At 36.0% G+C, this 461,373-nt stretch carries 487 protein-coding genes, 8 pseudogenes, 6 riboswitches and 2 other annotated features (1 of these 503 cut by a window edge); of the genes and pseudogenes, 104 read left to right on the plus strand and 391 right to left on the minus strand.

What is annotated here, in order from left to right; genetic code table 11:
* The 88 genes from mutL to ACUL40_RS11465 form a co-directional block, all read right to left on the minus strand.
* Nucleotides 1-347, minus strand: the start of a protein-coding gene (mutL, locus tag ACUL40_RS11030; protein ID WP_000516465.1) for a DNA mismatch repair endonuclease MutL. The gene continues 1,597 nt to the left of window position 1, outside the view; 347 of the gene's 1,944 nt are visible here — the first part of the coding sequence; the start codon lies at nucleotides 345-347; its stop codon lies off the left edge, out of view.
* Between the two features lie 8 nt (nucleotides 348-355).
* Nucleotides 356-3,028 carry a DNA mismatch repair protein MutS gene (mutS, locus tag ACUL40_RS11035; RefSeq protein WP_000196021.1) on the minus strand — a complete coding sequence of 891 codons (2,673 nt, stop codon included), beginning with the start codon at nucleotides 3,026-3,028 and terminating at the stop codon, nucleotides 356-358.
* A 180-nt stretch (nucleotides 3,029-3,208) separates the two neighbouring features.
* Nucleotides 3,209-3,751 (minus strand): outer spore coat protein CotE, encoded by a 543-nt coding sequence (cotE, locus tag ACUL40_RS11040; protein ID WP_001288799.1) that lies wholly within the window; start codon nucleotides 3,749-3,751, stop codon nucleotides 3,209-3,211.
* A gap of 124 nt (nucleotides 3,752-3,875) precedes the next feature.
* Nucleotides 3,876-4,307, minus strand: coding sequence for a RicAFT regulatory complex protein RicA family protein (locus ACUL40_RS11045; RefSeq protein WP_000870461.1), 432 nt, complete (start codon nucleotides 4,305-4,307; stop codon nucleotides 3,876-3,878).
* 3 nt (nucleotides 4,308-4,310) lie between these two features.
* Entirely contained in the window at nucleotides 4,311-5,840 is a 1,530-nt protein-coding gene (gene miaB / locus ACUL40_RS11050; RefSeq protein ID WP_001005386.1) for a tRNA (N6-isopentenyl adenosine(37)-C2)-methylthiotransferase MiaB, read from the minus strand.
* A gap of 430 nt (nucleotides 5,841-6,270) precedes the next feature.
* Nucleotides 6,271-7,137, minus strand: coding sequence for a 2-oxoacid:ferredoxin oxidoreductase subunit beta (locus ACUL40_RS11055; RefSeq protein ID WP_000190155.1), 867 nt, complete (start codon nucleotides 7,135-7,137; stop codon nucleotides 6,271-6,273).
* Nucleotides 7,124-8,881 carry a 2-oxoacid:acceptor oxidoreductase subunit alpha gene (locus ACUL40_RS11060; protein ID WP_000625418.1) on the minus strand — a complete coding sequence of 586 codons (1,758 nt, stop codon included), beginning with the start codon at nucleotides 8,879-8,881 and terminating at the stop codon, nucleotides 7,124-7,126. The genes ACUL40_RS11055 and ACUL40_RS11060 overlap by 14 nt, the downstream gene beginning before the upstream one ends.
* A gap of 224 nt (nucleotides 8,882-9,105) precedes the next feature.
* Nucleotides 9,106-10,029: a dipeptidase gene (locus tag ACUL40_RS11065; protein WP_000688045.1), complete on the minus strand. Its 924-nt coding sequence runs from the start codon at nucleotides 10,027-10,029 to the stop codon at nucleotides 9,106-9,108.
* Between the two features lie 59 nt (nucleotides 10,030-10,088).
* On the minus strand, nucleotides 10,089-10,349 hold the full coding sequence (gene spoVS / locus ACUL40_RS11070; RefSeq protein ID WP_000404341.1) for a stage V sporulation protein SpoVS: 261 nt from the start codon (nucleotides 10,347-10,349) through the stop codon (nucleotides 10,089-10,091).
* A 149-nt stretch (nucleotides 10,350-10,498) separates the two neighbouring features.
* Nucleotides 10,499-11,293, minus strand: a complete 795-nt coding sequence (locus tag ACUL40_RS11075) for a TIGR00282 family metallophosphoesterase (protein WP_001221095.1) — start codon at nucleotides 11,291-11,293, stop codon at nucleotides 10,499-10,501.
* Nucleotides 11,294-11,455: 162 nt separating this feature from the next.
* Nucleotides 11,456-13,018: a ribonuclease Y gene (gene rny, locus ACUL40_RS11080; RefSeq protein WP_000204911.1), complete on the minus strand. Its 1,563-nt coding sequence runs from the start codon at nucleotides 13,016-13,018 to the stop codon at nucleotides 11,456-11,458.
* 482 nt (nucleotides 13,019-13,500) lie between these two features.
* A complete protein-coding gene (recA, locus tag ACUL40_RS11085) occupies nucleotides 13,501-14,532 on the minus strand; it encodes a recombinase RecA (RefSeq protein ID WP_001283860.1) in 1,032 nt (343 codons plus the stop codon).
* A 143-nt stretch (nucleotides 14,533-14,675) separates the two neighbouring features.
* Nucleotides 14,676-15,914 (minus strand): competence/damage-inducible protein A, encoded by a 1,239-nt coding sequence (locus tag ACUL40_RS11090; protein ID WP_000990691.1) that lies wholly within the window; start codon nucleotides 15,912-15,914, stop codon nucleotides 14,676-14,678.
* Between the two features lie 20 nt (nucleotides 15,915-15,934).
* A complete protein-coding gene (pgsA, locus tag ACUL40_RS11095; protein ID WP_001052967.1) occupies nucleotides 15,935-16,513 on the minus strand; it encodes a CDP-diacylglycerol--glycerol-3-phosphate 3-phosphatidyltransferase in 579 nt (192 codons plus the stop codon).
* A 64-nt stretch (nucleotides 16,514-16,577) separates the two neighbouring features.
* Entirely contained in the window at nucleotides 16,578-17,489 is a 912-nt protein-coding gene (locus tag ACUL40_RS11100; protein ID WP_074047426.1) for a helix-turn-helix domain-containing protein, read from the minus strand.
* Between the two features lie 21 nt (nucleotides 17,490-17,510).
* Entirely contained in the window at nucleotides 17,511-18,296 is a 786-nt protein-coding gene (locus tag ACUL40_RS11105; RefSeq protein ID WP_000574107.1) for a DUF3388 domain-containing protein, read from the minus strand.
* A 138-nt stretch (nucleotides 18,297-18,434) separates the two neighbouring features.
* Nucleotides 18,435-18,683, minus strand: a complete 249-nt coding sequence (locus ACUL40_RS11110) for a DUF3243 domain-containing protein (RefSeq protein WP_000114450.1) — start codon at nucleotides 18,681-18,683, stop codon at nucleotides 18,435-18,437.
* 75 nt (nucleotides 18,684-18,758) lie between these two features.
* A complete protein-coding gene (gene ymfI, locus ACUL40_RS11115) occupies nucleotides 18,759-19,472 on the minus strand; it encodes an elongation factor P 5-aminopentanone reductase (protein WP_000759604.1) in 714 nt (237 codons plus the stop codon).
* 100 nt (nucleotides 19,473-19,572) lie between these two features.
* A complete protein-coding gene (yfmH, locus tag ACUL40_RS11120) occupies nucleotides 19,573-20,859 on the minus strand; it encodes an EF-P 5-aminopentanol modification-associated protein YfmH (protein ID WP_000411976.1) in 1,287 nt (428 codons plus the stop codon).
* A complete protein-coding gene (yfmF, locus tag ACUL40_RS11125; protein WP_000772418.1) occupies nucleotides 20,860-22,134 on the minus strand; it encodes an EF-P 5-aminopentanol modification-associated protein YfmF in 1,275 nt (424 codons plus the stop codon). It abuts the gene before it with no gap.
* 209 nt (nucleotides 22,135-22,343) lie between these two features.
* A complete protein-coding gene (locus ACUL40_RS11130) occupies nucleotides 22,344-23,303 on the minus strand; it encodes an ABC transporter permease (protein WP_000008856.1) in 960 nt (319 codons plus the stop codon).
* Nucleotides 23,304-24,362, minus strand: coding sequence for an ABC transporter permease (locus ACUL40_RS11135; protein WP_001085254.1), 1,059 nt, complete (start codon nucleotides 24,360-24,362; stop codon nucleotides 23,304-23,306). It lies immediately after the preceding gene.
* Nucleotides 24,355-25,887 (minus strand): ABC transporter ATP-binding protein, encoded by a 1,533-nt coding sequence (locus ACUL40_RS11140; protein ID WP_000456914.1) that lies wholly within the window; start codon nucleotides 25,885-25,887, stop codon nucleotides 24,355-24,357. Before ACUL40_RS11140 ends, ACUL40_RS11135 begins: the two co-directional genes overlap by 8 nt.
* Nucleotides 25,888-26,004: 117 nt before the next feature.
* Entirely contained in the window at nucleotides 26,005-27,090 is a 1,086-nt protein-coding gene (locus tag ACUL40_RS11145; protein WP_000725771.1) for a BMP family lipoprotein, read from the minus strand.
* 92 nt (nucleotides 27,091-27,182) lie between these two features.
* Complete coding sequence (locus ACUL40_RS11150) at nucleotides 27,183-27,908, minus strand: GntR family transcriptional regulator (RefSeq protein ID WP_000114182.1); 726 nt, start codon at nucleotides 27,906-27,908, stop codon at nucleotides 27,183-27,185.
* A gap of 232 nt (nucleotides 27,909-28,140) precedes the next feature.
* Nucleotides 28,141-28,242: riboswitch (purine riboswitch) on the minus strand.
* A gap of 203 nt (nucleotides 28,243-28,445) precedes the next feature.
* A complete protein-coding gene (locus ACUL40_RS11155) occupies nucleotides 28,446-30,827 on the minus strand; it encodes a DNA translocase FtsK (RefSeq protein WP_001118782.1) in 2,382 nt (793 codons plus the stop codon).
* A gap of 212 nt (nucleotides 30,828-31,039) precedes the next feature.
* A complete protein-coding gene (locus ACUL40_RS11160) occupies nucleotides 31,040-31,243 on the minus strand; it encodes a YlzJ-like family protein (RefSeq protein WP_000605020.1) in 204 nt (67 codons plus the stop codon).
* Complete coding sequence (gene tepA / locus ACUL40_RS11165; RefSeq protein ID WP_000139806.1) at nucleotides 31,240-31,989, minus strand: translocation-enhancing protein TepA; 750 nt, start codon at nucleotides 31,987-31,989, stop codon at nucleotides 31,240-31,242. The genes ACUL40_RS11160 and tepA overlap by 4 nt, the downstream gene beginning before the upstream one ends.
* 101 nt (nucleotides 31,990-32,090) lie before the next feature.
* Nucleotides 32,091-33,761 (minus strand): ribonuclease J, encoded by a 1,671-nt coding sequence (locus tag ACUL40_RS11170; protein ID WP_000823096.1) that lies wholly within the window; start codon nucleotides 33,759-33,761, stop codon nucleotides 32,091-32,093.
* A gap of 736 nt (nucleotides 33,762-34,497) precedes the next feature.
* Entirely contained in the window at nucleotides 34,498-35,376 is an 879-nt protein-coding gene (dapA, locus tag ACUL40_RS11175; protein ID WP_000564763.1) for a 4-hydroxy-tetrahydrodipicolinate synthase, read from the minus strand.
* 11 nt (nucleotides 35,377-35,387) lie between these two features.
* On the minus strand, nucleotides 35,388-36,620 hold the full coding sequence (dapG, locus tag ACUL40_RS11180; RefSeq protein WP_000692451.1) for an aspartate kinase: 1,233 nt from the start codon (nucleotides 36,618-36,620) through the stop codon (nucleotides 35,388-35,390).
* Between the two features lie 23 nt (nucleotides 36,621-36,643).
* Nucleotides 36,644-37,690 (minus strand): aspartate-semialdehyde dehydrogenase, encoded by a 1,047-nt coding sequence (gene asd, locus ACUL40_RS11185; protein WP_000414846.1) that lies wholly within the window; start codon nucleotides 37,688-37,690, stop codon nucleotides 36,644-36,646.
* A gap of 150 nt (nucleotides 37,691-37,840) precedes the next feature.
* The gene (gene dpaB, locus ACUL40_RS11190) at nucleotides 37,841-38,440 is read right to left on the minus strand and encodes a dipicolinate synthase subunit B (RefSeq protein ID WP_000053596.1); all 600 of its coding nucleotides are present in this window, start codon (nucleotides 38,438-38,440) and stop codon (nucleotides 37,841-37,843) included.
* A complete protein-coding gene (gene dpaA / locus ACUL40_RS11195) occupies nucleotides 38,437-39,339 on the minus strand; it encodes a dipicolinic acid synthetase subunit A (RefSeq protein WP_000954735.1) in 903 nt (300 codons plus the stop codon). The genes dpaB and dpaA overlap by 4 nt, the downstream gene beginning before the upstream one ends.
* Before the next feature lie 170 nt (nucleotides 39,340-39,509).
* Nucleotides 39,510-39,761 (minus strand): YlmC/YmxH family sporulation protein, encoded by a 252-nt coding sequence (locus ACUL40_RS11200; protein ID WP_001239759.1) that lies wholly within the window; start codon nucleotides 39,759-39,761, stop codon nucleotides 39,510-39,512.
* A gap of 133 nt (nucleotides 39,762-39,894) precedes the next feature.
* Entirely contained in the window at nucleotides 39,895-41,136 is a 1,242-nt protein-coding gene (locus ACUL40_RS11205) for a M16 family metallopeptidase (protein WP_000592996.1), read from the minus strand.
* A gap of 86 nt (nucleotides 41,137-41,222) precedes the next feature.
* The gene (locus tag ACUL40_RS11210) at nucleotides 41,223-42,122 is read right to left on the minus strand and encodes a polysaccharide deacetylase family protein (protein WP_000868217.1); all 900 of its coding nucleotides are present in this window, start codon (nucleotides 42,120-42,122) and stop codon (nucleotides 41,223-41,225) included.
* Nucleotides 42,123-42,273: 151 nt separating this feature from the next.
* Nucleotides 42,274-44,412, minus strand: coding sequence for a polyribonucleotide nucleotidyltransferase (gene pnp, locus ACUL40_RS11215; protein ID WP_000076737.1), 2,139 nt, complete (start codon nucleotides 44,410-44,412; stop codon nucleotides 42,274-42,276).
* A 160-nt stretch (nucleotides 44,413-44,572) separates the two neighbouring features.
* Entirely contained in the window at nucleotides 44,573-44,842 is a 270-nt protein-coding gene (gene rpsO / locus ACUL40_RS11220; protein WP_001229392.1) for a 30S ribosomal protein S15, read from the minus strand.
* 100 nt (nucleotides 44,843-44,942) lie between these two features.
* Nucleotides 44,943-45,914: a bifunctional riboflavin kinase/FAD synthetase gene (gene ribF / locus ACUL40_RS11225; protein WP_000766706.1), complete on the minus strand. Its 972-nt coding sequence runs from the start codon at nucleotides 45,912-45,914 to the stop codon at nucleotides 44,943-44,945.
* Between the two features lie 43 nt (nucleotides 45,915-45,957).
* Nucleotides 45,958-46,881 carry a tRNA pseudouridine(55) synthase TruB gene (truB, locus tag ACUL40_RS11230; RefSeq protein ID WP_000399352.1) on the minus strand — a complete coding sequence of 308 codons (924 nt, stop codon included), beginning with the start codon at nucleotides 46,879-46,881 and terminating at the stop codon, nucleotides 45,958-45,960.
* 86 nt (nucleotides 46,882-46,967) lie between these two features.
* Nucleotides 46,968-47,324 (minus strand): 30S ribosome-binding factor RbfA, encoded by a 357-nt coding sequence (gene rbfA / locus ACUL40_RS11235; protein ID WP_000776437.1) that lies wholly within the window; start codon nucleotides 47,322-47,324, stop codon nucleotides 46,968-46,970.
* A 15-nt stretch (nucleotides 47,325-47,339) separates the two neighbouring features.
* A complete protein-coding gene (locus ACUL40_RS11240; protein WP_000582363.1) occupies nucleotides 47,340-47,621 on the minus strand; it encodes a DUF503 domain-containing protein in 282 nt (93 codons plus the stop codon).
* Nucleotides 47,618-49,678, minus strand: coding sequence for a translation initiation factor IF-2 (gene infB, locus ACUL40_RS11245; protein ID WP_000036343.1), 2,061 nt, complete (start codon nucleotides 49,676-49,678; stop codon nucleotides 47,618-47,620). The genes ACUL40_RS11240 and infB overlap by 4 nt, the downstream gene beginning before the upstream one ends.
* A gap of 4 nt (nucleotides 49,679-49,682) precedes the next feature.
* Nucleotides 49,683-49,994, minus strand: a complete 312-nt coding sequence (locus ACUL40_RS11250) for a YlxQ family RNA-binding protein (RefSeq protein ID WP_001286523.1) — start codon at nucleotides 49,992-49,994, stop codon at nucleotides 49,683-49,685.
* Nucleotides 49,995-50,267: an RNase P modulator RnpM gene (rnpM, locus tag ACUL40_RS11255; protein ID WP_000071127.1), complete on the minus strand. Its 273-nt coding sequence runs from the start codon at nucleotides 50,265-50,267 to the stop codon at nucleotides 49,995-49,997.
* An 11-nt stretch (nucleotides 50,268-50,278) separates the two neighbouring features.
* Nucleotides 50,279-51,385 (minus strand): transcription termination factor NusA, encoded by a 1,107-nt coding sequence (gene nusA, locus ACUL40_RS11260; RefSeq protein ID WP_000102604.1) that lies wholly within the window; start codon nucleotides 51,383-51,385, stop codon nucleotides 50,279-50,281.
* A gap of 17 nt (nucleotides 51,386-51,402) precedes the next feature.
* Entirely contained in the window at nucleotides 51,403-51,873 is a 471-nt protein-coding gene (gene rimP / locus ACUL40_RS11265) for a ribosome maturation factor RimP (protein ID WP_000359096.1), read from the minus strand.
* Nucleotides 51,874-52,209: 336 nt separating this feature from the next.
* Nucleotides 52,210-56,511 carry a PolC-type DNA polymerase III gene (locus ACUL40_RS11270; protein ID WP_445422640.1) on the minus strand — a complete coding sequence of 1,434 codons (4,302 nt, stop codon included), beginning with the start codon at nucleotides 56,509-56,511 and terminating at the stop codon, nucleotides 52,210-52,212.
* Nucleotides 56,512-56,635: 124 nt separating this feature from the next.
* Complete coding sequence (locus ACUL40_RS11275) at nucleotides 56,636-58,336, minus strand: proline--tRNA ligase (RefSeq protein ID WP_445422641.1); 1,701 nt, start codon at nucleotides 58,334-58,336, stop codon at nucleotides 56,636-56,638.
* Between the two features lie 109 nt (nucleotides 58,337-58,445).
* A complete protein-coding gene (rseP, locus tag ACUL40_RS11280; RefSeq protein WP_001090244.1) occupies nucleotides 58,446-59,702 on the minus strand; it encodes an RIP metalloprotease RseP in 1,257 nt (418 codons plus the stop codon).
* A gap of 17 nt (nucleotides 59,703-59,719) precedes the next feature.
* Entirely contained in the window at nucleotides 59,720-60,862 is a 1,143-nt protein-coding gene (gene dxr, locus ACUL40_RS11285) for a 1-deoxy-D-xylulose-5-phosphate reductoisomerase (protein WP_000790373.1), read from the minus strand.
* A gap of 23 nt (nucleotides 60,863-60,885) precedes the next feature.
* On the minus strand, nucleotides 60,886-61,677 hold the full coding sequence (gene cdsA / locus ACUL40_RS11290; RefSeq protein WP_000813592.1) for a phosphatidate cytidylyltransferase: 792 nt from the start codon (nucleotides 61,675-61,677) through the stop codon (nucleotides 60,886-60,888).
* A gap of 17 nt (nucleotides 61,678-61,694) precedes the next feature.
* A complete protein-coding gene (uppS, locus tag ACUL40_RS11295; protein WP_445422642.1) occupies nucleotides 61,695-62,471 on the minus strand; it encodes an isoprenyl transferase in 777 nt (258 codons plus the stop codon).
* An 85-nt stretch (nucleotides 62,472-62,556) separates the two neighbouring features.
* The gene (gene frr, locus ACUL40_RS11300; protein WP_000531501.1) at nucleotides 62,557-63,114 is read right to left on the minus strand and encodes a ribosome recycling factor; all 558 of its coding nucleotides are present in this window, start codon (nucleotides 63,112-63,114) and stop codon (nucleotides 62,557-62,559) included.
* 2 nt (nucleotides 63,115-63,116) lie between these two features.
* Nucleotides 63,117-63,839, minus strand: coding sequence for a UMP kinase (pyrH, locus tag ACUL40_RS11305; protein ID WP_000042668.1), 723 nt, complete (start codon nucleotides 63,837-63,839; stop codon nucleotides 63,117-63,119).
* A 66-nt stretch (nucleotides 63,840-63,905) separates the two neighbouring features.
* Nucleotides 63,906-64,793 carry a translation elongation factor Ts gene (gene tsf, locus ACUL40_RS11310; protein WP_001018578.1) on the minus strand — a complete coding sequence of 296 codons (888 nt, stop codon included), beginning with the start codon at nucleotides 64,791-64,793 and terminating at the stop codon, nucleotides 63,906-63,908.
* Nucleotides 64,794-64,896: 103 nt separating this feature from the next.
* Nucleotides 64,897-65,598, minus strand: a complete 702-nt coding sequence (rpsB, locus tag ACUL40_RS11315) for a 30S ribosomal protein S2 (RefSeq protein ID WP_000111485.1) — start codon at nucleotides 65,596-65,598, stop codon at nucleotides 64,897-64,899.
* 348 nt (nucleotides 65,599-65,946) lie between these two features.
* A complete protein-coding gene (codY, locus tag ACUL40_RS11320; RefSeq protein WP_000421290.1) occupies nucleotides 65,947-66,726 on the minus strand; it encodes a GTP-sensing pleiotropic transcriptional regulator CodY in 780 nt (259 codons plus the stop codon).
* Nucleotides 66,727-66,803: 77 nt separating this feature from the next.
* Complete coding sequence (gene hslU / locus ACUL40_RS11325; protein ID WP_000550078.1) at nucleotides 66,804-68,195, minus strand: ATP-dependent protease ATPase subunit HslU; 1,392 nt, start codon at nucleotides 68,193-68,195, stop codon at nucleotides 66,804-66,806.
* Nucleotides 68,196-68,217: 22 nt separating this feature from the next.
* Nucleotides 68,218-68,760, minus strand: a complete 543-nt coding sequence (gene hslV, locus ACUL40_RS11330; protein WP_000526272.1) for an ATP-dependent protease proteolytic subunit HslV — start codon at nucleotides 68,758-68,760, stop codon at nucleotides 68,218-68,220.
* 42 nt (nucleotides 68,761-68,802) lie between these two features.
* Complete coding sequence (xerC, locus tag ACUL40_RS11335; RefSeq protein ID WP_001101243.1) at nucleotides 68,803-69,702, minus strand: tyrosine recombinase XerC; 900 nt, start codon at nucleotides 69,700-69,702, stop codon at nucleotides 68,803-68,805.
* 65 nt (nucleotides 69,703-69,767) lie between these two features.
* Nucleotides 69,768-71,072: an FADH(2)-oxidizing methylenetetrahydrofolate--tRNA-(uracil(54)-C(5))-methyltransferase TrmFO gene (gene trmFO / locus ACUL40_RS11340; RefSeq protein ID WP_000213003.1), complete on the minus strand. Its 1,305-nt coding sequence runs from the start codon at nucleotides 71,070-71,072 to the stop codon at nucleotides 69,768-69,770.
* Nucleotides 71,073-71,120: 48 nt separating this feature from the next.
* On the minus strand, nucleotides 71,121-73,199 hold the full coding sequence (topA, locus tag ACUL40_RS11345) for a type I DNA topoisomerase (protein WP_001286963.1): 2,079 nt from the start codon (nucleotides 73,197-73,199) through the stop codon (nucleotides 71,121-71,123).
* 144 nt (nucleotides 73,200-73,343) lie between these two features.
* Complete coding sequence (dprA, locus tag ACUL40_RS11350) at nucleotides 73,344-74,213, minus strand: DNA-processing protein DprA (protein ID WP_000818060.1); 870 nt, start codon at nucleotides 74,211-74,213, stop codon at nucleotides 73,344-73,346.
* Between the two features lie 88 nt (nucleotides 74,214-74,301).
* Complete coding sequence (sucD, locus tag ACUL40_RS11355; protein ID WP_000115178.1) at nucleotides 74,302-75,204, minus strand: succinate--CoA ligase subunit alpha; 903 nt, start codon at nucleotides 75,202-75,204, stop codon at nucleotides 74,302-74,304.
* A gap of 19 nt (nucleotides 75,205-75,223) precedes the next feature.
* Nucleotides 75,224-76,384: an ADP-forming succinate--CoA ligase subunit beta gene (gene sucC / locus ACUL40_RS11360; protein ID WP_001020791.1), complete on the minus strand. Its 1,161-nt coding sequence runs from the start codon at nucleotides 76,382-76,384 to the stop codon at nucleotides 75,224-75,226.
* Between the two features lie 194 nt (nucleotides 76,385-76,578).
* Nucleotides 76,579-77,352: a ribonuclease HII gene (locus ACUL40_RS11365; protein ID WP_001194265.1), complete on the minus strand. Its 774-nt coding sequence runs from the start codon at nucleotides 77,350-77,352 to the stop codon at nucleotides 76,579-76,581.
* Between the two features lie 56 nt (nucleotides 77,353-77,408).
* Nucleotides 77,409-78,299, minus strand: coding sequence for a ribosome biogenesis GTPase YlqF (gene ylqF, locus ACUL40_RS11370; protein ID WP_000236704.1), 891 nt, complete (start codon nucleotides 78,297-78,299; stop codon nucleotides 77,409-77,411).
* Between the two features lie 20 nt (nucleotides 78,300-78,319).
* Complete coding sequence (gene lepB, locus ACUL40_RS11375) at nucleotides 78,320-78,871, minus strand: signal peptidase I (RefSeq protein ID WP_000711853.1); 552 nt, start codon at nucleotides 78,869-78,871, stop codon at nucleotides 78,320-78,322.
* A 101-nt stretch (nucleotides 78,872-78,972) separates the two neighbouring features.
* Nucleotides 78,973-79,317 carry a 50S ribosomal protein L19 gene (gene rplS / locus ACUL40_RS11380; RefSeq protein ID WP_001186516.1) on the minus strand — a complete coding sequence of 115 codons (345 nt, stop codon included), beginning with the start codon at nucleotides 79,315-79,317 and terminating at the stop codon, nucleotides 78,973-78,975.
* A gap of 146 nt (nucleotides 79,318-79,463) precedes the next feature.
* On the minus strand, nucleotides 79,464-80,198 hold the full coding sequence (gene trmD / locus ACUL40_RS11385) for a tRNA (guanosine(37)-N1)-methyltransferase TrmD (protein WP_000686903.1): 735 nt from the start codon (nucleotides 80,196-80,198) through the stop codon (nucleotides 79,464-79,466).
* The gene (gene rimM / locus ACUL40_RS11390) at nucleotides 80,198-80,713 is read right to left on the minus strand and encodes a ribosome maturation factor RimM (RefSeq protein ID WP_000170278.1); all 516 of its coding nucleotides are present in this window, start codon (nucleotides 80,711-80,713) and stop codon (nucleotides 80,198-80,200) included. The genes trmD and rimM overlap by 1 nt, the downstream gene beginning before the upstream one ends.
* A 121-nt stretch (nucleotides 80,714-80,834) precedes the next feature.
* Complete coding sequence (locus tag ACUL40_RS11395; RefSeq protein WP_000737401.1) at nucleotides 80,835-81,062, minus strand: KH domain-containing protein; 228 nt, start codon at nucleotides 81,060-81,062, stop codon at nucleotides 80,835-80,837.
* Nucleotides 81,063-81,076: 14 nt separating this feature from the next.
* The gene (gene rpsP, locus ACUL40_RS11400; protein ID WP_000268750.1) at nucleotides 81,077-81,349 is read right to left on the minus strand and encodes a 30S ribosomal protein S16; all 273 of its coding nucleotides are present in this window, start codon (nucleotides 81,347-81,349) and stop codon (nucleotides 81,077-81,079) included.
* 101 nt (nucleotides 81,350-81,450) lie between these two features.
* Nucleotides 81,451-82,800: a signal recognition particle protein gene (gene ffh / locus ACUL40_RS11405; RefSeq protein WP_000863460.1), complete on the minus strand. Its 1,350-nt coding sequence runs from the start codon at nucleotides 82,798-82,800 to the stop codon at nucleotides 81,451-81,453.
* Nucleotides 82,801-82,812: 12 nt separating this feature from the next.
* A complete protein-coding gene (locus ACUL40_RS11410) occupies nucleotides 82,813-83,145 on the minus strand; it encodes a putative DNA-binding protein (protein ID WP_000891062.1) in 333 nt (110 codons plus the stop codon).
* A 133-nt stretch (nucleotides 83,146-83,278) separates the two neighbouring features.
* Nucleotides 83,279-84,268 (minus strand): signal recognition particle-docking protein FtsY, encoded by a 990-nt coding sequence (ftsY, locus tag ACUL40_RS11415; protein WP_000007655.1) that lies wholly within the window; start codon nucleotides 84,266-84,268, stop codon nucleotides 83,279-83,281.
* Between the two features lie 15 nt (nucleotides 84,269-84,283).
* Complete coding sequence (smc, locus tag ACUL40_RS11420; RefSeq protein ID WP_445422643.1) at nucleotides 84,284-87,853, minus strand: chromosome segregation protein SMC; 3,570 nt, start codon at nucleotides 87,851-87,853, stop codon at nucleotides 84,284-84,286.
* Nucleotides 87,854-87,999: 146 nt separating this feature from the next.
* On the minus strand, nucleotides 88,000-88,737 hold the full coding sequence (rncS, locus tag ACUL40_RS11425; RefSeq protein WP_001146875.1) for a ribonuclease III: 738 nt from the start codon (nucleotides 88,735-88,737) through the stop codon (nucleotides 88,000-88,002).
* Nucleotides 88,738-88,795: 58 nt separating this feature from the next.
* The gene (acpP, locus tag ACUL40_RS11430; protein ID WP_000786062.1) at nucleotides 88,796-89,029 is read right to left on the minus strand and encodes an acyl carrier protein; all 234 of its coding nucleotides are present in this window, start codon (nucleotides 89,027-89,029) and stop codon (nucleotides 88,796-88,798) included.
* A 69-nt stretch (nucleotides 89,030-89,098) separates the two neighbouring features.
* On the minus strand, nucleotides 89,099-89,839 hold the full coding sequence (fabG, locus tag ACUL40_RS11435; RefSeq protein WP_000911773.1) for a 3-oxoacyl-[acyl-carrier-protein] reductase: 741 nt from the start codon (nucleotides 89,837-89,839) through the stop codon (nucleotides 89,099-89,101).
* A complete protein-coding gene (gene fabD, locus ACUL40_RS11440; protein ID WP_000515899.1) occupies nucleotides 89,839-90,783 on the minus strand; it encodes an ACP S-malonyltransferase in 945 nt (314 codons plus the stop codon). Before fabD ends, fabG begins: the two co-directional genes overlap by 1 nt.
* Nucleotides 90,784-90,797: 14 nt before the next feature.
* A complete protein-coding gene (plsX, locus tag ACUL40_RS11445; protein WP_063220787.1) occupies nucleotides 90,798-91,790 on the minus strand; it encodes a phosphate acyltransferase PlsX in 993 nt (330 codons plus the stop codon).
* Entirely contained in the window at nucleotides 91,787-92,380 is a 594-nt protein-coding gene (gene fapR / locus ACUL40_RS11450) for a transcription factor FapR (protein ID WP_000747348.1), read from the minus strand. Before fapR ends, plsX begins: the two co-directional genes overlap by 4 nt.
* 88 nt (nucleotides 92,381-92,468) lie before the next feature.
* The gene (gene recG, locus ACUL40_RS11455) at nucleotides 92,469-94,517 is read right to left on the minus strand and encodes an ATP-dependent DNA helicase RecG (protein WP_001000816.1); all 2,049 of its coding nucleotides are present in this window, start codon (nucleotides 94,515-94,517) and stop codon (nucleotides 92,469-92,471) included.
* 290 nt (nucleotides 94,518-94,807) lie between these two features.
* Complete coding sequence (locus ACUL40_RS11460) at nucleotides 94,808-96,484, minus strand: DAK2 domain-containing protein (protein WP_000027129.1); 1,677 nt, start codon at nucleotides 96,482-96,484, stop codon at nucleotides 94,808-94,810.
* A 22-nt stretch (nucleotides 96,485-96,506) separates the two neighbouring features.
* The gene (locus ACUL40_RS11465) at nucleotides 96,507-96,869 is read right to left on the minus strand and encodes an Asp23/Gls24 family envelope stress response protein (protein ID WP_000021109.1); all 363 of its coding nucleotides are present in this window, start codon (nucleotides 96,867-96,869) and stop codon (nucleotides 96,507-96,509) included.
* A gap of 376 nt (nucleotides 96,870-97,245) precedes the next feature.
* Between ACUL40_RS11465 and rpmB the strand changes: the two genes are divergently transcribed.
* Nucleotides 97,246-97,434: a 50S ribosomal protein L28 gene (gene rpmB / locus ACUL40_RS11470; protein ID WP_000124776.1), complete on the plus strand. Its 189-nt coding sequence runs from the start codon at nucleotides 97,246-97,248 to the stop codon at nucleotides 97,432-97,434.
* Between the two features lie 73 nt (nucleotides 97,435-97,507).
* Here the strand turns inward: rpmB and spoVM are convergent, their stop codons facing one another.
* From spoVM to ACUL40_RS11555, 17 genes are all read right to left on the minus strand, one after another.
* Nucleotides 97,508-97,588 carry a stage V sporulation protein SpoVM gene (gene spoVM, locus ACUL40_RS11475; protein WP_001213599.1) on the minus strand — a complete coding sequence of 27 codons (81 nt, stop codon included), beginning with the start codon at nucleotides 97,586-97,588 and terminating at the stop codon, nucleotides 97,508-97,510.
* 66 nt (nucleotides 97,589-97,654) lie between these two features.
* Complete coding sequence (locus ACUL40_RS11480) at nucleotides 97,655-98,335, minus strand: thiamine diphosphokinase (protein ID WP_002026234.1); 681 nt, start codon at nucleotides 98,333-98,335, stop codon at nucleotides 97,655-97,657.
* A gap of 68 nt (nucleotides 98,336-98,403) precedes the next feature.
* Nucleotides 98,404-99,048, minus strand: a complete 645-nt coding sequence (gene rpe / locus ACUL40_RS11485) for a ribulose-phosphate 3-epimerase (protein WP_000589974.1) — start codon at nucleotides 99,046-99,048, stop codon at nucleotides 98,404-98,406.
* A 2-nt stretch (nucleotides 99,049-99,050) separates the two neighbouring features.
* Nucleotides 99,051-99,932 carry a ribosome small subunit-dependent GTPase A gene (gene rsgA / locus ACUL40_RS11490; RefSeq protein ID WP_001113932.1) on the minus strand — a complete coding sequence of 294 codons (882 nt, stop codon included), beginning with the start codon at nucleotides 99,930-99,932 and terminating at the stop codon, nucleotides 99,051-99,053.
* Between the two features lie 247 nt (nucleotides 99,933-100,179).
* A complete protein-coding gene (gene pknB / locus ACUL40_RS11495) occupies nucleotides 100,180-102,153 on the minus strand; it encodes a Stk1 family PASTA domain-containing Ser/Thr kinase (protein ID WP_000904747.1) in 1,974 nt (657 codons plus the stop codon).
* 8 nt (nucleotides 102,154-102,161) lie between these two features.
* Nucleotides 102,162-102,914 (minus strand): Stp1/IreP family PP2C-type Ser/Thr phosphatase, encoded by a 753-nt coding sequence (locus ACUL40_RS11500; RefSeq protein WP_000648703.1) that lies wholly within the window; start codon nucleotides 102,912-102,914, stop codon nucleotides 102,162-102,164.
* Nucleotides 102,915-102,918: 4 nt separating this feature from the next.
* Nucleotides 102,919-104,007: a 23S rRNA (adenine(2503)-C(2))-methyltransferase RlmN gene (gene rlmN / locus ACUL40_RS11505; RefSeq protein WP_000450540.1), complete on the minus strand. Its 1,089-nt coding sequence runs from the start codon at nucleotides 104,005-104,007 to the stop codon at nucleotides 102,919-102,921.
* Nucleotides 104,008-104,011: 4 nt separating this feature from the next.
* Entirely contained in the window at nucleotides 104,012-105,346 is a 1,335-nt protein-coding gene (gene rsmB, locus ACUL40_RS11510) for a 16S rRNA (cytosine(967)-C(5))-methyltransferase RsmB (protein ID WP_001249666.1), read from the minus strand.
* Nucleotides 105,343-106,287, minus strand: a complete 945-nt coding sequence (gene fmt / locus ACUL40_RS11515) for a methionyl-tRNA formyltransferase (RefSeq protein ID WP_000598804.1) — start codon at nucleotides 106,285-106,287, stop codon at nucleotides 105,343-105,345. The genes rsmB and fmt overlap by 4 nt, the downstream gene beginning before the upstream one ends.
* Nucleotides 106,288-106,310: 23 nt before the next feature.
* Entirely contained in the window at nucleotides 106,311-106,781 is a 471-nt protein-coding gene (gene def, locus ACUL40_RS11520; protein ID WP_000279455.1) for a peptide deformylase, read from the minus strand.
* Between the two features lie 11 nt (nucleotides 106,782-106,792).
* Nucleotides 106,793-109,198: a primosomal protein N' gene (priA, locus tag ACUL40_RS11525; protein WP_121868058.1), complete on the minus strand. Its 2,406-nt coding sequence runs from the start codon at nucleotides 109,196-109,198 to the stop codon at nucleotides 106,793-106,795.
* Complete coding sequence (gene coaBC, locus ACUL40_RS11530) at nucleotides 109,195-110,400, minus strand: bifunctional phosphopantothenoylcysteine decarboxylase/phosphopantothenate--cysteine ligase CoaBC (RefSeq protein WP_000911750.1); 1,206 nt, start codon at nucleotides 110,398-110,400, stop codon at nucleotides 109,195-109,197. Before coaBC ends, priA begins: the two co-directional genes overlap by 4 nt.
* A 172-nt stretch (nucleotides 110,401-110,572) precedes the next feature.
* A complete protein-coding gene (gene rpoZ / locus ACUL40_RS11535) occupies nucleotides 110,573-110,785 on the minus strand; it encodes a DNA-directed RNA polymerase subunit omega (protein WP_000933960.1) in 213 nt (70 codons plus the stop codon).
* A gap of 2 nt (nucleotides 110,786-110,787) precedes the next feature.
* The gene (gene gmk, locus ACUL40_RS11540; protein ID WP_001257741.1) at nucleotides 110,788-111,405 is read right to left on the minus strand and encodes a guanylate kinase; all 618 of its coding nucleotides are present in this window, start codon (nucleotides 111,403-111,405) and stop codon (nucleotides 110,788-110,790) included.
* A 13-nt stretch (nucleotides 111,406-111,418) separates the two neighbouring features.
* The gene (gene remA, locus ACUL40_RS11545) at nucleotides 111,419-111,682 is read right to left on the minus strand and encodes an extracellular matrix/biofilm regulator RemA (protein WP_001251456.1); all 264 of its coding nucleotides are present in this window, start codon (nucleotides 111,680-111,682) and stop codon (nucleotides 111,419-111,421) included.
* A gap of 67 nt (nucleotides 111,683-111,749) precedes the next feature.
* Nucleotides 111,750-112,625: a YicC/YloC family endoribonuclease gene (locus ACUL40_RS11550; RefSeq protein ID WP_000625869.1), complete on the minus strand. Its 876-nt coding sequence runs from the start codon at nucleotides 112,623-112,625 to the stop codon at nucleotides 111,750-111,752.
* 99 nt (nucleotides 112,626-112,724) lie between these two features.
* A complete protein-coding gene (locus ACUL40_RS11555; RefSeq protein ID WP_001104778.1) occupies nucleotides 112,725-115,448 on the minus strand; it encodes a calcium-translocating P-type ATPase, SERCA-type in 2,724 nt (907 codons plus the stop codon).
* Between the two features lie 105 nt (nucleotides 115,449-115,553).
* On the opposite strand from ACUL40_RS11555, the gene ACUL40_RS11560 reads away from it, so the two are divergent.
* The 3 genes from ACUL40_RS11560 (at nucleotide 115,554) to ACUL40_RS11570 (ending at nucleotide 119,285) form a co-directional block, all read left to right on the plus strand.
* On the plus strand, nucleotides 115,554-117,263 hold the full coding sequence (locus tag ACUL40_RS11560) for an Rqc2 family fibronectin-binding protein (RefSeq protein WP_000863284.1): 1,710 nt from the start codon (nucleotides 115,554-115,556) through the stop codon (nucleotides 117,261-117,263).
* A 342-nt stretch (nucleotides 117,264-117,605) separates the two neighbouring features.
* Entirely contained in the window at nucleotides 117,606-118,676 is a 1,071-nt protein-coding gene (locus ACUL40_RS11565) for a M24 family metallopeptidase (protein ID WP_417052297.1), read from the plus strand.
* Nucleotides 118,677-118,760: 84 nt separating this feature from the next.
* A complete protein-coding gene (locus ACUL40_RS11570) occupies nucleotides 118,761-119,285 on the plus strand; it encodes a DinB family protein (protein ID WP_001012035.1) in 525 nt (174 codons plus the stop codon).
* A 32-nt stretch (nucleotides 119,286-119,317) separates the two neighbouring features.
* Here the strand turns inward: ACUL40_RS11570 and ACUL40_RS11575 are convergent, their stop codons facing one another.
* Together ACUL40_RS11575 and ACUL40_RS11580 are read right to left on the minus strand one after the other, a co-directional pair.
* Nucleotides 119,318-119,686 carry a YoqO family protein gene (locus ACUL40_RS11575; RefSeq protein ID WP_001208250.1) on the minus strand — a complete coding sequence of 123 codons (369 nt, stop codon included), beginning with the start codon at nucleotides 119,684-119,686 and terminating at the stop codon, nucleotides 119,318-119,320.
* 15 nt (nucleotides 119,687-119,701) lie between these two features.
* Nucleotides 119,702-120,065: pseudogene (locus ACUL40_RS11580) on the minus strand (YoqO family protein).
* Between the two features lie 167 nt (nucleotides 120,066-120,232).
* Between ACUL40_RS11580 and ACUL40_RS11585 the strand changes: the two are divergent.
* Both ACUL40_RS11585 and ACUL40_RS11590 read left to right on the plus strand, forming a co-directional pair.
* The gene (locus ACUL40_RS11585; protein WP_000537905.1) at nucleotides 120,233-121,618 is read left to right on the plus strand and encodes a membrane protein; all 1,386 of its coding nucleotides are present in this window, start codon (nucleotides 120,233-120,235) and stop codon (nucleotides 121,616-121,618) included.
* A gap of 167 nt (nucleotides 121,619-121,785) precedes the next feature.
* Nucleotides 121,786-122,040, plus strand: coding sequence for a YbeF family protein (locus tag ACUL40_RS11590; protein ID WP_001003914.1), 255 nt, complete (start codon nucleotides 121,786-121,788; stop codon nucleotides 122,038-122,040).
* A gap of 108 nt (nucleotides 122,041-122,148) precedes the next feature.
* Here the strand turns inward: ACUL40_RS11590 and pyrE are convergent, their stop codons facing one another.
* The 39 genes and pseudogenes from pyrE to panE all read right to left on the minus strand — a co-directional run bounded on the left by pyrE (nucleotide 122,149) and on the right by panE (nucleotide 165,835).
* On the minus strand, nucleotides 122,149-122,781 hold the full coding sequence (pyrE, locus tag ACUL40_RS11595) for an orotate phosphoribosyltransferase (protein ID WP_000711440.1): 633 nt from the start codon (nucleotides 122,779-122,781) through the stop codon (nucleotides 122,149-122,151).
* The gene (pyrF, locus tag ACUL40_RS11600; protein ID WP_000083510.1) at nucleotides 122,778-123,494 is read right to left on the minus strand and encodes an orotidine-5'-phosphate decarboxylase; all 717 of its coding nucleotides are present in this window, start codon (nucleotides 123,492-123,494) and stop codon (nucleotides 122,778-122,780) included. The genes pyrE and pyrF overlap by 4 nt, the downstream gene beginning before the upstream one ends.
* Nucleotides 123,479-124,408, minus strand: coding sequence for a dihydroorotate oxidase B catalytic subunit (gene pyrD, locus ACUL40_RS11605; protein WP_001081049.1), 930 nt, complete (start codon nucleotides 124,406-124,408; stop codon nucleotides 123,479-123,481). The genes pyrF and pyrD overlap by 16 nt, the downstream gene beginning before the upstream one ends.
* A complete protein-coding gene (pyrK, locus tag ACUL40_RS11610; RefSeq protein ID WP_000983359.1) occupies nucleotides 124,405-125,184 on the minus strand; it encodes a dihydroorotate oxidase B electron transfer subunit in 780 nt (259 codons plus the stop codon). The genes pyrD and pyrK overlap by 4 nt, the downstream gene beginning before the upstream one ends.
* Entirely contained in the window at nucleotides 125,181-128,399 is a 3,219-nt protein-coding gene (carB, locus tag ACUL40_RS11615; RefSeq protein ID WP_001126101.1) for a carbamoyl-phosphate synthase large subunit, read from the minus strand. Before carB ends, pyrK begins: the two co-directional genes overlap by 4 nt.
* Nucleotides 128,384-129,481, minus strand: a complete 1,098-nt coding sequence (locus tag ACUL40_RS11620; protein WP_000828680.1) for a carbamoyl phosphate synthase small subunit — start codon at nucleotides 129,479-129,481, stop codon at nucleotides 128,384-128,386. The genes carB and ACUL40_RS11620 overlap by 16 nt, the downstream gene beginning before the upstream one ends.
* Nucleotides 129,478-130,764, minus strand: a complete 1,287-nt coding sequence (pyrC, locus tag ACUL40_RS11625) for a dihydroorotase (RefSeq protein ID WP_001108367.1) — start codon at nucleotides 130,762-130,764, stop codon at nucleotides 129,478-129,480. The genes ACUL40_RS11620 and pyrC overlap by 4 nt, the downstream gene beginning before the upstream one ends.
* Nucleotides 130,748-131,662: an aspartate carbamoyltransferase gene (pyrB, locus tag ACUL40_RS11630; RefSeq protein WP_326038145.1), complete on the minus strand. Its 915-nt coding sequence runs from the start codon at nucleotides 131,660-131,662 to the stop codon at nucleotides 130,748-130,750. The genes pyrC and pyrB overlap by 17 nt, the downstream gene beginning before the upstream one ends.
* A gap of 148 nt (nucleotides 131,663-131,810) precedes the next feature.
* Complete coding sequence (gene uraA / locus ACUL40_RS11635; protein WP_000435928.1) at nucleotides 131,811-133,094, minus strand: uracil permease; 1,284 nt, start codon at nucleotides 133,092-133,094, stop codon at nucleotides 131,811-131,813.
* A gap of 146 nt (nucleotides 133,095-133,240) precedes the next feature.
* Entirely contained in the window at nucleotides 133,241-133,783 is a 543-nt protein-coding gene (gene pyrR / locus ACUL40_RS11640) for a bifunctional pyrimidine operon transcriptional regulator/uracil phosphoribosyltransferase (RefSeq protein WP_001156491.1), read from the minus strand.
* Between the two features lie 203 nt (nucleotides 133,784-133,986).
* On the minus strand, nucleotides 133,987-134,895 hold the full coding sequence (locus ACUL40_RS11645; RefSeq protein ID WP_000005831.1) for an RluA family pseudouridine synthase: 909 nt from the start codon (nucleotides 134,893-134,895) through the stop codon (nucleotides 133,987-133,989).
* A gap of 4 nt (nucleotides 134,896-134,899) precedes the next feature.
* A complete protein-coding gene (lspA, locus tag ACUL40_RS11650; protein ID WP_000642185.1) occupies nucleotides 134,900-135,358 on the minus strand; it encodes a lipoprotein signal peptidase LspA in 459 nt (152 codons plus the stop codon).
* A gap of 124 nt (nucleotides 135,359-135,482) precedes the next feature.
* On the minus strand, nucleotides 135,483-135,812 hold the full coding sequence (locus tag ACUL40_RS11655; protein WP_001002956.1) for a molecular chaperone DnaK: 330 nt from the start codon (nucleotides 135,810-135,812) through the stop codon (nucleotides 135,483-135,485).
* A 157-nt stretch (nucleotides 135,813-135,969) separates the two neighbouring features.
* Nucleotides 135,970-138,735, minus strand: coding sequence for an isoleucine--tRNA ligase (gene ileS2 / locus ACUL40_RS11660; RefSeq protein ID WP_000455951.1), 2,766 nt, complete (start codon nucleotides 138,733-138,735; stop codon nucleotides 135,970-135,972).
* A 71-nt stretch (nucleotides 138,736-138,806) separates the two neighbouring features.
* Nucleotides 138,807-139,030: a binding site (T-box leader), on the minus strand.
* Between the two features lie 51 nt (nucleotides 139,031-139,081).
* On the minus strand, nucleotides 139,082-139,588 hold the full coding sequence (divIVA, locus tag ACUL40_RS11665; RefSeq protein WP_001131611.1) for a septum site-determining protein DivIVA: 507 nt from the start codon (nucleotides 139,586-139,588) through the stop codon (nucleotides 139,082-139,084).
* An 89-nt stretch (nucleotides 139,589-139,677) separates the two neighbouring features.
* Nucleotides 139,678-140,445, minus strand: coding sequence for a YlmH family RNA-binding protein (locus ACUL40_RS11670; RefSeq protein ID WP_002164454.1), 768 nt, complete (start codon nucleotides 140,443-140,445; stop codon nucleotides 139,678-139,680).
* 15 nt (nucleotides 140,446-140,460) lie between these two features.
* On the minus strand, nucleotides 140,461-140,724 hold the full coding sequence (locus tag ACUL40_RS11675) for a YggT family protein (RefSeq protein ID WP_000214233.1): 264 nt from the start codon (nucleotides 140,722-140,724) through the stop codon (nucleotides 140,461-140,463).
* 6 nt (nucleotides 140,725-140,730) lie between these two features.
* On the minus strand, nucleotides 140,731-141,201 hold the full coding sequence (locus ACUL40_RS11680) for a cell division protein SepF (protein WP_000119129.1): 471 nt from the start codon (nucleotides 141,199-141,201) through the stop codon (nucleotides 140,731-140,733).
* 19 nt (nucleotides 141,202-141,220) lie between these two features.
* Nucleotides 141,221-141,895, minus strand: a complete 675-nt coding sequence (locus ACUL40_RS11685) for a YggS family pyridoxal phosphate-dependent enzyme (RefSeq protein WP_000218005.1) — start codon at nucleotides 141,893-141,895, stop codon at nucleotides 141,221-141,223.
* Nucleotides 141,892-142,710 (minus strand): peptidoglycan editing factor PgeF, encoded by an 819-nt coding sequence (pgeF, locus tag ACUL40_RS11690; protein ID WP_001209008.1) that lies wholly within the window; start codon nucleotides 142,708-142,710, stop codon nucleotides 141,892-141,894. Before pgeF ends, ACUL40_RS11685 begins: the two co-directional genes overlap by 4 nt.
* 120 nt (nucleotides 142,711-142,830) lie before the next feature.
* The gene (locus tag ACUL40_RS11695; protein WP_000236745.1) at nucleotides 142,831-143,112 is read right to left on the minus strand and encodes a YlmC/YmxH family sporulation protein; all 282 of its coding nucleotides are present in this window, start codon (nucleotides 143,110-143,112) and stop codon (nucleotides 142,831-142,833) included.
* Nucleotides 143,113-143,275: 163 nt separating this feature from the next.
* Nucleotides 143,276-144,055, minus strand: coding sequence for an RNA polymerase sporulation sigma factor SigG (gene sigG / locus ACUL40_RS11700; protein ID WP_000197755.1), 780 nt, complete (start codon nucleotides 144,053-144,055; stop codon nucleotides 143,276-143,278).
* A 157-nt stretch (nucleotides 144,056-144,212) separates the two neighbouring features.
* Nucleotides 144,213-144,932, minus strand: coding sequence for an RNA polymerase sporulation sigma factor SigE (sigE, locus tag ACUL40_RS11705; RefSeq protein ID WP_000976948.1), 720 nt, complete (start codon nucleotides 144,930-144,932; stop codon nucleotides 144,213-144,215).
* 20 nt (nucleotides 144,933-144,952) lie between these two features.
* The gene (spoIIGA, locus tag ACUL40_RS11710; RefSeq protein ID WP_000261975.1) at nucleotides 144,953-145,870 is read right to left on the minus strand and encodes a sigma-E processing peptidase SpoIIGA; all 918 of its coding nucleotides are present in this window, start codon (nucleotides 145,868-145,870) and stop codon (nucleotides 144,953-144,955) included.
* 257 nt (nucleotides 145,871-146,127) lie between these two features.
* Nucleotides 146,128-147,282, minus strand: a complete 1,155-nt coding sequence (gene ftsZ, locus ACUL40_RS11715) for a cell division protein FtsZ (protein WP_000888984.1) — start codon at nucleotides 147,280-147,282, stop codon at nucleotides 146,128-146,130.
* A 39-nt stretch (nucleotides 147,283-147,321) separates the two neighbouring features.
* Nucleotides 147,322-148,629 (minus strand): cell division protein FtsA, encoded by a 1,308-nt coding sequence (ftsA, locus tag ACUL40_RS11720; protein WP_001087558.1) that lies wholly within the window; start codon nucleotides 148,627-148,629, stop codon nucleotides 147,322-147,324.
* Nucleotides 148,630-149,033: 404 nt separating this feature from the next.
* Nucleotides 149,034-149,798 (minus strand): annotated as a pseudogene (gene divIB / locus ACUL40_RS11725) (cell division protein DivIB); the annotation flags it as partial.
* A 98-nt stretch (nucleotides 149,799-149,896) separates the two neighbouring features.
* Nucleotides 149,897-150,802, minus strand: coding sequence for a UDP-N-acetylmuramate dehydrogenase (murB, locus tag ACUL40_RS11730; RefSeq protein ID WP_000437018.1), 906 nt, complete (start codon nucleotides 150,800-150,802; stop codon nucleotides 149,897-149,899).
* A 212-nt stretch (nucleotides 150,803-151,014) separates the two neighbouring features.
* Nucleotides 151,015-152,109, minus strand: a complete 1,095-nt coding sequence (gene murG, locus ACUL40_RS11735; RefSeq protein ID WP_011110342.1) for an undecaprenyldiphospho-muramoylpentapeptide beta-N-acetylglucosaminyltransferase — start codon at nucleotides 152,107-152,109, stop codon at nucleotides 151,015-151,017.
* 103 nt (nucleotides 152,110-152,212) lie between these two features.
* The gene (gene spoVE / locus ACUL40_RS11740) at nucleotides 152,213-153,304 is read right to left on the minus strand and encodes a stage V sporulation protein E (protein ID WP_000753520.1); all 1,092 of its coding nucleotides are present in this window, start codon (nucleotides 153,302-153,304) and stop codon (nucleotides 152,213-152,215) included.
* Between the two features lie 90 nt (nucleotides 153,305-153,394).
* Nucleotides 153,395-154,747 carry a UDP-N-acetylmuramoyl-L-alanine--D-glutamate ligase gene (murD, locus tag ACUL40_RS11745; protein ID WP_445422644.1) on the minus strand — a complete coding sequence of 451 codons (1,353 nt, stop codon included), beginning with the start codon at nucleotides 154,745-154,747 and terminating at the stop codon, nucleotides 153,395-153,397.
* Entirely contained in the window at nucleotides 154,748-155,722 is a 975-nt protein-coding gene (mraY, locus tag ACUL40_RS11750) for a phospho-N-acetylmuramoyl-pentapeptide-transferase (RefSeq protein WP_000893060.1), read from the minus strand.
* Nucleotides 155,723-155,744: 22 nt separating this feature from the next.
* A complete protein-coding gene (gene murE / locus ACUL40_RS11755; RefSeq protein ID WP_000766313.1) occupies nucleotides 155,745-157,220 on the minus strand; it encodes a UDP-N-acetylmuramoyl-L-alanyl-D-glutamate--2,6-diaminopimelate ligase in 1,476 nt (491 codons plus the stop codon).
* 184 nt (nucleotides 157,221-157,404) lie between these two features.
* Nucleotides 157,405-159,321 (minus strand): stage V sporulation protein D, encoded by a 1,917-nt coding sequence (locus ACUL40_RS11760; RefSeq protein WP_445422645.1) that lies wholly within the window; start codon nucleotides 159,319-159,321, stop codon nucleotides 157,405-157,407.
* 81 nt (nucleotides 159,322-159,402) lie between these two features.
* The gene (locus tag ACUL40_RS11765) at nucleotides 159,403-161,553 is read right to left on the minus strand and encodes a penicillin-binding protein (RefSeq protein WP_000739960.1); all 2,151 of its coding nucleotides are present in this window, start codon (nucleotides 161,551-161,553) and stop codon (nucleotides 159,403-159,405) included.
* A gap of 21 nt (nucleotides 161,554-161,574) precedes the next feature.
* Nucleotides 161,575-161,937, minus strand: coding sequence for a cell division protein FtsL (ftsL, locus tag ACUL40_RS11770; RefSeq protein WP_000182804.1), 363 nt, complete (start codon nucleotides 161,935-161,937; stop codon nucleotides 161,575-161,577).
* Nucleotides 161,938-161,952: 15 nt separating this feature from the next.
* A complete protein-coding gene (rsmH, locus tag ACUL40_RS11775) occupies nucleotides 161,953-162,885 on the minus strand; it encodes a 16S rRNA (cytosine(1402)-N(4))-methyltransferase RsmH (protein WP_000472508.1) in 933 nt (310 codons plus the stop codon).
* Between the two features lie 369 nt (nucleotides 162,886-163,254).
* Entirely contained in the window at nucleotides 163,255-164,871 is a 1,617-nt protein-coding gene (gene bshC / locus ACUL40_RS11780) for a bacillithiol biosynthesis cysteine-adding enzyme BshC (protein ID WP_000403038.1), read from the minus strand.
* A 79-nt stretch (nucleotides 164,872-164,950) separates the two neighbouring features.
* Nucleotides 164,951-165,835, minus strand: coding sequence for a 2-dehydropantoate 2-reductase (panE, locus tag ACUL40_RS11785; RefSeq protein WP_002164452.1), 885 nt, complete (start codon nucleotides 165,833-165,835; stop codon nucleotides 164,951-164,953).
* A gap of 296 nt (nucleotides 165,836-166,131) precedes the next feature.
* Here panE and ACUL40_RS11790 point away from each other — a divergent pair, with 296 nt between their 5' ends.
* Complete coding sequence (locus ACUL40_RS11790) at nucleotides 166,132-166,605, plus strand: N-acetyltransferase (RefSeq protein WP_000506694.1); 474 nt, start codon at nucleotides 166,132-166,134, stop codon at nucleotides 166,603-166,605.
* 33 nt (nucleotides 166,606-166,638) lie between these two features.
* On the opposite strand, the gene ACUL40_RS11795 is transcribed toward ACUL40_RS11790, so the two are convergent.
* The 3 genes from ACUL40_RS11795 to ACUL40_RS11805 form a co-directional block, all read right to left on the minus strand.
* Nucleotides 166,639-167,145 (minus strand): RsfA family transcriptional regulator, encoded by a 507-nt coding sequence (locus tag ACUL40_RS11795; RefSeq protein WP_000246467.1) that lies wholly within the window; start codon nucleotides 167,143-167,145, stop codon nucleotides 166,639-166,641.
* A gap of 130 nt (nucleotides 167,146-167,275) precedes the next feature.
* Nucleotides 167,276-167,449 (minus strand): 50S ribosomal protein L32, encoded by a 174-nt coding sequence (gene rpmF, locus ACUL40_RS11800; protein ID WP_001984764.1) that lies wholly within the window; start codon nucleotides 167,447-167,449, stop codon nucleotides 167,276-167,278.
* Nucleotides 167,450-167,510: 61 nt separating this feature from the next.
* A complete protein-coding gene (locus ACUL40_RS11805; protein ID WP_000872149.1) occupies nucleotides 167,511-168,011 on the minus strand; it encodes a YceD family protein in 501 nt (166 codons plus the stop codon).
* A gap of 213 nt (nucleotides 168,012-168,224) precedes the next feature.
* Here ACUL40_RS11805 and ACUL40_RS11810 point away from each other — a divergent pair, with 213 nt between their 5' ends.
* On the plus strand, nucleotides 168,225-169,406 hold the full coding sequence (locus tag ACUL40_RS11810) for a nucleotidyltransferase (RefSeq protein ID WP_063220783.1): 1,182 nt from the start codon (nucleotides 168,225-168,227) through the stop codon (nucleotides 169,404-169,406).
* Nucleotides 169,407-169,415: 9 nt separating this feature from the next.
* On the opposite strand, the gene ACUL40_RS11815 is transcribed toward ACUL40_RS11810, so the two are convergent.
* Entirely contained in the window at nucleotides 169,416-170,453 is a 1,038-nt protein-coding gene (locus tag ACUL40_RS11815) for a SepM family pheromone-processing serine protease (RefSeq protein ID WP_000476281.1), read from the minus strand.
* Nucleotides 170,446-171,237, minus strand: a complete 792-nt coding sequence (locus tag ACUL40_RS11820) for a patatin-like phospholipase family protein (RefSeq protein WP_000662588.1) — start codon at nucleotides 171,235-171,237, stop codon at nucleotides 170,446-170,448. Before ACUL40_RS11820 ends, ACUL40_RS11815 begins: the two co-directional genes overlap by 8 nt.
* Before the next feature lie 113 nt (nucleotides 171,238-171,350).
* On the opposite strand from ACUL40_RS11820, the gene ylbJ reads away from it, so the two are divergent.
* Entirely contained in the window at nucleotides 171,351-172,580 is a 1,230-nt protein-coding gene (gene ylbJ / locus ACUL40_RS11825) for a sporulation integral membrane protein YlbJ (RefSeq protein WP_000273082.1), read from the plus strand.
* On the opposite strand, the gene coaD is transcribed toward ylbJ, so the two are convergent.
* Nucleotides 172,572-173,063, minus strand: a complete 492-nt coding sequence (gene coaD, locus ACUL40_RS11830) for a pantetheine-phosphate adenylyltransferase (protein WP_000200601.1) — start codon at nucleotides 173,061-173,063, stop codon at nucleotides 172,572-172,574. The two genes, ylbJ and coaD, sit on opposite strands and share 9 nt — an antisense overlap.
* On the minus strand, nucleotides 173,060-173,626 hold the full coding sequence (gene rsmD, locus ACUL40_RS11835) for a 16S rRNA (guanine(966)-N(2))-methyltransferase RsmD (protein WP_001266978.1): 567 nt from the start codon (nucleotides 173,624-173,626) through the stop codon (nucleotides 173,060-173,062). The genes coaD and rsmD overlap by 4 nt, the downstream gene beginning before the upstream one ends.
* Nucleotides 173,627-174,124: 498 nt before the next feature.
* On the opposite strand from rsmD, the gene ACUL40_RS11840 reads away from it, so the two are divergent.
* A complete protein-coding gene (locus tag ACUL40_RS11840; RefSeq protein WP_000616017.1) occupies nucleotides 174,125-174,514 on the plus strand; it encodes a DUF7147 family protein in 390 nt (129 codons plus the stop codon).
* 54 nt (nucleotides 174,515-174,568) lie between these two features.
* On the opposite strand, the gene ACUL40_RS11845 is transcribed toward ACUL40_RS11840, so the two are convergent.
* From ACUL40_RS11845 to ACUL40_RS11870, 6 genes are all read right to left on the minus strand, one after another.
* A complete protein-coding gene (locus tag ACUL40_RS11845) occupies nucleotides 174,569-174,835 on the minus strand; it encodes a YlbG family protein (RefSeq protein WP_002082261.1) in 267 nt (88 codons plus the stop codon).
* Nucleotides 174,836-174,961: 126 nt separating this feature from the next.
* Nucleotides 174,962-175,414 carry a YlbF family regulator gene (locus ACUL40_RS11850; protein WP_000634366.1) on the minus strand — a complete coding sequence of 151 codons (453 nt, stop codon included), beginning with the start codon at nucleotides 175,412-175,414 and terminating at the stop codon, nucleotides 174,962-174,964.
* A 114-nt stretch (nucleotides 175,415-175,528) separates the two neighbouring features.
* A complete protein-coding gene (locus ACUL40_RS11855) occupies nucleotides 175,529-176,101 on the minus strand; it encodes a histidine phosphatase family protein (protein ID WP_000134946.1) in 573 nt (190 codons plus the stop codon).
* 76 nt (nucleotides 176,102-176,177) lie between these two features.
* Nucleotides 176,178-176,423, minus strand: coding sequence for a YlbE-like family protein (locus ACUL40_RS11860; RefSeq protein ID WP_001200990.1), 246 nt, complete (start codon nucleotides 176,421-176,423; stop codon nucleotides 176,178-176,180).
* An 11-nt stretch (nucleotides 176,424-176,434) separates the two neighbouring features.
* Entirely contained in the window at nucleotides 176,435-176,872 is a 438-nt protein-coding gene (locus ACUL40_RS11865; protein WP_001143346.1) for a YlbD family protein, read from the minus strand.
* A 186-nt stretch (nucleotides 176,873-177,058) separates the two neighbouring features.
* Nucleotides 177,059-178,093 (minus strand): CAP domain-containing protein, encoded by a 1,035-nt coding sequence (locus ACUL40_RS11870; RefSeq protein WP_000735378.1) that lies wholly within the window; start codon nucleotides 178,091-178,093, stop codon nucleotides 177,059-177,061.
* 204 nt (nucleotides 178,094-178,297) lie between these two features.
* Between ACUL40_RS11870 and ACUL40_RS11875 the strand changes: the two genes are divergently transcribed.
* A complete protein-coding gene (locus tag ACUL40_RS11875; protein ID WP_001160952.1) occupies nucleotides 178,298-178,663 on the plus strand; it encodes a YugN family protein in 366 nt (121 codons plus the stop codon).
* Between the two features lie 46 nt (nucleotides 178,664-178,709).
* On the opposite strand, the gene ACUL40_RS11880 is transcribed toward ACUL40_RS11875, so the two are convergent.
* From ACUL40_RS11880 to ctaB, 7 genes are all read right to left on the minus strand, one after another.
* Nucleotides 178,710-179,708, minus strand: coding sequence for a formamidase (locus tag ACUL40_RS11880; protein ID WP_000535802.1), 999 nt, complete (start codon nucleotides 179,706-179,708; stop codon nucleotides 178,710-178,712).
* A 234-nt stretch (nucleotides 179,709-179,942) separates the two neighbouring features.
* Nucleotides 179,943-180,848 carry a cytochrome c oxidase assembly factor CtaG gene (gene ctaG, locus ACUL40_RS11885; protein WP_000069023.1) on the minus strand — a complete coding sequence of 302 codons (906 nt, stop codon included), beginning with the start codon at nucleotides 180,846-180,848 and terminating at the stop codon, nucleotides 179,943-179,945.
* Between the two features lie 80 nt (nucleotides 180,849-180,928).
* Nucleotides 180,929-181,261, minus strand: coding sequence for a cytochrome c oxidase subunit IVB (ctaF, locus tag ACUL40_RS11890; RefSeq protein ID WP_000985706.1), 333 nt, complete (start codon nucleotides 181,259-181,261; stop codon nucleotides 180,929-180,931).
* A 3-nt stretch (nucleotides 181,262-181,264) separates the two neighbouring features.
* The gene (ctaE, locus tag ACUL40_RS11895) at nucleotides 181,265-181,888 is read right to left on the minus strand and encodes a cytochrome c oxidase subunit III (protein WP_000557861.1); all 624 of its coding nucleotides are present in this window, start codon (nucleotides 181,886-181,888) and stop codon (nucleotides 181,265-181,267) included.
* Complete coding sequence (gene ctaD / locus ACUL40_RS11900; protein WP_153579316.1) at nucleotides 181,888-183,723, minus strand: cytochrome c oxidase subunit I; 1,836 nt, start codon at nucleotides 183,721-183,723, stop codon at nucleotides 181,888-181,890. Before ctaD ends, ctaE begins: the two co-directional genes overlap by 1 nt.
* Before the next feature lie 60 nt (nucleotides 183,724-183,783).
* The gene (gene coxB, locus ACUL40_RS11905; protein ID WP_000745268.1) at nucleotides 183,784-184,833 is read right to left on the minus strand and encodes a cytochrome c oxidase subunit II; all 1,050 of its coding nucleotides are present in this window, start codon (nucleotides 184,831-184,833) and stop codon (nucleotides 183,784-183,786) included.
* 93 nt (nucleotides 184,834-184,926) lie between these two features.
* Nucleotides 184,927-185,850, minus strand: a complete 924-nt coding sequence (ctaB, locus tag ACUL40_RS11910) for a protoheme IX farnesyltransferase (RefSeq protein ID WP_001015058.1) — start codon at nucleotides 185,848-185,850, stop codon at nucleotides 184,927-184,929.
* Between the two features lie 497 nt (nucleotides 185,851-186,347).
* Between ctaB and ctaA the strand changes: the two genes are divergently transcribed.
* Nucleotides 186,348-187,283, plus strand: a complete 936-nt coding sequence (ctaA, locus tag ACUL40_RS11915; protein WP_445422646.1) for a heme A synthase — start codon at nucleotides 186,348-186,350, stop codon at nucleotides 187,281-187,283.
* An 86-nt stretch (nucleotides 187,284-187,369) separates the two neighbouring features.
* On the opposite strand, the gene pyc is transcribed toward ctaA, so the two are convergent.
* The 3 genes from pyc to ACUL40_RS11930 all read right to left on the minus strand — a co-directional run bounded on the left by pyc (nucleotide 187,370) and on the right by ACUL40_RS11930 (nucleotide 192,739).
* Nucleotides 187,370-190,816 carry a pyruvate carboxylase gene (gene pyc, locus ACUL40_RS11920; protein ID WP_000164087.1) on the minus strand — a complete coding sequence of 1,149 codons (3,447 nt, stop codon included), beginning with the start codon at nucleotides 190,814-190,816 and terminating at the stop codon, nucleotides 187,370-187,372.
* A 331-nt stretch (nucleotides 190,817-191,147) separates the two neighbouring features.
* Nucleotides 191,148-192,326 carry an FtsW/RodA/SpoVE family cell cycle protein gene (locus ACUL40_RS11925; protein WP_000758411.1) on the minus strand — a complete coding sequence of 393 codons (1,179 nt, stop codon included), beginning with the start codon at nucleotides 192,324-192,326 and terminating at the stop codon, nucleotides 191,148-191,150.
* Nucleotides 192,327-192,451: 125 nt separating this feature from the next.
* The gene (locus ACUL40_RS11930) at nucleotides 192,452-192,739 is read right to left on the minus strand and encodes a YlaN family protein (RefSeq protein ID WP_000135694.1); all 288 of its coding nucleotides are present in this window, start codon (nucleotides 192,737-192,739) and stop codon (nucleotides 192,452-192,454) included.
* Between the two features lie 155 nt (nucleotides 192,740-192,894).
* Here ACUL40_RS11930 and ACUL40_RS11935 point away from each other — a divergent pair, with 155 nt between their 5' ends.
* The gene (locus tag ACUL40_RS11935) at nucleotides 192,895-193,392 is read left to right on the plus strand and encodes a hypothetical protein (RefSeq protein WP_001289809.1); all 498 of its coding nucleotides are present in this window, start codon (nucleotides 192,895-192,897) and stop codon (nucleotides 193,390-193,392) included.
* Between the two features lie 31 nt (nucleotides 193,393-193,423).
* On the opposite strand, the gene ACUL40_RS11940 is transcribed toward ACUL40_RS11935, so the two are convergent.
* Both ACUL40_RS11940 and ACUL40_RS11945 read right to left on the minus strand, forming a co-directional pair.
* Entirely contained in the window at nucleotides 193,424-194,752 is a 1,329-nt protein-coding gene (locus ACUL40_RS11940; protein WP_000358083.1) for a PhoH family protein, read from the minus strand.
* Between the two features lie 246 nt (nucleotides 194,753-194,998).
* Complete coding sequence (locus ACUL40_RS11945) at nucleotides 194,999-195,454, minus strand: pyridoxamine 5'-phosphate oxidase family protein (RefSeq protein ID WP_000024593.1); 456 nt, start codon at nucleotides 195,452-195,454, stop codon at nucleotides 194,999-195,001.
* Nucleotides 195,455-195,599: 145 nt separating this feature from the next.
* Here ACUL40_RS11945 and ACUL40_RS11950 point away from each other — a divergent pair, with 145 nt between their 5' ends.
* On the plus strand, nucleotides 195,600-195,800 hold the full coding sequence (locus ACUL40_RS11950) for a YlaI family protein (protein WP_002082250.1): 201 nt from the start codon (nucleotides 195,600-195,602) through the stop codon (nucleotides 195,798-195,800).
* 35 nt (nucleotides 195,801-195,835) lie between these two features.
* Here the strand turns inward: ACUL40_RS11950 and ACUL40_RS11955 are convergent, their stop codons facing one another.
* The 3 genes from ACUL40_RS11955 to typA form a co-directional block, all read right to left on the minus strand.
* Complete coding sequence (locus ACUL40_RS11955) at nucleotides 195,836-196,111, minus strand: hypothetical protein (protein ID WP_001258151.1); 276 nt, start codon at nucleotides 196,109-196,111, stop codon at nucleotides 195,836-195,838.
* Nucleotides 196,112-196,126: 15 nt separating this feature from the next.
* Nucleotides 196,127-196,429 (minus strand): YlaH-like family protein, encoded by a 303-nt coding sequence (locus tag ACUL40_RS11960; RefSeq protein ID WP_000893662.1) that lies wholly within the window; start codon nucleotides 196,427-196,429, stop codon nucleotides 196,127-196,129.
* Nucleotides 196,430-196,587: 158 nt separating this feature from the next.
* Nucleotides 196,588-198,432, minus strand: coding sequence for a translational GTPase TypA (typA, locus tag ACUL40_RS11965; protein ID WP_000914762.1), 1,845 nt, complete (start codon nucleotides 198,430-198,432; stop codon nucleotides 196,588-196,590).
* 140 nt (nucleotides 198,433-198,572) lie between these two features.
* Here typA and ACUL40_RS11970 point away from each other — a divergent pair, with 140 nt between their 5' ends.
* Nucleotides 198,573-198,752 carry a DUF5325 family protein gene (locus ACUL40_RS11970; RefSeq protein WP_000400127.1) on the plus strand — a complete coding sequence of 60 codons (180 nt, stop codon included), beginning with the start codon at nucleotides 198,573-198,575 and terminating at the stop codon, nucleotides 198,750-198,752.
* A gap of 50 nt (nucleotides 198,753-198,802) precedes the next feature.
* Here the strand turns inward: ACUL40_RS11970 and ACUL40_RS11975 are convergent, their stop codons facing one another.
* A complete protein-coding gene (locus ACUL40_RS11975) occupies nucleotides 198,803-199,588 on the minus strand; it encodes an inositol monophosphatase family protein (RefSeq protein WP_001158701.1) in 786 nt (261 codons plus the stop codon).
* Nucleotides 199,589-199,676: 88 nt separating this feature from the next.
* A complete protein-coding gene (locus ACUL40_RS11980; RefSeq protein ID WP_001250165.1) occupies nucleotides 199,677-199,865 on the minus strand; it encodes a hypothetical protein in 189 nt (62 codons plus the stop codon).
* 206 nt (nucleotides 199,866-200,071) lie between these two features.
* Here ACUL40_RS11980 and ACUL40_RS11985 point away from each other — a divergent pair, with 206 nt between their 5' ends.
* Entirely contained in the window at nucleotides 200,072-200,698 is a 627-nt protein-coding gene (locus tag ACUL40_RS11985; RefSeq protein ID WP_000155317.1) for a YktB family protein, read from the plus strand.
* 81 nt (nucleotides 200,699-200,779) lie between these two features.
* On the opposite strand, the gene ACUL40_RS11990 is transcribed toward ACUL40_RS11985, so the two are convergent.
* Complete coding sequence (locus tag ACUL40_RS11990) at nucleotides 200,780-201,049, minus strand: UPF0223 family protein (protein WP_000456562.1); 270 nt, start codon at nucleotides 201,047-201,049, stop codon at nucleotides 200,780-200,782.
* A gap of 367 nt (nucleotides 201,050-201,416) precedes the next feature.
* Between ACUL40_RS11990 and speA the strand changes: the two genes are divergently transcribed.
* Nucleotides 201,417-202,889 carry an arginine decarboxylase gene (gene speA, locus ACUL40_RS11995; protein ID WP_139245354.1) on the plus strand — a complete coding sequence of 491 codons (1,473 nt, stop codon included), beginning with the start codon at nucleotides 201,417-201,419 and terminating at the stop codon, nucleotides 202,887-202,889.
* A 75-nt stretch (nucleotides 202,890-202,964) separates the two neighbouring features.
* Complete coding sequence (locus ACUL40_RS12000) at nucleotides 202,965-203,795, plus strand: protein-glutamine gamma-glutamyltransferase (RefSeq protein ID WP_074047439.1); 831 nt, start codon at nucleotides 202,965-202,967, stop codon at nucleotides 203,793-203,795.
* A 36-nt stretch (nucleotides 203,796-203,831) separates the two neighbouring features.
* On the opposite strand, the gene ACUL40_RS12005 is transcribed toward ACUL40_RS12000, so the two are convergent.
* The 4 genes from ACUL40_RS12005 to ACUL40_RS12020 form a co-directional block, all read right to left on the minus strand.
* Nucleotides 203,832-203,960 (minus strand): GapA-binding peptide SR1P, encoded by a 129-nt coding sequence (locus ACUL40_RS12005; RefSeq protein WP_000536796.1) that lies wholly within the window; start codon nucleotides 203,958-203,960, stop codon nucleotides 203,832-203,834.
* 44 nt (nucleotides 203,961-204,004) lie between these two features.
* A complete protein-coding gene (locus tag ACUL40_RS12010; RefSeq protein ID WP_000536803.1) occupies nucleotides 204,005-204,133 on the minus strand; it encodes a GapA-binding peptide SR1P in 129 nt (42 codons plus the stop codon).
* A 59-nt stretch (nucleotides 204,134-204,192) separates the two neighbouring features.
* Nucleotides 204,193-204,321 (minus strand): GapA-binding peptide SR1P, encoded by a 129-nt coding sequence (locus tag ACUL40_RS12015; RefSeq protein ID WP_000536778.1) that lies wholly within the window; start codon nucleotides 204,319-204,321, stop codon nucleotides 204,193-204,195.
* Between the two features lie 194 nt (nucleotides 204,322-204,515).
* A complete protein-coding gene (locus tag ACUL40_RS12020) occupies nucleotides 204,516-204,812 on the minus strand; it encodes a DUF3055 domain-containing protein (protein ID WP_000462038.1) in 297 nt (98 codons plus the stop codon).
* A gap of 130 nt (nucleotides 204,813-204,942) precedes the next feature.
* On the opposite strand from ACUL40_RS12020, the gene ACUL40_RS12025 reads away from it, so the two are divergent.
* Nucleotides 204,943-205,335, plus strand: a complete 393-nt coding sequence (locus tag ACUL40_RS12025; RefSeq protein ID WP_001163299.1) for a DUF1885 family protein — start codon at nucleotides 204,943-204,945, stop codon at nucleotides 205,333-205,335.
* A gap of 1 nt (nucleotide 205,336) precedes the next feature.
* Here the strand turns inward: ACUL40_RS12025 and ACUL40_RS12030 are convergent, their stop codons facing one another.
* From ACUL40_RS12030 to pdhA, 5 genes are all read right to left on the minus strand, one after another.
* Entirely contained in the window at nucleotides 205,337-205,564 is a 228-nt protein-coding gene (locus ACUL40_RS12030; protein WP_000697469.1) for a hypothetical protein, read from the minus strand.
* A gap of 232 nt (nucleotides 205,565-205,796) precedes the next feature.
* Nucleotides 205,797-207,209, minus strand: coding sequence for a dihydrolipoyl dehydrogenase (gene lpdA, locus ACUL40_RS12035; protein WP_000260104.1), 1,413 nt, complete (start codon nucleotides 207,207-207,209; stop codon nucleotides 205,797-205,799).
* Nucleotides 207,210-207,214: 5 nt separating this feature from the next.
* The gene (pdhC, locus tag ACUL40_RS12040; RefSeq protein WP_000863419.1) at nucleotides 207,215-208,504 is read right to left on the minus strand and encodes a pyruvate dehydrogenase complex dihydrolipoyllysine-residue acetyltransferase; all 1,290 of its coding nucleotides are present in this window, start codon (nucleotides 208,502-208,504) and stop codon (nucleotides 207,215-207,217) included.
* A gap of 93 nt (nucleotides 208,505-208,597) precedes the next feature.
* A complete protein-coding gene (gene pdhB, locus ACUL40_RS12045; protein WP_000068168.1) occupies nucleotides 208,598-209,575 on the minus strand; it encodes a pyruvate dehydrogenase complex E1 component subunit beta in 978 nt (325 codons plus the stop codon).
* 3 nt (nucleotides 209,576-209,578) lie between these two features.
* A complete protein-coding gene (gene pdhA / locus ACUL40_RS12050) occupies nucleotides 209,579-210,694 on the minus strand; it encodes a pyruvate dehydrogenase E1 component subunit alpha (protein WP_000536895.1) in 1,116 nt (371 codons plus the stop codon).
* A 514-nt stretch (nucleotides 210,695-211,208) separates the two neighbouring features.
* Here pdhA and ACUL40_RS12055 point away from each other — a divergent pair.
* Both ACUL40_RS12055 and def (ACUL40_RS12060) read left to right on the plus strand, forming a co-directional pair.
* Entirely contained in the window at nucleotides 211,209-211,355 is a 147-nt protein-coding gene (locus ACUL40_RS12055) for a YjcZ family sporulation protein (RefSeq protein ID WP_000274562.1), read from the plus strand.
* A 169-nt stretch (nucleotides 211,356-211,524) separates the two neighbouring features.
* Nucleotides 211,525-212,079: a peptide deformylase gene (def, locus tag ACUL40_RS12060; protein ID WP_000957048.1), complete on the plus strand. Its 555-nt coding sequence runs from the start codon at nucleotides 211,525-211,527 to the stop codon at nucleotides 212,077-212,079.
* Nucleotides 212,080-212,139: 60 nt separating this feature from the next.
* Here the strand turns inward: def (ACUL40_RS12060) and ACUL40_RS12065 are convergent, their stop codons facing one another.
* Nucleotides 212,140-212,913 carry a Cof-type HAD-IIB family hydrolase gene (locus ACUL40_RS12065; protein ID WP_000998268.1) on the minus strand — a complete coding sequence of 258 codons (774 nt, stop codon included), beginning with the start codon at nucleotides 212,911-212,913 and terminating at the stop codon, nucleotides 212,140-212,142.
* 547 nt (nucleotides 212,914-213,460) lie between these two features.
* Between ACUL40_RS12065 and ACUL40_RS12070 the strand changes: the two genes are divergently transcribed.
* Nucleotides 213,461-213,673 carry a DNA-dependent RNA polymerase subunit epsilon gene (locus ACUL40_RS12070; RefSeq protein ID WP_000576435.1) on the plus strand — a complete coding sequence of 71 codons (213 nt, stop codon included), beginning with the start codon at nucleotides 213,461-213,463 and terminating at the stop codon, nucleotides 213,671-213,673.
* 4 nt (nucleotides 213,674-213,677) lie between these two features.
* A complete protein-coding gene (gene rnjA, locus ACUL40_RS12075) occupies nucleotides 213,678-215,345 on the plus strand; it encodes a ribonuclease J1 (protein ID WP_000670377.1) in 1,668 nt (555 codons plus the stop codon).
* Between the two features lie 43 nt (nucleotides 215,346-215,388).
* On the opposite strand, the gene ACUL40_RS12080 is transcribed toward rnjA, so the two are convergent.
* The 10 genes from ACUL40_RS12080 to ACUL40_RS12125 form a co-directional block, all read right to left on the minus strand.
* Nucleotides 215,389-216,054: a potassium channel family protein gene (locus ACUL40_RS12080; RefSeq protein WP_000504032.1), complete on the minus strand. Its 666-nt coding sequence runs from the start codon at nucleotides 216,052-216,054 to the stop codon at nucleotides 215,389-215,391.
* An 82-nt stretch (nucleotides 216,055-216,136) separates the two neighbouring features.
* Nucleotides 216,137-217,003 (minus strand): cytochrome c oxidase assembly protein, encoded by an 867-nt coding sequence (locus tag ACUL40_RS12085; protein ID WP_001167324.1) that lies wholly within the window; start codon nucleotides 217,001-217,003, stop codon nucleotides 216,137-216,139.
* 246 nt (nucleotides 217,004-217,249) lie between these two features.
* Entirely contained in the window at nucleotides 217,250-218,380 is a 1,131-nt protein-coding gene (locus ACUL40_RS12090) for an N-acetyldiaminopimelate deacetylase (RefSeq protein ID WP_000218672.1), read from the minus strand.
* Nucleotides 218,381-218,443: 63 nt separating this feature from the next.
* Nucleotides 218,444-219,166, minus strand: a complete 723-nt coding sequence (gene dapD / locus ACUL40_RS12095) for a 2,3,4,5-tetrahydropyridine-2,6-dicarboxylate N-acetyltransferase (RefSeq protein ID WP_000783241.1) — start codon at nucleotides 219,164-219,166, stop codon at nucleotides 218,444-218,446.
* Between the two features lie 71 nt (nucleotides 219,167-219,237).
* The gene (locus ACUL40_RS12100; RefSeq protein ID WP_002026259.1) at nucleotides 219,238-220,122 is read right to left on the minus strand and encodes a LysR family transcriptional regulator; all 885 of its coding nucleotides are present in this window, start codon (nucleotides 220,120-220,122) and stop codon (nucleotides 219,238-219,240) included.
* Nucleotides 220,123-220,301: 179 nt separating this feature from the next.
* On the minus strand, nucleotides 220,302-220,745 hold the full coding sequence (gene cbpB / locus ACUL40_RS12105; protein WP_000623579.1) for a cyclic-di-AMP-binding protein CbpB: 444 nt from the start codon (nucleotides 220,743-220,745) through the stop codon (nucleotides 220,302-220,304).
* 168 nt (nucleotides 220,746-220,913) lie between these two features.
* Nucleotides 220,914-221,105, minus strand: a complete 192-nt coding sequence (gene abbA, locus ACUL40_RS12110) for an antirepressor AbbA (RefSeq protein WP_001188692.1) — start codon at nucleotides 221,103-221,105, stop codon at nucleotides 220,914-220,916.
* A 120-nt stretch (nucleotides 221,106-221,225) separates the two neighbouring features.
* The gene (locus tag ACUL40_RS12115; RefSeq protein WP_000348488.1) at nucleotides 221,226-221,744 is read right to left on the minus strand and encodes a ribonuclease H-like YkuK family protein; all 519 of its coding nucleotides are present in this window, start codon (nucleotides 221,742-221,744) and stop codon (nucleotides 221,226-221,228) included.
* Nucleotides 221,745-221,818: 74 nt separating this feature from the next.
* Entirely contained in the window at nucleotides 221,819-221,968 is a 150-nt protein-coding gene (locus ACUL40_RS12120) for a hypothetical protein (RefSeq protein WP_000440540.1), read from the minus strand.
* Nucleotides 221,969-222,209: 241 nt separating this feature from the next.
* Nucleotides 222,210-222,446: a YkuJ family protein gene (locus ACUL40_RS12125; protein ID WP_000055151.1), complete on the minus strand. Its 237-nt coding sequence runs from the start codon at nucleotides 222,444-222,446 to the stop codon at nucleotides 222,210-222,212.
* 233 nt (nucleotides 222,447-222,679) lie between these two features.
* On the opposite strand from ACUL40_RS12125, the gene ACUL40_RS12130 reads away from it, so the two are divergent.
* Complete coding sequence (locus tag ACUL40_RS12130; RefSeq protein ID WP_000717873.1) at nucleotides 222,680-222,916, plus strand: glutaredoxin family protein; 237 nt, start codon at nucleotides 222,680-222,682, stop codon at nucleotides 222,914-222,916.
* Between the two features lie 83 nt (nucleotides 222,917-222,999).
* Here the strand turns inward: ACUL40_RS12130 and ACUL40_RS12135 are convergent, their stop codons facing one another.
* From ACUL40_RS12135 to fadH, 3 genes are all read right to left on the minus strand, one after another.
* Entirely contained in the window at nucleotides 223,000-223,488 is a 489-nt protein-coding gene (locus ACUL40_RS12135; protein WP_001233804.1) for a DUF3993 domain-containing protein, read from the minus strand.
* Nucleotides 223,489-223,670: 182 nt separating this feature from the next.
* Entirely contained in the window at nucleotides 223,671-224,888 is a 1,218-nt protein-coding gene (locus tag ACUL40_RS12140; RefSeq protein ID WP_000564306.1) for an EAL domain-containing protein, read from the minus strand.
* A gap of 255 nt (nucleotides 224,889-225,143) precedes the next feature.
* A complete protein-coding gene (fadH, locus tag ACUL40_RS12145; RefSeq protein ID WP_000660913.1) occupies nucleotides 225,144-225,908 on the minus strand; it encodes a 2,4-dienoyl-CoA reductase in 765 nt (254 codons plus the stop codon).
* Nucleotides 225,909-226,140: 232 nt separating this feature from the next.
* On the opposite strand from fadH, the gene ACUL40_RS12150 reads away from it, so the two are divergent.
* Together ACUL40_RS12150 and ACUL40_RS12155 are read left to right on the plus strand one after the other, a co-directional pair.
* Nucleotides 226,141-226,998: a metallophosphoesterase gene (locus ACUL40_RS12150; RefSeq protein WP_002026257.1), complete on the plus strand. Its 858-nt coding sequence runs from the start codon at nucleotides 226,141-226,143 to the stop codon at nucleotides 226,996-226,998.
* 97 nt (nucleotides 226,999-227,095) lie between these two features.
* A complete protein-coding gene (locus tag ACUL40_RS12155) occupies nucleotides 227,096-227,332 on the plus strand; it encodes a hypothetical protein (RefSeq protein WP_000283738.1) in 237 nt (78 codons plus the stop codon).
* 161 nt (nucleotides 227,333-227,493) lie between these two features.
* On the opposite strand, the gene ACUL40_RS12160 is transcribed toward ACUL40_RS12155, so the two are convergent.
* Both ACUL40_RS12160 and ACUL40_RS12165 read right to left on the minus strand, forming a co-directional pair.
* On the minus strand, nucleotides 227,494-229,602 hold the full coding sequence (locus ACUL40_RS12160; RefSeq protein ID WP_000421680.1) for a polyphosphate kinase: 2,109 nt from the start codon (nucleotides 229,600-229,602) through the stop codon (nucleotides 227,494-227,496).
* A 109-nt stretch (nucleotides 229,603-229,711) separates the two neighbouring features.
* Entirely contained in the window at nucleotides 229,712-231,286 is a 1,575-nt protein-coding gene (locus ACUL40_RS12165) for a Ppx/GppA family phosphatase (protein WP_002198132.1), read from the minus strand.
* A gap of 141 nt (nucleotides 231,287-231,427) precedes the next feature.
* Here ACUL40_RS12165 and ACUL40_RS12170 point away from each other — a divergent pair, with 141 nt between their 5' ends.
* The gene (locus ACUL40_RS12170; protein WP_000804864.1) at nucleotides 231,428-231,886 is read left to right on the plus strand and encodes a YkyB family protein; all 459 of its coding nucleotides are present in this window, start codon (nucleotides 231,428-231,430) and stop codon (nucleotides 231,884-231,886) included.
* Between the two features lie 31 nt (nucleotides 231,887-231,917).
* Here the strand turns inward: ACUL40_RS12170 and ACUL40_RS12175 are convergent, their stop codons facing one another.
* Together ACUL40_RS12175 and ACUL40_RS12180 are read right to left on the minus strand one after the other, a co-directional pair.
* Nucleotides 231,918-232,580 (minus strand): YkyA family protein, encoded by a 663-nt coding sequence (locus ACUL40_RS12175; RefSeq protein ID WP_000922498.1) that lies wholly within the window; start codon nucleotides 232,578-232,580, stop codon nucleotides 231,918-231,920.
* A 614-nt stretch (nucleotides 232,581-233,194) separates the two neighbouring features.
* Complete coding sequence (locus ACUL40_RS12180) at nucleotides 233,195-233,848, minus strand: diguanylate cyclase domain-containing protein (RefSeq protein WP_000680820.1); 654 nt, start codon at nucleotides 233,846-233,848, stop codon at nucleotides 233,195-233,197.
* 163 nt (nucleotides 233,849-234,011) lie between these two features.
* Between ACUL40_RS12180 and ACUL40_RS12185 the strand changes: the two genes are divergently transcribed.
* Nucleotides 234,012-234,245, plus strand: coding sequence for an SPP1 phage holin family protein (locus tag ACUL40_RS12185; RefSeq protein WP_098515972.1), 234 nt, complete (start codon nucleotides 234,012-234,014; stop codon nucleotides 234,243-234,245).
* A gap of 31 nt (nucleotides 234,246-234,276) precedes the next feature.
* Here the strand turns inward: ACUL40_RS12185 and ACUL40_RS12190 are convergent, their stop codons facing one another.
* Complete coding sequence (locus ACUL40_RS12190) at nucleotides 234,277-234,777, minus strand: hypothetical protein (RefSeq protein WP_000708120.1); 501 nt, start codon at nucleotides 234,775-234,777, stop codon at nucleotides 234,277-234,279.
* Between the two features lie 411 nt (nucleotides 234,778-235,188).
* On the opposite strand from ACUL40_RS12190, the gene ACUL40_RS12195 reads away from it, so the two are divergent.
* The 3 genes from ACUL40_RS12195 to metE all read left to right on the plus strand — a co-directional run bounded on the left by ACUL40_RS12195 (nucleotide 235,189) and on the right by metE (nucleotide 240,317).
* Entirely contained in the window at nucleotides 235,189-236,730 is a 1,542-nt protein-coding gene (locus ACUL40_RS12195) for an MDR family MFS transporter (RefSeq protein ID WP_000449911.1), read from the plus strand.
* A gap of 227 nt (nucleotides 236,731-236,957) precedes the next feature.
* Nucleotides 236,958-237,515: a PadR family transcriptional regulator gene (locus ACUL40_RS12200; protein ID WP_000062067.1), complete on the plus strand. Its 558-nt coding sequence runs from the start codon at nucleotides 236,958-236,960 to the stop codon at nucleotides 237,513-237,515.
* A gap of 197 nt (nucleotides 237,516-237,712) precedes the next feature.
* Nucleotides 237,713-237,900, plus strand: a riboswitch (cobalamin riboswitch).
* 128 nt (nucleotides 237,901-238,028) lie between these two features.
* Nucleotides 238,029-240,317, plus strand: coding sequence for a 5-methyltetrahydropteroyltriglutamate--homocysteine S-methyltransferase (gene metE / locus ACUL40_RS12205; protein WP_001007608.1), 2,289 nt, complete (start codon nucleotides 238,029-238,031; stop codon nucleotides 240,315-240,317).
* Between the two features lie 38 nt (nucleotides 240,318-240,355).
* Here the strand turns inward: metE and comJ are convergent, their stop codons facing one another.
* Together comJ and nucA are read right to left on the minus strand one after the other, a co-directional pair.
* Complete coding sequence (comJ, locus tag ACUL40_RS12210; RefSeq protein ID WP_048655569.1) at nucleotides 240,356-240,745, minus strand: competence protein ComJ; 390 nt, start codon at nucleotides 240,743-240,745, stop codon at nucleotides 240,356-240,358.
* Nucleotides 240,746-240,781: 36 nt separating this feature from the next.
* Nucleotides 240,782-241,216: a DNA-entry nuclease gene (nucA, locus tag ACUL40_RS12215; RefSeq protein WP_000811494.1), complete on the minus strand. Its 435-nt coding sequence runs from the start codon at nucleotides 241,214-241,216 to the stop codon at nucleotides 240,782-240,784.
* A 226-nt stretch (nucleotides 241,217-241,442) separates the two neighbouring features.
* Here nucA and ACUL40_RS12220 point away from each other — a divergent pair, with 226 nt between their 5' ends.
* The gene (locus tag ACUL40_RS12220) at nucleotides 241,443-242,192 is read left to right on the plus strand and encodes a DUF3967 domain-containing protein (RefSeq protein WP_000388471.1); all 750 of its coding nucleotides are present in this window, start codon (nucleotides 241,443-241,445) and stop codon (nucleotides 242,190-242,192) included.
* Between the two features lie 38 nt (nucleotides 242,193-242,230).
* Here ACUL40_RS12220 and kinB read toward each other — a convergent pair whose 3' ends face one another.
* Nucleotides 242,231-243,505: a sporulation sensor histidine kinase KinB gene (gene kinB / locus ACUL40_RS12225; protein ID WP_000420370.1), complete on the minus strand. Its 1,275-nt coding sequence runs from the start codon at nucleotides 243,503-243,505 to the stop codon at nucleotides 242,231-242,233.
* A 310-nt stretch (nucleotides 243,506-243,815) separates the two neighbouring features.
* Between kinB and ACUL40_RS12230 the strand changes: the two genes are divergently transcribed.
* Nucleotides 243,816-244,016 carry a hypothetical protein gene (locus tag ACUL40_RS12230; RefSeq protein ID WP_000929278.1) on the plus strand — a complete coding sequence of 67 codons (201 nt, stop codon included), beginning with the start codon at nucleotides 243,816-243,818 and terminating at the stop codon, nucleotides 244,014-244,016.
* 122 nt (nucleotides 244,017-244,138) lie between these two features.
* The gene (locus tag ACUL40_RS12235) at nucleotides 244,139-245,302 is read left to right on the plus strand and encodes an aminotransferase A (protein ID WP_000434582.1); all 1,164 of its coding nucleotides are present in this window, start codon (nucleotides 244,139-244,141) and stop codon (nucleotides 245,300-245,302) included.
* Nucleotides 245,303-245,315: 13 nt separating this feature from the next.
* On the opposite strand, the gene malR is transcribed toward ACUL40_RS12235, so the two are convergent.
* From malR to ACUL40_RS12255, 4 genes are all read right to left on the minus strand, one after another.
* Nucleotides 245,316-246,338 (minus strand): maltose operon transcriptional repressor MalR, encoded by a 1,023-nt coding sequence (malR, locus tag ACUL40_RS12240; protein WP_000219053.1) that lies wholly within the window; start codon nucleotides 246,336-246,338, stop codon nucleotides 245,316-245,318.
* A gap of 269 nt (nucleotides 246,339-246,607) precedes the next feature.
* Nucleotides 246,608-247,450, minus strand: a complete 843-nt coding sequence (malD, locus tag ACUL40_RS12245; protein ID WP_001022608.1) for a maltosaccharide ABC transporter permease MalD — start codon at nucleotides 247,448-247,450, stop codon at nucleotides 246,608-246,610.
* On the minus strand, nucleotides 247,451-248,752 hold the full coding sequence (malC, locus tag ACUL40_RS12250; protein ID WP_001194993.1) for a maltosaccharide ABC transporter permease MalC: 1,302 nt from the start codon (nucleotides 248,750-248,752) through the stop codon (nucleotides 247,451-247,453).
* 76 nt (nucleotides 248,753-248,828) lie between these two features.
* On the minus strand, nucleotides 248,829-250,088 hold the full coding sequence (locus tag ACUL40_RS12255) for an extracellular solute-binding protein (RefSeq protein ID WP_227077847.1): 1,260 nt from the start codon (nucleotides 250,086-250,088) through the stop codon (nucleotides 248,829-248,831).
* Between the two features lie 323 nt (nucleotides 250,089-250,411).
* Between ACUL40_RS12255 and ACUL40_RS12260 the strand changes: the two genes are divergently transcribed.
* Nucleotides 250,412-252,172, plus strand: coding sequence for an alpha-glycosidase (locus ACUL40_RS12260; protein ID WP_445422647.1), 1,761 nt, complete (start codon nucleotides 250,412-250,414; stop codon nucleotides 252,170-252,172).
* A 40-nt stretch (nucleotides 252,173-252,212) separates the two neighbouring features.
* Here the strand turns inward: ACUL40_RS12260 and malL are convergent, their stop codons facing one another.
* Entirely contained in the window at nucleotides 252,213-253,889 is a 1,677-nt protein-coding gene (malL, locus tag ACUL40_RS12265; RefSeq protein WP_445422648.1) for an oligo-1,6-glucosidase, read from the minus strand.
* Nucleotides 253,890-254,150: 261 nt separating this feature from the next.
* Here malL and ACUL40_RS12270 point away from each other — a divergent pair, with 261 nt between their 5' ends.
* Nucleotides 254,151-255,251 (plus strand): ABC transporter ATP-binding protein, encoded by a 1,101-nt coding sequence (locus ACUL40_RS12270; RefSeq protein ID WP_000818931.1) that lies wholly within the window; start codon nucleotides 254,151-254,153, stop codon nucleotides 255,249-255,251.
* A gap of 64 nt (nucleotides 255,252-255,315) precedes the next feature.
* Here ACUL40_RS12270 and ACUL40_RS12275 read toward each other — a convergent pair whose 3' ends face one another.
* From ACUL40_RS12275 to ACUL40_RS12285, 3 genes are all read right to left on the minus strand, one after another.
* Nucleotides 255,316-255,825, minus strand: coding sequence for an SDR family NAD(P)-dependent oxidoreductase (locus tag ACUL40_RS12275; RefSeq protein WP_000218413.1), 510 nt, complete (start codon nucleotides 255,823-255,825; stop codon nucleotides 255,316-255,318).
* A gap of 71 nt (nucleotides 255,826-255,896) precedes the next feature.
* The gene (locus ACUL40_RS12280) at nucleotides 255,897-255,986 is read right to left on the minus strand and encodes a hypothetical protein (RefSeq protein WP_000145638.1); all 90 of its coding nucleotides are present in this window, start codon (nucleotides 255,984-255,986) and stop codon (nucleotides 255,897-255,899) included.
* Between the two features lie 215 nt (nucleotides 255,987-256,201).
* Nucleotides 256,202-256,657: an RDD family protein gene (locus ACUL40_RS12285; RefSeq protein ID WP_000769080.1), complete on the minus strand. Its 456-nt coding sequence runs from the start codon at nucleotides 256,655-256,657 to the stop codon at nucleotides 256,202-256,204.
* Between the two features lie 131 nt (nucleotides 256,658-256,788).
* Here ACUL40_RS12285 and ACUL40_RS12290 point away from each other — a divergent pair, with 131 nt between their 5' ends.
* Nucleotides 256,789-257,220: a DUF3997 domain-containing protein gene (locus tag ACUL40_RS12290; protein ID WP_000758789.1), complete on the plus strand. Its 432-nt coding sequence runs from the start codon at nucleotides 256,789-256,791 to the stop codon at nucleotides 257,218-257,220.
* Nucleotides 257,221-257,249: 29 nt separating this feature from the next.
* On the opposite strand, the gene ACUL40_RS12295 is transcribed toward ACUL40_RS12290, so the two are convergent.
* Nucleotides 257,250-258,011 carry a hypothetical protein gene (locus ACUL40_RS12295; RefSeq protein WP_000973899.1) on the minus strand — a complete coding sequence of 254 codons (762 nt, stop codon included), beginning with the start codon at nucleotides 258,009-258,011 and terminating at the stop codon, nucleotides 257,250-257,252.
* A 37-nt stretch (nucleotides 258,012-258,048) separates the two neighbouring features.
* Nucleotides 258,049-258,777 carry a DUF4184 family protein gene (locus ACUL40_RS12300; RefSeq protein ID WP_001116851.1) on the minus strand — a complete coding sequence of 243 codons (729 nt, stop codon included), beginning with the start codon at nucleotides 258,775-258,777 and terminating at the stop codon, nucleotides 258,049-258,051.
* A gap of 215 nt (nucleotides 258,778-258,992) precedes the next feature.
* Here ACUL40_RS12300 and ACUL40_RS12305 point away from each other — a divergent pair, with 215 nt between their 5' ends.
* A complete protein-coding gene (locus ACUL40_RS12305) occupies nucleotides 258,993-259,745 on the plus strand; it encodes an AAA family ATPase (protein ID WP_000568006.1) in 753 nt (250 codons plus the stop codon).
* A gap of 29 nt (nucleotides 259,746-259,774) precedes the next feature.
* Here the strand turns inward: ACUL40_RS12305 and ACUL40_RS12310 are convergent, their stop codons facing one another.
* The 3 genes from ACUL40_RS12310 to ACUL40_RS12320 all read right to left on the minus strand — a co-directional run bounded on the left by ACUL40_RS12310 (nucleotide 259,775) and on the right by ACUL40_RS12320 (nucleotide 261,940).
* Entirely contained in the window at nucleotides 259,775-260,950 is a 1,176-nt protein-coding gene (locus ACUL40_RS12310; RefSeq protein WP_000552078.1) for an acetyl-CoA C-acetyltransferase, read from the minus strand.
* Nucleotides 260,951-261,089: 139 nt separating this feature from the next.
* Complete coding sequence (locus tag ACUL40_RS12315) at nucleotides 261,090-261,539, minus strand: NUDIX hydrolase (RefSeq protein ID WP_000540529.1); 450 nt, start codon at nucleotides 261,537-261,539, stop codon at nucleotides 261,090-261,092.
* A 107-nt stretch (nucleotides 261,540-261,646) separates the two neighbouring features.
* Nucleotides 261,647-261,940 (minus strand): DUF3928 family protein, encoded by a 294-nt coding sequence (locus ACUL40_RS12320; RefSeq protein ID WP_000288330.1) that lies wholly within the window; start codon nucleotides 261,938-261,940, stop codon nucleotides 261,647-261,649.
* Nucleotides 261,941-262,115: 175 nt separating this feature from the next.
* On the opposite strand from ACUL40_RS12320, the gene ACUL40_RS12325 reads away from it, so the two are divergent.
* Nucleotides 262,116-262,733, plus strand: coding sequence for an ImmA/IrrE family metallo-endopeptidase (locus ACUL40_RS12325; RefSeq protein WP_000371608.1), 618 nt, complete (start codon nucleotides 262,116-262,118; stop codon nucleotides 262,731-262,733).
* Nucleotides 262,734-262,748: 15 nt separating this feature from the next.
* Here the strand turns inward: ACUL40_RS12325 and ACUL40_RS12330 are convergent.
* The 4 genes and pseudogenes from ACUL40_RS12330 to ACUL40_RS12345 form a co-directional block, all read right to left on the minus strand.
* Nucleotides 262,749-262,892, minus strand: a pseudogene (locus ACUL40_RS12330) (DNA-binding protein); the annotation flags it as partial.
* A gap of 12 nt (nucleotides 262,893-262,904) precedes the next feature.
* Nucleotides 262,905-263,666 (minus strand): DUF1129 domain-containing protein, encoded by a 762-nt coding sequence (locus tag ACUL40_RS12335; protein WP_048655576.1) that lies wholly within the window; start codon nucleotides 263,664-263,666, stop codon nucleotides 262,905-262,907.
* 13 nt (nucleotides 263,667-263,679) lie between these two features.
* Nucleotides 263,680-264,447: a DUF1129 domain-containing protein gene (locus tag ACUL40_RS12340; RefSeq protein ID WP_000952886.1), complete on the minus strand. Its 768-nt coding sequence runs from the start codon at nucleotides 264,445-264,447 to the stop codon at nucleotides 263,680-263,682.
* Nucleotides 264,447-264,779 carry a PadR family transcriptional regulator gene (locus ACUL40_RS12345; protein WP_000107982.1) on the minus strand — a complete coding sequence of 111 codons (333 nt, stop codon included), beginning with the start codon at nucleotides 264,777-264,779 and terminating at the stop codon, nucleotides 264,447-264,449. Before ACUL40_RS12345 ends, ACUL40_RS12340 begins: the two co-directional genes overlap by 1 nt.
* A 196-nt stretch (nucleotides 264,780-264,975) precedes the next feature.
* Here ACUL40_RS12345 and ACUL40_RS12350 point away from each other — a divergent pair, with 196 nt between their 5' ends.
* Nucleotides 264,976-265,752, plus strand: coding sequence for a 3-hydroxybutyrate dehydrogenase (locus ACUL40_RS12350; protein ID WP_445422649.1), 777 nt, complete (start codon nucleotides 264,976-264,978; stop codon nucleotides 265,750-265,752).
* A gap of 29 nt (nucleotides 265,753-265,781) precedes the next feature.
* Here the strand turns inward: ACUL40_RS12350 and ACUL40_RS12355 are convergent, their stop codons facing one another.
* The 4 genes from ACUL40_RS12355 to ACUL40_RS12370 form a co-directional block, all read right to left on the minus strand.
* The gene (locus tag ACUL40_RS12355) at nucleotides 265,782-265,943 is read right to left on the minus strand and encodes a YvrJ family protein (RefSeq protein ID WP_000393335.1); all 162 of its coding nucleotides are present in this window, start codon (nucleotides 265,941-265,943) and stop codon (nucleotides 265,782-265,784) included.
* Nucleotides 265,944-266,010: 67 nt separating this feature from the next.
* A complete protein-coding gene (gene mtnA / locus ACUL40_RS12360; RefSeq protein ID WP_000104604.1) occupies nucleotides 266,011-267,072 on the minus strand; it encodes an S-methyl-5-thioribose-1-phosphate isomerase in 1,062 nt (353 codons plus the stop codon).
* Nucleotides 267,069-268,250: an S-methyl-5-thioribose kinase gene (mtnK, locus tag ACUL40_RS12365; RefSeq protein ID WP_445422650.1), complete on the minus strand. Its 1,182-nt coding sequence runs from the start codon at nucleotides 268,248-268,250 to the stop codon at nucleotides 267,069-267,071. Before mtnK ends, mtnA begins: the two co-directional genes overlap by 4 nt.
* Nucleotides 268,251-268,340: 90 nt before the next feature.
* Nucleotides 268,341-268,482, minus strand: a riboswitch (SAM riboswitch).
* A gap of 71 nt (nucleotides 268,483-268,553) precedes the next feature.
* A complete protein-coding gene (locus ACUL40_RS12370) occupies nucleotides 268,554-269,417 on the minus strand; it encodes a carbon-nitrogen family hydrolase (protein WP_002204714.1) in 864 nt (287 codons plus the stop codon).
* A gap of 14 nt (nucleotides 269,418-269,431) precedes the next feature.
* On the opposite strand from ACUL40_RS12370, the gene ACUL40_RS12375 reads away from it, so the two are divergent.
* The 6 genes from ACUL40_RS12375 (at nucleotide 269,432) to ACUL40_RS12400 (ending at nucleotide 274,432) form a co-directional block, all read left to right on the plus strand.
* Nucleotides 269,432-270,610, plus strand: coding sequence for a pyridoxal phosphate-dependent aminotransferase (locus ACUL40_RS12375; protein WP_445422651.1), 1,179 nt, complete (start codon nucleotides 269,432-269,434; stop codon nucleotides 270,608-270,610).
* A gap of 64 nt (nucleotides 270,611-270,674) precedes the next feature.
* Nucleotides 270,675-270,780: riboswitch (SAM riboswitch) on the plus strand.
* Between the two features lie 64 nt (nucleotides 270,781-270,844).
* On the plus strand, nucleotides 270,845-272,089 hold the full coding sequence (mtnW, locus tag ACUL40_RS12380; protein ID WP_000014181.1) for a 2,3-diketo-5-methylthiopentyl-1-phosphate enolase: 1,245 nt from the start codon (nucleotides 270,845-270,847) through the stop codon (nucleotides 272,087-272,089).
* Complete coding sequence (locus tag ACUL40_RS12385; protein ID WP_000027461.1) at nucleotides 272,086-272,745, plus strand: 2-hydroxy-3-keto-5-methylthiopentenyl-1-phosphate phosphatase; 660 nt, start codon at nucleotides 272,086-272,088, stop codon at nucleotides 272,743-272,745. Before mtnW ends, ACUL40_RS12385 begins: the two co-directional genes overlap by 4 nt.
* The gene (locus tag ACUL40_RS12390) at nucleotides 272,742-273,380 is read left to right on the plus strand and encodes a methylthioribulose 1-phosphate dehydratase (protein WP_000811341.1); all 639 of its coding nucleotides are present in this window, start codon (nucleotides 272,742-272,744) and stop codon (nucleotides 273,378-273,380) included. The genes ACUL40_RS12385 and ACUL40_RS12390 overlap by 4 nt, the downstream gene beginning before the upstream one ends.
* On the plus strand, nucleotides 273,358-273,870 hold the full coding sequence (locus tag ACUL40_RS12395; RefSeq protein ID WP_000057314.1) for a 1,2-dihydroxy-3-keto-5-methylthiopentene dioxygenase: 513 nt from the start codon (nucleotides 273,358-273,360) through the stop codon (nucleotides 273,868-273,870). The genes ACUL40_RS12390 and ACUL40_RS12395 overlap by 23 nt, the downstream gene beginning before the upstream one ends.
* 286 nt (nucleotides 273,871-274,156) lie before the next feature.
* A complete protein-coding gene (locus ACUL40_RS12400; protein ID WP_000054659.1) occupies nucleotides 274,157-274,432 on the plus strand; it encodes a hypothetical protein in 276 nt (91 codons plus the stop codon).
* Between the two features lie 51 nt (nucleotides 274,433-274,483).
* On the opposite strand, the gene ACUL40_RS12405 is transcribed toward ACUL40_RS12400, so the two are convergent.
* The 4 genes from ACUL40_RS12405 to ACUL40_RS12420 form a co-directional block, all read right to left on the minus strand.
* Nucleotides 274,484-274,816: a DUF3909 family protein gene (locus ACUL40_RS12405; RefSeq protein WP_000365619.1), complete on the minus strand. Its 333-nt coding sequence runs from the start codon at nucleotides 274,814-274,816 to the stop codon at nucleotides 274,484-274,486.
* Nucleotides 274,817-274,821: 5 nt separating this feature from the next.
* Nucleotides 274,822-275,700 carry an NAD(P)-dependent oxidoreductase gene (locus tag ACUL40_RS12410; RefSeq protein ID WP_000400431.1) on the minus strand — a complete coding sequence of 293 codons (879 nt, stop codon included), beginning with the start codon at nucleotides 275,698-275,700 and terminating at the stop codon, nucleotides 274,822-274,824.
* A gap of 4 nt (nucleotides 275,701-275,704) precedes the next feature.
* Nucleotides 275,705-276,841: a serine hydrolase gene (locus ACUL40_RS12415; RefSeq protein WP_000592910.1), complete on the minus strand. Its 1,137-nt coding sequence runs from the start codon at nucleotides 276,839-276,841 to the stop codon at nucleotides 275,705-275,707.
* Between the two features lie 90 nt (nucleotides 276,842-276,931).
* Complete coding sequence (locus ACUL40_RS12420) at nucleotides 276,932-278,224, minus strand: GGDEF domain-containing protein (protein ID WP_001023185.1); 1,293 nt, start codon at nucleotides 278,222-278,224, stop codon at nucleotides 276,932-276,934.
* Between the two features lie 327 nt (nucleotides 278,225-278,551).
* Between ACUL40_RS12420 and ACUL40_RS12425 the strand changes: the two genes are divergently transcribed.
* The 3 genes from ACUL40_RS12425 (at nucleotide 278,552) to ACUL40_RS12435 (ending at nucleotide 280,180) form a co-directional block, all read left to right on the plus strand.
* On the plus strand, nucleotides 278,552-279,169 hold the full coding sequence (locus ACUL40_RS12425; protein WP_000180387.1) for a nitroreductase family protein: 618 nt from the start codon (nucleotides 278,552-278,554) through the stop codon (nucleotides 279,167-279,169).
* A 233-nt stretch (nucleotides 279,170-279,402) separates the two neighbouring features.
* Nucleotides 279,403-279,621, plus strand: coding sequence for a hypothetical protein (locus ACUL40_RS12430; protein ID WP_000100485.1), 219 nt, complete (start codon nucleotides 279,403-279,405; stop codon nucleotides 279,619-279,621).
* 196 nt (nucleotides 279,622-279,817) lie between these two features.
* Complete coding sequence (locus ACUL40_RS12435; protein ID WP_000468041.1) at nucleotides 279,818-280,180, plus strand: DUF3915 domain-containing protein; 363 nt, start codon at nucleotides 279,818-279,820, stop codon at nucleotides 280,178-280,180.
* 97 nt (nucleotides 280,181-280,277) lie between these two features.
* On the opposite strand, the gene ptsP is transcribed toward ACUL40_RS12435, so the two are convergent.
* The 4 genes from ptsP to glcT all read right to left on the minus strand — a co-directional run bounded on the left by ptsP (nucleotide 280,278) and on the right by glcT (nucleotide 285,640).
* Nucleotides 280,278-281,990: a phosphoenolpyruvate--protein phosphotransferase gene (gene ptsP, locus ACUL40_RS12440; RefSeq protein WP_000174207.1), complete on the minus strand. Its 1,713-nt coding sequence runs from the start codon at nucleotides 281,988-281,990 to the stop codon at nucleotides 280,278-280,280.
* Nucleotides 281,990-282,253: a phosphocarrier protein HPr gene (gene ptsH, locus ACUL40_RS12445; protein ID WP_000411080.1), complete on the minus strand. Its 264-nt coding sequence runs from the start codon at nucleotides 282,251-282,253 to the stop codon at nucleotides 281,990-281,992. Before ptsH ends, ptsP begins: the two co-directional genes overlap by 1 nt.
* Nucleotides 282,254-282,388: 135 nt before the next feature.
* Nucleotides 282,389-284,452, minus strand: a complete 2,064-nt coding sequence (gene ptsG, locus ACUL40_RS12450) for a PTS glucose transporter subunit IIABC (protein ID WP_000473177.1) — start codon at nucleotides 284,450-284,452, stop codon at nucleotides 282,389-282,391.
* A gap of 339 nt (nucleotides 284,453-284,791) precedes the next feature.
* Nucleotides 284,792-285,640 (minus strand): glucose PTS transporter transcription antiterminator GlcT, encoded by an 849-nt coding sequence (glcT, locus tag ACUL40_RS12455; RefSeq protein WP_000073861.1) that lies wholly within the window; start codon nucleotides 285,638-285,640, stop codon nucleotides 284,792-284,794.
* Between the two features lie 165 nt (nucleotides 285,641-285,805).
* On the opposite strand from glcT, the gene ACUL40_RS12460 reads away from it, so the two are divergent.
* Nucleotides 285,806-286,612 carry a Cof-type HAD-IIB family hydrolase gene (locus ACUL40_RS12460; RefSeq protein ID WP_000594243.1) on the plus strand — a complete coding sequence of 269 codons (807 nt, stop codon included), beginning with the start codon at nucleotides 285,806-285,808 and terminating at the stop codon, nucleotides 286,610-286,612.
* Between the two features lie 73 nt (nucleotides 286,613-286,685).
* Here the strand turns inward: ACUL40_RS12460 and ACUL40_RS12465 are convergent, their stop codons facing one another.
* From ACUL40_RS12465 to scpA, 6 genes are all read right to left on the minus strand, one after another.
* Nucleotides 286,686-287,417, minus strand: a complete 732-nt coding sequence (locus ACUL40_RS12465) for a GntR family transcriptional regulator (RefSeq protein ID WP_014894892.1) — start codon at nucleotides 287,415-287,417, stop codon at nucleotides 286,686-286,688.
* Complete coding sequence (gene nagB / locus ACUL40_RS12470) at nucleotides 287,347-288,135, minus strand: glucosamine-6-phosphate deaminase (protein WP_001024210.1); 789 nt, start codon at nucleotides 288,133-288,135, stop codon at nucleotides 287,347-287,349. Before nagB ends, ACUL40_RS12465 begins: the two co-directional genes overlap by 71 nt.
* A 4-nt stretch (nucleotides 288,136-288,139) precedes the next feature.
* Nucleotides 288,140-289,282 carry an N-acetylglucosamine-6-phosphate deacetylase gene (gene nagA / locus ACUL40_RS12475; protein ID WP_002179749.1) on the minus strand — a complete coding sequence of 381 codons (1,143 nt, stop codon included), beginning with the start codon at nucleotides 289,280-289,282 and terminating at the stop codon, nucleotides 288,140-288,142.
* 211 nt (nucleotides 289,283-289,493) lie between these two features.
* On the minus strand, nucleotides 289,494-290,396 hold the full coding sequence (locus ACUL40_RS12480; protein ID WP_001214826.1) for a ComEC/Rec2 family competence protein: 903 nt from the start codon (nucleotides 290,394-290,396) through the stop codon (nucleotides 289,494-289,496).
* Between the two features lie 78 nt (nucleotides 290,397-290,474).
* A complete protein-coding gene (scpB, locus tag ACUL40_RS12485; protein ID WP_000375168.1) occupies nucleotides 290,475-291,047 on the minus strand; it encodes a segregation/condensation protein ScpB in 573 nt (190 codons plus the stop codon).
* A 158-nt stretch (nucleotides 291,048-291,205) separates the two neighbouring features.
* A complete protein-coding gene (scpA, locus tag ACUL40_RS12490; RefSeq protein WP_001199753.1) occupies nucleotides 291,206-291,949 on the minus strand; it encodes a segregation/condensation protein A in 744 nt (247 codons plus the stop codon).
* A 169-nt stretch (nucleotides 291,950-292,118) separates the two neighbouring features.
* Here scpA and ACUL40_RS12495 point away from each other — a divergent pair, with 169 nt between their 5' ends.
* Together ACUL40_RS12495 and ACUL40_RS12500 are read left to right on the plus strand one after the other, a co-directional pair.
* Nucleotides 292,119-292,214 carry a YjcZ family sporulation protein gene (locus ACUL40_RS12495; protein ID WP_000510194.1) on the plus strand — a complete coding sequence of 32 codons (96 nt, stop codon included), beginning with the start codon at nucleotides 292,119-292,121 and terminating at the stop codon, nucleotides 292,212-292,214.
* Nucleotides 292,215-292,313: 99 nt separating this feature from the next.
* Nucleotides 292,314-292,832 (plus strand): DUF309 domain-containing protein, encoded by a 519-nt coding sequence (locus tag ACUL40_RS12500; RefSeq protein ID WP_000283597.1) that lies wholly within the window; start codon nucleotides 292,314-292,316, stop codon nucleotides 292,830-292,832.
* A gap of 20 nt (nucleotides 292,833-292,852) precedes the next feature.
* Here ACUL40_RS12500 and ribT read toward each other — a convergent pair whose 3' ends face one another.
* Entirely contained in the window at nucleotides 292,853-293,221 is a 369-nt protein-coding gene (gene ribT / locus ACUL40_RS12505; protein ID WP_000908401.1) for a GNAT family N-acetyltransferase RibT, read from the minus strand.
* A gap of 460 nt (nucleotides 293,222-293,681) precedes the next feature.
* A complete protein-coding gene (locus ACUL40_RS12510; RefSeq protein ID WP_000853782.1) occupies nucleotides 293,682-294,119 on the minus strand; it encodes a peptidylprolyl isomerase in 438 nt (145 codons plus the stop codon).
* A gap of 187 nt (nucleotides 294,120-294,306) precedes the next feature.
* Here ACUL40_RS12510 and ACUL40_RS12515 point away from each other — a divergent pair, with 187 nt between their 5' ends.
* Nucleotides 294,307-295,173 carry a DUF1002 domain-containing protein gene (locus ACUL40_RS12515; RefSeq protein ID WP_000850515.1) on the plus strand — a complete coding sequence of 289 codons (867 nt, stop codon included), beginning with the start codon at nucleotides 294,307-294,309 and terminating at the stop codon, nucleotides 295,171-295,173.
* 31 nt (nucleotides 295,174-295,204) lie between these two features.
* On the opposite strand, the gene ACUL40_RS12520 is transcribed toward ACUL40_RS12515, so the two are convergent.
* The 14 genes from ACUL40_RS12520 to dacF all read right to left on the minus strand — a co-directional run bounded on the left by ACUL40_RS12520 (nucleotide 295,205) and on the right by dacF (nucleotide 305,823).
* Complete coding sequence (locus ACUL40_RS12520) at nucleotides 295,205-296,008, minus strand: Cof-type HAD-IIB family hydrolase (RefSeq protein ID WP_002026273.1); 804 nt, start codon at nucleotides 296,006-296,008, stop codon at nucleotides 295,205-295,207.
* Between the two features lie 97 nt (nucleotides 296,009-296,105).
* Nucleotides 296,106-297,578 carry a spore germination protein SpoVAF gene (gene spoVAF / locus ACUL40_RS12525; protein ID WP_000165595.1) on the minus strand — a complete coding sequence of 491 codons (1,473 nt, stop codon included), beginning with the start codon at nucleotides 297,576-297,578 and terminating at the stop codon, nucleotides 296,106-296,108.
* Entirely contained in the window at nucleotides 297,565-298,134 is a 570-nt protein-coding gene (locus ACUL40_RS12530; protein WP_001254415.1) for a stage V sporulation protein AE, read from the minus strand. The genes spoVAF and ACUL40_RS12530 overlap by 14 nt, the downstream gene beginning before the upstream one ends.
* Before the next feature lie 5 nt (nucleotides 298,135-298,139).
* Nucleotides 298,140-298,490: a stage V sporulation protein AE gene (gene spoVAE / locus ACUL40_RS12535; protein ID WP_000345916.1), complete on the minus strand. Its 351-nt coding sequence runs from the start codon at nucleotides 298,488-298,490 to the stop codon at nucleotides 298,140-298,142.
* 3 nt (nucleotides 298,491-298,493) lie between these two features.
* Entirely contained in the window at nucleotides 298,494-299,510 is a 1,017-nt protein-coding gene (spoVAD, locus tag ACUL40_RS12540) for a stage V sporulation protein AD (RefSeq protein WP_001241166.1), read from the minus strand.
* Nucleotides 299,511-299,522: 12 nt separating this feature from the next.
* Nucleotides 299,523-299,981, minus strand: a complete 459-nt coding sequence (gene spoVAC / locus ACUL40_RS12545) for a stage V sporulation protein AC (protein WP_000203810.1) — start codon at nucleotides 299,979-299,981, stop codon at nucleotides 299,523-299,525.
* Nucleotides 299,982-299,995: 14 nt separating this feature from the next.
* Nucleotides 299,996-300,412 carry a stage V sporulation protein SpoVAB gene (gene spoVAB, locus ACUL40_RS12550; protein WP_000572936.1) on the minus strand — a complete coding sequence of 139 codons (417 nt, stop codon included), beginning with the start codon at nucleotides 300,410-300,412 and terminating at the stop codon, nucleotides 299,996-299,998.
* Complete coding sequence (locus tag ACUL40_RS12555) at nucleotides 300,405-301,025, minus strand: stage V sporulation protein AA (protein ID WP_000438369.1); 621 nt, start codon at nucleotides 301,023-301,025, stop codon at nucleotides 300,405-300,407. Before ACUL40_RS12555 ends, spoVAB begins: the two co-directional genes overlap by 8 nt.
* A 115-nt stretch (nucleotides 301,026-301,140) precedes the next feature.
* Nucleotides 301,141-301,239, minus strand: coding sequence for a methionine/alanine import family NSS transporter small subunit (locus ACUL40_RS12560; protein WP_000016828.1), 99 nt, complete (start codon nucleotides 301,237-301,239; stop codon nucleotides 301,141-301,143).
* A complete protein-coding gene (locus ACUL40_RS12565; protein ID WP_440605047.1) occupies nucleotides 301,239-302,765 on the minus strand; it encodes a sodium-dependent transporter in 1,527 nt (508 codons plus the stop codon). The genes ACUL40_RS12560 and ACUL40_RS12565 overlap by 1 nt, the downstream gene beginning before the upstream one ends.
* Before the next feature lie 135 nt (nucleotides 302,766-302,900).
* A complete protein-coding gene (sigF, locus tag ACUL40_RS12570) occupies nucleotides 302,901-303,659 on the minus strand; it encodes an RNA polymerase sporulation sigma factor SigF (protein ID WP_000350729.1) in 759 nt (252 codons plus the stop codon).
* Between the two features lie 12 nt (nucleotides 303,660-303,671).
* Nucleotides 303,672-304,112, minus strand: a complete 441-nt coding sequence (gene spoIIAB / locus ACUL40_RS12575) for an anti-sigma F factor (RefSeq protein ID WP_001243398.1) — start codon at nucleotides 304,110-304,112, stop codon at nucleotides 303,672-303,674.
* On the minus strand, nucleotides 304,113-304,463 hold the full coding sequence (gene spoIIAA, locus ACUL40_RS12580) for an anti-sigma F factor antagonist (protein ID WP_000059135.1): 351 nt from the start codon (nucleotides 304,461-304,463) through the stop codon (nucleotides 304,113-304,115).
* Nucleotides 304,464-304,632: 169 nt separating this feature from the next.
* Nucleotides 304,633-305,823 carry a serine-type D-Ala-D-Ala carboxypeptidase DacF gene (gene dacF, locus ACUL40_RS12585; RefSeq protein WP_000831998.1) on the minus strand — a complete coding sequence of 397 codons (1,191 nt, stop codon included), beginning with the start codon at nucleotides 305,821-305,823 and terminating at the stop codon, nucleotides 304,633-304,635.
* Nucleotides 305,824-305,989: 166 nt separating this feature from the next.
* Between dacF and ACUL40_RS12590 the strand changes: the two genes are divergently transcribed.
* Genes ACUL40_RS12590 through ACUL40_RS12605 form a run of 4 tightly spaced genes read left to right on the plus strand, consistent with a single transcriptional unit; the run spans nucleotide 305,990 to nucleotide 309,411 of the window.
* Complete coding sequence (locus tag ACUL40_RS12590) at nucleotides 305,990-306,409, plus strand: GntR family transcriptional regulator (RefSeq protein WP_000548045.1); 420 nt, start codon at nucleotides 305,990-305,992, stop codon at nucleotides 306,407-306,409.
* Entirely contained in the window at nucleotides 306,375-307,256 is an 882-nt protein-coding gene (locus ACUL40_RS12595) for an ABC transporter ATP-binding protein (protein ID WP_000922164.1), read from the plus strand. The genes ACUL40_RS12590 and ACUL40_RS12595 overlap by 35 nt, the downstream gene beginning before the upstream one ends.
* A complete protein-coding gene (locus tag ACUL40_RS12600) occupies nucleotides 307,246-308,313 on the plus strand; it encodes an ABC transporter permease (protein WP_139846716.1) in 1,068 nt (355 codons plus the stop codon). Before ACUL40_RS12595 ends, ACUL40_RS12600 begins: the two co-directional genes overlap by 11 nt.
* Before the next feature lie 12 nt (nucleotides 308,314-308,325).
* The gene (locus ACUL40_RS12605; protein ID WP_000486559.1) at nucleotides 308,326-309,411 is read left to right on the plus strand and encodes a hypothetical protein; all 1,086 of its coding nucleotides are present in this window, start codon (nucleotides 308,326-308,328) and stop codon (nucleotides 309,409-309,411) included.
* 19 nt (nucleotides 309,412-309,430) lie between these two features.
* On the opposite strand, the gene ACUL40_RS12610 is transcribed toward ACUL40_RS12605, so the two are convergent.
* Nucleotides 309,431-309,976, minus strand: a complete 546-nt coding sequence (locus ACUL40_RS12610; protein ID WP_033696439.1) for a hypothetical protein — start codon at nucleotides 309,974-309,976, stop codon at nucleotides 309,431-309,433.
* A gap of 99 nt (nucleotides 309,977-310,075) precedes the next feature.
* Nucleotides 310,076-310,495, minus strand: a complete 420-nt coding sequence (locus ACUL40_RS12615) for a MarR family winged helix-turn-helix transcriptional regulator (RefSeq protein WP_001003307.1) — start codon at nucleotides 310,493-310,495, stop codon at nucleotides 310,076-310,078.
* 159 nt (nucleotides 310,496-310,654) lie between these two features.
* Here ACUL40_RS12615 and ACUL40_RS12620 point away from each other — a divergent pair, with 159 nt between their 5' ends.
* The gene (locus ACUL40_RS12620; protein WP_001161449.1) at nucleotides 310,655-311,326 is read left to right on the plus strand and encodes an SIMPL domain-containing protein; all 672 of its coding nucleotides are present in this window, start codon (nucleotides 310,655-310,657) and stop codon (nucleotides 311,324-311,326) included.
* A gap of 134 nt (nucleotides 311,327-311,460) precedes the next feature.
* Nucleotides 311,461-312,750, plus strand: a complete 1,290-nt coding sequence (locus tag ACUL40_RS12625; RefSeq protein ID WP_000676247.1) for an NCS2 family permease — start codon at nucleotides 311,461-311,463, stop codon at nucleotides 312,748-312,750.
* Between the two features lie 32 nt (nucleotides 312,751-312,782).
* Here the strand turns inward: ACUL40_RS12625 and corA are convergent, their stop codons facing one another.
* From corA to spoIIM, 9 genes are all read right to left on the minus strand, one after another.
* On the minus strand, nucleotides 312,783-313,745 hold the full coding sequence (gene corA, locus ACUL40_RS12630; RefSeq protein WP_002026281.1) for a magnesium/cobalt transporter CorA: 963 nt from the start codon (nucleotides 313,743-313,745) through the stop codon (nucleotides 312,783-312,785).
* Nucleotides 313,746-313,805: 60 nt separating this feature from the next.
* Nucleotides 313,806-315,110, minus strand: a complete 1,305-nt coding sequence (locus ACUL40_RS12635; protein ID WP_001243069.1) for a pyrimidine-nucleoside phosphorylase — start codon at nucleotides 315,108-315,110, stop codon at nucleotides 313,806-313,808.
* 7 nt (nucleotides 315,111-315,117) lie between these two features.
* Nucleotides 315,118-315,939 carry a purine-nucleoside phosphorylase gene (locus ACUL40_RS12640; protein WP_001078446.1) on the minus strand — a complete coding sequence of 274 codons (822 nt, stop codon included), beginning with the start codon at nucleotides 315,937-315,939 and terminating at the stop codon, nucleotides 315,118-315,120.
* Nucleotides 315,940-315,951: 12 nt separating this feature from the next.
* Nucleotides 315,952-317,136, minus strand: a complete 1,185-nt coding sequence (gene deoB / locus ACUL40_RS12645; RefSeq protein WP_001046079.1) for a phosphopentomutase — start codon at nucleotides 317,134-317,136, stop codon at nucleotides 315,952-315,954.
* A gap of 354 nt (nucleotides 317,137-317,490) precedes the next feature.
* Nucleotides 317,491-318,231, minus strand: coding sequence for a FixH family protein (locus ACUL40_RS12650; RefSeq protein ID WP_445422652.1), 741 nt, complete (start codon nucleotides 318,229-318,231; stop codon nucleotides 317,491-317,493).
* 147 nt (nucleotides 318,232-318,378) lie between these two features.
* Nucleotides 318,379-319,269, minus strand: coding sequence for a site-specific tyrosine recombinase XerD (xerD, locus tag ACUL40_RS12655; RefSeq protein ID WP_000390088.1), 891 nt, complete (start codon nucleotides 319,267-319,269; stop codon nucleotides 318,379-318,381).
* A gap of 6 nt (nucleotides 319,270-319,275) precedes the next feature.
* Nucleotides 319,276-319,506, minus strand: a complete 231-nt coding sequence (locus ACUL40_RS12660) for a DUF4227 family protein (RefSeq protein WP_025687577.1) — start codon at nucleotides 319,504-319,506, stop codon at nucleotides 319,276-319,278.
* 103 nt (nucleotides 319,507-319,609) lie between these two features.
* A complete protein-coding gene (gene fur, locus ACUL40_RS12665) occupies nucleotides 319,610-320,065 on the minus strand; it encodes a ferric iron uptake transcriptional regulator (RefSeq protein WP_000392657.1) in 456 nt (151 codons plus the stop codon).
* Nucleotides 320,066-320,172: 107 nt separating this feature from the next.
* On the minus strand, nucleotides 320,173-320,790 hold the full coding sequence (gene spoIIM, locus ACUL40_RS12670) for a stage II sporulation protein M (RefSeq protein WP_013142149.1): 618 nt from the start codon (nucleotides 320,788-320,790) through the stop codon (nucleotides 320,173-320,175).
* 155 nt (nucleotides 320,791-320,945) lie between these two features.
* Between spoIIM and ACUL40_RS12675 the strand changes: the two genes are divergently transcribed.
* The gene (locus ACUL40_RS12675) at nucleotides 320,946-321,497 is read left to right on the plus strand and encodes a GNAT family N-acetyltransferase (protein ID WP_000803479.1); all 552 of its coding nucleotides are present in this window, start codon (nucleotides 320,946-320,948) and stop codon (nucleotides 321,495-321,497) included.
* A gap of 24 nt (nucleotides 321,498-321,521) precedes the next feature.
* Here ACUL40_RS12675 and ACUL40_RS12680 read toward each other — a convergent pair whose 3' ends face one another.
* On the minus strand, nucleotides 321,522-322,061 hold the full coding sequence (locus ACUL40_RS12680; RefSeq protein ID WP_000067042.1) for an NUDIX hydrolase: 540 nt from the start codon (nucleotides 322,059-322,061) through the stop codon (nucleotides 321,522-321,524).
* Nucleotides 322,062-322,135: 74 nt separating this feature from the next.
* On the opposite strand from ACUL40_RS12680, the gene mciZ reads away from it, so the two are divergent.
* Nucleotides 322,136-322,270, plus strand: a complete 135-nt coding sequence (gene mciZ, locus ACUL40_RS12685) for a Z-ring formation inhibitor MciZ (RefSeq protein WP_000870302.1) — start codon at nucleotides 322,136-322,138, stop codon at nucleotides 322,268-322,270.
* Between the two features lie 92 nt (nucleotides 322,271-322,362).
* Complete coding sequence (locus tag ACUL40_RS12690; RefSeq protein ID WP_000747210.1) at nucleotides 322,363-323,277, plus strand: aldo/keto reductase; 915 nt, start codon at nucleotides 322,363-322,365, stop codon at nucleotides 323,275-323,277.
* A 58-nt stretch (nucleotides 323,278-323,335) separates the two neighbouring features.
* Here the strand turns inward: ACUL40_RS12690 and ACUL40_RS12695 are convergent, their stop codons facing one another.
* The 3 genes from ACUL40_RS12695 to ACUL40_RS12705 all read right to left on the minus strand — a co-directional run bounded on the left by ACUL40_RS12695 (nucleotide 323,336) and on the right by ACUL40_RS12705 (nucleotide 325,146).
* Nucleotides 323,336-324,163, minus strand: coding sequence for an aldo/keto reductase (locus tag ACUL40_RS12695; protein ID WP_000547993.1), 828 nt, complete (start codon nucleotides 324,161-324,163; stop codon nucleotides 323,336-323,338).
* 127 nt (nucleotides 324,164-324,290) lie between these two features.
* Nucleotides 324,291-324,815, minus strand: a complete 525-nt coding sequence (locus ACUL40_RS12700) for a GrpB family protein (RefSeq protein ID WP_001227190.1) — start codon at nucleotides 324,813-324,815, stop codon at nucleotides 324,291-324,293.
* A 67-nt stretch (nucleotides 324,816-324,882) separates the two neighbouring features.
* Nucleotides 324,883-325,146 carry a YqkE family protein gene (locus ACUL40_RS12705; protein ID WP_000727561.1) on the minus strand — a complete coding sequence of 88 codons (264 nt, stop codon included), beginning with the start codon at nucleotides 325,144-325,146 and terminating at the stop codon, nucleotides 324,883-324,885.
* A 200-nt stretch (nucleotides 325,147-325,346) separates the two neighbouring features.
* Between ACUL40_RS12705 and ACUL40_RS12710 the strand changes: the two genes are divergently transcribed.
* A complete protein-coding gene (locus tag ACUL40_RS12710) occupies nucleotides 325,347-326,936 on the plus strand; it encodes a bifunctional metallophosphatase/5'-nucleotidase (RefSeq protein WP_000265551.1) in 1,590 nt (529 codons plus the stop codon).
* Between the two features lie 124 nt (nucleotides 326,937-327,060).
* On the opposite strand, the gene ACUL40_RS12715 is transcribed toward ACUL40_RS12710, so the two are convergent.
* Complete coding sequence (locus tag ACUL40_RS12715) at nucleotides 327,061-327,537, minus strand: ribbon-helix-helix domain-containing protein (RefSeq protein WP_000151931.1); 477 nt, start codon at nucleotides 327,535-327,537, stop codon at nucleotides 327,061-327,063.
* A gap of 121 nt (nucleotides 327,538-327,658) precedes the next feature.
* Between ACUL40_RS12715 and ACUL40_RS12720 the strand changes: the two genes are divergently transcribed.
* Complete coding sequence (locus ACUL40_RS12720) at nucleotides 327,659-328,657, plus strand: alpha/beta fold hydrolase (RefSeq protein ID WP_000898969.1); 999 nt, start codon at nucleotides 327,659-327,661, stop codon at nucleotides 328,655-328,657.
* 131 nt (nucleotides 328,658-328,788) lie between these two features.
* On the plus strand, nucleotides 328,789-330,108 hold the full coding sequence (locus ACUL40_RS12725) for a Na+/H+ antiporter family protein (RefSeq protein ID WP_000994817.1): 1,320 nt from the start codon (nucleotides 328,789-328,791) through the stop codon (nucleotides 330,106-330,108).
* Nucleotides 330,109-330,132: 24 nt separating this feature from the next.
* On the opposite strand, the gene ACUL40_RS12730 is transcribed toward ACUL40_RS12725, so the two are convergent.
* Both ACUL40_RS12730 and ACUL40_RS12735 read right to left on the minus strand, forming a co-directional pair.
* Nucleotides 330,133-330,996, minus strand: a complete 864-nt coding sequence (locus ACUL40_RS12730) for a LacI family DNA-binding transcriptional regulator (protein ID WP_445422653.1) — start codon at nucleotides 330,994-330,996, stop codon at nucleotides 330,133-330,135.
* Between the two features lie 99 nt (nucleotides 330,997-331,095).
* Complete coding sequence (locus ACUL40_RS12735) at nucleotides 331,096-331,578, minus strand: GNAT family N-acetyltransferase (protein ID WP_000902429.1); 483 nt, start codon at nucleotides 331,576-331,578, stop codon at nucleotides 331,096-331,098.
* An 81-nt stretch (nucleotides 331,579-331,659) separates the two neighbouring features.
* Between ACUL40_RS12735 and ACUL40_RS12740 the strand changes: the two genes are divergently transcribed.
* Nucleotides 331,660-332,586: an alpha/beta hydrolase gene (locus ACUL40_RS12740; protein WP_000819235.1), complete on the plus strand. Its 927-nt coding sequence runs from the start codon at nucleotides 331,660-331,662 to the stop codon at nucleotides 332,584-332,586.
* Between the two features lie 9 nt (nucleotides 332,587-332,595).
* Here the strand turns inward: ACUL40_RS12740 and ACUL40_RS12745 are convergent, their stop codons facing one another.
* Entirely contained in the window at nucleotides 332,596-332,841 is a 246-nt protein-coding gene (locus ACUL40_RS12745) for a DUF2552 family protein (RefSeq protein WP_000360793.1), read from the minus strand.
* A gap of 139 nt (nucleotides 332,842-332,980) precedes the next feature.
* Between ACUL40_RS12745 and ACUL40_RS12750 the strand changes: the two genes are divergently transcribed.
* The 5 genes from ACUL40_RS12750 to ribH all read left to right on the plus strand — a co-directional run bounded on the left by ACUL40_RS12750 (nucleotide 332,981) and on the right by ribH (nucleotide 337,252).
* Nucleotides 332,981-333,187 (plus strand): CDGSH iron-sulfur domain-containing protein, encoded by a 207-nt coding sequence (locus ACUL40_RS12750; protein ID WP_001151582.1) that lies wholly within the window; start codon nucleotides 332,981-332,983, stop codon nucleotides 333,185-333,187.
* 190 nt (nucleotides 333,188-333,377) lie between these two features.
* A riboswitch (FMN riboswitch) is annotated at nucleotides 333,378-333,521 on the plus strand.
* A 305-nt stretch (nucleotides 333,522-333,826) separates the two neighbouring features.
* The gene (gene ribD, locus ACUL40_RS12755) at nucleotides 333,827-334,939 is read left to right on the plus strand and encodes a bifunctional diaminohydroxyphosphoribosylaminopyrimidine deaminase/5-amino-6-(5-phosphoribosylamino)uracil reductase RibD (RefSeq protein ID WP_445422654.1); all 1,113 of its coding nucleotides are present in this window, start codon (nucleotides 333,827-333,829) and stop codon (nucleotides 334,937-334,939) included.
* Entirely contained in the window at nucleotides 334,921-335,565 is a 645-nt protein-coding gene (gene ribE / locus ACUL40_RS12760) for a riboflavin synthase subunit alpha (RefSeq protein WP_000493908.1), read from the plus strand. The genes ribD and ribE overlap by 19 nt, the downstream gene beginning before the upstream one ends.
* A gap of 12 nt (nucleotides 335,566-335,577) precedes the next feature.
* Nucleotides 335,578-336,771, plus strand: coding sequence for a bifunctional 3,4-dihydroxy-2-butanone 4-phosphate synthase/GTP cyclohydrolase II (gene ribBA / locus ACUL40_RS12765; RefSeq protein WP_000468976.1), 1,194 nt, complete (start codon nucleotides 335,578-335,580; stop codon nucleotides 336,769-336,771).
* A gap of 19 nt (nucleotides 336,772-336,790) precedes the next feature.
* Nucleotides 336,791-337,252, plus strand: a complete 462-nt coding sequence (gene ribH / locus ACUL40_RS12770; protein ID WP_000230895.1) for a 6,7-dimethyl-8-ribityllumazine synthase — start codon at nucleotides 336,791-336,793, stop codon at nucleotides 337,250-337,252.
* 22 nt (nucleotides 337,253-337,274) lie between these two features.
* Here the strand turns inward: ribH and ACUL40_RS12775 are convergent, their stop codons facing one another.
* The 8 genes from ACUL40_RS12775 to ACUL40_RS12810 form a co-directional block, all read right to left on the minus strand.
* Nucleotides 337,275-337,595, minus strand: a complete 321-nt coding sequence (locus tag ACUL40_RS12775; protein ID WP_063220776.1) for a hypothetical protein — start codon at nucleotides 337,593-337,595, stop codon at nucleotides 337,275-337,277.
* Between the two features lie 182 nt (nucleotides 337,596-337,777).
* The gene (gene bioB / locus ACUL40_RS12780; protein WP_000815856.1) at nucleotides 337,778-338,776 is read right to left on the minus strand and encodes a biotin synthase; all 999 of its coding nucleotides are present in this window, start codon (nucleotides 338,774-338,776) and stop codon (nucleotides 337,778-337,780) included.
* A 1-nt stretch (nucleotide 338,777) separates the two neighbouring features.
* Nucleotides 338,778-339,587: a malonyl-ACP O-methyltransferase BioC gene (bioC, locus tag ACUL40_RS12785; protein WP_000608911.1), complete on the minus strand. Its 810-nt coding sequence runs from the start codon at nucleotides 339,585-339,587 to the stop codon at nucleotides 338,778-338,780.
* Complete coding sequence (locus ACUL40_RS12790) at nucleotides 339,553-340,293, minus strand: alpha/beta fold hydrolase (RefSeq protein ID WP_001004172.1); 741 nt, start codon at nucleotides 340,291-340,293, stop codon at nucleotides 339,553-339,555. Before ACUL40_RS12790 ends, bioC begins: the two co-directional genes overlap by 35 nt.
* Nucleotides 340,290-341,477 carry an 8-amino-7-oxononanoate synthase gene (gene bioF, locus ACUL40_RS12795; protein WP_063220775.1) on the minus strand — a complete coding sequence of 396 codons (1,188 nt, stop codon included), beginning with the start codon at nucleotides 341,475-341,477 and terminating at the stop codon, nucleotides 340,290-340,292. Before bioF ends, ACUL40_RS12790 begins: the two co-directional genes overlap by 4 nt.
* Entirely contained in the window at nucleotides 341,443-342,171 is a 729-nt protein-coding gene (bioD, locus tag ACUL40_RS12800; protein WP_000012470.1) for a dethiobiotin synthase, read from the minus strand. The genes bioF and bioD overlap by 35 nt, the downstream gene beginning before the upstream one ends.
* Nucleotides 342,171-343,604, minus strand: a complete 1,434-nt coding sequence (bioA, locus tag ACUL40_RS12805; protein ID WP_002198144.1) for an adenosylmethionine--8-amino-7-oxononanoate transaminase — start codon at nucleotides 343,602-343,604, stop codon at nucleotides 342,171-342,173. Before bioA ends, bioD begins: the two co-directional genes overlap by 1 nt.
* A gap of 77 nt (nucleotides 343,605-343,681) precedes the next feature.
* Nucleotides 343,682-344,038, minus strand: coding sequence for a hypothetical protein (locus ACUL40_RS12810; protein WP_000726905.1), 357 nt, complete (start codon nucleotides 344,036-344,038; stop codon nucleotides 343,682-343,684).
* A 143-nt stretch (nucleotides 344,039-344,181) separates the two neighbouring features.
* Nucleotides 344,182-344,402: a binding site (T-box leader), on the plus strand.
* A gap of 278 nt (nucleotides 344,403-344,680) precedes the next feature.
* Here ACUL40_RS12810 and nhaC point away from each other — a divergent pair.
* Nucleotides 344,681-346,054, plus strand: a complete 1,374-nt coding sequence (gene nhaC, locus ACUL40_RS12815; protein ID WP_445422655.1) for a Na+/H+ antiporter NhaC — start codon at nucleotides 344,681-344,683, stop codon at nucleotides 346,052-346,054.
* A 48-nt stretch (nucleotides 346,055-346,102) separates the two neighbouring features.
* On the opposite strand, the gene cpdB is transcribed toward nhaC, so the two are convergent.
* Nucleotides 346,103-348,427 (minus strand): bifunctional 2',3'-cyclic-nucleotide 2'-phosphodiesterase/3'-nucleotidase, encoded by a 2,325-nt coding sequence (cpdB, locus tag ACUL40_RS12820; protein ID WP_063220774.1) that lies wholly within the window; start codon nucleotides 348,425-348,427, stop codon nucleotides 346,103-346,105.
* Between the two features lie 365 nt (nucleotides 348,428-348,792).
* Between cpdB and ACUL40_RS12825 the strand changes: the two genes are divergently transcribed.
* Together ACUL40_RS12825 and ACUL40_RS12830 are read left to right on the plus strand one after the other, a co-directional pair.
* Nucleotides 348,793-349,572, plus strand: coding sequence for a GDSL-type esterase/lipase family protein (locus ACUL40_RS12825; RefSeq protein WP_445422656.1), 780 nt, complete (start codon nucleotides 348,793-348,795; stop codon nucleotides 349,570-349,572).
* Nucleotides 349,573-349,644: 72 nt separating this feature from the next.
* Entirely contained in the window at nucleotides 349,645-350,091 is a 447-nt protein-coding gene (locus ACUL40_RS12830) for a MarR family winged helix-turn-helix transcriptional regulator (protein ID WP_000445819.1), read from the plus strand.
* 24 nt (nucleotides 350,092-350,115) lie between these two features.
* Here the strand turns inward: ACUL40_RS12830 and ACUL40_RS12835 are convergent, their stop codons facing one another.
* From ACUL40_RS12835 to argC, 7 genes are all read right to left on the minus strand, one after another.
* Nucleotides 350,116-350,331: a hypothetical protein gene (locus ACUL40_RS12835; protein ID WP_000291956.1), complete on the minus strand. Its 216-nt coding sequence runs from the start codon at nucleotides 350,329-350,331 to the stop codon at nucleotides 350,116-350,118.
* Between the two features lie 57 nt (nucleotides 350,332-350,388).
* The gene (locus ACUL40_RS12840) at nucleotides 350,389-350,949 is read right to left on the minus strand and encodes a DUF2062 domain-containing protein (protein ID WP_002005691.1); all 561 of its coding nucleotides are present in this window, start codon (nucleotides 350,947-350,949) and stop codon (nucleotides 350,389-350,391) included.
* 138 nt (nucleotides 350,950-351,087) lie between these two features.
* Nucleotides 351,088-352,038: an ornithine carbamoyltransferase gene (argF, locus tag ACUL40_RS12845; RefSeq protein ID WP_000108865.1), complete on the minus strand. Its 951-nt coding sequence runs from the start codon at nucleotides 352,036-352,038 to the stop codon at nucleotides 351,088-351,090.
* A 12-nt stretch (nucleotides 352,039-352,050) separates the two neighbouring features.
* Nucleotides 352,051-353,211 (minus strand): acetylornithine transaminase, encoded by a 1,161-nt coding sequence (locus ACUL40_RS12850; protein ID WP_000200552.1) that lies wholly within the window; start codon nucleotides 353,209-353,211, stop codon nucleotides 352,051-352,053.
* Nucleotides 353,208-353,975, minus strand: coding sequence for an acetylglutamate kinase (gene argB / locus ACUL40_RS12855; RefSeq protein WP_074047454.1), 768 nt, complete (start codon nucleotides 353,973-353,975; stop codon nucleotides 353,208-353,210). The genes ACUL40_RS12850 and argB overlap by 4 nt, the downstream gene beginning before the upstream one ends.
* Before the next feature lie 11 nt (nucleotides 353,976-353,986).
* A complete protein-coding gene (gene argJ / locus ACUL40_RS12860) occupies nucleotides 353,987-355,210 on the minus strand; it encodes a bifunctional glutamate N-acetyltransferase/amino-acid acetyltransferase ArgJ (RefSeq protein ID WP_000598399.1) in 1,224 nt (407 codons plus the stop codon).
* A 10-nt stretch (nucleotides 355,211-355,220) separates the two neighbouring features.
* Nucleotides 355,221-356,258 (minus strand): N-acetyl-gamma-glutamyl-phosphate reductase, encoded by a 1,038-nt coding sequence (gene argC, locus ACUL40_RS12865; protein ID WP_063220771.1) that lies wholly within the window; start codon nucleotides 356,256-356,258, stop codon nucleotides 355,221-355,223.
* Between the two features lie 224 nt (nucleotides 356,259-356,482).
* Here argC and ACUL40_RS12870 point away from each other — a divergent pair, with 224 nt between their 5' ends.
* Nucleotides 356,483-356,671, plus strand: coding sequence for a YqzH family protein (locus tag ACUL40_RS12870; protein ID WP_001003222.1), 189 nt, complete (start codon nucleotides 356,483-356,485; stop codon nucleotides 356,669-356,671).
* Nucleotides 356,672-356,700: 29 nt separating this feature from the next.
* Here the strand turns inward: ACUL40_RS12870 and ACUL40_RS12875 are convergent, their stop codons facing one another.
* A complete protein-coding gene (locus ACUL40_RS12875) occupies nucleotides 356,701-357,495 on the minus strand; it encodes an SDR family NAD(P)-dependent oxidoreductase (protein WP_000147794.1) in 795 nt (264 codons plus the stop codon).
* Nucleotides 357,496-357,504: 9 nt separating this feature from the next.
* On the minus strand, nucleotides 357,505-358,458 hold the full coding sequence (locus ACUL40_RS12880; RefSeq protein WP_000125119.1) for an MBL fold metallo-hydrolase: 954 nt from the start codon (nucleotides 358,456-358,458) through the stop codon (nucleotides 357,505-357,507).
* Nucleotides 358,459-358,623: 165 nt separating this feature from the next.
* Here ACUL40_RS12880 and proI point away from each other — a divergent pair, with 165 nt between their 5' ends.
* The gene (proI, locus tag ACUL40_RS12885) at nucleotides 358,624-359,463 is read left to right on the plus strand and encodes a pyrroline-5-carboxylate reductase ProI (RefSeq protein WP_000027249.1); all 840 of its coding nucleotides are present in this window, start codon (nucleotides 358,624-358,626) and stop codon (nucleotides 359,461-359,463) included.
* Nucleotides 359,464-359,509: 46 nt separating this feature from the next.
* Here proI and sdaAA read toward each other — a convergent pair whose 3' ends face one another.
* From sdaAA to rnz, 4 genes are all read right to left on the minus strand, one after another.
* Nucleotides 359,510-360,388, minus strand: coding sequence for an L-serine ammonia-lyase, iron-sulfur-dependent, subunit alpha (gene sdaAA / locus ACUL40_RS12890; protein ID WP_000489461.1), 879 nt, complete (start codon nucleotides 360,386-360,388; stop codon nucleotides 359,510-359,512).
* Between the two features lie 18 nt (nucleotides 360,389-360,406).
* Nucleotides 360,407-361,066, minus strand: a complete 660-nt coding sequence (sdaAB, locus tag ACUL40_RS12895) for an L-serine ammonia-lyase, iron-sulfur-dependent subunit beta (protein WP_000877445.1) — start codon at nucleotides 361,064-361,066, stop codon at nucleotides 360,407-360,409.
* 165 nt (nucleotides 361,067-361,231) lie between these two features.
* The gene (locus tag ACUL40_RS12900; protein ID WP_000233385.1) at nucleotides 361,232-361,444 is read right to left on the minus strand and encodes a hypothetical protein; all 213 of its coding nucleotides are present in this window, start codon (nucleotides 361,442-361,444) and stop codon (nucleotides 361,232-361,234) included.
* Nucleotides 361,445-361,946: 502 nt separating this feature from the next.
* Nucleotides 361,947-362,870 (minus strand): ribonuclease Z, encoded by a 924-nt coding sequence (gene rnz, locus ACUL40_RS12905; protein ID WP_000397455.1) that lies wholly within the window; start codon nucleotides 362,868-362,870, stop codon nucleotides 361,947-361,949.
* A 189-nt stretch (nucleotides 362,871-363,059) separates the two neighbouring features.
* Here rnz and ACUL40_RS12910 point away from each other — a divergent pair, with 189 nt between their 5' ends.
* On the plus strand, nucleotides 363,060-363,311 hold the full coding sequence (locus ACUL40_RS12910) for a DUF3932 family protein (RefSeq protein WP_000665709.1): 252 nt from the start codon (nucleotides 363,060-363,062) through the stop codon (nucleotides 363,309-363,311).
* 34 nt (nucleotides 363,312-363,345) lie between these two features.
* On the opposite strand, the gene ACUL40_RS12915 is transcribed toward ACUL40_RS12910, so the two are convergent.
* Nucleotides 363,346-363,885, minus strand: coding sequence for a hypothetical protein (locus ACUL40_RS12915; protein WP_000529166.1), 540 nt, complete (start codon nucleotides 363,883-363,885; stop codon nucleotides 363,346-363,348).
* Nucleotides 363,886-364,053: 168 nt separating this feature from the next.
* A riboswitch (M-box (ykoK) riboswitch) is annotated at nucleotides 364,054-364,221 on the plus strand.
* 331 nt (nucleotides 364,222-364,552) lie between these two features.
* Here ACUL40_RS12915 and mgtA point away from each other — a divergent pair.
* Nucleotides 364,553-367,258: a magnesium-translocating P-type ATPase gene (gene mgtA, locus ACUL40_RS12920; protein WP_445422657.1), complete on the plus strand. Its 2,706-nt coding sequence runs from the start codon at nucleotides 364,553-364,555 to the stop codon at nucleotides 367,256-367,258.
* A 72-nt stretch (nucleotides 367,259-367,330) separates the two neighbouring features.
* Entirely contained in the window at nucleotides 367,331-368,032 is a 702-nt protein-coding gene (locus ACUL40_RS12925) for an MgtC/SapB family protein (protein ID WP_000262342.1), read from the plus strand.
* 40 nt (nucleotides 368,033-368,072) lie between these two features.
* Here the strand turns inward: ACUL40_RS12925 and ACUL40_RS12930 are convergent, their stop codons facing one another.
* The 3 genes from ACUL40_RS12930 to ACUL40_RS12940 all read right to left on the minus strand — a co-directional run bounded on the left by ACUL40_RS12930 (nucleotide 368,073) and on the right by ACUL40_RS12940 (nucleotide 371,550).
* The gene (locus ACUL40_RS12930) at nucleotides 368,073-369,311 is read right to left on the minus strand and encodes a DNA polymerase IV (protein ID WP_001208858.1); all 1,239 of its coding nucleotides are present in this window, start codon (nucleotides 369,309-369,311) and stop codon (nucleotides 368,073-368,075) included.
* A gap of 447 nt (nucleotides 369,312-369,758) precedes the next feature.
* Nucleotides 369,759-370,877 carry a tripeptidase T gene (locus tag ACUL40_RS12935; protein ID WP_000609803.1) on the minus strand — a complete coding sequence of 373 codons (1,119 nt, stop codon included), beginning with the start codon at nucleotides 370,875-370,877 and terminating at the stop codon, nucleotides 369,759-369,761.
* Nucleotides 370,878-371,004: 127 nt separating this feature from the next.
* Nucleotides 371,005-371,550, minus strand: coding sequence for a GNAT family N-acetyltransferase (locus tag ACUL40_RS12940; protein WP_001987197.1), 546 nt, complete (start codon nucleotides 371,548-371,550; stop codon nucleotides 371,005-371,007).
* A gap of 189 nt (nucleotides 371,551-371,739) precedes the next feature.
* On the opposite strand from ACUL40_RS12940, the gene prli42 reads away from it, so the two are divergent.
* Nucleotides 371,740-371,832, plus strand: a complete 93-nt coding sequence (gene prli42 / locus ACUL40_RS12945; RefSeq protein ID WP_000549040.1) for a stressosome-associated protein Prli42 — start codon at nucleotides 371,740-371,742, stop codon at nucleotides 371,830-371,832.
* 72 nt (nucleotides 371,833-371,904) lie between these two features.
* Here prli42 and ACUL40_RS12950 read toward each other — a convergent pair whose 3' ends face one another.
* From ACUL40_RS12950 to ACUL40_RS13040, 19 genes are all read right to left on the minus strand, one after another.
* On the minus strand, nucleotides 371,905-372,144 hold the full coding sequence (locus ACUL40_RS12950; protein ID WP_000281167.1) for a DUF3894 domain-containing protein: 240 nt from the start codon (nucleotides 372,142-372,144) through the stop codon (nucleotides 371,905-371,907).
* A 66-nt stretch (nucleotides 372,145-372,210) separates the two neighbouring features.
* Complete coding sequence (locus ACUL40_RS12955) at nucleotides 372,211-372,771, minus strand: L,D-transpeptidase (RefSeq protein WP_001146566.1); 561 nt, start codon at nucleotides 372,769-372,771, stop codon at nucleotides 372,211-372,213.
* 16 nt (nucleotides 372,772-372,787) lie between these two features.
* Nucleotides 372,788-373,756 (minus strand): aromatic acid exporter family protein, encoded by a 969-nt coding sequence (locus tag ACUL40_RS12960; RefSeq protein WP_000472673.1) that lies wholly within the window; start codon nucleotides 373,754-373,756, stop codon nucleotides 372,788-372,790.
* A 100-nt stretch (nucleotides 373,757-373,856) separates the two neighbouring features.
* Entirely contained in the window at nucleotides 373,857-374,579 is a 723-nt protein-coding gene (locus ACUL40_RS12965; RefSeq protein ID WP_000590206.1) for an amino acid ABC transporter ATP-binding protein, read from the minus strand.
* Nucleotides 374,572-375,231 (minus strand): amino acid ABC transporter permease, encoded by a 660-nt coding sequence (locus ACUL40_RS12970; RefSeq protein WP_001046916.1) that lies wholly within the window; start codon nucleotides 375,229-375,231, stop codon nucleotides 374,572-374,574. Before ACUL40_RS12970 ends, ACUL40_RS12965 begins: the two co-directional genes overlap by 8 nt.
* Before the next feature lie 36 nt (nucleotides 375,232-375,267).
* Complete coding sequence (locus tag ACUL40_RS12975; RefSeq protein ID WP_000737673.1) at nucleotides 375,268-376,047, minus strand: transporter substrate-binding domain-containing protein; 780 nt, start codon at nucleotides 376,045-376,047, stop codon at nucleotides 375,268-375,270.
* A gap of 252 nt (nucleotides 376,048-376,299) precedes the next feature.
* Nucleotides 376,300-376,713 carry a BrxA/BrxB family bacilliredoxin gene (locus ACUL40_RS12980; RefSeq protein ID WP_001979317.1) on the minus strand — a complete coding sequence of 138 codons (414 nt, stop codon included), beginning with the start codon at nucleotides 376,711-376,713 and terminating at the stop codon, nucleotides 376,300-376,302.
* A gap of 144 nt (nucleotides 376,714-376,857) precedes the next feature.
* Complete coding sequence (locus tag ACUL40_RS12985; protein ID WP_000366599.1) at nucleotides 376,858-377,265, minus strand: YjdF family protein; 408 nt, start codon at nucleotides 377,263-377,265, stop codon at nucleotides 376,858-376,860.
* A 121-nt stretch (nucleotides 377,266-377,386) separates the two neighbouring features.
* On the minus strand, nucleotides 377,387-377,851 hold the full coding sequence (locus tag ACUL40_RS12990) for an NUDIX hydrolase (protein WP_000542551.1): 465 nt from the start codon (nucleotides 377,849-377,851) through the stop codon (nucleotides 377,387-377,389).
* Nucleotides 377,852-377,921: 70 nt separating this feature from the next.
* Nucleotides 377,922-378,626, minus strand: coding sequence for a DUF421 domain-containing protein (locus ACUL40_RS12995; protein ID WP_000550974.1), 705 nt, complete (start codon nucleotides 378,624-378,626; stop codon nucleotides 377,922-377,924).
* A 107-nt stretch (nucleotides 378,627-378,733) separates the two neighbouring features.
* Nucleotides 378,734-379,912, minus strand: coding sequence for an FtsW/RodA/SpoVE family cell cycle protein (locus ACUL40_RS13000; protein WP_000831181.1), 1,179 nt, complete (start codon nucleotides 379,910-379,912; stop codon nucleotides 378,734-378,736).
* A 342-nt stretch (nucleotides 379,913-380,254) separates the two neighbouring features.
* Nucleotides 380,255-381,574, minus strand: a complete 1,320-nt coding sequence (locus ACUL40_RS13005; protein WP_000257660.1) for a dihydrolipoamide acetyltransferase family protein — start codon at nucleotides 381,572-381,574, stop codon at nucleotides 380,255-380,257.
* Nucleotides 381,575-381,589: 15 nt separating this feature from the next.
* Nucleotides 381,590-382,573, minus strand: a complete 984-nt coding sequence (gene bfmBAB, locus ACUL40_RS13010) for a 3-methyl-2-oxobutanoate dehydrogenase subunit beta (protein ID WP_000290071.1) — start codon at nucleotides 382,571-382,573, stop codon at nucleotides 381,590-381,592.
* Between the two features lie 13 nt (nucleotides 382,574-382,586).
* The gene (bfmBAA, locus tag ACUL40_RS13015; RefSeq protein WP_000852551.1) at nucleotides 382,587-383,588 is read right to left on the minus strand and encodes a 3-methyl-2-oxobutanoate dehydrogenase subunit alpha; all 1,002 of its coding nucleotides are present in this window, start codon (nucleotides 383,586-383,588) and stop codon (nucleotides 382,587-382,589) included.
* 27 nt (nucleotides 383,589-383,615) lie between these two features.
* Nucleotides 383,616-385,037 carry a dihydrolipoyl dehydrogenase gene (lpdA, locus tag ACUL40_RS13020; RefSeq protein ID WP_001051289.1) on the minus strand — a complete coding sequence of 474 codons (1,422 nt, stop codon included), beginning with the start codon at nucleotides 385,035-385,037 and terminating at the stop codon, nucleotides 383,616-383,618.
* 4 nt (nucleotides 385,038-385,041) lie between these two features.
* Complete coding sequence (gene buk / locus ACUL40_RS13025; protein WP_000115781.1) at nucleotides 385,042-386,145, minus strand: butyrate kinase; 1,104 nt, start codon at nucleotides 386,143-386,145, stop codon at nucleotides 385,042-385,044.
* 87 nt (nucleotides 386,146-386,232) lie between these two features.
* Nucleotides 386,233-387,333, minus strand: coding sequence for a leucine dehydrogenase (locus tag ACUL40_RS13030; protein WP_000171355.1), 1,101 nt, complete (start codon nucleotides 387,331-387,333; stop codon nucleotides 386,233-386,235).
* Nucleotides 387,334-387,367: 34 nt separating this feature from the next.
* On the minus strand, nucleotides 387,368-388,267 hold the full coding sequence (yqiS, locus tag ACUL40_RS13035; RefSeq protein WP_000764677.1) for a phosphate butyryltransferase: 900 nt from the start codon (nucleotides 388,265-388,267) through the stop codon (nucleotides 387,368-387,370).
* A 195-nt stretch (nucleotides 388,268-388,462) separates the two neighbouring features.
* Nucleotides 388,463-390,535: a sigma-54 interaction domain-containing protein gene (locus tag ACUL40_RS13040; protein WP_033666632.1), complete on the minus strand. Its 2,073-nt coding sequence runs from the start codon at nucleotides 390,533-390,535 to the stop codon at nucleotides 388,463-388,465.
* A 137-nt stretch (nucleotides 390,536-390,672) separates the two neighbouring features.
* Here ACUL40_RS13040 and ACUL40_RS13045 point away from each other — a divergent pair, with 137 nt between their 5' ends.
* Complete coding sequence (locus tag ACUL40_RS13045) at nucleotides 390,673-390,906, plus strand: DUF2627 domain-containing protein (RefSeq protein ID WP_001190211.1); 234 nt, start codon at nucleotides 390,673-390,675, stop codon at nucleotides 390,904-390,906.
* A gap of 49 nt (nucleotides 390,907-390,955) precedes the next feature.
* Here the strand turns inward: ACUL40_RS13045 and ACUL40_RS13050 are convergent, their stop codons facing one another.
* On the minus strand, nucleotides 390,956-391,684 hold the full coding sequence (locus ACUL40_RS13050; RefSeq protein ID WP_000172575.1) for a glycerophosphodiester phosphodiesterase: 729 nt from the start codon (nucleotides 391,682-391,684) through the stop codon (nucleotides 390,956-390,958).
* Between the two features lie 50 nt (nucleotides 391,685-391,734).
* On the opposite strand from ACUL40_RS13050, the gene ACUL40_RS13055 reads away from it, so the two are divergent.
* Entirely contained in the window at nucleotides 391,735-391,881 is a 147-nt protein-coding gene (locus ACUL40_RS13055; RefSeq protein WP_001247671.1) for a YycC family protein, read from the plus strand.
* A 241-nt stretch (nucleotides 391,882-392,122) separates the two neighbouring features.
* Here ACUL40_RS13055 and ACUL40_RS13060 read toward each other — a convergent pair whose 3' ends face one another.
* The 15 genes from ACUL40_RS13060 to accB all read right to left on the minus strand — a co-directional run bounded on the left by ACUL40_RS13060 (nucleotide 392,123) and on the right by accB (nucleotide 407,463).
* Complete coding sequence (locus tag ACUL40_RS13060; protein ID WP_065211839.1) at nucleotides 392,123-392,686, minus strand: PRK06770 family protein; 564 nt, start codon at nucleotides 392,684-392,686, stop codon at nucleotides 392,123-392,125.
* A 252-nt stretch (nucleotides 392,687-392,938) separates the two neighbouring features.
* Complete coding sequence (gene spo0A / locus ACUL40_RS13065) at nucleotides 392,939-393,733, minus strand: sporulation transcription factor Spo0A (protein WP_011110369.1); 795 nt, start codon at nucleotides 393,731-393,733, stop codon at nucleotides 392,939-392,941.
* A gap of 290 nt (nucleotides 393,734-394,023) precedes the next feature.
* Nucleotides 394,024-395,322 carry a SpoIVB peptidase gene (gene spoIVB, locus ACUL40_RS13070; protein WP_002000940.1) on the minus strand — a complete coding sequence of 433 codons (1,299 nt, stop codon included), beginning with the start codon at nucleotides 395,320-395,322 and terminating at the stop codon, nucleotides 394,024-394,026.
* Between the two features lie 118 nt (nucleotides 395,323-395,440).
* Entirely contained in the window at nucleotides 395,441-397,180 is a 1,740-nt protein-coding gene (gene recN, locus ACUL40_RS13075) for a DNA repair protein RecN (RefSeq protein ID WP_000947768.1), read from the minus strand.
* Between the two features lie 263 nt (nucleotides 397,181-397,443).
* The gene (gene argR, locus ACUL40_RS13080; protein WP_001032580.1) at nucleotides 397,444-397,893 is read right to left on the minus strand and encodes an arginine repressor ArgR; all 450 of its coding nucleotides are present in this window, start codon (nucleotides 397,891-397,893) and stop codon (nucleotides 397,444-397,446) included.
* Between the two features lie 142 nt (nucleotides 397,894-398,035).
* Entirely contained in the window at nucleotides 398,036-398,875 is an 840-nt protein-coding gene (locus tag ACUL40_RS13085; RefSeq protein WP_000111875.1) for a TlyA family rRNA (cytidine-2'-O)-methyltransferase, read from the minus strand.
* A 3-nt stretch (nucleotides 398,876-398,878) separates the two neighbouring features.
* Nucleotides 398,879-400,771: a 1-deoxy-D-xylulose-5-phosphate synthase gene (dxs, locus tag ACUL40_RS13090; RefSeq protein WP_000366452.1), complete on the minus strand. Its 1,893-nt coding sequence runs from the start codon at nucleotides 400,769-400,771 to the stop codon at nucleotides 398,879-398,881.
* A 301-nt stretch (nucleotides 400,772-401,072) separates the two neighbouring features.
* The gene (gene ispA / locus ACUL40_RS13095; RefSeq protein ID WP_000150380.1) at nucleotides 401,073-401,963 is read right to left on the minus strand and encodes a (2E,6E)-farnesyl diphosphate synthase; all 891 of its coding nucleotides are present in this window, start codon (nucleotides 401,961-401,963) and stop codon (nucleotides 401,073-401,075) included.
* Complete coding sequence (gene xseB, locus ACUL40_RS13100; protein ID WP_000428423.1) at nucleotides 401,963-402,193, minus strand: exodeoxyribonuclease VII small subunit; 231 nt, start codon at nucleotides 402,191-402,193, stop codon at nucleotides 401,963-401,965. Before xseB ends, ispA begins: the two co-directional genes overlap by 1 nt.
* Nucleotides 402,183-403,541 (minus strand): exodeoxyribonuclease VII large subunit, encoded by a 1,359-nt coding sequence (xseA, locus tag ACUL40_RS13105; RefSeq protein ID WP_000415249.1) that lies wholly within the window; start codon nucleotides 403,539-403,541, stop codon nucleotides 402,183-402,185. Before xseA ends, xseB begins: the two co-directional genes overlap by 11 nt.
* Nucleotides 403,542-403,567: 26 nt before the next feature.
* Nucleotides 403,568-404,428, minus strand: coding sequence for a bifunctional methylenetetrahydrofolate dehydrogenase/methenyltetrahydrofolate cyclohydrolase FolD (gene folD, locus ACUL40_RS13110; RefSeq protein ID WP_000226732.1), 861 nt, complete (start codon nucleotides 404,426-404,428; stop codon nucleotides 403,568-403,570).
* A 23-nt stretch (nucleotides 404,429-404,451) separates the two neighbouring features.
* Nucleotides 404,452-404,844: a N utilization substance protein NusB gene (gene nusB / locus ACUL40_RS13115; RefSeq protein ID WP_000830249.1), complete on the minus strand. Its 393-nt coding sequence runs from the start codon at nucleotides 404,842-404,844 to the stop codon at nucleotides 404,452-404,454.
* A 346-nt stretch (nucleotides 404,845-405,190) separates the two neighbouring features.
* A complete protein-coding gene (locus tag ACUL40_RS13120; protein ID WP_000807630.1) occupies nucleotides 405,191-405,583 on the minus strand; it encodes an Asp23/Gls24 family envelope stress response protein in 393 nt (130 codons plus the stop codon).
* 22 nt (nucleotides 405,584-405,605) lie between these two features.
* Nucleotides 405,606-406,958, minus strand: a complete 1,353-nt coding sequence (gene accC / locus ACUL40_RS13125) for an acetyl-CoA carboxylase biotin carboxylase subunit (RefSeq protein WP_000592871.1) — start codon at nucleotides 406,956-406,958, stop codon at nucleotides 405,606-405,608.
* Between the two features lie 16 nt (nucleotides 406,959-406,974).
* Nucleotides 406,975-407,463: an acetyl-CoA carboxylase biotin carboxyl carrier protein gene (gene accB / locus ACUL40_RS13130; protein ID WP_000472866.1), complete on the minus strand. Its 489-nt coding sequence runs from the start codon at nucleotides 407,461-407,463 to the stop codon at nucleotides 406,975-406,977.
* Nucleotides 407,464-407,932: 469 nt separating this feature from the next.
* Here accB and ACUL40_RS13135 point away from each other — a divergent pair, with 469 nt between their 5' ends.
* Nucleotides 407,933-408,127, plus strand: a complete 195-nt coding sequence (locus tag ACUL40_RS13135) for a hypothetical protein (RefSeq protein ID WP_002179810.1) — start codon at nucleotides 407,933-407,935, stop codon at nucleotides 408,125-408,127.
* 113 nt (nucleotides 408,128-408,240) lie between these two features.
* Here ACUL40_RS13135 and ACUL40_RS13140 read toward each other — a convergent pair whose 3' ends face one another.
* From ACUL40_RS13140 to ACUL40_RS13180, 9 genes are read right to left on the minus strand one after another with little or no spacing between them, the layout of a single operon-like run.
* Nucleotides 408,241-408,885, minus strand: a complete 645-nt coding sequence (locus ACUL40_RS13140; protein ID WP_000914710.1) for a SpoIIIAH-like family protein — start codon at nucleotides 408,883-408,885, stop codon at nucleotides 408,241-408,243.
* A gap of 15 nt (nucleotides 408,886-408,900) precedes the next feature.
* Nucleotides 408,901-409,563: a stage III sporulation protein AG gene (gene spoIIIAG, locus ACUL40_RS13145; RefSeq protein ID WP_000368880.1), complete on the minus strand. Its 663-nt coding sequence runs from the start codon at nucleotides 409,561-409,563 to the stop codon at nucleotides 408,901-408,903.
* Complete coding sequence (gene spoIIIAF / locus ACUL40_RS13150; protein WP_001161052.1) at nucleotides 409,553-410,185, minus strand: stage III sporulation protein AF; 633 nt, start codon at nucleotides 410,183-410,185, stop codon at nucleotides 409,553-409,555. The genes spoIIIAG and spoIIIAF overlap by 11 nt, the downstream gene beginning before the upstream one ends.
* 12 nt (nucleotides 410,186-410,197) lie before the next feature.
* Nucleotides 410,198-411,370: a stage III sporulation protein AE gene (gene spoIIIAE, locus ACUL40_RS13155; RefSeq protein WP_000946110.1), complete on the minus strand. Its 1,173-nt coding sequence runs from the start codon at nucleotides 411,368-411,370 to the stop codon at nucleotides 410,198-410,200.
* Between the two features lie 10 nt (nucleotides 411,371-411,380).
* Nucleotides 411,381-411,764 (minus strand): stage III sporulation protein AD, encoded by a 384-nt coding sequence (spoIIIAD, locus tag ACUL40_RS13160; protein WP_077393170.1) that lies wholly within the window; start codon nucleotides 411,762-411,764, stop codon nucleotides 411,381-411,383.
* A 23-nt stretch (nucleotides 411,765-411,787) separates the two neighbouring features.
* Entirely contained in the window at nucleotides 411,788-411,991 is a 204-nt protein-coding gene (gene spoIIIAC, locus ACUL40_RS13165) for a stage III sporulation protein AC (RefSeq protein WP_000020914.1), read from the minus strand.
* 14 nt (nucleotides 411,992-412,005) lie between these two features.
* A complete protein-coding gene (gene spoIIIAB, locus ACUL40_RS13170) occupies nucleotides 412,006-412,521 on the minus strand; it encodes a stage III sporulation protein SpoIIIAB (protein WP_000238702.1) in 516 nt (171 codons plus the stop codon).
* The gene (spoIIIAA, locus tag ACUL40_RS13175; RefSeq protein ID WP_000665905.1) at nucleotides 412,515-413,441 is read right to left on the minus strand and encodes a stage III sporulation protein AA; all 927 of its coding nucleotides are present in this window, start codon (nucleotides 413,439-413,441) and stop codon (nucleotides 412,515-412,517) included. The genes spoIIIAB and spoIIIAA overlap by 7 nt, the downstream gene beginning before the upstream one ends.
* A 27-nt stretch (nucleotides 413,442-413,468) precedes the next feature.
* Nucleotides 413,469-413,750: a YqhV family protein gene (locus ACUL40_RS13180; protein WP_000816050.1), complete on the minus strand. Its 282-nt coding sequence runs from the start codon at nucleotides 413,748-413,750 to the stop codon at nucleotides 413,469-413,471.
* 191 nt (nucleotides 413,751-413,941) lie between these two features.
* On the opposite strand from ACUL40_RS13180, the gene ACUL40_RS13185 reads away from it, so the two are divergent.
* Both ACUL40_RS13185 and ACUL40_RS13190 read left to right on the plus strand, forming a co-directional pair.
* Nucleotides 413,942-414,520 (plus strand): GNAT family N-acetyltransferase, encoded by a 579-nt coding sequence (locus ACUL40_RS13185; RefSeq protein ID WP_001163837.1) that lies wholly within the window; start codon nucleotides 413,942-413,944, stop codon nucleotides 414,518-414,520.
* Nucleotides 414,501-414,821, plus strand: a complete 321-nt coding sequence (locus ACUL40_RS13190) for a hypothetical protein (protein WP_000645572.1) — start codon at nucleotides 414,501-414,503, stop codon at nucleotides 414,819-414,821. The genes ACUL40_RS13185 and ACUL40_RS13190 overlap by 20 nt, the downstream gene beginning before the upstream one ends.
* A 36-nt stretch (nucleotides 414,822-414,857) precedes the next feature.
* Here ACUL40_RS13190 and efp read toward each other — a convergent pair whose 3' ends face one another.
* Genes efp through ACUL40_RS13210 form a run of 4 tightly spaced genes read right to left on the minus strand, consistent with a single transcriptional unit; the run spans nucleotide 414,858 to nucleotide 417,484 of the window.
* The gene (gene efp / locus ACUL40_RS13195) at nucleotides 414,858-415,415 is read right to left on the minus strand and encodes an elongation factor P (protein ID WP_000626516.1); all 558 of its coding nucleotides are present in this window, start codon (nucleotides 415,413-415,415) and stop codon (nucleotides 414,858-414,860) included.
* 21 nt (nucleotides 415,416-415,436) lie between these two features.
* Nucleotides 415,437-416,498, minus strand: coding sequence for a Xaa-Pro dipeptidase (gene pepQ, locus ACUL40_RS13200; protein ID WP_000411040.1), 1,062 nt, complete (start codon nucleotides 416,496-416,498; stop codon nucleotides 415,437-415,439).
* 4 nt (nucleotides 416,499-416,502) lie between these two features.
* Nucleotides 416,503-416,943, minus strand: coding sequence for a type II 3-dehydroquinate dehydratase (aroQ, locus tag ACUL40_RS13205; RefSeq protein WP_000735140.1), 441 nt, complete (start codon nucleotides 416,941-416,943; stop codon nucleotides 416,503-416,505).
* A 52-nt stretch (nucleotides 416,944-416,995) separates the two neighbouring features.
* Nucleotides 416,996-417,484, minus strand: a complete 489-nt coding sequence (locus tag ACUL40_RS13210; protein WP_000076881.1) for a YqhR family membrane protein — start codon at nucleotides 417,482-417,484, stop codon at nucleotides 416,996-416,998.
* 244 nt (nucleotides 417,485-417,728) lie between these two features.
* Here ACUL40_RS13210 and ACUL40_RS13215 point away from each other — a divergent pair, with 244 nt between their 5' ends.
* A complete protein-coding gene (locus ACUL40_RS13215) occupies nucleotides 417,729-418,649 on the plus strand; it encodes a DUF1385 domain-containing protein (RefSeq protein ID WP_000807121.1) in 921 nt (306 codons plus the stop codon).
* Between the two features lie 79 nt (nucleotides 418,650-418,728).
* Complete coding sequence (locus ACUL40_RS13220; protein WP_001014463.1) at nucleotides 418,729-419,130, plus strand: SA1362 family protein; 402 nt, start codon at nucleotides 418,729-418,731, stop codon at nucleotides 419,128-419,130.
* On the opposite strand, the gene ACUL40_RS13225 is transcribed toward ACUL40_RS13220, so the two are convergent.
* From ACUL40_RS13225 to splB, 3 genes are all read right to left on the minus strand, one after another.
* A complete protein-coding gene (locus ACUL40_RS13225) occupies nucleotides 419,127-419,789 on the minus strand; it encodes an HAD family hydrolase (protein WP_025687934.1) in 663 nt (220 codons plus the stop codon). The two genes, ACUL40_RS13220 and ACUL40_RS13225, sit on opposite strands and share 4 nt — an antisense overlap.
* Before the next feature lie 54 nt (nucleotides 419,790-419,843).
* Entirely contained in the window at nucleotides 419,844-420,272 is a 429-nt protein-coding gene (mntR, locus tag ACUL40_RS13230; protein WP_001143085.1) for a transcriptional regulator MntR, read from the minus strand.
* A 144-nt stretch (nucleotides 420,273-420,416) separates the two neighbouring features.
* The gene (gene splB, locus ACUL40_RS13235) at nucleotides 420,417-421,442 is read right to left on the minus strand and encodes a spore photoproduct lyase (protein WP_445422658.1); all 1,026 of its coding nucleotides are present in this window, start codon (nucleotides 421,440-421,442) and stop codon (nucleotides 420,417-420,419) included.
* A gap of 157 nt (nucleotides 421,443-421,599) precedes the next feature.
* Here splB and ACUL40_RS13240 point away from each other — a divergent pair, with 157 nt between their 5' ends.
* From ACUL40_RS13240 to ACUL40_RS13250, 3 genes are all read left to right on the plus strand, one after another.
* Nucleotides 421,600-421,917, plus strand: coding sequence for a PadR family transcriptional regulator (locus ACUL40_RS13240; protein WP_000556078.1), 318 nt, complete (start codon nucleotides 421,600-421,602; stop codon nucleotides 421,915-421,917).
* A gap of 5 nt (nucleotides 421,918-421,922) precedes the next feature.
* Nucleotides 421,923-422,594, plus strand: a complete 672-nt coding sequence (locus ACUL40_RS13245) for a DUF1129 family protein (protein ID WP_000993581.1) — start codon at nucleotides 421,923-421,925, stop codon at nucleotides 422,592-422,594.
* A 201-nt stretch (nucleotides 422,595-422,795) separates the two neighbouring features.
* Nucleotides 422,796-423,638 carry a hypothetical protein gene (locus ACUL40_RS13250; protein WP_000111898.1) on the plus strand — a complete coding sequence of 281 codons (843 nt, stop codon included), beginning with the start codon at nucleotides 422,796-422,798 and terminating at the stop codon, nucleotides 423,636-423,638.
* A 28-nt stretch (nucleotides 423,639-423,666) separates the two neighbouring features.
* Here ACUL40_RS13250 and ACUL40_RS13255 read toward each other — a convergent pair whose 3' ends face one another.
* The gene (locus ACUL40_RS13255; RefSeq protein ID WP_000514081.1) at nucleotides 423,667-424,503 is read right to left on the minus strand and encodes a lipoate--protein ligase family protein; all 837 of its coding nucleotides are present in this window, start codon (nucleotides 424,501-424,503) and stop codon (nucleotides 423,667-423,669) included.
* A gap of 170 nt (nucleotides 424,504-424,673) precedes the next feature.
* Here ACUL40_RS13255 and ACUL40_RS13260 point away from each other — a divergent pair, with 170 nt between their 5' ends.
* Nucleotides 424,674-425,057 (plus strand): rhodanese-like domain-containing protein, encoded by a 384-nt coding sequence (locus tag ACUL40_RS13260; protein ID WP_000108653.1) that lies wholly within the window; start codon nucleotides 424,674-424,676, stop codon nucleotides 425,055-425,057.
* A 40-nt stretch (nucleotides 425,058-425,097) separates the two neighbouring features.
* Here ACUL40_RS13260 and ACUL40_RS13265 read toward each other — a convergent pair whose 3' ends face one another.
* Nucleotides 425,098-425,634 carry a hypothetical protein gene (locus tag ACUL40_RS13265; RefSeq protein ID WP_033666640.1) on the minus strand — a complete coding sequence of 179 codons (537 nt, stop codon included), beginning with the start codon at nucleotides 425,632-425,634 and terminating at the stop codon, nucleotides 425,098-425,100.
* A 314-nt stretch (nucleotides 425,635-425,948) separates the two neighbouring features.
* Between ACUL40_RS13265 and ACUL40_RS13270 the strand changes: the two genes are divergently transcribed.
* The 5 genes from ACUL40_RS13270 (at nucleotide 425,949) to ACUL40_RS13290 (ending at nucleotide 428,597) form a co-directional block, all read left to right on the plus strand.
* Entirely contained in the window at nucleotides 425,949-426,926 is a 978-nt protein-coding gene (locus tag ACUL40_RS13270; RefSeq protein ID WP_001273985.1) for a LacI family DNA-binding transcriptional regulator, read from the plus strand.
* A 96-nt stretch (nucleotides 426,927-427,022) separates the two neighbouring features.
* Nucleotides 427,023-427,604, plus strand: a complete 582-nt coding sequence (locus tag ACUL40_RS13275) for a TetR/AcrR family transcriptional regulator (RefSeq protein WP_002005730.1) — start codon at nucleotides 427,023-427,025, stop codon at nucleotides 427,602-427,604.
* A gap of 71 nt (nucleotides 427,605-427,675) precedes the next feature.
* Nucleotides 427,676-428,008, plus strand: coding sequence for a DMT family transporter (locus ACUL40_RS13280; RefSeq protein WP_000312339.1), 333 nt, complete (start codon nucleotides 427,676-427,678; stop codon nucleotides 428,006-428,008).
* A 1-nt stretch (nucleotide 428,009) separates the two neighbouring features.
* Nucleotides 428,010-428,324 (plus strand): DMT family transporter, encoded by a 315-nt coding sequence (locus tag ACUL40_RS13285; RefSeq protein ID WP_000312623.1) that lies wholly within the window; start codon nucleotides 428,010-428,012, stop codon nucleotides 428,322-428,324.
* Nucleotides 428,325-428,339: 15 nt separating this feature from the next.
* Nucleotides 428,340-428,597: a DUF3975 family protein gene (locus tag ACUL40_RS13290; protein ID WP_000265429.1), complete on the plus strand. Its 258-nt coding sequence runs from the start codon at nucleotides 428,340-428,342 to the stop codon at nucleotides 428,595-428,597.
* Between the two features lie 16 nt (nucleotides 428,598-428,613).
* On the opposite strand, the pseudogene ACUL40_RS13295 reads toward ACUL40_RS13290, so the two are convergent.
* From ACUL40_RS13295 to gcvT, 12 genes and pseudogenes are all read right to left on the minus strand, one after another.
* Nucleotides 428,614-428,801, minus strand: a pseudogene (locus ACUL40_RS13295) (hypothetical protein).
* 246 nt (nucleotides 428,802-429,047) lie between these two features.
* Entirely contained in the window at nucleotides 429,048-429,641 is a 594-nt protein-coding gene (locus ACUL40_RS13300) for an ABC-2 transporter permease (RefSeq protein WP_000811452.1), read from the minus strand.
* A gap of 16 nt (nucleotides 429,642-429,657) precedes the next feature.
* On the minus strand, nucleotides 429,658-430,281 hold the full coding sequence (locus ACUL40_RS13305; protein WP_074047460.1) for an ABC-2 transporter permease: 624 nt from the start codon (nucleotides 430,279-430,281) through the stop codon (nucleotides 429,658-429,660).
* Between the two features lie 70 nt (nucleotides 430,282-430,351).
* The gene (locus ACUL40_RS13310) at nucleotides 430,352-430,984 is read right to left on the minus strand and encodes an ABC-2 transporter permease (protein ID WP_001186580.1); all 633 of its coding nucleotides are present in this window, start codon (nucleotides 430,982-430,984) and stop codon (nucleotides 430,352-430,354) included.
* Nucleotides 430,985-430,998: 14 nt separating this feature from the next.
* Complete coding sequence (locus ACUL40_RS13315) at nucleotides 430,999-431,664, minus strand: ABC-2 transporter permease (RefSeq protein ID WP_326038167.1); 666 nt, start codon at nucleotides 431,662-431,664, stop codon at nucleotides 430,999-431,001.
* Nucleotides 431,645-432,517, minus strand: coding sequence for an ABC transporter ATP-binding protein (locus tag ACUL40_RS13320; protein ID WP_065211834.1), 873 nt, complete (start codon nucleotides 432,515-432,517; stop codon nucleotides 431,645-431,647). The genes ACUL40_RS13315 and ACUL40_RS13320 overlap by 20 nt, the downstream gene beginning before the upstream one ends.
* Nucleotides 432,518-432,520: 3 nt before the next feature.
* Nucleotides 432,521-432,895 (minus strand): GntR family transcriptional regulator, encoded by a 375-nt coding sequence (locus tag ACUL40_RS13325; RefSeq protein WP_001021353.1) that lies wholly within the window; start codon nucleotides 432,893-432,895, stop codon nucleotides 432,521-432,523.
* Between the two features lie 118 nt (nucleotides 432,896-433,013).
* Nucleotides 433,014-433,205, minus strand: coding sequence for a hypothetical protein (locus ACUL40_RS13330; RefSeq protein WP_000535933.1), 192 nt, complete (start codon nucleotides 433,203-433,205; stop codon nucleotides 433,014-433,016).
* Nucleotides 433,206-433,275: 70 nt separating this feature from the next.
* Nucleotides 433,276-433,479 carry a DUF3929 family protein gene (locus tag ACUL40_RS13335; protein WP_000262496.1) on the minus strand — a complete coding sequence of 68 codons (204 nt, stop codon included), beginning with the start codon at nucleotides 433,477-433,479 and terminating at the stop codon, nucleotides 433,276-433,278.
* Between the two features lie 442 nt (nucleotides 433,480-433,921).
* On the minus strand, nucleotides 433,922-435,397 hold the full coding sequence (gene gcvPB / locus ACUL40_RS13340) for an aminomethyl-transferring glycine dehydrogenase subunit 2 (protein WP_074047462.1): 1,476 nt from the start codon (nucleotides 435,395-435,397) through the stop codon (nucleotides 433,922-433,924).
* Nucleotides 435,394-436,737 carry an aminomethyl-transferring glycine dehydrogenase subunit 1 gene (gene gcvPA / locus ACUL40_RS13345; RefSeq protein ID WP_000903228.1) on the minus strand — a complete coding sequence of 448 codons (1,344 nt, stop codon included), beginning with the start codon at nucleotides 436,735-436,737 and terminating at the stop codon, nucleotides 435,394-435,396. The genes gcvPB and gcvPA overlap by 4 nt, the downstream gene beginning before the upstream one ends.
* Nucleotides 436,738-436,757: 20 nt before the next feature.
* Nucleotides 436,758-437,858, minus strand: a complete 1,101-nt coding sequence (gcvT, locus tag ACUL40_RS13350) for a glycine cleavage system aminomethyltransferase GcvT (RefSeq protein WP_000631769.1) — start codon at nucleotides 437,856-437,858, stop codon at nucleotides 436,758-436,760.
* 390 nt (nucleotides 437,859-438,248) lie between these two features.
* On the opposite strand from gcvT, the gene ACUL40_RS13355 reads away from it, so the two are divergent.
* Together ACUL40_RS13355 and ACUL40_RS13360 are read left to right on the plus strand one after the other, a co-directional pair.
* The gene (locus ACUL40_RS13355) at nucleotides 438,249-439,931 is read left to right on the plus strand and encodes a DEAD/DEAH box helicase (protein ID WP_001100040.1); all 1,683 of its coding nucleotides are present in this window, start codon (nucleotides 438,249-438,251) and stop codon (nucleotides 439,929-439,931) included.
* The gene (locus ACUL40_RS13360; protein ID WP_001183964.1) at nucleotides 439,918-440,715 is read left to right on the plus strand and encodes a YqhG family protein; all 798 of its coding nucleotides are present in this window, start codon (nucleotides 439,918-439,920) and stop codon (nucleotides 440,713-440,715) included. The genes ACUL40_RS13355 and ACUL40_RS13360 overlap by 14 nt, the downstream gene beginning before the upstream one ends.
* Before the next feature lie 35 nt (nucleotides 440,716-440,750).
* Here the strand turns inward: ACUL40_RS13360 and ACUL40_RS13365 are convergent, their stop codons facing one another.
* Both ACUL40_RS13365 and ACUL40_RS13370 read right to left on the minus strand, forming a co-directional pair.
* Nucleotides 440,751-440,882: a hypothetical protein gene (locus ACUL40_RS13365; RefSeq protein WP_000064668.1), complete on the minus strand. Its 132-nt coding sequence runs from the start codon at nucleotides 440,880-440,882 to the stop codon at nucleotides 440,751-440,753.
* Nucleotides 440,883-440,979: 97 nt separating this feature from the next.
* Nucleotides 440,980-441,207, minus strand: coding sequence for a hypothetical protein (locus tag ACUL40_RS13370; protein WP_000032702.1), 228 nt, complete (start codon nucleotides 441,205-441,207; stop codon nucleotides 440,980-440,982).
* A 73-nt stretch (nucleotides 441,208-441,280) separates the two neighbouring features.
* Between ACUL40_RS13370 and ACUL40_RS13375 the strand changes: the two genes are divergently transcribed.
* Nucleotides 441,281-441,397, plus strand: coding sequence for a hypothetical protein (locus ACUL40_RS13375; protein ID WP_001987222.1), 117 nt, complete (start codon nucleotides 441,281-441,283; stop codon nucleotides 441,395-441,397).
* A 140-nt stretch (nucleotides 441,398-441,537) separates the two neighbouring features.
* Nucleotides 441,538-442,170, plus strand: coding sequence for a VC0807 family protein (locus ACUL40_RS13380; RefSeq protein WP_001073110.1), 633 nt, complete (start codon nucleotides 441,538-441,540; stop codon nucleotides 442,168-442,170).
* Between the two features lie 438 nt (nucleotides 442,171-442,608).
* Here ACUL40_RS13380 and ACUL40_RS13385 read toward each other — a convergent pair whose 3' ends face one another.
* From ACUL40_RS13385 to ACUL40_RS13400, 4 genes and pseudogenes are all read right to left on the minus strand, one after another.
* On the minus strand, nucleotides 442,609-443,202 hold the full coding sequence (locus ACUL40_RS13385) for a hypothetical protein (RefSeq protein WP_000034918.1): 594 nt from the start codon (nucleotides 443,200-443,202) through the stop codon (nucleotides 442,609-442,611).
* A 5-nt stretch (nucleotides 443,203-443,207) separates the two neighbouring features.
* Nucleotides 443,208-443,480 (minus strand): Ada metal-binding domain-containing protein, encoded by a 273-nt coding sequence (locus ACUL40_RS13390; RefSeq protein ID WP_000335142.1) that lies wholly within the window; start codon nucleotides 443,478-443,480, stop codon nucleotides 443,208-443,210.
* A 139-nt stretch (nucleotides 443,481-443,619) separates the two neighbouring features.
* Nucleotides 443,620-443,724 carry an MGMT family protein gene (locus ACUL40_RS13395; RefSeq protein ID WP_077393201.1) on the minus strand — a complete coding sequence of 35 codons (105 nt, stop codon included), beginning with the start codon at nucleotides 443,722-443,724 and terminating at the stop codon, nucleotides 443,620-443,622.
* Between the two features lie 169 nt (nucleotides 443,725-443,893).
* Nucleotides 443,894-444,067: pseudogene (locus tag ACUL40_RS13400) on the minus strand (Ada metal-binding domain-containing protein); the annotation flags it as partial.
* Between the two features lie 148 nt (nucleotides 444,068-444,215).
* On the opposite strand from ACUL40_RS13400, the pseudogene ACUL40_RS13405 reads away from it, so the two are divergent.
* Nucleotides 444,216-445,317, plus strand: a pseudogene (locus ACUL40_RS13405) (DNA glycosylase).
* Between the two features lie 41 nt (nucleotides 445,318-445,358).
* Nucleotides 445,359-446,051, plus strand: coding sequence for a DNA alkylation repair protein (locus tag ACUL40_RS13410; RefSeq protein ID WP_017560045.1), 693 nt, complete (start codon nucleotides 445,359-445,361; stop codon nucleotides 446,049-446,051).
* Nucleotides 446,052-446,116: 65 nt separating this feature from the next.
* Here the strand turns inward: ACUL40_RS13410 and ACUL40_RS13415 are convergent, their stop codons facing one another.
* From ACUL40_RS13415 to ACUL40_RS13465, 11 genes are all read right to left on the minus strand, one after another.
* Nucleotides 446,117-447,388 (minus strand): ATP-grasp domain-containing protein, encoded by a 1,272-nt coding sequence (locus ACUL40_RS13415; RefSeq protein WP_445422659.1) that lies wholly within the window; start codon nucleotides 447,386-447,388, stop codon nucleotides 446,117-446,119.
* A gap of 14 nt (nucleotides 447,389-447,402) precedes the next feature.
* Nucleotides 447,403-448,647, minus strand: a complete 1,245-nt coding sequence (locus ACUL40_RS13420) for an MFS transporter (RefSeq protein WP_000655288.1) — start codon at nucleotides 448,645-448,647, stop codon at nucleotides 447,403-447,405.
* Nucleotides 448,648-448,765: 118 nt separating this feature from the next.
* Entirely contained in the window at nucleotides 448,766-449,584 is an 819-nt protein-coding gene (locus ACUL40_RS13425; protein WP_000151596.1) for an SPL family radical SAM protein, read from the minus strand.
* A gap of 99 nt (nucleotides 449,585-449,683) precedes the next feature.
* Nucleotides 449,684-450,397, minus strand: a complete 714-nt coding sequence (locus ACUL40_RS13430) for a 2OG-Fe(II) oxygenase (protein ID WP_016125806.1) — start codon at nucleotides 450,395-450,397, stop codon at nucleotides 449,684-449,686.
* Nucleotides 450,390-450,938, minus strand: a complete 549-nt coding sequence (locus ACUL40_RS13435) for a methylated-DNA--[protein]-cysteine S-methyltransferase (protein WP_000157105.1) — start codon at nucleotides 450,936-450,938, stop codon at nucleotides 450,390-450,392. The genes ACUL40_RS13430 and ACUL40_RS13435 overlap by 8 nt, the downstream gene beginning before the upstream one ends.
* Entirely contained in the window at nucleotides 450,928-451,578 is a 651-nt protein-coding gene (locus ACUL40_RS13440) for a bifunctional transcriptional activator/DNA repair enzyme AdaA (RefSeq protein ID WP_077393172.1), read from the minus strand. The genes ACUL40_RS13435 and ACUL40_RS13440 overlap by 11 nt, the downstream gene beginning before the upstream one ends.
* Nucleotides 451,579-451,832: 254 nt before the next feature.
* Nucleotides 451,833-453,080 carry an ATP-grasp domain-containing protein gene (locus ACUL40_RS13445; RefSeq protein WP_000958346.1) on the minus strand — a complete coding sequence of 416 codons (1,248 nt, stop codon included), beginning with the start codon at nucleotides 453,078-453,080 and terminating at the stop codon, nucleotides 451,833-451,835.
* On the minus strand, nucleotides 453,074-454,009 hold the full coding sequence (locus tag ACUL40_RS13450; RefSeq protein WP_000687286.1) for an alpha/beta hydrolase: 936 nt from the start codon (nucleotides 454,007-454,009) through the stop codon (nucleotides 453,074-453,076). Before ACUL40_RS13450 ends, ACUL40_RS13445 begins: the two co-directional genes overlap by 7 nt.
* A 93-nt stretch (nucleotides 454,010-454,102) precedes the next feature.
* Nucleotides 454,103-454,432, minus strand: coding sequence for a Rieske 2Fe-2S domain-containing protein (locus tag ACUL40_RS13455; protein ID WP_017560036.1), 330 nt, complete (start codon nucleotides 454,430-454,432; stop codon nucleotides 454,103-454,105).
* Nucleotides 454,423-455,853, minus strand: coding sequence for an iron-containing redox enzyme family protein (locus tag ACUL40_RS13460; RefSeq protein WP_445422660.1), 1,431 nt, complete (start codon nucleotides 455,851-455,853; stop codon nucleotides 454,423-454,425). Before ACUL40_RS13460 ends, ACUL40_RS13455 begins: the two co-directional genes overlap by 10 nt.
* 10 nt (nucleotides 455,854-455,863) lie before the next feature.
* Nucleotides 455,864-456,739 (minus strand): 50S ribosomal protein L11 methyltransferase, encoded by an 876-nt coding sequence (locus ACUL40_RS13465; protein WP_000562119.1) that lies wholly within the window; start codon nucleotides 456,737-456,739, stop codon nucleotides 455,864-455,866.
* 525 nt (nucleotides 456,740-457,264) lie between these two features.
* On the opposite strand from ACUL40_RS13465, the gene ACUL40_RS13470 reads away from it, so the two are divergent.
* Together ACUL40_RS13470 and ACUL40_RS13475 are read left to right on the plus strand one after the other, a co-directional pair.
* Complete coding sequence (locus ACUL40_RS13470; RefSeq protein WP_001017515.1) at nucleotides 457,265-458,134, plus strand: helix-turn-helix domain-containing protein; 870 nt, start codon at nucleotides 457,265-457,267, stop codon at nucleotides 458,132-458,134.
* 247 nt (nucleotides 458,135-458,381) lie between these two features.
* A pseudogene (locus ACUL40_RS13475) lies at nucleotides 458,382-458,486 on the plus strand (IS3 family transposase); the annotation flags it as partial.
* Between the two features lie 263 nt (nucleotides 458,487-458,749).
* Here the strand turns inward: ACUL40_RS13475 and ACUL40_RS13480 are convergent.
* From ACUL40_RS13480 to ACUL40_RS13500, 5 genes and pseudogenes are all read right to left on the minus strand, one after another.
* Nucleotides 458,750-458,950 (minus strand): YqzE family protein, encoded by a 201-nt coding sequence (locus ACUL40_RS13480; RefSeq protein ID WP_000106083.1) that lies wholly within the window; start codon nucleotides 458,948-458,950, stop codon nucleotides 458,750-458,752.
* A 38-nt stretch (nucleotides 458,951-458,988) separates the two neighbouring features.
* Complete coding sequence (gene aroK, locus ACUL40_RS13485) at nucleotides 458,989-459,486, minus strand: shikimate kinase AroK (RefSeq protein ID WP_000836664.1); 498 nt, start codon at nucleotides 459,484-459,486, stop codon at nucleotides 458,989-458,991.
* Nucleotides 459,487-459,601: 115 nt separating this feature from the next.
* Entirely contained in the window at nucleotides 459,602-460,252 is a 651-nt protein-coding gene (locus tag ACUL40_RS13490; RefSeq protein ID WP_000183861.1) for a 2OG-Fe(II) oxygenase, read from the minus strand.
* Nucleotides 460,253-460,426: 174 nt separating this feature from the next.
* Nucleotides 460,427-460,559: pseudogene (gene comGG / locus ACUL40_RS13495) on the minus strand (competence type IV pilus minor pilin ComGG); the annotation flags it as partial.
* Nucleotides 460,560-460,745: 186 nt separating this feature from the next.
* Nucleotides 460,746-461,336, minus strand: coding sequence for a hypothetical protein (locus ACUL40_RS13500; protein ID WP_445422661.1), 591 nt, complete (start codon nucleotides 461,334-461,336; stop codon nucleotides 460,746-460,748).
* Nucleotides 461,337-461,373 lie beyond the last annotated feature (37 nt).

Here is a 461,373-nt window from a genome sequence, read left to right on the forward strand (position 1 = left end):
CCTGTGCTAGTAATTAATTCTAATTCACTAACAGAGGCAATACTCGGCAATGCCTCACCGCGGAAACCGAGTGTTCTTATGCGAAACAGATCGTTTTCATCTTTAATTTTACTCGTCGCATGGCGTTCAAAAGCGACGATACAGTCTTCTTCTGCAATACCATCACCGTTATCAATGATACGAATTTTCGATAACCCAGCTTCTTCTAAGTGGATTTCAATAGATGTACTATTCGCATCGATAGAATTTTCCACAAGTTCTTTTACGACTGAAGCAGGGCGCTCTACTACTTCCCCTGCCGCAATTAAGTTAGAGAGTTGGTCATCGAGTTTGCGAATTTTCCCCATCTACTTACTCATCCTTTCTTTAACTTTTTCTGTAAGCGATACAATTCGTTCATCGCTTCTAAAGGTGTCATATCAAGTAAATCGATTTTTTTAATTTGCGCCAATACTGCTGTTTCTTTTTGATCTAGCAGAGGTTTGTCTTGTTTCTTCGAAGACTGTTCTCCTCCAAAGAAAGATAGTTGCGATTCTTCTTCAGTCTCTACTTTCGTTTCCTGTATTTCTGCTATTTCCTCTTTTACAACTACAGGTTCTGGAGCAGCTTCTTGTACTTTCACTTCTACTCGTTTTGGAATAATAATTTCTTCCTGTCCTTCTAGCTGTGCTAACACTTCTTTCGCGCGGGCGATTAAGCTATCTGGAAGCTCTGCAAGTTGCGCAACGTGAATTCCGTAACTTTTATCAGCTGCCCCGTCTTGAATTTTATGAAGGAATACTACTTTTCCATTCTCTTCAATTGCTGAAACGTGTACATTTTTCAGTTGATCTAAACTCTCTTCTAACACAGTCAATTCATGATAATGCGTAGAGAATAACGTTTTTGCACCAATTTGGTCATGAATATGTTCAATGATTGCTTGTGCAAGTGCCATACCATCATAGGTAGATGTACCTCGTCCAATTTCATCGAATAAAATTAAACTTCTTTCTGATGCGTTTGCAATTGCATTTTTCGCTTCTAACATTTCGACCATAAATGTACTTTGACCTGATATTAAATCATCCGCTGCACCAATTCTCGTAAAGATTTGATCAAATACAGGTAATACTGCTTCTGTTGCTGGTACGAAACAACCGATTTGCGACATAACAGTTACAAGTGCTAATTGTCTCATATACGTACTTTTACCAGACATGTTCGGTCCTGTAATTAAAAAGACATCCATCTTCTCTGGCATAATACAATCATTCGGTACATACAATTTCCCGTTCAATACTTTTTCAACGACAGGATGACGACCATCTTTAATAAAGATTTCACGCTTCGTTGTTAGTACAGGTTTTACAAACTGTTCTTCTTCACTAACTGTCGCAAAACTTTGCAGTACGTCTAATTCACTAATTACTTTTGCTAAATGTTGTAATTTCGGAATAAATACTTTTACTTCTTCACGAAGCGCTGTAAATAAATCGTATTCTAGTTGTACAATTTTTTCTTCTGCTTCTAAAATTAACGTTTCTTTTTCTTTCAGTTCATCTGTAATGAAACGTTCAGCATTAGCAAGCGTCTGTTTACGTTCATAGCGACCTTCTGGAAGTGCTGCAAGATTCGCTTTCGTTACTTCAATGTAGTAACCGAAAATACGGTTGTATCCGATTTTTAACGATTTAATTCCAGTAATATCACGTTCTCTTTTTTCAAGCTCAGCAATCCACGTTTTCCCGTTTTTACTCACGTAACGATATTGATCAAGCTTGTCATTATAACCATCTTTAATAATATCTCCATCTTTAATTGAAAGCGGTGGGTTTTCTTGAATACTTCTTCCTAGTAATTCTGTTAAGCTTTCACATGGATCTGCACCTTGAATTAATCTCGATGCATAAGCGTTATCTAACAAACTAATTGCTTCTAAAATAGCTGGCACTTGAAGTAATGAACGTCTTAATTGTAATAAGTCTCTTGCATTTACGTTACCAAATGCAACTTTTCCTGCTAAGCGTTCTAAATCATATACTTCTTTTAACTTTTCTTTTAAATCTTCACGTAAGAAGTAATCATTTACAAACGTTTCAACCATTTCTAAACGCTCTTCAATTCTTTCTTTCTGTATAAGTGGACGTTCCATCCACTGTTTTAACATACGACCACCCATAGCTGTTTTCGTCTTGTCCAATAACCATAATAGTGATCCTGTTTTTTCTTTCGTCCGAAGTGTTTCTGTCAGTTCTAAGTTTCGCTTTGAATGTACATCAATTTTCATAAATTGATTCGTATAATAAATTTCTACTGGTTGCAAATGATCTAAAGAACGTTTTTGCGTTCTTATTACATAGTTAAATAAACGTCCAACTGCTTTAATTAATTTTGCTTGTGAAACATTTTTCACAAGATGTTCTAATCCTTCCGGAATTGCCGTTGCATCTTCATACGAAATCGTCATTTTCAATGTTTCAGTTAACTTGTTTAGTTCATCTTTAGAAAATGAAGAATCAACAACAATTTCTTTCGAACCAGTTGCATACACTTCTAATAAAATATCTTCTACTGAACCAGTCAGTAACGTTACTGTATTTTGTCCAGTCGTTAAGTCGTTACAAGCTAATGCATATGATCCATCTTCAAAATGTGTTAATGCGGCTAAGAAGTTGTTTTCTTTCTCATCAATTGTACGCCCTTCCATCATCGTTCCTGGCGTAATTAATTGTACTACTTCACGACGTACTACACCTTTAGCTGTTTTCGGATCTTCTACTTGCTCACAAACAGCTACTTTATATCCTTTTTCAACAAGTTGTTCAATATAGTTTTTAGCCGCATGATATGGTACACCGCACATTGGTATACGTTCACTACTACCACCATCTCGGCTCGTTAATGTAATTTCAAGTTCATGGGCTGCTTTAACAGCATCCTCAAAGAACATTTCATAAAAATCGCCTAAGCGAAAAAATAAAAAGGCATCTTGATAATCTGCCTTAACCTTTAAATATTGCTGTATCATAGGCGTATATTGAGTCATACTTTTCCTCCATAATTCTTACATGATAATCTATTTTCATATATGTCGCATTTCACGGACACTCTTATCTCCTATTTCAGGAGTCTTTCTTCATTATAACATATTTCATAAAGAATCATGTTCATTCAGCGCCACTTATGTAAAGTAAAAAGCTAGGAAGAACTTCTCCCTAGCTTTCTATTACTCTTCTTCTGCATCAACGATAAAGTTCGGATCTAATTCTTCAAATTCATCATCAGCAATTTGGAAATCATCATCTGATTCTACGCAGCCTTCAGGATTTACACTTACACAAATTTTCGTTTCTCCAACTACTTCTGTTACAAATTCACGTTCTACAGTTACAACAATTTTATTACCATTTGGTGATACAAGTGCTTCTAAACAATTTGGCGGCTGAATAACACGAGCAATAATTTCTAAATCGTCACCAGAAAAGTTTTTATCACGATAACCAATACTTACTTCGTCCGTGTAGTTCACACGTTCTGTTACAACTTCAGTCTTTGTATTTCCATCAAATGAATACCAAGTGTTCACATCATAGAAACCTTCAATTTCCACATGTTTTCCATTCTTTCTTGCTTCGTACGAGTGGTTAATTACCCAGCACCCTAAAATACTTGTTGGCTCATTATTCGATTCACATGTATGCGTTGACTTTGTATACTTACGTCCTTTTCCAACCACTGCTTTTGTAATAATCTCTCTAAATTCGGACATTCGTAACCCTCCTCAATCACTATTCACTTAATCATATGCGTGACAATAGCGGAATGTGTCATTCTTTTTTTGAGAAGACCTTACGTTTAATCCACAAAAAAAGAGATGTCAATATGACATCTCTTTAACAACCACAATTTCCTTTTTTACTTTCTACCGCTGCGCCAGTTTCACCCTTTAGTACATCGCCACCAGTTGAAATTAATATTTCATCTGTTACGTTGTTAGAAATTGTACTAGCAACTAACTGTAATAAGTCATTTACGTATGTTTGTGAAGATTTAAATTGTTGTACGACTGGAATACTGTCTAACTTATCTTGCAATGCATCAATTTCAGCTTCTACCTTTTTTAAAGCTTCCCATTTCCCGTAATGTTGCAAGTTTACTGCTTGTTTTTGCAGTGCTTTAATTTCATCGATTGCGCGCTTTACATTTTCATTTTTATGAATTTGCGCCTCTGCTTTCTTAAAAAAATCAACTTCTTCTGTTTCAGAAATCATTTTTGCTAATTCTTTCGCTTGTTCAACAATGTCATCTTTCGAATATACTTTCATCTATTATTTCACCTCAATCGGCTCTTCAACTAATTCCCCGTTAAGAGACCAAGTTTTTGCTTCCGTTATTTTTACTTTCACAAGCTGACCAATTAAAGATTTTGAAGCGACGAAGTTTACAAGTTTATTCGTACGAGTATAACCTGCAAGTACTTCCGGATTATTTTTACTTTCCCCATCAACTAACACTTCTACAATTTGACCTTTGTAACGACTATTCTTTTCAATTGCCAACGTATTTACTAGTGTATTTAAGCGTTGAAGACGTTCTTTCTTTACTTCCATCGGTACATTATCTTTCATTTTTGCAGCTGGTGTACCTTCGCGAGGAGAGTAAATGAATGTAAAGGCAGTATCAAACCCTACTTCACGATATAACGACATCGTTTCTTCAAATTGCTCATCTGTTTCATTTGGAAAACCAACGATAATATCTGTTGTTAATACTGCATCTGGAATTGCTTCTTTAATTTTTCTTACAAGTTCTAAATAATGCTCACGCGAATATTTACGTGCCATAATTTTCAGCATATCCGTACTTCCAGATTGAACTGGTAAATGGATATGTTCTACTAGGTTGCCACCTTTGCCAAGCACTTCAATTAAGTGATCATCGAAATCACGTGGATGGCTCGTTGTAAAACGAATACGGGCAATATCAACTTTACGAAGTTCGTCCATTAAATCGCCAAGACCGTATTCTATATCTTCAAAGTCTTTACCATATGCATTTACGTTTTGACCAAGTAAAGTAATTTCTTTATAACCATTTGCAGCTAAATGACGAATCTCTTGGATAATATCTTCTGGACGTCTACTTCGCTCTTTTCCGCGTGTATACGGTACAATACAATACGTACAGAATTTATCACAGCCATACATAATATTTACCCAAGCTTTAATATCACCACGACGTACTTTCGGAAGGTTTTCAATTACGTCACCTTCTTTTGACCATACTTCAACTACCGTCTCTTTCGAGAACATCGCATCTTTTAGAATGTACGGTAATCTATGAATATTATGCGTTCCAAATACCATATCTACATGCTGATTTTTTTGCATAATTTTATTTACAACAGATTCCTCTTGAGACATACAACCACATACACCAATTAAAAGGTCTGGATTTCTTCGTTTGAGTGACTTTAAATGGCCTAGCTCACCAAACACCTTATTTTCAGCATTTTCACGAATTGCACAAGTGTTTAATAAAACTACATCTGCATCCTCAGTTGAAAAAGTTGGTTCATATCCAAGTGCGGTGAAAATGCCTGCCATTACTTCCGTATCATGCTCATTCATTTGACAACCATATGTACGAATATAGAACTTTCTTCCTGTACCAAAATTGCGAAACTCTTCAGGTAAGCCAAAATCCCGTTCAATTTTAACTTCTTCTTTCCCGCGCTTTTTCGCATCCTTTAAGGAAGGTGGTTGATATACACTTTCAAAGTATTTACTATAATCTTTCTCTTCTTTTTTCGTAGAGGAATTTGCTTGTTGACTTGCTAATCGTTGTTGCTCGTTCATCGGTAATCTCCTTTCACCCTTAACTATACATACTCTATAGTCCATTTTAATGCGCCTAGACTCACCTCAAAAATGGTTAGATAGCTTGAGAGATAACTTGTCCTTTGAAACTTGAGTAATCAATCTAATCATTCATAAGAATGAAGTCTTCCCCACGCAAATAGACATTCCCTTTTTATCATTTCTTGTTGTCCTACCAAAAAGCATATTGCTTTATCCCTATAAACATTACCATAGTATGATGTATTTCGCCAATTTTAACAATAAAGAGGCCCTTTATTATCTTACATTTCATAAGCAATGAACTTGCCATTTTCATACAACGATTTATATATTATTTTATCATTCTGAATTTTCTAAGTAAATAAGACTACCCTATATTTTTGTACATAAAAAAAGGTTACCAAATCGGCAACCTCCTCTTCTTACATTACATAAATTCAGCAACAAGCTCATCAAACATTTTCTGATCCATATTTAAATCAGATTTCACTAAAGGCTCTTCACTATAGCCTTTAACAAGTTCTTGATATGATGGTTGCTTAGTATTTTGATAAATTAACCCTGTTACTAAACCGTTATTTTCCATTAAAGTTTGCATAGCCATCATGCGATTAGATGGATCATATCCCTCTACTGTGCTTAGTTTCGTTAAATTCTCTTTAAACCAATCGTAAGTATTTACTTTATTGTAAGTAACACATGGGCTAAATACGTTAATTAATGAAAATCCTTTATGGTTAATACCAGCTTCAATAATTTGTGTTAATTCTTTTAAATCACTCGAAAAGCTTTGCGCCACAAATGTCGCACCAGCTGTTAAGGCCATTTCCATTACATTTAGTGATGGTTCAATTGAACCTTGTGGTGTGCTTTTCGTTTTAAATCCAGCTTCACTACGTGGTGAAGTTTGCCCTTTTGTTAATCCGTAAATTTGGTTATCCATTACGATGTACGTAATGTCGATATTACGACGAATAGAATGGATTGTATGACCCATACCAATCGCAAATCCATCACCGTCACCACCTGAAGCGATAACTGTTAAATCACGATTTGCCATTTTCACACCTTGCGCAATTGGAAGGGCACGACCATGAATACTATGCACACCATATGAATTAATATAACCTGAAATACGGCCTGAACAGCCGATACCAGAAATAACAGCAAGTTCATCTGGATTTAGGCCAACGTTAGCTGCCGCACGTTGAATTGCAGCTTGCACTGAGAAGTCTCCGCAACCTGGGCACCAGTTTGGCTTTACACTGTTACGAAAGTCCTTAAATGTTGCCATTTAATACAACCCCTTTTTTGCATTCGTTGTAAATCTCTTTCGGCAAGAATGGGTTTCCATCATATTTTAAAAGACTAGAAATTTTCTCACCATTACCAAGATTCATTTTCATAATGTTAGCAAGCTGACCTGTTGCATTGTTTTCTACTACTACAACACGCTTCGCCTTTTTCACAAGTGGATCGATTTCAGCTGTTGGGAACGGGTGAATTAAACGCACATGAGCATGGTTTACTTTCATACCCTCTTGTTCTAAACGCGTCATTGCCTCTTCGATCGCACCACGAGTTGAGTTAAATCCAACAAGCAATACGTCTGCTTCTTCATGCTTAACATTTTTATAAACAGGGGTATTAAACTTCAAGTTCTCCATTTTACGGAAACGTTTGTCCATTTGATCTTTACGGTTTATTGCTGATTCCGATGGTTTTCCAGTTTCATCATGTTCTACACCTGTAACATGGTGAACACCATTTTTCATACCAGGTAAAACACGTGGTGAAACGCCGTCTTCTGTTACTTCATAACGCTTGAAGTATGCTTTATTTTCACGTTCTGGTAATTCTACTTCTAAATCAAGCTTACCACGACGAATTTCCACTTTATCTAATTTAAGTGGTTCTACTGTTTGTTTTCCTAAAGAAAGCTGTAAATCTGTTAAGAAAATAACAGGAACTTGATATTCTTCAGATAAGTTAAATGCTTCTACAATGTCATAGAAAGCTTCTTCAACTGTACTTGGCGCCATTACGATTTTTGGAATTTCACCATGCGTACCGTAAATCATCGCCATTAAGTCAGACTGTTCTTGCTTAGTTGGTAATCCTGTACTTGGGCCGCCACGTTGTGTATCAACAATTACTAATGGAGTTTCTGTAATACCTGCTAAACCGATTGCTTCCATCATTAATGAAAGACCTGGACCAGCAGATGCCGTTAATGTACGAACACCAGCATAGTTTGCACCGATTGCCATTGTACAAGCTGCGATTTCATCCTCAGTTTGGATTACTGTTCCGCCAACTTTCGGTAATTTTTTAATTAAGTATTCCATAATTTCTGATGCAGGTGTGATTGGGTATGCTGACATAAAACGAGCACCACCAGCTACCGCACCAAATGCGATTGCATCGTTCCCAATCATAAACATGCGTTTTTTACCATCAGCTTTTTCAAGCTGCATCATGTTTACTTTCTCACCTAGTAATTCTTTCATATATTGAGAGCCACGTTTAATTGCATCCATATTCTTTTGAACGACTTGCTCTCCTTTACGACCAAAGATTTCTTCAACAACATCTAAATAAGCTGTTTCATCTAATCCTAATACTGCACTTGACGCTCCAACAGCAACCATGTTTTTCATTAATGATGTGCCTAATTCTGAAGCAATATCTGTAAACGGTATCACATATAGATTTACATCCGTATTGTCAGGTATTGTTGGATTAAATTTCGCATCCGCAACTACAATTCCACCTGGACGTAGTTCGTGGAAATTAAAATCAATTGTTTCTTGGTCAAAAGCAATTAAAATATCTAAATCATCTGAGATCGCTCGTACTTCTGTTGTACTTACACGAATTTTATTATTTGTATGGCCGCCTTTTATACGTGATGAGAAGTGGCGGTAACCGTATAGGTAATATCCTAATCGGTTTAATGCAATACAGAAGATTTCTCCTGTACTTTCAATTCCTTCACCTTGTTGGCCTCCAACTTTCCATGAAAGTTGACTAATCATCTCCTACACCCCTTTTGGCTGCATTCATTGTAGTGTATTTTTTTACAGTAATAGTTTAGCATTTTTTATGCAAATAAACTACAACGGACGCAAATTATGCCTCTTCTGATTTCCCTGAATCTTTAGTATAAAGCTATTTTGTTTTTCATTCTAGTATTAGGTCTTAAAAAAAGCAATAAAATCAAATGAATTAATTTTAATTTTTCTGAATTTTAAACCAAAACTTAAAAACTCATATGTTCTACAAAATTATCATATAAAAATCGTTCTACAGTAGATGCAGCATAGTGTTTACAAAGCTCATTCATTACATTTTCATAATCTCGATAAACTGATACATTTACAACTGTTTCTAAAATCCCATCAAAATCTGAACCAAATCCTATATTGTACTCTCCACCTAATGAACAAATATATTCGATATGTCTTACTATATCTGTTATATTTGCTTCATTTTCATTCGTTAGAAACTGCGGTACAAAAGTGACACCGATCATGCCATTTTTCTTTATAAGAGCTTTAAGTTGTTCATCGTTTAAATTACGTGGGTGCTCGCAAAGTTTCATACAATTTGAGTGGGAAGCAATAGGATTTTTTGCAATCTCTATAACATCCCAAAAACTTCTTTCATTCAGATGAGACACATCAGTCCATACATGTAGCGCATTCAGTTCTTGTACAACCTGTTTACCAAAATTCGTTAAACCCGCCCCACGTGTCTCTAGCGCACCATCAGCTAAGAGATTGGCATAATTCCATGTTAGTCCAAAAGAACGTACTCCTAGGCGATACAACAACCGTAATTTCATTGCTTCTTTTCCAATTGCTTCGCATCCTTCTAGTGTTAATATCGCTCCAACCTCGTCCTGTTTTAACATGTTAATATCATCTTTTGTCTGAATAAACTTTACACCTGGTAGGGATAAAATTTCATTATAAAAAATATCTACCATTTGTAATGCTGCTTCAAATCGGTTTTCATATGCCACTGTTTCTGGTACATATATAGCAAAACATTGTATACTTCCTTTTCTTCTCTTTAACTGTTCAAATGTAATATGTAATTGTGAATCATCGTTAAAATTCCTTTTCCCTTGTGCACTCCATAACTGAAGAAGCACGTCACAATGAGCATCAAAAATTTTCATTTTCATTCCTCCATTATAAAAACAACCTGTTTGCATACTGCAAACAGGTTGTTTAAAACTTAACGAGGTTCTACAATTAATTTTATTGCTGTACGCTCTTCGCCATCAATCATAATATCTGTAAACGCTGGGATACAAATCAGGTCCAAACCACTAGGCGCTACAAATCCTCTTGCGATTGCTACTGCCTTTACCGCTTGGTTCAATGCACCTGCACCAATAGCTTGAATTTCTGCTGTTCCGCGTTCGCGAATAACACCTGCAAGTGCACCAGCTACAGAATTAGGGACCGACGTTGCTTTAACTTTTAATATTTCCATTCCGCGTTTCCTCCTCGTTTCTTTAAAAAGTATTAGCAATTATTTCACTTTAACTTATATTCACGAGGAATGGCGCGTATTCCTGCTAAATTTTCGTAATTTTTCTAAAAAATTAAAATATAATAACTTATCTAAAATTTAACGGGAATTTACTCAAAAAATGGTTGATCGTCATTAATTAAAATACGTTCAATTTTCTTTGCTTTTCCTGTATTTGGATCCACATCAATTAACACTGCACTTAATTGCGTTCTACCATTTGTTACTTCAAATCGTACTGGTAAGTTTGTTAAAAACTTCTTCAATACTGCTTCTCTATCCATACCTAATATTCCATCATACGGCCCTGTCATTCCAACATCTGTAATGTATGCCGTTCCGCTTGGTAAAATACGGTTATCTGCTGTAGGGACATGCGTATGCGTACCTACTACTGCTGTAGCACGTCCATCTACATACCAACCTAGCGCTTGTTTTTCACTTGTAGTTTCCGCATGGAAGTCAACAAAGATAATATTCGTACGTTTTTTCGCAATATTAATTAATTCATCCACTTTACGGAATGGACAATCAATCGGAGGAAGGAAAGTACGTCCTTGTAAGTTAATAACTGCAACTTCTGTTCCATTACAGTTCACAAAGATAAGTCCTTTTCCTGGAGTTCCTTCTGGGAAGTTAGCTGGTCTTGCAAGATATTTTGCATCATCGATGAATTCAAATACTTCACGATTATCCCAAGCGTGGTTTCCAAGTGTAACTGCTTGCGCCCCACATTCTAAAAAATTTCGATATATTTTTTCTGTAATCCCACGGCCACCTGCTGCGTTTTCTCCATTAATGATTGTTACTGTAGGTGTATATTTTTTCTTTAATGCCGGTACGTATTGTTGAATCATACCTCTACCAGGAGATCCTACTACATCCCCAACAAATAATATTCTCATATGTCTTACCCTTTCTATGTACTGCATTTTTTATTGCTATAGCATCAAGTAAATTCCTTATAATATGTTTATTATAAGTTTGTTTCACTTTTATACTATATAACTAACTGTCTTTATTTTATCCAATTCCAACACAAAAAAATAAAGTGGTGTTTCACCACTTTATTTTGCGTATTCCACTGCACGTGTTTCACGAATAACAGTTACTTTAATATGTCCTGGGTAATCCAGTTCATTTTCAATACGTTTTCGGATATCACGAGCTAAACGATGAGCTTCTAAGTCATCGATTGTATCTGGTTTTACCAAAATACGAACTTCACGTCCTGCTTGAATTGCAAATGACTTTTCAACGCCTTCATAAGACTCTGAAATCTCTTCTAACTTTTCAAGACGACGAATATAGTTTTCAAGTGTTTCACTACGAGCTCCCGGTCTTGCAGCTGATAAAGCATCTGCTGCTGCAACTAAAACTGCAATGATAGAAGTTGGTTCTGTGTCACCATGGTGAGATGCGATACTGTTTATAACTACAGGATGCTCTTTATATTTCGTTGCAAGTTCAACACCAATTTCAACGTGGCTTCCTTCTACTTCATGGTCAATCGCTTTTCCGATATCATGTAATAGACCTGCACGTCTTGCTAGTTTTTCATCCTCGCCAAGCTCTGCCGCCATAAGTCCAGTTAAATATGCAACTTCCATAGAGTGTTTTAAGACGTTTTGACCATAACTTGTACGGTATTTTAAACGACCTAAAATTTTAATTAAATCTGGATGTAATCCATGAACACCCACTTCAAACGTTGTTTGCTCTCCGACTTCGCGAATATACTCGTCCACTTCACGTCTTGATTTTTCGACCATCTCTTCAATACGCGCTGGGTGAATACGTCCGTCCTGTACTAGTTTATCAAGAGCGATACGAGCTGTTTCACGACGAATTGGGTCGAATCCAGAAAGGATTACTGCCTCTGGTGTATCATCGATAATTAAGTCAATACCCGTTAACGTTTCTAACGTACGAATATTACGACCTTCACGCCCGATAATACGTCCCTTCATTTCGTCATTTGGAAGATTTACAACCGAAACGGTTGTTTCAGCAACATGATCAGCTGCACATCTTTGCATTGCAAGAGATAAAATCTCTTTTGCTTTCTTATCCGCTTCTTCTTTCGCGCGAACTTCACTCTCTTTTACCATAACAGCGATTTCATGAGAAACTTCACTTTCTACTTTACCAAGAATAATTGCTTTCGCTTGTTCGCGTGTCAGATTGGAAATGCGCTCTAATTCTGTTTGTTGCTTTTGAACTAACTCTCCCACTTTGCTTTCCAACTCTTCAATCTGTTGTTGTCTCGCTACAAGAGATTCCTCTTTCTTCTCTAACTGTTGCTCGCGTTTATCGAGCGTTTCGTCTTTACGATCAAGGTTCTCTTCTTTTTGCATTAAACGATTTTCTTGTTTTTGTAATTCGCTTCTACGGTCACGAATTTCTAATTCAGCTTCTGTACGAAGTGTATGAATTTCATCCTTTGCTTCTAAAAGCGCTTCTTTCTTAAGTGCTTCAGCATCACGATTCGCTTCGTCTAAAATACGTCTCGCTTCATTAGCCGCACCATTAATCTTCGCTTCAGCAATAGACTTTCGAACAAAAAAGCCAACAACTGCACCGACTGTTGCAAGCAAAATGGAGATGAGTATCCAAACTGTACTCGTCATGATTTCACCTCCCCTTGCTATGAATGAAAAAAGACTGTCGGCATGTACATTGAATTACAACATACAGCAAAGACCGTCGTCCCGCTTTTTTAAGGGACTTTCTTCATTTCACAATTAAAATGTCATATTATTATTTCGGTAAGATTTAAACCTTACTCCGAATATTACTTCTCTTCTTGAGAAGAGTATATTGTATATAAGAAAAAATATACATTCTCATTGTATCTATCGTAATTTTCATTGTCAAGCGTTGTCTACTTTTACTTTCTTTGCCTTCAGCCTTGAATGTGACCTAAATTTTAAAAGTAAGGAGCCTACTATACTGGAAAACCTTAGTAATTCCCATTTCTTTTACTTAAAATATTTATATATCCCTCTTTACACAACGCATTTGAAGTAAAAAAATATTTTTTATCTATAGTATTATGCTCCTTAATAGTAGATAAAAAAATAAAAGACACGAGGCCGTGTCTTTTATTTTTTTAATCAAGAAGAGTTGAATCTTCTGCGCCCTCAGCACCAGAATCTTCACTAATTCCGTGATGCTCACGAATAAAGAAAGCAATTTCTTCTCTTAAATCTGTATTTTCTTTTAAGAACTGCTTCGAATTTTCACGACCTTGTCCTAGGCGTTCTTCATTATAAGAATACCAAGCACCGCTCTTTTGAACGATATCAAGCTCAGAAGCCATATCCAAGATTTCACCTTCTCTTGAAATACCTTCTCCGTACATAATATCAACTTCAGCAACACGGAATGGTGGTGCTACTTTATTTTTCACTACTTTTACTTTTGTTTTATTACCAACGATGTCGTTACCTTGCTTTAATTGCTCCGCACGACGCACTTCAAGACGAACAGTTGAATAGAATTTCAACGCACGACCACCTGGAGTTGTTTCTGGGTTTCCGAACATAACCCCAACTTTTTCACGAATTTGGTTAATAAAGATTGCAATTGTTTTTGATTTGTTGATTGCTCCTGAAAGCTTACGAAGTGCTTGTGACATTAAACGTGCTTGTAAACCTACGTGTGAGTCACCCATGTCGCCTTCAATCTCTGCTTTCGGTACAAGAGCTGCTACAGAGTCAATTACGATAATGTCAACCGCACCACTTCGTACAAGTGCTTCCGCGATTTCTAATCCTTGCTCCCCTGTATCAGGCTGTGATAATAGTAATTCATCTATGTTAACGCCTAATTTTTGTGCATATACAGGATCCATTGCGTGCTCCGCATCGATGAATGCTGCTTGTCCACCTTGACGTTGTACTTCTGCAATTGCATGTAATGAAACTGTCGTTTTACCTGAACTTTCAGGTCCGTAAATTTCGATAATACGGCCACGTGGATATCCGCCTACCCCTAGTGCCACATCAAGTGCTAAAGAACCACTAGAAACCGTAGAAACTCTACGCTCCGCTTGTTCTCCTAATTTCATAATTGAACCTTTACCGAATTGCTTCTCTATTTGTTTTAACGCCATATCTAACGCTGCTTGACGATCACTCATTCAAAATTCCTCCTTAACTGAATTGCTAATCTTATTATACCTATTTTCAATTCAATTTGCCAACAAAAATCGAACATTTATTCGATTTTTTTATTTTCTATCAAATAATATCTAAATTTAACCGTAAAAAAACTAGAAGAAACTTATATCTCTTCTAGCTTTTTATATAAATGATAAAATCCATATTTTGCTGTTCGTTCTCTAATTTGTTGACGACTTCCGCTTAAATTAAGAGAAAAGACTACAGTTGGTTCATCCTTAATCGAAAGCCCAACAAATACTGTTCCTGGTTCTTTCTGTTCTGAAGCATCTGGCCCTGCTACCCCAGTGAAACTAATTCCAATATCCGCTTTTAGTACATCCTTAACATTTTCAGCAAGATAACGAGCACATTCTTTACTAACTGCACCATCAGTATGCAACACTTCTTCAGGCACACGTAAAACATATTGCTTCACATCATTATGATAACAAATGACACCGCCTTTAAACACAGAAGAAACACCAGCGTTTTCAGTTACTTGATTTCCAAAAAGACCACCTGTTAAACTTTCTGCACACGCTAAAGTTAACCCTTTTCTCTTCAATAACTCGATTGCCTTATAATGCAAAAATTCTTGGTCATATCCGTAGAAAAATTCTCCTACTCTTTCTAAAATCAAATCTTCCACATGTTGAATTAGTTTCTCCGCTTCGCTAACATTTTGATGCTTAGCGGTTAAACGTAATGTCACTTCTCCATCATTTGCTAACGGGGCAATTGTTGGGTTTGTTTGTCCATCAATTAAATCTTGAACTTTCACCTCTAATTGGGACTCCCCAATGCCGAAGAAACGAAGCACACGAGAATAAATGTTTTCTCCTGTTGTAAAATTACGTAAAAAAGGCTCTACGTAACTTACATACATTGGTTTCATTTCTTTTGGCGGCCCTGGTAATAAAATATAAACTTTTCCGTTCTTATTTACCCCCATACCCGGCGCCATACCGTGGTCATTTGCAAATACTGTTGCTCCATTTAAAACGAGCGCTTGCTTTTTATTATTCTCCGTAAATTCACGGCCTGTACGCTTAAAGTAATTACTTATTAAGGCTAATGCCTTTTCATCATACACAAGCTCTTCATCTAAACTAGCAGCTATCGTTTCTTTCGTTAAATCATCTTTTGTCGGTCCTAATCCGCCTGTAAAAATAAGTATATCAGCACGTTCTTCCGCAGCTTCAATCGCCTTTTGCAATCGCTTATTATTATCACCAACAACAGTATGATAGTACACGTTAATTCCGATTGAAGCTAGCTTTTCAGATAAAAACTGGGCATTTGTATTTGCAATTTGTCCAAGTAATAATTCAGTTCCAACCGCAATAATCTCAGCATTCATCCCAATTCCCCCATAAACTTCTATTTTGAGTTTACAAAAGCAGCTCTATTTTTCCAGAAATAATCCCATCCTGAAATAACAGTAAAGATTAATGCAATCCATATGAAGATATCCGCAACTGGAATATGGATTAAATTTAAAGGTACATCGTGTAATAAATATGCTGCAATCGCAATAATTTGTGTCCATGTCTTAATTTTTCCTAGCTGGTTTGCTGCAACTACTTCCCCTGTTCCAGCAAGTACAAGACGTAAACCAGTTACCGCAAACTCACGACTGATAATTACAATAACAATCCAAGCCGGTACATATTGCATCTCTACCAATGTAATAAGTGCTGCCGAAACAAGTAATTTATCAGCTAACGGGTCAAGAAACTTCCCTAAATTCGTTACAAGATTATATTTTCTTGCGTAATGTCCATCAATCCAATCTGTAGCTGAAGCAATGATAAAGATAAGTGCCCCCACTAAATGTTGAATCGGTAAATCAACATCACCAATTTTGTATGAACCCCAATCAAAGGGTGCTAACATAATTACCATAAAAATTGGAATTAAGAAGATTCTAGATATTGTAATTTTATTTGGTAAATTCACAGCTATTCCTCCATCATATCAAAAACATTTGTTCATCGAAAAAAAGTCATCGAAGCGATGACTGTTATTGTGCAGGTTGCTCTATCCCTTGGTTTTTTATCACCAATCTTTGGTGAAGTTCTTTTTCTGGATCCAATGGATAAGCGACCACTTGGCCATTCAGTTTAACTTCAACATTCGTTGCATTTCCAATATTAAGTCGCACTTCTTTTAATGTTGATACATCACGTTTTTCTATTTGGCCCTCTTGTACTGTAGCGTTTAGAATCACATTCCCAGCATCATCTTTAACATCTACATAACTCGCACCTTTACCCGATAATTCCAGTTCTAATGTTTTATTATTATGAATTTCCAAAGTAGATACCTTTCCAGTTGTTCCAACTACTTTCACTTCTTGCTGTCCAGTTGGTTGTGCTGATTGCTCCTCTTTCTTTGGTTCTTCTTTCTTTGGTTCCTCTTTTTTTGGCTCTTCCGCTTTCACTTCATCTTTCTTCGTATCTAACGGAGAATCTTTCGCTTTTTGAACTTCAATTTTCTCACTTTGAGCACTCGGAACTTTTTCATCATCTTTTCCAGTTAACGCTTGAAACACAAACCAGATTACCACTCCAACTGCGATTACTAACAGCGCAACTAAGATTTTCGGCATGTGATCTGCAATTGGCCATGATGAAGATTTTTGCATTGTTTCTTGTGTTTTTTGTCCCGTTGATACTTGTGGAACTTCACGCTTTTCAGATTGTGGTATCGTACTCTGATGTTCTACGAGCAGTTCCTCTCCATTTAATCCAACCGCATCTGCGTATTGTTTAATGAATGCACGCGCATAAAAAGCTCCTGGCAATACATCATAATTGCCTTCTTCAATTGCCACTAAATGGCGTTTTTGAATTTTTGTAATCTCATGCAGCTGATCAATAGACAAGCCTTTCGCTTCTCTTGCTTCTTTCAGCTTTTGTCCCAATTCCGTCACTACTAACACCTCAATATTTCTTTAAAAGTCAAACATAGAGAAATTATTTTGCGTACCTTGCTCAATTTCATCTACTAAATTATATTGAATTTCTTCATCATAATCGTTACGCAACTCGATAATATAATCAAAATCATCCAATGTGTATTCTGACTGACTCACAAATACATCAGGATGTTCCACAACTTTCGTTGCAGGCAATCTCATAATTTCACGAACGAGCTGCCAATGTCTTTCGTTAGCACGCTTCGTTGACACAATTCCATCTAGGATGAAAATATTGTCATCGCTATACTCATCTTCAATTAATTGACTACGAACAGTTTGCTTAATAAGAGTAGATGATACAAATAACCACCTTTTATTTGCACAAACACTTGCAGCAACAATGGATTCTGTTTTTCCGACACGAGGCATTCCGCGTATCCCAATTAGTTTATGGCCTTCTTTTTTCATAATTTCTGCCATAAAGTCTACAAGTAAGCCTAATTCATCACGCACAAATCGAAATGTTTTCTTATCATCCGCATCTCGTTGTATGTACCTACCATGTCTAACCGCTAGCTTATCTCTTAGCTTGGGCGGACGATATTTCGTTACCGTTATGTTATCCATCGTATTTAAAATTGATTCAAGTCTAGAGATTTGCTCTTGATTATCACACATAAGAAGTAACCCACGTCGTGCATTATCTACACCATTAATTGTGACAATATTAATGCCGAGCATACCGATTAACGAAGAAACGTCACCAAGCAAGCCAGGTCGGTTTTTATGTATTTCATATTCAAAATACCATTCAATCATCCAAGATCACTCCCCTTGCTTACTTTACACCTACGTACTATATTATATGATTTCACCTTAATAGGGAAGCTAAATGTATAATCTACCCTGTGTAATTATTATACAAAAAAAGTAGAGAGGAGAATCTCCTCTCTACTTTTACTTATGTTGTACGAACTTAACCATTAAATTTGCAATTGTATGTTGCTCCTGTTCATCAGCAACTTTCCAAAGCTCAGCTAATAATTTCTCTTGGTCATTGCGTCCTTCTACCTCATTAGCAAGATAGTCGCCAACACGAAACGCCATATCTGATACCGCACCGCCATCTAAACCTTTGTCTTGCGCTTGCTCTAAACGTTCTCCTAAAAAGCTCTTCCACTGATCAAAATTATCTAATACTGACATAATTAAGCACCTCACTATTGAGTAATAAAATCATCCTTAATTTGTGCAACTATTCATTTTTTATGTAAGAATTTTTTAGCAGTGCCAACCGCCATTCACTCCGATAATTTGTCCAGTTATGTAAGACGCTCCTGGTGATACGAGGAATGAAACTGTTTTCGCTACTTCTTCTGGTAATCCTATTCTACCTAATGGTATATCTTCAGCAATTCCCATTTTATCTTCTTCAGAAAAAACACTTAACATTTCCGTTTCAATTGCTCCTGGTGCTACTGCATTCACACGTAATCCACTTAAAGAAACTTCTTTCGCTAAAGCTTTCACATATGAATTTTGTGCCCCTTTTACCATTGAATAAAGCACTTCACAAGAAGCCCCTATTTGTCCCCATATAGATGAAACAATTACAATATTACCACTTCTTCTCCCGATCATAGGCGGAAGTGCCATAGAAAGTAATTTATATACGTTCTTCACTTGAAGTTCTACCATATAATCCAATTCATCGTTTGTTACATCTGTTACTAGTCCAAAAATACTCTTCCCAGCTGCGTATACAATAACATCAATAGGATGTTCAATTTGTCCCCACAATTGCTCTGCTCCATCACTAGAAGCTAAATTCGCTTGAACAGGGATAACTTCTCCCCATGCCTTCTGCAATTCCAATACCTTTTCTTCACTGTTATTGTAATGAACATAAACTGTATATCCATCTTGAATTAATTGTTTCGAAATAGCAGAGCCAATTCCTCCGCTCCCTCCAGTTACTAACGCATACTTTTTCATAAAGTCCCTCTCTTATCTCTACAAGTTCAATTTTCACATAACTAAATAATACCCTCATCTTACAATTTTTCAATGATAAGATGAGGGTATCTTTTTAATTTTATTTTTTCGGTAACACCTGACAAATACTCATTTTGTCTTCTGATAACAATAATTTCGCTACTTCTTGTAAGTCTTGAACGGTTAGTCCTTCTAATACAGTCAATGCGTCAAATAGGCTAGATTCATTAAACGCGTATCGTGTAAATTGATTTGCAATATATTCTGGTGAATTCAACGAGCGTAAAAAACCACCAATTTTCTTTTTCTTCACTCGTTCTAATGCCGCCGCATCTAATTGATCATAATCTGTTTTTAATAAAATATCTTTTAAACGATTTGCCAATTCATCAGGTTGTTTCGTATCACCGCCAACCATTGCAAAACCGAAGTTATTTTCTTCTGTATAGTCATACGAGAATGAATCATCAATAAGCCCTTCATTATATAAAGTTTCGTAATGAACAGAACTTTTCCCAAATAAATAATCTAAGAGTAACGTAAGCGCAATTTCTTGTTTTAAAAGCGCTTGCCCCTTTTCCTTTAAATTAGTCGCTTTAATACCAACTAAACATTTCGGTGTTTGCACAGGCATTGAAATAATTTTTTTCTTTTCATTTACCTCATTTGGTTCTTCTTCAAATGAACGCACAATTTCTGGCTGGTTTTTATAATCTTTTTTCGCTTGATTTTCACGTACTAAATCCATTGTTTTCTCTGGATCAATTGCACCCACAACAAATAATAACATATTGCTCGGATGATAAAATGTTTCATAACATTCATACAATAAATCTTTCGTAATTTTACTAATAGATTCGATTGTCCCTGCAATATCAATTTTAATTGGGTGTTTTACAAACAAGCTATCAATTAACCCGAAGTACAAACGCCAATCTGGGTTATCTTGATACATTTGAATTTCTTGCCCAATTATCCCCTTCTCTTTTTCAACCGTTTTTTCAGAGAAATAAGGCTCTTGCACGAAGTTTAGCAATGTATTTAAATTTTGTTCTACGTTTGAAGTACATGAAAAAAGGTAAGCTGTTCGTGTAAAGGATGTAAAAGCATTTGCCGATGCTCCTTGTTTACTAAACAATTGGAAAGCATCGTGATCTTCTTTTTCAAATAATTTATGCTCAAGAAAATGTGCAATTCCATCAGGCACACGAATCATTTCTTCTTTCCCTAATGGTACAAATGTATTATCTACAGAACCATATTTCGTCGTAAACGTCGCAAATGTTTTATTAAATCCTTGTTTCGGTAAAACATATACATCTAATCCATTAGGAAGTTTTTCATAATAGAGTGTTTCTTTTAATTGCTCATAAACAATTTTCTCCATTTACTCTCCCTCCGTTCCTTGTAAAAAGTAAATTGTGTCTAGTTCAATATTTTTAGCAACTTTTACAATTTCTTCTTTCGTCACACTTTCTATACCTGTAAGCCATTCTTCAACTGGACGTGTACGATCTGAAATAATACCATGATATAGCATTTCTACAAAGCCACGTGGTGTATCAATTGCCTCTAATATTTGATTTTGGATGACACTTTTTGTTTGATGTATTTCTTCTTCAGAAAACTCTCCGTTTTGCATCGCAAGCATTTGTTCTTTAATAATCTCAACTGCTTTTTCATAATTTTTCGCTTCGATTCCTGACATAACAAATAATAAACCTTTATGACTTTCAAAGCGCGATGCTGCATAGTACGCTAAACTATTTTTTTCACGCACATTTACGAATAACTTCGAATGAGAAAAGCCACCAAACAATCCATTGAACAATTGCAATGCAAAATAATCTTCATCTTTATATGTGACAAATGTACGATAACCGATGTGTAATTTACTTTGTTTTAATTCTTGTTTTTCAACAACTTCTTTTTCTTCATTATTTCGTCTATGAAGGAGTACATTTCTTTCTCTCACTGGACGAGTTGAAATAGAAAAATACTTACTTACAAGATCAACGGCGTTTTCTGAAATATCACCAATAATATATAGATCCATTTCATCTTCCGCTAACACCTTTTGATAATATTGATACAAACTTTCATTTGTAATAGACATAACACTCTCTTTTTTTCCATTTGCACTTAAACGATACGGTTCTACTTTGCACATTTCTTCAATTAAACGCTCGTTTGCATAACGCATTTTATCATCATAAGTAGCTTCAATTCTCTGTAACAGTGCTCTTTTTTCACTTTCTACGATAGAAGATAGGAAACCGTTCCCCTCCGTTGCTGGATGTAACACAATATCTGACAACATAGAAAGCGCTTTTTCAAATAACGGTGGTGCATCATGTAAATAAACTTCATTTGCAATGTCTACATAAATGGAGATAATATGGTCTTCCCCTTTTTTACTTACATCTACCGCTAAAGAAGATCCGTATAATTCTTCTAAATATTGACGAAGACGAATTACAGAAGGTAATTTTTCTGTCGCACTTTGCAATACGTATGGCAATAGGGCACGCTCTGTCACCGTCTCCTCATTTAAAGGCGCTTTAAAACGAAATACAAAGGTATTCGTTTTATATTTATCAGTCGGAATAATATGTACGCGCAAACCACCTAACTCATGTAGTTGTTGTTCCATTAGTTTCATTTATAGCCCTCCTTTACGTATATAGGAATATTCCTCTTCAATATACAGTTTTTAGAAATAAAAAATCAACTTTTCTCCCTTATTATGCTTACATATGATTCTTTCTAAAAACTTTAATATGTAAGGAACATAGTAAAATTCCGTATTAAATATATTCTATGTAAAAAAGCCCACACTAATGTGCGAGCTTTTTTATACTTATAAAATACTTATCGTTTTCCTTTTTCATAAGGAGTTCCTAAAGCTTTCGGAGCTTCAGAACGACCTACAAAACCGACAAGCGCTAATATTGTGAATATATATGGTAATATCGTTAATAAAACACTTGGAATTTGATCTAATACAGGGATTGTTCCGCCCGTTACACTTAGAGATTGCGCAAAACCAAAGAATAGAGCTGCACCTAGTGCGCCTAGTGGATTCCACTTTCCAAAAATCATAGCAGCTAAAGCTAAGAAACCTTGTCCTGTAATAGTTGCCCCTGAGAAGTTATTAGAAATTGACATTGCAAAAATCGCTCCACCAATTCCAGCAAACACTCCTGAAATACAGACTCCAATATAGCGCATTTTATATACGTTAATCCCCATCGTATCCGCTGCCATTGGGTGTTCACCAACAGCACGTAGACGAAGACCGAACGGTGTTTTATAAATAACATACCAAACAACGAATGCTAAAATAATGGCAATATATGACGTTATTGGTACGTTCGAGAAAAATATTTTCCCTAAAACCGGAATATCCGAAAGGCCTGGAATATCAATCTTTTCAATACGATACTGAATAAAGTCAGTCTGCCCTTTATCAAAAATCTTCTTAATTGCAAATACTGTTAAACCAAGAGATAAGAAGTTAATGGCTACACCACTTACAACTTGATCTGCTCGGAATGTAATAGAAGCTACCGCATGAAGTAATGCAAATAATCCACTACCAATTGCCGCAAATAGTAACGCAATCCACGGAGTCATCGTTCCCCAAGTATCACCCATTAATAAGTTTGTAACGACTCCAATAAATGCACCAAATAGCATTAGTCCTTCTAATCCGATGTTTACAACACCCGATCGTTCACTAAATACACCACCTAGTGCTGTGAAAATGATAGGTGCCGATGTATATAACGTACCCGTCACAAGAATGGCTAATATATCTAAAAAGCTCATTTATTTCCCCTCCTTGCTCATGCGTGTAAGCGCCCATCTTAACACATAACTACATGCAACAAAGAAGATGATACATGCAATAATTACATTAATAAGCTCTGACGGTACATCTGCCTCAAAGTTCATTTGAGGGGAAGCACTTTTCAAACCACCAAATAATAAAGCTGAAAGGATTATACCAAACGGATTATTCCCTCCAAGTAATGCTACGGCAATCCCATCAAATCCTACTCCTGTAAACGAAGACATCGCTGTCATACTCTGGAATGTCCCTAATCCTTCCATCGCTCCACCAATCCCCGCAAATGCACCAGCAATTGTCATGGAGAATACTACATTACGAGAAACTTTCATACCTGCATATTGAGAAGCATGCTGATTAAATCCTACTGACTTTAATTCGTAACCTAAAGTTGTTCGATCTAATAAGAACCACATTAAAATAGCGATTAAAATTGCTACAATAATTCCCCAGTGTAGACGTGAACCATCAGTAATAGAAGCAAGCCAGTCTGAAGATAGTGACGCACTCTCTTTAATATCATACGTTTTGTCATTACCCGCATGTAAGAAACGCTTAATGATGTCATACGTTACATACAAAGCGATATAGTTCATCATAATAGTTACAATAACTTCATTCACTTGAAACTTCCCTTTTAAATATCCCGGAATGAAGCCCCAAATTCCGCCCACCAATGCTGCAAATAAAATAGATAATGGAATATGAAGGAAAGCTGGTAGTGAGACTGCATAACCGAACCAAACCGCTGCAAGCCAACCAACTAACAATTGACCCTCTACCCCGATATTAAATAAACCTGTACGAAATGCAAACGCCACCGATAAGCCAGCAAGAATAAGCGGTATCATTGTACGAAGCGTTTCACCAATCGCACTTGCGCTGCCGAACATTCCTGTCCAAAGTGCACTATAACCAACAATTGGATCATAGCCACTAACTAGCATTACAATCGCTCCTACAAGTAAGCCGAAAATAACGGATAGTACTGGGACTAAAATATTTATCGTTCGTTCTGTTAAAAGCTTTTTAGCCATTTGTACCCACCTGCTCCTTCTTTGTTCCTCCAGCCATTAACAATCCAAGCTGTTGTTCATTCGTTTCTTTCGCATCAACTATTGCTACAATTTCCCCTTCATAAATAACAGCAATTCGATCGCTAACATTTAAGATTTCATCTAATTCTAATGATAAAAGTAATACACCTTTTCCTTTATCCCTTTGCTCTATTAATCTCTTATGAATAAATTCAATTGCTCCTACATCTAAACCACGTGTTGGCTGTGCCGCAATTAATAAATCTGGATTTCGGTCTACTTCACGTGCAATAATTGCTTTTTGTTGATTCCCCCCAGATAGAGCGCGTGCTAACGTTTGCTCACTAGGTGTACGCACATCAAACTGTTCAATAAGAGCCTTTGCTTTTTCTGTAATTTTGCTGAAATTTAAAATCCCTTTCTTTGAAAATGGATTTTTATAATACGTTTGCAGAACTATATTATCTCTAACAGAAAAATCAAGAACGAGTCCGTGTTTATGACGATCTTCTGGAATATGACCAATTCCTTCTTCTGTTATTCTTCTAACAGGCCAATTTGTTATTTCTTTTCCTTTAATTGCAATAGAACCTGACTCAACTTTTCGTAAACCAGTAATTGCTTCTATTAATTCACTTTGTCCGTTTCCATCAATCCCTGCAATCCCAACAATTTCCCCCGCACGAACAGTTAAGTCAAGGCCTTTTACAGCAGGTAGTTGACGTGCATCGTGAACAACAAGGTTTGCAATTGAAAGTACCTCTTCTTTTGGCTTCGCGTCTATTTTTTCTGTTTTAAAATTCACTTGACGTCCGACCATTAATTCTGCAAGTTTATTTTCATCCGTATTTGCAACGTCAACCGTTCCAATCCCTTTTCCTTTACGAATAATCGTACAACGATCGCAAACTTCCATAATTTCTTTCAACTTATGTGTAATAAGAACAATAGATTTTCCTTCTTGCACAAGCTTTTTCATAATTTGAATTAGCTCATGAATTTCTTGCGGTGTTAACACAGCTGTTGGTTCATCAAATATTAAAATTTCTGCACCGCGGTAAAGAGTTTTCAAAATCTCAACACGCTGCTGCATACCAACTGAAATATCCTGTATTTTCGCATATGGATCTACAGATAAACCGTATTGTTCAGACAGTTTTTGAATTTCTTTAGCAGCTTCCTCAACAGCAATTTTCCCTTTTTTCTTCGGTTCATTTCCGAGAATAATATTCTCTGTAACTGTAAAATTATGAACAAGCATAAAGTGTTGATGGACCATTCCAATACCAAGGTCATTTGCTATATTCGGATTTGTGATTTTTACAGGTTTACCTTTAATTTTAATTTCACCCTGCTCTGGTTGGTACAAACCAAATAGTACATTCATCAATGTGGATTTCCCTGCACCATTTTCTCCAAGTAAAGCATGTATCTCACCCTGCTTTACTTGCAGCGTAATATCATCATTCGCTACAATGCCTGGGAATACTTTCGTAATGTTATTCATCTCAATTACGTATTCCATTGTGTTCCTCCTTTTAACAGGGAACATTCCCTATTACACTATTAACTTATTAAGCAATTCGGAAGTTTTATACATACAAAGGTTAGTTCTATGAACTAACCTTTGCTATTTCTCTATTTATTTTTTTAGAGAAGCTTCATATTCTTTATACTCTTTATCTGTAGCTGGCACTTTAATTTCACCGGCTGTAATTTTCTTTTCAAGCTCTTCTACTTTTGTTAAAATTTCAGGGTTAACTTTTTTCACGTTATCAGTTGTTTTTGAAATACCAATACCGTCATCTTTTAAGCCAAACTCTTCAATTTTCCCGCCTTTTAAATTCCCATCTTTTGCTTCTTTAGCTACTTTTTCTACTGCTACATCAACACGTTTAATCATTGAAGTTAATGTTACATTTTCAGGCATACCTTCTTGATGTTGGTCACGGTCAACACCGATTACCCAAACATTTTCACCTTTTTTCTTACGGTTTTTCGCTTCTGTGAACACACCGTTACCTGTACCACCAGCAGCATGATAAATTACGTCTACGCCTTGACCATACATTGCTGAAGCAAGAACTGTACCTTTTTCAGGCTTATCGAATGCTTCTGCATATTCAGATACGATTTCAATGTTTGGATTTACTGCCTTTGCACCAGCTTTAAATCCATTTTCAAATTTACTAATTAAATCACTTTTCATTCCACCAACAAATCCTACTTTATTCGATTTTGTTGACATAGCTGCTACCGCACCTACAAGGAATGATCCTTCATGATCTTTAAACGTAATGCTCGTTACGTTCGGTGCATCTACAACAGTATCTACGATTGCAAATTGTTGTTTTGAAGATTCTTTTGCTACTTCTTTAATTGCACCTTCTAATTTATAACCAATTCCGAATGTTAAATCATATTTATCTTTTGAGAATTTTTTTAAATTCGGAATATAATCAGCTTCTTTTTCAGACTGAAGGTAACGATAATTTGTCTTTTCTTTTAAACCATTATCTTTACCAAACTTTTGTAACCCTTCCCAAGAAGATTGGTTAAATGACTTATCATCAACGCCCCCAACATCCGTTACGAGACCAACCTTGAAGTCTTTATTGTCTTTCGTGTCTTTCTTGTCACTGCTCGCCTTATCCGAGTTACCACATGCACCTAAAACTGTACTTGCTGCTAAAGTTAATGATAATAAAAGGCCTGCTTTTTTCTTCATACTAGAAACCCCTCCAAAAATGATATATATTTATTTATTCTTACGCTGCTGTTCCTTACTTCTTGCTGTCACCTCCCTAAAAAGGAATTTACCTACATACGCTTTCTTAATACGTGGAAGCTAAATTTATCAGCTCTAAAGTAATTGATAGAATATAAGATTGGCTCATCATTTTGATCATAGTGCATTTGTTTTAATACAAGCAGTGCTGTTTCAGGCTCACATTCTAAAATTGGTGAGATTTTAGGGTGATAGCCAATTGGCTCAATGTGAGCAACCGCATATGTTATGCGCTTATGCGTGTTATTATGTATCACCGTTAATAATGATTCCTCATTGTAACCCGATAAGTCTGGCAATATTTCTTTTGCAAGTTTATCGATACAATACACAACAGGTTCCCCATCTGCTGTACGCACGCGTTCAATCATCACTGCATTAAAACCATCTTCACTATTAAACTTCTCTTTTTCCTCTTCTGTTAAAGTTGTAGTAGATGATGATAAAAAGATTGTTCCTGGTGTTTTCCCCACACTAGAAATCATATCTGTAATACTAGAAAGTTGTTCTATTCCAGAAGAAAATAATGGCTTTGCATTTACAAATGTCCCTACACCATGTCTACGAATGACAACATTTTCTTCTTCTAAAATACGCAACGCTTCCCTTAAAGTCGCTCTACTTACGCCAAGTTCTTTCGCTAAATCAAACTCTGATGGTAACTTTTGTCGTTCTTTATAAGCGCCATCTTTAATTTTTTCTTTGATGTGATCAATCACCCGTAGATATAGGTGACGACTATCAGATTTTACTGACATAAGACTCCCCCGCATTTCAATTATTCGACCTCTGATGTAAGACTTCTTTTCTCTTTTTTCAACTTACAACATAGTACAAATGACTAAACACCAAAATAAGTGTAATTGTCGAATAAATAATAATAATTTTTTAAAATAAAATTTTCACTCTTTATTGCATAAAAAAAACTTTGCACCATAAACATTCCTCATTTCGAGAAAAAGTTCGGCACAAAGATCCTTTACATCCTTTGTTACACACTTTTCCCCTCATAGTCTAGCAATTCATGGTTGCCAGGTAGAAACTTATGGACCTTATCTCCAAGATTATATGAGGCAGTGATTCTTTTCGAAGTAATCTTACCACTTGCTCTCATACGTGTCAACAAAATCTAACCTTTTTCTGCATTAAATATCGAACATTTACATAAAACATACTCAAAGTATTCGTATTCTAAAGGGCACCCCTAAATGTAAGCCCTTTCTTTATCGCTGAGTATAGTATATAACAAAAACACTATATAAAAAAGCCTAATTGTAAAAACAATTAGGCTTTTTTTAAGAACTTTTTTCTTGTACATCATTAATGAGTACTTCTCTCGGTTTACTCCCTTCATACGGACCTACTACACCATTCATTTCCATTGCATCAATTAGGCGAGCAGCTCGCGTATAACCTACTCTAAACCTACGTTGTAACATAGAAACAGATGCTGTTTGCATTTCCACTACAAGTTGAACCGCTTCATCATATAATTCATCTTCTACTTCCTGCTTCGTATCAGGAACATCTTGCGGAATCATATCTTCTTGATATTGTGCTTTTTGCTGTCCAATAACATATTCTACGACTCTCTCAACTTCATCATCTGATAAAAATGCGCCTTGTACACGTACAGGTTTCGATGCACCAATTGGTATAAACAGCATGTCTCCACGACCTAGTAGCTTCTCTGCACCACCACCGTCAAGAATTGTACGAGAATCTGTTTGAGAAGATACAGCGAATGCAATACGTGATGGAATATTTGCTTTAATAACACCCGTAATAACGTCAACTGACGGACGTTGCGTTGCAATAATTAAATGAATACCAGCAGCACGAGCCATTTGCGCTAGACGCATAATCGCATCCTCTACATCAGACGAAGCAACCATCATTAAATCTGCTAACTCGTCCACAATTACTACAATATAAGGTAATTCGGGTTGTTTCGCTTCTGATTGACTATTATGCTCTTTTATATAATCGTTGTATCCTTCAATGTTACGTGTACCACTATGAGCAAACAATTCATAACGACGTTCCATTTCACTCACAACTTTTTTCAATGCTTGCGATGCTTTTTTCGGATCAGTTACAACTGGCGTTAACAAATGAGGCACACCGTTATATACATTTAGCTCTACCATTTTCGGGTCAATCATCATTAATTTTACTTCATGTGGTTTTGCACGCATTAAAATACTAACAATAATACCGTTAATACATACACTTTTCCCGCTACCTGTCGCACCAGCTACGAGTAAATGAGGCATTTTATTTAGACGGGCTAATACAGCTTCACCTGTAATATCTCGGCCAAGACCAATTAACAACTTCTCTTCTGGATGATTATTAGCCTTAGAGTCAAGAACTTCCCTCAGCGTTACCATCGAAACTTCTGAGTTTGGAACTTCGATCCCTACAGCTGATTTCCCGGGAATTGGCGCTTCAATACGAATGTCCTTTGCAGCTAAAGCAAGGGCTAAATCATCACTTAAACTGACAATTTTGCTTACCTTTACCCCCATATCAGGATACACTTCATATTTTGTAACTGCAGGACCTCTATGCACTTTTGTTACTTTCGCTTTCACTCCGAAACTTTGGAATGTACGTTCTAATTTACGAGCATTCTCATAAATTTCCGCATTTTCATTTGTAACTTGCTTATTCTTTGGAAATTTTAATATATCAAGTGAAGGAAGCTTGTAATCTTTATTTTCTACATTTGAAAATTGCATAGGAGGTGCTTGCGCTTCACTCTCTAACGATTCAACAATTTTTTCTCCACGCTTTTTCTTTGGTTCTTCAATTGGCGGAGTCTCTTCAATAAACGGTGAAGTGATCAACTCTTCTTGCTCTACTTCGATTCGTTTATCCTCTTCTTCATTTACAGGATAATTCTCAGTGAAATTCGAAATAATCGGAGGATCAATTGAGATTTCTTCCATCGGCTCAATAATTTCTTCTTGTTCTGCAGCACGTTTGCTTCTTGTGCTTCTTGTTGTTTTTTTCTTTTCTGTTTGTTCAGCCGTTCTTTTGGCTCTCCAATCTTTATAATCCCCTTGCATCACTTGAAACTGACTTCTAAGAATTCTACCAACTGGAGCTAACACTTCTCCAATATGCTTATTTGTTATACAAAGTATACCGAGAATAACTAGAATAATACCAATGATATAAGCTCCTACTTCGTCAAATAAGAAGTAACATGTTGCGAACATAAGCGCACCAAACATACCACCACCTAAATGAACGCTATCTGGCCCCTTTTTCATTTCAAGAAAGAAGTTATCTTTCGTACTCACAATAACAGAAGTATTTTGCACTGCTCCATCTTTTGTAAGAAGGTTAAATAATGTAATATGACTAAACATTAATATCGCCAATACAATTAAATAAAATCCAATTAATCGTTTATTTAAAAGGTTCGGCCATCCGCGTTTTATAACAAAGGAAACCGATAAAGCTATTACACCTAACACACCAATTATGTACCACTCACCAAAGAAGAAGCGAAAAAATAACACAAACGATTTCCCTACAACGCCTAGCTGTAAAATCGTAATGATTGAAAGTGCAAAAAGAGTTAAACCGACGATTTCATAATACAAAGTTGGCTTTATCGTACGTCTTGCCTTTGCCTTCGTCCCTCTTTGCTTTTGTTTTGCCATTTCTTCACCTCGTGTTCTACATATAAGTAAAGCTCCCTTCAAAACGCTCTATTTATATGTCTGTTTTCTCTATTTTTCTGGTCTTTATATCTTCTATTTTTACACTTCTTGTAAAATGCTAAATAAACAGAAGAAAGCAGCCTACTCATGGCTGCTCAACCGTCTTGTTTTTTATATTATACCATAGCTTCTAAACAAAATCCTTCTTTTTGCTAAAAGGTTATTTTCTGACCGGGCTCAAACTCTAAATAGTGAAGTGGGTCCGTACTTAGCACACGTACAATAGAATAACATCCATGTTCCTCTTCAGAAACCATTAATTCCACACCATTTATATTTACAACTTTTTGACTTTCACATTGTGAATAATCGGCCGGATACACAAGTTGCTCTGGCATAATTGTATATAAAATCATTGTAGCATTGTCCCTTCTGTACTATCTTCCGCACGAACATCTATTAATTCGTTTAATTTTCGAATCGCATTTCCAATACCGCCGACATCATCTATAAGACCGTACTTTACTGCATCCCCACCAATTACATTCGTCCCAATATCTCGCGTTAAATTTCCTTTCGCAAACATAAGCTCTTTAAAACGATCTTCTGTTACTTTCGAGTGCTTCGTCACAAAACGAATGACTCTTTCTTGCATCTTATCCAAATACTCAAATGTTTGTGGCACACCTATGACAAGACCTGTTAAACGAATTGGATGAATTGTCATCGTCGCAGTTTCCGCAATAAACGAATAGTCAGTAGAAACAGCAATCGGTACACCGATGGAATGTCCCCCACCTAAAACTAGAGATACTGTTGGTTTTGAAAGTGAAGCTACCATTTCAGAAATTGCTAGCCCAGCTTCAACGTCACCTCCAACTGTATTTAATATTAAAAGCAAACCTTCAATTTTCGGATTTTGTTCAATCGCAACAATTTGCGGAATGATATGCTCATATTTTGTTGTTTTATTTTGCGGTGGTAATTGAACATGACCTTCCACTTGTCCGATAATCGTTAAACAATGAATACGTGATTCATTCATCTGTGGTACATTTGTCTGTCCAAGCTGTTGAATTTTTTCAACTATTGAAGCCTCTTTTCCAGCTTCTTTTGGCTCAGCTTCTTTTTCTTCATTTGTATATCGATCACGTTCTGTCATTTCGCATCCCCTTTCACTCGTATATAACTATTATTTCTTAAGTTATAAATTTCATTCGATAGGGTTAAAAAGAAAAAAGATCACCCATAAGGGTGATCTTTTTATACTTCCATAATAATCGGTAAAATCATAGGTTTTCTCTTTGTCTCTTCGTACAAGAACTGTCCTAATAATTCACGAATATTTTGTTTTAACATTGACCATTCAATTGAATATTCTTTAATTGACTGCTCAACAATCATACGTACAATCTCTGTAGATCGTTCAATTAACGCTTCTGATTCACGAACATATACGAAACCACGTGAAATGATTTCTGGGCCAGAGATAATTTTCTTTTCATCTTTACCAAGCGTTACAACAACTACTAGTATTCCATCTTGAGATAACATCTTTCTATCTCGAAGAACGATATTACCAACGTCACCTACACCTAATCCATCAATTAAAACATTACCAGCTTGTACTTTACCGACTAAGTTTGCTTCATCGTCACCAAAAGCAATTACATCGCCTTTTTCTACGATAAAGATATTTTCTCTTGTAATACCTACATCTTCAGCTAAATATGCATGTGCTTTTTGCATACGGAACTCACCATGTACGGGTACAAAGTACTTTGGTTTCATTAAATTTAACATTAATTTTAATTCTTCTTGGCTACCGTGACCTGACACGTGAACTTTTCGTTCGCCGTAATAAACAACTTCAGCTCCAGCTCTAAATAACAAATCAATAATTTTTGATACAGATATTTCATTACCCGGAATTGGCGAAGCAGCAATGATAACAGTATCACCTTTACGAATTGAAATTTGCTTATGCGCTTGTTTTGCCATTCTAGATAGAGCAGCCATCGGTTCACCTTGACTACCTGTCGTTAAAATAGCTACCTTTTTCTCTGGGAAGTTGTCTACTTCTTGTAATGAAATAACCATACCTTCTGGAACATCTAAATAACCAAGACGTCTTGCAATGTCTACTACTTTCACCATACTACGTCCTACTACTGCTACTTTTCGCCCTGTTTCAGCAGCTGCATCAAATACTTGTTGAATACGATGTACATTCGATGCAAATGAAGCAACGATAATGCGACCTTCTGCGCCGTAGAACACTTTAGAGATTTCTACACCAACTTCTTTTTCTGAACCTGTATAGCCTGGGCGCTCTGCGTTTGTACTATCAGATAATAAGCAAAGTACGCCTTCATTTCCGATTTGTGCCATTTTACCAAGGTCTGCTCCACTATTTCCAATTGGAGTTTGATCGAATTTAAAGTCTCCCGTATATACGACTGCACCTTTTGATGTATGGAAACAAACGCCAACAGAATCCGGAATACTATGTGTCGTTCCGAAGAATGACACCGTTGTAGTGTTAAATTCTACTGTTGAATTTGAATCGATTGTTTTTAGGTCTACACGGCCTAACATGCCCGCTTCACCAAGTTTTTCTTGTATAAGTCCTACTGTTAATTTCGTTGCATAGACTGGAATAGATAATTTACGAAGTACATACACAATTCCACCAATATGATCTTCATGACCGTGAGTAATAAATAAACCTTTTACTCGCTCTTGATTTTCCACTAAATATGTAATATCAGGAATAACGATATCAATTCCAAACATTTCATCTCCCGGGAACATTAACCCTGCATCTACGATAAAGATTTCAGAATCAATTTCAACACAGTACATGTTTTTCCCGATTTCACCTACTCCACCAAGAGCAAATACTTTAACAGACTCATTCTCTTTTCTCTTCATGTTGTTGCCTGGTTTAAAAATCTTGCAAACACTGATTTCACTAAAATTGCAGAGACACCAGGGGAAACTCTACAACCACCATATTTTCACCGTCCAAGACGAATGTCCTTACCGTTATGCGATATCATGTCCTTGTTTATTTTTTAAACCAGGTTTCACCTCTCTTTCATTATATAAATCAAATATCTTATTCGATATGATATGAAAATTTAATTAAATTATAATTTTTCCCAATTTTGCTAAGCATACCCGTACTAAGCTACTTAGCCATATTATACCTGATACAAGAAATAGAACACAAGTTAAATCGTGCGAAAGAAAGAGGAAAAGAACGGAATGACAACAAAAGTATCGAACGTATTTCCTTTATATTTACTCCGATTTTATACTCCATATTATTTTGAAGAACTAGCCATACATACGCTAAATTCATTTCATAATAGGGAGTTTCAAGATTTATTTTTCTAGAATCCAACAAAAACACTTACAAAATGGAGTTTTTTTATGAATTACGTCACATTTGAGGGGATTTCTCTAAAAACAGACACCGTAGTTTATTACGTTTATGCCATAATATCTATCATTTTTTGACTCAGTTAAAGGGGTACGATTATTTTCTTATACACATAATGAAGAAGCGATTAATATTCTTATAAGAACACATATAAGTAAGAAAAAGAGGAAAAGATTTGCATATAGTAAAAAATGACCTAGTTCTACACTAGGTCATTTTTTATTAACGAGGGATAGATTGCATTACAGATTGTAACGTTACTCTTTCTTCTTCTGTTAATGGAAGAAGTGGTAAACGTACAGAACCTACATCTAATCCAACCATTTGTAACGCTGTTTTTACTGGAGTTGGACTTGGCGCCATAAATAATGAATCAGTTACTCTTACAAGTAATTGATGTAATTTTTGTGCCTTCTTAAATTCTCCTGCTTGAAATGCTGTAATCATTTCTTGCATTTCGTTTCCGATAACATGAGAGGCTACCGAAACGATACCTTTCGCTCCAACTGCCATAGCTGGTAACGTTAAACCGTCATCACCGCTGTATACCGCAAAGTCGTCCGCTGTTTTTTCAATGATTTCTGTCATTGTTAACACATCGCCGCCGGCATCTTTAATAGCAACAATGTTTTCTATTTCTGATAAACGAACAACTGTATCAACGGAGATTTGTACAATAGATCGTCCTGGAACGTTATATAGCATAACCGGAAGCGGCGTGCTTTCAGCAATTGCTTTAAAATGCTGATACATTCCTTCTTGACTCGGTTTGTTATAATACGGTGCTACTAGCATTACTGCATCCACACCAACTTCTGTTGCCTTTTTAGTTAAGTCAATAGAAGCATGCGTATTATTGCTACCTGTTCCAGCGATTACGGGCACTCTTTTATCGACAACAGATACGACATGGCGATATAACGCTACTTTCTCTTCTGAAGTTAATGTAGGAGATTCTCCTGTCGTTCCTCCTACCACGATTGCTGTTGTACCGTTATCAATTAAATAATTTACCAATTTCGTTGTCTTTGCAAAATCGATATTCCCGTTTATATCAAACGGTGTTACCATCGCGGTTGCAATTGTCCCAAAATCTATCATGGTCTCACTCCTTATTGTTCCAGTTGCTTTTCTTTTGAAAGCTCAAACGCACTATGTAATGCATTTACAGCCTCCACTAAATCAGTTTCTTTTACAAGAACCCAAATTGTTGTATGACTATCTGCCGATTGCAGGATTTGAATACCTTTTTCCGCTAAAGCTGTAACGATTTTCGCAGTAACCCCTGGGTATCCTGCCATTCCAGCCCCAACGATAGATACTTTCGCACAATGTTCTGTCACAATTGGCTCATATCCGAGGTTCTGTAATAATTTAACTGCATGACTTGATACATTATCACTCACCGTATATGCTACGCCAGTAGGTGAAATATTAATTAAATCAACACTTATTCCTTCGTTCGCCATCTCTTTAAACACATGTTGTTGCAAATCATATGCCGTTTCTTTTGCAAGCACTTTAATTTGCGTTACGTTTGATACGTGGGCAATGCCTGTAACAGGACGTTCTTCTACATCACGACCTCTTGTAGCACCGTCATATGCTGAAATAAGCGTACCTTCACTATCAGAATACGTAGAACGTACACGAAGTGGCACTTTTGCATGCATCGCAATTTCAACTGCACGTGGATGAACGACTTTCGCACCTTGATAAGCCATGTTACAAATTTCGTTATACGTTACAGTTTGAAGATGACGTGCATCTTTTACAATACGAGGATCCGCAGTCATAACACCTTCTACATCAGTGAATATATCGATGTATTCAGCATGAAGTGCAACACCTAATGCTGAAGCTGAAGTATCACTACCTCCGCGTCCAAGTGTTGTCGTATCACCTTTTTTCGTTTGTCCCTGGAATCCTGTAACGACGATTACATCTACATTTTCTAACTCTTCATGTATACGATCGCAATTCATTTCAATAATCTTTGCATTCGTAAAGTCATCATTCGTTACAAAACCAGCTTGTGCACCATTTAATGCTGCTGCTTTTATACCGTTCTCATTCAACATATTAGAGAAAACAATTGCAGAGATTAACTCTCCACACGATAATAATAAATCTTGCTCACGCTTAGAAATAGTAGATTCCTCTTGATTTACAAGACTTAATAACGTATCCGTTGCATATGGTTCACCTTTACGGCCCATAGCAGATACGACAGTAACTACTTTATAACCAGCAGCTAATGATTTTTTTATATGATGAAGCGCATGCTTACGTCCATTGTCATCACGTACTGATGTGCCACCAAATTTTTGAACAATTATTTTCATATTTTGCACCTTCTCTTAGCCGTTTACACTAATTGTAATTTTACTAAGCGCTCTGCAATTTGAACAGAATTCCATGCAGCGCCTTTTAATAAGTTATCAGATACGACCCAAAGATGGAATCCTTTATCGTTATTTAAATCTTTACGGATTCTTCCAACGAATACTTCGTTTTTACCTACTGCAGTAGCTGGCATTGGATATAACTGCTCTTCTGGATTATCTTGTAGAACAATACCTTCCGCATTTGCAAGTAAGCTCTTTAATTCTGCTACTGTTACGCCTTCTTTTTCTACTTCGATGTAAACAGACTCAGAGTGTCCTGATACAACTGGTAAACGTACACATGTTGCCGCTACTTCTAATTCAGGCATATGCATAATTTTTTTCGTTTCGTTAATCATTTTCATTTCTTCAAACGTAAATCCATTATCTTGGAATTTATCAATCTGTGGAATCGCATTAAAAGCAATTGGGAAATGCTTCTTATCACCTGATACAGGAAGAACATTTGCCTTAACTTCTTCGCCATTTAAGATTGCTTGTGATTGTTCATGCAGTTCTTCAATAGCTGCCGCACCAGCACCTGATACAGCTTGATATGTGGAAACGATTACTCGTTTTAAACCATATTGCTGACGAACTGGCTCAAGAGCTACTACCATTTGAATTGTAGAACAGTTTGGATTTGCAATAATACCATTATGTTCTTTTAAGTCGTTTTCATTTACTTCAGGTACAACAAGTGGCACGTTTTCTGTCATACGGAATGCACTTGTATTATCAACAACAATCGCACCGCGTTTTGCTGCTTCTGGCGCTAATTGTTTCGATACAGATCCACCAGCACTAAATAGTGCAATATCTACTCCTTCAAAGCTTTCAGGAGTTGCCTCTTGAACTGTAAATTCTTCGCCTTTAAATACAAGTTTCTTACCTGCAGATCGTTTAGATGAAAGTAACGTTAATTTCCCGATTGGAAATTCTCGTTTCTCTAAAGTATTTAACATTTGTTCACCAACTGCGCCGGTTGCTCCAACTACAGCGACATGAAAAGTTTTTTGCTTTTCCATCACTATGCCCCTTTCTAGATACCAATCCTTCTATAACTTAGAATCAGAAGGAGTATACAATACCCCTTCTAATCTTAATAACGTTAATTTTATCATATTCTACAGTAAGAATGATGGTTTCATCAAAAATTGTCCGTTTTTTTTCGTTTTTTAATTCATATATCTGAATTTTTCTACGACAACCGGTTGCAATTGCTTCCCTTGCAGCGCTTCTAACACTGTATCTTCAAGCAACTCCATGCGAGCTACCATTGAGTTCGGTTTTTTCTCTGGTGCATCTTGCCCGAATGGGACGAAGTAGATGTTTTTTGTTGCCATTAGGCGCATGAGATTTACCCCATTTAATCCTAAAGCATCATTCGTCGAAACTGCCAATACGACAGGCTTGCCATTTCTTAGCGTCGCTTTTGCTGCCATTAGTACTGGAGAATCTGTCATTGCATTTGCAAATTTACTCATAGAATTTCCTGTTAAAGGAGCGATTACCATGCAGTCTAATGGAATTTTAGGTCCAAGTGGCTCTGCTCCAACAATTGAATTAATTGCTTTAAAACCTGTTATTTCTTCAATCTTCTTAATCCACTCTGCTCCTTCTCCAAATCTAGTATTTGTTGATTGAACAGTGTATGAAACAACAGGACGTACTTCTGCTCCTTCAGCAATTAATTTTTCTAAGTGCGGCATAACTTCCTCATACGTACAATGTGAACCTGTAAATCCGAAACCAATTCGTTTCCCCTTCAAACTCATTTCTTTTCCTCCTCCTTTGCGATTGCATCTGCTGCTAATAACTGAGAAAGAACATTTGCTAAGATTTGCCCAGCCGTTTTTGGGGCAACAATACCTGGTAATCCAGGTGCTAGCAATGCTTTGACTCCTCTTTTTTCTGCATATCTAAAGTCGGTACCGCCTGGTTTAGAAGCTAAATCAATCACTAACGTATGAGCTGGCATTTTTGCAATAACATTCGCTGTTACAACGAGGTGCGGAATCGTATTAATTACAATATCGATATTTCCTACTTCTTTCTCTATGTCTTGCATATGAAAAGGAGAAAACATCATTTCTGTAATACGTGCAATATGTTCAGATCGTCTTGCTCCAACTTTGACATGGGCTCCTAATGATTGAAATGCTCTCGCAACACTCATTCCTGTTCTACCAAATCCTAGAACCATTACATTGGACCCATGAATTGTATAGTCGGTATGTTGAATTACCATCATTAATGTACCTTCTACCGTTGGAATAGAATTGTATATTGCTACATCATCACGATCAAATAATTTAACAAGTTTTCGGTTCGTAGTAGATACGAGATTTTCCAAGTAAGGTGTACCAATACCTGAATATATAGTAAAGTGTTCTGGTGTATTTTCAATTTGTTCTTTCGTTATTGAAACTTTTTCATTTGAAAAAATAGTATCTACTTCTCCTTTGGCATTTGTACCGGCAACCGGCAAAATAATTGCGTCTACAGAAGTGAAATCTAAATTTTGTATACTTTCTTTTGCTGCCCCTGTGAAACCATGATCTAACTGATCAAAACCTATCAAAGAAAGTTTCGCATCCAATTCAACTAGCTTACGAATTACTTCTAGCTGCCTTGCATCTCCTCCTATGACAGCAATATGCATCTCAGTCAACATTCCCTAATTCACCTTCTTTTTCTGTCATTTATAAGAAAAGTGCCTACTTTTTCTTTTTCCTCCACATCATATGTAATGTACGAGTTTATGGTGATTGAAAATCCAAATGCACATATGATTTATCAGGTTTCTATGTAGATACAAAAAAAGATGACCAAAATGGCCATCCTTCACTCCGAATTTGAACGATCTATACTATCACAAAGAAGCATATCGTGTCCGACTTTCTTTATTTGACTCCATGCCACCCTTACTTCTTGTGGTTCCTTTTTAAAACCTCCCCACTTCCCTACAGGTATTATAAGTGTTTGTATTTGCCCGTCTTTCTCATTAATCTCTAAATCCATATAACCTAAGACTCCCATTTTTTCCGCTTTTTCTATATCTACAACCTCTTTACCACTTAATTCACTTAATCGCATACACACTCCACTCCCCTACTGAATTTTTCATTTGCATTGTCTATAATTAGTACCTATTCTATATGTATAAAAAAAATAACCTTCTCTCATTTAAAAAGAGAGAAGGTTATTTTTTATACATCGTAAAAATTGATTATAGTTTTATTCCTTTTGGAAGTTTTCCGTCTGGACTAATAAGTGCCGCAGAGAACTCGTCAGTAAACATATTGCGAATTAATCCGTCCACATTTTCTTTTGTTACAGTGTTTACACTTTCAATAATCTCATCAAGTGAACGATGTTTACGAAGAAGCAATTCATTTTTACCGTTACGGCTCATACGGCTATTTGTACTTTCTAAACTTAACATTAAGTTTCCTTTTAATTGCTCTTTACTATTCATAAGCTCTTTTTCTGTAATACCTGTATTTTTCAATGTCTCTAATGTTTCTTGCATTGTTTCATACAATGTATCTAATTGTTGGCTACCTGTTCCACCGTAAAGTGTTAACATGCCTGTATCTTCATAAGAAGAGTGGTAAGAAAATACTGAGTAAGCTAATCCACGTTGCTCACGTACTTCTTGGAATAAACGGCTACTCATGCTACCGCCTAAAACATTATTTAATACAATTAAGTTATAAATATCTTCGTGTCCCATTTGTAAGCCTTTATATCCTAGACATAAATGAGCTTGTTCCGTTTCTTTTTTACGGGCTACCTTATTGAAATGGAAAATTGGGCTATGTACTTGTTCACGGTTTGTTGTTCCTTCATAACTACCGAAATATTGCTCCACTGTTTGTAAAAATGCTTCATCAATATTTCCTGCAATTGATACAACTACATTTTCAGGTGTGTAATGATCTTTTATATATTGACGTAACGTATCACCTGTAAACGTATTAAGCGTTTCTTCTGTTCCTAAAATAGGATATCCAAGTGGATGCGTTTCATATGTTGCTTTCGTTAACATATCATGCACAATATCATCTGGAGCATCTTCGTACATTTTAATTTCTTCACATACGACATTCTTCTCTTTTTTCAGTTCTTCCTCATCAAATGTTGAATTAAAGAACATGTCTGCTAAAACATCTAAAGCATATTTAGCATGCTCATCTAATACTTTTGCATAGTAACATGTATATTCTTTTGAAGTAAATGCATTCACTTGACCACCAATGCTATCAAATGATTCTGCAATCTCTCGTGCACTACGTGTTTCTGTCCCTTTAAAGAACATATGCTCTAAAAAGTGAGAAATCCCGTTATTTTTTTCATTTTCATTTCTTGATCCCGCATGGATCCAAATACCAATCGCAACCGATCTTACAGTTGGTATATTCTCCATAACTATTCTTACACCATTTTTACAAGTATATTTTTTAATCAAAAACTTTCCTCCTACTGCCAGTTTCTCTAAATAAGTGCTATTATTTAATGATAACAAGTTTAAGGATGAATGTCATGCAAATGTATTTAATCCACACGTTTTTCATCCAGTAATTCTGTTATATTCCCCACTTTATATCCTTGTTCCTTCAATTTTTTAATCATTGTATCTAATGCTTCTGCCGTTGACGAAGTAGGATGCATTAATACGATAGCACCTGGGTGTATTTTTCTCATTACTCTCTGCAATAGTACATCTGGCTCAGGTCGCTTCCAATCGATTGTATCGACAGTCCACATAATCGTTCCCATTTGGAAATCATCAGCGATTTTCACGACTTCATCCCGAAAACTTCCACTCGGCGGGGCAAACCATCTTACTTTTTGATTCGTTACTACTTCTATCATTCGATTTGTTTTTTGTAACTGCTCTCGTATTTCATCAGACGATAGCGTTTTCATATTAGGGTGCGTATAAGAATGATTTCCGACTTCTTGATTTGCATCGACAATCATTTTTGCAAATCGTAAATTTTCTTTCACCCAACGTCCTTCTAAAAAGAAAGTGGCCTTCACATCATGCTTTTTCAATATCTCTAATATGCGAGGCAAATACTCATTTCCCCATGCCACATTTATTGTTAATCCTACCATCTTTTTATTTGGATGGCCTCTATAAATTGGAGCGGGTGATAAATCTTCTAAATGAACACTCGGTGAGACTTCTTTGAATTCAAGATATTTTTGATCAAATTCCTTTAGCTTCTTCATATTATTATACGATGCTTCAATATCCACTTGTCTTCCATTATATCCAGGTGTTGCCTTCCATATTTTATCAATCATCGCATTTTGAGGTGCAATCTCATACTTTTTTGCATGCTTTTGAATTTCTTCATGCAAGTTATCTTGTGCAAAAACAGAATAAGAGCCTAAACTGACATATAAAGAAAATATACATATGTATGCCAATATACGAACTTTCATATAAACCCTCCCAAATTAACTATATAAAAACATTTTCTTCTTATCTTTGTTAATTTGAGCGTTATAATGAAAACTATACCTATGCTGACATAAAAATATATATAAATCATATTTTTACATAACAAAAAAAGCCAGTTAAACTGGCTTTTACTTATTGCTGCTCTTGTTTGTTTTCTTCTTTAGCAGCTTCTTTTTCTTGCTCTTCTTTTAGCAATACTTTTCTAGATAGATTTACGCGACCTTGCTTGTCAATCTCGATAACTTTAACTGTAATTACATCACCGATTTTTACAACGTCTTCTACTTTACCTACACGCTCAAGTGCAAGTTCAGAAATATGAACTAATCCATCTTTACCGCTGAATAATTCAACGAAAGCACCGAATTTCTCAACACGTTTCACTTTTCCTTCGTAGATTTCACCTACTTGTACTTCGCGAACGATATCTTCGATAATTTTCTTAGCTTTGTCGTTCATTTCTTGGTTTATTGAAGAAATGAATACTGTGCCATCTTGCTCGATGTCAATTTTAACGCCAGTTTCTTCAATAATTTTATTGATTTGTTTACCGCTCGGTCCGATAACGTCACGGATTTTATCTGGATTAATTGTCATTGTAATAATCTTTGGAGCGTACGCTGATAATTCAGTGCGTGGCTCTGGAATAACAGATAACATATGATTTAGAATGTGCACACGACCAACTTTCGCTTGTTGTAATGCCTCTTCTAAAATTTCACGAGATAGACCATCGATTTTAATGTCCATTTGTAGTGCAGTTACACCTTGTGCTGTACCTGCTACTTTAAAGTCCATATCACCTAAATGATCTTCCATACCTTGAATATCAGATAAAATTGTGTAATGCTCACCAGTTTTAACTAGACCCATTGCAATACCTGCAACTGGAGCTTTAAGTGGAACACCAGCATCCATCATTGCTAAAGTACTACCACAAATACTTGCTTGTGAAGTAGAACCATTTGATTCTAAAACTTCAGATACAAGACGTACTGTGTATGGGAAATCTTTTTCAGATGGAATTACAGGCTCAAGTGCGCGTTCTCCTAGTGCACCGTGACCGATTTCACGACGACCTGGTCCACGCATTGGTCTTGTTTCACCAACACTAAATGATGGGAAATTGTAATGGTGCATAAAGCGTTTTGATTCTTCTACACCAAGACCATCTAAAATTTGCACATCGCCTAATGCACCTAATGTACAAATACTTAATGCTTGTGTTTGTCCACGAGTGAACAAACCAGAACCGTGTGTACGAGATAAAATACCAACCTCTGATGCTAATGGACGGATTTCGTCACCTTTACGGCCATCTGGACGGATTTTTTCAACTGTAATAAGACGACGTACTTCTTCTTTTACAATTTTATATAAAATCTCATTTACTTGTCCTAATGTATCAGCGTCAGCTTCCTGCGCTTCGTAATGCTCAATAACACGCTTTTTCACTTCGTTAATTGCATCTTCACGTGCATGTTTCTCATGTACTTGAATTGCTGAATGCATATCTTCTTCAGCCATTTCACGTACAGCTTGGTTAAGATCAGCGTCAACTTCATAAAGTTTCACTTCTGATTTCTCTTTACCTACAGCTTGTACAATCTCTTCTTGGAATGCAATTAGACGTTTAATTTCGTCATGACCAAACATAATTGCTTCTAACATTGTTTCTTCAGGTACTTGATCTGCTCCTGCTTCAACCATGTTAATCGCATCTTTCGTACCAGCTACAACTAAGTGAATATCACTTTGTTCTTGCTGTTCTACTGTTGGGTTAATAACGAATTCGCCATTAATACGGCCAACTGTCGCACCAGCGATTGGACCTTCAAATGGAATATCTGAAATCGATAACGCTAATGAAGAACCAAGCATAGCTGCCATTTCAGAAGAACAATCTTGATCAACACTCATTACAATGCTGACAACTTGTACTTCGTTACGGAAGCCATCTGCGAATAGCGGACGAATTGGACGGTCGATTAAACGACTTGCCAAAATTGCTTTTTCACTTGGACGACCTTCACGCTTAATAAAACCGCCAGGAATTTTTCCGACTGCATATAAACGCTCTTCATAGTTTACTGTAAGTGGGAAGAAATCTACATTTTTTGCTTCTTTTGATGCAGTTGCTGTAGATAGAACCGCTGTATCGCCATATCTTACTAATACTGCTCCGTTCGCTTGTTTTGCAAGCTGACCAGTTTCAACTGTTAGCTGGCGACCAGCTAAATCTATCGAGAAGACTTGCTTTTCTTGACTCATTTAAGTACCCCTCTCAATTTAAAGTATTCAATTCTTCTATGTAAATGGATAGTATATCACAATATTCTACCTCTAGTATTGCCTAAAATTAAGTAAGCTATAAAGCGTAGAAAATATATTTTTACCTAACAAAAAAGCGGGAATATTCCCGCTTCTTTGACTATCGACGTAAGCCAAGCTTTGTGATTAATTCACGGTAACGTGTGATATCGCTATTACGAAGGTAAGTTAGTAAGTTACGACGTTTACCAACCATCTTTAATAGACCACGACGTGAATGATGATCTTTCTTGTGAGTACGTAAGTGCTCGTTTAGAGTGTTAATTTGCTCCGTTAGGACAGCAATTTGAACCTCTGGAGAACCAGTATCAGTCTCATGAGTTCTAAATTGTGCAATGATTTCATTTTTACGTTCTTGTGTTAAAGCCATCCTATTTCACCTCCTATTAATTAAACCCCCAATTACCTAGCAAGCGTCGGTGAGTCGCAATGCCAAGCAATGGTTGTCATAAAGTACATAACATAGAATACTACTTTTCATTTGAAAAAGCAAGTATATTCTTTTCGCTCATAAAATATTCTTGTGCTGTTTTCTTATCTTTTGCGATTTGTTCAACTAACTCATCAATACCGTTGAATTTCTTTTCTGCTCTTATACGCATATGCCACTCTACTGTAACATTTTGATCGTATATATCTTTGTTAAATTCAAATAAGTGCACTTCAATTGATAATTGACGCTCATCTTCTTTAAAAGTCGGTTTATATCCAATATTACATACACCATCGTACCATTCATCGTGAACTTTTAATCTCACTGCATAAACACCTACAGGTGGCAATAAATACTCATCACTTAAACCTACATTAGCTGTCGGGAAACCAATTTGACGCCCACGTTTGTCGCCGTGTATAACTGTTCCCGCTACAGTATAGGCTCTACCTAAAATAGATGGAATTTGCTCCATTTCGCCATTTCGAATTAACTTTCGTAATGCTGTAGAACTTACTTTCTCTTCTTGAAATTCAACTTTTTCAATCACAGTCTGTGTAAACTCCCCTCTTGCATGAAATGGTAAAGTCTCCATCTTTCCTTTTCCTAAACGTCCATATGAATAATCAAACCCTGCTACTACATGCTTTACATTTAAACCAATAATATAATCATCTACAAATTGTTGCGGTAATAACCCTGCAAATGATTCATCAAATTTAATCACATATAATATATCGATTCCTAAGCTTTCGACTATTTTTTCTTTATCACGCATTGGTGTAATATACTCCACATGCGCATCCTTTTTCCCTAAAACAACAGATGGATGAGGATGAAATGTCATAACTGCACTTTTATATCCTCGTTCGTCCGCTATTTTTTTCGCAGTTCGAATTACACATTGATGTCCTAAATGAATGCCATCAAAAAATCCTAATGCCATTACAGTAGGTGGTAATTCTAATTTATTTTGTTCATGTGGATGAGTTAAATGAATAAGTTTCACGCTTGAATTCACCTTTTTCTGTAATAATCCTTCCAATAATTCATTATAGCTTTAGTTCTTGATTATTCACAAGTACTTTCATCGGCTTTAACATGCCAGGATGTTTCGGATGATGTTCATAAATTGCTAAGCAACGATCATTTTTATCAAACACTGTAATAAATGGTGCTGTTATTTCTAATTCATTCTTTAAGAACATACCATTCTTTATTTTCTCTGCTTGCTTTTCATCTACAACCATTTTTGGAAACTTACTTAATGCTTCATCAATTGAAATGAAGATAGACTCTACTGTTCCATTTTGCACGTTTTCTTCAATTTCTTCAAATGATATGCAATCTTCTAATAAAAATTCACCAGATGCCGTTCTTACAAGGTGAGACATATGTGATGGGAAACCAAGTTTCTCCCCGATCATTACAGCTAACGTTCTTACATATGTTCCTTTACTACACGTTACACGGAAACGGAATGAAATATTTTCTCCTTCAAAAACTTCACGATCATCAAGTAATACGAATTCATGAATTGTAATTGTACGAACTGGACGTTCCACCTCTTGTCCTGCTCTTGCATATTCATATAATTTTTTCCCGTTTACTTTTACAGCCGAGAACATTGGTGGCATTTGTTCAATCGTGCCTGTTAATTCCGCAAGGACTTTCTCTACTTCCATACGAGTAATAGTACGATCTACATTTTTCGTTTCAACAACCTCACCAGAAGCGTCTTCAGTTGTCGTTGAAAACCCTAATGTTACTTCACCTTCATATGTTTTCGTTTCACTTGTTAAAAATTGTGCAATTTTCGTTGCTCTTCCAACGCAAATTGGTAATACTCCTGTTACATCTGGATCTAATGTTCCCGTATGACCAATTCTCTTTTCTCGCAATATCTTTCTTAATTTAAATACACAATCATGTGATGTCATGCCTTTTGGCTTATGTAATAATACTACACCTTCCATATATGTTCACCTCATCATAATTCTTTCGTATTAAATATCCAAAACTTATTTTGCATTGAAAAAATGGATAGACAAATGTCTATCCATTATTCTTCACGTTTACCGTCTTTATTAATTTCATGTAAAAGTGTATCAATTCGATGACCATATCCGATAGACTCATCAAACTCAAAGGTAATTTCCGGTGTTTTACGAAGACGAATACGTTGGCCAATTTCTGAACGAATAAAGCCTTTTGCCTTCGCTAAACCTTTTAAAGTATTTTCTTTCTGTTCTTCGTCACCTAAAACAGAAATATATACTTTAGCAATTTGTAAATCACCACTCACTTGTACATCTGTTACTGTAACAAATCCAATACGTGGGTCTTTAATTTTACGACTGATAATATCGCCTAATTCTTTTTTCATTTGCTCGCCCACACGGTTCGCACGTAATTTCATAACTCTTCACCTCATTCAATACCATTCCAAATGTGTTATTGTACGTTCAATTTCAGGAAATGAATCGATGTACTCAAGTACACGATTCATTTCTTTTTCACAGATAACACGATTTGAGGATACGGAAACAATTGCAATTTCTGTACGTTGCCATACATCTTGGTGCCCAACTTCAGAAACAGCTACATTATAGCGCTGTTTCACACGAGTTAACACACGTTGTAAAATTGCACGTTTCTCTTTTAAAGAATGCACATCGTAAATCATACACTCGAATGAGAGTGAAGCGATAATCATCGCTTCACTTCTTCCATAATGTACGCTTCAATGATGTCCCCTTCTTTAAGATCATTATATCTCTCAATTGTAATACCACACTCATAGTTTTGTGCAACTTCTTTTACGTCGTCTTTGAAACGTTTTAACGTATCAAGTTGTCCTTCGAAAATTACTACGCCGTCACGGATAATACGTACGCCACTATCACGCGTAATTTTACCGTCTGTTACATAACAACCTGCGATTGTTCCAACTTTTGTTACTTTAAACGTTTGACGAACTTCTGCTTGACCGATTACTTTTTCTTCGAATTCTGGATCAAGCATACCTTGCATCGCTGCTTCAATCTCTTCGATTACTTTATAAATAATACGGTGTAAACGAATATCAACGTTCTCTAATTCAGCTGTACGCTTCGCGTTCACATCTGGACGTACGTTAAATCCAATTACAATTGCATTAGATGCAGAAGCTAAAATGATATCAGATTCTGTAATCGCACCTACACCAGTGTGAATGATTTTAACTTTTACGCCTTCAACATCAATTTTACGAAGTGATGCTGCCATCGCTTCAACAGAACCTTGTACGTCTGCTTTTACGATTAAGTTAATTTCTTTTACATCGCCCTCTTGGATTTGTTGGAATAAATCTTCAAGGCTTAATTTAGATTTCTCACCACGTTGTGCAACTAACGCTTCTTGTGCACGTGATTCACCAATTTGACGAGCTTTCTTCTCATCAGCGAATGCCATGAAACGATCTCCAGCCTGTGGTACTTCGTTTAAACCAGTAATTTCAACAGGAGTTGATGGACCAGCAACTTTTACACGACGACCAATATCACTTACCATTGCACGAACACGTCCGAATGAAGTTCCAACAACGATTGGATCTCCAACTCGAAGCGTACCGTTTTGAACAAGTAATGTCGCGATAGTTCCTTTACCTTTATCAAGCTGTGCTTCGATTACTGTACCAGTTGCATAGCGGTTTGGATTTGCTTTGTATTCTTCTACTTCACTTACAAGAAGGATCATTTCTAGTAAGTTGTCAATGCCTTCGCCTTGAATTGCAGAAATTGGTACGAAAATAGTATCTCCGCCCCAAGCTTCTGGAACTAATTCATATTCTGTTAGTTCTTGCATTACGCGATCAGGGTTTGCAGCTGGTTTATCCATTTTATTCACAGCAACAATAATTGGTACTCCTGCTGCCTTCGCATGGTTAATTGCTTCAACCGTTTGTGGCATAACACCGTCATCCGCTGCAACAACAAGGATTGTAATATCCGTTACTTGTGCACCACGAGCACGCATCGTTGTAAATGCTGCGTGACCAGGTGTATCTAAGAATGTAATCTTCTTATCGTTTACTTCAACTTGATATGCACCGATATGCTGAGTAATTCCACCCGCTTCGCCTGCAGTTACTTTTGAGTTACGAATAGAATCCAGTAATGTTGTTTTACCGTGGTCAACGTGTCCCATGATTGTAACTACAGCTGGACGTTCTTTTAAGTTCTCTTCATCATCTTGCTCATCAATGAATGTTTCAAACTCAGTCTCGCTCACAATTACTTCTTCTTCTACTTCAATACCGTAGTCGTTAGCAATTAACTCAATTGTATCTTTATCCAAGTCTTGGTTAATTGTTGCCATAATTCCAAGCATGAAGAGCTTCTTAATAATTTCAGATGGCTCTTTGCTTAATTTTTTAGCAAGATCTCCTACTGTAAGGCTTCCAGAGAAAGTAATTTTATCTGGTGTTTCTACAATTTGAGTTTGTTGTCTACCAGCAAAGTTCTCTTGACGTTTGTCTTCGTTTCCTTTGCCTTTTTTCTTTTTCTTATTGCTGTTCTTTTTACTGCGAACAACTTTTTCTTCTACTTCAAACTCATCTGCAACAGAAGGTTTTTCAGTTTGATATTCATTATCTAATTTATTTACTACTTCATCGTCTAACATTGTCATATGATTCGAAACCTCGATATTCATTTCTTTTAGTTTTGTCATAAGATCTTTACTTGAGATATTATGTTTTTTTGCATATTCATGCACTCGAATTTTACTCATACCTTCACCCCCGGTAATTTGTATCGAGCATGCTACGCAGCTTTTTCGCAAAGCCTTCATCTAACACAGCTACAACGACTCGCTCATCTCTCCCAATCGCATGCCCTAATTGTTGTCGATTTTCGACCTTTCTCATTGGTACGTTGTAGTACGTAGTTTTATCTGTGATGCGTTTTGTAGTATTTACTGACGCATCTTCAGATAGCAATACAAGTTTTGCTTTGCCACTTCGTACTTCTTTTAAAACGAGTTCTTCACCCGAAATAATTTTCCGAGCCCGGTTTGCTAGTCCTAAAAACGATTTCCAATCGGACACTTATTTCGACTCCTTCTCAACAAGCTCAAGAAGCTCTTCATATAAAGAACCGTCGATTTTCGCTTTTAGATGATGTTCCAAAACATTTTTCTTTTGAGCTTGAAGAATGCTCTCCTTGTCCTTCGACAAGTAAGCACCTCGTCCTGATTTTTTCCCAGTTAAATCAATGGACACTTCTCCCTCTTTGGAACGAACAATGCGAACGAGCTCTCGTTTTGATTTCATTTCTTGCGTTGCAACACATTTTCGTAACGGAACTTTTCGATTGCTCATACTCATCACCTCTATTCGATTTCGTCTTCCACTGAATCGAATCCAAATGCGATTACGCTATCTTCTTCTGTTACAATACCAAGTTGTTTCGCATCAGACTCACTCTTAATGTCAATTTTCCAGCCTGTTAATTTAGCTGCAAGACGTGCATTTTGTCCACGCTTACCGATAGCTAATGATAGCTGGTGGTCTGGAACAACTACTGTTGTCGCTTTTTCTTCTTCATCTACAAGTACTTTAACAACTTGTGATGGGCTTAATGCATTTGCAACATATTCAACTGGATCATTTGACCAGCGAACGATGTCAATTTTTTCACCTTTTAATTCGTCTACAATGCGTTGTACACGTTGCCCTTTTGGTCCTACACAAGAACCAACTGGATCAACATCAGTGTTCTCTGCATATACAGAGATCTTAGAGCGATCGCCAGCTTCACGTGCTACAGAACGAATTTCTACAGTTCCATCATAGATTTCAGGAACTTCCATTTCGAATAAACGTTTTAAAAGACCAGGATGTGTACGTGATACGTAAATTTGTGGTCCTTTTGTCGTTTTTTCTACTTTCGTAATGAATACGCGAATACGATCATGTGGCTTGTATTGCTCATTAGGCATTTGCTCACTTACAGGTAATAAAGCTTCTACTTTTCCTAAGCTTACATAGATGAAACGAGCATCTTGACGTTGTACAATACCTACCATAATATCTTCTTCACGATCACTAAACTCAGAGTAAATAACACCGCGCTCTGCTTCACGCACTCGTTGTGTTACAACTTGTTTTGCAGTTTGTGCTGCAATACGACCAAAGTCTTTTGGTGTTACTTCAATTTCTAGTACGTCACCATCTTGGTAGTTTGGATTAATTTGTCTTGCTTCCTCTACAGAAATTTCAAGACGTGGATCAAACACATTGTCTACTACGTCTTTACGTGCTAAAACTTGAATTGTTCCCACTTCTGGGTTAAAGCTCACACGAACGTTTTGTGCTTGATTAAAATTGCGCTTATAAGCAGAGATTAAAGCTGCTTCAATCGCATCAATAATAATGTCTTTGCTAATGCCTTTTTCAGATTCTAATACGAGCAAAGCATCTAATAACTCAGTGCTCATGAAGATCCCCCTTCTAACTAAAACGTAACAGCAAGTCGCGCATTTGCGACTTTATCCATCGAAATTTGGATTTCTTTTTTACGTGTTTTAATTGTTAATAATAATGTTATTGTTGTACCATCGTAAGAAAGCAGTTTTCCTTCAAACATCTTTTCACCATCAATCGGCTCATATGTTTTAATTGCCACTTGTTTTCCTACCGCTTGCTGGAAGTCTTTTTCTTTCTTTAATGGGCGTTCCGCTCCAGGAGATGATACATCCAAAAAGTAAAGATGAGGAATTGGATCCTCTTTATCTAAAGCTTCGCTTAAACGTTCACTTACCGCACCGCATTCTTCAATGTCGACTCCCTTTTCAGAATCGATGAATACGCGTAAGAACCAGTCTTGTCCTTCTTTCACATACTCTACATCTACAAGTTCAAGATTTAACTCTTCAACGATCGGCTGCGCAAATGCTTCTACAACTTCTGTGACTTTCTTATCCATAAACAGCCTCCTTCCTGCCGTCATGTACCATTTAAAAGAAGAAGACCCCGCCAATTTAAAAACGGTCTATCTTATTCTTTCTCGTTAGCTAACAAAAGCCCCTGCTGTTCAGCAGGGATTATCTGTCTTAGTATTACCAAATTTAAGAAGTAAAACTTGTAACAAAATATGTATATACGACAGAAATCTTTTACCTATCTACGTAGATAAAACATAGATAGTAACACGAAAGAGTGGGTTTCCCCACTCTTTTCTTTACACAATATACATGACATGGTTATCTCGGTTAATAGTATATCATAGGAAATGTTGATTTGCAAAGACTTTTCCTACCTACTAGAACAGTGATAACTGGTTTTGATCTGGTAAGTCTCCTAAACAACCTTGGCTATCTAAATACTCAATAATTGTTTTCGAAACCTTACTTCGCTGTTGCAAGTCTTCTTTTGATAAGAAGTCTCCATTTTTACGTGCTTCTACAATACTTAAAGCTGCGTTTGTGCCAAGACCAGGTACTGCATTAAATGGAGGGATTAATGTATCTCCATCAATAATAAATTCTGTTGCATGTGAGCGGTATAAATCCACCTTTTGGAATGAGTATCCACGCTCACACATTTCAAGTGTCATTTCTAGTACCGTTAATAAACTCTTCTCTTTCGGCGCAGCATCGAGTCCCTTTTGAGCAATTTCATCAATTCTTGCACGTATAGATGCTGAACCTTTCGCCATTGCCTCTACATCAAAATCATCTGCACGAACTGTAAAATATGCGGCATAGAATAACAGTGCAAAATGTACTTTAAAGTATGCGATACGTACAGCCATAAGTACGTAAGCAGCCGCATGGGCTTTAGGGAACATGTATTTAATCTTCTTACATGAATCAATATACCAACCTGGTACATTATTATTTTTCATGTCTTCTTCCCATTCTTCCGGTACACCTTTACCTTTACGAACCGACTCCATGATTTTGAAGGCTAATGATGGATCTAGACCTTGATAGATTAAATATACCATGATGTCATCACGACAACCGATAACTTCGCTCAGCGTACATGTACCGTTATAAATTAACTCGTTTGCATTACCAAGCCATACGTCGGTACCATGTGATAGTCCAGAAATTTGGACTAACTCTGAGAATGTCGTCGGTTTTGTCTCTTCTAACATCTGTCTTACGAATTTTGTACCAAACTCTGGTATACCAAGTGTACCTGTTTTACAGTTAATTTGTTCTTCCGTTACCCCTAACGATTCTGGACCAGAGAAAATTTTCATTACTTCTGGATCATCCGTTGGGATTGTTTTCGGATCAATACCACTTAAATCTTGTAACATACGAATAACGGTCGGATCATCGTGTCCTAGTATATCAAGTTTCAATAAATTATCATGAATCGAGTGGAAATCAAAATGCGTTGTTCTCCATTCAGCACCAATTGAATCAGCTGGATACTGTATTGGTGAGAAATCAAAGATATCCATGTAATCTGGCACAACGATAATACCGCCTGGATGCTGTCCTGTTGTACGTTTTACACCGGTACACCCTGCTACTAAGCGATCAATCTCTGCATTTCGAATCGTTAAGTTATGATCATTTGCATAACCTTTTACATATCCGTAAGCAGTTTTTTCCGCAACTGTACCAATCGTTCCTGCACGATATACATAGTCTTCACCGAACAGTACTTTCGTATAGTTATGGGCACGTGGTTGGTATTCCCCGGAGAAGTTCAAATCGATATCGGGTACCTTATCTCCTTTAAATCCAAGGAATGTTTCGAACGGAATGTCATGTCCATCTTTTACATATGGAATATTACAAGCAGGACATTCTTTATCTGGTAAGTCAAAACCAGAGCCTACAGAACCATCATTAAAGAATTCTGATTGCTTACACTTCGGACATACATAGTGTGGTGGTAATGGGTTTACTTCTGTAATTTCCATCATCGTTGCAACAAATGATGATCCTACCGATCCACGCGAACCTACTAGATATCCGTCTACTAACGATTTTTTCACAAGCTTATGTGAAATTAAATAAATTACGGCGAATCCATGCCCAATAATACTTTTTAATTCTTTTTCTAAACGTGCTTCTACAATTTCCGGTAGCTCTTCACCATAAATGCTACGCGCCATTTTATAACTCATATCACGCGTTTCATCATCAGCACCTTCAATTTTCGGTGTGTATAGATCGTCTTTTACTGGATGCACATCACCAATTAATGACGCAATCTTTTGTGTATTTGTTACAACAACTTCTTTCGCTTTATCTTCACCTAAGAATGAAAAACATTCTAACATTTCATCAGTTGTACGGAAATGTACTGGCGGTAATGAATGTCGATTTAACGGATTGGCTCCGCCCTGCGAACTGACTAAAATTTTACGATACATTGCATCCTCAGGGTCTAAATAATGCACGTTTCCTGTAGCAACAACTGGTTTATCTAACGTCTCACCTAGTTTTACTAAGTTAGAAATAATTGTTTTTAATTGACCTTCGTCTCGAACAAGTTCACGTTCTACTAAATGACGCAACACCTCTGGAGGCATTACTTCAATGTAATCATAGAACTGGGCAATTTCTTCTACCTCTTCAGGTGCCTTTTGCATCATTGCCTCGAAAACTTCACCTTTATCACAAGCCGTTCCTACTAAAATTCCTTCACGGTATTTTTTTAATAGTGACCTCGGCACACGTGGTACACGGTAAAAGTAATTAAGGTGAGAATATGAAACAAGTTTATATAAATTTTTCAATCCAACATCTGATGTGGCAAGTAACGTCATATGACTTGGACGGCCACGCTTATATGCATCCCCTTGTCCCATGCTATCATTTAATTGATCGTGATATTCAAATCCCTTTTCAATTACGTCTTTCAACATTTTCACAAGTAAATATCCCGTCGCTTCTGTATCATAAATCGCACGGTGATGTTGTGTTAATTCAATATCAAGTTTTTTACACATCGTATTTAATCGATGATTTTTCATTTCTGGGAATAAGAATCGTGCAAGTTCTAACGTATCAATAACGGGGTTATTCGTTTTTTCTAGTCCAGCCTTTTTAAAACCTACGTTAATAAAGCCCATATCAAAGCTCGCGTTATGGGCAACAAGTGTATGGTCGCCCATCCATTCCTCAAACTTTTTAAACACTTCGTCCACTTCAGGTGCATCAGTTAACATATCATCTGTAATACCTGTTAATTCAATGATCGTCGCCGATAATGGTTGATGCGGATTTGCAAAAGATTCAAAGCGGTCAATAATTTCGCCACCCTTTACTTTTACAGCAGCCAACTCAATAACTGTATCGTATACAGCTGATAAACCTGTCGTCTCAACGTCGAAAACAACATACGTTTCCTCTGCAAGTAAACGATGCGCTTCGTTATATGCTATCGGTACACCATCATTAACTAAATTTGCTTCTACACCATATATAACTTTAACTCCAGCCTTCTTCCCCGCAGAATACGCCTCTGGGAAAGACTGAGCCACGGCATGGTCTGTAACCGCAATAGCCTCATGTCCCCATTTACCAGCTTGAGCAACAAGCTTAGAAACTGGAGTGACAGCGTCCATTTGACTCATCGGAGTATGGAGATGCAGCTCTACTCGTTTTTCGCCTTCTGGTGCTTTATCTTTACGAGACGGTCCTGTGATTTCATTAATATCATTTGCAATCATTACTAAATCTCGAACGAATGTATCGTTTTGAACAGAACCACGCGCTTTCACCCACATTCCTTTTTTCAAGGATTGCAGCATTGGAATATCTTCTTTGTCACGCGAGAACATTTTGATCATAATAGAATCCGTATAATCCGTTATTTTTAAAGTTAATAACGTACGTCCACTACGAAGCTCTTTTGTTTCTACATGGAAGACATATCCTTGAACCGTTTTTCTTCTTTCTTCATCTTGAATTTCTCGCATCGGTGTAATCTCTTCATCTGGCTTAATAAGATACCCGAGTGTAATCGGTCCTTCATACACAACGCTGCTTTCTTCAGCTTGCTTCTTCGCCATTTCTTCCATAGCTTGTATAACACGCTCGCGGTCTTCTTGCTGCGTTTGTTCACGAAACTTTTGCATTTCTTCTGTATTTTGCTGTATATGTGTGTCTAACTGAAAACGCGGGAATCCAAAAACTTCGTATTGATCCCCTACTGGTTTCGCAACGTTTTTCTTTAAAGCAGCAGACTCCAACTCGTTATTCACATTTATTAGCAACTTCACTCCATTCACCTGTGGAAGCTGCTTCTTTAAGTATGCGAACATAGGTGAAAATGTAATTCGTTCCGTACAAAGCGGCCAATACGCCCTCACTTCTTCTTCTGTAAATTGTTTATTCTCTGTTTCTAATGCAAATGTTGTTCTTGCAATATGAGAAAATGATTGCTTAAGCTTTGTTTCTAGCAATTCATATAATTCTGTAGGCAAAATACGTGGCACTTGTAAATCAAAATGCCAACTTTTATTCGCTTTATCAATAACGAGCCTTTCAATACCACCGCCTTGTAAATATTGATTTATAAGGTCGTCTGGTATTTGCAACTGCTGGAGCAAAATTTGAAATCGCTCTTGTTGTTCATTTGTTAAAGACATAAGCACTCTCCTTCCATTTGCTATTATAAATTGAAACGTACCACAAAGAAAGATTTCTCACCTCTTCTTTTACAAAATACGTTTACAAAGAAAGAGAAGGTACCCCATTACGAGGTACCTCTTCTTATTTTAAAATATTTGCAATATATGTTTGAAGTTCTTCTACTTTTACTTCTTCAGACTCACCTGTAGCACGTACTTTCACTTCTACAATACCTTCGTCTGCTTTTTTACCAACTGTAACACGAACTGGAAGACCGAATAAATCTGCATCTGCAAATTTAACACCTGCACGTTCTGCACGATCGTCTAATAACACTTCATAGCCTTGTTCTTGTAATGAGTTGTAGATATTTTCACCCATTTCACGTTGTGCATCCGATTTCATATTTACTGGAATTACATGCACATGGAACGGTGCTACAGCTTTTGGCCAAACTAAGCCGTTCTCATCGTTAAACTGCTCTGCAATTGCTGCCACTGTACGAGATACCCCGATACCGTAACAACCCATAATAAGTGGTTGTGTTTTTCCGTTTTCATCCAGGAATGTTGCGTTCATTGCTTCACTATAACGAGTTCCTAATTTGAATACATGACCAACTTCAATTCCACGTGCAAAAAGAATTGTTCCGTTTCCATCTGGAGATTGGTCTCCTTCTTGGATGAAGCGTAAATCTGTATATTGACTTACTTTAAAGTCACGTTCTGGATTTACATTTACATAATGGAATCCTTCTTCATTCGCTCCTGAACATCCGTTAACAATTGATGCTACAGCATGATCAGCAATAATTTCGATATCACCTGTTACATTAATCGGTCCTAATGAACCAACTTCACAATTTAATAATGCTTTTACTTCTTCATGAGAAGCAAGCTCAACAACTGAAGCGCCGTATACATTTTTCACTTTCACATCGTTTACTTCGTGATCACCACGAACAAGTACCACTACTAATTTCTCATCTACTTTAAACACCATAGACTTAATGCACTTGTCAGCTGCAATGTTTAAGAATGCGGATACTTCTTCAATTGCTTTTTGGTCTGGTGTTGCTACTTTTTCAAGTGCTTTTTCTGCTGCGTCACTCTTCGTATACGTAGCTACAACAGGAGCCATTTCGATGTTTGCTGCATAATCAGATGTGTCAGAGTATGCAATTGTATCTTCACCAACATCAGATAATACCATAAATTCATGTGTATCTTTTCCGCCCATTGCTCCAGAATCAGCAATAACTGCACGGAAATTCAAGCCACAGCGAGCAAAAATGTTAGAGTATGCTTTATATAAACGATCGTATACTTCATCTAAGCTCTCTTGTGTAGCATGGAAAGAGTATGCATCTTTCATTAGAAACTCTCTTCCACGTAATAAGCCGAAACGAGGTCTTTGCTCATCACGGAATTTTGTTTGAATTTGGTATAATGTTAACGGTAATTTTTTATATGATTTCACTTCATCACGCACAAGATCCGTAATTACTTCCTCATGTGTCGCTCCTAATGCGAATTCACGAGCATTACGATCTTTCATACGCATTAATTCAGATCCGTAAGAATACCAACGACCTGATTCTTGCCATAATTCCGCAGCTTGCATAGCTGGCATTAATAATTCTACAGCTCCTGCGCGCTCCATTTCTTCTCGAACGATACGTTCTACTTTGTGTAATACTTTTAATCCAAATGGTAGAAAGCTATAAATACCAGAAGCATTTTGACGCATAAAACCTGCACGAAGTAATAGCTGATGACTCTTAATTTCAGCATCAGCTGGAACTTCACGTAATGTAGGACTGAATACCATACTTTGTTTCATTTATTTGCACCTCTTCATTTTACTCTTACACGCAGTAAAACCCCTCACCTCGAGTTAGGTGAGGGATTTTATTCTACGAGCTCTATTTCATTATAAGTTTCACTTTATTTTACAAGAAAAACTTACGAATGTCATTCCAAGTTACAACTAACATAAGTAACATTAATAATGCAAAACCAATAAAGTGAACCATTCCTTCTTTTTGGCGATCAATTGGTTTCCCTCGTAACGCTTCAATTAAGAAGAAGAATAAACGGCCACCATCTAAAGCAGGAACTGGTAATAAATTAAATAAACCAAGATTAATGCTTAGAACTGCAGCTAAACTTAGTACACGCGTAAACCCATAATCTACAACTTGATCTGTTAGATTATAAATTCCTACTGGACCTGATAACTCATTAATAGAAAATTGACCAGTTACTAATTTAACAAGAGATTCAAAAATTAGTTTCGTCCATTGGTACGTTTGTTCAAATCCTGATTTAATAGAACCCATTACTGTTTTCTCTACAGGAGAATACACACCGATTCTACCAACTTCGTCTTTTCCTTCTTTATCGAGTGTTGGCGTTACTTTCACATTAAACTGTTCATTATCACGCTTTACTTGTAACGTAATTTCTTTATTTGGGTTTTCACGTACAATAGTAACAACATCTTTCCATGTACTTGTGTTTTTCCCATCAATAGCTTGAATTGTATCATTCTCTTTCAATCCAGCTTGCTGTGCTGCACTGTTATCCATCACTTTTCCAACCATTGGTTTGTCAACAGGAACCCCTTGTACAAATCCAAGAATCACAAAAATAACAAATGCTAAAATGAAGTTCATTGCAGGACCCGCAAAGATTGTTAAAGCGCGTTGCCCTAGTTTTTTCGAGCCAAATTGTCTATTATACGGAGCAATTTGAATTTCTTCCCCCGCAGTAATAATACGAGCCTTTTCATTCACTCGGAATGTTTGAAGCTCTTCCTCGTACTCTTCATAGCCCGAAATTGTTAAATTATGCTCCAAATCAGCTTGTTCGACTTCAATAACACGAACATTTGGATACTTTTCATATCCATCAAAAACTAATTTTACAACTTCGTCTTTTTCATTTAATACAAGGCCAACCTTTTTCCCAGGCTTTAACTCAACTGTGTCCGCATCCTCGCCGGCCATTCTTACATAGCCACCAAGGGGCAGTAATCGAATCGTATACACCGTTTCATTCTTTTCAAATGAGAATATTTTCGGACCAAAACCAATCGCAAACTCGCGGCATAAAATACCTGCTCTTTTTGCGAAATATAGATGCCCTAGCTCATGGAAAAATACGAGTGCACCGAAAATTAATATAAAGGCAATCGCTGTATTCAATTCCATAACCACCTTTGCTAAATTTGTTCCATCACAAACCGTCTTGTGGCCGCATCAATTTCCAAAATTTCCTCTAAGCTCGGTCGTGCAATGACATTGTGATGGTTCATTGCTTTTTCAATGAGGTCTTCCACTGTTAAGAAACCAATTCTCTTTTGTAAAAAGGCTTCAACCGCTACTTCATTCGCTGCGTTCATTACAGCTGGCATACTTCCACCTGCTTTTCCAGCTTCATACGCAAAACGTAAACAACGGAATCGTTCTTGGTCCATTTTCTCAAAATGCAACGTCCCTATTTCCCATAAGTTTAACTGTTTTGTGTCTGAAAGAGGCAATCTATCAGGATATGTAAGTGCGTATTGAATTGGTACTCGCATATCAGGTGAACCAAGCTGCGCCATTACACTACGATCTTCAAATTCAACCATAGAATGGATAATACTTTCTTTATGTAAAACAACATCGATTTGCTCATAAGGGATACCAAAAAGCCAATGTGCTTCAATTACTTCTAGTCCCTTATTCATCATTGTAGCAGAATCAATTGTAATTTTCGAACCCATTGACCAGTTTGGATGTCGAAGCGCATCTTCTACGGTCACATGATGCAATTCATCCCTCGTTTTATCACGGAAACTTCCACCAGAAGCCGTTATAATAAGACGAGAAATTCTTTTTTCATTTTCACCATTCAAGCACTGAAAAATAGCCGAATGTTCACTATCTACTGGAAGTAACGAAACATTATGTTTTCGTGCTGCTTCCATTACAAGATGTCCTGCAGTTACTAACGTTTCTTTATTTGCAATTCCAATTGTTTTTTTCGCCTCAATTGCACGAAGTGTTGGTAACAACCCTACGCTACCTACAACAGCATTTACTACAATCTCCGCATCTGGATGTAATGCTACTTCTAAAAGTCCTTCACTACCATATACAATTTTTGTATTACCAGAAACAGATTGTAATTTTAAAACATCTTCCTCTCTTTGCACAGAGACGATTTGCGGAGAAAATTCTTGAATTACCTTTACTGCGTAGTCAATATTTTTCCCTACAGAAAAAGCAACGAGACGGAATTGGTCTGGGTGCGAGCGTAATACATCTAAAGTTTGTGTACCAATTGATCCGCTTGCACCTAATAAACTAATGTTTTTCATGACTCCAACCCCTCGTTCATTTATTAATTGTATTGTAATAAGAAGTAGAGAATTGGTAAAACGAATAACCAACTATCTGTTCGGTCTAATATACCACCATGCCCAGGTAAAATTGTACCTGAATCCTTTACGCCATAATGACGTTTAAAAGCAGATTGTACTAAATCACCAATTTGTCCAAAAATAGAAATGATAATTGTCAGCACAATTAAAATTACTACATTCGATTCGACTGGGAAGAACACGTTGTAAACAAGTGCCACAATAATTCCACAAACGATACCGCCTAATGAACCTTCAATCGTTTTATTCGGACTAATTTCTGGCCACAATTTTCTCTTGCCCAATGCTTTTCCTACGAAATATGCGCCTGAATCAGTAGCCCATATAACAAATAATGCGCAAAATACATATTTAATTCCTAATATTCTCGTTTCATTTAAATATAAGAATCCCATTGCCACATATGTCGTTGCCATCAGTAAAAATGAAGCATTATCAAAAGTAAATGTATTCTTAGAAAGGACTGTATATGATAAAAGTAATAAAACAATCACAAATGTGATTTCCAATTTACCTAATCCAATCCATGTAAACAGTTCTGATGCACTACTTGGAATTAAAAGAATCCACAATAATACTGCAGCTAAAACTGTCGGTACTGAAATAAGCGTAAGCTTATTCATACGAATTAATTCATATAAACCTATAGAAGCAAGTGCATACACTAAAACCGTAAAAGGCACGCCACCGTATATTACGATGGGAATGAATAGCGCGGCAGCAACCACTCCAGTAATAATTCTCTGTTTCACTACCAAACCCTCTCTTTCTACACGCCTCCGAATCTGCGCCCTCTATGTTGAAAGTCAGTAATCGCATTTAGCAAATGTTCTTCTTTGAAGTCTGGCCAATACACGTCTGTAAACCAAAACTCCGAATATGCAATTTGCCATAACATGAAATTACTAATACGTAGCTCTCCGCTTGTTCGGATTAACAACTCTGGATCAGGTAAAGAACTCGTCATTAAGTAGGAGGAAAGCATTTCTTCACTTACCTCTTCAGAACGAATTTTCCCTTCCTCATTATCTTCCATCATATGTTGCACAGCAGAAACGATTTCATCTCGACTTCCATAGTTTAACGCGAAATTAAGAATTAATCCCGTATTCTCTTTCGTATCTTCCATGGCTTTCTCCATCGCTCTGCGTGTATGCGTAGGAAGACGATCTTTTTGCCCTATTACTCGGACTTGTACGTTTTCTTCAATCAATTCTGGTAAAAATGTACCTAGAAATTCTTCTGGAAGCTTCATTAAATAATCAACTTCCTTTTTCGGTCTTTTCCAGTTCTCAGTTGAAAAAGCATAGAGAGTTAACACTTTCACATTAAGTTTACTTGCAAATTTTGTAATTTTCTTTACAACTTGCATACCTTCATGATGTCCCGCAATACGAGGCATTGCTCTCCTCTTTGCCCATCTTCCATTCCCATCCATAATGATGGCAATATGTTCTGGGATATATCCTTTTTTCACTTCTTCAACGAGATGATCAAACGATGTGTCCTTTTTACCTTTAAAAAAAGGAAAGTTTTTAAACATCATTCATACCCTCCAGCAAGCAGACGTATGCCTAAAAGTGTAAAAAGACCCCCTTAAGAAGAGGGTCATATTTGCGAAGTTATCGCTATTACACTTCCATGATTTCTTTTTCTTTGTTTTTTGCGATTTCGTCAACTTTTGCAATATATTTATCTGTTTCTTTTTGGATATCTTCAGTATATCCTCTTAAATCATCTTCTGTAATCTCGCCAGCTTTTTCAAGCTTCTTAAGATCATCATTTCCGTCACGACGTACGTTACGAACAGCAACTTTTGCTTCTTCAGCATATTTTTTCACAACTTTTACAAGATCACGACGACGCTCTTCTGTTAGTGCAGGGAATGCAATACGAATTACAGTTCCATCATTAGAAGGGTTTAAGCCTAAATCTGCTTTTAAAATTGCTTTTTCAATATCACCGATAGAAGTTTTATCATAAGGTTGAATTACTAGTAAACGCGCTTCTGGAACTGTAATGTTCGCTAATTGCACAACTGGTGTTGGTGCACCATAGTAATCAACTTGTACCTTATCTAATACAGACGCGTTTGCACGACCAGCACGAACTGTTGCTAATTCACGAGAATAAGCAGCAACTGCTTTTTCCATTTTTTCATTTGAAGACTTCAATACTTGTTGTCCCATATTTATTTCCCCCTTACCACTGTTCCGATATTTTCGCCTAAAACGGCACGTTTAATATTACCTTTTTCCATAACTGAGAATACAATTAGTGGAATATCATTATCCATACATAGAGAAGAAGCTGTAGAATCCATTACACCTAAACCTTCTTTTAATACATCTAAGTAAGTAAGCGTTTCGTATTTTGTAGCTGTTGGATCAATAGATGGATCCGCATTATATACACCATCTACATTGTTTTTCGCCATTAAAATTACATCTGCTTCAATTTCTGCCGCACGTAATGCTGCTGTTGTATCTGTAGAGAAGTATGGGTTACCTGTACCTGCTGCAAAGATAACAACACGTTTTTTCTCTAAGTGACGAACTGCTTTACGACGAATGTAAGGTTCTGCAACTTGACGCATCTCAATTGAAGTTTGTACACGAGTTTGAATTCCGATATTCTCCAAGCTATCTTGAAGAGCTAATGAATTCATAACTGTCGCTAACATGCCCATGTAATCTGCCCCTGCACGATCCATGCCCATTTCACTTCCAATTTTTCCACGCCAAATGTTACCGCCACCAACAACAACAGCAACCTCTACATCAAGTTCTGCAATTTCTTTTACTTGTTCCGCAACTGACTTAATAACAGTTGGGTTAATTCCAAATCCTTGCTCTCCAGCTAAAGCTTCTCCACTTAGCTTTAAAACGACACGATTATATTTCGGTTTACTCATAATGAACCTCCAATTGCTTACATCTTTATTTTAAAAAAGGGAACACAATGTGTTCCCTAATCTGTATTAGTTACTACCTTTTACTTGGTTCATTACTTCTTCAGCAAAGTTGTCTTCGCGTTTTTCGATACCTTCACCAACAGCGTAGCGAACGAATCCTTTTAATGTTCCGCCTTTAGACTCAACGAACTGACGAACTTTCATATCAGGGTTTTTAACGAATGCTTGGTCAAGTAAGCAAATCTCTTCGAAGAATTTGCCTAGACGGCCTTCAACCATTTTCGCAACGATTTTCTCAGGCTTGCCTTCGTTTAATGCTTGTTGTGTTAATACTTGACGCTCATGCTCAACTTCTTCAGCTGTTACAGCATCGCGGTCGATGTATTTAGGGTTAACTGCAGCGATGTGCATTGCAACATCTTTAGCAGCAGCTTCATCAGTAGAACCTTCAAGAACTGTTAATACACCAATGCGTCCACCCATGTGTAGGTAAGCGCCGAATGCATCTGCATCAGTTTTTGATACGATTTCGAAACGACGAAGTGTAAGTTTTTCACCAATTTTAGCGATTGCTTCGTTGATGTGCTCTTCAACTTTTTTACCGTTTTCCATTGTTTGAGCCATAGCTTCTTCAACGTTAGCTGGTTTGTTAGTTAATAAGTGAGCAGCTAATTCTTTAATTAGTGTTTGGAAACCTTCGTTTTTCGCAACGAAATCAGTTTCAGAGTTTAATTCTAAGATTAAAGCGTCGTTACCGTTTGTTTCGATGAAAGTTAAACCTTCAGCAGCAATGCGGTCTGCTTTTTTAGCAGCTTTCGCAATACCTTTTTCACGTAAGAAGTCAATTGCCTTCTCCATGTCGCCATTAGTTTCTGTTAAAGCTTTTTTGCAGTCCATCATACCTGCGCCAGTTTTTTCACGTAATTCTTTTACCATTTGAGCAGTGATTGCCATACTTTTCATCCTCCTAAAATATGTATTTATACCTTTTATAAAGGTGTTTATACCTTAAAAAAGGTGATAAAAGGCCGAACCCCTTATCACCTTTCCAACTTTGTTACGCAGTAACAGTTTCTTCACCTTGTTTTGCTTCAAGGATCGCGTCTGCCATTTTAGATGTAAGAAGTTTTACAGCACGAATTGCATCATCGTTTGCTGGGATAACGTGATCGATTTCGTCTGGATCACAGTTTGTATCAACGATACCGATGATTGGAATGTGTAATTTGCGTGCTTCAGCAACTGCAATACGCTCTTTACGAGGGTCTACTACGAATAATGCACTTGGAAGACCTTTCATATCTTTAATACCGCCTAAGAATTTCTCAAGACGCTCTAACTCTTTTTTAAGTTGAACAACTTCTTTCTTAGGAAGTACTTCGAAAGTACCATCTTCTTGCATTCTTTCGATGTCTTTAAGACGCTTGATACGCTTTTGGATTGTTTGGAAGTTTGTTAAAGTTCCACCTAACCAACGTTGGTTAACGAAGTACATACCAGCACGAGTTGCTTCTTCTTTAATAGCTTCTTGTGCTTGTTTTTTAGTACCTACGAATAAGATGTCTCCGCCTTCAGCAGCGATGTCGCGCATCGTTCTGTAAGCTTCCTCAACTTTTTTCACAGTTTTTTGTAAGTCGATGATGTAGATACCGTTACGCTCTGTGAAAATGTAACGCTTCATTTTTGGGTTCCAACGACGAGTTTGATGTCCGAAATGAACACCAGCTTCAAGCAATTGCTTCATAGAAATTACTGACATAATATAGTTCCTCCTAAATGGTTTTTGATATCCTCCGTTTACTTCATCTCTAAGCGAAACTACAAACGTAGCACCAACACTTAAATCAGTAAACGTGTGTACTTTGTACTGACACCACTGCTTACTATATCATACTGAAATATTACAATCAAGTCGAAAATGCGAACAATGTAAAACTTTCTTTGTTCATACTCGAATTCTAGTATTACCAACCTTCTTTTCTTTTAAGCAAAAAAGTAAATACAATTAATAGTTTTCCCAGAAAACACGCTTATGACACTTTTCACAAGCATCTTCTATCCATTGCACAAAAAAAACTCTCCTCAATTGAGGAGAGTTTTTTATAAATTAGTTTGTTTTTAATTTAGCAAGTTCTTGTAGAAACTTGTCGTTTAGCACTTTAATGTATGTTCCTTTCATACCTAAAGAGCGAGACTCAATAACACCAGCACTTTCTAATTTACGTAGTGCATTTACGATTACAGAGCGAGTAATTCCTACGCGATCAGCAATTTTACTTGCAACAAGTAAACCTTCTGTTCCATTTAATTCTTCGAAGATATGCTCAATTGCTTCTAACTCACTGTAAGATAATGAGCTGATTGCCATTTGAACAACAGCTTTACTACGCGCTTCCTCTTCGATTTCTTCTGCTTTTTCACGTAAGATTTCCATACCTACAACAGTTGAGCTGTACTCAGCAAGGATTAAATCATCATCTAAGAACTCTTGACCAAGACGAGCTAATACTAATGTACCTAGACGCTCACCGCCACCAACGATTGGTACGATTGTAGTTAAACCTTGACCGAATAATTCTCTGTTTTCTACTGGGAATGCTGTGTAAGCACTGTTCACATCTAAGTTTGAAGATGTTTCTGTAATGTTGAATAAGCTTTGTGTATATTCTTCTGGGAATTGACGTTCTGCAAGCATTTGCTTCATGCGTTCGTTTTCGATTTGTTGGTGAATTGCATAACCTAGTAATTTACCACGACGGCTAACTACGAATACGTTTGCTTCGATTACTTCACACATTGTGTCAGACATTTCTCTAAAGTTTACAGGCTTCCCTGCTGCGCTCTGTAATAACGCATTTAATTTTCTCGTTTTTGCTAATAATTCCATTTCAAAAGTTCCTCCTACATGTTACTCACATATTTTTTCATCACTTGGAAACTAGGGCGAGTCACCTGATGACACTATTACAAAATAAACTGGCTCACATCTTTATTTTTAGCAATTGTTGCTAATTTCTCCTCAACGTATTGAGGTGTTATCGTTATTTTCTCTAACGTAATTTCAGATGCTTCAAACGATAAATCTTCAAGGAGCTTCTCCATAATCGTATGAAGTCTTCTTGCTCCAATATTATCTGTATCCTGATTAACTTGATAAGCAATCTCAGCAATCTTACGAATAGCTTCGTCTGAAAATTCAATTTCTATACCTTCAGTCGCTAATAATGCCATATATTGTTTAATTAACGCATTGTCAGGCTCGATTAATATTTTAACAAAATCGTCTGTCGATAATTTTGTTAATTCTACTCGAATCGGAAATCTCCCTTGCAATTCCGGAATTAAATCCGACGGTTTAGACATATGGAACGCTCCAGCTGCAACGAATAAAATATAATCCGTTTTTACTGATCCGTATTTTGTCGCAACATTCGACCCTTCTACAATTGGCAGAATGTCACGTTGCACACCTTCACGTGATACATCTACGCTATTCGACTGCTTACCAGCAATTTTGTCAATTTCATCGATAAAAATAATCCCGAGCTGTTCAGCACGATAAACAGCCTCTTGTGTAACTTCATCCATATCAATTAAGCGCTGTGCCTCTTCATTTGTCAAGAGTTTTCTTGCTTCTTTTACAGAAAGTTTACGTTTTTTCGTTTTTTTCGGCATAAAACTTCCTAGCGCATCTTGGAAATTCATTCCCATTTGTTCCATGCCAGTTCCTTGTAACATATCAAACATGGAAGACTGTTGTTCAGTCACTTCAATCGATACAATTTCTTCTTCAAGAAGCCCTGCAGCAAGCTTTCTCTCCACATCTTGACGTTTCTTTTCGATTTCAACATCTTCTTGTGTATCAGACGTTTGATTCGAATTTTGAGCGCCTCCAAAAAGCATCTCTAATGGATTTTTGAATCCAGATTGCTTCTCCGGACTCGGCACTAAAATTTCAACAAGACGTTGATTCGCTTGCTCTTCTGCTTTATCTTGAACTTTCACTACCATTTCTTCTTTTACGATACGAACCGATGTTTCCACCAAGTCACGTACCATCGACTCTACATCTCTACCCACATATCCAACTTCTGTGAATTTTGTAGCCTCAACCTTAATAAAAGGTGCTCCAACGAGTTTCGCCATTCGTCGTGCTACCTCTGTTTTCCCAACACCTGTCGGTCCAATCATTAAAATATTTTTAGGCGCAATTTCGTCACGTAAATTTTCAGCTAATTTACTGCGGCGATATCGATTTCTCAACGCTACAGCAACCGCTTTCTTTGCGTCTTTTTGACCGATGATGTATTGATCTAATTTTTCCACAATTTGGCGCGGAGTAAAATGTAAATGCATATAAAATGCCTCCCTTACGATTCTACAATTCTTCAACAATTATGTTGTGATTCGTATAAACACAAATATCGCCAGCAATCTCTAAACTCGCTTTCGCAATTTGCTTCGCTGTTAAGTGTTCACTTGCATATTGCTTTAAAGCACGACCTGCAGAAAGTGCATAATTCCCACCAGATCCAATTGCTAAAATACCATCATCCGGTTCAATCACTTCTCCTGTACCTGAAACAAGGAGCATAGTTGTTTTATCCATGACAATGAGCATCGCTTCTAGCTGACGTAACATTTTATCGCCACGCCATTGTTTTGCCATTTCAACAGCAGCACGCTGCAAGTTGCCATTATACTCTTCTAATTTCCCTTCAAACATTTCAAAAAGAGTAAATGCGTCAGCAACTGATCCTGCGAAACCAGCTAAAACTTTACCTTGGAAAAGTTTACGAACTTTACGAGCTGTATGTTTCATTACAACAGCATTTCCCATTGTCACTTGGCCATCTCCAGCCATTGCACATTCTCCATTATGATGAACTGCAAATATCGTTGTAGCGTGGAAATTTCCCATAGAAAAAACTCCTTTATTTGTTTTTATAGCTTTTAAAGCAATTTATGCCCGCGGGTGATGCTTCATGTAAACAGAACGCAATCTTTCTTTAGAGACATGCGTATAAATTTGTGTCGTCGACAAATTTTCATGGCCTAATAGCTCCTGTACAGTACGTAAATCCGCCCCTTCATCTAGCATATGTGTAGCAAATGTATGCCTTAACATATGGGGACTTATCCGCATTGTCAGCGAAGCCTTTTTAATGAGTTCATTTAAAACATAACGAACCCCACGACTTGTTAGCGGTGTACCTTTCGCATTTAAAAATACCATATGAGAATCTTCGTCAGTCTTATTAACTAACTGTTTTCTCCCATTCTCTATATAAGTAATTAAAGAATCTTGCGCATAGCTTCCGAACGGAATATACCTTTGTTTTTTTCCTTTTCCCATTACTAAAATTGTTCCCACCGCAAAGTCAATATCGGTAAGTTGTAAATTGACACATTCACTCACACGGATCCCAGTCGCATACATCAACTCTAATAAAGCTTGATTCCTTTGACCTAATGGCGTTTCCGTGTCAGAAACTTCAAATAATTCCTCTAACTCTTCAGCATATAAAAACTTTGGGATTGACAATTCTTTTTTGGGGAGTGACGCAAGTGCAAACGGATTATCCTTTCGATAACCTTCACGCATCAAAAAACGATATAAACTTCGTAAGCTTGATACTTTTCTTGCGACAGATTTACGGGCTAACTTTTCATCGTGTAACGTCGTTAAGTACAAACGAACATCCGCGTATGTAACGTCTAAAAAAGAGGATATGCCTTCTCGTTCCATAAATTGCACAAAATGTTCTAAATCATTTTGATAACTTGCAATTGTATATTTTGAATAATTTCTTTCAATTTGTAAATATCCAACGAATAATTGTAACAATTTCTTCACATTCACACAACTCACCTCAATAAAGGCTACTAAATCGTATCACAACTTAGTAGCCTTTGCAAGAAATTTAACTAAATATTTACAAAATTTCGAATCGTTTCTAAAGCGCGTGCTGCGTACGCTTCATTTCGTTCTACTTTCTTTTTAATCTTCTTCTCTAACGGTGCAAATAGACCGAAGTTCGCATTCATCGGCTGGAAGTTTTTAGCGTTCGTTGCCGTAATGTAATTTGCCATGCTACCCATCGCAGTTACTGGCGGTAATACAACTGGCTCTTCACCTTGCACAAGACGCGCAGCATTAATTCCTGCTAATAATCCTGATGCTGCTGATTCAACATATCCCTCTACTCCAGTCATTTGACCAGCGAAGAATAAATCATCACGTTGTTTATATTGATATGTTGGACGAAGCAAATTAGGTGAATTAATAAACGTATTACGATGCATTACACCATAACGTACAATCTCTGCATTTTCCAATCCCGGAATTAACTGTAGCACTTCTTTTTGCGGTCCCCACTTTAAATGAGTTTGGAAACCTACGATATTGTATAAAGTTCCCGCTGCATCATCTTGACGTAACTGAACAACAGCATATGGCGTTTTCCCTGTTTTGGGATCTTCCAATCCAACAGGTTTCATAGGTCCAAATACTAACGTCTGTCTCCCTCTACTTGCCATAACTTCTACTGGCATACAACCTTCAAAGAAAATTTCTTTTTCAAACTCTTTTAAAGGCACTGTCTCAGCAGCAATTAGAGCCTCATAAAAACGATCAAACTCTTCTTCTGTCATTGGGCAATTTAAATATGCAGCTTCACCTTTGTCATAACGCGATTTTAAATACACTTTATTCATGTCAATGCTGTCTTTTTCTACGATTGGGGCTGCAGCATCATAGAAGTAGAAATAATCTTCTCCTGTTAATTCTTTCAATTTTGCAGAAAGATCAGGAGATGTTAATGGACCTGTAGCAATAATTGTCGGTCCCTCTGGAATATCTGTAATTTCTTCATTCATTACAGTTACATTTGGATGGTTCTTTACGTATTCTGTTACTTTAGCTGCGAACTCATGACGATCTACAGCTAAAGCACCTCCAGCTGGTACAGAGCACTCATCCGCCGCACGAATAATTACAGAATCCATTAAGCGCATTTCCTCTTTAATAACTCCAACTGCATTTGTTAAAGTGTTTGCACGAAGTGAGTTACTACATACTAATTCAGCGAATTTATCTGTGTGATGAGCTGGCGTTTGCCTTACCGGTCTCATTTCATATAATCTAACTTGGACACCACGTTTTGCAATTTGGTAAGCTGCTTCACTTCCTGCAAGACCTGCGCCAATGACGTTTACTACTTGTGTTGTCATTTATATCACCTTTCCTTTTCTTCCCGAAAAAAATGTGAGCAGTTACGCTCACATTTGTTGTTCTTCTTCATAATCGCACGAAATACATTGTACTTGCACGCCTTTTTTCAACTTTTTCTCTACAAGCATGCCTTCGCACTTCGGACACTTACGACCAATTGGCTTATCCCAAGATACAAAGTCGCATTCCGGATACGTACCGCACCCATAGAAAAGACGTTTCTTTTTATTACTACGGCGTTCAATAATTTGACCCTTATCACACTTTGGACAAGTAACACCGATTTCTTTCACAATCGGCTTTGTATTACGACAATCTGGGAAATTCGAGCAAGCCATAAATTTCCCGTATTTACCCATTTTAAAGACCATTGGGTGATTACATAATTCACAATCTTCCCCAGCTGGTTCATCTTTAATTTCCACTTCACGCATTTCTTTTTCCGCTTTTTCTAAACGCGGTTCAAAACCTACGTAGAAATCATCAACAATTTTTACCCAATTCGCATTTCCTTCTTCTACTTCATCAAGGCTTTGCTCCATATTGGCAGTAAATTCAATGTTAATAATTTCTGGGAAAAACTCTAAAATAAGTTCAATTACTATTTCACCAAGTTCAGTCGGAACGAAGCGTTTATTATCCAAACCTACATACCCACGCTTTTGAATTGTTTCAAGTGTAGGTACATATGTTGACGGTCTTCCAATTCCAAGTTCTTCAAGTGTTCTTACTAGGCGAGCCTCTGTATAGCGCGGAGGAGGTTGTGTAAAATGTTGCTTTGGTTCTAAATCCTTTGAAAATACAGTTTCCCCTACTTCTAAAGGTGGCAACATCTTATCCTTTTCTTCAGCACCATCATCTTTTGACTCTACATACACTTTCATAAATCCTGGGAACTTTACAACCGATCCACTTGCACGGAACTGAACATTGTTATTAATGAGTCTCGCTGTCACAGTATCCATTATAGCAGACGCCATTTGACTTGCAACAAATCGCTCCCAAATCAATTTATATAATCGAAGTTGATCACGACCTAAGAAACTTTTTAGTTCCTCTGGCTTTCTCATTACTGAAGTAGGACGAATTGCCTCATGCGCATCTTGTGCATTTGACTTTTTCGTTTCTTTCTTCTTTTCTGTTCCTATGTATTCCGTACCATACGCTTCAGTGATGTAAGTACGAGCCTCTGTTTGAGCTGTTTCTGAGATACGTGTTGAATCAGTTCTCATATACGTAATAAGACCTACAGTTCCTTGTTTTCCAAGATCTATCCCTTCATACAATTGCTGTGCAAGCATCATTGTTTTCTTTGCTCGCATGTTTAACTTACGTGCTGCTTCTTGTTGCAAGGAAGATGTTGTAAACGGTAATGCAGGATTACGTTTTCGCTCTTTGCGCGTTACATTTTCAACTGAAAACGCATTGTCTTTCATCTGTTCAATTATTTCATTCACTTGCGTTTCATTTGTTAATTGAACTTTTTCACCATCTACACCGTAAAAGCTTGCTTCAAATGTGTCTTTTCCTTTTACAAATTCTGTTTTAATTGTCCAGAATTCTTCAGGTTCAAAGTTTTGAATTTCCCTTTCACGCTCGATGATTAAACGAACTGCTACAGATTGTACACGCCCTGCACTTAATCCTTTTTTTACTTTCTTCCATAATAAAGGACTAATATTGTAACCAACAAGACGATCAAGTATACGTCTTGCTTGTTGTGCATCCACTAAATCCATATTAATTGCACGAGGATGTTTAAATGATTCTTTGATTGCATCTTTCGTAATCTCATTAAACACAACCCGACAATCTGATTCAACGTCCACATTTAACGTATTCGCTAAATGCCAAGCAATCGCTTCCCCTTCACGGTCTGGATCGGCCGCGAGATAGACTTTCTTTGCTTTTTTCGCCGCTGATTTTAAATCTTTTAAGACGGGACCTTTACCACGAATGGTAATATACTTCGGGGTGAAGTTGTTCTTTACTTCTATCCCCATTTGACTTTTTGGCAAATCGCGAACATGTCCCATAGACGCGACAACTTTGTATTTTTTCCCTAAATATTTCTCAATGGTCTTCGCCTTAGAAGGCGACTCCACGATTACGAGGTAATCTGACATGCTAGTGCCTCCTTAAGAGGTGGATTCAAGTCTTCATTAATCTTATTGATTTCTCTTGTTTTTGTCAATCAAGAATGAATATACCATACAGTGCCAATCTACCATTTGTCAATAATTGTTTAATAAAAACATAAAAATATAAGGTTAATTTAAAATCTCTTCCAAGATATCTTCTGCATTTCTTACTAGTTTTGCTCCTTGCTGAATAAGATGATTCGTTCCCGATGCCCCCTCTACAAATATAGGTCCAGGAAGCGCAAACACCTCTCTATTTTGCTCTAACGCAAGGTCTGCAGTAATAAGTGTTCCACTTCTCGATTTCGCTTCTACAACTAAAACACCTTTACTTATACCACTAATAATCCGGTTCCTTTTTGGAAAATACCATTTTTTCGGTGCATAGTGCGGCGGATACTCTGTCAATAACAATATATATTCCTTCCACATTTCATATAAATGTCTATTTTCTTTCGGGTACATAAAAGACAATCCATGCCCTAATATCGCAATAGTCGGGCAATGATGCCTTACTGTAATCTCATGAGACATTGTATCTATCCCTTTTGCAAACCCACTGACAATAAGCCACTCTCTTTCTAATAAAGGGTGTAAAATAAACTTCAAACTCTCATAACCATATAATGATGGTTCTCTCGTTCCAACAACTGCTAATTTATTTACTTTATTCAGGAAATCTTTCTCTCCTTTTCCATATAAAACGAAGGGAGGGTCTTGTATTTCACGTAATAATTGCGGATAATCTTCATCCCATATCGTTATATAAAAAATACGATTTCTCTCTAAATAAGATATATATTGCGGAAGATTTGAATTTTGAAGAAATTTTACTAGTTCTGAAGATTTTTTCGAGGATATTCCAGTGTAGTGTTCCATTTGTTTTTCGTTAAAATTATATATGTTCTTTAATTCTGGATCGACATATAGTAGCCTCTCCATCGCTTTCCAATAATCTGCTAGCAAGTAATGAACATGTAATAATCTCTCTCTTTTCATCTTGATTCTCCTTACCCATAATTTTTATTATGTAAACAGAAAAAAGTGTAAAAAGACACCCTCAAGTAAGAAGGTGTCTTTCAACAGATTAATAGTTTTTACAAGTCTCAAATAAACCTTTTTCTTTTAAAACAGAGATTAGCGTTTCTCCCATAACTGCTGGAGTTTCAGCTACTTTAATGCCACAAGCTTCCATTGTTTTAATCTTTTCAGCAGCAGTTCCTTTACCGCCAGAAATGATTGCACCAGCATGGCCCATACGTTTGCCAGCAGGCGCTGTTTGACCACCAATGAAGCCTACGACAGGTTTTGTCATATTAGCTTTTACCCATTCAGCTGCCTCTTCTTCTGCTGTACCGCCGATTTCACCAATCATAATTACAGCATGTGTTTCTTCATCTTCATTAAATGCTTTTAACGCATCAATAAAGTCTGTACCGTTAACAGGGTCTCCGCCGATACCTACAGCAGTAGATTGGCCAATACCTTCTTGTGTTAACTGATGTACAGCTTCATAAGTTAATGTACCAGAGCGAGATACGATACCAACATGACCTTTTTTATGAATATATCCTGGCATAATACCAATCTTACATTCATCTGGTGTGATTACACCTGGGCAGTTTGGTCCAAGTAAACGTGTATGTTTACCCGCCATATATCTCTTTACGTTTACCATATCTAATACAGGAATCCCTTCAGTAATACATACTACTAAATCAATTTCTGCATCAACAGCTTCCATAATTGCATCTGCCGCAAAAGCGGGTGGAACGTATACAACTGAAGCGTTTGCGCCTGTTGCTTTCACTGCATCTTCTACTGTATCAAATACTGGTACACCTTCAATATCAGTGCCGCCCTTACCTGGTGTTACACCACCGACAATTTTCGTACCGTATTCAATCATTTGTTTTGTATGGAATAAACCTTGAGAACCTGTAATACCTTGAACAATAACTTTTGTATCTTTATTAACTAATACGCTCATTTTTCTCCCCCGCTTTCTATTAGCCCACTAGTGAAACAATTTTTTGTGCACCGTCTGCCATAGATTCTGCTGCAACAATATTTAAGCCAGACTCATTTAAAATTTTCTTACCTAGTTCTACGTTTGTGCCTTCAAGACGTACAACTAAAGGTAACTCAAGACCTACTTGTTTCGTTGCTTCAATAACACCTTCTGCAATAACATCACACTTCATAATGCCACCAAAAATGTTAACGAAGATACCTTTTACATTTTTGTCAGAAAGGATAATTTTGAATGCTTCTGTAACTTTTTCTGCAGTTGCACCGCCACCAACATCTAAGAAGTTAGCTGGGTCACCGTGGTAATGTTTAATGATATCCATTGTAGCCATCGCTAAACCTGCACCATTAACCATACAACCGATATTTCCATCTAAAGGAATGTAGTTTAAGTCGTATTTTGAAGCTTCAATTTCTTTTGAATCCTCTTCATCAAGATCACGAAGCTCTAAAATGTCTTTATGGCGATATAACGCATTAGAATCAAAGTTTAATTTTGCATCTAATGCCATAACTTTACCTTCGCCTGTTGTAACAAGTGGGTTAATCTCAGCGATAGAGCAATCTTTTTCGATAAACGCACGATATAAGCCCATCATAAACTTCACAGCTTGTCCTACAAGCTCTTTTGGAATATTGATGTTAAATGCAATTCGGCGCGCTTGGAAACCTTGCAAGCCTACTGCTGGATCAATATATTCTTTAAAGATTTTTTCAGGTGTTTTTTCTGCTACTTCTTCAATTTCTGTTCCGCCTTCTTCAGACGCCATTAAAACAACTTGAGAAGTTGCACGATCTAAAACTAGACCTACATAATATTCTTTTTTAATATCGCAACCTTCTTCGATAAGTAAGCGTTTTACTTCCTTACCTTCAGGACCTGTTTGATGTGTCACAAGTGTAGTTCCTAAAATGCTTTCTGCATATGTACGAACTTCATCTAAATTTTTCGCAACTTTTACTCCGCCAGCTTTGCCGCGTCCACCAGCGTGAATTTGTGCTTTCACTACACATACATCTGTTCCTAATTCTTTCGCTGCTTCTACAGCTTCTTCTACTGTAAATGCAACCTTCCCGTTCGGAACGCTAACCCCATAGCTTCTAAGGACTGCCTTACCTTGGTACTCATGGATATTCATGGTCCCATCCTCCCCTGTTTTCCTGTTTTACTCGAAAAGTTTTTTAATGTTTAAAAAACATTACATTGCCATTGTATAAGATGATTGGCACGCTGTCTACAATAAAGTGTCAGAAAACTGAAATCGCTTTATTCTTTTTCGAAAATAGTAATGTTTATATGCCAAAATAAAAAAATAAGCTGTATATTTACAGCTTATTTTTGAATCATATCTTTAATTGGTGCGAATGACTTGCGGTGTTCATCTAGTACTCCATGCACTTCAATTGCCTCTAAATGTTGCTTTGTGCCATATCCCATATGTTGCTCAAATCCATATTCAGGATACTTCTCTCCCAGTTCTTTCATCATACGATCTCTCGTTACTTTTGCTATAATGGATGCTGCTGAAATCGAAACACTTTTCGCATCACCTTTAATAATTGATGTTTGCGGAATTGGTGTAGGAAGCTTCATCGCATCAATTAATAAATGTTGAGGTGTACAAGATAAATTTGCAACTGCATCTAACATCGCTTGTTTCGTTGCTTGGTAAATATTAATGTCATCAATAACTTGCGGTGATACAATTCCTACTCCAATTGCAATTGCTTGTACTTTTATTTCATCATAAAAACGCTCACGTTTCGCTTCACTCAACTTTTTCGAGTCATTTAACCCTGGAATATAAAAATCCTCAGGAAGAACGACAGCTGCCGTCACAACAGGCCCAGCCAATGGCCCGCGCCCTACTTCATCAATACCCGCGATATATGTGACCCCTTTTTCACGCAAAGCATTTTCATACTTGGACATTTCAAAAAACTTCTCTTTTTCTTTCTGTTCTAACTCTTTTTGTTTATACCACTTCAAAACGAGCTTTTGAACACCTTTTCGATCATCTTTCATTAACAGTTGAAAGCGATCATCTTCTTCATTCATAATTTCTTTCAATACATTTTCCGCTTCTTTTATCGTCATAGTTTGCATTTATACAAGCTCCTTTTTAAACATATCCAAAAAGAAAAGACGCACAAACGCACGTCTTATACTTCTTCTATTTTTTCCACATCTTCCACTTGCTCTCCAAACTCTTCCGGTGTTTCAAACGTCATTTTTCCAAGTTTGCCACCACGAAGCTCACGAAGCACAAGCTCAGATGTCTTATCATAATCAATCATTCCGCCGCCCATTAAGCAGCCTCTATTTTTTCCAATTGCATCAAATAATTCCACAATATCTTCTGGAATCTCATTTAAATTATAGCGTTCTTTCAAGCGTTCTGGATAATGTTTCTCCATAAAACGTAATGCGTAAACAGCTACATCTTGTAAATTTAAAATTGAATCTTTAATTGCACCCGTTGTCGCTAAACGAAGACCCACTAATTGATCTTCAAATTTAGGCCACAGAATACCTGGTGTATCTAACAATTCCATTTCCTTCCCAACTTTAATCCATTGTTGAGCTGTTGTCACACCTGGACGATCTCCTGTTTTAGCAATATTTTTCTTTGCCAATTTATTAATCAATGTAGATTTACCAACATTTGGTATACCTACAATTAATGCACGAATCGCTCTCGGTCTAATACCTTTTGCAACCATTTTATCAAATTTTTCTTTAACAAGCACTTTACAAGCTGCTGCAATTTCCTTCATACCTTGTCCAGCTTGCGCGTTAATCGAAATTGCCATATGGCCTTTTTCTTTAAAATATGCGATCCATTGTTTTGTTAAACGATCATCCGCCATATCCGCTTTATTTAAAACAACAAGCCTTGGCTTATGTGTAATGATTTCATCAATCATTGGGTTTCGAGATGATAATGGTAATCGAGCATCTACAAGTTCAATTACAACATCAATTAATTTTAATTTCTCCGTTACTTGGCGTCTAGCCTTCGCCATATGCCCTGGAAACCATTGAATTACCATGTTGCCACCTTCTTTTTCATTTATTTCACAATACGTGCGTCTTCTAACGGCCAATATAACATATTAGCTTTACCAATTACTTGATCCATTGAAATCGTACCGATTGAACGGCTATCTTTACTAAAACGACGATTATCACCTAAAACAAATAATTGATCTTTTGGAACGGTTTTCTTGCCTGTCATTTCTTCAAGATTAAAATCATATGTAAGCGGTCCGTCAGCAATTTGCTTTTTCTGCTTGTCTAAATACGGCTCCTCATAAGCCTTTCCGTTAACATACAGTTTATCATTACGATACTCTATTTCATCGCCTGGCAGGCCTATAATGCGCTTAATGTAATCTTTATCTTCTGTTGCTCGAAATACGATAATATCAAAGCGTTTTGGATCTCCAATGTGATAACCAATTTTATTCACAATCATTCGATCACGATCATGTAAAGTAGGTGCCATCGATACCCCGTCTACGAGAATTGGCGCAAAGAAAAACTGTCTAATAACACCAGCTAATACAACAGCAATCAAAATTGCCTTAATCCATTCCCAAAGTGAACTCTTCTCTTTTTTCATGCATTTCCCCTCCACGGTTATGTAAACTGCTCGTATTATACCAAAATTTCATATAGATTGGAAAAAGGGAGCTTGTGCATTTACAAGCTCCCATACATGTCTTATCGAATTTCTTTAATACGTGCTTTTTTACCGCGAAGGTTACGTAAGTAGTATAACTTAGCACGACGTACTTTACCACGGCGAAGTACTTCGATTTTCGCGATTCTTGGCGTGTGAACTGGGAATGTACGCTCAACACCTACACCGTAAGAAATCTTACGAACTGTGAATGTTTCACTGATTCCGCCACCACGACGTTTAATTACAACACCTTCGAAAAGCTGAATTCTTTCACGAGTTCCCTCAACAACTTTTACGTGTACACGTAAAGTGTCACCAGGACGGAATGAAGGAAGGTCAGTTTTTAATTGGCCTTTTGTAATTTCTGCGATTAATTGTTGCATATTAAATTCTCTCCTTTAAACAGATGCTCTTATAAAGTCTTAATAAATTACAGCGGAACATCGTTAATACGGCTACTGATTTCAGTAGCACAAATGTTATAATAGCATATTACTAGGCCTGTTGCAATAGCAAATATATGAAGTTATTACTGCTCTCGCTTTATTTCCTCAAGCCATTTTTTCTCTTGTTTAGATAACTCTCTCTCATCTAACAAATCCGGTCTACGCGTATACGTTCGACGCAAAGATTCCTTATGTCGCCATTCATCAATGTTTTTATGATTCCCTGACATTAATACATCCGGTACCTTCATACCACGAAAATCAGCCGGACGTGTATAATGAGGATGCTCTAATAAACCTGTACTAAACGAATCCTCTACTTGTGAAGCATGATTTCCTAGCACACCTGGCAAGAGACGTACAACACTATCAGTAATAACCATAGAGGCTAATTCTCCGCCCGTTAATACATAGTCACCAATAGAAATCTCATCCGTTACGAGATGCTCACGAATTCGTTCGTCATACCCTTCATAATGCCCACATACGAAGATCAAATGTTCTTCCCCTGCAAGCTCTTCCGCTTTCTTCTGCGTAAATCTTTCGCCCTGCGGACACATTAAGACAACTCTAGGCTTACGCTCTGTCTCTTTCGTCAAATCTTCTACAGCATCAAAAATAGGCTGAGGAGTAAGCACCATACCAGCTCCTCCGCCGTAAGGATAATCGTCTACACTATTATGCTTACTTGTTGTATAATCACGAAAGTTAACAACACGAAGGTTTACCGCTTCTTTTTCTTGTGCCTTCTTTAATATAGAAGATCCAAATACACCGGTAAACATGTCTGGGAACAACGTTAAAATATCAATTTTCATTATAGCAGCCCTTCCATTACATGAATGGTTACTAATTTATTTTCAATATTAACTTGAAGTACAACGTCATCGATATAAGGAATTAAGAGATCTTGACCCTTCGGGCGTTTAATTACCCAAACATCATTTGCACCAGGAGATAGAATCTCTTTGATTGTCCCTAGCGCTTCTCCTTCTTCCGTTACAACACTGCAACCAATAATTTCATGATAGTAGTATTCACCTTCAGCAAGTTCACCTAACTGCTCTTCTGGTACTTTTATTAAAGAACCTTTAAACTTCTCTACTTCATCTACATTGTTATATCCTTCAAATGTTAATAAATCGAATGTCTTATGTTGGCGATGAGAAGTTACCTTCACCGGAAGGTAGTCTGTGCCTTTCTCATTCGATATGTATAACGTGTTTCCTACTTTATATCGCTCTTCTGGAAAATCAGTACGAGAAATAACACGGATTTCTCCTCTTACGCCATGAGTATTTACAATTTTCCCTACGTTAAACCATTTTGTCATAAATATTATGTCACCCCTGGTTTCTATATAAATTAAGCATCTCCATTTCACAGATGGAACATGCACTCTCTATTTAAATGTTAAAAAAGGGAGAGGAATAACTCCTCGCCCTTTTTTACGTTTATTGAATTTCCAGTGTTACTTTTTCATCATTATGATGTCCCACTGAATACAAGAGCATTCGAATCGCTTTCGCAACTCTCCCTTGCTTTCCAATGACTTTTCCAACATCCTCAGGATGTACAGTTAATCGATACTTTATCTCTCCGTTGCAAAGTTCCTGTGTAACTTTTACATCTTCAGGATAATCGACAAGAGGCTTGACAATCGTCTCGACTAACTTCTTCATAGTCATTGCCTCAATTACTTACCTTGTTTAGATAAGTGGAATTTCTCCATGATACCTTGGTTAGAGAATAAGTTACGAACTGTATCAGATGGTTTAGCACCATTTCCTAACCATTTTAATGCTGCTTCTTCGTTGATCTTAACTTCAGCTGGTTGAGCAACTGGATTGTAAGTTCCGATTTCCTCAATGAAACGTCCGTCACGAGGAGAACGAGAATCTGCAACAACTACACGATAGAAAGGAGTTTTTTTAGCTCCCATACGTTTTAAACGAATTTTAACTGCCATTTATAAAGCACCTCCGAATTTATTTCACACAGATAATTATATTAGCAAAAAGACTATTGCTTTGTAAAGTATTTTTTCTTAACAGAGCCATCTTTTTTTCCTTACATGAATGGAAACTTCAATCCACCTAGTCCTTTTTTCTTACCTTTTTGCATTCCCGTCATCGTCTTCATCATTTTTTTCATGTCATCGAATTGTTTAATTAGACGATTGATTTCTTGTACAGTTGTACCGCTACCTTTGGCAATGCGCTTTTTGCGACTAGCATTGATTATTTCCGGTTGTTCTCGTTCTAATTTAGTCATAGAACGAATAATTGCCTCAATATGCCCAATTTGTTTTTCATCAACTTGTGCATTTTTCAGCCCTTTAATTTTATTTGCACCAGGAAGCATTCCTAACAATTCATCAAGCGGCCCAAGTTGACGCACTTGTCCAAGTTGTTCTAGGAAATCGTCAAGCGTAAACGAAAGCGTACGCATTTTTTGCTCAAGTTCTTTCGCTTTCTCTTCATCAACTGTAGCTTGCGCTTTTTCAATCAATGTTAAGACATCGCCCATCCCTAAAATACGGGATGCCATACGCTCTGGATGGAACGCTTCAATTGCATCTAGTTTTTCACCCATACCAGCAAATTTAATCGGCGTGTTTGTTACAGCCTTAATAGATAATGCAGCACCACCGCGCGTATCACCATCTAATTTCGTTAATACAACACCTGTTAAACCTAACTGTTCATGGAAACTTTGCGCAACATTTACCGCGTCTTGTCCCGTCATCGCATCGACAACAAGGAAAATTTCATCCGGTTTCGCAACTTCTTTAACTTTCGCTAATTCATCCATTAGTTCTTCATCAATATGCAGGCGACCCGCTGTATCGATTAAAACATAATCGTGATGATCTTCTTTTGCTTTTGCAATCGCTTGTTTCGCAATTTCAACAGGACTTACTTGATCTCCTAAAGAGAATACAGGCATGTCCAATTGCTTCCCTAATGTTTCAAGCTGTTTAATCGCTGCTGGACGGTAAATATCCGCTGCAACAAGCATCGGTTTACGGTTATGCTTTTTACGAAGCAAATTCGCAAGCTTACCTGTCGTCGTTGTTTTACCCGCACCTTGCAGACCAACCATCATAATAACAGTCGGTGGCTTATTAGCAACAGCAATTTTGCTTTGCTCTCCGCCCATAAGTTCTGTAAGTTCTTCCTGTACAACTTTAATTACTTGTTGTCCAGGTGTCAAACTTTTCATTACATCTTGTCCGACAGCACGTTCAGACACACGCTTCACAAAATCTTTTACTACTTTAAAGTTAACATCTGCTTCTAAAAGAGCTAGACGAACTTCTCTCATCATTTCTTTCACATCGGCTTCAGAAACTTTTCCTTTGCCGCGGATTTTTTGCATTGTCTGTTGAAGTCGGTCGGCTAATCCTTCAAATGCCATATTGCCGCCCTCCTAATCTAATTTTTCGATAGCTTCAACAACTTGTTTCATTTCTTCATTCACATGCTCTTCTTCGCTGATTAGCTGTTTTAGCTTTGCAACAAGTCGCTGTCGCTCTTGAAACTTTTGAAGTAATACTAATTTTTCTTCATATTCTTCAAGCATCGCTTCAGTCCGTTTAATGTTATCATACACGGCTTGGCGACTTACATCAAATTCTTCCGCAATTTCACCAAGAGATAAATCATCTAGATAATAAAGCGACATATAACTTCTTTGTTTTTGCGTTAACAACGATTGATAAAAATCAAATAAATAGTTCATTCTCGTTGTTTTTTCGAGCATGTTGGATCATCCTTTGTTAAGTGATTTCCCTTTACATGAATTAGTTTACATGTAGTCCAAAAGAGTGTCAAGTTTTTTTCTTAACATCATATATTTTTTATAGAAAAAGAAGCGGAAATACCGCTCCTTTCACTTATACTTCTTCTGTTTCTACTAAGTTCGCAAATAAACCATACACATATTGTTCTGGATCAAACTGTTGCAAGTCATCCATTTGCTCTCCTAATCCAACAAACTTCACTGGTACATCCATTTCGTTACGAATCGCTAATACAATACCACCTTTAGCAGTTCCATCTAACTTCGTTAAAACAATACCAGTTACATTCGTTGCTTCACGGAATGTTTTCGCTTGGCTTAAACCGTTTTGTCCTGTTGTTGCATCAATAACAAGTAATACTTCATGAGGAGCACCTGGTACTTCACGCTCAATTACACGCTTCACCTTCTCTAATTCTTTCATTAAATTTACTTTATTTTGCAAGCGTCCTGCTGTGTCACATAGTAATACATCTACCTTACGTGCTTTCGCAGCTTGTACAGCGTCATACATAACCGCCGCTGGATCAGATCCAGATCCTTGTTTAATCACTTCTACACCAACGCGATCGCCCCATACTTCTAATTGTTCAATCGCTCCAGCACGGAATGTGTCTCCTGCCGCTAATAGGACTGACTTACCTTCTGATTTAAACTTATGCGCCAGTTTACCAATTGTCGTCGTTTTTCCTACACCATTAACACCAACAAATAAAACAACCGTTAATTGGTCCTCTTGCATATTAATTTCGTTACTAAAATCGCTGTCGCCTTTGTAAATTCCTACTAGTTTTTCTGAAATAACGGCTTGTACTTCTTTTGGATCTTGAATGTTACGACGTTGTACTTCTTCTTTCAATTGGTCAATTAATTCCATTACCGTCGCAACGCCAACGTCTGCACCGATTAAGATTTCTTCTAACTCTTCGAAAAAATCTTCGTCCACTTTACGGTAACGATAAACTAAATCATTCACTTTATCCGCAAATGAATTTCTCGTTTTTTCTAATCCTTGTTTAAATTTCTCTGTAACTGTATCCGTTTGTTTTGAAATTTTTTCTTTTAGTTTTTTAAAAAAACTCATACTTTCCCATCCTTCCTATTCACTTGCAATAAGTTCTTCTCCGGCGTCTAAACGAACCGAAACAAGTTTAGATACCCCTGATTCTTGCATTGTTACACCGTACAACACATCAGACTCTTCCATTGTACCTTTTCTATGTGTAATTACAATAAACTGCGTCTCATTACTGAATTTCTTTAAATACTGTGCAAAACGAGCTACATTCGCCTCATCAAGGGCTGCCTCTACCTCATCTAGTACACAGAATGGTACTGGGCGTACTTTTAAAATACCAAATAAAAGCGCAATTGCTGTTAAAGCACGCTCTCCACCTGAAAGTAAACCTAAGTTCTGCAGTTTCTTCCCTGGCGGTTGTGCTACAATATCAATACCCGTATTTAGTAAATCCTCTGGATTAGTCATTACTAAATCCGCTCTACCGCCTCCAAATAATTCAGAGAATACCGATTGAAACTCCATTCTAATGCCTTCAAACGTAGTAGAAAAGCGTTTTTTCATTTCTTCATCCATTTCGGTAATAAGCTGGTGCAATGTCGCTTTCGCTTCTTCTAGGTCGTCTCTCTGCTCTAGTAAGAATGTATGACGCTCCGCTACACGTTCATATTCATCAATTGCCCCTAGGTTCACTGTACCTAACTCTTCTATAGATAATTTGATTAATTTTACTTTCTTACGCGCATCTTCTGCAGGCATTGTCATTGTATATTTTAGTTTTGCCGCTTCAAATGAAATCGTATATGTTTCACGTAAATGTTGTAATCTATTTTCCAACTCTACATCAAGTCGATTTATTCTCACTTCTTGATCTTTCAACATTTCAAGAATATATTTATGTTTACCTGTCGTTTCTTTCAAATTGCGCTCTAAATGTTCTACCCTCTCTTGCAACGATACACGTTGTTCACGACGAGAGCGAATTAATTCTGAAGTTTGATTACGATCATATGCTTTCTTCTCAATCATATTCGTAATTTGCTCTTCACCACTTGAATTAGATGTCATTTCTTGTTTTAAGAACGCTAAATCCTCTTTCGTTTTTACAAGTGTCGCATCCGTTTCTTCTTTTTCCTTCGTCAATCGTTCAACTTTTTCTTTTTGATTAAATAAGCGTTGTTGCTTTTCAGCTACCAGCACTTTTAACTCCGTCATTTCTTTTTGAACTTTTTCTTTCGAAGAATGTTGCTCACTTTTTTGTTTTGTTAAAGCTACAATTTTACTATCTAACTTAGTGATATCAGCTTGAAGATTCGTTAAAATCCCTTCTAACTCCTCTTTACGCCCTTGCATTTTTACTCGATCTTGTAAAAACCCTTCAATCTCTAAATCATAAATAGACAATCGATCATTAATACGATGTTCTTCTAATTCTAGACGATTAATCTCTTCTCTTAATTTCTGCTCATCTACACGATCTACTTCTACAGTTTGCCTTAGTTCGCGTATTTTCACTTCTTTTTCTTGAATCTCTTGTTTTACTGCTTTAACAAAGTTTTCTAACTTCATTGTTTTTTCTTCCATATCAGTTAACTTGCGAGTCCACTCTTCCAGTTCACGTTGGCGTCCTAATAAAGAAGATTTCGCTTGCTTTACCGCCCCACCAGTCATAGAACCGCCAGGATTCACTACATCACCTTCGATTGTTACAATGCGATAACGGTATTGCAGTTGTTTCGCCAACTCATTTGCTCCGCGTAAATCTTTCGCAACAATAACCGTACCTAATAAATTTGAAACTACATTTTCATATTTATTGTTGTACTGCACAAGTTCTGCCGCCACACCTACAAACGATGGGTGTTGATTTGCAATGCGTAATTGCTCAAATGATAAAGACCTGCTTTTAATTACAGCTTGCGGTAAAAACGTTGCACGTCCATGTTTATTTTGCTTTAAAAATGCTATCGCATTACGAGCATGCTCCTCTGTTTGTACAACAATATGCTGCATCGCTGCACCTAGAGCAATTTCCATTGCAACTTCGTATTCTTTCGGTACCGTTAACAGTTCCGCAACAGCACCCTCGATACCTTGCAACCTATTTTCTCTAGCTTTCAATACTTCACGTACACCTTGATAGAATCCAGAATAATCTTCTTGCATCTCTTCAAGCATTTCTTTTCGAGAACGTGCCTGTTGCACAAATTGATATGCTTGATACAGTTTTGTTTCATTTTCACTATACTGCGTCTTACATTTCCCAAGCGCCGCCTCTGTCTTCTGTATGTTTGAGAGAATACCAGCTACTTTTTCTTTCGCTTGTTCGTAACTTTCTACAAGTTTCGTCTTTTTCGCTGTAATTTCCATACGCATTTCTACATATTTCGCATTCTCTTTATCTAGACGCTCGTTTTTAGACGTTTGCTGTTTAGATTGTTCTTCAATCATAGATAATTCATTACGATGACTAGCTTGTTGATTTAAAAGCTCAATATAGTCACCTTTTAAATTCTCAATCTGTTCCTCTAAATTGTCAGCAAAAGTAGCAAGCAGTTGCTCATTATCATGCAATTTTTGCTCCAACTCTTTTACTTCATTCACAAATTGCATTAAAGCTTCTGTACTTGACTCAATCTCACCATCGTAACTTTTAGCTTTCTCTGTTAATTCAACAATTAACTGCTCAAGTTGCGCACAATGCGTCGTAGCATTTTGCTTTCTCTCTTTTAACAACTCGCGCTGCCCTTCAAGTTTTTCTAGCTCTTTACTAGAAAGAAGAAGTACTTCTTGCAACGAGTCTACAGACTCATCTACCGCTTGTAATTGTCCTCGTAATTCCTCAAGCTCTTCTTCACTTTTTTGTAAATTCGTTGACATTTTAGCTTCTTCGTTTTTATTATGCCCAAACTGATTTCGAAGCGCTTCCCATTTCTCGTGCAATTCTTCAATTTCATGGACAATAAGCGCAGCTTCTACTTTCTCTAATTCTTCTTTATTCTCAAGATAATCTTTCGCAATAGAAGCTTGTCTTTCTAAAGGTTCTACTTGACTACTTAATTCATGAATTATATCTTGTACACGATTTAAGTTTTCTTGTGTTTCTGCTAATTTCCCTTCAGCTTTCTTTTTGCGAAGTTTGTATTTTAGTACGCCTGCCGCTTCTTCAAATACACCTCGACGCTCTTCTGACTTACTACTTAAAATCTCTTCCACTTTCCCCTGGCTAATAATTGAAAAAGCTTCTCTTCCCATACCAGAGTCCATAAATAAATCGATAATATCTTTCAATCTACATGATTGTTTATTAATATAAAAATCACTATCACCTGAACGAGATACACGACGTGTTACACACACCTCATTGTATTCAATTGGTAAACGTTGATCTTCATTATTTAAAGTTATTGTTACTTCAGCAACATTAACCGCTCTCCTCGTATCACTGCCTGCAAAAATAATATCCTCCATCTTTGCACCACGTAATGATTTTGCAGATTGTTCACCAAGTACCCAGCGAATTGCATCAGTAATATTACTTTTCCCGCTTCCATTAGGTCCTACTACAGAAGTTACACCTGGGACAAAATCAACAGATACACGCTCAGCAAAAGACTTAAACCCTGCTATTTCTAATCTTTTTAAAAACACGAAAGGCCTTCCTCCTATTCTCCGTCGTTATAAATGTTCTCTATACAAAAACAAGTATTATACGGATTTACCTTCTTTTTCATTATAAACAAAAAGAAAGTTTCATTCTATGCACAAGGAATCCCCCTCATTCAAAGGGGGATTCCTTATAGTTGTTCTTTTAATTTTTTCAATGCTTCTGCAGCAGCTTGTTGCTCTGCTTCTTTTTTCGACTTACCACTACCAAGACCTAAAGCTACGTTATTTAACGTAACACGTGACACAAATTCTCGATTGTGAGCTGGTCCTTTTTCTTGCAAAATTTGATACTCAACATTGCCACTGCCATCACGCTGAATCAATTCTTGCAACTGACTCTTATAATCCATCACATGAGAAAAAGCACCCTCATTAATTTTCGGATATACAATTTCTTTTAAGAATTCCCAAACTGTTTCTAGCCCTTGATCAAGATAAAGGGCACCAATAAACGCTTCAAAGACATCCGCTAATAAAGCTGGTCGTTCACGTCCACCTGTCATTTCTTCACCTTTTCCTAATAAAACAAGGCTACCAAATGACAATTCGTTCGCAAAACGAACAAGAGATGGCTCACATACAATAGCTGCACGTAGTTTTGTTAACTCTCCTTCGCTCATTGTCGGATATTTTTGAAACAGATACTGCGATACAGTCAGTTCCAATACTGCATCTCCAAGAAATTCAAGACGCTCATTATCTTCATGCGGTTTTTTTCGATGCTCATTCACATACGATGAATGCGTAAATGCTTGAATCAATAATTTTTCATCTGTAAACGTAATACCTATCTTTTCTTGAAACACTTTAAATGCTTCACGATATTTTGTTTCGTATTTTTTTTCTCTATATTTTCGGTACGGCATAGGTCCCTCCAGATATAAGCCAGAAAGCCCCGCTAAAAAACGGGACTTCACTTAAGCATTATAGATGACTCTCTATGTAAGTCACAGCATCGCCAACAGTAGCAATCTTTTCAGCATCTTCATCAGAAATTTCCATTTCGAATTCATCTTCTAATTGCATTACAAGTTCTACTACATCTAGGGAGTCTGCTCCTAAATCTTCCTTGAAGCTTGCAGCTGGTACTACCTCAGTCTCTTCTACTCCTAAACGATCAACGATGATTTTTGTTACGCGCTCTAAAACATCTGCCATTCCATTCACCTCCCCTCAAATATTATATTAAATATTGACCAAAAAAACTAGGTGAAATCGATTCTTTTATTACATTACCATACCGCCATCAACATTTAACGTTTGACCTGTAACATATTTGCTTTGATCAGAAGCAAAAAACGTTACAGCATTCGCGATATCTTTCGCTTCACCAAATTGAGCAGCTGGAATAACTTTTAACATTTCGGCTTTAATATTCTCATCTAGTACATCCGTCATATCAGTCGCAATAAAGCCCGGCGCAATTGCATTCACTGTAATATTTCGACTTGCTAACTCTTTTGCAGATGTTTTTGTTAATCCAATAACACCCGCTTTAGCAGCAACATAGTTAGCTTGTCCTGGGTTTCCTATAACACCAACAACCGAAGCGATGTTTATAATTCTACCGTGACGTTGACGCATCATATAACGAGATACTGCTTTTGTACATAAGAATACACCTTTTAAGTTTGTATTAATAACTGTATCCCATTCTTCTTCTTTCATACGCATTAATAAATTATCTTTCGTTACACCAGCATTATTTACAAGAATATCAACTTGTCCAAATGTATCTACTGTTTGTTTCACCATATTTGTAACATCATCAGCATTTGCAACATCTGCTCTTACCGCAATTGCATCAGAACCTAATTTTTTAATTTCATCTACTACTTCATTTGCTTTTTGTTCATTACCAGCATAATTTACTACTACATTTGCCCCTTGTTTCGCTAAATCAATCGCAATCGCGCGACCAATTCCACGTGAAGCGCCAGTTACTAATGCTACCTTCCCTTTTAACATCAGTTTTCTCCTCTCAAATTTGAAATGGTATCTTTTAATGTCTCTTCATCGTATATCGCATATGCTTTTACTGATGAATCAATTGACTTCATAAGTCCAGCAAGTACTTTTCCAGGTCCAATTTCAATAAATGTATCTACTCCCTGGTTCACCATATATTCAATAGACGGGTACCATAATACAGGCGAATAAAGCTGTTCGATTAACTTTTCTTGAATGTCTGCACCACGTGTAATAACTTCCGCCGTAACATTTGCAATAACAGGAATATTCGTGTCATGAATTGTAATTTCATTTAAAACACTTTGGAACTTCTCAGCTGCCGGCTTCATAAGTGAAGAATGGAATGGCCCACTTACTTTTAGTGGAATCGCTCTCTTTGCACCATTTTCTTTCGCTCTTTGAGAAGCAACCTCTACGCCTTGCTTCGTTCCAGAAATCACAATTTGCTTCGTACTATTCATATTAGCGATTTGCACTGCATATCCTTCACTTGTTACTTCTTCTGTAACTTGTTTCAGCATATGTGGGTCAGCACCTAATATAGCTGCCATTGCGCCTTCCCCGCCCGGAACAGCTTCTTCCATATATTCGCCACGTTTCCTTACAGCATATACAGCATCTTCAAAAGTTAATGCACCAGCTGCTACAAGAGCACTATATTCACCTAAACTATGACCAGCGACAAAGTCAGGTGTAATGTCATACTCTTTCAAAGCTGTCAAAATAGCAAAACTCGTTGTTAATAATGCAGGCTGCGCATTTGTTGTTAATGTAAGCTTTTCCTGCGGTCCTTCAAAAATCACTTCTGAAAGTGAATCTTCCAACACCTCATCTGCTTTTGCAAACACTTTTGCAACCTCTTTATTATTCTCTGCTAATTGTTTACCCATTCCAACTGCCTGTGAACCTTGGCCCGGAAAAAGAAATGCTATTTTTCCCATTTCAAATCCTCCTCTTATTGGAGTGACTCTTTCTCCATTACGCTTGAAATCGTAGGAATTACTTCTTTCGCTACCATTTCTCTCGTTTGACGAATCGCACTAAATATCGACTGATCATTAGAAGAACCGTGAGCCTTAATGACAGGTGCTTTCAATCCAAATAATGCAGCTCCTCCATACTCCGAATAATCCATTTTATCTTTTAATACCATAAGTTTTGGCTTTAATACCGCCGCTGCTAATTTGCTCGTAAATGAACTCATTAACTGTTCTTTCAACATAGAGAATAGCGCAAGTGCTGTTCCCTCTAATGATTTCAACGCTACATTCCCTGTAAAACCATCACATACAACAATATCTGCTACACCTTGCAATAAATCTCTTGATTCAACGTTCCCCACGAAATTAATTGGCGCATCTTTAAGCATTGCAAATACTTGCTTTGAAAGCTCGTTTCCTTTTCCATCCTCTGTTCCAACGTTTAATAGTCCAACGCGAGGATTTTCAATTCCTCTTACCTTCTCAGCATAAACAGATCCCATTACTGCATATTGATATAAATGAATTGGTTTTGCATCAACATTTGCTCCAACATCTAACATAACAAAACCTTTTCCATCTACAGTTGGCATTGTAGGCGATAAAGCTGGTCTCTCAATTCCTTCCATACGACCGACTACAAATAATCCAGCTGCCATTAAAGCTCCTGTACTACCTGCGGATATACAAGCGTCTGCTTCTCCATCCTTTACTTGTTGTGCCGCAAGCACCATTGAAGCTTGTTTTTTTCGACGAACCGCTCTTACTGGTTCCTCCGTTGATTCTATTTTTTCGTCTGTATGAAGAATAGTAATTCGTTCATCACTGGTTAAGTATTGACGAATTTCCTCTTCTTTCCCTACTAACGTAATATGTAAATCAGAATATTCCTTAATAGCTTTCATTGCCCCTAATACTACAGCCTTTGGAGCGTGATCTCCGCCCATTGCATCTATTGCGATTTTCATAAGTTGTTACCTTCCTCACTATAATTACTAGATCGATACATTTCAAAAGTGCCTGTAAAAACAAGTTCTTCTCCAACGAAGCTACGCACTTTGACAACCGTCCGTCCTTTATCATTCTCTACATCTTCAACGCGCGCTTTTGCAACAACACGCTCTCCTAATTTTACAGGGCGAATGTATCGAATGGTAGACTTTGCAGTTAAAGCTAATTCTTCATCAATAACCGCAACAGCTAGTGAGTTTGCTTGCGCAAACAGATGATGCCCACGAGCGATTTGATTTCTTTTAAATACATGTTCTATCTTTACTTCAAAGATAGAGATTGCATGTCTATCTAATTCAATATCAATAATTTCTCCAACAACCTCTTCTAACGGTAAAGATTTCACATCTTCTTCATGTTGCTTTGTAGCTACATGTTTAATTCTCTCTCTTAATTCAGGAATAGACAATTCCATACGATCAAGTCGTACCGTTTGTATACTCACTTGAAATTTTTCCGCTAAATCTTCATCCGTAATAAAAGGATTTGATTCGATTGTTTGTTGTAATAACTCTTGTCTTTCTTTTTTACTTCTTCTTTTTTTCATACCGCACCATCCATTTTTATGACTAGGTACTAACAGTAGTATATAATCATTAAAAGTAGAATGCAACAAAAACTTTTGTTGACTCCCTTTAATCGAGCTTCTCTCCTTGGAACACACCTGTCCCATCAAGATACGTACGCAAGGCAGCATACTGATCATTGTGCCAAAACGCTTCTGAATCTACTAGTATCGCCGCATCTTGCCTTGCCGTTTCTAACGCTCGATAATCATGTACCATGTCAGCAACCTTAAATTCTGGTAAGCCACTTTGCTTACTCCCAAAGAAATCTCCAGGACCTCGTAATTCTAAATCTTTTTCTGACAATACAAATCCATCATTTGTTTCAGTCATTATGCGCATTCTTTCTTTCCCTGTTTCTGATTTAGGGTCTGCTATTAATAAACAATATGATTGTTCACTACCACGGCCGACACGCCCTCTAAGCTGATGAAGCTGCGATAAACCGAAACGTTCTGCATCATAAATAACCATTACAGTCGCATTCGGTACGTTCACACCTACTTCAACAACTGTTGTCGATACAAGAATTTGTACTTTATTTTCACTAAACTGTCCCATTATCTCTTCTTTTTCCTGAGACGATAATCTCCCATGCATCAATCCAACTTGGCATTTCCCTTGGTAATGATGCGTCAGCATACTATGTAAGTCGATAGCATTTTGCACATCAAGTTTCTCAGATTCTTCAATTAGAGGACAAATAACGTATGCCTGTCTTCCTTTTTTTATCTCCTTTTCAACGAAACCGAGAACGCGATCTAACATATCATGTTTTGCCCAGTATGTTTCAATCACCTTTCTACCTGCTGGCATCTCATCGATTATCGAAACATCCATCTCTCCAAATGCAGTAATTGCAAGCGTACGCGGAATTGGTGTCGCTGTCATAAATAATACATCTGGACTTTCACCTTTCTCCCGTAAAACTCGGCGCTGCGCTACACCAAATCGATGCTGTTCATCTGTAATAACGAGACCCAACCTATGAAATATAACTTCATCTTGAATTAAGGCATGCGTTCCAACAAGAATATCTATTTCTCCTTGTTCTAACTTCGCTAAAATTTCTCGACGTCTCGCCCCTTTAACAGAACTTGTTAACAGTTCCACCTTCATACCAAAATGCGAAAACGTTTCAGCAAGCGACTGATAATGTTGCTCAGCTAAAATTTCTGTAGGAACCATTAAAGCACCTTGATAATGAGCTAATTTCGATGCATAAAGACCAATCGCAGCAACAACTGTTTTCCCAGAACCAACGTCACCTTGCAATAGTCGGTTCATCCGATAAGGAGATGTCATATCTTTCAAAATTTCATCTACAACTCGGCGCTGCGCACCCGTTAATGGAAACGGCAGTGCATCGATAAATTCTTGTAATTCTGCTGACGGAATCTCTTTCTTCGTCCCTTTTGAATTTTCCCTCTCCATTTTCCGGAGCGTTTGCATTTTCAGCTGAAATAAGAAAAATTCTTCATATACAAAACGGCGACGCGCTTGCTTCAAATCTTCCTGTCCTACCGGAAAATGCAATGCCCTGAGCGCTTCATATCTTGGTAATAATTTATATCGCCCTAACAAACCATCCGGTAACACTTCGACTATAGAATCTCCATATTCCTTTAACGCTTGAGCAATAAAACGACGCATCTGTTTTACTGTAAGTTTCCCCTTTACTGAATAAACAGGTTCCACTTCTTGTTGACGTACAACCGGTCCAAAATGAAGTTCTGATACAGCAATTGTTTGACGATGTTGATCCCATTTACCAGTAATCGTTATCGTTTCATCTAACTTTAATTTTTGCTTATAGTAAGGCCTATTAAAACATACCGCCGTAATTAAATAACGACCGACGAGAACACGAACTGTTAAACGCGATTTCTTCTTACCATAATATTGCAGCAAAGGAGCACTATGAACCTTCCCTTCAACCGTTACACGTTCATCATGCTTTACTTCAGCAAGATCTTTCATCGCATAATCTTCATAACGGTATGGAAAATGTTCTAATAGATGAGAAACTGTATAAATACCCATCTCATGTAGTAACTCAGATGTTTCTCCTCCGATCCCCTTTACATCCGTAACAGGAACTTGTACAACATCATTCAAGATTCTCACACCCCGTCACATTATTTTCTTTATTGCATTTTATTTGAGTACCAATTAGCATCTGTAATCGCTCTCTTTCACCTTATATATTCTATCATAGGCATTCTAAGAGAAACTACTCAAATCCCTTATATAAAACAAGTAAAAAAGAGCCTCACTATTAGCAGCAAGGCTCTTTTCTCTCTTCAATATGCTAGCCTTTTGAATAAAAACTAGTAATAAACTTCATATTACTACTTCTTATCCATTAGCAAGTAAGTAATCCATTTATTTTCAAAACGAATCTTATCTTATTCTACAGAGAAGATGAAAGAATACACTGGTTGGTTTCCAGCATGTACTTCTACTTCTGCATCTTCAAATTTCTCTTCTACAAATTCAACTAACTCCGCTACTTCTTCATCAGTTGCATCTTCCCCTTGTAGAATCGTTACGATTTCAGAATCTTCATCAATAAGCGCTTCTAGTAATTGCTTCGCAGCTCCTACTTTTTCAGCATTTGTAGATACAATTTTCCCATCTGCAATACACATGAAATCATCTTTTTGAATTGCTACACCATCAATTTCCGTATCACGTACAGCATACGTAATTTGACCTGTTTTCACATGAGATAAAGCTTCTTGCATGTTTTCTTCATTCTCTTCTAACGTTCCAACTGGGTTAAATGCTAACATTGCTGCCATACCTTGAGGAACTGTTTTCGAACGAACAACAATAACTTCTTGATCTACAACTGATGCCGCTTGTTCTGCTGCCATTACAATATTTCCGTTATTCGGTAAAATAATGATTTTTTCAGCATTTGCTTCTTCAATTGCCTTCACGATATCCTCCGTACTTGGATTCATCGTTTGACCACCTTCGATAACTTTCGTTGCGCCAATGCTCTCAAATAAAGTTTTAATACCAGAACCCATAGCTACAGTTACGATACCATATGGTTGTTTTTCTTTCGATTGAGCTGGTTGCTCAGGAACCATAGTAGGTTCATCTAACAAAGCAGTATGCTGTTCACGCATATTTTCTACTTTAATCTTAATTAAACTACCGTATTTTTGCCCGTAGTTCATAGCGTCTCCAGGATGTTCTGCATGGATATGAACTTTTACAATTTCATCATCAGACACAACTAGTAGAGAATCACCATATACACTAATATCTTCACGGAATTTTTGTTCAGAGAAATTATGCTCTTTCACCTTTTCAGCCTCTAATTTCACCATGAACTCCGTACAATATCCATACTTAATATCTTCTGTACTCAATTGGCTTTGTACACTACGGTGATGTTCTGCGCGTACCATTTCATTCATAGATGGTTGCGTCGGTGCATCAGAAGAAATCGTTTCTCCTTTTAAGTCAGCTAAAAACCCTTCGTATACCACTACAAGACCTTTACCACCGCTATCTACAACGCCAACTTGTTTTAATACAGGTAATAAATCTGGCGTACGATTTAACGATGCGTTTGCTTCTTTCACAACGTCTTCCATAAACAAAACAAAGTCGCGCTGTTTTTTCGCAACTGTTACTGCATATTTACCCGTTTCTCTTGCAACCGTTAAAATCGTTCCTTCAATCGGTTTCATAACCGCTTTATAAGCCGCCTCTACTCCAGCTTCTAGTGCTGCAGCAAAATCAACTGTTGTTAATTCTTCTTTTTGTTCAATGGATTTAGAGAAACCACGGAACAACTGAGATAAAATAACTCCAGAGTTACCACGAGCTCCCATTAATAATCCTTTGGCTAAACTTACGCCGACTTTACCAGCATGCTGTGAAGGATTTGCTTTCACTTCACGCGCACCTGAAGTCATAGATAAGTTCATGTTTGTACCGGTATCGCCATCTGGAACTGGAAATACGTTTAATGCATCAACAAGCTGAACATTATTTGTTAAATTATTCGCTCCTTGCATGATCATTTGTGATAAACGTTTTCCATCAATTTTTTGAATTGACACAGATTTTCCTCCTTAATGCACATTACAAGTTTATTACTTTAACTCCTTGTACGTAGATGTTTACAGAATCTACTGCTAGTCCTACAGTTTGATCTAATGTATATTTCACTTTCGTCTGCACATTATGTGCCACTTCTGAAATTTTCGTACCATAGCTCACAATAATATACATATCAATATGTACTTCATCTTCATCTTTACGAACAATAACACCTCTAGTGAAGTTTTCTTTTCGTAAAATGTCTGTTAATCCATCTTTTAACTGATTTTTTGATGCCATACCTACGATACCGTAGCAATCTACCGCGGCACCTCCAGCAATTGTTGCAATTACATCTGTACTAATATCAATTTGACCGTACTTCGTTTTAATTTCAATTGACATCTCGTTTCCCCCTTCATAAATGGTGAAAGTGAGCTAGACTACTTTAGTTACTATCATATAATCTTTTTAAAGAAAATTCCATCGTTCTTTCTTTTCACTCTCATATTTTATGTTTTAAATTACACTTTTTTATGATGAGCAAAATAGTCCATTGTTATTATACAACATGTACCACTATAATATGTCAAGCAATTTTTATGGATTTCAACTTTTCTTCATTGACATATAGTGTCAAGTAAATTTTCTTGATTTCTTTTTTCTACGGTGTTGCATTCTCTTTTTAGTTGTGTTAAATTATAGTAGTGTTTTTAGCATCGCATAAAAGACTAACATTGAAAAATTACGTATGGTAAGGTATCAAGGGAGGGAAATATAAATGGCTCGTGTTTGTGCTATTACTGGAAGAAAAGCTCGTTCTGGTAACTCTCGTTCTCACGCAATGAACGCTACAAAACGTAAGTGGGGCGCTAACCTTCAAAAAGTTCGCGTACGCATCGACGGAAAAGTTCAACGTGTTTACGTTTCTGCTAGAGCATTAAAATCTGGCAAAATCGAACGTGTTTAATAATAAAAAAAAGAGCCGATAGGCTCTTTTTTTACTATAACAATGGAAAAAGCACCGGTGATAGGTGCTTTTTTTAATCTTTTTTGAAGGTATTTAACATTGCACGAACAATTCCACCAAGAAATTTAGGTAACTTAATTGTATAAAATCTCATGGTTTCCCTCCTAATCCCCATTACTCCACTTGGTCACTATATGATGTAAGGAGCAAAATTGTTTCTTCAATCAGTGCTTCTTATCAACATTAATATGCCAGAAGTAAATGAAAAAGTACCTTTTTCCTCAACGAGTTCGTTACTAATACAAAGTGTCGATCCCCACTCTATTGTTTTATTAGTAAGCGGGTACTTAAAACCAAACAATGTAATCCCTTCCACTATTTCAGTAACTGGTACAAAAGATACATAAGGAAAATTTTTATTTTCTTCAATTATATGTGTACCCACTTTTTTAACTGTTATTTCATTTTTATTGTCCACAATACACATTTCTATCTCTACTTCTAACCCTTTTAAAAGCATCTGTATATTTGCCAAACCGTGATCAAGCCTTCCACCGGTAGCACCAAAAATACGAATTAGTGCCGGCTTCTGTCCTAATGCCCAGTTAATTGCAATTTCTAAATCCGTTTGATCTTTTTCTCGCGGAACAATATGTAATTCGTTCGTTTGCTGTCCCATCCATACTAATTCTTCTTCGGTAACTGAATCGTAATCTCCAAACGCAACAGCCGGTGTAATCCCTTTCTTTAATAGACGGTATACTCCCCTATCAACCGCTGCCCACACTACTTCCTCATCCTCATATCGAGCAAAATCTGCACAATATTCCGAAGGTCCTCCTGCCAAAATATGAATAATCATTTTTTCTTCCCCTTCCATTGTAAAAAGGCAATCTGCCATTCGGTAGATTGCCTTTTTACATATTTTTACGCCATCCTATGAATACCTTACTAGGATAAAGTTCATCACTACCCACGAATTACGCGAATTGCTTCACCGCGGTCTTTTTGATTGTATACTGCTGATCCAGCTACAAGTACATTTGCTCCTGCTTCCACACAAAGTCTTGCTGTTTCAGCATTTACACCACCATCAACTTCAATTTCTACTTCTAGATTGCGCTCTTTCACCATGTCTGCAACTTGTTTAATTTTCGGTAATACAGAATGGATAAACTTCTGTCCACCAAATCCAGGGTTTACTGTCATAAGTAATACCATATCTATATCTTCTAATACATGCTCAATTACTGAAACTGGCGTATGTGGATTTAATACAACGCCCGCTTTAATACCATGAGATTTAATTAACTGAATTGTACGATGTAGATGTGGACACGCCTCTACGTGAACAGTAATAATATCCGCTCCCGCTTGTGCGAAAGTCGGGATATAGTTATCAGGATTTTCAATCATTAAATGTACATCTAATGGTAATGATGTAATTGGACGGATAGCTTCTACAATTAACGGTCCAATCGTAATATTTGGTACGAAATGTCCATCCATTACGTCAACGTGAATGTAATCCGCTCCGCCCTTTTCTACATCTTTAATTTCTTCCCCTAATTTTGAAAAATCTGCTGATAAAATCGATGGTGCAATTTTAATCATAACTAATACCTCGGCTTTCTCTCTCTAATTTCTTCTACGAATTGTTTATAGTTCTTATAGCGATATTCTGTAATCTTCCCTTCTTCAACCGCAGCTTTCACCGCACATTTCGGTTCAGAAAGATGTGTACACCCTCTAAATTTACAGTATTGGCTCGCTTCTTTCAACTCTGGAAAACAATATGTAAGATCTTCTACTTCTATATCAATGAAATCTAGTGAACTAAAACCCGGTGTATCTGCTACTAGTCCACTCCCAATTGCAATTAATTCTACGTGTCTTGTCGTATGCTTCCCGCGTCCTAAATGGGAGGAAATATCATTTGTTTTCAGCTCTAATTCTGGACGTAGCACATTAAGCATTGAAGATTTCCCCACACCAGATTGACCCGCAACGACAGAAACACAATTTTCTAAGTATGGTTTTAATATATCAATACTTTCTGACGTATTAATAGAAGTAAATAAAACATCATAACCCATCTCACGATAATCATTCGCATAAGCTTCAACAGTTGCTTTCATCTTTTCATCTACTAAATCCATCTTGCTAATACAAATAATTGGCTTAATGTTATGATATTCAATCAGCACTAAAAATCGATCTAACAGTCCAGGATTAAAATCTGGTTCTACTGCAGAGAACACAAGGATCGCTTGATCGACATTAGCAATAGGAGGTCTAACAAGTTCATTTTTTCGATCAAACACTTCAAGCACATAACCTTCAGTTGGATTATCTGCCTGAAAAACAACTTGGTCTCCTACAAGTGGTGTAATTTTATTTTTTCTAAATACACCTCGTCCACGACATTGCGTAACCCCTTCTTCATGCTGCACGTAATAAAACCCACTTAAAGCTTTTATAATTTTTCCTTCTGGCATAGAATTCTCCTTTTTTTGTATAAGGTGATGCTGAATTTAAAAATGAATGGATTTAAATTTTCTAAATAACGATTTCAAAACCTACCATATATACTTTCGCTAATATACATTAAATTTCCCATTAAATGCAAAAAAATATTTACAGCTGCATCACGTTACTAGCTTTTTGAATCATATATTTTTGCCTGCTATACCGTCCACTTTGTAGACAGCATAACAGGCAATAATAATAAGTAGACTTTCACTATTATTGAGTTGGATATGGTACTTCTTTATCAATAATCGTTACTCCATCTCGTACAATTTTATAGTGTCCCTTTGAACCTTCTTGAATTACAAATTCTAAAGAAATAGTCGCTGATTCAGTAATTGTTCTCGTTTCAACCGGTCTATCCATTTTTTGCTGCATGTCTTCTTTATAAATTTCTATTGTTTGCGGCTTTTTTTCACCTGTTACAGCAGGCTCATATGGGATAGAGATATTGTCCAATTTTACCGTTTTAGTCACTTTAGGCTTTTGACCATCAGAGATAATAATAGTTACTTTATCTCCCTCTTTTAATGGTGTACCTGGTTTTGGAAATTGCGAAATTACAAGTCCTTTTTCGACTGTATCTGAATACTCTCGTTTTATATCTGACGTTAGTTTTCTCTCATTCAAATAACCAGTTACACTATTTTCAGTCCACCCCGAAAAGTCACCTGGTCTAATTTGATAAGGACCTTTACTTACCCAGATTTTCAGTTCTTGCTCCGCTTCTATAACCATTTGATCAGGCGTCGGAATTTGCTCTACAATTTCACCTTTCGGCTTATCATTTTCAATATAATTTACTGTAACTTGTTTATATTTTTCTTCTAACTCAGCTTTTACACTCTCAAAGTTTTGCCCTGTGAAATTCGCCATCTTACTTTTCTTTTTCCCACCTGATTGATAGATAGTAATTTTAGCGTTTTCTTTTACGACTCTTCCTGCTACAGGGTCCGTTTTTATTACATCCCCAACTTCAACATCATCTGTATATACAATATTAGGCTCCGTCACCTCAAAGCCCTTTTCTACTAATGTATTTACAGCTGTCGTGTATTTCATACCAGCCACATCAGGAACTTTCACATCTTTCGGAATAAATAATCCTGGAATAACCGTAAGCGCTAATGTTATTCCTATTGCTAAAAATAAAAATGTTGAAATTAAAACTTTAAGCCACTTGTTACTCCGTTTTTTCTTCTTATCTAACTCAGCTGCTTCTGCTCTTATCGGTTCTTCCACCTTACTCCCTTTTAAAACAATCGTTTCATCACTTACATTTTCAAATAATTGTTCTTGTTGAATAATCGGAATCGCTTTCGTCGCTTCCATATCTTCTGGTATGTAAAACGGTTGCTCATTTATCCTCTCTGGATATAGCGCAGTTTCAATATCTCGCTTCATCGCATTGGCAGATTGATATCGATGGAACGGATCTTTTGCAGTTGCTTTTAATATAATATTTTCAACACTTTGCGGAATATTTTCATTCCATCTTTTTGGTGATGGGATTTCACTTTGTAAATGTTTTAAAGCTATAGCAACAGCAGATTCGCCAGAAAACGGTTGTCTTCCTGTTAACAATTCAAACATAACTATCCCAAGAGAATAGATATCTGATTGTTTATTTGCTATTCCGCCACGTGCCTGTTCTGGTGATAAATAATGGACTGAACCGAGCACTGAATTTGTATGTGTAATTGTTGTTGCACTTGTAGCTGTCGCAATTCCAAAATCTGTTACTTTTATTATTCCATCAGCTCGAATTAAAATATTGTGCGGCTTTATATCACGATGCACAATTTCAAAATGATGGGCGTGTGCCATAGCGGATGTTAACTGCTCCATAATATCAAGAGCTTCTCCTATAGGTAACATCCCTCGCTCAATTATGTATTGCTTCAATGTTTGTCCTGGTACATATTCCATGACAAGATAGTATATACCATCTTCTTCTCCGACATCATACATATTCACAATATTTGGATGCGACAACGTTGTAACAGACTGCGCTTCTCGATGGAAACGTTTAATAAACTCTTCGTTATTTGAGTAGTCGAGTCTTAATATTTTTACCGCTACATCTCGGCCAAGTATATCATCATGAGCTAAATATACATTGGCCATTCCGCCACCACCAATCATTTTCAGCAGCTTATAACGGTCATTTAAGCGTTTTCCAATCAGCACGTTGCACTTCACCTACTTTCGTTTGTCGAACCCGCATAATCAATAAGAACAAGTGTGATATTATCTTCTCCACCGCGATCATTTGCCAATTGAATGAGACACTGCCCTTTACCTTCAAGCTGTTCATTTAACTGTAAAATTTGTCGCATATCATCAATAGAAACTTTGTTTGATAACCCATCAGAGCAAAGAAGTAATTGATCATCTTCCTCAATCACCAACGTTTTAACATCTAACCCAACTTTTTCTTCTGTTCCTAATGCTCTTAATAACACATTCTTTTTCGGATGATACTCTGCGTCTTCCTTTGAAATTTCACCATGTTTCACAAGCTCATTTACAAGCGAATGATCTTCCGTTACTAGCGTCATTTCTCCTTCTGATACCATATAGCAACGACTATCTCCTATATGCCCTATTGTCACAAAGCTTGGTGTACAAACAGCTATTATAAGCGTTGTTCCCATACCATTACATTCTGCATTTTGCTGAGCATATTCATATATACGCTCATTAATAATCCCAACACTAGTATGTAACCATTGTTCTACTTTTTTCGGCTCATTCATATTATGTGTTTGCTTCCAATAATCATGGAATAATTGAATGGCCATCGAGCTAGCTACATCACCAGCTCGATGACCTCCCATTCCATCTGCTACTACCGCTAATACATTTCCATCTAAATTGTGAAAAACTCCTGCACTATCTTCATTATGTTGACGAACTTTTCCTTTATCCGATAGAAATACGGCTTTCATCTCGTCACCTCGTCTCTTCTTTGCGCTCCTTCGCACGCAACTGACCGCAGGCTGCATCAATATCATGACCTTGTTCACGGCGAATCGTTACATTCACTCCACGATCTTTTAACGTTTTTTCGAACAAGAAAATTTGTTCACGTGGCGTACGTACATAATCACGTTCAGGTACGTAGTTTACCGGAATCAAGTTCACATGACATTTTACACCTTTTAAGAGCGCAGCAAGCTCTTCAGCATGCTCTACTTGGTCATTTTCTCCTCCAAATAATCCATATTCAAAAGTAATACGACGCCCTGTTCTATTTACATAGTATTTAATAGCTTCCATTAAATCTGGTAATTTATAAGCACGGTTAATCGGCATTAATTTTGAACGTAATTCTGAGTTTGGAGCATGCAATGAAATCGCAAAATTAATTTGTAGATCTTCTTCAGCAAACTTATAAATTTTCGGGATAATTCCACTCGTCGAAACAGTCATATGTCTCGCACCAATATGAAGTCCTTTTTCATGGTTAATGATGCGTAAGAATCCCATTAAATTATCATAGTTATCAAATGGTTCTCCAATCCCCATAACAACAAGAGAACTTACACGTTCTTCTGTTTCATCAAGCGCACGCTGAACTTCTACTACTTGCGCTACGATTTCTCCAGCTTCTAGGTTTCGCTTTAATCCACCAAGTGTCGAAGCACAGAACGTACACCCAATACGACAACCAACTTGCGTTGTTACACAAATGGAATTTCCATATTCGTGTCGCATTAATACCGTTTCAATAGAATATCCGTCATATAATTGGAATAAGAATTTAATTGTTCCATCCGAAGACGTTTGTTTTACTAACGTTTTTAAAGTAGTAATATCAAAGGAATTCGACAATTTATCACGCAATCCTTTAGAAAGGTTTGACATATCCTCATAATTTTTTACACGTTTTTTATATAACCAATCAAAAATTTGTCCAGCACGGAACTTCGGTTCTCCTTGTTCCTTTAACCAATCTTGCATTTCATGAAGTTGTAAAGAGTAAATTGATGGTTTCTTCGTTTCTAAATTTTTCTTTTGTTTTCTTACAGTCGTTTCCATGATGCTACACCTTCTTCCTTAAACAAGCAATATAAAAGCCATCCGTCGCAAAATAATGCGGTAAAATTTGCACTTGACCTTCATCAATATACGGAGTTAATTTTTCTGGCATACGCTCTTTAAGCGTAGTATCCCATTCAAATTCAGGATGTTCTTGTAAAAATTTCTCTATTACTTGTTCATTTTCTATTTTCTCAATTGTGCACGTACTATAAACAAGACGACCGCCTTGTTTTAATAATGGTGCTATTTTTTCTAGTATTGCAATTTGAATCGTCGATAATCTTTCACTATCGCCTTTATCTTTTCCTAACTTAATATCAGGTTTACGTCTAATTACACCAAATCCAGAACACGGTGCATCTACCAATATTTTATCAAACGTTTCATTTGCAAAGTGCTCTTGCACTTTTCTAGCATCCAGCGCTTTAGTTTCGACATTTTCTAGACCAAGTCGCTCTGCTTGCTGTTTAATTAAACGTACTTTGTGTGCATGTAAATCAAGGGACATGACCTTACCAGTTCCCTTTAATCGTTCCGCGATATGCGTTGTTTTTCCGCCTGGAGCAGCACAACTATCAAGAACTGCATCTCCCGTATTCGGTTCTAAAGCGCGTGCTACAAGCATAGAACTTTCATCTTGAATAGAAAGAAATCCTTTTTTAAACGCTTCTGTATGCGCTACATTTCCTCTTTCAATCTGAATAGCATCATCTGATAAGTCACCACGTTTTGCTTCTATACCTTCACTTGCTAACAACTCAATCGCTTCTTCTACAGTTACCTTATCAACATTCACACGCGCTGTTGGTACAGGGGGTAACATGTTTACTTCGCACATTTTTTCTGCAGTTTCTAAACCGTATTCTGAAGTCCACTCTTGGACAAGCCAAACTGGATGACTTGTTGTAATTGCAAGACGTTCTACTGGATCCTTGATTTCATCTACAGAAGGTACACCTTCTCTCTGAATCGAACGTAATACACCGTTCACCATACCAGCAATTCCTTTATGCCCGCGACGCTTTGCAATCTCAACCGCTTCATGAATAGCCGCTCTTTCTGGCACTCGGTCTAAATAAATCATTTGATATAAAGATAAGCGAAGCAATACTCTTACCCACGCCTCAACCTTCTTTTTTAAAAAAGGCTGTAAATAATAATCTAATGTGTCACGACGTTGAATCGTTCCATATACAATTTCAGTTAATAAACCAATATCTTTTCTATCAATTGCACTTTTTTCAATTAGATTATTTAAAAGTAAGTTGCTATATGCACCACTTTTTTCCACTTGAATTAAACCATCAAGAGCTAATTCACGAACATTTTGTCTCATGCATTTTCTCCTAACTTCGTTCCAATTTCAGGTTTTGTTCCACGTAAAAATTGTGAACAACTCATACGCTTTTTACCAGAAGGTTGCAATTCAGTAATTTTAACACCTGTTTCATTACTCGTTGCTACAACAAAACCATCTTCTTCGATTGCAACAATCGTACCTGCTTCAGCCGGTTCAGTTATAGGCACTTTTTCCCCCCACCATACTTTAACAACTTGTCCTGCTAAAGTTGTATAAGCAACTGGCCATGGATTCAATCCGCGAATGTGATTGTATACTTCTTCACCTGTTTTTGTCCAATCAATTTTCTCTTGCTCACGTTTTATATTGTACGCAAACGTTACTTCTTCTTCGTTTTGTTTAATCGGTTCTAACTTACCTTGAATTAATAAAGGCACTGTTTTAGATAGAAGGTGTGCTCCTGCTTCACTTAATTTATCAAATAATGAGCCTGTCGTTTCACGCTCTTCAATTTCAACTTCCACTTGCGTTAAGATATCACCAGCATCCAATTTTTCTACCATATACATAATTGTAATACCTGTTTTTTCTTTACCTTCCATAATTGCATAATGAATTGGTGCACCACCACGAAGTTCAGGAAGTAAAGAAGCGTGAACATTAATACACCCATACTTTGGTGCTTCTAAAATTTCATTTGGTACAATCTGCCCAAATGCAGCTGTTACAATTAAATCTGGCTCTAATGCCAATACTTTTTCATATTCATCTTTTTCACGAATTTTTAACGGCTGTAACACAGGGATACCATGTTTTTCCGCTTCAACTTTAACAGGTGTAGGTGTTAATACTTTTTTTCTACCTACTGGACGATCAGGTTGCGTCACAACACCTACTACCTCATAGCCATCCTCAATAAGACGACGAAGCACCGGCACTGAAAAGTCCGGTGTTCCCATAAACACTACTTTTATCATTTAAAAACCGCTCCTTTTAACACCTATTCTAGTTCGTTTTCTTCATAATATCTTGTCACTTTCGATGTAAATAAAACACCGTGTAAATGATCAATTTCATGTTGAATTGCACGCGCTAAAAATCCTTCCGCTTCTAATAAGAATACTTTCCCACGGCGATTTTGCGCTCTTACTTTAATATAATCGGCACGTTCTACTTCACCATAAAGTCCCGGGAAGCTTAAACAGCCTTCGGGGCCTACTTGTTCACCACGTTTTTCTAATATTGATGGATTGATTAACTCGATTTTCCCAGTATCATCATCGACATCAACAACCGCTACTTGCAAGCTTACACCTACTTGAGGCGCAGCTAAACCGACTCCGTCCGCAATTAACATTGTTTCATGCATATCTTTCAACAATTTCACTAACTTTTTATCAAAGTTAATTACTCTTTCGCATGGTGTTTCTAACACTTCATTTGGATGCTTTATTATTTCTAAAACTGCCATATTTCCCTCCGCTACATTAACATTGTTGGATTAAAATCAATTGAGATTTGTAGCTCTTTTTGCATTTCTGCTTGATAATGTTCATTTACCATTTTGAGCACGTTCTTTAAGTTTGGTTCCCGTTTGTATTTTATCATGCATTGATAACGATATCTATCTTTTATCCTTGGAATCGCTGAAGCAACTGGTCCTAGCACCATTGTTTGCTGTGAGCAATGCGTTCGTAAATACGAGGCAATTTTTTCCGTCACTTGTACCGCTTTTAATAATTCTGGATGAGATACAGTTACGAGTACAACATAGTAATATGGGGGATATTGTCTTGTTCGTCTCATTTGCATTTCTTGGTCAAAAAACACATCATATTGTTGGTTCTTCGCTAACTCTATACTGTAATGTTCTGGCGTATACGTTTGAATCACAACTTCCCCTGGCAATTCATGTCTACCCGCTCGTCCACTTACTTGCGTCAATAACTGATATGTCTTTTCACTCGCCCGAAAATCAGGTAAGTGAAGCATCGTATCTGCAGTTAAAACCCCAACGAGCGTTACTTTCGGAAAATCTAATCCTTTAGCAATCATTTGTGTTCCAAGTAATATATCTGCTTTTTCTTCCCCAAACGCCTTTAATAATTTTTCATGCATTCCTTTTCGACTTGTCGTATCTACATCCATTCGAATGACTCGCGCCTCTGGAAATAGTTTTGTAATTTCTTCTTCTACCTTTTGTGTACCTGTACCAAAGAAACGAATGTATGTACTTTGACAAGCTGGACACTCAGTTGGCATATTCTCTTCGTAACTACAATAATGACATTTTAAACGATGATTCATTTTATGATATGTCAATGAAATATCACAATGCGGACATTGGACAACATACCCACAATCACGGCACATAACAAATGTAGAATGACCTCTTCTATTTAAAAAGAGTACCATTTGTTCTTTCTTTTCTAATCGATCTGCTATTTTTTCATGCAGCGCCTTAGAAAACATTGATCGATTCCCGTCACGAAGTTCTTCTCGCATGTCAACAATCTCTACCGTTGGTAAAGCTTGTTCATTCATACGTTTTTCCATTGTTAATAGTTCATAAACACCTTTTTTCGCCCTTGCAAACGATTCAAGTGTTGGTGTCGCACTACCAAGAACGATAGGACATTTATGATATTGTCCTCTCCAGACAGCTACATCTCTTGCATGATACCTCGGATTATCTTCTTGTTTGTAACTTGATTCATGCTCTTCATCAATAATAATAATCCCTAAATTCTCAAAAGGCGCAAAAACAGCTGAACGCGCACCAACTACAACTTTCACTTCTTTTCTTAAAATCTTACGCCACTCGTCATACTTTTCTCCAACAGACAACGCACTATGAAGAACTGCAACTTGCGAGCCAAACCTACCTTTAAAACGATCCACCATTTGGGGCGTTAGTGCAATTTCAGGAACAAGAACGATAGCTTCTTTTCCTTTCTTGAGCACTGCTGCTATAGATTGTAAATATACTTCTGTCTTTCCACTTCCTGTAACACCATATAGCAAAAATGGATTATAAGTTTCATTTGTAATTGATGATAAAATCGGTGTAATAACTTGTTTTTGTTCCTCCGTAAGTGGAAATGGTTTTGTTTGTTCAAAATCATCATCGTCATACGGATTTCGGTATACTTCCACATACTTTTCTGAAATGAATCCCTTTTTAACAAGTGCTTTTATTGGAGCATCTGTTATTTGTAACTCTTCTGTAATTACTTTCAACGGTGTACTTTTATAATTTTCCACAAAATAATAAAGTACATCTTGTTGTTTTTTACTTTTCAGTTCAAATGCCGCTAATTCCAATTTATCTTCTGGCAACTCCGGCTGAACCACTCTTTGCTTCTTCTTTTGTACTTTATCTTTCACTTGATAAACGACTTCAACCGTACCATTTTTAATTTCTTGCTGAATAGTTCGGTATAAATGTGGCTGTTGCTCGATTACTTCAAAATCAATTGCTTCTTTATCCTGAAATAAATATAGTATTTCTGGTGCTATTTCTTCCTGTTTACAAAGTTGTAGACGTTTTTTATACGTTGCTTTTATCGCAGTTGGAAGCATCACTTGAAAAGCTGAAATCATGTAGCATAACGTTTCACTTGTAAGCCAATATCCAAGCTTTAATAATTCATCATTTAAAACCGGTGTTACATCTAATATTTCATGGATTGTCTTTAACTTCTTACTTTCTACATCCACCGAATCTTTAATCCCAATAATAAAACCTTGCAATTTTCTTGGCCCAAACGGAACTACCACACGCATTCCTGTCTGTACAATACCTTCCCATTTTTTAGGAATAATGTAATCAAATGGTCGATCTGTCTGACGGGCAGGTACATCAACAATTACACTTGCAAATTTCATAAACGATCATCTTCTAACATCATTTCAATTTGCTTCAATATTTCACGAGCTACCTCTTTTTTCATTAAAAGTGGCAACTCAATAACTTTTCCATCTTTTCTATACATTGTTACAATATTCGTATCCGTGCCAAATCCAGCTCCTTGCGCTTTTACGTCATTCGCGACAATCATATCTGCATTTTTCTCACGTAGTTTTTTCGTTGCATATTCCTCTACATTTGTCGTTTCAGCAGCAAAACCGATAAGTAACTGTTTATCCTTTTTCTGACCTAATGTTTTTAAAATATCCACCGTTCTTTCAAGTTCAATGACAGCATCACCATTTTGCTTTTTCATTTTATTCTCATGCACATATTTCGGACGATAATCTGCAACTGCTGCTGTTTTAATGACAACGTCTACGTTTTGATAATGTTGAAGAACTGCTTCTAACATATCTTGTGCAGATTCCACTTGCACTGTCGTTACATGTAACGGTGGATTTAATGCTGTCGGTCCTGAAACGAGTATAACATCAGCGCCTAAATTCGCTGCCACTTCCGCAATCGCATACCCCATTTTCCCAGAAGAAAAATTCGTCATAAAACGAACTGGATCAACCTTTTCACGTGTTGGGCCAGCAGTTATTAATATTCTTTTTCCCTGCAATGGTTTGTGTTCTGAGAAAGCTTCCTCTAACCGTGCAATAATTGCTTCAGGTTCTTCTAGTCGTCCCTTCGCTACATATCCACATGCTAAAAAGCCTTCCCCAGGCTCAATAAATGTATATCCTAGCGTTTTCAATGTCATCATATTTTTTTGAACTATTTTATTTTCATACATATGCACATTCATAGCAGGCGCAATCCATACCGGAGCTGTAGTAGCTAACAAAGTAGTTGTAATCATATCATCTGCAATACCACCAGCTAACTTTCCAATACAATTGGCAGTAGCAGGTGCGACAAGTACAACATCCGCCCAATCTGCTAAATCAATATGAGCAATAACAGCTGAGTCTTTCTCATCGAATGTATCCGTATATACATCATGGCGAGAAAGCGCTTGGAATGTAAGAGGCGTAACAAACTTCATTGCCGACTCACTCATCATTACTTTGACAATCGCGCCAGATTGTGTCAATTTACTCGTTAACGCAGCTGCTTTAAAAACCGCAATGCCTCCTGTTACACATAAAAGTATCTTTTTCCCTTTTAGCATATGACTCGTCCTCTTTCTTTTTCAAACTTATAATACTGAAATAGAATTCTCAGCTCGTCAGTACCGATATTTCATTCCTTTCGTAAAAAAATAACAACCTACTTGTAAATAGGTTGTTACCGTTACATAGAAAATTATAAAGTCTATGTTTTATTTTGTCGAAGGCAAAGGCTTATTCAGCTACTTTATCTTCACTTGGTACGTAGCTTAATGCTTCTGCATCGATTTCTTCTAATGCTTTACCTACACATTTATGAGAAACAGGTTTTTCTACAACACAGTTATTAGCAAGTTGCATTTCACGTGCGCGTTTTGCAGCCACTGTTACTAAAGTGTACTTAGAATCGATTTTTTGTAGTAATGAGTCAATTGATGGATTTAACATAATTATAGACCCTCCGTCATTTCTTTATAATATTTTGCTACCCTTTCGCGGCGGCAATGTTCGCCAACCACAATTGCTTTAATTCTATCACAAGCTAATTCAACTTGATCGTTTTCTACTACATAGTCGTAAGCGTCCATCATCTCGATTTCTTCTTTCGCTACAGTTAAACGATTTTCAATAACATCTTCAGTCTCTGTACCACGTCCGACAATACGGCTCTTTAGTTCAGATAAACTTGGAGGTGCTAAGAAAATAAATACACCTTCTGGGAAAGCTTTCTTAACTTGAATTGCTCCTTGCACTTCAATTTCTAAGAATACATCTTTTCCTTCTTGTAATGTTTTTTCAACATAGTCAATCGGTGTTCCGTAATAATTACCTACGAACTCAGCCCACTCAAGTAATTTTTCATTACGAATCATTTCCTCGAATTCTTCTCTTTCTTTAAAGAAATAATCCACACCATCTACTTCACCTTCACGCGGCTTACGTGTCGTTACTGAAATAGAGTACTGAAAACGTGTATCCTCATGGCTAAACAGCTCTTTACGAACCGTCCCTTTTCCAACCCCAGAAGGCCCTGAAAGAACGATGAGCAATCCTCTTCTACTTCTCATAAATATGTAAAACCTACCCTTCCTCACTTAAATCTTCTTTATTATTCAAACGATGTGCAATCGTCTCTGGTTGAATTGGACTTAATACAACATGCCCATCATCCATAACAATAACCGCCCTTGTTTTTCTCCCATACGTAGCATCAAGCAAAGCATTATGTTCGCGTGCTTCTTGTACTGTTCGTTTAATAGGAGCTGACTCCGGACTTACAATAGCAATAATTCGATGAGCAGATACAATATTTCCGTATCCAATATTTAAAAACCGCATGGCCATAGTTTGCGCCTCCTAGTAAGTCTATCCGATTTCTCCACCACGTATAACTTTATATATTTTTTGAAAGCTACTCAATATTTTGTACTTGTTCACGAATTTTTTCAAGGTTATTTTTCATTTCTACAACATATTTTGAAATTGTTAAGTCATTTGCCTTAGAACCAATCGTATTAATTTCTCTATGCATCTCTTGCACGATGAAATCCATTTTCCTTCCAACAGGCTCTTCAATCTGCAATGTTTCACGAAATTGCTCTAAATGACTTTGCAAACGAACTAACTCTTCATGAATATCACAACGCTCTGCAAAGATTGCGACTTCTGTTAGCAATCTTTGTTCATCTAGATCTTGATTATGTAATTCTTTTAAGCGATTTTCTAATCGTTCACGATATTTTTGTGTAACAATTGGTGCATGTGGAATAATCGCATTTACACAATTGCTAATCTCTTGTAAACGATACGCTATATCTTTATGTAATCGTTCTCCTTCGCCATCTCTCATCGTTTTCAACATATGAGCAGCTTGACGAACAGCCTCATATAAACTGTTCTCAAAATGTTCATTTACATTTTCTATTTCTTCAATTGCTGTTACTTCTGGCATTGCCATTAATTGCTGAAGTGTAATAGAATCTTGTAATTGAAATTTCCCTTTTATATCTTCCATCATCGATTGGTACTGCTCAAGAAGTGACCAATTCACACTTAATTTTCTTTCAACAAGTCCTTCACCTGCTATACTAATAGACACTTCGATGCGCCCACGTCGAACTTGCTGTGCAATTATTTTACGAATTTTGTCCTCAAATACCATCATTTGCTTAGGAAGTCGAATACTCATCTCTAAAAAACGGTGGTTCACCGATTTCATTTCTACTGTAATTTGAAAAGTATCACTTTCTACTTTCGATCTTCCAAACCCTGTCATACTAGAAATCATTTTTATCACATCCAAGCCATAAAATAACTCAATGAAAAAGGTAATAGAGACAAGGCTCTACTACCTTCTGTAAATTATATCACATTTTCATAACATTGACTATTTCAAGTTTAATCCCTTCTTATATAACATCGGCTTTTTCTTCTTAGCCTTTTTCCCTGTTAATAAAGAACCTACTAGTAAGAAAGTCGGAATTGATGACAAACCTCCAATTAATAACCAATCTCTTGCTTGTATCGGCATTGTGCTAAAGATCGGTTGTAACGGTGGATAATATATAACCACTAGCATAAGTAGTAACGAAATAATAACCGCCCCTACTAAATACACGTTCCCAAATGGATTACGGTGAAAGACAGAATGCTCACTACGACAATCAAATACATGAATAAGCTGTGCAAGTACCAACGTCGCGAACGCTACAGTTTGTGCATATTTCAGTTCATTTGGATGTTGGTTATACGCAATAATAAACGCCACTAACGTCACTGCTCCAATTAAAAACCCTCGACTTATTATTTTCCACGCAAGCCCTCTAGCGAATACCCCTTCTTTCGGGTGACGCGGTGTTCTCTTCATCACATCTCCTTCAGCCTTATCCAAACCTAATGCCATCGCTGGTAAACCATCAGTAACTAAGTTCACCCATAAAATTTGAATAGGAACCATCGGCAGTGGTAATGCAAGTAACATCGCAAATAACATAACTAAAATTTCTCCAACATTTGACGCCAATAAGTAGCGAATGAACTTACGTATGTTCTCGTATATATTTCTTCCTTCTTTAATCGCTGACTTAATTGTAGCAAAATTATCATCTAGTAAAACAAGTGAAGAGGCTTCTTTTGCAACATCTGTCCCTGTAATCCCCATCGCTATCCCAATATCCGCTGTTTTTATAGCTGGAGCATCGTTCACTCCATCACCTGTCATCGCTACTATATGTCCTTGATTTTGCAATGCTTTAACAATTTTTAATTTATGCTCAGGTGATACACGAGCGAATACATACGTATCTTCTACAACATTTTCTAATTCCTCCACATCCATATTCGCGAGTTCTACTCCTTCAACAACGCGTCCATCTGGTGGTAAAACTCCTAATTGTTCAGCAATCGCCATTGCTGTCACTTTATGATCACCTGTAATCATTACTGTTCGAATACCAGCTTCTTTACACTCTTTTACCGCCTGCGCGACTTCTGGCCTTGGCGGGTCAATCATACCTTGTATCCCAACCAACATAAAATCTTTTTCAACGTCTCTTTCATGTTCAATAGAATCCGTGACTTTTAAAGGTTTAAACGCAACTGCAATTGTTCGAAGCGCTTGACTACCTAAGCTATGAATAGCCGCCTGTACTTCTTTTCTATATAGCTCACTTAACGGCTGCTGCTTATCCCCCCATAAGATTGTTTGACTCATTTGCAAAAGAACATCCGGTGCTCCTTTCGTAACAATAAACTTTTTCCCCTCTCGATCTCGTACAATAACACTCATCATTTTTCGAGTTGAATCAAATGGAAATTCACGAATAATTTCAAATTTCCCTTTCAATGCCTCACGTGTTATCCCAGCTTTCATTGCTGCAGCTACAAGCGCTCCCTCTGTTGGATCCCCATCTAATACGTACGCCTTTTTCTTTTGAATAATATTTGCATTGTTACATAGTGAACCAAATGTAAGTAGCTGATAAAGTGATTTTGTCTTAGCTGGATTCACTTCTTTTTCACCTTTCATAAAAGAGCCATTAGGTTCATATCCTTGCCCTGTCACTTTCCACAATTCTCCGCCTGACCACATATGTGTTACCATCATTTTGTTTTGTGTCATTGTTCCCGTTTTATCAGAGCATATAACAGAAGCGCAGCCTAACGTTTCTACGGCCGGTAACTTCCTTACAATTGCTCTCTTTTTTATCATACGCTGTACACCAAGTGATAAAGCTACTGTAACAATTGCTGGCAATCCTTCTGGAATAGCCGCAACAGCTAGCGATACGCCAGCTAAAAACATATGATATACTTCATTCCCTTGATACACACCAGCCAATACAACGAGCGCTGTCAAAATAAGAGCTACAATAATTAATATTTTTCCGAGCTGTTCTAACCTTCTTTGCAGTGGCGTTTCCATTTGCTCTGCATTTTGCAACATATTTGCAATTTGCCCCATCGCTGTATTCATACCAGTTGCTACAACGACTCCTGTACCAGATCCTCGCGTAATCATTGTCCCCATAAAAGCCATATTTTTTTGATCCCCAATTGCAACATCTTGCCCTTGCAGTGCTTCTACCTTCTTTTGTACAGGTACGGACTCCCCTGTCAAAGCAGACTCTTCAATATATAAACTTGATGCCTCAACAAGACGCACATCAGCCCCAATACGATCACCACTGGAAAACTTAATAATATCACCTAAAACAAGTGCTTTAGATGGTGCTTTTACCCACTTTCCATTCCGCATTACAGTAACTTGCGGGGCAGCTAGTTCCTTTAAAGCTTCCAATGATTTTTCAGCTTTTCTTTCTTGAAAAAAGCCGAGAATACCATTGATAATAACAATGGCAACAATAGCAATAGAATCAATGTATTCACCTAAAAACGCAGAAACAATTGTTGCTCCAAACAAAACGAGTACCATGAAATCTTTAAACTGTGCTAAAAATACCATTAGTGCAGAAGGCCTTTTTGCTTCTTCTAATTCATTAGTACCAAATTTCTTTACTCGCCCTTCTGCTTCTTTCTCTGTAAGTCCAACCTTTACATTCGTATTCGTTCTTTCTTCCACTTCATGTGCTCGCATTCCATACCAGTTCATCCTGCTATCGACCTCCTGATTCCAGACATACTCTATTGAAAGCTTATTCAGCCTCGTCCAAAAAAATGCTATAATTAACATTTAGTTAGAAAGGAGTGTTCATTTATGGCATTCGATGGATTATTTACAAGAGCGATTACACATGAAATTGAAAATTCTCTTTACACAGGAAGAATTTCCAAAATATATCAACCTTCAAAATACGAGATTTTATTACATATTCGAGCGAATGGAAAGAACCAAAAACTAATTCTTTCATCTCATCCTACATATGCGCGTATGCACTTAACGAATCAAAACTACGATTCGCCAGCAATACCGCCGATGTTCTGTATGCTTCTTCGCAAACATTTAGAAGGTGGATTTATTGAAAAAATTGAACAAATCGACTTAGAACGCATTATTCAAATTACAGTTCGCAGTCGTAATGAAATCGGAGACGAATCATTAAAAACATTAGTAATTGAAATAATGGGACGACATAGTAACATTATCTTATTAGATACGAAAACAAACGTGATTTTAGATAGCTTAAAACACGTTTCATTAGCCGTAAACCGTCACCGAACTGTATATGCTGGTGCTGAGTACGTCGCGCCACCAGCCCAACATAAAATCAATCCTCTGCAAATTGAAACCGCAGATGATTTTATTAGACCGCTAGACTTTCTATCTGGAAATATGGATAAACAACTCGTTGGTGCTTTCATGGGAATATCCCCATTATTTGCAAAAGAAGTAGTAAAGAAAGCCGGTATGGTAAACGAGAAAGCATTATCAGAAGCATTTTTCTCTATACAAACACCATTACTATCTCATGCATATACACCTACAATGATTACTGCAAATGGAAAAGAATTCTTTTATCTTTTCCCTCTTACACACTTGCAAGGAGAAGAAAAAACATTCTCATCAGTGAGCGAATTGTTAGATCGTTTCTTCTTTGGCAAAGCAGAACGTGATCGTGTAAAACAACAAGCTCATGATTTAGAACGCTTTATGCAAAACGAAAAAAATAAAAACGAGAAAAAACTCATTAAACTCGAAAAAACACTGCAAGATGCTGGAAAAGCAGATAAATATCAACTATTTGGAGAGCTACTTACAGCCAATATGTACGCTTTAAAAAAGGGCGATAAAGATATTGAGGTCGTTAATTATTACGATGAGGATGGTGGAACTGTAAAAATCACATTAGATCCTTTAAAAACACCATCTGAAAATGCACAACGCTATTTCCAAAAGTATCAAAAAGCAAAAAATTCGGTTGCTGTTGTAGAAGAACAAATCGAAAAAACAAATGAAGAAATTCTTTATTTTGATAGCTTACTTCAACAAATGGAAGCTGCTTCTTCAAAAGATATTGAAGAAATTCGTGAGGAATTAGCTGAAGAAGGTTATGTGCGCAATCGCAAAACGAAAAACGCAAAGAAAAAGCCTACTAAACCAGTATTAGATAAATATGTAGCAAGTGATGGCACAGAGATTTTCGTTGGTAAAAACAATAAACAAAATGATTATTTAACAACGAAGTTTGCCCGCCGTGATGAAATTTGGTTACATACGAAAGACATACCTGGCTCTCACGTTGTCATTCGTTCTTTAGAGCCTGCTGAAGAAACTTTACTAGAAGCTGCCAAAATTGCTGCCTATTACAGTAAAGCGAAAGAGTCTAGCTCTGTACCTGTTGATTTCACCAAAATACGCCATGTCAAAAAACCGAGTGGTGCAAAACTTGGTTTTGTTACGTACGACAATCAGCAAACCGTATATGTAACACCAGATGCTGATATTGTAATGAAATTAAAAGCATAAATAAAAAAATGCGTTGCTTGTATGCAGCGCATTTTTTATATGTTTTCAATTTCGTTGCTATATCCATTCAATATTGTCAAAAAAATTGACAGTATCATTTCACATTTGTATAAAATTTTTTACAGCATATAAATAAAGTACAAGTGTAACTCCAATCAATATTTTTTCATGCCTTGCTATTTCTTGAAGCGATCTGGATTTTATGAACAAACCTTCTCCCACAAATTGCGGGCTATTTTTTTATCTCCCCTAAAATATATGTTTTCCCTACTATCCTTTCTTCAAATATACATTTTGGCACACTATTTGCTTTATTCAATACTGTGAATAGGGGGAATTAACATGACTTTAAAAATTAATAAAATCCAAAATCAACTACAAAACTATGAAATTGACGGATTACTGATTACAAAAAAAGAAAATTGCCAATATGCAACAGGCTTTACAGGTAGTGCCGGCGTCGTCTTAATCTCTGCGGATAAAGCTGTTTTTATAACTGATTTTCGCTATGTAGATCAAGCGAAATCACAAATAAAAGATGCTGAAATTATTATGCATAAAGGAAATTTAGAAAAAGAAATTGCAAATCAAGTATCAAAATTAAACATTCAAAAACTCGGAATTGAAGAAAACAACATGACATTGCAACAATATAAAAACTTACAAAAATACGTACATGTGGAAATGGTTCAAGTGTGCGAAATCATCGAAAATATTCGTATTATTAAAGACACGTCTGAAATAGAAACAATGAAAATTGCTGCTAATATTGCTGACGAAGCATTTCACCACATCATTACGTTTCTAAAGCCTGGAATAAGTGAAAATAATGTACGAGATGAGTTAGAATTTTTCATGCGAAAAAAAGGGGCTACATCCTCATCATTTCAAATTATTGTAGCTTCAGGCGTTCGTTCTTCACTTCCTCATGGAGTTGCATCAAATAAAATAATCGAACGAGGCGACGTTGTTACATTAGATTTCGGTGCACTTTACGACGGGTATTGTTCCGATATTACACGTACTGTAGCAATCGGGGAACCATCAGAAGAATTCAAAAAGATATACAATGTTGTACGAGAAGCATTAAAACGTGGGACTGAAGCAATTAAGCCTGGAGAAACTGCAAAAAGTATCGATGATATAACGAGAGATTACATTACAGAACATGGATACGGTCAATATTTTGGACACTCTACTGGTCATGGTCTTGGATTAGAGATACATGAACCTCTTCGCCTATCCCAAGAAAGTAAGGCTACTTTAGAAGAAGGTATGGTTGTTACAGTTGAACCTGGTATTTACATTCCGAACTGGGGCGGTTGTAGAATTGAAGACGATATCGTCATTACAAAAGACGGATATGAAGTTATTACAAAATCAAATCGAGAACTCATTGTTATTCCTTGTTAAAATTATGACCTTTTTTAAAAGGAGTTTTTCTCTGCACATAGAATTCTTTCTCTGGAGTAATTGTTTTAAAAGGGGGAATTTCAATTGAACTTTGTAATCGACAAGATAGATGGTTTACAGCCTGAATTTTCCAAACTTGTTTCCATGATGAATTACGCTCGCTATACAACAATACAAGCGGTGGAAGGCTTAACAATTGGAGAACTTGATTATTTATATGATGAGGAAGCAAATTCAATTGGCATGCTTTTGTATCATATGGCCGCTATTGAATTTTACTACCAGATTCATACTTTTGAAGACCGTGAACCAACGGAGGCTGAATTAGAACGCTGGTTACCTGGAATTGAATTAGGCGATCTTGGGCGTGAGAAAATAAAAGGAAACGCTATAGAATTTTACATCAATACATTACAAGAAGTACGTTCCAAAACGATTGCAATATTTCAATCATTACCTGATGAATGGTTATTTAAAACGACAGACTTTTGGTATGACAAACCAGCAAATAACTATTTTAAGTGGTTTCACGTTTTTGAAGATGAAATCAATCATCGTGGACAAATTCGTTTAATTAAAAAGATGCAAAAAACTCATGCAGTAAAATGAGGAAATGCCACCGAATAAGGTGGCATTTTCTTTTATTCATTAACGAATAGCTTTTCGTTTACTATTTTAGTGACTACCACTACCAACATTAAAATGCATATTAAATATAGCATTTTCGCAATAAACAACCACCCTTGAAACATTACAATTCCATCTATTATCTCATTTCCTTTCCATAACAAAAACGGAATTGTGCTGATTATAATGACAAATTCGATGCTGAAAACCATTTTCTTTTTTCGACTATATGCTTTCCATTCATTCCAGCGATACATAGGAGCAAAAATCAATACTCCTATACATAATATAACTGGTACCCATTCACTGTTAAGAAATTGTCCTGAAATAATTGATAATAGTAAACAAACTAGCACACCATAATATCCTATTTTTTCTCTCATTCGTACTCCCCCATTCTACTTCTCCTTTAATATGTAACTTGCTATACTTATAACAATTCTTAGAAAAATAACAACTATAATTACAAGATAAAGACCGTTTGCAGAAGACATCCATTCTTGAAAAATAGACATTTTCTCCATTTGTTTCTGACCCTCTATTAAAATAACCCCTGCGAACAATGAGCAAACAACGATGATACCTATCATAATTCCGATACTTTTTACTGTATTGTTTCATACCATCCCAGTTATATAAAAGTATAAATACAAACCCGAAAACAGGTATAATACTTATCCATTCATTGTTTGTAAATAGCTTTAAAATGATTAATAGACTACAAGATATGATAAATCCCAAAAATCCAATTTTTTTGTGCATAAGCCCTCCTTGAATTCCATTTTTAGGATTAATTGTATTGTAACATCCATTTTTTATCCTTACCATTGCAGTACATGAAATTTTACCTTTTTTTCTGTTTCTTATACTCACATACTTTCCCTACTTTCATACAATAAACTACACGATTGCCTAAGGATGTGAATGTTATGGGAGTTGAATTAACGCTATTACACGCTCTCTATGTTATTTGTTTACTCACTATTATTACCTTTTTTATTCTCCGGAAAGATACTACAATTATTTGTATCGTTTTTATCTTTTTATTAGCATTAACTGCTACAAGTTCTATCCCTCTTGCCGTTAGCGGCATTTTTCAAAGTTTTATTTACGCCATTACTGAGCTATTACCAACTATATTAATCATTTCTATTATTGTATCCATGAGCAATTTACTCGTTCATACCGGTATAAATGATACAATGATTTCACCATTTACAAAGATGATCCGTACCCCTACCCTCGCCTACTGGATTATTGGCCTTTTGATGATGACAATTTCTTTCTTCTTTTGGCCTTCTCCCGCTGTCGCCTTAATGGGAGCTATTTTATTACCGGTTGCTGTACGCGTCGGTCTCCCCCCAATTGGAGTAGCAATTGCTATGAACTTATTCGGTCATGGGATTGCTTTATCCGGCGACTTCGTTATACAAGGCGCACCAAAATTAACCGCAGACGCTGCTGGTCTCCCTGTTTCCAGCGTCGTATCTGCAAGTGTTCCACTCGTTATCGTTATGGGCGTTGTGACAACTTCCGTCGCTTTTTTCTTCTTACGAAAAGAGTTTCATACAGGCTTAGCTATACAAGAATCTATTCTATCAACTGAGTCTTCTAAAACGCTCACTTCATTATCTCCTCGCACAAAGAAATGGCTCGCTATTTGTATCCCTATCGTATATATCATTGATATCCTTTGCATGATTCAATTTAAACTACAAGGAAGCGACGCAACTGCACTTATCGGCGGAACAACTGTTATTATGATTATCATCATTTCTCTCATCGCCTACAAAGGTAATGGACTGAATAAAACAACCGATTATTTCATAGAAGGGCTCCAATTTGGCTTTAAAATTTTCGGACCAGTTATTCCTATCGCTGCACTCTTTTATTTAGGAGATAGTGGCTTTGTGAAAATTATCGGAGACTATTTACCGAAAGGTTCACACGGAATCATTAACGACTTAGGCATCGCTTTATCTCAAACTGTTCCTTTAAATCAATATGTATCGGCAGGGACATTAACCATCGTGGGTGTCATTACCGGCTTAGATGGATCAGGTTTTTCAGGTATATCACTTGCTGGTTCCATTGCCAATCTTTTTGGAACAGCACTTGGCCATGGAACAGCTACATTAACAGCACTCGGGCAAATTGCAGCTATATGGACCGGGGGCGGGACGTTAATTCCTTGGGCACTTATTCCTGCTGCTGCGATTTGTAAAGTCGATCCATTTGAACTTGCACGCCGAAACTTTTTACCGGTTGTTATCGGTTTAATTGTCACCACGATCGTTGCGATGTTTATCCTATAACGTAAGCAAGTGTTCTCTTGCTTACGTTTTTTGCTTGTAAAATTCATCATGAATTATCAGTTTTCAAGAGGGATTCGTTATTACTCAGCGAAATTATATTAGGAGAGTAATTATTTCAAAACGTTTACGAGAAACAGATTACTGCAATTAGAAAAGGGGACATACCTATGAATGAATTGATTTTCGTCTTATTAATTTGTCCATTATTTATCTTTATCGTATCTGTTATTGGAACACGCAAAACGAAAACGTATTACGTAATGCCGATTGTAACGTTTGCTAGTTTTTTAATAATAGGTGTTATCGCCTTTACTCCAAAATTTTTCTTTTGGGTCGGCATGTATAGCATTTTCTCATTTATTGTTTCTTATCTGACTCTATTGTTTGTAAAAGGATATAAGCTTGCAGAAAGCACTAAGTAGTTAAGGAGATTGTAATATGATTTTCTTTGATATTGATGGAACTTTACTTGAATTTTTAACAATAATATAAAAAAACGACCGCGTTCCCCCGCAGTCGTTTTTTTCGTGTTACGCTGTGATCCAAGCTTCGTTTGCTGGATTTTTACGCCACTCTTGTAATTTTTTCGTTTCAGCTTGTCCAATCATACCTTTTTCTGCTGCAACTTCAGTTAATGCACTGTAATCACTTAAAGAATATGATGCTACGTTAGCTGCTTCTAGTTTTTCTTTTCCTGCTTCTAACTCATATGTGAAGATTGATACGATTCCTAATACTTCACATCCAGCTTCGCGAAGTGCTTCTACACATGTAATTGCACTACCGCCAGTTGAAATTAAGTCTTCTACTACTACGACTTTTTGACCTTTTTCAGCTTTTCCTTCGATTTGGTTCCCTTTACCGTGACCTTTTGCTTTACTACGTACGTAGCACATTGGTAAATCCATACGATCGCTTACCCATGCAGCGTGCGCAATACCAGCAGTTGCTGTTCCTGCAATAATTTCTACAGTTGGGAAGTGCTCTTTAATTAACTCTTCTAATCCAGCTGCAATCGCTTGACGTACTTTTGGATAAGATAAAGTTAAACGGTTATCACAATAAATTGGTGATTTCATACCTGAAGACCAAGTGAATGGATCATTCGGTTGTAAAAATACTGCTCCAATTTCTAATAAATGCGATGCGATTTCTTTTTTCATACTGTTACACCTTCCCACTGTTGTTTTACTGTTTTATACGCTTCAAGCGGATTTTCTGCTTTTGTAATACTACGTCCAACTACGATGTAGCTTGAGCCAAGTTCCCTCGCACGTTTCGGTGTTGCTACGCGCACTTGGTCATTTACATCATCGCTTGCAAGACGAATCCCCGGTGTTACTGTTACAAATTCATTTCCGCATACTTCACGTAATTTTGGAACTTCAAGTGTTGAACAAACAACGCCATCAAGTCCACTTTCTTTCGTTAATTTTGCATAATGAGCAACCGCTTCTTCTAACGTTTTCTCAATGCCGATCTCTTTTTTCATCATAGCTTCCGAAGTGCTTGTTAGTTGTGTAACTGCAATACAAATCGGTCTCTCTTTTCCTTCTTGCTTACCTTCCTCTAATCCCTCAATCGCAGCTTTCATCATGCTGCTTCCCCCAGCAGCATGAACATTTACCATATCAACATCTAGACTAGCTAGGCTACGCATAGCGCTTTTTACTGTATTCGGAATATCATGAAGTTTTAAATCTAAGAAGATCTTATGTCCCTTTTCTTTTAAGTACGTAATAATCGCAGGGCCTTCTTTGTAAAATAACTCCATACCTACTTTGACAAATAACTCTTCCCCTTCAAAGTGGTGTAAGAATTGTTCTACTTCTTGTTTCCCTGGAAAATCTAGTGCAACGATTAACGACTGTGACATGTTTGCTTCCAGCTCCTTCCTTGACATTCCGAAATGTGATCAAATCCTAATTCATCTAATAATGCTGGTAACTCTTCAATAATTGTCGGACATACGAACGGATCGATAAAGTTCGCTGTACCTACTGCAACTGCGCTTGCGCCAGCATAGAAGAATTCAATTACATCTTCAGCTGTTTCAATACCACCCATTCCGATAATTGGAATGTTAACCGCTTGGCTTACTTCATGTACCATGCGAATTGCTACTGGCTTAATCGCAGGACCTGATAATCCGCCTGTACGGTTTGCTAAAATTGGTTTAGCTGTTTTTAAATCTAGACGCATACCAAGCAATGTATTAATCATCGTTAAACCATCTGCACCTGCATTTTCAATCGCTTTTGCAATTTCTACTATGTTTGCCACGTTCGGTGACAATTTCACGTATACAGGTACTTCAGAAACCTCTTTTACTCGCTTCGTTAAATCAGCAGCAATTTCAGGATTTGTACCAAAGGCGATACCACCTGTTTTTACATTCGGACAAGAAATGTTTAATTCTAGTGCATGGACATTAGGCGCTTTAGAAATTTCCTTCGCAACCGCTACGTAATCCTCAGCTTGTGAGCCTGCAACGTTTGCAATAATTGGAAGGTCAAATTGTTCTAACCATGGTAATTCCGAATTCATTACTTTGTCTAATCCCGGGTTTTGAAGTCCGATTGCATTTAGCATGCCCCCTGGTGTTTCAGCAACACGAGGCGTTGGATTTCCATAACGTGGTTGTTCTGTCGTCGCTTTAATCATGATTGATCCTAGTACACTTAAATCGTAAAACTGTGCATATTCACGACCAAACCCAAAGCATCCAGATGCCGGTATAATTGGATTTTTTAATGATAATCCTGGTAATTCAACTTGCAATCTGTTCATAGTACAACCTCCCCGATTGGAAATACTGGTCCGTCGCTACACACCTTCTTGTAAGAATGTCCACTTGGATCTTCTTGTAAGTGGCATACACATGCGAAACAAGCTCCAATACCACAGCCCATACGTTCTTCTAATGAAATATAGGCTTTTTTCTCTTTGTAACGTCCTTCTAATGCACGAAGCATCGCTAGCGGACCACATGAATAAAGAATATCAAAGTCAATTCCGTAATTATCAATTACATCTGTGACAAATCCTTTTGTACCGTGTGTACCGTCTACTGTCGCAACGTACGTATCACCAAGTTCTGCAAATTTTTCTTCATAGAAAACTACATCTTTCGTTTGAAAGCCTAAGATGTGAATAACACGTACACCTTTTGCAACGAGACGCTGTGATAATTCATAAAGTGGTGGTACACCAATTCCCCCACCTACTAGTAAAGCTGTTTGACCAGCTTCTGCTTCTTCTACAGGAAAACCGTGTCCTAATGGTCCTAGTACATCTACCATTTCACCTTGTTTTCTAGTTGCTAATGTTTTTGTCCCTTGTCCTTCGGCACGATATAGCATTGTAAATTCGTTCTTCTCTTGATCTACATTACAAATACTAATTGGGCGGCGCAGAAGGGGCGCAATGCCCTCTGCTACCTTAATGTGTACAAACTGCCCTGGTTCGTTCATTTGCTGTACTAACGTTCCTTGAAGCACTAATTCGTAAATATTTTTTGCGATTTCTTTTTGGTTAACGACGATCATATTTTGCTTTTGCATCATGCATGTACCACCTCGTGACGCTTTGTTTGCGTAATTTCTTTCATTGAATGAGCTGAGAATGTCATAGATTCTAATACTCGTAAGATTGCTCTTGTTGTATCAAGTGATGTTAAGCAAGCCACACCATTTTCTACTGATTCACGGCGAATGCGGAAACCATCACGCGCTGGTTGTTTACCTTTTGTTAATGTGTTAATTACAAACTGTGCTTTTCCTTGACGGATAATATCTAGTAAGTTGTAGTCTTCAGAATCAATTTTGTTTACAACTTGTACTGGGATATTTTGCTCTTCTAATGATTGTGCTGTTCCAGCTGTTGCTAATAAGTTATAGCCGATTTCGTGGAAACGTTTTGCAATTTCCATCGCCTCTTCTTTATCTTTATCCGCTACAGTAATGATTACTGAGCCGTGCGTTGGGATGTTAATTCCAGAAGCAACTAATCCTTTATATAATGCTTTTTCAAGCGTTAAGTCTTTACCCATTACTTCCCCTGTTGATTTCATTTCAGGTCCTAATGTTGTATCAACTGAGCGTAGTTTCGCGAATGAGAATACCGGAGCTTTTACATATACTTCTTTCTCTTCTGGGTGATAGCCAGTTCCGTATCCTTGCTCTACTAGGTCTTGCCCTAAAATAACTTTCGTTGCAACATTCGCCATCGGTACGCCTGTAATTTTACTTAAGAACGGTACTGTACGGCTTGCACGTGGATTTACTTCAATTACGTACACTTGATCTTTGAATACTACAAACTGGATATTTAGTAATCCAACAATGTTTAATCCTTTTCCAAGTGCAATTGTATGTTCAATGATTTGTTCTTTTAGTTTTTCAGATAAACTTTGTGGTGGATATACTCCAATTGAGTCACCAGAGTGAACTCCAGCGCGTTCAATATGTTCCATAATACCTGGAATGAATACATTCTCACCATCGGAAATTGCATCTACTTCAATTTCTTTACCAACCATGTAACGGTCGATTAATACTGGGTGATCTGCATGAACTTTAACTGCATTTTTCATGTAGTGCAGTAGTTCTTCTTGACGATATACGATTTCCATCGCACGTCCACCTAGTACGTAAGATGGTCTTACTAATACTGGGTAACCAATTTCTTCTGCGATTGCTACCGCTTGTTCTACAGTCGTTGCTGTTTTACCAACTGGTTGCGGGATGCCAAGTTTTGTTAAAGCAGCTTCGAATTTATCACGATCTTCTGCACGGTCTAAGTCTTCAAGTGATGTTCCTAAAATTTTCACACCGTGTTCTTCTAGTTTCGCTGCTAAGTTAATTGCCGTTTGTCCACCGAACTGAACGATAACACCTTCTGGTTTTTCTAAATCGATAATATGCATTACATCTTCAATCGTTAATGGTTCAAAGTATAATTTGTCAGAAATACTGAAGTCTGTTGAAACTGTTTCTGGGTTGTTGTTAATGATAATTGCTTCATATCCAGCTTCTTTAATTGCCCATACTGAGTGAACTGTTGCGTAATCAAACTCAACACCTTGACCAATACGGATCGGACCAGATCCTAGAACTACTACACTCTTACGATCTGTTACAATCGATTCATTTTCGTCCGCATATGTGCTGTAGTAATATGGCGTTGCAGATTCAAACTCTGCCGCACAAGTATCTACCATTTTGAATACTGGCATCATATTATTTTCTTTACGCATATCGTAAATTTCGCGCTCCGTTTTGTTCCAAGCTGCTGCAATGTAGTGATCGCTGAAGCCCATTTCTTTTGCAGTTTGTAGTACTTCCATATTTCCTACATTCGCTTTTACTTCACGTTCCATATTTACGATGTTTTCAACTTTTTGTAAGAAGAAGAAGTCCATTTCACACCATTCATTGATTTCTTCTTTCGTTACACCTTGGCGAATTGCTTCTGCTACAATAAACAGTCGTTCATCATCCGCTTTAATGATACGTTTTTTCATCGTTTCTTTATCAAGTTCTTTTAAGTGGTCTAATTCTAAGTGATAAATGCCAAGCTCTAAAGAACGAACTGCTTTTAGTAATGATTCTTCTAAGTTACGTCCGATTGACATAACTTCACCAGTTGCTTTCATTTGTGTTCCAAGCGTTCTGTTCGCTGATTCAAACTTATCAAACGGCCAACGTGGAATTTTTGAAACAACATAGTCTAACGCTGGCTCGAAGCAAGCGTAAGTTTTTTGTGTTACTGGGTTTACGATTTCATCTAACGTTAAGCCGACTGCAATTTTTGCTGCTAATTTCGCAATTGGATATCCAGTTGCTTTAGATGCTAGTGCAGATGAACGACTTACACGTGGATTTACTTCGATTACATAGTATTGGAAGCTATATGGATCTAGTGCAAGCTGAACGTTACATCCACCTTCAATTCCTAGTGCACGAATAATTCGTAATGACGTGTTACGTAACATTTGGTATTCACGGTCGCTTAGCGTTTGGCTCGGTGCTACAACGATTGAATCACCTGTATGAACACCAACTGGATCGATATTTTCCATGTTACACACTACAATCGCGTTATCATTTGAATCACGCATTACTTCGTATTCAATTTCTTTACAGCCAGCAATACTTTTCTCTAATAAACATTGTGTTACTGGGCTATGTTTTAAACCACTTGTTACGATTTCAATTAGCTCTTCTTCGTTATGACAAATTCCGCCGCCCGTTCCTCCTAATGTGAACGCTGGTCGAACGATTACTGGGTAACCAATTTCGTTTACAAATCCATATGCTTCATCAAGGTTATGAATAATTTCACTTGGTGGTGTTGGTTCATTTAAATCTTGCATTAATGTACGGAATAAATCACGATCTTCCGCTTGCTCGATTGCTGATAATTTTGTTCCTAAAATTTCAACTCCGCACTCGTCAAGTACGCCTGATTTTGCAAGTTCAACAGCCATGTTTAAACCTGTTTGACCACCTAATGTTGGTAGGATTGCATCAGGACGTTCTTTACGAATAATACGGCTTACGAATTCTAATGTTAATGGCTCGATGTATACTTTATCTGCTGTTGCAGTATCCGTCATAATTGTTGCTGGGTTAGAGTTAACAAGGATTACTTTGTAACCTTCCTCTTTAAGAGATTGACAAGCTTGTGTACCAGAGTAGTCAAACTCCGCTGCTTGCCCAATTACAATTGGTCCTGATCCGATTACTAAAATTGTGTTAATGTCTAGGCGTTTTGGCATAACTCTTCCCCTTCTTTCTTGAAGTTTTCAATCATTGTTAAGAAATCTTCGAATAAATCATTTGCATCTTCTGGTCCCGCTGAAGCTTCTGGATGGTATTGTACTGTAAATGCCGGGAACTTCTTATGACGAAGACCTTCTACCGTTCCATCGTTTAAAGCAACATGTGTAATTTCAAGATCTGTATTTTCAACTGATTCTTCTTCTACTGCGTATCCGTGGTTTTGAGATGTAATTGCTACTTTTCCAGTTGCAAGATTTTTTACTGGATGGTTTAAACCACGGTGACCAAATTTCAACTTACTTGTATTTGCACCTGATGCTAGAGCGAACAATTGATGTCCTAGGCAAATTCCGAATAAAGGAACTTTACCGATAATGTCTTTTAACATTTCAATTGCTTCTGGTACATCTTTCGGATCTCCAGGTCCATTACTTAACATAATTCCATCTGGGCTAAGGCGTAAAATTTCTTCCGCTGTTGTGTTGTAAGGAACTACAATTACATCACAGTCACGCTTATTTAATTCTCGTAAAATACCATGTTTCATACCGAAGTCTACTAGTACAACTCGGTGACCACGACCTGGGCTTGGGTATGGATCTTTCGTTGATACGCGTTTTACATGATCTGTAAATACTGTCGCTTTTAATTGGCTTACAATGTACTCTACATCTGCATCCATGTTACAAAGGCGTCCACGTAATGTACCGTATTGACGAATTTTTCTCGTTAATTTTCTCGTATCAATCCCTGCTAATCCTGGGATATTTCTTTCTTTCAAGTAATCATTTAACGAAATTTCATTACGAAAGTTTGATGGGTGATCACAAATTTCGTTTACGATTAAACCATTTACAGATGGGTGAATGGATTCAAAATCGTCACGGTTAATGCCGTAGTTTCCGATTAATGGGTACGTGAATGTTACGATTTGACCGCAATATGATGGATCAGATAATGTTTCTTGATATCCAGTCATTCCTGTTGTAAATACAACCTCACCTGACTTTTCGATTTCGCCTCCGAAACCTGTTCCAATTAATACTGTTCCATCTTCTAAGATAAGTTGTCTTTTCATACTAATGCACTCTCCTTTTGCCATGCGATCTTACCACCAACGATTGTCATTACCGGCCATCCTTGGCATTTCCAACCTGCGAATGGTGTATTTTTTCCTTTTGATAAGAATGTTGTTGGGTCAATCTCTTCTTCTTGTTCTAAATCAATGATTGTAATATCAGCTGCTCTACCTTCTTTTAGGCGACCTGCTTCTAAGCCGAATGTATCAGCTGGCTTTTCTGTTAAGAATTGAATTAACTGTTCTAGCGTAATAACTCCCTTTTTCACAAGGTTTGTGTATAGAAGCGGGAATGCTGTTTCAAAACCAGTAATTCCAAACGGTGCTCTTTCAATTCCTTGTGCTTTCTCTTCCGCTGTATGCGGTGCATGGTCAGTTGCGATCATATCGATCGTTCCATCTAATAAACCTTCAATTAATGCTGCATGGTCTTCTTTTCCACGAAGCGGTGGGTTCATTTTAAAGTTAGGATCAGCTGATGGGATATCATCTTCACATAACACTAGGTGATGCGGTGTTACTTCTGCTGTTACTTTAATTCCAGCGCGTTTCGCATCACGGATTACACGTACAGAACCTTTCGTACTTACATGACATACGTGATAGTGGCAATCTGCTGCTTCAGCAAGCAGTATATCCCTTGCAATATGTACAGATTCACATACTGATGGGATACCGTTTAATCCGTGTTTCTCAGAAAACTTCCCTTCATGTACACAACCTTTATTAATAAGCGTATTCTCTTCACAGTGCGCAACTACTGCCATATCTAATTTTGCTGCACGTTTCATAGCCGCTAACATCATGCTCGCATCTTGTACGCCTACGCCGTCATCTGTGAAAGCAAATGCTCCAAGTTCTTTTAATGTTTCGAAATCTGTCATTTCAGAACCAGCTTGACGTACTGTAATTGCTCCGTATGGTAGTACGTTAACATGAGCTTTTTCTTCAATACGTTTTTGCAAGTCTTCCATATGTTCTCTGCAATCTGGTACCGGGCGTGTATTTGGCATTGCGCAAATTGTAGTGAATCCACCTTTTGCCGCTGCTAGTGTACCTGTTTCAATTGTTTCTTTATGTTCACCACCTGGTTCACGAAGATGTACGTGTACATCTACTAATCCAGGTGCGATTAACTTTCCGTTCACATCGATTACTTCAGCATTATCTGCCGTAATATTTTCTGCTACCTTAGCGATTTTACCGTCTTGTACGAGAAGATCCGTTGCTACGATTTTTCCTTCTTCATTCATATAACGACCATTTTTAAACAAATAATTCATGTTTCATTCCTCCTAATACATTTGGTAAGGCGCGTTTTAGTACAGCCATTCTTACGTAAACTCCATTTTCCATTTGTTTAAATATACGTGAACGCTCACACTCAACAAGTTCACTTGCAATTTCAACATCACGGTTTACAGGAGCTGGATGCATAATAATGCTTCCTTCTTTCATACGCTTTTCTCTTTCTACTGTTAATCCGTGTTTCTCATGATATTCTTTCATAATGTCTGTTTCATAATGATCATGACGCTCATGTTGTACACGGAGTAACATCATTACATCAACTTCTGGAACAAGTTCATCTAATGGTTTGTATGTTCCAAATGTGTTGTCTTCATCTTTCCACTCTTCTGGACTTGCAAAGTAAATTGTTGCACCAAGCTTCGTTAATGCTTCTGCATTAGAACGTGCTACTCGGCTATGACGAACATCTCCTACTATTGCAATCTTCAAACCTTCAAATCTTCCAAACTCTTGTTTAATTGTAAGAAGGTCCAGTAGGCACTGTGTTGGGTGGTTTCCGCATCCATCTCCAGCATTTAAGATTGGAATATTCACCTGATCTTTTAATTCATCGAAGTAGCGATCTTGCTCGTGGCGGATGACCACTGCTTTTGTTCCGATTGATTCTAGTGTTCTTATCGTATCGTATAGAGTTTCTCCTTTTTGTACGCTAGATGCATCAGCTGAAAAGTTTAAAACATCAAGTCCTAATCTCTTCTCAGCAACTTCAAAGCTAAATCTCGTTCTCGTACTATTCTCAAAGAACAAGTTCGCAACAAAAGTTTGCTCTGTCGTTTTGCTCTTTTTTCCATTCGCAAAATCTTCTGCATCTTTTAGGATTTCTGAAATTTCTACTTCCGATAATTCACTCATCGTTAACAAATGGCTCATCGTCATCCCTCATCTTTCTGATTTTTATGTTACCACTTTTGAATTTTTATAACAACCTTTGCATAAAAATACCCTAATCGTGTGAGACTAGGGTGCAAGAAAGAAGCCACCCTTTCCGGTCTCACAGGACTGAATTAAAAGGTTATTATTATGAAGCAATCTGCTTAGATTGTTTTATTTGTTTCGTTTCCGGTAGTAGTAGATTTAACAGTACACCTACAATTGCTGCTAGTGCCATTCCTTCTACTTGGAATGATTCTCCTACGTGAAGTACCGCTCCACCAATACCGATTACTAATATTACTGATGCAATCATTAAGTTTCGTTTGTCACTTAAATCTGTTTTATCATCTACCATCATGCGTAATCCGCTTGATGCGATTACACCGAATAGTAAGATTGATACACCACCCATAACTGGTGTTGGGATCGAATGAATCAGTGCAGAAATCTTACCGATAAATCCGAACATGATTGCGAATACTGCTGAACCGATGAATAAGTATACACTGTATGCTCTCGTAATTGCTAGCACACCGATGTTTTCACCATACGTTGTATTCGGTGGCCCACCGATTAGTGACGCGATTAATGTTGCTACTCCGTCACCGAAGATTGAACGGTGTAAACCTGGTTTTTCAATTAAATCTCTTTTAATAACATTTCCAAGAACAATTTGATGTCCGATATGTTCTGATATTGTTACTAGTGCAACTGGTACCATCAAGAGTACAATCTTCCATGAAAACTCTGGTGTGTATGTTACAAATGGTACTGTGAAATCTGGTACAACAAACCATTTTGCCTCAGCTACCGGCTTTAAGTCTACTAGCCCTTGGAAGTAAGCGAAGATATATCCGCCGATAATGCCAAGTAACACTGGTATGATACTGAAAAATCCTCTTCCAAATATCGAGCATATAATTGTAATTGCTAATGTTACTAACGCTACTGAAAAGTGTGTAAAGCTATATTTGCCATCCGCACCGTTCATCGCCATGTTAACTGCTGTATGTGCTAAAGCTAGACCGATTACCATTACTACTGGACCAACTACGATTGGTGGTAGTAATTTCATAATCCACTCTGATCCTGATTTCTTAATTCCGAGTGAGATTAAGATGTACACAAGTCCTGCTAGCAAACCACCAAGCATTGCCGCTCCCGGTCCACCTGCCGTTTTCGCTGTTATAATCGGTGCGATAAAGGCGAATGATGATCCTAGATAAGCAGGTACTTGACCTTTCGTTATAAGAAGGAATGCTAACGTTCCTAATCCACTTGATATTAATGCTACTGATGGATTCAATCCTGTTAAAAACGGAACAAGCACTGTTGATCCAAACATCGCGAACAAATGTTGTATACTTAAAAATAACCATTTTCCCGGTTTCGGTACTTCATTAACGTCTAACACTGGCTTTTGTTCCATTGTTACATCCTCCTTCAGTTTAAATCTTTGCAATAAAAAAACTCTTTGTGCCTGTGCACAAAGAGTCCTACACTTTCGTATGCCAAATTTGACATATGAAAGCCAAGACCCTTTGGCAGCCTCACAGGACTACATTTAAAAGGGCTTTACTTATCGTATATGCTTACTCGATCTTGTTGATCTGTCTCTTGCAAATCAACTTCGATACGCTCTTCACTTGATGTTGGAATATTCTTCCCTACATAATCAGCGCGAATTGGTAATTCGCGATGACCTCTATCAACAAGAACCGCCAATTGGATTTGAGATGGTCTACCTAAATCCATAAGAGCATCCATTGCTGCTCGAACTGTTCTTCCTGTATATAATACGTCATCCACAAGGATAACTTTTTTCTTCGTAATATCTACAGGGATATCAGAACCTTTTACAAGTGGTTCTTTATTTTTCGATTGTAGTGTTAAATCATCACGATATAACGTAATGTCTAACTCTCCAACTTCCATTTCTTTTCCTTCAATTTGACCAATTCGTTCTGCCAAACGTTGTGCAATAAAAATTCCACGAGTTTTAATTCCGACAAGAACACAATTATCGACACCTTTATTTCGTTCCACGATTTCATGACTAATTCGTGTTAAAGCGCGGCGAATCATTTGGTCATCTAAAACGACAGCTTTCTCTTGCATGCTCTACACCTCCAAGCTTTTTTCTTGCGTGAGAGTAATGGTATAAAAAAAGTCCTCTCAGCGTGTGCGAGAGGACTTTTGAAAAAAGGGTACAACATACCCTAAGTATTTCAAACCGTTACCTTCTCAACCTCACGGGGCTGTGTTAAAGGATCATTATTTAACTGTTGTCAGTATCTCAGTTTTCTTATGATTTGTCAATACTATTTTCGTAAAATATTTAATGCGTCTTCAAACACTTCTGGAATCGGTGCCTCAAACTGAATATATTCACCCGTACGAGGATGATCAAAGCCTAAAATACCCGCATGAAGTGCTTGTCCATTCATATCTAACGTTTTCTTCGGACCATACTTCGGATCTCCTGCAAGTGGATAGCCAATATATTTCATATGAACACGAATTTGGTGCGTACGTCCCGTTTCTAAGCGACATTCTACAAGTGTAAAGTCTTTAAAGCGTTCTAACACTTGGAAGTGCGTAACAGCGTTCTTACCATTTTCATCAACTGTCATACTTTGACGCTCTTTCTTATCACGAGCAATCGGAGCATCAATCGTTCCCTTATCATGCGGAATCACACCGTGTACAATCGCTTTGTAACGTCTCGTTACTGTTTTTGCTACAAGCTGATTCACAAGCGATTCATGTGCCATATCATTTTTAGCAACCATTAATAGTCCAGATGTATCTTTATCAATACGATGCACGATACCTGGACGCATTACACCGTTAATGCCTGATAAGTCTGTACAATGATGCATAAGGCCATTTACAAGTGTACCACTTGTATGCCCTGGTGCTGGATGTACAACCATACCACGTGGCTTATTTACAACAAGCACATCTGCATCTTCATAATAAATTTCTAAATTTAAATCCTCTGGTTGAATATCTAACTCTTCTGGTTCAGGAATTGTTACTGTAATTTCATCTTCTTCTTTTACTTTATAATTCCCTTTTACCGCTTTCCCGTTTACTGTCACAACGTTATCTTTAATCCATTGCTGCACTTGCGTACGTGACCATTCGTTATTTATCCCTGCAACGAATTTATCAATTCGCTCGTTTTTTTGCTCTGCTGCAACTGTTACTTGTACTACTTCACTCATTCAATTACTCCTTCGCTTTCTTGCCTTCTAATAATGTTTGAATAATAATTAATACAACACCAATACATAATGCTGAATCAGCTATATTGAATACTGGATAGTTGTACGAGAAAATATACACGTGAATGAAATCCACTACTTCTTGTCTAAATACACGATCAATAAAGTTACCAATTGCCCCGCCCAAAATTAGGCCTAACGAAATACCTAGAAGCCTGTCTGTTTTCGCATACTTTTTCATATAAAATACAATAAACACTACAAAAACAACTGTAATAATGTAGAAGAACCACATTTTATTTTCTAAAATACCCCAAGCAGCGCCTCTATTTCGATGTGATGTTATGTATAATACATTGTCGATAATCGGAATACTCGTACCCAATTCCATGTTCTTTACAATTAACCACTTCGATATTTGATCGATAGCAATGACGAATAACGCTATTACATAATATATCATTTTCATTTCCCCCACAAAGACAGTGTACCTCAAAATTTTAGCATAGCTGCTACCTTTTCACAATGAACCTTTATAGAAGAATAAAATAAATTAAAAAAAGGTAATATAATATCGTTGTGCGTATTCATACATTTACCTTTTCATAAAAGAATTCATGAATCGTACGGGCAGTCGGCATTGTCTTCATTTGCTTTGTCGAAATTAATCTCCCCGTCTCTTCACAAATACCATACATGTCTATTTCCATTTTAAATAATGCGCGTTCTACATCCTTTAAATCCTCTTTTATATCATGTAATAGCAATTTTTTCTTTATCTCTTCCTTAATTTCATATCCAAGCTCTTGGCTGAACTCGACATCATATTTGTGCATTACTTCTTTAGCTAGTCTCTCTTGCAACTCTTTTCTCATCAATTGCAATTCTTCTTTTATTTCCATGTAAATTTCATTCACGTGTACATTCCTCCTAGCTGTAATGTACAGTTAGTGTGTCCGAAATTTATTTGCTTACCTCACACACATTTTTCCTTCACAGGAAAGAGTCTGAAAGTGATTTTGATATGCCATAAACAAAAAAACTGACTGCATCAATAGCAGTCAGCTTTTTTTATTATTTTACATAGTTTTCTTTAACAACTGTTGCACAACGCTCACATAATGTTTCATGTTCAGCATCTTTACCAATTGTTTCTGAAACTACCCAACAACGTTCACATGTTTCACCAGTTGCTTGAGCAACAACAACCGCTGTATGTTCATACTTCGGTGCATCTGCTGGCGCTTCATCCATCATACCACCAAGTTTATACTCAGAAACGATGAATAATTGCTTTAAGTCTTCGCTAATAGACTCTAACATAGCTTTCATTTCTGCAGTTGGATATAGCGTAATGCTTGCATTTAATGACTTACCGATTACTTTTTCATTACGAGCTACTTCTAGTGCTTTTAACACGTCATCACGTAATGTCATAAATGCATCCCATTTTGTTTTTAACGCTTCCGCGTCATCTAATTGTACAGCTTCTGGCATATCAGTTAATTGTACACTTTCTTCTGTTACGCCTGGAATGTATGGCCATACTTCATCAGCTGTATGCGGTAAGATTGGTGTTACAAGTTTCGTTAACGCAACAAGAACATCATATAATACAGTTTGAATCGCACGACGATCTTCGTGGTTTGCACCTTCAATATATAAAATGTCTTTTGCAAAGTCTAAATAGAATGAACTTAAATCAATTGTACAGAAGTTATGAATTGCATGATACACAGCAGCGAAGTCGTATGTCTCATATGCTTCTTTAACTTTTGTAATTAAGTCATTTAATTTCACTAACATGTAACGATCTACTTCACGAAGTTCAGCTACAGCTACTGCATTTTCACTTGGCTTAAAGTCGTCTAAGTTTCCTAATAAGAAACGGAATGTGTTACGGATTTTACGATACACTTCTGCTACTTGTTTTAAAATATCATCTGAAATACGTACGTCAGATTGATAGTCAACAGAAGATACCCATAAGCGTAAAATGTCTCCGCCTAATTGATCCATAATTTTCTTCGGTACGACAATGTTTCCAATCGACTTACTCATCTTACGTCCTTCACCATCTAGTACGAAACCGTGACTTAGTACGCCTTTATATGGAGCTTTACCTGTTACAGCAACTGCTGTTGATAATGAAGAGTTAAACCAACCACGATACTGGTCAGATCCTTCTAAATATAAATCAGCTGGACGCTGTAAATCTTCGCGCTCTTCTAATACCGCTTGGTGAGAAGAACCTGAATCGAACCATACATCCATGATGTCTGTTTCTTTACGGAATTCGCCATTTGGGCTACCTGGATGTGTAAATCCTTCTGGTAATAGATCTTTCGCTTCACGCTCGAACCATACGTTAGAACCGTGTTCACGGAATAAATCTGCTACATGGTTAATTGTTTCATCCGTAATAATTGGATCACCATTCTCAGCATAGAATACCGGAATTGGCACACCCCATGCACGCTGACGAGAAATACACCAGTCACCACGGTCACGAACCATATTATGAAGACGAGTTTCTCCCCATGCTGGTACCCATTTTGTTTCTGCTACAGCTTCTATTAATTCTTTACGGAATGCTTCAATAGATGCAAACCACTGTGCTGTCGCACGGAAAATAATTGGTTTTTTCGTTCTCCAATCATGTGGGTATGAATGTGTAATGAATGTTAGTTTCAGTAACGCGCCTACTTCTTCTAATTTTTCTGTAATTGGTTTATTAGCTTTATCATAGAATAAGCCTTCAAATCCAGGTGCCTCATTTGTTAATACACCTTTATCATCGACTGGGCAAAGTACTTCTAATCCATACTTTTTACCAACAACGAAGTCATCTTCCCCGTGTCCTGGTGCTGTATGAACACAACCTGTACCTGCATCTGTTGTTACGTGGTCTCCTAGCATAACTAATGAATCACGATCGTAGAATGGATGTTTTGCAACTGTGTACTCAAGTTCGCTACCTTTTACTGTTTTCACAACTTCAGCATTTTCCCACTCTAACGTTTTTGCAACTGTCTCAAACAGCTCAGAAGCAATGATATATTTCTCATCGTTTACTTTTACAATGCTATATTCAAGCTCTGGGTGAACAGAAATACCTAAGTTTGCAGGTAATGTCCAAGGTGTCGTTGTCCAAATGATGTACTTTTCATCACCTTCTAATACGTTCTTTCCATCTTTTACAGGGAATGCTACGTAAATAGATGCTGATTTTTTATCTTGATATTCAATTTCAGCTTCCGCTAAAGCAGATTCACTCGTTGGAGACCAGTAAACTGGTTTTTGACCTTTATAGATATAACCTTTTTTCGCCATGTCACCAAACACTTTGATTTGTTGTGCTTCATAAGCTGGCTCTAAAGTAATATATGGATTATCCCAATCTGCACGTACACCTAGACGCTTAAATTGTTCACGTTGACGTTCTACTTGTTCATATGCATACTCTGCACATAACTTACGGAACTCAGCAACTGTCATTTCTTTACGTTTTACACCTTTATTTGTTAAAGCTTGTTCAATTGGTAAACCGTGCGTATCCCATCCTGGAACATATGGCGCACTAAAACCAGTCATTGATTTATAACGAACAATAAAGTCTTTTAATACTTTATTTAATGCATGTCCCATATGAATGTCACCATTCGCATATGGAGGTCCATCATGCAATACAAATAAAGGACGTCCTTTTGTATGTTCTTGTACTTTTTCGTAAATATTCATTTCAGCCCATTTTTCTTGCATTGCAGGCTCACGTTTTGGTAAATTCCCACGCATTGGGAACTCTGTTTTTGGCATCAGTAATGTATTTTTGTACTCCATGCTCAATTCCTCCTTACATGTATAAAAGAAACACTTAAAAAACGGAATAAAAAAGAGACCTTCTCATCCCAAAAAGGGACGAGAAAGTCTCCCGCGGTACCACCCTAGTAGATCATATACATATGTATAGAATCCTCTTTATATTCTTAACGCGAATACACGCCTACGCTTACTCTATTTGTTCAGCGCGGAACTCCAGGGTGATATTCCCACTATCTCCTTATCCTGAGCTTACACCATCCTCAGTTCGCTATATAAGGTTTGAAAAGGTACTTATCCCTATCTTCGTTTTTCTTAATAAATATGTTGTTTAAAATTATATGTAATAATGAGAAAAACGTCAAGCTTACACTGTTTCTTCTTTTTTCAACAGTTCATCTACTTCGTCTTCTAATTCAATTAGTTTATCCCAATCATCGTTGTTTAACATCTCAAGCTGTGTTTCTAATAACATACGGAAACGAGTTCGGAATACTTTCGCTTGTTTCTTTAGCTCTTCAATATCAAAAGCAACTTTTCTTGATTTTACTAATGCTTCGTTAATAATACGATCAGCATTCTTTTCAGCTTCACGCACAATTAATTTCGCTTCTTTTTGCGCATTACGTTTTACTTCTTCCGCTGCTTCTTGTGCAACGACGATAGATTTGTTTAACGTATCTTCAATATTAGAGAAATGATCTAACTTCCCTTCTAACTGCGCAACTTTTTCTTCTAAAGCTTTTTTCTCACGAATGACCAATTCATAATCTTTGATAATTTGATCAAGAAACTCATTTACTTGATCTTCATCATAGCCACGGAATCCGCGACCAAATTCTTTGTTATGAATATCTAATGGTGTTAACGGCACAACGCCACCTCCAAGTAGTTATCTAAATTTCCTCTTTCAATTATATCTTTTCTTCGACAAAATAGGAGGATTTCCTTCTAAAAAACCAATCATTTTAGTATACCATACAAAATTCTCCATTTGTCGCGTTTTGTTCTACCTTCTACAGAAAATAATTTACTTCGGCCATATCCTCTAACAGAAAAAACATCTCCTGGATAGCATTCATAAGAAGTTTGCTCCACTGTTTTCCAATTGACTTTTACTAAACCATTTTTTATGAAAGGTTGTACTTTCTGTCTAGATAAATGTAACATTTCAGCTAACATAACATCTAAACGAAGTGAAGAAACCGTTCCAGATTTCTCTCCCCACGTTTCATCTATCTGTAGAATTTGTTCTCCTTGCACTGACGCTAAAGAGACTTTTACTTTCCCTATTGATTGTAAGTTCATCTCAATATACGATACAATTTCTTTCGCAACTACAATTTGGGCACGATTTTCTTGCAGCAAAATATCACCACATTTTTCTCTCGTTAAACCAAGAGACATAAATGTACCTAATATTTGCCTATGTTCTAGCGTATAAAACTTGGAAGGATAGTCAATTTCTAATACTTCTACTTGAAATTCTTCTTCATTTAATTCTAGATAGTCTGGATAAATAAGTGCTCTTTTACGCTCTGCATTAGGCGTTGCACCACCAAATTGTACAGCAACATCACCTTGTCCTATTACCATAGAAACAATTTGTTGTTGCCTAGGATCAAGAAAATCCGTTAACTTCACTTGATGGTACTCCGCCGCTCGCTTCCACTCTAGCACTTTATCCACAAAGACCTCCTCATCAGGCCTAAAATGTTCGTAGATGCTCATGTATTTACCTTCTTACTATAAGAAATAGCTTAATAAACTGAACAAACCAGTTTTAGCAAGTTTCAACGCAAAGATCGCAACGATTGGAGAAATATCAATCATTCCAAGCGGCGGAATAAAGCGGCGGAATGGTTCTAAATACGGTTCACAAATACGTGCCAGGAACTCTCCAAAAGATGATTCCTTTGCACCAGGAAACCATGATAGGAGAATGTAAATAATAAGTGCCCACGAGTAAATCTCGATAGCATAACTTAACACTATAAAAACTGTTGTCATGGCGTATTACCACCTCTTTATATTTGTTTCTTCTTCTTCACCGAATAACTCTGAAATCGCACCAACAATATCTACATTTTCAGGTGTACACATAAATGTTTTCGGCCCTATTTTTTGAATGTCCCCGCCTATAGCGTATACAGTACCACTTAAAAAGTCAACGATACGTACCGCTTGATCAGTAGACATTCTCTGCAAATTAATTACAACAGCTCGTCTACCTTTTAAGTGGTCCGCAATCCCTTGTGCTTCCGAATATGTGCGTGGTTCTAATAAAACAACTTTTGAAGATTGTTTTGCTGTTTCAATACTCACAACATTTTGCTTCGGTTGCGCTTTCGGAAACGTAACGTCTTGTTGTTCTGGTGGATCTTGCTGCTTTTTCATGTCTGTTTGCTCCTTTTCATAACCATATTGAGCTGCTTCTTTTTCTTCCGGTGTATCAAAAAAGAAGTATTTTACTTTTGACCAACTCATAATAAGATTCTCCTTCCTTTTACGCTTTTCCTACTAAAATCGTTCCCAAACGAATATATGTAGCCCCTTCTTCAATTGCAATTGTGTAATCGTTGGACATTCCCATTGATAATTCTTTACATGGCGCATGTAATAACTCTAGCTCCTGCACCTCTGTTTGCAGCATACGTAATTCCTTAAAACAGCGTCTGATTTCTTCCTCTTCTTCTGTAAATGGAGCCATCGTCATTAGTCCAACCACTTCAATTTTATCGAATTCTTGCAAACTTTGAATAAAAGAAACAACCTCTTCTATTGCCAATCCTTGCTTCGATTCTTCAGATGAGGTTTTCACTTGAATAAAGCATTTCACTTTCTTATCAGCACGTTTCTGAATTTCTTTCGCCAGCGAAAGACGATCTAACGAATGTAAATAATCAATTTCATTAATAATTTCTTTTACTTTTCTCGTTTGTAATGAGCCAATAAAGTGCCAATTAACTTTTGAACCGAAATGCTCGTATTTCTGTAAGAAACCTTCATTTCTATTTTCACCTAAATCGATAATTCCAGCTTCAATTACTTCGTTTGTTTTTTCAATCCCTACAGTTTTTGTAACTGCAACAAGTTTAATATCTTGCAACGAACGTCCAGCTCGAGCGCAAGATTCTTTAATAGCTTCATTTACAATTACTAAATTTTCTTGTACTGTCACTTGCTTCCTTCCTCCTTAAAACCTATGAAACTCAACATTCTTCCTGTTTTACCTTGATCACGACGATGAGAGAAAAATAGTTGCTCTTCACAGCTTGTACAAAGAGATGACATTACAATATGCTCTTCTTTTATGCCTGCTTGTACACATAATATACGATTAATTTCTTTTAAATTAATTGCGTACTGCCCGTCAGAAATTTTTTGATGAGGAACAGCACCGCTAACTACTTCCTGTGCTGCTGTTAATACACGATCATCCACAACATAACAACAAGATCCGATCGACGGCCCAATTGCAACATGAATTTCATCACTTGAAATACCTTCTGCATTCCACTTTTGAATCATTTCCTTTGCAATCTCTTGTACAGTGCCTTTCCATCCAGCATGCGCAAGTCCTATCATACCATGTGATGGTGCATAAAAATAGAGCGGAACACAATCCGCGTAACAAGACGTTAACAGAACATCTTCATTACTCGTATAAATGCCATCTGTTTTTGAAATGCCGTCCTCATATGAATAGACACCACTTCCCTTTTCCTGTTGCCCTACTTTTTCAACATGATGAGCATGAACTTGTTCAGAGCAAATCCAGTTTTCTAATGGTTTTTGTAACTTATTTGCTAAAATGCGTCTGTTTTCATGAACGTTCTCCACGATATCATTCACATGTAATCCTAAATTCATCGCATGAAAGGAGCCCGTACTTATCCCACCATCTTTTGTCGTAAATCCAGCAGTAATGTTTCCAAGTTCTTTCCACGCTTGTAAATACAGTATACCGTCCACATATTTAAATGGTTCTCTCATAATAAAGCGGCTCCTTTTAATTAAAATAACAGAAAAAAGCATGGTACTTCCTGTCTATTTTACCATACTTTTATTTTTTCATAATCCTAACAGAAAAAAAAGAGGAATTTGTAATATTCTTTATGAAATTGTCGGTGTTTGTATTGATTCTGTTACAGAATTAACAGGATTTACTCTTACAAGTATGACATCTTCCCCAATTTTCACAATTTCCTTCCAAGGAATTACAATCTCAACATCTTTTCCAAAAATACCTAGCATACGTGTCTGTTTGGAAATAATAACAGAACAAATTTTCCCTGTGTTCATATCAATTTCAATATCTCCAATATTCCCAATCCTTTTTCCATCTGAAATATTTATAACATCCTTCATCTGTAACTCTGAAATTCGTATCACCATTTTTATCCTCTCCCTTATATGACAAATTGGAAACTGTTTCTCATATTTACAGGAAGCCACCTATACGAAACACCATGCTAGTTTCATTATATGAACACTAATCCCCTACTATGAGCACAAACCATATTACATATAAAAAGGTCTCACCATAATTGGTGAGACCTTATCCTTGAATCGTTTTATTCATTTGTTTAATGGCTGACTTCTCTAAACGTGATACTTGCGCTTGGGAAATCCCAATTTCTTCTGCAACTTCCATCTGTGTCTTTCCTTGGAAGAAACGTTTTCTAATAATCATTTTCTCTCTATCATTTAAACGCTTCATTCCTTCTTTCAATGCTAATTCTTCAACCCACTGCTCGTCCTTTTGTTTTTCATCACTTAACTGATCCATAACAAAGATAGGATCTCCCCCATCATTATAAATCGGTTCAAATAATGAAACTGGATCTTGAATCGCATCTAAAGCAAATACTATCTCTTCATGAGTTACTTCTAGCACTTTTGCAATATCCATTGCTGTTGGTTCTTTTGAATTTTCTGCAATCAATTTTTCTCTTACTTGCAAAGCTTTATACGCAATATCTCGCAATGAGCGCGATACGCGAATCGGATTATTATCACGCAAATATCTGCGTATTTCCCCAATAATCATCGGCACAGCATACGTTGAAAATTTTACATTTTGGCCTAAATCAAAATTATCAATTGATTTCATAAGTCCGATGCAACCAACTTGAAATAAATCGTCAACATATTCTCCTCTGTTATTAAATCTTTGGATGACGCTCAGTACAAGACGTAAGTTTCCATTCACTAATTTTTCTCTTGCGCTTATCTCTCCACTTTGCATTTCACGAAATAATTTACGCATCTCTTCATTTTTTAATACTGGAAGTTTAGCTGTATCAACACCGCAAATTTCTACTTTGTTTCTCGTCAAAGTGTTCCCTCCTATCGGGAGTTGCTGTACAGTGTAAAGTATTTCCTTTGAAGGGGATTTTATGCATGTGGTTTTTTCACGATTTATTATTTAAATTATCTTTCCTAATACAACTAAATAGAATAAGACCAGCCTACATAACGGCTGGTCTTATTCTTTACACCATTTTATTAAATTCTTTTCGTAATCTTTTTATAATTCTTTTTTCTAAACGCGAAATGTATGACTGTGAAATCCCAAGCATATCAGCCACATCTTTTTGCGTCTTTTCCTCTCCTCCAGCAAGCCCAAACCGAAGTTCCATAATTTGTTTTTCACGATCATTTAATTGGTGTAATGCTTTCATTAAAAGGTGACGATCTACAGTAGCTTCTAAATCTTTTGTAATAATATCATCATCTGTACCTAACACGTCAGACAATAACAGTTCATTCCCATCCCAATCAATGTTTAGTGGTTCATCAAAAGAAACTTCCGAACGATTTTTGTTATTTCGACGTAAATGCATTAAAATTTCATTTTCTATACAACGCGATGCATATGTTGCTAATTTTATTTTCTTTTCTGGATTAAATGTATTTACCGCTTTAATAAGGCCGATTGTTCCTATACTAATCAAATCTTCAATATTTATCCCTGTATTTTCAAACTTTCTTGCTATATATACAACGAGCCTTAAGTTACGTTCAATAAGTAATGACCTTGCTGCCTGATCTCCTTTTGGCAATTTATTCAAAAGAACTTCCTCTTCTTCTTTTGTTAACGGTGGTGGCAACGCTTCACTTCCACCAATATAATAAATTTCATCGGTCTTAATTCCTAATTTCAGCAATACTTTATACCAAAGGTATACTAAATAAAATTTTAATTTCATCATATTATCCCGCCTCTCATTTATTAAGCGATCACCATTTTTTGCGAAATCAACATTTTTGGATGCACAATACATTGATACTCCCCATTAGTAGACAGCTGTTGTGTATTTAATCCAATTAATACTTTGTTTACAACAATAGAACTACCTTCATGGTCAACTTGCACACTGTCAGGCTTAATTGCCCACAAAAATTGACTCTCTACTCCTACTGCACGGAAAGGAATTAAGCGTAATTTGGTCGCCCAACCAGAATCATTTTCTGGTATTTGAGGAATTTCTGTTTTGGAATAAATTTGTTCTGTTAACCAAGATGGTAAGCAATGTTCTAATGATGAAACATGCATAATCATAACAGGTGTTTTTGTTAATGGGTCATAAAGTTGGTTCCCACTGTCAATAAGACCTGCGAGTTCTAGTTCTTCTTCGGCTAATTGAATTTTTACTTTCACAATTTGATCATAGTGTATTTTCGTGACCTCTACGCTTTCAATACGCTTTTTAGAAAAATAATAAATTACTGGAAAACCAAAAATAACAAATAACCAACTAATTGGATCACCGTAAGAAATTGACTGAGATTGAACCAATCCATTTACCATTTCATTCGTTTGCAAAAAGAAATGAGTTCCAATTAATCCTCCGCCAACCATAAAGGTTACAAAGTAAAAAGTAAAAACAGTTTGTGCATAATTTCTAAATGTCGTAAACCCAAATGCTGTATACACAATAAGTAACGAGTACAGTAGTTTCATAATTGGATGTGTCATCATAGAAGCAAAAGGAGTAAAGGCAAAAATAACAATGGTTGAACCTATAAATGCCCCTAACACAAGCCTCCATCTTTTGATTTTCTTTTTTAACACGGTAGCTGTTAATAAAAGCAAAAGAAAATCAATGCAGGCGTTTAACAACCAAACAACGTCGGCGTAAACAACCAAACAATTCACCTCTTTTTTCAAGTTGAGACTAGTATAATGCATATCCAATAGGAAAGTGTGTCAATTTGCGGAGGTGTTTTTTTGTTATTTTGTGATTTCTAGACATAATCTGTCGGTAAAAAATAAAAGTACAAATTCATAGAATGATATACTCTTATTTTCACAAACAAAATATATTGAAATATACGAAATAAAAAAAGACCTGCTTAGCAGGTCTTTTCCATAAAAAATAAAAAGGAGCATGAAAGCTCCTTTTTTTATCGTCTACGACGGTTACGTAAAAATGCTGGAATATCGATATCATCTGAATCTGAATGACGCTCATGTACAACTGGCTCTTCACGCTTCATTTCACGTTTTACTTCACGCTGTTTTGAAGGTTGAGCTACTGGTTGTTGCTGTTGTTGCGTGTGGTTCGCATTCGGACGAATAATTGGTTTTGGTGGTTGAGTTGCAATGCTATCATCAAAACCAGTTGCAATTACAGTTACAACGATATCATCTTTTAATCCTTCGTTAATAACAGAACCGAAGATCATATTTACTTCTGGATCTGAAGCTGAAGCTACGATGTCTGCCGCTTCTTGTACTTCATATAAGCTTAAGTTAGCGCCACCCGTAATGTTCATGATAACACCTTGAGCTCCATCAATAGATGTTTCTAGTAATGGGCTAGAAATTGCTTTTTTCGCAGCTTCTGCAGCACGATTTTCCCCATTACCAGAACCAATACCCATTAAAGCAGAACCTCTATTAGACATAATTGTCTTTACGTCTGCAAAGTCTAAGTTAATTAAACCTGGCGTTGCAATTAAATCCGAAATACCTTGAACACCTTGACGTAATACGTTATCAGCTTCACGGAATGCTTCTAACATTGGCGTATTTTTATCAACAATCTCTAATAAGCGATCGTTTGGAATTACAATAAGAGTATCTACATTTTCTTTAAATGCTGCAATACCAGATGCTGCTTGCGTCGCACGCTTACGTCCTTCAAAAGTAAATGGACGTGTTACAACACCTACTGTTAAAGCACCTAATTCTTTTGCAACTTGAGCAACAACTGGAGCTGCACCAGTTCCAGTTCCACCGCCCATACCGGCAGTTACGAAGACCATATCCGCACCACGAAGTGCTTCTTGGATCTGTTCTTTACTTTCTTCTGCAGCTTTTTTCCCTACTTCAGGGTTTGCGCCTGCACCAAGTCCACGCGTTAATTTTCCACCAATTTGCATTTTTGTTTCAGCTTTTGATAGATTTAATGCTTGTGCATCAGTGTTCACAGCGATAAAGTCTACACCTTGTACACCGTGTTCAATCATACGGTTTACAGCATTGTTTCCGCCACCGCCGACACCGATAACTTTTATATTCGCTAATTGATCTTGAGTAGTATCAAACTCTAACATGTCGAAATCCCCCTAGAACCTCATTTTTCGTGTCCAATTTTAATCCCATAAATAACGGAATACACGTTTTACTTTTGACATCATGCGGTCATCATTTTGATTATTATTGTTTTGATTACGAGTTTTTTGTTTCGTGGGTTGCTGTTGTACCGGCGTTGGTGCTGGTGCTGGTACTGGTTCAAAATGCTCTTGCTTTTCCTGCACATTTTTCCCACGTAATTTAGCTTTTTGATAAGAATGTTTAATTAATCCAACTCCACTTGTATATTGGGGCTCACGCACACCAATATAATCAGGAGTTGCTACACGAACATTTTCATGTAAAATATCATATGCAAGATCAAGAACACCTGGCATAGAAGCAATTCCGCCAGTTAGTACATAACCAGAAGCCACTTGCTTTACTCCTAACTTACGCACTTCATCTTGAACAAACATTAAAATTTCCTCTACACGAGCCTCTATTATATCCGATAATTCCAACTGAGAATATTGTTCTGTTTGATCACTTCCCATAATAGGAACCGTAAACATCTCTTCTTCAGATGCTGTATCATAAAAAGCATGTCCATATTTCAACTTAATTTGATCTGCATTTTCTGTTGAAGTTTTCAACCCAATCGCAATATCTTTCGTTATATGGTCTCCACCTAATGGTAATACGCTTGTCGCTTGTAACTCTCCATCTTTAAAAATAGATAAAGTTGTAGATCCTCCCCCCATATCAACAAGGGCTACTCCTCTATTTTTTTCATCTGAAGATATTGCAACTGTTGCAGCCGCTAAAGGTTGAAGACAAATATCAACAATTTCAAGACCTGCTTTTTCTACACAACGAAGTAGGTTATGTAGTAAAGTTCTCGAGCCTGTAATAAGTGTACCTTCCATTTCTAATCTTACACCGATCATCCCGCGTGGATCGTTAATCTCGTCAAGACCGTCTACGATGAACTGTCGAGGTACCACATCAATAAACTCACGTTCTGGAGCAATTGACACAACTTGTGCTGCATCTAGAACGCGTAAGACATCTTCATTCCCGATTTCACGATCTTCATTTGAAACAGCGACTACTCCGTGACAAGGAAGTAGCTGTACCTGGTTTGCATTGACACCTACTACAACTTGCTCAATGTGGATCCCCACCATGCGCTCAGCTTGTTCAATTGCTTTTTTAATTGATCGAACAGTCTCGTCTATATCAACTATCGATCCCTTCTTTAAACCATTTGATTTTACATTTCCAACACCAATAATGTTTAAGCTGTCATTAACCATTTCACCAATGATGACTTTAACATTGGATGTACCGATGTCAAGACTAACATATATTTCATTGCTGTTCATTCTTTGGCACCTCCTTCTTTATTTATACCATACAACTCAATATATGGAACAACAATCGCAACTTTACTATTTATAAGAAAAATATTCAACGTCTTTATACGTTTCCCTTTTTTAACCCTATATTTTTCTTATTTTTATTTAGCATTCAATTAAGAATATCGCAGTAAACTATGAATAACTGCTTATCTTGAAATAATTCTATTTCGAGTGTAAAGTTTACCGCCAAGTATAAGTCTACACTAAGATGTACTCATAGAAAAGTGAAACTTGTACCAATACTAGTATGAATCTAAGAATTTTTACATATTTTTCATCAAATGAACCATTCTTCTAAATTCGTATACACATAATAGAACATTCGTTTCGTTTTTTCTGCTATAAGTAACGAAAACTACCATTCTATTCTTTTTTTCTTCCGCACCTAATTCTTTCGTATATGCACCTACTTCTAAGTCAATTAATACCTTCTTACCTGGCTCAATTGTTTTTAAAATAAGCGGATAGGCTTCCATACGTTTTGCGAAATTTTGAATTGTAGTGCTCACTTCATAACCTTCATTCATATATAAAGTAAGATGATCTTCATTCGCATTCGTTGGTGAATAGCGAATCTCCGAAATAGATTTTAAAATAGCTGGTGTTAATTTTTCTAGTTCAGCGATTAACTCCTTCATTTTCTCTTCTTTAAAAGGTTCGAAAATCGGTGCTGCAACAGGAAGTTTTCCATTAGGTAGTACATCAAGCGTTTTTCCATTCTCTAATAACGGTTGTAATTTTCCCTCTTTATTTATATAACCAATCGTTAAATATTCTTCGATATGAATATCAATATTGTTTGGAAAACGTTTTTTTACATTTACTGCTTTAATTTCTTTTCGCTTCGTTAAGTTTTCTTCAGCTTTATGTGCTGTCACTCGGAAATAACTTGTATCATATGTCACGCCTGAATCCTTCATTACTTGTTCATCCGTCATATAGTGATTTCCAAACACACTAATCTTTTTTATATTACTAAGCGGAGACCGAAAATAAATTAAAAAGAGCACTAATAAAAATAAAATTGATATGTATAAAATCAATCGATGATTAACATTTTTTTTGTTTTTTTTCTTTTGATTTTTCAATTTTGGTACACGATCTTGTAGTTTAATCACTTTACTATTATTCATGTACGATCCCCCTATGTAACATAAAGAACGGCATGTTCCTCATGCCGTTCTTATCTTCTTATTATAACATAAATGATAATGAGCGGAACGAATAACCGTTATCTTCCAATGATTTCTACTTCTGTGTGCATATCTACATCAAATTTATCCTTAATTGTATGTTTTATTAATTCAATTAAAGACAATACATCTTGCGCTGAAGCTCCCCCAGTATTAACAATAAAATTGCCATGCATTTCAGAAATTTGAGCTCCACCAATCCTATAGCCACGAAGCCCTGCTTTTTCTACTAAATCTCCTGCAAAATGTGGGATTGGATTCCGAAATACACTTCCTGCACACGGGTGATTCCATGGTTGCGTTTCACGGCGGTAATCTTTATTATTTTGCATGCTACGTACAATTTCTTCACGTTTCCCCGCCTGTAATTGAAACACCGCCTCTAAAACAATACCAGGACGTTTCGTTTGCAATACAGATGCCCGATAAGAAAACTCCAGTTCTTTATTCGTTAACCAGTCAATTGCACCGTCTTCAAACAGAATGAGAGCCTTCGATAATACACTCGATATATCCGATTTATGTGCACCTGCATTCATATATACTGCACCACCGACACTTCCTGGAATACCGCTTGCAAACTCCAATCCAGCTAACCCTTGACGACTAAGTAAAGTTGACAATTTAATAAGAGGATATCCACTACCAACTCTTACCTTATGTTTTTCGACCTCTAAGTGATCTAATCCTTCTCCTAAACGAATAACAACACCTTCTATGCCTTGATCAGATACAAGAAGGTTTGAACCGCGACCAATTACAGTCCACTTCGTTTTGTATTGCTTTACTAACTGTAATGTTTTTTCAATACCGGCTACATGCTTTGGCACAATTAAAATATCCGCTGGGCCACCTATTTTCATAGTTGTATAACGTGCTAACGGCTCGTTAGCCAAAACACGGCCAACGTCTGCTTCTATAAGCTCATTTACTAATTGTTCCATAGACAATCTCCCCCATATTAAGTCTCCTTATGACAATAATATGCAGGGCGTTCACCTAACGTTATCCCTCTATTTACGGGCAGTACAGCTCCTAAATCAAAATTAGGTGATAACAAAGAAATTAGGCGAAATGAGGATACCAGTAAACATCCGATTAGTGAAAGGTAATAATCAAAGAGAGAGAATCACTCCCTACTGATTAAAGCCTCACTTTATTTTTTTACAAGTTTATTCATTACTTCATACAGCTTATTTGCTGCATCTGGAATACCTAGTTGCTTAGCAGCTAGCTTCATATTTTGTAATGTTTGTGTATCTAATAAAATCTCATCAATATCACGAATAAGCGTTTCAGCTGTTAAATCTTTTTCAAGTAACATTTTTGCCGCTCCTTTATCAACAACTGAACGTGCATTCTTTTCCTGATGATTATTTGTTACATACGGACTCGGTATTAACACACTTGGTTTTCCTAACGCTGTTAATTCTGCAAGTGTTGTTGCCCCAGCCCTTGAAACAACAAGGTCTACACCAGTTAGTACCTCTGGCATATTATGAATGAACGGCTTAATAATAACATTGCTTGGGTTCCCTTTTTGCTTCACGGCTTCCATCACTTTGTCATAATGTACTTCACCTGTTACATATAGTATTTCGTAGCTTTTGTTCCCAAACTGTTCAATTGCTTCAACGAAGGCATCGTTAATCGGTCTAGCCCCACGACTTCCACCAAATATAAGTACAGACTTTTTAGGAAGAGAAAGCCCAACTGAACGTTTCCCCTTCATTCCATTTTGTTCCATTACCTCTGATGCTCGTGGATTACCTGTCATTACCACTTTTGACTCCGGAAAATGCTCTATAGCTGCTTCAAAACAAACAGCAACTTTATCAACATAACGGCTTAAAAACTTGTTCGTTACACCTGGTACACTATTTTGTTCATGTACAATAGTTGGAATACCTAATTTGGCTGCAGCGTATACAACTGGTCCACATACATATCCACCCGTTCCAATTACGATATCCGGATTAAAACGACGAATATATCGTTTACTATCCTGTACACCTTTTAGAAAACGCATTACTGTTTTCACATTATCTAATGATATTTTTCGTTTAAATCCACTTATAACAATAGATTGAAATGGTATACCTGCTTTTGGAACGATTGTACTCTCTAGTCCATTTTCCGTACCAATATATAAAAATCTTGCTTCTGGATTTAACTTTTTTATTTCTCTAATTAAAGCAAGAGCTGGATAAATATGACCACCAGTACCCCCACCACTCACTAATACACGCACTACTAACTCCTCCGCTTCTCTTTTCTTATTTCCATTATATTTATTTCTATATACATATTGCATTTTTACACACATACGAAAAACCCTGTCTTATAAACAGGGTTTAGTAGCGAGAATGGCGACTTATATTTAATAATACACCTACTGCCATTAACATTAATGTCAAACTTGATCCACCATAACTTAAAAACGGCAAGGTAATACCCGTAACAGGCATTAGTCCTGTTACAACACCAACATTAATCATTACTTGAATCGCAATCATCGCCACAATACCTACTGCTAAAAACGTACCATATAAATCTGGCGCTCCTAATGCGATACGAATCCCGCGCCATAATAATAGACTAAATAATAATAACACAAATGAACCACCAATAAAACCTAATTCCTCGGATAAGATCGCAAATATAAAGTCAGTTTGTGGTTCAGGTAAATAAAGAAATTTTTGTCTACTTTGTCCAAGTCCAAGCCCAAATAATCCACCAGGTCCAATTGCAAGTAATGATTGGATAATTTGAAATCCACTCCCGAGCGGATCTGACCACGGATCTAAATATGATGTAATGCGTTTCATTCGATACGGTGCTGATGCAATTAACCCTACAAATCCTGCTACACCAATCAAACCAAACATTGCAAAGTGAAAAACTCTCGCTCCCGAAATGAATATCATAATGATACATGTCCCAACCATTACCGTTCCTGTCCCAAGGTCTGGCTGTAACATAATCATCCCAAAAGCAAGAAACACAAAACTAAGAGCCGGTAATAAACCACGTTTAAAAGATGTAATCAATTTTTGCCGTTCTGCTAAAAACTTTGCCAAGAAAATAATCATCGCAAACTTCATAAATTCTGACGGCTGAATCGAAAATGCCCCGATTCCAATCCAACTTCGTGCTCCTCCTCGAACAAGACCTACTCCAGGAATAAGAACGAGAATAAGAAGAATGAAGCAAACTAGCAAAATCACTTTTGAATACGTACGCCACACCCAATAATCAATTTTCATAATAAAAAACATAGCTACTACACCAAGACCCGCAAACAGTAATTGTCTTTTTGCAAAAAAGAATGAGTCCCCCATTTTATAAGAGGCCCAAACTGCACTCGCACTATAAACCATAATCATTCCGATTGTCAACAATGAAAGTGTTACGATGATGAGAATAAAATCAGGCGTTTTCTTCATTACCCACAAACACCACCTCTTTAGGCAGAACCTTTTGCCCTATGTAACAAAACATCAGTAGGTGTTAGCCTACTGATGTTTTGATTTACTTTATATAAGTTTATGCACAGCTTGTATAAAAATGTCTCCTCTTTCTTCAAATGTTTTAAATTGATCCCAGCTTGCACACGCTGGAGAAAGAAGAACGACATCACCATCTTTAGAATGAGCATAAGCTTTCACCACTGCTTCATCTAAAGTATCGACACTTTCAATTATATCTAATCCCGCTTTTTCTGCCGCTCTTACTAGTTTAGGAGCTGTTTGTCCAAATGTTACAATCGCTTTTACATTTTTGAAATACGGAATTAAATCATCGAATTCATTTCCGCGATCAAGCCCACCTGCTAGTAACACAATCGGTTGTGTAAACGCAGATAGTGCTTTCTCAGTCGCTAACATATTCGTTGCTTTTGAATCATTATAAAACTTACGGTTGTTAATCGTTGTTACATATTCTAAACGATGTTTTACACCCGTAAAACGTTTTAACACGACCGTAATTGCTTCATTAGAAGTACCTAATAATTTCGCAATACTCATCGCAGCTAAAATATTTTCTAGATTATGTTGACCAGGTAAAACGATATCGCTTACTTCAATAACTTTTTCACCTTTGAAATAAAGAGCGTTATCTTTTATACACGCACCATCTTCAATTTCTTTCGTTGTCGAAAACAGGATTTTTTGACCTTTAGAATACGCAGACAAAGCCATCACATCTGCATCATCCGCATTTATTACACTATAATCATTTTCTGTTTGGTTTTTAAAAATATTTGCTTTTGCTAAACCATATTCTTTCTTCGTCCCATGATAGTCTAAGTGGGCCTCAAATAAATTTAACAACGCAGCAATTTTAGGTTGGAACAATTCTACTCCCATCAATTGAAACGATGAAAGTTCTGTAACTACAACTTCATTTTCTTTTGCATCCTGTGCTACTTCACACGCTACAGTTCCAATGTTCCCTGCAATTACAGGATGCTTTTGTCCTTCTTTTAGCATTTCAAATGTCAGCATTGTCGTCGTCGTTTTACCGTTAGACCCCGTAATCCCAACAAATGGTGCTTCTGAAATACGATATGCTAATTCAACTTCCGTAACAATCGGAATTTGCTTTTCTTTCGCAGCAACTAATATTGGATTAGAATACGGGATTCCTGGATTTTTTACTACAAGAGAAATATTTCTCTCTAATAATTCTAAAGGATGACCACCGCATACAACGTCCATTCCTTTTGCTTGTAATTCTGCAGCAAGTACATTCTCTGCTAAAGGCTTTCCGTCATTTACAATAACATTTGCCCCTAACTTTTGTAACAATGTAGCTGCTGCATAACCACTTTTTGCAATGCCCAATACAAGAATATTCTTATTTTGAAATTCAGTTACAGTTTTCAATTACATCCACACCCCGATATAAATTCCTAACACAGCTAATAAAAATCCTGCAGACCAAAACGTCACAACAACACGCCACTCTGACCAACCACATAATTCATAGTGATGGTGTAATGGACTCATTTTAAAGACACGTTTTCCTGTTGTTTTAAATGAAATGACCTGAATGATAACCGATAAAGTTTCCATTACGAATACTCCGCCAATAATTACAAGTAGCAATTCTTGTTTTAATAAAATCGCTACAGCTGCAATGGCTCCACCTAAAGCTAATGAACCTGTATCTCCCATAAACACTTTTGCTGGATTCGCATTGAATACTAAAAATCCAAGTACAGCTCCTACAACTGCCATACAGAATATCGCTACTCCAAATTGCTCTTGTGCCACAGCAATAATACTAAATGCTCCAAATGCAATAGCAGCTGTTCCTGATAATAAACCATCTAAACCGTCAGTTAAGTTAACTGCATTTGATCCACCAATAAGCATAAATAGTACAAGTACGAAATACGCCCAACCTAATTCAAACTTAACATCCGTTCCCGGAATCATGATGTATGTGTGGAACGCTTGCCCTTTTCCAATTAAAAAGAATGCAATAGCAATAACAAGCTGACCTACTAATTTTTGCTTTGATGTTAAACCAAGATTTCTCTTCTTAACTACCTTTATGTAGTCATCTAAAAATCCAATCAATCCGTAACCAAACGTCACTAATAGTAATAACGAAACCTCTGCACCTAAATAATTAAACTTAATCGCCATAATAAGTGAAGTTACCATCATAGATACGTATATGACGATACCACCCATTGTCGGTGTCCCTGATTTTTTTTGATGTGACTTTGGTCCCTCATCACGAATACTCTGTCCGAACTTTAATTTTCTTAAAAATGGAATAAACAATGGCGAAAGGGCAACAGAAATTAAGAATGCTACCCCAGCCGTTACTAATAAACCTTGCTCAAGCACATGTAGTCCTCCTCTCACGTTGTTACTCTTCGTTGTTTAAACGCCCTGTAATTGCTTCTTTAGCAACTTCACGATCATCGAAATGATGAACTTCTTTACCAATAATTTGATACGTTTCATGACCCTTACCAGCAATAATAATGATATCATCTGCTTTCGCTTTAGCGATTGCATGGTGTATTGCTTCTTTTCTATCAATGATCATTTCATAATTTTTCCCGCTTGCACCATGTACCATATCATCTAAAATAGCCGCTGGATCTTCACTTCTTGGATTATCTGATGTATAAATTGCATGAGTTGCATATTTTGTTGCAACACTTGCCATTATCGGTCTCTTCGTTCGGTCCCTATCGCCACCACAACCAACGATACAATACACATCACCTTTTGCAAATTGTTTTGCAGTTTTTAATACATTTTCTAAACTATCTGGCGTATGTGCGTAATCAACAATAACTGTATAATTTTGCCCTCCATCAACAACTTCAAAACGTCCTGGAACCCCAGCTAAATCCTTTATAACAGCAATGATTGTTTCTAATTTCACACCCGAAACAAGTCCTGCTGCTGTTGCTGCAAGTACATTATATACATTAAATTTACCTATTAATTTCATCGTAACATTTACACTTTCATATGGTGTGACAAGCGTAAATGTAGTCCCGCCACTCGTCATAACGATATTTTTTGCCATAATATCACTTGTTGTATCAATACCATATGTTACAACTGTTGCTGCAGTACTTCTCATATACTCTTCTGTTACATTATCATCGCTATTGAGCACAGCGTACTTTTCACGATTATGATTATAACTATTGCCAAGCTGTGCAAATAGTAACCCTTTTGCATGTTTATATTCTTCCATCGTTTTATGATAGTCTAAATGATCTTGGGTTAAATTCGTAAACACCGCTACATCGTAATCACATCCGTGTACACGACCAAGATCTAACGCATGTGACGAAACTTCCATTACCGTGCTGTCCACACCTTGTTCAACCATTTTTGAAAACGTCTGTTGAAGTGTTAGTGCATCTGGTGTTGTATTTTTCACCTCAAATGTTTCATCACCGATTTTCATATTAATCGTTCCAATTAGCCCTGTTTTATGACCATGTGCTCGCATAATCTCATCCATAATATGCGATGTTGTTGTCTTTCCATTTGTACCTGTAATTCCGATTAAATGTAACTTGTGTGTCGGTTGACCATAAAAATAATCAGCTAAAACCGCTAACGAACGAAAAGTATTTTTCACAAGTACAACTGGAACGTCAACATCAATTGGTCTTTCCGCAACAATAGCAGCCGCTCCTTGTGCCGCTGCTTGCTTAGCAAAATCATGGCTATCAACCGTATATCCTTTCATACATACAAATAAGCTTCCCTCTTTCACTTTACGTGAATCAGCTTCTATAGATGTGATTTCTGGATTTTCTTTTGGAACAACTGGAAAATCATGCAAACATGATACAAGTGTATGCAACTTCATTTCACTAAACCCTCTCTACATTGTTTATTTATCTTTTTTCAGTAAGCAACACATTACCTCCTATATAAGGAGGTAAGTGCTACTGACCTATTTATGAATGAGACACTTACTGTCTCAAATTAAGTAACTGTTCTATAAAGAACTCACTTCCACCAATTGTACCATAAAACGTACTATGTTACCTTTAATTCCCGAAGTAAATTCTAATTTTTGAGCCTTCTTTTACTTTAGCTCCCGCTTCTGGTGATTGTTTAATTACTTTCTCTCCATCTCCACTTATATCAAGCTTCAAATCGACGAGTTGTGTTTGTAAGTCTTTCTTTTTCATTCCAATTAAATTCGGAACTTCCACAGTTGGTGTATCGCCCCATTTATATTCTTTCTCAACTTGTTCTTTTCTCGGTTTCACTCCCATAACAGGAAGCGCATCTCGAAGGATATTCCCGACAATCGGAGCTGCTACCACTCCACCAAACTGTGTAACCCCTTTTGGATTATCAACAGCAACATACACAACAATCTCTGGATCATCCGCTGGAGCAAATCCGATAAAAGATACTATATAATTATTCTCTAAATATTTACCATCTTTCACCTTTTGAGCAGTACCCGTTTTTCCACCTACACGATATCCATCAATATAAGCACCTTTACCAGAACCTTTCGCTACAACATTCTCTAATGCATAACGAACTTTTTCTGAAGTTTCCTTGGAAATAACTTTTCTTTTCTCAACAGGTGTCTTTTTACTAACAACTTGATTATTTTTCGGATCAATAAACTCCTTAGCTATATACGGCTGATACAATGTTCCACCATTTACAGCCGCCGCTACAGCTGCTACTTGTTGAATCGGTGTAACAGAAACCCCTTGGCCGAATGAAGTTGTTGCTTGCTCTACTGGACCAACTTTATCTAAATTAAATAAAATCCCACTGCCTTCACCTTGCAAGTCAATTCCAGTCTTCTGCCCAAAACCAAAATTACGAATGTATTTAAATAATCGGTCTTTACCAAGGCGATCACCAAGTTCAATAAATCCCGGGTTACATGAGTTTTGAACGACTTCTAAAAACGTTTGACTGCCATGACCTCCTGCTTTCCAGCATTTCAATCTAGCTCCACCTACTTCAGCTGCTCCATCATCATAAAACGTATCCTTCTCTAAGTCTACTAAATTTTCATTCAATGCTGCAGCTAATGTAATGATCTTAAATGTTGAACCAGGCTCATACGTACTCCATACAGGTAGATTTCTGTTATACACTTCTGGAGAGACACTTTGAAAATCCGCTGGGTCAAAACTCGGTCGACTAGACATACCTAAAATTTCACCATTTTTAGGATTCATTGCAATCGCAATCATACCGTCAGGATTATAAGTTGACTCCGCAATATTCATTTCTCTTTCCATAATCCTTGTAATACGCGCATCGATTGTTAATCCTAAATTTAAACCAGCTTCTGGCTTTTTGAAATCATCACCAACATTAGGCATCCTTTGTCCTTTCGCATCTGCAAAAAAACGCACATGACCTTTGTCCCCATTTAGCTCTTTATCATAATATTTTTCTAGTCCCATAAGACCTTGGTTATCGCTACCTGCAAAACCTAATACATGTGATAAAAAGTTTCCAAATGGATAGTACCGGATAGAATCCTCTGCGATATACACGCCCTTCAAACTTAATCCTCGTACTTCTTTCGCTTTGTCATGTGATATTTTCCTTCCGCCTTTATCTAACCTTACAATCGATTCTTTTTTTGTAATCCTTTTATAAATCTCATCTTTTTCCACACCTAATACTGCAGCTAACTTCTCTGCAGTCTCTGCTGTTTTTTCAATTTGCCTCGGTACAACAAAGACAGTTGGAGCACTTTTATTCGTGGCAAGTTCCACACCATTTCGGTCTAAAATTTTCCCACGTTCGGGTTCAAAAGTAATATTACGACTCCATGAATCTTTCGCACGATCCGTTAACATATTCCCAAGAAAAAATTGCACATATCCAAGACGAATATCGATAATAGTGAAAATAAGTATACCTGATATAAGTATAAAAATAAGTCGTTTTCTAACTGTTACATTTGATACACGCATATCGGAACAAGCCTCCCTTACGCCTAGCTTGTTCCAATATATGCTTGTACTTATTTAATTAGAACTTATTCTCTTTTACCATTACGGCTTTTCTGCTTCTTGCTGTGGTTCGAGTGGCGGTACGAGTGTGACACCTAATTCTGTACCAGGTTGTAATAATGTTCCTTCCGCCACACTTTGTTCTGTTACGTATCCTGTACCAGAAGGTTTCAAGTTAAGCTGTAATGTCTTCGCTAAATTCATAACATCACGCAGTGCCCATCCTTGTATATTTGGCATTGTAGGCTTATCTCCTACCAAGAAGACTCGGTCGCCTTTTAATGTTTGTTCAGTCGCTTTTGGTACTTGTTGCTGTACTTTCCCTTCACCTAGTACGATTGGACGAAGTTTGGCTTTATCAATCGCTTTCCCCGCTTCAGCCATCGTTTTACCAGTTACATCTGGAACAGTAGTTTGTTGTTCTTTCAGATGTTTTTTCGGATCTTTCACTTCATTTGGCTTAATCTTTAAATACTCTAAACTATTTTTTGTTACATATTTAAAAATATCAGCTAAAGGTTGTGCGCCGTTCTCATCATCTTTTAATTTCGGCTGTTTAACAGCTACATACACGACAAGTTGTGGATCGTCCATTGGTGCCATACCTAAGAATGAGAATATATAATTCTGTCTTCCTGTCATATAGCCGCCTTTTCCATCCGGAATTTGCGCTGTACCTGTTTTACCACCAACTGAATATCCATCAATTTTATAAGCTGTCCCTGTACCTTTCGGAGATGTAACAACACGTTCTAATAACTGTCTTACTTGCGCTGCTGTTTCCTTTGTAACAGGTTTTCCTACTTCTTCTGGCTTATGTTCTAATTTTACTTTGTCTGTTATCGGATCTACAATTTTATCAATTGCATAAGGTTTCATCATTTTCCCATCATTTGCAATGGCCGTTGCAGCTTGTACAAGCTGAATTGGTGTTACAGTGGAACCTTGTCCAAAAGCTGTTGTCACTTGTTGTATTTGCTGATCAAATAAAATTGTATTCGATCCTTCACCTGATAAATCAATGTTCGTTTTTTCATCTAATCCAAAACTATGAATATATTTTCGGAAACGTTCTGGACCAAGTTTTTGATCTCCTAAAATTGCAAACGCTACGTTTGAAGAACGCTCTACCCCTTCATCAAACGTGATAGAGCCCCAACCAGCACCGCCATTATGATCTTTTATTTTCCTATTTCCGACTTGATATGTCCCGGATTGATAATAATCTTGTCCTTTGTACACACCTTCATTAATAGCTGCCGCTAACGTAAAAATTTTCATTGTTGATCCAGGTTCAAATGCATTGGCAATCGCGTCATTGAAGAAATATTTAATTTGGCGATCATTAGGGTCATAACTAGGTTTAGTAGACATCGCTAATATTTTCCCAGTTTTCGGATCTGCAACAATCCCTATTAAACTTTCTGGCTCATATTGCTTACTTGCTGCTTTCATCGCGTCTTCTAAATAACTTTGGACACGTTGATCAATTGTTAAATAAGCATTATCTCCATTTTTAGGTGCCTTTACATTAACTTTTCCCCCATCAAGGGACACACCTTTACGATCACCTGTATATGCTACTTCTCCATTCGAAGCACTTAAGTATTTATCCAAGCTTTTCTCTATGCCAAATTGACCTACCGAGGTTCCATTCTCATTTGGTTTTGCATGACCTATAACGTAAGATGCAAAATCACCGTTTGGATACACCCTTGCATTTTCTGTAATAAAAGATATTCCCGGCAACTTCAACGCTTCTATTTGTTCCTTCTTTTCTTTCGTCAAATCCTTGCCTAACGTTCCAAATTCGACTTGACTTCTACCTTCCTTGTTTAAAGAAGCTAAAATATCCTCTTCGCCTTTTCCAAGTACTCCTGCAATTTTCTTTGCAGTATCTTCTTTATTCTCAACTGAGTTAGCACCTTTTAGTGCAGCTACCATTTTGTAAGAGTTTGCGTCTTGCGCTAACACATGACCGTTTTGATCATAAATGGTTCCTCGGTTCGCTTCAAGAACTCCTTTTTTACTATGCTTTTGTTTAGCAAGTGCATCTAAATCCTGATTATGAACGGTTCCTGTTGATTGTATGTAAAAAAATCGGGCTAATAACAGCAAAAAGAGCAGGAGGAAAAATATCATAAAATAACCTGCTCCCTTATTGGTATGAAATTTAGTCATATTCTTCTTCATCGTTCCTTCACACCTATTGCCTTATTTGAGGCCTTTCACATTATTCGCATTAATTTCTAGCCCATGTTTTTTTGCAACTTCAGCGATTCGTTCATAGCGACTTAACTTCTCTACTTCAGCTTGTAATTCTTGATTTTCTTTTTGCTGCTGTACAATTTTTTCTTCTATCGTCGCTGCTTCTACATTAACTTGATAAAGGCCTGCTTTATTTCCAATAAACGCGACACAGGCATACAATAAAAAGCCAATAAACGCTACATACAACAGTTTTTCGATTCTTGTAATTTTCGCTTTAACCTTCGGCTTAGCCATCTGCTGTGGGGGCGTTTGAATTTGCACCTCTTCTTGCGCTTGTTGTTTGTACTTTACAGCTAAATTAGTCATACCTCTCTCTCCCTTTTATCGTTTTTCAGCGATTCTCAACTTCGCAGAACGCGCACGATTATTTTCTTCTAGCTCTATATCAGAAGGTAAAATCGGTTTTCTTGTAATAAGCTTTAATTTCGGCTTAAATTCATCAGGAATAATCGGTAATCCTGGCGGCAATTGTGGCGTTGTACTATTTCGCTTAAACGTTGTTTTACAAATACGATCTTCTAATGAATGGAATGTTATAACACTAACCCTTCCACCTGGCTTAACCATCTCAATAGCAGATTCCAATGCTTCTTCAAATACTTTTAATTCATCGTTTACAGCTATACGAATTGCCTGAAACACTCGCTTAGCAGGATGCCCACCCGTTCTACGAGCAGGAGCCGGAATACCTTCTTTAATTAGCTCTACTAATTCTCCTGTCGTTTCAATAGCTTTATTCTCACGATAAGCTTCAATTTTTCTTGCAATTTGTTTTGAAAATTTCTCTTCACCGTATTGGAAGAAAATCCTTACAAGTTGTTCATATGACCAGCTATTTACAACATCGTACGCTGTTAATGGGGCATCTTGATCCATCCGCATATCTAGCGGTGCATCATGATGATAACTAAAGCCTCGTTCTGGTGTATCTAATTGTGGGGATGAAACACCTAAATCAAATAAAATACCGTCTACTTCTGTTATACCTATTTCCTGCAGTTTTTCAGCTAAATAACGGAAGTTACTCTTTACTGTTATAAACTGTTCACCGTATGAAGAGAACTTTTCTTTCGCGTTTTGAATCGCTATCTCATCTTGATCAAACGCTATTAATTTTCCACCTTCAGTTAATTGGGATAATAAATAAGAACTATGTCCTCCTCCCCCCAGTGTACAATCTACATATGTACCATCTGGCTTTATATCTAAGCCGTCTACTGTTTCCTTTAAAAGCACTGTTACGTGTTTAAACATTGTTGCACCTACTCTTTTTCCAATTAATTATGTTGAATGTATCCCTTCCTCTAAACACATATTTCACGCTTAGAGAATGAAATAATACGAAAGAACGACTCATTTAACTTACCAACAAAGGCAACATACTATACAAATCGCTATTTTCTTTTATTATATACTAAATTTTATCATCTTTTGCGGGAATTTAAATAAAAAACTGTCGAAAAAGCGAATAATACGTTTACATTTTGTGCTATTTTGTCATATATTTAAGTATCCAACACAATTGCCATATTTAACACTTTTTTGATTGATAATTCAGAAAAAAATCACTTCACAGTAAATTCAACGGAATAAAAATAAAATCCTGCTCCAAAGAGCAAGATTTTATAGTTTTATAACATGATGTTTTCCGTCCCAAGAAAAAGGGTTTTCCATTACACGATCAACGAAATCCAAACCAAACTGATTTAAATAATAACATACATTCCACACACGTTCTTGCGGTGCACCTAATGGACGAAGTGCGAATTGTATACGGCGAAATTTATTTAGCTGAACCTCATACTTTTTCTCAACATTTCTTTTCAACATTCTTTCCAGCAGTTCAATTTGTTCATTAATTTTCAATTCGTTTTTCCCTGCAAACGCACCTAACCCTGGCTCTATTTTCTTTACAAATTGCTGTAAAGATGTATGAATATCGGCAATTTCTTTTTTCGCCTTTTCAAAATGATCATCAATCGGTTCCTCTATTTGATTAGACAACCAGTTTTCACGCAATTTATCGACATCATTTAAAAACGGATCACTTTCTCTCAATTGCAAATCAAATAAATCCGTCGCTATATCTCTCTCCACATAAGTAATTGTAAGACGAGGAACGACAGGTGGCATTTGAAAACCGACAGTATGGAATACTTGTTGTAATTCACTCCAATAAGCTAATTCTCCTGGACCTCCAATAAATGCGAGCGTAGGAAATACATACTCTTGCATAAGAGGACGTGTTACAACATTATTACTAAAACGTGCCGGATTTCTCTCCATCTCTTCAATCAACTCTTCGTATGAAAAGGAATGCGCCCCATCCTTTCCAACAAACTTACCTTGTTGATCTTCAAGCAATACTCGTTCATCATCTATTTCCATGAATATATGCACTGCATGAGACTTCGTTTCAATAATCGGTTTGTATCCTAGTTCTTTAATTACTTCTTGCTGATTACGAAGCCCCTCTTGTACCTCTTTATACTTACTTATAATTCGCTTGAAAAATGGAATTTCTAACTTTCTTAATTCAGGATGATGTGAATCAACAAGGATTAAACCAGAATTAGCAAAGATTTTCGTAATAAGATGAGCAAAGAAATCTACATACGTATTCGATTTTTTCAAAGCATCATCAACAAATTTTAATACATCCTTTGTAAAATTTGTTTCTGGGTATGTTTTAAAAATCTCTTCAATCCAATTTCTACAATCTTCAACAGAAAGTTCAGACTCAGAAGCACTCGCCTTTTTCGGATTACGGTCATAAAAAATAGTTTTTTTCATCTTTTTATTTTTCGCTACAAAAGTATGGTTAATCTCATCCATATCATGGTCTTCACCCGCAATCCAGAAGACAGGGACAACTTTAACTCCTAAACTTTCTTCCTTTTCCTTTGCAAGCTGTAAAATTGAAATAACTTTATGAATTGTATAAAGCGGTCCAGTTAATAACCCTGCTTGTTGTCCAGCTATAACAACATATGTATTTTCATCTCCAAGCGCTTTTACATTTTGAAGTGTAGATTCTCCCGCTTGTAATTTTGTATTATATTCTAATAAATGCGCTACTAAATCTTGGCGGAAAAACTCCCTTTCACGCAAATCATGTAAACGTTGTTTAAAAGCATCTTCTGTTAACATATAATCAAAACATGACTGTATCTCTTTTTTACCGTTCATATAGTCCGCTACAACACCTTGTTGCGGAACAGAGATTTCTTTTATCTCCATATAATTCTTCCTTTCGTATCCAGTTCTCTCACCAATCCACATTGTAGTCAATGTTTCACGTAAAAGCAAAGAATAACACTTATACTCTTGTTTCTAACCCTTTTATTGCATCGAACAAAAATTGAAGTGTCGGAACTGGTAGTTGCTGTTTCTTAGCTTCTTCTAATACATATCCAACAATCGCATTAATTTCCGTCTGTCTATTCGCTCTTACATCCGCTAACATAGAGGATGTATTACGAGACGTTCCTTCACACACATTTCGTACCATTTGCCATACCATTTCTTTTTCTCCTCTAATAAGAAATGCGACCTCCTGAAACACTTGCTCCATCATTTGATAAAAAAAACGATTCGTGATTAATTCACCATTCTTAACTCCCAATAGTGCTGTCAATGGATTGATACATACATTTACTACTAATTTTTTGTGCATAATCTCTTCCCAATCCGTTTCTATTTGAACTGGAAAATAAGTAACAGGAAAATAACGGAATATTTTCTTGAAATGTATAGATTGACCACAAACCACTCCAAATTTTGTTACCCCTATCCCAGTATGATGAACGATATGCCCTCCCTCTTTTTTCGCACCATGTTCTACAATACCAACAGCTATATTTTCACTCCCTATTTTCAGCATCTTTTGAAGATGCGACATTCCGTTTTGCAAAAAGATTAATGATGATGCCCCTTCCACAAACGGTAGTACGTCATCTATATGATATTGCTTCACAGAAATAAATATATAATCTAAATTTTGTGCTACCATACTTTCTATCGGTAAAACAGGTGGATATACTGTTTCACATCTTCCATCTCTAATACAAGTTACACCTGTTTCATTCAACTCTTCAGCCTGCTTAGCCGTTCTTGTAAACAACGTAACATCTTGGTTACTTTTTTGTAAATAAAATGTATACAATAGACCAATAGCACCTGGTCCGACAATTCCAATTTTCATTTTCACACAAGGGATTCACATTAAGCGCCCTTGCCTCCCCTCCTTTTTATATCTTTTTAAAGTACATGAGCACGCCCTATAATTTCGTTGTCCTCTGTCAAACAAATACACTCTCTTTTTTCGCTATGTATAATACTGCCTATTAATACACTTATACTCTTAGTTTAGCAAATCCTCAAAAAAATAATAAAAGAAATATACTATCTTCTTCATAAAAATAAAAAAATGAGTTATAATATTATTGTAAATATTTTCACTTTTCTGCATTCAACAAGATAACAAAAGGATGTGATGTAATGGGATTCCCAAAAGTTGAGCGCTTGCTCATCAATTATAAAACGTTAGATGAATTCAAAAAATTTAAAGGGTGCGGAGCCCAAGAACTATCTATGCTGGAAGAATTGCAAGCAAACATTATTGAAAACGACAGTGAATCTCCATTTTATGGCATTTATTATGGTGGATCACTAATCGCACGTATGAGTCTATATATGAAAAGAAACGGCGGAGAACCATTCGAAATTACAGGTCCTTACCTAGAACTTTATAAACTTGAAGTATTACCAACTTTTCAAAAACAAGGATTCGGGCAAATGCTTGTAAATCATGCGAAACAAATGCAATTTCCTATTAAAACAATAGCACGTATTCATTCAGCTGGTTTTTGGGATAAATTAAATTTCAACCCCGTATCAGTAACTGATGGTGATTTTTATATTTGGCATCCAGAAACAAATTTGAATGCGGTTACAAACGAAGAATCGGCTTAAAAAATAAAAAAACAGCTGTATAACAGCTGTTTTTTATTTCTTAAGCTTCTCTAACTTCTCATTCGAGCGAGCATTGTTTCTTTCCGCTACCATTACACTTCTTTTTTGATCGATATAATCAAGTAATGTTCTATACTCTTCTTCATATACTGATAATCGCTCCAGAAGGCGCTCTCTTTCTGTTTGTAATGATTCAACTTGTTGTTGCAACACCGTTAAAGAGTTTTCATCTTTATAATTTTGCAAGAAATCAATAACATCATTCAACGTAATTGACGTAGGTTCTAACACCTTTGTCTCTTTCACTTCATAATGTTCTACTTTACGAAGTTGCTTTGCTTCCTCAATACGTTCTTTATATTGCTTTCTTACGTAAGAATTCCATCTAAACCCACATGCTGCTGGTGTACGAGATAAATTTTTTCCCACTTCCTTAAAGGCAGAAAGTTGTGTTCCACCTTCTCGAATATGCCGGAGTACTACTTCTGCCAGAAGCAAATCTTCATCATCAGTCCAAGCATCTTGTCTTGTTGTCGCCATCTCTCTAGTCCTCCCTATGCATTTTTTATTAAGCATATGCAGTTACTAGAAAAGATAGAATACAACAACTAAAGATTAAGACAAAAAAAAATAAACGCAGAAGATATCTTCTGCGTTTATTTTCCCGCAATTACTTGCTGATTACTTCTTTACCTTTGTAAGTACCGCATGCTTTACATACACGGTGAGCTAATTTCGCTTCACCACAGCTTGGGCACTCTACCATACCAGGTACTGATAATTTGAAATGCGTACGACGCTTTCTTTTTACTGTTTTAGAAGTTCTTCTAAAAGGTACAGCCATTCTTCCCACCTCCTTAAAAGAAATAGTTATTTTCATATGAAGGCCTGAACCAGTCTTCCGATTATTTGTCAAAAAACTTTGCAAGTCCTGCCAATCTTGGATCAACAGTCTTTTCTTTGTCTTCTTCCGAAATCACTTGCCAGTCTTGACCTTGCGTCGGTGCTCCACCAGAAACATCATCACTGAAAATTTGCATTGGAATCTCCAAAAGTATATTTTCCTTGATTACGGGCAGTAAGTCAAGTACTTCTCCTTCTAAAGAATGAATTTCAGCTTCAGTTTCAAATTCTTCTTGTGAAGTTTGGAACACCTCAGTTGTTTTAATGTCAAATGGTAATGTCACATCTACTAAAGAGCGAGAACATGGTAAAACCATGCTTCCAGTTATATGTAGATGAAACGTAAACTTACCGGAGCCAAAATCAACTCTTCCCGTTACATGAACAGGATTAATTTCACGAATATCTTTCTCGACCTCTTTTAGCTCACTTACATCTACCATCTCATCCAATGTCAATCCTTTATTTCTCAATTTATTCAATTGATGGATGGACCATTTCATATCATATCACCTCAAGGCAACAAACAAAATTATAGCTAGCCATTTTATATTTGTCAATGTTTTTTCTTTACACTATAATGAAGTCATCATAGTAAATAATATATAGAGTATCACGTTTTTCAAAAAGATGCTACATCGAAAGGAGAGATTACCATAAAAGCTGGTGGTATTGTTGTTGAATATAACCCTTTTCATAACGGTCATCTTTATCATGTGCAACAGACAAAAAAGTTAACACAATCCGATATAATAATTGCCGTTATGAGTGGTCCTTTTTTACAGCGTGGTGAGCCCGCACTCATTTCCAAATGGTATCGCACTAAAATGGCCTTAGCAAACGGCGTAGACCTTGTTGTAGAGCTTCCATACGTCTTTGCAACACAAAAGGCTGAAACCTTCGCAAATGGTGCTATTTCCATTTTAAATGCCCTACGTGTTTCCGAAATTTGTTTCGGTAGTGAGGATGGACAAATCGAAAATTTTTATAATACCATCTCCATACAAAAAAACGAAGAAGAGACTTTTAACTGCCTTGTAAAACAATTCATGGACGCTGGTAATAGTTATGCAAAAGCAACATCGGATGCTTTCTCACACATTTTAACATCTGAAAAAAACATAGATATGTCACAACCAAATAATATTTTAGGCTTCCAATATATGAAAGCAATTCTGTCACAAAATAGCTCTATACAAGCTCAAACTATAAAAAGATTTGCCTCTCATTATCATGATGAAACATTTAATGACCAACATATTGCAAGCGCGACAAGCATCCGAAAACAACTCTTTAGCGAAGAAGGATCATTTACAACAATTGAACCTTTTCTCCCACAGGCAACCACTTCGCTTTTAGCAAATTACAAACAAAACTACGGGATATTACATAATTGGGAACAATACTTTTCATTTTTTAAATATAGACTCATGACGATGTCTCCAGAGGACTTACGACATATATATGAAATAGAAGAAGGTTTAGAGCATCGTATTTTATCAAAAATACAAAACAGTTCCTCCTTCTATTCATTCATGGAAGCATTAAAAACAAAACGTTATACATGGACTAGATTACAAAGAGCTTGTACACACATTTTAACAAACACAACAAAAGAGGATATACGTAGCGCAAATATAGAACAACACGCACCATATATTCGCCTGCTAGGCATGTCACAAAAAGGACAAACTTACCTTTCAAAAAATAAGAAAAAAATCGAACTTCCAATCCTTACTCATACAAAAACATTCGACCATGCCGCTTTAGATATAGAGAAAAAAGCAAACTCTGTATATTTCTCCATCATGCACGAACCGTTACGCACACAACTATTAAAACAGGATATAACACACCATCCTATTCGCTATGATGAAACAACTACAAAATTCCTATAAAAAACCTCTCTATTTCAGAGAGGTTTTTTCCTTATCCATCTTTTCTAAATATGTTAACGCATCATCCAGCGTATCCACTGGTACAATTTTCATTTTTGTTTTAATATCCTTTGCAGTCTCAAGTGCATCTTTATAGTTCGATTTCTCCGCACCTTTTTCATTTGGCGCAAAGAACACTTCAGCCCCAGCATCGCTAGCAGCCACCACTTTTTGATTTATACCACCAATCGGGCCCACTTCTCCTTTTTCATTAATTGTACCTGTTCCAGCTATTTCATGTCCTTTCGTTAAGTCTTCTTCCACAAGTTGATTATATATTTCTAATGTGAACATTAAACCTGCGGATGGTCCACCAATTTCATTAGAATTAATTTTCACTTTCGGATCGACCACTAGTTCTCTTTCCGTAACGATAGAAACACCTATACCGACACGTCCATTCCCATTAGGAATCGTCTTTACATTTAAATTCTCTTTCAATTGTTTTCCATTTCTCATGTACTCAATACTTACAGCATCATTTTCTTTTTTCCCTGTCATATATTCAATAAATTGCTCCGTCTTTTCAAATGTTTTTCCGTCAACAGCTATAATAACATCACCAAGCTTAAGCTTTCCTTCTGACGGCATTCCTTTTGCCACACCAGCAACTAATACACCTTTATTTTCAAAAGATACTGAGCGATTTGCACGTTTATATGCATTATAAATCGCTGCATTTTGTGAATCTTTCATCGCATAATTTTGGCGAAATTGATATTCTTCATCACTCTCACCTTTTTGCAATATTTCTTCCGCTTTCGAAATATGTGTATATTTATTAAACTGTGCCGCTATTAAATTCACCACATTTGCTGGTCCCATTGAAACCGTAACAAGCATAAAATCACCAGATTCTTTCGTTCCACCCTCAACTTGAACATAAGGCTCTAATTTGGCAGCCATTCCTGGTTTTGTTATATAATACGGTAAACGTACGTAAACAAGTAACATCGCCAATATAACCCCTATTAAGATTGCATATATAAACCGAAAACGCTTAAACATTATGTTTCTCCTTCCACTGCTCAATTAATAAATAAATATTTGAAATATGTTTTTCTGCTTCTACTTCTCCAACTCGAATAATGTCTTCAATGTTTGTAAAAGCACGTGAACTAAATTGCTCTACAGCTGGTCGCATCATTAAATCCGATGCAATTTGCCGATTCATTACAAGCTCATGCTGCATAATTTCAATACTTTGCATGATTACGTCATAAATGGACGTAACATCGCCATTTACCTTAATTGGAGATACATCAACAGCGATAACAATATCGGCCCCTAACTCTTTCACAACCGATACTGGGATGCGATCAATGACTCCACCATCCACTAATAATCTTCCATCTATTTTTTCTGGTACAAACACTCCAGGAACAGATATGCTAGCCCTCACCGCATCTGCAACTGGCCCACTTGTAAAAACCACTTTTTCCCCCTTCAATATGTCAGTAGCCACAACAGCCGTCGGGATATCTAACTCTTCTAAATTTTTATTATATGTAAACATTTTAATCATATCTTTGACACGTTTTCCAGCAATAAATCCCATTTTCGGTACCGTGAAATCTAAATAATACTTCCGCTTAAAAACAGATGCCAATTTATACAATCTTTCAACGTTACTACTTGCCGCATAAAACGTACCTATTAGCGCCCCCATACTACTTCCTGCAATCATGTGAATAGGGATACCCGCTTCCCTTAAAACCTTTATTACACCAATATGAGCAAACCCTTTCGCTCCTCCAGACCCAAGTGCTAAACCAATCTTTGGTTCTTTCATTTTTCTCACCCTTTAATTTTTTTCATTCCTTTTTCATACTTATGGTCTAAATTCACTACGTATCCACGTATACTGAAATGAACGTTTTTTGGGACAAAGGGGGATTTACTTACATGTATGAAAAATGGAAAACCGCTTTCCTTACCATATCAACGCTATTTTTAACCTTTTCTCTTGTACTCCACCCCCAAGCCGCTTTGCAAGCTTCTATTCGCGGGTTAAATATATGGTGGGAAGTTGTATTCCCTTCACTACTACCGTTTTTCATCATTGCGGAACTTCTAATTAGTATCGGTGTTGTAAAATTTATTGGCGTTATATTAGAACCACTCATGCGCCCACTTTTTCGCGTTCCAGGGATAGGCGGATTTGTTTGGGCGATGGGAATGGCTTCTGGTTTCCCTGCAGGCGCCAAATTAAGCGCTAGACTACGAAAAAGCAATCTTTTAACTCAGATTGAAGCGGAGCGCCTCGTTTCTTTCACAAATTCTTCTAATCCACTTTTTATTTTCGGTGCTGTGTCTATCGGTTTTTTTAATAATCCGAAATTAGGAATTATATTAGCCGCTGCCCATTATTTCAGTAACTTTGCTGTCGGATTAATTATGCGTTTTTACGGCGATAATACCGCTTACAAAATTAATACACACACTACAAAAAAACGTCGCTTTCAAAACCCTTTTTTAATCCTTCACGAGACACGCTTACAAGAAAAAAGACCAATTGGTAAATTACTTGGGGATGCCATTGTTTCTTCTATTCAAACATTACTTATGATTGGCGGATTTATTATTTTATTCTCTGTGTTAAATAAAATGATTACTGTATTTCACATTACAGCAGCTCTTTCTTTTATTATGCAACATATTTTATCATTCTTCCAACTAAGTACAGATTTTAGTATACCTATATTATCAGGTATTTTCGAAATGACACTCGGAAGCCAAATGATTAGTCAAATAAATGAAACACCGCTCTTACAACAAGCTATGGTAACAAGCTTCATTTTAGCATTTAGTGGTCTTTCTATTCAGGCACAAGTTGCTAGCATATTAGCTGAAACAGATATCCGATTTAAACCCTATTTTTTCGCACGAATTATTCAAAGTATTCTTGCCCCTATTTTTACATTTGTATTTTGGACACCATTTTATGAGAAAGTGAGTTCTTTCTCGCCTATGCCAAAAGATATTCCTGTATTTTTATCCGAGCATCCTTCTATACTACATGAAATTTGGACATCTTTTATACATTATGGACCAATTTTCACATTATTTTGTCTATACTTATATGTTATTTTATTATTTTTGCGCACATATAAAGAAAAACCCCGTTCACTTTAACGGGGTTTGAAACTTTTCTTTTAAAGCACGTTCTACAATAGGAGGTACAAGATCTACTACACTTCCTCCATACCTCGCAACTTCTTTTACAATACTCGAGCTTAAAAATGAATATTGATTGTTTGTCATAATAAAAAATGTTTCAATATTTTCATCTAATTTTCGATTCATAGAAGTAATTTGCATCTCATATTCAAAATCAGAAACTGCTCGTAAACCACGTAATATTGCATTTGCATTACGCATTTTTGCATACTCTACTAATAGCCCACTATGCGAATCTACTTTTACATTCGGGATATCCTTTGTCGCTTCTCGAATTAATTCTAATCGCTCTTCAACTGAAAAGAATGGTTTTTTTGATGAATTGTTTAAAACGACTACGTACACCTCATCAAATACTTTTGCTCCCCTTTTAATAATATCCAGATGCCCAAGGGTAATTGGATCAAAACTTCCTGAAGAAATAGCTATACTTGTCATTCTGTCCCCTCACCTTCATACTTATAAATCGATATTGCAGTAATCCCATAATTCTCAGCTCGTACTTTTACAAGCCTTCCTATTGAATTAGGTAAAACTACATCATTACCATGCTCTGCCATAATTAATCCATCACTATGTAGCAATCCATGTTGATCCATTATACTAATTAAAGATACAATTTTTTGCTCTTTATATGGAGGATCTATCAATATAAGATCGAATGACATTTCACGTTTTATTAGCGCCTTTACTGCACGTTCCGCATCATTTCGATATACTTCAGCTTGTTCCTGTACTCTACAACTTTCTAAATTTTGATGAATTACTTTTATCGCTTTACTATCCCGATCAACAAAAATTGCTTTATCAATCCCTCTGCTCAAAGCCTCAATTCCAAGACCACCACTACCACCAAATAAATCAAGGGCGATACCACCATCAAAATAAGGACCTATCATATTAAAAATAGATTCTTTTACTTTATCTGTCGTTGGACGTGTTGTATTACCAGGAACCGCTTTAAGTGGGTGTCCTTTACATTTTCCTGAAACTACTCTCATCTGTTGTCACTACCTTTATTTCAATCTATCGAGCGATTATAGAAAGCCATTCCCACTTCGGTAACCGTTAACAAACCACATTCACCTAACTATAGGAAAACTCGGCCTCAAATAACCTCTCGTTATTTTTATGTATTCATCTCATCATTCACTAATATGAACCCAATATGTATATTAGTTCCACTTTATCTTTTTTATCCTATCACAAAATAAAAAAAAGAAAAATAAAAAGCCCAACATAAAATTTAATTTCATTATGTATATCTTCATTTAGATTGGACATAAATAATTATAACAACATCACCTTCGATGTTGTTGCCAACCGCGGAGAAGACTTACGTTTCCCCATAAGTTCTTCCTCCGGTTTCTCCTCTCCCTTTGCCTTCTTACTAGTACATGCTAGTATAAGAAGGGCCCTGCTATGCAGGGTTTTTTTTCTTTGTGTGCTTTTCATTTAAAAAGTGAAATGGTACAGTAAAAGAAAGAGGAGGAAAAGATATGATTCAACGCTTTATAGAACTCGGAGAAGGCTACTCTGATTTATATGAATTACTTGAAATTGCCAAAACAAATCAAGAACGTATAGCACATATGTTACAATTTGAAACGATAAAAAACGATAAAAAAGTATGTTCGCTTGTTGTAATATTAAAACCAACTACTACTGGTGATTTCCAACCATTATACATATGTCGTGAAGGCATTCCTGTATTTGAAAATAAAAAAAGTAAACGTGTCATTTTATTTGAAGAAACGGCAGAACAACTCGGAAAAAAAGTGGCTACCTTTACTGTAAAACCATCTACAACTTTCCCAGAAAAAGAACTATTTTTTAATCATTTAATTGGTATTTTACGAATGAACAATTTCATTCCTCCGATGAAATAACACGTTATTCCAAGTGAAAAATCCCCGGCTAAATTTAGCCGGGGATTTTTTCTATTAGCTATAATCGTATTCTTTTGCTCGATCAGGACGGGAATTTTCAAATTCCGTTTTTAAATACGGGCGATACGACTGTTCTATCTTTTTCACAAAAGGAAGTTTGTTCAACTTATGCATCATATGCTCAATTTGTTCCATATCACAATATACTACAGCATATTTTAATCGTTTTGATATGTAATGTATGTTACCATATTTCCTTAAAATCTTGGCATGTTTCAATGAATGTAAATAAACAATCATACTTTGTCGTTGCCCGAACATAATCTTCTCCATCTTCTCCTTTTAAAAACATATATTTTATATTCTATGAAAACCAATCAGAAATTTATAACATTACAGGACAAACTCTGTATACGTTTTCTTCCAACTTCTAAAAAACGGGGTACATCACCCCGTTTTTTTACAACCACAACCTCCGCCAGTACCACAACCTCCACCACAGCCACCAGCATCAAAGAATGGATTTCCTGTTGGCACTTTAATGGAAGAAGACACTTCCGAACCGATTGCTACACTAACTTCGTCTAATAACTTCTGCAAAGCAGTTTCTGCTCTTTTAAAAGCTGCAACCTTATCATGTAAGTCCACAGAACGCTTTAATTCTCTCATTTTCATTGACACGGTAGTATAGTCAGGATGGTATTTTCCAAAACGCTGTACTTCCTCATACCGTTCTTTCATCGCTGTAAATTGCTGAATGAGCGTCTGAAGTTCCATATCTTCATGTAATTCTCTATAATACTTACGATAATCTTCTGCTATATCTGAACAGATAATCGCTTTTGCAAGCTGCTCTGCCTTATCTAATATTAATACGCTTTCTAGCGTCGCTACAATCATGAGAGACACCTCCGAGTATCCATCATACCACATTTAGATTAGAACTACTAATTGAAGTGACTTACTCAAAAGAAAGATATAATGAAACTATTTTTACACTATATCCGTACACACTTATACATTAATATGTTCCGCTATATTATATTTAAGAACATCCCACTTTCCACTATTTTGTTTCACATAACTAATACACGCATTTTTTAATGGTGTCTTAAATGTAATTTCATCTGGTTCAATGGCATGTAAAATCGCTTTTATCGCGTGTGAGTGAGCAACAATAATAATACGTTTGCCAAAATGAGTTGTCGCAACATCTTCTAAAGCAGCAAAGCAACGAGCTACAATCTCTTCATCTCGCTCCATACCTTCTACTTTACCTTCAGCAATCAACTCTCTAACAGCCGCAACCGGCTTCCCTGAAGCTTCTCCAAAATTCCGTTCAACAAATCGCTCATCTAATAAAATCGATTGTAATCCAACTGTCTTTGCAATTTCATTAGCCGTTTCTTGCGCTCTAATTAACGGGCTACTTATAATGATATCCCACGTTTCTTCTTGTAAAGCAGCTGCACTCTGACTCGCTTGCTTCTTACCAACTTCATTAAGCGGAATATCTTCTCGCCCCTGAATAATTTCTTGAAAATTCCAATCAGTTTGTCCATGTCGTACTAAACAAATTTCCGTCATGCTGCAACTCCTTTTTAAATAATCAACCTCTATTGTAACAAAAGTTCTGCATGACGGACATATTTTTCACTTCCAATTAGGTTGCATTTTGTTGCTTCATATACTGAAACATATCAATCATGATCGAAGCAACGGCCAATTGATTTTGAAACTTTTCCACTTTATCTGGTATTGTTTTTTTGAAATGTTGCATCGCCGCTAACTCAAAAGCCTCTTTTTCTTCAGGATTTCGTGTTAATTTTCTATACCAGTACGGTTGCTCTCTAATATAGCGAGATAAATCCTCATCAGCCTTTATAAACTCCATAATTTCTGCTCTCATCATCTTTCCCCCTAATCCTTTTGAAAGAAAAATGGGTTATTTTCTGAAGTACTTTGCTCTTGTTGCGTACGGTTACCTTGAAATTGCTGAATAACTTGTTGCACGCTCCCGATTGCACTCGTCACATTGGCTAAATGGTTCTGCATTTGTTCCACGTCCAACTTTTTAAAAAAAGAAAGCATTTGCCCCATCACATCAGCAGTTTTTTCCTCTTCAGTTCGATTATCTTTTTCTTTTTTATTTTCTTTTACCGAAGAAAACGCAGGCGCTCCATCCGGTCTATAAGTTGCCCATATTGGATCTTCTTCACCAAGTAAGTACCATTCTTCATAAAATTGTTGCCATGTTTTATGACCACTTCTAACCTCATGAACCATTTTAGGGTGATGGTTTACAAATTCTTTAAACTGTTGAACCGATGGATGTAACGGTCCTTTTGTTGTTGGCATAATCCTCACCTCTCCATGTATATCTACTATATAGTAAGAAAAAAAGGCGCATGGTTCGCCTATTTTTAGACGATTCATGCACCTTTTTTTCTGCTATTTGCATACGGTCAGATTCCCACCTACAATTCAGTGAATACGAAGTAACTAATTTGGTGATGTTAACACCCCACCGCTTACAATTTCACTTTATTTTCGAATAAAGTTTTGTGTATAAAATTTATCGTATACACCAACACCTAATCCTGTAAATTGTTCATTTAATAAATTCTTTCTATGCCCCTCACTATTTAACCAACCTTGCACTGCCGCAATTCCATCACTATGTTGCGCCGCTATGTTCTCACCAGCAAGTTGAAATCCTACTTTCCCGCGCTGCAAACGATCTCCTAGCGTACCTAATGTAGGTGAGTCATGAGAAAAATAATTATTGTCTTTCATATCTTTACTGTGACCAACAGCAACATCTGCTGTTTCCTGATCCCATGTTAATAATGGTAATTTATGACGACTTCGAATGATATTTGTTAAATCAAAAATTTGTTGCATATTCCCATTTTCTACTTGTTTTATTTTTTCTGGAGTCAATGGTTGTTCTGCTATTAATTCACCTGAATAAACGAGCTGATACGGTCTTTGGCGTAATAAAGTTTCATCATCCATATAACGAACACCAACAAGCTCATGTGTAAATTGATCAAAATACAATTGCGCCCATCCATCTTCTACAGGTATTAACGGTTGTTCCATGACTTCGGTATCAGATAGCTCAAATTGATAACTATTTTTCCCTCTTTTTAATGAAATTTCATGCGAAAGCGGACTTTTTTTATATACTTCTTCATATTTTTCATTTATATAATAAGGTGGAACCTTAACTTGTTCACCAGCTGCGTATGCCGTTACAACTTTACGTTCAGAAACTCCAAATTGAACATACTGAGTTAAATCCTGGTTGTATACCCACCATTCATATCCGTATGCAGATGGCTCTATTCGAGAGGGTTCTCCCCACTTCGCTAATAAGTTTTCAGAGTCTTCACCAATCATATTTAAAACAGTGTCTGAGGAGTCTTCCTTAATTTGCTTTTTCTTTTTCACAATTTTATTTTCTTGCTTTGATTGAGATGGGGTTAATATATATTGTGAAACGAGTAATTTCCCGTATAAATCAACAGCTAAAATTAAAAATGTAATCATTACGATACGCAATAATTTCTTCAAACGATATACCTCCTGAACAAAACATAAAATTGAGATATACACAAATCCTTTTCTTTCTTTTTGTGTGTACCGTACTCTTTTCACTATATCATATTTTTGTGAAAAAAGTCTGGATTATCCCTTTTCTCTCAATATGAATTGCACTTTCTTATTATTCATACTATTATAAAAATAATGGTGTAACATTAAAAAAGGAGGTATTATATGCAATTTACAAATACGCAATTTAATGGAGCCGTCGTTGAATTAACTCTTTTAACTGAAATCATGGAAAACAACCACTTCGTACTTGCCGGACAGTGGGATTATGAGCGAGTTACATACGATTATAAATTTGAAATATTAAAGGATGTTTATTATTTACGAGTGCAAGGAGTTGCTGTTGAAGGTGACATTGGCAGTAGACACGCTGAAGTAAAACTACTTCCCCCCTTATTAGGAAAACATTATTATCCTCACGGCGTTGAATATGGTGATGATGAGACTTTCCCAACGAATGTACTTCAAAAAAGCGAACAACTCCTACAAAATGTCGAAAAAGAGTTAAAAGAATTTCAAATTATTGATTAACAAAAACAAGCGCATCAATATGATGCGCTTGTTTTATTTCCCTTCCCTAAGAATGAATCGTTTTTTTTACTGGATATCCATAAATAGATCCATCTTTTACTTTAATCTCATCTTCCCAAGGAACCTTATATTTACCTTCAGCTAAATCTTTTACAAACGTATATGGATTTTCTTTCACCCCACCAGGAGTTGCTACATATCCTCTTGAACCTAGATTATATATATTATTTTCCAATCCCCATCCTAATCTAGCCTGATCTGCTAGTTCTGGATATACTTCAGCAGTAACAATCTCCCAAGGATTTCGATGTCCCTGTACTAAAGTAGTCCCATCAAAATTACATACTTGTCCTTCACCAAAGTAATAAAATACGCCATCATAACCCGCTAAGTTTACCGACAATGTATACATTAAATTCTGCCATGCATTTGAACGATTGGTTAGCATCCATTGTTCACTAACTTGTGTACTATATCCAGAAATACGAATTAAGACATTTGCACCTTTATAGGCCGCTTCACGAGCTACTTCAGGGAACATGCCATCATGACAAATACAAACAGCTAATTTACTTCCTCCAGGTCCATCACAAACAGGTAAGCCTAAATCTCCAGCTTTCCAAGGCTCGACTGGCACCCAAGGATTTAGCTTACGATACTTCAAAATCATTTCACCTTGTGGATCAATAATAACTGCTGTATTATATGGCTCTCCACCATCAGGATTTTTCTCCATTATTGAAAAAACACCATATACTTTAGATTCTTTACATGCCTCAGCAAATAAGTCTGTTTCTGGCCCAGGCACTGTGCATAAAAATTCTTCTGTAGTCCATTTTTTTGTATTGAGCCCTTGTGTACTATATTCAGGAAATACTATCAATTCTAAACCAGGGTAACCTGATTTGGTCGAATGAATTGTTTTTATGATTTGTTGAATTTGTTTATCAATGTCTGCACGCGATTCTACTACTGGTACTGGATATTGAATTAGTGCTGTCAAAAAACCACTAATCGGCTTTACCATACTTCCACTACTACCCATTTAAACTCCCCCTTAAAATAGTTCGTGTTTATTAAAGATAACAATATATATTTGTAACTCTCTAAAAAACTTGCACTACATATGGAATTATTACGCATGAAAGCTAGTAGTAAATTTTATCTCCACTTTTAGTACACGCCTACACTAATTTAACATAAAAAAATTAGAAAATTCAATCTTTTTAAGGTAGCTAAAACTAAGTAAAAAAAGCGCATGGAATCCCATACACTTTTTTTACTTAGTCTGTAAATACGGCGGCAATTGTTGCAACTGCTCCTTATCCTTTTCACGTTCTCTACGTGCCCATCTAAAGAATACATAGCCTATAATTGTACCGTACACTATTTCCTGGACAATTTTCATTATGATACCACCAGTTTGCTGGTCTTGTACGACTGGCATCCAGTGCAAAAATTCTGGTCCCGTTATATTTAAATCTGATAAAGTGCCCGCTGGTACACATAATTCCATCGCTTTCATCCAAGCAGCCGGATCCGTATACGTTGCAAATAACGGGGCTGTCGCAAAAATGATTAACGCACAAGCAGGCGTTAATAATATGCCATTAGCAAACATATAACCAAGTTTCTTTATATCACTTAATGTTTGATATTCTGGTAATGGATTTAACATCGGCCACCACATCATGATTGCTGTAAAAAACAATATAGCGAGACAAATAGGATGAGCTATTTGACTTTGTTTTACCGTATCAAAAACAACTGGTAAATGATAAAAAGAAAACAGGCCGTTAAATACAAATAACGCAATAAGCGGTTTAGCAAATGCCTTTAATATAATTTGAACAAACTTAAAAGAAGTAATGTAACGATATAACCAAATTGGTATACCAAGCAACAGTAACGGTGGAACTGCAATATACATGACTGCCATTTCAAACATATGAGCACTAAATATAATATGGCCAATTAAATCAATAGGCCCTCCCTTTACAAAATACAAAAGAACAATACCAGTCGTAAAATAAAAAATTTGCTTCTTACTTACCTTCGTCGCATTTTCAAATCGCATTCTATATGGCCCAATAATTAAGAAGTACCCAATAAGAATCGAAAGCATAAATAATAAAAAGATTGGACTCCATAAAGCCTGAAAACCAAATATCCACAAGTTACTCATTTTCACACCTACCTTCGTAAGGTTATCTCATAATATGAAGAGGGAGCTGTGACAACACAAGCTCCCTTATTTTTCACTTTTCAAATCCACACGATTGTCATAAAAGCTAAAATTGTAATTAACCCTATTAGCAGACCAGAGTAAAGAAAGAAACTTGCTGCTTCATGTCCTTTATGACTCATATGCATAAAATAATACAATTGAAAAATTACTTGTACCACTGCTAATAGTAAAATAAACGGTACAGAGAAAATCGGACTAAAAGTTTTTGGATACGCCACCGCTACAAATGCAACTAATGTTAAAAAAATCATTAATGCAAACGTAATAACTTGATGCCTCATTTCCTCCGCACTTTTTCTCTTCCGATAAACAAGATCAACTTTAGGATTATTCGTTTGCTTTATCGCCATTGTTTATCCCACCATTCCCATTAAATATACTACAGTGAAAATAAACACCCAAACTACGTCAATAAAGTGCCAATAAATCGATGCAACATAAAACTTCGGTGCATTGTATAAATTTAGACCTCTCTTCGCATTTCTAAAGATTAATGTTAGAATCCAACATAACCCAAACAATACGTGGAGTCCATGTGTACCAACAAGAGCATAAAACGCAGAGCCAAACGCACTACTTCTCATAGTATGCTTAAATTCATGTGTATAATGATAAAACTCATATATCTCAAACCCTAAAAACCCTAAACCTAGCAATACTGTTACTAGTAACCAAAGCTGCATTTTCTTAAAGTTAAAGTTTTTCATGTGATACATCGCATATACACTCGTTAAGCTACTCGTTAATAAAAGCATCGTCATAATGAAAACGAGTGGCATTTGGAACATCTCTTGAGATGTTGGTCCACCATTTGTAGAATTTTTTAACGCTAAATATGTTCCGAATAAGGAAGCGAACAACACTGTTTCGCCTCCAAGAAATAACCAAAAACCGACAAACTTATTTTTCCCTTCAAGGGTTGCTTTTTCAGGCTCTGCTGGAAATGTTTCATTCGTTAATTTTTCATCTACATGCATTATGCCTTGCCCCCCTTATCCTCTAAATCTTCTTTATGAATATGATACCCATGATCATCAATTACTGAACGTAGGAACATTGCGCCAAATGTAATGATTAAACCAATAATTGCTACTAATAACCAGAACTTATCTTTTCCGCCCTGCATATACATCGCACCAAATGCCGCTATAAACAATCCGAAAGAAATGACAAATGGTGAAAACGAAGGATTTGGCATATGAATATCACCAACTGGTTCCGCTGCTGTCATCTCTTTATTACCTTCACGTTTTTCAATCCAAAACGGATCTAATCCGCGAACAAATGGTAATTGTTTAAAGTTATATTCTGGTGTCGGTGCTGGCATTGTCCATTCTAATGTACGTGCATCCCACGGATCACGACCAGCTTTTTCTTTTGATACTGTCGTTTTAATTACATTGAATAGAAGAACAATCGTTCCAAGAGCCATAAACACCGCTCCGATGGAACTAATCATATTCCCCATTTCCAACCCTTGCCCTTCAAGATATGTGTAGTAACGGCGTGGCATACCAATCAAGCCAAGGAAATGCTGAATAAAGAACGTTAAATGGAAGCCGATAAAGAATAGCCAGAACGTTATCTTTCCTAATGTTTCATTTAATACTTTATTAAACATCAGTGGCCAATAATAATGAGCTCCTGCAAGTAAACCAAATACAACACCGCCAACGATTACATAATGAAAATGCGCTACTACGAAATAGTTATCATGAAATTGATAATCAGCTGGTGCAGATGCTAGCATAACCCCTGTAACTCCACCCATTACGAATGATGGAATGAAAGCTACTGCCCACATCATTGGTGTCGTAAAACGAATACTTCCGCCCCACATTGTAAAGAGCCAGTTGAATATTTTGATACCAGTTGGAACCGCAATCGCCATTGTTGCGACCGAGAAAATAGCATTAGCAACTGGACCAAGTCCAACAGTAAACATATGGTGCGCCCATACCATAAATCCTAAAAATCCAATTAATACAGTCGCAAACACCATCGATGAATAACCAAACAATCGTTTTTTCGAAAATGTCGCGAAGATTTCTGAGAATATTCCGAAAGCTGGGAGTATAAGAATGTATACTTCTGGATGACCGAAAATCCAGAATAAATGCTCCCATATAATTGTATTCCCGCCCAATGCCGGATTAAAGAAACTTGTTCCAAATAAACGATCTAACATTAAAAGTCCTAATCCTACAGTTAACGGCGGAAAAGCGAATAATATAAGCGAAGATGTTACAAATGTCGTCCATGTAAACATCGGCATACGCATGTACGTCATTCCTGGCGCCCGCATATTAATAATGGTTACAAGGAAGTTAATACCTCCAATTAATGTACCAATACCTGAGATTTGCAAGCCGAGTACATAGAAATCAACACCATGACCTTTAGAGGCTAAAGCTAAAGATGCATAAGATGTCCATCCTGCATCAGGTGCTCCACCTAAAAACCAACTTAAATTTAAAAATACTCCACCAAAGAAAAATAACCAAAATCCGAGTGAATTCAAAAACGGGAACGCTACATCACGTGCACCAATTTGAAGTGGTACAGCGGCGTTCATAAATGCAAACACGAGTGGCATAGCTGCGAGGAAAATCATTGTTGTACCGTGCATCGTTAATACTTGATTATAAGCATCCCCAACAAGAAAAGCGTTGTTAGGAATCGCTAATTGAAGGCGAATAAATAGAGCTTCTATTCCGCCTATTACAAAAAACAATCCACCTGCAATTAAATAGAGAATGGCAATCTTTTTATGGTCTACTGTCGTTAAATAATCCCATATGACAGCACCCATCCCCTGTTTTTTTGCTACAGAACTCACGTTTTCAACCTCCCCTTCGCGAATAATCCCTCTTTACTTTTCAACTTTTAACGTTTGTAAGTATGCATTTAATGCATCAATTTGATCATCCGTTAAGTTGCCATATTTGCCAGTCATTTTGTTTCCTGGCTTCATATTTTCAGGATCTTTCAGCCATTTTTTTAAGTTTTCTTCATTGTTTTCGGCAATACCGGCAACCATATCGCGATCCGCAAAGTTTGCTAAGTTTGGTGCGATACGAGCGGAAGGTGGTCTACTATCATTAGATCCAACTGCATGACAACCAATACAGCTTTTATTAAATATTTCTTGGCCCTCTTGCGCCTTTGTTGAAGCTACTTCTTTCTTCCCATCAATCTTCTTCATATCAGCAAGCCATTTTTTGTACTCGCTTTCATCTAAAGCTTTCACTTTAAATTGCATTAAAGAATGTGATGGGCCGCAAAATTCTGTACAAAAACCATTATAAGTGCCCGATTTATCTGCCTTTAACCACATTTTGTTCACATTGTCTGTATTTGTATCCATTTTCCCTGCTAAAGATGGAACCCAAAATGAGTGTTTAATATCGGCACCCTTCAAATTTAAATACACTTTCTTACCTGTGGGGATGACCAAATCTTGCGAAGTTACTATCTTTTCTGATTTATAAGAAAATTCCCACCAATAAAGATTCGCTGTTACATCAACAACGATAGTATCTTTATCAATATTCTTTTTCTCCATCGCACTTACATCAGCAAGTTTGAATGTATATGTAACTGTTGGAACAGCTAAGATTAGTAAAAGAATAATCGGAATAACTGTCCATATAATTTCTAGCTTGTGATTCCCTTCAACTTGCTCTGGAATATAATCTTCCTGACCTTTCTTTTGTCGGAAACGCACAATTACATATAAGAAAATAATAGTAACTACTAGTACTACTCCTACCATGATTGCACTCGCCAGTAGAAGTAAATCATATTGCATTTTTGCTACTTCTCCTTGCGGAATTAAAGTAGATTGAAAGGCTTTACCGCATCCCCCTAACAGTAAAGCCAGCAGTGAAACGAACGAAAGCAGTCGCCACTGTTTCTTCATACAAACAACCCCCACTTTCCTTGTGAATTAGATTGTACTTTATAGTTAAGTAAAGTAAATCTCAACGTAAAGAAATCCAATTATGTCGTTGTCTTAGAAGAATGTAACTACAATCATTGATACAAATAAGATTGTTAAATAATTTAGGGAATAAACAAACATTTGCACGGACCATTTGATGTCATCTTTCTTACGGAAGCCATAAAATCCTAAAACGATCCATCCGATGTTAAGCAGTGTTGCAATTACCATAAATGTTATCCCTAGTCCACTCATATAAAATGGTAGTGGTAATAAACATACTGTCCAAATCATAATTTGGCGTTTCGTAATTTCAAATCCATGAACTACAGGAAGCATTGGAATTCCTGCATTTCGATATTCATCAACACGTTTCATTGCTAATGCAAGGAAATGTGGGATTTGCCAAATAAACATAATTAAAAATAACATCCAAGCAATTGGATGGCCTAAAGATGGATCGATTGCTGCCCATCCAATTAAAGGAGGAACTGCACCAGATATACTACCTACAACAGTATTTAGTGTATACTTTCTCTTTGTCCATAAACTATATAGAACAACATATGTGAAAGCACCAATAAATCCCATTAAGACTGCCATTGGTGTTGTTAATAATAAAAATACAAAACCAAGAAGTAATATGACTAGTCCAAATGTAAGTGCAAATCCTGGTTTATACTTTCCAGTAACCGTTGGACGGGTCTTTGTTCTTTCCATTAATGGATCGATGTCTCGATCAATGTAGTTGTTTAAACAACATACCCCTGCCATAACTAATCCAGAACCAACGATTGTAAAGAATAACTTATCCAGATTGTCCATTACACTTAATCCATTAAAGTGTAATGCCAACCAAAATCCTGTAAATACAGTAAGTGTATTTGAGTTTACAATCCCCATTTTAACGAGTGCTTTTAAATCTTGTAACCGAGTTGTTTCCGGTACACTTGTAACAGCGGACTCATCATGCAGCTCACTTGTTGCATGGTTCATCACTCTAACCCCCTCTTAAAACTTTCATCTTTCTTTTTGCGCATATTTCAAATGAAATAATTCGCTTCTATATAGCAATATTATTACAGTAGAAACATTGTTAACCCATTCTACTACTAATCTACGCCCATACTCCAATATATTAAATCATATTTCCCGAACATTTTGTGAAGAAAACATGAACTTTTTGTGTCGAATATAAAAAACTTCATTCTGACTTGTCCTTATCATAACATGATGTTACCTTCTATAATAAACTATTTTGTCTTATTTAACACGTATTCTCCCCATTTCTTTTCAAAATAGCCGATTTTTCACCTAAAATTTTCCTTATGAACCCTGTTTTTACACCTATTTTCTCCCCCTTTCCTTCCCCCTCCATTTCTTTGCTATTTTATTATTTTTTATATATCATAGGAACTAGCGCGTTTTATTCTATACATAATGGAATGAAAATATTTCGCAATAACTTCATAGCAGAAAGATGGTGAAAGAGATTGCAACGCTTTATTAAATGGTTAGCAGTCATTACAAGCCTTGATTTATTAATAGTTTTATTAGGAGGCGCTTTAGTTACAAAAACAGGTTCTGGTCAAGGTTGTGGTAAATCATGGCCACTTTGTAACGGTGAATTTGTTCCATCTAATTTATCAATGGAAACTATTATTGAACTTAGCCACCGATTAACATCCGGATCAGCTGGAATTCTTGTCACTCTCCTTTGTATTTTGTCCTGGAAATATTATAAACATGTGCGTGAAACAAAAACGTTAGCAATTTTATCCTTCGTATTTTTAGTTGCACAAGCATTAATGGGAGCAGCAGCAGTTGTTTGGGGCCAAATGCCAGCTGTACTTGCTATCCACTTCGGTATTTCCTTAATTTCATTTGCTTCTGTCATTTTATTAACGTGTCTTATCTTTGAAATTGACCAAAAATTTGATGCACGTTCACTTATTATGGACAAAAAAATGAAATTTCATATTTATGGTGTAACAATTTACAGTTATATCGTCGTCTACACAGGTGCTTTAGTACGTCACGAACGAGCTAGCTTAGCCTGTCCAGACTTTCCTTTATGTAGCAAAAACAGACCTATGCCAACTCAACTACATGAATGGGTTCAAATGGGCCATAGAGTTGCAGCGATGTTAATTTTCGCTTGGATACTATACGCGATGATTCTCGCTATTCGCCATTACAAACAGCAACCTGTCGTATATTGGGGATGGATCATTTCATTTATCCTTGTTACACTTCAAGCTGTAGTAGGAGTTTTAGTTGTATTTACAAACGCTAGTTTAGCAATGGCATTGTTACATTCTCTATTCATTTCTTGCTTGTTTGCCGTACTATGCTATTTAGTTATGTTAGGAACAAGAAGTACAGTGAATGCAAAAGAAGCCGAATTAACTTCTAAACAAACAAAATAATTTAAAACTAAAATCCCTTGCCAATTCGGCAAGGGATTTTTTGCAATAAAAAAAGAGCTGTATTTTTACACAGCTCTTTTTTTATTTTAGTGATCTAATTCAATAAGTAAATCACCCGTTTGAATCGCATCACCATCGTTAACATATACTTTCTTCACTTTACCATTGAACGGCGCTTGAACTGTCGTTTCCATTTTCATCGCTTCTGTAATTGCCATAGAATCGCCTTTTTTCACTTCATCGCCTTCTTTTACAACTACTTTAATTACCGTTCCTGGCATCGTTGCACTAATATGATTTGGATTCTCACGGTTTCCTTTCACACGTTGTGCAACTGTTGCTTTTACACTCTCGTCTTTCACGATAATTTCACGTGGTTGACCGTTAAATTCCAAGTAAAGGACACGATTTCCATCCGGCTGAGGTTCTCCAATTGATACTAGTTTAACCATCAATGTTTTACCCTGTTCAATTTCTACATCAATTTCTTCACCTAGTCTCATACCATAGAAGAACGTCGGTGTATCAAGTACAGATACATTTCCATAAAGCTCAGCAACTTTTTCATAATCCATAAATACTTTTGGATATAAAGCATATGCAACTACATCAAAAATCGTTACTTCGCGTCCAAGTTTATGGAATAATTCTTCTTTTAACGCTTCGAAATCTACTGGCTCTAGTAATTCACCTGGTCTTACTGTTAATGGCTCTTTCCCTTTTAAAATAATCTTTTGTAATTCTTTCGGGAAACCACCGTACGGTTGACCTAAATCACCAGAGAACATTTCAACAACAGATCCTGGGAAGTCCATAGCATGTCCACGCTCTAAAACATCTTGTTCTGTCAGATGGTTTTGAACCATAAATAATGCCATATCACCAACAACTTTTGATGATGGCGTTACTTTTACAATATCTCCAAACATGTCATTCACACGGCGGTACATTACTTTCACTTCATCGAAGCGATCTCCTAAACCAACCGCCTTCGCTTGTTGCTGAAGATTACTATACTGCCCACCCGGCATTTCATGCATATATACCTCTGTATGAGGCGCATTCATACCACTTTCAAACGGTGCATAGTATTTGCGTACATCTTCCCAATAATGAGATAGTTTTTCTAAAGAATCTATATTAACATCTGGTTGTCTTTCGTTTCCACCTAATGCATAGTATAGCGTGTTCGCACTTGGTTGTGACGTTTGACCAGCCATAGAACTCACTGCTACATCGACGATATCAACACCCGCTTCAATTGCCTTCGTATACGTTAATATACCATTTCCACTCGTATCGTGCGTATGCAGGTGAATCGGAATCGACACTGTCTCTTTTAATGCAGAAACTAAATCATATGCTGCATTTGGTTTTAATAAGCCCGCCATATCTTTAATACCTAAAATGTGAGCTCCTGATGCTTCTAACTCTTTTGCTAAATTTTTATAGTAATTTAAATCATATTTACTACGCAGTGGATCATGGATATCCCCTGTGTAGCACATTGTTGCTTCTGCAATTTTACCAGTGTCTCGTACAGCGTCAATTGCAACTCTCATGCCTTCCACCCAGTTTAAGCTATCAAAAATACGGAATACATCAATGCCTGCTTGAGCAGAACATTCCACAAATTTTTGAATTAAATTATCTGGATAGTTTTTGTATCCAACTGCGTTTGAAGAACGAAGTAACATTTGGAATAAAACGTTCGGCATTTTTTCACGAAGATCTAGTAATCGTTCCCATGGATCTTCTTTTAAGAAACGATACGCAACATCAAACGTTGCACCGCCCCACATTTCCGCTGAGAATAGGTTCGGTAACATTCTCGCTGTTGGCTCCGCAATTTGATGTAAATCTTTTGTACGAATACGAGTTGCAAGTAATGACTGGTGTGCATCACGGAATGTTGTATCCGTTAAAAGTACACGTTTTTGATCCTGTACCCATTTTACTAATCCGTCTGCTCCACGCTCGTCCAAAATTTGTTTCGTTCCATTTTGGATTGGCTCTGAATGTTTTAAACATGGAATACGAGCATCTGGGAATATTGGTTTTTCTTTTTTACCTACTCCTGGGAAACCATTTACTGTTACTGTACCAATGTAATTTAACATTTTCGTTCCACGGTCTTTACGTTTCGGGAACAAGAACAATTCAGGTGACGCATCGATAAATGAAGTATCATATTCTCCTGATAAGAAGTTTTTATGTTTTACTACATTCTCTAGGAATGGAATATTTGTTTTAATACCACGAATACGGAATTCTTTTAAGTTACGTTCCATTTTTGCAGCAGCTTGCTCAAAAGTAAGTGCCCAAGTTGTAACTTTTACAAGTAAAGAATCGTAGTACGGTGTAATAACTGCACCTTGGAAGCTATTTCCTGTATCAAGACGTACACCAAAACCACCGCCTGATCGATACGCCATAATTTTTCCTGTATCCGGCATAAAATTATTTAGCGGATCTTCAGTTGTTACACGAGATTGAATTGCAAATCCATGTACAACTACTTCCTCTTGCTTCGGAACACCTACCATTTTGCTATGTAATGAATGTCCATCAGCTATTAAAATTTGTGATTGAACAATATCTACTCCCGTAATCATTTCTGTAATCGTATGTTCTACTTGAACACGTGGATTTACTTCAATAAAGTAAAACTCATCATCTTTTACAAGGAATTCTACTGTTCCTGCATTTAAATAATTTACATTTTTCGTTAACTTCACAGCAGCATCACAAATACGCTGACGCAGATCATCTGAAAGTGATACACTCGGTGCAATTTCTACAACTTTTTGATGACGACGTTGTACAGAACAGTCACGCTCGTATAAATGAACAACATTGCCTTCTTCATCTGCTAAAATTTGTACTTCTATATGTTTAGGTTTTTCAACGAATTTTTCGACGTAAACCTCATCATTACCAAAGGCTGCTTTCGCTTCTGATTTCGCTCGATTATATGATTCTCCTAATTCCTCACTAGTACGCACAATACGCATACCACGACCGCCACCCCCAAGGGATGCTTTAATAATAATCGGGTAATCATACTTTTCAGCAAATTTTTCGACTTCTTCTAATGAATTTACTGGACCATCACTACCAGGTATAACTGGAATTTGTGCTAGCTGCGCTTGTGTTCTTGCTTTCACTTTATCTCCAAACATATCTAAATGCTTACTTTTCGGACCGATAAAGATAATTCCTTCTTCTTCACAACGTTTAGCGAATTGAATATTTTCTGACAAGAAACCATATCCAGGGTGGATTGCATCTACATGATTACTTTTTGCAATCTCAATAATGCCTTCAATATCTAGATAAGCATCAATTGGTTTTTTTCCTTCCCCAACTAAATAGGACTCATCGGCTTTATAGCGATGATAAGAACCACTATCCTCTTTAGAATAGATTGCAACTGTTTTTAATCCAAGTTCCGAACAAGCTCGAAACACACGAATTGCAATCTCTCCACGGTTAGCTACCAATACTTTTTGAATACGTTGCAGCTTTGTCATGATTTTCCCCCTCTACTTTCCTACCACTCTAGAGATAAAATATATACACACCTTAAAAAGCGTGAAGTTCTTCACTTTCCACATTATATTATACTTAGAAAGCTTCACTTTATTTTTATCCATCATACCTTATTTTTTAACAAATGATAAGTTTTCTGTGCAATTTGTTTCACAAAAATAGTATAGCATACCTCTTCCTTTTCTAACAACTTAATTGTATATCACATTAAACTAAATGTGATATATTGTTTAACCGAAAGATATATTAATACATCACATTTAAAACTACTTAAAAATAAAAACACATCATGCTCTAAAGCACAATGTGTTTTTATTTTACAACTACAAGATGTGGTCCATTTTGTTCTTTTTCTTTCATTAATCCATTCTGTTGTTTCTCTTGTCGTTTCACGTGACTAGCAATATTGAGTAGTATCCCCATCGCAAGTAGATTAGCTATTAAGGAACTTCCACCATAACTAATAAATGGTAAAGGCACTCCCGTAAGCGGTATTAATCCAGACATACCACCAACATTAACAAAAGTTTGTACTCCTATTAAACTTGCAATTCCGATTGCAATTAAACTTCCAAAAGGATCGTTACATTTTTGAGCAATCCTGAATGAACGAATAATAATAAGTAGCAAGCAAATTAAAATAATAGCTACACCAATAAAACCTAATTCTTCAGATATAATAGCCATAATAAAATCTGTTTGCGGTTCTGGTAAATATCCATATTTTTGCACACTATTTCCTAATCCTCGACCATTTAGCCCTCCTGAAGCAATTCCAATAAAAGAATTTACTAATTGGAATCCATCATTCTGAGGATCATTGAATGGATCAAGAAAAACTGAAAAACGTGCCTTTTGATATCCACTTAATTTATAATTAGCCAAAAAATATAGAGCTGGAATCCATACTATAGAAGTTAAAACAATTCGTTTAATCCATAAATTAATCCTTACTCCTGAACAAAGAAACATAATCCCTACTGTTCCTGCAATTAACAAATCGGTACCTAAATCATTTTGCTTTAAAATTAAAAACATTGCCATTCCAACAAATCCAAGTGTAAGTCCCGACCCTTTAAAAACAGGTGTATTTGTTTCTTGTCTCCTTGCAAAAAAGCGAGCTAATATAATAATAATCGATAGTTTAACAAATTCAGCAGGCTGTATACCTAATATCCAACCTTTTGCACCATTTATTTCCTTACCAAAAATCAAGGCTGCTGCTAGTAAAGCAATACTCCCTAGCCCCATCGCGGATAAAATTATTCGTTTCCTCCAAAACTTATAAGGTAACGAAGCTACAATTACTAACAATACCGTTCCAATAGCTAAAGTTATTAATTGTTTTTTAAAAAAGTAATTTGCCGGCCAGTTATGCCTCGAAATCGCAACAATGGAACTAGAACTATATACCATTATTACTCCCAGCACACATAAGATAACAAGAGGAAGTAATAATGAATAATCCATTGATTTCCATACTTTTTTCATTTCATTTCCTCTTTCTGTTTCAATTTAATTATTGTTGTATTCCATATGTACATTGATTCTTCCTGCTTTATTATACAAATAAAAAGCTCAAACTAATTTAGTTTGAGCCCCCTTATTTGAACCCGTTATTGTTGTTTGTTTGTAAATGCTTCATGAAGTGCAGATAACTCACGTTCGAGCTCACCTAACATTGCTTTCCCTTGTTCTTCTGCAATAAGACCAAGGCGAACTGCAAAATCGACCTCGCGGGATAGTCCAAACATTTGTGTGTCTAACACTTCTTCATATAATGGACATTGCGGCATTGTAAGATGGTCCATTTGCACCTTAATAAGTCTTAAAATCTTCTCTGCATCCGCTTGTAGAAGGGCTAGTGCCTTTTCCTGATGATTTGCTACTGTCTCAGACGCCAAATTGATTCCCTCCGTTTCCGTCCTACTCTCCTCTATCCTATCTATTAATATTAGCGATAGTTTTAATAAATTGCAATAGAAACATTTTTTGTGACAACAGTGTCTAATACTATTATACTGAAAAGTGGGAGTATAACACAAATGGGGGAACAACAATGAGCGAAATTTTATTTATTAACGGAAAAGTACGTTTTCCAATCACTATTGATCCAACTGTTTGGATCTTTGATGATCGAAAAGTAGATTTGACAACTTACTTTGATGAAACTAGAGAAAACACGTCTGAACTAGAAACTTATTTAAAAAACACTTCAGAACATTGGGATCGCGAAATCCGTGATGGTGCCGCTTTTCCTCCAATACAACAAAGTGTGAAGAAATATAAAAAAGAACAGCTGATTACTGGAACATTTGGTATACCATTTCATCCATTCCTTGCTAACGCTGAAATTTTAGAGGACGCTACGCAAGTTGAAATTGAAACGGTAGATCATACAATGACACTTCCATTAGAAACTGTCAAAAATGCTATACTAGGCTTTTCAAAAGAAGGAAAACCATTAAAAGAAGACGGGCCTGTTCATCTCTATTTCAACGATGGATCTAATCAACAAAATCCAATCCGTAACATCCGTAAATTTACAATTATTTAAAGAAAAGGAGTGAGCTTAAGCTCACTCCTTTTTACAATAAATCTGCTGCTAGTTGAGCTAAATTAGATCGCTCCCCTTTAACAAACTTCACATGACCACTAATACGCTGTTCTTTAAACTTCTCTACAACATACGTTAAGCCATTATTATATTCATCTAAATATGGGTGATCAATTTGCTGAGGATCTCCCATCAATACAATCTTACTCTTTTCCCCTACCCTAGTTAATATCGTCTTCACTTCATGCTTTGTTAAATTTTGTGCTTCGTCAATGATAATGAACTGATCTGGAATACTTCTCCCGCGTATATAAGTAAGGGCTTCTACTTCAATCGAACCCATTCCAGCTAAAATAGCATCTAACTCTCCTGGCTTTTTCGTATTAAATAAATACTCTAGGTTATCAAAAATTGGCTGCATCCATGGTCTTAATTTTTCTTCTTTTTCTCCTGGTAAATAACCGATATCTTTTCCGACTGGAACAATTGGTCTTGCCACAAGTAATTTTTTATATAACCCTAAGTCTTCTGTTTGCATAAGTCCCGAAGCTAACGCAAGTAACGTTTTTCCTGTGCCGGCTTTCCCCGTTAACGTTACAAGCGGAATATCTTCACGAAGCAACAATTCTAATCCCATAATTTGCTGCACGTTTCGTGGTCGTATCCCCCACACTTGTTCATTGTGAAAAATAAGTTTCTTTACCTTCTTCCCTAAGTGATCCACAATGCCAAGCGCAGAACTAGAGCCCCCTAATGCATCTTTCATTACTACAAATTGATTTGGGTAAAAAGGATGATTCGCAATTTCAGATAGAGGCAATTCACCTTTCTCATAAAAATAATCCAATTGTTCTTTTGATATATATCCTTCTAAAAAACCAGAATATATATTTTCTACTTCAATTACGCGATCACTTAAATAATCTTCAGCCTTCAAACCAATTGCATCAGCTTTTACCCTTACGAGTACATCTTTACTTACTAAAATAACAGACTTCCCGTCCTCTTTTTCCTGTTCTTCTAAAGATAGATTTTTTGCTACAGCTAAAATTCGATTATCATTTGTTTTTTCTACAAAAATATCTTGTAGTTGCACAAATGAACGATGGTTCAATTCAATACGAAATGTTCCGCCGTTTTCTAGCGGGATACTTTCATGCAGCTTTCCTATTTCACGAAATTTATCTATTAACTTAGATACATAACGAGCGTTTCTTCCTACTTCATCCATATAACGTTTTTTCGAATCAACCTCTTCTAATACAACTGCTGGAATCACTACTTCATTGGTTTCAAATGAAAAAATAGATAAAGGATCCTGCAAAAGTACATTCGTATCTAACACATAAATTTTATCCAACCTGTTACCCCCTGACTCCACTTTTAAATTTGTAGAACAAGGGTTTCATCCATAAAATATGGACGAACCATTGTTATAATTATATGTACCGTGTAAACGAGGTAGAATCGAAAATCATAGTCATTAAACCTTTTATTTATTCTTTATTCATTTCTATTCAATATATTACTTTTTATTATAATTATTAACGTTAAATCACAATAACCGACTACAAAAGTGAATAAACGAATTTCTTATTTAGCATCTTTATAATTCTCTTATCCCTACTAACACTTCGTTATCCAGCTTTTTCGCTGCCCGAAGATCATATGTTTTTTCATATGTTGGTTCAATTGCAAGTTTCGCTCCATAAAACATAACATCACGCACTTCTTGCACCTTTACTTCTATTACAGTTAATTTTAGAGAAATACCTTCCATTCTATCTGTCAAAATTTCACCTGCACCACTTATAGAAAATACGGATTCATTCGCCATTATAGTCAATACCACACCTGTATTATGACGTATATTTTCCACAATACGTGAACGTTGATCTACTGCAAATCGAATACTAGTTTCACTCACTGCATACACCCAAGAAATAGCACTTACGTTAGGAACTTGTTTTTCGAAATCTGTCGTTGCTATCATAACAATACACTCTTTACGCAACGTTTGTACTAAATCCTCTGTTAAGGTAGGCTCTACTACATTCGCCATATTTTCACCTCCAAATATACTTGGTATATCCTTATCATAACTTATTTTTTGAATTGCGAAAATATTATTTTTTCCCACTATTATTCAAAAACATTATACTTCCATGATATACTTATACTGATAGAATTCGTATTGAGGTGACGAAATGAGAGTCAAATGTATGATTTGTGATAAAAAAGATATGTTAGATGATGAAAATCCTATGGCAAAAAAACTGCGTAATCGCCCTATTCATACATATATGTGCATGGAATGTTCGGAACGAATTGCAGAGCGTACAATGGAACGTCATGCAAGTGGTAATTTCCGATTATATCGTGATAAAAAAATCGAAGATGATTGGTAAAATGTAAATAAGTCCTTACTCATATAGATAAGGACTTATTTATATTTTTCTGGTTCACGATTCATCTGATCCAAAAAACAATCAATGGCTTCTAACGGAAACCTTGCAGATTTCCGTTCTCCATTTATTTCATATGTAATTAAATACATTTCCTCGTTCTTTTCGACTTCCACATTTCTTAATTTATGTTCTTCATATACCATATTTTGAAATAACAAATATGTTTCTTTTGCAGCACTATCATCTGGACGTGCTTCCGCAACTGTTTTAATTGTTAACCAATTATATAGTGCATCTTGTACTGAACGCATGAAAACTCCCCTTTCTTATCCTGCTTTTTGTTGTTTCGCTTGACGCAAACGCAGTCTATAAATTCCAAGTACAATTGCCGCTACAACAAGTCCTTCTCCAACAGGTAAAAACACAGCAAAAAAGGTTAATACTGTGCATCCAATTGCTAATGATATGTATATCACAATATTTTTTAGTACAGACAACTTTCTAGCAAACCCTAAATTATAAACGAGAGCACTTAATATAATAATCGTCCCATAAAGTAACCACATTCCTAACTCTGGATTTTCATCTACCTTACACAATTTTGCAAAAAAAGACATCCTTTCTAACACACTCTTCCCCCCCTAGCAGTAAAATGCAATTTTCTTTATACACTTAATACAAGAGTAACTCGCAAAAAAAATACTGTCCACAAAAAAGAGTAAATATTCTAAAAAATAAACAAAATAAAAAAACAACGCCCTTTATAAAGGGCGTTGTTTTTTTATTTTTACGCTTCAACAGATTTCTTTTTCTTAGCAGCTCTTTCGCGCTCACTCTTATCAAGAATCTTTTTACGTAGACGAATTGATTCTGGAGTTACTTCACAGAACTCGTCATCGTTTAAGTACTCTAATGATTCTTCTAAAGTCATTAGGCGTGGTTTCTTCATTGTTGAAGTTTGATCTTTCGTCGCAGAACGAATGTTAGTTTGTTGTTTCATTTTCACAACGTTAACTGTTAAGTCGTTCTCACGAGTGTGTTCTCCGACAATCATACCAGCATATACTTCTGTACCTGGTTCAACGAAGATTACACCACGGTCTTCAACTTGCATAATACCGTATTGTGATGCTTTTCCTGTTTCAAGTGAAACTAGAACACCTTGGCGACGTCCACCAACTTGTCCAGCGTGTACTGGTTGGTAGCAATCGAATGTATGGTTTAAAATACCGTAACCACGAGTTAATGTTAAGAATTCTGTTGTGTAACCAATTAAACCACGTGCTGGAACCATGAAAGTAAGACGAACTTGACCGTTTCCGTTATTCACCATATCTAACATTTCACCTTTACGTGCACCCATAGATTCCATAATAGAACCAGTGTATTCTTCAGGTACATCGATTTGTACGCGCTCTACAGGCTCACATCTTACGCCATCAACTTCTTTAATGATTACTTCTGGCTTAGATACTTGTAATTCATAACCTTCACGACGCATGTTTTCAATTAAGATAGATAAATGTAGTTCCCCACGTCCAGATACGATCCACGCATCAGGAGAATCTGTATTATCTACACGTAAACTTACATCTGTTTCTAATTGTGAACGAAGACGCTCTTCAATTTTACGAGATGTAATGTATTTACCTTCACGACCTGCAAATGGGCTGTTATTTACAAGGAACGTCATTTGTAGTGTTGGCTCATCAATACGTAATAATGGTAACGCATCTTGATGTTCAACTGGACATACTGTTTCACCTACGTTAATGTCTTCCATACCAGAAACGGCTACTAAGTCCCCTGCTTTTGCTTCTTCAATTTCTTGACGTTTTAATCCCATGTAACCGAATAATTTCGTTACGCGGAATTGCTTCACGCTTCCGTCTACTTTCATTAAAGCAACTTGTTGTCCAACCTTCATTGTACCGCGGAATACGCGACCAACTCCAATACGTCCAACGTAGTCGTTGTAATCAAGAAGTGCTACTTGGAATTGAAGTGGCTCTTCGCTGTTATCAATTGGTGCTGGAATATGTTCGATAATTGTATCGAATAATGATTTCATATTCTCTTCTTGATTTGCTGGATTTGAATCTAAGCTTGCTGTTCCGTTCATTGCTGATGCAAATACAACTGGGAACTCTAATTGATCTTCGTTTGCACCAAGCTCAATGAATAAGTCGATTACTTCATCAACTACTTCATCTGGACGAGCGAAGTCACGGTCAATTTTGTTTACAACTACGATTGGAGTTAAGTTTTGCTCAAGAGCTTTCTTTAAAACAAATCGTGTTTGTGGCATACAACCTTCATATGCATCAACAACAAGTAAAACACCATCAACCATTTTCATGATACGTTCTACTTCTCCACCGAAGTCAGCGTGACCAGGTGTATCTAAAATGTTAATTCTTTTATCTTCATAGTGAATCGCTGTATTTTTCGCTAAAATTGTAATACCGCGTTCTCTTTCTAGATCATTTGAATCCATTGCGCGTTCTTCAACGTGTTCGTTCGCACGGAAAGTCCCCGCTTGACGTAATAACTGGTCAACAAGTGTTGTTTTACCATGGTCAACGTGGGCAATAATTGCTATATTACGTAAATCTTGTCGTTTTTTCAACATGTCCAACTCCTAATGTCTTTTTAATCCTTCTCTATTATAAGAGCGAAGGGGATACAATAGCAATTAAAATAAAAGCAAGAATGAAAATATAGTTGTATTCTTACTTTTGTGAAAGTAAAATGAGATTGGAGGGTGAAGAAATGGAACACATTCAATATCGCTTTTTATTAACTGCAATTATCGGTGTTATTTTCTTAATCGGTATCGGCATTATGATTGCTGAAAATAGTCCAATCGGTATTATTATTTGCATTATCGGCACATTTGTTACAGTTGGATACGGTTTTGTAACAAAAAGAAAAATGCGCAAATCACAATAACGCTAAAAAGTAAGAAGCTTATACACAGCCTCTTACTTTTTTTGTTGCTCTCATATAAACGATAACACTTCTTCATACACTCCTGGTTTTGCAACTAACACACTGCTCTTCTCTATGATAGAAAGTGGCGCTCCAGAGAATGTCGTCACCTTACCTCCAACTTCTTCTACAATTATCTGCCCTCCGCCAAAATCCCATGGTGATAATCTCGGCGTTACATATGCATCTATTCTTCCTGTTGCAACGTATACCATCTCTAATGCTGCACAGCCATATGACCTTGTGCCCCTTGCTTTCTTAACAAGTGCCATCATACTTTCCATATTAAGCAATGGATTATCTGTAAGCCATATCGCATTTAAAGCTACAATACCTTGCTCTACAGTTCCTTTTTCCAATGGAGGAATTGATATATCATTACAAAAAGCTCCAGATCCCTTGACTGCATGATATAGCTCATCATGCACTGGATCATATATAAGTCCAATCTTTCCGATACCGTTCTCATAAATCCCAATTGAAATCGCAAAATTTCTTTTTTGATGAACAAAGTTCATCGTGCCGTCAATTGGATCAATTAACCAAACAACCCCGTCAGAAGACGTTATCTCGTCTCCATAACCCTCTTCTCCTAAAATATTATGATTCGGGAATGTTTCTTTAATTTTCCCAATTAAAAACTGTTCTATCTCTCGGTCCATATTTGTAACTAAGTCAGCTGCATTTGATTTTGTTTCTATAATAAGTGCTTTTTTCATTGATGCCATTAAATGCTCTCCTGCATCCCGAATCCACCGTTTGGCGTGTGCATCGATGTCTTTCCATACTTCTTGCATGTTTAAACACTCCGATCTATACTGTTCACAGAAAAAACGAACCCTTTATAAGGTTCGCACCAACTAATTTTTTATACATATACTATTATTACGCTTCTAAACGAATCATTTCAAGTCTTAATACTTCTAACTTTTGTACACACTCTTCTTTTTTCTGGTTATCATCTTCCATCATCGCATCATATAAAGTTGCTAATTCATAATCTAGCTCCAAACGTAGCACCGGTATTCTCTTTTCAGCATCTGTTCTCTTTAACGCATTAATCACCTGTCTCATATTATTTGCCTCCTCCCAATATTCGTCTGCCCTCGGACTAGAATTAATTCAATTTTCTGATTTTTTGTTTTATACTATACTATGTTGGATAAATCATCTATGCAACAAAATTATATTTTTTTATTTAAATTTTTTTGTGCTGTTTTTTTTATGAATAGTACAAGCTATGCTAAAATAAAAGCAAAATAGGAGTTGGAGGAACAATCATGACAATACAAACATTCAAGTCAACTGATTTTGATGTCTTTACAGTTGATGGTCTCGAAGAACGAATGAGTGCAATTAAAACGAACATTCATCCTAAGCTAGAAGCTTTAGGGGAACAATTTGCAGAATACTTATCCAAACAAACTGATGAGAACTTTTTTTATCATGTTGCAAAACACGCACGCCGCAAAGTCAATCCACCAAACGATACTTGGGTTGCTTTTTCAACAAATAAACGAGGATATAAAATGCTACCGCATTTCCAAATCGGCTTATGGGGTACTCATGCCTTCATATACTTTGGTTTAATCTATGAGTGTCCACAAAAAGTTGAGACGGCTCATGCCTTCTTAGAACATTTAAATGATTTAAAAACAAATATTCCAAATGACTTCGTTTGGTCCATTGACCATACTAAACCAAGTGTGAAATTACATAAAACACTTGAAACCGAAGACTTACAAAAGATGATTGAACGATTAGCTACTGTAAAAAAAGCAGAATTATTAGTTGGTATTCATATATCACCAGAGGAGTTTTCAGCAATGACCAACGAACAATTCCTTGCTAAGATTGAATCTACGATGCAATCACTCCTTCCTTTATATGCACTTTGTAATCGATAGTAGAAAACGGACAATTTATATTGTCCGTTTTTAGTTGTTATCACATTATATCACTTCAGTTTTTATTTTTCAAAATATTTTTTACATTTTTACAAGCTTTTGTTCTTCGACTTCTTTTGCCCTTTGAATAGCACGATATATAGAGTATCCACTTACTTCTTGAAATTCTTTATCAATTTTCTTTTCTTCTGCTTTCGATGGAACAATCTCTTTAAAACGACGATATAAACCCATTAACTCTTCTCTTATAATTCCTTTTTCATAAGCTTTCTCAATCGCTTCATAAAACTTCACCATTGTAACCATTTCCTCATTTGACCAATCATAATCTAACGGATATTGATATTCCATTTTGCACCTCATTTATCATTTCTTCTTGTTTCATTATGCTATCTTAAAAAGAATATTTTATTCTTCATTATAGCCACTCTGCATTATACACTATTTATTCATTTTAATGGAATTGTCTTCCTCTATTCATTAGTTGAGGCTAACTATTAAACATACTCACCTTAAAAAGATTTTTTTCTATACATCTATAATTATTGGTGATATAATGCTTTTGTTTTATAGAAAATAAAGTGAAGCTACCATCTCAAAAACGATTTTTTGAATGGCAGAAAAACAAGCCTTATTCTAAAAAGGGCTACACTTTTTTAGAGCAGGATTATATAAAACAAATTACACTAAATATTATGAAGAAGAAGGGGTGTATAGATTGTCCCAATACGAAACACCATTGTTTACCGCTTTAGTTGAGCACAGTAAGCGAAATCCAATTCAATTCCATATTCCTGGTCATAAAAAAGGACAGGGCATGGATCCTACATTTCGCGAATTTATTGGGCATAATGCATTAGCAATTGATTTAATTAATATTGCGCCACTCGATGATTTACATCATCCAAAAGGTATGATTAAAGAAGCACAAGATTTAGCAGCAGTCGCATTCGGTGCAGATCATACTTTCTTTTCTATTCAAGGTACAAGTGGCGCTATTATGACAATGGTGATGAGCGTTTGCGGTCCTGGTGACAAAATCCTAGTACCACGAAACGTGCATAAATCAGTAATGTCAGCTATTATTTTCTCAGGTGCAAAACCGATTTTCATGCATCCTGAAATCGATCCGAAGCTCGGTATTTCTCATGGAATCACAATTCAATCTGTCAAAAAAGCACTTGAAGAGCACTCAGATGCAAAGGGCTTACTTGTTATTAATCCAACGTACTTTGGGTTTGCTGCAGACTTAGAACAGATTGTACAATTAGCACATTCTTATGACATCCCTGTACTAGTCGACGAAGCTCATGGTGTTCATATTCATTTTCACGATGAATTACCTATGTCAGCGATGCAAGCTGGTGCGGATATGGCAGCAACAAGTGTTCACAAATTAGGAGGCTCTTTAACTCAAAGTTCTATTCTTAATGTGAAAGAAGGCTTAGTGAATGTAAAGCATGTCCAATCTATTATTAGCATGCTTACAACCACATCAACTTCTTACATCTTGTTAGCATCCCTTGATGTCGCGAGAAAACGTCTTGCTACAGAAGGAACAGCACTCATAGAACAAACAATACAATTAGCTGAGCATGTTCGTGATGCTATAAATTCTATTGAGCATCTTTACTGTCCTGGAAAAGAAATGTTAGGTACAGATGCTACCTTTAACTATGATCCTACAAAGATAATTGTATCTGTAAAAGATTTAGGTATTACCGGCCACCAAGCTGAAGTATGGCTTAGAGAGCAATATAACATTGAAGTAGAACTCTCAGATCTATACAACATACTATGTCTTATCACTTTGGGAGATACAGAAAGTGATACAAATACACTTATTGCAGCATTACAAGATTTAGCAGCAACATTTAGAAATAGGGCAGATAAAGGTGTTCAAGTACAAGTAGAGATTCCAGAAATTCCAGTGCTAGCACTTTCTCCTCGAGATGCTTTTTATTCGGAAACAGAAGTCATTCCATTTGAAAATGCAGCGGGTCGTATTATAGCTGATTTTGTTATGGTTTATCCGCCAGGGATTCCAATCTTTACTCCGGGGGAAATTATTACACAAGAAAACTTAGAGTATATTCGTAAAAACTTAGAAGCAGGTTTACCTGTACAAGGTCCTGAAGATATGACATTACAAACATTACGTGTTATTAAAGAGTACAAGCCTATCAGTTGATAGGCTTTTTTTTCACCTTTTTTCCTTTTCTTCATACGATACTTAAGAATGTAACGTATAGGTGGGGATACTATTATGATTGTAATAGGCCGTTCTATTGTACATCCTTATATTACAAATGAATACGAGCCATTTGCAGCAGAGAAACAACAAATTTTATCAATAATGGCAGGAAATCAAGAAGTTTATTCCTTCCGAACAGCTGATGAACTCAGCTTTGATCTCAATTTACGAGTTAATATTATTATCTCTGCACTAGAGCTTTTTCAAAGTGGATTTCAGTTTCGTACATTTCAGCAATCCTTTTGCAACCCCCAGTATTGGAAAAGAACGTCTCTTGGAGGATTCGAGCTTCTTCCAAACATACCACCTTCTATTGCCATACAGGATATTTTCAAAAACGGAAAACTATATGGAACTGAATGCGCAACCGCTATGATCATTATTTTTTATAAAGCTTTACTATCATTGTATGAGGAAGAAACTTTCAATCATCTATTTGCAAACCTTTTACTTTATACATGGGACTACGACCAAGATCTAAGGCTCATAACAAAAAACGGTGGCGATCTTGTTCCAGGTGACCTCGTTTACTTTAAAAACCCACAAGTAAATCCAGCTACGATTGAATGGCAAGGAGAAAATACAATCTATTTAGGAAATTTCTTTTTTTACGGGCATGGCGTAGGTGTAAAAACAAAAGAAGAAATTATTTATTCATTAAATGAACGACGAGTCCCTTACGCTTTTATTTCAGCTTTCTTGACCGATACTATTACCCGTATCGATAGTCGTATAATGAGCCAATACGCTTCTTCTAGTACACCACAGACCTCCATAAGCTTTATTCCGATTAGGGATGATGCAATCGTTGCAACAGTTGGTCATACAACTACAATTTATTAAAAAAGCGCCTACACATGTAGGCGCTTTTTCTTATTATTAAGCTTTTGTATGTTCTTTATGGTCACATTCGCAATGAGATCCACATTTCCCGTATAGTACTGTTGATTTTTCATCTTCAAAATGTCCAATTGTTCCTTCACACACTTGGCATACGATTGTTCCCATTTTCATTTCCCCCTGAGTTTCAATAGTAATCTATTTATTTATCATTAAGCTTTCGCATTATCTTTTCTAGCACAGTCACAATTTGTTCCGCATTTTCCGTAAAGTACCGTCGTTTTCTCATCTTCAAAATGTCCGATTGTTCCTTCACATACTTGGCATACGATTGTTCCCATTTTTCATTTCCCCCTAAGTTTATGGTCCTAAAAACTTTTAGCTGTCCATTTCCTATCAATTATTGGGCTTTTGTATGCTCTGTGTGATCACATCCGCAAGATCCACATTTCCCGTAAAGTACCGTTACTTTCTCATCTTCGAAGTGTGCAATTGTACCTTCACAATCTTGACATACGATTGTTCCCATTTTTCATTTCCCCCTAAGTTTATAATCCCAAAAACTTTTTGTAACCGCTTAACTTTCTGTCTTTATTTTAATATGTTATACTTTTTACGTCAATAGGTTTTTAGTATAACACATTAAATATTTTAAATTTAAATTAGTATGCGATATTCAAATAAAAAACAGCCATATTTATAAGTACGACTGTTTCACATTAATTATTCTTCATATTCCGCATGTAAAGAAGTTGACGGAACTAGAAATTTGAAAAACTGAGCTAACTCCTTTGCTTCCTCTTCTGATCCTAATTTAAAAATCTCCTGTATATATTGAACATTCTCTACATCATCTCGTCCGAGTAAAGTAGACCTTCCTGTTTGCATACAAACAATGAGCGGCTTTCCAAAAAACATATTTGTATAAATAACACCAAAATCATAACGTGTATCATGTGTCATAAACCCTAAAAATCGTACCTTCACACTTTCATGCTCATCATACAATTTTTCAAACATTGGTTTCCACCTTTCTACATCACGTTTCATTAATAGTATATTAAACAAAACATGTAATACTCCTTTTAATTGTCAAAAAATTCAGTAGGATGTAGAATGATAGTATTCTACTAAGTTAGGGGGAACTTATATGCAACACGCCTTTATTACGCTTGTACCGAAATCCAACCAACAATCAGTTTCAATAGATGATATAAAACAACTTTTTCATTATTATAAAACAGTTACTTCTAAAACTGGTGCCCAAATTAATTACACGTATACAAATACCGCTTTTCCTTATGAAATTTTAGATACATCTACAACAACATTAAAACTTCAATCCAATCACGACCGGTATGACTCAATTTATATTGGTGTTGGTATAGAAAATGAACAATCTTTCATCCAAGTTTCTTTACCACCTAATGCAACATTTGGTGACAAAGGGAAAGCAAATGAATTTTGCCGTTTTTTAGCGAAGAAATTAGAAGGAGAGTTACAATTATTTAATGGACGAACAATGTATTTTTATAAACGCTAATTTAAAAAATAGATAATATGATTAAAAATAATATACAATTCGAACATGTAAGAAATAAAGCTTGCTTTCTTACGTGCAATACAAAATATGCTATTACATAGGCTAAATATAGAAATACGAAAAAAAGAATAACTTTATAATGAAACTTATCACCATTCGATAATGTTAATACAGTGGAAAAGCCACTCCATAGTAGTAAATGATAAAATATAACATGTAATATTTTCATGGAACCTTCTCCTTTGACATGCTCTATTTTATTAATATATGGGGGTACGTTTGAATCAATTACATATTATAGGATGATATATATTACCTTTGAAGTAAGTTAAGCCGGAATCATTTGTTAAAGTATTATATATTCATTCGACAAGTACGTTTAAAGACCTTGCAAGTCATTTGATGAAAATAAAAATAGCCCCTCTCTTACAATAAGAGAAGGGCTATTTACATTACTTAAATTATTTTACAATGTGAATTGGCATTCCAAGAGCAACTTCAGCTGCTTCCATTGTGATTTCACCTAATGTTGGGTGAGCATGGATTGTTTGAGCGATATCTTCAGCTGTCATTCCAGCTTCGATAGCTAAACCAATCTCAGAGATAATATCAGAAGCACCTGCACCTGCAACTTGAGCACCTACAAGAAGACCATCTTCTTTACGTGTTACAAGTTGTAAGAAACCGTCAGTGCTGTTTAATGATAATGCACGACCGTTAGCAGCGAATGGGAACTTAGATACAGTTACAGTCATTCCAGCTTCTTCAGCTTGTTTTTTAGTGTAACCAACAGATGCTAATTCTGGATCAGTGAAGCATACTGCAGGAATTCCGATGTAATCGATAGCTGATGCATGGCCACTAATTGCTTCTACAGCTACTTTACCTTCGTAAGAAGCTTTGTGAGCTAATGGTGGTCCAGGAACGATATCACCGATTGCATAGATGTTTGGTACATTTGTACGACATTGCTCATCGATTTCGATGATGCCGCGGTCAGTCATTTTAACTCCAACTTGCTCAAGACCGATTTCTTGAGTGTTTGGACGACGACCTACAGTTACTAATACGTAATCTGCTTCTACAGTTTGGATTTCACCTTTAACTTCAAAGCTAACTTTTACGCCAGTTTCTGTTTCTTCAACGCCTTTAGCCATAGCTTTTGTATGGATATTTACGTTACCTTTTTTCTGTAGAGCACGTTTAACAACAGAGCTCATAGCTTTTTCGAAACCAGCTAAGATTTCGTCGCCAGCTTCTACTACAGTAACTTCTGTACCGAAGTTAGCATATGCAGTACCTAATTCCATACCGATGTAACCGCCGCCGATTACAACAAGTTTTTTAGGAATTTCAGGTAAGCTTAAAGCACCTGTAGAGTTGATAACACGTTTAGAGTATTTGAATCCTGGAATTTCGATTGGTGTAGAACCAGTTGCAAGAACAGCATTTTTAAACGTATAAGTTTGAGCTGCATCTTCAGTCATAACGCGTAATGTATTAGCATCTACGAAGTAAGCTTCACCGCGAATGATTTCAACTTTGTTACCTTTAAGAAGGCCTTCAACACCGCCAGTTAATTTCTTAACTACGCCGTTTTTCCATTCTTGAACTTTTGTAAAGTCAACTTTTACGTTTTCTGCAGTAATACCCATGTCATCAGAATGCATTGCATTCTCATAACGATGACCTGCATTGATTAACGCTTTTGAAGGAATACATCCAACGTTTAAGCATACGCCACCAAGGTTAGCTTTTTCAATGATTGCTACCTTTTGACCTAATTGTGCTGCACGAATTGCCGCAACGTATCCACCAGGACCTGCACCAACAACGACTGTATCTAATTCAATTGGGAAATCTCCTACTACCATTGTTATTACGCCTCCATTACTAATAATTGTGGGTCATTCAATAGACGTTTAATTTGGTTTAACGCTTTTTGAGCAGTTGCACCGTCAATTAAACGATGGTCAAAGCTTAGAGATAATGCTAATACTGGAGCTGCAACGATCTCACCGTTTTTCACAACTGGTTTTTCAGCGATACGGCCGATACCAAGGATTGCTACTTCTGGGTGGTTGATAACTGGAGTGAACCATTGTCCACCTGCAGAACCAATGTTTGTAATTGTGCAAGAAGCACCTTTCATTTCAGCTGGAGCTAGACGACCTTCACGTGCTTTACCAGCAAGATCATTGATCTCGTTAGAGATTGTGAAGATAGACTTACGATCTGTATCTTTAACAACTGGTACTAATAGACCTTTGTCTGTATCAGCTGCGATACCGATATTGAAGTAATGTTTATGAACTACTTCTTGAGATGCATCGTCTAAAGAAGTGTTTAACATTGGGTATTCACGTAATGCAGATGTTAAAGCTTTAACAACGTACGGAAGGTAAGTTAATTTAATACCTTTGTCAGCTGCTACTGCTTTGAACTTCTTACGGTGAGCAACAAGTTCTGTTACATCTACTTCGTCCATTAATGTTACGTGAGGAGCTGTGTGTTTAGAGTTAACCATTGCTTTCGCAATCGCTTTACGGATACCACTCATTTTCTCACGAGTTTCTGGATATTCACCAGCTGGGATTGGTTGTGCTTTTGGTGCTTCTTCTTTCGCTGCTGCTGGAGTAGCTTCTACTGCTGCTGGAGCCTCAGTTGCTGCTACAGTTTGTCCACCATTTGCAAATGCATCGATGTCAGCTTTTACGATACGGCCATTCTTACCAGTACCAGCTACTTTATGAATGTCTACACCTTTTTCACGAGCGTATTTACGAACAGATGGCATAGCGATTACGCGCTCATTTACTACTTCTGCAGTTGCTGCTGGAGTAGCTTCCGCTGCTGGAGCTTCTACTGCTGCTTCTTCAGCTTTTGGAGCTTCATCATGATCGTCACCTTTAAATTTAAGGTTTTCGTATCCAGGAGCATCAAATTTAATTAATGTATCTCCTACGATTGCAACTGTTCCTTCTTCTACAAGTACTTCAAGTACTTTACCTTTAACAGGAGAAGGGATTTCTACTACTGCTTTATCATTTTGTACTTCAAGAAGTACATCGTCTTCGTTTACTTCATCGCCTGGTTTAATAAACCATTTTACGATTTCACCTTCGTGGATACCTTCACCGATATCTGGTAGTTTAAATTCAAATGCCACGGAATTCAGCCCCCTGATTCATTTCATTATTATGGAATATGTACAAAAGAAACCAGCATGTGCTGATTTCTTTTGCACATGAAAAGCTAAAAATTAGAAGTTCATTACTTTGTTTACAGCTTCAACAATATCTTTGTGGTTTGGTAACCATACGCTCTCTGCTTGAGAGAATGGGAATACTGTATCAGCAGCTGCAACACGTACAACTGGAGCTTCTAAGTTTAAGATTGCACGGTCGTTAATTTCCGCTACAACGTTAGCTGCAATACCAGCTTGTTTTTGAGCTTCTTGAACTACAACTACGCGACCTGTTTTTTCAACAGAAGCGATGATTGTTTCGATATCTAATGGTTGAACTGTACGTAAGTCAACAACCTCTAAAGAGATACCTTCTTTTTCAAGTTCTTCAGCAGCTTTTAATGCAGCGTGAACCATAGCACCGTAAGCGATAACAGATACATCTGTACCTTCACGTTTGATATCAGCTTTACCTAAATCAATTGTGTAATCACCTTCTGGTACCTCTTGACGGAATGAACGGTACAATTTCATATGCTCTAAGTAGATAACTGGATCGTTGTCACGAATCGCAGAGATTAAAAGACCTTTAGCATCGTATGGAGTAGATGGAATAACAACTTTTAGACCAGGTTGTTGAGCCACTAATCCTTCTAAGCTATCAGCATGAAGTTCAGGAGTATGAACACCACCACCGAATGGAGAACGAACTGTTACTGGAGCAGTCCAACGTCCACCAGAACGGTAACGCATACGAGCTAATTGACCAGAAATTGAATCCATTACTTCATAAACGAAACCGAAGAATTGGATTTCTGGAACTGGACGGAATCCTTCAAGTGCAAGACCAACTGCAAGTCCACCAATACCAGACTCTGCAAGTGGAGTATCCATTACACGATCTTCACCAAATTCAGCTTGTAAACCTTCAGTAGCACGGAATACACCGCCGTTTACACCAACGTCTTCACCAAATACAAGTACGTTAGGGTCATTTTTCATTTCAACGCGTAAAGCATCAGTGATTGCTTGAATCATTGTCATTTGAGCCATGGCTTACTTCGACTCCTTTTCTTTGTAGATTTCATATTGTTCAGCTAAGTTGTAAGGCATTTTTTCGTACATGATTTCCATTAAATCAGTTACTTTTTGTTTTGGAGCTTGGTCAGCCTTAGCAATTGCTTGTTTGATATCTTCTTTTGCTTCTTCGATTACTGTCTCTTCAACTTCTTGAGACCATAGGCCTTTAGCTTCTAAGAACTTACGGAAGCGTACGATTGGGTCTTTTTGTTCCCATTCGTTTTCGATATCTTTTGTACGGTAACGAGTTGGGTCATCACCAGCCATTGTATGTGGACCGTAACGGAATGTTAAAGTCTCGATTAAAGTAGGGCCTTCGCCATTTACTGCGCGCTCACGAGCGAAAGCAGTTGCTGCGTATACAGCTAATGGATCCATACCGTCTACTTGAATTCCGTAAATACCTGCTGCTACTGCTTTTTGTGCTACAGTTTTAGCTGCAGATTGCTTTTCTACTGGAGTAGAGATTGCATAACGGTTGTTTTGAACAACGAAGATTGCTGGAGCTTTGAATGCACCTGCAAAGTTCATACCTTCGTAGAAGTCACCTTGTGAAGCACCACCGTCACCAGTGTAAGTAATTGCAACAGATTTTTTACCACGTAGTTTCATACCTAACGCAACACCAGCAGTTTGGATGATTTGCGCACCGATAATGATCTGTGGAGCTAATGCATTTACATTCTCAGGCATTTGGTTACCCATGAAGTGTCCACGAGAGAATAAGAATGCTTGGTATAATGGTAATCCGTGCCATACTAATTGTGGTACATCACGGTATCCTGGTAAGATGAAGTCTTCTGCTTCAAGTGCGAAATGACTTGCTAATTGAGAAGCTTCTTGTCCAGCTGTAGGTGCGTAGAAACCTAAACGTCCTTGACGGTTTAAAGAAATAGAACGTTGATCTAATACGCGAGTATACACCATACGACGCATTAATTCTTTTAATTGATCATCAGATAATTCAGGCATAGCTGCTTCATTCACAACTTCACCGTTTTCATTTAAAATTTGTAATGTTTCAAATTGAGCTGCGATAGCTTTCATTTGCTCATCAACATTAAATAGGGTCTTTTTTGTTTTAGTACCCATTCCGTTCACCTCTTCCTCTCTTGAACCATATTCTGAAACGCTTTCACTGGCTATTTTCCAGTTTAAAAAGCGCAACGATGTAAACCAACATGTTTGTATGTCGGTTGAGAATAATTTTGTGTACCTAACAATCTGTACTAATGTTTTTTCAGAAACATATTAATACAATCTTGATCACGTTTTTTAGTTTACAACTATTCTAATTACGATGTCAATTACTTTGAATACGTTTTTTTATAAATAATATGCAGGTTTCTACTACACAAACGTGTTTTTATTTTTTACATCTGTATTAGTAAGCATTGACCTACTGTTATATTATTCCCTTTTTCACTTATTTTTTCTCTTAGAATAATATGTAAACGATTTAATTCTCTTTAGTTTTTCTCTCTTCGTAACAAAAATATACAAACTACTCTTCCTTTTTTAGGTAAATACCTATACATTTCTACCCTCTCTTCCATACATTATAGTAACCGCAGTATTAGCGGGAAATGATAAAGGAGGTCATCTCATGTACGGATACTCATATTGCTATCCAACTTGTTCATATCCTTCCTACGGTTATGGCGGTTCTTGTGGCGGGTCTGGACGCGGCTTCGCCTTAATCGTTGTGTTGTTTATTCTTTTAATTATCGTTGGTGCTGCTTGCATTCGCTAATTGTAAAACGAAACAACTATGGAAAGAAAAAGACGGCTTTGCCGTCTTTTTCTGTTTACCACATACATAACTACTCTATAATAGAACGATTTCCAAAATGCCTTCCCTTTCTTGCCGATGACTTTTTCCATCTCCTTTGGTAGACTAAAGAGGAAAGGAGAGATTACATATGCTTACAATGAAAGATGTTATTCGCGAAGGAGATCCTATTTTGCGCAACGTTGCAGAAGAGGTGTCCTTACCGGCAAGCGAAGAAGATACAACTACCTTAAAAGAAATGATTGAATTCGTAATAAATAGCCAAGATCCTGAAATGGCTGAAAAATATAGTTTACGCCCTGGAATCGGATTAGCGGCTCCGCAAATCGGTGTTTCAAAAAAAATGATTGCAGTTCATGTAACCGATGCGGATGGTACATTATATAGCCATGCATTATTCAATCCAAAAATCATTAGCCATTCTGTTGAACGTACATATTTACAGGGTGGTGAAGGCTGTCTATCTGTAGACCGCGAAGTACCTGGTTATGTTCCTCGTTATACAAGAATTACAGTAAAAGCAACTTCTATTAACGGAGAAGAAGTAAAATTACGTTTAAAAGGTTTACCAGCAATCGTATTTCAGCACGAGATTGACCATTTAAATGGCGTTATGTTCTATGACCATATCAATAAAGAAAATCCTTTTGCCGCTCCTGATGATTCCAAACCTCTAGAGCGATAATAATAAAAAGGCGGAAGTTAATCTTCCGCCTTTTTATTATGAAATGGGTTCCATATTCAGTTATAGCAATCCAGCCCACTTTAGTCCATGATATATACCGTCTTCATTAACATCCTTTGTCACATGATTTGCAAGTTTTTTCAAGTCTTCATGGCCATTTCCCATCACAATACCTGTGCCAACGGCTTCGATCATTTCTAAATCATTTAAGCCATCTCCAAATGCATACACTTGATCACGATTAAAACCTAACTTTTCAATGTATTTCTCAATTCCTTTTGCCTTAGAACCACCATTCGGAATGATATCCATTGAATATGCATGCCAACGAATAAAATGAAAATCTGGATAATGATTAATAAACTTTTCCTCTTCATTTACTTCACAAAAAAGTAGTGTTTGATAAATATTACGTTCCTCATAAAAATTAGGCTCATATGCTGGATGCTCAAAGTTTAAGCTTCCAAAGCCTTCTTTCACATAATCATGATATTCCACTGATGCTCTCATATCTTGATGGTCAAGATATACAAGTGGATATCCTTCTTGTTTTGCAAACTGAGTAAACTTATGTAAAGCATCTGGATGTAACGGATTATTAAATATTACCTCATCTTCAAAGACAACATATTGTCCATTAAAACTAACATAATTATGTATATCAAGTTCCTTACGAATATCTTCGAACATAAATGGCGCGCGCCCTGTCGCAATTGCTACATGTACACCTTTTTCTTGTAACTGTTTTACTGCATCTCGTGTAGATTGCGGAATTTTTTTATCATGATCTAATAATGTTCCATCAATATCAAAAAAGACAATTTTATCATTCATTTGTCAAAATCCTTTCTGGCACTCTATATTCCTATTTTGAATATCACTTTTCAAATTCTAAAAAAAAGTATAACATATTAAACATCTGTGAAGAAAGCGTTCCCTTTCTGACCTTATTTGTAAACTTTGCATATATATATTAGTAAAACATGTGGATACTTGTTCGTATGAATTTTCTTTTCCATTCTTCCTCATACTATACCTATAACTAACGGCTACTAATCGTTACTATAGAATAACTTTCACTGTATGGGAAAGGACAAGATTCACCATTCACTTTTGTCCTATCTCTTATATCAGAGATAGAGTTTTCACTAGTAATAGGCATGTTTAAAATAAGGAAAGGAAGGAGTAATCATGCTGAAGAAGCTGAAGAAAAAGCTCAAGCGTTATTTAAATGGTCTAGTCCGTAAAAAGACAGTCGCTTAAATTGTGCCCATTTCGGGCTTTTTCTTCATTCTCATTCGAAAAAACATGAAAATCGTGACTGTTTGCTTTATAATAAGTAACAGATAATGCAAAACATAGACAAGGAGAGGTTTTCCAAATGATTTTTAAAGTATTTTATCAAGAAAAATTAACTGAGGTTCCAGTACGTGAAAATACAAAAGTTTTATATTTAGAGGCTACGTCTGAAAAGGATGTTCGTACAAAATTAAATAAGTTCGCATATAATATCGAGTTTGTTCAGTCTGTTACTGGCGCTCATCTTGAATATGAAAAAGAAAACGCTGATTTAACATTAGCGGAAATCGTATAGCGATATGAAATTTCTAAAAAACGACCAAGTTGCTGTATTTGCTCTCGGTGGGCTTGGTGAAATCGGTAAAAATACATACGCTGTTCAATTTCAAGATGAAATTATTATAATTGATGCTGGAATTAAATTTCCAGAGGACGAACTTCTCGGAATCGATTATGTAATACCAGACTACACTTATTTTGTGCGAAACGAAGATAAAATTAAAGGGTTATTCATTACACATGGTCACGAAGATCATATCGGCGGAATCCCTTACCTATTACGTCAAGTGAACATTCCAATTTACGGCGGAAAATTAGCAATTGCACTCATCAAAAACAAACTAGAAGAACACGGCTTACTTCGTAAAGCAAAACTTTACGAGATTCAAGAAGATGACGTTATTAAATTCAAAAAAACGTCTGTATCCTTCTTCCGTACAACTCACAGTATTCCAGATTCGTACGGCGTTGTTGTGAAAACACCTCAAGGTCAAGTCGTTCATACAGGTGACTTCAAATTTGACTTCACACCAGTTGGCGAACCAGCTGATTTAACAAAAATGGCTGAAATCGGTAAAGATGGCGTACTATGTCTATTATCTGATAGTACGAACAGTGAAGTTCCAAACTTTACTATGTCTGAGCGTCGCGTTGGTGATAGCATTCAAGACATTTTCCGTAAAGTAGAAGGACGGATTATATTCGCAACCTTTGCATCAAATATTCACCGCTTACAACAAGTTGTTGAAGCTGCTGTTGAAAACAACCGTAAAGTAGCTGTGTTTGGTCGAAGTATGGAAGCAGCGATTGAAATTGGACAAAACCTTGGTTATATTCGTTGCCCGAAAGATACATTCATAGATGCATCTCAACTAAACCGCTTACCAGCTAATAAAGTTGTTATTTTATGTACAGGTAGTCAAGGTGAACCGATGGCAGCACTTTCACGTATTGCAAACGGTACACACCGCCAAATTCAAATTATTCCTGGAGATACAGTTGTTTTCTCTTCTTCACCAATTCCAGGAAATACAATTAGCGTAAGTCGTACAATTAACATGTTGTACCGCGCTGGCGCTGATGTAATTCATGGGAAACTTTCAAATATCCATACAAGTGGACACGGTGGACAAGAAGAACAAAAGTTAATGTTACGTCTAATTAAACCGAAGTACTTCATGCCAATTCATGGTGAATATCGTATGCAGCGTATGCACATGAACATAGCAAATGATTGTGGCATCCCTGAAGAAAATTGCTTCATTATGGATAATGGCGATGTTCTTGCTTTACGTTCGGATGAAGCTAGCGTAGCTGGAAAAATCCCATCTGGTTCGGTCTACATTGATGGAAACGGTATTGGAGATATTGGCAATATCGTATTACGCGATCGTCGTATCCTTTCTGAAGAAGGACTTGTAATTGTAGTTGTAAGCATTGATATGAAAGAATTTAAAGTTGCAGCAGGACCTGATATCATCTCACGCGGTTTCGTTTACATGCGTGAAAGTAGCGATTTAATCAATGATGCACAAACATTAATTACAACTCATTTAGAAAAAGTAATGGAGCGTAAAACAACACAATGGTCTGAAATTAAAAATGAAATTACAGACACATTAGCTCCATTCCTATATGAGAAAACGAAACGCCGTCCAATGATTTTACCAATCATTATGGAAATATAAGAAAAAGGACAATGCCATGAAGGCATTGTCCTTTTCTTTTCTCTTATCTTAAAAAGTGTTTAAATCGATCCACTTCATCGTCATGACCAATGACAATTAATATATCTCCTGCTTGAATATTCTCCGTAGCTCGAGGGGATACGATAACTTCTTTGCCTCGTTTAATTGCTACAATATTCAATCCAAACTTCGCACGAATATCTAATTCAATTAAAGAGTGCCCATCAATTTTTTTATTCGCAATAATCTCTACAATACTATGCTCATCTGAAAGCTCAAGGTAGTCTAGCACATTGCTTGATGCAATATTATTAGCAATCCTTTTTCCCATATCACGTTCTGGATGCACAATATGATCTGCACCTATTTTACTTAACACTTTTTCATGATAATCATTTTGAGCTTTTACAGTAATATTTTTTACACCCAACTCTTTCAAAATCAAAGTCGTTAAAATACTTGAATTTAAATTATCTCCAATAGCAACGACTACGTGATCAAAATTTCGAATACCAAGGCTTTTTAATACCATCTCATCTGTTGAATCTGCAATTACAGCATGCGAAGCTATATTTGCAAATTCATTAATTTTATCCTCATCTGAATCGATTGCCATTACTTCCATTCCTAATTGAGCTAATTCTCGGCAAATACTTCCACCAAAGCGACCAAGTCCAATGACAGCAAATTCTTTTTCTTTCTCACCCACGGGAATTCCTCCAATAACTTCAAGTACTATTTATTTTCAGTGTAACACACTTTATATGCGTCACAAAAACTGTAATTAGCTCTTATTTTTGTTTTTGTATATAAAAATATTGTTGCAAGTAAAAAGCGATACCAACAAGTAGCATAGCAAATACAAATATATTTCCAAAAGAACTAAATGTTTCAAAAACGAATAATAATGTTTCTTGACCAAAAAAGGCAAATAGAAGCTGTGTGAATGCAAATAACAACGCCCATATGTAATGATGTTGATGGAATAAATAATGCGTTGCACCTAAAAAAGCAATAAACGAAAAGATAAAGATCCACCAATTTTCTAAAAATAGTTGCCAATTAGAAAATTGATATCCATTTACTAATATCGCAATAAGCGCGATAACTACCATCGTCGGCACACTCCAAAATAATGCCCGTCCTCTAAAGAAACGAGTGCCTTTAACATCTCCTTTTTCATGTGCAATATATGTTAGTACTACTGTGCTTATATACAAAACAGAAAGAATTGTTAAAACGATAATAAGCCAAAAATGTAATTGATAATATTCATGCTCTATATTTGTCACGATTGCAGCTAACATGCACGGAATTAACATTCCCGTCCAACCATCTACTTTTCTTTCATTCCAAAAGACCGTATTACCAATCCTTATTCCTAACAACATAAAAATAATGATACCCAATACAAATAACGTAGTTTTATTCCCTACTAAACTCGTTGAAAAAGCAATTAATCCAATAAATAAAAAGAGCACAAACCCATTCATAATTTCTAGTACAGGTGATAAATATCTCTTCACCCATTTGTATGTTTCGTCATATTCATTATTATCTACTAGACGATAGGCATAAAAACTTATCCCAAAATAAACCGCCGCAATAATAACGTACGCATATAAGACGAAACATAAAATCGCACTGCTAATTTGCACGTAATTCCCCACCCTTTTTTCTATGTTTCACATTGATTTTACACACTTTTCATACTAAAAGTAAACATATATAAGTTAGTCAAATAATTAATAATGAGCAGTGGCTAACCCCCCTGCTCATTATTAAAACAGTACAATTAACTTTAATTCTTCCATTTGTATGTCAATGTCTAAAATCAATCTATACGAGCGTTACTTACACCTCAGAACAAAAAGTTTTTTGGAACCTTCAAGAAAGTGGAAGTTTTATTTTCTATTCCCTTTCCACTTTACATATTGGCTTAAAAATGTAATTGCCTTTTCAATCACTTCTTCGTCTGGTTTTAATTTTGCATGATGTAAACCATATTCTGAATTTACTCCAAGCCAAAACATAAATCCAGGGATTTCTCGAAGCATATAACCAAAATCTTCACCCGTCATTGCCTCAGTACATGTAATAACATTCATATCAGTTTGTTTATGTACAAATTCCATAAACTCTCTCGTTAACTCTTCATGGTTATATACTTGATGATACATTGCTCCGTAATCTATAATCGCCTCACACTGGAAAGAAGCTTCGATACCTGCAACAATTGACTCAATTCTGCTTTTCACACGCTTCATTGATTCCACTGATAATGTTCGAATCGTTCCTTCTAAACGAGATTTTTCTGCAATAATATTTTGAACCGTACCACCAGTAATTTTCCCGATTGTAATTACTGCACTATCAAGAGGATTTACATTGCGACTAATAACGGATTGAAGCTGTGTAACAAGATGACTCGCTGCAACAATCATGTCATTTGCAGTATGTGGATAGGCAGCATGGCCACCTTTCCCTTTTAAATCAATATATAATTCTGAAGTATTGGCAAATAACAGTCCTTCTTTCGTTGCAATTGTCCCCACAGCGTATTCTGGTGCAATATGAAGACCAAGAATTATATTTGGTTTCCATTCTTTTAACTCTTCACTTTCTAACATAGGAAGAGCACCGCCTGGTCCTTCTTCTGCTGGCTGGAATAGAAATACAAGGTCATCATCTATTCTTTCGCTCACAGCTTTCGTTAGAAGGCCTAAACCGATTGTTGTATGTACATCATGGCCACATGCATGCATCATTCCTTCATGAATAGAAGCAAACTCGTATCCAGTTTCCTCTGTAATTGGTAAACCGTCTATATCTGCACGATAACCTATTATTTTTTCGGGATTTTTTCCATTTACTTTAACGATTACACCCGTTTTCCATGTCTTCACTTCCACAAATTCATGAGAAAGTGTTCCTATATAATCTAAAATATACTGTTGTGTTTTCCATTCCTTAAATCCGATTTCTGGAATTCTATGTAGATCTCTACGAATTTGGACAAATTTGCTTACTGTCATTTTTGCACCTCTATCTATAAAAAGCGTAAGAGCCCATTTACGCTCTTACGCTTTTTTTACTTTTTATTTCTCTGGGTTTAATTGACGAAGCTCTTGTTTAATTTCTGTTTTTGCTTTTGTCTTCTCATCAATTTCTTTAATTACACGTGCTGGAGTACCTGCAACAACTGTGTATGGAGGCACATCTTCTGTTACAACAGCTCCCGCTGCTACAACTGCACCTTTACCTACTGTAACACCCTCTAAAACAACTACATTTGCACCGATTACTACATCATCTTCAACGATAACTGGTTTTGCAGAAGGTGGCTCAATAACACCTGCAAGTACAGCACCTGCACCTACGTGACAGTTTTTACCGACTGTTGCACGTCCACCAAGTACTGCGTTCATGTCGATCATAGAACCTTCACCAATTACAGCACCAATGTTAATTGTTGCATTCATCATAATTACAGCGTTGTCACCAATTTCAACATGGTCACGAATAATAGCACCTGGCTCGATGCGAGCTTTAATACCTTTTAAATCAAGCATTGGGATTGCAGAATTACGACGATCGTTTTCTACAACGTAGTCAACGATGTGCTTATTATTCTCATCAAGAATTGTCTTAATTTCAGACCATTCTCCGAATAATACACCTGATTTTTTATTCACAAATGCTTGTACTGTTTCAGGGAATGTTACTTCTTTTAAATCCCCTTTTATGTATACCTTTACAGGAGTTTTCTTTTCACTTTTTTGAATAAACGAAATAATTTCGTTAGCGTCCATCATTTTCATTCTTGTTGCCTCCTAAATCCATTTATAATGTTACTCTACCAAACGAAAGAGCGAGTAGCAAGATAATAATCTTATTTTCCCCTTTGAATTTCTTCTATAATTTCTAAAAATGCTTGTACTTGCTTCAACTGCCTTGCCGAGTCACTTGTTAACAACCATGTTTCTCTCGTCAGTTGAACAGGTGTTTTATACATATTTTCCTGTACTTCCTTTAAAACAGTAGAAGGTAAAAGGGCATAACCTATACCATTTAAAACAAGTTGTTTACATGTTTCAATTTGGTCAACTACAATCGTTCGCTTAGGCGGATTAGAAAATAAACCATACCACCAATTTTGTATTTGTCCATAATAAGTCGAGTCACTTTTAAATTGAATGAACGGCCTATTTGTTTCTTTTAACATCGAAATATCTTTTATTTCTTTATCAACTAAATACAGTTCATCTTCAAATAATTGTTGCTTCTGACCTTTATATTCTTGTGTTCCCCTCAGTATAGCAACATGCACGTCTCCTTCATAAAACTGCTTTTGCACTTCACTACTCCATCCAGTAAACAGCGATATCTTTACAGAAGGATATTTATGCACAAACTTTTTCAAAACAGGAGGGAGCCAATATTGACCAATAACTGATGCAACAGCTATTTTTAACGTTCCATGAGTTTCCGTTCTGAAAACAGCCAGCTCACTTTTTATATCTTCTTCCCTTTGCAACATTTCTTTGGCATAATTTGCAACTTTTTCCCCTTCAGGTGTAATTGTCAATCCTTTTTGTGAGCGAATAAAAAACTTCATTCCCCATTGTTTCTCCATAGATTGTAATCGTTGACTCAGCGCAGGTTGGGAAACAAATAAACGTTCCGCCGCTTTTCTCATATTTGATTCCTGAGCTAACACAACCATCATTTGAAAATCATCAATTTGCAACTTTCTCCCTCTTTCCTTAGCTTCCATACACCTTATTTCAATAAGCTTTTCATCCTTAATTTACCCGAATGCTTTCATTCAGAAAATACAATTGTCCAGCACAAACTTTCCTTATGTTTTATGTCTTTTTAAATATAATACATACACAAGTGATATGCACGAAAAAAAAGTGACTTCTTCGTTTCTATGAAGTCACTTTTTTCACTTTATCGATTATGTTGCCTTACTTTCTTATTCAACAATTTTAAAATAGCCCGACGTGTTAAAATCCCCTCAAAATAGCCTTCTTCATTAACAGCGCAAATAAAAGGATGATCAATTGTCATTTCTAAAGCCTTTGCAAATGAATCGTCTAATTTAAGAACAGGTATATCTTCTTTCATCACCTGCTCTACTTTCATATCATCGAGCCTTTCAAACTCAATACGTTCTAATCCTAACATACCATCTAATATCATGGCAGTACTAATCAAACCATGTAGTTTATACATTGGATCTAAGACAGGTATCGCTGAATATCCAGATTTTACAAGAACGAGTAAAGCATGTTCTAAACTATTTCCAATTTGGACATGAGCTACTTTTTCCGATGAAATCATTAAATCCTTCACAAGAATTTGTTGAAATTCGTCTTTCGGAATACTAATCATATTACATCCCCCATTTTCCCTTTTTCCTGCTTATGTTCACAACTCTATTCACATTTTATGACAGCGTTTTCATATTATTATTTTGTCCTAAATTTATTTCAATAAAAATACAATCACACAGCTATTTTAGCATACCGCACAAAAAAAAGACTACCATTCCGGTAGCGCTTAATACCCTTTATTTTTTAATCTGTAAAATAACCTTGTGATTTTTTTATATTGCATCACATCTGTCTGTTTCAAACCATTCTCAATATCTGTAAGTTCCACAGCTAAAATTTCACTTGCGTAATTTTGCTGAAATAAAATATCTAGTAGTAAACTTTCTTCTTCCTTCGTTAAAACAACTTCCCTTTGCATATACCCCTCTCCTTACACTCGCATCGTTACTCTTATTATATAAAAAATTCAACCTATTTAATAGATGTAATATTCAGTTTTCGTTTAAAGATATGTAACAATCGTACACATACAAAAAAATCATTTCGTATATCGATTTGCATAGCTAAACGCCGCATAAGCATCCGGCTTAATTTTTGCAGTTAATCCCATCGCTCGAATTTTTTCTGTCATATCTAAAATAAATTCTTTTGTTAAGCCATCATTCCCAATGTCTAAATGAATTTCCATTATGAATCCAGCCCCATCTTGAGCATAAGGATGCAATAACTCCCATATTGTTTGTATATGAGTAGGCGTAAATAGACATGCGATTTCTTGACTAAACTGCGTTTCTAAATATATTTTCTCACGTAAGGTCGCTGGCTTATCTTTTACTGATTTATGGTGTAAACAACCCCAGGCACCTTTTCCAACACGATGAATATGGATTGCTGTAATAAACCTCGTATCCTTTTGATGCGCTTGCGAGTCTGTCCCAATGGATAATCGATACAAATTTCGCGGATCCTTTTCAATGAAACTACAAATACGGTTAAAGACCATATCAAAATTTAAATGTCTCTCTGAAACATTGTAAAATTTATGTGCACCGTCCACAGAGTCACGTCCTTTCAATTAGACAGACTTTTCGTATTCTCATTGTATGGGACAAAAACTAAAATTATAACTTCCTATCCTTTATTCGTTTCAATATTTCGAATTACAAAGTGACAAACTTGGCACGTATAAATTACATTTTGATTAGATTGAGCCGTTAATACATGAATAATCTCAGCAGAACTTTGACAATTAGGACAAATCACAACTGGTAAACGTTCCATACGATAACCTCCTAGTTATATTTCTCCCGCTATTTGCAAAACCCAGCGATAGTGAGAAGTTTAGCTTCACATATTCACCCGGTTGACGGGACTAATTATCCACATGGATAAGCAAACTTGCACGGATTAAATTTTCATTTTAATACCATTGTAGGAAAAATAAAAAACTTCTATACATTATGCTAGAAAGTAATAGAACTAAAAAAGGTACTGCCATGTGGCAGTACCTTTTTTATATGTATCAAGAAATGATATCGTAAATCTCAATTGCAACCATGTCGATATTATCGAATTGATATACTTGAGGTTTTTCACCTTGTTGATACACTTCTAACTCATACATTTCACTTTTATCGAAAAATTTCACGCTACATTTGCGCTCACCGTTCACTTCAAAATAGCGTTGTGCTACTTCACCGCTTTCAGCTTGTTCTTGTAGACTAACAAGTCGAGTTAAAATTCCTTGGAGTAGAGACATGAAATCTCTCCTTTCTCTGATCTTCCTACCAATAGGTTTTACAGCTATACTCATTCTATCCGTCATAACAGAAAAAATGTTCCACACTCTAGGATAAAGGTTATTGGCCAGAAACTCAACTAAAAATTTGTCGAAATGCGAAGGAAAAAACAGAAAGAACATATTTCTCCTTCATTATTGCGGTTTTTATACTGGAAGAATATAATAAAAAACAGAAAAAAGGAGGAATTACAATGAAAAAAATTGAGGTTTATACACAACCCGATTGTCCGCCATGTGTTATTGTAAAAGAATTTTTGAAGCATAATAACGTTGCATATGAAGAATTTGACGTAAAAAAAGACGCTGCTGCTCGCAATCGTCTTTTAAACGACTATGATTCCTATTCAACTCCAACAGTCGTAATTGATGGCGAAGTAGTTGCAGGTTTTCAAATTGAAAAGTTACAACAACTACTCAATATAGAATAGGAATAGGAATAGGTAAATACCTATTCCTATTCTTATCCCGCTGTTTGTAGGTAGTAAAACTCCCACTAATTAAAAGTTTCACTTTATAATTGTTGCAACCTTTTTATTTCAGTTAAAAGTTCCTGACTTTCATGATATCCTGCTAACTTCCATTTATCTTGATCCCTTTTCAATGTTACAATTTGATATTGTCCACTTTTTGTCCGCTCGTATACATATAAATTTTTATGTTCTTCATCATACGACATTTTCGTTTCTGAATTAAAAGAAAACGGTGCTTCTTTTGCCGGAAGTAAATATTCACCACTTTGTTTATCACTTCTGCTATTTTCATCTGTAAATACTTGAAGGAAATTATCTGTAAAATACGGTGATAACGTCTCTATCATCTTATTCATCGGCAAATGCTTCCCACGAATTGAAAACTGGGTTTCATAGCCTTTTTGTATCGTTGTAAATACTTCTTTCCGATCGACTTCCACTTCCTCTTTTCCTAAAACAGTCGTAACACTATAACCAACTAGAAAGGCAACACATACAAATAGAACAAGCCATATTCCATATTTCCTCATTTTTTCACCTTCCTTTTAAAAGAACTTGTCTTTGTAGTATTCATTGTAACAATGATTATGCAAAGAAAGGACAGATTTCGTTCGTAAAATCTTTACAACGATAGACAGCATTTTCATCACCATTTTCACTATTACCAATTTATGATAAAAACAAACAAAAAATGCACGAATCTCTTCGTGCATTAAAATAAAACATCTTCTTCATATAAATATTCATAAGATAAATCTATAAATAAAAAGTTGTCATCATCAATCGGGAAAGAAAATGTTCGTACCATTTCTCCCGTTTCAATATCTGCATATAAATCTGAAAGCCTCGCCTTATTCTCAAAACGCATTTTCATTATATTCTCGAGAAAATACGGGCGCCAGCTCCAGTTCTTCATATAATAATCCGGCATCACAATCCATTCTCCATCTTTTTTCATAACATTTCCTGATTGTTGGAAACCATCTTCATTACAAATAAATATACGAAAACTACACTGTGATACACTTTGACTAAATTGTAATAACCAATCATTTATATCTTCATTCTTTTTTTGTTTTGATAAAACATCGCCAATGCGATCGCGTAACATCTCTGTTAAATTATAAATTTTTTGTAACTTCTTCTTTTCATGCTGAATAAACTGATGACATTCATTACCTAGTCGCTCTTTCAAAACATTCGTTTCAATAAAATCAGGTAAACATTCTTTTAAATAATTACCTTGATAATATCTTCCGCCGTTCTTCCAAGCATATTGCAGTTGATAAAAAGCATCTATTTCTTCATATAATAAAGTTGCACCAATTCTTCTAGCAAGTAATGATAAAGAATATAAAATATCTTGATAAGATTGTAAAAGTGCTGTTTGCCTTAAGTTCGTTAAATCTACTTTTAAAATATCAGGTGCTAACACGCTAATACGCTCTAAATTACTTGTACCCGTTCCTACTTTATTAATCGAAATTTGAATACCATATGTACGATAATACATAAGCAAATGATTAAATTGCTCTATATCTTCTTTACATTCATGCTCTGTAATCTCTAAAACAATTTGTTTTAAATTTAAACCTTGTTCTTCATACCTCAATAAAAGTTGAAGCAAGCTTTCATCATCATCATTCATTAATACATTAGCATTCCGATGTATAAATAATAATAATTTTTGATCGCTTTCTAAATAACGATTTAAAGCTTTTTCTACTATAATATTATCCGCTTCCAATTGAAATTCACTTGGAATCGAATCATCGTGAAAGAAAGAAGCTAAACTTTGTATGCCCTCTTCTGTTTGAATACGTCCTACTACTTCATATCCAATTACAGTATGCTCATCAGCACTAAAAATAGCTTGATAATAAGGAAGGACTTTATCCAAGTTACTCATTACATCTAATGCATCTATCAACGTGCTTCCCTCCCTTTACTTTTCAAAAATTATAACATGATATTTACGGAAAAATAATAAAAAATCCCTTCAGTTTTCCTGAAGGGATTAGAGGGGTAAAATGCTAAGGGGAATTAGCAATTCTACTATGAAGAAAAAAGAGGTCTTAAATATAACGTATATATGACCTCTTGTAAACACTTTTCTTTCATATGTCACAATTCCGTCACATTTAACCGTAAAAAAATGAATCAAACATTCATTTTTTTATCCCTTTTAAAATGGATATTGATGTAAATGTTGTCCTCCATCCATTGTCATGCAAGTTCCATTTATGTACGCAGCTTCATCTGAGCATAAATAATAAGCTAGACCAGCGATTTCTTCTGGCGTACCCAGCCTTCCAAGCGGAACACTTTGTATCGTACGCTTAGCCATTTCTTCTGAAATCCATAATTTATCAGCACCGCCCGTACGTTCAATTGGTCCTGGAGCGATAGCGTTAACTCGTATTCCATATTTACGTCCCCACTCAACAGCGAGCGTCTTCGTCATCGCTAATACTCCTGCCTTCGCTGCAGCCGAATGAATAACTCCTGGACCTGCATCCCATGCATATGTTGCTACCATGTTAATGATATTCCCTTTTATACCTTTTTCAATCCAATATTTTCCGACAGCATGGCTACAGTAAAATGTACCGTTTAATACAATATTAATGACCGAATTCCAGCCATTCACGGATAAATCTTCTGCTGGACAAATAAAGTTTCCAGCTGCATTATTTATTAAAACATCAATTCGACCAAACTTCTCATCAATCTGTTCAATCATTTTCTGAATGTCATCCGTATTTCTTACATCCATTTGTACAGGTAATACTTGCCCTGGAAATTGTTCAATTTCCAACTTTGTTTCCTCTAGTTTTTCTTTTGTACGTCCTGTAATAACAACTCGTGCCCCTTCTTTTGCAAAGCGAGTCGCCATTCCTTTTCCCATTCCACTCGATCCACCTGTTATAATAACTACCTTTTCTTTCACATACATCCCCTCCAAAAAAATGAATACACATTCATTTTATCACTTTATTTAATAGAAATCTTTATATTTTTAAACTTTTCTGATATTTTAATGTAAAGAACTTTCTTTTTATTCATTTTTTTCGTAATCTATACTAATTTTTTATTATGTAAAGTATATTTTTAAATAAACTGAAAGGAGATTTGAGTAGCCTGTAAATGGAATAAAAACATTGAGGTATACTCATATTTTTATGACGCACATTACAAGAAGAAATTTTTTAAAAATTGGTATGCGTACTTGTCTCTATTCATTTATAACCAGTGGCATCGGATACTACTATGCTAAATATATAGAACCCCATTTCATTTCTTTTACACAGCACACATTAAAATCACAACTCATCCCAAAAAGTTTTCATGGTATGAAAATTCTTCAATTCAGCGATTTACATCTCGGATACTATTTCTCGCTTCAACATTTATCTCAAGTTGTTTCTAAAATTAATGCTGTAAATCCAGATATTGTCCTTTTTACCGGAGATCTCATTGATAATTATCAAACGTATACTGACACTCCTTTTGTCGCGTCCATTTTAAAAAATATACAAGCCCCCTTCGGTAAATTCGCTATTTATGGTAACCATGATCACGGTGGATATGGAACTGAATACTATGAGCACATCATGCGTGAATCAGGATTTGAACTATTGCTAAATAGTAAAAAAAGAATTCGTCTAATGGATAATAGTGAAATTTCTATTTTCGGTCTCGATGATATACTACTAGGCAAACCAAAAATAGAGAAAACATTACAACATGCACGGCAAAATACTTATAACATCGTTCTTGTTCACGAGCCAGATATCGCGCCGCAAATTTCCAAATATCCAATCAACTTGCAACTTTCTGGTCATAGCCATGGCGGACAAGTACAAATTCCTTTTTTAGGGGCTATTATTACACCATCACTCGCCAAAGACTATATTGAAGGCTTCTATACGATGCAGGATTTAACTCTCTATGTCAATCGAGGCCTCGGAAGAACACGTGTCCCATTTCGTTTCATGTCAAAACCTGAAATCACAATTTTCACACTCCAACATTCGTAATAATTCGCCTATTTTCTTACATATCCTTTCTTGTACGCGCTCATCCATGTTTCGTTTACCATATGATAAAAGTGAGTCCAATAAAGGAGGTATGTTCATGTATCCATATTATCAACCAATTCCAGTCCGTTCAGCACCTATTGGTCCAGTAGGCGACTCACGCTTCTTCCCGTTTTTTGGCGTTCCCTTTCTAGCTGGAATTGCTGGTGGATTACTCGGCGGAGCATTAGCTTTCGGCCCTCGACCATTTTATCCACCTTATCCACCACCTTTCCCGCCGCCAGCACCTTATCCTTGTTACGGTGGACCATGTCAGCAACCCTACTATTACTAGGTTAAAGTAACGATTCTTTCAAATATTATTCTCTCAACGAGCCATCTCATTACACGCTTATAATAAAACTATTGTTTCTACTCATCCTTCCATTTTTGGAGCATATGAGTAGAAAAAAGTAAAAACCTCTTATGGACATAAGAGGTTTTTACTTTTTTTCATTATTCAGCGTCTGTATTTTGATACGCCATCTTAAACAACTTCACTTGGCTATCAATTTCTTCTGTACTACCATTAATAACATAATAGTAATCACCATCTTTATTTTGTTCACGTGTTTTCACATTATCAGCTAATGTAAGCTGTAAAATCGCCTTAATTCGTGCCTTCATTTCAATATCTAATATCGGGAAAGATATTTCCACTCGCTTCTCCATATTTCGCGTCATCAAATCAGCTGAAGATAAATATATTTTCTCCTCCCCATTATGATGGAAATAATAAATACGGCTATGTTCTAAATATCTTCCAACAACACTAACTACACGAATATTTTCACTTACATTTGGAATACCAGGTCGTAGGCAACATGTTCCTCGAACAATGAGCTCTACCTTTACTCCAGCTTGTGATGCTTCGTACATTTTTTTTATTAACGGTTTATCTGTTAATGAATTCATCTTAGCGATAATATATCCATTTCCATATTGCCTATGATAACGGATTTCTTCATCTATTAAATCCATAAATTGCTCTCTTATATCAAATGGAGCAACCGATAAATGATGAAAATGTGGCTTTGTTGTATAACCACTTAAATAATTAAAGAAATTGGTTGCATCGACCCCAAAATCTTTTCTTGATGTAATATATCCAAAATCAGTATATAACTTCGCTGTTGCATCATTATAGTTCCCAGTTCCGAGATGTACGAACCTTTCGATTTTTCCGTTTTTTCTCCTTACAACTAGCGTAATTTTACTATGTGTTTTCAAGTGACTGACACCGTAAATAACATGACAGCCTGCCTGTTCCAATTCTTTAGCCCAGTGAACATTGTTTTCTTCATCAAACCTTGCCTTTAATTCAACTAATACCGTCACTTGTTTTCCCTTTTCAGCCGCTATCTTTAACGCCTGAATAATCGGTGAATCACCACTTACACGATATAACGTTTGTTTAATCGCAAGTACATTCGGATCGTCTGCCGCATCACGGACAAAATCAACTACCGGCTGAAATGATTCAAAAGGATGATGTAATAAAATATCATGCTCAATTGCTTTTTCAAATACATCTTCTTCATCACCTAAATCTTGAGGCGGTTGCGGAATAAGAGCTGGATATACAAGATGTTCATATAAAGGAGCTAGTTTTTTATATAAAGAAAACAAACATGTTAAATCTAATGGGCCATCCATTATATATACATCTTCATCTTTTACTTCCAGAACCTCATATAATAACGCTAATACTCTTTCATCAATGTGTTCTTTCCCAACTTCTAAACGTACAGCAGCCCCCCACTTACGCTTTTTTAATTCTTTTTCAATTACCTTTAATAAATCTCTCGCACCTTCTTCATGAATCGTTAAATCTGCATTGCGTGTAATACGGAAACGAGTAACAGATGATACTGTATATCCCGTAAATAATTTATGAGTAAAGCTACTAATTACGTCTTCTAATAAAATAAATTTATGCTTTTGCCCTTCACTCGGTAAAATTATGAAGCGCTCAAGTAATGAAGGAACTTGCACAATCCCTAACTTCGTCCTGTTTTCTTCTTCTGCTTGCTTCTCATCATATAAAAGAGTAGCCAAATTCAAACTTTTGTTTAATAACATTGGAAATGGGCGATATGCATCAATAGCTACAGGAGTTAACACCGGAAAAATTTGCTCGTCAAAATACTCTTCTATAAATTCTCGCTGCTCTTTCGTCAAATCATTGAATGTTAAACGTTCAATTCCCTCTAACTCAAGCGCTGGTAATACATAATTTTTAAATGTATCATATTGTACTGTCATTAGTGCATGGGCTTTTATCGCAATTTTATTTAATTGCTTTTTCGGTGTTAAGCCAGCTTTATTTTCTGGTTGATTAAATCCAGCACTCACTTGATCCTTTAATCCCGCTACACGTACCATAAAAAATTCATCTAAATTCGAACTAAAAATACTAATAAATTTCAATCTTTCCAAAAGTGGATTATTTGCATCTTGCGCTTCTTGTAAGACACGTTCATTAAATGCTAACCAACTTAACTCTCGATTATTGTAATAAGCTGTATCATTTAAATTTACTGCATTCCCCTTCAATAATTCCATTCTCTTCACACTTCCCCTTGAAACTTTTTTACTATAATTTAGTTAATTTCATTTTATCAAATTACAATATTACAAAGTGTAAATTTTTCGTAAAGACATCCGTACAACCCTAATGTTTTAGTTCAAATAATAAATTAATATTCGTTTTTAATACTCTTTCTAACTGTTTTTTTTGTTTTTCAGCTTGTACTTTTTCTGCTAATGCCGATTGTTCACATAAAACTTTAAACGTTAATCCCTCTTCGCTTTCTGTTATAGATATGGTATCAATAAGCGATCGTTGCCTTACATTTAAAGTAGCTGAAAATTGTAAAACAGCTCCTAACAGGCGGATTTTTTTTTGTTCGCTTTTATCAAACCAACCTTCAAATGGAGATAAATGTTGTTTAAATAACATTTTTGATTTATACGATGCAATAAGCGCTAGCCTTACTCGATCTTTATGCATCATGCCATCAATTGTCTTATTCGCTAATAAATAAAACGTATGTAAACGGCTTGCTTCTTCGTCTATATATTTGCCTATATTAAATACTTTCGCAGCTTGATGGAACACTTCCCAGTCTTTTACTGACATAGAAATAAGCCCTATTTCCTCAAGTTGTTTGCAAATTAGTCTTCCATGTTTAATAAGTTGAATAACAAATTCCATGTCCATTTCGTATTCATGTGATAGTAAATGCAAACTTTCTTCAACTACGTTCGGATAATATGAAATCCCCAAATCTTTTGTCAACTCTTCATAGAAAACACCTTCTCTTAACCCTTTTCTACTTAATACAAATGCCGGTGCCTCTATAACATGAACAAGTGTATGAAATACTTCAACCGCTGGAATAATCGTATCTGCTCGATCTTTTGCTAATCCTTCCAATTTCTGAAGTTCTATGAACGACAATTTTTCCAATTCCTCTTTTACACTTTCAACATCTTCTTCTTTCATCTTGTATAAATGTAATCCTGCTATAGGATAACATATTAAATTTTGATGGATTTTTACTAAGTTCCTAGCACTACCACCAATTGCAATAAGAGGCAATTTCTTATTGATTAACCATGGTAACGTTCGAAATTGAAACTCTAAATACTGTTGCATTCCCTCTAACTCATCTTTAGTAGGAATATCACCTTTAATAAATTGTTGCTTTAAAGAAAGTGCCCCAAAAGGAAAACTATGGTACTCTAAAATCTCTCTATTTCTAAAGTATGTAACTTCCGTACTTCCCCCACCAATATCTACCGTTATTCCTTCTGAAAACGATGTAGAATTCATAACCGCCAGGTATCCGTAACGCGCTTCCTCATACTCTGATAATACTCTAAGAGTAAAGTCCGTTTGTCCTTCAACAAGCTTTTTAATTTCCTCTTGATTCTCCGACTGTCTAATTGTTGCTGTTGCAACACAAAGTACATGATGCAACTGATGGAATCTTGTACTTTCTTGAAATTGAAATAATGTCTGTAATAATACTTCTATTCCCTCTTCATTCAATACACCATCAATTAAGTAATTCCTTAACCTAGCAACAACTTTCGTATTTTCAATCTCTTTATAAAAACCTCCATTTTGCTTTTCATAAATAACTAAACGCATTGTATTAGATCCAATATCTATAATGGCATACTGTTGTTTTAATATTTCTTTCAAACTTCTCACTCTTTCATTATCAAATTTCAAAAACATATTCTATTACTATTATACAAAATAGTTGTTTTTTGTAACAATATTGCTTTAATATTGAAAATATATACAATCACTTTTTGCGTATAATAAATACCTATTTTATTTATGGTATAATAATGAAAAATTGAAAGGAGATTCAATATGAAACCTTCACAACCACAATCTCAATTACAAAACCAACATTCTATTAATCGACTAGCTCAATCTATTTTCGTTGTGAATCGTCATGCTAAAGCAGCTACTAATCCTAAATATTTATACTGGTTAAAAAAGACAGCTTTAGAACGTTTGATTGCTGAAAAAAAAGCAATTAAAGAAGGATTGCATTTTTCTAGAAACCCACGTTTTAGCCAACAACAATCTGATGTCCTTATACGTTTAGGCGATTATTTTTTCCACATCCCTCCTACGAAAGAAGATTTTCGAATTCTACCGCATCTTGGTCATCTTGAATCCTCCTATCGAAATCCGAAAACAACCTTATCTTTAACAGTAGCAAAAAAAACACTTCAAGATTATATTGGTCCTGAAGCATTAAAACAAGAAAAAAAATTAAGTGAGCCTGTTCCATGGTATAGTCGTACTTATACAAAAAAATAAAACAGTTTGGCCAAGTGTAGGCCAAACTGTTTTATTTTTTCTCTTCTTTAATTTTAATATTTGCTTGTTTATAAAAAGCTACTTTTTCTGTATTATAAGACTTTGTAAATTCATTAAATTTATCTTTTTCTGACTCAATATCCTTATAAGATTGATTTACTACTTTTACTTTTTCACTAATATCTTTTAATTTAGTACCTTTATCTTGTAACATTGTATATAACTCTTTTTCTTGTTTTAAAGATTTGTTATAGCTGTCATACATTTTATTAAATGAATCGTGGCGTTTCTCATACGTGCTTTTCACTTTATCAGCTTGATCTTTCAATTTCTTATCTTCAATTTTCTTCACATACTTATCAGCTGACTTCACTTCTTCTTGCGCTTTATTTAAAACTTCTTTTTCTTTTGTAAGCACTTTTTCTCGTTCAGTTGTATTTTTCACTGCTTGATTCAGTTTTTCTTTAACAGTTTGATTATTATCTTTTCCTTCTTGAACAATCTGGTTATATAATTCTTGTCCTTCTTTCTCTAAAGTCTCAAGTTTTTTTGCATCTTCAAACATTGTTTTTTCTTGTTTAGCAGCGTTTTCAAACGCTACATATAATTCTTCTTCTGGTTTCGGACCGAAACAACCGGCTAATAAAATCATTGATAATGTAGTTACAATTGCTAATTTACTATATTTCAACATCTCTTCCTCCTACTTATAAACGACCATCGTGTAATATAAAAAAGTTATAAAATATGTAATTGTTCTATACACTCGCATCTTTTTTACGAAGATCATTAATATTGTTTGTACAAATTATTACTTGATATTACATTATTCTTTTTGAATTATTTAGCAATTCCATATCCATCTTTAAGTATACTACTTCGTGTTTTTTAAGGCCTGTTCACACTATGTATTACTTTAATATCCACGGAATTTCACCTCAGTCTTAATAAGACTATAATAGTTCACCTGATAAAAGGTGATCGCTCCGCTCTCACGTCTATCATTCCCTTTCCAGCTTTCTATCAATTAATCTCTTTGTTCATTTTACACAGTACAATCGATATCTCGCAACAACTTACAAATATTCTTTTCATTTCCTAAAAAGGAAAAGTGTAGAGCTTGCTTTCCTCTACACTTTTAAAATAAAACACACTGTGCAAATTGCATTGGCACTACCATCATAATTATATGCTTATTTCATATATTTTTAAAGACTTTTATTACAAACGTGGCGTTTTTTTGTAATAAAAGTCAAAAAAATGTTACAAATAAAACATCTTCCTATCATATATCTTCAAATCAAAGCTTCACTCATTTTCTTGCAAATTTCTATACTGGTACAATTGATTTTGCGACTTTCTCAACAGTTCTTCAAACGTTTTTCCTTCTACTGGATAGCTAGCTGCTCCAAATAAAAGAGTGACACTGAGTAAATCACCTTCTATTTCACTTTCAATATTTTTCATTAATCGTTTTGTTATTGTTGATGTTTCATGACCATTATCAATTGCTACAATAACGTACTTATTTTCATCCCACTTTGTAACAACATCGCCCTTCCGAATTGTCTTTACAATGGTACTCTCTAATTTTTGTACTAACACTCCCAACTTTTTTTCTTGCAACGTGTCTTTTAACCCTTCCCATTCTTTTACAGAAAGAATGTACACTGTAATATTACGAGAATCTCTTTCAGATAAAGCAGCTACTTTCCCAAAAAAATCAACAACAAAATCATTGCTTGCCATTCCTCCTACTTCCATACCCATACGCTCGTTTGTTCTTTTATCGTACCAATGTCCAAAATAATAACTTAGTATCATTTGCAATATATAAATAATAAAGACGGTATAAAATGATCGTGAATCCAGTTTTGCAATTACATCCTGAAGTGCAATCCATTCTGTAACTGCCACAGTATTGCCAAGCAATAATCCACTAATTTTCCCTTTATGTTTCATACTTTTCCCCCTTTTATACCAATATATGTTTCTATATCAATAATGTTTTTCTACAAAATAAAAAATGTACATATGCAATGTACATTTCTGCTTAAGCTTGTATACCTTTTCTACTCTATTTCATATATATAATATATAACTTTTATAGAAAGGAGTAATCTATATGCTACAAAAAGAGAATCTATCAGATGCTATGCGTTTGCTAGCTGGTTTTCTATTATCATTAAAATTATTATTTACCTCTTTCGGGATACACTTTATTACAAACGATCAAATCGACGCTATTGTTAATATTGTTTCATTTTTATTTATTCTATACTTTGGCTACAAAAATAACTATGTAGGAAAAAAAGGAATGGAGCAAAAGAAAATACTCAAAAAACACAACCTTCACTAAAAAAGGAACCTTTTGTACAGGTTCCTTTTTATCATTGACGCACAACAACTTCATTTGTTTGCAGTGGGCCATATGATATCTCTTTATCTTGAAATGTATATGTAGCCTGAAAGAATGTTTGTTTAAGAGCTTTATCTTTATTAGCTTTTATTTTACAACGTAGTTCCACCTTCTCATTCGGTAACAAATCATCAATTCGCCATCTAACAAGCTGGAATAAAAACTCACTTATCCCCTTATCAACTTTTAAAGAATTAGGAATATAAGCAAAGTAATCTCGAATCATATGACTTACAACAACTCTCGAAATCATTTCTACCCCTTTATTTTCCACTTCAATTCTCATAATAAGTATGTCGTTTACATCGTAGGTCAATTCATACGAAAATTGTTCTGTATACATACTACCAATTTGTAATGTAACGGCTACTTGAGGAAATTCGTTTTCCTTTTTCGATCCGTCAATCCACAATACTGGTTGTAGCGGTATTGAATACTTTCCTGTATCCGAAATTCGTCCCCATATTTTCATAATATATATTCACCTCATTTCAGATGTAACATACACACAATGAATTCCCCAAATTCCTAAAGCTTGCTACAAGCAATGTTTAATATTTCTCTTCCTTTTATCCTATTCGACAATATGAAGAAAAAACCATTTTTCATCTATTAACAGAAGGTGTTCTTTATGAAATTTTTTTACAATTTACTTCATTCCCTTCATAGCAATATTCGTATGGCTCACTCGTTCTCTACTCATACGAAAGAATATTTTGACGGAAGAAAAAATTTGCCTTATAGTCAAATTTGACTATAATATTCTTTATGGCATATCAGTGCACTTATGGAAAAGAAATTAACATCAACTATACATTTAAATTTTTTATCCACTGCACTCAAAATTTAATATAGTTTACTTATTTCTAAAGGAGGGTTATATTTGGAAACTCAACCATTAAAAAAAGAAGCCAACAAGACAAAATTTGTTGTTGCTGGTTTACTGCTTGGTATATTAATGGCCGCAATGGATAATACAATCGTTGCAACCGCAATGGCAACAATCGTTGGAGACCTGGGAGGATTTGATAAGTTTGTTTGGGTCACATCAGCTTATATGGTAGCAACAATGGCAGGGATGCCTATCTTCGGGAAACTTTCTGATATGTACGGGCGGAAACGTTTTTATATTGGTGGCCTCATTCTTTTCTTATTCGGTTCTGCGCTCTGCGGAACAGCTTCAAGCATTGAGCAATTAAGTATTTATAGAGCTATTCAAGGGATCGGTGGTGGTGCCCTTATGCCTATCGCCTTCACAATTATGTACGATATCTTCCCACCAGAAAAACGCGGGAAGATGACAGGACTATTCGGTGCTGTTTTCGGGACATCTAGTGTATTCGGTCCTTTATTAGGTGCTTATATTACAGACTATATAAGTTGGCATTGGGTCTTCTATATCAATATTCCATTAGGACTTATCTCCTTTTTCTTCATTACTAAATACTACAGTGAGTCTCTAGAATTTAGAAAACAAAAAATTGATTGGGCTGGTGCTATTACACTTGTCATAAGTATCGTTTGCTTAATGTTCGCATTAGAACTTGGTGGTAAGGAATATGCCTGGAATTCTACTGTAATTATTGGCTTATTTACAACAGTAGTTATTACGCTTATTATTTTCTTCTTTGTAGAACGAAAAGCAACCGAGCCTATTATTTCATTCCATCTATTTAAAAAACCTTTATTCGCAGCTAGTCAAGGAGTTGCCTTTTTCTATGGTGCCGCTTTCATTATCTGTACAGTTTATATTCCAATCTTCATTCAAGGCGTCCTTGGAGGTTCTGCCTCTAATGCTGGATTAATTTTAACACCAATGATGGTTGGTTCTGTAATTGGAAGTCAAACGGGAGGACAATTAGCTTCTCGAACAAGCTATCGTAACATTATGATGGTATCTGGTGTCTTCTTCGTTCTTGGTATTTATTTATTAAGTACTTTAACAATGGACACACCTCGTTTACTCGTAACACTATTTATGATTCTCGCTGGGCTTGGTGTTGGTTTCTCATTCTCAGTATTAAGCATGTCTTCTATTCACAAGTTGGAAATGCGGGACCGTGGTTCGGCGACATCAACAAACTCATTCTTCCGATCACTCGGTATGACTCTTGGTGTAACGATTTTTGGTACAATTCAAAATCATATTTTTACAGATAAACTAAACTCTGTATTCCCCCCTGAACTAGCAAAATTAGCTCTAAAAGGCGGAGACACAAGTTTCTTATTATCACCAGGCGCTACCGCAAAAATTCCTGCTGAAATATTAGCGGGTATTAAGGAAGCTCTCGCTACATCTATTGCGAACACATTCTTCTGGGCACTCATCCCGGCTGTACTAAGTATTATTTGTATTTTACTTATGGGAAATGAACGCCTCTTTACAGGCCCTAAAAAGAAAGAAAAACAAAAGCAAGTTAGTTAATATAAAAAAGAAGCGGCATATCCCTTTATGAAAAAGGATATGCCGTTTATAATATGTATAAAGTGAAACTTTAATCAGTGGGGGGATGTTCATCCCCCACTGATTATTAGCCCACACCAATCGGGCTTTTACGGGCAGTTAATCCCCACCTAACTTCTTTGCTTCCGCTGAATTTTTGGGTGGGGATCTTACTGGATAAAGTTTTTATATACAGGAGTTGAGACAGCATGAGCATGAAATTAGTCATTCTCGGCTTGCTACTCGAAGGAGATAAACATCCATATGAAGTGCAGCATATTATGAAAGAACGACAAATGGATTGTTACATTAAATATGCTAAAGGATCACTTTATTACGCCTTCGAGCAATTAGAAAAGCAAGGGGCAATTCATATTACAAGTGTAATTAGAGACACAAATCGACCTGACAAAACGATTTTTCATATAACAGAAGAAGGCAAAAAACTATTCCACACTTTACTATTAAAACAATTCGAAGCCAAAAACCAAATATATAAACCTATTTATTCAGCCTTATCTTTCGCTCACTTTAGCAATGATCACGAATTAGTTCCTATTTTAGAAAAAAAGAAAAACGATACTCTTCAATATTTACATACTATGCAAACGATATATGATTGTAATAAAGGAAAGGTTCCACGTGCACAACTATATATTTTGCAAAGTGTAATTGAGCATATTACAGTTGAATTACAATGGCTAAACACCCTCCTTAAAGATGCTATAGCAGGCCGACTTTCAGAAGTTGCTATAGATGAAGATTGAGCTATGAAAGAAGACATCCCTACTTCTTTCATAGCTCAATTTCTCTTTTCATACTGTAATATTATTCGTTACTCCAGAATACAAAAAGTCAGAATACTAAGAAATAAAAACTTTAGAATTTTCTTATTTTAAAACAGTAGACAAAATTCCAAAAATTATGTTAAAATTTGTTTCAATATCATATCGCTTGTTAAATTCCTTTCAAAAGGAAAATAGGTACACGAAAGTTTTGTTTCGTGTTTAAAAGGGAAGCTTGGTGAAACTCCAACACGGTCCCGCCACTGTAAATGCTGAGATTTCTTTTTGGTGCCACTGTGAAAACGGGAAGGTAAAAGAAATTATATGAAGCATAAGTCAGGAGACCTGCCTGTTTTAACAACACTGATAGATTCACGGATGATGATGAGGTGTTAAAACAAAAAGGAAGGCTTATTTTCTATGTCTTTGTACTTTTTGTTATAGGTATTTCCTAGTAAACGGAAATGCTTACTTTCAATTAGGGAGGAATTTAAAATGGCAATTCAAACAAGTAACTTAGGTTATCCACGTATCGGACTACAACGAGAGTGGAAAAAAACATTGGAAGCTTTTTGGTCCAATAAAATCGATGAAGAACAATTTTTAACAACAATGAAAGAAATTCGCCTTCAACACGTAAAAGTACAGCAAGAAAAAGGGATTGAACTCATTCCAATTGGCGACTTTACATATTATGATCACGTTTTGGATACTGCCTATATGCTAGGATTTATTCCATCACGTTTTTCTGAGTTTACATCTTACCTTGATGTATATTTCGCAATGGCGCGTGGCTCTAAAGATCACGTAGCTTCCGAAATGACAAAATGGTTTAACACAAACTATCACTATATCGTTCCTGAATATGAAGAGGGATTACAAATCTCTTTAAAAGATAATCGTCCACTTCGCTTATACGAAGAGGCAAAACAAGAATTAGGAGTAGATGGAAAGCCTGTTATTTTAGGACCATATACTTTCTTAAAATTAGCTAAAGGCTATACACAAGAACAATTTCCTACCATTTTAAAACAGTTAGTTGCACCTTACGTACAACTGCTTTCAGAACTACATGCAGCTGGTGCACCAGCCATTCAAGTTGATGAACCGATTTTCGCTTCTTTAACTAAAAAAGAAGTTCAACAAGCAAAAGAAATTTATGAAGCTATTCGTAAAGAGGTTCCAAATGCGACTCTTCTTTTACAAACATATTTTGATAGCGTAGAAGAAAACTATGAAGAAATTATTACATTCCCGGTATCCGGTATTGGATTAGATTTCATTCATGGTAAAGAAGGTAATCTAAATGCTATTTCAAAATATGGATTCCCAGCTGATAAAACTTTAGCTGTCGGTTGTATAGATGGCCGTAACATTTGGAGAGCTGACCTTGATGAAGTTCTTGAGTTATTTACAACGTTACAAAAACAAGTCCAAACGAAAGATATCATCGTTCAGCCTTCTTGTAGCTTATTGCATACACCAATCGATAAAACAGAAGAAACTCACTTATCGACTGAGCTGTTTGATGCGTTAGCATTTGCAAATCAAAAATTAGAAGAATTAGTTCTTATTCATTCCGCTCTCACTCAAGGTACAGAAAGCATTAGTAATGAGCTGGAAACATATCGAAACGTACATCATACAATTCGTTCATCTGCTGCACGTAACCGAGAAGATGTCAAAGCAGCACGAACAGCACTAAAAGAAGAAGATTTTTCACGTCCTCTTCCATTTGAAAAACGATACGAATTACAACAAGTTGCTCTAGAGTTACCGCTATTACCAACAACGACTATTGGTAGCTTCCCGCAAACAACTGAAGTTCGTCAAACGCGAAAAGAATGGCGTAACGGTGTTATTTCAAATGAACAATATGAACAATTTATTGAAAAAGAGACAGAAAAATGGATTCGTTACCAAGAAGAAATTGGGCTTGATGTCCTTGTACATGGTGAATTTGAAAGAACTGACATGGTCGAATATTTTGGTGAGCGCCTTGCTGGTTTCTCATTCACTAAAAACGGTTGGGTACAATCATACGGTTCCCGCTGCGTAAAACCACCTGTTATTTATGGTGATGTAGCCTTTATTAACGGCATGACTATTAAGGAAACAGTTTATGCGCAAAGCTTAACAGAGAAAGTTGTAAAAGGAATGTTAACCGGACCTGTTACAATTTTAAATTGGTCCTTCGTTCGAAATGATATTCCAAGAAAAGAAGTTTCGTATCAAATTGCACTAGCTCTTCGTCACGAAATTGAACTACTTGAATCTTCCGGAATTAGAGTAATCCAAGTCGATGAGCCCGCACTTCGTGAAGGAATGCCACTAAAAGAAAAAGATTGGGATGCTTATATTACATGGGCAGTACAATCCTTCCTTTTAGCAACTTCTTCTGTAGCAAATGAAACACAAATTCATACTCATATGTGTTACAGTAACTTCGAAGATATTGTTGACGCGATTCGCGCATTAGATGCAGATGTAATTTCTATCGAAACATCAAGAAGTCACGGAGAATTTATTGATACATTAAAACATACAACATATGAAAAAGGCATCGGCCTAGGTGTATATGATATTCATAGCCCACGTGTACCGAGTAAAGATGAAATGTATAAAATCGTAGAACAATCTTTAGAAGTATGTGATCCTAAATATTTCTGGATTAATCCTGATTGTGGTTTAAAAACGAGAAGAACAGAAGAAGTTATTCCAGCTTTAGAACATATGGTGCAAGCAGCGAAAGATGCTCGTTCCCTTTTAAAAACAAACGCATAACAAAAATGGGTTATCCTTTTCTCAGGATAACCCATTTTTTATTCTTTACTTTCAAAAAAGAATTCATATTGTATTTTATATAATTCATCATCCGTTGGCTCTTCAAGAGGAATTGCTTGTAATACAACTGTATACTCACCATTTGGAATAGGTATTTGAAATTTATCAGAAAGAATACTCGTTATAACGATACTTTCATTTTCAACTGTAAAAGGAACCGTAATCGTTCTAACTACTTCTTCTTTTTCAATATGTTTCCCTGGGGTCACTTTCACTTCACAAGTATAATCAGAAAGTGCTTCAAAAATAACAGTTCCATCTGCCTTAGCATAACCTCTTTCAAAATCTTCATCAGTCCAATCTACATAAGGCTGCTCACCGTCATAGTTCATCAACATTAATTGCGAATAAGAAATCGTTAACTCCATAGTTCCCCTTCTCCTTCATTATGAAATATACAACTACTACTTCACTTCAAATTTTACTCGCGTACCATCTGGGTATTTATCTAACTTATTCCCTACCCAAGAACCTGCTCCGCGGTTATCCGCCGGACTTATATATTCAATATGTGCTCCTTTTCCGCCTTCCTTGCACATCGCCATTGGCCATTCATCACGATCATACCCTTTTTTTGATGGATATGGTGCTAACGACAATTTCCTTCTATCTGCAGCACCACCACGATCGATTGTACAAACTTCTGAATGCCCTTCTTTTATAGCATCCGTAATATGTTTTCCTGTCTCTGGATAACGTTCTTTCGGAAATTCTAACACTTGATCATACGTATTCGTTTTCTTTACACTTGTTTCCTCTGGCACAAGTACTTCATAAACTGCTACTAAAATAGACAGAATTGCGATAATTGAAATGATAATACCTTTTAATTGCTTCATGTATACCTCCATGTTTCTACCAGTTTCTTTTCCTCCGTTATTATAACAAACTTCTCCTGTATATGTTTTCAGACATTATTTTAGTTATTCCTTGCCATTCCGCCAAAAATTTTCATTTTTTCACTAATGCTGTAGAAAACTAATAGCCTTCCGACATTCTTTTTCAAAGGAAGTCCTCATAAAAGATTGAAATGATATATACGATACTTTTTGGGGAGGAAATATGATGGAAGCTACCTATAAAACGAAAGATGTCACGAATAAAACAGGCATCCCAAAACATATAGTTCGCAAATATAGTCAACTGTTAGAAGAACATGGTTATATGATTTCCAAAACAGCTGATGCTCGTATTTATAAACTTGATGATTTAAAATTATTGAAATCTATACACGAAAGAGCTGCTACATTACAAGAAGATATTTCAGAAACGATACCGATTATTTTAAAAGAAAAAGAGGCCCCACCTGTACCAGTTATACAAGATAAGCAAGAGATACAAACGAAAGAAAAAGAAGATGGGCGTAACTTTGAGGAGTTCATGTTAAAACTTGAAATGCTAGCTCAATTAAATGAGGCAATTATTCATCAAAATTCTACTTTAATTACACAAAATCGTTTAAAGGATGAGAAACTAGACGAATTGATGCAACAAGTTTATGTAAAAGAAGGCTCTCAAGAAAAAATGCTTCAAGAGTTAGTCGATCACGCCGCTCAAACAGATGCACTGCAAAAAGAAAAGATGGACTTATTAATGAATCATATGTATAAACGAGAATCCAAACAGGAAGAAAAAATGAATAAACTTGTTAGTCAAATTTATAATAAAGACAGTAACCGTGATGCACAGCTTATGCAAGTTATTCGAGAAATTCAAGAAACAAAAAGAATGGTTGCTGCCTCAAAAGAGCAAAGCTTCTTTCAATCATTTAAAAGTTTATTTAGCCGAGCAAAACAAGAAAAAACAAATGAATAAACAATATAAAATAAAAAGTTACCTTTCATCGGTAACTTTTATTCCTTATTTTGTACAGCTGGTAATATAATAATTGCTTCAGTGCCTTTTCCACTTTCACTCTTATATTCCAATGTACCATTATGCGCTTGTAAAATACTAAATGTTACCATAAGTCCTAATCCTGTCCCTTTTTCTTTTAAAGAATAATATGGTTGCCCAAGCCTTGCTAACTGTTCATTCGTCATACCAACACCACTATCTTTAACTCTTATTATGATTGTTTCGTCTTTTTGAATAGCTGTTACTTTTAAATATCCTTTATTTCCTTGAATTGCTTCAATACCATTTTTAACAACATTCATAATAGCTTGCTTCAATTTTGTCTTATCACCAATCGTATAAAGACTTTCTGAAATTTCAACTTGTAAATATACACCTTGCATCGCTGCAAATGACGACATGAGAGTGGTCATTTCTATTAATTGGGCTGATAAACAAATGTGTTCTTTTTTCTCAATTTGCGGCCTTGCTAAATTTAAGTAATCTGAAATAATTTGTTCCGCCCGATCCAATTCAGCTAATACGAGACGCATATAATCCTTATTCTTCACATCTTCCGTACTTTCTAGCAATTGGATAAATCCACGAACAACAGTTAGTGGATTTCGAACTTCATGTGCCACACTTGCTGCTAACTCACTTACAATATTAAGCTTTTCTGATTTTTGCATCTCTGTACGTAGCAATGCATTTTCATTTAAATATTCAGTTAAATACACCTGAAATACCATTGTCATGACCATGATAAGCGAGGCAAATATAAATCCGCTATATATTTGCGAAATATACGGTGTAAATCCTGTTTCCAAAAGAACATTAATCATGCCTAATACTAAAGAAACAAGCACATAAAATGATGAAATCATAAATGCTAAAATTAATTTCTTATCCCTTGAAAAAAGAGACCATTTCTTTGATAAAAATAGCGGAACTATCAATAAAAATATTACTTCTAAAACTGGAAGAAAGCTCATTCCCTTTAGTAACCATTCATATGCAACAAAAATAACCGCTGGGATTAAACCAACAATCCCACCATATAAAAAACCACTGACAATTGGAATGGGGTGAAAGTTATACCCACACACATTGCCAAAACAAATAGAGTATGTCATGGAGAGAACGAGCGTAACGCTAGATAAAAACATAATAAAGTAACGATTTGGCTTCGGAGGCATTTCTTGATAGCGATTTAAACGAATCGCTTCATATAAAAATAGTGGCAAAATTATGATGGCAATTTGAATCAATAAATCACGGATAAGCTCCATAACCTCTCATCCCCTATATGTATTTTGATATGATTATATCATTTTATAGGTGTATTTGTTTTAAAATTTTGATTTTTCTTAACATATTTGTTAATTCTTTGTTAACAACTCATAATAATTGTTACAGATTTTCGAAATGATTGTAAACCCTGTACCAAATTTCCTTCGTGCAGTATACAATGAATACGGATTACAAAGAAAATATAAAAATACTTTTTTAGACGGACAACTATAGCAAAATACAGCATATAATCCATACTATCTATGTTTACAAATAAGTGATCATTACTTTAGTAGGAGGAAGATAAATATGGCGGGTACTACGCTTGTTTTAAAAGAAGAAAATTTGGTTGTTCTAGAAAATGTTGAAAAATCAGTATATGAAGAGTTACAGCATAAAGCGGGAGATGAAAACTGCACATGTGCTGTGAACCAATCAGTCGTTCACCTTGGCAAGGTATCCTCTGTACTCTGGAATGAAGATGAAATAGATTGGGAATACGGATATTAAAAAGTCGCTTATAGCGGCTTTTTTTCTCTTTTCTCTCTCTTTCTAAATAACATATACAAAGCGTAATCATAGAAAATATGATAAAATGAACTTAATTTTCAAACGGAAGAAAGGGAGATACAATGGAACAATTCATTAACCCTAGAGTGAAGGACATCCAAATTTCTGGAATCCGTCAATTCTCTAACATGATTCAAAACTATGATAATTTGATTTCTTTAACAATTGGACAACCCGATTTCCCTACACCTTCTCTCGTAAAAGAAGCGGCAAAACGGGCGATTACAGAAAACTATACAAGCTATACACATAACGCTGGTTTACTAGAATTACGTAAGGCAGCTTGTAACTTTGTAAAAGATAACTACGATTTACATTATTCACCTGAAAACGAAACCATCGTTACAATCGGTGCTAGCGAAGCAATTGATGTTGCATTCCGAACGATTTTAGAGCCAGGAACAGAAGTAATTTTACCTGCTCCTATTTATCCAGGTTACGAACCCATTATTCGATTATGCGGTGCAACGCCTGTTTTTGTAGATGTTCGTGAAACTGGATTTCGTTTAACAGCTGAAGCGCTTAAAAATGCTATTACAGAAAAAACAAGATGTATCGTACTACCGTATCCTTCTAATCCAACTGGTGTAACTTTATCAACAGAAGAGCTAAAAGATATTGTAGATGTTTTAAAAGATAAAAATATTTTCGTCCTTTCAGATGAAATTTATAGCGAGCTTGTATATGAACAAAAGCATACATCTATCGCTCATTTCCCAGAAATGCGTGAAAAGACAATTGTCATTAACGGTTTATCTAAATCACATTCTATGACTGGCTGGCGTGTTGGACTTTTATTTGCACCAAGCTATTTAGCAGGACACATATTAAAAGTTCATCAATACAATGTAACGTGTGCTACTTCAATCGCTCAATACGCTGCAATTGAAGCATTAACAGCAGCTAAAGACGCACCAAAAATGATGCGCCACCAATATAAAAAACGCCGTGATTACGTATATAATAGACTCACTCAAATGGGATTAACAGTTGAAAAGCCAACAGGTGCATTTTACTTATTCCCATATGTTGGTCATTTGACATCTTCATCATTTGATTTTGCACTTGATCTTGTCAAAGAAGCGGGACTAGCTGTAGTTCCTGGAACAGCATTCTCTGAATACGGTGAAGGCTACCTTCGCTTGTCCTATGCGTATAGTATCGAAACTTTAAAAGAAGGCTGCGACCGATTAGAAGCCTTTCTAATGAAAAAAGCTAAGAGTTAAACTCTTAGCTTTTTTATGCATAATGATCACAAGTTTGACGTTTTAGTAATTTATGAGGAATAATGATACACTTTGCAGTGGATTCTGCATTCTCTACTTTATCAACTAAAGCTTTTGCCGCCTCATATCCTAGCTGATAAATATTCACATCAACTGTCGAAAGTGGAGGGCTCGCAATTTCCGATAATAAAGCATTATTAAAGCTTACAATAGAAACATCTTTCGGTACAACAAATCCTTTTTTAGAAAGAGCACTTAACACACCAAGTCCAATTAAGTCATCCGTTGCCATAATTGCCGTTGGCGGTTGCTGCAGTCCCATTAATTCCTCAACAGCTTGTTGACCACTTTCCCTCGAAAAATCAAAATGTAAAATATATTCTTTTGGTAATACAATGTCTGCTAATTTCAAGGCATCACTCATACCAGCTAAACGATCTCTCGTTACAAGTAAATCTGATCCACCACCAATGAACGCGATTTGTTTATGCCCTAATGAAATTAAATATTCTGCCACTTCTCTTGCAGCTGTATAATTGTCATTATCTACATATGTAATTTCATCTTTTCGATCATATGGTTTTCCTATTAAAACAAACGGGAAATTTTGTTCATGTAAATATTGAATAATCCGATCATTCTCCCTTGAATATAAAAGAATAATGCCACCAATTTGGCGTCCTTGTACCATCTTTACGACACCATTAAAAATTTCTTCTTCCGTTTCACCTGTCGACATGTAAAGCGCATAACCTTCTACGTGTGCAAATGAACTAATCCCTCTTATAACTTCTGGGAAAAATGGATTTTGAAAAGCTTTACTTGCAGAACTTGGCATAACAAGACCAAGTGTTTTCGTCGTTTGGTTCGCAAGATTTCTCGCATTTAAATTGGGATGATACCCTAATTCACTCATCACTTTCCTAACACGGCGCTTTGTCTTTTCACTTATACTTGGATTATCAGCAATTACACGAGAAACTGTTGATGGTGCAACATTCGCTTGCTTCGCCACATCTTTAATTGTAACTGTCATAAAAATCCCCCTCCTCTCATTTCTCTGCCATTTTTCATATATTTTATCTCGCACTCATTGCAAGTCATAAACTTTCATTTCTTATATCTTGCAAAACTAATCCTATTCTCCCTCTTCATGTATTGTAAGGGATATAGCTATTTTTTCCTATACTATAATATACTATTTATTTCACTTCTTTTCACATGTGATGTCAAATCTCTTTTCATCTCCCTATAAACTTATTTATAGGGAGATGAAAAGAAAAATGGGACGTAATGTCCCATTTTTCATCCTTTTGTACCTCCAGCTGTTAAACCAGAAATAAAGTATTTTTGTAGTGATAGGAATAAAATTGAAATTGGGATCGCAATTAACACAGAACCCGCTGCAAACGTTGTAAATTCATTACCGAATTTCTTCGCAACCATTTCATATAATCCAACTGCTAAAGTATAATTTTCTGGTGTTCGCAAAATAATACTCGCTAAAATGAAATCTGTAAATGGACCAATGAAAGTAAATAACGCTACAACCGCTACGATTGGCTTTGCAAGTGGCATAATGATTTGCCAAAAAATACGAAAATGCCCTGCTCCATCCATTCGAGCTGATTCATCTAGTTCTTTCGGAATCGTATCAAAATACCCTTTCATAAGCCATGTATTCATCGGAATAGCCCCGCCTACATAAATTAAAATTAATGCAAGGTGTGTATCAATTAATCCTGTTAATTGGGCTAATACGTATAAAGCAATTAACGCTGCAAAGTTTGGAATCATTTGCAGAATTAAAAATGTTAATAAACCATTTTTTCTTCCAACAAAACGATATCTCGAAAATGCATAAGCAGTAAAGCTAATTGCTAACACTGAGAAAATCATCGTTAAAACACTTACTTTTAATGTGTTTTTATACCATAGTAAGTAATTACTATTCTCTAGATCTAATAACTTACGATAATGATCTAACGTTGCATTTTGTGGAATAATACTTGATCCAGATAAACTATCACCCGGATTAAACGATGAGCCAATAATCCATAATAACGGATAGAAAATGATGGCACACATTACGAAAATAACTAAATAACTTAATGAGAGACGTAACATCTTCTGTCTTTTAATATTCATTTACATCATATCCTCTTCTTGGAATGATTTTGTTCTCTTAAATTGCCATAACGCAACTGTAATAACGATTAACGATAATATCATTGTAAGAGCTGCTGCTTTTCCGTACTGCGCTGAAGTCATCGTTAACTTATAAATCCATGAAATTAAAATATCCGTTCCACCTGCGTCTTGTCCAGCTACAGCAGGACCTCCACCGTTAAATAGATAGATGATACTAAAGTTATTAAAGTTAAACGTATATTGCGTAATTAATATTGGTGCTGTTGCATATAACACAAGTGGCAATGTAATTTTACGAAACTGTTGCCAAGCTGTCGCTCCATCTACTGTAGCCGCTTCATATAATTCTCCCGGAATCGATTGCAGTATACCCGTTGTCATCGCAAAGATAAACGGGAACCCAAGCCACGTTTGAATCATAATTAAAGCAATCTTCGCCCAAAATGGATCTGTCATCCAAGCAATTTTTTCAATTCCGAATAAAGCTAATACTTGATTGTTAATCGCTCCGAATGTTTCATTAAACATACCAGAGAAAACAAGAATAGATACGAATGCTGGAACCGCCCACGGTAAAATGAAGATTGTTCGAATAATTGCCTTTCCTTTAATACCGGGCTGATTTACGATAATCGCTAAGAAAATACCAAGCGCAACTTGTAATGTTGTTGCAACGAATGTCCAAATGACAGTCCAAGAGAATACACTTACAAATGTCTCTCTCCACATCGGTAAAGTGAAAATATCAATAAAGTTTTTAAAGCCCACCCAATCTACTAATTTTGCTGGAGGAGAATGATATAAATCATAGTTTGTAAATCCAATTAAAATTACGAAGATGATTGGAAATACGACAACAAAGATAAGTAGTAGAAAACCTGGTGAAACCATTAAATAAGGAAAACCTTGATCTAACAAATTACGGTATTGCTCTTTTACAGAATTTAACGGTGTTCCGATATCACGTTTCTTTCCATTTTGGTATGCATCGTATAAGTTAAATGCATATATGCCGAGCCCAAAAGCGATAACGATAAGGGCCAAGATTCCTTCTACTAATAGAAAGACAGAATGGTCACGTGGAACTTCTGTACCAAGCGTTACAATACCCCATAATCCCATATTTAATAAATCAGCAAAGGCTACAATAAATGAACCTGTTAATACTAGAAAAATAAGACCTTTTACAAATTGTTTATTATACATTTGGCCCACGCCTGGAATGATTGATAACATGGTTGCCATTTTTCTATGCTTTGAATGGTTTAATCCATTTGCTGGTTCCATAGATGTTTGCATGTTCCTTCCCCCTTTTTTCTTCCTACATGGAAGGGAGAGAATTCGTGCCTCTCATATTCGAGGCACGAATTTCACCTTATTTTTTCTTGTTATGATTTGCCTCAATATTACCTTTAATTTGTTTCACTGCACTATCAAGCGCCGCTTTTGGTGCCTCTTTATCTGTAACAACTAATTGAAGCGCATCTCCAGCTGGTTTCCAAACTTCTTGCATTTCTGGAATGTTTGGCATTGGAATTCCATTTTCAGATTGCGTTGCAACTGCTTTTGCAGCTTCGTTATCTTTAATAATTGGATCTTCCATTACTGATTTTACTGGAGGAATTTCTTTTGTTTTCTCAAATCGAATTTTTGCGTTTTCTTCATTTGTTACCCACTCAGTGAATTTTGTAGCTAAATCATTTTGTTTAGAGAAACTTGTTACATGCCATCCTTTAACCCCAACAAACGTTTTCATTGGTTGACCATTTGGTAATTTCGGCATTGGAGCAACGCCATAATCAATCCCGTTCTTTTCCATTGCTTGGAACGCCCATGGGCCATTCATGATAGAAGCTGCTTTTCCTTCATTGAATAGTCCATCAGCAGCAGGCCCACCTGATTCACCGATAATACCTTTTGGGAATAATTTTTCCTTGTACCATTTTTGAAGATATTCAGCACCTTGTACTGCTCCGCTATTATTTAATCCAACATCACTTGCATTTGGTTTTCCATCTTTTTCACCAAATACATAACCGCCCATACCTGCCATGAATGCATTAGCAAAGTAGAAGTTATCTCCTAATGCTAAAAATCCGTACTTGCCATCTTTCGTAAATTCTTTTGAGAAGTTAAACAGCTCGTCCATCGTTTCTGGCGCTTTTGGCATTAGTTTTTTATTGTAAATAAAGACTGGTGTCTCAATTGCTTTTGGTAAACCATATATTTTTCCATTATATGTCTGTGCTTCTATTGATGAATTAGTAAATTTACTCTTTACAGCATCATCTGCTTTCACTTCAGAAAGTAAACCTTCTGTTACTGCATTTCCGATTTGATCGTGTGGCAATGTTACAACATCTGGTCCAGTCCCCGCTGGTCCATCAAGGCGTAACTTCTTCACTTGATCTGTCATTTGCATTTCAACAACTTTTACTTTTACTTTATATTTTTCCTCAAAGCTTTTCACTGCTGGTTCTAAACCAACACCTTTTTTATCATCTTCCCAAACAAGAAGATCATAGTCTTTTTTCGCTTTACTTTCCTCTTTTTTCCCTGAATCTTTCGGTCCACATGCAGATAACATACCAATAGATAATGCTGAAACCGTTAATAATGATAATGCTTTCTTCATCCCAAAAACCTCCCTAAATTGTCTATGTACCTCAGTAACTGAAAACGTTTGCATTTAATAGTTTAATTGAAGCGCAAACAATATCTCAATCTATGAAAACGTTTGCGCTATTTGTCTATCATTATACATTCTTTTATTCATTTTGCAAATATTAATTTAAAAATTATGTCATTATACTCTTTATACATTGACTTTATATGAAATGAATACTACTCTTATAAGCAATATTAAAGCTACGAGAAAGGCAATCGTTTGCAATATAGGCTTTATTATTACACTTAAGGGAATACTATGTATAGAGATATTGAAGGGGGATTTTCTATATGTTTAAAGAAGCTATTTATCATAGGCCGAAAGATAATTATGCATACGCTTATGATGAACAAACAATTCACATCCGAGTACGTACTAAGAGAGATGATATTCAAAGCGCCGATCTTATTTACGGTGATCCTTACGAATGGAAAGACGGGAAATGGATATCAGCAAGTACACCCATGAAAAAAACGGGTTCTACTGCATTATTTGATTATTGGTCCATTTCAATCGAACCAAAATTTAAGCGCTTACGTTATGGGTTTGAATTAAAATCTGAAACAGACACTCTTATTTATGCAGAGCGAGGATTCTTTTCTAGCATTCCAAATGATGATGTTGGTAACTTTTTCTGTTTTCCATTTATTCATGCAGATGATGTATTCAAAGCACCATCTTGGATTAAAGACACCATTTGGTATCAGATTTTCCCTGAGCGATTCGCTAATGGCGATAGTACGCTGAATCCAGAAAACACCCTTCCTTGGGGAAGTGCGAATCCAACTCCAACTAATTTTTTCGGCGGAGATTTTTCTGGTGTTATTCAAAACCTTGATTACCTTGTTAAGCTTGGCATTTCCGGAATATATTTCACACCTATTTTCAAAGCTCATTCAAACCATAAATATGACACAATTGACTATATGGAAATTGACCCACAATTTGGGACGAAAGAAACTTTTAAAGAGCTCGTTAAAGAATGTCATAAGCACGGTATAAAAGTAATGCTCGATGCTGTGTTTAATCATAGTGGATACTTTTTCGAGAAATTTCAAGACGTACTAGAGAATGGTGAGAAGTCCGCATATAAAGAGTGGTTCCACATTCATGAATTTCCGATTATAACCGAACCACTTCCAAATTATGATACTTTCGCCTTTACACCGTATATGCCTAAATTAAATACAGCTCATCCAGATGTAAAAGAATACTTACTTGAAGTAGGACGTTATTGGGTACGAGAATTCAATATAGATGGCTGGCGCCTTGATGTCGCCAATGAAGTCGATCACAACTTTTGGAGAGAATTCCGAACTGAAATAAAGACACTAAATCCTGAAGTATATATTTTGGGAGAAATTTGGCACGATGCCCTTCCGTGGCTACAAGGCGATCAATTTGATGCTGTCATGAGCTATCCTGTTACAAACGCTCTACTTTCTTACTTTGCTAACGATTCCATTAAAGCAAGTGAATTCATGAAGCAAATTACAGAATCTCTACATTCCTACTCTATGAATGTAAATGAAGCAGCATTTCATTTATTAGATAGCCATGATACTCCAAGAATTTTAACAACATGCAACGGAGATAAAAATAAGTTGAAATTGCTCTATGTATTCCATCTTTCTTTCATCGGCTCTCCTTGTATTTATTACGGAGATGAAATTGGTATGGATGGCGGCATGGACCCTGATTGCCGTAAATGTATGATTTGGGATACTAAAGAACAAGATCATGCATTATTTACCCATATACAAACATTGATTTTATTACGGAAACAACATAAAGCATTTGGAGGACATGGTACTTTTCAATTCATCGAAGCAAATGATGAACATAATTATATTTCTTATACGAAAACATATGAGGATGAAACTATCTTTTTCGTTTTAAACCCTACTAATAGTGAAGTTACAGTTTCACTCCCTCTTCATGTTACTGGTAAGAAAATAATTAACATTTATACAAACGAAGAATTTTCAGCAGAAGCAAGTGTATTACAAGTTACACTTCCTCCATATGGATTCTCCATATTAAAATGGTAACCCAAAAAATCCTTATGCCAAGGTGGCATAAGGATTTTTCTTATTTCAATTTGAATACCATCGCTTCATACGGACGTAATGTAATGTTATCTATCAATCCGATTTCTACATCGTAATTGTGTATGAATAATTCTGATTCACTATAACTAATATCCTCAGGCATTTCAAATACACTTTCATCCGCAGTAAAGTTTGCAATAACAAGTAGTTTTTCGTCTCCATATGTTCTTACATAAGCAAAAATAGAAGGATTATTCTCTAATATTAAATCATATGATCCATATACAACTATTTCATTATTTTTGCGTAGCTCAATTAATTTCTTATAGTAATAAAAAATTGAACCTTCATCTTGGATTGCTTGTTTCACATTAATCTCTTTATAGTTAGGATTTACAGTAATCCAAGGTTCACCTGTTGTAAATCCAGCGTGATTCTGATCATCCCACTGCATCGGAGTTCTAGCATTATCACGACCCTTTATATAAATAGATTCCATTACTTTTTCTATATCTTCACCATGGTCTATCACTTTTTCTTTATACATATTTAACGTTTCAATATCTCGATATTCATCAATTGATTGGAATCGAACGTTCGTCATTCCGATTTCTTCACCTTGATAAATATATGGCGTTCCCTTCATCATATGAAGAACTGTCGCTAACATTTTTGCAGATTCAATGCGATACATTCCATCGTTACCAAAACGAGATACAACGCGAGGCTGATCATGGTTATTCCAATAAAGGCTATTCCATCCGGTATACTCTAATGCTTTTTGCCACTTTGTTAAATTCTCTTTTAAAGTAAGAAGTGAGCATGGTTTTACATCCCACTTTCCACCTTCTCCTGAATCTAAATCCATATGTTCAAATTGGAATACCATTTGCAACTCTTTTCGTTCTTCTCCAGTATACAATTTGGCTTCTTCTGTCGTTACACCTGGCATCTCACCAACCGTCATAATATCATAATGCGATAATACTTCCTCATTCATTTCATGCAAATATTTATGAATGTTTGGACCGTTCATAAAATGTTTATGACCTGAAACATATCCATCTTCATCTGTTTCAACAGTTGGTAACCCTTCTTCTTTAGAAATAAAATTGATAACATCCATACGGAAACCATCAATTCCTTTTTCTAACCAAAACTTCATCATTTCATAAACATCTTGTCTTACCTTTTCATTATCCCAATTTAAATCTGGCTGTTTTTTAGAAAACAGATGTAAATAATATTCATCCGTCATTTCATCATACTTCCATGCAGATCCACTAAAAGCAGCTCCCCAGTTGTTCGGTTCTTTCCCTTCTTTTCCAGGACGCCATATATAGTAATCTCTATATTTATTATCTTTTGATTTACGTGATTCAATAAACCAATTATGTTCATCAGATGTATGATTAACAACTAAATCCATCATCAATTTCATATTACGTTCATGCATTTCATGTAATAGTTCATCCCAATCTTCCATTGTTCCGAACTCGTTCATAATTTTACAATAATCACTTATATCGTAACCATTATCATCATTTGGAGATTCATAGACAGGTGATAACCAAATCACATCAATCCCTAACTCTTTTAAGTAATCTAGCTTTGAAATAATCCCTTGAAGATCTCCTATACCATCACTGTTACTATCCATAAAGCTACGAGGATAAATTTGATATACTACGCTTTCTTTCCACCATTGTTTTTCCATTATGCTACCCCATTTCATTCATCATTCATTTTTCTTTTTTTAAGGCGCAAACGTTTTCATTAATGAATGATAACAGATTCTATCTCAATTTAAAATAGCGCTTACAATTTTTATTGTTCTTTTTCTAAGAAAACATGCGAAAATCACTAATAACTCTCCAATATATGAAAACGTTTTATTTTTTTATTTATTTTTTGAATCTATTCGTTTATAATGAATTCAAAGAAAACGTTTGCATAATTATTTCTAGGGGGAAATACCATGGCAGAACTTAAATTAGAAAACATTTATAAGATATATGATAATAACGTAACAGCTGTAACTGATTTTAATTTACACATTCAAGATAAAGAATTTATCGTATTTGTCGGTCCTTCTGGATGCGGAAAATCTACAACGTTACGAATGGTAGCTGGACTCGAAGATATTTCAAAAGGCGAGTTTTCAATTGATGGTAAACTAATGAATGATGTTCCTCCAAAAGATCGAGATATCGCAATGGTATTCCAAAACTACGCTCTTTATCCACATATGAGTGTATATGATAATATGGCATTTGGATTAAAACTTCGAAAAATACCAAAAGATGAAATCGATCGTCGTGTAAAAGATGCAGCAAAAATTTTAGGACTTGAACAATATTTAGATAGAAAACCGAAAGCATTATCAGGTGGACAGCGCCAACGTGTTGCGTTAGGTAGAGCAATCGTTCGAGATGCAAAAGTTTTCTTAATGGACGAGCCATTATCAAACTTAGATGCTAAACTCCGTGTTGCAATGCGCTCAGAAATTTCTAAGCTACATCATCGCCTTGGAACAACAACAATTTATGTAACACATGATCAAACAGAAGCAATGACTATGGCTTCGCGTCTTGTCGTTATGAAGGATGGAAAAATCCAACAAATTGGAACTCCAAAAGAAGTATATGAAACACCAGAAAACATCTTCGTGGGTGGATTTATCGGCTCACCAGCTATGAACTTCTTCCGTGGTAAATTGACTGAAACCGATTTCGTTATAGACAATACTATAAAAATTAAAGTATCTGAAGGAAAAATGAAGATGCTACGTGAACAAGGCTATGTAAATAAGGAAATTGTTTTAGGTATTCGTCCAGAGGACATTCATGATGAACTACTATTTTTAGAAGCTTCACAATCTACTGCCTTCACAACAAAAATTGAAGTCGCTGAGTTATTAGGTGCTGAATCCATTTTATATATGAAACTTGGGAATCAAGATTTTGCGGCACGTGTAGATGCAAGACATACGTTTTCACCTGGTGACCAAATTAAATTAGCATTTGATATGAATAAAGCGCATTTCTTTGATAACCAAACTGAACAACGTATTCGCTAAAAAATTTATCTTTACTATACACATATAAAAAACCGTCCACATATATTGAGGGCGGTTTTCATTATTATACTAGGGCTTCTACTGTATGAAATGATTGTCCTTTCGTGCCAATAATACCGAAAATCGGTAAATCACTAAGCACCACTTCTTCTTGCTGTTTCATAAAAGATGACGTTAATTGTTTTATCTCTATCCAAACGTCATTAATACAAAGTACATTGGAATCGTTCTCTTGTTGGCGAGAAAAAATAGAATCTATTTTATATAAACCAGCATTTTGAAAAAGCATGTCAATGCGACTGAATGCATTCAAAGTAATGCTAATAACGCGTTGCCAATCTCCTTGCTTTTCCATATCATAGAATACAAAAAGGGCTTCTCCGCCTAGATTCGTAATTTCCTCCACTGTTGCTTGTCCACTCTCTTGATCAATGTCCGTCACAATAACTTTTGCGCCTTGTTTAGCCAACAAAAGAGCTGTATTACGTCCAATACCGATGCCACCGCCAGTTACGATAGCAACTTTTCCTGCAAGCTTCATTTTCATTACCCCTTCTATAAGTCTTACCGTCATTCAGTATACTCCTTTATGAGATTATTCTGCAAGCAAGAAAAATTGCCATTCGATTTGTAAACGTTTACTTTTTATCCTTCTTTTTTCTTACTCTTACGCTGATCAAGAACTAGACCGATAAAAATGAGAATGCCCCAAAAAATTATGCTACCTCCTGTCATCTCAACTTCCCCCTTATTATATAAAGTAAAACTTTAATCAGCCCCAAATGGTGAGATAAAGATATTATTTTTAATCATTATACCATTATCTTAATTTTCAATCTATTATAAATAGAAATGACACATTTTAGTTTTTCCTTACTGTAAATATTCACAATATACTTATAAAATAAAAAAAGACCCTTTTATATATAAAAGGGTCTTTTTTTATTTTATTATACAAGACTTATTATTTTCGTCTTTGTAATTAAGTCCTGAAAACCGCAATTGTCTTTGCGGAACAACATCATATATACGTTACATATTAATGGAATTCCTAATAGCAATACGTTCGGTAATAACACTACAAAAAATCTTATAATTAATGTTTGCAACGTTAGCTTTTCACTCTTCAATGAAATTAATTTTATTCTCGTTACCTTTTTGCCAAGTGTAACACCGTTCCAAATAAAGGGTAATACAATAAAATATATCGCCATTAATATGAAAACTACTGCGAAATCATATCTAAAATCACCTAAGCTTATATTAAAGCGCTTAAACATAGCACTATAGTTTCCGGTCATAATAGCTACTACTGCACCATACATAACCGAGATTAAAAACATGTCAATTAGGGAAGCACCTATGCGATTCATTACAAGCGCTGGACGATGCATCTTTAACTTCATTTTATGTCGACTCCTTCATATCCTTCTTTACCCGTCTCATCGTACCACTTCTAAAAAACATTGTAAACTAGCGTTTCTCTTACTTTTCTTGTACAATTTGTTACAATAGCATTATAAAGGAGGTTCCCATATTGAAAAAATGGATAATCCTATTCGTCGCCTTCCTATTAACTGGTTGTGCAGGAAACACAAGTCACTTAACTTATACGGTTAACGACGAATACGAACTCATACGTACTTCTGGAAATGCATTTGAACTTTTCCCCTCGCAAGATGCTGTATATGCCACACAATACATCCCTGCAAAAATTACAGACATTGCTTGGGATGATAAATACATTATTGCAAAACAAACTGAGGAAAAATCAGATCCAAATAACCCTGACGCAGCAATTGCGAATAAAAAAAGTGAACATTATTGGATTATTGATGTAAAGCACAATAAACGTTTCGGTCCCTACAATGAAAAGCAATTTAATGAACAAAAAGATGCGTTTAAAATTAAGGTGCCTTTTCAAAATGTAGATTCATACATAAAAGAAATAAAAAAACAGTCAGCATAATATTTGTATGCTGACTGTTTTGTCTTACATTATTTTAGTGAGATGTTAAACGTTTGTGGCTCTTTTACAACATCTTGTGTTTCTGAATCTCCTGCAAGTAAATCATCAGTTGTAAACTGAATATCCTTTACCTTGTCTTTTCCATCGTCAAGTATTAAACCAATAATACCATCTCTTATTTCACCAGGCTTATAGTCTTCTCTTGATACATTTTTTGTACCAACTAACGTATCTTCGTCATATAAAAAGTTTTGAGTGGCTACTTTAAAATGTTGCTTACCATTAATCATAACATCATTCATAGAGAAAAATTGCATATTTTTATTTCCGCTATTCTCCACTTTATATGTAATCTCAACGTAACGAATTGTATTACTAATCTCTGTTCCACTTAGCGATGCATATAATTCTGCATCTTCTTGGCTTACTTTATCCCCTAATCTACGTTTTACTTCTTCAGGAGTTAGTGCCGTGTATACTTTCAATGTATTTTTTGCCTTTTCACTCATTTGTGATAAAGAGATTACTTTCACATCTTGTACGTGAATTTTCATTGGCGCTACTTCAAATGTTTGATTCACAGAATGCATCTGCTCTAACTTGAAAGTACCCCATCCTGTTTCTTTCACTTTTTGTCCTACTTTTTTCAGCTCACGCCCACCATATTCTTTCGTTTCAGGAATAGATTCTTTCTTCTTCGGTTCAGCTTTCTTTTCTTCTTGATGGAAGCAACCACTTAACATAAGAAGAAAACTACATAAAACAAAAATACTTTTCCATGCTTTCATCATTTCATTTCTCCTAACGCTATCATTCATGAATATACAATTAGTCCCTTGCTTTGTAAACTATAGAAACAATGACAATTCCACAAAATGAACTTGTCAGTCCAGATACTATTATACCTCCAATTTGGAAAATATGAAAATAGGGGTCTAGGAACGCATGCACGATAAATATAAAAGCTGTCACAATGATTATCGAAACCCAATACTTTCTTTTTTCTAAAGCTACAATCATATCTTTCCCTGTTTCATCTTTATACTTCCATAGTACGTATAATAGCAATAATAAGCCAACACATGTACTCCCATGTTGCATATATTTATACAATGGAATACTGTGTAATTCAATTTGTAACAATGCTATTTTCATAACGAAATAGCCTGTATTATGAGTAAATGCATCCAAAACGACATGCGTGAGCATACCGAATAATGCAGAATAGCAAAATACAAAGAATTCTTTCCAGGTATGTAGCCCCCACCTCTCATCTATTGCATATGAATAATAACCAGCAAACGGTTTAGGCAAATGCGTTATAAACGGCTTTTTTAAAATGTAATGATATATGTATGCGATTAGAAATACAAGCGGTAAATTTAAATATAAGAACCCAAGCCATGTATGGCCAATAACACCATAGGGTCTAAAGTGCAAAAAATATTCAAAGTCAGGCGCCATACTACCTAATATAAGAGCCGTTACTGAAATATGTTTAGAGTGCTTTTTCGCAAAAGGAAGAACTGCTGCTGGATGTGCAAATGTAAACGGCATACTTTAACTCCTTCTCACATTTTCAATAGAATACCATATATCATAACGAGAGAATGAATCTTCATGCAATATTTATTTTCACATTGGAATATGATAGTTTAAATGATATAATCCACATAAAATATTCAGAAAACAAGAAGGGATTCAGGTGTCATTAACACTTGTATTTGCTGCCTTTTTAAATTCAAAATCCGTTATGAATTGAGGTTTATATATTGATTGACGTACCCTTTTTACAAAATGTCACATTAAAAAAAGAAAATATCCCTAGTTTTTCCGCATATCCTTACTGCTTACCCGCTATTCGAACATTACAATCACTAGATTTCCATCCAAATGTAACATTCATTATTGGAGAAAACGGAACAGGTAAATCAACATTACTTGAAGGAATTGCAATTGCGTTAGGTTTTAATGCAGAAGGTGGAACGAAGAACTTCCGCTTTAGCACAAACGATTCCCATTCATCTTTACATGAATACCTTCGAATTTCAAAAAGTTTCAATACACCAAACGACGGTTTCTTTCTTCGCGCTGAATCATTTTATAACGTTGCTTCTTATATTGATGAAATAGATGCTGATAGAGAAGCACGTGGGAATCCGGTTATCAACTCTTATGGTGGTATCTCACTACACAAACAATCACACGGTGAATCATTCTTCTCATTATTTATGAACCGTTTTTCAGGACAAGGTTTATACATTTTAGATGAGCCTGAGGCAGCTTTATCACCAATGAGACAACTTTCCATGCTCATTCGAATGCACGAACTAGCTGAACAAGGTTCACAATTTGTTATCGCAACGCATTCTCCTATTTTAATGGCTTATCCTGAATCCACTATATATTCTTTAACACAAGAGGGAATTCACGAATCCACATTAGAAGAAACTGAGCATTACCAAACGACGAAACTTTTCTTTGAAAATCGCGATCGATTATTCCATCATCTATTTGAGTCGTAAAAAAAGAAGCAGCAATAGCTGCTTCTTTTTTATAGTGCTTCTATAAATAAGGCAACCCCGATACCGCCACCGACGCATAAAGAGGCAATTCCTTTTTCTAACCCACGTCTTTTTAATTCGTGAATTAAACTTACTGTAATACGAGCCCCTGTACAACCAATTGGATGCCCAAGTCCTACGCCACTACCGTTTACGTTCACTTTTTCACGGTCTAAGCCTAACTCTTTCTCTACAGCTAAATATTGAGCCGCGAAAGCTTCATTAATTTCAAGTAAATCTGCATCTTCCAATGACCAATCTACTTTTTCTAAACCTTTACGAATTGCTGGTGCTGGTCCAATACCCATAATTTTTGGATCTACTCCAGCTACTGAATATCCAACAATTCTAGCTAACGGTTGTAAACCTTTTTCTTTCGCTTTTTCTTCGCTCATTAATACTAGAACTGCACTCCCGTCATTAAGGCCAGATGCATTTCCAGCAGTCACTGATCCATCTTTACGGAACGCCGGCTTCAATCCAGCTAATTTTTCAGCTGTAATATCTGCACGTGGATGTTCATCCTTCGAAAATACAACTTCTTTTCTACGCTCTTTTATTGTAATAGGAACAATTTGATCGTCAAAGTATCCAGACTCGATTGCCTTCAGTGCCAATGTATGACTGCGAAGAGCAACTTCATCTTGTTCCTCTCTTGTAATTTCATATTGTTCAACTAAATTTTCCGCTGTTTCACCCATCATAATATGGTGAATCGGATCTTCTAACACTTCCCACACCGTATCACGAATTTCTCCGTGCTGTAGACGTTGTCCCCAGCGGTGCTGTTTCAATGCATAAGGGCTCGAACTCATCGCTTCTACCCCACCTGCAACAACAACATCACTTACACCTAATTGGATTTGCATTGCAGCTGACATAATTGCTTGCATACCTGAAGAACATTGACGTTGGATTGTATATCCCGTAACTGTGTCAGGAAATCCTGCCGCTAATGCAGCTGTTCTCGCCGTATTTGCTTCATCAGTTCTTTGAATACAATGACCTAAAATTACTTCATCAACTTCATGTGGTTCTACCCCGCCTCGTTTTACAGCTTCCTGAAGTACAGGAACAGCTAATTCTACTGGCGTTACATTTTTTAGCGCTCCTCCAAAAGTTCCAATTGGCGAACGAACTGCAGCTGTAATAACAACATTATGCATTTTGCACTTGCCCCTCTCTTATGTACCCTAGTCAGTTTTTAGGTGAAATTCCATAAGATGTATATCTATAACTATCATACTATAAACATACTAAAAAATCAAAATATTTAATATAATAAAAATAGAAGGAATTAACCTTCTATTCTGTCAGCGCATATAAAAACTTTTGTAAAATTTTCTCTGTCGTTTCATTCAATTTTGGCAACTTATCTACTGGAAAATATTGAAGTTTTAACCCTTCATGATCGAGCTTTAATTCCCCGCTCACATGATGTGCCTGATACAGATGAATAACATTGAAAATTTCATCGCCATTCGGATAACGGAAATATACTTCTTTTCCTGATAGAACACCAAGAAATTGCATTATTTTTGCAGTTAACCCCGTTTCCTCAAATAACTCTCTACGTGCAGTTTCTTCTGTCGTTTCGCCCAGTTCCATCGCCCCACCAGGTACACCCCAATCATATGTATCTGAACGATATTGAAGCAATACTTCTTGATTATCGTTTAATATAATAATTGCTGATCCTACGAGAATAAGCGGCCTTGTACCAACGACTTTTCGTAACTCTTCAATATACCCCATATGTAAATTCCCCTTTCCCTAACCTCCCTTATCATAACAAAATTTTGCTCTTTTTGTTCATGTAATTTTAAAGAAAAAAAGAAGCTTTCGCCTCCTTTTTTTCACCTTTATTTCTTAAAACTTTCATATTTTACAGCTTCAAAAGCTTCCTCAATTTCATCATTACGATAATGGACATATGTAAAACGCCCCAATTCTACTAATCTTGCTATTTCCTGTAACGCTTTATGCTGCTCATATGTTTCTTTCAGCTTAATATGTACATAAAACTTCATTAACGGATGTTCATATAAAGGTTCTCCCACCTCTACATATACATCTTCCACCCCTTGTACAACTCTTACATAACTTGCAAATTGATAAAGAGCTTCTCTGTCTGAAACGATTTTTAATGTATACATATATTCTCCCCCTTTTCTTTACTATATCAAAAAGATGATCACACTACGTTATAGAACTATGAAATTTTTTCGACTTGTCATCTATATATTCAATAAAGAAGGCGTTTATCCATACATGACATCTTTTCCCCACATATATTATAGGAAGAACTTTTTTTCAGTTGAGGTGTTCCTTATGGATCCATACGTCAATATATGTATTTGTATTACTCCCGGCGCCGATATTTCTGATGACCGAATCGCAAAAGATTTAGCTGTTGCAGAATCAATTTGGCACCCCATTACATTTCAAATTCAAGAAGTAATTGTATTAAATGAACTTTTCCGTTTTTTTGACCGTGAAATCAGTTATAAAAATTCCATTCAAAGTCAAGAAAAGCTGGCATCCTTTTTCCAAACATGTGTAAATGAAGCTCCTGAATGCGACCTTTATATTTGTTATATTGGCAGTGATTATTTCAAAGAAACAGCAGTAATTGCCTGCGCTTACTCTTTAGCAAAACAGCAACAACTTACCGGATATATCGTTTTAACAAACTCGGCTGCTCCTATGAAAAATATATATACGCTCGCTCACGAAATCGGTCATATTTTATTTACAAGACGTGTTCACGGAAAACTTACTCACGCAGATCCTCATTCCCCAACTGGCTCGGAGCACCATCCTTCTCCAACCAATCTTATGTATCCGATAGTCCCGCGCCCTGAAAATGTTCCTATTCAGTCTCTATTGACGAACGAACAAAAAACACTCTCTTTACAAAGCTCTTTATTGCAAAGAAAAAAACAGTAACCCTCATGTTACTGTTTAAAACAACTTATTCCAATCAACAAAACAAATCCCGGCTGCTAGAAATAAAAATAGACAACTAAAGGTAAATGTAATCCCTCTAAAAATCCCTATATAATATTTCTTTGGAAATAATTTTTGGTATATCCAGAGCAGCCGCTTTTTATTGAATTTCTAGTTCACACTTTTTCTTTCTTCAATTTTTAAAGACCATCTCATTAATCCATATATACTTCCATACATAAGTAATATCTTTGCAATTCCCCAAAATACATTTCTTTCTTCTAAGTCTTTAAATAAGAACATAATCGCAAGAGGAACAATTAGTACCAAAACACCCATCCAACCAAGAACATATACTTCACCAATAAGAAGTAATAAAAATATACTTACTGCTAATATATATGTCTGCATTGTCGACAATTGTAAAATTGGCGTCCCATACCATTTATTCATAAACATTAATAACACTAATAATAAAATAGGTATCATTACTATTACATAAATAATTCCAAACTCTACTAATTTACTTTTAAAAGAAGACATTCTAAACGCAAAAACCGTTCCAATAATTGTAATAATTAAAACGATAGGATAACCAATTACCTGTACATTTGTTAACGTAAATTGTTGATTCGGATTTCCAAATAAAATATTGGTTAGTAACCAATACCCACCTATCCCAATAATCATTCCTAAAACACTCTTTATACTTCCGCCTTTATCCTTCTCCATCTCTTTCGCTAATTCTTCCGCATACTCTTTTGGCGAATCACCAAATATATTACTTACCGTTTTTCCTTCTTTCTCACCTTCAATTAAATGAAGTTCTGCATCTTCTAAAAAAGCGTCAACATCTTCCTCTTTAATTCCTTTTGTTATTAAATATACTTTCGTATCGATTAAGAACTTTTCTCCTTCTTTAGAAATCTGCATTATAGCCCCTCCCTTATTTAACCATTTCTCTTCTATTCGCCTTCATCATAATTTCAACAAAAATTAAAATAAATAAACTTCCGTATAAACATATAATTTGAAATAACATTGGAACAAGGTCTTCCGTTGTAAATGTTTTAAACACTAACATAATTGAAAGTGGAATGATTAAATATAAGTTTTTAAACCATCCTTCAAAATATATATTTATAGCTACTGTGATGATAAAAATCCCACCAGCCACTATATAACTTTGCACTTCAGTGAATGTGAGCATTTTTGTCGGATATATCACGTCTAATATCGTAACAGCTCCTAATAAAAACATTGGAGCGATCATAACTAAAGACCACATAGAAAACCATGTTTTTGTAAAACTTGTTACGAAGGCCATTTTGCGAAGTAGAAAATTAGGACCTATAACAACTAAAATCAATGAAAAACTATAACCGATACACTGAATAAGTGAAATCTGTAACATTCCATGATTTACTATTAAGATAGAAGCAATAATCCAAAACGATACGATATTCATTACTGTAAAACCAATTTGCTTCCACGTTTCCTGTCTATCTCTTTCCATTACTTTGACAAGTTCATTTGCATATTCTTTCGGTGAGCTTCCGAAAATATCTTCTACGCTTTTCCCATCACTCTCACCCTCAATTAAATGGAGTTCCGCATCTTCTATAAAATTTTCAATATCGCTTTCTTTCACACTCTTTGCCGTCAAAAATAATCTCATATCTAACAAAAACTTTCGCGCTTCACTTGATAGCATTATTTTCTCCTTCCCTTCCCTTCAAGTAGACGTTCTACACTACTTTGCATCGTTTCCCAGCGATCCATAAATTCATCAAGTGCTTCCTCGCCTTTTTCTGTTAATGTATAATATTTTCTCTTTGGACCAGATGGAGATTCCTTCATTACGCTTGTTATTAGTCCTTCTTTTTGCATTCGTATTAATAACGGATAAATACTTCCCTCACTCGCCATTGTAAAACCATACTTCGCTAGCTTTTCACTCATTTCATAACCGTATATTTCGCCTTCAGAAATAATAGCAAGTAAGCATCCTTCTAAAATCCCTTTCAGCATTTGACTTGTCGACATAATTCAAATCCTCCTACTATCTTGCTTTACAAGATAGATAAGCGTAAGTATCTTGCTTTACAAAATAGTATAGCAAAGACTATTTTGCAAAACAAGATAGCTAACGATATTTTTTCCAAATGTTTGCAGGAATTTCATTATAGCTTCTCTAAATAGAGCACTATGAAAACTTTATTATGAAGGGATGTTTTTCATCATGGTTACAAATCGAGTTGTCTTTTTAACAGGTGCTGCAAGTGGCATTGGTTATGAAATGGGAAAGGCTTTTGCAAAAGAAGGTGCAAAAGTTGTGATTACCGATCGGCTTGAAGAACGTGCAAAAGAAGCTGCTGAACAATTACAAAATGAAGGTTTTCAAGCTATCGGTTTAAAATGTGACGTTACATCTGAAGAGGAAATTACAGCAGCAATTTCTCAAACAGTTGATCATTTCGGTTCATTACATATATTAATTAACAACGCAGGAATGCAACACGTTTCAACCATTGAAGACTTTCCAACTGAAAAGTTCGAGCTACTAATTCAAATTATGCAAATTGCTCCGTTTATTGCAATTAAGCATGCCTTTCCGATTATGAAACAACAAAAATATGGTCGTATTATTAATGTCGCTTCTATTAACGGCCTTGTCGGGTTTGCTGGAAAAGCTGCCTACAATAGTGCAAAACATGGCGTAATTGGATTAACAAAAGTTGCCGCTTTAGAAGGTGCTACGCATGGTATTACTGTTAATGCCCTTTGCCCTGGTTATGTTGATACCCCCCTTGTACGTAATCAACTACAAGACTTAGCTACTACACGAAATGTACCACTTGAAAATGTTTTAGAAGATGTTATTTATCCACTCGTTCCACAAAAGCGCTTATTACAAGTACAAGAAATTGCAGATTATGCGATGTTTTTAGCGAGTGAAAAAGCTAAAGGTATAACTGGTCAAGCTGTCGTTATCGATGGTGGTTATACCGCTCAATAAAAATAAAGTTTGCTCTAGAAGAGCAAACTTTATTTTTTATCCCGAGGATCTTCGTACTTTATTAATTGCCGCGGGAGCTTCTCAATTGCAACAATTACCCCCTCTAATTTACTTTCAATACGGTGGAGTAAATATAATGTTACAACAATCGGAAACCCTACATTACCTATCATCTTGATCCACTCTTCCACCCTCTTCCCCTCCTTTCATTATATAAGTAAGAGAAAACACTGCATTTAGGCATAAAAAAACAAGCTATTATGTATTAGCTTGTTTTTCAAATAATGATGCAATTTCTCGTTTATAGTCCCCGCGTATAATACCTTTCTCAGTAATAATTCCTGTAATTAATTCATTCGGCGTTATGTCAAATGCTGGATTATAAACATCCGTTCCAATTGGTGCTACTTGTTTTCCAAAGATTTTCGTAACTTCTGTTTCATCTCTTTCTTCAATAATAATTTCGGCTCCAGTTTCTTTCGTAACATCAAATGTTGACAGTGGCGCAGCAACGTAAAATGGGATATTAAAGTACTTTGCTAAAATAGCTAAATTCATTGTCCCTATTTTATTGGCTGTATCTCCATTTGCGACAATTCGATCCGCCCCCACAATAATTGCGTTTATTTCTTTCGTTTGAATAGCATGAGCTGCAGTATTATCTGTTATAAGGGTCACATCAATATTTGCTTGCTTCAATTCCCACGTCGTTAAGCGACCACCTTGTAAAACTGGTCTCGTTTCACACGCATATGCATGTAAACGCACACCTTTCTCTTTTCCAATATAAAAGGGAGCTAATGCAGTTCCATATCTGGCAGTTGCGATACTTCCAGCGTTACAGATTGTTAAAATATTATCGCCATCTTTAAAACATGTTAACGCATATTCCCCAATATTTCGACACACCTCTTCATCTTCCTGTTGAATGCGAAGCGCTTCTTCTTCTAATATTTTTTGCGCTTCTTTTATTGTAGTAATCTCTCGAATAGATTCTCTCATACGATCAATTGCCCAAAATAAATTTACTGCCGTTGGGCGTGATGTCCCTAAATAGTTACAGTCTCTATTAAACTTCTTTTGAAATTCTTCGATATGTAAAGTATTATATTTTTTCGCTGCAAGCGCCAAGCCAAATGCAGCTACAATTCCAATTGCAGGCGCTCCGCGTACTTCTAACATTATGATACTTTTCCAAACCTCTTCAATAGTCGTTAATGTTTTGTATTCTGTGCTATGTGGCAATTTCGTTTGATTTAATACCGCAATTGCATCCCCTTTCCAACTTACAGATCTCGGAACCGTAACGATTGTACTCATGCTTTTACACCCCTTGAAACTGTCTGTTGAAATAATGTTCGAAACAGTTGAATATCAGCACTTTTAGATTCATATTTTATTAGTTCTTTTCCTAAGGATAGCGCTTGTTTCTTAGCTTGAATTCTTGTTTCTTTATTTTCTATTTCATCTAAATCTGCTACATGAGCTAAACCAATTGTTCTACGAATTAGTTCACATCCGGCAAATCCAACAGCATCAGTAAAGATATTTTGCAAAATAATTGGTAACCATTGTTTTTCTTTCGTATATGCTTCTACACCTTCTCCAATCCATAACTTTGTAAAAGTCTCTACAAAATAACTCCACGTCTTTTCTATATGGAAAAATAGTACACTTCTCTTTTCTTCTTCTCTAGATAACGCATTTAATAATAGATTTGCAATAAATTGACCTATGTCAAACCCAAATGGGCCATATGTCGCAAATTCTGGATCAATCACTTTCGTTTCAGAAGGTGACGAAAAAATACTACCAGTATGTAAATCACCATGAATAAGAGTTTCTTTTCTTGTTAAGAACTTATATTTATATTGTGCTACTTTTAGTTTTAAAGTTTTATCACTCCAAAGTTCATCAACCACGAGCTGTAAATCTGGCTCATAATCATTTGTATCATAATGCCCAAACGGATCTGTAAACACTAAATCCTCTGTAATTTTACAAAGGTCCGGATTTACAAAGGTACCTTCTAGTACCCTTTTCTCTTTTGACTGTAAACCAAAATCTGAAGTGTAAAATAAAACATGTGCTAGAAAACGACCAATATGCTGGGATAAAAGCGGATATTCTTCTCCGTCTATTAATCCTTTTCTTGTAATTGTTAGTCTTGATAAGTCTTCTATTACCGTTATCGCTAACTCTTCGTCATGACTGTACACTACTGGAACATAATCCGGTACATACTGCGCAAAAATTTGTAATGCCTTGCTTTCAATCGTTGCTCTTTTTATAGACAATGGCCAGCTTTCACCAACTACTTTCGCATAAGGCAGTGCTTGTTTTATTATAATGGATTTCTCTCCATCATCTAATTTGAACACGTAATTTAAGTTTCCATCTCCAATTTCATGACAAATGACATTTGCCTTCTCTTCAAAATAGCCATGATCTTTCGCATATTGTACAGCTGTTATTTCTGTTAATGAATAATATCCCATCTTCTTCTCCCCCTTTTTAAATTCAGAGGTTTTTCTAACATAGAAAAACCTCTTTCCACTAAGAAAGAGGTTTGAAGTTTATCTTCTCCCCTCTTATCTGCCAGAAAGTTTTACTTTCTGCTGGAATTAGCACCGTGCCTTTTGGCGTAATAAACGCCCCATTTCACAATGGTATTACGGTCGGTTGCTGGGCTTCATCGGGCCAAATCCCTCCACCTGCTCTTGATAAGAGTTGTATAATTTTTTGAATTTTTAACTTTATGTTGAAGACTATACCAAGAATAAAAATCACTTGTCAACATTTTATTTGTATAATTCTGGACGGCGATCCGCAAAAACTGGAATTCCTTTACGTACTTCTTTAATTTTCTCGAATTCAAGCTCTCCAAATAAAATTGATTCCTCTTCATTCGCCTCTACTACAACTTCACCCCAAGGATCCACAATTAAAGAATGACCTGCAAACACATTATTCGGATCCTTCCCTGCTCTATTACACGCAACAACATAACACTGATTTTCAACTGCTCTTGCTTGCAATAGCAAACGCCAATGTGCTAAACGAACTAATGGCCATTCAGCTACAACAAATAATACTTTTGCCCCTTTAGCAGTATGAACACGCATCCACTCTGGAAAACGAATATCATAACAAATTGTTCCAGCGCATTCAACATCATCTAGCTTAAATTCGCCCGTACCATTACCAGCTATTAAATATTTATGTTCATCCATAAGCTGAAATAAATGTACTTTACTATATTCGTTGACTAACTGTCCTTCATTATTTACAACATACATCGTATTTGTAACGCCTTGCTCTGTTTGCTTTGCTATGGACCCACCAACAATATGTACATCATATCGCTTCGCCCATTCTATTAACTTTTCTTTCGTTTCCACTCCATCCCTATCTGCAATTTCAGAAAGTCTCGTTAAATCATATCCTGTTGTCCATAGTTCTGGTAAGACGATAACATCTGGCCTTTCCTTCATAGCTTCACTTATTTTATTTTTAGCATTCTCAATATTTTTTTCTACATCTCCAAAAACAATATCCATTTGAATACATGCGACTTTCATTTTTTCAGCCCCATTCTTATTTTTCTCTTTACAAAATACTGGAAAGATTATATCATTTGTCACTAGAATTGTAACAACTTTCAAAAGAGGTGGAAAGTATGAAATTATTTCAACCTTCTGAGATAGTAACATCATTGCCAACACAATTTTTCGCTTCACTTGTTGCAAAAGTTAACAAAGTCGTTGCAGCTGGTCACGATGTTATTAATCTAGGTCAAGGTAATCCAGATCAACCAACACCGCAGCATATCGTAAAAGCTTTACAAGATGCTGCCGAAAAGACCATTCATCATAAATATCCGCCATTTCGCGGACATGAAAGCTTAAAGGAAGCCGTGGCTACATTCTATAAACGTGAATATGGCGTCGAATTAAACCCAAAAACTGAAGTTGCTATTTTGTTTGGTGGGAAGGCTGGACTAGTAGAATTACCGATTTGTTTTACAAATCCTGGTGATACGATTCTCGTTCCGGATCCAGGTTATCCAGATTATTTATCCGGGGTTGCTTTAGCAAAAGCACAATTTGAAAGAATGCCACTTATTGCAGAAAATAACTTTTTACCAGATTATGCGAACATTGATGACTCTATTGCAGAGCGTGCAAAATTAATGTTTTTAAACTATCCAAATAATCCTACCGGTGCTACTGCATCAAAAGATTTTTTTGATGCAACCATTCACTTTGCTAATAAACATAATATATTAGTTGTTCACGATTTTGCTTATGGCGCTATCGGATTTGATGGTCAAAAACCTGTTAGTTTCTTGCAAGCAGATGGTGCGAAAAATATAGGAATTGAAATTTACACATTATCAAAAACTTTCAATATGGCTGGCTGGCGCATCGCTTTTGCTGTAGGGAATGAAAGTGTGATTGAAACAATTAACCTATTACAAGATCATATGTATGTTAGTATATTCGGTGCAGTTCAAGATGCTGCTCGAGAAGCGCTATTAAGTTCACAGTCTTGTGTAATAGACCTTGTAAATAGTTACGAATCTCGAAGAAACGCTCTTATTTCAGCCTGTCACTCAATTGGTTGGAATGTAGACATTCCAACAGGATCATTCTTTGCATGGCTTCCCGTTCCAAAAGGATATACCTCTGAGCAATTTTCTGATATTTTACTAGAAAAAGCACATGTCGCAGTTGCTCCTGGTGTTGGATTTGGTGAGCATGGCGAAGGGTATGTCCGTGTTGGTCTCTTACATACAGAAGATAGATTACGAGAAGCCATTAATCGAATTGATAAATTAAATTTTTTCAAAAAGTAATTGACAACACGAAAAATATCTGACAAAATTCAGTTATCTAAAAAATTTAAACATTTCTAAATACTTCTTATCAAGAGCAGGTGGAGGGACGAGCCCGACGAAACCCGGCAACCGATCTACAATTGTAGACACGGTGCTAATTCTCGCAGCATTACGCTGACAGATAAGGAGCTGGTTGTAAAAAAACCTCTCCTTAGCTGAGAGGTTTTTTTATTTAACTAGGAGGTTATAACAATGAGCGGAATTATAGCGACGTATTTAATCCATGATGATTCACATAACTTAGAAAAAAAAGCTGAGCAAATTGCACTCGGTTTAACAATTGGCTCTTGGACTCATTTACCACACTTATTGCAAGAACAATTAAAGCAGCATAAAGGCAACGTCATTCATGTTGAGGAATTAGCTGAACATGAACATACCAATTCGTATTTACGTAAAAAAGTAAAACGCGGAATTATTAAAATCGAATATCCGCTATTAAACTTCAGTCCAGATTTACCAGCGATTTTAACGACTACATTTGGAAAGCTATCACTTGATGGCGAAGTAAAATTAATTGACTTAACTTTTTCAGACGAGTTAAAAAAACATTTTCCTGGTCCAAAATTCGGGATAGATGGTATTCGAAATCTTTTACAAGTGCATGATCGTCCCCTTTTAATGAGTATTTTTAAAGGAATGATTGGACGAAACATTGGGTATTTAAAAACGCAATTACGCGATCAAGCAATTGGTGGTGTAGATATAGTAAAAGATGATGAAATATTATTTGAAAATGCATTAACACCACTTACGAAACGCATTGTATCTGGAAAAGAAGTTTTACAATCCGTATATGAAACATACGGACATAAAACGTTATATGCCGTAAATTTAACAGGACGAACTTTTGATTTAAAAGAAAATGCTAAACGTGCAGTGCAAGCTGGAGCTGATATTCTATTATTTAACGTATTTGCTTACGGACTAGATGTACTACAATCACTTGCAGAAGATGATGAAATCCCAGTTCCTATTATGGCACATCCTGCTGTAAGTGGTGCTTATTCAGCATCCAAGTTATATGGAGTTTCATCTCCATTATTACTTGGAAAGCTACTACGTTATGCTGGGGCTGACTTTTCATTATTCCCATCTCCATACGGAAGTGTTGCGCTAGAAAAAGAGGAGGCTCTTGCTATCTCAAAATATTTAACTGAAGACGATGCATCTTTCAAGAAGAGCTTTTCTGTTCCGTCTGCTGGTATTCATCCTGGTTTCGTTCCCTTTATTGTACGAGATTTCGGTAAAGATGTTGTTATTAATGCTGGCGGCGGGATACACGGACATCCAAATGGAGCGCAAGGCGGCGGTAAAGCTTTCCGTACTGCAATTGATGCTACTTTGCAAAATAAACCACTCCATGAAGTAGACGACATAAATTTGCATAGTGCACTACAAATATGGGGAAATCCCTCTTATGAGGTGAAATTATGAGTATTCAAGTATTTTGTGATTTCGATGGCACGATTACAAATAATGATAACATTATGTCCATTATGGAAAAATTCGCACCACCAGAAGCCGAAGAAGTAAAGAATAAAATTTTATCACAAGAACTATCCATTCAAGAAGGTGTTTCTCAATTATTTCAATTAATACCTACTAATCTGCACGATGATATTATTCAATTTTTAATAGAAACTGCTGAAATCCGTAGTGGTTTTCATGAGTTTATACAATTCGTAAAGGAAAATAACATTTCTTTTTACGTGATATCAGGTGGAATGGATTTCTTCGTCTATCCACTCTTACAAGGAATCATTCCAAAAGAGCAAATTTATTGTAATGAAACAGACTTTTCAGCAGAGTTTATTACAGTTAAATGGCCTCATTCTTGTGATGATCATTGTCAAAATCATTGCGGATTATGTAAATCATCATTAATCCGTAAATTAAGTGATACAGATGACTTTCATATTGTAATTGGAGATTCTATTACTGATTTACAAGCCGCGAAACAAGCTGATAAAGTATTCGCTCGCGATTTTCTTATTACAAAGTGTGAAGAAAATCATATTGCTTATACACCGTTTGAAACATTTCAAGATGTGCAAGCTGAATTAAAACTTTTGTTGGAGGTGAAGGCATGAAACAACTTTTTCGTCAATGGTATGACTTAAGCGAGATAAAAAAAGAGTTAACAACACGAAATTGGTTCCCAGCAACAAGTGGTAATATTTCTATAAAGGTTAGTCATGAACCACTTACTTTTCTTATTACGGCAAGCGGTAAAGATAAAACAAAAACCACTCCAGATGATTTTCTATTAGTAGATCATGTAGGAGTTCCCGTTTTAGAGACTGAATTACGCCCTTCAGCAGAAACAATATTGCATACACACATTTATAACAATACGAATGCCGGTTGCGTACTTCATGTTCATACAACCGATAATAATGTCATCACAAATTTATATAGTGATGCAGTCACCCTTCAAAATCAAGAAATTATTAAAGCTCTCGATATTTGGGAAGAAGGTGCAACCATTCACATTCCTATTATCGAAAACCATGCCCATATCCCAACACTTGGAGAAAACTTCCGAAAGCATATACAAGGAGATTCGGGTGCAGTATTAATCCGTAACCACGGTATTACCGTATGGGGCCGAGATAGCTTTGATGCAAAGAAGAGATTAGAAGCTTATGAGTTTTTATTCCAATTTCATATAAAACTATTATCAATTCAAGGAGGCGTTTCTAATGGCGCAAATTCGTATTCATGAAGTAAATACTCGTATTGAAAATGAAGTGGAAGTATCTAAATTTCTACAAGAGGAAGGCGTTTTATATGAGAAATGGAATATTTCTAAACTTCCTACTCATTTAAATGAAAATTATTCGTTAACAGATGAAAACAAAGCTGAAATATTAGCTATTTTTTCAAAAGAAATCGCTGATGTTTCAGCACGTCGAGGTTATAAAGCACATGATGTAATCTCACTTTCAAGTAGCACACCTAACCTTGACGAATTATTAATTAATTTCCAAAAGGAACACCATCATACAGATGACGAAGTTCGCTTTATCGTCAGTGGTCACGGCATTTTCGCTATTGAAGGTAAAGATGGGAAATTCTTTGATGTTGAACTTGAGCCAGGCGATTTAATATCTGTTCCTGAAAATGCAAGACATTATTTTACCTTGCAAGATGATCGCCAAGTTGTAGCTATTCGTATTTTTGTGACAACTGAAGGCTGGGTTCCAATCTATTAAGGTAGTTAGTTGAATAAAAGGACTTGGACCCCCTTTTCCAAACTTTTATTCACTCTACATATATACATCCTCCTATGGAACAGGCTTATTTCATTTTGAAATAAGTCTGATTTTTTATTTACTTGAAAGTACCATTTCATCACAAATTTACACCTTAATTTTTCAAGTGCATTTTTCGAACATTTTTTGAACATTTATTGAATTTTTTCTGAAAATTCTGTTTTATATGTGATATACTACAATTAACTTAGAAGGAAAATAATATCGCAAACAGAGGGGGATAATCATGAGCTTACTTATCGCACTTATACTTGGAGTTACATGTGGAGCATTTCCTGTTATTTTAGGAGCTATTATGGAAGAGTTAGAAATTGGTGTTTTAGGATTTGTCGCATCTTGTGTAAGCGCTTTATTATTTGGTTTATTCGGCGCTATTCCTGTTTCAATTCTGTGTGCTTTTTATATAATACGCCATGCTCGTACAAAACAATTTGGTCCTAACCACATCGCACAAATTATCCCGTTCCCGGTTGAACGATGCCGCCGCGCTTCTAACTTATAATTATAAAAATTAAACATGACTAAATAAATAAAAGTCCTCAAATGAGGACTTTTATTTATTTTCTTCTAGAAATTGAAACAATTCTTGTAGATGTAGGGCATCTTCACCATAGCTAACAGATACATGAAATATACCATCAATCTCAGCTTGCATATAAAGATCCACTCCATCACGATCATATTTCAATGCCAAATAAAACTCCATTTCTTCTAACATCTTTTTTGAGGTTCGAATTACATAATGTCCCTTCTCATCTCTTCCATATTCAAATTCTGGTTCAAAATCATATTTTTGTTTAAAAGCTTCTTTTTGTTTTTCATTAATTTGCATACAAGTAGCTCGCTGTACAGTATCAATCATCTCATCAAACTTTTGAAGGTCCACCTCGTTTACCCCCTTATATATTTTTTATATAGTACTTGTGTTCCACTATTTTCTTCGCCATCCTTAATTAACTCTTCATACAATTCTTTCGCCAAACTTAAGCCTGGGACTGGTAATTGTAATTTTTCTGCTTCCTCTAAAGCAATTTTCATATCTTTCATAAAATGCTTTACATAAAATCCTGGCTCAAAGTCTCCTTTTAACATTCGAGGAGCTAAATTACTTAATGACCAGCTACCTGCTGCCCCTGTTGAAATACTCTCTAACACTTTATCTGGATTCAGTCCAGCCTTCTTCGCGTAAGCGACAGCCTCACATACTCCAATCATATTGGAAGCAATCGCAATTTGATTGCACATTTTTGTATGTTGTCCACTCCCAGCTGGTCCTTGTAATTGAATGTTTGTTCCTAACTTTTCAAGTAAAGGTAAGCATCTATCATATATTTCTTTCTCCCCACCTACCATAATTGCGAGTTTTGCTTCTTTCGCACCAACATCTCCTCCTGAGACAGGTGCATCTAACGTATATATATTTTTGCTTTTTGCAACTTCATTAATCCGTTTTGCTAAAGTAGGTGTAGATGTCGTAAAGTCAATTGCTATCGTACCTTCTTTTGCATGTTCTATAATTCCTTCTATACCAAAATACACTTCTTCTACATCATGTGGATATCCAACCATTGTCATTACAATATCAACTTGCTTCACTAACTCTTTTGGCGTATTACACCAATTTGCACCATCTTGCACTAAAGAATCTGTTTTTGCTTTCGTTCTATTATATACATATACTTTATGACCATCTTGCATTAAGTGATAAACCATACTTTTTCCCATTACGCCAATACCAATGAAACCTATTGATAAAGTTTTATGTTCCATTTTCTCATCCCCTTTGTTCTAATAAATCATTTACCATCTTTCGGAACTCTTTATTAAAGTCATCATCCATACTATTTTTCACATTTGAAAATAAAATAACAAAAGTTCCTTTTTCTTTATTAAAATTATTGAAAGTGTTCCAACCAGATAATACACCATGATTATGAAAATAATCTGGATATATATAAAAACTAAATGCATATTTCCGTTCTGCTGAAGGTGAAAACATTGCTTGTATACTTTGTTCAGAAAGAAGTTTTCCATTTATAATTGCTTCGTCTAATTTCTTCATATCTCCAACTGTCGTATACATCTCACCACAACCATATAGCCAATCCATGCCTAACTTCTGCGCTGGTACAAGCTCTTGATCTTTTTTCACATAACCCTTTGTAAAATTTTTATCTCCAGGTACCATATTTCCCATACCGGATTCATGCATATCTGCTTTTACAAATATGTTTTCTTTTATGTAATCTCCTAAAGGTTTTTTCGATATATGTTCTATTATATAAGCAAGCACCATATAATTATAATCTGTATATCTCCAACCTGTTCCTGCAGGAAATTCTAAATTTTGACGTCCAATCCAATTAATTAATTGTAAGCGGGAAGCCGCATTAATATTGCCTTTTGCGTGTTCAGGTAAACCAGAGGTATGCGTTAATAAATGATATAGCGTAATATTTTTATTCTCCGGAAATGAAGGAATATATTTATTTACATTATCTTGAATATTCAATTTCCCTTGTTCTTGCAGCTGTAAAATAGATGTGGCAACGACTGTTTTCGTAATAGAACCGATACGATATTTTGTTTGAGGCGTATTTTCTATTTTATTTTGAACATCAGCATACCCATATCCTTTATTCAATATAACATGCTCTTTATCTGTTACCAAAACTGTTCCATTGAATTGCTTTCCGACTAAATATTGATCTAATTTTTGAGATATGCTAGCATAATCAATTTGTTGCTCTTCTTTTTCTTCTATATTCCCTTGTACTTCCGATTCAATAGTAGGATTCACTTTAGTTGTTAATACAGTGTTTTCCTTTATATTGGGGCTAACAAGAAAATAGTATACTCCGCCGCCAACTATAGCAGACAGTGAAGCCACCACCATTACTTTTTTTATCATATTGATCCTCCATAATTCCTTCGCTAAAAATTGTCCCCCTATTCTATTATCAAACAATAAAAAAAAATCGCAACAATTTGTTGCGAAAAATCACATTTTTTCTTTTCTATACACACATACTTGATTCTTTCCATTTTTTTTCGCTTCATATAATGCAATATCCGCTCGTTGCATTAATTCTTCTCTTGTAGTTCCTTGTTCATATAACGCAACCCCAAAGCTAGCTGTTAACTTCGAAATTCCAGTGAATTGCTTTGTTTCAATGAAGAATCGTAATGATTCCGCAACTTGAAATGCTTCCTTTTCTACTGTATTTGTCACTAATATAATGAATTCTTCCCCTCCCCATCTTGCAAATACATGTTGCTGCTCCACTTTAGATTTCATAAGCTCTGCAAGTTGTATTAATGCCAAATCGCCAAAATCATGACCATATGTGTCATTAACTGTTTTAAAATTATCTATATCAAATAAAATAATTGCTATTTTCTCATCATTACGTATTACCTTTTCCCATTCTACCTCTAGTATTTGTTGAAACTTTAAACGATTATAAATCTCTGTCAATGAATCTATCATAGCAAGTCTTTCTTGTTCTTGATAGATTTCATCTAATTCTGTAATTTCCGTGCACTTTACAATAAATCTTGATAAATCTTCTGGCAATGGTGTCGCACGTAATAGAAAAGTAGATACTGCCCCTTCATAATTTGACATCTTAATTCTTCTACCGCTTGATAAAGTATCGTCTAGCCATGTTATATCATGCGTCGTCGAGTAGTATCCATTTTCTCTAATAAAATGTTCAGCAAATACTAAATGTTGCTCGCGATAGGCAAACAAATTTTCATATCCGAAAAACGTTAAAAAATTTGTATTACAATCAACAATTTCATCATCTTCTACTATAAATAATAAATCATTTTGAAAATCAAACATCGTTTGAAGCAGTTCCTGTTGTAAACTAACTTGCCTTACTAAAGAAAGTTGATACAAACTCTTATTCACTTCTTCTAACACTGCTTGCGGAGTTACAGGGGCTATTACAATATTACGTATTCCTAATGCAAGTACATCTGTAAATTCCTTTGTTATTTGTTGATCCCAAATGACAATGAATGTACTTTGCGAGGTATACATATTCTTTATATATTTTATTTGAGAATAATCTGTTACATACATAATTATAATGTGCGGTTTCGTTCTTTGAAATAATAGTTCGCCCTCTTCAAAACTATTTGCTATAAACATACATTTTGGATGGATATTTTCTATCGTTTGTTGATGTTTACATCCATTTTCTATATAAAGGACATTTAACTGCAGATCTTGTAACACATTTTGGAAAACCGTATTCTCTAATAAAAAATGTAGTATGTTCATCACTAGTCTTCACTCACTTCATATATCTTGTTCTACTGAATTCCTCACAAACATTTCTAAAAGACTGTTCTCCAATAAACTTTAATTTGTGAGAAATACATATTAACAAGCTAATTGAGAATGTTATCTTCCCTTTTCACTCTATAAATTCCTTTTTTAGTGTATGATTATAGGAATTATATCGTTTGTATGAATGCCCTAGCTTATTTCTTAAAACTTGACAATTAAAATAAAGATATTATATTCTTAAATTCGATAACTTACAAAATGTAAGTAATATACATTGCGTTTTCCCGATAATTTTATATACAATTTGGAGGATATATTATGACAAACGACAACTTTTTTAACGTTCTATATGAACGCACATCTACACGTGCATTCAACCCAAATAAAGAAATCTCATCTACAGAATTACATGAGATTTTAAAAGCAGCAGCACAAGCACCTTCCGCTTGGAACTTACAACACTGGAAATTCCTTGTTTTTCAAGGTGAAGATGTACAAAAACGATTACACCCAATAGCTTATAACCAACAACAAATTCTTGATGCTTCTGCAGTAGTCGCTATTTTAGGTGATTTAGAAGCTTATAAAAATGTTGAGCCAGTATATGGTCCAATTGTAGAACAAGGATTTATGAAAGAAGAAGCAAAAGAACGCTTAGCTAAAAATATTGAATCTGCATATGCTCGTGAACAATTCCCAAGAGATGCTGCCTTTTCAAATGCATCTTTAGCAGCAATGCAACTTATGCTTGCAGCTAAAGCAACTGGTTGGGATACTTGTGCTATTGGTGGCTTCAATCCACAAGCACTGACAGACGAATTTAACGTTTCATCTCGTTACGTTCCAATTATGCTTATTACAATTGGGGAATCAACTTTAAAAGGCCACCCTGCACCTCGCATGAGCGTAGAGCAAGTAAGCGAGTGGGCAAAATAATAAAAAACGAAGGCAACTACATTGCCTTCGTTTTTTATTCCCTGTCATAATTTTGTAATATTACTACAAATCATTCGACATTTATACTTATGGAAAAGTATATTCTATTCCCTTCTCATAAATAAACGTGACGTTTCGTGTCGAATTTTGTTAAGCTGTTGAAATATACCCGTGTATTTTTGTTACAATTGTGATACAATGATAACAAATAGATAACAAGAGAGGGATTTTCATTGAGTTCATACGGAAGCTTTATCGCACTTTTATGTTACATAGTAACTGTACTGCTTCTATATTTTATTGGTGATGCCGCAAACATCTCCATTTTACAATTTCCAAAAGAAGAAGCATTCCAATTAGAATCAGAAAAACATACTGCACGATCCATTGTACCACTACTCCTAGCTCTTCCTGTATATATCATCGTTTTATATAAAAGTAAAAAAGTGTAAAGGCTACCCATTTCATTTATTTCGGTGGTTTTTACATTTTTTTGTTATATTCCACCTATTTTAAACATCATTCCATACTAAACACCCAGCTAGTCATTTAAAATGAGAAAATCCCCTAGAAAAAATTCCACTCTCTGTCCAGTCACTAACTACCGAACTTACATAGATTATAAGTGTGAAGGGGGTGATGAGGATTATGTTTGGATCATTTGGATGCTGTGATAACTTTAGAGAATGTCATCATCATGAAAGAGAGCGCGACCATCGCGAGAAAGAGAGAGAGAGAGAGGTTAGACCACAACAACCAGCTGTATGTAACGTACTTGCTAGCATTTCAGTTGGAACAGAACTTTCTCTTTTAAGCATTAGAGGTAATGGTACTTTCAACAATGTAATTTTTGAAGGTTTCGCTAACGGTGTTGCTCTTTTCTCTGCTTTAGCTCGTAATGACAAAGACAACAAAGATAACAATAAAGACGATAAGAACAATCAAAATCGAAATACTTTTACTGGTATTTTACGTGTATGCCCAACTGATATCGTTGCAATCGCTATCTAATTCTGTCTCTTATCCTCGATAGTAAGCAAATAAGATTTACTTTTCTCATAGAAAAAACCTGAGACCGATTTCAAATCGACTCAGGTTTTTTTATTAATTATATGCTTTTAACTAGTTCAACAACTTCTTCAGCAGTTGACATCATTAATGCTTTTTCTGCTAATGTTTCCATTTCTGCTTTTGACAACTTGCTTAGCTGTGTTCTTGCAGGAAGAATAGATGTTGCACTCATACTGAACTCATCTAAACCTAATCCTAATAGTAATGGGATAGCAAGTGAATCGCCCGCCATCTCACCACACATACCAGCCCATTTTCCTTCTTTATGAGCAGCATCGATAACCATTTTTACAAGACGTAAAATAGATGGGTTATATGGTTGGTATAAGTATGATACTTGTTCGTTCATACGGTCTGCAGCCATTGTGTATTGGATTAAATCATTTGTTCCGATAGAGAAGAAGTCAACTTCTTTCGCGAATTGATCTGCTAATACTGCTGAAGCTGGGATTTCAACCATCATACCAACTTCAATAGAATCAGAAACAGTTGTACCCGCTTCTACAAGTTTCGCTTTCTCTTCTAATAAAATTGCTTTCGCTTGACGGAACTCATCAAGAGTTGCAATCATTGGGAACATAATTTTTAAGTTACCGTATACGCTAGCACGAAGTAATGCACGAAGTTGTGTACGGAACACATCTTGCTCATCAAGACATAAGCGAATTGCACGGTATCCTAAGAATGGGTTCATTTCTTTTGGTAAATGTAAGTATGGAAGCTCTTTATCTCCACCGATGTCAAGTGTACGAACAACGACTGGTTGACCTTCTTTTACACCTTCAAGAACTGCTTTATACGCTTCGAACTGCTCTTCTTCTGTTGGAAGATTGTCACGACCCATGTATAAGAATTCTGTACGGTATAAACCAACGCCTTCTCCGCCATTATCGATAATACCTTGTACATCATTTGGTGTTCCGATATTTGCAACAAGCTCAACGTGATGTCCGTCACTTGTTACAGTAGCTTGGTCTTTTAATTTAGCCCATTCAGCTTTTTGCTCTTCAAATTTCGCTTTCTTTTCTTCAAACGAACGAAGAGTTTCTTCTGATGGGTTTACAATTACTTCTCCATCTAAACCGTCAATGATAACGATATCGCCGTTTTGGATTTTCTCCATAACAACTTTCGTACCAACGACAGCTGGAATTTCCATAGAACGAGCCATAATTGCAGAGTGAGATGTACGTCCACCGATATCAGTAGTGAAACCTTTTGCATACTTACGGTTTAATTGAGCTGTATCAGATGGTGTTAAATCTTCAGCAATGATGATTACCTCTTCAGAAATTGTACCAGGATTTGAGAAGTTAATTCCTAGTAAATGTGCAAGAACGCGTTTTGTTACGTCACGAATGTCCGCAGCACGTTCTTTCATATATTCGTTATCCATGTTTTCAAACATAGAAATAAACATTGATGCAACTTCATCCATTGCAAATTCAGCATTTACTTTTTCGCTATTTACTTTATCTTTTACTGGGTTTACTAGTTCTGGATCATTTAACACTAATAAATGTGCTTCAAAGATCGCAGCTTTGTCAGCACCTAGCTCAGCAAATGCGTGGTCCTTAATAGCTTCTAATTCAGTTTTTGCTTTCTCAAGCGCAGCGTCTAAGCGTGCAATTTCTGCAGCTTCGTTTGTAATTGATTTTTTTTCGATGTTAAATTCAGGATTTTCAAGTCTGAAAGCCTTTGCAATAGCAATCCCACTTGATGCAGCGATCCCTTGAATGTTAAGAGTCATTATTCTCCTAATCCTTCGTTTTTCATAGTTTCTTCGATAGCTGCTAGTGCTTGAGCTGCATCATCACCATTTGCAGTGATTTTAATTTCTGCGTTTTGTTGAATGCCTAAAGACATAACGCCCATGATTGATTTTAAGTTAACGTTCTTTCCGTTATACTCTAAGTTAATGTCAGAACCGAATTTGCTTGCAGTGTTTACAAGTAGAGTTGCTGGACGAGCATGAATTCCTGAGTCGCTAGTTACTTTAAAGATTTTTTCCATGATAATTTATCTCCTTTAAATTACAGTATTTTTTAGTTGTATAGACGTGAGTACTACATCATCTATTGTATATAATAGGCGATGTTCGGTCAACCACATCGCCTATTATAATTATAAACATTTTGCGTCAAATTCCTACTGAATGTCAATAATAGCGGTTTCGCCCTTCTTAACATTTCCATCTTTTTTCAATTCGACTTGTTGCCCTTGTTGTAAGTTTGTAAAGACAATTGGTGTAATGATAGATGGTGCATTTTCTTTTACAAATGCAAGATCTACTTTTAATAATGGTTGGCCTTGTTTCACCTTGTCGCCTTGTGCTACAAGCGCTTCAAAACCTTCACCATTTAATTTTACAGTATCAATACCGAAGTGAATTAAAATTTCTTTTCCGCCTTCAGATTGAATACCAATCGCATGTTTTGTAGGGAATACATTGACAATCTCACCGTTCACTGGAGAAACTACTGTTCCTTCAGTTGGCTCAATTGCAAATCCGTCTCCCATCATTTTTCCTGAGAATACTTGGTCAGGTACTTCTGTAATTGGTAAGATTTTTCCTTCGATTGGTGATACAATTGTTTCATTTTCATCAACTTTTTGAGGAGTTTCTTCCACTTTTACAGGATCTTCTTTTTCAACATGAGGTGTACGACCTGACATAATATCATGAATTTGTGATTTTAATGTGTCAGATTTCGGTCCGAAAATAGCTTGAATGTTATTTCCAACTTCAAGTACACCAGCTGCTCCAAGTTCTTTTAAGCGGTCTTTGTTTACATTCTTTTGTTCGTTAACTTGAACACGTAAACGAGTAATACAAGCATCTAAAGAAGCAATGTTTTCTTTACCACCAAGTGCTACTAATACTTCACGAGGGAGTTCGCCTGCTTCTGCTTTTCCTGCGCCGTCATTTGCATTTGCCACTTCACGACCAGGTGTTTTTAGATTCCATTTACGAATTGCAAAGCGGAATCCGAAGTAGTAAATAACTGCTAGTACAAGACCAACAATAATTACCCACCACCATGCTGTACGGCCTGGTAGTACACCGAATAATAGGAAGTCAATTAAACCACCAGAGAATGTCATACCAATTTTAACACCTAAAATTTGCATTGTCATAAATGATAGACCAGCAAATACAGCGTGAATTCCGAATAATACTGGCGCTACGAATAAGAATGAAAATTCAAGTGGCTCTGTAATACCTGTTAAGAAAGATGTTAATGCTGCAGAACCTAAAATACCTGCTGCTAATTTTTTATTTTCTGGACGTGCTTCATGGTACATTGCTAAAGCTGCTGCTGGAAGACCGAACATCATGAACGGATACTTACCAGTTGTAAATGTCCCTGCTGTTAATTCTACACCGTCTTTTAACTGTGCCATAAAGATTTTTTGGTCACCACGGATTAATTCGCCAGCTGCATTTGTATACTGACCGAATTCGAACCAGAACGGTGAATAGAAAATGTGATGTAATCCAAATGGAATTAATGAACGTTCGATTAAACCGAATATAAATGCTGCGATTGTTCTATTTGCATCAATCATTTGATGTGAGAACGTGTTTAAGCCACCTTGAATGTATGGCCAAACGAAGCACATGATAATACCTACTATTAAAGAGAATGTTGCAGTTGCGATCGGTACGAAACGCTTACCTGCAAAGAAACCTAAGTATGATGGTAATTCAATGTTGAAGTATTTATTATAGCAATATGCCGCTACTATACCGACGATAATACCACCAAATACCCCTGTTTGTAGCGTTGGAATACCTAATACGTTTGCATACGCTGGATCTGCAAATCCAATTTTTACTGGGTCTGCTCCAGAACTTGTTACTTTCACTAGCTTATCTACTTCTAAGAACACACTCATCGTTTTGTTCATAATTAAGTAGCCGACGAATGCTGCTAAACCAGCTACTCCGTCTCCACCAGCTAAACCAATTGCTACCCCAACTGCGAATAATAATGCAAGGTTAGCGAAAATAATATCACCAGATTGTTCCATAATTTTTGCAACCATTACGAACCAATCTGCTTTTAAAGCAGGAATAACATTTGTTAACTGTGGATTTTGAAATGCATTACCAAATCCAAGTAAAATACCTGCCGCCGGTAAAATCGCTACTGGAAGCATTAACGCTTTTCCGACTTTTTGAAGAACACCAAAGATCTTCTTAAACATGGAAACCCTTCCTCTCTTATCTATATTGATACCTTCCGACAAACGCCAAAAAGACATGAGGAAAAAAAGATAGAACGATAGCTATACAAAGGGTAGTATATCCCTTTCTCTAGCTTACATTCCTTACTTTTCTCCACTCATGCCTGATCGAATCAGTAACACGTGTCAAAAATAGGTTTACGTATAAGTTCACTATAATTAAGGCAAACGTTTTCGTTACTCACCTTAATGTGTTTGTCGAAATTTGTATAACTTTGCAATAGTTATTATACATAACTATTGTAAGCGATTCAATCATTTTTTTTAACGTTTTCATTTTAGACAAAAATATATGACTTTTTACACATGCTCTGCCTTTACTAAGCGTTGCAAGTGCATCGTTAAATAAATACTTTCAGCTTCATATACAGGTAGTTGCAACTCTTTTTGCATGACCTTAACTAGCTTCCAAGCCAAGTTATAGCAAACTGGATACTCGGCCTTTAATAAATCAGCAAAACTTTGCGATTCCTCTACTTTTTCTCCTTTTTTCACCCTCTCAATAGCATATTGAAGATGACGAATAAGACGTAAATAATGAATACTCTCTTGATCTAATGTAATTTGTAAGTTTGTCTCAATTAAAGATACAAGTTGTGCAATGAGACGGGAGTTTTGATTAACTGAAGATAAATCAGAATTTGTAAGCGAACTGTAAATGTGAAGTGCAATAAAACCAATTTCTCCTTCTGGCAATGTAATTTGCAAACGAGAATTTAAAAGTTCTACAACACCTTCCGCAATTTCATATTCCTTTGGATAGAGCATTTTTGTTTCAACTAAAAAAGGGTTATCAATTGTAAGTCCTTGTTTTAACCTTTTAATCGCAAATGAAATATGATCTGTTAACGCAATATGAATATGTTCATTTAGTGGCGATTTCGCTTTTCCTTGAATGTACAGCATAATATCGTTCATCAATTCAATTAATTTTTCACTAATATGCGGCACTAATAATTTGTATTGTTCACGATCACGTTCATTTTTTAAGACAAACATCTTTTCGATTTGTTCTTGCTCCAATACATCTTTCGCTTTTTTCCCAAATCCAATTCCTTTACCAATCACTACTACTTCCTCGTGTTCCGGATGGCTAGCAATGATGACATTATTATTTAAAACTTTTTTAATTTCTAGATAATTACTCATATAACACCACCCTCGTACTTAAATAGCCTACTTTTATGTTACAGAATATTCTTCTTTGTCGTCAATGTAAAACATCTGCCATTTAATAAAAATTCATTTTTTAGACATGTATATATATGATGCGTATAATGTAAGAGCAACTGTACATAGAAAGGAGATAACAGCATGATTAAAATGTTTGTAAGTGATATCGATGGTACAATGATGCAACACGGAGGTCTTATTGACGAACAAGATGTTGCGGCACTGCGCAGCCTTGCCGAGCAAAATGTTATTCTTTGCTTCGCTTCCGGAAGACTTGATAATGAAATTGCAGACTTAATGAAAGCTGTAAATACAAATTTTCATCGCATTAGTGTAAATGGTGTTTTTGTATATACACATGAAAATAAACAACTATTATCTGCAACTTTTGATTCCAGCATACTTCCCGATTTGTTAGCTATGACGAATGAAGATCCTTATTTCCGTTATGTAAGTGATGAGCATAATTATTACATTGAAGAGAAAACACCTTTCATTCAAGAACTTGAACAACAAGTAACTATGACTTCTGTTGAAGAACCAAACTTACTACAGAAGATTGATGATACAATTTTCCCAAATAAAATTTCTGTCGGTGGAACAAAGGAGAGCTTACAACTCCTTCAGAAAAAAATTGATGAAAAATTCCACGGGAAAGTTAGTACTTTCATCTCAGCAGAACAATGTTTAGATGTAATGCCACCGAATGTTAGTAAAGGCTCTGCCATTTCTGTTTTATTAAATGAGTTTCAAATAAAACCTGAGGAAATTGCTTGTATAGGGGATTCTTATAATGACATTCCTATGTTTTCTTTAACTCCTCACAGTTTTGCTATGTCGCAAGCAGATGATGCAGTAAAAAAACACGCTCACTATGTAGTAAATCACGTCAAAGATGCTGTTAACCACGTAATTGCTCATAATAAAAATACGACTCATTCCTTATAAGGATGAGTCGTATTTTTATTTCTTTACATGTTAACCATTTTCAATTCCACTGTACTTCACAAACTGAAATATACTATTTGTTACGTGCGATATTCGTAATAAATTTATAACGATCTCCACGATAAATACATTTCACGTACTCTAGCGGTATCTCACCTTCTGAATATGACCATTGACGCATTACAAGTACAGGCGCCTTTTTAGGAATATGCAGATGTTCAGCTTCATTTTCCGTCGCAACGGAAGCTTCAATTGACTGAGTAGCGCTAACAAGTTTAAAGCCCAGTTTTTTCTCTAAATGTTCATATAAAGATTGTTGCAATATCTCTTCGTTAATATCTTTTACAAGAGCTGGCGACAAATATGTCGTCTCAAAAGCAATCGGTTCATCATCAGCTAAGCGAATACGCCTCACTTCATAAACCGATTCCCCCTCCTGTATTCTCAACCGGTCTGCTATTTTAGCAGTAGCTGGAACTAGGCGGAAACTAAGTAATTGACTACTTGGGTTCATCCCACGAGAAATCATGTCTTCTGTGAATCCCGTCATTCCTTGCAATTTTTGTTCCACTTTCGGAAGTTGGACAAATGTTCCAATTCCACGCTTCCGATATAAATAGCCTTGTTCCACTAAATTATTAATCGCCTGTCTGATTGTCATTCGACTCACTTCGAACTTATCACAAAGTTCATTCTCAGATGGGATTTTATCTCCCGGCTTCCATTCGCCGTCCTCAATTAGCTGTTTCACCCACTCTTGAATCTGATAATAGATCGGAAATGGTGAATACTTGTCGATGTTCATCAGCAATCGCCTCACTGCATAAAGATAGAGCTTCTTGATCAGCGATTACGGTTACATTCGGATGACGTTGTAAAACTGTAGCCGGACACTCTTCACTATATTCACCTTGCAATAATTCTTTAACAGCTTCTGCCTTTTTAGAACCCATAGCAACAAGTAGAACTTGTTTCGCTTTCATAATGCTTCCAATTCCCATTGTAATCGCATGAGTTGGCACATCTTCTTCTTTTTCGAAGAATCGAAGGTTTGCTTGGCGTGTAGATTCTGTTAATTCAACAATGTTTGTTGGAGAATTAAACGGTGTTCCTGGCTCATTAAATCCGATGTGACCGTTTTCACCGATTCCAAGAATCTGTAGGTCAACTGGGTTAGCAGCTAGAATGCTCTCGTAACGTTTGCACTCTTCCTCTAAATCACTTGCCATCCCGTTTGGTACATAAGTTTGTTTAAATGGAAGATGATCAAACAACTGTTCTTGCATGAAATAGTGATAGCTGTTTTTATCTTCATGTGGTAAATTTACGTACTCATCTAAGTTTACAGTGGTTACACGGCTTGTATCAAGTTTATTTTTTCGCATTTCTGCATAAATACCTAATGGAGAGCTTCCTGTAGCCATTCCTAATGTTGGATTTTCTTTTGTTTTTACAACTTCTTCAATTAATTTATAACCTGCTTCTGCTAATTCTTCTGGAGTTTTTACAACAAGAATATTCATTTAATTACTTCCCTTCCTTCATATGAATTCCTAAACGAACCGTATCATATACATGTAAATCTTCATTCATCACAACAAAGTCTGCATCTTTTCCTACCGCTAATGCACCTTTATTATTTAATCCAAACTCTTCTGCTTGGTTAACTGATGTCATAAGTACTGCATCTTCGATTGAACAACCTGTAAATTCAATTACATTTCGGAAAGCTTGATCCATTTTTAGAATACTACCAGCTAACGTTCCATCTTCTAATCGAGCACTACCATCTTTTACATGTACTGGCTGTCCGCCAAGCTCATATAATCCATCTTCAAGACCTTTTGCACGCATTGCGTCAGTAATAACACTTACTTTTTTCGGTCCTTTTAACTTATATGCTAATTTCACCATGTCAGGGTGAATATGAATACCATCTGTAATTACTTCAACCATTACATCTGGATTTAATAACACATGACCCACAACTCCTGGTTCACGGTGATGTAATCCACGCATTTGATTGTATAAATGTGTCGCATGTGTAATCTTTCTATTTTTTAGTTGCGCATCAATTGCATCTGTATGTCCCATTGTGCCAACTACACCAGTTTCAGCAAGATATTGTTCAAACTCTAATGCTCCCTCTTCTTCTGGTGCATATGTTACTAATTTAATTAAGTTCCCACTTGCTTCTTGCCATTGTTTAAATTGCTCAATATTTGCAGGAACGATATGTTCAAGTGGCTGTGCACCTGCACGTTTCTTTGAAACATAAGGTCCTTCTAAATGAATATATTCGAAATGCGCTCCTTTTTCTTTTGCTTCTTTCGCAGCAGTTAACGCTGCTTCAATTGCCTCTGGAGCTTGTGTCATTGTTGTTGGGAAGTAAGTTGTAACCCCTTCTTTTAACATTTCTTTACCTAGAGTTACTAACCCATCGCTATTTGCATCCATCGCATCAATATCGTATCCACCATGAATATGAACATCGATCATACCTGGAATTATAATCTTCCCTGTAGCATCAAAAACAGTTTCATTTTCTTGTGGTACATATTGAGCCATCAAACCAATTTCTTTAATGGTTTCTGCGTAACGAATAAATCCGTTTTCCACTATTTCTTGACCTGTGTAAATTTTGGCATTGATGACAATTTGCGTTTTCATTTTCATCGATCCTTTCCCATGAATTACCTACTTGTTATTATTACCTTATTCGCCTAGTTCCATCTTAATATACGCACGAGTAGTTGTCTATACATTCTAATGAAATTTCCTTTTTATTCAACAGAAAAGGAAATTTCTTACGTCTCTTATAATTATAATATATATTATTCATTTTTCCAAAAAGGGACAGTATCGCCCCCTAATATAGAAATCACTTCAACAATGGCATTAATCCGCTAGATTCTAACATAATATGTTCACCATCTGTTTCCATTTCTACTGTACGTTTATTCGTTCTATATACCATTATACCGTGCCTTTTTAAGCGTTTCACTACACTTTGGTGAGGATGTCCATACGGATTATTACTCCCGTACGATAGAATAGCAAACTGCGGTTCCACTTTTTTTATAAACGTTTCACTTGTTGAAGTATATGAGCCATGATGCCCCACTTTTAACACATCTGCATGGACATCAAATTGTTTTAATATTTCATGTTCTGTCCGTACATCCGCGTCACCCATTAATAAAAAATCCGCTTTTCCATATCGCACCTTTAAAACAATTGAGGATTCATTATTTTCATCTTTTGATTTCCCGTTGTTTAATACTTGTATAGAAACATGTGGATCCAGCGGTATATATTGTCCTTCCTTTACTGAAACGAAAGGTATCCCTCTTTTTTTTATATTATTCCGATACGTATGATAAGTAAGAGAACTATATGTTTTTCCGCTATCTAGTATAAGCGATACCGGCATTTGCTCTACAATTGGAATTAACCCCCCTATATGATCCATATCGGGATGCGTACTGACAATTACATCTAAATGATTAATCCCTTTCTCAATTAATTTCTGAATAATAACCTCTCCTGCTTCATAAGGTCCTCCATCAATTAACATTGTTTGTCCATTTGGCATTATAATAAGTGTTGCGTCACCTTGCCCCACTTTTAAAAAGCTCACTTTCATTTTACTAAGATGTTGCCGATGCATATGTAAAGGAGACGTAGTATGAATGGACATCATATACCTTTTAGCTGATGCGCTATTTAAAGAAAAACATAATAAAACAGAAACTAATAATAAAATAATCCGCATACCTCTCATAACTCGTCTCCTTTTTTCATTTAGTATGGCACTGTAAATAATTGATATACAAAAAAAGCTTAGCAAAATGCTAAGCTTTTATTTCGATATCTCTTGTAAGGAACCGAAGAATAAATCTGCTTCATTCATTTGTTCATTCTCTTCAGAAAGCGGTGGTAAATCATCTAATGTTTTCAATCCAAATGTGTCTAAAAATTCTTTTGTTGTTCCGTATAAAATAGGACGCCCTGGTCCTTCTGCTCTTCCCATTTCTTTTATAAGTAAATGTGAAACCAACGTTTGTAACGCCTTATCAGTTTTAACTCCTCTAATCTCTTCCATTTCAGTCCTTGTGATTGGTTGGCGATATGCAACAATCGCTAACGTTTCGAGGGCAGCTTGTGAGAGTGAAGCAGCTGTTGGTGTATCTATTAATTTTTGATAATATGAAGCATGTTCTTTCTTTGTAGCAAAACGATATACTTTTGCATACTGTACAATTTGCAAACCACGGTTTGCACCTTCACATTCTTGTTGCATTTCTTCTAAAATATTAATTGCTTCATTCATTTCAATTTCAAGAACTTTCGCTATTTGTTCTGGATAAATCCCTTCATCACCAGAAACAAATAAAAGGCCTTCAATAATTGACTTTTGTTCTTTCCTATCCATTTCACGAGCTCCTTCCTTCTATTTTCTCATAAAAATACACATCAAAAAACCGAATCACAATTAATGCGTTCGGTTCAATATTTTTTCTCTTGTTCCAAACGATACATTAAAACATAGCATGAGATAAAATGTTGCTATCCCATTTTCACATACTGGCTCTATGCAGATTTATTAGAGCTTGATACGAAAATTTCATCAAAATTATGTTCTTGCTCAATTATGATTTGTTGGTTTTTCATAAGTTCCAGAACTGCTAAAAATGTTACAACCATTATTTCACGTTCATCATCAACAAACAAATCATAAAAACTTTGGCGACCACCCTTTATTTTTAACTGTTTTAAAATATCAGTCATTCGCTGTTCAATTGGTATTTCTTGACGAGTAATACGTGTTGTTACAGGTTTTTTTGCCTTTTTACGGCGCATTAATTTTTGAAATGCTGCTAGCATATCATATAACGTAACATCAAGAGGTAAGCTTGTCTCCTCTTCTTGTTGCAACGATGTAAAGTCAATTGGTGGACGTGTATATAGCTGTGCTCTTTCTTGTTCTCTTTCTTTTAACTCAGTAGCAACTTGCTTATATTTCTTATATTCAATTAACCTCTCCATCAATTCTTGACGAGGATCATCTATAAAATCATCACCGTTATCAAGTACATCTTCTTCATGTTTCGGCAACAACATCTTACTTTTAATTTGTAATAACGTTGCAGCCATTACTAAATACTCACTTGCAACATCTAATTGAAGTTCTTTCATCGTATGCACATAAGATAAATATTGCTCTGTAATATCTGCTACAGGAATATTATATATATCAATTTCATAACGATGTATTAAATGTAACAATAGATCTAACGGCCCTTCAAAAGCCTCTACTTTAAAATTATATTGCACAAAGCATCCCACCACATTTTTTCTATAACAACATAAGTATAGAGCATACTCATGTTCTATCCAACCTTTTTAAGAAATTTAATTAAAAATAGACCGATGCCTATGTCATCATGCCCACCACTTCATATGATAACAGTGTAGTAAGAACAATGTAGGAGGTCAAAAAACTATGGGTCACGTTGATTGTGGTTTTAGCGGTGGGTTCGCATTACTTGTTGTACTGTTTATTTTACTAATTATTGTAGGAGCAGCTTGCTTCTGCTAATATGAACAATAACGGCTAGGGGGAAACCTCCTAGTCGTTTATTGTTCATATTTCTATGATACACTTATATGTATAACCGTTAGATAGGAGCGAGAAAACATGTATCCTACCGAATACATACAATTTTTAATTCATTTCCATGGAGATTATGACTATTTTGAATGCCACGAAATACTAGAAGAGTATTGGAAGACAAAACCAAGAGGTAATCGTGATCATTACTTAGTTGGTCTCATTCAAATTGCAGTTTCTTTATACCACCAAAGACGTGCTAATTGGAATGGTTCTACAAAAATGATGAAAAGCGCAATTACAATTTTAGAAAAAAGCGGTGTGCCTTTACAACGTTTAGGAATTAATCAAGTACAACTTCTTTCCTTGCTCAATGAAAGATTGCAATCTATCCATAAAAAAGAACGTTTTGTACCTTTATTTTTACCCTTATCAGATTCATCGTTAGAGAAGCAGTGCATAGAGTTATGTCAAAAACAAAACCTCTCTTGGAAAGACTTGAATGCTATCCCAGGTGAATATATTATAAACAAGCACACTTTGCGTGATCGCACAGAGGTCATTACTGAACGAAACGAACAATTACAAAAAAGAAAGCAGAGATAATAAACTACTTATCTCTGCTTTCACGAATGTATATTTTGTTCTAGCCCTTTACATTTTTCGCAAAAACTTGCTGTTTGCTCATTTCCGCAAATTGTAAACTCAAGAAATTTACTCTTTAACTCTTGAACCATCTTCGTCCCAATCCCCACATGACGATGAGACGGGTTCACACTCAAATGCTGAATTTCTAATACTTGATTCTCTTTTTTTACAATCCCCATTATTCCAACAAAATCTTCATTTTCTTTCCACAAATACAATTGCCAATCATCTTTTGCTTCATATTCTTTCATTGTCAATTGTAATGTTTTCACATCTTTTTCAGTTGGCATAAACGAAAGAAGCCCCATTGCAATTTTTTCATAACTTTTTTTAAAACGAATTAACATAACCCTTATCCCTTCTTACAAAAGTTACAAACTAGTAATCCCCTCAATCACTCTTTTCATATCACATTCATTTTACAATATTTTCAACAGAGTGAGAAGAGTCTAAAACAACTTGATAATCATACAAAGCGAAAAGAAGAAAGTCAAATCTATGTTTCAGCACTATTCCTTTAATAAATAGAGTTAAAAAAAGAAAATTTTATATGGAATGGAAAGAAACATATCATTCAACAGCACTTCATTTATAGTTACTCTAAAGCAGCACAATTCTAGCAAAATTAATATAACAAAAAATATTTATTGAAACATATAATGTAATGTATTCTATGTAATTGGTTAAAGGTTTGTTCTCACAAACAATATATTTTAGCAACAATACTACTTGTATGATGAGCTGTAGAAGTAGTACTCAATCTCATTAAAAATAAAAAAGAGAGCAAAAGCTCTCTTTTTCCTTACCTTATTCTTCCCAAACTTTAACTTCTTTCATTACATCGCCTTGACGCATTTTTAATACTGTTTCAATACCGCTTGTTGCTTTACCGAATACAGTATGAACACCATCTAAATGCGGCTGTGGCTCATGAACGATAAAGAATTGGCTACCGCCTGTGTTACGGCCAGCGTGAGCCATAGAAAGTGATCCTACAAGGTGTCTATGAGGGTTTCCATCAGTTTCACATGGGATAGAGTAACCTGGGCCACCTGCACCTGTACCTGTTGGGTCTCCACCTTGGCTTACGAAGCCAGGAATAACACGGTGGAATGTAACACCGTCATAAAATCCTTGCTCTGCTAATTTTTTAAAGTTTTCTACTGTTTTCGGTGCTTCTTCTGGGAAAAATTCCAAGTCGATTTTTTCACCGTTTTCCATTAATATGTATCCTAAAGTTTTCATACGTATATGTCTCCTTTCAACTATCTCAGCACTATATTACCACATTCATGACTAGAAACAAAAAGAATCCGACAATCTAGATACTTCTTTTTTGAAATGTGGAAAAAGCTAGGTGACAAATAAGAAATATATACTATAATAACTTTGTTGCCCGAAAATTTTAGAAAGAGAAAGGGAGCGATTTTTCGTGAAAACGAAATTATTAGCTCTGCTATTAGCTGTAACGGTATTTATGATGCCAACAGCTTCATTTGCAGACATCATTGAGGGAGAATCAATTGTTACATTAGGAGAGAACTTATCCGAACAACAAAAACAAGATCTGTTAAAAGAAATGAAAGCACCAAAAGATGCTACAATTATCACTGTATCTAATGCGGAAGAACATAAATTTCTAGAAGGCATTGTTCCAAAAGCACAAATTGGTACGAGAGCAATTTCTTCTTCTATGATTACATACACAAAACCAGGATCTGGTCTTATTGTACGATCAAAGAACATTAACTGGGTAACAGATGCAATGTACACTAACGCTTTGATTACAGCAGGTGTAAAAGATGCAGAAATTCAAATTACTGCACCTTTTAAAGTTTCAGGAACTGCAGCTTTAACTGGATTAATGAAAGCATACGAAACTGCGTCCAATAAACAAATTCCTGAAGAAGTTAAAAAAGTAGCGAATGAAGAAATGGTACAAACAGCCCAGCTTGGTGATAAAATTGGTGAAGAAAAAGCAGTTCAACTTGTTGCAAAAATTAAAGAAGAAATTGCAAAAGAACAGCCAAAAACAACAGAAGATTTACGTTCATTAATTAAAAAAATTGCTGATCAACTCGGCATTACATTGACAGATGAACAGTTAGATAACTTAGTATCGTTATTTGATAAAATGAAAAATCTTAATATCGATTGGAATCAAGTTGGTAGTCAATTAAACAAAGCAAAAGAACACGTTTCTGCCTTCTTAGGTTCTGAAGAAGGACAAAGTTTTCTAGATAAAGTGAAAGATTTCTTCTCAAGTATCATTGATTTTGTTAAATCTTTATTCAAGTAAAAAAGAAGCCCGCCAGTGACGGGCTTCTTTTTTATACAAGTAACGGTAATTTCATAACAGCCTCTTCAACCGAACGCACTATATGATTTGCTTTCTCCTTTACATATGGATGGGCATGATGAAGAGTAAATGAATGCGGGGTTACTTCAAACATAGAAATATCATTGAAAGAATCTCCAATACAAGCAACTTCATTTGCTTCAATTTGCAAATGATCCATTAGTCGCTTTAGAGCACTCCCCTTACTCACGCCTCTTGGCATAATATCAACATAGCGTTTACCTGATATAAAAACTTCCGCTTCGCCTTGAAACGTATCTCGTAGCTCTTGATCTAACGTCACAATTTTCTCTTCTTCTCCAAAAACAAACAATTTTGCAGGGTGTACAGTCTTACCAAACTCTTCTTCTAACGCTTCAATTTCAGCGATATGCACGCCCATATACGCTTCAAAATTATGGTGATGTTCATTCTTCCTTTTTGTATATCGCTGCTCGTTTGCACAAACAATATCCGCTAGTCCTTTTTTATGTATATATCGATATATTTCCTGGGCAACCACATTTTCAAAACTCGATTCATGAAATAAATTTCCATCCGGAAGCAACATTGTCGCTCCATTTAAGCCAGTTGTGTAATATGGGAATGAAAACCTTTTTACAACTTCATCAATTCTGTGTGTAAAGCGGCCAGAGGCAAAACAAATATTTGTCCCTTTCTCAGCTAACCAACACAGCGCACGTTCATCTTCTTTTTGCATATGATTCACATCGTAAACGAGCGTGTCATCTAAATCACTTACAAATAATTTAATCATGTCCTCTTCCCCTTCCATACACAATATCTACTCTAAGTGTACACAAAAAATGTTTGATTTTTGTTAAAAAATAATAAATTTTTGCTAAAAAAAATAAACGGGTGTATAATCCCGTTTATTTTTGTCTTTTTACATTTTGAGGTCTTACAATACTTGGTCGTACTTTTAAACTAGACATCGTTGGACGGAGTAAAATTTTTGTTAATGCGCCCCAATCAAATGGTAAAAACGGCCATAAATAAGGTGTTTGTAAACTTTTTATAGACGTTAAAAATAAAATTAATATCGTCATACCAATTACAAATCCCATCTCATGGAAGAGGCCTGTTAAAATAATAACAAACAATTTCCCAACCTTATTCCCTAATCCTAATTCATAACTCGGTGTTGCATATGCACCAATCATCGAAACTGCTACATACAAAATTACTTCTGGCACAAACAAACCTACATCAATTGCAATTTGACCAATTAATATAGCGGAAATCAACCCTGCTGCAGACGATAACGGCGTTGGAGTATGAATGGCTGCCATCCTTAAAAACTCAAGTCCGACCTCTGCCATTAACACCTGTAATAAAATTGGTAAATGCGTCATCTTAGTCGGTCCAATAAAAGCAAGATTTGCTGGCAAAAGAGTTGGATCAAATACAAACACTAACCAAAATGGTAATAAAAATAACGAGAATATAACACCTAAAAAGCGCACCCAGCGTAAAAATGTACCGACAGCTGGATTTTGTCTAAACTCTTCCGCGTGCTGTAAATGATGAAAATATGTTGTCGGTGTAATCATAGCACTTGGCGATGTGTCAACAAGTACTAACACATGTCCTTCTAGTAGATGATTTGCTGCTACATCTGGCCTTTCTGTATATCGAATAAGTGGAAATGGGTTATAGCTTTGCTTTACAACAAATTCTTCTACTGTTTTATCCGCCATCGTAATTCCATCTACATCGATGTTATTTAATTCTTGTTTTATAATCTTTACTAAATCTGGATTTGCAACATCTTGAACGTATGTAATGCAAATATCCGTTTGTGATCTATCTCCTACTCGAACCATTTCATTTCGAAGACGTGGATCTCGAATTCTTCTACGGATTAATGCTGTATTTACAACGATATTTTCAACAAATCCATCCCTTGCACCGCGTACTACCTTTTCGGTATCTGGTTCTGTCGGCGTTCGCCCTGGATAACTACGAACATCGATTGCAAACGCTTCCGTTTCACCTTCCACAAATATCACGATGAGTCCTGATAATACTTGGAGCATTACCTCATCCATCGTTTTCACTTTACTTACTTGTTGATGGATTAAGCGATTCTCTAAAAGCTTCACTGTATCTTCTTCTACATCCCTTATCTCATTTGTATCCACCGCTTCTTCTAAAATAGGGATAATATAATTTGTATCACAAAGTCCGTTTACAAATAACACACCAATTTCTTTATTCAAAATTTGAAATTTACGAATGCCAACATCGTATGTAACGCCTAGCCCAACTGTCTGCTTTAAATAATTTTCATTGTCACTTATGAAAGTTGATATAGGGATATCCACTTTTTTAGGCTTCGTCATAAAAACCACTCCTTTCCAAAATTAATTGAATTGCTTTCTTCGTAATAGGTGATCCCCTCTCCCATTCATCATTTCCACACATCTTACCAATGTCACCGACTCCAACGATGACAGGAACATTCAAGTCATCTAAACAATAAATTGTATCTCCGCTAATTCTGCCAATTTCGCCATCTGGAAGTCCAAATTTATCAACACCGTATTCGGTTAAATTCCCATTCCGATCTACACTTACATCTACACGTGCCCATTCCCAATGATGCGTATTAGACGCTACCGCTAAAATACCGAGCACATCAATTTGTTTATGGGTAGCCACATATTTTAAAGCCTTTTCACCAGATCCTTCTCCAATAAATCCACTGTCATCAAACATGACAAATACAGGGTCATATGGCGTTTGCATAATAAGCTCAACAACTTTTTTCCCTGTCAATTTGGTTGGATTACTTTGTGATGCTGAAATACACCTTCCCCCAAATTCCTTCGTTAAAAGCTCAATTGTCCGCTTTGCATATTCATCTCCATCTGTGACCAAAACAACCCTTCGTCTCATTTGATTTATCCTTTCGGTTTACATATAAGTGCTATAAAAAACGAAAACAATATCGCTGCGGAAATGCCCGCAGACGTTAAACTAAACATGCCAATACCAATTCCTAAATATCCATGTTTTTCTGCTGCATGCATTGCTCCGTGCAATAGTGAATGTCCAAAACTTGTAATAGGGACTGTTGCTCCAGCACCTGCAAACTTTATTAGTTTATCGTACAATCCAAATCCATCTAAAATTGCTCCGATGACTACAAAAGTTGCCATTAAATGAGCTGGTGTTAACTTTACGAAATCTAACAATAGTTGCCCAATTAAACAAATAACTCCACCTACAAGAAATGCATATATAAAATCCACAATTCACTCTCCTTTAACTCTCTCAAATACGACACCATGTGCAATTGTTGGAATCGTTTCCTTCTGTTGCATCATCATCGGGCTTAATAATGCACCAGTCGCAACGACAAAAATTCGTTGTAAATTCCCTTTTTGCATCTCGTGTAATAAATGACCATATGTGACAACTGCTGAACAAGCGCAACCACTACCACCTGCAAACACTTCTTCTTGACTTGATTCATAAATCATCAATCCACAATCATTGTATATATGCCCAAGATCATAACCTTCCTCAAGTAAAAGTTGTTTCGCAATCGGCGTCCCAACAGCTGATAAATCACCCGTAACAATCAAATCATAATCATCGGCACTTCTTCTTAAATCTTCAAAATGTTGTTGAATTGTATGAGCTGCTGCTGGAGCCATCGCTGCCCCCATATCCAAAGGATTTGTAATTCCTAAATCTTGCACTTTTCCAATTGTAGCCGACGTAATTTTAATTGCACTTTTTTCATTGCTAATTAATATAGATCCTGCACCAGTCACAGTTGAATTTGCTGTCCCTGGCTTTTGTCCACCGTACTCTGTTGGATAGCGAAATTGTCTTTCAGCCGTTGCATTATGACTACTTACTGTAGCTAAGACACGATTTGCAAATCCACCGTCTATAAAAGCTGAGCCAACTGCTAAAGTCTCCATAGACGTCGCACAAGCGCTAAACATTCCTAAAAAAGGAATGCCCCACTTACGCGCAACATAATTTGCTGTCACTGTTTGATTTAATAAATCTCCCGCTAAAAAGAAATCAATTTGCGATGTTTTTATATTCCCTTTTTGCACTGCTTGTTGAATTGAGTCTGACATTAATCTTCGTTCGGCAAGCTCCCAATTTTCTTCTCCACAATGCAAGTCACCATATGAAATATCAAATTTTTTCCCGAGAGGGCCCTCAGCTTCTTTCGGACCGACAGCAGTACCCGTTGCATTCACATATATATCATTTTGAAATACCCACGTTTGTTTTCCGGTCAACCTCATACTAGCCCTCCTTTAAGACATAAAAATTTTAAAGGTATACCTTATTAACCCAATGATATATGCACCAACAACCCCAAATACAATCACACTTCCTGCCAGTTTAAACATATTTGTAGCAATCCCTAGAACAACCCCTTCGCTCTTATGTTCTAAGGCAGCGCTCGCCATAGAATTTGCAAATCCTGTTACCGGTACCGCTGATCCTGCTCCAGCAAATTGACCGATTTTATCATATACACCACACCCTGTTAAAATCGCGGATAATAAAACAAGGGTTGCAACAGTTGGGTTTCCTGCCTCTTGTTCACTGAAGTGAAAATAATGTATATAAAATTTCATCAATACTTCTCCAACTGTGCAAATGAGTCCACCTACAAGAAATGCTTTGATACAATTTAGTAAATAGTTTGGCTTTGGATGATACTCCTTCACTTTATTTATGTAATCATCCTTCAATTTCTGACTTGTCATTTATATACTGCCTCCTACTTTACGAAATAAATCCAGTGAAACAACGATCCTATTACTTTTCCAAGTACAAGAGCAACGAGTAAAACAATAATCTTCCCCTCTACCCCTACTCGTTTCGCTAAAATAGGCAGAACATTTAACACCTCTGTTAATGCCGCAGCAAGCATTCCGATGAATGTGCCACAAAATATCCCTAATATAACGAGCCAATACTGCGACGTTTGAAATGTAATGTTTTTCAAACTGCACCAAGCCCCTGTTAAAGTACCTGCAATGACTGCCCACTCAAAATATTGAATATGCTTTCCACTTCTCGTTAATTGGGCTAAACGGGGGATTATACCAAGTACAGCTAAAAATGCGACATATCCGCTACCTACCGCAATCCCTCCAGCTAAACCAATTAAAATAACAAATCCAGACTCAATCATCGGCAAGTTGTTTCATATTATCCTTGTTTTCATTAACGATTACATACTGATCAAGTGACTGTTGGTATTGAAACATCTCAACTTCTAACGGACTCGGCTCTTCATTAATTCGCTTTTGAAATACATGATTAAAAAATAAAACCATCCCTAAGCCAAGACCTAAAGAATAAGGGATTTGAAATAAAAGTGGTTGCGCATTAAATTCTCCAGTAATCATGTAATATAACCGTTGATGTACTTGTTGCATACTTACATCTTCATGGAAATAAATAATCGCAAGGGCCGCTCCAATGAACAGTAACAGCCATACAAGCCCGAAAAAAATTGGGTGTGTCTTCTTTTTTTCGTATATAATTTCAACAAGAGTTTGTCCAGAACCGAGTAAATTAATTTGTACATGAGATGCTTTCTGTTGAATAATCTCAATTACTTTCATAACATCAATTACAACATGCGTCTTATCATGCGCTGTTATTTTGTAAACTATCTCATTTTGTAACAACTCAACTACGGAAGAATCTCCGGCAAGTTGAGCAACATCGCCCAGCTTTACTTCATAAGTAGGAGAAACTTTTAAACGATTGCGCATTTTAATATAAATCGTTTGTTCCAACTTTCATTCACCCCTTCACTCTTCCTCGTAGTTGTAGTATGGTTATTGAATTTTTTTCTAATACAATTTTTTCATAAAAAAACATCTGCACCATTTCGGTACAGATGTTTTTTACTTATGCCTTTTTCTTAAATAAGTTTACAATACTTAATGCAAGCCCTCCCCAAATGACTACTATTCCAATAACCATCATCATAATCGCTGATCCACTCATTATGAAACACCTCGATCTTTCCATTCTTTTTCAAGCTTGGCAGAATCCGAATGAATTTGTGCATCCCATTTTTTCAGGCCAATGATTATTGCAACTATGAGGAATGCTGCTGCTATCGACCAACCATACGTTACAACAAAATCAGTCGGATAATCTCCGTAGTTCTTTTTAATATTTTGGATTGTACCATCAATTAGCATATACCCTAACATAAGCGGAGTAATAACGAGTAAACTCACTCTCCAAAACGTTCCTAATTTAATATCAGATACAAAGTTTGCATGATTTTGATAAACTGGTAAACGGCGTAAAATGAGCCCTATCGTAACTACTTCCGCAAGTGCAATTGTAATTAATCCGAAATTATTAGCGAAATAGTCGACAACATCTAAGAACATAAGTCCACCACGTGTTGCAAAAACAAGAGAAACTAACACGAGAAGGGTTCCCATAATTCCAATAGTTTTTTCCCGACTTAAACTGAATTTTTCAGATACAGCGGCAAAGCATACTTCCGCGAGTGAAATAAGTGATGTAATTCCAGCAACCGTTAACGATAAGAAAAATAAAACACCAAACAACGGTGACATCGGCAATTCATTAATAATTTGGGGAAATACTACGAACGCAAGCCCAACGCCAGCACTTGCTACTTTATCAACCGGTACTCCCATATTATTTGCCATAAATCCAAGAGCTGCAAAGACCCCAATACCTGCTAATAATTCAAATCCTGAGTTTGCAAATCCAGTAATAAAGGCATTATTTGTTGTATCCGAGTTTTTCGGTAAATAACTAGAATACGTAATCATAATTCCAAATGCTAAAGATAAACTAAAGAATATTTGACCGTAAGCAGCAAGCCATACTTTCCCATCAAAAATACGACTCCAATCTGGTTTAAAGAATGCATCTAGTCCTTGCATAGCACCTTCCATCGTCACTGCACGAACAACGATAATAAGGAACATAACAACTAATAAAGGAATAAATATACGGTTAACAACTTCGATTCCTTTTTTAACTCCTTTAAATGCAACGCCAAGCACAATAATCCAAACGAGAGCTAACGGAATTAATACTTCTGGTACAAGTCCTCCAAATTGTCCTGGCTTATCTGCAACATGTAAGTACTCTTTAAATAAAAATGATTGCGTGTCTTTTCCCCATGCTCCAGTAATTGCAAAGTATGTATACGATATAGACCAAGCAATAATCACTGCATAATATGTTGAAACAATAAATGTTACGCACATTTGCCACCATCCAATAAATTCTGCACGCGGGCTAATACGGAAAAATGTAAGTGGTGCTGAGCCACGATGACGATGACCAAGGGCAAACTCAAACGCTAACAATGAAATACCAGTCGTTAATAATGCAAATAAATACGGTAAAAAGAATGCTCCTCCTCCATTTTCATACGCTGTATAAGGAAAACGCCATATGTTTCCTAATCCAACGGCAGATCCGACCGCTGCGAAAATAAATCCAGCTCTCGTTCCCCATTGTTGCCTCGTTTCCATGTTTCCTTCCCCCTTTATGACAAGTTCATACTTGGATTATATTTTAAATTGACTAAATTATCAATAAATTCTGTTAATTTTTGCGAAAATTAACATCTCTCTCCTATTAACGGCATAAAAAAATCGAATAGACAATTATTCGTCTATTCGATCTTTCATCTGTTTTAATATTTTCTTTTCAAGTCTTGAAACTTGTACTTGCGAAATGCCTATGCGCTCGGCTACTTCTGACTGTGTTTGATCTTTATAGTAACGCAAGTATACAATTAAGCGCTCTCGTTCATCTAGTTCTCTAATCGCTTCTTTTAAAGCAATTTTATCGAACCATTTCGTTTCAGATTGATCTGCAATTTGATCTAAAATAGTGATTGGATCTCCATCGTTTTCATATACAGTTTCATGTATAGATGAAGGGGCCCGGCTCGCTTCTTGTGCTAGAACAACTTCCTCTGGCGTTAGTTCTAGTGCCTCTGCCACTTCATTAATCGTTGGAGCCCTTCCGAATTCTTTCGAAAGCTCATCTCTCATCTTTCGAATTTTGTTTCCTGTTTCTTTTAAAGACCTACTAACTTTCACTGATCCATCATCGCGTAAGAAACGTTGTATTTCACCAATAATCATTGGAACTGCATATGTTGAAAATTTCACGTCGAAAGATAAATCAAATTTATCTACCGATTTCAAGAGCCCAATACATCCAATTTGAAATAGGTCGTCTGGTTCGTATCCTCGATTAAGAAACCGCTGTACAACCGACCAAACGAGGCGCATATTACTTTGAACGATTGTATCTCTCGCTTGTTGATCTCCATCTTGACTTTTTTGAATTAACGCTTTTAGCTCGTGGTCCTTTAACTGAGGTTTCTTCTTCTCATTTTTGACCTCTATGTCCATAGGCTATTCTCCTTAATTGCATAGAGCGTTACTATTTGATAAGTATTTTGTCAAATGGATTGTTGTCCCGAAAGATTCGTTTGAAATAACTTCTACTTCATCCATAAAATTTTCCATGATAGTAAATCCCATTCCGGAACGCTCTAATTCAGGTTTAGTTGTAAAAAGGGGTTGTCTCGCTTCATCTAAGTTAAAGATTCCAATCCCTTCATCTCGAATCGTGAGTTTCACCATTGCTTCTTCCAAAATTACAGAAATATAAACAATACCTTCTGCATTTCCTTCGTATCCATGAATAATTGCATTTGTAACCGCTTCTGACACAACTGTTTTAATCTCCGTTAATTCTTCCATCGTTGGATCTAGTTGTGCAATGAAAGCCGCCACTGTAACGCGAGCGAATGATTCATTTTGACTTAATGCTGAAAATTGAAGGTTCATTTCATTTCTCATCTATGCCACCCCCAACGTCGCGAGCGCGTGCGCTTCACTTTCTTCTAAGCGAACGATTTTGAATAAGCCCGACATTTCAAATAAACGCTTAACAGGCGGTGAAATTGCACAAACAACCATTTCTCCACCTAATCCCTTTACGTGTTTATATCGGCCTAATATAACACCTAGACCAGAACTATCCATAAACGATAAGTTCTCTAGGCTCAAAACAATATGATGAACACCATGTGTCTCAATCATATCTGTTACTTTCGTTCGCAACTCTTCAGCCGTATGATGATCTAATTCACCCTCTAGTCTCACACATAGGACGTCACGTTTTACTTCTAATTGCATGGAAAGACTCACACGATTTCCTCCTTATGCTCAAACTTTACTTATTCACATACATAAAGATTTTCGTGATACAAAATAAGAATCCTTCCTGCTGACAAAAGAAGAACTATTTCGTCATAAAGTGAAACCTTTCAGCATTATTCACTTACATACGAATAGAAAAGCGGCAAAATATTTGCCGCTATTTTGATGTTGAAAACATCCCAAAACTTCTTTTAAATAACTCCCACCAGCTCGCTGCAGCAACATCTTCTTTTGCTACAATTGTTTGTTTTAATAAAACATCTTTATCTTTTTTAATAACAAGTGTACCAAGCGCGTCACCTTTTTTAATCGGTGCTTTTACTTTCTTTTCAGCAATTACTTCTTGTTTTACCTTGTCCATATTCTCGCCCTTCTTCATAAGAAGAGAAACATTATCTGACGCAACTAAATCTACTTTTTCTTTTTTCCCTTTTCCTACTTGAACTGTCTTAATTTTTTCGCCGCGCGTATACAATTTCTTTGTCATATATTGTCCAAATGCATAGTCAAGAAGCTTCGTCACTTGGTTGTTCCGTTCTTTTGATGTTGGTGCTCCCATGACAACTGAAATGACACGCATGCCATTTTTTTCAGCCGATGCTGTTAAACAATATTTCGCTTCTGTCGTAAAACCTGTTTTTACTCCATCTACGCCAGGATAAAAACGTACTAGTTTATTCGTATTAACGAGCCAAAACTTTTTATCCGTATCTTCACGTAAATAATCTTCGTACTTACCTGTGTATTTACGAATAAGTGGATACTTCATCAATTCTCTCGCCATTATAGCCATATCATTTGCTGTCGAATAATGGTCTTTGGCCGGAAGACCTGTTGGATTTTGAAAATGTGTATTTTTCAGCCCTAAATCTTTCGCCTTTTTGTTCATCATATTTACAAATCCTTCTTCTGAACCTGCGATGTGCTCGGCTACTGCAACAGATGCGTCATTTCCAGATGCAATTGCAATACCCTTTAACATCTCATTTACAGTCATCTCTTCCCCAGGTTCTAAAAAGATTTGCGATCCACCCATTGAAGCTGCATGTTCACTCGCTCTAACTTTATCGGTCAGTTTTAGTTTTCCTTTTTCAACTTGTTCCATAATTAAAAGCATTGTCATAATCTTTGTCATACTAGCAGGTGGTAATTTTTCATTTGGGTTTTTATCAAATAAAACTTTACCTGTATCTTGCTCAATTACGATTGCTGACGACGCTTGTTCCGCTAACTTCGGCGTTGTTTCTTCTGTTTTCTCCTGCTTCGTTTTTTCAGATTGCGCAAAACTCACTGAAGTTCCAGAAAGCAATAACATGAAACAAACAAGTATTCCAAAAACTCGCTTCATGACTAACCCTCCATTCTATATCAGACCTATTTTTTCCAATTCTCCTTTTTTTAATACCAATTTTTTCTATTATTTTCAGTTGACAAATACATTCGTCCCCTATATTGTATTAAGTGTATTGCATATAGTAGTACACTTAATACATATGAGGAAGGAGACATTGCTCTTGCATATTCAACTTGACCCAAGAAGCAACACTCCGATATGGGAACAAATTGTTCAAAATATAAAAGAACTCGTATTGAAAAGCATGTTGGCTCCAAGTGATAAACTTCCTTCTGTACGCGAACTCGCTTCTTTACTCGTTATAAATCCAAATACAGTGAGTAAAGCGTATCAAGAGTTAGAGCGACAAGGAATTATTGAAACGTTACGAGGAAAAGGAACATTTGTATCCCAATCGATTACCCCAACATTAGACGAAAGGAAAATCGCTATGGTTGAAAAGCAATTTCATCAATTACTATTAGAAGCCTCTTATCTTGGTGTTACGAAAGATAAAATTCATGATTGGATAGATTCATACTATAAAGAGATTGGAGGAAATACGGATGCTGAAAGTGACAAGCTTGAAGAAAACAATTGATACTCAAACAATTTTAGACGATGTTTCTTTCACATTACAAAAAGGTAGTATCATCGGGTTACTTGGAAGAAACGGCGCGGGAAAAACAACTTTATTACGAACGATGGTCGGCATTTTAGACCCAGACGAGGGAACTGTTACATATGAGGATATCGACATTCATAAGAATCCTGAAACGAAACAAAAAATCGTATATGTTCCGGATTCTACTAACATACTGAACGGTTATACAGTAAAAGAAATCGTGAAGTTTTATAAAGCAGTTTATACAGCTTTTGATGAACCATATTTCTATGAACTACTAGAACATTTCAACTTACCAAATAAACGAATTCGTAGTTATTCAAAAGGAATGAAAGCACTGCTTGCCATCATTTTAGCTGTTGCTGCAAAAGCAGAATATATTATTTTAGATGAACCAACAAACGGACTTGATCCTATCGTTAAAAGACAGATTTTACAGTTTCTCGTTGGAGAAGTTGCAGAAAAAGAAATTACCATTTTCATCTCTACCCATCATTTAGATGAAGTGGAACAAATTGCAGATACAATCATTATGTTAAAAGGACATACTGTAGCATCTATTACGTCACTAGACGATGCAAAATCACAATTTGCAAAAATACAAGTAGCTTACGAGCGTTCATTACCTCAAAAACTAGAAAACTTAAGCAATATTAAAATATTAAATCAAACAGGAAAAGTATATACAATCTTAATTGAAGGAAATGTGGCTACAACACTCGAGAAGTTTTATAAAGAACAACCACTGCTCATTGAAGAATTAACAATGTCACTTGAAGATGTCTTCGTTACGACACTGGAGGAGGATGGATATGTTTCATAAAGCGTTATGGATGTGGAATTGGAAGCGTGGGAAATATGCTGCGTTACTTTTTCTCTTCAGTTCACTTTATTTTTTATCTTTCGAATACTATCAAGCAGCAGAAACTCAACAGTCTCTCTTTCTCCATCCAGAAAAAATAGGTGAAGAAAAGTTCTACTATCATTATTCTTTTTATTCTTCTAATAGCTTTTGGTTAAGTATTATTACAATTATCCTATCCTGTATATTAATTGGCTGGGAGCGAAGTAATCAAAATGGAGATTCACTTATGACATTTCCATTTAAAAGACGTGATATGTTCTTATCGAAGTGGGTTTTCGGTGGATTTTTCATTGTACTATCATTTCTAATCAATTGGGGTCTTATGTATTTTATTTATAAATCTACGATTCACTTTGAATATCAATCTTTCGAACCGTTTCATCGATATTTCTTGTATGCAATTTTCACATATATCGCTATCTATACTGTCTCTTTATGTATAGGTACATTTACTGGCAGTATTATTTCACAAAGCATCTTCAGCATTACTTTTTGCATAATGGGAATGGGAATCTTTTCACTCTTACTCCTTTTCTTTACAGCTCATGCTGAGGCAATACAAGGGAATAAAAGTTATACGAATTTCGAAAACATTTATAAATTCAATAAAAAGACCAACATTTCAAGCGCTATATTAGACTTTTCAATTAGTTATAATTACCACCCTACTGTCCAATCAGATGAAGATCATGGAAAAGTAATACAAAGGGGACCCATTTTTCATAGTTACTACTCTGCAAAAGTAATACTTGTTCCTATCTTCTATACTATTTCCAGCTTACTAATTGGTATGTTTCTTTATGCACGATCACCTAATGAACATAATAAGAAAATTTTCCTTTTCCCAAAATACAACTCACTCTGGATGTGGGGTACTACCTTTTATTTTGCATTAATAGGTGGGCAAATGTTAAAACGTTTTGATTTATTATTTAGTTACTATGTTGGGTTCTTTTTATTTGGAATCGTCACTTATTTTATATTATCACGTCTTACAAACTATAAAGTTTTTTAAAGGAGAGATCCTATGTTTCAAAAAGCATTATGGGTGCATACCTACAAACAAAGTAAATATATTATTTGGCTATTTTGGTTAGTAAGTTTTTATGTACTATCATATAAATACTATTTAGCAGCTGCCGAGCAATTAAAATATTTTCATGAACATAATGAATGGAAATATATATACCGATATAATTATCAACTTTCACTTCCCGATGCTATTATGGTTCAAGGAGGACTCCTTATTATATTAGCCTGCATTCTTATTGGATGGGAACGTCAAAATCAATCAAGTGACATTTTATGGTCTATGCCATTTAAACGAACACATCTCTTCATAACGAAATGGCTTTTTGGTGTGTGTAATATTGTAGCTATCGTTATACTAAATTGGGGACTTTTTGCTATTATGAAAAAGACAACCTTTCATAATAAGTATCAAATATTTTCACCATTTCACACTTACTTCTTGTACATGGTTATCATCTTAGTTGCTATATATACACTTGCATTATGCATAGGAACAATTGCTGGTAATATGATTTCACAAGGATTCTTCAGTGTTGCTATACTTGGATTCCCTTTTATTTTGCCGACTCTAATTGCCGGAGCTATTTCTATTCATACGGTTGGACTTACTTCCAATCATACCGTCTATACGGAGGAAAATGTAGATCGTTACGGTTCAGGAATAGAAAAAGTGAGTATTTTAGCGCCAGTTCGCGGATTCAATATTAATTTTAATTACGATCCTCAACGTGCTTATACTGATCAACAAGGCGTACGTCATGATGAACCTAATTTTACATATATTCCTTCAGCAACAAAACTTACCGGTCCAATCGCAAATATGCTTATTCTATTCCCTTTAGGAATGTACTTATATACAAGATCACCTAATGAACAAAATGGAAACTTTCTATTATATCCGAAGCTTAAAACACTATGTATGATATGTTGTGTAATCTTTATTGGAATGTTTGGAGGAATGGCAGCGGGCGGAAGTCATTCTATCGTAAATTATTATATTGGTTTTATAGGGACCAGTACGATAGTCTACCTACTATTATCTCGCTTATTAAAATTAAAATTTTCTTGGCGTGTAAAATAACCTCCTCTTTAAGAGGAGGTTATTTTAAATTCTCTCTCCTATCCCCATACACCATCTCTTCTTTCATTCCAAATCCATCACCATTTTGCACAATTTGCTCTGTCGGGGCAACTACACTTTCGGCAATTTTCCATTCCCCACGCTCTTTTACGAATACTTGTAGAAAATAGTTCATGCCATCTAATTGATATGCATTTTCTTTTTTCACATTATAGTGAATCGCAATGTAGTACACTTGAATGTTTTCTTTCCCTATTTTTGATACGTATTGCGATAGTCTCGGTATATAAAGTGCTGCTTTCTGAAAAGATAGTTGCTTCGCTTTAACAAGCGATGAACTTGTTACATTACGTAATGTGTCCCGATTACGAATATTATCGCTATGGTGGAATAATACTGCGTTTTGCATAGAACGAACCCATAATTTCGAATATAAGACTGTATTATCATTTTCAATGTACTTCACTTCTTTTCGCACTACTTGGATAGGCGTATCTGCGTACGTGAATGTTTGAAAACAGAAAAAACCACCAAATAAAATGGTAAGTGCAGCAATATATTTCATAATCTTTCCTCCGATCTTTTAATTAAAGTATCGGAGTTTCAAAATATTTTTATTCAAAAGAAAAAGGATAGGAATGCTTTCGCTTCCTATCCTCATTTATTATAATACGCGGCCAAATAGTTCTAAGACCATTTCTATTTCTTGGTCGCTCCAACCTTTAAATCTCTCTTTATAATATTCTTTACGCACAGCTTCAAGTTTTTCAGTTACTTCTCTTCCGTGCTCTGTAATTTCTAAGTACACGATTCGACGATCTGAATTAGAACGTTTTCTTTCTACTAATCCTTTTCGTACGAGACGATCTGTAACAGCTGTAATATGACTGGAGGTTACGTTTACTTCACTCGCAATTTGCGAAGCCATCTGTGGACTGTTTAAAAATAACGCACGTAATACAGAAAATTCATTATATGGCATATGTTCTGCAAAACGTGTATTAATATCATTTTGTAATAAACGTATCATTTTTCGAAATGATGCAGATAAATCTAAAATCAGCGTTTCTCTTTTTTCGTTCAATAGCCTCGTCCCTTTTTTATCATATTTACACATATTATAATCTATAAATACCTATGTTGTATATGCTTTCTTTCCTCAACATTCTCATTTATGTAACTTTTTTCATATAAATTTCTTTTTTGTTCACACATATACATATAAAAAGGATGGTGATGGAAAATGCAGGGTGGAATGAATCCTTATTTACACAACGTACGCACTGCTAATACTGGTAAAGAAGCTACTATTACTGTACAAGGTGAAGGTGTTGTAAAAGCAAAACCGAATGTTGTTATATTAACACTCGGCATTCGAACAGATGATAAAAATGTAAAACAGGCTCAAGAAGAAAATGCAGTGCAATCCAAACAATTGCTGGATGCACTTAAACAGCTTGGTATTGCCGATAAAGATATAGAGACTATTTCTTATACAATTACTCCTCAATACGAATATGTAAATGATAAAGCCTTGCTGCAAGGATACCGCGTGGAGCATTTGTATGAAATTACCGTTTTAAATGTACAAAAAGCTGGGGAAGTATATGATATAGCCGTTTCAAATGGTGCAAATGTAGCAAAAGGTTTACGTTTCCGAGTATCTCATCCAAATAAATATTATGAGCAAGCTCTCATTCAAGCTCTGCACCAAGCAGTAGAAAAAGCTCGTGCTATTGCGAGTACATATAATTTAAATATTAATCCTGTTCCCCTCTCATTCGTTGAAGAATCTGCCCAATTACCAAGGGAGGTTACGTCTTATGCTACTTTACATGCGCAAGCAGCCCCGCCTATTCAATCGGGAGAGTTAGAAATTATTTCAACAATACGGGCAATTTTTACGTATTTATAAATAATTTCATTTATAAGTAAACGTTATCATTTTCCTTGTTGTAAAAACATGATGTTCTGATATAATAAAGGACGGTGAGCTCTTACGAAAGAGATATCACGGGTGGGAGAGGGATATGAAAAAGAAGGTTTAACATGAAAGGAATACTTGAAAGAACATTTAAATTAGGTTTACACGAAACATCACCAAAACAAGAAGTTTTAGCTGGAGTTACGTCATTTTTCACGATCGTATATATTATGATTGTAAATGCATCAATTTTATCCGATGCTGGCATTCCTCTTGAAGCTGGAATTTTAGCAACTGTTTTCAGTTCATTTGTCGGATGTCTACTCATGGCATTTTGGGCAAATGCACCTGCTATTCTTGTCCCTGGTATGGGTGTAAATGCATTCTTCACGTACACAGCTGTGCATACGCTTGGACTAACTTGGCAAGAAGCATTGGCTGCTGTCTTTATCTCTGGTATTATTTTTGCAATTGCCGCTTTTACACCAATCGCTCGCGTGCTATCAGTATCAATTCCAAAGTCATTAAAGGAAGCAATTACTGTCGGCATCGGATTATTTTTAGCGTTTATCGGATTGCAAAAAGGTGGCTTAGTCGTTTCGAACCCAAATACTGCTGTTGCAATGGGTAAATTAAGTAACCCTGTCGTTCTTGCGACCGTGCTTACTCTTATCATTGCACTTGTACTATTTATTCGTAACGTACGTGGAAACTTTTTATGGACGATTGCAATAGGAACTGGTATTGCATGGCTATTTGGCCTTGTTGATACAAGTCAAATCGGAAATAGTTCATTCTCATTCGCTAATTACGGGGATGTGTTTGGAGCTATGTCATTTGGCAAACTTTCTTCCTTACCGTTTTGGATTGCAACATTCTCCTTAAGCATGGTGCTTATTTTTGAGAACATGGGACTTCTGCACGGTTTATTAGAAGATGACCGTAAATTCCCACGTGCTTACCAAGCCAATGCAATTTCAGCAATGACATGTGGTCTATTTGGCACAAGCCCTACCGTATCAACAGTAGAGAGTGCCGCAGGTATTACTGCAGGCGGAAAGACAGGTCTGACGTCTATCGTTACGGGGTTGTTATTCTTTGCATCATTGTTTGCACTTCCGTTTGTCAAACTAATTCCTGATAGTGCCATTGCACCAATCTTAATTATTATTGGCGGCCTGATGATTACAAGCATTCAGCAAATTCCTCTGAACGATTTTTCAGAAGGATTTCCAGCGTTCTTAATTATCGTCATGATCCCGCTCACATATAGTATCGCTGATGGCATTGCGTTCGGATTTATTGCTTACCCTATCTTAAAAGTTGCTCTTGGAAAGCGTAAAGAAGTCGCACCATCTATGTATATCATTACATGCTTATTCTTAGCTATGTTTGTATTACATGCTATTGGTTGAAAAAAAACACCGAGGAAATCCTCGGTGTTTTTTTACTTAAACCATCCTTTTTTATAAAACCAGGCCATCATTCCGCCGCCAATTAATGCCATTAGAAGAAGACAAATAAAATAACTATATTGTCCACCAAGCTCTGGCATATGCGTAAAGTTCATTCCATATACTCCCGCAATAAATGTTAATGGCATGAAAATAGTCGAGAATACAGTTAATGTTTTCATAATGTTATTCATATGATGTGAGTTTAATGAAAAATAACTATCCCGAATATCCGCCGTTAACTCTCGACTTGCCTCAATCATTTCCGTAAGTTTAAGTAAATGATCATGTATATCTTTAAAATAAATCTCATGATCACTTATACCGTAAAAACGAGTGGAATTCAAAATACGATACAATAAATCACGCATTGGAATAATTGTACGTCTTAACTTAGATAAATCTGCCCTAATATCAAATACTTCTTCTAGTACGGCTCCTGCTGTCTCACCTGTTAAATTATCATCAATCGCATTTAAATGATCTTCAATGTAATATACAGGTGCGAAATAATCATCTACAATTTGATCAGTGATCGTATGTGCTACATGTAAAGGTCCTTTCTTAATCCGCCTCTTCTCACCAAGTGTTTTCCATACTCTTTCAATTGCATTATTATGAGAAAAATGGAAAGAAACAATATAGCGATCACTAACAAACAAATCAATTTCATGTGGTTCTAGCCCATCTTCTCCAAACGCGTGAAGAACTAAAAAGTTATATCCATCATAAAAATCAACTTTTGGCCTCTGTACGTATTCTAGACAGTCTTCAATTGCAAGGGGATGGAACTTAAAATGGTCTTGCAGAATATATGTATACTCTTCTTTCGTTGGCTTATATAAATCTAGCCAATACCATACAATATGGTCTTTCTTTGTTTCTTCTAAAGAAACATCATATAATACTTCATCTGTTTTTGTTACTGCACAAATTCTAATCATAATTTCACCCATTATTATTATAAACAAAAAATAGTAAAAAAAGCCAAGGAGAAATCTCCTCAGCTTTTTTTATTACTTCGTTACGATACCGTGTACTAAAGTTGGTGCATCTACGTGTTCTTTAGAGATCTTCATGTTCTCATAAATTTTCGCTTTTACATCTTCAACATTTTCGCGGTTTGCGTAAATTGTAACGAGAGATTCACCTTGCTTCACGCTATCGCCTACTTTTTTGCGCAGCATTAGACCAACTGCTAAATCAATTTCAGACTCTTTCGTTGCACGTCCTGCTCCTAAAAGCATTGCTGCTGTTCCGATTTCGTCTGCAACGATTTCTGATACATATCCGTCTTCTTTCGCTTCCACTTCAATTTTAAATTGTGCTTGTGGCAATTTAGAAGGGTCATCAACAACAGATGCGTCACCGCCTTGCGCTGATAAGAACGTTTTAAATGATTCTAGCGCTTTTCCGTTGTTCATTACTTCAATTAGCTTTTCACGTGCATCTTCTAAAGATGAAGCTTGTCCAGCAAGGTACACCATTTGACTTCCAAGTGTTAAACATAGCTCTTCTAAATCTTTCGGCCCTTTACCTTGTAATGTATCAATTGCTTCTTGAACTTCTAATGCGTTACCGATAGCTTCACCGAGTGGTTGACTCATATCAGAAATAACTGCCATCGTATTACGACCAACGTTATTACCGATACGTACCATTGCTTCTGCTAAACGTTTTGCATCTTCATCCGTTTTCATAAATGCACCTGCTCCAGTTTTTACATCAAGAACAATTGCATCTGCACCAGCAGCAATTTTTTTACTCATAATCGAACTTGCAATAAGCGGAATTGAGTTTACTGTTGCTGTTACATCACGAAGTGCATATAGCTTTTTATCAGCAGGTGTTAAGTTACCACTTTGGCCGATAACAGCGATTTTGTTTTCATTTACAAGACGCATGAATTCATCGTTTTCAATTTCCACATGGAATCCTGGAACTGCTTCTAATTTATCAATTGTACCACCAGTATGTCCTAAACCGCGTCCAGACATTTTCGCTACTGGTACATCTAAAGCAGCTACTAATGGACCTAATACAAGTGTCGTTGTATCACCAACACCACCTGTTGAATGCTTATCTACTTTTACACCTTCAATAGCCGATAAGTCGATTGTATCACCGCTATTTACCATTGCCATCGTTAAATCAGCACGCTCTTGATCGTTCATATCTTGGAAGAAAATTGCCATTGCAAGTGAACTTACTTGATAATCAGGAATATCACCATTCGTATATCCTTCAACAATAAAGTTAATTTCTTCTGTCGTTAATGCATGTCCGTCACGTTTTTTTGCAATTAGGTCCACCATTCTCATCGTGAAGTCACCCCTTCATTTGTTTTACGATTGCTTTTACTAATGCTAAGAAGTTAGCTTTAACACGTTCTGTCGTTTCAATTACTTCATCGTGGTGAAGTGGTTGATCTAAAATACCAGCTGCCATATTTGAAATACAAGAAATACCTAATACTTTCATACCAGCGTGACGCGCTACAATTACTTCAGGTACTGTTGACATACCAACTGCATCTCCGCCAAGTGTACGAAGCATACGAATTTCAGCAGGTGTTTCATATACAGGACCTGTCATTCCTACGTATACACCTTCTTGTACTTTAATATTTAAGTCTGCTGCAACTTGTTTCGCCATTTCGCGAAGTTCTACTGTATATGATGTAGACATATCAGGGAAACGTACGCCCATTTCAGAATCATTCGGTCCGATTAATGGATTCGTACCCATGAAGTTAATGTGGTCTGAAATTAACATAAGATCGCCTGGCTCAAATGATGTATTTACACCACCAGCTGCGTTTGTTACAACTACTGTTTCTACACCTAGTTCTTTCATAACACGAACTGGGAATGTTACTTTTTGCATGTCGTATCCTTCATAGAAGTGGAAACGTCCTTGCATTGCTACTACTGTTACACCTTGAAGTGTACCAAATACTAGTTGACCTGCATGGCCTTCTACAGTTGATACTGGGAATTCAGGGATTTCACTGTAAGGTACTGTTACTGCATTCTCAATTTCGTCTGCTAATACACCTAGTCCTGATCCAAGGATTAGTCCTACTTGTGGTGTCTCTTGAAATTTCTCTTTTAAGTATGAAGCTGATTTTGTAATAAGTTCACGATTCATTTGTTTATCCCCCTATTTCTTTAGCTCGTTTAAGAAGCTTGTTCCGTATTCTGGCATTTTCACACCGAAGTTTTCTGCTACTGTTGCACCAATATCAGCAAATGTTTGACGAAGTGGTAACTCTTGTCCGCCTTCTTTCATGCTTGGGCTATATGCTAATAATGGTACATATTCACGTGTATGGTCAGTACCAGGGTGAATTGGATCATTACCGTGGTCTGCTGTAATTAATAATAGATCATCTTCTTTTAGTTTTGCGAATACTTCTGGAAGACGTGCATCATATTCTTGCAGAGCTTCTCCGTATCCTTGTGGATCACGGCGGTGGCCGAATAATGCATCAAAGTCAACTAAGTTTAAGAAGCTAAGACCTGTAAAGTCCATATTTAATGTATCTACAAGCTTATCCATTCCATCCATGTTAGACTTCGTACGAAGTGATTCAGTTACCCCTTCACCATCATAAATATCAGAGATTTTACCAATAGCAATTACATCGTAGTCACTATCTTTTAATTCGTTCATTACTGTACGGCCGAATGGTTTTAATGCATAGTCATGACGATTTGGTGTACGTGTAAAGTTTCCAGGTTCACCAACGAATGGACGAGCAATAACACGACCTACCATGTATTTCTCATCTAATGTTAATTCACGTGCAATTTTACAGATTTTATATAACTCATCAAGTGGCACTACTTCTTCGTGTGCTGCAATTTGCAATACGCTATCAGCAGAAGTATAAACGATTAAAGAGCCTGTTTCCATTTGCTCTTGACCAAGTTCATCAAGAATCTCAGTTCCAGAAGCTGGCTTATTACCGATAATTTTACGGCCTGTTTTTTCTTCTAATTCATCAAGTAATTCTTTCGGAAATCCTTCTGGGAACACTTGGAATGGTGTATCAATGTAAAGGCCCATGATTTCCCAGTGACCTGTCATTGTATCTTTACCAGTAGATTTCTCTTGCATTTTTGTGTAATATCCAAGTGGTTTCTCTACTTTAGAGATACCTTTCATTTCTCGAATGTTACCAAGACCTAATTTCACCATGTTAGGCATTTGTAACCCATTCATATGTTCAGCAATGTGACCAATTGTGTCAGATCCTAGATCACCAAATTGCTCAGCATCTGGTGCTTCACCGATTCCCACAGAGTCCATTACGACTAGGAATATACGTTTATATTTATTCATAACTGCGACCTCCTATAAGTTCAGTTCTACTTCTTGTAGTATGTTCAAAACGCTATAAAGTGAAACTGTTATCCAAAAGAATTCTCATTGTCAAACAGTACTTCTTTAAATCATTTTCTAACCTATTTCGTTTACTTGAAACGATTCAAAAACATTTCTAGTTTTTTCTAAGTCAGATGTCAGACATCTGATACTGATATCATAACATGTTTACGCTTTCTTTTTAATACATTTTCGTAGAATTTCTCATTTTCTTCACACTTCTATTGTAATCCATTCTGCAACGAAGTGCTAATTTTTTTATGATTTATTTCTTCATATTAAAAATAAAAAGTAGCTCTAAAGAGCTACTTTTTATTTTACTTCTATTGTTTCTTCTTTATGTTCATGCAATTCGCCTTTTCTTACATGTACTTTCACTTTGTAAGCACCGTTCTCTTTGAAAGCATGTTTCGTTTCATACTCTCCTTTATTCCCTTCTTTCGCTGGAATAAATTCGTGTTTTTCAACACCATCTTTCCAAATCTCTAGTTGTACTTCAGCACCAGTTAATGCTTCTTCTTTTTGCTTTAAATGAACTTTCATTGTAGATTCAGCATTTGCCTTTATGTCTCCAGCCATAAGATGGATCATTGTGTCACTTTTATGATCTCCATGTCCTGCACTGTGATCACTATTTTCTTTTTTCGCATCTTCTACTTTCGCATTTCCTACAGCAACTTTCACTTCTGGCATAACGTGCATTTCACGTGCATTTGTGTGAGCAATAATATGGTATACTCCATCCGTTTCGAATGTTTTCTCTACTGCATAAACACCTTTTCCTTTATGCTTACCATCTAACATCTCGTGCTTTTCGTCGCCATCTTTCCAAATTTCAAACTTTACATCATCGGCATCCGTTACTTTTTCTTTCCCTTGTGTAACAAGTGCTTGTACTTCTGTTTTTTCACCTGGTTTAATTTCTTTCGGATTTGTTTGGACTGCTACTTTTACAGCTTCAAGTTTCTGTTCTTTTTTCGGTTCTTCTTTGTTTGTATTACAGCCAGCCAACGCTAGCATCGCGATAAATAAAGTTATAATCAGTTTTTTCATCATCATTTCCTCCTTTATACTTTATTTAGTATAGAGGAAATACATTGTAATATTCCAGTCTTCTGCTGAAAACAATATACGAAATGTTTGTGAAGTTTCTGTGAAACGGTCTTCCCCTCTTAATCTATGAAAAAAAGAGCATAGTAACTATGCTCTCGGATGAAACTGTTTATATACATCTTTTAATCTAGTTTTTGAAACGTGCGTATAGATTTGCGTAGTTGAAATATCTGCATGTCCAAGCATTTCTTGTACAGCACGTAAATCTGCTCCATTTTCTAATAAGTGCGTAGCAAACGAGTGACGCAACGTATGAGGTGTAAGTTCTTTTTCAATATTTGCCTCTTTCGCTAATCGTTTTAATATTTTCCAAAATCCTTGTCTTGATAATCGATTACCATGATGGTTTAAAAAGAGTGCATCTACTACTTTTTTCCCCATTAATTCTCTTCTTCCTTTTTCAATATACTTTTGAATCGCTTCCGTTGCTAAACTTCCTAGTGGAATAATTCTTTCTTTATTCCCTTTCCCTATGCAACGAACAAATCCCATCGTTAAATGTACATCTTCTAAATTGAGTGCAATCAATTCTGAAACACGAAGTCCTGTCGCATACAGTAACTCTAGCATCGCCTTATCACGAATACCAAAAGCACTTGTCATTTTTGGTGTTTGAAGTAACGCCTCTACTTCATCAACTGATAATACCTTTGGTAATTTCCGTTCCCCTTGTGGCGTTTCAATATGTACGGATGGATCATGTTCTACCGCTCGTTCACGAAGTAAAAATTGGTGGAACGAACGAATTGATGCGATATGACGCGCCAATGTTTTCGAAGATTTTCCGTTCTCTTTTAAATACTGCAAAAAGTTAACAATGTGTAAACGGGTCACTTCATGAAAAGTTTTCGTCTGTTCCACATTTTGCAAATACTTTACGTAGCTTTTTAAATCCCGTTCATAAGATACTACTGTATTCTTTGCTAATCCTTTTTCGACAACCATATAATGAATAAAATCTTTTAATTGATCTTCCACTCTACACTACTCCCCATTTTCATAGAAAAACATCATTCTATTTACGAAAGCATCCTTTGCCGGTTCTTCATTCTCTGATACTTTTTCTACAGTCTCTTCTTTAGGTTTTTCATAACGATGATAGCTTTCATATTCTTCATTTATCCATAGTATAGCGAAATAAAACAAAATCGTACAACTTGTAAATAATAAAAATACTTTTATTCCATCAAAAGTTAATTTTAAAGCTCGGCGCATTGTAAATTCCTCCAAAATATAAGTTATTACAACATATGCCAAGCTTTCACCAATTTATACCTTATTCAAATAAAAAACCTCTTCCTAGATAAATAGGAAAAGGTTATTTTTCATCCGTTTCATTTTCTTGACAATTTTTACAAATCCCATGGAATGTTAAACGATGATCTTTCACCTTAAAGCTCCAGTCTCGTTCTACTTTCCTTTCCACTTCACCAAGTAAATCTTCTTGTATTTCTTGTACAGCACCACATTGTGTACAAATCAAATGATGGTGGAAACGCTGCGCACCTTCTTGGCGTAAGTCATAGCGTGAAACACCGTCTCCGAAGTTAATCTTATCGACAACTTTTAACTCAGATAATAGTTCTAAAGTTCGATAGACGGTTGCTAATCCGATCTCTGGCGACTTTTCTTTTACAAGGAGGTAAACATCTTCTGCGCTTAAATGATCTTCTTCATTTTCTAGCAGCACACGAACTGTTGCTTCACGTTGCGGTGTTAATTTGTAGCTCGCTGCATGTAATTGCTTCTTAATTCGTTCAATTCTTTCTTCCATTCGGTACTACTCCCTCCTCGCCACTCTTACACCATTATATCAGAAGAAGGGCTTCTGTCAAAAGAAAAAACAATAAAAACAAATTGATAATTATTCTCAAAAAGTATTTATTTTTTATTAATAGCCTCAACGACTTCTTTCATTAAAACTGGTGATGCGTAAGCCTCCACACTAGAAGCAAGTGCTAACACCACTCCAATTACGAGAAAGAAGCATGTATAACGGATTAATAATGGTAATAGTGGCTCGGTTATTTTTCTAATAAATTGATGCCTAATCATCCGTAAAGAAAAACTTGCAGCAATGGTTGTCATAACGAGAAAGACTGGAATGATAATTAAATTTTGTGGCAAAACAGATACAAATGCTAATAATAGTCCATTCCATCCATGCTGACTTACTAAAAAACCAACTGTAAATCCAACGACAACTCCTTTTACAAATAATAAAATAAAAATAAGTGGTAATCCAATAATTGAAATTCCTAAAATCCAAATAAATCCGATGTATTTTAATTGCGAAAAGTAACTTTCTCGAAACATTTCGCCCGCAATGGCAAATTCTCCTTTAGAGACTTGTCCAAAAAAACGTTGTAAATAAAATGATAAATCTTGTTTTTGATTGATTTGTAAACTATTCACGAGAATGGCTCCGAATATTACTCCCATCAATAATAAAACAGCGTTAAATATATATAATGAAGAGTTTTCCTGTATGTGAGACATTACACGGTCTTGCCAATTTTTTCGCCACATTTTTCTTCCCTCCGTTCACACTCTTATTAAAAATGTATGAAAGAAAGAAAAAAGTATGACGAATTAACATTGAAATTCCGCTCTACTTTGCTAAACTAAAAAGTAGAGAATAGGAGGGATTTCTCTTGAAACCATTATTATTAGATTTTCCAACATTATTTCAAACTGAACGCTTGCAAGTTCGTAAACCATTTCCAGGTGATGGTGCAGAAGTATATGAAGCAATCCAAGCTTCTCTAGAAGACTTAGTACCGTGGATACCAATTAACGCTGAAACAGAAGAGAGTGCTGAAGAAATTGTTCGCGAAGCTCACGGACAGTTTTTACTTCGTGAAACACTTGATTTTCACTTATACGATAAAGTATCTGGTACATTCATCGGAGCAATTACACTAAAGCCTGAAAACTGGGATATTCCAAAGTTTTCACTTCACTTCTGGCTACATAGTGCCTATACAAAACAAGGCTATATGACCGAAGCTGTTAAAGGTGCAATTCAGTTCGCCTTTGATAAACTAGGCGCTAGAAGAATTGAAATTCGTACTGATGCAACAAATATAAATGCATGTAGCTTAGCAGAACGTCTAGAATTCATTCTAGAAGGGACAATGGAAAATGATTTCCTAGCACCAGATGGTAGCTTACGTGATGCACGTGTATATGCAAAAATCAATTAAAAAACACTCGCCTTTGGCGAGTGTTTATTTTTGTAGTTGTAAATATTGTACTGCAAACATCGTCTTCGCATCATGAATACGAAGATCTTTCATAAGAGTAATCGCTTCTTCTAACGATACTTCCATTAATTCCACAAACTCATCTTCATCTAACTCAGCTTTATTTTCTTTTCTTGTCAAACCTGTCGCTTTATATACATATAAAATTTCATCTGCGAATCCTGGAGATGTATAGAAAGAAGTAATGAGCTCCATATTTTCACATACATATCCTGTTTCCTCTTCTAATTCACGAACTGCTGTTACCTCAGGTTTTTCACCAGGTTCTAACTTGCCAGCCGGAATTTCTATAATCGCCTTTTCAAGTGCTTTACGATACTGCTCAACAAGCACAATTTTCCCCTCATCAGTAATAGCAATAATAGCAACTGCACCAGGGTGATTTACAATTTCACGTTTACTCATTGCTCCATTTGGTAATACTACATCATCAACACGAACTTTTATAACTCTACCATCAAAAATTGGCTCAGTTTTTACTGTTCTCTCTGCAAGATTACTCATACTACTTCATCTCCCTGTTCTATTTCCTATTCTTTCCTCATACATTTTACCACATTGAAAGGAGCGTGATAGAAATGAAAGTTTATATTTTACCAAATCGCGTCACTTTAGTCGGAAAAGCATGGCAAATTCGCCATAAGCTAAAGCAATATAGCAAAGAGTATACAACTGTACAAGAGTGGATTACAGCAAATAAAGTGAAACATTAATCATGCTTTTACGGGCAGTTAATGCGAAGCGAAAAGTAAACGTTTGTCAACCTCTTTTCCCTCTCGTACAATAAAGGTAAGGAGGTTGACCTATGAAAAAACGTCAATTAGGAAACTCAGATTTGTTTGTTACAGAAATGGGCCTTGGCTGTATGTCTCTCGGTACATCTGAAACAGAAGCTATGCATATTATCGATGAAGCGATCGATTTAGGAATTAATTTTTTTGATACAGCAGATTTATATGATTACGGATTAAATGAAGAATTTGTTGGAAAAGCCTTGAAGGGAAGAAGAGACCAAATTGTACTTACAACGAAGGTTGGAAATCGTTGGACAGAAGAAAAAAATGGCTGGTCTTGGGATCCTTCTAAAGCTTACATAAAGACTGAAGTAAAGGAAAGTTTACGTAGACTTCAAACTGATTATATTGACCTTTACCAACTTCATGGCGGAACAATTGAAGATCCAATAGATGAAACAATTGAAGCTTTTGAAGAATTGAAAAAGGAAGGTATTATTCGCCATTACGGTATTTCTTCTATACGCCCAAATGTCGTTCGTGAATATGCAAAACGCTCAAACATCGTTAGTGTACTAATGGAATATAACCTTTTAAATCGTCGTCCAGAAGAATGGTTCCCCCTTCTAAATGAACACCAAATTAGCGTCATTGCCCGCGGGCCACTTGCAAAAGGAATTTTAACTGACAATAATGCAAGAAAGATAGAAAGAGTAAAGGAAAAGGATTATCTCTCTTATTCTTACGATGAATTACATGCAACTCTAGCAAGTGTAAAAGAAATGATTGGAGAACGCTCTTTAACAGGAACAGCTATTCAATATTGCTTACATAATAAGACTGTTGCAGCTGTTATACCTGGTGCAAGCTCTCTTCAACAATTACAGGAAAATATACGAGCTAGTCAACAGTTACCTTTAACGAAAGAAGAATATATACAACTTCAAAAGATTGTTAAATATGACACATATGCTTTGCATCGTTAAAAATATCGAATTACCGATAAAACAGAAGACTGTCTCCAGTATTAGGAGACAGTCTTTTTTATAACGTATCATATTTATCAGGATTCGTTCCTACATGTAAATCACGATTCAACGTGTTAATTTGACGTATCTCTTCTTCAGTTAGTGCAAAATCAGAAATAGTAAAGTTTTCTTTAATACGAGATGGTGTAACAGATTTAGGAATTGTAACAATCCCGCTTTGAATATCCCACCTTAATATAACTTGTGCAGGTGTTTTTTCATATTTGTTAGCAATAGCCTGAATGATTGGATGCTGGAATACTTCTCCGCCCCTCATTAACGGACTCCATGCTTCCATTTGAATTTGCTCATCTTGACAATAATTTCGCAACTCAAATTGCGTCAACATCGGATGAAGTTCCACTTGGTTTACCATCGGCTTCACTTTGCAATTTGGTAATAATAGTTCTAAATGATGTTTATGAAAATTAGAAACACCAATCGCACGCACTTTACCTTCTTCATACAATTTCTCTAAAGCTCGGTACGTATCAACATACTTCCCTCTTACCGGCCAATGTATTAAATATAAATCTACATAGTCCATTTGTAATTTTTTCAAACTCTTTTCAAACGCCTCGAGTGTCTCCTCATATCCTTGATCGTCGTTCCATACTTTTGTTGTAATAAATATATCTTCTCTTGGAATTCCTGATTCACGTATCGCCTCTCCGACACCGCTTTCATTTTCATATACAGTTGCTGTATCAATCGAACGGTATCCAACTTCTAACGCTGTTTTTACTGCTTGCTTTACTTCGTCTCCTTCTTTCGCTTTATATACGCCTAGACCAATCATCGGCATTTTCACGCCATTATGAAGTGTAGTTGTTGGAATATGCACAGTCGTCTCCCTTTCATTGTTACATTTTTTATAAGCCACAATTTTATTTCAACAAGATTCATCCCAAAAGTCAAAACATACGTACAGTTTACATAACACTTTTATATAGCTAAAAAATAGCGTGAACTCATTCATTCACGTTATTTTTTCTCCATTCTTTCGCTTTTTCATCCACATTGCGCACAAACTCATTTTTTCCTTCCGTATATAACGCGCCATCATATGTATACTTTTCGGCTAATTCTTTCTTTAAGGTTGCATATGCCTCTGCTTCTTCACAATGAGCCATCATATAATCACGAAATGCTAAATGCCTTACTATCTCTGGATTTCCTTTTTCAAACACGTGTAAATGATACGAGCGTTTTTCTTCAGTTCCATGAATAAAATATCGGCGTCTTGAAATACCATTTTCCCCTTTTACGATGTAACCAAGCTCTATAAATCGTTCATTCCACCCATCTACTCTTTCGATATTTTCTACTTCCATGATCATATCAATAATAGGTTTAGCTGCCAGTCCGGGAACTGACGTACTTCCAATATGATAAATTTTTACCGTTTCTGGCATCGCTGATTTTAATCTTTTAGCCTCCATTTGAAATTTTTCACTCCAATGGTTTTCATGTGGAACAACGACAATTTTTCTCATTCTAACTCCCCTTTTCTTACAAGCTCGTCAAAAAATGATCAGTGGTATTTCACTGATCATTTTTTTATTATTTAAAGTCTTTCCAAGTAAGGTTACTTTCACTTAGCAGTTCTTCAAATGATTTATTCTTTTCACGTTCTTTTTGTTCTTGGCGCTTTCTTTCCAGTTCAGCTGCCTCTTTTTCCTCTTCCCTCACTTGCAACTCTTTCTTCTTACTCTTTAATTGTTGCATGAGTGAATCATTTAATTGATCGCCTAATGTAAGTGTTTCTTTCTTTGGTTGATTCACTTGTGATTGTCTTTGCATTTGTCTTTGTTTCTTTTTCTTCATGCTACTCACCTTTTACTTTTTTCTCCATTATAGTAGATACACAATGAAATCGACAATAAAAAAGGGTCTTTACTCTATTATTCACTTTTTGTAAATATGTTAATTTTTCGAAAAGACTAAATTTTTATGTAGCTATAATCCTATGAATCTATTAAAATTATGTCGTATGATGTCAGATTATAAAAAAGGAGAATTATATTATGTGGAAAAAAATTATTCCTGCCGTTGCTGTTTTAAGCACCATTACTTTTTCAAGCGTATTTGCCGCTCCCCCATCTCAGAATCCAGCTGAACAAAACCGCTACATAGACGTACAAATGCTTGGTATTAATGATCTCCATGGACAACTAGATACTGTTAAAAAAATCAATAATAAAGAAGCTGGTGGCGCTGATTACTTAGCTACTTATTTAAAAGAACATAAAAAACAAAACCCTAATACACTTCTCGTACATGCTGGTGATATCGTCGGAGCTAGTCCACCAGTTTCAGCATTATTACAAGATGAACCGACGATTGAATTTTTAAATGACTTAAAATTTGATGTCGGTACAATCGGGAACCATGAATTTGATGAAGGCATTGATGAAATGAAACGCCTCATTTACGGTGGATATCATGAAAAAACAGGAAATTTCAAAGGGGCTAACTTCCCCTATGTAGCTGCTAATTTCTATAACAAATCAACTGGCCGCTTATTTTTACCACCATTTACTGTAAAAATGGTAGATGGTGTTCCTGTAGGATTCATTGGGGTTGTTACAACTGATACACCAAATGTCGTTATGCCTACGATGCTTAACAATGTACAAATTACTGATGAAGTAGAAGCAATTAATAAATCAACACAACAATTAAAACGCCTCGGCGTTAAATCTATCGTCGTTCTTGCTCATGTCGGTGGAACAACCGATGAGTCTGGGGTAACAAATGGCGATCTTACTCGAATTGCAAATGAAACAGACCCAGAAGTTGATGTTATTTTCGGTGGACATAGTCATACGTATGTAAATGGTACAGTAAACAATAAACTAATTGTCCAAGCAAATTCATACGGAATGGCTTTCTCAGACGTCGATGTAACAATTGATCGTAAAACAAAGGATATTGTAAAGAAAAAAGCTGAAGTTGTTACAACGTATCATGAAGGTGTAGAACCTGATAAACAAGTAAAGAAAAAACTAGATCAATATAAAGAAAAAATCGCACCACTTGTAAATGAAGTGGTCGGAAAATCTACAGCACCTATCGACCGTAAACAAAATGATGCTGGTGAGTCCACTCTTGGAAATTTAGTTGCCGATGCTCAGCGTCAAACGATGCAAACTCAAATCTCCCTCATGAATCCTGGTGGCATTCGTAATGACTTAGATGCTGGTGATATTACGTGGGGTGAGTTATACGGCATTCAACCTTTTGGAAATCAATTGATTAAAGTAGATTTAACAGGTCAAGACATTCGCGATATTTTAAATCAGCAATGGCAAAAAGGAACAACAAGAATGCTTCAAATTTCAGGTATTCAATATACGTGGGATGCAAATAAACCAAACGGTGAAAAAGTTACAAATATACGTTTAACAAACGGAGAAGAATTATCTCCATCTACAACGTATAGCGTAGTTGCAAATGCCTTCTTAGCTTCTGGCGGTGATGGATTCGTATCATTTAAAAATGGTAAAAATGCAGAAACTGGGCCAAACGACTTTGAAGCGTTAGTCAATTACGTAAAACAATTAAAAGAACCAATTCAGCCAGTTATTGATGGAAGAATTCAAAAAGTAAATTAAGTGTTTCTCTAATAATAAATTTCATTTTTCACGTATAAAGGATTTGTACTGATTCTCTATTTTATACGTAATATACATCATAAAAAGGATACTCGTTCTTCTAATGAACATAGTATCCTTTTCTTTAGTTATCAAAATGTGATGTTTTGTCAACTTCATATTGCTGTAAAAATTGTTGCAACGCCTCTTCTACAAGTTTAGATTTTTGAATTCCTTTCGATTCTGATATAAGGTCCAATCTTGCTAATATTTCTGTATTAATAGAAAAGGTTCGTCTCTTTTTCTCTGTACTTTTACTAACAATTGGTGCAATTACTTCTTCTCTTTTTCTTAATAACTCATAAATGCTTTGTAATTGCTCATAAATTAATAATTGATAATCTGTTTTCTCATATTGAAGGGCGGTCGCTTCTTGGAGTTGTAAGTGACGTGGTTCTTCTCCATCTCCTACAAAAATACGTTTCTTCTGCTCTCCATCATATTCGTATCCAATCAATCTTAATTTCTTCGATAATGTATACGGGCTTATTTCAAGACGTTTTGCTATAATAGCGATGGATTCACGTCTATTTAAACCATCTATAATTTCTCCAATCGTCACAATTTCCCTCCTCCCGTGTTGAAATGACACTAGTATGGTATGTTACAATGATTTTCTAACAGTATATGCAAAATGAATAGCCTGTGCGATTCATACGATTTCACAAAAGGAGGTTTTCAATATGCTTTTTCGTAGCTACACCCCTCAGTTCTATAACGAAAACAAACAACTCATTCCTAATAGTATCGCTACGATAGAAAGCGTTATGATTAATAATCGAAAACAAACTCTCCTTATGCGTGGACAAAACGTAGAGCAACCTATTTTATTATGCTGTCACGGCGGACCTGGGATGGCACAAATCGGATTTATTCGCCATTTTCAAAAAGAATTAGAGAAGCAATTTATTGTTATTAATTGGGATCAGCGCGGAGCTGGTAAATCCTTTTCAATGAAAGATTTCGGAGCAAATTTCACAATCGAACAATTCGTTTCCGATGCAAAAGAAGTGATTCAATATGTACTTAAAAAGTTCAACAAACAAAAACTATTTCTCGCTGGTCATTCTTGGGGAAGTATTATTGGGCTTAACATAGCACATCAATATCCAAAGTATATCGAGGCTTACATCGGTATTGGGCAAATTGTACATATGAAACAAAATGAAGAATTGCTATATCAACATTTAATTCATTCTGCAAAAAAACATGATCATAAAAAAGCATTAGCTTCCCTTTTAAAATTAGGCAAACCACCATTTTTAGATACGAGACGTCTCATTATTCAAAGAAAGTGGCTTGGCACATTTGGAGGCGCAATCCAAAACGGATCTTCCTTTTCTTTCATACGAAAAGGTTTCTTTTCTCCCGAATATACGCTATTAGATTGGTTCAAGTTTCTCGCAGGAAATTTAAAATCTGGAATTTTATGGGAAGAAATGCTGACAATCGATTTCTTTTCTTCTATCTCAAGTTTATCTATTCCAGTTTATTTTTGTTCTGGTCGCTATGATTATCAAACTCCTTATGCACTCGTTCAGGAATATTGCGATATTATTGAAGCGCCTATAAAAAAGATGATTTGGTTCCCAAATTCAGCACATTCTCCTGATTTAGAAGAACCAGAATTATTCGCTAATTCTTTACAATCAATTAAACAAGAACTAGCTTTTCAGCATTAGTAACAAAAGGCTCTTTTACATTTCATAGAAAACATTTTATAATAATATGTCGCAAGTATGTATAAACATAGCAAAATGTTTCATATTTACTTGTCTTAACAGAATAAAAATTTAGGGAGATTACATTTATTATGAACGCTGTACTCGTCGCAGTAGCAATTATGCTATTGCTTAGTTTGTTACGTGTCCAGGTCATTGTCGCCATCATTGTTGGAGCTTTAACAGGCGGACTTATCGGCGGACTCGGTATTTCAGAAACGATTAACACTTTTACAACTGGTCTTGGAAACAGTGCTCCAATCGCTTTAAGTTATGCAATGCTTGGTGGTTTCGCTATTTCCCTTTCCAAAACAGGACTTCCAGATGCTATGATTCAAACTGCATTAAAATGGATTGGCAATGAACAAGACACGAAAAAACAAGTTTATTCTAAAATACTTATTTTATTCATTATTTTAACGATGGCTTGTTTCTCACAAAATGTGATTCCTGTTCACATTGCTTTCATCCCCATCTTAATTCCAGCACTTTTAAAAGTATTAAATGAGCTGAGAGTGGATCGCAGACTTGTCACATGTATTATTACATTTGGATTGATTACTCCTTATATGTGGATCCCTGCAGGGTTCGGAAAAATTTATCATGACGTATTGCAAACCAACGCTGCGCAAAGCGGCCTTACATTTGATGTCACACTTATTCCAAAAGCAATGACTATTCCAGCAATCGGTATGATTATTGGATTATGTGTAGCGGTATTCATTACGTACCGAAAACCTCGTACGTATGAAACAGAACAAATTCATACTACCGAAAATGAAATCGTTCCCTATACAAAACGTAGCATTACTTTCGGGTTATTATCTATCATTGCTACATTAACTGTTCAATTAACAACAGAATCAATGATTTTCGGTGCTTTAGCAGGTATTATCGTCTTATCAGTTAGTGGCAGTCTACCACTTAAAGAAGCAGATGCGATATTAACAAGCGGAATGCGTATGATGTCCTTTATTGGCTTTGTTATGATTGCTGCCGCTGGATTCGGCGCTGTTCTTCGAAAAACAGGACATGTTGAATCTCTAGTGCAAACGAGTGCACATATAATCGGAAATAACAAACCACTCGCTGCATTTCTTATGCTCGTTATTGGACTTCTCGTTACGATGGGAATTGGTTCATCCTTTTCAACCATCCCTATCTTAACAACCATTTTTGTACCTCTTTGCATTCAGCTTGGATTTAGTCCAATGGCCACAATTGCAATTATCGGTACAGCCGGAGCACTAGGTGACGCAGGATCTCCAGCATCGGATAGTACCCTTGGACCAACATCCGGTTTAAATGCTGATGGTCAGCACCATCATATATGGGATACATGTGTACCCACTTTTCTACATTACAATATACCGTTACTTATATTTGGCTTTATTGCCGCAATTACATTATAAAAAGGTGCGTATAAAACGCACCTTTTACTTTTTTATTTTTCCTTTTAATTGTTGAAAAGCTACTTTTCCGTTATCTTTGACATAGCTTTCAATTGTCGGTAGTGATGAACCTATCCATTCACACTCTATACTCCCATTCGGTCCAACAATTTTTAATTTATCTGGTATATGTATATTTAGAAATCTCGCTGACCGAATTAACTCAATAGCAATCTGATCACTTGAGGCTACAATTCCATCTATATACGGATTGTTTTGCAATAATGTAATAAATTGTTTATTTGTATACCCTTGTACACATTCTTCTCGATAAGAGATTCCTTCATCCCAAACAGCGTCTAAAAACCCTGCTATATGATCTTCCATTTCTTCACTTTCTTCTCCCTCACCGAAATATGCAAGAAAGTGACACCCTTTCTCTTTTAATAAAGAAACAGCTCTCTGTCCACTTTCATAATAATTTCCATGTGATTGTTGCTCATCGATCACAACAAATGGAAATGGAATTTCTCCTACACTTTTAAAAACTGCTCTCGTCAAAATAACACCTGCAATGTTATTTTGCTTCAGCATATGTCTGTATCTATCTTTATTCTCTATATTACAAATAATGATTTGATAGCCTTCTTTATATGCTATTTCCTCAATACAATGTAGCAAAGTGATGTTTGATTGGTTACATAAATTATCTACAAGTAATGCAATTATCGTTGAACTCTCTTTAAATAGTGGCTTCGCTGCACTGTTTGGCCTATAACGTAATTCTTCAATTGCTTCCTTTACTTGTTTTACTGTGTCCTCATGAACGTATCCTTTTTCATTAATAACTCGTGAAACGGTTGCGACTGAAACACCTGCCAATTTTGCAACATCACGTATAGTTGCCACATCGTCACCCCTTAATATGGTAATAGATTACAATTTTACGGTAACCTAAATTACACTATCCGTCAAGATTAATAACTCATATTTCTGAAAATTGTTACATCATTTCACTAAACGATACTCCAACTGAATTTCATGTAAAATTGGGATATTATCATATCCCATACGTGGAATTTCTTTCTTTATTTTTCGTGCCTCCTCTACCGCATTCACATATAAATTAGTCATTACAAAATTACGTTTTTGGTAAAATCGTAACGCATTCATATTATCATTTGTTGTAATAAGCCAAACCTGTCTGCACCGTTCTTCTTCTGCAACTTGTAATACACAATCCACAAGTTTCGTCCCTATTCCTTTTCTTTCTTCAAAGCTATCTAGCGATACAATTTCGCATATATTTCCGGTCACTTCATACGTTATAATTCCGATTATTCTGTCATCTGAGAGCGCAACAAATCCTGGCAACTCTTCTAACTGATGTTCCTTACCACGTGAAACCATCAATGAACTTCCCCAGTTCTCACACATGAACATCCGGATTGTTTCTTTCATCGCTGGCGTAATTTTTTGTATATGCAGCATTTCCTATTTCTCCCCTTTTATATCATTGTGATACAATATAAGTGTATCACATGTAACGGTATTTGGAGGATGAGGTAAAGTATGAAACGTTTTTTTGCAGCACTGTTTACTATACTAGGTGCAATAACTGCCCTTGGGATTTTCTTTACAAATAAAGTGATGTACTTAAAGAAAAAAACAGAGGAAGAAGTACTCGAAAGAGAAACGAAAAAACATTTTCGTATAGAGGATTTTGATGCTCTTCATAAAGAAGAAATTCATATCCCTTCACAATTCGGATACGACCTTCACGGATATTACATTCCTGCTGGTCATTCCACCAATAAGTTTATGGTTTTTTGCCACGGTGTAACTGTAAATAAAATAAACTCTGTAAAATATGCAAACTTATTCTTAAAAAGGGGATATAACGTCCTCATTTACGATCATCGTCGTCATGGTAAAACTGGCGGAAAAACAACAAGCTATGGATACTATGAAAAACATGATTTAAAATCCGTAGTTGACTGGCTAAAAAACCGTTTTGGCACCAATATTACACTTGGTATTCATGGTGAATCTATGGGAGCTGCAACACTTCTTCAATACGCAGGACTTGTAGAAGATGGTGCTGATTTCTATATTGCAGATTGTCCTTTCTCTGATTTTCAAGGACAATTACAGCACCGTTTAAAGGTTGAATTCCATTTACCAAAATGGCCTTTATTACCTTTAGCAAACGCATTTTTGAAAGTTCGTGACGGTTATACAATTCGTGAAGTTTCACCAATCGACTGTATAAAAAACATTAACAATCCCGTTCTCTTTATTCATAGTAAAGATGACGACTATATTTTAGCTGATATGACAAAAGCATTATATGAAGCGAAAGAAAATAATAAGCAGCTTTATATTGCAGAACACGGTGCACACGCTTGCTCTTATAACGAAAATAAAGAAGAGTACGAAGCAGCCGTCGATCAATTTTTAAACACATATGTGAAAGAAACAAAAAACAGGCTTGCATAAGCCTGTTTTTTATTGCGCTAAAACGTCTGTAACTTGTTCCATATTTTCAGAAATCCATTGCATTGCATCATCTAACGTTGGGAATTCTGTCGTTTGAAATGTTACTTCATCTTGAAGTAACCAAACATCCTTTGCCTCTTGCCCTACACCTGCAATGGACCAATGTAACAAACTATATGGATGATTATCATTCAAAAATGATGCCCACGTGCGCTCATTTGCAATGTTTCGTAATGTATGTAATTGTTTATCCATCTCTCGTCACCTTACTCTAGTCAGTTATGAAAACTATTATAACACTCTCTTCTTTCTCAAACAAAGTGCTCTTTTTATATTGTCAAGCACTTCCCTTGATTATATGATGAAATTAAGCGTTTGGGAAGGAGGGATAACGTTGGCAAAAGTACAAATTAAAGTAAATGATAATGGCTCTTTTCGCGTTACAGGGGACGTGGAATTAGTCGACTCACAAGGGAATGTATTCCCAGCAAAACCGGCATTTTCTTTATGCCGTTGTGGTTTATCAAAAAATATGCCTTATTGCGACGCTTCGCATAAAGGTAAATTCGAATCTGTTGTTAGAGCACCAGAGGCAGAATAATTTTACATGTGACATGCACATTTTTTTGTGCATGTTTTTTCTTTTTAGCAACTCCGTTATATCCCTTCTCCTTACAACATTTCTAATACTTTTATTTCCATTCCAGCCTGCATATATTTTCACACAATTCTTCACATTCGAATATTTTTTACTAGCCTTTTATTTTTTTTGTGCTATAATTTGAGCAAACAGCATCCTTCGGGGTCGGGTGAAATTCCCAACCGGCGGTGATGAAGTGAAAACTTCTAAGTCCGTGACCCGTTTTCAACTCGAAAACGGTGGATCTAGTGAAACTCTAGGGCCGACAGTATAGTCTGGATGGGAGAAGGATATGTTTCTAGTTTTTTATATAGTGAATACACTTTTATTTCAGTATGCATATTTTTAAAGATTCATTTTGATTCTTTATATATGTTTAATTTTCTATACTTATTTTTTATGCTGAAATAAAAAGAGACAACTAGCGTTTAAAAATTCGATATTTTGCTAGGTTTTTTCCTTATGCAGAAATATCAATTATCGTTAGGTTTCTTTCCTATGCTTTCGTATTCAAACTATATTTCTAGAAATCACGTCTCCCAAACCCCAAGGATATTAAATCCTTGGGGTTTTTTGATTTTTTTAGGAGAGGTGAAGAAAATGACAGATCAAGAATATATGAGGATTGCCCTGCAGTTAGCAGAAGGGACATCAGGACAAACAAGTCCAAATCCTATGGTTGGTGCTGTTGTTGTAAAAGATGGAAACATCGTTGGTATGGGGGCTCATTTACGAGCTGGTGAAGAACACGCAGAAGTTCATGCCCTTCAAATGGCTGGTCAGAACGCCAAAGACGCTACCGTTTATGTAACACTGGAACCGTGTAGCCACTTTGGAAAAACACCACCTTGTTGTGAATTGCTCATCGAAAAAGGAGTTAAGCGTGTTGTAATTGCTACTCTCGATTGTAATCCGCTCGTTTCTGGTAACGGAAAAAGAAGATTAGAGGAAGCTAGAATTGAAGTAACGACCGGTGTTCTTGAAGCAGAAGCAGTTTTATTAAATCGCTACTTTTTTCACTACATGAAAACGAAGCGCCCTTTTGTAACAATCAAAACAGCGATGAGCTTAGATGGAAAAACAGCAACTGTAACTGGTGAAAGTAAGTGGATTACAGGTGAAGAAGCACGTGCTGATGTTCACCAATATCGCCATACACATGATGCAATTCTTGTTGGAGTGAATACAGTTATAGCTGATAATCCTCATTTAACAACAAGAATTCCAAATGGTGGGAAACATCCTATTCGCGTTGTTTTAGATACCCATTTACGAACGCCACCATCTTCTCATGTTATAACAGATGGTTTAGCACCGACATGGATTATTGTCGGTAAGGATGTAAAGGAAGAGAAGATATCTTCTTATGAATCTAAAAATATAGCTATATTCCAAATGGAAACGAAACATATAGAAATCGAGGACCTTCTTTCCTTTCTTGGAGAGAAACAAATTCTTTCTCTATTCGTTGAAGGTGGCCAATCGATTCATGCAAGTTTCTTAAAAACAAACAATTTTAATGAAATTGTAACCTATATAAGTCCGAAATTAATTGGTGGGAAAGATGCTCCTACTTTATTTGGAGGAAATGGTTTTTCAAAATTACAAAATGCGCTTTCCTTGAAAATTCAAGAGATGAAACAAATTGGTGATGATATAAAAATCATTGCGAATGCCCGAAACGAGGTGACGAAATGTTTACAGGAATTGTAGAAGAATTAGGAACGATAGCAAACATGCAACAAAGCGGAGAAGCGATGAAATTAACGATTCATGCAAAAAAAATTTTATCAGATGTTCACTTAGGTGATAGTATCGCGGTTAACGGTATTTGCTTAACTGTAACAAGCTTTACAACTACTTCATTTACAGTTGATGCAATGCCTGAAACGATGCAGTCGACATCACTTCGCATGCTTAAACCGCACTCTAAAGTAAATTTAGAGCGCGCAATGGCTGCAAACGGACGATTCGGTGGACATTTCGTTTCAGGACATATTGATGGAATCGGAACGATTTTAAATAAAAAACAACATTACAATGCCGTCTATTACAAAATAGCAATTTCTGATGAACTACTGCGCTATTGTTTGCAGAAAGGGTCCATTGCTGTTGATGGAACGAGTTTAACGATATTTGATATAGACGAATCTTCCATAACGATTTCACTCATCCCGCACACAGTAAGCGAATCTGTCATTGGAGCAAAAAATGCCGGAGATATCGTAAACATTGAGTGTGACATGATTGGTAAATATATTGAACGCTTTATTACTAAACCTACAAAACGAGTAGGTTCAATGACCGAAAGCTTTTTACAAGAAAACGGATTTCTATAAGGGGGAAGCACAATGTTTCATCGTATTGAAGAAGCTCTAGAAGATTTAAAAAAAGGTAAAGTCGTTATCGTATGTGATGATGAAAACCGAGAAAATGAAGGCGATTTTATTGCTTTAGCAGAGTACATTACACCAGAAACAATTAATTTTATGATTACACATGGCCGTGGTCTCGTTTGTGTACCGATTACGGAAGGGTACGCAGAACGTCTACAATTAGAACCAATGGTATCTCATAATACAGATTCACATCATACTGCGTTTACAGTGAGCATTGACCATGTCTCTACAACAACAGGGATTAGCGCTCACGAACGTGCAACTACGATACAAGAATTGTTAAACCCCGCATCAAAAGGTGCTGATTTCAATCGACCTGGACATATCTTTCCATTAATTGCGAAAGAAGGCGGTGTCCTGCGTCGTGCAGGTCATACAGAAGCTGCTGTTGATTTAGCAAAGCTATGCGGTGCCGAACCAGCTGGAGTTATTTGCGAGATTATAAATGAGGACGGCACGATGGCACGTGTACCTGATTTAATAGAATGCGCAAAACAATTTGATATAAAAATGATTACAATAGAAGATTTAATTGCTTACCGCCGCCATCATGAAACACTTGTGACGAGAGAAGTGGAAATTACATTACCTACAGATTTCGGTACTTTCCACGCAATTGGCTATTCTAACTCATTAGATACGAAAGAACATATCGCACTTGTAAAAGGTGATATTTCAACAGGTGAACCGGTACTTGTACGTGTTCATTCTGAATGCTTAACAGGAGATGTATTCGGTTCACATCGCTGCGATTGCGGACCACAACTCCATGCAGCACTTGCTCAAATTGAGCGTGAAGGAAAAGGTGTTCTTCTTTATATGAGGCAAGAAGGAAGAGGCATTGGGCTTCTTAATAAGCTTCGTGCTTATAAATTACAAGAAGAAGGATTCGATACTGTAGAAGCAAATGAAAAACTCGGCTTCCCTGCTGATCTTCGTGATTACGGTATCGGTGCTCAAATATTAAAAGATTTAGGTTTACAGAGTTTACGATTATTAACGAATAACCCAAGAAAAATTGCTGGCTTACAAGGTTACGATTTAGAAGTAGTCGAGCGTGTACCGTTGCAAATGCCAGCAAAAGAAGAGAATAAATCGTATTTACAAACGAAAGTAAACAAATTAGGACACTTACTAAACTTATAAATTAAAGGAGAGATTTATTATGGTATTCGAAGGTCATTTAGTTGGTACAGGATTAAAAGTTGGAGTTGTTGTTGGACGTTTTAACGAATTTATTACAAGTAAGTTACTTGGCGGCGCTTTAGACGGATTAAAGCGTCACGGTGTAGAGGAAAATGATATTGATGTTGCTTGGGTTCCTGGTGCATTTGAAATTCCTTTAATCGCTAAAAAGATGGCTAGTAGCGGAAAGTATGATGCTGTTATTACATTAGGTACTGTAATCCGAGGTGCTACAACTCACTACGATTACGTTTGTAATGAAGTAGCAAAAGGTGTTGCGTCTTTATCACTACAAATGGACATCCCAGTTATTTTCGGCGTATTAACGACAGAAACAATTGAACAAGCGATTGAACGCGCAGGTACGAAAGCTGGTAATAAAGGATATGAATCAGCTGTTGCTGCAATTGAAATGGCTCACTTATCAAAACAATGGGCATAAAAAAAGAGGCTGCGGCCTCTTTTTATTTTTTCACCTTTTTTTGTACATCTTTTATTAATTCATTCATCGTTTTTCCTTCTGTTTTTATATGAAGAGCTTGTGCCGTTCTCCATACATTCTCTCTTTTTTTCGCTTCTTCTATAATAGTAATTTCTTTTCTAACTTCCTTTAAATCTTTTCCTTCCGTTTTCAATCCAAAATGTTCAGCTTTCGTTCGAAAGTGTTGTTCGATTCTTTGTTGCATTTCTTTTTGTTCAAGATTTTCAGCAGCCTTAACTGGATCAGAACTTATTGCTTTTATTAAAATTAAACAAGTCATAATCGCTAATATGTATTTGTACATGTAAAATCCTCCAACCCAATATAAATTACATATTTACTATGTACAACTAGGGCTTGGAAAATTCGTCCACAAAAATTCTTTTTTTCGCTTAAAAACCAATAATATCAAGCGTTCACAACTATTTATTACATTTTATTTACAAAAAAAGCAAACCCTTTTACAAGTTTGCTTTTTCATCTATCTTATAATGCACATTCTTCAATCTCAAATCCTAAATCTGCAATCATACCCCAGTCCGCAGTCGGCTCTTGTCCAGCTGTCGTTAAGTAGTCCCCGACAAAAATAGAATTTGCTGCAAATAAACCGATTGGCTGTACAGAACGTAAATTGATTTCACGTCCTCCTGAAATACGAATTTCTTTTGTCGGGTTTACAAAACGCATCATTGCCAGTACTTTTAAACATTCTACTGGAGTTAACTCTTTTTGTCCTTCAAGAGGTGTCCCCTTTACAGCAACAAGGAAATTACAAGGGATAGAATCTGCATCTATACGTTGTAATTCAAATGCAATTTCAGCACGCTCTTCAATTGTTTCTCCCATGCCAAAAATCGCTCCCGAGCATGGGGAAATGCCCGCTTGTTTTGCTTTTTGAACTGTATCAACACGATCATCATACGTATGAGTTGAACAAATACTATCGTAATTATTTGCATGTGTATTTAAGTTGTGGTTATAACGATGCACGCCTGCTTCCGCTAAACGTCCTGCTTGATCTTCATTTAAGAAACCTAAACAACAACAAATCTTCAAGTCTGTCGTTTCACGAATTTCCTTAACTGCTCCAATTACGTGATTTACCTCTTTATCCGTCGGACGACGACCAGACGCTACAATACAATATGTACCTGCTTTACGGCGTATTGCTTCATGTGCCCCTTCTACAATCTTCTCCTGCGTTAACCATGCATATTTATCAATCGGTGCTTCTGAAATAATAGACTGTGAGCAATATCCACAATCTTCAGGACATAATCCAGATTTCGTATTAATAATCATATTCAATTTTACTTTCTTACCAAAGTGATGATGGCGAATAATGTAAGCCGCATTCATAATTTCTAAAACTTCGGTATCATCAGCTTCTAATATCGCTATTGCATCTTCTTTCGTAATCATCTTCTCTTCCACTACGTCGTATGCAAGTTTTTTCCAATCCCTTTTTGTTTGTACTTGTTTCATTTCATCTCTTCCCCTCTTTTGTTATATGTATAAATAAAGCATGATACGTTGCCATTATCCCTTCATTTCCCGTGAAGTCTCTTTCGTATATGCGTAGCATCGCACGAAAGAGTGAGGGACTTTGACAATATGATCCTTCATTGCTATTAGTTGCTCCTACTTTTCGAATAGAATGCAGAAACTCCTTAACTTCTGTAAAACTCTCTATGTAACATGTTTCAGAAACATGCACATCCCCTGTTTCTATCTTACATATATGAAGCAACTGATCTTTTGAATAAAAACGTTGACCAATCGATGTTTCATTTTTTATATTTCTTTCTTCTTTCGCACGTTGGAACGAAGCATGCAATTCTTGAAACGTTTCATGTCCAAACGTTGAAAAGAGTAATATCCCATCTATAGACAAATGTTGAAATAAATTTCTTAACACTTGTTGTAAATTATTTAACCATTGAAATGTAGCATTTGAAATAATGACATCATATGATTCTTCTAATCGTAATCGCTCAATATCTTCACAGTGAAACGTTACATTTTTTACATTTTGTCTAGTTTGCGCAATCGCAATCATACTTTCAGCAAAATCAACTGCTGTAATATGTGCTTTCGGAAATAACTTTGATAATTGCTCTGTTACATACCCCGTCCCGCATCCCAGTTCTAAAATACGTATTGATGCCGTTTCACTATATCGTTCCTTTAAGATTGAAAGTAATGAATGTGCCATCTTTTTTTGTACATTTGCATATCGATCGTAAGATACGGCTGCCCCATTAAACCGTTTTTGTAGTAACGTTTTGTTGATCATGTCGTATCCCCTCTACAAATTGAATTATCTCATTTGCGCAATATTCAAAATTCGTCACACATAATGCATGCCCTGCTTCACTTACTACTTTCAGCTCGCTGCTGCTATTTTCCGTCATACTACGTGCCGCAGACAATGGGCATATTACATCCTGTTCTCCGTGAATAAGTAGTATAGGTACTTTAATTTCTTTTAGTTCTTCTCTCATATCTGTTTCTATTAAATAATCCAAACCTAGTTGTAAAGACTGAATAGAATCACCTTTAAAACGGTCTACAATGTCTTCAAAGTTTTTATTCTCTTTTAGCTCATCTTTCGTAAACATATTTTCATAAAACCGCTTGAGCGTATCTTCTTTCCTTCTCGCCAAATTCCTTTTCAGCCGTTCTACATGCAAAGCATTCCATCCGTTACTGTAATCGCTCGTATTTGTAAATTTAGCAGTACCACCAATTAATACGATGCCTTTTGCCTGAATCTTTTTATAAGCTTCAACTGCTGCTAACGCTCCTAGTGACCATCCAACCAATATTACGTTGTCATTATGCGCTACATCTATAATTCGTTCCGCAAATTCACTTCGTTCTTTCACATTACGCCAATCTATGCATTGAACAGAATATCCTTTAAAATACGGAAGTACTAAATCCCAAATATTCTCTTCCATTCCCCATCCGGGGATAAAAATAATCTTTAGCTCATTCATACGAAAAGCTCCTCTTCTTTCGCAATGTGGATAATTCGGTCAATAGCCCATTTTAAATCAGCTATTGTATGTTGCGATGTAACTGCAAAGCGAATTCGAGAACTATGAACCGGCACAGTTGGCGGACGAATTGCAATAGCCGCAATCCCTGCCTCTTGCAACCTTTTACTAAACCGTAAAGCATGTTCATTTGAACCGACTACAATCGGTACAATATGAGTTGAACTATTCCCAATATCAAAACCAGCATCCCTTAATTTAGTTCTGAAGTATTCTCCGTTTGCTATAAGGTTCTCTCTTCTTTCGTTATCTTCTTTTACAATTTCAATTGCTTTTTGCACCGCTCCTAACGTACTTGGTGGTAAAGCTGTAGTAAAAATAAAGCTTCTCATCATATTTTGTAAATACTCTATATAAATTTCATCACCTGTCAAATACGCACCATAACACCCTAAAGCCTTGCTAAACGTCCCCATATGTATATCAATTTTTTGAGCAAGATTTTTTTCTATATGAGATAACCCAGCTCCGCCGATTCCATATATTCCACTCGCATGTGCTTCATCGACTATAATGATTGCCCCGTATTTCTCTTTCAGCTGTACTAAATCTCTCAAATACGCAGTATCACCATCCATACTAAAAACGGTATCTGTTACGATTAATTTCCTTTTTTCAGGCGAAGCCATTTTCAACAACTTCTCTAAATGATCCAAATCATTATGACGATACCTTTTATGCTCTGCCCCGCTTAATATGATTCCATCAACAATACTTGCGTGATTTAACTTATCACTAAAAACAATATCGTGCCGAGAGGCTAAAGAAGATATGGCACCTATATTTGCCGTATACCCACTATTTACAATTAAAGCTCTTTCAGTACCTTTCCAGTCACATATGCTTCTCTCAACCTCTTCATATAATGGATGATTTCCTACAACGAGACGAGAGGCAGTCGCTCCAGTTCCATATCTTTTTGTACAGGCAATAGCAGCTTCTTTTAACCTTTCATCTCCAGCTAACCCTAAATAATTATTTGACGCTAAATTTAACATCCTTTTTTTATCTCGAATAAGCCAAGTCTCTTCTGCCTTCTCTGTTACATGCAAATCACGATACTGCCCTTGCTCATGTAATTGTTGTAATTTAGATTGAAGGTGCGCCCGCCACGTTTGATTCATTTTGGATAAACTCCTCTAATTTTGAAATCATAATATGTTCTTTTGCAGATTCTAATACTTCTTCTTTCGTAAACTCACCTGCAAAGAATGGCAATAATCCTAAAACTGGTACCCCGCTCAGCTCTTCAATCATCTCTTTATTTTCTTGCACTCTTTCCATTTCACATTCTTTGCAACCTGATAAAATGACACCCGCTACGGTTAAACCATGCGCCTTTGCGTAAGCAATCGTTAACACTGTATGATTTACTGTTCCTAATGTAGGACGAGCTACTACAATAAGAGGCAACTGTAATTCTTTTGCAAAATCAATTACTAAAGCATCTTCTGTATATGGGACAGCAAGCCCACCTGCTCCTTCTACAAATAAGCTATTAAACTCTTTTAATAGTTCATTATAGTAATCAGTAATTTCTTTTAACTTTACTACTCTTCCAGCTCTTTTCATGGCAAGTCTCGGAGCAAGTGGTTCTTCAATAGAATAAGGGCAAATTTCATTTTCTGGTGTCGGTACACCTGATAATGCTTTTAACCTTGCCGCATCTCCCTCAGGGTTTGATGCAACATGCCCACTTTGCAACGGTTTATACACCCCTACGTTATATCCTAATTCTCTAAATACACCTGCTATAGCACCTGCAACTACTGTTTTTCCAACTTCAGTATCAGTTGCTGTTATGAAAAAACCACTCATTATTCTCCCTCCGTAACATCCGAGATTGCCTTATATAAAATGCGTAACATATCATCAATCTCTTCAAAAGTAGAAGCAAGTGGCGGCATAAATACAATCGTGTTACCTAGCGGTCGTAAAATCATACCCAGCTCTCTTGAGCGTTTACATACTTGAACACCGACTCTCTCTGTCCAGTCAAACGCTTCTTTCGTTTCCTTATTCTTCACAAGCTCAATACCAACCATTAATCCGCACTGACGAATATCACCTACATGTTTATAAGCAAAGAGCTTTTCTAATTGCGCTGCCACATAATCCGTTTTACGTGCCACTTCTTCTATTAAATTTGTTTTTTCATATAGTTCTAGATTCGCGATTGCTACGGCACACCCTAACGGATTGCCTGTGTAGCTATGTCCATGGAAAAATGTTTTTTGTTCTTCATATTCTCCTAAGAAGGCATTATATATTTCATCTGTCGTTACCGTAACTGCAATTGGTAAATATCCACCTGTTAAACCTTTCCCAGCAGTTAAAATGTCTGGCGTCACATTTTCATGTTCACAAGCAAACATTTTCCCTGTACGCCCAAATCCAGTTGCTACCTCATCTGTAATAAATAATACATTGTACTTAGTACATAAATCGCGCAGTCCTTTTAAATATCCTTTTGGCATTGTAATCATCCCGCCAGCACCTTGCATTAATGGCTCTACAATGATGGCAGCTACTTCTTCATGCTTTTCTTTCAACAATTCTTCCATTTCTTCTAAATGGCTTTTTACAATTTCCTCCTTATTATTTCCGTAAGGAGAACGATATGTATATGGATACGGCATTTTAATCGCATCAAATAAGAGCGAACTATACACTTGGTGAAACAAGTCTATTGCTCCTACCGAAACAGCTCCAATTGTATCACCGTGATATGCTTCTTTTAATGTAACGAATCTTTGTTTCTTTGGTTTCCCTTTATGCTGCCAATATTGGAAAGCCATCTTAATTGCAATTTCAACAGCGGTAGAACCTGAATCAGAATAGAATACCTTCTTCAATCCATCTGGTACAACCTCAATAATTTTTTCTGCTAATAAAATAGATGGAACGTTAGCAAGTCCTAACATAGTAGAATGAGCAATTTTATTTAATTGCTCACGAATTGCTTCATCTAATTCCGGCACTTGATGTCCGTGAACATTTAACCATATAGATGAAACACCATCCCAATATTCATTACCATTTACATCGTATAGTTTTCTTCCCTCTCCACGTTCAATAATGACAGGATCTTCTTCTAAATAATCTTTCATTTGTGTAAATGGGTGCCATACGTAAGCTTTATTTTTCTCTGCTAATTCTTCATATGTATAAGATGATTTTTCAATCGTTCTACTATTTATTGTCACAATTGTCACCCCTAATGTTAACTTGTTTATAAATATAGTTAACATTAAATCCGAATGACTGTCAATTATTTTAAAATCAAATAGTTCTTAAAAAAGAACAACTTATCCTACGATAAGTTGTTCTACTTTCCATGCTGTATCTTTCCAATTTCTAAAATAATTTCTTCATCTTTTTTCCCCTCTGTATCAATTCCAAGTTGCTTAGCGTGCTCAATTAATAAATCATGACGCTTCTCAAATCTAGCGGTATTTACTTCTTTCGTAACCTCTTCTTTTGTTTTCCCCTCAGTAGAAACTCCTAGTTTTTCTGCTGCTTTTTCCATTGATTTCTTCTCTTCTATTTCTTTTACTTTCTTCACTTCTGACTGTTGTATTTGCTTTTGTTTCAACTGCTCTGATTCAGCCGCAAAAACTGTGTAAATTCCAGCACTTCCTCCAATAACTAATAAAGTGGTAAAAAGAATTATTTTTTTCTTCACTCTTTCCTCCCCCTTTCAAATTCATTATAACGTACATTTTTACAGCGTTAAAAACAATTATCCTTTATTTCCCTAAAAAAACATTTAATATTTTTATTGACATGTAAGATGAAAATATGATAAAAATTTAACTAACATCATATGAATCGGCGTTGATAGGATTTAGTAGTATTTCGATTTCTGATTTCAGAGAGCTGGTGGTCGGTGCGAACCAGTACAGAGCGAATTATGAATTACCCCCTGGAGCTTCTTTTACGAAACGTGAGGAGTAGTGAAAGACGGTTATAGACCGTTATGTCTAAAGAGTGGTGAAACGACACTGTTTCACAATTTAGGGTGGTACCGCGAATTTTTCGTCCCTGCATATATTGCAGGGGCGTTTTTTATTTTATAAGCGCATATCATATGACCCTTTATTTTGTGACGCATTCATTTCACAAGCTAGGGTGGTACCGCGATTTCTTCGTCCCTGCATAATTATATGCAGGGACGTTTTTTTATCCAATCATTTCCGTATCATATAGAAGGACTAACAATTACCGGTAATTTGTCACAAAATTCTAAATTTTAGAAGGAAATATACAATATTGGCGAATTTTATATAAAAAAGAGCTATTTCACATTACTTAGGAGGGGAAAACAATGGTTTCAAAAATTGAGTCTGTTCTTTTAACAATTTTTATCTTTTTCTGTATTGGTTTTAGTGTTATTCAATTAGAAGTTTCACCACACATCCCAATTTTATTTGGTATCGTTCTTTTATTAGCATTTGGATTCTTGAAGAAAATCTCTTGGTCTACTATGGAGAAAGGGATGATTAGTAGTATTTCAGCTGGCATTCCATCTATATTTATTTTCTTACTTGTAGGCGTATTAATTAGCGTTTGGATCGCAGCTGGAACTATTCCCACTTTAATGGTATACGGCTTCCAACTTGTATCTCCAAAAATTTTCGTTCCAACTGTTTTTGTTGTTTGTGCAATTGTTGGAACGAGTATCGGTAGTGCATTTACAACTGCTGCAACTGTAGGACTTGCCTTTATGGGAATGGGTACTGCCCTTGGATACGATCCAGCTCTTATTGCTGGTGCAATTATTTCTGGTGCATTCTTCGGAGATAAAATGTCTCCTTTATCTGATACAACAAACTTAGCGCCTGCTGTAACAGGTGTAGATTTATTTGAACATATTCGTAACATGCTTTGGACAACAGTGCCAGCTTTCATTATTGCTTTTATCGCATTTTTCATTTTAGGAAGCGGATCTGGTGGAAACGTTGATTTCTCAGCATTTATTAACACACTAGAAAAAAATGCAACGATTTCTATCGTTACACTGATTCCTATTTTATTACTGTTCCTATTCGCATTTAAAAAGGTACCCGCAGTTCCAACATTACTTACAGGAATTGTGGTAGGGATTATTATTCTCTTTATTTTTAAACCTAGCACTTCTTTAGCTGATTTAATAAAAATTATGCAAGACGGTTACGTTTCTAAAACTGGTATCAAAGACATTGACAGCTTATTATCTCGCGGTGGCCTGCAAAGTATGATGATGTCAATTGCTCTTATTTTCCTAGCTCTTTGTATGGGAGGATTATTACAAGGAATGGGTATTATAGCGCAGCTGATGAATATTATCTCTAGCTTCGTAAAAACTAGTACACGCTTAATTATTTCTACTGCTTCAACTGCAATTGGTGTAAACTTCTTACTTGGTGAGCAGTACTTATCCATCGTTTTAACAGGACAAGCATTTGCTAATAAATACGATGAAGTCGGTTTAGAACGTCGTAATTTATCACGAGTATTAGAAGATGCTGGTACAGTAATTAATCCACTCGTACCATGGGGTGTAAGTGGCGTATTCTTAACAAACGTTCTTAGCGTTCCAACATTCGATTACCTGCCATACGCAATCTTCTGTTTAGCATGTCCAGTCGTAACCATTATTGTCGGCTTTACTGGATTCGGTCTTTCATGGAAAAAAGAAAAAGCAGTACCAGTTTCATAATATAACAAAAAGGATTACCAAATCGGTAATCCTTTTTATATTTCTTGACTATCTATTCGCTTTCTTTCTTCTAAATAACAGAAGTAATCCCGCTCCAATAAACGCAAGACCAGCTCCAATTGTAGAAGCAATACTTGCACCTGTTTTCGGTAAATCACGTTCATCTTTTTCAGCTTCTTTATTTTCACTTACAGTTGTTGTTTCTTTTGTATTTTGATCATCTGTTGTAGTTTGTCCAGATCCAGTATTGTTTCCATCTTGCTTTGGTTCATTACCATTATTACCTTCTTCTGTTGGCGGTGTTGTTGGGTTTTCTCCATCACCTTTTGGTGGTGTCGTCGGATTTTCTCCACCACCTGTTGGCGGTGTTGTTGGGTTTCCTTCACCAGTTTCTTTATCATCATTTTTCTTCGTTATATCAATTGCATATTTCGCAAATTCATTTTCAGATGGTCCAACATATGAAATCTTTCCATCTTTCTTTATATACTTTTGTGCATTTGGTGAAGAATCAAATGTTGTATTTAATTTATCTGCAACAATCGGTTTAAATGTCCAATTTTGATCAGCTGCTGGATCAATATCTTTTATTTTTTGCATATACTTCACAATGATTTGACGTGTTTCATCTTGTGATTGGTATACAACTTCCCCTTTACTTACACCTGGGAACGTCTGGCTACTTCCACGATAGTTATTTGTAGCAACGATGAACTCTTGATTGTCAGCTACTGGCTTACCTTCATATGTCATATTTACAATACGATTCGCATTTGCATTTACAACTTTTCCATCTTTATCGTATTTCGCCGGTTGTGTTACATCAATTTCGTATTTTAAGCCATCTAAAATATCGAAGTTATATGTAGGATAGCCTATATTTACTAATGGCTGTTCTTCTGTTTTCTTTGGATCAATTGTATTAAACTGACCTGCAGACATTTCAAGCCATTCTTTCACTTGTGCCCCATTTACTTTTACAGCATATAACGTATTTGGATACACGTATAAATCTGCAACGTTTTTAATTGCTAACGTTCCAGCTGGAATATCCGTATAATATGTAGCACCGTTTCGGCCACCTGCTTTAAATGGTGCGCCTGCAGATAAAACCGGAATATCTTTAATCTTTTCGTACTCTGGTTTTTTAAGTTCTTGTTCTACATACCATTTTTGCGCATTTGTCACAATTTGTACGGAAGGATCATCTTGTACTAATGAAAAATAACTATTAATTGGTGCTTTCGTTTCACCTACAGGTGTATTTACATAGTCGATTGTCGCTTGATGCTCATCTTTAATTTCATTAACTAATTTTTGATCAGATTCTACTAATGGGGTACCTTTACTATTAGCAATCGGGCGAAGTTGTGGCTTAGATTGATCTTTTTGTACTTCCCATTTTCCGTTTACCTTTTTCAATTGCATATCAATAATACCTAAGTTACTACCAAAAACACCAGGCATTACAACTGGAACACCATTAAATACATCCTTCACTTCAGTATGTGAATGTCCCATTAATACTGCATCTACGCCAGGAACTTGTGTTGCTAAATGATATGATGCATTTTCCATTCCTTCGTTGTATCCACTCTTATCAACACCTGAATGCGCTAGTGCAACGACAATATCTGCATGTTCCTCATTTTTCAGTTTCGGTACTAATTTATTCGCTGTTTTGACAATATCTTTCGCTTTTACTTTTCCTTCTAAATTTGCCTTATCCCAGTTCATAACTTGAGGTGGGACAAATCCTATTACACCAATTTTTACTATTTGTTTTTGGCCTGCTTCATCCACTACTTCTTTCTTTAAAATATGATATGGTTTAAAATAATTTTCATCGTTCTCTTCCTTATCATCATGGTCATCTTTATATACATTCGAGTTAATAACCGGGAAATCCGTTTTTTCAATCACTTTGTTTAAATAATCTAAGCCGTAGTTAAATTCATGATTCCCAAGAGAGATGACGTCATACTTCATTAAATTCATTACACGATATAATGGATGTGTATAACTAGGATCCACACGATTCTTCGGATCTTTTATTTTATTCGCTACGTAATCCCCAAGCGGTGTCCCTTGTAATGCATCCCCATCATCAAATAGGACAGAGTTTTTCACTTCTTCACGTGCTTTATTAACGAGTGTTGCCGTTTGTACAAGACCTACTTTATTATCTGTTTTCGTTTGATAATAATCGTAATTCATTAAGTTAACGTGAATATCTGATGTTTCTAGAATTCGTAAGTTAACTGTACTCTCCCCAGTGTTCTCATCTGCATGAGCTGTTGCTGGCATTACTTGCGGTGCCATTACACCAATCGCAAGAGTTGCTCCAGCTAGCATTTTTTTTGACTTTTTCACAAAAAATCCCCCTTATACAATTACCAGAAATAATGAAATGAATCCCTATCTGTCTCTAACCACATACCTTTTTTCTTCTATTAGAGACACAATTTTCATTTCACCCTGCGCTAACGAGTAGTCCCCTTAAACGCCCGATTGATGAAGACTATTAATTAAAAGGAAATAAAGCTCCCACTAGTTAAAGTTTCACCTTATCTGACATTATCATATATAAAGTTCTTTCCTATCGTCAATATTTTTTGACAAACTTCAACAAATTTTCTGTAAAGTTATTATAAACTTTTCATAAACATATAATATGCCCTTACATTGCTAATACTGCTGAATATGATACAATTACCAATTACAAGGAGGATGAATTTATGAAAAAAGTCATCTTAACAATTGTTTGTCTCCTCCTTCTGATCATTTCTTATTCTTATTTTGAAAAGAACGACGAGACAAAACAAAATGAATGTGAAGAAAAAACAGAAAAAACATCTGCCCCAAATTGGATTGATAAGCAAACAAACGAATCTTTTTATCATCTTGTATTAGGTGATTCACTCGCTAAAGGATACGGATCGACACAAGGTGGATTTGCTGAATTAGCTTCTAAGCAAATAGAAGCACAAATTCATAAACCAATTACAGTAGAAAACCTTGGGGTAAACGGTCTTACAACAGATCGTCTCGCTAAAAAAGTTCAATCAGAAGATGTAAAGGAAAAAATTAGAGCAGCAAATATCATTACAATTAATATTGGGGGAAATAATTTATTTCGCTTAAATCGTGATGTCGGTGTTATAGACGGTATTAAAATGTTAAATAAAGAAAAAGCTCATTTTGAAGCGGATGTAAAAAATATTGTAAAGACAGTCCGAGATCAAAATCCGGATGCTTTACTCATTCTTTCTGAACTCTATAACCCGTTACAACTCGATGACTCCATCGCAAGTTATGCAGATATGTTTTTAGACGGCTGGAATGAATCCGTTTATTCCATTGCAAAAGTGAATCAACCATCTATCGTTTTGCCAATTCGTAAATTAATATCGAATGATAAAAAAGAATTGCTCTTTGACCAAGTACACCCAAATGATAAAGGCTATACGATTATTGCCGATTCATTTACAAAAAAAGTGTTGGCCTACAAATATTAAAATTCCCATGAAACAATTCTATTTTTATAACATGTCTTTTTTGTTACAATGATAGTGGAAGGGGGCCTTTATATGGAATCACGCGAGTGGGAACGTATTGTTGATCATCTTCTTTCGCTAGTGCCTCTTTTTTATCGCAAATTTATGCTTCCTGGAGAATTTTCTTCTCAAAGACATATGCCGCCATCACATACACAAGTATTACTGCTTTTGCATGAAAACGGCACATTAGCAGTTTCCGAAATCGGCAAGCGGCTAGCGATTTCACGGCCTAACATGACACCTCTATTAAACAAACTTATTCAAGAAGAACTAATAGAGCGTCATTATAGCGAAAAAGATCGACGGGTCATTTTAATTTCCCTAACAGCTGAAGGGAAATTATTAGTAAATCAGTATCAGCAATTCATTTTAGACAAACTAAAAGAAAATTTCCAAACATTATCTGAGGAAGAGCGCGAAAAGCTCATTCATTCTCTTCAAACCATTCAAAATTTAATTTTGAAAACAAACGTATAAAGCTGCTTCTAAATAGAAGCAGCTTTATGATTCGTAATAGTTACCATAGTACACATTGGAATATGGCCATGTTGTTAAATATGGTTTTTTTTCCTGTGTAGGCTGTTGTTGTGGTAATTGTGGTATTTGTGATAATTGCTGTAATTGTTGTTGCCGATATAATTCGTATTGTCTACTCGTATCATAAACCGGATAATAATTTACATATGGATATACTTGAGGTACGTAATAATAATACATTATCCTCTCCTCCTTTTTCTTAAACATATTCAAAGGAGAAAATGGATGTGACATTGTTTATAATTGTACAAGTGGTTCTCTCACTCGTTTCTTCCTTTTCTTCAAGCGTAACTTACGGTTCTTTTCGTATAAATAATGCACAACGAAATACGAAATGAGACCAAACACAACTCCTAAAATCGTCATTCCAATTAATACATACACTTCACTTTGTAATAAGCTCTTTAATATCGTAAAAATGTGACTTGAAAACAAGTCCGATATCGTAAATGGTTCATGATGAATTTTCTGTACATGAAATGGATAAATCATTTTTCCTAGCGCATACGCAAGCGGAAATAAAAATACTGGGAGAAACGATATTTTCCCAATAATATTGCCAATAACTGCCGCAGGAAAAGATCCCTTTGCTAACCTGACGATTGGATAAAATATTACATATACGAGCGATGCCGTATAAATGACTAACATTTCTAAGCCGAATCCTATAGCAAACCCTAACGATACTTTCTTTGCGCCTTCTGGCGATCGAAGCAACTTATAATATTGAAACTTTAATATTCTCCACATCCGCTGAAAAAACGAATATGTTTTCTTAGTTGTTTTCACCCTCATCATCTCTTTAACTATATTTTTATATGTAGTATGTCCTTACACACTCTGAAAAACAAATTTAGTTTTCTCTTTTATTATAAATGATATCGAAATGGTTAACTAAATATACATATGACATTTTAATATAAAAAAACCTCCCTTTTAGGAAGGCTCTTCTACATTTTTAAATAAACTCACTAATAACGCTTTTTGAGCATGCAATCGATTACCAGCTTGCTCAAAGACGATAGACTGCGGTCCATCTATAATTTTTCCTGTTACTTCTTCTTCACGATGGGCAGGTAAACAGTGTAAGAAACGATATGTTTGCTTCGCATGCTTAACAAGTTCGTTATTGATTTGGTAAGGTTGAAATAAAGAATATTTCTCTTCTTCGCCCTCTTGCCCCATGCTCATCCAAACGTCAGTATAAATGAAATCTGCTTCATTCACCGCTAATTCAGGATTATGCAAAACTTCAATCTCAGCTCCTGTTTCCTTGGCAATCGCTAACGCTTTTTTTACAATCTCTTCATTCGGTTCATATCCTACAGGCGTTGCAACAGTCATATGCATTCCGACTTTTGCACTCGCTAGCAACAATGAATGACATACATTATTTCCGTCACCTACGTAAGCCAATTTTATTCCTTTAAATGTATTTGTTTCTTCATATATTGTCATGAGGTCTGCCAATGCTTGACAAGGATGATGATCATCCGTTAAACCGTTAATAACAGGAATGCTCGATTCTTTTGCAAGCTCTTCTACATCCGCGTGCGAGAATGTACGTATCATAATCCCGTCAATATACTGCGATAATACTTTCGCAGTATCTGAAACAGTTTCTCCTCTTCCCATTTGCATCTCTTTTCCACTTAAAAACATACCATGTCCCCCGAGTTGTACCATTCCCGCTTCAAAAGATACACGAGTACGAGTTGAATGCTTATCAAAAATAAGCCCTAATATTTTGCCTTGTAATAAAGGCTCTTGCTTATTCTTTTTTAAATATATAGCGAACTCAATTAAAGAAATAATTTCTTCTTTCGTTAATTCTTCTAGTGTTAAAAGATCTTTCGTATTTAATTTCGGTACTTGTACAGTTGACATGAAACTTCCCCCTTATATGATTGATACGTTTTTTGTACAAACTACTTTTTTTATTATATATACTGCCTGTTCTAACTCTTCATTCGTGACAATGAGTGGCGGTAATAGTCTTATAACATTAGGGCCTGCTTGTAATACGAGAAGCCCTTCGTTTTCTAGTTGTTCTATAAAACTTGCAACTTCATGCTTACACTCAATCCCAATCATAAGCCCTTTACCACGTATATTTTGAATACATTCGACATGCTGTAATTCCTCTTGCAACTTCTCTAATACGTACTCGCCTTTTTCTTGTACTTCTTTTAAAAACGATGGTTTTTTACTCACTTGCAATACTTCTTTCGCTGCAGCCATCGCGATGTAATTCCCGCCAAAAGTTGAACCGTGTGATCCTGCAGTAAACGACGTTCCGAGCTCTTTCCCGCCAATCATCGCTCCGACAGGAATCCCATTCCCAAGTGCCTTTGCAACGGTAACGATATCAGGCTCTATTCCCACTTGTTCATAAGCGAATAGTGTTCCAGTTCTTCCTATCCCCGTTTGTACTTCGTCTATAATAAATAAGGAACCGAACTTATTACATAATGTTTCAATCTCTTTCAAAAAAGATAGATCAGCAGGTATTACTCCTCCCTCTCCTTGAACTACTTCTACCATTACCGCCGCAACTTCTTCATTCATTACTTCCTCTAATGCTTTAATATCGTTAAAAGGGATATGTAAAAAAGATGGAAGTAATGGACCAAATCCTTCTTTTACCTTATCTTGGCCTGTTGCACTCATCGTTCCAAATGTTCTACCGTGAAAAGACTGCTGGCATGTTACGACGAGAGATTTTCCAGTATGCTTACGTGCTAACTTTAAAGCCGCTTCATTTGCCTCTGCCCCACTATTACAGAAAAACACATAATCTAATGCTCTATTTTCTGTTAATAATGACGCAACTTCTTCTTGTAAGCTGTTTGTAAACAGGTTAGATATATGCCATATATCATCAAGTTGCTCTTGTACACCTTTGAGAACAGTAGGGTGACAATGTCCTAAATTACATACGCCAATTCCTGATGTGAAATCTAAATATTCCTTACCGTTATTATCAATAACTTTCGTTCCAGTTCCCTTTACAAACTCAATAGTTCTTCTGCCATACGTTTGAAAAAGATGACTCGTCATGCAATACTCACGCCTTTCGTTACCGTCGTTCCAATACACTCTCCCGTAACCTCAGTAAAATCTTTTGTACCATTCACAATACTTATCTTTTGCACTCCCATTTTTAATGATGCTAGTGCCGCCTGTACTTTCGGAATCATCCCACCTGTAATAACACCTGTTTCTATAAAAGTTGCAATTTCAGATTCATCCGTTTCCTTTACCAAATTCCCTTCATGTAATATTCCATCTACATCCGTAATAAAAACAAGCTCTTTTGCCCCTAACGCGGCCGCAATCCCAGCCGCAGCATTGTCCGCATTTATGTTATAAATTTCATTACCATTTACCCCGATTGGAGCAATAACAGGAATATACTCCATATTTATTAATCCTTTTAATAAAGCTGTTTCTACATAACTTACTTCCCCTACATATCCTATCTCTTCGCTGACAGGTTGAACTTGAAGTAAATTGCCGTCACACCCTGAACAACCTACCGCAAGTAAATTATGCTTTTGTAAATTCATTACGAGTTTTCTATTCGTACTTCCGCATAGCACCATTTGAACAACATCCATAACTTCTTTTGGTGTTACGCGTAATCCATCTCTTTTTTCTACGTTGATGTTACAATCTTTTAATTTGGCATCAATTTCTGGCCCACCACCATGAACAATCACTACTTTATACTTCTGTTGCAATTTCTTTATACATTCAAAAAACACATCATTTAATTGATTCAACATACTACCGCCGCATTTCACTACCATATAATCGCTCATCTTCTCTCTCCTTATGTACGATAACAAGCATTTATTTTCACATATTCATAGCTTAAGTCACAGCCCCAAGCTGATCCTGTCTCTTCACCTAAGTGTAAGTACACATTAATCACTATTTCATCTTCTTGTAATCTCTCTTTCATTTCTTCTTCAGAAAATATTTGAGGCTCACTATTTTTTAATACCGATATAGATTGAAGAGTAATGTCAATTGTGTTCGGATTAATAACTACTTCACTTTGTCCAATACTGCTAATAATTCGCCCCCAGTTTGGGTCTTCACCATGTATTGCTGTTTTCACAAGACTCGAACCGACTATTTGCTTTGCAATTTTTTTTGCCTCTTTATTCGTTTGAGCTCCTAGCACATTTACTTCTATTAACTTCGTAGCGCCTTCACCATCTTGCGCAATTTTTTTTGCTAAATCTTCACATACCTTCTGTAAAGTACATACGAAAGTTTCCCAATCTGTATGTTCCATATTTATCGGGCTTGTTTCTGATAATCCACTTGCCATAACGATGACCATATCATTCGTAGAAGTATCTCCATCTACCGTAATTTGATTAAATGTATGATTCGTAATTTGGGATAATGCTGTTTGCAATACGTCATGCTCTATATGAGCATCTGTCGTAATAAAACTAAGCATCGTTGCCATATTCGGATGAATCATCCCTGAACCCTTTGCAACACCCGCAATCGCCACTTTCTTCCCATCAATAATCATTTCATAGCAAGTTTCTTTCGTGATAAGATCCGTCGTTAAAATTGCTTCAGAAAAAGAATACGCTCCACTTTCTTCCTTCGTCGGTATAAGAGTTGCAATCCCCTTTCGAATTATATCCATCGGCAGTGGAACACCAATTACACCTGTTGAAGCTACTGCAACGTAATTTTCTTTCACTCCAAAATGTTCCGCCCCTAACGCGCGCATCTCGTATGCGTCTTGTAATCCTTGCATTCCAGTACAAGCATTTGCATTTCCACTATTAACGATAATTGCTTGTAACTTCCCTTCTGCCGTTATACTATCCTTCGTTACTTGCAAAGGGGCTGCTTGTATTTGATTCGTTGTATACACAGCGGCACATGATGCTGGTACGTCACAAACGATTGCCCCTAAATCCTTTTTCTCCTTTTTCAGACCATTTACAGTACCAATTGCCGAAAAGCCTTTAGGCGTTACAATTGAACCATTTTCTAATTTTGTAATAGACGCTACTTTAATCATCATGTCCCCCTTATAGATAAAGCGGCATATGTTGTAAACCTGTTGTCTCTTCTAGTCCCGCTATTATGTTTGCATTTTGAATCGCTTGCCCAGCCGCGCCTTTCATCATATTGTCTATAACAGAAACGACTGTAACTCTTTCAGTTCTTTCATCGTAAGCTATGCCAATATCACAATAATTTGAGCCTCTCACTTCTTTTGGACTTGGAAATTTCCCTTGCGTACAAATTCGGATGAAAGGCGATTGTTCATACGTTTCTTCATACAATTTTTGAAGTTGCTTTATTTCCATCTTTTGTTTTACTTTTGCATAAAGTGTAATCATAATTCCTCGTGATATCGGTATTAAATGTGTGCTAAATGTAATTGGCTGTGATCCATTATTCCATTCTGTAAGCATTTGCTCAATCTCTGGAACGTGCTGATGCTCATTCACTTTATAAATGTGCAAGTTATCATATAGCTCAGGAAAGTGAGTCATTGTTGTTGGTGTTTTACCTGCTCCTGATACCCCTGATTTCGCATCAATAATAATCGAATCTTCTTCAATCATGCCGCTACGTACTAACGGCGCTATCGCTAGCAATGTGGCTGTAGCAAAACATCCTGGGTTTGCAATTAAATTTGCCTTTTGAATCTCAGTCCTTTTCCATTCACTTAACCCATACACTGCTTTTCTAAGAATTTCTTCTTTCGCTGCTGGCCTTTTATACCACAGTTCATATGACGAAGGATCTATCATACGAAAGTCTCCAGATAGGTCAATTACTTTTAAACCTTCTGCTACTAACTTGGGAGTTAACTCCGCTGATACTCCTGCTGGTGTTGCTAGAAATACGATTTCTGCTTCTTTCCCTATTGTCTTCACATCAATTTCTTGTAACGTATGAAAAAGGACATTTCGAAGATGCGGATATACATTTGTTATACACTCACCAACTTGCGAAAAAGAATGAAGAGATGCTATAGAAAAATATGGATGTTGTTCTAATAAACGAATTAATTCAATGCCCCCATATCCAGTGGCTCCAATAATTGCGACTTTCATAAGTTCCTCCTCAAATCGATTCTTTAAATTAAGTATGATTATAATATTGTATATTTATAGAGTCAATTAAATATTTATAAATTTTTAAATCTAAAAAAACTTAATTTTATTAGAAAAATAATATACTCAACCGAATTTTTATACAAAAATAGTGCATAGTAGTTTTTTTATTTCACTTCAAGTACAATAAAACAATACATACGTACATACAGGCGGGAAAAAATATGAACGAAAAATTAATTGAGAAAATGATTATAAAAAGTTTTCAGCAATATCAATGCAGTCCAATATCAAAAGAAGATCAGGAAATGCTAGTGAAACATATTCAAACGGTGACTCATTCAAATATTGAAATTGATTTATACGAGGAGATTGAGGATATTGTTTATGATTATGTGACTGGAAAACAATAAAAAATAGGAGATTTCCATGTGGAAATCTCCTATTTTTTACTTAATGATTTACCTGCTACACGTTCAAATAAACCTGGGAATAAAGCATAAAGTTTTGGACCAATTCCCATCCACTTCGGTAAGTTTACTTCACGTTTTTTCGTGTGCATCGACTTTACGATTTGTTCTGCTACGTATGTTGGTTTTAACATGTAACGTCCCATATTCTTTACATATGTACCAGATTGATCCGCTATTTCAAAAAAGTTTGTATCTATCGGACCTGGATTAATTGCTGTAACATAAATATCTGTATTCGCTAATTCCATGCGTAAACTATTCGTAAATCCTAATACAGCATGTTTCGTTGCTGCATACGCACTTGATTTCGGAGTTGCAATTTTTCCGGCAAGTGAAGCAATATTAATAATATGTCCTTCGTTCTTGTTTACCATATAAGGTAGTACCGCTTTCGTACATGCTACTAATCCAAATACATTTACTTGGAACATATCTTTTACTTCACCCATTGACGCATCTTCAAACGTTTTAAAAATACCAAATCCCGCATTGTTTACTAATATATCAATACGTCCCACTTCTTGTAATACCTTTGAAAAAACAGACTGTACTTCCATCTCTTCACTTACATCTAATACATAATAATAGCAAGGCGTATTATAAGTTTCTTTAATTTTGTCTACTAACGCTTGTAGTTTCTCTTCTGTTCGAGCCATTAATACTGGAGTCGCTCCCTGTGCTGCAACTTGCATTGCAACTTGCTCACCAATCCCACTAGAAGCACCTGTAATGACGATTACTTTATTTTGTAAACGTCCTGTCATTGCTGTCACCTACTTTGCATAATAAATCAATTGTTGCGATGACTCATCAATCATCACTTGTTGATTATATGCTAAATAGTCCAATTGTCCAACCGTTTCTGAAATAGTAAGTGGTAATTGTTCTTTATATAATACCGGAAATAGTTTTACACATACTTCAAATGCTGTCATTGGTTTTTCCTTTAATAACTCAAGCACTTTAAAAGCACGTGTTTCTTGCTTTTGTAATCTCGTTTCAATAAGTTGTTTCACATTTAGAACATCTTCCCCATGCCCTGATAAAATGCGTGAAATATTCATTTCGCTTAAACGCTGTAATGTTTGATTATATTGTAGTAATGGGCGTGCCCGCTCTGTTTGCCCTTCATATGGCGGTTCTAGTATTGGATTCGAAGAAATATGACTAATGAGAGCATCTCCACCAATTAATATTCCATCAGATTCTCTATATAAAGAAATATGAGTAGAAGCATGACCTGGTGTTTCAAGTACTGTAAATCCAGGCAAAGAATCAATACGATCTCCTTCTCTCACAGTATGCGTTAACGATCTATTACAAGAATATTTAAGTGTCCTCGTCGTCAATAACGACTCGTCTTTCAAAAATGCTGCTGGCACACCAAACTGTAAGGCCGTCTCTCTAAAAAATTCATGATACCGCTTTAAAAATTCTGGATTTTGTGTAATCCAAGGCTCATTCCAAGGATGTCCAATAATATTCGTCTTCTCAGAAAATATATTTAAAAGTCCACAATGATCTGCATGATGATGCGTAATGACTACTGTTTCAATATCTTCTATCGTATGTCCTAATGCACCTAATTGACTTTCTAACGCATTCCTTGCCTCTTCTGTATTCGTCCCTGTATCAATTAATGTTAATGTCTCCCCCTCAACTAAAAACACATTCACAGTTTCCACTGCAAATGGTACAGGAATCTCCATTCGGTGAATCGCCGTCATGCTTAGCCCCCCTGTCTCTTTCCGGTTCAAAAATGAATACTTCTTCAGTTTACAACTTCTATATATATTTGTCATTATTTTCAGATAAAAAGAGGTGTTTCCTATAAAAAAACGAATGTATGTACATTTATAAGAATTTCTAACCAAAATTAAAGGAGGAACATCATGTCTATTCAAAACATTTCCTTTCTCGGTGCAGGCTCTATTGCCGAAGCTATTATTGGTGGCTTGTTACATGCAAATGTCGTTAAAGGTGAACAAATTACTGTAAGTAATCGTTCTAACGAGACAAGATTACAAGAGCTACATAAAAAATACGGTGTCAAAGGTACTCATAATAAAAAAGAATTACTTACTGATGCAAATATTCTTTTTCTAGCAATGAAACCAAAGGATGTTGCAGAGGCGCTTACCCCTTTTAAAGAATACATAAATAATAACGTGCTTATTATTTCATTACTAGCAGGTGTTTCTACTGACTCAATTAGAAAACTACTTCAAAAAGACGTTCCAATTATTCGTGCAATGCCAAATACATCCGCAGCCATTTTAAAATCAGCTACCGCTATCTCCCCTTCAAAACATGCAACAGCGGAGCATATTCGCACTGCAACATCTTTATTTGAAACAATTGGTCTCGTCTCTGTTGTAGAGGAAGAAGATATGCATGCTGTCACTGCATTATCCGGAAGTGGACCTGCTTATATTTATTACGTAGTGGAAGCTATGGAAGAAGCTGCAAAAAAAATTGGTTTAAAAGAAGATGTTGCAAAATCACTTATTCTTCAAACGATGATTGGTGCTGCTGAAATGCTAAAAGCAAGTGACAAACACCCTTCTATTTTGAGAAAGGAAATTACTTCTCCTGGTGGAACTACCGAAGCAGGTATTGAAGTATTACAAGAACATAAATTTCAACAAGCACTTATTTCTTGTATTACACAGGCAACGAAACGATCACATAATCTTGGAAAAACATTAGAACAACTAACAAAAGAAAAATAGAAAAAGGAGCTCAAGTTTATTTGAGCTCCTTTTTCTATAATTACACTTAGTTATTGTTCTTCCCAAAAATCTCTTCTTGCAGGCGACGACCAGTCGGCGTTGCTGCAAGTCCACCTTCTGCTGTTTCACGAAGTGCTACTGGCATCGTTTGTCCGATTCTAAACATTGCCTCAATTACTTCATCACATGGAATTGTACTCGTTACACCAGCTAATGCTAAATCTGCTGAAATCATCGCATTCGCAGCTCCTGCTGCATTACGTTTTACACAAGGTACTTCTACAAGTCCTGCAACAGGATCACACACTAAACCAAGCATGTTCTTTAATGAAATTGCCATCGCTGTAGCTGCTTGATCTTGTGTTCCACCAGCCATCTCAACTGCGGCTGCAGCCGCCATTCCACTTGCTGAACCAACTTCAGCTTGGCATCCTCCCGCTGCACCAGAAATACAAGCGTTATTCGCAACAACCATACCGAAAGCTCCTGCTGTAAATAAGAATTCAATCATTTCTTCACGTGTAGGCTGCAATTTTTCTCTTAGTGCAAATAGTACACCTGGCACTGTTCCAGCAGACCCTGCTGTTGGTGTTGCACAAATAATTCCCATCGCCGCGTTTACTTCATTTGTTGCAACAGCTTTGCTTACTGCGTCCAAAATCGTATCTCCTGATAAGCCTTTTCCACTCTTCATATACGCTTGAACTTTTACAGCATCTCCACCAGTTAAACCAGTTGGTGATTTCACGCCGCGAATACCACGTTCTACTGCTTGCTCCATCACTACTAAGTTCTTTTCCATACCAGCAATTACTTCTTCACGTGAAATACTTCTTGTTTCCATTTCACATTGAATCATAATTTCTGCGATTTTTACATTTTGTTCTTTAGCTTGCGCCACTAGTTCCGCTGCGTTCCGAAACATGGTGTGTCCCCCCTGCAATTATTCCATAATAGTTACTTGACAAATATTTTGTTGCGCTTTTATTTCTTCAATTACTTCATCTGCTAATAATTCATCTGTTTCAATGACCATAAGCGCTCTTCTTCCTTTTTCTTTACGAGAAACACTCATTGTACTAATGTTAATCTCATGTTTCGCAAGGATTGAAGCTACCGCTGCAATAGCACCGAAGCGATCGTTATTTACAATAAGTAGTGCTGGGCTCGTGCCTGATAATTGAAGATCGAATCCGTTTAATTCTACAACTTCAATTTTACCGCCACCAATTGAGCAAGCAACAACTTCAATTTCATCTTCACCTTTATACAAACGAATTCTCGCTGTATTTGGATGAGGTGCATTGGCATCTTCTTCAATGAATTCCACTTCAATTTCGCGCTCTTTTGCTATTTCTAGCGCCTCTGGAATACGTAAGTCATCTGTTTCAAATCCTAATATTCCACCGATTAGTGCTACATCCGTACCATGCCCTCGATACGTCTTTGCAAATGATCCATATAACGAAATGCTTACTCTTTCTGGTTCATGACGAAACAGCTGGCGAGCAACTTGCCCCATTCTTGCCGCGCCTGCTGTATGTGAACTTGATGGTCCAATCATAACTGGACCGATAATATCAAATACTGAGCGATACTTCATCATAACTCCCCCTAAACCTCTATGAAAAAATTTATTCTACTATTCTATTAAGTTGCTACATCTGTCGCTTTTCCAGTTGTACCACGAATTTGTTCTGCTGTACGAATTGGATAGTTTTTGAATAAAAGTAATCCAATATAACCTGAAATAATACCAGTTATCATACTACATAAGAATCTTAGCATTATTTTCATTTAAAAATGATACAAGATGATCCAGAATAAAGTCTGGTAGCAATCCAAAGTTTAACACAGAAGCCATTGCAAGCATAGCATAAACAAGTGATATAACCATTGCTAATGCAACTAAATTTGCACCCGCTATTCCGCCTAGACTACCTGCTGATGTTCTGAACTCTTTTAAAGAGTGGTGTACCAATTAAATCTCCACCACCTTATTAATAAAAAGCTTCTACTAAGGAACTCGCAATAGCTACACTTGCTAATCATATCGTTTAGCTAAAAAGTGAAAAAGACTTATGACAAATAATAGTAATATCTTTCCTATTATAATTCTCGTGTTACTCTCTCATGATTTAGTCAACTTCACTTGTTACGATAATGACTAAAATACATGCGACTTATCATAAATTATAATCTGCCCTCATTATAGCTTGTTTTTTATAAAACGCTTACTTTTGTTGAATTTTAAAAGTTCTGAATAACAGTCCATTTCTGCTATTTGTATCACTTGTATGTCATCTGACTTATATAACAGTTTTTCTAAATAATCATTATTTCGTATTTTTATCGTATATATTCAAACCATTCTAATTTTCTGTACCATCCAAGTATAAGTATAAAATAATAACAGTTTTATTTTTAAATTTTTTTAGACATAAAAAAATGGTAACCCGCCGTTACCATTTTTTACAAAATTATTATTTTTCTACTGGGAATGATTTCAAATCTGTCGCTATTTCTGTATTAGAAAACAACTCTCTAGCCTCTTTCAATAATTCCTTATATGTATCTCCTTGATAACGAGAACTAATGTGAGTTAATATTAGTCGCTTCGCATTTGCCTGAAGTGCAATGCTCGCAGCTTGCTTAGATGTAGAATGAAAATAATCATACGCTTGTTGCTCATCTTCTGCTGCGAAAGTCGCTTCATGGACAAGTACATCTGCATCTTGCGCAAGCTCCCTACTCGCTTCGCAATATCGCGTATCACCTAAGATAGTAATAATTCTTCCTTTTTGAGGTGGGCCGATAAACTCATTTCCATTTAATATCGTGCCATCCTCTAATTCAACTACTTCACCATCTTTTAAACGTTTAAAGATTGGACCTGGTTTCACACCCATCTCAAGCAACTTATCAACTAAAAGAGCACCTTGTATATCTTTCTCTACAATACGATATCCAAAGCATTCTATACCGTGTGACAATCTTTTCGTTTCTACATAAAATTCATTATCTTCAAATACGGTACCTTCTTCTGTTATCTCCACAACTTCAAGTGGATATTTCACATGTGTCGTACTTACCGATAATGCCACTTCAATAAATTGTTTAATTCCTTTCGGTCCATACACCGTTAAAGGCGTAGTTCCTCCTTGAAATGAACGGCTACCTAATAAACCAGGCAATCCAAAAATATGATCGCCATGTAAATGCGTAATAAATATTTTTTCAATGCGGCGCGGACGTACAGATGTATGTAATATTTGATGTTGCGTGGCCTCGCCACAATCAAATAACCAAGTTTGTCCTCGTTCTTCTAACAATTGTAAAGCAATTGCTGAAACGTTCCTTCCTTTTGAAGGAACACCTGCACCAGTTCCTAAAAATACAAATTCCACTTTCTTTCCTCCAGCTCTAAATATACTCTATCTCTCATCTTACGGAATGTTATTTCAAATGGCAAATTGAATTTACATAACCAATCATCTAGACAACTATATAACACGAACATTATACTTAAAAAATTTAGCAATCGTTCGTGTTTTGTGTTAAAATGATTATACTACATTTTAAGGGAGCGTTTTATTATGAAAGAAGTATTTCGTTTACAAACTGATTTTTCATCTTCATTTGATCGCTGGGTAAGTTCTTTCGTGTCTGATCACCCAGCACAATTAGAATGGACAACTTTAAAGGAATTAATCCATGAATATACAACATCACATACAAATGATACGTTACCAGCATATATTTCTTCAGCTTTAACATATTACGCCCAACGCGTTTCAACTACAAACAGTTCAGAGATTGTTATTTTTGAAAACCCTACAATCTCGTAATCTATAATAAAAAAGCACTGGTTACAGTGCTTTTTTATTTATACTTATTTAGCAAATGATTATATTCCGTCCAAAAGTCGGTATACATACTTCGCTCAAACTCATTTGAAATTATCTTTTCACTTGATTTATTAAATAATTCTTTTGCTTGTAGTGCAAAAGAAACAATTTGTTTTCTATATTCATTTTCATTTACTTCTATATGAAGCCCTTCATAGTATATAGCCTTTTGATCAGTAGAAATAACTTTGACAAAATCCTTTAAAACCACATTTTCACCTATATGGTTTATAGTCCAATGAATTGAAATTGGGCATCCTAACATGAGCATAGTGCCACATCCGTGCAAAATAAGCCCCTCTTCATTTTCAATATCACAAATATATTCTTTATCTAAAGTTCGTAACAGAGCTAAAGCTGATTCACTTATTCCCCATTCCTCATCCATACCTGTTTGTGTAATAATCGTTCCATCCACATTTAAATAAATTTCCCCGTGAGAACATAAATCTTCCTGCTCATTAAACAACCACTTTTGATTCTCAATATTTATAATAAAATTTTGTGGTCCCATTACAAATTCCCCTTTTATAAAAATATTTATTTTTCATATTATTTATAATCAATATCATACATTTCATCCCACATATCTATTATAAATCCGTTTAATATTTTAAAAACACAGATAAAAAAGATATTGACACTACAATTTTACAGTGCTAACATTCAACATGTAATTGAATATGGTCTCTGTTAGGTGAGGCTCCTGTATAGAGAAACGCTGCTGCCCAAAAATGTCGAGAGACGCCAATGGGTCAACAGGAAAGGTCGGAATGAAGGCCTTTTTTAATGTAGCTGGTTTCAGTACCTATGCTATACAGTGCTAAAACTCAACGAGGGAGAGGTGCATGTATTTTGTCATACACAAAAACTGTTTTTATTTATGTCTACTAACAGTCTTTGTTGTGGACTCTTTTAACTGCGAATTCAGACCTTTACTCGTTTTGAGTAAAGGTCTTTTTACGTCTATATGCACCTTACTATGAAACAAACATAGCATATTCAGAAACTACTAAATTGTACGGAGGTGAGGAACAGTTGGCAATTGATGATTCGGCCCAGATACCCATACGTTTTACATTCATATTTCATCATGTAGGTAGGAAAGAAACTGTTCCTCACCATTTCAAATAGTTAGGTAACAGATTGTTTCCTCCTTCATGACAGAGGAGGAACTACCGATGTTTAATTTACAAAGACAAGAAACAAAGCATGCTTATGAGCAAGATAGCATGAAAACAAATAACGAATTATTAGTGGAGGTTGCAACACAAGATGTAAGCTCTGCGTTAAAACTTTTAGAAACAACACAAGATGGATTATCTAAACAAGAAGCGTCTCGTAGACTTTCTTTATATGGTCCGAACGAAATAGCTCATAATAAAATGGCACCGTGGTACATTCAATTTCTGTCGGCATTTAAAAATCCATTTATTTTCGTTTTATTAGCTCTTGGAGCACTCTCCTTTTTCACGGATGATATGCAAGGAACAATTGTCGTATCTGCAATGGTACTACTTAGTGCAACAATTCGGTTTTCCCAAGAATTTCGTTCTCAAAAAGCTGCCGATAATTTAAAAGCTATGGTTCGAACAACTGCAAGCGTATTTAGAATAAATGGATTTGTACATGAAACAAAAAATGTAACGAATTTAAATCGAAATTACACAACAGAAATTCCAATTGAGGAACTTGTACCTGGCGATATCATTTCCCTTTCAGCCGGTGATATCATTCCAGCTGATGTGCGTATTGTATCCGCTAAAGATTTATTTGTTAATCAATCTTCTTTAACAGGGGAAGCACTTCCTGTAGAAAAATACGAACACTGCTACCATACAGAAAATAAGCATATCTTACCGACAAACATGAAAAAAAATTACAATCCACTCGATATGGAAAACCTTTGTTTCATGGGAACAAATATTGTAAGTGGTAGCGCAAAAGCTGTTGTCATCTCAACAAGTACCGATACGTATTTCGGCTCTTTAGCCAATAAGGTAATTGGAAAGCGTGTAGAAACAAACTTTGATAAAGGTGTAAACAAAGTAAGCTGGCTCTTAATTACATTCATGCTTATTATGGCACCTATTGTCCTTCTCATTAATGGATTCACAAAAGGTGATTGGCAAGAAGCTTTCTTCTTCGCTATTGCCGTCGCTGTTGGCCTTACACCTGAAATGTTACCAATGATTGTAACTGCTAATTTAGCTAAAGGTGCCGTTAAAATGTCTAAACAAAAAGTAATTGTAAAACAGCTAAATTCTATTCAAAACTTAGGTGCTATGAACATTCTTTGTACAGATAAAACCGGAACTTTAACAGAAGATAACGTTGTCCTTGTTCGTCACTTAGATCCCAAGGGAAATGAATGCAATCGCGTCTTGCAATTTGCCTATTTAAATAGTTTCTATCAAACTGGATTGAAAAATTTAATAGATAAAGCTGTTATTAAGCATACAGAGGAAAACAATACATTTAATCCATCAGCTTTTCAAAAGCTAGATGAAATTCCATTCGATTTCGCCCGCCGGCGTATGTCAGTCATCGTAAAGGATATTTCAGGTGAACATACAATGGTTTGTAAAGGTGCCGTAGAAGAAATTTTATCAATTTGTAACTACACTGAAGTGGATGAAAAAATCGTTCCACTCACCCAGAAAATACGTTCAAATGTCAAAAAAATAAGTGAGACACTAAATAGTGAAGGTATGCGGGTTATTGCTGTGGCTTATAAAAAAGATAGAAGAATAAATGATACAGAGTACGCAGTAAAAGACGAAACTGATATGATTCTCGCTGGATATATCGGCTTTTTAGATCCACCGAAACCATCTGCAGCAGCTGCAATTCAAGCATTACAAAAACATGGTGTACAAGTGAAAATTTTAACTGGCGATAACGAAATTGTTACAAGAAAGGTTTGTAAAGAAGTTGGATTAGATATCTGCGAACCAATCCTCGGTTACGAGATTGATTCTTTACCAGATAAAGCATTAGCAAGACTTGCCGAAGAAACGACTGTATTTGCGAAGCTTAATCCCATGCAAAAATCTCGTATTATACACGCATTACAAGGAAATGGACACACTGTAGGTTACATGGGAGACGGCATTAACGATGCTGTAGCATTACGTGAAGCTGATGTCGGAATATCTGTTGATACTGCTACTGATATTGCGAAAGAAGCTTCCGATATTATTCTACTCGAAAAAAGTTTAACTATATTAGAAGCAGGGATTTTAGAAGGACGTACTACATTCGGAAATATTTTAAAATATATTAAGATGACAGCTAGCTCTAACTTCGGTAATGTGTTTAGCGTGTTAGTAGCAAGTGCTTTCATTCCTTTTTTACCGATGCTTGCCATTCATCTTTTAATTCAAAACTTACTTTATGATATTTCACAACTTTCTATTCCATGGGACAAAATGGATAAAGAGTTTCTAGAAAAACCACGAAAATGGGATACTGCAAACTTACGAAACTTCATTATTTGTATCGGCCCAATTAGTTCTATATTTGATATTATCACATACGTAGTCATGTGGAATGTATTTGGTGCAAATACACCGAGCGAGCAATCATTATTCCAGTCCGGTTGGTTTGTCGTTGGGTTGTTAACACAAACTTTAATTGTTCACATGATAAGAACACAAAAGATTCCATTTATTCAAAGCACTGCATCAACACCAGTCGTTTTATTAACCGCTCTTATTATGGCAATCGGGATTTATATTCCATTCTCACCACTTGGTGCAGCCGTTGGTTTACAAGCATTGCCACTTAACTATTTCCCTTGGTTAGTAGGAATACTATTAGGCTACGCTTTTTTAACACAATTCCTGAAAAAGCTTTATATTAAAAAGTTTCATAGCTGGTTGTAAAAATAAGAATGAGTGGGTATCCCCCGCTCATTCTAAAAAACATAACACATATTATATATGGAGGTGACCATGATGGTATGGTACGACATTGTATTCAGGTTAGTTATAGCAATTATTGTAGGAGCTTGCATTGGAATGGAAAGACAATGGAGACACCGAATGGCTGGGTTACGGACAAATGCTCTCGTATCACTTGGTGCCTGTATATTTGTTTTATTATCCGTCATGCTTGATCATGATGCTAGCCCATCCCGCATTGCTGCTCAAGTCGTTAGTGGTATTGGATTTTTAGGGGGTGGCGTTATTATCCGCGATGGTTTTAGTATTAGAGGGCTAAATACAGCAGCTACTTTATGGTGTGCAGCTGCTGTCGGTACTCTTACAGGCGCCGGTTTCCTCGTTGCAGCTATATTAGGTGCAGCAGGCGTGTTACTAGCAAATATACTTCTTCGCCCAATTGCTCTTTTTATGAATAAAAAATCAAAAGAAGAATCACCAGAACAAACGAACTACTTACTTTCCCTTACTTGTTCAGAAGAAAATGAAGCACATATTCGTTTTTTACTTATGCATATGGTAAGTACAGAAGGAATCGGTTTAAAAGAGTTGTATAGTGAAGACGTAGATTCTAATCAAAAGGTGTGTATACAGGCTACATTACATTGCAAGACAAATGCGGCTATCTTAATTGAAAAAATAGTAAGTAGAATGCTATTAGAATCTGGCGTTACTGGAGCTGGATGGAAGACTTCTTTAAATTTAGAAGCGAGTTAACTAGGAAAGGTGTCATGATTTTACTACTTCATGACACCTTCTACATAAACTTATTTTCTAACTTTTGTTGAAACGACTTCTCTTGCTTACGTAGTAGTTGACTACCTCGTTGTAAAATCGGTGTTCCATACTTATCGTTAATTTGATCAATGACAGCAAGTAGTGGTTCTTTTTTCGCATCCTCTTCAAATGAAAATAAATCTAATTGTTTCACCGATTCTGTCTTCCACTCTATTTCAGTAGCTGTAACACCTAGTAAACGAACGGAATCACCATCCCAATGTTGCTTCCATAAACGGGATGCTGCTTGAAAAATATCGCGTTCTTCCCAAATTGCATTTTTCAATTGCTTACTCCGTGTTACTGTTCGCCTATCATGGTATTTAATCATAATTTGAATATTATAGCTAACAAGGGTTCGCTTTTGTAATCTTTTACTCACTGATTTTGATAACCGTTCTAACATATCAAGTAATTCTTTCTCTTCATCCATATCCTTTGAAAAAGTCATCGAGTTACCGACACTTTTATGTTGGCCCATTTGACTCGGATCCACTTCCCTATCATCCGTACCTTTTGCACGCTTTTGTAAATCAATACCGTGCTTGCCAATTTTAGCGCGAATGATATGCTCGTCTCCCTTCGCTAACTGTTCAATTGTATGTATATGAATTTCATTTAATTTTTCAGCTGTTTTTTCTCCAATCCCATGCATTGCTTCAACTGAAAGTGGCCAAATCATTTCTGGAATATCACGTTTTCGAAGTACGGTAATACCGAGAGGTTTTTTCATATCAGAAGCTGTTTTTGCTAGGAAAAGATTTGGAGCGATTCCGATACTACACGGAAGCTGCAACTCTGTTAATAGTGCTTGTTGAATCATCTTTGCTATTTCAAGAGGCGAACCAAGTGCGTAGCAATCTGTAATATCTAAATATCCTTCATCTATTGAGACTGGTTGTATCTTTTCTGTAAAACGAGAAAGGACTTGAAACATTTGAAATGAAGCTTCGCGATATAATGTGAAATTAGGACGCCTTACAACTAATTGCGGGCATAACCTTTTCGCTTCCCAAAGGGGCATCGTCGTACGTATTCCGTATTCCCTCGCCTCATAACTACATGTTATAATAATTCCTTTTCTCTCTTTTTCATTTCCAGCAACCGCTAATGGCTTTCCTTGTAATGATGGATCATGAGCAATTTCAACAGATGCGAAAAAGCAATTCATATCTACATGTAAAATAACACGACCATTTTTCGGATACATTTCTCGCATAGTACTCACTCCCTAATCAGAACGTTCGTTCTTTTATTATATCAAATTTTGCACAATAGTTATAATAATTACTTGTTCTTTTTTATAATCGATATAAATCGAAACTTTAATCAACTCTCACTAATCGGACTTTTACGGGCAGCAGGGCCCCCACCTAACTTCTTTACTTTCGCTGAATTTTGAGGTAGGGGTCTTACTGTCCGGCAAATAGCGGGATAAACTCAACTATACATTCCTTGTAGTTATATTAATCATTGCAATTAATTATTTACTACTTCCGATTTTCAATATGAATACGTTAAGGTTATTCCCTCGTCTAGTACATGTAGCAACAACGTATATACTTCCATAGTTTTTCTTATATTCGCTTATACGTCTTGTCAAAGCAATCGAATCAAAATAAAAAGCGTGTAAATCATAATTGATTTACACGCTTTTTCTATTCCATTACTTCGCTACTTCTTCAATAATTGCAACAACTAATTCTGCTGTTTTTGCTAATTCTTCAACAGGAATCTTCTCGTTTGTTGTATGAATTTCTTCATAACCAACCGCTAAGTTAACTGTTGGGATACCATGTCCTGCAATTACGTTTGCATCACTTCCGCCACCACTTTGGTGAAGAGAAGGTGTACGACCAATTTTTTCAGCTGCACGTTTTGCAACTTCTACAACGTGATCGCCATCAGCAAATTTAAATCCTGGGTACATAACGTTTACTTCAACGTCTGCATGACCGCCCATTTCTTTTGCAGTTGTTTCAAATGCTTCTTTCATTTTCGCAACTTGTGCTTCCATTTTCTCATTAATTAAAGAACGAGCTTCTGCAAAGATTTGTACATGATCGCAAACGATATTCGTTTGTGTACCACCTTCAAAACGTCCAATATTTGCAGTCGTTTCAGAGTCAATGCGACCAAGTGGCATCTTCGCAATTGCTTTCGCTGCGATAGTAATTGCAGATACACCTTTCTCCGGCGCTACACCAGCGTGAGCTGTTTTCCCGCGAATAATTGCGTTCACTTTCGCTTGTGTTGGAGCTGCAACAACGATTTCACCAACTTTTCCATCGCTATCTAATGCGTAGCCATATTTCGCTGTAATACGCTCACGGTCTAATGCTTTTGCACCAACAAGACCTGATTCTTCTCCGACTGTAATAATAAATTCTATTTTACCATGAGGGATATTTTTCTCTTTTAAAACACGGATTGCTTCGAACATTGATGCTAATCCAGCTTTATCATCCGCACCTAAAATTGTTGTACCATCTGATACGATATATCCATCTTTAATAGAAGGCTTAATTCCATTACCAGGAACTACTGTATCCATATGAGAAGTAAAGTAAATTGTATCAACACCATCTTTTGTTGCTGGTAAAGTACAAATTAAGTTACCTGCACCATGACCAGTTACAGCCATTGTGTCATCTTCAAATACTTCTACACCTAAATCTGTAAATTTCTTCGTTAATACTTTGCAGATTTCTGCTTCAAATTTCGTTTCAGAATCTACTTGTACTAATTCCATAAATTCATTTACTAAACGTTCTTGATTAATCATAAGACTGCGCCTCCTGCACTACCATTATGTATGTAACACTATTAATTATAACAGAATTTCGCAAAAGTTTCGAAATACAAGACAAAAAACAGATGGTTTACATGTCTAGATAACCATCTGCTTTCTATTACTCATTTAACAATACCCAGCGCATATGATCTTCCCACACGCCATTTACCATTAACATCTTCCTAGACACGCCTTCATATTGAAAACCTATCTTCGTTACTACTTGTATAGATGCTAAATTACGAGGCATAATCGGAGCTTCTATACGATGTAACTGAAATTCCCCAAAAGCAACTTGAATTGCTTTTCTAAGCGCTTCTGTCGTATACCCTTTGTTTAACTCTGCTTTATCTAATTTATAACTGAGTACACAAGATTGATAAATGCCACGAACGATTAAATTAAATGAAATACACCCAATTATTTTCGTATCATCACCCTTTTTAAAAATCCATAGTCTGATGATTTTCCCTTCTTCGAACTCTTTTCTATCCTTTTGCAACTTTTTCTTTTGATAATCTAGCGTAAAAAAATCATCCGGTCTATACTCTTCCCAAGCTTTTAAAAATTCACGATTTCTGTCGTAATATTGAAGAACTGTTTCAGCATACGACTCATCAATTTCCCTTAAGTATAAACGATCTGTTTCGTATATTTTCATCATCGTATCTCCATTCTTCAGCTTGCCCAACTAAAAATTAACAATATACCCTTTTACTATATTCTCTATACACACTCAAATTTCCTGTTATATTTTGCAATCCCCTCCCGAATTTTGTCCTCACTCTCCCCTTGTCCATAATTTCATTTCTCGTTACAATGAAATTGTACTGATTTGCAAGGAGGTATAACGATGCATAAAAAAGCTCAAAAAGTTATGGTTTATGTGATGCTGATTTCTATGCTTGTAACAACATTACTTGCTGGCGCGAGTATGTTTTGGTAAAAAGGGCGATGTGTTCGTCCTTTTTTTACTTTTTACACATGACAAAATAAACCATCTCGACATCGAGATGGTTTATTTTATATAAAACACAATCGCTACAATACTAAAGGAAAATGACATTACAAGTGCTATTACAAAACTTGTATATTGTTTCTGCTGAAATGCTCCAATAACAAAAGTTAGATTAAGCAATGCCATACATACAATCGCTACAAGATAAGAACATATATTAAAAGTTGCCAATATGAATGTAATAACAAATAGAAATCCCATAAAAAACTGCATATACGAAAGTTTTGGATTCAAGTACATATGAGCAACCCCTTTATCTAATTTTATCTTTCTATATTCTCATTAACGCACGGTTATGTACACATGTCAAGACAACTTATTATAATAGAAAAAGCCAACCTTTTCGTTGGCTTTTTCATATGCAACGGCTCCTTTTTCTTTTGCCAATTGCTGAAATGATTTTTTCGATTTCACAATCCATACTTTCGTTCCAATTGGAATGCGATCAAACAAATATTCCACATCGTTTTTCTTCATTCTTATACACCCTTGTGAAATATACTTTCCAATTGAACTCGGTTGGTTTGTTCCATGTATTCCATATTTACTTCCATCAGTTCCTCTTGCATTAAATCCAATCCACCTTGACCCAAGTGGATTTTTTGGCGACCCACCTGGAATATCCTTCGCAATATAATACGGATCCTTCGCTTTCATTACAACATCAAAAGTTCCTTCTGGAGTTAATTCATTCGTTTTCCCTGTCGCTACTGGAAAAACCTTTTGAATCTTCCCATCGTCAATGTAAGCTAATTTATTCGTTGCTTTATTTACAATAATAAAAGGATCTCCGGCACGTGGATTATCCCCAAGAGGCCAAATCGGCGATAAAGAAAGACATAATATGATAGAGAGAAGATACGGCATAGATAATTCCTACCTTCTATATAAGTTCTTTTATATTATCCTTTCCCTTAAAGCGACTTTTAATGAGTAAATATTGTTCCATTTCATACACAAGTTGAACAAGTTTCGCACGTATCTCAAATTCTTCGCGTGTAGCTGGTAATGGCATGTCTCTAAATAATCCCCTCATTTCTTGAAGCTGCCTTAAGGAAATAACGCCAGTACTCTCAGGGCTAATAGCATTACCAATGTTTTCAACAACATCTGCAATCATATCAGCTTGTTCATATGTCCATGATAAAGAAGCTGCTAGTGGTATCATTCGCTCTAAAATTTCGAATTGTTGCATACGCATATTAAAATAACGATAGTAATAATCATCTTCTCGCATAAATGCATTCTCAAGTTTTTTAAACGATAAATCTCTTGCTTCATTTAACATATTCTCGGTTTCAATGAGTTCTGCTCCACTCCAACTACTTTCTCGATTTCGTAAATACACAACCATTTCAAACAAAATCGTTTTAAAATTACTCTCTATTTTATCCTGATACTCTTTTAGCTTATTTTCACTACTCGGCATATACATATTTACTAATAACGCCACGCTAATCCCTATCGTTAATATAGCAATTTCATTTCCAACTATAAGCCATGTAATTTGCTTCAATGAATATAGATGCATAACAATAACTGAACTCGTGACAATGCCTTCTTGAATTTTAAGCATTACTGCAGTCGGAATAAATGTAAGTAACAATATGCTAATTGCAAGTGGTGTATAGCCAATCGTTTCAAAAATACAAAACGCGAATACCATTGATAATACACAAGCTAGAAAACGATGTAACGACACTTGAAGCGATTTGCGCTTCGTATTTTGTACACATAAAATAACTAAAATACCTGCTGAACTATAAAATTCCAACCCTAATAACTGAGCAATAAAAACTGCCGCGCCTGTCCCTATTGCTGTTTTTACTGTACGGTATCCAATTTTAAACATATCATTACTCCTATATGTATAAACGTATTTACAGCTAGTATAAAAAAAGGATGACACAATGTCATCCTTTTCTACTTATTATTCACATAACCTTTTCATATTACAATATTTTTTGTAAAAATTGTTGCGCACGTTCACTTTTCGGCGCTGCAAAAAATTCTTCTGGCGCACTATCTTCTACAAGCTTTCCTCCGTCCAAGAAAAGAACACGATCTGCCACTTCTTTTGCAAAGCCCATTTCATGTGTAACGATAGCCATCGTCATTCCTGTCGTAACTAACGATTTCATAACTTCTAACACTTCTTTCACCATCTCTGGATCTAGCGCCGATGTCGGTTCATCAAATAACATAACTTCGGGTTCCATTGCTAACGCTCTTGCAATTGCTACACGTTGCTTTTGTCCTCCCGAAAGACGATTTGGATACGTATCTTTTTTATCTACTAGTCCAACCTTTTCTAAAAGTTTCTCAGCTTTCTTTTCAGCTTCTTGCTTCGTTACCCCTTTTACATTGGTAGGAGCATACGTAATATTTTCTAATACAGTCATATGAGGAAATAAGTGAAAATGTTGAAATACCATACCGACATTTTCACGAACATGCATAACATTCGTTTTCGGATTCGTTACTTCTTCCGTTCCAATCCAAATGTGACCATCCGTTGGTGCTTCTAACATATTCATACAACGTAAAAATGTTGATTTTCCTGATCCAGAAGGTCCTATAATTGCAACTACTTCCCCTTTTTCAATCGTTGTTGTAATTCCTTTTAATACTTCGTTTTTACCAAATGATTTATGAAGGTTTTCAATTTTAATCACTTTTCTTCATTCTCCCTTCAATTGCCTTCCCGACTAATGTAAGAATAATGACTAACATATAATAAATCAGTCCAACAAAAAGTAATGGTTCAAGATATTTAAATGTCTCACCGCCTACGATGTAAGCACGACGCATTAAATCAGTCGCGCCTATTACTGTTACTACAGCCGATTCTTTCGTAAGTGTCGCAAATTCGTTCACAAGCGCTGGTAATATATTTTTTAATGCTTGAGGGAAAATAATATTTCTCATCATTTTTCCGTATGGTACCCCTAAAGCCATTGCTGCTTCTGTTTGTCCTTTATCCACCGCTTGAATACCAGCACGAATTACTTCTGACATGTATGCACCTGAATTCAAGCTAAATGCAAGTACAGCAGCTAAGAATGCTGGTATTTCATAACCAATTATTTGCGGGACACCGAAATAAATAATCATTAATTGCAATACAAGGGGTGTACCACGAAAAATTGATGTATAAAAATCTGCTGCTATATTTAATGCTCGTATTCTAGCAATTTTACAAAGTGCTAATAGCGTTCCTAAAATAAATCCTGCTAAAGCTGATACTGCTACAATTTTCAAAGTAACTTCTAAACCTTTTAGTATATATGGTATCGAAGGCGTAATCGCCGAAAAATCTAAGTTCATTCTTTTCATTCCCCTCACAGAAAAGTGAAAGGCAGCTTATTTTCCGCTGCCAAACCATTTCTTCACTAATTTATCCATTTCTCCATTTTCTTGCATTTTTTTAATTACTTTATTAAATTCAGCTGTTTTATCACTGTTTTTCGGAAGGGCAATTGCTGCTCCAACTTCTTCTGGCGCTTCTTTAATTTCAATTCCTTGTAAATCTTTCATTTTCTCTAAATAATTTTTAGCAACTGTGTCTTCTATAATTGCAGCGTCAAAACGACCAGCTTTAATTTCTTGTACGATTTCTGGTATACGGTCACGTCCCTCAACTTGGAAATCTACTTGTTTTTTAAATTCTGCTGCTTTCTCTTCTTGAATAGACCCTGTTTGTACTCCTACTTTTTTCCCTTTTAAATCCTCTACAGATTTAATGTTAGAATCCTTTTTAGAAACGACCATATTTTTCGCAACAAAATAAATATCTGTAAAATCAACATTATTTTTACGCTCTGCAGTTGGCGTCATGCCTGCCATTACGAAATCAACTTTTCCTGAACTAAGAGATGCTAATAAACCACCAAAATCCATATCTTTCACTTTCACTTCATACCCAAGTTCTTTTCCGATATATTTAGCAACATCAACATCAAAACCAATAATTTCATCGCTCTTTGACGCATCTACATATTCATAAGGTTTATAATCTGCTGAAGTTCCCATTACGAGTACTTTTTTATTTCCTTTTGTTTCTTTCGATTCCCCATTACTACAAGCGCTGAATATACTTACAATTAAAATAAGTGCAAACGATATTGATACTAACTTCTTCATCTTTCTTCCCCCTAATAATGTATATTTAAAAGTTTAATAGAATATTTATTCGATGTTTGTATTGTATCAGCACTTTTATTTTTATGCAATATATAAAATAAAAATAAATAACAAAACAATATAAATGCTATTTTTTATGTATAAAATTATGCATAAAATAACACAACTATGCATATTCCATAAATTTTAATAATAAATAAAAAAGGCGGCACATCCACTTGATTGTGGACGTGCCGCCTTTTCTCTTATTTTTTATAGTTCTTCACAATTCTCTTCAAAATATGATTGTAGTTTCGCAATAACTTGCATCGGTTCATGACCTTCAATTTCATGACGCTCTACCATCGTTACAATTTTTCCATCTTTTAATAAAGCAAATGATGGAGAAGAAGGTGGGTACCCTTCGAAATATTCACGCGCTCTTGCTGTCGCTTCTTTATCTTGACCTGCAAACACCGTTACAAGGTGGTTAGGACGTTTATCATAATGTACGGAATGCGCAGCAGCAGGACGAGCAATACCACCTGCACAACCACATACAGAGTTTACCATTACAAGTGTTGTTCCATTTCTTTTAAACGCTTCTTCTACCGCTTCTGGCGTCGTCAATTCTGTATATCCAGCAGAGACAATCTCTTCACGCGCTTGGCGGACAACATCATTCATAAAAAAGTTAAAATTAATCACTCTTTTCCCTCCTCTAAAACTACCTATTTGTATCTTACCAGTTAATGTTTATGAAATACAAGTAAGTTTACTTGTATTTAAGTATAGAAAAGGTGTTAGAGCTCTTGCTCTAACACCTTTTCTTTAATGACCACGATGTTTTTGCTTTGCTTTTTGTACTTTCATTAAACGTCTTCTTTCTTTTTCAGCTTCTCGCTTCTCTTTAGACTGCACTTTCTTTTCTTGTTTATGCAATTCATAAGATAAACTAATCGCCTCTTGCGCCTTAGTAAAACGTTTAATATTTATTTCTTTTGCTGCTTGTCGTATGATACGCTTTATGTTTTTAGGACGCTGTTTTTCTTTAACTTCTACACCACATTTTGCAAAGTGCTGAAAATGCTCTAAAAGTGAACCATTCACAAACATAAGCACTTCTTCATCTGACGGTTCCGCCCCAAAAATATACCTCGCCCCATACAATTTCCCTTGTTCTTTACATGTAATGATTCCAACAAAAAATTGGCCATCGTGATATACTGTCAAATCCATTGACAGCCCCTCCTTTAAAAGATTAGAAATACAGGACATCCCGGAGGGGAAGGTTACTGACATGAAATCATGCGTCTGGACTACCAACCAGAACTGTGTTTTTGTATTTCTTTCACTATGATTATATCTTTTTTTCCATAATCTTCATATATTCAGCAATCATTTTTTTATGCGATCCTACAATATAGTCAGGTAGTTCTGTTACTGAAAAGAATTTAAGCTGAACTGCTTCTTCTTTATTCATAACAAAATCCCCTTCGTATTCATCTGTATAATAGGCGGTTGTTACAGATTGAAATTCATCACCGTTTGCTAATTTTGTAAAGTAGTTCGCTCCAGAAAATACATTGATTAGTCGCAAGTTCTTCACTTTTATTCCTGTCTCTTCATATACTTCACGATAAGCTGTTTCTTCTGGTGATTCACTAAGCTCCATTAGCCCGCCAGGTAGCCCCCATTTTCCGTACGGCTCTGTCCGCTGCTGCAATAAAACATATCCATTTTCATTTATAACGAGTACAACAGCACCAACTAAAATTAAAGGGCGATGACCAACTATTTTTCGTAATTCTTCTACATATCCCACCGTATCGCCTCCTTTTTCGTTGTCCACACTATTGTATCATATGTTCGAAACGACAAAATGCGTATATTTTTCATTTTTTTAACAAAATATTTATTTTATGTGATTCATCTACTGTAGCTAACATAATAGATTCCACTTCTGTACTCTCCTCTAGAAATTCTCGCGCCCAAGCTTCTGTTTTTCCTAATAATGCAAGAACATCTTTCTGTATCCTCCCATCCTTTACTAATACAAAAGAAACTGGAGATTTTTTTCCCGCCACTTTAAGATCAAGCCGCGAAACTGCTTCATATTCTGGATACCGAAATATAGAAACGACACCGTTTGCTTCCCATAATGCTAATTTAATCGTTTGAATATCGCTCACATTTCGCATACGAAGTTCCGAAAACAAATATTCCACGGTAATTCTCGCCTTTTTCAAATTGCTAAAATCAATGGAACCATTATGTATAAGAATGATAGGTGCTGGCTCTAAAAAACGTCTCCATCTATCCCATTTCAGCATTAAAACTGAGCTTATAATATGAAGTACAACGAGTATGAACGTTGTAATCATCGACCCCAGTAACCCTACTTTTTCATCAGACAATGCGTTAGAAATATTCCCACCAAGCAATAACACTAATACAACATCTAAAAAACGAAGTTGTGCGATAGACCTTTGTCCCATCGCTTTCGCAACTAATATTAAAAATATGTATGCTATAATAGCCCGAATAACCCATTCACTACTAGAAAGATGCCGTGCTCCTTCAAAAATATGCATATGCATCACTTTGCACTCCTTACCCGTCTCAAACTGCTAACCTGTTTTAGTTTGCAACGTTTATGAGCATATATGTAAAAAAGCTGGTTCGTTTAAAAACGAACCAGCTTTTTTTACTTAACTGAAAACATATATTTTTTATACGTTTTCCGTACCGATAGTATGAGCCCCATCATAATCATATTCGAGAATAAGGAACTTCCCCCATACGATAAGAAAGGTAATGCAATACCTTTTACAGGCATTAATCCAACGATCATACCGATGTTTTGGAATATTTGAACTGTTAATATACCGATCGATCCAGCGCATAATAATGTACCAAATAAATTATCAGCGGAATAACCAATAATAATTGTTCGATATAGTAGTAATAGGAACAAGAAGACAACTAAGGCTGCTACGATAAATCCACCTTCTTCGGCAATTGTAGCGAAAATAAAGTCAGTATGCTTCTCTGGGATATAGACGCTTCCTCCCCCAAACCCTTTACCTTCCATTCCTCCACTACCTACAGCTAAAATCGATTGTTGCGTTTGATAACCTTGATCTGCATTTTCAAATGGATTTAACCAACCTACAATACGCGACTGTTGGTGAGGTTTTAGTAAAGTAACTAAATTATTATAGAAAAAATCTTGATACTTAAAGAAAATAAATATTAAAGCAGATAATATGGTCAACGGAATAACTGTACATAATGCTATCAATTTCTTTTGAATACCTGACATAAATAAAATACATGCAATAGCAGCAGCATATAAGAACACCATACCTGTATCAGGTTGACTATATACAACCGCCATAGGTGGAAGTGACACTAGCATAATTTTACCTACTAGCTTTAAATCTGTTTGGAATGTCCTTGCCATATACTGTGCATTATGTTTTACTGCTATACTCGCTACTACAAGTAGCAATGCAATTTTGAAAAACTCAGACGGCTGAATTTGTCCAAATACTGGGAAAACAAACCATCTTTTTGCACCTAATTTTTCAGGTGTAAAACCTGATGGTGGTAATACTTTCAAAAGAATAAGTGAAGCAAACCCAGCAATATAAAGCGGCCAAGATAATTTTTGTAACTGATCTAAATCAATGCTTGCAACAAGAAGTAACAATACAACCCCAATTATGTAGTTAACACCTTGTTTCATAGCAAAGTTTGCAGCTCCATACTGTCCCGTTTGCTGACTGCTATATATAGCAGCTATACTCGTCACACATAGTGCACACAAAATTAAAATTAATTTTACATCTAAACTTTTTAGAAACTCGGTACTTCTTTTCATGACATCCTCCTGAAACATTGTTACGGCAAAAATAAAAAACCAGGAGTCAACATTCTTCATGTTTTGACGACTGATTACACATTATCTATAAAACACTTATATAGAATAACTCTCTTTTTCATACAATACAATATATTATACTACAGTTTCATCAGTAAGATTTGCCAAAAAAATTATTCTTTTCTTATTTTATATCCATATACCATATATCAGCAATGTATTTTCGTAAATTCCTAATACATAATCGTTTATTGTAAGATTACTGGGAAAGATATTTATACATATAGTAGGATGTAGATGAAGAAATAAGATAATAAAAAGCTCGCATAAGCGAGCTTTTTATTAATATACAGATGTATTATTTTCTGACATGTTTTCTAAAATTTCTTTAACACGCCCTAAGAACTTACCACAAATTAAACCATCAAGTACTCGGTGATCAAGTGATAAACATAAGTTAACCATGTCACGAGCACCGAACATACCATTATCCATAATTACTGGGCGCTTTACAATTGATTCAACTTGTAAAATAGCCGCTTGTGGGTAATTAATAATACCCATAGATTGAACAGAACCGAATGATCCTGTGTTATTAATTGTAAATGTTCCACCTTGCATTTCGTCTGCTTTTAACGATTTCGTACGTACTTTTCCTGCAAGTTCTGTAATTTCACGAGCGATACCTTTAATTGTTTTCTCGTCCGCTTGCTTAATTACTGGTACAAATAGTTCTTCCTCTGTTGCAACAGCGATAGAAAGGTTAATATCTTTCTTCTGAACAATTTTATCGCCAGCCCACATTGAATTAATTTGAGGATACTCTTTTAACGCTTGTGCTACTGCTTTTACGAAGAAAGCAAAGAACGTTAAGTTAAAGCCTTCACGCTTCTTAAAGTCACCTTTAATTGAGTTACGGTATGACACAAGGTTTGTCACATCTACTTCAATCATCATCCAAGCATGCGGTGCTTCATGTTTACTACGTAACATGTTTGCTGCGATTGCTTTACGCACACCTGTTACTGGAATTTCGATATCTCCAGGCATTGTAGGTACAGAAACTGGTTTCGCAGCTTCTACTTTTTGCGCTACTGGTGCTGCTTTTGGTGCTTCTGGGCGAGCTTCTACTACTGCCGCTACAGCTTCCTCTTTCTTCGCTGCACCTGCTTGCGGAATATTTCCAGATTCCACTAGCTTTAAAATATCTTTACGAGTGATACGGCCGTTTGCTCCCGTACCTTCTACTAGATCTAAATCAACGTTATGCTCACCCGCAAGTTTTAACACAGCTGGTGAAAAACGTGGTTTTCCATCAGTTGGTTGTTTTACTTTCGGTGCTTTTTCAGACGTAGCTACTTCTGCCTTTGGTTCTTCTTTCGTTTTTTCTTCAACAGCTGTTGCTGCTACTTCATCTGCGCCTTCTACTTGAATCACACAAACTACTTCACCTACAGCTAACGTATCACCTTCACCAGCGATTAACTCTTTTACAATCCCCGTGAAAGAAGATGGTACTTCAGCATTTACTTTATCAGTCATTACTTCTGCAAGCGGATCATACTTGTTTACGTGATCGCCAACATTAACGAGCCATTTACTAATTGTGCCCTCTGTAACGCTCTCCCCGAGCTGAGGCATTGTAATATTTTCTACAGCCATGTATAGTCCCCCCGATTAAAATTCCGCAAGTTCACGCATTGCTTTTTCAACTTTATCTGGATTTACCATAAAGAATTTTTCCATTGTTGGTGCATATGGCATTGCTGGAACGTCTGGACCTGCAAGACGTGCGATTGGCGCATCTAAATCAAATAGACAGTTTTCAGCAATAATTGCTGCCACTTCACTCATAATGCTTCCTTCTTTATTGTCTTCTGTTACAAGAAGAACTTTACCTGTTTTAGAAGCTGCTTCAATGATTGCTTCTTTATCTAATGGATATACAGTACGTAAATCAAGAATGTGTGCAGAGATGCCATCTTGTGCTAACTTTTCAGCCGCTTGAAGAGCAAAATGAACACATAATCCGTACGTGATAACTGTAATATCATCACCTTCACGTTTTACATCTGCTTTTCCGATTGGTAATACGTAGTCATCCTCCGGCACTTCACCTTTAATTAAACGATATGCACGTTTATGTTCGAAGAATAATACTGGATCTTCATCACGAATGGCTGCTTTTAATAAGCCTTTTGCATCATATGGTGTAGAAGGGATAACGATTTTTAAACCTGGTTGGTTTGCAAACATCGCTTCTACAGATTGTGAATGATACAATGCACCGTGAACACCCCCGCCAAATGGTGCACGAATTGTAACTGGACAAGTCCAATCATTATTAGAACGATAACGAATTTTTGCTGCCTCAGAAACAATTTGGTTTACTGCTGGCATGATGAAATCAGCAAACTGCATTTCAGCGATTGGACGCATACCATACATTGCCGCACCAATTGCTACCCCAGCAATTGCAGATTCTGCAAGCGGTGCATCAAGCGCACGATCTTCACCAAATTGATCATACAAACCGTGTGTCGCTTTAAACACGCCACCTTTTTTACCAACATCTTCTCCTAAAACGAATACTTTCTCATCGCGTTCCATTTCTTCGCGCATTGCTAATGTAATAGCATCAATATAAGACATTACAGCCATGAAACGTTCCCCCCTATTCTGCGTATACGTGCTTCAATGCATCTTCAGGTGCTGCATACGGAGCATTTTCTGCATATTCTGTTGCTTCATTTACGATATGCATAATTTCGTCTAACATTTGTTTTTCCGATTCCTCAGTTAATACACCAGCTTCTTTTAAATAAGCCGCGAATGTTATAATTGAATCTTTTTTCTTTGCTTCTTCTACTTCTTCTTTATCACGATAAACACGATCATCATCGTCACTAGAATGTGCTGTTAAACGATATGATACTGTTTCAATTAAAGTTGGGCCTTCACCACGGCGACCGCGATCTGCTGCTTCTTTTACAGCTTTATATACTGCAAGCGGATCGTTTCCGTCTATTGTATATCCAGGCATACCGTAACCAATCGCACGATCTGATACGTTTTTACATGCTAATTGTTTTTCAACTGGAATAGAGATTGCATATTTGTTATTTTCACACATAAAAATAACAGGTAGTTTGTGTACACCAGCAAAGTTTGCCCCTTCATGGAAGTCACCTTGGTTTGAAGAACCTTCTCCAAATGTAACGAACGTTACTAAATCTTTCTTCTCCATTTTTCCAGCTAATGCAATACCAACTGCATGTGGTACTTGCGTTGTTACTGGAGATGAACCTGTAACAATACGATTTTTCTTTTGACCGAAGTGACCAGGCATTTGACGACCACCAGAGTTTGGATCTCCAGCTTTCGCGAAAGCAGACAACATAAGCTCTTTAGCTGTCATACCAAATGCTAGTACAACACCCATATCACGGTAGTATGGTAATGCATAATCTTTCTCTCTATCAAGAGCGAACGCCGCTCCAACTTGTGCAGCCTCTTGTCCTTGACAAGAAATTACGAATGGAATTTTACCAGCACGGTTTAATAACCACATACGTTCGTCGATTTTACGTGCAAGTAACATCGTACGGAACATTTCTAATACTTGCTCATCACTTAAGCCAAGCTCTTCATGGCGCTTTTCTTTTACTTCTGCCATTTTTCATAACCTCCTAAATCCACATTTTTATGCGTGTAACGCTCTTCCATCTACAGCAAGTGCTGCTTCACCAATCGCCTCAGATAATGATGGATGCGGATGAATTGTATGTGCTACTTCCCAAGGTGTTGCATCAAGTACTCTTGCAAGACCAGCTTCAGAAATCATATCTGTTACATGTGGTCCAATCATATGAACACCAAGAATGTCATTTGTCTCTTCATCAACTACAAGTTTTACGAAACCATCTGATTCTCCGTATACAAGTGCTTTTCCGATTGCGCGGAATGAGAACTTACCTACTTTTAACTTATAGCCTTTTTCTTTTGCTTCTTGTTCTGTTAAACCGACAGAAGCAACTTCTGGACTGCTATATACGCATTTTGATACCATAGAGTAATCAATTGGTGTAACTTCTTTCCCTGCAATATGTTCTACTGCAGCAATTCCTTCATGAGAAGCAACGTGAGCAAGTTGCAGGCCACCGATTACATCTCCAATTGCGTAAATATGCGATTCTTTCGTTTGATAAAACTCATTTGTTTGAATGTATCCTTTTTCCACAACGATATCTGTATTCTCTAAGCCAATATTTTGCGTATTCGCTTGTCTTCCTACAGATACAAGCATTTTTTCTGCTTTAAATTCTTTATTTTCACCGTTGTGTTCAGCTTGGATTGTTACTCCATTATCTTTTACCAATGTTTCTGGTAATACTTTTGCACCAGTTACCACTTTAATACCTTTTTTCTTGAATAGACGTTGCATTTCTTTTGAAACGTCTTGATCTTCTAGTGGTAATATCGTTTTCGCATACTCTAATACTGTAACTTCTACACCGAAGTCAGCAAGCATAGATGCCCACTCAATACCGATTACACCGCCACCAACGATAATAATCGAACTAGGAAGCGTTTCCATTTTTAGAGCATGATCTGAAGACATTACGTACTCTCCGTCTAATTCTAAACCTGGTAATGAATTTGGACGAGAACCTGTTGCAATAAGTACATTTTTTGGAATTAACATTTCATTCTCTTCTCCACTTGCAAGTTCAACTGAAATTGTCCCTGGCATCGGAGAGAAAATAGATGGGCCAAGAATACGGCCAATACCTTCAAACACATCAATTTTACCTTGTTTCATTAAATGTTGAACGCCTTTATGAAGCTGCGTTACTATCTTCTCTTTACGCTCTTGTACTTTCGCAAAGTTTAGTTCTACATTGCTTGCAATAACTCCGAACTCTTCGCTTTTTTTAGCAGTTGCATATACTTCCGCACTACGTAAAAGAGCTTTACTAGGAATACATCCTTTGTGTAAACAAGTACCACCAAGATTTTCTTTTTCGACTAGTGCAGTTTTTAACCCTAGTTGTGATGCACGAATTGCAGCAACATATCCACCAGTACCGCCGCCAACGATGACTAAATCATATTCTTTTGCCATTATCTCAACCCCTAGCTACCGTTTCTTTTTCACGTACAACGTATTCTTTTGGAGCTTCTTCTTCACGTAATACACGAAGTGCTCCTTCTGCTAACGCTTCTAACTCATCTTCGCCTGGATGTACGATAACATCTGCAATCCAGTCCACTCGCTCTTTTATTTCATCGACAAGAATTTTACTGTATGCCAGTCCACCAGTTAATACGATTGCATCGATTTTCCCGTGAAGTACAGCGCTAGCTCCGCCAATCTCTTTTGCAACTTGATATGCCATTGCTTTATAAATAAGAGTTGCTTCAGGATCACCTTTTTCAACCATTTGCTCTACTTTAATCGCATCATTTGTACCGATTAAACTTACAAGTCCACCTTGTCCGACAAGTTTTTTAATCATTTCATCACGGTAATACTCACCAGAGAAACACATTTCTACTAGTTGCCCTACTGGTACTGTACCAGCGCGCTCTGGACTAAATGGTCCTTCTCCGTTTAAACCGTTATTCACATCGATTACTCTTCCTTTTTTATGAGCACCAACTGTAATACCGCCACCCATATGTGTAACTAATAAATTTAAATCCTCGTATTTGTGATTTAACTGTTCAGCTACTTTACGAGCAACTGCTTTTTGATTTAATGCATGGAAGATACTTTTGCGTTCCATACCAGCAATGCCACTTATACGAGCAACCGGCTCCATCTCATCTACAACGACAGGATCTACAATGAATGCAGGAATGTTTAATCCAGAAGCAATTTCATATGCTAAAATGCCTCCAAGGTTTGAAGCGTGATGACCGCTAAAGCCATTTTTCAAATCTTCTAACATCGCATCGTTTACTGTATACGTACCGCCTTCGATTGGACGAAGTAATCCACCACGCCCACAAACAGCGTTTAATTTTGAAATGTTAATACCATGAGAATGTAGAACTTCTAAAATCGTTTCTTTTCGAAACTCATATTGGTCGATAATTCTCTTATATTTTCCAATCTGTTCTACGTCATGACGAATCGTTTCTTCTAGAACGGGTCTTTCATTATCAAAAACACCAATTTTTGTGGATGTACTACCTGGGTTAATAACAAGAATTCGATTTACAGACAATGTTGCTACCTCCACTAATAAATTCAAAAGGAAGTGGAAACCTCATAAGAGGTAACCACACCTTTTGTAAAAGTTATATATGAATGATTAGCGACGGCTAATAATATCGTGACCGTTGCGTAAGTAAGTGCTACGAGAATTCTTCAAGCTTGCAATGCGCTCTTCAGCTAGACGATCTGCCGCTACATAAGTTGCTATGCCATCGCGTTTTGAAATTTCGATTACTTTTGCAATCGTGTCATAAATAGACTCAACACGTTTTAGTGCACGTTCTCTATTGTATCCATATAATTCGTCTGCTACGTTAATTACGCCACCTGCATTAATTACATAATCTGGTGCGTATACAATACCCATTTCATGAATGATGTCACCATGACGATCTTCTTTTAATTGGTTATTTGCAGAACCTGCGATTACTTTTGCTTTAAGTTGTGGAATAGTTTCATCATTAACTGTTGCGCCTAGTGCACATGGTGCGTAAATATCGCATTCAACACCGTAAATTTCATTTGGTTCAACTGCTGATGCACCGAATTCTTCTACAGCACGTTGTACAGCTTCTTTATTAATATCTGTAACGATTAATTTTGCTCCTTCAGCGTGTAAATGTTTGCATAGGTGATATGCTACGTTACCAACGCCTTGAACAGCAATTACTTTTCCTTCTAAATTGTCAGTACCGAAAGCTTCTTTTGCAGCTGCTTTCATACCACGGTAAACACCGTATGCAGTTACCGGAGATGGATTACCAGAAGAACCGAATGATGGTGAGATACCTGTTACAAAGTCAGTTTCTTCATGGATAATATCCATATCATCTACTGTTGTACCAACATCTTCAGCTGTAATGTAACGTCCGTTTAGTCCTTGGATATAACGTCCTAGTGCACGGAACATTGCTTCGCTCTTATCTTTACGAGGATCACCGATAATTACTGTTTTCGCACCACCTAAGTTTAAACCAGCTGCTGCGTTTTTGTATGTCATCCCTTTTGCAAGACGCAATGCATCTTCAATCGCCGCTTCTTCAGAATCATATGTCCACATTCTTGTTCCACCAAGAGCCGGTCCAAGTGTTGTATCATGAATTGCAATAATTGCTTTTAAACCAGATTCTTTATCTTGACAAAATACTACTTGCTCATAATCATATTTTTCTAAGTATTCGAAGATTTCTAATGTCATTGTCGTTTCCCCCTAATGTTTTACCCTTTTTGGTTTATTTTGAAGCAGTCGCAACTGCCAATGCTAATGAATATACTTTTGTTTCTGCTGAATCAGCACGAGATGTTAAAACAATCGGTGCTTTTGCGCCAGCAATCATTGCTCCTACTTTTGCATCCGCAAAGTATACGAGTGATTTATATAGCACATTTCCAGCTTCAATCGTTGGGACGAGTAAAATATCTGCCTTACCTGCTACATCACTTACTATGCCTTTATGCTCTGCTGCAATTTGTGATACTGCATTATCTAAAGCAAGTGGTCCATCAACGATACAATCTTTAATTTGTCCGCGGCGATTCATTTGTGTTAACATCGCTGCATCAATTGTCGCCTGCATCGCTGGATTCACAACTTCTACTGCTGCAATTGGTGCCACTTTTGGCAAGTCGATTCCTATTGCCCGGGCAACTTCTACAGTATTTTGTATAATAGCAGCTTTTTGTGTTACATCAGGTGCGATGTTCATCGCTGCATCTGTAACGAAAATAAGACGATCGTAATTTGGAACTTCAAATGCTGCTACATGTGAAAGTACGCTACCTTTACGTAGGCCCCACTCTTTGTTTAACACAGCCTTCAAAATATTCGCTGTTGGGATGTTCCCCTTCATAAGCACGTCTGCTTCACCATTTCTCACAGCTTTAACAGAAAGTTCTGCAGCCTCTGCACTAGACATTGCTGCAATCACTTCAACATGTTCTGAAGTTTGTAAACCATGTTCTTGTAGCATCCCCATTATTTTTTCTTGATTTCCATATAGACGAAATTGAGCTAACTGTAATTTAATTGCTTTCGCTACAGCTTCAATTACTTCATGATCTTCAGCTACTGCTACAGCTACAGTTTTTTTAGGCTGCCCTGCTGCTTGATCAATTAAGTATTCTAACTTCATATTTTGTAATCAACCCTTTCCGTCGTCCCTCGTCTATTTATAAAGCAAATACCGTGCCAACTTTTAAAAGTGGTCTTACCAATAATGAAAACGCATTCAAAATGCAGTAAAATCAATACTTTGGAAAATAACAAAAGATTCTGTCTTATTTTGTCACTTTTTGTATACCATGCAATAAATTGCGCGGTACGCAATTTATTGCATGCTATTTTTTGCATGGTCATACTTTTCTAGCTTGTAATATAAATTTCGAACGGAAATTCCTAACGCTTTTGCAGTTTGCGTTTTATTCCCATCAAATCTCTCCAAATATTCATGAATAATATTCCCTTCAAACTCTGTCACTAAATGTTCAAGTGGCTTTTCTTCTAATTCAGGTAATAAATGAGATTGCTTTGACTCCACCTGCTCTTCGTTATGTAATGGCGGTAAATGGTGTACATCAATATAGGTCTCGTTATAATTCATAAAGATAATAGCTCTTCCCAGAATATTTTCAAGTTCCCTCACATTCCCTGGCCATTCGTATGATTGTAAATATAAAATGGCTGAATCAGTGAGCCCTTCTACATTACGACCGTAATCTTGATTAATTTTTTGAATCAATCTGTCCGCAATTGTCGGTATATCTCCTTTACGTTGACGAAGAGATGGAATTTGAATTGGGATTTTATTTAATCGATAATATAAATCCTCCCTAAACTTCCCTTCTAGAATAGCCTTTTCTAAATTCACATGCGTCGCTGCAATTACTCGAACATTAATAGGTATCGCTTTCGTTCCACCAACTTTTACAATTTCTTTTTCCTGCAGTACACGAAGGAGTTTCGCTTGTGTATTTGCAGATAACTCCCCTATTTCATCTAAAAAAATACTACCGTTATTTGCTTCCTCAAAGAACCCACGTTTCCCGCCTCTTTTCGCTCCAGAAAACGCCCCTTCCTCATAACCAAATAATTCACTTTCTAACAACGTCTCCGAAATGGCCGCACAGTTTACACGGACGAACTTATTGTATTTTCGATTACTTCCATTATGGATTGCATGTGCAAACAATTCTTTACCAGTCCCAGATTCACCGCGTAACAGTACTGTTGCTGGTGTATTTGCTCCTAGCTTCGCCTGTTCGATAGCTGCCGTTGTTTCATCTGAATTCCCGACAATATCATCAAATGAATATTTCGCTTCTAATGTGCGAATAATTTGCCTTGCTCTATTCAATTCATTTGTTAACTTTTGAATTTCCGACACGTCACGGATAACGCCGACGCTTCCTTTCAATATTCCATCCACAATGACTGGTGCCACGTTTACAATTACATCGCGTTTTTTTTGCCCAATCTTCATATGTATTCCGCGCACCGCACGACGCGTTCGAAGTACTTTCATATGCATACTTTCGCCTTCTACAATATCAGTTGTAGCAGGCTTCCCAATAATATCTTCTTCTGTTAAACCCGTTAATTTCGTATATGCCGGGTTAATGACTAAACCTCTTCCTTTTTCATCCACAACCGAAATTGCTTCTTCAGATGAGTTAATAATTGCCTCTAATAGTGTTTGAATCTCCTTTAAATCTGTAACTTCTTCCGCTAAATCTACAACTTCTGTTATATCTTTAAAAATTGCAAATGCCCCTTGTACCTCTCCGCCCTCTTTTAATATCGGTATACGCGTTGTAATAATTTTCTTTCCATTCTCTAATGTTAGTTCATAATTTACTTCTATTTGTTTCGTACGTATAATGCGAAGTAATTTACTAGTTGGAATGACTTCTAAAATATATTTTCCTATCGCCTCTTCTTTTTTATATCCGATAATACGCTCTGCACTTTTATTAAAAAGACGAACTTGTCCCTCTCGATCAATTACGATCATGCCGTCATGTGTAGAATTTAAAATTAATTCTCCTTGTTGCGTTTGTTCCTCTAATCGCCCAATCAGCCCTTCCTTCTCATGCGCTAATCCTGTAACAATTTTTGCGATATCACCTGGTATAAGAAGAGTGTCTTTTTTCTTTTTTTCCAATAAAACCTTATGCACATCATCTTCACCTGTCATATCAAATATTACATCGATATGCATAGAAAGAAATGGAGTTACACTTTCTCCAATTGCAATCCCGTATTCCTTAGCAATTTGTAGTCCTTTTGCCAACGGATTTATATCAATAATCCCTATAATTTGAAATATATTCGAACTTTGTAACAGATTCAGCAGTGCGCTCCCGCCTTCACCTGCACCAACAATTAATACTTTTTGTTTCATATATCCCACTTCCTCTCGAAGTAACTCTGCAAATTTTTTCACACCTTTATCTTACTCGTTCAGCACCCTCTTGACAAACCCCCTTTCCTTATAACATCATTAAAATATACGAAATAATCTGAAAAGGAGCGTTATGTATGCAGCGTTACGTTGCTCTACTATTAGCACTCATCCCTATTTCATTAGCTGTGTTTGGTATAAAGTTAATGAGAGATACTGTATTCGGGATTCTATTTCCACCAATCTCTATACTGTGGTTACAATTTTTAATCGGCGCTCTCTGCTTCGGGCTCGGGTTTTATATCTTCGGTGGCTTCGTCTTGCACCGAGACCGTAAACGAAATAAAGTACAAGCTCGCTTTAGAAGATAGGAATGCCCCACTATTTATAAATAAAAAAATGAGACCGTTACACGCGGTCTCATTTTTTTATTGGCATTAACGTTCTGGCCGTTTCAGGGTAATCAGTAATAATCGCCGATATATTCATATCAAAATATTTACGCATAAGCGTTTCTTCATTAATTGTATAAGGGCGAACCTCTACACCACTTTCCATCGTTAGTTCGGCAATAGCATCTTGAAGGTAACGATAATTCGGATGTACTGCTGTAGCCCCCATTTTTTTCGCGTATGCCCACGGACTATGCAAACCTTCGCGATATAAAATTGCTGTTTGAATATCAGGAGCCATCATATGGCACCGTTTCATACTGTAGTGATTAAACGAAGAAAATATAACACGATCCTCTAGACTAAATTTCCGTACAAGCGTTATAACTTCCTCCTCTAAACCTCTGTATGGAATTTTATTATTTTTAAGTTCAATATTAAGTAGCAAACTCGTTTGTGCAAGCCATTCTAATACCTCTTCTAAAAGTGGTATTTTACAAAAACCTACTTTATCACCAAATTTATAACTTGCATCTAACTTGCATAAGTCCTCATATACATAATTCCGAACCGCACCTTTTCCATTTGTTGTCCGGTCCACCGTTTCATCATGAATGACGACAACTTTTCCGTCTTTCGTTAATTGAACATCAAGTTCAATTCCATCCGCTCTAAAAGACTCAGCCGCTTCAAATGAAATCATTGTATTTTCTGGGTACGTTCCAGCCGCACCACGATGTGCAAATATAAGAGTCATCCTCACTCCCCCAATCTTATGCTATACTATACGAAAAAGGAGGTACTTCTATGAGACCATTACAAATCTCTCCAGATACTGCAGTCCGCTTATCAAAAGCACTAGGTGTTCCACTTGAACAACTCATGCATATGCCGCAGCACATTTTAATTCAAAAGCTAGTTGAATTAGAAAAACAAAATAAAGACGAAGAATAATACAGTCCTGTTTTGCAGGACTTTTTATTATTTTCTATTATATCACGGATGCCTTTCCTACTAAAATCCTTTAACAGATGTACTACGATGTGATTTAGCCGTTCCTTCATCATTTAATAATGAATCACATCTTTTCTTTTTTGTTACACGTCATAAAGAAAGCAGACCATTTATTTATAAGTCCCATTACGTCCTTAAAACACGATAATAAAAAAACTAGAGAAGTCCTTTATATTATTTTTTATTGAACGTGCGGAGCATCCCCTGATTCGTATAGTTCTTTCGCTTTTTCCTCCCCGAATGTAGTTAAAATATAATGTTGCTCTTCTAACGCATCCATCGCTCTAGTTACTTTACAAACGCTATCTTCTTGAGCATCCGAGAAATAATTGTGATCTTCTACAATTTTACTAAAATCTTTTTTCGCCCATCTATCAGCAATTGCTAAAAGTTCATTTTCCTTCGTAAAGCTACTCTTATTTATAATTTCTTTTAATTTTTTAGCATTACTTTGAATCATTGGGATAGAGCCCGATTTTCGTTCTGCCACCACTTTTTGATGAGTCATGCGATGCATCGCTGTAATGACTTCGCTTTCAGTAGAATTTTCAGTAACATACACATCAACAAAGAACCCATCCACCTCTCTACCTACTATTGTTTGGTCTTCTTTTTTATCTATTTGAGCGCTCACTTCTTTATCTACTGGATTATCTGCAAGTTCTAACATTCCAAATGTAACTGCAATAGCAAGAACTCCCATAGCTGCTACTATTCCTAGCCAAGTTGAAATTTTATTTTCCATTCCCCTTCTCCCTATCTATATCTATTTTATTGCCTTATAAAAAACTCACTTACATGTAATATTACTGAAAATAGGTTTTATTTTCCACACTATCAAATAATCTCTTTTTCTCAACAAAATAAAAAGACCAACGAATTATAACATTCATTGGTCTTTCATTAAAAAGTTTATTGGCTTTAAAATTAACATCGAGCATAGCGTTCCAGCATACATCGGTTTTACTAAAACGAAAACCCATTGCTACTTCTACTCTCAGCTAGCTTTATGTTCAAGTCTCAGCTTATCCGCAACCATTGCGATAAACTCAGAGTTCGTAGGTTTTGCTTTTGACATGGATACTGTATAACCGAATAAGGACGAAATAGAATCAATATTCCCACGGCTCCAAGCTACTTCAATCGCGTGACGAATTGCGCGCTCCACACGGCTTGCTGTTGTATTATATTTCTTTGCGATATCTGGATACAATACTTTCGTAATCGATCCTAATAATTCGATATCGTTGTATACCATGGAGATTGCTTCTCGTAAATACATATATCCTTTAATATGAGCGGGTACACCAATTTCATGAATGATACTCGTAATACTCGCATCTAAGTTTTTCGGTTTTCCATCTACTGTTGTTGCTGATCGGAATGATGGTAGTGGACGTTTAATCATAGCGTTTGCTTTACCACTCACTTGACGAATATGACTCGTTAAATTCTCCATATCAAATGGTTTTAATATGAAATATGAGGCACCTAAGTCAACTGCTTTTTTCGTCACATCTTCTTGGCCAAATGCTGTCAACATAATTACGCTAGGCTGTTTTAACCTTTCAATATGTCGCATTTTCTCCAATACAGCTAAACCATCTAAGTGTGGCATAATAATGTCTAAAACGAGTACATCAGGTTGCTTATCTGTTAATAAGTTTAAACACTCTTGACCATTATAAGCAGTACCGATTACTTCCATATCATCTTGAGCGGCTACATAGCTCTCTAACATTGATACTAGTTCTTTATTATCATCCACAAGACATACTTTAATTTTCTCCACAGCTTTTCCTCCCTTACCGAATCGATTCTCCGACATGTGTATCCTTCTAGGCTACATGAATTGTTCGACAATTGTGTGAAAATTCCCTTTTAAAGTTTCTTACTTTCCGATAAAATCACAAAAAAATATGTTTATCGTTCATTTATTCCCTTTCGCAACACATTCCATCATAGAAATACAACGAAACGTTCAACCCTTTCCTTTTATTTTACAACAAAAAACACCTCTTGCGGAGCTTTTACAAAATTTCAACGAATTTTTCAACAGAAAAAGCGAGCTAATAATATATATTAGCTCGCTTTTTTCTCTTGATCATAAATATTAATTCCAGCTTGATGTAACATCCATTCAATATGAACACCATATCCTGATGTTGGATCATTTACAAATACATGTGTAACAGCACCAATTACTTTTCCATTTTGTACAATTGGACTTCCGCTCATTCCTTGTACGATACCGCCCGTTTTCGCTAATAGACGTTTATCTGTTACTTTTATTACCATACCCTTTGTGGCTGGGAATTTTTGCTGCACTGTACTAACGACTTCAATATCAAACGCTTCTACTTTATCTTGATCAATAACTGTTAATATTTTTGCCGGTCCTTCTTTTACTTGATGAGATAATGCGATAGGCATTGCTTTATCCATTATACCGTTTTTCATATTCGTATTTAATTTTCCAAAAATACCATATGGACTATTAATTGTAATATTGCCAATCACTTCACGGTCTGGTGAGAATCTTGCTAATTTCTCCCCTGGATTCCCATGACTACCTCTTTCAATTGATGTAACTGTCGAGCGCATAATTTGTCCATCTTCGACTTGAATCGGCTTTTTCGTATCATTATCAGAAATAACATGACCAAGTGCCCCATATTTCATAGAATCTGGATGAACAAATGTCATCGTTCCAATTCCAGCTGCCGAATCACGGATATACAAGCCAATTCGATAAGACGATTCACCGTTGTCTTTTTGTGGAGTTAGCTTCGTACGAATATATTTTCCATCTCTTAACAATACAAGATTAAGCGGTTCACCTGTTTCTCCACTATTATGAATAAACGGTGCTACATCACTCATTCTTTCAATTGTTTTACCATTAATTTCAGTAATCATATCTCCAATTTGTACACCTGCTGTTTCACCAGGAGATATTTTACCTTTTTCAGTTTGAATTAAATGATGGCCTACAACAAGTACACCTTTTGTATTTAATTTCACACCAATTGATTGTCCACCTGGAATCACTTTAAAATCTTTTAACACTTTCACATTTACTTTTTTTACTGGAAAACCAGCAAGCTGAAATACCATATCAGCTTCACCATTTTGATGAGAATTTACCATAAGTCCTTGTTTTTGTTCATTCGAACTCACTGTAAATACATGACGATTTGTGGATGAAGCTTTGAAAACTGGTAATGATGATATTTCTGATTGTTGTCCTTCAAAAACAACAAGTTGTTTCGGTGATGAAATAAACGTTCGAAGCGGTTTAAAACATCCAATAAAAACTAAAGAAACAAGGAGACAAAGACCTATTATTTTTCGAAATTTTTCTAATTTCAACTTGTTCACTCTCCTCGCTCCTACCCCACATTCAGCCTCTTGGCTTCACTTTTTAATCTCTCCTTGCAGTGCTTTATTTATAACCGGAAGAATTAAGAAATCGTCATTTGAGAAAAAAAGCTATCCATTACTGGATAGCCTCTGCTGTCTGTTTAAAATGATGCGCTTGCGTAAGTAATTCTTTCGCATGCTCTGTCGTTAAATCTGTGATTTCCACACCAGAAATCATTCGAGCTATTTCTGTTACTTTATCCTCCATAGTTAAAACAGTAACCGATGTAATTGTCCGATCATTCGCTACTTGTTTTCGAATAAATAAATGTGAATCTGCCATTGAAGCTACTTGAGGTAAGTGCGTAATACAAAGTACTTGCGAGTTTACTGATACTCGATAAATTTTTTCCGCAATAGCCTGTGCGACCCGGCCACTTACACCCGTATCCACTTCATCAAAAATAACAGATGCAACCCCTTGATGCTTAGAAAAAATGCTTTTTAAAGCTAAAATGATACGAGATAACTCTCCGCCAGATGCAACCTTTGAAAGTGGTTTTAGCGGCTCTCCTGGGTTCGTTGAAATATAAAATTCCACATGATCGTAACCATCCGCCGTAAGTCTTACCGGCGCACCTTCCACAAGGGGCTCTTCTACATTTCCTTCTCTCTTCATAATTCTCACTTCAAATTTCGTTTTTTCCATATATAATTCTTTTAATTCCTGATGAATTGCATTTGTAAGGTGTTCTGCAAGCTCATGACGCATATTACTTAACAACGTTGCTTCTTTCAGAATAACACTTTCTAATTCCTTCAACTGTTTCTTCGTCGTTTCAATATGAACGTCTTTATTTTCAATCGTAAAAATTTCCTGTTCAATTTTATCAGCATACGCTAAAATCTCTTCTACAGTATTTCCATATTTTCTCTTTAGCATACGAATTTCATTCAAACGTGTTTCGATTTCATCTAAACGATTTGGATCATATTCCATCATATCGAGCTTTTCTCTCAGTTGATAGGCAACCTCTTCTAATAAGTAATAGCTATTTGCAATTGAATCATGATTCTCCTGATACACTTCATCTAAATGTGTAATACTTTCCATTTGCCCCATTGCACTTCTTACATTATCTAACCCTTGTCCGTCGGCACTTAACGAACGATATGCATCACCTAACGCTTTATAAATCTTTTCAAAATTAGAAATTTGCAATCGTTCCTCAGTTAATTCATTTTCTTCATCCATCTTTAAATCCGCCTTGCGAATTTCTTCATGCTGAAATTGAATTAAATCTAAGCGATGTGCCATTTGTTGCTCATTTTCACTTAACGATTTCAATTGTTTTTTTAATTTTTCATAGTCAGCGTATACGTTTTGATATATGTCTAATTGTTTAACGATTCGATCCCCATCAAAGTGATCAAGCATAAACAGATGTCGTTCTTCATTCATTAAATCTTGCGTTTCGTGCTGTCCATGAATATCAACAAGTGTTTTCCCAATTTCTTTTAATATGCTAAGTGTAACAAGCTTCCCATTTACACGACATACACTCTTCCCGTTCGCAGCAATATCACGCTTTAAAATAATCATGCCATCTTCTATTTCTATATCTAACTCTTCTGCCTTTTCAATACATGGATGCTTCTCATCTTCAACATAAAATAGCCCTTCAATCTCAGCCTTCTCTGTTCCATATCGAACAAATTCTGCTGACCCACGGCCACCTACAAGTAAACTAATTGCATCAATAATAATCGATTTTCCGGCCCCTGTTTCACCGCTTAAAACCGTTAAACCTTTTTGAAAAGAAATATTTAATGCTTCAATAATAGCAAAGTTTCTAATCGATAATTCCGATAACAATGCCCCATTCACCTCGTTATAAAATAATCCCTTACTAAAGGATTTTCTCAGTTCTTCATTCAAATAATCATGCTATATATTTGTATGTATATACTCTTCTAACCCGCTTCATTGTACCAAACATTTGTTTTACGGGTCAATCCATCTATTTTTAACTTTATGCAAACAAAATATTATATTACAATTGAAAATTCATATTTTTAACCAATAAAAATATCTTGTTCACTTTCCACTTTACGATGGAAAGCAAACAAGATTTTTTGTTACAACATATTTAAGAAACGATCAGAGACAACACCTGTATCGTCAGGTGTACGGCAAATAATTAAGCAAGTATCATCACCACAGATGGTTCCGATGATCTCATCCCACTCTAAATGATCAATAAGTGCTCCAAGTGAATGAGCGTTACCAGGCAATGTTTTTAGCACAAGCATATGTCCTGCCGTGTCTAATTTTACAAATGAATCCACTAGATTTCGTTTTAATTTTTGTAACGGGTTAAATCGTTGATCTGCTGGCAAGCTATATTTATAGCGCCCATCATGTAATGGCACCTTCACTAAGTGCAGTTCTTTAATATCGCGCGATACTGTTGCTTGCGTTACATTAAATCCCTCATTACGTAAAATATCAACTAATTCATCTTGTGTTTCAATTTCTTTGTTTGCAATAATTTCCCTGATTTTAATATGGCGCTGACCTTTATTCATACATTTGCACCTCACACTATCTCTTACCATAGTTTAAACATTGGTATACTTCACTTATTTATGTTAACTTATAATTCGTTTCTTGTACACAATTGTTTTTACAATCATTATACAATTACAGCAAAAAGAGGAACAACATATGTTATTCCCCTTTCCCTTTTTGTTTTAGAACTTCATGCGCTTCTGTAACAACTTGCTCTATAGAAATCGGAGAATGATTTTCGCCATTCTCACGTTCACCATGCCATTTCAGATGAATTAAAAATTCAATATTACCATCCCCACCCGTAATTGGTGAGAATGTTAAACCTTCCACATCATAGCCTTCTTTTAAAGCAAACTCGACAATCATTTCTACAACAGCTTCATGTACTTTTCTATCGCGAACGATACCTTTTTTCCCAACTTGCTCTCTTCCAGCTTCAAACTGCGGTTTAATTAACGCTGCTACATCTCCGTTAGGCATAAGCATTGTTTTTAAAACTGGCAGTATAAGCTTTAATGATATAAATGAAACATCAATACTTGCAAATTGAGGTAAACCACGTTCTAAGTCTGCTGGTGTCACGTAACGGAAGTTTGTTCGTTCCATTACAACAACACGCTCATCTTGACGTAATTTCCACGCTAGTTGATTGTATCCTACATCTAATGCATAAGATAATTTCGCTCCATTTTGAAGCGCGCAATCTGTAAAGCCACCAGTTGATGAACCAATATCTATCATAACTTTATCTTGTAAATCAAGATGAAATGTCTCTAATGCCTTTTCAAGTTTATAACCACCACGACTTACATACGGCATAACTTGTCCCTTCACCGTAATCTCAGTATCTTGCGAGATTTTCTCTCCTGGCTTATCAAGTCTCATCTCATTTGCATATACGAGTCCGGCCATAATGGCGCGCTTTGCTTTCTCACGCGTTTCTATAAGTCCTCGCTCTACTAATAGTACATCTACTCTTTCTTTTTTTACGCTCATTTGTTACGCCCTTTTTTGTTTTGATGGAATCATTGTATGAATACGGTCTACAACAGCATCTGTCGTTAAACCAATTTCTTCTAATAATTTCGTTACACTTCCGTGCTCTATGAAGCGGTCTGGAATACCCATTCGTTCAACCAATGCACTATGGTAACCATTTTCAGATGCAAATTCAACTACTCCTGTTCCAAAACCACCGATTAAACAAGCTTCTTCAATCGTTAAAATCGGTATATTCTTTCCTAGAAGATCATGTAAATATGCTTCATCCATTGGTTTAATAAAGCGAGCATTCACTACTTTCACTGAAACCCCAGCTTTTTCAAGACGCTCAGCTGCTTCCATTGCCATTGGTATTGTCGTACCAAACGTTAAAATAGCTGCTTGTGTACCCTCTTTTAACGTCTCCCACGTACCGATTGGAATCGCCTTTAATTCTTCATCCATATGAACACCAAGTCCATTACCGCGCGCATAACGCAATGCGATTGGTCCATCTTCATATTGCATCGCCGTATAAACTAAATGTTGACCTTCATTTTCATCTTTCGGCATCATAAGCACCATATTCGGCAAGTGACGTAAGAATGAGATATCAAATACGCCTTGATGCGTTTCACCATCTGCTCCTACTAATCCCGAACGATCTATTCCGATGAAAACATTTAAATTTTGGCGGCATATATCATGAACAACTTGGTCATATGCTCTTTGTAAAAATGTTGAATAAATCGCTAAGAATGGCTTCATTCCTTGCGTTGCCATACCTGCTGCCATTGTTGTAGCATGCTGTTCTGCAATACCTACATCAATCATACGATCTGGGAATTCTTTTTGGAATTTCTCAAGTTTTGATCCAACAGGCATTGCAGGTGTAATTGCTACGATACGCTCATCTGCTCTCGCTAGCTTAAGTACTGTTTCACTAACGACAGCACTCCATGCTGGTGCAACTTCTTTCGGCTTAACGAAGTCACCTGATTCAATTTTATAAGGTCCTGTTCCATGCCAAGTTCCAATAACGTCACTCTCAGCCGGTTTATAACCTTTTCCTTTTTTCGTAATAACGTGAACGAGTACTGGGCCTTTTGTTTTCTTTGCATATTGCAACGTTTCGAATAACTTTTCATAATCATGCCCATCGACTGGACCTAAATATGTAAAGCCTAACTCTTCGAAAAAGACACCAGATACTAGTAAATATTTAAGACTATCTTTTATTTTCTCTGCTGTCGCAGCCACTTTCCCGCCAACTGCTGGAATTTTCTTTAATATATACTCTAATTCATCTTTTACCCAGTGATATTTTCCTGCGGTACGTAAACGACCGAGCACATTATGAAGCGCACCAACGTTTGGTGCAATTGACATTTCATTATCATTCAAAATAACAATCATGTCTGTTTTTTCATGTCCAATATGGTTCAATGCCTCTAAAGCCATTCCGCCTGTTAAAGCACCATCTCCAATAATTGGTATAACATATTCTTTCGTTTTCTTTAAATCACGTGCCAGAGCCATTCCCATTGCAGCCGATAACGAAGTCGAGCTATGACCAGTTTCCCATACATCGTGCTCACTCTCACAACGTTTCGGGAAACCACATAGACCTTGATATTGCCTTAATGTGCCAAACTCTTTCGCGCGTCCAGTTAAAATTTTATGTACATAGGATTGATGTCCTACATCCCATAAAAATTTATCTTGCGGGCTATCAAATAATTTGTGCAGAGCAATTGTGAGTTCTACTACACCTAAATTAGGTGCAATATGTCCACCTGTTTGAGAGAGCTCTTCAATTAAAAACTTACGAATATCCTCACTCAATCCCTCTAGTTCACTGATAGACATATCTTTCAAAAAACTAGGGTTTTGAATTTGCGTTAGATCCACATGGATCACTCACTTTCATTTCATAATCTGTCAACATGTCAAATATTATAAAAAACATTTACACAAAACAAGAAATTCTCTTTTCTATTTTTCGTCTTGTCCCGCTATTAACCAGTCTATTGCGCCTTAATCCTATTATAAACCATATTTCTTTAGGCGATGAAAAAAATAGCCGCTAACACGAAGTGATAACGGCAATGTAATCTACATATATTTTTGCCAATAACAAGAAAAGAAAAACCTTTTCCTACATTTATATCATAAAATGATGAATGACTCAACAAATGAAAACGCTGTTATATTAGTTATTACGTTTTGCAATCAAATCGCAAATAGATAGTAAATATTCATCTTGTAATTGCAAGGAGCTAATCGCACCTTTTGCTTCTGCAATTGTTTCTTCTAAAATATCCTTTGCTCTATCTACAGTAAACAACGTCGTATATGTGCTCTTTTCATTAGAAAGATCACTACCAATCGGTTTTCCAATCTCTTCTTCAGTTCCTTCGACATCTAAAATATCATCTCGAATTTGGAAAGCTAGACCGATATATTTGGCAAACGTAAGCAACTTTTCTTCTTGCTCTTCTGTCGCATCAGAAAGTATCGCACCCGCAAGTACAGCAAATTCAAGTAGTTTTCCGGTCTTATGTTTATGGATGTACTCCAATTCATCAATCGTAAGGCGTTTCCCTTCCGCTTCCATATCTGCCACTTGTCCGCCAACCATTCCTTCTGGTCCTGCTGCTTTTGCGAGTTCAAGTACAAGTCTTACTTTTTTTTCAGCAGAAATTTCTTTTTGCTCATATGCCATAATAACTTGAAAAGCGTATGTCAATAAGCCATCTCCTGCTAAAACTGCCATCGCTTCACCAAATACTTTGTGATTTGTGGGCTTTCCTCTTCTTAAATCATCATCATCCATACAAGGTAAATCATCATGAACTAACGAATATGTATGAATCATTTCAAGAGCACAAGCTGCACCTACTCCAAGATTTCTTTCTTTCCCAAACGCTTGTAATGTTGCAAACAAAAGTAACGGGCGGAGACGTTTTCCACCCGCTTCCAAAGAATATGCCATCGCTTCACGAAGTACATTTGGACATTGTAATCCATTTGCATAGCTTACAAGTTTTTCTTCTACGAAAGTTTTACTTTCTTTCAAAAAAGTATCAAAAGCAATCGTCACTATGCTTCATCTCCTAAAGCAGTAAACGGTTCAAGCTCTCCATCTTCCCCAAGAATAACTGCCATTTGTTCTTGTACATTCTTCAGCTTCTCATCACAAAGCTTAGATAATTCCATACCTTCTTTAAAATAAGAAATCGCTTCTTCTAAAGGTACGTCACCTTGTTCTAGCTTAGAAACAAGATGCTCAAGTTGCGAAATTGCCTCTTCAAAGCTTAATTTATTTTCCATTATTCAATTCACGCTCCTCTATGCCTGATACGCTACAATCTAGTATTCCATCTTGTAATTGAACTGAAACAGCATCTCCAAGGCTTACATCTTTCACACTTTTTAACACTTGCTTCTCTTCATCATATACAAGCCCGTACCCTCTCATCATTACTTTAAGCGGACTTAACGCTTCAAGTTTTTGAGCAGCTCTTACAAAGGCAAATTCTTTCGTTTGAAGTAACGTTTGCATTTCACGTTGTAATTGCTTTTGCAACGTTTCCACAGCTACCTTCGTTTGCATAATTTTTTGAGATGGGTGGTGCTTCTCTAAATAAAATGAAAGTTGCTTTAACTGATTCACCTTTTTATCAATATAGCGCTCTTTCGCTAAAACAAGCTGTTCTAGCGCTCTATCTAATTGCTCTTCCTTTTGCTCATATACTTGTCTTGGATAACGGAACGCATACGATTTTTGCAACACTTGTAGTTTTTCTTCTTTTTTATGTACTAACTCTCTCATTGCTCTTTGCAATCTCAGAGTTCTTTGTAATACCTTTTCTTGTAACTCTATAATGTTAGGTGCTGCCAACTCAGCTGCTGCGGTCGGTGTTGGCGCGCGTAAATCTGCAACAAAATCTGCAATTGTAAAATCTGTTTCATGGCCTACTGCCGAAATAATAGGAATTTCACTCTTAAAGATTGCTCTTGCAACCATTTCCTCATTGAAAGCCCATAATTCCTCAATAGAACCTCCACCACGACCAACGATTAGTACATCTATCTCTCCCATTTCATTCGCTGTACGAATCGCTTGTACAATCGAGGGAGCCGCTGACTCCCCTTGTACAAGTACCGGAAATACAATAACATTCCCAATTGGATAACGACGTTTAATCGTTGTTATAATATCACGAATCGCTGCTCCTGTTGGCGACGTAATCACACCTATTGTTTTAGCGTAAGGAGGAATCGCTTTTTTATAAACTTGAGAAAAAAGTCCTTCCTCTTCTAAACGAACTTTTAACTGTTCGTACGCTAAATGTAAATTTCCGACTCCGTCAGGCTGCATGTCTTGAATATAAATTTGATAAGAACCACTCGCCTCGTAAACAGAGATTTTTCCTTTCACGAGTACCTTCATCCCATTTTCAGGTTTGAATTTAATATTACGATTATGGCCCGCAAACATAACCGCTGCGATTCTTGCATTTTCATCTTTCAATGTAAAATACATGTGGCCACGGCTATGATTTTTAAAGTTGGAAATTTCACCTTTTAACCAAACAGACTGCAAATGCGGATCATATTCTATTTTTGTTTTTATATAGCGTGTTAACGCTGTAACGGTTAAATATTGCTTCTCCATTTCTCTCTCCTCATAGCCGACTCAAATTATTTACAAACGACACCTGCACGTTTGGCAGATTCAACAGTATTATGAAGAAGCATTGTGATTGTCATTGGACCAACACCCTTTGGCACAGGTGTAATGTAACCCGCAACATCTAACACGTTGTCAAAGTCAACATCACCACAAAGTTTTCCTGTTTCTAAACGGTTAACACCAACGTCAATTACAACCGCCCCTTCTTTAATATAATCCGCTGTTATCATTTTAGGTCGTCCAACAGCTACGATTAAAATATCAGCTAACTTCGATAACTCTTTCATATTTTGCGTCTTAGAATGACAATATGTGACAGTGGCATTTTCATTTAAAAACAATTGCCCCACTGGTTTACCGACAATATTACTTCTTCCAATTACTACTACATGTTTTCCAGAAATATCAAGATTTGTTTCTTTTACTAATTCTACAATACCATGCGGTGTACATGGAAGGAATGTATCTTGTCCCGTCATCATACGTCCCACGCTGATTGGGTGAAATCCGTCTACATCCTTTTCTGGTGAAATTCTTTCAATGATAGCTTTTTCTTCAATATGTTTTGGTAAAGGTAATTGCACTAATATGCCATTAATACGGTCATCGCCATTTAAGCGATCGATTTCAGCAAGCAAACGTTCCTCAGTAATTGTTTCAGGAAGTTCAATTAGCTCTGAGTAAATCCCTACTTGTTCACAGCCTTTTTCTTTTCCTTTCACATAAGAACGAGATGCTGGATCTTCTCCAACTAAAATAACTGCTAATCCTGGTACAATACCTTGCTCTTTCAACTTCACAACTTCTTCTGTTAATTGTGCTCGTTTTTTCTCCGCAACTTCATTTCCTTTGATGATTACTGCTACCATTTTAAGATTCCCCCTTAAAGAATTTACAGTGTATCTTTTATATTAGATAAAACGCCGTTAATAAAACGACGAGATTCCTCATCCCCAAATGTTTTAGCAATTTCAATTGCTTCGTTAATTGTTACGTTGTGTGGAATTTCTTCCATGTATTTCATTTCATACACAGCTACACGTAAAATACTGCGATCAACAATACTAATACGCTCAAGCTTCCACTTTTTTAAATTTTGACGAATCGCTTCATCGATTACTTCTTTATTTTCTACAAAACCTACTACAAGTGACTCTAGAAACTCATTTGTTTCTTCGCCTTCATCTAGCGTGTTTTCCACTGCTACTTTCGGTTCTAATTCACCTGTAATATCCATTTGGTATAATGCTTGCATTGCTCTTTCTCTAGCCGTCCTACGTTTCATTGTAACTCTCCTTTATGCTTCAAGTCTTTCCTTATACTTTGTTATATTATTATAATTTATAAGCCGTCAATTCACTTACTCTTACAGTTTTCATTGATTTTCCAACCTTATAATACAATGATAATAACACAATTTATCGTTTCACACACGGGTTACAAGGCTGAAAAATAATAAAAAGATTAACTTCAAGTTCCATATCTTATCACAATGTACGTTTTTTGGAAAAACGACACATTTTCTTGTTTATTTCTCATTTTTTGAAATAGTATAATAATTAGAGGGTTGTAATTTGTGAAGAAATGAAACGATAAAAAAGATGCCTATGTTACTAGGCACCTTTTCATTCTTACACTGGTTCGATTTCTGTTTTTTGTGTTTCGAATGTTACGCCAACGATGTGAACATTCACTTCTTTTGGCTCAAGTCCTGTCATTGTAAAGAGTGCTTGGCGAATATTGTCTTGAATCTTTTGTGCAACAACTGGAATTGCTACACCAAAATACATTACAACATAAAGATCAACGATAATATCTTCGTTTGCTAATTCAACCTTTACACCTTTACCATGATTTTTCTTACCTAACTTCTCAACAACATCTGTAGCAAAATTACCGCGCATTGCCGCTACACCTTCTACTTCAGCAGCTGCAATACCTGCAATTACTTCAATTACTTCTGGTGCAATTTCTACTTTACCAAGAGTTGTATCTTGACCCATATCTAACATATGTTCAGCCATGAAAAAAACCTCCTTTAATGTATCACTGCGTCACAAGTTCATGCTCTTCCAAAAATTTCGTATTAAACTCACCTTTTACAAAATCAGGATGATCTAGCAATTGCAAATGGAACGGGATTGTTGTATGTACGCCTTCAATGACAAATTCACTAAGTGCGCGCTTCATTTTTGCAATTGCCTCTTCACGTGTTTTTCCGTGAACAATTAATTTAGCAACCATCGAATCATAGAAAGGTGGGATTGAATATCCCGGATATACAGCTGAATCGACGCGAATACCAAATCCTCCTGGTGGTAAGTACATTTCTACTTTACCTGGAGATGGCATAAATTTTTTGGCAGGGTTTTCCGCATTAATTCGACATTCAATTGCCCAACCATTAAATTGTACTTCTTCTTGCTGTAACGATAACTTTTCTCCTGAAGCAACAAGAATTTGTTCTTTAATTAAGTCCATTCCTGTTACCATTTCAGTAACCGGATGCTCAACCTGAATTCTCGTATTCATCTCCATGAAGTAAAAGGTTTTCGTTTTATATTCATAAATAAACTCAACCGTACCAGCACCTGTATAATCAACCGCTACCGCCGCTTTAACTGCCGCTTCACCCATCTGCTTGCGAATCTCTTCATCAAGTGCAGGTGATGGACTTTCTTCTAATAGTTTTTGCAAACGGCGCTGAATTGTACAATCACGCTCTCCTAAATGAATGGCATTTCCGTGTGTATCTGCCATTATTTGAATCTCAACATGGCGGAAATCTTCAACGTACTTTTCTAAGTATACACCAGGGTTCCCAAAAGCGGTACTAGCTTCTTGCTGTGTAATTTGAATTCCTTTTATAAGCTCTTCTTCATGGCGTGCAACACGAATACCTTTTCCACCGCCACCTGCAGTCGCTTTAATAATAACTGGATATCCAATTTGATTAGCAAGCTCAATCGCTTCTTCGGTATTTTTAATAATCCCTTGTGAACCTGGTACAATCGGAACCCCTGCTTCTTTCATTGTATCACGAGCAACGTCTTTTGTGCCCATCTTTGAAATAGCTTCTGGACTTGGACCGATAAAAATCAAGTTACATTCACGGCATAACTCTGCGAAATCTGCATTCTCTGCTAAAAATCCGTATCCCGGATGAATAGCATCGCAGCCTGTTAACTTCGCAACGCTAATAATGTTTGTCAAATTTAAATAGCTTTCTTTCGAAATCGTTGGTCCTACACAATACGCCTCGTCTGCAATCTGTACGTGAAGTGACTCTTTATCTGCTTCTGAATAAATTGCAACTGTTTCAATATCCATTTCTTTACAAGCACGAATAATTCGTACAGCAATTTCCCCACGATTGGCTATTAATACTTTTTTTATCATCACAAAGACTCCCTTATTACGCTTTTACAAGAAATAGCGGTTGTCCATATTCAACAAGCTGTCCGTTATTAACAAGAATTTCAACAATTTCGCCCTCTACATCAGCATCAATTTCGTTAAATAACTTCATAGCCTCGACAATACATACGATAGAATCTTTCGATACTCTATCCCCAACACTTACATATGGAGGTGTATCAGGCGAAGAAGAAGAATAGAATGTACCTACCATCGGTGATGTGATTTTATGTAGGTTTTCATTTTGAACAACCTTCTTCTCTTCTTGTTTTGGCACTTCTGCTTGCGCTGCTGCTACTGTCGTTTCAACTTCAACAGGCGCTACTGGTTGCATAGCTTGTTTTGCTGCAGGTGCTTGCACAGCAACAACTTCATTACCACGCTTTTTCATTTTGATTGTTGTACCGTCTTTTTTGTATTCAAATTCATCAATATTAGAGCTATCAATTAATTTAATTAATTCACGAACTTCTTGAATTTTAAACATGTAAAATCCACTCCCATACTCTTGTTTGTCCCGTTTTTACAGATTCTCGTCACGAAAACTAGATTGACTGTAAAAATACGATGTACTCTATTAGAAAATATATTTCATTAACTAATAGAAATATTTACTATTTCCATCTTACGATAAATTTTTTAAACATTCCAATTTATATTTCTTTATAATAAATCGAAATTCCTGTAAAAATATTATTCCAATAAAAATTTAATACCTAGTAATAATACCAAGTTTCACATGAAATTGGCAAGACCACTTCTTAAAAAACATTCACTACTTTTGCAAAACGTTACAAAGCAAACATGCCATTCCCTCCTCACTCTTCACCACACCTATAGTCAATAACATATTTTTACCAAATATTATTTTTTTGTTTACACGCCGTTCATCATTCCTTCATATAAGAATAGTATGTTCAAAGTGTAGAAAATATATTGTGTTGAGGTGTGGAAATATGATATGGCTCATTCTCTTTTTACCTGCCGTAATCGTTTGGGCATGCGTTCTTTTCATCCACGTCAAATCCGGAAAAAGTAATCATCAGTACCATGAACCATTAATCTTTTACTCACAACGTGTTTCTCCATTCCGAGTTGAACATAGTAAAAATAATTACAAAGACGACATAGAAAAAAGCTATCGAAAATGATAGCTTTTTTCTATTCACACATTTACTTACATACTCTATTTTACTATTTGCATACCCTTTGCTTAGTAAAAGATAATAATCCGCAGGGAAATCCCTACGGATTAAAGTTTCACTTATTTCGCTGGTGGATCAAATTTCACACCTACATCTTTTGATCCGCCTTCACTTCTTACAAGTTGAATAATTTTATTTGCTTCTTTCTGTGAATGTTTTGCCGCTTTAACCGTTACTCTAATATCAGTGCCATCAGCTCTTACAAGAGCATCTGGATATCCTCCTTGAGATTTAATTACTGTCTCAAGTAATTCTTGCTTCGTTTCCATTGTCGTAATGGCATCAAAATTTTCTTTCGCTTTATTCTTTTCTGTTGCTGAAGCTTTTGTTGAACTCATCACTTCTTGTAATTTTGCTTTTTGTTCACTACGCTGATCTTCCATTTGCATACGTAAAGCTGTGAAATTCTCATCACTTGATTGAACTGATACATTGCCCTCTTTTTTACTTGTTTCTTTTTTTGCATTTTCTTTTTTGTCTGTTTCTTTATTTGTTGTTTCCTTGCTTGTATTTTCTTTTTTCGGAGTTTCTTTAGGCGCTTCGTTTGTTACTGCTTTATCAGTACCTTGTTTTTCTTGTCCAATCTTTTCACCTGTTGCCGGCGATGCTGTATTCATTTTGTCAGGAGTTGTCACGTAATACACAGATAGTACAACAACTAAACTTAACATCGTTAATAACCAAACTGTTTGTTTTTTTAACACTTTATTTCCTCCCTATCAATTTTTCGGTGAAACTGAAACGCGATGGGCCGGTACATCTAGCAGCCTTATCACAGCTTCTTTTACCATTGCTTTAACTTGTATATTATCCACTCCCTTTGCTACGACAAGAACACCACGTACTTTCGGCTTCTCTGTTCGTAAAACAACAGGAGTTTCTTTATCCCCTTCACGTATAATGACAGTCTTTTCATCAAGAGACTCGTCCTCTACTTCTCTCTTACCGCCTGTTTTATCTGTTTCACCTGTTGTTTGTGAGCGTTTCACTGTATTTTTTTCTAAAATTTTTTCTTCAGATGAATCTAAATTCACTTTAATCGTTACGTCTTTTACTCCTGCTATTTCTTCTAAAGCAGTTTTTAATTCTTGTTCATACGCTTTTTCATATTTTTCTACATTTGACATATTATCATTATTTTTTTGTCCAAAAGTTGGTACATCTTTTTCCTGGTTTTGAGTTTTTTGTTCTTTAAATACAGGTACTTCTTCTTTTTTACTTGAAAAAAAACTACTAGAAAACATAAGCAAAATTCCAAGTATGAGTAGGACAAGTAAGAACTTAGGTGTTACCTTTCTTCCCTTCTCATTACTTTCTTTTTCATCTCCATTCAATAAGTTTCGAAAAAATGAGAACTTCGAATTTTTATCTTTATTGTCCATTTACTCTACCTGTCCTCCCTTCCATTTGAACTTGGATTTGTTTATTCTCTAGTTGCCACCTGCTTGAAAAGAAGTCTTTCATTTCTACATTCGTTTCCTCTACTTTTTTCGGTGGTTCTTTCGTGTTAATTTCAACTGGTTTTACTGTTTCGATTGCATCATTTTTACTACGTTCTTTTTCTTTTAACGTCACAACAACAGATTGAATATCTTTCGCTGACTTTACTTCCGCTGTGCTTTCCGCTGCGACTATTTGTATTTCAGAGACTGACATACCATACTGTTTCTCAAACTCTTTTCCTACTTCTTTTTTCATTTTGGTAGCCATCTCTTCTAAACTATATGCACGTGTTAGAGCTTGTATTTCTTTTTTCTTCGAATCTATTGAATTTTTTACAGATCCTTCTGCTACGTACTTTTCTTCATTAAAATTTGCAATTACTTCATTTACATCTGTCTGCAATAGTTTAAAAAGGGGTGTTAAAATTAATACGACTAACAAAAGACTTACAACGAATTTAACGTATTTTTGCAAATTCGAATTTGGAAGAATAAGATGAAGCATTGTCGCTAAGAGCAAAAAAACGATAATATTTCTGATCCACTCTGTAACAAATTGCATACTCTTCACCTCCTACCGCATCATAAGTGTAATATTCCCCGCAGCAATAATAATTGTAATACTTAAAAAGAACATAAATGATACGATAGCTAAGCAAGCAAATACGTAAATGATGCTTCGTCCAATAATGTCTAAGCATTGAATAATTGCTCCGCCGCCAACCGGTTGCAATACTGCTGCTGCGAATTTATAAATAAATGCGATACAGAAAATTTGAATCGCTGGAAAAGCAACAATTAAACATAAAATGACGAGCCCAATAATTCCGACTGTGTTTTTCAATAATCCTGATGCGCTAATAACAGTATCTGCCGCTTCTGTAAACATCCTTCCGACTACTGGAATGAAGTTCCCTGTTACAAATTTAGCAGTTTTCACAGCTATTCCATCAGCAACGGCTGTTGCTGTTCCTTGTACAGATAATACTCCTAAAAAAATCGTTAAGAAAATACCGATAATCCCAACGCTAACGTTTTGCAGAAGCTTGGACAATTTCGTCACTTTATATTGATCACTCATTGTACTTACAATACTTAATATCGTTGCCAGTAATAAAAGCGGTAGAACGATATAATTCATAAGAAGCCCGCTTGTATTCATTAAGAAAATGATAATCGGATGAAAGAAAGATACAGATACAACCCCGCCACCAGTCGCTATAAGCGCCAATAAAATTGGCAATAGCGCTAATATGAAATCTACCATTGTTTGTATCGTTTCTCTTGCATATGTCATAACGACATAAAAACTATTTAAAGCAAAAATAATAAGTACCATATATACAACAGCATCAGCAATTTTACTTACACTACTTTTTGAAAAAGCGGATTGCAGTGATTGCAACAATGCACTAAAGATTGTGAGCATAATGAGTGTGCCAAGCAGTTTTCCATTAGCTGCAAGCTCATGAAATAAATATTTTAATAACCCTATCATCCACTCTTTTAGAGAGAATTCTTTTTCTCCCTTTACAAACTCCATAAAACTCCCTTTTTGACTCTCTGGCAAATAGCCTCCATATTTTGTAACAAGCCCGTCCCAAAATTGCTTCACATCTTCAATTCCGAGCTTATCCAATTGTTGATCAACGACGTTTGTTTCTACAGGAGAAGCTTGTACAACAACCGGTAAAGAAAAGAAAAGGAAGCAAGCAAATAGCAGCTTAGCTCCAAACCTCCTCAACATTCACTCCCCCTTATCCCGTCGGTAAAAATCCGAGAATAGTTTCAATTACAACCGTCAAAATAGGAATTGCCATAACGAGAATTAAGATTTTCCCAGCAAGTTCAATTTTCGAAGCGATGGCACCTTGACCAGCATCTTTTGTAATTTGAGCTCCAAACTCGGCAATATAAGCAATTCCAATAATCTTTAGTAACGTTTCCACGTAGACGTTACTAACTTTCGCTTCACTCGCTACTCTCTCAATCATTTGTAAAATAGAATGAATTTGATCGATTAAAATTAGAAACATCACGCTACCTACGAACACAATAAATAAAGATGTAATACTAGATTTATGCTGGTTCAAAACAGCAGCTAAAAACGTAGCAACGAGGCCTAATCCGACAATTTGTATAATTTCGATTCGAACCGCCTCCTTTACTGGAAGAGAAAGACACTTTTAATCTTGTCGAATAGCGTATTAATTAAAAATGCAACATGAAATAAAATGACGACAAAACCGACAAGGATAACCCAATTTGCAATATCCTCACGCTTCAATTCTTTTAGTACAGTATGAATGAAAGCTAAAACAATGCCGATTCCGGCGATTTGAAATATTAATCCAACATCAATGGACATCGCCTTTCTCCCCCCTATAGCAGTAAAATTACAATTAGTAGCCCTGCTAGTACCCCTAAGCTCTTAATCATTTTTTCGTATTGCAGTTGTAAAGCTTTCGCTTCCTCTTCTTCTCTCTCCAAATGTGTAATACATAGGCGAATATGTTTTTGTTGTGATTCACGATCATGTTGCCCGAGCGTTTCACCAAATTGCTGCAGTATTTCATACTCGGTTTGTTGAAAAGCCGTCAACTTCCAATTCTCTTTCAAACTATCTATCCAAGCTTCCCTTACCGTTTGTTCTCCACTTTCTAGTTTTTTAGCGAAACTTTGAAATATCCAATTTAATGGCTTTGGCATTTGTTTAACTAATCGCTCGGCAGCCTCAGATAAAGGTGTGTGTCCATACATAATTTCTGCCTCTAATGATTGAAGTGCTGATTTTAATAACCTAAGTTGCCTCGGCCTCTCACTGTATCTTTTAGCGTACGAAAACCCGAAAAAGGTGCTGACCGCAACGATTAACACTGCACCAAATATTTTCACCATACGCCCTCAGCCTTTCTATTTGATAACACTGGTTTTCCATATTTATCTTTCACCTGCATAACCGTTCCTGGACCCCTCGCTTTTGACAACTCCACAAACCTATCAAATATACCAAGCTCTAGCACTGCCTTGAGCGATGGACGTCTCACAACATCCTCATAGGAAAATCCGTGTGCGCTTATAAAAAGCTGAACACCTGCATGCACTGCCTCCATAATTGCTTCACTATCTTCTTTACGGCCAATTTCATCTACGATCAAAATATCAGGACTCATAGAACGAATCATCATCATCATTCCTTCTGCCTTTGGACATGCGTCTAACACATCGACTCGGGTACCAAAATCATATTGCGGGATTCCTTTTACACAGCCAGCAATTTCTGAACGTTCATCAACGATCCCCACTTTACAGGAAGGAATTTCCGAAGCACTTACCCCTTGACTCATGCAACGTGCTACATCTCTTAAAAGTGTCGTTTTTCCCGTTTGGGGAGGGCCAATTACCATCGTGTTTAACCACCTTTTTTCATACAAATATGGCAAAAGCGGTTCAGCAATCCCTATTTTTTGACGAGCAATACGAATATTAAAGGAAGAGACATCACGAATCATTTTCACTGCGCTTTTTTCTGTAATGACTTTTCCTGCTAACCCGATTCTATGCCCCCCGCGAAGCGTCACATACCCACGTTTTAATTCCTCTTCCATCGTATAAATTGAGAATTGACTTAATTTATTCAATAAGTAAATAGCATCCTCTGCAGTAGTGATATAGTCATAAAAAAACACCTTTCCGTGTGCAATACACTCTAGCGGCCTTCCAATTCGAACACGAATTTCCTCTAAAGCATCGTATTGCTTACATTCTTCAATTAAGTACTTCATCGTTTTTGGTAAAACTTCTAATACCTCTTTCATCGGCTTCTCCCCACTATACTCGACTTACTATTTCAGTAATGCGATAAAAATACAGCAAATTCCAAGCGCTAGAAAAAAGAGCTTCAAGAAAGAAATTTCACTTGCTACACTCGCTATCCCAATTGTCATTGTTAAAATTAATACGGTAGGTCCAACAAACGCCAACATACCATTTATAAACAACGCTTTCTTCGCATCATTCACATAAAGCATAAGCAAAGCAGCAAATATCTCCGCACTACCTGAAAATAATCGAAGTGCCCCCATAACAAGCACGGATGTTTCCATTGCCGCTAGCCACTGTTTCATTCTTCCACCTTCTCCCGTAACAGTTACTAACTTCGTATTCTAAAAAAGAATATATTTGTACAACCATATGCAGAGGTTGTCTATTTCAGAAGTAAAAACATAATTTTTCTCTAAAGTCTGAATTAGAATCTGAATATTCATATTATTTTATGGTATATTATGGTATATTTAGTTTGAAAGGGGTTTAAACCATGCAGCACATCACTTTATTACCACTAGATTTATGCTATACAAATGTGATTTTCGAGCTATCAAGTGATCCACATATAAAAAATGCATTGGGGATAACGGTAGAAAACATCGAAGACACGAAAACATTTCTTCTTTTCGCAATAGAAGAAGAGCGTCAAAAGAAATCCTTATCGAGAATGATTGTGAATGAAGAAAATGAAATAATTGGCCTCACCACACTTAAACATATTAATAATGAAAAAAAGCAATCTCACATTGGTAGTTGGATTGGCTATCCATACTGGGGAAAAGGCTATAACGAGGCTGCTAAAAAAGAAATCTTTAAAATCGCCTTTTTAGACTTACAACTTTCCTACGTATTTGCTGGTGCTAAAACGAATAATATCCGCTCACTAAAAGCACAAGAAAAACTCCCCTATATTTCATTGCATGTGGAAAACAAGTTTCCAGACGAACACGCTGCACTAGAGAAAGAAGTAAGGTCACCTTGCTCTCTGCATGTCGTGTCACGTGAAAATTTTTTAAACTGGTTGAAATTACAGAATGAGGAGGAAAAATATGAAGGCATTGAAAATTAGTTTAACCGTTGTAGTAGAATTAGCTCTTATTTATCTTTTTTCATTATTAGTCGGTTGGTCATTTATAGAGACCTTTTTCCTTGGTAGTTTAGCAATATTTGCAATTATGTGGTTAATTATTATGAGTAACCATAGAAATAACATTACAGATCACGCAATAAGCAAAACATTAACTGGCGTTGAGACTGGCGAAATAAAACCATTTCAAATTGTTTTGACTCCATCTATTATGGGTACTCTTTCACTTGTTTTAGTCAGTTTTATAGTAACAGCTATTTACTATCTACCCTATTTCCTATAAAAAAAACACTCGTGAATTATCACGAGTGTTTTTTTACTATGCACGAGAAACGTATTTACCTTCACCAGTGTTGATGATAAGCATTTCGCCTTCGTTAATGAAGATTGGTACTTGTACAACAAGACCAGTTTCTAATGTAGCTGGTTTTGTTACGTTAGAAGCAGTATCACCTTTAATACCAGGCTCTGTTTCTGTAACTTGTAATTCAACTGTGTTTGGAAGTTCAACACCAAGTACTTCGCCTTGGTAAGTCATAATTGCTACTTCCATGTTTTCTTTTAGGAATTTAAGCTCGCGCTCGATTTGTTTTTCACCAAGTTCGATTTGCTCATAAGTTCCGTTATCCATAAATACGTGAGCCTCACCGCTTGCGTATAAGTATTGCATACGACGGTTTTCGATGTGTGCTTTTTCTACTTTCTCACCTGCACGGAATGTTTTCTCTTGAACAGAACCTGTGCGAAGATTACGTAGTTTAGAACGAACGAATGCAGCACCTTTACCTGGCTTTACGTGTTGGAAATCAAGTACTTGCCAAAGGGCATTGTCCACTGAAATTGTTAAACCTGTACGAAAATCGTTTACTGAAATCATGTAAAAAAATCCTCCTGTGTATTACAAAATAATAAGTTCTTTTGGTGATTTCGTAATTACTTCATTACCTTCACTTGTCACAATGATATCATCTTCAATACGTACGCCGCCAATACCTGGAATATAAATACCTGGCTCTACTGTTACAGCCATACCTGGTTCAAGTACTGTATCAGAACGGAACGCTAAACCTGGTGCTTCATGGATTTCAAGACCTATTCCATGACCAGTAGAGTGTCCAAAGTATTCACCATATCCTTTTTCCGTTATGTAGTCACGCGTTAGCGCATCAGCCTCGCGACCTGTTAAACCAGCTTTAATACCGTTCACACCACGTAGTTGTGCTTCTAAAACGATATTATAAATTTCTTTTAATTTATCAGATGGTTCACCGACTGCAATCGTACGAGTAATATCAGAACAATATCCTTTGTAATAAGCGCCGAAGTCTAATGTAACGAAATCTCCTGTTTCTATCACTTTTTCAGATGCCACGCCGTGCGGTAATGCCGAACGAAGACCTGAAGCAACGATAATATCAAACGAAGAAGATGTTGCTCCTTGTTTTCTCATGAAAAATTCAAGTTCATTTGACACTTCAATTTCAGATACTCCCGGGCGAATGAATGATAGAATATGCTCAAAGGCAGCATCTGCAATCTGTGCAGCTTCCTTTAATATCTTAATCTCTGAATCAGTCTTTATCAAGCGTAACTTTTCTACAAGTCCAGAAGTCGGGATAAATTCAGCATCAATCGCTTCCTTATGCACTGAATAAGAACTATATGTAAGAGTATCTTGCTCAAAACCAAGTTTTTGAATTCCAAGCTCTTTCACTTGCTTTGCCACTTCATCAATGATCAATCCTGCGTGCTGTACAACCTCATATCCAACCGCTTGTTTACTTGCCTGCTCGACGTAACGGAAATCTGTAATAAATTGAGCACGATCTTTTGAAATAAGAACAACGCCTGCTGTTCCTGTGAAGTTAGCCATATATCTACGACTATGTTCATTTGTTAACAAAATACCGTCAATGCCAGCCTCATCAAATGCACTTCGTAATCTTTCAATTTTCTCCATTACTTTATGCCTCCCTCAATTTCTCCATTAATGCAAATAACGCTAACTTATAGCCATAAAAACCAAATCCTACAATTTGACCTGCACAAACAGCTGCCGTCACAGATTCATGACGGAACGATTCACGCTGATGAATGTTAGAAATATGTACTTCAATAACAGGAATCGAAATGCTCGCAATGGCATCACGAATCGCATAGCTATAATGCGTAAATGCTCCCGGATTTAAAATGATCCCTTCATATATATCTTCCGCTTCATGAATAATGTCGATAATGGCACCTTCATGATTCGATTGGAAACATTCTAACTCCACTCCCATTGTTTCTGCTTCTTGCTTCATATCTGCTTCAAGTGTCGCTAGCGTGCCCTTTCCATATACATTTACCTCACGAACACCGAGGCGATTTAGGTTAGGACCGTTTACGAGGAGTAACTTTTTCATATTCTTAAAACTCCTTAATATTAAATATCTATACAATATTTTAACATAGGAGTTACTTATTTGAATAGTTCGTCTTCTCTTGCCCTTCTTGTTCTGCTTTATTGCTATTCACTGCGTAAGAAACAGAATATGCTATAAACACACCATACAATATAAAAATACATATTGTCGTCACAATTGTCTCTTTTGGTAAATGGAGCGCACTTTTAATAACAGGAGCCATTAAACCCATCCCCAAAAACAGTAGTGCCCACCAAAATAGCCCATAAATAATTCCCGCTATAATCCCTTCAAACTTCGCAAAAAATGCTTTATACAAAAAGGCGATCAAAATTGAAAGAAGTCCCATACACACTATTCCGAACACATTGCCCCATACCCCCTCTTTCCAACTTCCAAACGCAAATGGTAAAAGGAAATAATTCGGTCCCGCCTCCGTGAATGAAAATATATGAAGGAAATACCAGATCCCGCCCCAAAAGATTCCACCAAACAAACCAATCTGCACAAAATTCCTTGTTCCTAATTGTTCTTGACTCACATCGACACCTCCGCTCAATAGTATGCCCGAAACTATTTTGAAGCATGTTTAAATCCTGCGAAATTTGTCTATAAAAAGAATAAGAAATGTCCGACTCTCATAACATTTTCCCTTGTCATCTACTTGTATTTGCCGATAAAATAAAGGAAACTCGGTGATTGTCTTATTTCAAAACGACAGAACCCAGTATGACAATTGCCTCTTTTTCTACATAAGAGAGAAACAAATACAGGTTGGTGTTAACATGGCAGAAGAGTCAAAACAAATATATGGCGGGCAAGCGGTCATAGAAGGAGTTATGTTTGGCGGTAGAGAATATACTGTTACAGCGGTTCGTCGTAAAGATAAATCGATTGAATTTTATCGATTACCACGCGTTCGTAATAAAGTACTATCTACCCTAAAAAAAATTCCATTTTTACGAGGGATTGCCGCTATTGTGGATGCAAGTGCGAATGGAGCAAAGCATTTAAACTTCGCTTCAGAACGATTTGACGTCCACCCAGAAGATGATGAACAAATTGCAAATAAAAAAGAAGAACAATCAAAATTAACGATGGTATTAGGAGTTGCAGCTGTTGGCGTTTTATCTTTTATATTCGGTAAAGTCATTTTCACAGCAGTTCCTGCACTATTAGCTGAATTAACGAGACCGATTTTCCCATCTCATACTGGGCAAATCATTGTCGAAAGTGTCATTAAGCTCATGCTATTATTGAGCTATATATACTTTATTTCTTTAACCCCACTTATTAAGCGGGTATTTCAGTATCACGGTGCAGAGCATAAGGTAATCAATGCTTACGAGAATAACCTTCCTCTGACTGTAGAAAACGTTCAAAAGCAAACTCGTCTCCATTATAGATGCGGCAGTAGCTTTATTATATTTACAGTCATTATTGGAATGTTCGTTTATTTCCTAGTCCCTACAGATCCTCTTTGGGCACGAGTTATAAACAGAATTTTATTAATTCCAGTTGTACTTGGTATTTCTTTTGAAGTATTGCAATTTACAAATCGATTACGAGACATTCCCGTATTACGCGTACTTGGATATCCTGGATTATGGCTACAACTATTAACAACGAAAGAACCAACAGATGATCAAGTGGAAGTAGCAATTGCATCGTTTGAAGAATTATTACGTTTAGAGAACAAACAATAATTATTTAAAAATGGTGTTCAACTCCTTTCCTCATCGTTAATATACTAATTTCAATATATGTTTTTAGGAGGTGTCCCTTATGAACGGTCGTTCGTTTACTTTCGCTATATTTGTGCTTATTATCGGATTGGCAATATTCGGCCTTGTTTCATCTGTTATTACAAATCCCATGGGTGTATTAAGAAATATCGGGTACATGTTACTTGTTGTCGGTATCTTTTACTTGCTATACAAGATGTTTACAAATTCCAGTGGTTCCGCAAATTCGCAAAGCTCATATAAGCGTGCGGCAAAACAATCGAACCGCAAACATGGGAAACAAAATGTAGCACCCCTAGGCAATTCTTTCTTTAAGTCAAATACTTCTAATGACAAAAGTAAAAAAGGGAATTCTTCCACTTTGAAACGAAAAAGAAAACAGTCTCATTTAACTGTCATTGAAGGCAAAAAAAGCAAAAAGAAAGACCGTGCTTCCTTTTAGGAAATACGGTCTTTTTTTATACTTTGAAGCACTTCTTTTAAACTTTTCTCTCTCATACTTTCAATTCGAAGATGATGATTTTCAAACGGTAAATTCCGTGTCACATCATTAGGTACCACAACGCACGTTAATCCCGCTGCAACTGCTGCTCTCAATCCATTTAATGAGTCTTCAAATACAACAGCTTCAGATGGCTTAATTCCTAATTCTTCTATTGCAACTCGATAAAGAGCTGGATCTGGTTTTACCTTCTCAACATCTTCTCTCGTTTTAATTACTTCAAAATATTCTCGAATTTGTAGCTCTTCTAAAAAATGAATAACCCATTCTCTAGAAGAACTAGAAGCTAGTGCGATTTTTAATCCCATTTCTTTCGCTTCTTCTAAATATTCTTTTACCCCGTCACGAGCTTCTGGTATTCTCATTTTCTCTTTATGTAAAGTTGCCACTTTTTCTTTTAATACACTTTTGTTAAACTTCTCTTTTAATTGATCATTTAGATATGTATAAAGTACCTCATCTGTTGTTCCAATGCATTTCGCAAATTCCTCTAAAGGTAGTTCCCCGCCGTATTCACGAACAGCATCTCTGAAAGAGTGAAACCATATCGTTTCTGTGTCCACAATTAATCCATCAAAATCAAAAATAATTGCTTTCATAATTCTCCCATCCTTTTCGAATTGAAATAAAAAAGGAAACGCCATACGTTCCCCTTAATTACTTTTCTCTTCATTTGCTCTTTGAACACCGCGAAGTGTTTCCACTCGGACTGTATCTTGTTCAAAGTATTGCACTAAATCACCAATGCGATCAATCGCTTCCCAACTTAAATGATGTTCAATTCCTTCTACATCATTGTAAATTTTACTTTCATCCACACCGATAATACGCATAAATTGCTCTAGCAAGTCATGACGATATACGAGACGTTCTCCGATTTTTTTACCTTTTGTTGTTAATACAAGCCCTCTATATTTTTCATAAATTAGATATTCATCTTTGTCTAATTTTTGCACCATTTTTGTTACAGAGGATGGATGTACACTAAGCGCTTCAGCAATATCAGATACGCGGGCGTAACCCTTTTCATCAATCAACAAATAAATTTGTTCAATATAATCTTCCATACTAGGGGTAGGCATCGGTTTCCTCCATCCAAGTTCATTTTGCTTATTCCGTACGAAGCAATCAATAAAATGATACACCAGAAAGAATAACGTGACAAGTTGAAAACGAGCCTAAATATATAAAACAAAAAAGAATCTGTATTTGCATACAGACCCCCCTTAAGTAAAATATCGTATTTCTGCATTAGGAAAAAATTCATTTATATAACCTCTTATCGTTTCTTCCAATACTGCTGCATCATCCTTTTTATATACATATTTTCCGATGCCATATCGTCCCCATTTATACTTCCGCTTCTCTTCATCCATTTCAAGCTTCGTATTTGGATAACGCTCTTGAATAACCTTTTTCGCTGGTTTCGTAAAACGATGCTGAATTAATTCAAACGTTAAATTTGGTATCGTCATATCTTTCAGCGCATTGTACAGTCGCTCAAATAGTTCACGATATCCTTCTTCCCATCCTTCATGCATATAAAGTGGCGCGACTATAAAACCAAGTGGATAACCTGCACCTGCTACTTTACGTGCCGCCTCAATTCGCTCCTCAAATGGCGATGTCCCTGGTTCAAAATTTTTAATTACATATCGTGAATTTATACTAAATCTGAAACGAGTTTTCCCATTATGCTTTGCATCTAATAAATGATCAACGTGCGAATATTTCGTGACGAAACGTAAGCGCCCATATTCACTTTCTCCAATGAATTCAATCGCCCGCTTTAATGCATGTGTTAAATGATCAATCCCAACAATGTCTGATGTACACGCTGCTTCAAATCTTGTTATTTCAGGTGCCCTTTCATCCATATATTGCTTTGCCTTCTCAAATATTTCATCAAGATTGACATACACACGAACGTAAGGCTTACTCCCAAGTGTTGTTTGCAAATAGCAATAATGACAATGTCCCATACACCCTGTTGCGAGCGGAATTGCATATTCAGCTGACGGTTTTGACGTATCAAACTTTAGCGTCTTCCTTACTCCAACGACAAGTGTAGCCTTTGCATTACGATACTTTTGCAAATCATTTTCTCCTGGCAAATTTCTAATTTGATTATGTGATGTCGTTTCACGAATTTCTAATCCCATCTTCGTAAACTTCTCATAAAGCTCTTTTCCAAGCGGATATTCAAGTGCCTTTGGTTCAAAGTAAACGAGTTTTGGCATAAATGGTTTCATGTGCTTCCCTCCCTCTCGTTAGTATGGGAAACGTTGAAAAATTAACACGCATTAAAGTTTTCCACTTCAGTAACTTGCGTTGCAAGTTACTGAATGTTATAATTTGGATAACAGCTACCTTGCAACGCAAGTTACCTGAGTAAAAGGTGGTGAAATCATGCACAGCCAAATGTTAAAAGGTGTATTAGAAGGTTGCATCCTATACATCATTTCACAAGAAGAAGTGTACGGATATGAACTGAGCACAAAATTAAATAAACACGGATTTACATTCGTAAGCGAAGGAAGCATCTATCCGTTATTATTACGTATGCAAAAAGAAAAATTGATCGAAGGCACATTAAAAGCTTCCTCACTCGGTCCAAAGCGAAAATATTATCACATAACCGATAAAGGATTAGAGCAGCTTGAAGAATTTAAACAAAGCTGGGGAATGGTTTCAACTACGGTAAATAACTTATTACAGGGGGAGTGATAGGGATGAATGCACAAGACATGATTGAATTGAATAATAAAAAACGTGAGCTTCTAACACCTGAAAATGAAGTTGCTTATAGCGATATGTTAGTTTATCTTCGTTTATCTAACGTGCCAGAGCAACAAATGGAAGAACTGTTACTAGAAATATTAGATCACCTCATCGAAGCACAAGCAGAAAATAAAAACGCTTATGACATATTTGGAGATAATTTACAATCTTATTGCGATGAACTTATATCAGCTTTACCAACTCAAACAAAGTTAGAAAAAGCCTCTTTAATTGGATTTTCTATTAGCTTACTTCTTGCTATACAGTTTGGCATAAATGCAATTATTTCATTTTTTATGTTTTTCTTTGAAAAAAACAATACATTATCAAGTCCGCCTTTTAGCATCCTTGGAACTACTTTGTCTGTTTCAATAATTATACTAGGTATACTATTTATTTTATATTTATTAAAGCGTTACTCCTTTAATCAGAAAATGAATTGGAAAAGAAGAATTCTATTTGGATTCGCATTTGCTACTCCATTTTGTTCCGCTGTATTCTTAAATATTTATTTCCAAAAGCAACCTTATCTCATTTATCATCTAAACTTTTGGCAAAATGCTTTAATTGCTATCTTATTTTTTATTTTATATAAATTACTATATAAAAAATCAAATTTTTAACAGCCCTTCAAAAGGCTGTTTTTTCTTCTGTCTAATTTTACAAATTGAAAAATTTCATAAAGAAAATAAGAAAAATGCAAAATAATTAAAGTTAATTGTTGACGTGATGCTTTTATTATCGGTATCATAAATCTTCGTGAGCAATTATTTTTCGTTATACGATTTTTTTATTATTACTGAATTTTTGAGAGGAGAAATTAGATGTCAGTTAAGAAGAAAACGCAAGTACGCACCGGCAAAATGGTACGTGAACTAATGTTAGCAGACGAAGATGTAAATGCTTCGCTAATTATGGTATATAGTGAAAACGGTGTAAACGCAGAAATTAAAATCGAGGGCTTAACGCCGAAATGTAACGAAGAATTATTTTTGAGCGGAAACGTGGATTGGAACAAGAGTGTTATTTATAAAATTGTTGATTTCACTGGAAACGCTGAAGTTGGTAAAGTTACATTAACAGCGATGAACAAAAACAATGTTTCTCTAGAAATTGAACGCGTTATGTGGAGTAAAGAAAATAAAGAAGCTGCCGAGCAAGAAGAAACACAGGTAGAAGCAGCACCGAAAAAGGAAGTAGTTGTAGAAGCTCCAAAAGCAATTACGCCTGCTCCTAAGCCTGTTACGCGTGTGGAAACACCTGCTATGGCACCTAAGCCTACTCCGGTACCGACACCGAAGCCAGTAAGCGTAGAAGCAGCTGTAGAACTAGTTACTCCAGCGCCTGTGAAAAAAGCAGTCCCTACTCCAGTTACAAAGCAAGAGACAGCACCGGTTGCTCCTGCAAAACCGAAGCAGCCTGCTTTGACTGAAACAAATTCAAAACTACAAGAAAATTATGTTAAACTCGTGAAAAAGACAATTGAAGTTTGTCAAGATTACGAGCTTGGCATCGACATAGATGATTCTATTGAAAGCTTAAAAGAAGAACTACAAAGCCAAGGTATTAGCGTTACATTTGACAAAGAAATTATGGACGTTGTAAATCGCCTTCGTTCTTTACAAGATAAAGGAATCAAAGTAGAAAAAGTACTTAATTTACTATAAAAAAATAAGAGGTGGCAATTGCCATCTCTTATTTTTTATAATTCCACTCATTACTTTCATACTTTTCTTTCGCTAACGTTTGAACTTCATGTAACTGTTCTTCTGTTAATTCATATGGAACAAGTTCTACATCCAATCCTTTTTCAAAGCCAACTTCAAACGCTTTAATTAACTGTTCTATCGTAAATGTACGGTCTGTTAATTCATTAATTGCTACTGCTTTAGAAGAGAACATACTCTTCATGCGTTCCTTCACACGTTCATTTGGGAATAAAAATAGATCATATAGTTCATCTAAATCAATTTCTAATGGAATCGATCCATGCTGTAGAATAACACCTTTTTGACGCGTTTGAGCACTACCAGCAATTTTTCGTCCTTCCACTACAATTTCATACCAAGATGGTGCATCAAAACATACGCCGGAACGTGGATTTTTTAAATTTTCACGATCTGCTTCTGTTTTTGGAACTGCATAATATGCTTCTAACCCTAATGCCTTAAAACCATCTAATAAACCTTGCGAAATAACACGATACGCTTCTGTAACTGTTTTCGGCATATTCGGATGATCTTCAGACACAATAACACTATACGTTAACTCTTTGTCATGTAGTACACCCCTGCCGCCTGTTTGACGACGAACGAATCCATATTTCTTTTCGTTAACTACATCCATATTAATATCTTTTTCAACACGTTGAAAATACCCAACTGTTAATGTTGGTACTTCCCATTCATAAAAACGAATTGTTGGTGGCATTTTCTTTTCACTTTGCCAATTTAATAAACATTCATCTAACGCCATATTAAATGCCGGTGAACATTGACCAGAGTTAATATAACACCATTTTTCTTTTCCCATCCTGCACCTCATATAACCAATTATTTTTCACATTCTCTAGTCTACCAAATTCGACAAAATTTGTGAAAGAATACGAAATTTCTTCTTATATGCAAATGAATCTGTTGCATAAATACATAAGGGCATTATAATATTGAAAGTAGGATAAGAAAAAAGGGAGCGATAGAATCGTGTCAACAACTTGGATTATTTTATTAGCCGTAATCGTAGCATTTATCGGCTACACTGTATGGATGTACTTCTATCAGAAAAAATTAATTAAAACTCTTACAGAAGAAGAATTTCGCGCTGGCTACCGTAAAGCACAGCTTATCGATATTCGTGAAGCAGACGAATATAACGCAGGGCATATTTTAGGTGCACGTAACATTCCGTTATCACAAATTCGCCTTCGCCATAAAGAACTTCGTCAAGATCAACCTGTTTACTTATATTGCCAAAGCGGATTCCGTACAGGTCGTGCAGCGCAATACTTAAAAAAACAAGGCTACAAAGATTTCTACCAATTACAAGGTGGATTTAAATCTTGGACAGGCAAAATTAAAAAGAAATAATAACATACAAAAAACTAGCTGAATAAATCAGCTAGTTTTTTCATTTCATCTTATTCGCAATGTATAATAAATTCTGCTTGATTACCTTTTCATCGTTCTCTTCTACATTCCGATACAGCAGTTGATATTCAATTCCTTTCTCTTTCCATATAAGCGTAGCAAATTCGTCACCACGTTCATAATCATCTTTATTTTTAAAATAAGCAGACGTTCCATTATTCAGTTTCATTTGTTCTTGAAATCGCTTCTCTTCCACAAGATCCGGAAAACTATAAGGAAAGTTCGCGACATTTAACTCAATATACTCATTTCTACCTGGTTCTTTCTGTTTATATTTAATCGTTAAGACAGTGTTCTTTTTCCCAAGCGTTCTTACTTCCCCCTTCACATCACTTGTAATATCGTACGGTAAAAACGTTGGAACTTTAAACTTCACCGGAAAATATTTTGGAAGTTCCTTTAGCGGAATAGGATCCGTAACACGATCCATAGCTCCTCCCGTTGTTCCCACAAAGTGTTTTTCTTCTTGCATCGTTTGCTGAAACGAACACGAACTAAGCACGAAACTAGAAAACACGAAACAAATGATTCTTTTTTTCAATTTGTTTCCGCCCTTTCATATCGCTCTCTTAACGAACGAAGCGTTGATATTCTCTTCATATTCGCTTTGTCACCAAACTCCACCTTTGAAAACTTTCCACGTTATTCTCACACATTTTGACAACACTTTTTGCAAACAAAAAAGACCCCTATCATTCTTACGCCCAAGTGAAAAGGTTACGCGAATAAAAAGAAGTCTTATTAATACCATAGTTTGTGAAAAGCTTTTCAGGTCAAGATTTTTTCTTTCTTATTATTTTCCCTTTATAATAAGGGAAAGAGGTGATACATATGGCCAATATAAAACAAATTGCTAAAACTGCTGGTGTATCGATATCAACTGTTTCTCGTGTCCTGAATAATCACCCTTACGTAAAAGAAGAAAAGCGTAAGCGTGTTCTAGATGCTGTTGAAGAATTAAACTACGCAAAAAATATAAATGCTGTCCATTTAATAAGAGGGAAAACATATACAATTGGCGTTATGCTTCCTTTCATTAACCTCCCCTACTTCAGTACGATTATTGAAGGAATCGGAAACGAAGCGTTATTAGCTGGGTATCATATTAATTTATGTCAAACGAATTACGATAGCATTGAAGAAATTCGTGTTCTTGAAATGATGAAAATGAAACAATTTGATGGGATGATTATTTGCTCCCGAACGAGCTCTTGGGAACAAATCGAACCTTTTGCAAAATTTGCCCCTATTATTTCATGTGAAAAAATGAAGCATCCCCTCATTTCATCCATCTACGTAGATCATTATGAAGGTTTCCGTCTTGGTACTGCCTATTTACTAAGTAGAGGCCATGAAAAAATCGGAATTTGTTTAGCAAGAAAAACAAGTGTAAATTCCATGGAGCGCGAAAAAGCGTTCGCCGATACACTTCGTAACGAAGGGAAAACGTTGCATCCTGAATGGATTTTCCACCAATGCTATACAATGCAGGACGGAGCACAAATACTCCATCGTATTTTAAATATGAAAAATCGTCCAACTGCTATTTTCACAGCGAACGATCAAGTTGCAGCTGGTTTATTAACAGAGGCTCGAAAACATGGTATTCGAGTACCTGAAGACCTTGCTATCCTTGGATTTGATAATCATGAAATTTCAAAGGCATTAGAAATTTCCACAATTGAACATCCCGGTCTCGCAATGGGCTCACATGCTTTTTCTTTATTCCATAAGCAGATCCAAAGCGAGCAAATTGTCGGCAGTGCAAAAGAACTTTCATTCCATTTAATTGAGCGAGAGACTGTCTAAAAAGAGCGTTACTTATAACGCTCTTTCTCAGCTCTTCACCTATTGACTTTATATTTCCCATCTCATATAATGAAACTAACGAACGGTAGGTAGGGGATGAAAATGACAGCAAACCGCATTAAAGCTGTAGCACTTTCTCATTTCGCACGCTACGGCTATGAAGGAACTTCATTGGCAAATATTGCTCAAGAAGTTGGGATTAAAAAACCATCGATTTACGCACACTTTAAAGGAAAAGAAGAGCTATATTTCATATGCTTAGAATCTGCTCTTCAAAAAGATTTGCAGAGCTTCACAGGCGATATCGAAAGCTTTTCCAATTCGTCCACTGAAGAATTGCTTTTAAAATTATTAAAAGGGTATGCAAAACGATTTGGTGAAAGTGAAGAATCAATGTTTTGGTTACGAACTTCTTATTTTCCGCCTGATGCATTTCGCGAACAAATTATTAATAAAGCAAATGTACACATTGAAAACGTCGGAAAACTTTTATTCCCTGTATTTAAAAGAGCAAGCGAACAAGATGAGCTGCATAACATTGAAGTAAAAGACGCCTTAGAGGCTTTTCTATGCTTACTCGACGGTCTTATGGTTGAACTATTATACGCAGGTTTAAATCGTTTTGAGACACGTTTAGACGCTTCTTGGAAAGTATTTTGGCGCGGACTTTCAAACTGACGGATTGCTCCTTTGCAATGCGTCGTTTTTAAGCCCTTTACCTAACGACTGGTAGGAAGGAGAAATGACATATGGCATGGATTTATGTAATTATCGCTGGTATTATTGAAATATTTTGGGTGATTGGACTAAAAAAAGCAGAGGCACCACTTGAATGGGCTGGTGTTGCTCTATTAATTACAATTAGTTTCGTCTTATTATTTAGAGCTTATAAAGATTTACCTGTCGGCACTGTATACGCAGTCTTTACAGGAATCGGAGCTGGTGGAATCGTTCTTACAGAGATTTTCATCTTCGGAGAACCTTTCTCTATCGTAAAAGTTTTATTAATCGGTTTAATCTTCTTCGGAGTAATTGGTTTAAAACGAGTAACAGAAGAAAAAGAAGCGAAGGAGGCCGCATAAAATGGCTTGGGTATTTTTAATTCTAGCTGGTATTTGTGAAATTATTGGTGTACTCTTTATGAAAGTAGCCACTGAAAAGAAAGGCTGGGCACCAAAAGTTATTTTAATCGCTAACTTCGGCGTAAGCTTCTTCTTCTTATCTCTTGCGATGAACACATTACCGATGGGAACTGCTTACGCAATTTGGACTGGAATCGGAACTGCCGGAAGTGCACTTCTAGGCATTCTCATTTTCCGAGAATCAGCGGATTGGCGTCGTCTTGCTTTCTTAAGCTGTATTCTATGCGGCGCTGTTGGCTTAAAACTATTAAGCTAACGAGAGGTGAATGTCATGTGGAAAGAACAAGGAAAGAAAATATTAGCATGGATCACACTTGGTATCGTCATTCTATTACAAATAAGTTTTCATATAATAGAATCATTGTTTCATAAAGTATTATCCATTCTCACATTCCTTCCTAACATGACAATTGAAATGATATCAATTGTTTGGTCCATTATCGCCTCCATTGCAATCGTCATTATATGGAGTATCGCCAAACTATGGAATAAGTTATTAAAAAAGGACAGTACTTCTGAAAAAGAGTAACTGTCCTTTTTTATATTCATTCAGACTTTCTGTAGAAGTTAGATGTGATAAGACAAAACAGACCAACTATGGCAATACTTATACCAACCCTTTTAGTAAACTTGGAAATAACGGTGGTATATCCGAGTAAACATTTGCTAATATGAGACCGATTGAAAATAAAAATATTCCTATTCTATATAACCATTTTCTTTTGTTCATCATTCTCCCCTCCTAACATTTTTCATACACTCCTTTCTTTTGGACATACTACCTAAAAAAAGGAGTGAATAATATGCAAAATTCTATACATAAGCAAATCCTATTTTTATTTTTCCTATTTCTTATTCTCATCATCGTTTTCAGCTTTATATTACATACTCCGAAAGATGTGCCAAATAGCGTTTCTTTTTATAAACTACTGCTCTCGTATTGTCGTTATTGAAGAAGGTGCCTTTTTTAAGGCACCTTTTAAAATTCTCTTTTTTCATATATTTTTACTGAAACAAAGGTAGATGCTATGAACATGCACATGGAACTAATGAATAACAAGCTGTTGTATAGTTGAATTTGTTCTAAGTTAATTTGAAACAAAGCTTCTAAAACAACTATCGGTGCCATGAATATTACTATCGTAATGAAAATGGTTTTCTTATACCCTAGCCAAAAGGATATTGGTAAAACAAAACTTAAATACAATAAAATAAAGCTAATACTAGCAACCATTGTCGTTTCAAGAAATTCAAATAAGTTAACCCCACTCTTCATTCCCATCGTGAAACAACCGACCGTTACACTTATAAAAAGAATAATAATTGCTACTATATATTTCGCATACACAATTTGTTTTCTCAATATTGGTAAACTATTTACTATAACTTCACTCTCATTTTTACTATCTGCTTCAAATGTTTTTACTGTTGCTCCAATTGTAATAATTACGGACATAATTATGAACAGATTTTCCGTATCTGTTAAGGCCATATAAAAGAAAACAGGATACAGTATGTACCAAATTAAAAACTTCCATTGAATGATGAAATCTTTTAAAATTAGTTGTTTCAACGCTATTTTCCTCCTCTCACAGATCACGTTCATTGTACAAATGAATTGAGAAAAACATGGACATAATATACAAAAGAATGAGTCCTGCTATAAAACAAATATTTACGACTAGACTTGTGCTCCAAGCATTCTCTACATCTAACCATTCACTACTTACAATCACTCCACTTAATCCACCAACTATAATTCCCATAAAATACGCCGCCTGTTTCGAACTGCTACATTCTACTAAAAATTCAATTGGCAGTACGATCATGCTATAAACCAATCCTCCCGTTATTCCGCCAAGAATCTCTCCCCACAGCGTAAATCCAGTTATATGTTCATTTTGCAACTGAATTAGACCAATCAAAAGTGAGAAAATCACACCTAAAACAACTAAAATACTTATAAATATGTATTTTGCTATGACAATTTCCTTACGTTGAAGCGGTAAACTATTTAATATCTTTTCACTCTTATTTCTAGCCTCATAACTCGTCGACCATATTGTTCCAAGGATAGGTATAGTTATACTAAGTGTCACAAGAAAATTGTCGCTACCAAAATCAATAATTGTAAGGAAAAGCAAACATATAAAACCAATAAATCCTAACTTTCTTTGCATCATCATATCTTTTAAAACTAATTGCTTGATCATATATTACACCTCACTGAACTCATTCCTTAACATCAATTATTCGTTTTTATATAAGACAAGCCAATAAGTATTAAAGCTCTCTCTTTTTAAAACTCACAATAGCTATAAACATTGAAGCTAAATAACTTACACACGCGCCTATACTCAAAATACTAATAACTAATAGCATATCTGAAGTTCGAAAAATCATTAACATAAGCCTTTCATCCGTAAATATATTGCACATAAATCCTAGTAAACCTATTATAGGAAAAAGCATAACTAATCCCAGCATAGTAACCGTTCGCTTATCCTCACTATATTTTATAGGAAGTATCATAACAGCATACAGAACAGAAAAGAAAATAGCTATAAATGCTGCATACCAAGGAATATTTATATTTTCTTTTAATACAAATACAGGGAGTATAAAGAATACGAATGTAATGATTAAGCTGAATGCCATAAAAAATAGTGTCGATATGTATTTCGCAATGACAATATCTTTTCTAGTAAAAGGTAGACTTACTAATATTTTTTCCGTACTATTTTTCTCTTCATTTGATAAAGAGATTGAAATCATCAAAAGACATATAGCAAAACAAACATACGCCATTTGAAATGGTTCTATAGAGTTTTGGAATGCTCCGTATATTGGTAAGATCAAATAGATAAGAAACATTTTTCTTTGTAAGAAAAACTCCTTCAAAATCAATTGCTGCATGTTAATCCCCCTCCCTACAACTCACATGCTCCGTATATTTTAATTGCAAGAAACATAGAAAAAATATATATATTAGCTAATGCCATTCCCCCAACTAGAAACCACATAAAATGTGAAGGAATCATAACCCATTCAACAAACGATAATGCCGCCATTTCTCCTTCACCAATAAACATCCCAGCAATAACCCCTACCATAGCCGCTCCACCTGTAAATAGTCCGCGTGCCATTTTAGATTTTGTTCCGTAATAACTAGGAAACAGCACCGCTATATAAACTAAAGAGCATATCGCCACTCTAACTACGGCATACCAAGGGATTTCGATATATAAATCCGAATGATATGCACGAATATCACCAACGACACCAACACTTCGTATTAGAAAAATAACAAACATCGTTACAAGCATGCTCCCAGCGATAAATATTGCACAGGAAATATATCTAGCGATAACGATATCCTTTCGACTTAGTGGTAAACTATTCATAATGACATCACTATTATTTTTTTCATCCATCCCTATCAATATTGTTGATGTGGAAATTGTTATCAGTAAACAACTTAAAGAAAATACCGTTTCACCAATCGGCTCTATAAAAGAAAACATTAGTGGCATAATTAGATACACTAACCAAATCGCCCGAAAAAAGAACAAATCTTTATATACGAGCTGACGCATAGGCACCTCTTCCTTTCGCGGTGTAAACGATAATATCATCTAATGTAGGCTTTTCTAGTACAACCTCATTTCCAAACCAATCTATGATTGCTTGTTTATCATTCGCTAAACCTTCAAAACCAAATTTATTTTTTCGTAATCCAACAAATAGTTCTTTTCCTTCTCGGTCTAATAAATCATTACTTCCTTTTACGATTACGTAGTTCTCCATTAAGTCTTCTTTTTCACCAGTAAATATAATTTCTCCATCATTGATGAACGTAACATAATCTGCAATGCGCTCTAAATCTGTTGTAATGTGCGTTGAGAATAATACGGATACTTCATCTTCCATTACAATTTCTTGCAACATATCAAGTAATTCACTTCGAACAACTGGATCTAACCCTGCTGTCGGTTCGTCCATAATAATAAACTCTGCGTGGTGCGAAAGTGCGATGGCAATCGCAAACTTCATTTTCATCCCTTTAGATAGCTCTTTAATTTTTTTATACTTTGGAACTTGCAATCTATGCATATACGATTGATACTGCTCTTCGTCCCACTTTTTATATAACGGTGCAATAATACGCTTCATTTGTTCACACGTTAAATCTTCGTAATAATGATTTTCATCATATACAAAGCCGATATTTTGTTTTATTTCCTTTTCAGCTTTCTTATTGTCCTTGCCAAAAATTTTTATATCTCCGTTATCTTTTTTAATTAAATTCATAATCATTTTGATTGTCGTACTTTTTCCGGCCCCATTCGGTCCGACAAACCCCATAATATATCCGCGTGGTAACATAAAACTTATATTTTTCACTGCGAAATCTTCATAACTTTTACAAACGTTTTTTAACTCTAACATCTCTTATTCCCCCTTATATAAAAACGCAATCATCTGCTGTAATTCTTCAAGTGAAAGCTGCAACGCTTTACTTTCATTCACAATTTCTTCCGCTTTACTTTCCAATAGGCGAAGCCTTTGTTCTTTTAATAGTTCATTATTTTTACGTGAAACATAAGTCCCCTTCCCAGCAACAGTTTCTATATATCCTTCTTTTTCAAGCTCCTCGTATGCACGCTTCGTTGTAATTACACTAATTTGCAATTCCTTCGCTAAGCTACGAATAGACGGTAATTGGTCTCCACCCTTTAAACCACCATTTAAAATAAGCTGGCTTAATTGTTTTCTTATTTGCACATAAATAGGGTCTTGGGAAGAATTCGAAATAATAATATTCATGTTTTCCTCCAGTGTGTGTATATACTGTATATATCTTATATATACAGTATATACACATCATCCTATTTTTGGCAAGAAAAAAAGACCAACATTTTCCTGTTGGTCTTTCGTATATGTATCACTTTTCAAAGCGATCTAACATCTCGTCTCTCATTCCGAAACTTACTACTGCAATTCCTATATACATAAACAGAAGGAATGCCGGATGAACCGTGTTGTACCAGCTGCTGTCAACGATTAAGTAAATCGTTAATGCGACAACAAGAACAAACGCTAAGATAAACATATAAAAGTGTCTTGTACTACCCATGATAAACTCCTCTCTTCTCACTTCACCATTCAACAGTTTATTTTATCGAATAATTCGATATGACTCAAGGTTAACTTTCTGTTATGTAATCAAGTTCTACCTTTACAATGTCCTCACATGCTATTGAAATGATTGTTCCTTGTTTATCAATCGCCGTCACTTCTCTATTATCCATTACACGATTTGCTACTCTTTCTAACACTTTTCCTTGGTCTCGATAGCAAAATTCTTTTACATCTTTAATTGTTTCTCCATTTTCTAAATGGTATACCATTCTATAACATCGATATCCCACACTTTCACCCCCGTCTTGTTCGTTTTTTCACATATACATAAAAATGAGTAATCTTTGCCTCATCACATCTTCTTAATTTCAATAAAATTCTAACAAAAATAAATACTTTTATCAAACCGACTTTTTCAACAAAACTACCTATAAAACTACACCTTTACACCATTAGGAAACAAAAAATATATTTTTTTAACATTTTCTTCACTATTTCTGCATAAAGTGAAACTTTAATCAGTGGGGATTTTTGTTCATCCCCACTGATTATTAGTTGAACCAATCGGGCATTTACGGACAGTTTATCTCCCACCTGACTTCTTTGCACCAGCTAAGTTTTGAGTTGGAAGTTTACTGTCCGTTAATGCGGGACAAATTATCCATACAAAAAAAGAACCCGCCTCAGCGAGTTCTTCTTTTGTTATTCTAATCAAACTTGTACAGGAGCTGGCTTTGCATAACGTAAAACTGGTTTACGTGCAGCCATCGTTTCGTCTAAACGTTTAATGACTGTCGTATGCGGTGCTTCTTGTACAACTTCTGGATTTTCTTCTACTTCTTTAGCGATTTGAATCATCTTATCAATGAAACCATCTAATGTTTCTTTTGATTCTGTTTCTGTCGGCTCAATCATAATACATTCTTCCACATTTAATGGGAAGTAAATTGTTGGTGGATGGTAACCAAAATCAAGCAGACGTTTTGCAATATCTAATGTACGTACACCAAGTTTCTTTTGACGACGACCTGATAATACAAATTCATGCTTACAATGTCTATCGAATGGAAGATCATAGAATGGCGCTAATCTTCTCATCATATAGTTCGCATTTAATACAGCATACTCCGTTACTGCACGCAAACCATCTGGACCCATAGAGCGAATATACGTGTATGCACGAACGTTAATTCCGAAGTTACCATAGAATGGTTTCACACGACCAATTGCTTCTGGGCGGTCGTAGTTGAAGTGATAACCACTTTCCGTTTTCTCTAAAATCGGTTTTGGTAAGTACGGAATTAAATCAGCTTTCACACCTACTGGACCAGAACCTGGGCCACCACCGCCGTGAGGACCTGTAAATGTTTTATGAAGGTTTAAATGCACAACGTCAAATCCCATATCTCCTGGGCGTGCTTGGCTTAATACCGCATTTAAGTTTGCACCATCATAGTATAATTTACCGCCTGCATTATGGACGATTTCTGCCATTTCTAAAATATTTTCTTCGAATAGACCTAATGTATTAGGATTTGTTAACATAAGTGCTGCTGTTTCTTCGTTTACAACACGTTTTAAGTCTTCTAAGTCAACAAGGCCATTTTCATTTGATTTTACTGTAATTGTTTCAAAACCAGCTACAGTTGCAGATGCTGGGTTCGTTCCGTGAGCAGAGTCAGGTACAATTACTTTCGTACGGTTAAAGTCACCATTCGCTTCATGGTATGCACGAATTAACATTAAACCTGTCCATTCTCCGTGTGCACCAGCTGCTGGTTGTAAAGTAACAGTATCCATACCTGTAATTTCAATTAAATGCTCTTGTAAGTCGTACATTAATTCCATTGCACCTTGTACTGTTTTTTCATCTTGCAGTGGATGAATATTTGCAAATCCTGCGAAACGAGCTACACTCTCATTAATTTTCGGATTATATTTCATCGTACAAGATCCAAGTGGATAGAATCCAGAATCAACACCGTGGTTACGGTTTGAAAGTGCTGTATAGTGGCGCATAATATCAAGTTCAGATACTTCTGGTAGCTCTGCATCTTCTACTCGAATATAATCGCTCTCAAACACATCTTCTAGTTTCACTTCTTCTACATCTAATTTGGGTAAGCTATATCCTACGCGTCCTTCTTTACTCACTTCAAAGATAAGTGCTTGGTCTTGGTTCTTCATTGGATAGCCCCCATTTCGTTTACAAGTGTGTCAATTTCCTCTTTTGTACGAAGCTCAGTTACTGCTACAAGCATATGGTTTTCATGCTCTTTATAATCACGGCCTAGATCGTAACCACCGATAATATTCTTTTGTAATAATGCATCGTTTACTTCTTTCACTGGACGTTTGCAATCTACAACAAACTCATTGAAGAATGGTCCAGCAAATGTTACTGTGAAGCCTTTCGCTTCAAATTGACGTTTTGCATACTGTGCTTTAGAAATGTTTTGACGTGCCATTTCTTTCACACCTTGTTTGCCAAGTGCCGTCATTGCAACAGAAGCTGCTAATGCATTTAACGCTTGGTTTGAACAAATGTTAGATGTCGCTTTATCACGACGAATATGCTGTTCACGTGCTTGTAACGTTAATACAAATCCACGTTTACCATCTGAATCTACAGTTTGTCCAACAAGACGTCCTGGAATTTTACGCATAAATGCTTTCGTTGTTGCAAAGTAACCACAGTGCGGTCCACCAAACTGCGTTGGAATACCGAATGGTTGTGCATCACCGATTACAATATCAGCACCAAATTTCCCTGGTGGTGTTAATGCGCCTAATGATAATGGATTTGAAGAAACGATAAATAATGATTTTTGTTGATGAACGATTTTTTCAATATCAGCTAATTTTTCAACTTGTCCGAAGAAGTTTGGATATTGAACGATTACACAAGCAACTGTATCATCTACTTCACTTTGTAATACGTCTAAATCTGTTACACCATCTTTATGATTAATTTCAACAACTTCAAGATTTTGACCTTTTGCATACGTTTCAAGTACTGCTCTTGATTCTGGATGAACCGCGCTAGATACAAGAATTTTCTTTTTGCGAGTATGGCCAGCTGCTAACATTGCCGCTTCAGCTAAAGCTGTACCCCCGTCATACATAGAAGAGTTTGCTACATCCATTCCTGTTAATTCACAAATCATTGTTTGGAATTCAAAGATTGCTTGTAATTCCCCTTGTGAAATTTCCGGTTGGTATGGTGTATAAGCTGTATAAAATTCTGAGCGAGAAATAACATGATCTACAATTACTGGAGCATAATGATCGTATACGCCTGCTCCTAAGAAAGAAGCGTATTCTTTTAAGTTAGCATTTTTATTAGCCATTTGAGATAGCTCTTTTAAAAGCTCTGGCTCTGATTTTGCTTCTTTAATTTTTAAATCCCCTTTAAAACGAACACTCTCTGGAATATCAGAGAATAATTCATCGATCGTTTGAACGCCGATCGTTTGTAACATTTCTTTTTTGTCTTCTTCTGTCATTGGAAGATAACGATGCAACATGAAATCTACCCCTCTCCCCGTTACTTTGAACGTTTGTAAAATGGTGTTGGAACAACTACTGCTTTGACGCGTTTATTACGAATTTCAATTTCTACTTCTGTATCAACTGCTGCGTATTTTACATCAATTAGTGCTAAACCAATGCTTTTCTTTAACGTTGGAGATTGTGTACCACTTGTTACTTCCCCAATTTTTTCTTCACCAATAAATACAGGGTAATGCGTACGAGGAATTCCACGTTCGATTACTTCGATGCCGACTAATTTACGAGGCGCACCGTTTTCTTTTTGCTCTTTTAACGTTGCTTTTCCAAAGAAGTCTGCTTCTTTATTTGTTTTTACCGCAAAGCCAATTCCAGCCTCAATCGGTGTAATATCTTTTGATAATTCTTGTCCATAAAGTGGTAATGTTGCTTCGAATCGAAGTGTATCACGAGCACCTAAACCACATGCTTTTAAGCCCTCTTCTGCTCCAACTTCAAGAAGTTTCTCCCAAAGTTTTGCAGCATCTTCACTCTTACAGTAAATTTCGAATCCATCTTCACCTGTGTAACCTGTACGAGATACAAGTGCTGGAATTCCATCTACAAGAATATCGTTTTTAAATTTAAAGAACTTAATTTCTTTCAAATCTTCTGACACAACTTTTTGTAAAATGCCTTCTGCTTTTGGTCCTTGAATTGCAAGCTGTGCAACTTCACTAGAAACATTGACTACTGTCGCATCGCCAATTACATGACTTGCTAACCATTCGTAATCTTTCTCGATATTTGATGCATTGATTACTAATAAATAGTCTTCTTCACCACGTTTGTAGATTAATAAATCATCTACTGTACCACCATTTTCGTAGCACATAGCTGTATATTGTGCGCCCCCTACCTTTAAGGTAGATACGTCATTTGTAACAACACGTTGTAAAAATGCTAAACTATCTACACCTTTTACTTCAACTTCTCCCATATGAGACACATCGAACAAACCTGCAGCTGTACGTACAGCTTCGTGTTCTTCTTTAATGCTTGAAAATTGAACTGGTAATTCCCAACCACCGAAGTCGATTGTTTTCCCACCATACTTCGCGTATACATCAAATAACGGTGTACGTTGTAATGTAATCATGCTCTCTCCCCCTTATGCTTTGACAAATCAATAAAAGTTGCTTCCCTTTTCTAAACATTTTCATTCTGAAAAGATAGGATATACGGAATCTCATTATATTTTTTTATGAAAGCGTAAATAAAAAATCACTTTCTTGGATAAAATACGAAAGATTCCACACATTTCACACCATTATCCTAACATCATTCGCTATATTTCATCAATATTCTAGCATAAAAAATAATTTAGAATTTTTTATGTTAAAACACAATAAATACAGCTTTTGAGATTTAATACTTTATTATTGTCTATCATATAGCCTTTAATAACGATAATTATGCCTTCTTTTAAGGTAAATCATCATACATTAAAAAATAATTACTTTAGTTTATAAAAGGTGGGAGAGTTGTAATGAATGTCGATATTTCCGTAGATCGGACGTGGCAAAACAATTTTTTAAATAGAATTGACGAAGATGGTCCTTGGACAAACTGGGATTTATATCACTTAGCTTATGAAACAGAAAAATCGTTACTTGTTCCTACTTTTGATGGACTACAAGCACCGAAACATTTATCCCATTTCACACCGCTTCCGCATCAATTAGAAGTCGCTCAAAATGTGATTGAACAAATGAATGGTAAAGCGATTCTAGCAGATGAAGTAGGCCTTGGAAAAACAATCGAAGCTGGACTTATTTTGAAAGAATACATGGTCCGCGGGCTCGTGAAAAAGGTACTTATACTTGTCCCAGCTTCTCTCGTATCACAATGGGCATACGAGCTGAATACAAAGTTTTTCATTCCCGCTGTAGCACAAAAGAAAAGCTACTCATGGGAACAAGCTGACGTAATCGTATCATCAATTGATACTGCAAAACGTTCACCACATCGCGATATCGTGTTGAACTTAGAATATGACCTTATTATTATCGATGAAGCACATAAACTGAAAAATAATAAAACAAAAAACTATGAATTTGCACAACGATTAAAAAAGAAGTTTTGTTTATTACTAACCGCTACTCCTGTTCAAAATAAGATTGATGAAATTTTTAACCTTGTTTCTTTATTAAAACCAGGACATTTAGGCAATCAATCCAACTTTGAAGAATATTACGCTTCCAAAAATCGCTCAGCCGAATCAGATGAAGACTTAAAAGCTCTCATTAATAAAGTAATGGTGCGAAATAGACGACATAATACCGGTATCGATTGGCCGAAGAGACATGTACGTACAATTTTTGTTGAGTTTAATGAACAAGAACAAGCTCTATATAATGATATCGAAAATTGGCGAGGACAAGACGCCTTCACATCTGCTTTCTCATCGTTAACGTTAAAACGGGAAGCGTGTAGTAGTCGTGAGGCTGTTTACTATTCATTGAAAAAGCATGTAGAAAAAAGACAGAAAGAAAACGAACATTATATAAAAGATCCACATATCGATGTGCTAATGGACAAAATTAATCATATTCCTTTCAACTCGAAAGCAACTAAAGCTCTAGAGCTTATAAAAGAAATTGACGATAAAGTCGTCATTTTCACGGAATACCGAGCATCACAGATGTACTTACAATGGTTTTTACAACAACACGGTATTTCTTCTGTCCCATTCCGCGGCGGATTTAAACGCGGGAAGAAAGATTGGATGAAGGAACTTTTCCAAAATCGTGCCCAAGTGTTAATTGCAACGGAAGCTGGCGGAGAAGGCATTAACTTACAGTTTTGTAGCCATATGATCAATTATGATTTGCCATGGAATCCAATGCGTCTTGAGCAAAGAATCGGACGTATTCACCGTCTCGGTCAAAAGAATGATGTTCATATTTATAACTTAGCTACAAAGCATACTGTTGAAGAACATATTCTGAAACTGTTATATGAAAAAATCAACTTATTCGAGCGTGTTATCGGTGAACTCGATGAAATTTTAACGAGAATTAATATGAAAAACATCGACGCGCACATTCAAGAAATTTTCGCGCAATCAAAAAGCGAAGGTGAAATTAGAATTAAGATGGAAAACTTAACATCTATAATCGACTTTGCGAAACGAAATGAAGCTGAGGTGCAAGGCTATGCAGCAACATGAAATTCATAATTACTTATACAATTTCTTTGAGGCGAATAACTGTGAAATTTTAGAACGTTCTCCTCATTTATTAGATGTACAGTTAACAATTGAGATGGATAAATTATTAATGAATCGCCCTTTTTATTGGCACTATCTTGAGAAAACAGGAGGCGTACCGAATCCGATGCGCCTTACTCTTATTACAAATCCAGAAAATGAAGAAAATGATGGTGAGCTTATTCACTACGGTTCACCACGTCTACATCAAATTTTCCAAACGACAAAAGAATTAGGCTCTTACATACGTTTATATGAGGATGTAAGACATAATGGGGCAACACATACACCGCTCCACCCTTGGCTCGGTATTAATATAAAAGTTTCCTATCAATGTGATCGAAAAAAAGACATCCTTCACTCGATTGGCATTCATCTCATTTCTGGAACAATGATGGCAAACTTTCATGAAACATTAACAAACATTAAACTTACACCAAAAATACCTGATTTTTGTTTTACGCTCTCGCCCATCATTAAACCTCAAAGTGGTTTACAACGTATAGAAGACGCTTTAAAAAATATAATTGCAGAAGATGACCATACGTGGGCAAAAGAAGCAAGAGTGCGTTGGAATCATGATTTAGACCTTTTAAACCGTTTTTATGAAGAAAGTGACGAACTTCCTGAGAGCTATGAAATTGAAAAACAAGCTCTGCAAGAACAGTATGAACCACGTATTACAGTGCAAATTATTAACGGTGGACTCTTTTATGTTACCGCGAATCATTTTCTATCAAAATAAAGCTCCTTCTGCTTTAGAAGGAGCTTTATTTCGAGTTACTCTCTATCCTCATTACGCTCTTGTTGTTTTTGCTTTGCCATGCGTTTTTGATACGCACGATCCTTCGCGCTCACATGATTTGCATCAGTTGGAAGATTTTCTTTCGAACGTCCAATTCCATTGCTCATCTTTCCCACTCCTTTTTACGTTTTTCAGAATACATGTTTATTTTCAGCTAGAGTTACAATCCTTATACAAAAAAATAAGAGCAGCCATTGGCCACTCTTACTCGCTCACATATTTTTGAAACATATCATGGATGCCTTTATTTACTAGGTTCGAGATCTGCTCGTCAGATTTATTCGGATAACGATCACGCAATCTGATAGATGCCTTCACCATTAAATTTTCTAATACAGAACGGCCACCTTCTCCATAAATAATTTCAGCATATTTAACAAGCCTTCCATCCTCTACTGTTGCTGGATTATGATTGAAGAAAAATTTACTCATTGTCTCCACCTCTCTCTTTTGATAACGTTTACATTTATATAGATTATTTATGTTATTTATTTCACAATATTGTATGCATGTATATTTAATTAGTTTCATTATAAAGCAACATATCGATAGTAAATATGTGATTTTCCGTCCATTTTGTGAACAAATTAAAAATGAAAGCGTTTCCTTTATTATATACTAAAAAAACTTACTACGCTAGGGGCAATTTTTTCAATCTACTAACCCCTCGAAAATTGATATATTTTTTCTTTTCCCATTAAACCTTATACAATTTTCAGAAATTATATTATAAAATATATGTATGACTTAAGGAGGCTTTGTATGAATCAAAATAAAAAAGCTATATTAGATCTTGTCTTTTATCTCGTAATCCCATTCCTCATTTGGAAATTTGCAAAACCTTATATCGATCCTTATTACGCGATGTTACTTTCCTCTGTTCCGGGGATTATTTATACACTGTATACCTTTAAAAAAGAAAAACAGTTTAACGTGACAGGGTTCTTTATTTTAATTACACTCATTTCTAATACAACGGTAGATTTATTATCTGGTTCAGCTGAACGAATGTTGTGGAATGATGCATATTATCACATCGTACTCGGTATTATCGTCATCTGTACAATTTTCATAAAAAAACCACTCATGTTATATTTCGCTGCGGATATTGCAGCGCTGCAAGGCCATGACCGCGATAAAAGTCGTGAACTGTATCGTGATAGTCGTATATATCCAGCACTGCAATATTTAACGTTATTTTTCGGGCTGCAATTTATATTAAAAAGCTTTTTAAAAATTTATTTCATCTCTGTTTTTGGTGTAGATGGCTATGGTGAAATGAGAGCGATTATGACCGCTGTAGGCTGGGGCATTTCTATTTGTATCGGAATAGGATTTGTATGGGTGAACAATAAAATACATGCCGTTACTGAGGAAAAAGAGTCTGTACAATAGAAAAAAAACTAGTTCCTTATTGGAGGCCACAGAAAAACATATGTGTAACGAATAGAGATGACTTTCCGTTCAAGTTTGAACAGAAAGTCATCTCTTTCTTATTATTTTTTATTCTTTTTCTTTCATTATAAAAATAGTCTTATTTGGCAAAATTCCTTTTTTGAAGCTTTTTTCATACCCTATAAATTCTCCATTCTATTTCCATGTTACGATATATTCTTTTTTCATCAGAAAATAGAATTTTTGCAATTCCGTCTTGTAAATTTACCCTATCATCCACTATGTGCTTCGCAAATTTTTTCTATTGGAGGCACTTTTTTATAACCATCAACACATTTTCCTTTTCCACTATTTACAAATTATAACGTTTAATAATTATTTAAAATTATAACGTATTAATTATTTATTTTAATAATTTATTATAAAAATTTTTCATTTTTATTTATATGTGATATTACTTTCAAAATTTTTATGAATCTTTCCATTTTCTATATACCACATTCCGCCGTAGGGTAGACTACCACGCATTCCTTCAAGAATAGATAGTCCATCAATTGACTCTCCTGCAAATTTTAACATGTGAGGGGTGGCTAATGATGAGAAACTAAAGGTTCTTTGTGCATTCCAATTTGTATCTTTATATAATCGACGACACATTTGAATCCAGCCTAACAAAGTCCCTGTAACAATCCATGCATCAGGTTCCCCATTTGTGAAACGTATTGCTGGACGTAACCATGAAGCAGCCTCTTCAGGCCAGTCTACTATATTTAGTACATAGCCTCCCTTTCCTTCGCTTCCTCCTTTTGTTTCCCATAATTCAGCTATAGCATAGGCTATCTCTTTCGAGACATTATCTCTCCCATGACCAATTGTAATGGATTCAATTGGTGGATGGACGGAGGTAAGTAAATTCATCAACGTACCCATTTCTATTTCTTTTTGTGGAATTAGAGATTTCAATTGTTTTAAAATTGATTTTTCTGTATTCTCAATCAAAGGAGAAAAAGAGTAACGTTTTATCTTAGACATTCTTATCATTCCTTTTTTTTAGTGTTTTTCCACTGCGCATATTTTTCTGGTAAACAAACTGCGCATGGACGATATCCAGCTGCAATTGCTGTTTTTTCATCAGAAAAAAATACTCGGTATTTTATATATCCTCCCTGCGCAATTGCACGTAACGCTGAGGGGCAATCTAGTTTTCCATATAACTTGCCTCGGCGGTATCCCCCTAGAGTCCCAGGTATATCACTAGTATAAATATCTCTATTTGAATCCATAAGAATATATATTTTTTTCTTGCACATGTAACAAACCACTCTTCTAATTTAATGTTTTTTGTATTTTTCGTAAAAATTCCACTACTTATTATTCCGTTCCAGATCTAACAGCGTCTCCTTCATTGTTCCCCTCCTCTATACCTTGTTAATGAACCATTTGTTCCGACTACATGGTGACCAGTACTGGATTTTCTCCAATGGCGCGAACGGTATAAGGTTTTTTAATACGGTTTGCTATGTCTGTATATGAGTATGTTTTCCCATAACGTATTTTATTTTGGACATTCGATTAATTCCTCGGCATATAGCTTTAACTTTTCATCTTTTTGAATTAGAACATCATTTAGAAGTCTCGTTTCAATCCAATTTGTAAGCTTATACAAAGATTCATTAAGTGAGCCAACATAACTCTCTTTTAGTAGTGGCAATATACATACTCCATTTGGAATACGTGACTTACAGGATGAAAGACAAATAAGCTTTGTTGTTTTTACTGCGTAATAAAATTCCCCATTGTATGATGCATCATTTTGTATGATAGCCCACCATCTCTCATCAGTTAAATTGATTTCGTCTATTGCATTTACAACTGTTGGCTTATTTTGTTTTCTCATGTAATCACCTCCATGGAAAACTAGTATAAACCCAGAATTCATCATTTGTACGGATTTGGGAATATAAGAGCAAGATTACAAAATCAAATAAAAGAAATTTATGATAAAAATATATTAGAGTTATGTATGAAAAAACAGGAGGAATTTGATGAAAAAGTATATTAACAATACTGAATGGGATGCTCCATATTTTATAGGTGATATAACTAGTAAAATATATTGCTTTCCATGGTGTGAAAATGTACAAAAAGAACAAAATATCACAGTATTCAAATCTAGAAAAGAGGTTATGCATTCTGGCTATCTCCCTTGTAAAAATTGTTGTTCCATTCTCCCACATGGTTCTTGGCAAGATTTTGAGCAAGAGATAAAATTATTCGTGCCTAAGGAATTTGCTTTCAAAGAGAACTTACAATACCTACAACGTTCTCCAAATGAATGTATGTATGACATTAAAGATGATAAGATCTATCGTATATTATCTATAGAACAAGAAAAACCATTAATTGAAATTAGCGCGGACGAAGAAGATAATCTTGTTATACGCTTTATAAATAATACAGTTATACAACCAAAATGGATTCGTGCGACGGTTGCTAGTTTTGTACGTGAATGGTTTGATTTAGACACTAATCTATCTCCCTTTTATGTTTTAGCTGAAAAAGATAAATTATTAAATACGCCTATCAAAGAGCACTATGGCTTACGTAATATGGGAATTCCCGATTTATTTGAAGCCTTATGTTGGGGAATTCTTGGACAGCAAATCACCCTCACCTATGCGTATACATTGAAAAGACGTTTAGTAGAAAATTTTGGTGAACATGTGGAATGGAAATAAATATTTGATTTTCCCACTGCCACAAAAGATTGCTAAATTGACTGTCGAAGATTTACTTCCATTAAAAATGACCATAAAGAAATGTGAGTATTTGATTGGTGTTGCACAACTTATGGTAGACGGAAAATTAACAAAACAATCCTTGTTACATACTAATGACCATAAAAAAGCTGAAAAACTTTTAGTTAGAATTCGTGGTATTGGTCCATGGACAGCGAATTACGTTCTAATGCGATGCTTGCGGTTTCCTACTGCTTTTCCAATCGATGATGTCGGTTTGCATAATGTAATTAAGCTACTCACAGGATCTGAAACAAAACCAACAAAAAAAGAAATTAAAGAATATGCTACCACTTGGACAAATTGGGAATCCTATGCAACGTTTTATTTATGGAGAACCCTATATTGATATATCATTTTCTACCATAGTTAAATATCAGGAGGATACGGATGAAAAATACAATTAGAACACAAATTTTTGAACTTATCGATCCAGAATATCAAAAATTTTCAGCAGCACTCATACCTAATATTGATAATGTTTTGGGTGTTCGACTACCCGAATTACGTAAAATAGCAAAGAAGATTGCAAAGGATGATTGGCGTACTTATCTAAAAACAGCCGAAGATGAATATTTTGAGGAAATTATGTTACAAGGTATGGTTATTGGCTATGTTAAAACGGATATTAATGACCAATTATCTTATGTAGCTTCTTTCATACCCAAAATAGATAATTGGTCAGTTTGCGATAGTTTCTGCATAGGACTTAAATTTACCAAAGAACATAGAGAGGCTGTATGGGAATTTTTACAGTCTTATCTTTCATCAAAAAATGAATATGAAGTTCGATTTGGCGTAGTTATGCTTTTAGACTTTTATATTGAAAATGGATATATTAGTAAAGTTCTAACTCTACTCGATAACACAAAACATAATGGTTTTTACGCAAAAATGGCTATTGCTTGGGCGGTGTCTATCTGCTATATAAAGTTCCCCGATTTAACATTGGACTATTTAAAACATAATACTCTCGATGATTTCACTTATAATAAAGCTTTGCAAAAAATTACAGAATCTTATCGTGTAGATAAAGAAACGAAAGCTCTCATTCGTAGTATGAAACGGAAACACTTTAAATAAATTAAAAATAATGACTGCAAAAAAAACACAGAAAAAGCATTTTTCCTGTGTTTTTTATTTTCTTTTTATTCTGTTTTCTTGCAATGGACAAAAGAAGGTTTCCATTCTGACAAGTCTTGATAAACAAACGTTATATTGTTACATATTTTATCTGCGATTTCATACATATGTTCTATATCATTAGCCATAAATAATATACTTCCTTTACGTTGAGTACTGTCTACAATGGTTGGTATGATGTCGCCCTCTTTTACTAATAGATCAATTAATACAACCTCGGACATGTTAGCTAACTCTTTATACTTGATTTCTTTTAAGCAACCTGGTTTTGGAATCAAGCTTAAAGACATGGCTTGACATTTTGAAGGTACACATCTAAATTCATCTATAGTCTCAGTAGCTAACGTATCAAAATAGTATCCAAATTGAGATATGCCCGTTGTTAGCTCCACCATTTTCCAAATATTTCCGCCACCTATTCTAACTTGAGACTCTATGATTCTTGGTTTATTGTGTTTGTCTATCTTTATTTCTGTATGAGTAATGCCGTTTTCCATTTGCATGTCGTCCAAAAATAGCATTACTTTCTCCATAATTAATTGTTTTTGAGATTCGTCTATAGGTGCTGGCATAATAGTATAGTTTATTATAAACGTATCTTCTTTAAATACTTCAGCTGATATAGCTAGTATAGAATGTTTTTTGTTATAAGAAACGGTTTCGACCGTATAAACTACATCACCTTCAACGTACTCTTCTACTAAAACCGGTAGTTGAATACCGTTATCTTTAATAAATACCCCTACATCATCTTCCGTATCTAGCTTAGATACTCCTTTACCACCTGCGCCAATCGGAGGCTTTATTATAATACTATCTTTTTTGTTCAAAAATTCATTAATGTCTTCAATAGTATTGCAAACTTTCGAGTCTATCGAAAAGTCTTTGCCTGCTAGCATTTCACGCATCATGTCTTTATTGCGCGTTATCAAATTGGCATTGTAAGAAGGTCCCTTAACATTAAAAATCTTTGCGATTATGCAAGCCGTATCTAAGGCTGTTTCGTTGAAAGATATAACCATATCAAATGGTTTCTCTTTGAATAATTCTTCAGCATAGTATACAGACAGGGGTATGTTTGTTGTGTCTATTTCTTTTTTATAGTAACACTTTTCTAAGATAGTTCCATCGAAATATATATGTTTAGCGTAAGATCCTATATATGAAACAGTATATCCACTGTCTAAAGCATCTTGTATTGGCTTTGTCCATCCCCCTATAAATAAAATGTGTGGTGTAGTATATTCAATGTCATTTCCTTTTGATACCTTATACATCATAATCATCTCCTCTAAAATGAACTCGTATATTCAATGTCATTTCCTTTTGATACGCCACGTCTTAACAAGGCCACTAAACACAATGTTGTTCCGAATCCTCCTATGAATAACGTAGTTTGAAGCCCAAATATAGAAACTAAAAATGCACTAGCAAAACTTCCTAATGCCCAAGCCCCCCAATTCAGCGTACGTTGTACAGCATTTACTCGGCCTAGCATGTGATTTGGTGAGGCAAGTTGTCGTATGGTTGCAGCGTAAGGGCCAAATACACCTTCTCCCATACCATGTATGATACTTGCAGCTACTATACCGTAAACGGTTCCCATATATCCCATTATCGGTATAAAGGCCAAACCAGTAACTGATACAGTAGCGCTATAAATAAGCATTTTTGTATTATTAATTTGTTGACTTTTTTTCATGAGAACTGTATTGCCTATTAAAAATCCCACTGCTGCTGAGCCTACAACAAACCCTATTTCAAGTTCAGATAGACCCATTACCTTATACAGGAATATTACTAAAATACTATTTAGTATGTATTTAAAAAAACCGTAAACAGCGCCACAGGTTACAATTGGTTCCAATACAGGGTGTTTTTTAAAATATACCAAGCCTTCATATATGTTTTGGTATATGGATTTTATATTTACGTCTTTTAAAGATCCATCTGTATGTGGTTTAAACTTTGAAATAAATAGTACAAATGCAAAACAAACAAAATACGTTACTGCGTCAATAGTGAAAGAGCCTGTTAATCCAAATAGAGTAATGATGATTCCTGCTAGCATAGGACCAATTACTACAGAAAGAGACTCCGAAAGAGCTAGTTGGGCATTTCCTTTTTTTAACTTGTCTTTATCTGTTACTATTTCCGGTAAGAAAGAAGGAACAGCAATGTTATAAAATGTAGTAAATATTCCATTTAAAAACATGATAAAAACTAATAAAGGGAACGTTAAAATATTTGTTACAGTCAGTATGAATACTGATAAAAATAATACTCCTTGACATATACTACAAATTAGCAAAACATTTTTTCTATGAAAGATATCTATCAAAGCACCGGCTACTAACCCGAAAATTAGGTAGGGTACAAATATAACCCCACGAAGCATGGCAGCATTTGCCTCGCTTGTTTGTAGCACCTCTAATGCAAAAAGAGGTAAAGCTACCATTGTAAGCTGGGTACCTAACAAACTTATTGATTGTCCTAGCCAAAGTTTGTGAAAATTAAAACGTTTGCTATCTTTCATAATAACCCCCCATTAATTAATATTATAAACTACTAGGTTTACGATATAAGTAAGATCAGGCAAGACCTATTTTTTATCTAATGTCTATACCACAAAAAATTTGAAACCTATTATAACGTTAGGGCTCGAAACCCTTCTGGCTAATGAAAAGTTCATCTTCCGAAAAATACTGCCGCATTCGTTTATAAACCAATTGATAGACGGATGGATGATACCATTCTTCCATTTTTATACTTCTATATAAGGCTTGTAAGCCCATCCTGCTTGTTCGTTTACCACCGCTGCCGTCCCCCATAAAGTAATCGTCAATACATACTCGGTTAACCAAGGGGCGCAATATTTCTGCAAACCGCTCGCTACTTGGTAATATGGGTGCGATGGCAACCTGTGCAGGAATACCGAGTTCAGCAAGCAGTTGGAGTGTTTTAAGTCTTGCTGGAATAGGGGGAGCATATGGCGTAAAATGCTTGCGAATATCTTCCCTATCGGTCTCTACTGTCATACTCACCCGAACTTTTGTTCCTAACTGTTGCAGCATCTTTATATCCCTGCGGACAAGTGGGCTACGTGTTTGAACAAGCAAGAAGTCCGGGGGATTATCCACCATAATTTCCAGTAAAGACTGCGTAATTTTCTCCTTGTGTTCGATTGGTTGATAAGGGTCCGTACTGGATGACATGAAGATGGTGACTGGACCTTTGGCCTTAGCTCTAAGCAATTCTTTTTGGAATGTGAGTGCAGCATCTTTTTTAATATCTACCCATGTCCCCCATTCCGAGTTACGGAAAATGGAGACAGGCATTTGCCGCACATAGCAATACGAGCAGGCGAACACACATCCCGTATAGGGATTCAACGAATGACTATAACCGGACAAAAAACCAGTTCCCTTATTCAGCAGTGTTTTGGGCGTTTTATATAAATATTCGATTGTCATCCCCAATCACCTACTAAATCATATCTGGCGTATGGATTGAAGAAGAAGCAGCAATTCAGGATTGTTACATGCTTATAAAGATGTAATTTGAGTTTGGGTTTACTTCGCATCATGAAATATAACCCCCAGGCTATACCGCATTCCCGAATTGACGGTACCAACGCCGTGTCGCAGAGCCACCTTGTAATATCCACGCGCACCCAATACCGGTCGATATTGAGTTGGAAAAATGAGACCTTCACCTCGATTAAGCGTAATGACATGACCTCTGCTCTGTGCCCGTGGTCGTTGTTCAACGAGTAAAAATTCACCGCCTGTATAGTCTTCGTTCTGTTGGTTCAGAGTAAACACAACTTGAAAAGGGAAGAAGATATCCCCGTACAAATCCTGATGGAGGCAATTGTAGCCCCCTGCTTCGTATTTCAAAATTAGCGGGGTAGGTCGTTTCTGCCCCGCCTGGTGACATTGATCAAGAAACATTTCCAGGGTTTCTGGGTATTCGGGTGATTTATTTAACTGTTCCAGCCAGCGATTTGCCGCTTTGGCTAACTCTGGGTACAAGTTATCACGGATTTGTTGTAACTGATCAGGAAGAGGCGTATGATAATATTTGTACTCCCCGATTCCAAAACGATATCGTTTCATGTCGATGGTCTTGCGATATAGGGATTCGTCTTCATAGTCTTGGATTAGACATGCACATGATTCCGCATTTAGAAGGGACGGCAGCTTGGCGTACCCCTGTGTGTCAAGCATTTGATGTAGATCAGCCCAATTGAGTTTGGCTAAAGATACTATATGCTGGTCAGACATGTTGCAACTCCTTCCCACTGTTTGTAAAGCCTCGTTCAAGTTCCAGCAATTGCGTTTTCATTTCCATTCCGCCACGATAGCCCGTTAGCGATCCATTTTTTCCGATAACACGATGGCATGGAACAGTAATGAGGATTGGGTTCGCTCCAATAGCCCTCCCAATGGCCCGAACTGCAGTCGGTTTTTGAATTTGTTGAGCAATATCCGAGTAAGATCGAGTTTGGCCGTACGGAATATCACATAGTGCCTTCCATACCGCTTCCTGAAAAGGTGTGCCGTGATAAAAGATTGGAATGGTGAACCGATTAATCTTGCCTTGAAAATATTCAACAAACTCATCTGCAAAGGGTTGCAATTTTTCGTCATCTTGAATCAGGTCGTTTCCAGGAAAGTAATGATTTGCCCATTTCACCAATTCTTCGAATGGCTGATTTTGCGACCCAACAAAACATAGGCCATTATTTGTTGCGGCAATGTACATCTTCCAGTCTTCATAAGAAAACAAGGACCAATAGAGAGAACTTCCTTTTTTAGATGCCATTTGAAAACACCTCCTTCAAGTATTGTTTTTGCTGTCTACGGTAAGCTTCCGGCGTTTGTCCGGTTTTCTTCTTAAACAGCGTGATAAAATATGGTGTATTGGAAAGTCCGACAGACTCACCAACTTGAGAAACTGGGTCATCCAAAGTAGTCAATAACATTCTCGCCTTCTCTATTCGAACATGTTGGATGTAGTCCACTGGGGTCATGCCCTTGATTTTTTTAAAAGTTCTGTGCAAGTGATAAGGGGTTCCATGACTCAGAAGCGCAAGGACTTCAAGCGTCAATTTTTCCTCGTAGTGGCTATCCACATATTCAGTTACGAAGGCAATCCACTCTTCATCGGGCATTCTTTGCCCGGTTGGCTTGCACCGTTTGCAGGGACGAAAATTTGCGGCTAGTGCTTGTTTAGTATTTTCAAAAAAGCCAATGTTTTCTCTTTTTGGTACCCTTGATTTACAAGAAGGGCGACAAAAAATCCCTGTTGTTTTCACTGCATAAAAAAAATGTCCGTCATAAGAAGCATCATTATCAACAACAGCCTGCCATTGTTCATCAGAAACAGGGATGGGTAGAAGTGGGTTGTCAGAGTCTGGTTGTTGATTAGTTTGGTTCGGATTCATTTTCCAATTGTATTTCATTTTGAATCACCTCTAGATTCAGTATAAACCTCGAAATCCTGTATTGTAAGCATTTCGAAATGTAATAGCAAGATAACGAAATTACAATGGCGAGTTGTTGCGTAATTATATGTATCCTGATTCATATGATTGGAGAAGATGAAAAAACTATGAAGCCAAGTATCAGGTTTAAATTTAACTTGTCACAAATATACACTTGGAGCAGATCATTTGTTGTATCATTAAAACCACCCGCTCATGACGGGTGGTTTTGATTAATTTAAGGCTTTGTCTACAGCGTTCACTATACTTATATAGTCTGATTCAATTTGTCCCTTGTCTTTGTGACACAGTGCAACAAATCCGATAGAGAAGCTATCAAATAAGTCTTTTGTTTGCTCTATATATTGCCCTTCTTGTATATTCATAGAAGAAAAGTGATAACTAGGTAAGTTTTTTATATCTTCTAACACTGAAATATCTTTAACAAATCCAGATTTCTTACATACTAAAAATACAATGGTTACATTTGTATTTAACGTATAGTCTTTTGATACTTCTTCATAGCAACCTGCCAGATATCGCACTGTTTTGTCTAGTGGACTATCACCTGTTGCTATTCTACAAAAATTAGGGTGACCTCCCCCATGTAGCCTTGCTCCTACCTCAATCAATCTCGGTCCGTCTTCAGTTAACATAAGCTCAAGGTGTGATGGCCCAAATTTTATACCAATTGCGTCTAGAGCTTGTTTAGCGTATTCTACTATATTTTCATAGTCTATCTCTTCTGCAGAAACCCACTCCATATAGTCATATATCGCCATTAAATTTCCATTATCAATCTTTTTATATCTACATATATCGCACACTACATGATTACCTTCATAGCTGAAAAAATCAACTACGTATTCGACGCCTACTACGTATTCTTGTACTACTAACTCTTCATTTACTATATCTAATTTATTCATTTTTCCAAGAAGGTCATTAAAGACTCCTTTCCAGTCATCTCCATTTTTAACCCTCGTTACTCCATCTGTACCAGCACTTTTAGGGGGCTTTATTACAATATCCTTGTTTTTGATTGTTTCTAACCAGTTCTCAACCTCAGTGATGTCATTTGTACATATCTGATTTATGGTTGGTAAATTATTCGACACTAAAGCCTTGTGCATGTTCCCTTTATGTCTTCTTACTTCTATTAAGTGCTTATCATTTGAAAATGATGGAGTTATTATACTTGCCAAGGTTTCTGCCAGTTCAACACCAGGCTCAGCCCCTGCGATTATACACTTTGGATTTAATTTTTTAATAGTATCTACTAGCTTGTTTATATCACCATCATTAACAATAACATCAAAAAATTCATGTAGTTTTAAAGATGATTTATAGTTTTCTAACGGTTCTACTGTAGACATCAATGCAATAGGACACAGGCCAAAAGATTTTAGCGCTTCTGCGTACAAGGCTCCTGATGAATATGGATCAACAACTATAATTACATCTTTATTTGTAGTTAACATGTTAAATCATAGGCTTTTTTACAAAACCTTATCCATGAGTCATGAACGTCAGGCGATACCCCTCTAGCCCTTACCGCTGCATGCGTTAGTCCTTTTTCAATAACAAGCTCGGATTGTATATTATTTTCTTGTAGTCTGTTATGGTATTCCACACTGTCTATTAATAATGAGTCAACTTCAGCTCCCATGATATAGGCAGGCGGTAGGTTATGAAATTTTCCGTTTATTAAAGGTGAAACGAATACGTTAATCAGTTCATCCTGGTTTGCGTAACATGACGTATAAAATTCCATTTCTCCACCTGTAAGTAAAGGTGCATCCTCGCCACCGTGTTTCCATCTATGAAAATCTAATAGAGGACTTATTAGTGCCTGTCCTGAAATTAAAGGACCATTTCTGTCCCTACATAACATGCACAGGGAAACTATCATATTAGCCCCAGAACTTTCGCCGCATAATACTATATTTCCTTTTAAATTCAGCACTTCTTTATTGAGAGATATATAGTTAATAATGTCATAACAATCTTCTAATGCAGATGGGAACTTACTTTCTGGAGACATTCTAAAATCTGCTGCTATTGTGACCAATCCTGTATTACTGCAGAGCTCAGCAACAAGTTTATCGTGAGTCTCTAAATTCCCTAATACAAACCCGCCCCCTCTGATGTATACCAAAATCCCATCTTTTTTAATATTCTTTGGTGTATATATCCGCATTTTTTTTTCTACGTTAAAGTGTGGGACGATAACGTCTCTGCTGCTTACATCTGTAACCTCAGGCACCGGAAATGCCTCCCCCAATTCGGAGTAAAGAGCTCTCTGTATACTTACATCTTTTTTGTAAGAATCTGGAGGGTATACTGAATTTACTTTATCAATAAACTCAGATATTCCAGGTGCGTATTGTGGTTTAGAGTCGATTTTCATGTTTTACATTCCTTCTTTCTTAAATTTATATTTTCAAATAGTGTTTCTTACACACAATATTAGTTAATGTGATACCAATAATTTCACTTAAATCTAAATATTTATATTAGAACTTGTAAAACTAACTGGCCAATTATTGCCATTGTAATCAGCCACAACGGTAATCTTTTTCATGCTTTTGATGTAAACAACCCCTACAAAGTTGCACGTTTCTAGTTTATTTATCACCAAATTATGCCATATACATCTTCTTTTGTTGTCTTGATCAATCTTGCACAAATGAATTGGTCCACCTCTGTGTTTACATTGATTGTTAATAATCTTAGGTTTATCACCTAGTATTTCACAGTAGACTCCTTTGTTTTCATCCGGAAAAGAAATATGAAAATTCTGTATATTATCTCTAAATATTTTTACAGCCATTGGTTTAAATCACCTATCGAATATATTTCGTACTCGCATTCATCAGAAACAATTAAAGCACCGTGTAACCTATTTGCCTTGATTATAGTACCTTCGTTTGCTTTGAGTATAGTTGATTTACCAAATCCATTTAGAAACTCCATCTCGCCAGAGACGATATGACATAGCTCGTCGTTATCATGTGTATGTGTTATAGATAATTCACCCTTAGGTTCAACAAACCGTCCAACTGTAACTTTACCACTACTGCAACCTTCTTTTACCTTCGTGAAAATGATATCATGGGCATTTTTGTAGTATGATGCCTTATCTTTCCATTCTATTTGATCAGCAAAGTCCTTTTCTGCTAATTCGCCTAAAAATCTCGCTTCTTCAAATCCTCTTACAATTTCAACGGCAGCTGTTGTGCCGTATTTTTCTATAGCTGGTTTAACAAGATCATCAAACGCCGTTTTACTATGATGAGTATCAATATGGCAATGTTCCTTAAAATAATTTTCAAACATATCTGGTAGTGCATCTTTTAATGCATCTAACCAAATCTTGCAGCTAACTATAAACGACGTTTCTGCCAAAAATATTGCACCTATGTACCTAAATATATTTCTTTTATTTCTTGTAATCATATTGTAGTAGTTTGCTAAAAGTAGACTAGTATTAAGATAGTATTGCCAATAATAATGCGGTACATTGTTTAGACCTGCTGACTCAAGCGTTTTTTCAAATAATGTAGAATGTCTTTGTTTGTGATCTCCATAGCCTAATTCGTCTATTATTATACGAAATAATGCGCTCCCCATTTCTCCATAATTACCTGATGAATATCTAGCCATAGGAGATGATTCTATTAAAAAGTCTGGGGCTAGCTGCAGTAGCCAATCTTGTGCTGCATTTTTTTTATCAATACTATTTTTAATACTCTCCGCAGAATCCATGGTCTTTTGGTCATACATAGAATTAATATAGTCGTTAAAATAATCTTCAACTAATTTTAGATTCCAATTATCTGACACTTTAATTTCATCATTCAAAAACGAGAATAAATAATTTTCAAGATACGGTATGGCAACACCAGCTGCTGCCAATCTTTTATCATCATAAAAATCGTTGAAGTCTGTATAGCATAAATCACCTTTAGTAGGAAGGTATAAAAAGCTAGTATCATTCATAGAAAATAAAGCTCTATTTGCTGCAAAAGAAGAATACGAAAGCATATCTTTAAGCTCCAACGGTTCATCAAAGTTTATATGCTTTAGAACATGCGGTCTTATGCGTCTACCATAGAAATTTTCTTCATATCTATTGTCATTATCGTAGAACAAAGGGGAATTGCAAAAATATAACAATGCATCCTTTGCTAGCGCATTGTCTCCAAAATTATCAGTAATTTTTGGTTCTAGTACAGATTTTTTATATTCCATAATAACACTCCTAGTTTTGTATAATAGTTATCTTATTATTTAAATCGACCATTAATTTGTAGCTATTATTTTTAGATAGAAAAATAGGTTTTTCAAAAGGATGAAAAGCTTGATGCCAATGAGATACATCACTTACGTCATTGGAAACACGGACTCCATTAAAGTCCATAACAAAGTAAGATAAAACACCGTGACAAACTGAATCCACACTTGGATTTATATCTATATGCGTGACTTTAACATCGCCCTGTTTAAAATCATATGGGCGCAATACAAAGGTTTCTGACATGGATTCAAAGTTATATACACTAGCTTTTACTGGGAAGTAACATTGTGAACTATACTGATTAATAGACGATAAATCGAACCCTAATATGTCATCCTGTACACTGTTTAGGCCAAACATATCTTCGCTGTTTACAAGACATCCATATTGTGTAACAAGTCCTGGAAGAACAATTGTTTTATCGTTTGAAATGCGTTGGATATCTTTGGATATTTCACGATAACCTTCTCCAATAACCCCACAATCGAACGTTTCAGTAAATATAATATCTGGTGAAAAATCCAATATCTTTTTATCAATTAATTCAGATGATTTCATGTTTACAACGGTCACAATATCAGAAAATCCTGCTTTATCTATGTTATACTGCGCTAGTTCGGCTAGTTCTTCATTCACTTCACAAGTTACTACCTTTTTTGCTCCTTGTCTTGCAAAAAGGAGAGCTATCAACCCTGCACCTGTACCGATTTCAAAAACCGTTTTACCTTCCACATCCATCCTAGAAATTCCTTCAAATATAGTATTGTTTCTTATCCTATCCGATAACATAGAGAAATGCCACGTTGGAAAAGTACGATTCTTACTTATGGTCGCGATCATGTTTAAAACTACCTCCTTTTGTTTTTTGCATTATTCTAATAATTATGATAAATTAATATAAACTATTATTTTAAAAAACAAATTCAAACTCAAATTCAGCTACATATTTAACCTTAAATCTTCAGTTTCAAGGTTGAATATATTATTTTTTCACAAAATATCTATTTTATTTATCCATCGATTTTTGTAGTTGCAAATATTTCGGGCATATCTGCTAGATTTTCATTTTCAATTGTATTACTAGCGCCTAAGATTGCTACCAAACAAAGAATTAATGCTACCTTTTTCATCGATTTCCTCCTGCAAAGTTAATTTGTACGTCCGAAATAGTTGAAGGTTATTATTCTTATAATCTACCTTTTATGACCAGTTCTCCTATAGTGCTCGCAAAGTATACTAGGAGAATGAATTGTTAACTTAAAACAAACTGTAGTTGGTGGTTTCGGAAGTACATTTTTATAATAAACCACTCTTAAACTCAGTTTTATGCAAATTCTGCATATTTCTAATAGGAGAGTGAAATAAATGAACATTGCTTCTCACGGAAAAGCAATTCGTAGAATAAGAAAAATAAGGGGACTATCACAATCTGAACTAGGGGATGGGATTGGAGGACAATCTTTCATAAGTAGAATCGAACATGGATTAGTCTTACCGTCAATCGATACTTTATTAATAATTGCCAATCGTTTGGAAGTTCCCCTCGAATACTTACTGGAAAGCTTTCGTACTGAAAATTTTCAACATATTACAAATAAAAAGAAAGAATTACGCTATTTAGTCGGGCAAGGTTTGTATCCTGAAGCTCTCCAAATTAGCAAAAATGAGCTCAAAGCTTACAATTCCGATGTTGACTATGTTTGCTTCTTGAAATGGGTGGAAGCAATTTCCGAGTATAAATTAGGAAAAATACGGTACCAACAATGTATAGCAAAGCTACAAGAAATACTAGAAAGTAAAGACACTTACTTTTCAGACCGAAATTTATTTTTAGATGTACAGAGCTCGATTGCTACGGTTTACTTAAGCGCTGGAATGCTCCAACAAGCCATTAAAAACTATGAGAAAATTATAGAGGACAATTTTATATACACTGATGAAAATTTCAAGGTAATTGTTCTATATAATTATGCAAATGCTCTTAAAAGAAACGGATTATTTAAGAAGGGGATAGAAATATCAGAAAAAGCTATTTCTATGGCAAAAATATCTGGTAAGTCCGTTGTAATCGGACCACTTTACTACATTTTGGGTGAATGTAAAGAAGGGTTACATTTTCATTTTGATGAAATCAAAGCTTGTTTCGATAAAGCGATATATTTTTTTAAGGCCTATGATAGATTAGACCTAATTGAAATAATGAAAAAAGAGCATAAGAAATACTATGACGAATAAATAGTCTCGTAGAAAGCTATATTTGAACTGGATTGTTGGAAACGAACATATCCCGAACTCATCCAATCCAATGCCCCTAGAAAGTTCTTCCGTTCGAGAGCCCAAGTTTCCAGACCCACTCTCTCAAATGGTATGTATGCGATATTGTGTCACCATGCCTAATACGAGATTCGTTACGTAACTATCGAATGAAAACATTTTATTAGTATATGATAGCGGATATTATACTATTCTTAATTCATCTTAAGAATTTAAAGATTATATGAAATACTATAACCAGCATAGATATCAGTGAAATTTAAAGAAGATGATTCCTGTTGGATACAGAAACCATCTTCTTACTGCCGCCTAACTTTTTTTATTGTCCTTTACAAAGGACCCAGATTAAATAAATACATAACTTTTCATATAGCCATTAATCTTGTTTAATTTCATTGGCATAGATAATATTTTCCCATATAAAAAACCTTCTATAGCAAATAGAAAAGCCGCTAAAAATAATATCCCGAGGAATTTTTTCAGTAGCTTTCCTTATTGCACTAGGAATTTTTCATCCCATATACTTATCACAAAAGGATCCAATATATTTTCACCGTAAAAACTCGTAAAAAATAATTAACTTGATTTTTTTCTTTTACTTTTTACATTTCGGTAAAACAAAGCAGCACTCAGCGGCATAACACCAAACCACTTATTCATAAATGGCTCTTTTTCAGCACGGCGTTGTTCTTTCTTTTGTTTTCGATCTTCTTTTGGAGCATCCATATACGACACAAACTGCTGCGTCACAAAGCGAACATAATCATTAGTAGACATATTATCATCACCTCTACTTGATTAGTATGTCCACTTTTTTATACATTAATCTTTTCCTTTAATTCATTCATAATTTGCTTTACAGACTTATTTGTCGTATCGATATGAATGTGAGCCTCTTCATAATAAGCTCGGCGTGATTCAAATTTCGTTACAAATGCATCTATATCTTTCTTTTGAAATAGTGGACGTGTCGTATCTTCACGAAGCCTTTCTGCAATTACATGCGGATCACAATATAAATACACGACAGTTCCGTTCTCTTTCATCCACTTGCGATTTTCCGCTCGTTCAATAATTCCCCCACCAGTTGTAATAATGACATTATGGACTGGTAGCGAACGTAACATTTCGCTTTCATATTCCCGAAAAGCCATTTCGCCTTCTTCGGCAAAAATATTTCGAATTGCCTTCTCTTGCTTCTCTTCGATTTTTTGATCAGTATCTACAACATCCATTTGAAGTTCTTGACTTAACGCTTTTCCAATTGTTGTTTTCCCTGCTCCCATGTAGCCGGTTATGTATATAGATTTCATTTTCTGTCCTCTCAATCGTCATTTATTAATTGTTATTATAACGAAAGATGCTACTTTGTTTAATAAAAAAACGTTTTGTTCTTATACTATGAAGAACAAAACGTAACACTCGCTTTTACTTATAAGTACCTCTTCTCACCCACTGCGTTGCAATCCATTTCTCTCCTTTCGTTACAGGTGCCCCTCCGTGTAACGTAAGCTCATTTAGTGATTGATCTTGATAAAAATACTCAAAGTATACTGCCATTCCCTTTCTAGGGTGTACAGAAAGATTTAATTTCGGGAAGTACGTTTCCCCGCCTTCTTCTACATCATTTAAGTACATTACAAGCGTACTAATACGATTGTTAGCAGCTGATCTACTATGTTCCGCAAAATAATCATAGTGTGCTTTATATTGTTGATCCACTTCATAATTTAAAATGTGCAATCCTTCACCATGCGACGCAGGAACATTCATGATAGATGAAATTCGTTTTTCAATCTTTGAAGTAAGTTTATTATCTTCCAAAAATGCACCGCTACTTGTTCGAATATCATTTACATCACGTGATGAACCAATTTTAGAACGCTCCATTTTATTTTTAGACATTTCAATTAATTCATCACATTCTTCATCACTTAGTACATTTGCTAATACGACAATAAGAGGTTCTTCAAATTTTGAAATAATGTGTATTTCTCTATCTTCTGTCATAATCGTATTTCCTTTATGATCAAAAATAGTTTGTTCCTTATTTTCACCTATTTGATTGTTGTTTGTCATTTCCCTATTCTCCCTAAAAATAATGATTGGATAGCATGAATATATCATATTCTTTCTACCTTTCTCTTTTTTGAGAAAATTTAAACTTTTAATCATTATATTTATCCATTTCTTCTAAAAAATCAATTTAATTTACAATAGGAAACCTTGGTTTATTTACATATATTTTACATATTATCCTTCTATCCAATCGACTATTTTCCCATCCTTTTTTCTATACCGAAAACCTACCGTATAAATTTTTTTGTTTTGTTTCACACTGCAAGGAAATGAAAACCGTATTACTTTCAAGGCGGTACTTCCCACTCGCTTACATTGTCTATTTAACGAGATTCATTTATGATATTAATAGAATTTCCGGAATGAATTACATGAAACATGTAAAAAGAAAAAATTAGTTTCTTCTACAAATTAGTAATCTCTTTTAGTAACCTCAATACAAGACCCCCAAAATAATTGGCGGTCTTGTATAAATACCGTTTTAAAAACTGTTTTAGTTTATCCCGATTTCAAACAGTTTTAATTTTATTTTTAATTCATCAACGAATGTATTATCATTATCTCTTTCCAAATTTATAATTTTATATTTATCATTTACATATTCATCTTCTTTTTTATTAAACGAATCATTAAATGTGACTAGCACAAATTGCATATCTTTATTTTCACCCCAAAGCAAATTACGCGCTCTATACGAATCCTCATCAATCTTTACTGTTTGAGCTGCCTTTACTGAAATTCCCCTTAGGATTTTTGGTTCTCCACCAGTATTTCCTTTTGTATAAGAATCAACAAGTGCAATATCGATTTCATTCTTTCCTTGAAGATGATTTAAATATTTTTGGTTTGTCTCAATTTTGTACTTACCTTTGTCAATTTGGCTTTTACATAGATAATACATAAATCGGTGTACCAAATACTCTGGCAAACTTTTATAGTTTTGATGTATACCCGTCATTTGTATGGAAACGTCTAGAAAAGTTTGATAACAATCTCGAACTTCCACACATGTAATAGAATTTAAGTTTTTTTCAATGTATCTATCTAATTCCATCAAATAAATTTTGGATAGTTTATTTAACATATTTTCCCCTTTTTTATTTTTCTAGGAGAGAATTTAA

It is taken from the genome of Bacillus sp. KNSH39 (assembly GCF_052656585.1).

Excerpts from the sequence above, each read along its gene's own strand:
- mutS (WP_000196021.1), bottom strand. The coding sequence starts at position 3,028 with ATGACTCAATATACGCCTATGATACAGCAATATTTAAAGGTTAAGGCA.
- cotE (WP_001288799.1), bottom strand. The coding sequence starts at position 3,751 with ATGTCCGAATTTAGAGAGATTATTACAAAAGCAGTGGTTGGAAAAGGA.
- ACUL40_RS11045 (WP_000870461.1), bottom strand. The coding sequence starts at position 4,307 with ATGAAAGTATATTCGAAAGATGACATTGTTGAACAAGCGAAAGAATTA.
- miaB (WP_001005386.1), bottom strand. The coding sequence starts at position 5,840 with ATGAACGAGCAACAACGATTAGCAAGTCAACAAGCAAATTCCTCTACG.
- ACUL40_RS11055 (WP_000190155.1), bottom strand. The coding sequence starts at position 7,137 with ATGGCAACATTTAAGGACTTTCGTAACAGTGTAAAGCCAAACTGGTGC.
- ACUL40_RS11060 (WP_000625418.1), bottom strand. The coding sequence starts at position 8,881 with ATGATTAGTCAACTTTCATGGAAAGTTGGAGGCCAACAAGGTGAAGGA.
- ACUL40_RS11065 (WP_000688045.1), bottom strand. The coding sequence starts at position 10,029 with ATGAAAATTTTTGATGCTCATTGTGACGTGCTTCTTCAGTTATGGAGT.
- spoVS (WP_000404341.1), bottom strand. The coding sequence starts at position 10,349 with ATGGAAATATTAAAAGTTAAAGCAACGTCGGTCCCTAATTCTGTAGCT.
- ACUL40_RS11075 (WP_001221095.1), bottom strand. The coding sequence starts at position 11,293 with ATGAGAATATTATTTGTTGGGGATGTAGTAGGATCTCCTGGTAGAGGT.
- rny (WP_000204911.1), bottom strand. The coding sequence starts at position 13,018 with ATGACGAGTACAGTTTGGATACTCATCTCCATTTTGCTTGCAACAGTC.
- recA (WP_001283860.1), bottom strand. The coding sequence starts at position 14,532 with ATGAGTGATCGTCAAGCAGCGTTAGATATGGCGTTAAAACAAATAGAG.
- ACUL40_RS11090 (WP_000990691.1), bottom strand. The coding sequence starts at position 15,914 with ATGAATGCTGAGATTATTGCGGTTGGAACTGAATTATTACTTGGACAA.
- ACUL40_RS11105 (WP_000574107.1), bottom strand. The coding sequence starts at position 18,296 with ATGATTGAATGGTATTTTGAATATGAAATACATAAAAACCGACCTGGC.
- ACUL40_RS11110 (WP_000114450.1), bottom strand. The coding sequence starts at position 18,683 with ATGTCAGTATTAGATAATTTTGATCAGTGGAAGAGCTTTTTAGGAGAA.
- ymfI (WP_000759604.1), bottom strand. The coding sequence starts at position 19,472 with ATGAAAAAGTATGCGTTAGTAACTGGAGGGAGCGGAGGAATTGGCTCT.
- yfmH (WP_000411976.1), bottom strand. The coding sequence starts at position 20,859 with ATGGAGAAAATTGTTTATGAGCAATTAAAAGAAACACTCTATTATGAA.
- yfmF (WP_000772418.1), bottom strand. The coding sequence starts at position 22,134 with ATGAAACTAATGGAACAACAACTACATGAGTTAGGTGGTTTGCGCGTA.
- ACUL40_RS11130 (WP_000008856.1), bottom strand. The coding sequence starts at position 23,303 with ATGAGCTTTTTAGATATATTAGCCATTCTTGTGACGGGTACGTTATAT.
- ACUL40_RS11135 (WP_001085254.1), bottom strand. The coding sequence starts at position 24,362 with ATGGCTAAAAAGCTTTTAACAGAACGAACGATAAATATTTTAGTCCCA.
- ACUL40_RS11140 (WP_000456914.1), bottom strand. The coding sequence starts at position 25,887 with ATGGAATACGTAATTGAGATGAATAACATTACGAAAGTATTCCCAGGC.
- ACUL40_RS11145 (WP_000725771.1), bottom strand. The coding sequence starts at position 27,090 with ATGAAGAAAAAAGCAGGCCTTTTATTATCATTAACTTTAGCAGCAAGT.
- ACUL40_RS11150 (WP_000114182.1), bottom strand. The coding sequence starts at position 27,908 with ATGTCAGTAAAATCTGATAGTCGTCACCTATATCTACGGGTGATTGAT.
- ACUL40_RS11155 (WP_001118782.1), bottom strand. The coding sequence starts at position 30,827 with ATGGCAAAACAAAAGCAAAGAGGGACGAAGGCAAAGGCAAGACGTACG.
- ACUL40_RS11160 (WP_000605020.1), bottom strand. The coding sequence starts at position 31,243 with ATGATTTTATATACAATTATGCCAGAGCAACTTGTGTATCCGGCCGAT.
- tepA (WP_000139806.1), bottom strand. The coding sequence starts at position 31,989 with ATGACAGAACGTGATCGATATACAAATGAAGAAAAAGAAGCTGAGCCA.
- ACUL40_RS11170 (WP_000823096.1), bottom strand. The coding sequence starts at position 33,761 with ATGAAGAGAAAAGAGAATGAGTCTGTTAAAGTATTTGCTCTTGGTGGA.
- dapA (WP_000564763.1), bottom strand. The coding sequence starts at position 35,376 with ATGATAGATTTTGGGACAATTGCAACCGCGATGGTAACACCGTTTGAT.
- dapG (WP_000692451.1), bottom strand. The coding sequence starts at position 36,620 with ATGAAAATAATTGTTCAAAAATTTGGTGGCACATCAGTACGTGATGAC.
- asd (WP_000414846.1), bottom strand. The coding sequence starts at position 37,690 with ATGGAAAAGCAAAAAACTTTTCATGTCGCTGTAGTTGGAGCAACCGGC.
- dpaB (WP_000053596.1), bottom strand. The coding sequence starts at position 38,440 with ATGAGTTTGAAGGGGAAACGAATTGGTTTCGGATTTACAGGTTCACAT.
- dpaA (WP_000954735.1), bottom strand. The coding sequence starts at position 39,339 with ATGTTGACTGAGATGCATATTGCTGTCATAGGAGGAGATGCAAGGCAG.
- ACUL40_RS11200 (WP_001239759.1), bottom strand. The coding sequence starts at position 39,761 with ATGCGATTAAGTGAATTAAGTGGTAAAGAGGTTGTAGATATAGAAAAA.
- ACUL40_RS11210 (WP_000868217.1), bottom strand. The coding sequence starts at position 42,122 with ATGAAAGTTCGTATATTGGCATACATATGTATATTTTCTTTATATGTC.
- pnp (WP_000076737.1), bottom strand. The coding sequence starts at position 44,412 with ATGAGTCAAGAAAAGCAAGTCTTCTCGATAGATTTAGCTGGTCGCCAG.
- rpsO (WP_001229392.1), bottom strand. The coding sequence starts at position 44,842 with ATGGCTTTAACACAAGAACGTAAAAATGAAATCATTGCACAATTTAGA.
- truB (WP_000399352.1), bottom strand. The coding sequence starts at position 46,881 with ATGGAAGGTGTAGTATTATTACATAAGCCAAAAGGCATGACATCACAT.
- rbfA (WP_000776437.1), bottom strand. The coding sequence starts at position 47,324 with ATGAAATTACGTGCGAACCGTGTGGGCGAGCAAATGAAAAAAGAATTA.
- ACUL40_RS11240 (WP_000582363.1), bottom strand. The coding sequence starts at position 47,621 with ATGATTATCGCTTCACTCTCATTCGAGTGTATGATTTACGATGTGCAT.
- infB (WP_000036343.1), bottom strand. The coding sequence starts at position 49,678 with ATGAGTAAAATTCGAGTGCATGAATATGCAAAAAAACATAATATCTCA.
- rnpM (WP_000071127.1), bottom strand. The coding sequence starts at position 50,267 with ATGAGCAATCGAAAAGTTCCGTTACGAAAATGTGTTGCAACGCAAGAA.
- nusA (WP_000102604.1), bottom strand. The coding sequence starts at position 51,385 with ATGAGCACTGAGTTATTAGATGCTTTGCTCGTATTAGAATCTGAAAAA.
- rimP (WP_000359096.1), bottom strand. The coding sequence starts at position 51,873 with ATGGATAAGAAAGTCACAGAAGTTGTAGAAGCATTTGCGCAGCCGATC.
- ACUL40_RS11270 (WP_445422640.1), bottom strand. The coding sequence starts at position 56,511 with ATGTCTTTAACAAATGAACAACAAGAGCGATTTCAAATTTTGCTCCAG.
- ACUL40_RS11275 (WP_445422641.1), bottom strand. The coding sequence starts at position 58,336 with ATGAAACAAAGTATGGTATTCAGTCCTACATTACGTGAAGTTCCAGCT.
- dxr (WP_000790373.1), bottom strand. The coding sequence starts at position 60,862 with ATGAAAAACATTAGTTTATTAGGTGCAAGCGGATCAATTGGTACACAA.
- uppS (WP_445422642.1), bottom strand. The coding sequence starts at position 62,471 with ATGATGTTTAAAAACTTTCCTTTTTTTAAAGGTAAAAAGGACACATCG.
- frr (WP_000531501.1), bottom strand. The coding sequence starts at position 63,114 with ATGGGACAACAAGTATTGAAGTCTTCAAATGAAAAAATGGAAAAAGCA.
- pyrH (WP_000042668.1), bottom strand. The coding sequence starts at position 63,839 with ATGAGTAAACCGAAATATAATCGTGTCGTTTTAAAGCTAAGTGGAGAA.
- tsf (WP_001018578.1), bottom strand. The coding sequence starts at position 64,793 with ATGGCAATCACTGCTCAAATGGTAAAAGAATTACGTGAAAAAACTGGC.
- rpsB (WP_000111485.1), bottom strand. The coding sequence starts at position 65,598 with ATGTCAGTAATTTCTATGAAGCAATTGCTTGAAGCTGGTGTTCATTTC.
- codY (WP_000421290.1), bottom strand. The coding sequence starts at position 66,726 with ATGGAATTATTAGCAAAAACGAGAAAATTAAATGCGTTATTACAGAGC.
- hslU (WP_000550078.1), bottom strand. The coding sequence starts at position 68,195 with ATGCATTTACATTTTACTCCGCGCCAAATTGTGGAAAAATTAGATCAA.
- hslV (WP_000526272.1), bottom strand. The coding sequence starts at position 68,760 with ATGGGAAATTTCCACGCTACAACGATATTTGCAGTTCATCATAATGGA.
- trmFO (WP_000213003.1), bottom strand. The coding sequence starts at position 71,072 with ATGACAACACAAGTAGTAAACGTCATTGGCGCAGGTCTTGCAGGAAGT.
- topA (WP_001286963.1), bottom strand. The coding sequence starts at position 73,199 with ATGTCAGATTACCTCGTAATCGTGGAGTCGCCTTCTAAGGCGAAGACC.
- dprA (WP_000818060.1), bottom strand. The coding sequence starts at position 74,213 with ATGAAAAGAGAGAGATTATTACATGTTCATTACTTGCTAGCAGATTAT.
- sucD (WP_000115178.1), bottom strand. The coding sequence starts at position 75,204 with ATGAGCGTATTAGTTAATAAAGATACAAAAGTTATTGTTCAAGGTATT.
- sucC (WP_001020791.1), bottom strand. The coding sequence starts at position 76,384 with ATGAATATCCATGAGTACCAAGGTAAGGCAGTCCTTAGAAGCTATGGG.
- ACUL40_RS11365 (WP_001194265.1), bottom strand. The coding sequence starts at position 77,352 with ATGCAAACTATGACGATAAAAGAAGCGGAAAATGTATTGAAAGAAATT.
- ylqF (WP_000236704.1), bottom strand. The coding sequence starts at position 78,299 with ATGGTAATTCAATGGTTTCCAGGGCATATGGCGAAGGCTAGACGCCAA.
- lepB (WP_000711853.1), bottom strand. The coding sequence starts at position 78,871 with ATGAAAAAAGAGAAGAGTTCACTTTGGGAATGGATTAAGGCAATTTTG.
- rplS (WP_001186516.1), bottom strand. The coding sequence starts at position 79,317 with ATGCAACAATTAATCGCAGAAATTACAAAAGGCCAATTAAAAACTGAC.
- trmD (WP_000686903.1), bottom strand. The coding sequence starts at position 80,198 with ATGAAAATTGATATTTTAACGTTGTTCCCAGACATGTTTACCGGTGTA.
- rimM (WP_000170278.1), bottom strand. The coding sequence starts at position 80,713 with ATGACAAAATGGTTTAACGTAGGGAAAATTGTAAATACTCATGGCGTA.
- ACUL40_RS11395 (WP_000737401.1), bottom strand. The coding sequence starts at position 81,062 with ATGAAGAAGTTAGTCGAGACGATTGTCAAGCCTCTTGTCGATTATCCT.
- rpsP (WP_000268750.1), bottom strand. The coding sequence starts at position 81,349 with ATGGCAGTTAAAATTCGTTTAAAACGTATGGGAGCTAAAAAAACTCCT.
- ffh (WP_000863460.1), bottom strand. The coding sequence starts at position 82,800 with ATGGCATTTGAAGGATTAGCCGACCGACTTCAACAGACAATGCAAAAA.
- ACUL40_RS11410 (WP_000891062.1), bottom strand. The coding sequence starts at position 83,145 with ATGCTCGAAAAAACAACGAGAATGAACTATTTATTTGATTTTTATCAA.
- ftsY (WP_000007655.1), bottom strand. The coding sequence starts at position 84,268 with ATGAGTTTTTTTAAAAAACTAAAAGAAAAAATTTCAAAACAAACGGAT.
- rncS (WP_001146875.1), bottom strand. The coding sequence starts at position 88,737 with ATGCCGTACCGAAAATATAGAGAAAAAAAATACGAAACAAAATATCGT.
- acpP (WP_000786062.1), bottom strand. The coding sequence starts at position 89,029 with ATGGCAGATGTTTTAGAGCGCGTAACAAAAATCATCGTTGATCGTTTA.
- fabG (WP_000911773.1), bottom strand. The coding sequence starts at position 89,839 with ATGTTAAAAGGGAAGGTAGCATTAGTAACTGGCGCTTCACGTGGAATT.
- fabD (WP_000515899.1), bottom strand. The coding sequence starts at position 90,783 with ATGGGAAAAATAGCATTTCTTTTTCCGGGCCAAGGTTCACAGGCAGTT.
- plsX (WP_063220787.1), bottom strand. The coding sequence starts at position 91,790 with ATGAAAATCGCAATAGATGCAATGGGCGGAGATCACGCTCCAAAGGCT.
- fapR (WP_000747348.1), bottom strand. The coding sequence starts at position 92,380 with ATGAAAAAAAGAAGAAGTAAAAAAGAAAGACAAGAGTTATTACAACAA.
- ACUL40_RS11465 (WP_000021109.1), bottom strand. The coding sequence starts at position 96,869 with ATGTCAATTGAAATTAAAACGAAGTACGGTCAAATTGATATTAGTACA.
- rpmB (WP_000124776.1), top strand. The coding sequence starts at position 97,246 with ATGGCTCGTGTTTGTGCTATTACTGGAAGAAAAGCTCGTTCTGGTAAC.
- spoVM (WP_001213599.1), bottom strand. The coding sequence starts at position 97,588 with ATGAGATTTTATACAATTAAGTTACCTAAATTTCTTGGTGGAATTGTT.
- ACUL40_RS11480 (WP_002026234.1), bottom strand. The coding sequence starts at position 98,335 with ATGGCAGATTGCCTTTTTACAATGGAAGGGGAAGAAAAAATGATTATT.
- rpe (WP_000589974.1), bottom strand. The coding sequence starts at position 99,048 with ATGATTAAAATTGCACCATCGATTTTATCAGCAGATTTTTCAAAATTA.
- rsgA (WP_001113932.1), bottom strand. The coding sequence starts at position 99,932 with ATGCCAGAAGGAAAAATTATAAAAGCTTTAAGTGGGTTTTATTACGTG.
- ACUL40_RS11500 (WP_000648703.1), bottom strand. The coding sequence starts at position 102,914 with ATGAAAGCCGTATTTCTATCGGATAAAGGAAAAGTTCGTCAACATAAT.
- rlmN (WP_000450540.1), bottom strand. The coding sequence starts at position 104,007 with ATGGAAACGACTGTAAGAAAACAAAAGAAAAATTTAGAAACGAAGAAA.
- rsmB (WP_001249666.1), bottom strand. The coding sequence starts at position 105,346 with ATGAGACAAAATGTTCGTGAATTAGCTCTTGATGGTTTAATTCAAGTG.
- fmt (WP_000598804.1), bottom strand. The coding sequence starts at position 106,287 with ATGATAAAAGTAGTGTTTATGGGAACACCGGACTTTTCAGTGCCGGTG.
- def (WP_000279455.1), bottom strand. The coding sequence starts at position 106,781 with ATGGCAGTTTTAGAAATAATAAAGCATCCAAATGAAGTGTTAGAAACA.
- priA (WP_121868058.1), bottom strand. The coding sequence starts at position 109,198 with ATGAAATTTGCAAGTGTAATTGTTGATGTACCTGCCCGTCAGACAGAT.
- coaBC (WP_000911750.1), bottom strand. The coding sequence starts at position 110,400 with ATGCTAAAAGGGAAAAAGATACTTTTATGTGTAACAGGAGGCATTGCG.
- rpoZ (WP_000933960.1), bottom strand. The coding sequence starts at position 110,785 with ATGTTAAATCCATCAATTGACTCATTACTACAAAAAATCGATTCTAAG.
- gmk (WP_001257741.1), bottom strand. The coding sequence starts at position 111,405 with ATGAGAAGTAGAAGAGGATTGCTCATCGTTCTTTCAGGGCCTTCTGGG.
- remA (WP_001251456.1), bottom strand. The coding sequence starts at position 111,682 with ATGGCCATGCGGTTTTTAAATATTGGATACGGAAATATTGTATCTGCT.
- ACUL40_RS11550 (WP_000625869.1), bottom strand. The coding sequence starts at position 112,625 with ATGATTTCTAGTATGACAGGGTTTGGAAGATCGAAAGTAGAAAGTGAT.
- ACUL40_RS11555 (WP_001104778.1), bottom strand. The coding sequence starts at position 115,448 with ATGAACTGGTATGGAATGCGAGCACATGAAGTGGAAGAAAGAACGAAT.
- ACUL40_RS11560 (WP_000863284.1), top strand. The coding sequence starts at position 115,554 with ATGGCATTCGATGGATTATTTACAAGAGCGATTACACATGAAATTGAA.
- ACUL40_RS11565 (WP_417052297.1), top strand. The coding sequence starts at position 117,606 with ATGACTTTAAAAATTAATAAAATCCAAAATCAACTACAAAACTATGAA.
- ACUL40_RS11575 (WP_001208250.1), bottom strand. The coding sequence starts at position 119,686 with ATGAGAGAAAAAATAGGATATTATGGTGTGCTAGTTTGTTTACTATTA.
- ACUL40_RS11585 (WP_000537905.1), top strand. The coding sequence starts at position 120,233 with ATGGGAGTTGAATTAACGCTATTACACGCTCTCTATGTTATTTGTTTA.
- ACUL40_RS11590 (WP_001003914.1), top strand. The coding sequence starts at position 121,786 with ATGAATGAATTGATTTTCGTCTTATTAATTTGTCCATTATTTATCTTT.
- pyrE (WP_000711440.1), bottom strand. The coding sequence starts at position 122,781 with ATGAAAAAAGAAATCGCATCGCATTTATTAGAAATTGGAGCAGTATTT.
- pyrF (WP_000083510.1), bottom strand. The coding sequence starts at position 123,494 with ATGTCACAGTCGTTAATCGTTGCACTAGATTTTCCAGGGAAACAAGAA.
- pyrD (WP_001081049.1), bottom strand. The coding sequence starts at position 124,408 with ATGAACAGATTGCAAGTTGAATTACCAGGATTATCATTAAAAAATCCA.
- pyrK (WP_000983359.1), bottom strand. The coding sequence starts at position 125,184 with ATGATGCAAAAGCAAAATATGATCGTCGTTAACCAAAAAGAAATCGCA.
- carB (WP_001126101.1), bottom strand. The coding sequence starts at position 128,399 with ATGCCAAAACGCCTAGACATTAACACAATTTTAGTAATCGGATCAGGA.
- ACUL40_RS11620 (WP_000828680.1), bottom strand. The coding sequence starts at position 129,481 with ATGAAAAGACAACTTATCTTAGAAGATGGAACAGTATTAATTGGAACA.
- pyrC (WP_001108367.1), bottom strand. The coding sequence starts at position 130,764 with ATGAATTATTTGTTTAAAAATGGTCGTTATATGAATGAAGAAGGAAAA.
- pyrB (WP_326038145.1), bottom strand. The coding sequence starts at position 131,662 with ATGAGCCATTTGTTAACGATGAGTGAATTATCGGAAGTAGAAATTTCA.
- uraA (WP_000435928.1), bottom strand. The coding sequence starts at position 133,094 with ATGGAACAAAAGCCAGTGTTAGACGTTAATGAAGTACCGAAACCGGGA.
- pyrR (WP_001156491.1), bottom strand. The coding sequence starts at position 133,783 with ATGCAAGAGAAAGCTGTCGTTTTAGATGACCAAATGATTCGCCGCGCT.
- ACUL40_RS11645 (WP_000005831.1), bottom strand. The coding sequence starts at position 134,895 with ATGAGTGAAGTAGTACAAGTAACAGTTGCAGCAGAGCAAAAAAACGAG.
- lspA (WP_000642185.1), bottom strand. The coding sequence starts at position 135,358 with ATGATATATTATGTAATAGCGTTATTCGTCATTGCTATCGATCAAATA.
- ileS2 (WP_000455951.1), bottom strand. The coding sequence starts at position 138,735 with ATGGAGTACAAAAATACATTACTGATGCCAAAAACAGAGTTCCCAATG.
- ACUL40_RS11670 (WP_002164454.1), bottom strand. The coding sequence starts at position 140,445 with ATGAGCATCTACGAACATTTTAGGCCTGATGAGGAGGTCTTTGTGGAT.
- ACUL40_RS11675 (WP_000214233.1), bottom strand. The coding sequence starts at position 140,724 with ATGACAACAGTTTTTATAGTGTTAAGTTATGCTATCGAGATTTACTCG.
- ACUL40_RS11680 (WP_000119129.1), bottom strand. The coding sequence starts at position 141,201 with ATGAGTTGGTCAAAAGTAAAATACTTCTTTTTTGATACACCGGAAGAA.
- pgeF (WP_001209008.1), bottom strand. The coding sequence starts at position 142,710 with ATGAGAGAACCATTTAAATATGTGGACGGTATACTGTATTTACAAGCG.
- ACUL40_RS11695 (WP_000236745.1), bottom strand. The coding sequence starts at position 143,112 with ATGGTGATACGAATTTCAGAGTTACAGATGAAGGATGTTATAAATATT.
- sigE (WP_000976948.1), bottom strand. The coding sequence starts at position 144,932 with ATGATGAAATTAAAATTTTATTTAGTATACCTTTGGTATAAAGTATTG.
- ftsZ (WP_000888984.1), bottom strand. The coding sequence starts at position 147,282 with ATGTTAGAGTTTGATACTACTCAAGATCAATTAGCGAATATAAAAGTT.
- ftsA (WP_001087558.1), bottom strand. The coding sequence starts at position 148,629 with ATGAACAGCAATGAAATATATGTTAGTCTTGACATCGGTACATCCAAT.
- murB (WP_000437018.1), bottom strand. The coding sequence starts at position 150,802 with ATGGAACAATTAGTAAATGAGCTTATAGAAGCAGACGTTGGCCGTGTT.
- spoVE (WP_000753520.1), bottom strand. The coding sequence starts at position 153,304 with ATGAAGAAAACGCCTGATTTTATTCTCATCATCGTAACACTTTCATTG.
- murE (WP_000766313.1), bottom strand. The coding sequence starts at position 157,220 with ATGAAGTTGCATACACTTGTATCATGTTTGCATGATTTTCCAGTTGTT.
- ACUL40_RS11760 (WP_445422645.1), bottom strand. The coding sequence starts at position 159,321 with ATGCGTGTATCAAATGTAACAGTTAGAAAACGACTTATTTTTATACTT.
- ACUL40_RS11765 (WP_000739960.1), bottom strand. The coding sequence starts at position 161,553 with ATGAAGAAGAATATGACTAAATTTCATACCAATAAGGGAGCAGGTTAT.
- ftsL (WP_000182804.1), bottom strand. The coding sequence starts at position 161,937 with ATGACTAATTTAGCTGTAAAGTACAAACAACAAGCGCAAGAAGAGGTG.
- rsmH (WP_000472508.1), bottom strand. The coding sequence starts at position 162,885 with ATGTTTAAACACGTAACAGTGCTTTTAAAGGAAACAGTAGACGGCTTA.
- bshC (WP_000403038.1), bottom strand. The coding sequence starts at position 164,871 with ATGGAGATAAAAGAAATCTCTGTTCCGCAACAAGGTGTTGTAGCGGAC.
- panE (WP_002164452.1), bottom strand. The coding sequence starts at position 165,835 with ATGAAAATTGGAATTGTCGGACCAGGTGCTATTGGTCTATTGTATACA.
- ACUL40_RS11790 (WP_000506694.1), top strand. The coding sequence starts at position 166,132 with ATGGGATTCCCAAAAGTTGAGCGCTTGCTCATCAATTATAAAACGTTA.
- ACUL40_RS11795 (WP_000246467.1), bottom strand. The coding sequence starts at position 167,145 with ATGGCGACAACAAGACAAGATGCTTGGACTGATGATGAAGATTTGCTT.
- rpmF (WP_001984764.1), bottom strand. The coding sequence starts at position 167,449 with ATGGCTGTACCTTTTAGAAGAACTTCTAAAACAGTAAAAAGAAAGCGT.
- ACUL40_RS11805 (WP_000872149.1), bottom strand. The coding sequence starts at position 168,011 with ATGAAATGGTCCATCCATCAATTGAATAAATTGAGAAATAAAGGATTG.
- ACUL40_RS11815 (WP_000476281.1), bottom strand. The coding sequence starts at position 170,453 with ATGTTTAAGCGTTTTCGGTTTATATATGCAATCTTAATAGGGGTTATA.
- ACUL40_RS11820 (WP_000662588.1), bottom strand. The coding sequence starts at position 171,237 with ATGAAAGAACCAAAGATTGGTTTAGCACTTGGGTCTGGAGGAGCGAAA.
- ylbJ (WP_000273082.1), top strand. The coding sequence starts at position 171,351 with ATGTATGAAAAATGGAAAACCGCTTTCCTTACCATATCAACGCTATTT.
- coaD (WP_000200601.1), bottom strand. The coding sequence starts at position 173,063 with ATGACAAGTATAGCTATTTCTTCAGGAAGTTTTGATCCAATTACCCTT.
- rsmD (WP_001266978.1), bottom strand. The coding sequence starts at position 173,626 with ATGAGAGTAGTTTCAGGAAAATGTAAAGGACACCCACTTAAAGCGGTT.
- ACUL40_RS11840 (WP_000616017.1), top strand. The coding sequence starts at position 174,125 with ATGATTCAACGCTTTATAGAACTCGGAGAAGGCTACTCTGATTTATAT.
- ACUL40_RS11845 (WP_002082261.1), bottom strand. The coding sequence starts at position 174,835 with ATGTTCGGGCAACGACAAAGTATGATTGTTTATTTACATTCATTGAAA.
- ACUL40_RS11850 (WP_000634366.1), bottom strand. The coding sequence starts at position 175,414 with ATGATTGTAGCGACGCTAGAAAGCGTATTAATATTAGATAAGGCAGAG.
- ACUL40_RS11855 (WP_000134946.1), bottom strand. The coding sequence starts at position 176,101 with ATGACGGAAATTTGTTTAGTACGACATGGACAAACTGATTGGAATTTT.
- ACUL40_RS11860 (WP_001200990.1), bottom strand. The coding sequence starts at position 176,423 with ATGAGAGCAGAAATTATGGAGTTTATAAAGGCTGATGAGGATTTATCT.
- ACUL40_RS11865 (WP_001143346.1), bottom strand. The coding sequence starts at position 176,872 with ATGCCAACAACAAAAGGACCGTTACATCCATCGGTTCAACAGTTTAAA.
- ACUL40_RS11875 (WP_001160952.1), top strand. The coding sequence starts at position 178,298 with ATGCAATTTACAAATACGCAATTTAATGGAGCCGTCGTTGAATTAACT.
- ACUL40_RS11880 (WP_000535802.1), bottom strand. The coding sequence starts at position 179,708 with ATGGGTAGTAGTGGAAGTATGGTAAAGCCGATTAGTGGTTTTTTGACA.
- ctaG (WP_000069023.1), bottom strand. The coding sequence starts at position 180,848 with ATGAGTAACTTGTGGATATTTGGTTTTCAGGCTTTATGGAGTCCAATC.
- ctaF (WP_000985706.1), bottom strand. The coding sequence starts at position 181,261 with ATGGCGATAAAGCAAACGAATAATCCTAAAGTTGATCTTGTTTATCGG.
- ctaE (WP_000557861.1), bottom strand. The coding sequence starts at position 181,888 with ATGCATGTAGATGAAAAATTAACGAATGAAACATTTCCAGCAGAGCCT.
- ctaD (WP_153579316.1), bottom strand. The coding sequence starts at position 183,723 with ATGGGTGCTGTCATATGGGATTATTTAACGACAGTAGACCATAAAAAG.
- coxB (WP_000745268.1), bottom strand. The coding sequence starts at position 184,833 with ATGAAGAAACAGTGGCGACTGCTTTCGTTCGTTTCACTGCTGGCTTTA.
- ctaB (WP_001015058.1), bottom strand. The coding sequence starts at position 185,850 with ATGAACCATGCAACAAGTGAGCTGCATGATGAGTCCGCTGTTACAAGT.
- pyc (WP_000164087.1), bottom strand. The coding sequence starts at position 190,816 with ATGACAAAGCTGCAACGTATTCAAAAAGTATTGGTAGCTAACCGTGGA.
- ACUL40_RS11925 (WP_000758411.1), bottom strand. The coding sequence starts at position 192,326 with ATGAAAAAAGTATGGAAATCAATGGATTATTCATTATTACTTCCTCTT.
- ACUL40_RS11935 (WP_001289809.1), top strand. The coding sequence starts at position 192,895 with ATGAGCGAAATTTTATTTATTAACGGAAAAGTACGTTTTCCAATCACT.
- ACUL40_RS11945 (WP_000024593.1), bottom strand. The coding sequence starts at position 195,454 with ATGGCGAATGTAGTAGAGCCTACCTTAACAGAGGATTTAGTACAAACG.
- ACUL40_RS11950 (WP_002082250.1), top strand. The coding sequence starts at position 195,600 with ATGAGAGTCAAATGTATGATTTGTGATAAAAAAGATATGTTAGATGAT.
- ACUL40_RS11955 (WP_001258151.1), bottom strand. The coding sequence starts at position 196,111 with ATGCGTTCAGTACAAGATGCACTATATAATTGGTTAACAATTAAAACA.
- typA (WP_000914762.1), bottom strand. The coding sequence starts at position 198,432 with ATGTTGAAAAAACGACAAGATTTACGTAATATAGCAATTATTGCCCAC.
- ACUL40_RS11970 (WP_000400127.1), top strand. The coding sequence starts at position 198,573 with ATGGAACACATTCAATATCGCTTTTTATTAACTGCAATTATCGGTGTT.
- ACUL40_RS11975 (WP_001158701.1), bottom strand. The coding sequence starts at position 199,588 with ATGCAAGAAGTATGGAAAGACATCGATGCACACGCCAAACGGTGGATT.
- ACUL40_RS11980 (WP_001250165.1), bottom strand. The coding sequence starts at position 199,865 with ATGAGACAGGTGATTAATGCGTTAAAGAGAACAGATGCTGAAAAGAGA.
- ACUL40_RS11985 (WP_000155317.1), top strand. The coding sequence starts at position 200,072 with ATGACAATACAAACATTCAAGTCAACTGATTTTGATGTCTTTACAGTT.
- ACUL40_RS11990 (WP_000456562.1), bottom strand. The coding sequence starts at position 201,049 with ATGGAATATCAATATCCGTTAGATTATGATTGGTCAAATGAGGAAATG.
- ACUL40_RS12000 (WP_074047439.1), top strand. The coding sequence starts at position 202,965 with ATGATTGTAATAGGCCGTTCTATTGTACATCCTTATATTACAAATGAA.
- ACUL40_RS12005 (WP_000536796.1), bottom strand. The coding sequence starts at position 203,960 with ATGGGAACAATCGTATGCCAAGTGTGTGAAGGAACAATTGGACATTTT.
- ACUL40_RS12010 (WP_000536803.1), bottom strand. The coding sequence starts at position 204,133 with ATGGGAACAATCGTATGCCAAGTATGTGAAGGAACAATCGGACATTTT.
- ACUL40_RS12015 (WP_000536778.1), bottom strand. The coding sequence starts at position 204,321 with ATGGGAACAATCGTATGTCAAGATTGTGAAGGTACAATTGCACACTTC.
- ACUL40_RS12020 (WP_000462038.1), bottom strand. The coding sequence starts at position 204,812 with ATGTTTGAAAAATTGTATGATGAGCATGAAAGTGTGAAGGTACGATTT.
- ACUL40_RS12025 (WP_001163299.1), top strand. The coding sequence starts at position 204,943 with ATGCAACACGCCTTTATTACGCTTGTACCGAAATCCAACCAACAATCA.
- ACUL40_RS12030 (WP_000697469.1), bottom strand. The coding sequence starts at position 205,564 with ATGAAAATATTACATGTTATATTTTATCATTTACTACTATGGAGTGGC.
- lpdA (WP_000260104.1), bottom strand. The coding sequence starts at position 207,209 with ATGGTAGTAGGAGATTTCCCAATTGAATTAGATACAGTCGTTGTTGGT.
- pdhB (WP_000068168.1), bottom strand. The coding sequence starts at position 209,575 with ATGGCTCAAATGACAATGATTCAAGCAATCACTGATGCTTTACGCGTT.
- pdhA (WP_000536895.1), bottom strand. The coding sequence starts at position 210,694 with ATGGGTACTAAAACAAAAAAGACCCTATTTAATGTTGATGAGCAAATG.
- ACUL40_RS12055 (WP_000274562.1), top strand. The coding sequence starts at position 211,209 with ATGTACGGATACTCATATTGCTATCCAACTTGTTCATATCCTTCCTAC.
- def (WP_000957048.1), top strand. The coding sequence starts at position 211,525 with ATGCTTACAATGAAAGATGTTATTCGCGAAGGAGATCCTATTTTGCGC.
- ACUL40_RS12065 (WP_000998268.1), bottom strand. The coding sequence starts at position 212,913 with ATGAATGATAAAATTGTCTTTTTTGATATTGATGGAACATTATTAGAT.
- ACUL40_RS12070 (WP_000576435.1), top strand. The coding sequence starts at position 213,461 with ATGATTTTTAAAGTATTTTATCAAGAAAAATTAACTGAGGTTCCAGTA.
- rnjA (WP_000670377.1), top strand. The coding sequence starts at position 213,678 with ATGAAATTTCTAAAAAACGACCAAGTTGCTGTATTTGCTCTCGGTGGG.
- ACUL40_RS12090 (WP_000218672.1), bottom strand. The coding sequence starts at position 218,380 with ATGACAGTAAGCAAATTTGTCCAAATTCGTAGAGATCTACATAGAATT.
- dapD (WP_000783241.1), bottom strand. The coding sequence starts at position 219,166 with ATGAAAATGATGGACGCTAACGAAATTATTTCGTTTATTCAAAAAAGT.
- ACUL40_RS12100 (WP_002026259.1), bottom strand. The coding sequence starts at position 220,122 with ATGGAAGCTAAGGAAAGAGGGAGAAAGTTGCAAATTGATGATTTTCAA.
- cbpB (WP_000623579.1), bottom strand. The coding sequence starts at position 220,745 with ATGATTAGTATTCCGAAAGACGAATTTCAACAAATTCTTGTGAAGGAT.
- abbA (WP_001188692.1), bottom strand. The coding sequence starts at position 221,105 with ATGCAAAGGGAAGTTGTTTTAACGAAGGAAGAAGAAAGTTTACTACTA.
- ACUL40_RS12120 (WP_000440540.1), bottom strand. The coding sequence starts at position 221,968 with ATGGAACGTTTACCAGTTGTGATTTGTCCTAATTGTCAAAGTTCTGCT.
- ACUL40_RS12125 (WP_000055151.1), bottom strand. The coding sequence starts at position 222,446 with ATGTCTCTACTCCAAGGAATTTTAACTCGACTTGTTAGTCTACAAGAA.
- ACUL40_RS12130 (WP_000717873.1), top strand. The coding sequence starts at position 222,680 with ATGAAAAAAATTGAGGTTTATACACAACCCGATTGTCCGCCATGTGTT.
- ACUL40_RS12135 (WP_001233804.1), bottom strand. The coding sequence starts at position 223,488 with ATGAGGAAATATGGAATATGGCTTGTTCTATTTGTATGTGTTGCCTTT.
- ACUL40_RS12150 (WP_002026257.1), top strand. The coding sequence starts at position 226,141 with ATGACGCACATTACAAGAAGAAATTTTTTAAAAATTGGTATGCGTACT.
- ACUL40_RS12155 (WP_000283738.1), top strand. The coding sequence starts at position 227,096 with ATGTATCCATATTATCAACCAATTCCAGTCCGTTCAGCACCTATTGGT.
- ACUL40_RS12160 (WP_000421680.1), bottom strand. The coding sequence starts at position 229,602 with ATGGAATTATTGAAGGGGAATGCAGTAAATTTAAATGATACAGCTTAT.
- ACUL40_RS12165 (WP_002198132.1), bottom strand. The coding sequence starts at position 231,286 with ATGTTTTTGAAATTTGATAATGAAAGAGTGAGAAGTTTGAAAGAAATA.
- ACUL40_RS12170 (WP_000804864.1), top strand. The coding sequence starts at position 231,428 with ATGAAACCTTCACAACCACAATCTCAATTACAAAACCAACATTCTATT.
- ACUL40_RS12175 (WP_000922498.1), bottom strand. The coding sequence starts at position 232,580 with ATGTTGAAATATAGTAAATTAGCAATTGTAACTACATTATCAATGATT.
- ACUL40_RS12180 (WP_000680820.1), bottom strand. The coding sequence starts at position 233,848 with ATGAAACATAAAGGGAAAATTAGTGGATTATTGCTTGGCAATACTGTG.
- ACUL40_RS12185 (WP_098515972.1), top strand. The coding sequence starts at position 234,012 with ATGCTACAAAAAGAGAATCTATCAGATGCTATGCGTTTGCTAGCTGGT.
- ACUL40_RS12190 (WP_000708120.1), bottom strand. The coding sequence starts at position 234,777 with ATGAAAATATGGGGACGAATTTCGGATACAGGAAAGTATTCAATACCG.
- ACUL40_RS12200 (WP_000062067.1), top strand. The coding sequence starts at position 236,958 with ATGAGCATGAAATTAGTCATTCTCGGCTTGCTACTCGAAGGAGATAAA.
- metE (WP_001007608.1), top strand. The coding sequence starts at position 238,029 with ATGGCAATTCAAACAAGTAACTTAGGTTATCCACGTATCGGACTACAA.
- comJ (WP_048655569.1), bottom strand. The coding sequence starts at position 240,745 with ATGGAGTTAACGATTTCTTATTCGCAATTAATGTTGATGAACTATGAC.
- nucA (WP_000811494.1), bottom strand. The coding sequence starts at position 241,216 with ATGAAGCAATTAAAAGGTATTATCATTTCAATTATCGCAATTCTGTCT.
- ACUL40_RS12220 (WP_000388471.1), top strand. The coding sequence starts at position 241,443 with ATGGAAGCTACCTATAAAACGAAAGATGTCACGAATAAAACAGGCATC.
- kinB (WP_000420370.1), bottom strand. The coding sequence starts at position 243,505 with ATGGAGCTTATCCGTGATTTATTGATTCAAATTGCCATCATAATTTTG.
- ACUL40_RS12230 (WP_000929278.1), top strand. The coding sequence starts at position 243,816 with ATGGCGGGTACTACGCTTGTTTTAAAAGAAGAAAATTTGGTTGTTCTA.
- ACUL40_RS12235 (WP_000434582.1), top strand. The coding sequence starts at position 244,139 with ATGGAACAATTCATTAACCCTAGAGTGAAGGACATCCAAATTTCTGGA.
- malR (WP_000219053.1), bottom strand. The coding sequence starts at position 246,338 with ATGACAGTTACAATTAAAGATGTGGCGAAGCAAGCGAATGTTGCACCA.
- malD (WP_001022608.1), bottom strand. The coding sequence starts at position 247,450 with ATGAATATTAAAAGACAGAAGATGTTACGTCTCTCATTAAGTTATTTA.
- malC (WP_001194993.1), bottom strand. The coding sequence starts at position 248,752 with ATGCAAACATCTATGGAACCAGCAAATGGATTAAACCATTCAAAGCAT.
- ACUL40_RS12255 (WP_227077847.1), bottom strand. The coding sequence starts at position 250,088 with ATGAAGAAAGCATTATCATTATTAACGGTTTCAGCATTATCTATTGGT.
- ACUL40_RS12260 (WP_445422647.1), top strand. The coding sequence starts at position 250,412 with ATGTTTAAAGAAGCTATTTATCATAGGCCGAAAGATAATTATGCATAC.
- malL (WP_445422648.1), bottom strand. The coding sequence starts at position 253,889 with ATGGAAAAACAATGGTGGAAAGAAAGCGTAGTATATCAAATTTATCCT.
- ACUL40_RS12270 (WP_000818931.1), top strand. The coding sequence starts at position 254,151 with ATGGCAGAACTTAAATTAGAAAACATTTATAAGATATATGATAATAAC.
- ACUL40_RS12275 (WP_000218413.1), bottom strand. The coding sequence starts at position 255,825 with ATGACGGTAAGACTTATAGAAGGGGTAATGAAAATGAAGCTTGCAGGA.
- ACUL40_RS12280 (WP_000145638.1), bottom strand. The coding sequence starts at position 255,986 with ATGACAGGAGGTAGCATAATTTTTTGGGGCATTCTCATTTTTATCGGT.
- ACUL40_RS12285 (WP_000769080.1), bottom strand. The coding sequence starts at position 256,657 with ATGAAGTTAAAGATGCATCGTCCAGCGCTTGTAATGAATCGCATAGGT.
- ACUL40_RS12295 (WP_000973899.1), bottom strand. The coding sequence starts at position 258,011 with ATGATGAAAGCATGGAAAAGTATTTTTGTTTTATGTAGTTTTCTTCTT.
- ACUL40_RS12300 (WP_001116851.1), bottom strand. The coding sequence starts at position 258,777 with ATGCCGTTTACATTTGCACATCCAGCAGCAGTTCTTCCTTTTGCGAAA.
- ACUL40_RS12310 (WP_000552078.1), bottom strand. The coding sequence starts at position 260,950 with ATGCATAATGTTGTTATTACAGCTGCAGTTCGTTCGCCAATTGGAACT.
- ACUL40_RS12315 (WP_000540529.1), bottom strand. The coding sequence starts at position 261,539 with ATGGGGTATATTGAAGAGTTACGAAAAGTCGTTGGTACAAGGCCGCTT.
- ACUL40_RS12320 (WP_000288330.1), bottom strand. The coding sequence starts at position 261,940 with ATGTATACATTAAAAATCGTTTCAGACAGAGAAGCTCTTTATCAATTT.
- ACUL40_RS12325 (WP_000371608.1), top strand. The coding sequence starts at position 262,116 with ATGGATCCATACGTCAATATATGTATTTGTATTACTCCCGGCGCCGAT.
- ACUL40_RS12335 (WP_048655576.1), bottom strand. The coding sequence starts at position 263,666 with ATGCAGATTTCTAAAGAAGGAGAAAAGTTCTTAATCGATACGAAAGTA.
- ACUL40_RS12340 (WP_000952886.1), bottom strand. The coding sequence starts at position 264,447 with ATGCTATCAAGTGAAGCGCGAAAGTTTTTGTTAGATATGAGATTATTT.
- ACUL40_RS12345 (WP_000107982.1), bottom strand. The coding sequence starts at position 264,779 with ATGTCGACAAGTCAAATGCTGAAAGGGATTTTAGAAGGATGCTTACTT.
- ACUL40_RS12350 (WP_445422649.1), top strand. The coding sequence starts at position 264,976 with ATGGTTACAAATCGAGTTGTCTTTTTAACAGGTGCTGCAAGTGGCATT.
- mtnA (WP_000104604.1), bottom strand. The coding sequence starts at position 267,072 with ATGAGTACAATCGTTACGGTTCCGAGATCTGTAAGTTGGAAAGGGGAT.
- mtnK (WP_445422650.1), bottom strand. The coding sequence starts at position 268,250 with ATGGGATATTATTCATTAACAGAAATAACAGCTGTACAATATGCGAAA.
- ACUL40_RS12375 (WP_445422651.1), top strand. The coding sequence starts at position 269,432 with ATGAAATTATTTCAACCTTCTGAGATAGTAACATCATTGCCAACACAA.
- mtnW (WP_000014181.1), top strand. The coding sequence starts at position 270,845 with ATGAGCGGAATTATAGCGACGTATTTAATCCATGATGATTCACATAAC.
- ACUL40_RS12385 (WP_000027461.1), top strand. The coding sequence starts at position 272,086 with ATGAGTATTCAAGTATTTTGTGATTTCGATGGCACGATTACAAATAAT.
- ACUL40_RS12390 (WP_000811341.1), top strand. The coding sequence starts at position 272,742 with ATGAAACAACTTTTTCGTCAATGGTATGACTTAAGCGAGATAAAAAAA.
- ACUL40_RS12395 (WP_000057314.1), top strand. The coding sequence starts at position 273,358 with ATGGCGCAAATTCGTATTCATGAAGTAAATACTCGTATTGAAAATGAA.
- ACUL40_RS12400 (WP_000054659.1), top strand. The coding sequence starts at position 274,157 with ATGAGCTTACTTATCGCACTTATACTTGGAGTTACATGTGGAGCATTT.
- ACUL40_RS12410 (WP_000400431.1), bottom strand. The coding sequence starts at position 275,700 with ATGGAACATAAAACTTTATCAATAGGTTTCATTGGTATTGGCGTAATG.
- ACUL40_RS12415 (WP_000592910.1), bottom strand. The coding sequence starts at position 276,841 with ATGATAAAAAAAGTAATGGTGGTGGCTTCACTGTCTGCTATAGTTGGC.
- ACUL40_RS12420 (WP_001023185.1), bottom strand. The coding sequence starts at position 278,224 with ATGAACATACTACATTTTTTATTAGAGAATACGGTTTTCCAAAATGTG.
- ACUL40_RS12425 (WP_000180387.1), top strand. The coding sequence starts at position 278,552 with ATGACAAACGACAACTTTTTTAACGTTCTATATGAACGCACATCTACA.
- ACUL40_RS12435 (WP_000468041.1), top strand. The coding sequence starts at position 279,818 with ATGTTTGGATCATTTGGATGCTGTGATAACTTTAGAGAATGTCATCAT.
- ptsP (WP_000174207.1), bottom strand. The coding sequence starts at position 281,990 with ATGACTCTTAACATTCAAGGGATCGCTGCATCAAGTGGGATTGCTATT.
- ptsH (WP_000411080.1), bottom strand. The coding sequence starts at position 282,253 with ATGGAAAAAATCTTTAAAGTAACTAGCGACTCAGGAATTCATGCTCGT.
- ptsG (WP_000473177.1), bottom strand. The coding sequence starts at position 284,452 with ATGTTTAAGAAGATCTTTGGTGTTCTTCAAAAAGTCGGAAAAGCGTTA.
- glcT (WP_000073861.1), bottom strand. The coding sequence starts at position 285,640 with ATGAGTAATTATCTAGAAATTAAAAAAGTTTTAAATAATAATGTCATC.
- ACUL40_RS12460 (WP_000594243.1), top strand. The coding sequence starts at position 285,806 with ATGATTAAAATGTTTGTAAGTGATATCGATGGTACAATGATGCAACAC.
- ACUL40_RS12465 (WP_014894892.1), bottom strand. The coding sequence starts at position 287,417 with ATGAACATCGACAAGTATTCACCATTTCCGATCTATTATCAGATTCAA.
- nagB (WP_001024210.1), bottom strand. The coding sequence starts at position 288,135 with ATGAATATTCTTGTTGTAAAAACTCCAGAAGAATTAGCAGAAGCAGGT.
- nagA (WP_002179749.1), bottom strand. The coding sequence starts at position 289,282 with ATGAAAACGCAAATTGTCATCAATGCCAAAATTTACACAGGTCAAGAA.
- ACUL40_RS12480 (WP_001214826.1), bottom strand. The coding sequence starts at position 290,396 with ATGAGAGGTATGCGGATTATTTTATTATTAGTTTCTGTTTTATTATGT.
- scpB (WP_000375168.1), bottom strand. The coding sequence starts at position 291,047 with ATGGATAGGAAAGAACAAAAGTCAATTATTGAAGGCCTTTTATTTGTT.
- ACUL40_RS12495 (WP_000510194.1), top strand. The coding sequence starts at position 292,119 with ATGGGTCACGTTGATTGTGGTTTTAGCGGTGGGTTCGCATTACTTGTT.
- ACUL40_RS12500 (WP_000283597.1), top strand. The coding sequence starts at position 292,314 with ATGTATCCTACCGAATACATACAATTTTTAATTCATTTCCATGGAGAT.
- ribT (WP_000908401.1), bottom strand. The coding sequence starts at position 293,221 with ATGTTAATTCGTTTTAAAAAAAGTTATGAAAAAATTGCAATGGGGCTT.
- ACUL40_RS12510 (WP_000853782.1), bottom strand. The coding sequence starts at position 294,119 with ATGAAAACTTTAGGATACATATTAATGGAAAACGGTGAAAAAATCGAC.
- ACUL40_RS12520 (WP_002026273.1), bottom strand. The coding sequence starts at position 296,008 with ATGGAAGGGGAAGAGGACATGATTAAATTATTTGTAAGTGATTTAGAT.
- spoVAF (WP_000165595.1), bottom strand. The coding sequence starts at position 297,578 with ATGACGAAGCCTAAAAAAGTGGATATCCCTATATCAACTTTCATAAGT.
- ACUL40_RS12530 (WP_001254415.1), bottom strand. The coding sequence starts at position 298,134 with ATGAGACGAAGGGTTGTTTTGGTCACAGATGGAGATGAATATGCAAAG.
- spoVAD (WP_001241166.1), bottom strand. The coding sequence starts at position 299,510 with ATGAGGTTGACCGGAAAACAAACGTGGGTATTTCAAAATGATATATAT.
- spoVAC (WP_000203810.1), bottom strand. The coding sequence starts at position 299,981 with ATGACAAGTCAGAAATTGAAGGATGATTACATAAATAAAGTGAAGGAG.
- spoVAB (WP_000572936.1), bottom strand. The coding sequence starts at position 300,412 with ATGATTGAGTCTGGATTTGTTATTTTAATTGGTTTAGCTGGAGGGATT.
- ACUL40_RS12560 (WP_000016828.1), bottom strand. The coding sequence starts at position 301,239 with ATGAGTGGATCAGCGATTATGATGATGGTTATTGGAATAGTAGTCATT.
- ACUL40_RS12565 (WP_440605047.1), bottom strand. The coding sequence starts at position 302,765 with ATGGAAACGAGGCAACAATGGGGAACGAGAGCTGGATTTATTTTCGCA.
- sigF (WP_000350729.1), bottom strand. The coding sequence starts at position 303,659 with ATGGACATAGAGGTCAAAAATGAGAAGAAGAAACCTCAGTTAAAGGAC.
- spoIIAB (WP_001243398.1), bottom strand. The coding sequence starts at position 304,112 with ATGAGAAATGAAATGAACCTTCAATTTTCAGCATTAAGTCAAAATGAA.
- dacF (WP_000831998.1), bottom strand. The coding sequence starts at position 305,823 with ATGAAGCGAGTTTTTGGAATACTTGTTTGTTTCATGTTATTGCTTTCT.
- ACUL40_RS12595 (WP_000922164.1), top strand. The coding sequence starts at position 306,375 with ATGCTGAAAGTGACAAGCTTGAAGAAAACAATTGATACTCAAACAATT.
- ACUL40_RS12600 (WP_139846716.1), top strand. The coding sequence starts at position 307,246 with ATGTTTCATAAAGCGTTATGGATGTGGAATTGGAAGCGTGGGAAATAT.
- ACUL40_RS12605 (WP_000486559.1), top strand. The coding sequence starts at position 308,326 with ATGTTTCAAAAAGCATTATGGGTGCATACCTACAAACAAAGTAAATAT.
- ACUL40_RS12610 (WP_033696439.1), bottom strand. The coding sequence starts at position 309,976 with ATGAAATATATTGCTGCACTTACCATTTTATTTGGTGGTTTTTTCTGT.
- ACUL40_RS12620 (WP_001161449.1), top strand. The coding sequence starts at position 310,655 with ATGCAGGGTGGAATGAATCCTTATTTACACAACGTACGCACTGCTAAT.
- ACUL40_RS12625 (WP_000676247.1), top strand. The coding sequence starts at position 311,461 with ATGAAAGGAATACTTGAAAGAACATTTAAATTAGGTTTACACGAAACA.
- corA (WP_002026281.1), bottom strand. The coding sequence starts at position 313,745 with ATGGGTGAAATTATGATTAGAATTTGTGCAGTAACAAAAACAGATGAA.
- ACUL40_RS12635 (WP_001243069.1), bottom strand. The coding sequence starts at position 315,110 with ATGAGAATGGTGGACCTAATTGCAAAAAAACGTGACGGACATGCATTA.
- ACUL40_RS12640 (WP_001078446.1), bottom strand. The coding sequence starts at position 315,939 with ATGAATCGTGAACTTATTACAAAATCAGCTTCATACTTAAAAGAGAAA.
- deoB (WP_001046079.1), bottom strand. The coding sequence starts at position 317,136 with ATGAATAAATATAAACGTATATTCCTAGTCGTAATGGACTCTGTGGGA.
- ACUL40_RS12650 (WP_445422652.1), bottom strand. The coding sequence starts at position 318,231 with ATGAAAAAACTGATTATAACTTTATTTATCGCGATGCTAGCGTTGGCT.
- ACUL40_RS12660 (WP_025687577.1), bottom strand. The coding sequence starts at position 319,506 with ATGCGCCGAGCTTTAAAATTAACTTTTGATGGAATAAAAGTATTTTTA.
- fur (WP_000392657.1), bottom strand. The coding sequence starts at position 320,065 with ATGGAAGAAAGAATTGAACGAATTAAGAAGCAATTACATGCAGCGAGC.
- spoIIM (WP_013142149.1), bottom strand. The coding sequence starts at position 320,790 with ATGTCTCACATACAGGAAAACTCTTCATTATATATATTTAACGCTGTT.
- ACUL40_RS12680 (WP_000067042.1), bottom strand. The coding sequence starts at position 322,061 with ATGAGTAATCTTGCAGAGAGAACAGTAAAAACTGAGCCAATTTTTGAT.
- mciZ (WP_000870302.1), top strand. The coding sequence starts at position 322,136 with ATGAAAGTTTATATTTTACCAAATCGCGTCACTTTAGTCGGAAAAGCA.
- ACUL40_RS12690 (WP_000747210.1), top strand. The coding sequence starts at position 322,363 with ATGAAAAAACGTCAATTAGGAAACTCAGATTTGTTTGTTACAGAAATG.
- ACUL40_RS12700 (WP_001227190.1), bottom strand. The coding sequence starts at position 324,815 with ATGAGAAAAATTGTCGTTGTTCCACATGAAAACCATTGGAGTGAAAAA.
- ACUL40_RS12705 (WP_000727561.1), bottom strand. The coding sequence starts at position 325,146 with ATGAAGAAAAAGAAACAAAGACAAATGCAAAGACAATCACAAGTGAAT.
- ACUL40_RS12710 (WP_000265551.1), top strand. The coding sequence starts at position 325,347 with ATGTGGAAAAAAATTATTCCTGCCGTTGCTGTTTTAAGCACCATTACT.
- ACUL40_RS12720 (WP_000898969.1), top strand. The coding sequence starts at position 327,659 with ATGCTTTTTCGTAGCTACACCCCTCAGTTCTATAACGAAAACAAACAA.
- ACUL40_RS12725 (WP_000994817.1), top strand. The coding sequence starts at position 328,789 with ATGAACGCTGTACTCGTCGCAGTAGCAATTATGCTATTGCTTAGTTTG.
- ACUL40_RS12735 (WP_000902429.1), bottom strand. The coding sequence starts at position 331,578 with ATGCTGCATATACAAAAAATTACGCCAGCGATGAAAGAAACAATCCGG.
- ACUL40_RS12740 (WP_000819235.1), top strand. The coding sequence starts at position 331,660 with ATGAAACGTTTTTTTGCAGCACTGTTTACTATACTAGGTGCAATAACT.
- ACUL40_RS12745 (WP_000360793.1), bottom strand. The coding sequence starts at position 332,841 with ATGGATAAACAATTACATACATTACGAAACATTGCAAATGAGCGCACG.
- ribD (WP_445422654.1), top strand. The coding sequence starts at position 333,827 with ATGACAGATCAAGAATATATGAGGATTGCCCTGCAGTTAGCAGAAGGG.
- ribE (WP_000493908.1), top strand. The coding sequence starts at position 334,921 with ATGTTTACAGGAATTGTAGAAGAATTAGGAACGATAGCAAACATGCAA.
- ribBA (WP_000468976.1), top strand. The coding sequence starts at position 335,578 with ATGTTTCATCGTATTGAAGAAGCTCTAGAAGATTTAAAAAAAGGTAAA.
- ribH (WP_000230895.1), top strand. The coding sequence starts at position 336,791 with ATGGTATTCGAAGGTCATTTAGTTGGTACAGGATTAAAAGTTGGAGTT.
- ACUL40_RS12775 (WP_063220776.1), bottom strand. The coding sequence starts at position 337,595 with ATGTACAAATACATATTAGCGATTATGACTTGTTTAATTTTAATAAAA.
- bioB (WP_000815856.1), bottom strand. The coding sequence starts at position 338,776 with ATGAAACAAGTACAAACAAAAAGGGATTGGAAAAAACTTGCATACGAC.
- bioC (WP_000608911.1), bottom strand. The coding sequence starts at position 339,587 with ATGATCAACAAAACGTTACTACAAAAACGGTTTAATGGGGCAGCCGTA.
- ACUL40_RS12790 (WP_001004172.1), bottom strand. The coding sequence starts at position 340,293 with ATGAATGAGCTAAAGATTATTTTTATCCCCGGATGGGGAATGGAAGAG.
- bioF (WP_063220775.1), bottom strand. The coding sequence starts at position 341,477 with ATGAATCAAACGTGGCGGGCGCACCTTCAATCTAAATTACAACAATTA.
- bioD (WP_000012470.1), bottom strand. The coding sequence starts at position 342,171 with ATGAGTGGTTTTTTCATAACAGCAACTGATACTGAAGTTGGAAAAACA.
- bioA (WP_002198144.1), bottom strand. The coding sequence starts at position 343,604 with ATGTTAACTATATTTATAAACAAGTTAACATTAGGGGTGACAATTGTG.
- nhaC (WP_445422655.1), top strand. The coding sequence starts at position 344,681 with ATGGTTTCAAAAATTGAGTCTGTTCTTTTAACAATTTTTATCTTTTTC.
- ACUL40_RS12825 (WP_445422656.1), top strand. The coding sequence starts at position 348,793 with ATGAAAAAAGTCATCTTAACAATTGTTTGTCTCCTCCTTCTGATCATT.
- ACUL40_RS12830 (WP_000445819.1), top strand. The coding sequence starts at position 349,645 with ATGGAATCACGCGAGTGGGAACGTATTGTTGATCATCTTCTTTCGCTA.
- ACUL40_RS12835 (WP_000291956.1), bottom strand. The coding sequence starts at position 350,331 with ATGTATTATTATTACGTACCTCAAGTATATCCATATGTAAATTATTAT.
- ACUL40_RS12840 (WP_002005691.1), bottom strand. The coding sequence starts at position 350,949 with ATGATGAGGGTGAAAACAACTAAGAAAACATATTCGTTTTTTCAGCGG.
- argF (WP_000108865.1), bottom strand. The coding sequence starts at position 352,038 with ATGTCAACTGTACAAGTACCGAAATTAAATACGAAAGATCTTTTAACA.
- ACUL40_RS12850 (WP_000200552.1), bottom strand. The coding sequence starts at position 353,211 with ATGACGAGTCATCTTTTTCAAACGTATGGCAGAAGAACTATTGAGTTT.
- argB (WP_074047454.1), bottom strand. The coding sequence starts at position 353,975 with ATGAGCGATTATATGGTAGTGAAATGCGGCGGTAGTATGTTGAATCAA.
- argJ (WP_000598399.1), bottom strand. The coding sequence starts at position 355,210 with ATGATTAAAGTAGCGTCTATTACAAAATTAGAAAATGGTTCAATTGTA.
- argC (WP_063220771.1), bottom strand. The coding sequence starts at position 356,258 with ATGAAAGTCGCAATTATTGGAGCCACTGGATATGGGGGCATTGAATTA.
- ACUL40_RS12870 (WP_001003222.1), top strand. The coding sequence starts at position 356,483 with ATGAACGAAAAATTAATTGAGAAAATGATTATAAAAAGTTTTCAGCAA.
- ACUL40_RS12875 (WP_000147794.1), bottom strand. The coding sequence starts at position 357,495 with ATGACAGGACGTTTACAAAATAAAGTAATCGTCATTACAGGTGCTTCT.
- ACUL40_RS12880 (WP_000125119.1), bottom strand. The coding sequence starts at position 358,458 with ATGACGGCGATTCACCGAATGGAGATTCCTGTACCATTTGCAGTGGAA.
- proI (WP_000027249.1), top strand. The coding sequence starts at position 358,624 with ATGTCTATTCAAAACATTTCCTTTCTCGGTGCAGGCTCTATTGCCGAA.
- sdaAA (WP_000489461.1), bottom strand. The coding sequence starts at position 360,388 with ATGTTTCGGAACGCAGCGGAACTAGTGGCGCAAGCTAAAGAACAAAAT.
- sdaAB (WP_000877445.1), bottom strand. The coding sequence starts at position 361,066 with ATGAAGTATCGCTCAGTATTTGATATTATCGGTCCAGTTATGATTGGA.
- ACUL40_RS12910 (WP_000665709.1), top strand. The coding sequence starts at position 363,060 with ATGAAAGAAGTATTTCGTTTACAAACTGATTTTTCATCTTCATTTGAT.
- ACUL40_RS12915 (WP_000529166.1), bottom strand. The coding sequence starts at position 363,885 with ATGGGACCACAAAATTTTATTATAAATATTGAGAATCAAAAGTGGTTG.
- mgtA (WP_445422657.1), top strand. The coding sequence starts at position 364,553 with ATGTTTAATTTACAAAGACAAGAAACAAAGCATGCTTATGAGCAAGAT.
- ACUL40_RS12925 (WP_000262342.1), top strand. The coding sequence starts at position 367,331 with ATGGTATGGTACGACATTGTATTCAGGTTAGTTATAGCAATTATTGTA.
- ACUL40_RS12930 (WP_001208858.1), bottom strand. The coding sequence starts at position 369,311 with ATGCGAGAAATGTATCCGAAAAATGGTCGTGTTATTTTACATGTAGAT.
- ACUL40_RS12935 (WP_000609803.1), bottom strand. The coding sequence starts at position 370,877 with ATGATTAATCAAGAACGTTTAGTAAATGAATTTATGGAATTAGTACAA.
- ACUL40_RS12940 (WP_001987197.1), bottom strand. The coding sequence starts at position 371,550 with ATGATGAAAATATACGAAACAGATCGTTTATACTTAAGGGAAATTGAT.
- prli42 (WP_000549040.1), top strand. The coding sequence starts at position 371,740 with ATGCATAAAAAAGCTCAAAAAGTTATGGTTTATGTGATGCTGATTTCT.
- ACUL40_RS12950 (WP_000281167.1), bottom strand. The coding sequence starts at position 372,144 with ATGTACTTGAATCCAAAACTTTCGTATATGCAGTTTTTTATGGGATTT.
- ACUL40_RS12955 (WP_001146566.1), bottom strand. The coding sequence starts at position 372,771 with ATGCCGTATCTTCTCTCTATCATATTATGTCTTTCTTTATCGCCGATT.
- ACUL40_RS12960 (WP_000472673.1), bottom strand. The coding sequence starts at position 373,756 with ATGTTTAAAATTGGATACCGTACAGTAAAAACAGCAATAGGGACAGGC.
- ACUL40_RS12970 (WP_001046916.1), bottom strand. The coding sequence starts at position 375,231 with ATGAACTTAGATTTTTCGGCGATTACGCCTTCGATACCATATATACTA.
- ACUL40_RS12975 (WP_000737673.1), bottom strand. The coding sequence starts at position 376,047 with ATGAAGAAGTTAGTATCAATATCGTTTGCACTTATTTTAATTGTAAGT.
- ACUL40_RS12980 (WP_001979317.1), bottom strand. The coding sequence starts at position 376,713 with ATGAATGATGTTGTCCGCCAAGCGCGTGAAGAGATTGTCTCTGCTGGA.
- ACUL40_RS12985 (WP_000366599.1), bottom strand. The coding sequence starts at position 377,265 with ATGGATTTGACAGTATATCACGATGGCCAATTTTTTGTTGGAATCATT.
- ACUL40_RS12995 (WP_000550974.1), bottom strand. The coding sequence starts at position 378,626 with ATGCATATGCATATTTTTGAAGGAGCACGGCATCTTTCTAGTAGTGAA.
- ACUL40_RS13000 (WP_000831181.1), bottom strand. The coding sequence starts at position 379,912 with ATGAAAAGAAGTACCGAGTTTCTAAAAAGTTTAGATGTAAAATTAATT.
- ACUL40_RS13005 (WP_000257660.1), bottom strand. The coding sequence starts at position 381,574 with ATGGCTGTAGAAAATATTACAATGCCTCAGCTCGGGGAGAGCGTTACA.
- bfmBAB (WP_000290071.1), bottom strand. The coding sequence starts at position 382,573 with ATGGCTGTAATGTCTTATATTGATGCTATTACATTAGCAATGCGCGAA.
- bfmBAA (WP_000852551.1), bottom strand. The coding sequence starts at position 383,588 with ATGGCAGAAGTAAAAGAAAAGCGCCATGAAGAGCTTGGCTTAAGTGAT.
- lpdA (WP_001051289.1), bottom strand. The coding sequence starts at position 385,037 with ATGGCAAAAGAATATGATTTAGTCATCGTTGGCGGCGGTACTGGTGGA.
- ACUL40_RS13030 (WP_000171355.1), bottom strand. The coding sequence starts at position 387,333 with ATGACATTAGAAATCTTCGAATACTTAGAAAAATATGATTATGAGCAA.
- yqiS (WP_000764677.1), bottom strand. The coding sequence starts at position 388,267 with ATGAAGTTAGAATACTTAATTGATCAAGCAGCAGGGCAGCCTAAAAAA.
- ACUL40_RS13040 (WP_033666632.1), bottom strand. The coding sequence starts at position 390,535 with ATGAAACAAAAAGTATTAATTGTTGGTGCAGGTGAAGGCGGGAGCGCA.
- ACUL40_RS13045 (WP_001190211.1), top strand. The coding sequence starts at position 390,673 with ATGCAGCGTTACGTTGCTCTACTATTAGCACTCATCCCTATTTCATTA.
- ACUL40_RS13050 (WP_000172575.1), bottom strand. The coding sequence starts at position 391,684 with ATGACTCTTATATTTGCACATCGTGGTGCGGCTGGAACGTACCCAGAA.
- ACUL40_RS13055 (WP_001247671.1), top strand. The coding sequence starts at position 391,735 with ATGAGACCATTACAAATCTCTCCAGATACTGCAGTCCGCTTATCAAAA.
- ACUL40_RS13060 (WP_065211839.1), bottom strand. The coding sequence starts at position 392,686 with ATGGAAAATAAAATTTCAACTTGGCTAGGAATAGTAGCAGCTATGGGA.
- argR (WP_001032580.1), bottom strand. The coding sequence starts at position 397,893 with ATGAATAAAGGTCAGCGCCATATTAAAATCAGGGAAATTATTGCAAAC.
- ACUL40_RS13085 (WP_000111875.1), bottom strand. The coding sequence starts at position 398,875 with ATGAGCGTAAAAAAAGAAAGAGTAGATGTACTATTAGTAGAGCGAGGA.
- xseB (WP_000428423.1), bottom strand. The coding sequence starts at position 402,193 with ATGGAAAATAAATTAAGCTTTGAAGAGGCAATTTCGCAACTTGAGCAT.
- xseA (WP_000415249.1), bottom strand. The coding sequence starts at position 403,541 with ATGGAGAAGCAATATTTAACCGTTACAGCGTTAACACGCTATATAAAA.
- folD (WP_000226732.1), bottom strand. The coding sequence starts at position 404,428 with ATGGTAGCAGTAATCATCAAAGGAAATGAAGTTGCGGAGAAAAAACGA.
- nusB (WP_000830249.1), bottom strand. The coding sequence starts at position 404,844 with ATGAAACGTAGGACGGCTAGAGAAAGAGCAATGCAAGCATTATACCAA.
- ACUL40_RS13120 (WP_000807630.1), bottom strand. The coding sequence starts at position 405,583 with ATGGCTGAACATATGTTAGATATGGGTCAAGATACAACTCTTGGTAAA.
- accC (WP_000592871.1), bottom strand. The coding sequence starts at position 406,958 with ATGATAAAAAAAGTATTAATAGCCAATCGTGGGGAAATTGCTGTACGA.
- accB (WP_000472866.1), bottom strand. The coding sequence starts at position 407,463 with ATGTTTAAAATTCAAGAAGTTCGTGAATTAATTAAATTAATTGATAGC.
- ACUL40_RS13135 (WP_002179810.1), top strand. The coding sequence starts at position 407,933 with ATGATATGGCTCATTCTCTTTTTACCTGCCGTAATCGTTTGGGCATGC.
- spoIIIAG (WP_000368880.1), bottom strand. The coding sequence starts at position 409,563 with ATGGACAATAAAGATAAAAATTCGAAGTTCTCATTTTTTCGAAACTTA.
- spoIIIAF (WP_001161052.1), bottom strand. The coding sequence starts at position 410,185 with ATGCAATTTGTTACAGAGTGGATCAGAAATATTATCGTTTTTTTGCTC.
- spoIIIAE (WP_000946110.1), bottom strand. The coding sequence starts at position 411,370 with ATGTTGAGGAGGTTTGGAGCTAAGCTGCTATTTGCTTGCTTCCTTTTC.
- spoIIIAC (WP_000020914.1), bottom strand. The coding sequence starts at position 411,991 with ATGTCCATTGATGTTGGATTAATATTTCAAATCGCCGGAATCGGCATT.
- spoIIIAB (WP_000238702.1), bottom strand. The coding sequence starts at position 412,521 with ATGGTGAAAATATTTGGTGCAGTGTTAATCGTTGCGGTCAGCACCTTT.
- spoIIIAA (WP_000665905.1), bottom strand. The coding sequence starts at position 413,441 with ATGAAAGAGGTATTAGAAGTTTTACCAAAAACGATGAAGTACTTAATT.
- ACUL40_RS13180 (WP_000816050.1), bottom strand. The coding sequence starts at position 413,750 with ATGAAACAGTGGCTAGCGGCAATGGAAACATCCGTGCTTGTTATGGGG.
- ACUL40_RS13185 (WP_001163837.1), top strand. The coding sequence starts at position 413,942 with ATGCAGCACATCACTTTATTACCACTAGATTTATGCTATACAAATGTG.
- ACUL40_RS13190 (WP_000645572.1), top strand. The coding sequence starts at position 414,501 with ATGAAGGCATTGAAAATTAGTTTAACCGTTGTAGTAGAATTAGCTCTT.
- efp (WP_000626516.1), bottom strand. The coding sequence starts at position 415,415 with ATGATTTCAGTAAACGATTTTCGTACAGGTTTAACAATTTCAGTGGAC.
- pepQ (WP_000411040.1), bottom strand. The coding sequence starts at position 416,498 with ATGGAGAAAATTGAAAGATTACGAAGTGCATTTGATGAGGCTGGCATT.
- aroQ (WP_000735140.1), bottom strand. The coding sequence starts at position 416,943 with ATGAAAAAGTTACTCCTCGTAAACGGTCCTAACCTAAATCGCCTCGGT.
- ACUL40_RS13215 (WP_000807121.1), top strand. The coding sequence starts at position 417,729 with ATGGCAGAAGAGTCAAAACAAATATATGGCGGGCAAGCGGTCATAGAA.
- ACUL40_RS13220 (WP_001014463.1), top strand. The coding sequence starts at position 418,729 with ATGAACGGTCGTTCGTTTACTTTCGCTATATTTGTGCTTATTATCGGA.
- ACUL40_RS13225 (WP_025687934.1), bottom strand. The coding sequence starts at position 419,789 with ATGAAAGCAATTATTTTTGATTTTGATGGATTAATTGTGGACACAGAA.
- mntR (WP_001143085.1), bottom strand. The coding sequence starts at position 420,272 with ATGCCTACCCCTAGTATGGAAGATTATATTGAACAAATTTATTTGTTG.
- splB (WP_445422658.1), bottom strand. The coding sequence starts at position 421,442 with ATGAAACCATTTATGCCAAAACTCGTTTACTTTGAACCAAAGGCACTT.
- ACUL40_RS13240 (WP_000556078.1), top strand. The coding sequence starts at position 421,600 with ATGCACAGCCAAATGTTAAAAGGTGTATTAGAAGGTTGCATCCTATAC.
- ACUL40_RS13245 (WP_000993581.1), top strand. The coding sequence starts at position 421,923 with ATGAATGCACAAGACATGATTGAATTGAATAATAAAAAACGTGAGCTT.
- ACUL40_RS13250 (WP_000111898.1), top strand. The coding sequence starts at position 422,796 with ATGTCAGTTAAGAAGAAAACGCAAGTACGCACCGGCAAAATGGTACGT.
- ACUL40_RS13255 (WP_000514081.1), bottom strand. The coding sequence starts at position 424,503 with ATGGGAAAAGAAAAATGGTGTTATATTAACTCTGGTCAATGTTCACCG.
- ACUL40_RS13270 (WP_001273985.1), top strand. The coding sequence starts at position 425,949 with ATGGCCAATATAAAACAAATTGCTAAAACTGCTGGTGTATCGATATCA.
- ACUL40_RS13275 (WP_002005730.1), top strand. The coding sequence starts at position 427,023 with ATGAAAATGACAGCAAACCGCATTAAAGCTGTAGCACTTTCTCATTTC.
- ACUL40_RS13280 (WP_000312339.1), top strand. The coding sequence starts at position 427,676 with ATGGCATGGATTTATGTAATTATCGCTGGTATTATTGAAATATTTTGG.
- ACUL40_RS13285 (WP_000312623.1), top strand. The coding sequence starts at position 428,010 with ATGGCTTGGGTATTTTTAATTCTAGCTGGTATTTGTGAAATTATTGGT.
- ACUL40_RS13290 (WP_000265429.1), top strand. The coding sequence starts at position 428,340 with ATGTGGAAAGAACAAGGAAAGAAAATATTAGCATGGATCACACTTGGT.
- ACUL40_RS13305 (WP_074047460.1), bottom strand. The coding sequence starts at position 430,281 with ATGATCAAGCAATTAGTTTTAAAAGATATGATGATGCAAAGAAAGTTA.
- ACUL40_RS13310 (WP_001186580.1), bottom strand. The coding sequence starts at position 430,984 with ATGCAGCAATTGATTTTGAAGGAGTTTTTCTTACAAAGAAAAATGTTT.
- ACUL40_RS13315 (WP_326038167.1), bottom strand. The coding sequence starts at position 431,664 with ATGCGTCAGCTCGTATATAAAGATTTGTTCTTTTTTCGGGCGATTTGG.
- ACUL40_RS13320 (WP_065211834.1), bottom strand. The coding sequence starts at position 432,517 with ATGTTAGAGTTAAAAAACGTTTGTAAAAGTTATGAAGATTTCGCAGTG.
- ACUL40_RS13325 (WP_001021353.1), bottom strand. The coding sequence starts at position 432,895 with ATGAATATTATTATTTCGAATTCTTCCCAAGACCCTATTTATGTGCAA.
- ACUL40_RS13330 (WP_000535933.1), bottom strand. The coding sequence starts at position 433,205 with ATGGGTAGTACAAGACACTTTTATATGTTTATCTTAGCGTTTGTTCTT.
- ACUL40_RS13335 (WP_000262496.1), bottom strand. The coding sequence starts at position 433,479 with ATGGTATACCATTTAGAAAATGGAGAAACAATTAAAGATGTAAAAGAA.
- gcvPB (WP_074047462.1), bottom strand. The coding sequence starts at position 435,397 with ATGAAGAACCAAGACCAAGCACTTATCTTTGAAGTGAGTAAAGAAGGA.
- gcvPA (WP_000903228.1), bottom strand. The coding sequence starts at position 436,737 with ATGTTGCATCGTTATCTTCCAATGACAGAAGAAGACAAAAAAGAAATG.
- gcvT (WP_000631769.1), bottom strand. The coding sequence starts at position 437,858 with ATGATTACATTACAACGTACACCGTTATTTGATGTATACGCGAAGTAT.
- ACUL40_RS13355 (WP_001100040.1), top strand. The coding sequence starts at position 438,249 with ATGAATGTCGATATTTCCGTAGATCGGACGTGGCAAAACAATTTTTTA.
- ACUL40_RS13360 (WP_001183964.1), top strand. The coding sequence starts at position 439,918 with ATGCAGCAACATGAAATTCATAATTACTTATACAATTTCTTTGAGGCG.
- ACUL40_RS13365 (WP_000064668.1), bottom strand. The coding sequence starts at position 440,882 with ATGAGCAATGGAATTGGACGTTCGAAAGAAAATCTTCCAACTGATGCA.
- ACUL40_RS13370 (WP_000032702.1), bottom strand. The coding sequence starts at position 441,207 with ATGAGTAAATTTTTCTTCAATCATAATCCAGCAACAGTAGAGGATGGA.
- ACUL40_RS13375 (WP_001987222.1), top strand. The coding sequence starts at position 441,281 with ATGCATGTATATTTAATTAGTTTCATTATAAAGCAACATATCGATAGT.
- ACUL40_RS13380 (WP_001073110.1), top strand. The coding sequence starts at position 441,538 with ATGAATCAAAATAAAAAAGCTATATTAGATCTTGTCTTTTATCTCGTA.
- ACUL40_RS13385 (WP_000034918.1), bottom strand. The coding sequence starts at position 443,202 with ATGTCTAAGATAAAACGTTACTCTTTTTCTCCTTTGATTGAGAATACA.
- ACUL40_RS13390 (WP_000335142.1), bottom strand. The coding sequence starts at position 443,480 with ATGTGCAAGAAAAAAATATATATTCTTATGGATTCAAATAGAGATATT.
- ACUL40_RS13410 (WP_017560045.1), top strand. The coding sequence starts at position 445,359 with ATGAAAAATACAATTAGAACACAAATTTTTGAACTTATCGATCCAGAA.
- ACUL40_RS13415 (WP_445422659.1), bottom strand. The coding sequence starts at position 447,388 with ATGTATAAGGTATCAAAAGGAAATGACATTGAATATACTACACCACAC.
- ACUL40_RS13420 (WP_000655288.1), bottom strand. The coding sequence starts at position 448,647 with ATGAAAGATAGCAAACGTTTTAATTTTCACAAACTTTGGCTAGGACAA.
- ACUL40_RS13425 (WP_000151596.1), bottom strand. The coding sequence starts at position 449,584 with ATGACAATCGAATATTTATATAAAACGCCCAAAACACTGCTGAATAAG.
- ACUL40_RS13430 (WP_016125806.1), bottom strand. The coding sequence starts at position 450,397 with ATGTCTGACCAGCATATAGTATCTTTAGCCAAACTCAATTGGGCTGAT.
- ACUL40_RS13435 (WP_000157105.1), bottom strand. The coding sequence starts at position 450,938 with ATGGCATCTAAAAAAGGAAGTTCTCTCTATTGGTCCTTGTTTTCTTAT.
- ACUL40_RS13440 (WP_077393172.1), bottom strand. The coding sequence starts at position 451,578 with ATGAAATACAATTGGAAAATGAATCCGAACCAAACTAATCAACAACCA.
- ACUL40_RS13445 (WP_000958346.1), bottom strand. The coding sequence starts at position 453,080 with ATGTTAACTACAAATAAAGATGTAATTATAGTTGTTGATCCATATTCA.
- ACUL40_RS13450 (WP_000687286.1), bottom strand. The coding sequence starts at position 454,009 with ATGAAAATCGACTCTAAACCACAATACGCACCTGGAATATCTGAGTTT.
- ACUL40_RS13455 (WP_017560036.1), bottom strand. The coding sequence starts at position 454,432 with ATGGCTGTAAAAATATTTAGAGATAATATACAGAATTTTCATATTTCT.
- ACUL40_RS13460 (WP_445422660.1), bottom strand. The coding sequence starts at position 455,853 with ATGGAATATAAAAAATCTGTACTAGAACCAAAAATTACTGATAATTTT.
- ACUL40_RS13465 (WP_000562119.1), bottom strand. The coding sequence starts at position 456,739 with ATGATCGCGACCATAAGTAAGAATCGTACTTTTCCAACGTGGCATTTC.
- ACUL40_RS13470 (WP_001017515.1), top strand. The coding sequence starts at position 457,265 with ATGAACATTGCTTCTCACGGAAAAGCAATTCGTAGAATAAGAAAAATA.
- ACUL40_RS13480 (WP_000106083.1), bottom strand. The coding sequence starts at position 458,950 with ATGTCTACTAATGATTATGTTCGCTTTGTGACGCAGCAGTTTGTGTCG.
- aroK (WP_000836664.1), bottom strand. The coding sequence starts at position 459,486 with ATGAAATCTATATACATAACCGGCTACATGGGAGCAGGGAAAACAACA.
- ACUL40_RS13490 (WP_000183861.1), bottom strand. The coding sequence starts at position 460,252 with ATGACAAACAACAATCAAATAGGTGAAAATAAGGAACAAACTATTTTT.
- ACUL40_RS13500 (WP_445422661.1), bottom strand. The coding sequence starts at position 461,336 with ATGTTAAATAAACTATCCAAAATTTATTTGATGGAATTAGATAGATAC.